The following is a 461373-nucleotide window of genomic DNA, read 5'->3' on the forward strand; positions in this document are numbered from 1 at the left end:
TTTATTTTGTAAATCTTTAGAGAGTATATCTACCGCAGAGCTTACATCTGAAGATAGCAGGTTAAGATTAAAGGCATCCACATTGTTGGTTCCTACTTCCGGTCCTGCATACACTCCGCCGGATTCCCCAACTCCTCGTTTATCATAAGTAAAAACAGCAATACCATTATCAGCCAAAAGCGTTGCAAACTCTGTCATTCTTTTTTCCTGTCCGGAACCATGAACGATCACTACCGCAGCAGTAGCATGATCAGGTTTGAAAATTGTTCCTGAAAGTGATATTCCTGAGCTGGTAAATGTCACATTTGTAGTGGTAAAGCTTTTCGGATTAGCTGCTGATAGATTATTGGATAAAACACTCAATACCAATAGGAAAGTCGTTAATATATTGAAGTTTAGTCCTCGTGAAGGTTTATAAATATTGTTCGTTCCTGTAATTGATAAATTACGGACAAATGATTTCGCAGTGTTCAAATGTTTAAAATTTTGCACTTGGTTTTAGTTTATTGGTTGATTATAAAAATAATCATAATTCTATTCAATCCACAAAGCAGATAACTTATAACAATTAGCGGACAAGATACCAGATTAAAGCACCGATTCCGGCGTAAGCAGTAACGGTAATAATATCAGCAATAGGCTGCGAAAAACGCTTTTCAGCAATTTTCTCCGCATTGATCTGGTTCTTATGGAACTTCAGGATTTTCTTAGGGCTACCAACCGGGTGAGCAACGAGACTGTCACTTTCCCATCTGTCAACTATTATTTTATAGCTTCTGCCATCAACATCAATTTTAACGTTCTTATTAGGCGCAAGCTTGTCTTGAATATTGATTGGAGCAGGCGTTTGCTGTATATTTAGAGCTTTGGGTTCATCCGTTAACGTTTTCATGGGTGTCGCAGTGTTATTAAAAGAAGGTGTGCTCCTTTGGGATGCCTGCTTATTGTTGGTCTCAGGATCTGGCTGCTTTTTTACCTGGTAAGTATAGCAACTGGTAAGAGATAATGATAAAATGATGAAATAAAGATTCTTTCGCATTAGCCAAATTTAAGAATTAAACGGAATATTTAGCGTTTTCTTTTGAAAGATGCTGTTTTTTGAAGAATTTTTAGTAGAAAAGTCTTTTGAATTTGATTCTTTCATAAAAACTTATTTTTATTTCCTTTTATTTTTGAATATTTTCAATAAAAATGTATTTTTACAATAAATAATACGTTTTATTTTAATATATCGTATTATTTATATAATAAAAAACTACAAAATAACCAAAAAACTAATCAAGTCATGAACGGAATTACCTGTACTTATTCTCAAGAATACGTCAAAACTCATTGTTTCCAGCAATGTAAAACAACTTTAATTTATCATTTTTTTTAACGCTATAAATCAATAAGCTACATAAATTTTATTTGATCATTTCTACTTACCAAAGGTGAAATTATTTGATCGCAAAATTGTTTTGTGTTCAAATGACTTATGATATGGAGTTCAGAAACCATTAAAAACGAAGCGTAACCGAAAAGCTATACGAGTAGGAAAATATCACAACATTAAAATATGAAAAAAATATTTTTATTATTTGTATTCATTAGTTTACACTCGTTTGCCCAGTGCTGGCAAAGTATTAGTGTAGGGAAAGAACATTCTGTAGGGGTAAAGACAGATGGATCGCTGTGGGGATGGGGAGTTAATTTCTCAGGAGAGCTGGCGGACCTGAATGTGAATGGCAGAAATGCCCCAACCCGAATAGGGAAATTAACCAATTGGAAAATAGTAAGTGCCGGTGCAAGTCAGACTTTCGCCATCAAAACAGATGGAACATTGTGGGCATGGGGACGTAATGAATATGGACAATTGGGAGATGGAACTACCCTTTCAAAAAGTGTTACAACACAAATCGGAACTGCTACCAATTGGAAAAGCGTTAGCGTAGGAGAATTTTTTACGGTAGGAATCAAAACAGATGGAACATTATGGGCATGGGGACGTAATGAATATGGACAGCTGGGAGATGGAACTACTATTTCCAAAAAAACTCCAATACAAATAGGAACGGATACCAATTGGCAAACTGTAAATGCTGCATACAATAGTGTATTAGGAATTAAAACAGATGGAACGCTATGGGGATGGGGATCTAATTTTAGCGGACAATTGGGAGATGGAACTACTATCGCAAAATCAATCCCGACGCAAATAGGGACAGATATGAATTGGAAAAGTATTGATGCGGTAAGCGGATATTCTATAGGCGTAAGAACAGATGGGACATTATGGACATGGGGCTCGAATGTTTACGGGCAATTAGGGGATGGAACTACTGTTTCAAGAAAAACACCAATGCAGGTAGGAACGGCAACGGATTGGCTGAATGTAGCTGCGGAAAATGGTTATACATTTGCAACAAAAACAGACGGAACACTGTGGTCATGGGGATATAATTATTATGGACAGCTGGGAAATGGGACAGATGAAGTAATCAATGTAGGACCTCCTGTACAAGTAGGTACCTCTTCAGATAATTTGGAAATATATGCCGGACAAAATCATGTTCTTGTAAAGGGTACCGATGGGTCCTTAAAAGCTTGTGGTAAAAATAGTCAAGGTCAGCTGGGTGATGGGACTACAACTACGAATATGATTAATAATGATAAAAATACTTTTGTTTCTATTGCTTGTCCTGAAGTATGTATTCTTCCAACACAATTGGCAGTAACAAATATTACTTCTTCAACAGCTACTATTAGCTGGACAGCAGCAACCCAGGTACCCAGTAAAGGGTATGTATATATTTACAGCACAAATCCTGCCCCTGAAGGGAATAAAAATACAATTGTCTCTACAACAGCAAATCTAACCAATTTATTACCAAACAATACTTACTATTGGTGGGTTGCCTCTGATTGTGGTTTCAGCCAGGTGGTCTGGATGCCGGGAGGTTCCTTTACTACACTTCCTGCAGGTGATAGTGGTTGCTGGCAAAGTGCGAGCATTGGTGTATACCATTCTATTGGATTAAAAAAAGACGGAACACTATGGGGGTGGGGAGACAACTCTGATGGAGCATTGGGGGATGGAACGACTATTGATAAAAATATCCCGACACAAGTAGGAACAGGAACAGACTGGGTGAAAATCAAGGCAGGATTTTCTTATTCAGCAGCGCTCAAAGCAGATGGGACACTATGGACATGGGGATGGAATTATAATGGGCAATTAGGTGATGGAACGACTAGCGACAAAAATATACCAACACAAGTAGGATCGGGAACAGATTGGGTAAATATTACGACTGGTGAGTTTCATATGGCAGCCATAAAATCTAATGGAACACTTTGGGCTTGGGGCAATAATAAATATGGACAATTAGGGGATGGTACTACCGTCAATAAAACCTTACCTGTACAAATAGGAACAGCAACAGACTGGATAAATGTTGCATCCAGAGGAAATCATACTCTTGCCATCAAAACAGATGGAACACTTTGGGCTTGGGGAGATAATTCCAAAGGACAACTGGGGAACGGAACTTTCACAGCCAGTACTTCTCCTATTCAAATAGGAACAGCCACAGATTGGAAAGATATTAATGTGGGACGAATTTATTCGATGGGAATCAAAGCAGATGGCACACTTTGGGGCTGGGGAGATAATGCAAAAGGGCAGTTGGGAGATGGAACCACCATTTCAAAAAATACTCCAACACAAGTGGGAACAGCAACAGATTGGCGAAATATTCGTACCGGTTTAAATGGTGCCGTTATCGCAATCAAAACAGACGGAACGCTTTGGACATGGGGAGATAATACAACGGGACAGTTAGGGGATGGAACAGAGACGAACAGATCTACACCAATGCGTATTGGGACTGCTACAGATTGGCAAAATATGGAGGCTGGAGCACAAAATACCCTCGCTATAAGTGCTGATGGAGCTTTGGGGATCTCAGGTTATAACGGCAGAGGAGAGCTAGGAGATGGTACAAATACTCAGAGTAAGATTTTTAGAGCTATTGCTTGTCCTGTAAATAATGTAACACCTCCAGTAAATAACTTTGCTGTTGAGAAAGTTTCAATACAGGAAAATCAGCTGAAAGTTTATCCAAATCCTGTGCAGGATATAGTGACCATTTCGTCTGAAGAAAAGATTCTTTCGGTAACAGTATACAATACAGCAGGTAAACCAGTACTTACGAAAGAAATAAATGATACAAAAGGAAATATAGATCTTTCCGGAGTATTATCAGGAGTTTATCAGGTCAAAGTGAATTTAGTTAATAATCTCATAAAAACAGCGAAAATAATCAAAAGGTAGACGATAAAGCAGAATAATAGTTAGACTTTTTAAGTTTATCATCTTTATAAAATAACGCCACTTAAAAATAAGTGGCGTTGTTGTTTATATATACTTTTAGTAGTACTGATCAAGCTTAATATTTAAAATGCAGCCATGCAAGACAACATTACTCTATCCATAGATGTCCACTGGAATAAGTTCTTGCTTTACCTGCTACAATCACTCTTTCATTCCTGTTTTCACAATAAAGTTCACCACCTCTTTCCGATACCTGGCGGGCAAAAAGCTGATCTTTTCCTAATCTTTCCGCCCAAAACGGAATAAGTGAGCAGTGTGCAGAACCCGTCACAGGATCTTCAAGAATAGATGATTGCGGTGTAAAATATCTGGAAACAAAATCACTGTCAGTCCCAGGGGCAGTTACGACTACACCACCCGGATCCAGATTGATGAGGTCAAGAATCGATCTTTCAACTTGGATATTCTTTACATCTTCTTCAGATTCATATACCAAAACATAGTCTCTCGATTTGAAGACCTCTTTAGGCTGTATATTGAGTGATTTGGAAATTGTATCTGGAAGAGTAGAAGCTTCAGGCATTCTTGATGGAAAATCCATATAATAAAATCCGTCTTTTACATCTACCGTCAATTCGCCGCTTTTCGTTTCAAAAACGATTCTGGTGTTCTCATAATTTAAGATGGAAGCAAGACAATGAGCCGTGGCAAGGGTAGCATGTCCGCATAAATCCATTTCTATCTCCGGCGTAAACCATCTCAGGTGAATGCTGTTGCCATTGTCTATAAAGAAAGCCGTTTCTGCGACGGCATTTTCACGGGCTATCTTTAAAAGAATCTCATCGGGTAACCAACTTTTCAAAGGAACAACGCAGGCAGGATTGCCATGAAAAATCTCTTCTGTAAACGCATCTATTTGATATAATTCTAACTTCATGATTGAGAAAATTTAGGTCTTTAACAAAGGTAAATAAAAGTAATAAGTACTTAATATAAATTTTTACAATTTATCCTGTTTGTGAAATGCTGAAAACCCCTTACTGGATTGCTCTTTTTCTTTTGTTTTTAAAGAGAATAGAGGATTAGCATTTAATAACTTCATTGTAGGCGACTCACCTTTCCAGTTCATCCTTTTATCCAGAAAATAAAAATACACGCCATCAATGGTTTTAATTTCATAAAAATAGTCCGGGAATTTGTTCAGCGTATTTCTTACAGACATATAGCTAATTTTTTCAATTTGTTCGGAAGAATAAGAAACTTCATTAATGATAAGACTGTTATCAGTTAGAAAAACATTCGCAGGAGGAAGGTTTTTTCTCAACATCCGATATTCTGATGAACAGATAAATAGTAAAAATAGAACACATAAAATAGCTGGAATAGCCAGATAAACAAGGTCTTCTTCTTTGAGGTAAATATGCAGTGATATGGAAACTATCTGAATAAAAACAACAATGATTCCATATCTGAAAAAGAAGAATTCGAAATAACTTGGGTTTAATTTTTTCATGAATAAATAATAGGGTGGATGCTTGCTGCGCTTCCATTGAACAGGTAGAAAATGTATTTTGTCCTAAAAATACAAAAGTTTACGATAATATTTTACCTGATATCTCACATAATACTGATCACTTTTAAGAATAGTCTACTGCAACTACAGAATAGGGAGGTCAAAAAACTTTGATATGAATTAAAAAAAAATGAATTTTGAGCATTGTAATTACAGAACAATATCATTCTGAGAGAGTAAGGGAAAATGTAAGTGATGTTCTTCATATCAAAAAAATTACAAAATATTGGCAATATAAATTGCTCCTGCGATGGTAACCATATCAATAATTCACTTATTTATAGGTTGATGGAGTAGGGATATAGTCAAAAGTTATTCAAAAATTTCAATCAAGCCGATTGACCTATCAACAATATAGGTATTTCCCGAATCAATTTTATCAAAACTAATTTCAATAATCAAATGAGTACACCATTAAACATAATTTTCAGTTGGTTCGAAAAAGGAGATATTCCTACAGAAGACCAGTTTAAGGAAACCTTTGCTTCGTTCCGGCATTTAGATGAAAAAATCAAAATGGATGAGGTAACGGGCTTACAGGAAGCTTTAAAAAAAATGCTTTCTCTCACAGCTTTTACAAGCCATCTTGAAGATCAGAACGCACATAATTTAGTGCTGGCAAAGCTTAACGCATCCAATCTTACTGCAGCCCATGTAGAAGAATGGAAGAAAAAACTAAAAATCAATTTAGCAGCTACTATAGACGGAAATGGAGAGATAGGAAACGTCTATACAAAAGAGCAGATCAGAGAAATTGTAAATGTTTTTCAGGCAAAAGATGATGAATTGCTTGAACATATTACAAAAATTAACAGAATGCTGATTTCTAATGATGTAAGCCTTGATACCCTTCAGGAAATTGTAGACTATATCAAAGAAAACAGAGCTCAGGTAGAATTGCTTAAAGATACCATGATCACAAGCATATCAGATGATAAGGTTCATCTTGCCGGAAGCTATTCGAATTGGGGCACTGTCACTTATCAAAACCAGTTTAATGATGTGGTATATGGTAAAATTAAAACCATAGAAAATGCAGCCAATTCCGAAAAAATCAGATATGAAGAGAGAATAAGAGGAGATGCCAGAATAAAACATGATCTGGATACATTAAGCTTTGTGATTGATGCTTACGACACAGTGACCATGTTTACAATTCCTCTCAAAGTAAAAAGAATAGACAACAATACTATAGAAGTGGTATTTGATTCAGTACCACCAAACATCATCCAAATAACAATCAAAAAAATATAATTATGGACATTAAATACGCTTATTATCGAAGCTCAGTAGGGTATAAAATAGAAGGAAAAACAGACAATGATATTTTAACCGCTGGTGGTGGCACCAGAGCAATCAGTTCTTTTTGGCATGACGGGAATTTAAATCCGCTCGATTATGTACCTAAAACACGAACTTTAACAATTAACGGGACTTCTTATGATCTCTCAGCAAACCGATCATTCACAACACCAGACACTATTACCCGTCTGAAAGGGGGTGCATCAGGTTCTTTGGTATCAGGTGATGTTACCCTTTCGGCTGGTGCTAATATGGCAATTAACCAGTCTGGAAATACAATCACATTAGTCGCTACGGATACAACGTATAGTGCAGGAAACGGTTTGACATTAGCCGGAACTACATTTTCTTTACCAGTCACTACTTCAGGAACAGGGAATGTGGTGACAGGAATTGTTCAGACAGTCAACGGAATTACTGTAAATCTTGGTTCTATGCCTACTTCATCGGATTTGACTAATTATATCCCATTATTACAAAAAGGTGCTGCAAATGGAGTGGCAACATTAGATGGGTCCGGGTTGGTTCCTGCATCTCAATTGCCATCTTATGTGGATGATGTTTTAGAAGGATATTATAAAGCTGCAGACGAGAAGTTTTACAAAGAAGCATCTTATACCACCCTTATTGCCGGAGAAACTGGTAAAATCTATGTCTCTCTTGATACTAACAAAACTTACCGATGGACGGGAAGTGCATTTGTATATATTACCTCCGGAGCTGTAGATTCTGTAAACGGAATAACAGGTGTTGTAGTCTTAAACAAATCTCATATAGGTTTAAGTAACGTAGATAATACAGCAGACGCAGCAAAAAATGTTCTTTCTGCTACAAAATGGTCTACGGTGAGAACGATTACCCTTTCCGGAGTTACCGCAACAGCACAGAATATTGACGGTTCTGGAAACGTAACAGTCCCTATTATTGCCGTTCCTGCGACATTATTAACAGGTACTGCATCCATCAATACAACCGGATCTGCTGCCAAACTAACCACACCGAGAACAATTTCTGCTACAGGTGATGCTACGTGGACAACAACTTTTGACGGTTCAGCAAATGTTACCGGAGCGTTGACATTAGCTGCAACAGGGGTAACAGCGGGAACGTATAATCAGGTTACTGTAGATGCTAAAGGTAGAGTAACAGGTGGAAGTAATACATCAAGATCATACACTACTTCTATTTCCGGTACTGCAAGTATCGCACACAATCTGGGGAGCAGAAATGTAGATGTTACAATGTATGATACTGTGACCCTTTACAGAATTGATGGTAGAGTAAAATTAACCGATCAAAATAAAATAGACATTGAATTTGATTCTGCTTTACCTAATGCTGTTTCCATCACAGTAACCCGTAAAGATCTTTAATCATGGATATAAAATACGCATATTATAATACTTCTAAAGGTTATAAAGTCACGGGCGGTACAGCTGCCCAGTTTTTAAAGGCTGACGGGTCTTTAGATAGTACAGAGTATATTAATAGAAATTCAGAGCAGACCATAGACTCTACCAAAACGGTAGGTTTTCAGAATACGATATATTCCGGATGGAACAGATCATCAGTAGCCAATCCACAGATGGGACCCATCTCTTTGCTAAATCTTGCATTGCAGGGAGCTTATCCTTTATATGGAGATGAGGAATTCAGAAACGGTACCAATAATATCGCTATTTATAATAATGCCGGCAATGGTAATGTAACGATGACCAGAGAAGCTGCCGCTAATCTTCCGAATAGATCAGGAATGCAGCTAAGGTTCAATTACAATGGCAATGGAGCTGATCCTGGGTTAGGTGGATTTATCATTGGATTTATTGCAAGAGCTAATGCCGTATTTATTCAAAAATTTATGGCTAAACTTCCTGTGGGATATACATTTAATAATGCTGAAAATTACATGGGAGCCAATGCTTCGGTCAACTGGTTAACCTCAAAAGCCGGGACTGGGAAATGGGAAACTTATGTGAGAGCAGTGATATGTGGAACCGGAACCAGCTTTTCAAATGGAGGTCATGTATATGTTACCGGTCCGAATACCGCAATGGAGTTCAGCTTAGCTTTTGCGGAGATTTATGAAGTAAACAGCTCGGTGTTTTCCAGAATAAAAGAAGCTTTCTATGCTAAGAATGAAACCATCCATTTTAATGGTGCAATATCTGATTTAATTACAGTTGGAGATTCATATGCTCAGAAAAAATTATTGTCTACATCATGGGATGGAAATAATGGAGATCAGGTTATATTAAGAGTTCCGGGAAACCAGGATAATGGAGCTTATATCAGATATTCCCAGAACGGAATTTTAAATGGTAATATATCGGCATTGGGTTCAAATAGTCTGGCGGGAAGTCAGGTATTCAGTTCTCAGGGAAATATGTTGCTTCTGGGAAATACAGTTTTGTCCAATATGGTATTTCAAACAACCACTAATACTCAATTTAATTATCCGGGAGTTGGTTCCATCTATACATTTGATGTCAATGGAGTTTATTCAGAACGAAATATTAATTTTAATAAGGATAATACCGGAATTAATCTTTATGGTGACAGTAAGATCTATAAAAAAGCCGGCGGTGGTGTTTATATTAATAGAGGAAATAATGAGCTGGATCCGAGGGTTGAAAGTGCAGATGGATCTAAATCATGGATGTTATTTCATGAAGGAAACTTTAGTTCATTAGGTTATGTAACACAAGTATCTTTAAATTCTCAGTTAACCAATTATGCCAAGCTTAATGATCCTCAGTCTTTTACAAATATCAATACTTTTACAAAAAGTCCTGTTATCCCAAATGGAACACTGGGAACCCATGCTGTAAACAAAAACCAGATTCAGCTCAATGCAGATCCTGAAATTGAAGGAGGACAAAAATTAGAAATAAGCGGAAATAATTCTGTTAATCTTACCAACTTTTTTGTAACATCAAGAGACGGATCAAGAAATCCGGATGATATTGCACCTAATTCAACCGGCAGAAGAGTCAGATTTGATTTTATAAATGCAGGTAGTGCAGGTTTGAAAGCAGCTGGAAATTATGCAGGAGTAATGACTTACGCTCCTTTTGATGGGACAACAGCTTCTACAGGAGATTCATCTTATCAATTAGCATTTGCCAATCAGACAGGAGGGAATGGTTCCGGGATTCCAATGCTGAAAATGAGAAAAGGAATTGATGGAGGATGGTCTAAAACATGGTATAAATTCTGGACAGATGGAGATTTTTCCGGCGCAAATATTCAGCAATGGAATTATATGGCTCAGAATGGGATACAGCTCAATTCAGAATTCACAATACATACAGGATCAGGTTTATTAATTGCAGATAATTCTTTGGGGTCAGGTATTGTAGATAAACCAGAAAGTAGATTGGTAGCTGTAAAAAAGGATGAATATTATTTTTATGGCTCTAAACACGAAACATTTGATGGGTTAAACTTTAATTGGAAAAGCCAATCCTTCGGAATGGGAATGGAAGCTAATATTGAAGATAAGCTAACAGTAGAAGGCTCCGTAAAAGCAAGTAGAAACTTTAAATCCAAAGAGGAAAACCCTGATACAATTTTTATTCCCAATGGTAGATTAGCTACTCTTACCAATGAAATTGTAAATGATCAATCTGATAAATATTATGCCATCAGATTAGAACCGCGCGAATATGAAATGAATACCAGTTATTTGAGTATAAATGATAAAAACAGGCTTATTCATATTATTGGTCAATCTATGAAAATGGCTGTTAATTTAGAAGAACTCTATCCAAAACAACAGATTGTCATTTATAATTTTGATCAAAATAATGGTTACATGGACCTTCAGTTATTTGGAAACAGAATATATACGATTAGTGGTGGATCTTTCCTTAGGCTATATGTGACAGAATCACGAAGAATAATCATAGAGAGAGAGCAAGCATGTAAGTTTATTCCGTAAAGAAATATTCTAACATTTTTATTTCTCAGATTAGAACAGATAAAAAGTTATTAATAAGTATAAATGCGTCATTTTTTAAGTGGCGCATTTTTGATATAATACACTCAACAGTCGCTTATGAAATAAACTAATTATTTTGCCGGTTATCCCTTCTTAATTCTCTTTCCACTTCATCAATTTCCGTTAAGGGAAGAAGAAAGGTGTTTTCTATATAACTTCTGATGTCCTCGTCCGTTTTATTATTTATTTTTCTGATGAAAAGCTGATTGCTGGATTTCAGAGACTCTATATAATTCAGTGTATCCTGCTTGTTCTGAAATATTGATTTCTCGAATACTGCTCTTTTATCGTCATTCACAATAATATCATTAAATGATGTGTTCATAAGAACAGTCTGGAAAAATGATTCAGCAGGTAAAAAAGTATGAAGGTAGTAATCCTCAAAATCCATTACTTTCTTATTACTCGTTAAGAATGTGCAGGTTTCTCGTGTAAACATAAACCACTTTCCTCCAATATAAGGAACCACTCCTTTCATAAATTCTCTTTTATAAATGAAAGAAGAAATTATATAGGCTAATTCAGTGAAATGATTTTGTATTCTTTTAAGAGTATCCGGTCTGTAAAATTTCTGGTCATAATAGAATAGATAATTCCGACCGTTATTAACCGTAAGAAATTTACGGATGATGGGTTGAGATTTCAGAGGATAATCTTCCCCACTCAGATTGATGAAATAATCCCATTCTCTGCTTGCATTTAAGAGAAATTCCATTGCGTTAAGCTCTGCCTGGATCATACTGAAGCCTCCTGAAACAATATTCAGACTATCTAAAATAAAGACATTCGGAAATTTTGTTATATAGAGCTGTATCTCTTCTGTAAAAGCTGGCTGAGCTTTTCGGTCTATATGAATAAGGTAAAACTGATCTTTTGTATAAATTTTCTGAAACATCGCCTTGAATACATGAGGCTTATGATGTACCATAATAAAATAGGCAATTTTTATATACGGTGTCGCATAAGATTGCAAGGTCTGGGTCTGGGGATTGGATAGGGGAAAGGCTGTTTGCATGTTGGGAAGCTTAAAATCATCCGCGTTTGCAAATAATTCGGTTAACGTGCGGAAGGTATAAATAAATTTTTGATAATCAATTAATTAAATATAGTTTTGTTTGCTTTTTTTATCGTAGGTTTGCAGAACATTTATAAAAAACAGGTCACTGCCTTTGCTATTCTGTAATAGTTTAAAATCACAATTTTCTTTTCCAGTTTTGCTTTTTCAGCTACCCATTTATAATCTTAATTTCCCTATGTGAAAAATTAAAGATTATAAAGTTCTACTATCAATAGGAGCGATACGTTATTGCTGGTCATAAACAATATTTAATGATATTGTTACAGGTAAAGCAAGCAAAATGATAAACCGGGAAAGTCATCTTTATTTGTTTATCCTTATACCAATTCAAATTCTGATAAACAGATTTGCTTACCAATTACCGGAAGACCGGAATTTATAATGAGCTTTAAAAATTTAAACTTAATCAATCCAATTGTTCGTGCTGTAACAGAGGCTGGATATTCCAAACCTACTGAAATACAGCGTACAGCAATTCCACATATTCTGGCAGGGAAAGATATCATAGGATGTGCACAAACAGGAACCGGAAAAACAGCTGCATTTGCCATGCCCATACTCCAGTTACTGAAAAGACATAGCCCTGAACATAAAGAAATACGTACCTTAATTCTTACTCCCACCCGGGAATTAGCAATACAGATAGAAGAAAACTTTGGCGTCTATAGCAAATACATGCCTCTGTCTCAACTCTCTATTTTTGGAGGCGTTTCAATAGGCGGTCAGCTTGCGGCACTGAGAAAAAGAGTAGATATTCTTGTAGCAACCCCAGGAAGATTGCTGGATCTGGTGAACCAAAGACATATAGATCTTTCGAAGATTGAAATATTGGTTTTGGATGAAGCAGACAGAATGCTTGATATGGGATTTGTAAATGATGTAAAAAAGGTTTTAAAATTAATTCCCTCGAAAAGACAAACCCTGTTTTTTTCTGCAACCATGCCGGTAAGTATAAAGAAATTTGCCGAAACAATTCTGAATAACCCCGTAGAAGTTACTGTAACGCCTGTATCTTCAACTGCACAGACTGTGAAGCAATCCGTATATTTTGTAGAGAAACAAGATAAAACAGATTTGCTGATAGATATACTTCAGAAAAAAAATACCGTCAGATCATTAGTGTTTACGCGTACCAAGCATGCCGCGAATAAACTTGTTCAACAGTTAGAAAATGTAGGGATTTTTGCAGCGGCTATTCATGGAAACAAATCACAGGCGGCAAGACAAAATGCTCTTGATGATTTTAAAAACAGCAGAATTAACGTGTTGGTAGCTACAGATATTGCAGCAAGAGGTATTGATATAGATGACCTTCCTAATGTCGTCAACTATGAACTTCCCAATATCCCGGAAACCTATGTTCACAGGATTGGGAGAACAGGAAGAGCAGGAGCGGAAGGTACTGCTATTTCGTTTTGTGATACAGAAGAGCGGGCAGATCTCAAGAATATTCAAAAACTGATCGGATTTACAGTTCCGGTCAGATCATTTTATAAATAAATTCTGTAGAGTTTACAGAACATAATATTCAATTTTAATAATAATTACAATGCAACAAGGCACAGTAAAATTTTTCAATGAAGCAAAAGGCTTCGGATTTATTACTCCAGCAGATGGGAGTAAAGATATATTTGTACATTCTTCAGGATTGAGCGTGAGTTCAATTCGTGAAAACGATAAAGTAGTTTTTGATGTACAAAAAAGTGACAAAGGTTTAAATGCTGTCAATGTAAAATTGGCATAATTTAAACATGATTGTAAATATTTCAAAAGACAATTTTTTGCAATTTCAGTTTCATAATTTTATATTTTTTTACAAATTAAGAATCCATACATTTCGTCTGGATATATTGTTTGAACGGACATTAATATAAATACATTACTTTTTATTTTCATTATGTTCACTGACCTCTTACACACATGTAAGAGGTTTTTTAATATTAGGCAAGAGAGTTATGTATTCTGATTGTACCGCAAGTGAAAAAATGAACCGAACAATAAAATTAGCTTTATGATACTTGAAAAAATCATTATATTGCTCCTATGAAACATAAACGATTGATCGATACAGTTTCGTAAAATAACTAATAACCACGACAAACCAAAACAAAGCAAAAACATGCGAATTATGAAAAGAAATATCATTCTATTGCTTTCTTTCATTGTGTATTTATCGGCAAAATCGCAAACAAATCTTTCCACAGATTCCATAGCACAAAGAAATGTATTCCAAAATTTAAAGCCTGAATTTGAGAAATACGAAAAACAGCACGGAAATTATATTCAGACCAATAATGTAAAAATGCATTATTTGGAGTGGGGGAATAAAAAAAATCCAACCCTTGTCTGGATTCCCGGAACGTATAGCAATGGATATGAATTGTACGAAATTATAGATCAATTGGTAAAAATGAATTTGCATGTAATTGCTATTGATTACTACGGGCACGGATTTACACCCATTTCTCAAAAGAACCTTTCTATTTATCACGTTGCAGATGACATCAAATTTCTTCTGGATAAGATGAAGATCAAAAAAGCAATTATTGGAGGCTGGTCCAGAGGAGGTACCATAAGTTCAGCATTTTATAATTCTTATCCGGAAATGGTTCAGGCGCTTATTTTAGAAGATGGAGGGTCTGTAGCTTGGGATTTTCAGGCAAAGGCGGCTAACATTGTGAAAGATATTGAAGAAACCAAACAATATTATGTAAACAAAAAAGAAATGATTTTTGATAATGAGTTTGATGCATATTGGTTTATGTATAACAATTGGGGAATAAAAGGGAAAGAAAATGAAAAACTGAAAAAAGAAATTTTCACTTCTTATGCACGCATCAAGAAAAATACAAATGGAAAATATGAAATAAATCCAGGTGCAGAAGAACTTACCGGTGAAAATTCCGCAGAAGAAAACATCGCCATTATTTACACGCCTTTTACTTCTAAAACGGCTTTCGGGGCTTCAACACATCAACTAGATCCTAAAATTATTTATCGAAATCTGAATAAGCCTGTACTTATTCTCGATCCCGTCAGTAAGAATGATTGGTTTGATTTTAAAGAAGAAAATGATAAGCTTACAAATGAACACCAACCGTTTATCGTTCACAAGGTGTATGAAAACACATGGCATGGCGTAAAAGATGAACGCCCGAATGAAGTAGTGAAGGACATTAAAACATTCTTATTAAACAACAAGCTGATCAAATGAGATTTCCACTTTTCAAAAATATTCTGATCACTTATAGTTGTAGGGTAAAGAAGACATGTAAGATGAAGTTAAAAATAGTATTACCACTTTTATTGCTTACCATCAATATTGTTCATGGGCAAAATACAGAATTTAAAAAGCAAGGACTGCTTGACAAGTCACTGAAAAAAGACAGCGTTATTGCTGAGTTTTCGGAACTCTATCATTTAACAAATACTATTCATCCAGGGCAATTTATGTTCTGTTCAAAAAATGAATTTGATACAACGTATTCCTCTTTAAAAAACTCCATAAAAACAGATCTTTCCCTTGTAGAATATTATAAATTAACAGCCACTTTAATGGCAAAAATTAAAGATGGACATACAGCCGTTGATAGGGGGCGAATTATTGGTTTACTCAATGACAGATTGGTTTTTCCTTTCAGCATCTATAAAATTAAGGATCATTATTATCTGGATAAATCATCTCAGGAAAATAAAGAATATTCAGGATTGAGAATTTTAAAAATAAATGGGAAAGACATCAATGTTGTTGTGAATGAAATAAAACAATACATACATCTTGAAGGCAGAAATGAAACAGGGTTAAATGCACGATTCAGTAATTTCCCTTTTTATTATTTTATTTATAATCAAACAGAAAAATTTGAAATTGAATATGCAGACCGTAGCAATCATAAATTGAAAGAAATATTTAAGGGAATGCCATTTAAAACCTATACCAGTAGTATTGCAGAAAAAACAGCACCTTTAACAACAGAGTTCCGGACAAATGATTTAGCTGTTTTAAAATTTCGTTCATTTGAAAATGGGTATAATGAGGCAGACAGAAAAATTGCAGAGAAACAATTAGATCGCTTTTTTATACAATTAGACAGTTTAAAAACTAAAAACTTAATTATCGATTTACGAGATAATAGCGGCGGTTCTGCAGATATTGCCAACTACTTGTTTTCATATTTAAGCAGTACTTCTTATTACTATTTTGATTATATGGGAGCAAAATATAAAAGCGTAAAAGATTGGAAACATTATGCTCAATATCCGGACAATATTGAAGAAATAAACCTGAACGAAACAAAACTCAAAGACGGATTGAACTGTTACACAGAAACCAACAGTACAGATTGGTGGTTTAAACTCCAGCAAAATAAATCTAATTTTTACAAAGGGAAGATCAGTGTTTTGATCAACGGCGGATGTTTCTCAACTACCGGGCATCTGTTAGCATTGATGAGAGAATATAAAATCGGGAAATTTTACGGGGAATATTCACAAGGGAGTAATTATAGCAATGCGGGCGGACAGGCTTTTGTTTTACCTTATTCCAAAACATTGGTCTGGATCCCTACTTTTCAATACAGAATGAGAACTCCCCATTTCATCAATGATCCAAAAGGAATTAAGCCGGACGTTGAAATACAAACAGAACCAGATGATCTGAGGACAGGATTTGACAGACAAATGGATTCTGTGATGAAGCAATACCAATACTAGAGATTTGAAGTGTATTTTGAAGGCACTGCCATGTGCTTTTTATTTTTTTGTTTTCATGATGTCATCATACAAGTTATTCACTACTTTTTCTAAAATCTCTCCTGTTTCATTAAAGCTGGTGTTGGTCAATATGGATATTCCCATATTTTGTTTAGGGTAGATCACAAACCAATTTTGCATTCCATATATACCACCGTGATGTCTATACATTAATTGATGATCATTTTCTATGATGTACCAATGATAACCTTCCCAAAAATCAGAGCCTTCTTTATATAACTTTTTATGAGATTCACTGACAATAAGATTGGATGGGTCAAGCTGCAGTTTCATATATTTCACCAAATCTGTACTTGTAGAGTGTAGTCCTGAAATCCCACCCCATAAAGTTCTGTTGAAGTTGGGCATTAACTCGTTTTTATCGTTGTAGCCTTTCACCAGTTTTGTTCTATCATTTTCATTAAGTGTAAACTTGGTTTGGATCATGTTATTGGGCTTTAAAATAAATTCAATGACTAGTTCCTCAAAAGATTTTTGATATACTTTTTCAAGGATATAGGCGGTTAACTCTGGAGCTGTGTTTGAATAGAAATAGACTTCTCCTGGTTTCGTTTCAATGTTGATGAGTTTTAATCCTTCAAAAAAAGCCTTTTTATTTTCGCTTTTTATAGGGAAATTAGGAAATCCACTGGTATGGGTGATGAGGTGCTTGATTCTTATAGGTTCACCTTTATATTCTAAATTGGGATAAGGTTCATCAAGATAGATTCTGATATCATCCTCTAGATTGAGTTTTTTATCAAGTACGGCTTTAGCGGCGATATAACCTGTAAAAGTTTTGGTTACAGAAGCTAATTCATAAAGGGTAGAATCATTGGGTTTGTTTCCTTTTCCAATCGTTAATTCTCCAAAATGTTGTATGGTGGATTCTCCATCTTTAAGAACTGCAATAGACACAGAATGAAATCTTTTGTCCTCTAATAACTGAAGAGCATTTTTTGTAATGGCGTTTTCAATAGTTTGTTGATGGATTGGATGAATACTTTTACAGCTCAGTAAGGCAAAAGATAAAATAAGGGTTACATATTTCATGGTCAGAATTTTAATTTGACATTCATAATCTGAGGCAAATATGCTGTAGAGAATCCTGAAAAGAGTCCGTATAAAAAAGTCGGACTCATTTTATTGATTAAAATGAGTCCGATTATCTGCAATCCAAAGTTCGATTATTTACAATTGATTATTTATCAGCTGTTTCTGAAAGCTGTTGGCGTTTGATTCGTATATTTTTTAAATGAAGTATGGAAAGAAGATTTTGAATTGAACCCCACTTCATATAAGATTTCTAACACCGTATATTCTTTTTTTGTGGGATCTTTCAGTAGGGTCATTGCTTTTTTAATGCGGTATTCATTCACAAAATCAAAAAAGTGCTGATTGAGGTGATGGTTAATTAAAACAGACAACTCACGAACAGGAATATTCACCTGATCTGCCAATTCCTGAATCGTTAATGAAGGCTCCAGGAAAGGTTCTTTTTCAACCATGAATTTTTTAAGCTGTTCAATCTGAATGCTTTTTGTTTCATCGGTTTTATTTTCAGTTTCCAGTGTTTCTGCAAAATTTTCTGTCAGTTGTAGGGTAGAATCAATTCTTCGAAAAAGCTCAGGATAATTTAATGCCTTTAAGATAAACCAACATGCCGCCAATAAAAAGGAAGCTCCTGCCAGAATATGCAGCCAGATAAACAGATCGTTGCATGCTGTATATCGTATGATATTTTTAAAAATAATACATACATGGATGAATAAGAAAATGAGGGTAAGCTGAAACAGCCATTTGTATAGCAAGGTGTTGGGATTGGTGTAGTTTTCAAGATAAATCTTCTTATATTTTTTAAGGATCATGAATACACCAACGATATAAAAGAAAAACTGCAGTTCTCCGATAAGTTGATACACAAACATTTCAGGAGAGTTCCACATTGTTGTAAAGAAATCTTCTTTAGCAGCACCTTCAGCCAGATAAAGCCTTGGCACTAAAATTAAATTGGCAACAATGAAAGGGATTAAATGCAGTAAATGCTTTCTTTTTAAGGTGAAATCAGAATAACAAACGGCATTCACATACAGATAGAAAAGAGGCATTACCAATAAGTAAGCAGATATTTTGAAAGCTTTCAGATTATAACTCTCCACAAAAAGATGCATAAAAATTCCGCTAATATCAATGGCATTAATGATAAGGAACGCTGCAAATAATCTGTTTTCCAGTTTTCTTTCTGTTTTTACCGTTAATAAAAACACGGAAAGCAACAGCGATACAAAAACAGCAATCGCAGCAATAACTTCCAGAAAACTTAATTTGTCCATTAGTTTTTTTACAAAAATAGGATATAAGTGATAAAGAAAAATGAACTTTTTTGATAAGAATTTTTCAGTTGAGCAATTAACTTAAAATAACTTTAGTGTTTAAAAAATCTTTTGTGACTTAATAAAAAAATGAGACAGTGTTATTATTCTGATGCTGGTCCGCTACGCAAAGTCTCCCGACTTTGAGCTGATAAAATAACATCATTTCTTTTAAAGTACCCCAAAGTCAGGATACTTCGGAGGGCGGAAAGAGGTATATCCATCCATAGACTTCAACGAATTAACTTTGTTGATTCTCAGCTTTGCTCCCTTAAAAATCAGCAGTTTCAAAAATAAAAACTTTGTTTCAGAAAAGTATATCATCAGTACACTATCTTTTAAATTGCTAAAATCCTTAAATCTAGGTACTTTCCATTCGTATATTATTTGTAAGTTAGTGTCGCAGAAGATAATACAGTATAAAAATATAAAGGACAATGCTTATGAATAAAAGTTAATACTGTTTTATTTCTCCTTATTTTAAAAATTATACACTAAAAAACTAAATTATGAACATGAAAAAAACGTTGATTATTCTATCAATAGGTGCTTTGCTTGCTGCTTGTAACAAAAAGTCTGAACAAAAAACAAATACTGCACAGGATACTGTTGCCATAGAAGATAACAGAGCTGCAGAAAAATCTCCGGAAGAAATTACTCAATTTGATATCAACTCAATACCGGTTTCCAGCGCTGAAGTGGGTGAATTACCCTTTTTCAGTTTTCCCCAAGGACTGGATTTCCAAAATAAACCAGTACAAAGAAGTTATGACATGCTGTTTTTTCCACTTAAAGGTGTAATGACGAAAATAGAAGGAAAAGTATGGAAAACTTATGTTATAAATGAGAAAAGTAATACAGAAGAATGGTCGTTGCCCTATTTTTTGAAAAGCTATGATGATGCTATTACAAAAGTAGGTGGTGTAAAAATATTTGATGGTAAAGTTTCTCAGAAAGAGCTTGACAGAATAAAAGAAGAAGCCAAATATTTTGGTGAAGAAGGCTCTATAGATTATTGGAATGAACCCGTAAAAGTGTATGTCATAAGAAGGCAAAATGGTGATGATATTTATATTCAGCTCTATGGAAATACAGCGACCGGGGCAATACAAATTCTACAGAAACTACCGGTTGAGCAAGGTGGAAAACCGTAGAAAGGAGTTGGTGAAAAATAAGGCAAATCCTGCAATAATAGAGAATTGTAGGTTGTTTTGATTAAAAATCTCAGCGAAAGTTGGAATTTTTGTTTTAATTTTCTTTAATATCATATTTATTCTCTTTAGCTGGTTTATGAGAAAAGAAAATGGGTGATTTATCAAAGTGGGCAAAGCATTACAAATTCGTTGATGATTACGTGTACCGCTAAAACGTCCGCTTCATCGAATCAAGAATATCAAAATAAAAACCCTTGCGGTAATTAAAAATAATTTCCAATGAATTTGCTTGTATTATTGGTTCCCACAGATCGCACAGATCTTGTGGATATTTTTCTCTCGCAGATGCCGCAGATTTTTTTAACCCTAACAGAACTCAAAAGCTCTGTTAAGGTTTCTCTCCTCATTCATAATAAATCTTTACATTCATCTTTTTAATCAAAAAGTAATTTCAAATATGATCTATTGAGTGGTGAGAGAATAATTAACATTTTTGTAAAATATAATCGGGTACATCCAGATATATAAAGCCATAATTTTGTCTATATTTAAAAGTATATTAGTATATATTTACGAATGTTTAGAAAATGGCTTGTTTGTATTTTGTACTCTAAGCATGCCTACAAATATGATATAAAAAAGACAATGCCAATAAACCAAATCCCTCCAGACGGAGGAATACTATATAAAGAAACTGATATGGCTCAATTTTTCCCTGAGCCATTCAATGCAATAACTGCTCTGTTATTTTTAATCTTAGCCATTTTTTGGACCATTAAAATTAAAGGAAACGTTAAAGAATATCCTTTTTTAACATACTGCTTAGTTTTATTATATATTGGTGCTATAGGGGGAACTGTTTACCATTCATTCAGACAATGGTCGGTATTTATCATGATGGATTGGATGCCTATTATGTTGCTTTGTTTGTCTGCTGGGTTATATTTTTTAGCTCAGAGTATCAGATGGTACTATGCTGTTGTAATGGTTCTCGCCTATATAGTACTTATGTTGGGTTTGAGGAATTGGATGTTGGCAGATAACACTTCTCTCTTTATCAACGTAAATTATGCAATCATGGCTTCATTTGTGCTTTTTTCGGTATTAAGTTATTTAATCTATACCAAATGGATAGCTGGCAAATGGGTAGGCTTTGCTTTATTGTCATTTGTTCTTGCACTTACTTTCCGCATTGTTGATCAATGGGAATGGTTTAGTTTTGGGACACACTTTTTATGGCATACATGTGGGGCGGTGGCAACGTTTTGCATGTTTAATTATATCTATCTTACACAGAATGCAATTAGAAAAATATAAGAACCTTTTTAGATTTTGTGGTTTTAAATTCTCGCTGATTAGATAGTTTGAGTAGATTTTTTTCCCATAACAATCTGAGATCTTTTGGGAATTATCAGATCAAACCTTATAGGTTTTAAAACTCACACATATTAAAACCTATAAGGTTTAGTCTATCCATAAAATCTGCATCATCCGCAAAATCTGCGTGAGAAAAAATATTTACAAACATCTGTGAAATTTGTGCATTCGTGGCAAAAAAAAATCAATCATAAAGGAGGCGCAAAAGATTGATAATGACATATCCATTTTTTCAAAGAAAATTTAAACAGTCTTTATGCAGTTTTTATTTTCTTTGAAACTCTTATTTATACATAGATAATGAACAGCAATGTTTATTTAATTTTATGAAATTCACAGTCTGATTCTTTTACTATTGAAAGAAAGATGATTTACTTATATTTGCTCTGCAAAGTAAAATTAAATGTTCAAAAAAGTAAGCACTGTATTTATCCTTGGATTTTATACGGTTTTTTGTTCGGCACAACAGGTCCGACCCTCCAAATCATCTGAAATTTACCGTGAACTCAAAACCCTTAAACAGCTGCCTAAAGTTTTATACCTTGCGGCTCATCCCGATGATGAAAATACGGGACTGCTGTCATGGTTAATCAACGATCAAAATGTGGAAACTGGCTATTTGTCTTTAACCAGAGGTGATGGTGGGCAGAATCTATTAGGCACAGAGCAAGGTGCTGCATTGGGTTTAATCAGAACGCATGAACTTTTAGAAGCAAGAAAATTAGACGGAGCCCAACAGTTTTTTACCCGGGCGATTGATTTCGGGTTCTCTAAAAATACTACTGACACCTTTAAACAATGGGATGAAAATAGCATTATAGCTGATGTTGTTTGGACAATCCGTAAATTCCGCCCGGATGTTATAATTTGTCGTTTTCCTCCTACTGCTGCGGCAGGGCACGGACAACATGCGGCTTCGGCTGTGGTGGCGGAAAAAGCTTTTAAGCTGGCTGGCGATAAAACTGCTTTCCCAGATCAACTGAAATATGTAAATGTATGGCAGCCAAAACGCGTATTATGGAATACTTTCCGATTTGGCGGGGTGAATACAACAGCTGAAAATCAACTGAAAGTTACCGTTGGGCAATATGATGCACAACTGGGAATGGGGTATGGTGAACTGGCGGGATTAAGCAGAAGTTTACATAAAAGCCAGGGTGCGGGAACACAGTCTGTAGCCGGCATCAGAACTGAATACTTTTCACACGTTATTGGTGAGCCTGCAAAAACAACACTTTTTGACGGAGTAACTAAAACCTGGACTTCACAAGGAAATGCTGATATAGACCAATCATTAGATAAAATTATTTCCGCTTTCAATTTCAATAATCCTGATCTTAGTTTACCTGCTTTGCTGGCTTTGCGAAAAAAGGTTACAGAGCTAAAAGATACAGATCTGAAAAAAGATAAAATTAGATCTCTTGACAACATCATTTTAAGCTGTGCCGGGTTTATGGGCGAAGTGGTTACCAATCAGGCTGAAGCTGTTGCCGGAGATAAACACAATTTCAGATTAAATTTGATTTCAAGAGCTACGAATCCTGTCATTTTAGAAGATGTAAAATGGTTAAATCAATCAGAAAGCTTCAATAGAAAACTATCAAAAGATTCTTTAATTACCATTCAGCATGATGTGCAGATTCCTACAGATGCAGCACTCACAGAACCTTATTGGCTGGCAAAATCTCCTGTAAATGCAGCAACTTTCTCTGTTCCGAATGATACTTTAATCGGTTTACCTGAGGCAGAATCACCACTGAATGTTTTGCTTGGTTTAAGAATCGGTTCAGAAAAGTTTCAGGTTAAGCTTCCTTTATCTTTTAAGAAATTAGATCCGGTGCGTGGTGATGTGGTCGAAGCTTTGCGTATTGTTCCCGCAATGGAACTGAAATTTACACAACCTCTTTATGTAGCAAGAGAAAATGAAGATTTACATTTGAGCTTAAATGTAAAGGTTAATTCCAGCAAAAAAATCAGTAATGCTAAAGTAAACCTGATGTATAACGGAGAACGATTAGGCGGTGCTGATTTAAGTTCACTCAATGGAAAAGATACTACCATCGATTACGTTATTCCAAAAACTAAACTTGCCACAATACATTCATCTCGCTTACAATTGGATGCCAATTTTGTTGCAGATGGAGTTACTTATAATAAAAAACAAATATTAATTCAGTATCCACATTTACCCACCTTACAATATTTTGCGCCTGCCAGTGCTGTAGTAATGAAAGGAGATATTCAGGCGAAGGTAAAAAAAGTGGGTTATATAGAAGGTGCTGGCGATTTCATCCCTGATTTCCTACGTATTGCTGGTGTTCAGGTAGATGTTTTGAAAGACGAAGATTTTTATGGCAACATAGAAGAATCTACTGGAAACGATAATCAGAACAAGTTATCGCAATATGATGCTATTGTACTTGGTGTTCGTGCAAACAACACAGAGAAAAAATTAGGTCGATGGATACCTTTTTTATGGTCTTATGTAAAAGCCGGAGGTAATTTGGTGATGCAGTATAACACCAACCAGGATACAACCGTTGACAAATTGGGAATGTACAATTTCAGCATTGCCAATAAGCGTGTTACCGAAGAAAATGCAGCAGTTAAGATTTTAAATCCAAATCATAAACTACTGAACTTTCCAAACAAAATCACTGCAGATGACTTTAAAGGCTGGATACAGGAACGTGGTGCTTATTTCCCTGCTCAATGGGACGCTGCGTATGAACCGCTTTTTGAAATGCACGATACGGATGAAGAGCCTCTTCAGGGATCAACTTTATATGCCAAATACGGGAAAGGTAATTTCATTTACACACCGTTGGCATTTTTCAGACAGTTACCTGCAGGAAATGTTGGGGCTGCACGTTTATTTTTTAACTTTTTATCTGCACAGAAAGACTAATGAACAAGCAACTTAAAAATTGGAATATCTGGTATATACTATTAGCCGTTGCATTAGTATTGCAGATCGCATTTTATTATTGGTTTACTAAATTCTGGGCATGAGTACTATAGATTGGACAGTTCTTATTTTTACACTTGTTGCAGTGGTGGTTTACGGCGTATTCATTGGTCGTGGTCAAAAAAGCAACGAATCCTACCTGAAAGCAGATAATAAAATGCCTTGGTACATTGTGCTGATAGGGATTATGGCTACACAGGCAAGTGCCATTACATTTCTTTCAGCACCGGGACAGGCTTATACAGACGGAATGCGTTTCGTGCAGTATTACTTTGGCTTGCCATTGGCAATGATTGTTATCTGTATCACTTTCATTCCGATTTTTCAGCGTTTAAATGTTTACACAGCTTACGAATATTTAGAAAACCGTTTTGATAAGAAAACAAGGGTGCTCACTTCACTGCTTTTTCTTTTTTCCAGAGGCTTATCAACGGGAATCAGTATTTACGCTCCGAGTATCATCTTATCAAGCGTTTTAAACTGGAATATTTATTTAACCAATGTTTTAACTGGGGGTATTCTGTTGATTTACACCTATGTTGGCGGTGCAAAAGCGATCGCTCATACTCAAAAATTACAGTTTCTTATTATTCTGGGAACAATGGCTTTTGCAGGGTATCTGCTTATTCAGAATATGCCGAATGGAATTGGTTTTAATGATGCACTGTATCTGGCGGGGAAATCCGGAAAACTTAATGTAATCACCACAGAATTCGATTGGAAAGATAAATACAATATTTGGAGCGGCTTGATTGGCGGTTTTTTTCTGGCACTTTCTTACTTCGGTACGGATCAGAGTCAGGTCGGGAGATATATTACGGCAAAAGACAATACCAATGCAAAAATGGGCTTGCTGCTGAACGGATTGGTTAAAATTCCGATGCAATTTGCTATACTTTTGATCGGTGCTTTGCTTTTCGCATTCTTTTCTCTAAAACCGGCTCCAATTTATTTTAATGAACGCTCTTATCAATATTTAAAGGAAACAAAACCTGAACAGGCTGCAGTTTTTGAAAAAGAACATCAGGATTTACAAATAAAATTTAATGCAGAATCGAAAGAAATTTTAAAGTTAAAAGAGAATAATTCTCCTCAGCTTAATAAAACAATTCAGGATTTTAAAAATACACAAACTCAAGTAAAAGCATTGCACGGAAAGGTAGAGGAGGCTATTAATAGCTCAAACTATAATGCAGAGAAAACGGATACGAATTACATTTTCCTGTATTTTGTTAAAAATACTTTGCCTGTAGGAATGATCGGTTTATTGTTTGCAGTTATTTTTCTAGCCAGCTGGGGCTCAATTTCCGCAGCGCTGAATTCGCTTGCAGCCTGCTCATTAAAAGATGTTCATTTGATATTTAAAAAAGAAATTCCTGATGATGCCACCGAATTGAAGTATAGTCGTCTGCACACGTTAGCCTGGGGGATTTTCTCCATCGGTGTTGCCATGTTTGCCACGCAAATGGGTTCTCTTATTGAAGCGGTTAATGTATTAGGCTCTCTTTTCTACGGCCCGATATTGGGGATTTTTTTGGTTGCATTTTACTATAAAAAAATAAACGGTTCCAATGTGTTTATTGCTGCAATATTATCAGAAATTACCGTTATTGCCGTTTATCAGTTCGATATTGTTTCTTTCCTTTGGCTTAATGTAATTGGGGCTGCAGCAGTTATTATATTTTCGGCAATCGGGTTACTTTTTTATAAGCGGAAAGTAGTAAATTCGTAAATGAATTATAGTAAACATACAAACAATTAAAAATATTATGAAAACCATTATTAAATCTGCAGCTGTTCTTGTTGCTACAATGACAATCTCTATGAATGCCTTTGCACAGGACACTAAAAAACCAGCAAGCCCTCCGGCTACTACAACAGGAAAAATTAAAGATGCTACCATTACAATTGCTTATAGTAGTCCTTCTGTAAAAGGGCGTACAATCTGGGGTGGTTTAGAAGCGTATGATAAAGTTTGGCGTGCAGGAGCCAATGAAGCAACTACTTTTGAAACGGATAAAGATATTACTGTTCAGGGTAAAAAACTGCCGGCAGGTAAATACAGTTTTTTCCTGATCCCTAAACAAAGCGGAACCTGGACTGCAATCTTTAACAAAGATCCAAAACAATGGGGTGCTTATAAATACCAAGAAGCTAAAGATGCTTTGCGTGTGGATGTTAAAACAAAAGCTTTACCAGCAACACAGGAAACTTTAGTGTATAAAATAAACAGTAATGGATTTACAATGGATTGGGATAAAATCTCAGTTCCTGTAGAGATCAAATAAATGTAAATATAATAAATTAGAATCCCGGTTAACCCGGGATTTTTTGTTTAGAATTTTGATATTGTTTCAAAATTAAGGTCACTAAATCTTAAAAAGTATAATTTATTTTTGAGTGTTCAAAAGTTGATTGATTTTCAAAATCATTTCCTTTGCATTCTGATTGGTTGGATCAAGTTCCAATGATTTCTGATAATCGTTTTTTGACAATGTGTATTCTTTTTTGTTAAAATAAGCTTCACCACGACTGTCATACACATTTCCTGACTTTGGAAACTGATTGACATTTAAGGTGAAAATCTTAAGTGCTGCATCTAATTGATTATCTTTTAGAAATTCATAGCCAAGCCCGTTGAGCTCATTTTCATTGGAGAAGTTGTAGTCATTTGGATTATTCTTTTTCAGTTCTTGGTACAACAGAATTCCTTTGTCTATATTTTTTAAACATTCTTTTCTAATGGTTAAGGCAATGGATTCTTTTTGAGGTTGAATGGGATAATTTTTCCATTGGTTCAAACTGGCAATACTTAAAAGAATTTCATCTATTAGTTTAAAATTATTACCATTAGTCATTATAACCAGACCGTTTCCGTCTTCAAGACTTCCAATATAGTAACACACAAAGCCTTCATTTCCACCACTGTGTCCGAAATATTTTGTGCCTTTGAAATCATTCAGAAACACCCCATAATTATTCTCAATTCTTTTTACGGACATTTCCTTAGATAAAACTTTATTTGATTTACCTGATAATGACAACTGTGTTTCAATGATGTATTTTGCCAAATCATTCGGGTTAGTCCATAAACCGGCTGCGGCTTTTTCAGGATAAATATGATATTTACCTTTTACTTCTTTTCCATTGTTATAAGCCGTTGCAAGTAATTTTTCTTTATCTGAAGAAGGAGGTTGATGGTAAGAACTTTCGTTCATTCCTAATTGGGTCAAAACGTTTTTCAACATATAATCTTCATACTTTTCTCCTGTAGTGTTTTCAAGGATTAATTGTGAAATGGTTGTCCCACCCCCTGAATATTGAAATTTAAGGTTGGGCTCAAACACAGACCTCACCGCAGGAGAGTTGGCAGGTTTTTGCCCATCGAGAATTTGTAGTATGGTAGGTAGCTCTTTCCCTTTTTGATAACCTCCGAATCCGTGAACAGATAAACCAGCTTTATGACTCAACAGATTTGCAATAGAAATTTTTTTACCTTTTGAAAGCGAATCATATGGGAATTTCCAGGTTTTTAAATAATCATTGATGTCATCGTCCAATCCTAATTTTCCTTGTTCAACCAATTTTAAAAGACCGAGACTATTGATAGACTTGCTAATAGATGCTGCCTGAAAAAGTGTTTGTGGGGTGGCTTTTCTGTTTTCTGCAACATCCGCATAACCATAAGCTTTTGTCCACTCTATCTTATAATCTTTTATGACTGCAATGCTCACCGCATTCATATTGTAGAAAGCCATTCTTTCTTTTAGCGTCCATTTTTTTGTTTTCGATGTATCCCAACCGAGCAGATTGTCTTCGAATGATTTTATTTTATCCTTAACATTTTGGGCAAAAACATTCAACGATAAAGAAAGCAGTAGGATTAGGTGTATTTTTTTCATTTAGAAATAATTAATTGATTTCATATTTATAAGACAATTAAAAAAAGGATGTTATTACATTTATACCTGTTTTACTTTCCTGTTTCTTTCTCAATTTTTTCTATCATTTTTTCTGCATTCCCGTTGGTTCCGCCAAGACTGATTGCTTTTTTATAGCTCTCTAATGCCAAATCGTATTGCTTATCTGTAAAATACGCTTCTCCTAAACTATCGAAAAGATTAGCATTTTTAGGAAACTCATTGGTAGCCAATTTAAATATTGTTATGGATTCATTGATTTTTTCAAGTCTTAGTAATTCATATCCTAATTTATTGAGTTCACCTGAATTCTCAAAGCTATATTCACTCTTAGAATTTTCTTTAAGTAAATAGTAAGTCTTTATAGCTTTATTTACATCGTTGAGAGATTCTTTTCTTATAGCTTGGTAAATAGATTTTTTAGGAATTTCGTATTCTTTTCCTAACATCACATTGTGAATAATATGACCTAAATCCCAAACTCTATTGAGATTATTGGACAATAAAATTATCGTAATATTATTTTTAAAATCGTTTAAAAAGATGGATTCAAATTTATAAGAAACCCCATTGTGTCTTTGTAGATCCTCTTTTTCAAAGTATCTGCCAAGTGATCCGCCTTCATCTTTTGCATAGGGGTTATTCAACAGAGTTTGAAAGGATTCTTTGGATATTAAACGGTTAGAATTCATGGCTTCAATCCATTTATAAAGATCATTGATATCTACCCAAAGCCAGCCACTTATAAATTTCAATTCCGGGCATCGGACCTTGTCCATATCATAACAAGAGGTTCGGTTTTTATAACCAAATTCTGGCTCAAAAACCGAATTGGTCATTTTTAAGGGTTTAATTATGTTTTTAGTGACAAATTGCTGAAAAGACATTCCAGTTACCTTTTCAATGATTCTTCTCTGTAAAAACACATTACCATTGTCGTACCTGTAACCGGTTCCTGGTTCAAAAAGTAAAGTATCATTGTTTCTCAAAATATTCCAAGCGCCTTCATCATTGACGATGGTTAGCCCTGACTCTATTCGAGGAATACCACTTGCATAATTAATAAGATGACGTATGGTTACTTTCTCCGACCATTTCGGCAATCCCAAATCAAATTTGGAAATCGGGTCATCAAGATTAAGAAGACCACGCTCCACTAGAATCATGATGGAAACCGCATTAAACTCCTTTGCAATAGAGCCTGGGTTAAATATTGATTTATCGGTTAAAGGAGTTTGTTGTGTTTCGTCTGTAAAACCAAATGATTTTTTATAAACAATCGTATTATTTTTAACGACAAGGACGTTCCCATTAAATAAACCTCTTTCATAGGACTTTGTCATTAAAGAATCAATTTGATTGATATAGACTGCTTTTTGTTCAATCGAATTTTGATGTATCTTTTTTGTTTCTTTGGAATTATGTAACGCTTGGGCAGAAAGCGTATTTGTAAATAAAACAGTTGTTAATAATAAGAAAAATCGGTTCTTCATTTTAATTAGTTTTTCTTGATATAAAATTTGATTGATTAGCTAAAGCTTTCTGCAAAGGTGCTTTAAAATGCTTCAATATGCGACCGATTAAAAAAAGTCGAACCCATTTCTTAGAAAAAAAAATGGATTAAATTGGATTTTTTCTGAAATCTGTTGGCGTTGTACCCGTATGTTTTTTAAAAGAAGTACTAAACGACGATTTAGAATTGAAACCAACTTGGTAAAGAATTTCTAAAATAGTGAGTTGTTTTTGCGAAGGATCTTTCAATATTTCTTTCGCTTTTTCGATCCGATATTCATTAATGAAATCAAAAAAATGTTTGTTCATATACAGATTAATTAAAGCCGACAAATCTTTTACAGGTATCTTTAATTGCTCTGCCAAATCCTGAATCGTTAATGAAGAATTGAGATAAGGTTCTTTTTCGATCATAAATTCTTTTAAAGCCAGGATTTGCTTATTTTTTTCATCATCTACTGCAGGAGAAGATTTTTGTTTCGGAATGAGTTCTACAATAGGTTTCAATTGAGAATTCACTCCTCTGAAAAATTCAGGTTTGTTTAATGCAACAAATAGATACCAGCAGGTACAAAATAAAAAGGCAAACCCATCAAGGGTGACAATCCATGCTCTGATTTCTCCTACACCAAAGATAAAAGTAACCAGCCATCTTATAAGGACTATAAAATGTAAGACATAATATAGAATTGTTATTTTATAAAGTGCATTGAGAATAGAGATATTCGGATTCGTATAATTCTCAAGATAGACGGTTTTAGACTTTCTAATCACCAAAAATGAAGCAATAAAATAAACCTGAAATAGAAATTCAAAAAGAAAATAAAAAAAATGCATGATCGGTGATTCGTTCAAAGCATTGATGAAACTCACTTTCGAAGCTCTATCTTCAAAATAAATCCCATACGCCATATACAGATTGAAAGCAATAAACGGAAGGGTATGCCATAAATGACTAGGTTTTAATCGAAAGTTGGAAAAACAAACGGATAATACATAGATAAAACGATGCCGGAGCCAGATAGTTAATACTCCAGCGAAATGCCTCTAGGTTGATATGATTCACCGGAAAATCACGCATCAAAAATTTCAATGCATCTATAGCATTTGTAAAAAGAAATAAAGCAAGAAGCCAATTGGCAAGTCTATGTTTAGTTTTTACAGTCAATAAAAACAACGCAAGAAAAAGTACAAGAAAGATTCCAATAAAAGCGCTTATTTCCAAAAAGCTGTATTTGTCCATAGTTTTTTTAACGTAGGTGCAATTTAATATTTAAATAGGAAAGCTTAAAGAAGTATTGATGATTTGTAAATATCAATACTTTCATGCTCTTAGTTTATTTTGAAATAGTTAAAGAAATAGAAAGGCGCCAACTGTCTTTAGCTGGCGCAATTTAGCAATTTGTGACGTTGGTGCACTTTTATGTAAACACTTTTATCGATGTTTTAGTTTGTATTAAGGTAATAGGATCTTTGTGGAAAATAAAAACCTTGTTATTCTTAAGCATATTTGATTTTAAAATCGGTAGCCAATACTCAGTCCAAACTTTACAACCTGATCGTGATCTGTTTTATCTGCATTGAAAATAAGTCTTCCGTAGGCTGTATTGGCTTCAAAAACAAATCCTTTCTTTGTAATCAGTTTCCATCCAAGCCCCACACCTAATGCAAGATCATAAACATCTTTGCCTTCGGTAAATGTCACGTTGTCTGCTGCATATATTTTTTTTCCATCAATGGAAGTAAACATTCCAAATCCTTCGGCAAAAAAACCGGAAGCATATTTTTTTCCAAAATAATACCTATAGTAGGGAGAGATATAGTAATTCATATCATCATTTTTTGAACGGTCGTATACTTTGAATGCAGAAATCCCTAATGATGAATGCTTGTTGAGGAATCGTTCATAGCCTATTTCCACGGCACCGGATAAGGGAGCGAGTAAATTTAGTTTGATTTCATTGTTTTTCTGATAAGGATTTGCAACAGCTTCACTTTGGGCATTGACAGAATAAAAAGCAAATAAAATAATGAGCTGTAGAAGTTTTTTTTTCATAAAAAAGTTATTTGAATTATTTTGATGCAAAACTCAAATAATAAAAATTAGGACAGGTTTCAAAAGCTTAAAAATGTACAAAATGGTACTTATTTGCTGATGTTTTTATATTCGTTAGGGGTCTGACCGGTAACTTTTTTAAATGCTTTAAAGAAAGTTGTTTTTGAAGTAAAGCCGGCTTCCAATCCCATTGTCAGCAGATTATAATTTTCATATTCCGGATTTGATATCATTTCCTTCACGGCTTCCACCCGATATTGATTGATATAATGGGCAAAGTTATCTCCTGTTACTGTGTTTACTATTTGCGAAACATATCCAGAGCTTATCCCTAGTTTTTCAGCTACTTTTTCTCTGTTTAATGTACTGTCGGTATAAATATGATCATCTTTACAAAGAAGTTCCAGTTTTTGAAAATAAAGATTGTCAGCCGTTATAGATTCTCTGGATTCTTCTGCAGTGATGTTTTCTTGCGCTATACTGTTTTCTGCAACTTGCAGATTGGGATTTATAATAACTAGATCGCTATTTAGAAAATGGAAGACAGCATCTCTGTCTTTGGCAAGCTTGTATTTGTAAATCCCTATATAAGCTGTCCAGTGCATGATAAATGTTGCCGATAAAGCCAGCCCACTCATAGTAGAGGAAATATCTATTCCAAAAAAGAAGCCGGTCATATATGTGATGAGCCAGGTAGATAACAATAAATAGAGAGAAGTTAATAAAACAATTACCCATTTTTTCTCTTGTGGATCTTTTAAGTGCTTTATCATAAAATAAGAGTAAAAAGGTGGAAACAGAATAATGATAAAGGCAAATACAAGCTGAATCAGTCTAAGTATATTGATGATGAAAATGCCAGAATCTGAGATTTTATAAATTCCTAAAATATCATTAAGATGGTATATAATGGTAAAAGTAGAGGAATAGATAAACGGAATGTAATACAAATAAGCTCTTTGTCTGTTCTTTACGGTATCATCAATTCTGTTGATTATAAAAAGGAAGATGAAGACGGGTAATAAAAATATCCATTCAATATAATCCAGAAAACATAGCAAAGGATAGGATTTAAATGCACCTTCAATTTCAAAAACGTAATTCAGTAAAACAAAGGAAAGTGCAAATAGCAAGTAGGCTAAATATTTATTTGATTGACTATTGAAGAGGGAAGATTTTAGAATAACTATGCCTAGAACTATTCCCTGAAAAACAGCAATGTTTAAAAGTGTTGTATAAATCAATTTTTTATTAAAGTTGTTTTAAAGATTTGTGGTGGCATAACATGGATAAATATAGTTCTTTCGTACGAATTGATGAAAAAGAATTTTTATGAATACTGATAACTTTTTAAGGGGGGTGAGAATGAGCTCAACTGAAATGATTTATTCATTTTATAAAAATTAAATGTAGAGGAGACTTCTGGTAAATTAAAAAAAGACACCACCTGTATTAAAGTGGTGCCATTTGGCTGTTGGTGACCTCAATGAGTGTATCTTCAAACATTTTTACCAACACTTTTATTGAGCATAAAGCTCTTGATTACAATAAATAACAGCTTTATATAAAATCATAGTGATCTAATCTAAGCACAAAATAATGTTCAATTGTTTTTTGAGCTTTTTTGCACATTAATAAAAGATCATCTCCTGATGTGTTGTCGAAGCTAAAGTCATCATGGGTTTTCACAATATATTCGGTTACTATTTCGATATTCATCAAATCGAGCTTCGTTGAATCGGTTTTCAATCTATGTTCTTCTTTGAAGAAAGGAATTTTACGGAAAATAGAATCGTTAAACCGAAAGAGATGTATTGTTTTCATTGGAAAAATATTTAATAAAATGAAAAAATTAGGTTGAAGTCTATTAAGAAAGCTTATCTTTCATTTTTCTGTCGATCCATCTTTTGGATAAGGAGCGTTCTGATGGTAATGGGTACATACCCCCTGAAAGTATATATAATAAGCTGTTCCAAAAATTATTTTTCCTGCAGAATTCATGACTGTAGTTTGTTAGTACTTTTAAGTATTCATGCTCATATTCCCTTGCTTCCATTAATGTGTAATCTTTCGGTATATCTTTAATAATATCCATGGCAGTTTGATTAAACATTTTTGGTGAATATTTTTCTATAAAGTCTGATTCAAGTCTGCATACACCAGTAAGTGGAATGAGTAAAGAAAAAATTTCATCATAAAAATTACAAATAGTCACTTTCCATGATAATCTTTCTTCTTCCGGTAAAATCTGACCCGCCAGTTGAATGAGCTTTTTATGGTGGACTTCCAGTTCAATCGTATAAGTTTTGGTTTGCTTCCAGAATATAATTGAATTGATTTTATTTTTTTTAATAATATTTTCAAGTATATATTCAAACTGTATTCTAATATATTTTATAGTATTGCTGGTATCTTCTAAAACGGACTGCCACAGATTATGTTGGCTTAAGCTGCAGTACGTACTGAATACCAATCTTGATCTGTTAGTAAGCTGCTGTAATTCTTTTAACATTCTAAGAATTTCTGTTGCATCCCTTTCCAGGGTGATATTGGCATTCCTAATATAGAATAACGCAACAAACTGTGAGTAATAGGTCCTTCTTGATATGTTTTTTTTATTTCTGAGCCCTAATTGCTTCTTTGGGTGTTTAGTTAGCTTTTTCATCAGAATTTCATTGTAAATCTTTTTTCTTAATAATCCCTTTTTCAAAGGATTTTTGTTGTATTATAAGGGAAATAAGATATTGTCTTAAATCTTTGATTGTGATATTTTTCTCTTTTGCTGAAAAAAATAATGGAGTTTCGTCTAAAAGTTCATATAGCTCAGGAAATTCTTTTTGAATTTCAACTGTTTTTTTGAATATCTTTTTTGTTAAAAATGATATGGTGTCTAGATTATTCATAGCCGCTTTTTTATTATTATTACTATCATTTTAAAGCGTTTATTTCCATTTATAGGATGAGATTCATACTCTTGATTTCTGAAGTTCTTTATGATTCATCACAGTTTGTTTATGCATAAAAGAGTAGACGGTGTTGTAAATAAAAGGGACGGAACTGTCTGATATTCCATCCCTTTTTTCCAGTTAAAGCTTTTGATAAATATATCTTTTCATAGGCTTTACCTGTTCTTGAAACAATTTATGAAAGATTAATTTCTTTAATAATATTGAGAACTTCTTCACGATTTTTTCTTAATCTGTTTCCGATTCTTTCAAGCATTTCCTTTTCTTTACCTTCTTCAAATTTCAGATCATGATCCGTTAATGTTGAAAATTTTTCTTTCAGCTGCTTAGACTGTTCAATCCAGTCTCCTGGAATTTTGAAAGATTTGTCGCCTTTGTTGTGGTTTGTGTCCATAAGGTGGATTTTGGTGTAACGTCATTGCTACAGTACAAAGATGGTTGTTTTGTAATCTATTGTATTACAGATTGTTTTTTTAATGTTGCACATATCACACTTTTACAAATTTCAGGTTGAGTGTTTCTGTTTTCATCATACATTATTTAATTTAGATTAAATAAGATCTCCACAATAAAGACCTGCTATTTTGGAAAACATAGTCTCGCCATGAGATAGCTTACTGTTGATTCCGCTCCCTGATTTAGATTTACATTTTTCTCTTCAAGTCCATCATAACAACCGCCCGTTGCAGGGTTATAAATGATCTGATGCAAATGATTCTTCCCTAAAAACCAGTTAAAAGCACTCCTCATCATCATTAGGTATTTTTCATCCTTAAAAACCCTGTAAAATGTAGATAGGGCTAGTATAGTATAGGCAACGTCAATGGGCTGTTCACCGCCAATGGATTCATTGCTTTTAACCATTTCTTTCTGCAGCCATCCTTTGTTGGAAATGACTTTGATCTCCCCTTTAATAAATATTTTAGAAAGAAGAAACCGGAAAGAGTCATGAGCAATTTGCTTGTACATTTCGTCTTTGGTAGCAATCCATGCACATAATAAAGCTTCAGGGAGGACACTGTTTCCATAGGTCAGATAGCTTTCAAACCAATGCCAGTCTCTATGTTTTTCATGCTGATATATTTTTACCAAACGATTGGCAAGCTTTTTCAATAATGGAATATTGAATTCAGAATTTTGGTAATATAAACCTTTGATGATAAAAGCCATTGCTCTAGGTGAATGGATTTTATCAATAGATGAAAGACTTTTTTCAATCATTGATTCTGCTTCATCAGAAAACTGTTGAGGTAAGATTGTTTTTAGTGAAAGAAGATATCCCAGTGCCCAGATAGCTCTTCCATTGGAATCCTCAAGATTGGTTTCATAATTCTGCTGAGCAAATTCCTTGTCTTGATTTATATAGTTGAGAAAACTACCATCTGGTTGCTGACAGAACTTGATGACATTCAGGTAAGTGGAGATTAAGTCAAGATCAGATTTATCTCCGCTCAGTTCATAATGTCTGCAGGCTACAATCAAAGCACGGGCATTATCGTCCAAAGTATATCCGGAATTGATATCAGGTTTGTTGATTTTAGAAAATTGAATCATTCCAAAATCTGTTGTCATATTTTTGATATGGCTAAGATTGATGATGGGGAATGTATAATGTAATATCATATTGTTTTTGCTGTATTTTTGAAATAATAAGGCATGTGAAATAGAAGAATTCTCCCAGGCTGTGGGAGCCATTTTTTCCAAACTATTTGATCGTAATTTTTCCTGTGCAGTTTCATTTTTCAGTAATGAATTCACCGCAGCAGCAAGCTGTTTTGGAGCTTCAAAATCAATAATGATTCCCAGGTCTTCATTCAGTACTTCCAGAGCATGAGGGATTGGGGTGGAAACAATGGGGCAGCCACAGCTGATGGCATAGGAAAAAGTTCCGCTTACCGCCTGATTTCGGTCTTTAGAAGTGAAAAGATAGATATTGGTAAGCTGGAGATAATCTAACAGCTCATCCAAAGGCAGATATTGATTGATAAAGTAAGTATGTTTTTCTAAATGGAGCCTTTTAATAGTATCCTCCAAAAAATTACGATACTTTTCGCCTTCACACTTAACGATACCAGGATGCGTTTTTCCAATAATCAGAAACATTACATCGGGATTTTGGCTAATAATTTCAGGCAAAGCTTCTAAAGTGGTTTCAATATTTTTCCCCGAACCCAATAAACCGAATGTTGAAAGTATCTTTTTATCTTTAAATCCGTATTTTTCTTTCAAGGAAGTTTTGTCAATAGTTGGCAATAAATGAGTACCATGCGGGATCACTTTAATTTTATCAGATGGAATGTCATAATCTTTGGATAAAATGCCTGCAGAAATATCGGTCATAACAATAATAGATTTGGTAAAACTGCTGATTTCTTTTACCTTTTCTTGTAATTCCCAATCTGGCTTTGGTAGAACGGTATGAAAAGTAACAATGATATCTTTCTCTAGATTCTGAAGAAAAAGAAGCAATCCGTTTTTGGCTTCGTAGAAAAATCCAAACTCATGCTGGAGCATAACCAATTGAATATTATCATTTTTGTTGATTTTATCAGCCAGTTCCAAATAAGAAATAGCATCAGATGTATTTAACCGATATTCTGGATTTTCTTCGTATTGATGGTGTTCATCCTCAGTTTCTATTGGGCAGATGATGATGTTAAATGATTCTTTGAATTTCAGCGTAAGAGACTGTATCAAATCTTGGCAGTATGTTGCGATACCACACACCTTAGGAGGAAAAGTACTGATAAAGAGAATTTCAGGTTTATGATAAATTGTGTTTTTTTTACTTTGTACAGATCTTCTTTTTATCTTTTCCTCCACGTCTGATTTTATATTTTTATTCATGTTATTATCTATTTTAAAGTCTGACATTCTGTATGGAATATCAATTATAATGTGTCCTGTAATAATTCTTTCAGCAATTCTGAAATACTTAAAGATGCTACGGCAATTCTTTTATCAGCCGCTCCGTAATAAATATGGATTGCATCTCCTTCTATGATAGTTCCGGTGGGGAAGCATACATTTTTGACTTCTCCTTTTTGTTCCCATTCTTCTTCGGGTTTAAAAAGAGGATAAGGAAGTCTTGAAACTTCTTTTTCAGGATGATCAAGATCCAGTAAAGCAGCACATGCACTGTAAACATAGCCTTCAATGGTATCATGTACACCATGGTATATCAAAATCCACCCATATTCGGTTTCTATAGGAGGGCAGCCTCCGCCGATATAGCTTACTTCATGCTCATATTTGGGAGATAATACAATATGCTGTTTAAAGTGAAGGAAATAATCTTTCCAGAAAGCAGGATTCAGCTCTTCAATGTTTTCTATAGCTGCAATTTGGATATCAGGTCTTATACGATGAAGAAAATAAAGCTTACCGTTAATTCTTCTTGGGAAAAATATCACATTTTTATCCCAAAGGAAGATATCTTTACTTTTTTTATGAGTAGATGGGAATTTATTAAAGCGCTTGTACTTTTCTGCTATTTCACCTTGGGATTCTGATAAAAGCTGAAACTTTTTATATGGAATTTTTGGTGTAATAATTCCCATTTTTTTCCATGATATAAGATCCTCAGATACCGCAAGCGTTCCCAATGCATTGATCCCGTCATAACTGGTATAGGTAAGATAAAACAAATGATCTATTTTTACGATTCGGGGATCTTCAGTACCATGTTTTTCATATTCAAACTCAGGGATAATAACTGGATTGCTCAATCGGGTTTCTATAGTCTTGTAATCTGACAGGATACAGTATCCTATACTTGAGAAATTATTTTTTGCAACAGCTCTGTAAAATAAATGTGTCTTTCCGTTATCCTTAATTACAGCAGGATTTAAAACACCTTCACTTTCAAAATCTAATGTTGTTTTTCTGAGTATAATTCCATCTCGTTGTATGGATACCATTCAGTTTCCTTTATTTCGGGCTTCATTTTCCCTGTCTCTTCGTTTATTCACTTTATCTTCCCGTTTCTCTTTTGCGGATCTTATAGGTGGCGTTTTATCCGATTTCTTTTTTCCGTCTTTTTCCTTTGACATGGTGAGATATTTTTTGTTAATGGTAAATGTCGATCATTAAAAAAGGAAAGCTTTACAATAGTCTTTCAATTTGTTGTATAAATCATAGATATTTCCGATGGAATAGATTAACTTTGGGTAAATGTCTGTTAATGAAATAATTGATGGACGTAAACAGTAAGGGTTATGAAGTTGTATATAAAATATATGGTAAGTTTGCGCTGCAAAATGGTTGTTCATCAGGAACTGGAAAGACTGGGCATTAAAAATGCTGTTGTAGATCTGGGAACTGTAGAATTATTAGAGGATATCAGTTTTGAAAAAAGGCAAATCCTGAAAGAAAATTTACTCAAAACAGGACTAGAGATATTAGATGATAAAAAAAGTATCCTGATAGAAAAAATAAAAAATGTGGTCATAGAAATGATTCATTATTCAGATGCGCTTCCAAAAGAAAATTTCTCAGACTATATAAGTGAAAAATTAGGATATGATTATACCTACCTTGCTAATACCTTTTCTGAAGTGAAGGGAATGACACTTCAGCATTTTATCATTATTAATAAGGTAGAAAAGGTAAAAGAATTATTATTGTATGATGAGCTGAATCTTACGGAAATCTCTTATAAACTTAACTATAGCAGTGTAGCTCATCTCTCTAATCAATTTAAAAAAATCACAGGTCTTTCTCCTTCATTTTATAAGCAGTTGAAACAAAGACGTTTGGGAAATCTGGAAGATTTGTAAAAGGTGTGATATATGTAAGATTATTCCAGATATATGTAGCTTGATATATAATGGAAGGACCATCTTTGTGGTATAATAATCAGGAATTTATCAAATCCATTAAAGTTTTATCACCCTAAAATAATGCGATTTTTAGATTGAAAAATATAGCGGACAGTAGAAAATATTCATGATAAAGAATGCTGTTTTCCGGTATTTGAAAACATCGTAGTAGTAAATTAAGACTGGAAAAGCCAATATAAACCATGATAAATTAATAAACTTAAGGATTCTCAATTTTGATAATGAGTATATTAATATCCCGATAAAATAGGAGAACTGTTTTCAGAAGGTTTTAATTAATTAAGGATAGGAACCCATGGTTTCTGTCCTTTTTACCCATATTTATGGGCGTTGATTTATCATAAATTTCATTTACTAAATGTATACTTCTTAGTATTAACTTAATCATGAAGCCATGAAAACAATACACCTTTTTCAATTTAAGAACTCCATTTCCAGAAAGATTCCTTTTTTTAAGGAAGAATGTAGATTAGATAATTTAAATGATTTAATGGTCTATGATCTTATGACCACTGAAAAAGTAACCGAGTTCATTGTTGAGGTTCATGATGATTTTATTTTTGAAGACACAACCAGAGAAGATCTTTTTTCAATGTGCAAAAATGCCAAGGAAATGATTGAACATTATTTTGTGACAACAATGAATGATTATGACGTTATCTGAGAATTAATTTTAGGAATGTAAAAAAAAATATAATTTTTTTAGATCAATATTAAATAATGAATGCAATGAAATTTCAGCAAAGCTTACTTGATTATATCAGTACTTCACTCATTACAATGAATGAAACAGTTTCTATAGCAGAAAGTGTAACCTCGGGATTAATACAGCTTGCTTTTTCCCAAATGCCTAACGCAAAACTGTTTTATAAGGGAGGAATAACTACTTTTACATTACCTGAAAAAAATAGATTTTTAGATATCAATCAAATTGAAGTTCAGGAAAATGGTTTTGAGACCCAAAAAATGGCAGATACAATGGCTGTAAAGGTCGCTGAATCATTTGGAACAGACTGGGGAATTGCTTCTACAGGATATGCTGCATCTGGAAGAAATTCAGGATTTAAAGTATATTCATTTTGTTCATTCAGTTACAAAGGAGAGACTGTACTTTCTAAATGTATAGAGCTTCATGATAAAACGCAGGCTTTAGACGCTCAACTATATTATACTGAGTTTATTTTAGGGTGTTATAAAAGTGCATTGAATCAAATATTAATTTAAATTTGTCATTTATTATCAGTTTAAAAGTATAGATTTTAACCTTTAACTTTCATTGATTATTTAGGTAAATCTCTATGTTTCCAACTCTGTAAAATTCATTGTCAAACTTTACTCGATTTTATATGCTTGAAAAATTAATAGATATAATTTTTTTAAATTCTTGATAAGAATAAAAAATGGCACTACTTGTCTTAAAGTAATGCCATTTTGCTTTTTTGTGACCAAGACAAGTGTATTTTCAAACACTTTTATAGATGATTTAATACGTTTAAGTCAAATTAAACAATAATTAACAATTTCTATCTAAACATTTACTTGTTTATAGCTGTAAAGTCATTTGTAATATAACTTTAAGCATATGAAAGAATCTACTGAGTATAACTGAATTTAAATTGTGATGCTAACATGGAATTAAGTAAGATATTTTAATTCAATTTATAATTTCGGAATTTATCAGATAATAAGCAGTTAATGAATAAACTATAAATTCTCTTATATCTCGTTCAATAGTAAAGAGATTAACGAAATAAAGGAAATTTTAGAGCTTAAAATAGAATAAAAAAACATTATTCTATTCTTGATGTTTTTACCTTACAAATCAGAAGTGATCCTCATTAATATATCATTCTTTAAGCTTTGAGATTTGGTTTTTAAATGCTAGATTTGACCAGCTAAAATCTAAAACAACCTCAGCTTCAAACAATAAGAAGTTAGTGGCAATAAAACCATGATAAAATCATCAATTATGACAAAAATGAAATGGTCTCTATTCATTTTTACAATTACTGCATTATTTTCAAATAGTAATTTATTTGGACAAATAACTTCCAAAGAAGTAGATGCGCTTGTTATGAATGCAATAAAAAAGTTCAATGTTGCTGGAGCAGCGGTGGCTATTGTAAAAGATGGAAAAATCATTCACAAAAAAGGCTATGGTATAAAATCAATAGACACAAAATTACCTGTTGATGAGTATACAAATTTTGAAATAGCGTCCAATAGTAAAGCTTTTACAACGGCTGCTTTATCAATTTTAGTAGATGAAGGAAAAATCTCCTGGCAAGACCCCGTGAAAAAATACATTCCTGAATTTAAAATGTATAATGATTATGTCACTGAGAACTTCACTATAGAAGATTTACTATGCCATCGCAGTGGACTTGGGTTGGGAGTTGGTGATTTAATGATGTTTCCGGATGGTACAGACTTTACCATCAAAGACGTGGTGAAATCTTTTCAGTATTTTGCACCTGTTTCAGGATTTAGAACACAATTTAATTATGATAACCAGCTGTACTTGGTTGCTGGGGAAGTAATTGCACGAGTAAGTGGAATAAGCTGGGAAGCTTTTGTTCAAAAACGTATTATGGAGCCTTTGCAAATGAAAAATTCGTTCAGTTCTGTCAATCAGGTAAAAGATATGAACATAATGGCTACCCCTCATTCCTCAGAATCTGGAACCCTAAAAAAGATAGCCTTATACGGAGCAATGATTAATGGTGCTGCAGGAGGAATTGTCTCCAATGTTGATGATATGTCGAAGTGGATGCTTGTGCAATTGAACAAAGGTAAATATGGTTCAGATTTGGATAAAGAACTCTTTACAAAAGAAAGACAAAATGAAATGTGGACCATACATACTGTGGACCAAGTAGATCCTAATCCAAGATATAACCAACATTTCAATGGATATGGTTTGGGCTGGAATTTATCTGATATAAAAGGAAATCTAAGTGTATCACACACAGGTGGCTTGCCTGGAATGCTTTCTATCGTGAGTATGATTCCTGATCTAAATTTGGGAATTGTTATTTTAACCAATACAGAAAACGGTGGGAGCGGTGTTTTTTCCTCAGTTAGCCAAACCATTATTGATAGCTATTTAGGACTTAACGATTTTGGGTGGGTAGATAAATATGCAGCCTATTTTCAATCGAAAAAAAGCGTTGGAGATGATGTTACCAAAAAAGTTTGGGAAACAGTAAGTAAAGCAAAGAATACAGCCATAAAAAATGAGGATGTAATTGGGATATATGAAGATAAATGGTTTGGAAAAATTGAAATTTTCTCCAAGGGAAATCAATTATGGTTTAAATCTTACCGCTCGCCAAAGCTAAATGGACCTATGAGTTTTTATAAGGCAAATACTTTTGCTATTCAATGGGATTATCAAGATATGAATTGTGATGCATTTGCCATGTTTAGCTTAGATGAAGAAGGCAAAGCGCAAAGTATAAAGATGAAAGGCATATCACCTAATATAGATTTTAGTTTTGACTTTCAGGATTTGGATTTTCAAAAAATAAAAAACTAGTAAATCTGGGGAAAATAAAGAGTAAACCGAAGCTTAATAACTATCCGAGCTGCCAGAAGAAGGTATAAGTAAAAAAGAATGTGGACAGCTAAGTCCACATTTTATATAGCTCCAAACTTAATTTTACTTATATAAATACATGTTTGAAGAATTACTGGATTATGAATTTTTGACTGATATTTTAAGAAATTTTTATTTCACAACTGTAAAAATCTAACTTAATATTAATAACAATAAAAAGACGCTACTTGTTTTAAAGTAGCGTCTTTTGGGCTTTTTTGTGAACTTGACAGGACTTTATTCAAACCATTTATTGATAGATATAGATAATATTTTGAAGGTGTTAAATGATTTTTAATAGTTGCAATTTAATGATATCCATCATTTTTATAACGATTATCAACCTTTTTCATTTTTGTTTTTCTGAAGGGATAGTTATCTGTTAAGGCTTTTTCTATAGCATCATCATAAACCCACTCTTCATCAACAAATTGCCAATAAAATTCAAAGTATTCCAAATCTTTTTGATCTCTTACAACGATAACTCCAATGCATTTTGTAGCCTTGGTATCATATTTATGAGCTATTGTAAAATTGTAGAGAGCAGTTTTCCAATATTGTGTGTTTTTTGAATGTAAAGGAATGAATATAAAACCACAATCTGTAGCAGGGAAATATATTCTGTAAGGCAGAATAATTTCTTCGCTTTCAGAATTTTCTATTGATAATAAAATTCTTTTTTTAAACTCAGAAAGCTCAGAACGATTTAGTTTTGCAATTTCCTGTATGATTGGATAATATTCGGTCTGATGATTAATTAATTTTATATTTTTACTAAAATTATCAATGATATATGAAACATCAAATTTTCCAATATCGGGATTGTGAGTCTGTAGGTTGTTTATATAAGAAGGTTCGAAATGGTCTGCATTTAATGTTTCCAAGAAATGTGCTAAGAAATATTGCTCAGGCAACTCGTTGCTCTTTGTTTTATCAAAGAGAAATAAATGCTCACGAAAGTTTAAGTATTCTTCAATTTCTGCAGGTGTTATAAGATACTTACAGATCCAATAATAATCTTCAGAATGGAAAAGATGTATTAATCCAATCTCAGAACTTTCGTAAAATTTTAAATGCCTCTTAGATTCGGGAAAATTGTCGGGAGGTAGATAGACAATAATCTTTTTTGGATTTATACATTCCTTTGCTTTTATAACATCCAATTTGTGACCTTTTTCATTTTCAATAAAAATTTCCGGATATGTTGAAATGTATTTAAGTGTAGATTTTATTTGTTTAACAGCTTTTTTTAATATCTTGTTCTCAAACCATTTTACATCACTATTTTTAGAATTAGGTTCTCGTTCTTTAATTTGATATATAAAAAATAGTGTGTCTAACCAGACAACATTATCAGCAAACTCCAATTTTTGATTTGTGTTAAGTTCTTTAAAGTCATTCTTACTAAAGGTGAATTCTTTAAAGAATATATTTGAATTGATTTGCGAAATAATATTCTCCGAGTTTGTAATTGCCATAAGAAACCTTAATTTTAAAATTAGAAAAAATGAAATTTATATTTTAGATATTGATGATTTTTAAATTTATCTTCATCCTTCGTAATAGATTGCATCAAGAAATGCGGCTCTTGCATTACTTATTTTCTGTTCTTGATTTGTAGAAACTGTTGGATTCAACCACCATTCAGAATCATATATTTTTTGAATGACGTGCTCCCAATATCCTTCGTAATTAATATCTGATTTTCTCACATCAAATTCATTACAAAATTTTTTTTGATTTTTTGATGTCAGGCAATAGAAAACGTCTGGTCTTTTCATTGCTAAGAGTCTTGAAGCAACTCCTATATAATTGCCTGAAAATACTTTCATAAAATACTTTACGAAATTATCATAATGACATTTTGTGATTTGTCCACTTAAAGGAATTTGGTCGAGGGCTAACGAGATATTTGTATTGTTTGCTATTATTTCGTGAACGTAATCACCACGACCAATCATACTTCCGAAATATCCCCAGTCAGCAGCATAATTTGTTCTTGCGCCAGCTATGAATTTTCTCTCATTTTCTTTAAGCCCACTAAAATGTTCATTGGAACTAAACAGCTTGCGTGAAATTTCAATTACTTTTAATCTTCGTTCAAGTCCGTGAGAATCTTCTTCATGTATTCTTGTGACAAATTCTGACCAGGTCATATTGATTACTGGGATTTCGTGAATGGCCTTACTGTTTTTTTCTTCACTACCATATAAACCCGAAAGGCTCTTTATTTTTGACCTTTGATTTTTCCAAATTGTTCTATAATGAAAAAGGTCAATTTCTGAAAATACTTTGGAAGTTTTCCAGCTTTCCTCTACAAGTTTAAAAGCTGCTTGCAGAAACTCTTCTGAATTGTTATCTAAACAAGAAACTAATGTATTTGCTTCAGTATTTCTATCAAAAGCCTCCTTTGTAAAATTTGAACTGCCAATAATTATTTCCCAATCCTTCTCAGAATTATGAAATATATACAATTTAGGGTGGAATGTTCCTTCTGGCTGATTCATAAATTGAACGTTTTTATGATCTAAGAACGCTTTAATAAAGTCAGGATGTGTTTGATAAAAATGAATTCCGATTACGATTTTTCTTATTTTGTCTTTATTTATTACTAGTTCGTCAAAATGTTTTGAATTTATACCTGCCCAAGCTGCTGTCCAATAAAAATTTTTATATTGCTTTGTTAGTCGACTAAATTCTTTTACTAATTGTTTTGAGCTTATTATTAATTTCATTAATTGCTAAATTAAAAAAACTTAAATGATATATTCAAGCTAGGTTGTTAGGATATATTTTTTATAAAAATCTAATTAAAAATTTCGGGATAAAGGTTTTTTACAACTGTATCCACATCATATTCCTGCTTAGGGAAATTTTGATAAAGTTTTTCTAGTTTGGAGTGGAAAGTTTTTCTTCTGTCTTGTTCAATTATAAAATCCCAAATTCCATATTTTTTGAATGCTAGTTCAATATATTCCCAATATTGACTGTAAAATTGAATTGCATTATTACCAAATGTTATCCAATTTGCAAGCTTAGAGCCTATTATTTGATTGTGTTTGGCAGATTCAAGAATGAATAAAAATGTATCTTTTTCATATGCTTTCTGTATAAGTTTTCTGCTTTTGACTCTATCCCAGATTTTATAACTTTCGAAGTTATTATTTTTTGAATATAGATTAATGTACTCAATATCTTTCTTTTGTAGTTGATATCCTATTTCAAAGAAAAGTTTACATATATAATGTTGAGAAGGAATTTTCTCATTTTTATATAACTCTAAAAATACTGTTTCCTCTATTGAATCTGATTGATTAATATTAACGTAAATATTTTTATTTTGTAAAATGAAAAACAAAAAACTATAGTTATATTCATTTGTTTCTCGAATCCACTTTATAATTGGGGATTTTTTCCTGTTTTTAAAATCTAAATTATTGTTAAGTTCCTTAACCTCTAAATAAGATAGCTCATTTATTTTGTTATCAACAAGCCGATAAGAAGAAAATTTCTTAGATTTTTCATTCTTAATCTGTTGGATGATTTTCTCGATTTTAATTTTGCGCTCTTCCTCCTCTTTTATTTGAAGGGCATTCCACTCATCATCTTCTTTTTTCCTTAATAATTGAATAAGTTCAGTTTCTTTTTTTGCAAGATTTACGGGAAAATTATAATAAAAAGCTTGAATTTGTTTTGAATCAAATGACAGTTCATTTAGTTCAACTGATTTTTGTTTCCACTTATTCTTTACTATGAAATCGTCAATATAAACTTCTTTATATTCACAAAGCAATCTCAAGGAAACGGCAGACTCATCAAGTTTGAAAAAATTATGATAAATATTCAGATACTTAATGTCAAGTTCAAAACTGCCTTGGCTTTTTATATCAAAATTATCAAGGACCCAGATAAGGTAAATATTATTTTCCTTATAAAATTGATGTCTTTTTAGAATATACCATAAGGGTAATTTGGAAAGTTGTATTTCGAAAACAATTTGATAATCTAAGAACTTACAATAGACATCGGGTTTTCTTTTTTCGCCATTTCTGAAAATAAATTTATTGTCTATTGCAATACTGCTTTTGTCAACACCTTCTACTGTTGAAATTAAGTTTCCAATTCTATTTTTAAGTTGTTTATGCCTGTCAGACTCATTTATTTTTGTAATTTCAATATATTCGTTCTGTTGCTGTGGTGTCAAAGAATTATCAGATAATAAGCAGTAAGAATGCTTGGGTAAATGCTTGAAAAAATGACGATCATATATACTTTTAGATAGAGCCAAACCTTGTTCACATTCAACACATATGGGAATTATCTTTTTTTCACCAATCAATCTTCTGATGTCAGAATCAACTGTTCTATTAATTTCGAAAATTACATTAGCATCCAATAGATTTAGAGTAATTTTATCGCGAGCAAGACTGATTAATCGTTCACTTTTTTTCATCTAAATGAATGTTTTTCAATTATTAAGATTATTGTTTATTTGTATTTCTAGTTTTTTTGATCTATAATTTTATCATTCTGGGAATTCCTTATTTGTAAACTTTCCTTCTGTTAAATCAGTAAACCAACCTAATGTTTTTATATCATTTTTTACTAACTCCTCATATTCTTTTGGGTAGGGCTTAATATTTTCGATTAAGCCAAATTTTAGAAAATGATTTTTATTTGTTGAAATTAAAATAATGGTGGGATATTGATACTTTGTATAAACATTAAATGACTCAACAGCTAAATTATTCAATGTATTGAACATCTCATCAGTCATTTCTTCTGTATAGCTGGTGAATAGAATTCCTATTTTTCCGAAGTCTACCAGCCTTCTTCCGAAACGTAATCCTGTATTATTAGCATTGTTACTGTGAAAATCAAAATAACTCTCTCCAATTGATCGCCTTGTTAGACGATCAAATGATAATAAGTGTTTTGCTAATTCTTCTCTGTATGGAGTAATATTTATTAATAATTCATTCTCAACAAATCCATCAACGAAATAACTTATTTTGTCAGCTTCTTTTTTGTTTTCAAATCTTTTTTTTGAAATAAATTCATTCCATTTATTGTCTATGACTAAATAGAATCCATTTACTGTTTCATCATTTAAAATATCAGGAAACTCTCTCTTATTCTCAAAAAAGTGAGCTAATAAATCTTTCTCAGTGCCTGATAGTAGGACTGTTTTTGTGTTATTGTCAAAGCTATTTTCTGTTATTGAAAAGAATTCTTTCTGCGTTTCAACTGAAAAGTCATCTTCTTTGGCAGGAAGAATAATGGTAAATTTATCTTTAAAAAGCTTTTCCCTTTTTTCAATATAATCAATAAAGTCCGGGACTGTATCTAATTCTCTGATAATTGTTTCAAAAGAGTCTCTATCAAATAATGTTATAAAATCACCATTATTGGTAATTGAGCTGAATGGATAAAATTTGACATTCTCACCTAAATTTACTATAATTCTAAAGGTTTTTTTAATAGAATCTTTAGGGAAAATTTCTTCAAATTGTTTATCAGGATGTTTTATTCGAACTTCATCGCTTGAAAATAAAGTTTTGTAAGCCCCATTGATTTGCTTCGTAGCTTTGGAAATAGTATTGTTGAAATAACGAATATGATTACCTTTAAATTCATAATTCTTTACTGAAAAGATTATGGCTATATCTTTGAAAATAATTAGTAAATCACAGATTTCTTTTTTATTACCATTTTCCAATTTTGGACTTGGGTAGCACCAATACTTAAAAAATGTTGAGAAGGCTAACTGATTAACAAATTCTTCTCCGTCGGTTCCTCTAATTTGACTATCCATTATAAATAATTTTATTCATTGTTTTGGTTAATAAAAAGTAAGACTTAAAAATTATATTTATCCAAATCCATTTTATGTTTAATCATCTCATAGGGACTTGACAGGACGCTATCCAAACTCTTTTTTTGCTGATATAGAAAATGTTTTAGAGTTATGTGGTTGAAAATAAGCAGTATATAAATATTGTCTTTACGTATAAACTTAAAAAGATGCTCTTCAAACACATTTCCGGAAGATTTTGTCTTATAAGTCAGTTTGATTTGCTGGAATAATTGTTTTACATCTTAACAATTGATAAAATATTGGTTGTTTACGGTAATAAAATGCAAGGGTGTGTTTTTTGATACTAAAAATTTCATAATAAGAATTTTATATATTTTTTGTACTCGTCATAGTTACTTCAATCATAGATTTTAAACATTGAATTTGGATGTCCAGAGGTCAACATCATCTGTGGGGACAGCTAATTGGAGTATCTTCCTTGGTCTTGTCATTCCAACATAGATAATTCTCAATTCTTCCTGTTCTTTTTCGCTCAGGGCACTTTTATCTTTTTTTAGCATGGTAGCGTAATTAAAACCTGATTTTTTAGATAGTAGAATAAGAACCGCATCAAATGACCTTCCTTTAACCGAGTGAATTGTACCATGATAAAATTCAAATGGTTGAACATTCGTATCTGTTTCACCGAAATATTCTGAAATTAAATCTTGTCCAGTTCCAGTCTTGATGACGAATGGTTTTCTCAAATTACGATTTGCTTCCTTTATCCATGCTGAAATAGTTTTGTCTTTTGTTGTTGGTAGCTTATCCATCACTTGATGAATTCCTTTCCGATATGTCATAAACCCTTTTTCACTAATAATCGTTTGGACGTATTCATTATTAACAATAAGACTATTTGTGTCATTTTGCCTTTTGTATTCTATCAAACCTCTCTCCATGAGTTTGTAGCCTTTTATAAAAAGCCCTGAATCGTATAAGAGCTTACCTCTAATAATTGTTTTTACAAAGAGATTTCTTGGTTCCCAGCAATCCATACTATTTTCGTAATGAACAGGAGTCAATCCGAGAAAATTTACTTTGGCTTTGCCACGATATAGCACTGCAACATTTTTTTGCGAAATTTCAATGCCGTTCTCCGTGCATTGTTTTAAGAAAGTTTCTAAAACACTGTTAAAAGAAGCTATGCTTTCTTCAATGGTAACTACAGAAGGATCTTTTTGGGATGCTTTCTTCTCTTTTAAGTAACCATTAACTAAAGGCTTAAATCTAAAATCAAGAATTCCGGGTGTAATTGCGACTGTAGAATTAAACGAAGATAGATATTTAGTAAAGTCACATATTAATTGAGAACTTCTTCTGTTCTCGATCAATTCAATTTTGTTCCATGCAACATACTTTTCATCAAAAAGGTGGGGTTTAGCATTGTTCCATTCAAAAATAGCTTGATCTCTGTCACCAATCAACATAATGTTTTCAGCTCCTTTTGAATTAAAATTATCGATTATTGCCATTAAAATTTCATCAGTATCCTGAGCCTCGTCAATTATAAAATATTCAAATTTCTTTGCTATTGACTCTGCTATTTTCGGATACTTCATTAATATTTTTAAGGAAAGGTAATTAGCATCGGCTTGAGTTGCATAGCCCCTTTTGAAAAACTCCAATTTTGAGTTAATAATGTTTTGAATATTACCATTGATAGCACCTGAGATGTTATAATATTTCCACGGAAAATGAAAGGACTGGGCAGGTGCACGTTGAATTAATTTATCATTTATATCGAAAGTTGTTTTATCAAAATATTGAGCATAATCTTGAGGATATTTTTTGATACTCCATGTAGAATGTGGCTCACCAACCAGTTCCGGCCGATTGGGACATTCCATAATTAAATGTCCAAAAGGCAGGAATATGAATTGATTGATGAAGCTATCTAAGGTTCCTATAAAATGAGGATGGCTAATTCCGTTAAGTGAGAAATTATCGGATAGTTTTTCTCTGATTTCGTCAACAGCAACGTTCGTAAATGATAATGCAGCGATTCCTTTTTTGCTAAAGTGATTTTTAGCAAATAATAATGCAATTCTCGACGCTACAGAATATGTTTTACCACTACCCGGGCATGCTCGAACAACACAAAGTCCTTTATCAAATTGAGCAATTTGTTTTTGCTCCTCAGATAAGTTAGATAAAATCTCAGCTACCTTATCCATCTATCAACCAAGTTATTCCATCAATAATATATTGAGGAGCTACAAACCCATTCCAATCGGGTTCAAACTCAATATTGTATGCAATTTGCTGAGCCAATTCAGATTTATCCTTAAAATTATTTAAGAGAATAAGAATCTCTCTTGCACGTTCTTCTTTCGAATGAGTTGAATTCAAGAATGTCGTACCAGTATGCATAGAGGCATAGAGGCTCGATATGAGATTAATATTGTTTCCAGAAATCATTAATTCGTATTCAAAAGTAATCTCAGCAGTTACTGTTTTGAGATTGTTTTTTTCAAACCCGGTTGCTTTGATTGCTCTTGCTGACGGATTGTTTATTTTAGCTTCAATTTGAGCTCTAATAAAAGTCATTTTTGTCTCCAGCCCTGGCACCTCTATTTCAGAAAGGTTAGTACCAAGTATAATTCTATTAGTTGAATCTAATAAATCGAGAGTTTGAAGATGCTTAATAATTGCTTTAGAAGTAATTTTATCTATTCCCTCTTCGATAGATTGGAAATCAATTGCTGATATAATTCCTCTGTCGTCGTCTGTAATAATAAGACATCTTGTAGCAAGCCGCTTATCCTCATCATCTGGATTATATAGTTTGGCAAAAGGTTCGAACGCAACCCCGTCAATATTGACTAATTCAATGCCATTTTTTTCGATACTATATTTTCCAGGCGGTGCCATTCTCTTTGAAAGAATAGGAAGTAAGAGTGCTTCAGAAATTCCTTCGACTAATATGGTTCCATTTGAAAAGAATAATTGTGATTTAGTGACATCGAGAAACTTTCCCAGATAACTAGTGTTCTTAGGTTCTAAATTTATATTTTTTACACTAACCACTTTTACTTCATGATTTAGATTTTGAAGAACATGAAGATTTTGGATAGATGTTTTGGCAGTTATTGTAGGTGAATGACATGTCATAAAGATTTGGACTCCAAAATCCTTTAATTCATTGAGATAAGTAAAGAATGTATTTTGTCTTTGAGGATGAAGATGTGCTTCAGGTTCCTCAATAAGCATTGCATAATAATGCTCTTTCTTTTCTATCCTTCTATTTTCAATATCGCCAAAAACAGTTGCAGAAAAAATTATGTTGTTTTCTCCCAATCCATTTTGAGATATATCAAAATATCTTTGTTTAGTCAAGTCCGCAGCAACAATGGAATCTGAGTAAATCTGTTTACTAGTTACAACTCCTTTGACGATATTATTATACTTGAAGTTAGTCAGTCCAATTTTAACTTTTGGATTTTTGTTTGCTATATCAGATTTCTCCAAATGCTTGTTTACTAAATTTTCTCCTGATTTAATTAAACCAGACCACTCATCATCATTCACTACATTTTCAAGTTTTGTAGCTAAAGCAAATTTATGGTCATCGTCTAGGATTTGGTCAATTGTTGATGGATTACCTTCTATGATTTGGGTCTTTGAATATTTCGACATTTCTCTGAATAAAGAAGATACTTTATTGTCTTTTGAATAAGGACGAAGCTCATATTCAGCATTTCTCAATGGGGCCAAATAAGTATAATACAACAACTGTAGCTCATTTGAATCTAGAGTACTTGATTCACCTCCCCAATGTGACCATTTTAAACGTTTTCCATTTGCATTAGGCTCTAGCCAGTAGGTTAAATTTAATCTTAAGTCGACTTCTTCTGGAATATCGGGATTTTGCCATAACAAACTAGTAAAGTACTGACGGTCTTCTGCACATTCAATTTCAAAGATTAACTGAAATTCAATTGGCTCCAATATGTAATCTGGGTTAGATGTATCTAAATAGAAATCCTCATCATTTTTTATCCCAATTTCTCTGATTTGACTTCCTAATCCTAAACAAATTCTCAAAGCATCAATAATTGCGGTTTTTCCAGCGTTGTTAGGTCCAATAATGACATTTACTTCTTTGTTGAAAGATATATTTAGTTCCTTTATAGAACGAAATCTTTTGATTGATAGGTGCTTGATATACATTTAATAGGGTAGTGTTTAATGAAATGGATATTTCTCTTTCTTAGTAAATAATCTGATTTCAATAGTTTGTAGTTTGATAATACATTTAACTATTGTATTTTATTGATAAAATGTTGAAAAAGGGACATTAGTAATAAATTTTGTTCCTAAGGGAAATTTTGTTATATCCCTATATTCTATGAAACACTCAATCACCAAATCGTTTGGTATTCCCTGATTTATTGTAGATCTAATATTAACGCAATTTGTTTCTGCATCCAAAAAGCTTTCGCATTCTAAATTCCTAATAATTAACATGATTACTCTTCAATGGTTATTATCTAAAATTATAATTATTTTTTGAAATAGAATTATTCTTATGAATAAAAATTTTACGTTTAATATAAATTATAACAGTAATTTCTAAAATGCGTTTTTTTGGGCAAACTGAGGCTTACTGAGACCAATTGATTTCGATTAAAGATAATTGAGTGAATTTTTTAAAACTTTTTACAGCATCATCAAATTCCTCATTGTTACGATACTTATCAATCATATACAAAACATGTCCAGAGGTATAATAGAGTAGATAGCTATATTCTCCCCTCCAAGTTTTTCCAATTATTACATTATATAATATTTCAGTAAAATTACTAGTTACTTCATCTTTATCAAATATCTCGAATAGTTCAGTAAAAACTAAAGATGATGAATTACTATCAGCTAGCATAGCCGCTTCCGAAGGCGTTACTTTTTTTTCTTTAATCAAATCAAAATCACCCTCATATATATATCCTTCGTTAAATCGTTGCTCACTTGTTTTGTCATACCTATCTTTTCCCCTTTCAACATATACATCAAGTAAAATTTTAGAACCTTGAAGCTTTGTAATAATGTCATCCGATTTTTCAACCCTTACTTTAGTTTTTGAAATACTAAATTGTAATTCAATATCTCTAAATTTGTTAGATAATAATCCGTTTCTTATATCATCAATATCAACTGATCCGCTTCTATTCTCTTGTAGTAAACCTCTTATAGCGAAATTATACATTTTGTCGGAAAAAATATTAATGTAATTTGTCGGAAGCACGAACCATTGTAATGAAAGTTGATTCAGGTTGAACTTTTCTAGACACTTCATTATTTCAGATGGCTCATACAATTCAATAAATTCCCCTAGCAAATGTCTATAACCTTTCTCTGAAATATCTTGGATTTTTGTAATGATATTAATGCATTCATCCAATGTCAAATAATTATTCTTATTAAGTGCTTTAAATGCTTTTGGCAAACCATAAAATGTATAATCTTTCCTGTTGTAATATTTAGTCCATAACAATGAGATACTTGATATATCGATTTTTTTCTTTCGATGCAAAGCCAATCTAATGTATTCATGAATTTTAGTACTTAAATTAAAACTTCCTATTTCTTTATTTTTTAAGATGAATTCTGCCAAAGTTAAATGATTGTATTCATTCTCTTCTATATTACTAACCTCATAACCTGCAGCGATTAAATTCTTTTTTACATCATTCAAATACCAGTCAGCATAGTAAAAGGTATCAGGATATCTATCTAAAAATTTAGCCAACTTTATGGCACCTCGTGACTCAAAACCTTCTAAAAAGAGATCTACTGAATCACTTAATTCTTCAAGCCCTTGAAATCTCTTTTGATGAATAAAAAGATTTTCCATGATCCATTTCAGATAATCACTAAAATAGCGCCTATCTTTAAGAGCTTTAATGATTTTTGTTTTTGTGAAAGCTTTCTCATTTCTGATAAAAAAACATTCTTCTTTATCAACATCTCCCTCCAGTCTTATATGAAAATGGTCGGTTGAATAATTATCATTCGACACCTTATTGTAAAGCAAAATTGGATTACTGGTTCTTACATAAAACAACATTCCAAATAAATATCCTGAACTGGTGATGTCCTCCTCCGAATATCCGTTAAATAATAGTGATTGGGTATAGGTATAAAGAAAGCCATCCGGTGTTGAAATATGATCTCTGTAAATTAGGTTTATAATAAGTGAGAGATCATAATAATGTGAAATTTCAAAATCATCAGACTTATAGTCAGACATGCAATCTCTTAAATCAAAATAAAAAGTCCTTATTGCTTCAATATCGATACTGCCTTTTATTATTTCTTCAAAAATTGCTATGTTACTAAATTTTCTGGCTATTTCTTTTCTCTGTTGACTAGTAAGTTTAAATAAAGAAAATCGTGAGAGAAATCTTTTATCTAAGTTCATTATTGAATCATATACCAAGTCGGTTGCTTTGTCATTCAGTATTTTGTAATTGGTAGACGTGTTACGAAGATAAGTATTGAAACTATCGTGAAATAAAGCAATTCTATTCAGCTTGGTGTCGAATAGGTAAGGATGTTCATCTATGAACTCCTCAACATAATATTTAGATTCTCCTAAAAAGAGTTCTAATTCTGAATACATTAGATAAGAATTCGTACATAAGAAAATAGAAAGAGAATATTTTCCTTTTTCATTTTTGATTATGCCCTCATAAAAACTATCAATATCTTGAAGTTGCTCAGTTTCTGGAAGCTTTTTATTTAGTTTATAAAATTCTGTAACGTATTTTACGAGAATAGGATAGCCCTGGGTCACATAGAAAATTTGTTTCTGAATATTGTAATCAGTAATATGAAACAATTCCTCTAAAACAAACTCAGTTTGCTTTTTATTCCAGTTTTCTAAAATATGTTTTTTCCAATCTAATTTAGCAACCAGTGGTCTTGACAATACGATAACTTTGCAATACTCTTTTAATTCTTCTATAAATTGTATAAATCTAGGAAGCTCACTGCTATTATAATTTTCGATATGATCTAAACCATCGATGATAAAAGTTAATTTTCTCTTTTCAATCTCTTTAAACAAAATAGAAATCTCTCTCTTTTTTAGATCATGAAACAGCTTTACATTTAAATCTTGTAAAAAGTTTTGAAATTTTAATCTCTCTAAATAATTGGACTCCTGGTTTCCTATCCAAAATCGGTATAATATATTTAGAGGGTATACTTCAACAAGTGAATTTACAAAATGACTTTTCCCAACTCCAGGTTTACCTTCAATTAATAATAATTTCTCAAATTCAACAAGCGTATGATTAATTTTTACAGATTCTTGTTGGAGATCCGTAGTATAAGTTTTTAAGCTAGGCAAGTCAGACCTGTCAATCAGCCATACTCTGTTATCGAGTGTTTTACTTAAATAATTTTCAATCTCATATTTCCTATTTAAGTTTCCACTATATAAATCATCAATAAAGAGATCTACATCAGTCCGGCTCATTGAGATGATATACAAATTGTCATTTTTAAAGCAATCAAAATTTAAAATTTTGGCATTCGGAACAATATCAATTTCCTTAAAAAAAAGAATGTTTTTATTGTTAGAAAGTTTATGAGCTTTTCCTTTGATTATTAAATTTTTATCTTCAATAATAAGTTGATCTAATTTTACATTGTCAAAATCCTTAATCTGAAAACTATATTTTTCATTATTAATAGAAAGTAATAGATCATCGAAGTTATCATTAACTTTTGCTTCGATTTCAATTTTTGAAATAATCCTTTCTACATCCATTATGGACAATAGAAGCTGAGTTATATGTTTTTGATAAGTATAACCGCTATATGCATTTCTCATTAAACTATTTTATTAGATGTATAATTTGAATTATACATTTTACTGTAAAAAATAAATTTAGCAATTTCGTAGCTTAATTTTTGCAGCATCAATTATGATTTATAAAAATTTACCAATCACTTTTATGAAGAAATCAATATCCGTTCAAAAAGTGGACTCGTTGCAATTTTAAGTCTCACTATGGTATAAATCTTATACGGGCATTACTATAATGTTTAATTAATCGTAAGAAAATGAGACAAAAAAATCCTTCACTTGGAGCGCAGGTATTATAACCACCGGTTTGATTTCTTTCCTTATCATCATTCCGATCACCCTGCTGATCTCACAAAAATAAATCTATTTTATATAAACTTTTTATGGGAATCCGTAATTGAAATCAAATTGAGTTGACTCCTAAAATATATTTAGCAATTTATTAGAGTCTATAGTTACAATGTAAATTCAATACTATAATGGGTATAGAGTTTTTTATTTCATATTTTTTTAATTTGTAAATCAAATAAATACATTAATTATATGAAATCAGCCTATTTATATGTCCGTGTAAGTACAGACGAACAAAAAAGAAAAGGTTACTCTCTACCAGAGCAGGAGGATAGATTATTGAAATATTGTAAATATAACAATATCGAAGTCAAAGGAATCTATCGCGAAGACTACTCAGCCAAAAATTTCAATCGACCGGAGTGGAAAGAATTATTCTCAGAAATTAAAAAGAAATCATCAGGAGAAGATAAGAACATATTATTTATCAAGTGGGACCGATTTAGTCGGAATGTTGAATATGCTTACGAAATGATTGGAAAACTTCGAAAATATAAAACGATAGCGATGGCTATTGATCAACCAATTGATTTCTCTGTGCCGGAAAGCACGGTTATGTTGGCTGTATACTTAGCTGTTCCAGAGGCGGAAAATACCAGAAGGGCTCAAAATACAGCAAATGGTATTCGTCGAGCGAAGCTGATGGGTAGATATCCTAATAAAGCACCTATTGGATTTATTAATTTGACATTAATGGATGGTAAAAAAACTATTGCTCCTAAAGAGCCTGAAGCTGATATTATAAAGTGGTCTTTTCATCAAGCTGCTCAGAACGATCATAAGATTTCCGAAATAATGAAAATGGCTAATGAAAAAGGATTGATATGTTCACGGTCACACTTCTTTAGAATTTTACGGAATCCAATTTATTGTGGGCTTATATCAGTCAAACTTAAATCTAATGAAGAACAAATGATAAAAGGTTTGCATGAACCTTTAATATCTGAATCGTTATTTTATCAAGTTCAGTCTGTTATTAATACAAAAAGAAAAACTACTTCAAAAAAAGATGATTTAAAAGAGCTGTTTTTTCTTAGAGGTTTTTTGACTTGTCCTGTTTGCGATCGAAAACTCAGTGGAAGTATTGCACAAGGAAGCTCAAAAAAATACCCATATTATCATTGTCATGATCGCTGTAGAACAAGGATAAACGCAATTTTACTGAATGATTGCTATCAAAATAAGCTTCAGCAATTAATACTATCAAATAATACAATTGACTTATTTAAATGTATTTTACAAGACCAGAATATAAAGACACTGAAAGCAAGTTATTTGTACAATCAAAATTTAATTGAGAGAAAAATAAAAGAAGAGGGGCAAGTTCTTTCTAGAGGCAGAAAGTTGTTTTTAGCAGGAGTATTAAAAATTGATGACTACAATGAATTAAAAAAAGAGAATCAAGTTAACATTAGGCATCTTAAGAAGGAAGCGCGTGATATTTTTCTTAAATTAAAAGCTATTGATAAAAAGGATCAAATAGAAGATAAAGAAATAGTCGAAGTTTTTCGAAAATTTTCCGAGTTTGACACCTCAGATAAAAAAAGTCTTGTGAGTCTTATTCCACCAGTTGATATTGATTATAAAACAGGAGATCTTTCTTTGGACTTGAATCAAGCATTTTTAAAAATATTATCAAAAAAAAGTAACCGAAAAACTAATAAGAAAAATGAATTTTATTGATAAGAATGTTTCAGTTGAACAAGCGATTATTCTTTTAGCTAAGAAAGGAGTTCAAGTAAATGAGAAAGAAGCTAAAATTATATTAGAATTACTATATTTAGTATCAAAAAGTTACAATAAGCCAAAAGAGGAAAAAATACTAGAACCTTAATGGGATTTCAAACTACGCTTCAATACCGATGAAATCTCTGATAGAGCACTTTTAGACTGTCTGTTTCAGGTGGACTAGGGATTTCACATCAAAAAATTCAAACTATAAAATGTCAGGCTGTAAAAGCTTGATATAGAGATTTTTATGTGTAAAAAAAGAGAGACAACTATCAAATAGTTGTCTCCTTCAGTGACTCGCTGGTAGGCTATCCAAACTATTTTTATAATGATATCGAAAATATTTTAGATTTATGTGTTTGAAAACCAGTTGATTGTGTTTTTATCCTTTTAGTTTGATTCCTCCTAAGTTATGTTTACGGGAGAGAATTTTCGAACTTGCACTCGAAAATTTTAGGAGATTAAATTTTTAATATAACCCGTAGTGCATTATAAAAACTATTTCTGATAAAATTTCTCATCAAATGCCTCCTGCAAATTGTTTGGCTCTTTTCTTTTTTTGTTATTTAATTCGTGACGGGTCGTTGAAGAGGTTACATAGGCCGATCTTCTCGTACTTTGCAAATTACCTATGGGACGATTTTCTTCTAGAGTTCTAAACGGCGTAAACGAAAGATTGTCCATCACATTAAAATTACCATCTTCAGGAACTTCTTGTTTAAATATTTTGATTTTAGCTACCGTGCGAAATGGCGATAGTTCTTGAGACCATTCTTCTGTAAGATCATTAATTGGCATTTTTTTCAAATCGTTACATAATTGAATTTGTAGATTGAATGTAAGATCGTTTTTTGCGATCTCTTTAATAATAGCTTTTCTGTAAGGCCAATCTTCGCTGTCAATATCAATATCCTTATCAATAATTAAGTTTTTCGTTTCGTCAGTAGGTTCAATTCTTACTTTTGCCATATAATCTCCGTGACGAACTGCGCCCATACTGTAATACTCGTATAAAAAACTGTTAATTGATGGGATTTTTTCAAAAGTTTTTAGTGCGGCTAATTCTTTTAATGCTTCGAAATTTGGGAAAGCTTTTTTATTTTCTGTAACCCAGATTGAAGCAAATTCCAATTTTCCTAATGCACCTTTTTCAAAAAAATCGGTGATTTTAAGAAACAGTTTGGAGATGAAAACATAATGTTCCGCAGTATTGCAAAAAAATACCGGATTATTGATTAGGTTGAAATCCACATTTGGTGATGACTCTTCACCAGGAGCAACTTTTTCGCCTTCAATTCCAAAAATTTTAAGTGCAAAACCTTGCGCATTTCCACTTAGTTTATCAGGCAACACACGAGAGGATCCGTTTGAAAAACGAACCACCGCTTCGTGTTTTCCTGCATTTTTATAAATACCTTGAGCCAATTCTTCAGGCAAATTAGGCAGAATTTCCACCTCTGCCTTTAATGCTGCATAGCCATTGGCGTGCGCATCTCTTGTATAATTATGAGCGCGGCTTAGTTGCGGCGTGTTTCGAATATAATCTACAATATCCTTATTAATTTTATTGATATACTCTTCGAAATTTTCAGGAATTTCTTCCAATTTATAATCATATTTAACGTATTCCATGCAATTAGATTTTTTTGTTAGTGATTTAAAAAAAAAATAGTTAAATTTTTATAAGTATTAATTTAATTCGCTGATCCATTTGAGAGCTGAAAGACTTGGGATAAAGCAATATTCACCACCTTTCACGATATTATAAGTTTGTAAACCTCGGTATCTTTTTATTAGCGGGTCTGCAGGCATACTGAACAAACTATTTTGATCTTGCAAACCAACCATAGGATCTTTTTCACTACCCAGATTTTGTGAATTGCCATCATTAATCCATTGTTTTTGCAAAAATTCCAAAGTCCCCATTGCATTCGCGCTAATTCCCATAAAATATTGACCGCGTTCTTTACCGTCATTTTTTGTCACTTCCGGCGGAACAATATCCCCAAAAGTTACGCTGCGACGTATAATGCGGTGAAGCCTTTCATCTTCCAAGACAAAAGTTTTGGAATCTCGCGGATTCATCCTGCGGATGTGAGAACTGAAAGGACATTTTTTTCCAAACTCATCGTTCTTAAATGAAAAATTATTATTTTTTTCAGGATTTTCTCCAAGCACTTTATCATCTTTTTCTGGCGATAAAACTAGTGGAGCTCCGCTTCTCCATCTGCCTACCATTTTCGCAGCCAAAAGTTCGCCTTCTTCTGGAGAAGAACTATTATCCTTAATGAACTGGTTAAACTCTGCAACCTGGCTTTGATATTTTCTAAAAATCATAAAAGACCCATTCTTCCCTAAAATGTCCGGCTGAGGAAAAGGTTTTGTAATATCACCTTCTCCTGGATAACCTAATATAAATTCGCCAGCTGCAATCGGGCGGTCAAAACCTTGAGGTACATCAATCCCACTACCTTCAACTTCGGGATTACTGATTCCATCGCGAAAACCGAAAACATTTTTCACCTCTTCTGTAGCACCAAAATCTTCACTCACCAAAACTTCAACTCCATTGTTTTCCGAAATTTTAGTACGAAATTCTTCCAATTTGCTTTTCCAATCGGCTTCATTATTGGAGATCACTGCAGAAGCAATATGAATGTTAGGATTTTTAAATTCTTTCTGCCAATTTTTGGGATCATTCACGCCAATATCATAAAGATAAGACGATCTTTTAGCCATTCCTTCTTTAAAAGATTCCGGAAAAGAATCTAAACTTTCTTTTGGTACACCAATTTTTTCTAAACCTTTATAGGTAAAAGTTAGAAATACAGATGCTCCTTCGTTTTTGTTCCATTCCTCTGCAGAATCAATTAATGGAATCAAATCTTTCAACATCTTTTTCGCACTTTCTTTATCCGTGATTTCTAATAATGCCACTGTTCCAAAATAAGGAATTGGCCTACTTCTCAAAATTAAAGATTGAATTTCCTTCAACTCTATATTAACTTTGTCCGGATTGAAAATTCTTTTTATAAAATCAAATGCCATAATTTATTTATTAAAAATTATTTTTCAATTTTATTAGAATCGTCAATGGCTTTATTTAAGCCAGTAATAATCTTATCGTTACGTCTAATGTCGTTTACAGTAAGATGTGGTACTCCCACATACCAACCTGTCGCAGTAATCTGTTTGCTAAGAATAAAATCTTTAACTGTTGGATCTTTAATTCCAGGCCAACCTTCCACATTTCCAAAAATAATATCCATCAATTGGGGAATTTTGGTTGCAAAATCATCGATATAAGCATCCCAATCCCCATCATAAGCTGTACAGAACAAAATCTTAGTATCATTATCAAAAAGAACAATTCGTAAATCGTGTAAGGTTCCAACTTTTGTAGCACCTTTCAAATTACCATTTGCAATCTCCATAATTTTTCGGAGATTATCAGCGCCGCCGGGCTTCAAATCTGCCATTGCAGTCAGTTCAGAAACCCGACCTGATCGTAATCCTTTTCTACCTGCAGAAGTTGTGGAATGATCATATCCATCATCAATACCTTCTGAAAAATTTGCTTTAATAAGCTCTGCTGTTAATTTTACATTGTCGATGAAACTCATAACAAAAAGATTTATTTTAATAATTATTTACTTAAAATCAAAAACTAAACCATCATTTAATTTTTTAATTAAAATTATTTATTAAAACTATTCATTGAATAGAAATAAAAAATTCAATTAAATTAACATTGCTCAGTTCTTAGTTGGTCCTATTTTTATATTAAATATACTCGTAGTGCATTATTAAATTAATTCAATTTTAAATCTATTCATTTTTCTATTGAAAACAAAAACATTTACAAACTGAATGAAAGTTAATGCTGTTATTTTGCTCAATACCCTTGTTTTAAAACCGTTAAAAGATTTTGCGTAATTGTTTCTGATTTTAAATTGGTCGCAAAGTTGAGAGAATAAAGTCTCAATTCTTTTTCTGGATTTTCTCACATCTGTCCTAAATAAATTTTAGGATTGGATTTCTGTTGTACAGGCATAGCTTTTTTCATCATTTCGATATTGACCCCTATTTTTCAATCTGCAAAAATCTTTAGCTGTCCCTTTTTTCCTTTTATAGGCGGCCTGAGAAAGGGATCATCTATCCATTGCCAGATGTTTATTTTCACGAAGATATTCATTCTGATGAATGCGACCAGATTGGACAGGTTCGAGTCATATTTGGCCTTTTTTTGTAAGTATTTTAACAGTAATATGCCAATGAGTGAAGTCCAGATCTGGATCATCACTGCATTTTCAGAAGTCCCTATGAATGTCGATACTTTTAAGCGCTGCTTTAGATGCTTGAAGAAGACTTCGATATGCCAGCGTTGTTTATAGATGTTTGCCACCAAAGAAGCCTTCCACTTCGTATTATTGGTCAAAAAGTGGTACTCATTGCCAGTGGTGCTGTCCCAAAAGTGGACTAGGCGTAGCGGCTTGCCGTTGTATTTATTGCAGGCAGCACCGGATAGCTCAATGAGCTCATCCTTAAGGATCCCCTTTTCCATGAGTGCTTCACTCTGATAGGACTTGATAACCTTGTACTTCATATTAACTTTACTCCTGGTAACGAAGTAACACCCCCTGCTGTCCAAATCCCCAAGCCAGCTGTAATCCACGTAGCCATGGTCGACTACCACCACGCTTCCCTTGGAAAAACTGTAACTACCGGCTCGCTGGCTCTCATGTACTTTTCCATCGGTAATCTGCATAAAAACAGGTAGGCAGCCATCATAATCCAAGACAGTGTGCAGCTTTACGGCACCTTTGGTGCTGCGAAACTTTGCCCAGTCAAATACAGATAGACATAAGGGGATGATGCTTGCATCCATCAGATATACTTTACGCTTTAGCTGACCAAGATCTTTGCGAAAATGGGTGTCCTTTTGCCAAAGCCTATCCAAAACAGAATAGTAAAGATCTTTGAAAAGTTCATGGGTACGGTGTATGTTGATATAGGATATATTGGACTTACTTGGAGCTCTTATTACTCCTAAGTGGTTCAGATTACCAGTGGTACTGCGTAGGCCGTTACTAATATCACGAACCGAATCTGCCGAGGAAAAATGACAGAAAAGCATACTGACTAGATGCGTCCAGCTGTTGATCCCTTTCTGATGTTTGTCACTTTTGTGCTTTGAAACCAAATCTTTGAATAATTCGCGGTCGATAAGAGATAAAATCTGACTAAAAACATTTAAATTTATCATGGCGGTGTGTTATAATTTTGAAAATTTAAATATAGCAACTTTGCTATATCCAAACACCGCCACTTTTTAAACGTTTAGGACGCAAGTGGGATTTTCTGAAAATATATTTTTGTTTTTGATAATTTTTTTGGTTGTTTCTCATGGGTGTATCCAGCTTTATATTCGCTGCATAATTGAACAAATTTGTTTGCACTTGGGTGGATAAATAACCCCTGTCTCCAATCAACGTACAATTGTTCATTTGATGCTTGATATCTTGCAAAAAATGAATATAATGAATGCTTGCTGTAGAAATATCAAAACTTTGGAAAACTCCGGAAACAGAACAAACTGCATGTAATTTGTAACCATAATAATAACTCGATTGAGAAGCGCAATAACCTTTGCTGGGAAACGAAAATTCATTTTCCTTACAAATTTTAGAGCGGTTCGCTCTTGCGTTTTTGCAGATTTCTAAAGGCATCGAATCTACAATAAAAGTGGTTTCCATCTCATTAAATTTAGCAACCATAAGTTTTCTAATATTTTCCAAGTGTAAGAAAAGCTTTCTTTTTCTGCGATTAAACACACTTCTCTCAATCATTCCCTTTAGTTTTGAATTAGAGAGGTATCTAAACAACTGATATTCTGAATCTATCGATAAATATTCTGCAGAAATATTTATTGCAATGAGTTCTAAATCAGATAATTTTGGTTTAATTGGTTTGAAATAAAAATTTTCTTTGATGGTTAATTTTCTTAATTCCTTTAAAATAAAATCGTAAATTGCATCTAGGTTATTCATAATGTATTAGATTGGTAGTCAATACAATATACGAAATTTTCGTATTATGAGTAACCTTTTTTATAATGCACTACGGGTTAATATAATTGATTTTATTAAGTTTTCGGACTTTTGATAATGGCAATATAGGTATTTTTCAGATTGGGGTTGATAATAAATCAACTCCAATTGAGAGGTTAAACTGAATAGTAAACACTAAGAATAATAATATGTGTATCTCCTGTGCTTAATTATGAATTAGAAAGTGCAACATCTTTCCTAATTTAATTCTGTCTTATTAATGATTCGAGCTTATCATTATAAATTTTAAAGTTATCAGGATCATTACATATTTTAAATAGGTCAATGAGAAACTGATACATCTTTACAAGATGTGTATTTTTTATTCCTTGCGATTCCAGAATTTCGACACATCTTAATTGATGTATTATTGCTTCATCCAAATTGTTTTTCAAAATGGAACTCTCTGATAATTTATTGTAGTAGCTAGATAATAAAAATTCATTTCTCTTTTCTATAGGTATTGAATTATGATACTTAATAGCTTTCTTAATCAATGACTCAGATTCATCAAAATTTTTGGTCTTTCGGTGAAGTTCAGATAATATAGTGTAACCTACGCCCACTTGTGCATCACTATAAAAATAATTTTGTTTTCTAAGGGCTGCTACTTTTTGAAGACATTTTAGTACGTTTTCTGGATCATCTTTTAAAAGATATGCCTGGGCTAGATTTTGTAATGAGGTAATAAACATTAATAAATCACCTTTTTTAAAATTGCGGGAATGTTGCAAATATAAATTGTTAGCTTTTCTTTGGTATTTAATAATATCATCCAAAGAATTTTCAATGTTTAATGTTGATGCTAGATTGTTATACATTGCTCCTAAACAAAGCGCATCTTTTCCTAAATATTTTTCAGTTCTCCTTATCAAGTCTGCCCATAATTCAGCGCTATTTTCACGTATAAAGAAGAATGATGATAGATGCAAATATTCATTTTCAAGAAGTAAAAGTGGCTGATAAATACTTGCCCGATACTCTTCTTTGATGGTACTTAAAATTGATTCTGCATATTTTAAAAATCTGAATGATTCTTTCGGGTTATTATAACCTTCTGTTAATCTATGTGTTATCCAGGATATATAAAACATGAAACCAATAAAATCGCTATTCCTGGCTCTTAATCGATATATAATTGTTTGTTGCAGTATTTTATGGACTCGTATACTTTTCTTGTCATTCTCGTATTGGACAAGCCCTTTCCTTTCTAAAGAATTAATAGAGTTTATATAGCTTAGTTTGTTACCATCATAAAATTCCTTACCACAAATTAATACTAAATCTTCAATGATAATATCTGTAGATGGGAGTAAGGCAAGATAATCCAAAAAGAACTTTTCTTTATCGTTGATACCTTTTACAGAAAATTTTTGTAGAATAAAGTCAAATATAGCCGTTACTTTATTCTCCTTATCATAAAGGGCAATATCTATTTTGAGCAATTCATTATTTAGATTTTGTGTTTCTAAGGAATCAAATACAAACTCTAAAGTTAGATCAAATCCATTCTCAATAGTTTTCGCAACAAGCTCTATGATGAGGGTGTTAAACTCAATATAATTTAAAAAAGATTTAAATACTATTTCGTCAAATTCCTTTGAACAATGTAATTTAAACAAGCTGATCGCACTGTCATAATCCAAATGCGGTAGTAAGTACGGGTTTAAGGTTTTAAGTTTCGCTCGTGTAAGAAATATTTTCTTCCAATTTCTTAAACTCGCAATGGTATTTAGCGCAGAATAAGGCTCGTCATTTTCTTGTATGTCTAGTATGATGAGGTTATTTCCTCCAATTTTATCTAGCTCATTCAATATAATATTAAATTGTTCATCTACAGTTTTATCCTTATCCAAATTGATACGTAAGTTAGCAAGTAACAGGTTATTAAAGACAAATGAACTTTCTATTGATTTTTCGATATTTAACCATATGACGTTATTATATTTACTGCGGTTAATGGTAAGAAATTTTTTAGCAAATGTTGTTTTTCCAACACCACCATAATTATTAACTGTAATAAGTTTTTTTTTGTTGAGAATATCAAATGCCTCCTTAAGTTCATTTTCCCAGCCAAATACTTCCTCTACATCATTGACATATGGAACTAATGTCAAATCAAGATTTTCTAATGTATTTGGTCTTAGATTTTCTATTAATACAGCTTGATTTTCTTGTATGGATTCAACCGCTTTAATTCTATCCTTTATTTCCTCTAATTCAAAACCAATTAATTGTATAAATTTTGAATCAATTCTTTGCAATATTTCAGAATCTGTTAAATTTAAAAGGTTTTGTAAGTCTAGGCTTGTCAGGCATCGCATTGAAGTTTCGGTTTCTTGTGAACATCTGTATATTTCAGACAAAAGAACCCTAAAAATAATTTCGATCGGCTTATCACCAAACACCTTGTTCTTTAATAAGGATAATATGTTTTGCCTAATTTGGAAAATAGCTTCCTCTGTCGTAATTTCCCCGAAATCCCAGTGGACAGCTCTACAAAAATCTTCAACGATTAAATCATCCGAGAGAATATCACAGAGGGCTTTGTAACTTTTATTGATCTCAAGCTTTTTTACTGAAGAAATATTTTGGCGACTGAGTTTTGCTTGTCTTATCTTGTTAGATTCGGCTTTTAGTATTTCCCTATTTTTCTTTTTTAAAGATTCGAAGTCTGTAGAATTATCAAAAACTTCCCTGCTAAGCCATTTTCCCAATAATTTTTCTCTTTTTTGTATTCCAGAATTGGTAATAAAAGAGAATTTTGGGGTAATATTATTTTGCTTGTACCTAAGGTAGGTTATAAAAAAATCAAACAGAGTATGTTTTATCTCCTTTGAATTTAAACTAAAATCTGAACTATAGCATTTTAATTGTGTAAATACAAAGATCTTCCCAACCTCTTTAATATCATTGTCAACTTCTGTATAAATGGGACTGTCATCTCCATTTATAAAGTTGGTTATCCATTTTTTCAAGAAAGATAAGTACTGATAATAGAAACCTCTATTTGTTGAAATTGCATCGCCATTTCTTTTAAAAATTTTAATTGAGTTTAGGTCTATATCTGGCATTCCAAGTGAACAGTTTAAAATGAAACTCAAATATATCATTTATTGAAATAATTTGAATAAGAAAAGCATTCTTGAATCGCTTAAATCTAAAGAATCAATTGCTCAAGATTTTTATAGACAGTTAACCATTCTGTTTCTAATATGTTTAGTTTTTTCTGATGAAAATTGAAAGGATAATTATTATTTTTACGAGATATACCTGATACAGATATGAAGCCATTAATATTAGACTATAAGATTGTTCGTTCGGAGCCAGATTTTGCTCCCAACTACCAATATGATTCATTAGAATCCCTCAATATGCTGGAAATTGACGGTACAAAGATCCCGCTAATTGATGCATCGACCAATATTATGGTAGCGTTAGCTACCGTCACAAAAGTTAAAGCTGAAAGTGATACTAGTGCATTGTCTTTTGATTTAACTACCAGAACTAAGGTAAGTGGTGAAAAAGATGACTATCATTTAGATTATGTGATGTATACTACAAAAACTCTTGTTAAAATGGAAAATGATGATACGCGTACTCCTTATAACCAATAAAGCAGATATTACAACTGATTTTGTAGTAAAAAAACTTAAAGAGAAAAAAATAGAGTTTTACAGACTAAACACTGAAGAGTTAGGCGATAATGTTGAGGTAAATTTGGACTTTCATAAAGATAATTTTAAAATATCTGATAGGACAACTGGTAATCAAATAGATCTTTTGGATATTAGAAGTGTGTATTTTCGTAGACCAGAACTGCCCAACGATAATTCAGAGCTTAGTCGGGCTGAAAATCAATTTATACGCAATGAGATTAGTTATACATTAGAAGGTATCTATAAAATTTTAAATTCCGCATACTGGTTAAATAATGTTAAAAATATTAGAAATGCTGAAAATAAAATATTTCAGCTGCGACTAGCGAAAAAAATAGGTTTTACAATTGCCCACAGTTTGATTACGACCAATGCTGGTTCAGCAATGAATTTTTATGGAATGAATGAAGAGGACTGTATTATTAAACCGATTCGTACAGGATTAATATCTGATGACGGAAATGAAGAAGCGATCATTTTCACCAACAAAATATACCTCGACAAAAATAATGCTCAGCGTGTAGAAGGATGTCCAACATTTTTCCAAAAGCATATAAAAAAGAAAGGAGATATCAGGGTGACTGTAGTGGGAGAGAAGGTTTTTGCTGCCTTCATACACTCACAAGATTCTGACGACTCAAAAGTGGATTGGAGAGTTAGCCAAGATGGACTAAAACACAGTATTTATATGTTACCAGAAGATATTTCAGCTAATTGTATCAATCTACTGAGAGAGTTAGATTTAAATTTCGGTGCGATAGATCTCATTTTAAATGAAAATGGTGAATATGTATTCCTTGAAATTAATCCCAATGGCCAGTGGGCTTGGCTCGAAAAATTACTCGGTTTAGATATTTCGGGTGCTATAGTAAATTTGTTAAAAGATAAAATTGATGAACGAGAAACTACTTAAACTTAGAGAGCTGGTCTGGCCGTTGCTTGAAGAGGATAATAATGATTACATATCTAATCAGTATTTAACAGAAGAAGTCGAAGACCTTGAGGAAAATCCAGTTCTGAAAATTGAGGATGAAAACCTGGATCTTGCATTGCAATTACAAGGTAAGATATATCAAGAAGAAGATGATCGCAGAAAAGGTACCGAATCCAAAGCAGCTTTATTTATGGGATCTTTAAGTTTGGCAAATACTATTGTAATAGGTGCAAATACATTAATATGGGGTAAGGAGATTCCAAGTGGAGTTATCAAAACTTCGGTATTTATCTCAATCGTTTTAGCAATTTATACTCTCAGAACGGTATGGTTTTCAGTAAAAGTTTTGGAAAGGGGAACCTACCATGTGCTAGGCAATGAGGATATAAATATTTCAGGCGATAAAAATAAATACAAAAGAGACATTATTTCATCATTTTTCAAAATCATAAAGGGTAATGAGGCTGTAATAAATATGAAGGTTTCGCATTTGGTTATGGCGCAAGAATATTATAAGAGAGCAATGTTTGTTATTTGCTTATATGCATTCATGGTTTTCTATTTTTGTTTTTTCCTTTAGTGTTTTCCAGAATTTGTTTAGACAAGCATCGCTCATTTAAAACTTTGTCAAGTTTTTGATCGATTCAAATTAGGTGTTGACCTCTACGCAGATCCGAACCAATCCTTTAAAATCATTGTTTGCATTGAAAAATAAAAGAGTCAGCATTTTACTAACTCTTTTATTTTACTATTGTGGTTTGTCTACCAATATGCGATTTCAAAATTAATAATTTTAGTGTGCGAATATTAATTCAATCATAGCTGTACCACCCAATTGATAATTTTTAATCGGGTGCTTTTTGTTTCAACACTTTGACAAAAGATCAGCTATTTCAACATTATTTAGATCCGAAAGTGTATGTTAAAATTGCTGCCGAAGGTTACATTTAAATATTGGGCTACTAGATAAATTTATTTCCATGTTTAAAGACCATATTTTTTATATAGTCTCAAAATTCCATAAAAAAAATGTTTTGATGTAAAGTTTTCGGTTTGTTGCTTCTTTTGTCGTAGGATTTCCGAAAGGAGCACTTGAACGGATTAGCTTTACATTTTCTAAGTAGATTAATATAAAACCTAAACCATCAAAATTCAAATTTTTATAAAAATTATAATCTTACGGGTAACCGTAAAAATAAAAATATCTGCAAATGTAATTTAGCAATATGATTAAAATAACATTACCAAGTAGCGATGCGATCAAGGCTATCAACGACGCTAAAGAGGACTGCCTCCAACCAATTGGCTTTTTTATAAAGTACAAGGTTACATTTAATAAATTAACAATGGAAATCGAGCCAAATGAAGGATTTGAATATGATCCATCTGATATTTTTCATCTCGCATGGTACGCTAGAGAATACAAGTAAGGCTATTAAATTCTTGAACGGAAAGATTTAATTACAAAAATTCCCAGATTAGATTAGGGTACAATAGAAGAGATTACTTAAATGGTGGTCTCTTTTAAGCATTAATTCTAGCCAGAATTTTGATTAAAAATCTTTTGTTTCATTTTATATTAGATAAAAGGAATAAATTTCATTGGTTTAATTTTTACAGTATCTTAAAGAATAATCTTTGTTTTATTGGGAAATAATAATTTTTTAATGAGCAAACATATTTCATTCAATTGCAGATTATGAGTATATTCGTACGAATTCTGATTTAGTGTCGGCGAATAATAACTGACCTAAACTATTGATTATTAGAAAAAAAATATATTGTATATTTAATTTTATATCTCAACGTGGAGAGATATAGTTTAAAGGGAAAACGACTGTGTGGAGGTTATTCACTTTAAAAAAGTAACCATGAAACAATTATATAAAAATATTCTATTATCAATCGAACAACAGGAGAAGAATCTAGAACGAAGTACGAAAAGCACCATTGAAGAAGCTTATCATATGGTTTCTTTTCTTCGTCAATTATTAAGCGATCTTAAAACCCAAATTGCTAAAAATGGTTTTGCTAGAGCCGACGACGAAGTAGTCTTTTTTAAGACTGTCAAGCCCGAGATTTTAGGAAAACTCATTTACTATAATAAGCTTGTCCGTTTGGAAGTTATTAACCCTGAACTTTATGATTTGGTACAAGCTTATTACAGCGAGCAGATCAAGCTTTTAAATAAAGAATATAAAAAGCACCTGGAGAGTTCGGATTTTTACTGGTATTATCGTTCTGGTCGCTGCGATAAAGACAATTCATATTTTAGATTAGGTAATATTAATTTCTTCGATGGTGTAGACAGTTTTTTCTTTGAAGTTGATATTGAGTTTTCTACCTATTATGATTATAAAGTCGCTCAGATCATAGCGATGGACTTGCTTTTTTCCTATTATTTGTCGAAAATTAGTCAGAAAGACTCCAATAACACCGGCAGTTCCCCTATGTCTGAAAATGGAAGTTTTTCTTGGACGGATTCCAAGAATGCGTTAATTGAACTGATTTATGCACTACATGCCGCAGGTAGTGTGTCTAATGGAAGAGCTGGCCTGCGAAAAATGAGTAAACTATTTGAGGAAGTGTTTGAAATCAAATTGGGGGATATTCATCATGCATTCCATCAGATGAAGTTCAGGGCAGGAGAGAAAACCAGCTATTTACTTTTCTTAAAAAGTTCTCTAGAACAATATATGGATAGAGAACTTTAAGGTAGGTAGTAAATCTATTGTACAAGACAGGTAATCAAATCGATGACCTGTTTTTTATTGCCGAAATTTATGCTGTCCCGTTATACTGAATTTATTCGTAGGAATAACTAACCTGAAATTTACACAGCTGGCTTCGACAGTTCATACTTTTAGTATGTACCAATATACTAGTCATAGGATACCAATACAAACTGGTGCCACTATTAAAAAAATAACGAAAAAAAAGTTCATTTCTCTTGGTATATCCTTGGTACTACCTTGTACGATTTAGCGGAAAATCAAGGCCAATTTTGGTATGTAAACCAAATGTAAAAGGCTATGAATATAGATCGAGTTGAATTCCTCGCGTGGATGGATCGTATCATGAAGCGATTTGATATACTCGCAGGGGATCTTGAAATCCGCGACAAAAAGAGATTGAGTATCGACGGTGATGAACTGCTCGATAATCAAGACGTGCTTCAAATGCTAAAGATCACTTACCGATGTCTTCAGCGTTACCGTACAATCGGCAGAATAAAGTTTTTCACTATCAGTGGTAAAATTTATTATAAGAGTTCTGATGTGCAACAGTTTATTAGAGACAGTTATCACGGCGGAAAATATAGGTAAAAATAGGTTACTAACGGAATACATATAATACTGTAACGATTCCCATTCTACTTTCGATAATCTTAAAACTTTTTTATTATGAACGAACAAACAATCACTGACGAAAAGGTAGCCAAAGCGTTAGAGCCGCTGTCCGATATCCTATTGGTTCTTGACAAAGTTAAGAACAGGATCGAAGCTGTAAAAGGAGTAGATAAGGAGGGGAAACTGGAAACAGGAGAGCCCAAACAGAAGAATTTGCTGGATTTTATGCGCGTAGACAAAAGCGATATTTTCAGCAATTTCTTTTCTAATTTCTGGCGAAAACTCAACGATCCTACAGGATACAAGTTTTTTAAAATTGCCGACATCGATATGGAGGCGGTAGCGAAGAAATTACAATCTGCTCTCGATAATCCAACACCGGAAGGAAATAAATTGCTGGACGCATTGGAAGTGAAACATGACAATAAACAAAAAAAGCAGGATATGGAAAAGAAACAAGAAGTTAATCAAGGGAAAACCAAAGATGATGCAAAAAATGTGAATCGTTATAATGCAGATGAAATTGACTGGAATACAGCTCATAAATTTGGCTTGAACAGGGAGCTGTTAGAGAAAAATGGACAATTGGACAAATTGCTAAAAGGATACAAATCAGATACAATATTTAAGATTGAAGGAAATTTTGAAGGGCTCGCATTAAAAGGCGATGCTCGTCTTTCTTTAAGACAAGTCGATAATAAAATTGTTATTTTGACGCATGGTATACGACATAAAGCTCCTTTGGAAAATCCTTTTTATGGCCATAGATTTACAAGAGAGGATAAGGAGAACCTGATAAAGACCGGAAATATGGGACGGGTGGCTGAACTGACGAATACACAGGGTATTACAGTAAAGTCATTGATCAGTTTGGATAAATATACAAAGGAGCCGGTATCATATCCGCTTGAATGGATTAAAATCAATGATAAATTTGGTGGCGTAAAGTTAAGTAAGGAACAAAAGCAGGAACTCATGGAAGGAAAGCCCGTGCTCGTTGATGGTATGGTAAATACAAAAACAGGGGAACTGTTCAGCCAAACGTTGCAGTTCAGTGCGGATGACAGAAAAATTGTATTTGCCGGCAATAAAGAAACCCTAAATATTGAACAACAGCTTACAAGGGTAATTCCACCTGTCTTCAGAGACCGACAGCTTAGCGAAAAAGAACAGGATCAGCTAAAAGAGGGTAAAGCTATTTATCTGGAAGATCTTGTCAATAAGGATCAAAATAGAATATATTCAGGTTATGCCTTCTACAATGAACAAAAAGGAAAGGTTGACTTCTCCTTCCAGAAACCTCATTTGGAAAATCAGCTGGAGCAAGTCCTGGGTGATACAAATCAAGAGAAGAAACAGCGACAATCTCCGTTGCAAAAAGATGATTCAAAACAGGCCGCACGTAATACTGCAAGGACTGATGCGCAAGAAAGAAAGACACCTACAAGACGACCGAAACTTCACTAAAGTAAGCCATTATGAAAGCAATCTTAGCAGAAAAGCCTTCTGTAGCACATGAACTAGCCCGAATTGTAGGAGCAACTGAAAGAAAAGATGGATATTTTTTGGGGGATGATTTTATGGTCACATGGGCTTATGGACATCTTGTAGGACTGGCGATGCCTGCGGACTATGGAATAAAGGGGTTCAATAGGGAATCCCTTCCCATCATACCAGAAAATTTTATGCTTACCTGTAGAAAAGTAAAGGCTGGTAATGGTTATGTTTACGATGAAGGTTCAAAACGGCAATTAGAAATAATTGGCGAAGTTTTCGAAAAGTGCGACAGTATTATTGTTGCTACCGATGCAGGTAGGGAGGGTGAAGTAATTTTCCGATACATATATGAATATTTAGGCTGCGGTAAATCATTTGAGAGGCTTTGGATCAGTAGTTTAACAGAGAAAGCAATCATAAGCGGATTAAACAATTTGAAGCCCGGGGCTGATTTTGATGGTCTTTATTATGCGGGACGCGAGCGGTCACAGTCTGACTGGATGATCGGGATCAATGCCACGCAAGCACTTACGATCAGTTTAGGGGATGGTTTATATTCTTTAGGACGTGTTCAGACACCTACTTTATCGCTTATCTGCAAAAGATATATAGATCATAAATCGTTTGAGGTAAAAAGCTATTTTCAGATTGAGCTGGAACATAAAAAAGAGGGGATTATTTTCAAGAGTTTATCGGGTGATAAATGGGAAGAACGAACTAAAGCAGAATCTGCAATAAGATCTATGGAGCGTGAAGGTACTGTACTTGTTGTGGATGTTGAAAAGAAGTCCGGTTCCCTGATGGCACCATTACTTTTTGATTTGACAGGCTTACAAAAAGAGGCCAACAGAAAGCTGGGTTTTTCCGCGGAAAAAACACTGGAAATAGCGCAGATCTTGTATGAAAAGAAATTGATAAGTTACCCCCGTACGGGATCAAAGTATATTCCCGAAGATGTCTGGTGCGAAATTCCAAATCTAATTGTCGCTTTAGGAGCTTCCAACGCTTTTAAAGAAAAGGTCGAAAAGGTTAAATGGGAGAGATATAACAAGCATATCGTCAATGATGTGAAAGTAACTGACCATCATGGAATTTTAATAACGGAGAATATCCCTAGCATTTTGGACGCGCACGAAAATGCACTTTATGATTTGATCGCCTGCCGACTTCTTGAAGCTATTTCACCAGCCTGCCACAGGGAAACTACTTCTGCAACATTAGAAATCCTCCATTATAATTTTACAATTAAAGCAATAAAGATTACGTCTCCAGGCTGGAAGTCGATCAATGGGACTTTTAATGAAGAAGAGGACGACGATATTTATGATCTGCCGCACCTCCACAAGGGCGATCTCTTACAGGTAAACGCTGCGACGCTTCTTTCCAAGAAAACAAAGCCACCCGCATTATATACTGAAGCCGAACTTCTATCAGCAATGGAAAATGCGGGTAATAGCATTGTGGATATTGAGGAGAGAAAGGCACTTAAAACCATTGGAATAGGTACACCGGCTACCCGTGCTTCGGTTATTGAAACGCTTTTCGACAGGGACTATATCCGTCGGGAAAAGAAGTCGGTTATTCCTACTGAGAAGGGCCTTCTTGTTTATCAGATCGTAGCGGATAAAAAAATAGCAGATGTTTCTATGACAGCGCAATGGGAACTTGCATTTGAAAAGATACAGAATAATGAAATGTCTGCTACGGAATTTCATGCTGAACTTGAGAAGCTAACACAAGAGGTTACCATGGAACTGCTGACGGAGAAAACTGCGGATGCGGGTCCTCAAGATATATACTGCCCAAAATGCAGTAGTAAAGCCTATTTGCGTGAAAAGGTAATCAAATGCTGTAGTGATGAATGCGGATGGATACTTTTTCGAAAGGTGTGCGGAATACAATTAAGCTATAAAAATATAGAAGCTTTGCTTACCAAGAAAAGAACACCACTGATCCGCAAGATGGTCGGTCACAGTGGAAAACCATTTGATGCCTATATTGTGTTATCGGAGGACGGTACTACTTCTTTTGAATTTGAGCAGAAAAAGAAACGAAAGTTCAGATAATTTTCATGATATGATTTGGTGTGAAGCCTGAGATCGACAGAGATTTCAGGCTTCTTTTTTACCCCATTTTTCAATTAGGAAAATGGTGGACATTTAAGGCTATAATACCTTCTGATGGGCTCTGCCAGTAGTTCTATGGCTAGGTTTACCTGACAAGTAAATAATAGACATTATGAAAAAAGAGCAAAAGGATTTTTCCTACTATCAATTAAAACTACAGGAGCATATAGAAGCCAGTTTCCCTGAGCGGTTAGATGATCCCAAATTTATCAGCCAACGGGCACGGTGGGCAGCCAATGCTTATGACGGCGCTTTCAGGTCTGGCAACCATGTTACTAAATGCGATGAAATAGCCGATTACATTCTTTATGAGGGGCTTCACTTTTCGAAATTCACTACGCTTTTTGAGGTGCTGACATACGAGTTCAGCGACCTGCTGTTTGATTTTGAATTCAGGGATTTTGCATTAAAAATACTTCCTACCTGCGAAGAGGTTTTTGCAAAGTATGATCTAACCGATGATTTTGCATATTCAAATGATTATGACCTGCTATACACAGAAATGACAGGTTTCATCGCCATATGGATCGAGCAACATGGCATTCAATAAGAGGCAGCACCTCCAGCAGAATATTGATGCCCTGAAAATAGCTTTCAATGTTGAAAATGAAAAACGTAAACCAACATCGGGCGAAGAGCAACAATTGTCATTATATGCGGGATTTGGCGGGTTAAAATGTGTGCTTAATCCAGCCGAATTACCGGAAGACATTGAAAAATGGAATCGCAGTGAAAAGCCATTGTTTGCTCTGACAAAAGAGCTCTACGGTTTATTACGTGAACACGCTAAAAATGATATTGAATATAAAAATTGGGTCAACGGTGTTAAGAGCTCTGTATTAGACGCGTTCTATACGCCAAAAGAAATAACCGAAGTTATTGTGTCAGTAATAGGAGGGGATGATTTAGGAATCAATAAAGTACTCGAACCCTCAGCGGGTGTTGGCGCCTTTATTCATCCTTTTAAAAACAAAACGAACCTTCGTGTTACGGCCTATGAACAAGATCCTTTGACGGGAAAAATTTTGCAATTACTGCATCCAGAGGCTGATGTACGAGTGGCGGGTTTTGAAAGTATCGCTGATCAGGAAGAAGGACTTTATGACCTAATTGTAAGTAATATACCCTTTGGGACGAGTTCCGTATTTGATCTTTCCTTTGCGAGAGGTAAGGATGAAGCACGCAAAATTGCAACCAAAAGTATTCACAACTATTTCTTTTTAAAGGCTACAGATAAGCTCAGGGAGGGCGGTATCCTTGCCTTTATAACCTCACAGGGTATTATGGACAGTCCATCCAATCAGCCCGTCCGCGAGGCACTGATGCGCGAGCACCTGTTAGTCTCTGCAATAAGACTTCCTAACAATCTATTTGAGGGGGCAGGAACGGCGGTAGGGAGTGACCTGATCGTTTTGCAGAAGAGCAGCAATAGAGAGCCATTATCCCACCGGGCAAAAGATTTTATTCATACAGTATCCGGTGACCAGGGTTCATACTGCAATATTTTGTTTTTTAATCCTAACCATATTGTATCGACCCGATACATTGAGGATACAGATCCATATGGTAAAAAGAGGACAATCTATCTGCATGATGGCGGAAAAGAAGGGATCGCCAGTGATCTTAAAGGTAAGCTTTCAGCCGATTTCAGTGCCTTTTTTAATTTCAAACTATACAATGGTTTTGCTGTTGAAAAGGATTCAGATTCGCAACAAAAGGATATTTTGCAAACTCCTTTGGGAGAACATTCTACTTCTAAAAGTAAAAATACACGGAATAATGATGAGCAACCTGTTCAACTAAGTTTATTTTCTGACCAACAAATTGAAAGTTTTACGCAACGTTCGTTTTCAAAAAAAACAGTTCGTAAATCGAAACAACAAAGTAAAGTACAGCAACTTTCGTTATTCGAACATGCATCTACAAATGATAAGACAAAGGCCACAGATTCTGACCAAAGCATCAGAGATAATAATACAAAACGGAGTAAAAAAACTGCTGATCTAAAAGATAATCGATCGAACAGAATACATACGCTTTCACTTTTTTCAGAAATTACTGAACAGGCCGAACTGATGGAGCCAGTTGTATTTAAAGGAGAAAAAAAAGAATACTACGGGGATAACACTTTGGTGGCTTATAATGGTAATGTTGGACCGATCAAATGGAATTTCCGGGAAGGACACTATATTTTTCATCCGCTTTTAATTGCTGAAAAACAAAAAAGTAGGATCGAAGACTATATAAAATTTAGGGACTGTTATCATAACTTATATCACTATGAGGTAACTCAGAAAGAAGAAGATACTTTAGGTCGGAGATCACTTAATATTCAATATGACACATTTGTAAAAAAATATGGCAATTTAAATGCTGCGGAGAATATCAAAGTTATTAAAACGGATGCTTCGGGAAATGAAATCCCTTATCTGGAACGTGTTATTGGAGGAATAATCCACAAAGCGGATATTTTTGACCATCCCGTTAGTTTTTCAACTGATGATTTAACAGTCAATACCGCCAGTGAGGCATTATCGGCTTCCCTAAATCTTTCGGCTAAAGTTGACCTTGATTTCATGTGTAACATTTCTGGAATCTCAATTGAAGAACTGAAAGAGCAGTTGAAAGGAAGGATTTATTATAATCCGCTTCTGGGATCATATGAAACTTCGCAAACATTTCTATCCGGTAACGTTGTCGAAAAGGCAAAGCAGCTTAGCAATTATTTTACGGAGGTTGTCGCAGACCAACAGGGGGAAGAAAGTTTAAAAGCTCTCCAAGAGGTTAGACCGACTTTAATATCATTTGAAGAACTGGATTTTAATCTTGGTGAACGCTGGATTGACACAGACATTTATAGCAGTTTTGCCAGCCATCTTTTTGAAACGAAAGTCACAATTCAATATACCGAAAGTTCGGATGATTTTGCCGTGCAATGCAGCGGTAGCAATATAATCATCACAGAAAAATATGCGGTAAAGTCAGACAGTAGAAATTTTGACGGACTGAATCTCTTACGGCATGCATTAGTCAATACCACACCGGACATTACAAAGAAAGCGTATTTAGCAGACGGTACTGAGGTAAAGGTACGGGATATGGAAGCTATTCAAGCTGCAAATAGCAAAATTGATGATATTAGAAGGGCTTTTACGGACTGGTTATTCGACCAAAGTGAAGAATTTAAAGATGGACTCACTGAAAAGTATAATGACCTATTTAATTGTCATGTCCGGCCACAATACGACGGCAGCCATCAGGCTTTTCCGGGGCTCAACCGAAGAGCTGTAGGTATTGAAGATCTATATGGTAGTCAGAAAGATGCGGTATGGATGATCAAATGTAATGGTGGCGGGATCTGCGACCACGAGGTTGGTGCCGGAAAGACGTTAATTATGTGTACTGCTGCCCAAGAAATGAAGCGGCTGGGATTGGTTCATAAGCCGATGATTATTGCTTTAAAAGCCAATGTACATGAAATCGCCGAGACTTATCGCAAAGCATATCCCCACGCCAAACTATTATATCCTGGAAAAAAGGATTTTACTCCGCAGAACCGACTGAGAATCTTCGGCGAAATAAAAAATAATGATTGGGACTGTATTATTCTTACGCATGAGCAGTTCAGTATGATTCCCCAATCGTCAGAACTTCAAAAAGAAATTTTGAATATTGAACTGCAAGGAATTGAGCGTAATCTTGAAGTTTTGAGATCACAGGGGAAAGATGTTTCCGGTGCAATGCTTAAAGGAGTTGAGATAAGGAAAAAAAACCTAAATGTAAAGCTGAAAAGCCTGGAAAGCGACATTGAAAACCGAAAAGATGATGTGGTTGACTTTAAAATGATGGGTATCGACCACTTGTTCGTGGACGAGAGCCACCGATTTAAAAACCTGATGTTCAATACCCGGCATGAACGTGTTGCAGGATTGGGAAATGCACAGGGGAGTCAGCGGGCTTTAAATCTACTGTTTGCAATCAGAACCATACAGGAGCGTACGGGGAAAGATCTTGGAGCCACCTTTTTGTCAGGTACCACGATAAGTAATTCTTTAACGGAGCTATATCTGTTGTTTAAATACCTGCGTCCAAAAGCACTGGAAAGACAGGGGATAAACTGTTTCGACGCATGGGCGGCAATTTATGCTCGAAAATCGGTTGATTATGAATTTTCGGTAGCCAATAATATTGTTCAAAAAGAAAGGTTCAGGCATTTTATTAAGGTTCCTGAACTGGCGCAATTTTATTCGGAGATAACAGACTATAGGACAGCTAAGGACATAGGAATTGACCGTCCTGAGAAAAAAGAAAGCTTAATTCATATCCCCCCAACACTGGATCAGGAAAGATTCATAAAGAAATTAATGGAGTTCGCGGAAACCGGAAAGGCCGAATTGTTGGGAAGAGAGCCACTTTCTCCGACAGAAGAGAAAGCAAAAATGTTGATCGCAACAGATTATGCGCGGAAAATGTCGCTTGATATGCGTATGATCTCCTCTGAGTATGGTGATCACCCCGGTAATAAGGCATCTGTTTGTGCCGCGAACCTTGCCAAATATTATAGAAGATTCGATGCTCAAAAAGGGACACAATTTGTTTTTTCAGACTTGGGAACATACAAGCCGGATCAGTGGAATATTTACTCGGAAATCAAGCGCAAGCTAATGCATGACTATGATATTCCGGCTCATCAGATCCGCTTTATCCAAGAGGCTAAAACTGGCGACCAGCGGAAAGAACTTATTAAAGCTACCAATGAGGGAAAAATACGGATACTCTTTGGTTCAACGGAAATGCTGGGTACGGGTGTTAATGCTCAAAAGCGTGCGGTCGCTGTACATCATCTGGATATTCCTTGGCGGCCTTCTGATCTGGCCCAGCGTGATGGACGTGCCATAAGGAAGGGAAATGAGATTGCCAAGCACTTTGGAAATAATATAGTAGATGTCTTTATTTATGCCGTTGAAAAGTCTTTAGACAGCTACAAATTTAACACACTATATAATAAACAGATTTTTATTGACCAATTGAAGAGTAATAATGTAGGTGTGCGGACTATCGATGAGGGAGCCATGGATGAAAAAACGGGAATGAGCTATTCGGAGTATCAGGCTATTTTGTCAGGTAACACAGATTTGCTGGAGAAAGCTAAATTGCAGAAGCGGATTGCAGCCCTCGAAGGAGAAAAAATGTCATTCATGCGGTCTAAGAGAAGCTCATTATATAAACTTGAAACTGTTTCAGAAGATTTGAAGACTGGCAAGTCACTTCTTGAACGTCTAAAAACAGATTGGACTAATTTTAATGAACGTGTTAAAAAAACTGATACTGGAAACATCATAAACGCTATTAGTCTTGATGGCTTGAATGAAAAGGCTACCGTGAAAGAAATCGGTGACCACCTGAATAAGTTATCATTTACTATGAGAACAGGAGGAGATTATAGGGAAATTGGCTCATTATATGGCTTTCGACTTTTGGTGAAAACAGAATTTTCTGAAAAGAAGGATTCTTTAGAAAGAGATAACCGTTTTTTCATCAGTGGTGAAGGTAATTTAAAATATACCCATAATAATGGAATTATGGCGAGTGACCCGGAGCGTGCTTCATTGAATTTTCTAAGCGCTTTGCAGAAGATCCCGGGATTGATAGAAGCGGAGGAAAAGAAGGTTTCTGCATTAACAAAAGATGAGCTGGTACTCAGTGAAATTGTATCTGGAGACTGGAAAAAAGACGGAAGTCTAGAGGAGTTGAGAATTCAGTTAGCTGCGATGGAGAGGAAAATCCTATTATCCCTGGATGAGGGTAAAGAGAACGTTCGACAAGTAGAAGATGTTCTAACAAAGAATGAACCTTCAAAAAAAATATCGCATCTTAAACCGTGAGAAAATACAATCAGGTGCAGGTAAACTCTATAAAATAGCCCGTCCATATGATGTTTGGACGGGCTGGATTTTAAGCCTTTGAAGCTTCCAGAGACGTTTTTCTAAACTCCTTTAAAAGTTTTTCTAGTTCTAGAGATGCTTTGCGAGCTCTTGTTCCCGCAGCTTTGTTTCCTTTTTCGGCTTGTAATCCCGCATCAGTTTTGAATGCTTCTACGGCAACGTTAATTTTTTCGATCAGTTCTTTCATGTTCAATTAGAAAAATTTTTAAGAGCAAAAATAGACTTTTATTAATTTTAAACCAAAAAAACACATGTACTTGCCTTCAAACAGCAAAATTAATCCGGTCGGATCAGATGAGCAAGATCAGGATCATTCTGTATACGTGACATTTCTTTCTCTATAATAATAGTGACATCCTGTTTAATCTGTTTATAATTTTCGTTAATTTCCTGTTCCATATTATTTTCACCATATTCGGATAGGAAAGAACGTATCAGGGGAATGGGTTGATAATTCTTTGTCTCGTTGGCGACCTTCTCGGTATCTACCACGATCTGGGCATGGAATATCTTTTGTTCTATTTTTTCACCAAAATTGTCAGCTACGGCTCCAACAAACATCCCCTGTGATAAGGTTGAGATCTTTGATGCAGGAATCAGACTATCAAGCTGTGTGGAAATCGAAGAGCTGGTATCATTTCTGTTGATACTGATGGATTGTCTTTTTTGTACAATTTTCCCGAACCTTTCTGACAATGTTTTTGCAGTGTCGCCAACCACTTGTCCCGCGAAAATATTACCTACGATATTCTGGATTACTTTAGATTCTTTATCGCCATAATCTCGGGTTAACATTGAAAAGTCTTGCAATCCCAAGCATACGGATATTAAATTACTCCTAGCGGAGGCAATCAAGTTGTCCAAGCCTCGAAAATAAATCTGGGGTAGCTCATCGATAATCAACGAGCACTTTAGCTGCTTTTTTTTATTGATCAGACGAACAATTCTTGAATTATAAAGGCCTAGCGCAGCCGAATATATATTTTGCCTGTCCGGGTTACTACCAACACATAAAATCTTCGGTTCTTTCGGATTATTGATGTCAAGTGAAAAATCATTCCCGGTCATTACCCAGTATAATTTTGGAGATATGATTCTTGATAATGGTATTTTTGCAGATGCGATCTGACCCTGTAGCTGATCTTGCGCTCCACCTTCCCATGCATCTAAAAAGGGACTAATGTAGTTTTGTAGCTCCGGATAGCTTGTTAAAATGGTAAAAATATCAGCATACTTTTTATTAAGTAGCTCAATCGCGTGCGGGAAAGTACAGTATTTTCCATTGTCATAGATCTTCAGAAACCATATGATCGCCGCTAACAGGATGATTGGTGATTCGACAAAGAAATCGCCAGTTTTCTGAATCCATGTCCTGTTTAAATTTAACATTATCGTATATGCAGATTCGTACGCATCGGAAATATCACTCAAAAATGAGGGGCTTAAAGGATTACATCGATGACTGCGACGGGGATCATCAAAGTTTAAAACGTAAAACTGTGGTTTGGTGTTATACTTATCGTAATGTTTCAACAAATGGTTATATACGATTAGAGAAAGATCGTCAAATTTGAAATCGAATACATACATAGAGAATCCTTTCTCAATGTGCTGCTTGATATAATTGTTTATAATAGCATAACTTTTTCCTGATCCTGGTGTACCGGCAACTATTGCAGCACGAAAAGGATTTACGACATTTATCCATCCATCGTTCCATTTTCCTTGATAATAGAATTGTGTAGGTAGATTAACGGAGTATTCATTTTCGATAAGACGGGTTTCCTGCATGAAACTTTCATTTTCGTTGTTGAAAGGGTCGTCCATTAACCTGTTTTTTAAGAGCCTGCTCATCCATAAACCAGCTACCATCAGCACGATAAATCCCGCTGAAGTAGTAAGCATATACAGAGGATTTGAAATTTTAAGGAGCGGAAAATTTAAAAGAAAAAGAACTGAACCGGATATTAGGCATATGTAAATGTTTTTCCATTTAATTTTTTCATTTTTTACACCTTTGGTCCCAAGGCAACTGAGCGCCAATAAGATCAACGCAAATACTTTACTATATAGCGAATTGTCGAAGAGGCCGGCTGTCCTTTGAAAGTTCTTTAATATCCTTTCCAGAACTTCAAGTGTCCATCCTTGGTCGTAGAAAAAAGAATAACAGAACCAGTAGAAATTCATAAGTACCAATAGGATACTAACTGCACGCATAAAGGCCATAATTTTGGCTAATCCTCGTAAATCGTCTTCTTGCATAAGTGATAATTTTCATCATAGATATTATCTCTGCGGATGAAAATTTGAGAAGTAGTTTTTAGCGGTATAAATTGTCCTGTAATGTCTTATAGCAAGGTTAAAAACAAGTTTTTAGAGACACGAAAAATTGGTGCGAAATGTGGGTTTTTAAAATTGGAATATTTTCGGAGAATTTCTATTTTGAGATAAAATTCATATTATTAAAAAGAATTTCGAAAGTAAATACATTATCATGCTGGATACAATAGGACAATATGAAGAACATTTTACTAAGCAGACTTTTAGGATTACATTTAAAACCCGTGATTTCCAGATTGTTTTATTGAAAAAAGATTTAACGAAGGACCAAGAAGAATTTTCTGTTTTATTAGATGGGCTGGTTCAGACTCTTATTAAGCGAGATGGAAAATGGCATTTTGCACATGGCGAAGATAAGGATCTTGCAGAAAACATCTGGCGCCAAATAGCTCTTCGTTATAGGTTATGATATCCAAGTTAGCCTAATCGTCTACATTTTTGGGAATTCAATCAATAAAAATTATAGGTCATTTATGAAAGTAGATTTTAGGATACCTAAAAAGTTTGTTATATATCAAAAAGGGTCGGTCTTTTTCAAATTTTGATAATGAGGTGGATCATAATGTGGCATCTTGGATAGAAGGAAAGAATTACTGTGCTGAATTTACGGCCGGTAATTTTCACGGGCTTGTATGGTGGAATGATGAACCGGGATACTGGTGCGTTGAAATATGGCAAGATCGCGTCTATAAAAGTTCATATATGGCAGAGAGATTAGAAGACCTTATTCAGGAAGTGCAGGCCACTTACGGTTTTTTGTAGGCTGTACCATCTTTCTGAAGCTTTTGCTGGCGATTATCAGGTGGGACGTTTTTTTCGTTTTTTCTTCATCTGATATTCAAAGGCTTGCTCTTCGGGATCTTCGGCAAATGTGCCAGTGAGTAGTGATTCGAGGAACCCAAAACCATCAATGTTAGAAAGATTTACCATAAAATCAAAAAACGGATGTAAGTGATCAGATGTGGTTGTATTATTAGTTGAATTTGTTTGATTAATAATAATTGGCTGTACTATTTTATTTTGTTTCAGTTTTAAGTCGTGACTAGAAAATAGTTCTTGAAAGACATTCGCCGAGAATTGCTTTCCTAGTTGGGAACCGTTAAACACATTCCTTGTATTATGGTCTATAAAGGTAATGCCGTAAATTCTGTCTTGCTCATTTCTCCTGATAACAGTATTAATGCCATGCTGGATCAAATAGTCCTTAAAAGTCATTTCGTTGGAATTTAGCTGCATTGCCTGCTGGATTACTTCTGTAATGGAAGATTTAGCTGATGCGCTGTTCGCTCTACTTTTATCAAAATGAGCCCTGAGTTCTTTTAGTCCTGCCTGTTTACCAAACAATGAAGATTTAAAGGGATTGCTTACTTTATTCCCATTTTCATTTGTAGCGAAATAAACCAATCCCTCTTTGATTTCCCCTAGGTATTCTTTTTTGATGTGCTCAGACGTTATATTAAAAAGTGACAACAATGCGTTGTAACTGCCCAGGCTCTGGAATTGGTAATATTTTGGAAGATGACGAACAATAGATGCGATCTGAGCTTTGATATTTCCTGTGGCAAAATTAATAGGATTTACTGGGATGCTGGATTCAAAGAGCTGCTTTTCAGGTGCAGGCGATAGGTTAAACTTTGTTTCGAGTTCTCTACAGATATCCATTGATTTTTTCTTTTCAAATGAATCCGGAATTTTAATACCCTTACAATCAACTGTTGTTGAAACAATGTGTATATGCGTACGTTCGATGTCAGTATGCTTGAAGACGACATAAGGTTGTTCGCCATAGCCCAATTTTTGCATGTATTCCTCAGCAATCTTTATATAGTCCTCATCAGAAATACAATCGTTTGGATCTGGATTAAGTGAAATATGAAGTGCCGTTTTCTCGGTGTTTTTATTTGCCAGTAAATAAGGGGCAAAAGAAGTTAGGAGTTGCATTGCCGTATAATTTCCGTCAGCAGTTTCCTTCATATGATGAAGGTGCAAAATCTCGCCATTATTATTGAGAACTTTGCTGTGGTTGTACAGTAAAGCTCCATATATATTAGTTCCTCTTCCGATTTTTGCGACCATTAATTTTCTTTTTTTAGCAGATACTCTGTTTCAAACTGTTTGGTGAGAATCAGTATTTCCTTACATAAACTGGCTAATTCAAGGGTGTGTTTTTCCAATTTACCAATATAAAGTATGGTTTTTTTATCACTGAAGTTTGTATGTAGCACCTTAACAACCTGATTATAATTTACGCCGATGGCTCTGAATTGTGCGAAGAAATGCGATAATTTTGTTGTGTATTCGTTCGCGGTTGCATCTATTTTAATTGATTTTATTCGTCTCTCAAATAATAATGATACAATAAACTTTGCTTTTGTATCCAGTCCACTCTGTTCGAAAAGTGATAAAAACCTAGTGTTTTCTATATCGGTCAATCGGAATACATAGCGGTGTATCGCTCTGTTTATTTTTGGATTTCTCCCGCCTTTGTGATGAGCTTTCATATCTTTTTGCCAAAACATATCTGTTTTTAGAATAGCAAACTGGTTTTTTGCTTATTCTTTCCTAAGTCGGCGTTTAATAGCCGAAAAGAAGACAATAGTTGATAAAAAAATTAAATAGTACATACGACTTCGGAGGATTTACTTAGCTCTCGGCAGGAGCAAGTCGTTTTGGGGCACAAAACGAGTTTTGAGGCACTCAAAACACAACTTGCTCTGTTCACGGGAACAGAAATAAAAAAAATACTACAGTAGAAGTTAATCCTAAAAGGATTAAGTCAATTTCGGAAAAGATAGGTTAGTATGTCCCTGATACCATTAATGCCTATTAAAACTGTTTTCCTTTACAACAAATGGGGAAGATTGGTAAACCTGCATTTTGGTCGGGAATGCAACATGTCAATAAGTAGGTAATAAAAGTATTAGGTTTTAAAAACATAAAAATATAAAAGTGTAAAAGCGTAAAAGCGGTAAAGTTGGCAAAATGTCTTTTGTATCTACCTGTGAATGGTTTTACATTTTCATTTATGGTCATATTTCCACCTTGGTAATCATATAAAAAGTAATATAACAACTTGCATATAAGGTATTACACACTGCAATTGTCGAAGTAAAGAGATAAAATATGTTTCTGCATTCCCGCTTTTGGGGTTAAATGGTAAAATGATTAATAATATATAAGCAATGGAAAAAAAGAAGAAAACTTTAAAGGTCAGCATTTACACTCAAAAAGGAGGAGTGGGGAAGTCCACAATCACAACTTTGCTGGCAAGTGTGCTGCATTATCGATTAGGTTTTAATGTTTTGGTTATGGACTGTGACTTCCCACAGCATAGTCTGAGTAATATGCGAGAAAGAGATAGAGTAAGTATCATGAATAGTGAATATCACAAGAAGGCAGCTATGAAGCAGTTCCAGACCATTAATAAGAAAGCGTACCCGATTATAAAGAGTAAGGCGGATATAGCTCTGGAAACAGCTTTAGAGAATATAAGTCAGCTTTCTGTTGAGCCAGATATTGTATTCTTTGATTTACCGGGTACAGCCAACACAAAGGGTGTGTTAACCGCGCTAAAGTCGATGGATTTTATTTTTTCTCCCATTACTGCCGATCGTCTTGTCGTGGAGAGTACCCTTGCATTCAGTAAGGCTTTTCTTCAGCTTCCTCCCTCAGATGATCAGAATGAAGGGTTAGCTCTCTGGCTGTTTTGGAACCAGGTTGACGGTCGTGAAAAGACGGGTCTCTATATAGCATACCAAGAGGTGATTGAGGAGCTTGGTCTACTTATGATGAAAACAGGTATTCGGGATAGTAAGCGGTTTAGAAAAGAGACGGATGACACGATTAATTACGTTTTTAGATCCAGTCTTTTGCCAGCTGAATTACAGCTTTTGAAAGTTACCCGTTTTGACCTTTTTATTGCGGAGTTTTTAAAGATCATTCACTTATAGATAATAAAAAAATGACAAGAGGAAAGGGACGAAAAGATTTTGAAAAACCTGTCGTAGATGAAGATTATCTCATGCAGATTATGAGCGGGGATGAGCCGGCTCCAGATAAGTTTGTCGAGAAACAGGAAGAACAAAAAGAGAGCAAACCCCGCGAACGGGCAAAATCATCATTAGCTAAGAAAGTTGATTATGAAGAAACGTTTTTGGTCAACCGTTTTCCTTCGGGAAGAAGTGGTAAGGTTGTATACATTCGATCGGAATTCCATGAACGTTTGCTTCGGATTGTACAATTGACCAGGGAAGATAAAGTAACGCTGTACTCTTACATAGACAATATTTTGGAATATCATTTCAGGGAATTTGGAGGTGACATCACTGATTACTTCAATGACCGCTTTAAACCGATAATATAATTGACAATGAAAAAGACACAAAACAAAGTTGAAGTTACCATTAAGGTAAATCAAGAAACAGGAATTGCCAAGGGAACATATGGGAAGTTGTTCCTAGATAGAAAAAATATAGAAAAAAGAGGTGAAAAAAGTATCTATTTGCGGGAAGAGTACCACCAACGTTTATCTCGGATTGCCCAAATCATAGGCGGAGACAAAATCCCTCTCTATGCCTACCTCGACAATATACTTTCACATCATTTTGACCTATTTGAGTCGATGATAATCGAGGAATTTGAAGCTAACTGTAAACCACTTTTTTGATGTGTTATGGATGGTTTAATACAAATTGTGATCCTGTTCTGCCTTTTTACAATTATCGTTTTGCTTGCTATTGATAAGGTTAAAATAGTTAAGTCCGTGAAAACACAGGAACCGAAGGCGGTTTCTTCTCAATTACCTGATGTTATGGGCAAAACCCATAAGGACACAGATCATAGGTTAGGTGAAGACAGAATTGGCGGTAGGCCATTGATAAAACCTAAAACTGATGAATTAGATCAACCTAACAAAGTTTTGGAAAATCAATTGAATCCACAACTGGAGGGCGAAGTACCTATTGATCCGGTCGAGGATGAAGAATGGTTGGAGGATGAATTTCCACCTTATGATGCAAGATTTAGTCAGGGTGTTTCCCTTGAAGAGTTGTTGACGGTGGGAAAACTTCTCCAGCAAAATGATCTCGAATCGGAGCAGCAAAATAAGGTTATTGATGTTATGCAAAAAATACAGGGGACGGATTTATACAATGTTTTAGAGAATACAATTGAAGGTGCTTCCCAAAGGGTAGCAATGTTACTTGATAGAACTTTAGATAGCAAGAACTTGAACGATGTGGCGCCATCTGAAGGCCAGTTGGACGATTTTGACATTGGTAATTTTTTATGAAAGTGTCAATTCCGATTTCAAGGCAGACCTTGACGAAAAGCAATGCATCAATAGGACACTGTAAGAATAATTAGTACTTCATTATCTCATTCTGCTCATCCTTTTCCTGTTTCCGCAGATTTTAGCGGTCTTGGAATTAAGAAAAACTAAAATCAAAATGTTATGGAAACAAACTTGCCAATATTTAAATGGGAAAATTTTGAGTTTATCATCGATGTTCAGAACAACAATGTATGGGAAAAATCAGATCCAAAAAATATCTATTTGTTATGGCAGATGGACGATCTTGGGAAAGACGGTTACACATTTGAGCACTACGATGAATCTACTGGTAGATCCGTCAAGGTCAATCTGCCCCCGTTAATAACTTTAGATCCGAGTGGTATGGCTTTAAAATACAATAAGTCCCTGGAAGAAATTAAGGGGTCAAGTGATTTTGAGGTTATGGTTGATCAGGGCTTGCTTAAAAATCGAATTTCTTCCGGCCAACTTCCAACTATTACAATTGCCGATAGTATTTTCTATGCAGATGCGCGAATAGATCTATTAAGGCCCAAAGATGATTTTTCAACAATGGGAATCCGTTTTGACGACCTTGACGATTATTATGTTGTGGAAACCAACACTTATGCATTTCCCTATAATCCACGAACGCATGAAATTGCAAAGCTGGACTATGAGAATATCACTGAATATCCAAAGGATCTGTTATTTGTTGAAATTCCAGATGTGAAGGTACTCGATCCTGTCGGCTGGAACAGGCGAAACGGATGGCCTGAAACAGATGATCTAAAGTGGGTTGGATTGACGCTCGAATTTGATGCTAAGATCATTCCCTGGAAACAAACAGGGATAGATGATCTTATTAATGAAAATAGATTAAAGAAACCTATCCAGAAAGCCGTCAAAGCACAGGAAAATTCTTTCAAAAACAAAAGAGGACCAAAGCTATAATTATATAGATGGGTAACAATAAGGAGCCGTCAAAGTTGAGTACTTTGGCGGTTTTTTTTGTCCAAAAATATGTCCAATTAGGAAACCTTAAGCCAATTTAGTCCGCTCTCTACCACTCTTCCCAATTTCATTTCATTCCGGTGACACCTTTGTTTCCAAGCCCGCACAGACGGGGATTACGAACAAAAAATGTAATGAAACATGAAAAATCGAAGACTAAAAATTCCGTTAGTATTTGCTATTTGCCTTTCCTTCCAAAGTGTGCTCCTAGCCCAAGGAAATGGTGTAGCAGGTATCTCAGAAGCAACCCAAATGGTAACCAGCTATTTTGATCCTGCAACCAAGCTGATCTATGCGATCGGTGCTGTCGTGGGACTGATTGGAGGGGTGAAAGTGTACAACAAGTTTTCTTCTGGAGACCCTGACACGAGTAAAACAGCGGCGAGCTGGTTCGGAGCTTGTATTTTCCTCATTGTGGCAGCAACAATACTGCGTTCATTCTTTCTATAAAATTGACTATGAAGTATCATATCAATAAAGGAATAGGGAGGACGGTTGAATTCAAAGGTTTGAAAGCTCAATATCTTTTTGTTTTCGCCGGTGGACTTCTTACAGTTCTCATTCTTGTGATGATCATGTACATGGCTGGAATTCATACGTACCTCTGTTTGAGTATCGGAATCGGTGCTGCATCAATTATAATCTGGAAAACTTTCGCACTTAATGCAAAATATGGTGAGCATGGTCTAATGAAACTTGGTGCAAGAAGGGTGCATCCCCGATACATTATTTGCCGCAAACCAGTCCATAGGTATTTAAAAAGAAATCTCACCACCAAAAAACAAATTTTATGAGAAACATATCCAAAACGACCACCTTGGAAAGTAGATTTCCATTGCTGGCAGTAGAAAATAATTGCATCATTTCAAAGGAAGGAGATATCACGCTATGTTTTCAAATTTTTCTTCCTGAGCTCTTCACCGTAGGAGCAGATGTTTACGAATCTATTCATTCTACATGGAGCAAGGCTGTAAAAACACTTCCTGATTTTACCATTGTGCATAAGCAGGATTGGTACTTAAAAGAAAAATATAGACCCGACTTAGAAAATGCTGAGCACAGTTTTTTATCGCGCTCCTTTCAAATGCATTTTAACGAACGCCCTTTTTTAAATCACTACGGCTATGTTTTTATAACCAAAACTACTAAAGATAGGATGCGCACGCAAAGCAATTTCAGTAGTCTTTGTAAGGGAAACTTAATCTCAAAGGAGGTAAGAGATAGGGAAGGTATGCGACGATTTGTAGAGAACGTTGCGCAATTCCAGCGTATCATCAATGACAGTGGATACATCAAAATGAATCAGCTCGAAGAGTCTGACATTATCGGTACTAAAGATGGTCGTGGATTATTGGATCAGTATTTCACACTATCACGCGAAAAAGATGTACCCTTAGAAGATCTGGCACTCGGTGCCGAGGAACTAAGAATTGGAAGCAACCGAATGGTTTTGCATACACTTTCAGATACCGATGATCTACCCGGTGCCGTTTCTGAATCGCAACGCTATGACAGATTATCGACCGACAGAAGTGATTGTATGTTATCCTTTGCCTCCCCCGTTGGACTAATGTTGAGCTGTAATCACATTTATAATCAATACCTCTTCATTGACAATAGTTCCGATAACTTACGAAAGTTCGAAAAATCTGCCCGTAATATGCATTCACTCGCAAGATATAGCCGTGCCAATCAGGTAAATAGGGAATGGATCGAAAGGTATTTGAATGAGGCACATTCTCATGGGTCTCCTTCTATTCGGGCGCATTTCAATGTATTTGCCTGGTCTGAAGATCGAGAAGAATTACGACAAATAAAGAACGATGTAGGAAGTGCCCTGGCATTGATGGAATGTAAACCACGTCACAACACAGTTGACGCTGCCACATTATTTTGGGCGGGGATACCCGGCAACGCAGGTGACTTCCCCTCTGAAGAATCCTTTTACACCTTCATTGAACCAGCTCTTTGCTTTTTTACAGAGGAAACGAACTATAAGGATTCATTGTCGCCATTTGGGATCAAACTCGCAGATAGGCTGACTGGTAAGCCAATTCATTTGGATATTTCGGACTTGCCTATGAAAAAAGGTATTATTACCAATAGAAACCGTTTCATTCTGGGGCCATCTGGGGGTTGGCGGGCTACCCTTAATTGAGTAGCCCGCCAACCCTCCAAAAAAATGGAAGTGGAAAATCATTCTTCACCAACCACATGGTGAGACAGTATTATGAACAAGGGACGCATGTACTTTTAGTGGACACTGGAAATTCTTATCAGGGTTTATGTGAGCTTATCAAAGGAAAAACGAAAGGCGGTGATGGCGTTTATTTTACTTACACCGAAGATAATCCGATTGCCTTCAACCCTTTCTTCACGGACGATAATGTGTTTGATATCGAAAAAAGAGAGAGCATCAAGACGCTTATCCTTACCCTTTGGAAACGTGATGACGAAGCGCCGAGGCGTAGTGAAGAGGTGGCTTTGTCAAATGCGGTTGCGGGATACATCGAGCAAATAAAATCATCCTCTGTTCAACCAAGTTTTAATGGCTTTTATGAATATGTGAAAGGAGACTATAGAAGGGTCCTTCAGGAAAAGGAAGTCCGCGAAAAAGATTTCGACCTGGCAAATTTTCTAAATGTGCTGGAACCATATTACAAAGGTGGAGAATATGATTATTTACTAAACTCAGAAAAAGAGCTTGATTTGCTTAATAAGAGATTTATTGTTTTTGAAATTGATGCAATAAAAGATCATAGAATTCTATTTCCTGTTGTGACAATAATCATAATGGAAACCTTTATTAATAAGATGCGTAGGTTAAAAGGTGTTCGTAAAATGATACTAATTGAAGAAGCTTGGAAGGCCATTGCGAAGGAAGGAATGGCGGAATATTTAAAGTATCTGTTTAAAACGGTTAGGAAGTTTTTTGGCGAAGCCGTGGTGGTAACCCAGGAAGTGGACGACATTATTCATTCACCGATTGTACGTGAAAGTATTATTAATAATTCAGACTGCAAGATACTGCTCGATCAACGAAAGTACGCTAATAAGTTTGATGACATTCAAAAAATGCTGGGTCTGACCGAACGCGAAAAATCTCAGATTTTAAGTATTAATCAGGATAATGACCCCACACGCCTCTACAAAGAAGTTTGGATCGGTTTAGGTGGAACGAATTCCGCAGTATATGCCACAGAAGTTAGCCACCACGAGTATTTGGCGTATACAACTGAAGAATCTGAAAAATTAGAAGTGATGAATCTTGCGCAGGAAATGGGTGGCGATGTTGAGGGAGCAATCAAGAAAATATCCTTACGAAGGATCAAGGGACTGTCGAGAGAAGACAATTAACTATTTAATAACAATCCTAAAAATTTAGAAAATGAAAAATTTTATTATCACCGTAGTAATGGTGTTAACAGTATCCATTACCCAAAAAGTACAAGCACAGTGGGTCGTAACCGACCCGACAAATCTGGCTTCGGGAATTTTAAATTCCGCCAATGAAATTGTACAGACCTCTAGCACGGTATCAAATGTTGTGAAAAATTTTAACGAAGTCAAGAAAGTTTACGAGCAGGGGAAGGAATACTATGATAAGCTAAAGGCCGTAAACAATTTAGTCAAAGATGCCAGGAAGGTGCAGCAGACGGTATTGCTGGTCGGAGATGTCAGTTCAATGTATGTAAACAATTTTGGGAAAATGTTGAATGACAAGAATTTTTCTCCGAATGAACTTATGGCTATCGGTAACGGCTATTCTGCACTATTAAATGAGAGTACTGAGCTGCTTAAGGATCTGAAGCAGATCGTCACTTCCAGCAGTCTTTCATTGAATGATAAGGAACGAATGGAAATTATCGACCGCGTATATAAGGAGGTCAAAGAATACCACAGCCTTGTTCGATACTATACGAGTAAAAATATTTCTGTCAGTATTCTTCGCGCAAAGAAGCAAAACAATACCAAAAGGGTAATGGAATTATATGGAACAGATGGACAAAAGTATTGGTAAATCAAAGAAAAATTATGGAATTTAATAATCTACATGAGCTCCTTCGGGGGCTCTACGATGAGATGCTTCCGATGTCTGCTACAATGGCAACTGTTGCCAAAGGTGTTGCCGGATTGGGTGCATTGTTCTATGTAGCACTAAAAGTGTGGCAGGCATTGAGCAGAGCTGAACCTATCGATGTTTTCCCTTTACTGCGACCGTTTGCGATTGGAATCTGCATCATGTTTTTTCCAACCATCGTACTGGGAACTATTAATGCAGTTTTAAGCCCGGTTGTTCAAGGAACACATAGTATGCTGGACAATCAGGTGCTTGACCTAAATAAGTTACAGGAGCAGAAAGACCTATTGGAAAAGGAAGCAACACTGAGAAATCCAGAAACAGCCTATCTGGTCAATAACGAGGAATTCGACAAAAAACTGGAAGAGTTGGGATGGGCGCCAAATGATCTGGTTACGATGGCGGGAATGTATATGGATCGCACGGCTTATAATATGGAGCAGGCAACAAAAAAGTGGCTTCGGGAACTGCTGGAAATTCTCTTTCAGGCAGCTGCTTTGGTTGTCGATACAATTCGAACATTTTTTCTGATCGTGCTGTCGATTTTAGGCCCCATAGCATTTGCGATCAGCGTATGGGACGGCTTTCAAAGTACGTTAAGCCAGTGGCTGACAAGGTATATAAGTGTTTACCTATGGCTTCCTGTGGCGGATATGTTCAGTGCAATGCTTGCGAAAATCCAGTCTTTAATATTAGAGCGGGATATTGAAATGCTCAATGATCCAACATTTATTCCCGACACCAGTAACACCGTATATGTGATATTCATGATCATTGGAATTGTTGGTTACTTCACCATACCTACGGTAACGGGATGGATTATTCAGGCTGGTGGCGCTGGGAATTTTACCAGAAATGTTAGTCAGATGGCTATGCGTAGCGGAAATGTCGCAGCTGCTGGTGCTGGAGCTGCCATCGGCGAAGTAGGAGGTCAGCTTATGGGTAATAATCAAGGTGGGCAAAAAACGAAATAGTTATGGAGTTTAAAACTTTAAGAAATATAGAGAATAGCTTTAGACAGATCCGGCTATACGCTATTGTTTTTGCATTGCTTTGCTTTGGAGTGACTGGATTTTCAGTCTGGAAATCCTATTCTTTTGCAAATGTACAACGGGAAAAGATTTATGTTTTGGATCAAGGTAAATCGCTAATGTTGGCTTTATCTCAGGACGCTGCCATTAATAGGCCGGTTATGGCCAGAGAGCATGTGCGTAGATTTCACGAGCTGTTTTTTACGCTTGCTCCGGACAAAGCGGCGATTGAAAGTAATATGAAACGCGCATTTGATCTGGCAGATAAAAGTGCCTACGACTACTACCATGATCTTTCAGAGAAGGGATACTATAATAGGATTATCTCTGGTAATGTGCAGCAACGAATTGAGGTTGATAGCGTTGTATGCAATTTTAATTCTTACCCCTATGCTGTAACTACCTATGCCAAGCAGTTCATTATCAGATCTAGTAATCTGACGAGGCGAAGTTTGGTCACTTCCTGTACACTCTTGAACAGTGTGAAATCAGATAATAACCCACAGGGATTTCAGATTTTGAAATTCGGTGTATTAGTAAATAAGGACGAGGAGGTTGTTGAGCGGTAGAAATAAGTTGTTAACGAATGAAAAAACTGCATAACAAAGGTTCATTATAGCTAAAAAACTAGTATGAAAAATTTTAGAAATACAATCGAAACCGAGTTAGAAAAACTCGATAATAGGTGGCAGGCATTACCGCTGAAGACCCAGTGCAGGTATGTCATTATTCTTTTTGCTTTTTACCTCACAATGGGGGTTGGTGTGCTTGTCAAGGTATGTTATGATCTGGGCAAAGAGGATCGGCAAATGGAGATAAGCCATATAGAATCTCCCTCCATTAGTGATGGCTCATCAGCGAGGAAGGATTCTACCATAATTAACTATAAAAAATATAGAAATGGAAGAGAAAGAAAATAAACGGATAAGTTTAATCGTCGATGATGAAACTGGAGGTGATAATTCCAGTTTAACCGAGAGCAAATCAAAAGTTGACAAGCTCAAAAAACCGTTGATTTTTGGGCTCATGGGAATTGTCTTTATTGCGTGCCTGTATTTGATATTTAAGCCGAAAAGCTCTGGTAGCGCAATAGATGAAAAGGGATTAAAAAATGTTGTTCCCGAAGCTACGGACAAAGGTTTGCAGGCGGACAAACAAAAGGCATACGAGAAAGAGATGTTGGATGAAAAGGAAGCTGAAAAAAGAAGTTCATTGCAATCACTGGCTGATTATTGGAATAACAACGGCGATAGTACTACAGCAGAATTTCCTGCTTCTACCGCAAGTGTTGGAAATACATCTGGAAATTATGGAAACCCAGGTTACCAAAATAATTCGTTAACGAGCTACAGAAATGCGCAAAGTACGCTGAGTTCCTTTTATCAAGATGATGACAGGGAGAAATTGGAATTGCGCTGGAAAGTTGATCAATTGCAAGAGAAGCTTTCTGCAAAGGATGTTCCGGCTGCTCCTACCTTGAATGACCAGCTAACTTTAATGGAAAAATCATATCAAATGGCGTCAAAATATCTTCCTAGTGGAACTCAAGGAACGGATATGACAGCTTCAACAACTATTACAGATTCAGCAAATGGTACAAATCATAAAATTCAAAGTAAAACCGAAAAAACGGAGAGTTTAAAGGGAGTACGTAAAAGTATAGTGAGCGCTTTATATCGCGAACAAGATGACAGCACTTTCCTGGCAAGCCTGGAAGGAGAAAGGAATCATTCCTTTTTAACGGTAGGGGCAAGAGAAAAAAAGGGGATTGCAAGAAATAGTATACGCGCTATAATTATGGAAACTAAAACTGTTACTGCGGATGGCTCTGTAAAACTGAGATTATTGGAAAATGCAACGATTGCAGGCTACAGCGTTCCCAAAGGGACGGAACTGGAGGCTGGTACAAAATTTCAGGGGAATAGGTTACAGTTAAAAGTTTCATCAGTTGAGGTAAAGGGGAATATCCTGCCTGTTGAGGTACTTGCTTATGATGTGAATGGTCAATTAGGGTTATCCGTTCCAAGGTCTGACGAAATTAATGCTGCTGGGGAGATAGCTGCTAATATGAGTCAAAGTTCCGGTATGAATATTTCCATGTCGCGTTCAGCAGGACAGCAGGTTGTTGGGGACCTGACACGCGGTCTTGTGCAGGGAGTTTCGGGATATTTTTCAAAAAAAATAAGGACTGTCAAGGTGACCCTTAAAGCCGGCCAGCAAGTCTTGCTGGTTACGAAAAAGAATAATTAACAAAAATTAAAAAGATGAATATCATAAGGAATACAGTTTTATTAGTCCTTTTGGTGGGACTATTTATAAAAACTTTTGGACAACAATCTGATCTTGAAAAGGGAAGGGTCGAAGCCTATAGGCTTGAGGTAACCTACAACAAGACTACTCATTTAATCTTTCCTGTTGCGATAAGATATGCAGATCTGGGTTCAGAGTTTCTAACTGCTGGAATAGCGGAAGATGCTCAGAACGTTCTGCGTGTTAAAGCTGCGGTAAAGGATTTTAGTGAAGAAACTAATTTTAGTGTAATTACAAAGGATGGGCAATTCTATAATTTTAATGTGACATACAATGGTTATCCGCAAACATTAAATTATGACCTGCTTAAAATGCAACAAGAGGGGGAACGTGTCGAGCAAAAAAATGTCCAGTTTGAGGAACTTGGTTTTAACCCACCATCATTAACAGAAACGGTGATGAAGACCATTTATCAGCAAGACAAACGGTACATCAGACACATTGGATCTAAATCCTATGGTGTGCAATTTATCCTGAAGGGCATATTTGTGCACAATGGTAAATTTTACTTTCATACGGAGGTTAAGAATAAATCTAACGTTCCTTACTTAATTGATTATTGCACTTTCAAGATTGTGGATAAACAGGTTGGTAAAAGGACAGTATCGCAGGAAAAACAGCTTGCACCATTACGTGAATATCCGATGATGGAGATCGTTTCAGATGAATCATCGGCATCAAATGTCGTGCTCCTCGATCAATTTACCATTAGTGATGATCAGGTTCTAAAGATAGGATTGTATGAGAAGAATGGAGGTCGAAATCAGGTGTTAGAAATAGAGAATTCCGATCTGGTGAATGCGAAATCTGTTTCGGATATGAAAATCAAAATTAGTCAGTAAAAAAATATCTTATGAAAAATTATATCATTGTTTTGATACTTATGCTTATAAGTATTCATGGATATTCCCAACGCATGGTCTATAAACAAAAAGCGCTAGAGGTAAGTGTCGGAATGCTGGCAAGTAAAGATTTAAGTTCTAATTACTACGTCAATTTAACCGTAAATAGCTTCGGAAGGCGAGGGAACTACTGGATTTGGAGTGCAGAATTTCAGCGGCGTACTACAGATTATAAGCAGTGGACGCTCCCTTTGGAAAATTATTTGGGTGAGATTGGATATAGTGTACAGTTGCTTTCGGATGCAAGAAAGTTTATCACACTTAATGCGGGATTGACCGGTGTTGCTGGATATGAAGTTTTGAATCGTGGTGATAGCATACTTTCAGACGGTGCGCTGTTACTGAATGACGGTGGTTTCATCTTCGGTACTGCAGGTAGATTATCTCTTGAAACTTATTTGTCGGATAGGATCGTTTTGCTTTTGCAGGGGCGCGTTAGGGTGCTTTGGGGAACAGATTTGGATCAATTCAGACCCTTTTCAGGGATTGGATTACGCATTAACTTTTGAAAAAATAATGTTATAAAAAATATAATGCATATTAGTCAAATGTCATTTGGTACGCTTGTACTGGGTTTGATGGCGATTGTTGGAATTATCTCCTTGTCAGGATGTACAAAAGATAATTTGGATATCCAGGAGAATTTTCCTTTTGAGGTAAAGGTAATGCCTGTACCAAAAGATATTGCACTGGGTGAAACAGTGGAAATTAGAATGGCGATTATCTCCATTGGGGATTATGCTGAAAATAAGTATCACATTCGCTATTTTCAGAACGATGGACAAGGAACATTGAGATATTTTGATCATAAACCTTATCTGCCAAATGATCTTTACCCGTTAATGCAAAAGGAATTCAGACTTTATTATACCTCTGAGTCATTTGTAGCACAGAATTTTGACGTATGGATCAGTGATAGTTTTGGTAATGAAAAGCAGCTATCTTTCCAGTTTAACAATAAGAAGCTAGGCCCTATTATTATTGGTCCAATTAGATAATTTCTAAATCTGTAATTGTTTGTTACTTTTATAAAACGAAAATCCTACACTACCAGAATGAGCCCATGCTCGATTGGACGGCCTTAAAGCCGTCCTTTTTTGTTACAATTAAAGGATTGGTAATGTATGGTAATGCATTTAATTGGTAATTTATTGACTGTTATTTCTTTATTAGATTAAAAATATTATATTTAAAAAACTATAGGCCGTAAATTACACTATACGAAAACTTATTACAAAGCCAGCTCTGAGATCGGTCTTACTTTGAAAACTAATTAGAGGTTACAATGAATTTTTACACCATTTCATTATTGGATGATTTGGCTGGGCGAAATATCTCTAAATTTTGCAATTTAAACTTTGTGAAGCCAGCCGTTTTGTTCTCCGACCAACTGGAATTATCTGGGCGTTTGCAAAGTATTGTGGATAGCTTTTATGCTATTTTAAAAAAGCTTGATATTATTCCAGAAGAAGCATTTAAGAAGGAGCATGTATGTAGTTTTGATTTTACAGATTTAAATGATTACGAACCCATCGTGCTTGACGTTATTGCTAAGCTGAACTGGAAAGCCCAGGCTTTTAAGGATGTGTTTCCAGTTCATCACAGATATACAGAAGGGGACAGTATGCACCTTGTGGTTGGAATAGCATATTTGGAAGACATAAGGAATGGTTACTTGCATTTTGTTGACCTATCGGTCCCAAAGCATGTACTACAAGACGTGCCATCCGATGTTTCATACATAAAGGATTTACTAAAGTCGTATAATTTGGGATTTAAACAGACCCTTCAAAATTATATTGAATCCAAAGGTTATAATTATGAACATTTTCAGCGCGACTCCAAGCTATGTCTTGGTGATTCTTTCTATCGGTTTTGGTTAAAAATTAAGATGTTGGAAGCTGTTGGTGATATTGCCTTTACTACCCTTAGCTTGAAGGAAATAGCATTCAAAAACAATTTTTCTGATTACGAGAACATGCACAAGGTTTTTGTAAGGAATGGAATTCGTCTTGGTGATATTCCGCGATTGGCCAAACTGAAGGTTGGTAAATAAATATTTGGCATGTTTTTCCTCAAAATGGAAATATTATCATCAATATTGTCCGTATTATAATTTCCTATATTGGCGAAATTTGTCATAATCAATGCTAATGATTATGATAGTTGTAAATTTTATAGGGAAGCATTTTGTGAAGATTGTCAGTATTTTGCTGGCCTTGCTTTTTATGTATGCTGCCGCCAACAAACTATTAGATTTTGAAAACTTTCAGGTGCAATTGGCACAATCACCGCTTCTGAGCGCATATGCTGGGATAATATCTTACGGAATTATTACCATTGAATTAATTGTTGCAGTCATGCTCTGTTTGAGTGATTCCAGACAGGCGGGGTTGTATGCATCCCTTGGATTAATGAGTGCTTTTACCATTTATATCTATCTTATACTAAATTACAGTGACTTCATCCCCTGTAGTTGTGGAGGAATTCTTGAAAAGTTAGGCTGGACCGAGCATCTAATCTTTAATATTTGTTTTGTTGTTTTGTCTGCACTAGGAATTTTCGTTCTTGTTAGAAAAAACAAGGGGAAGACGTGGAACGCAATACTTTTATCAATAAGTACAGTCATTGTCAGCTGTCTTGTTGTAATTATCATGTTTATCTCTTCGGAAAATATTATTAAGAAGGAAAACAACTTTACAAGACGGTTCTTGCAGCATCCTATTTTTGACGATAAAACGGTGAATTTGAGTGTGAATTCCTATTATTTTGCAGGAATAGCAGAGGGTAAAATCTATCTCGGAAATCTGACTACACCATTGTTCATAGCAATGATTGATACCGGTTTCCAAAACCTGACAAGAGTTAAGATAACTTTGGATAAGAAAGACTATCCCTTTAGAAATATCCAGCTTCAAGTCAAGTCCCCTTACTATTATCTGTATGATGGTAATGTACCTATTATCTATCGTGGGAAACTTAATGATTCTATAGCACATACAATTAGCTACGGGGATGCATTTTTCAATCAACTATCGGTTTTAGATTCAGGGAAATTTGTACTCCGCGTACAAAAAAGGGCCGATAAGCAATACTCGATTGGCTCGCTGGACCTTAACAGAAACCCGAAGCTTGAATTAAAGCCTACAGTTCTAGAGAAACAGATTGACGGTGTTTTTGATGTGGATGGTAGGTTAGGAGTTGAAGCTGGTGCAGATAAAGTAGTTTATACTTATTATTATCGAAATGAATACATCGTAATGGACAGTAACTTGAATATACGTCATCGACTTAACACGATTGATACCACTAAAACCGCGAATATATCTGTAACCAAGCTGTCTGATGGAAGAAAAAAAATGAATGCGCCATCTTTCAGCGTAAATAAAGGGTTTGCTTTGTTAGGTGATTTAATTTTAAACCGTTCGAATTTAAAAGGAAAACATGAACCAGCGGACTCATGGAAAACTTCCTCAATAATTGATGTCTACAGAACAGACGAACAGCGGTATATAGGAAGTTTCTACATAAGGAATAAAAATGGTAAGGCTATGTCCGCTATGATAAGCGATGGGATTTACTTGTATGTGCTTGTTGACAATGAATTGCAACGCTATAGGATTAGAAAGGACGCATTTAAATAAGAAACAAAACGAAATTGATGATTCTGGGAATTTTCAATGGATACGGATATATAGGGGATTAGCCGAAAACCCTGTAACAGATTAGGCAATAATCAATTAAATTATGATCGCATGAAAAAATTATTATTACCAACTCTTATTGTAGCAATGGGATTTGGTGGTGCTTATGCAGGTAGTAAGGTAAGTAAAGCAATGCCAACTTATCACATAGAAGAAGGTCAATGTGTTGAGGTGCAACAGGAATGTAATGAAGCACCTGGCGTAATTTGTACTTTGAATGATGATGGAGTTACGCAATTGTACAAATTCAAACTGAATGAGACAACTTGTTCTACTGCGCTTAGCAGAAGTAATTAATAAGCAGGAAGGATGCCCTATTGGGCATCCTTTTTTATTTGATTATTTATCCAGGTTATATCTTTTTTATTCAATAGGAAGTAATCCCACCAGTCGAGTACTTTGGAACTTAGGTCTAATTCTTCAGGGGTTTCATTTAGGAATGAATGGTCTCCGTTATGATAAAAAAGTGCGACAACATTTTTTTGATAACGTCTGAGTCCGATATAAAACTCCATTGTTTGATTCCATGGTACAGTAGTATCATTTTTTCCAGCCCATAATAGTATCGGGGCATTTACTTTTTCAACATTTAAAATAGGACTATTTTTTATATACCTGTTCTTATCTTCTGAAACAGTGGTGTGCATCTGATAAACTGTATTATATATAAAATAATTTGGTTTTCTAAAGTTATAATTGTACGAATAAAAATCACTGATAATATTACTAATTCCGGCACCAGATATGTAAGCAGCAAAGCGATTGGAATGCGTAGCTATAAAATTGGTTTTATAACCTCCATACGATTGCCCGCAAAGCCCAATTTTCGTGTGGTCGATATTGGGATTATTCAGTACAGCATCCAACGCATTGTTCACACATTCCAGCGCCGAAAGCCCGGGGCCCTTTTCACTGACAGTAGTATCTGGTAAGTATACAAAATAGCCCCGCTCAAGTAAGGTTCTTATCTGAGAGCCTTCAGGTATTACTCTATTGGGCGAAAGATAATGGTTGGAAAGATGTCTTTGCATATCATATACTAGAACTATCATCGGGTATTTGTCCTTCGGATCAAAGTTGATTGGATAATATAAAATTCCATTAAGGTTCTTTCCAACTGCTGAATAGCCGTAAATTTCCTGTCTTATCTTTTTAGCCCTATTATCTTGAATATTGCCGTCAAAAATCATGTGTTTTTGCCCTCGGGTATCATAACTGTACAGAGCTGGTGGCATATTATAATTTTCTTCCATGGTATAAAAGGATGTCATATCAGGATTATACATCAAACCATTCATAGTTATTCTATTTTTCATTGGTGGTATAACCAGTTTCCATTTTCCAGAATCAAGCAGTTTGTAAGAGATTACATTTTTTTCTTTATCATATATCTCAACTATCATTCTTTCTGCAGGCAAAAAAGAAATCATTGTATAGTTATCTCTTTTAGAAACATAATTTATAATCCTGGTCATTTTTCCCTTTCCGACACTCAGACTGGTCAATTTCTTCTTTTTGATATTAAAACTCCAGAGATCATCACTGCTCTCAAAATAGACGTAATCTCCATTTTTGGAAAATACAGGTTGTTCTAATCCTGTTTTGTCAATCAGAGTTTCTTTTTTTCCATTGGAGTTGTACAAAATCCATTTGACACCATCTTTGCTAGCTAAAAACCATTTTCCGTCTGCTGAGCAAAAAACTTCATGATTAAGCAACAAGGGCCATTCTTTGGACAACCGTTTTACCAATTTAAAATTTCCTATGTCAGTCAAGGTATTTGATTTCAAATCATAAATTTTAGCGGCATTTAATTCCGGTTCGCTGGTAACAAAATTATGATCTTTGCGAGGTGGATAGGTGAGGAAATAACGATCGTTGTTAAGAGAATTAACTTCGTTATCGTTTGGAACTACGATCTCTTGCAACTTGCTATTCTTCGTATGCCAAATCCAGAATTTTTTATTTATAAACATTTTGTAATGTTCATTGACATAAGGATCATTACCATACCAAATTTCTAAAATGCGGTCTTTTTCTTCTGTGAATTTTACTCTTGCACTAATAAGGTAGGCTTTGCCCTCTTGTACTTCATTTAATTCAACTTCTGCCTGCTTGGGAATATTCAGTTCCAATAACTTTTTACCGGAATTTTCAGGATCGATTACAGTCAATTTATCATTGTCAAGATCTGTTGTGGTTTCTGTAATGACCAACTGTTTTAAAGAAGCAGTAAATTCCATTTTCCGGATGGAGTTCTTCGTAGAATAAATAACTTTTTCTTTATCTCCGGTGATCTCTATAATTTCCGACCTACCAGCATTCTCTTTTTTGATGAATAGTTTACTTTTAGAATCGGTTATGACCACCCCATCTACTTCCGTCATATCCCAAAGCAGCTTTCCTGAGGTATCAAAGACTCTAAGATGATGATCGCTGGTTAAAAGTGCATATCGTTTAAGTTTTTCTAAGATATAAGCCTTTAAATTATCCTCATACTTATAGGTTTTACCGGTGATAAGATTTAGAAATTCGACATTTGGTCCCGTCTGCGCCAATACACCTTCTTCTTTTAAAAAGACTATTTTGGAATGTGGTATCTTGTGTATTGTTTTTGTAGTACCTTTAGTACTAATAACAAAAGAGCAGTTTCCATCTATTTTATTTGTTTTATGAATACCAATCCAATTTCCATTCGATGATATCTTTGGAACACCGCCAAATGTTGCAAATTTATCTTTCCATTTTGTTATGGTGTCATGATGTCCCTGCGCCGAAATCATTAGACATCCGGCAAACAATAATATAAAAAAAATATTCTTCATCAGTAACCTGTATTTTGGGGTTTAAGATTAGCGTTAAGTAAAATCTCTTTTTGTGGAATAGGCCAGAGTTTGTGGTAGTCTTTCCAACTAGGCTTTGTATTTGGAAGTGTATTCAGTTTTCCGGTTCTTTTTAAGTCAAGAAAACGGTGTCCCATTTCTGTAAAAAACTCTCTCTTATTTTCAAGCAGAATTTCATCCATTAGCAAATCTTTTGATATTGGCATGGCTAAAGTGGGAATCTGTGCTCTCTGCCTTGTCGCGTTCAGATATGGCAAAGCTTCATTAAATTTATTTTGTTGGACAAGTGTTTCAGCCAGTAATAAGTAAGCTTCTTCAAGTCTGAAGACAATGGAGTATTCCATTGTGTTGTTAAAGTCCCGGTTTTTATACTTTTCTGCTCTGTAATAGGTGTTTCCATTAAAGTTAACGGCGGCAATCCAATGCTGTTTTCGCAGGTCACCGACAGAGAATGAGTTAATTAACGTTGCTGTCAATGCATATGTAGAAGGTGCGGCATTAACAAAATAGTATATCGACGCTTGTGGCAAGGACTGATTGTTGTGCGGCTTTAACTGCCATAAGATGTGCTTTTCCGTTTTTTGAAAGACCTTATTGATGTCATTTGTCATTTGATACAATGGACTTTGTGTAATTTCCTTCAGCGCGCTTTCAGCTTTATCCCACTCTTGCTTTGCCATGTAAACTTTAGCCAAAAGCAATCTTGCTACCATTCTATTGGGATAAATACGCTCAGCATTCCTATAATCATTTTGGAGAAGGAGAGATACTTCAAACAGGTCGCTTTCCATTTTTGTAAGGACTTCTGTAGAAGCGGTTTTATTGATCGTATTATTGATGTTGTAATTAGTTGACTCAGGATAAGGAATATCACCGTAAAGTTGGTTAAGATAGAACAACATAATGGTTCTAATCAGTAATGCCTCACCTCTTAAATACTTCTTATCTGTAGCTTTTATGGCAGTTGAACCTTCGATGCCTTCCAAAATGGAATTAGCCGTGTAAATATGCTTATAGGAGTTTGCCCAAAGACTATACACAATACTGTTTGTATCTATTTGCTGGTTCAGAAAAATATCTCTCGTGTCTGATGCAGCTGTTGTATAATTATCTAGTTCATCAGTGTATGCGCTTAAATTGGTTTCCAAGTTTGCGCCGGCGATGGGCGAGTTTTTCATTACATCGGCATACAACGCCGCCAATGCCGAATTAGCTGTTTGTACATCTTTAAAGACAGCCTCTCTATCGATCTGATTGTCAGGAATGTCAACTTCGATTAATTTTTCGCATGATGCAGTAATCAATATTACAATCATCACTATTATAAATTTTGTTTTTTTCATTTTAATAGATTTTAAAGGTTAAATTGAGCGCCAAAGGAATAGGTTCTCAGAGGGGGCAAAACACCAGGAATCAAGGCCTCTGGATCTACTCCAAAGAATTTTGTCCATGTCCATAGGTTTTGTCCCTGAAAGTAAATTGAAACACTTTTAAAAATTTCGTTTTTCAGGGGTATGTTGTACGTTAACTGTAAATTTTTTAGCCGTATGAAAGATGCATCGGAGACTGTAGCCGTACTTGATCGGAACAGGGCATGGTTACTTGCGTTTTTGGTACTGTAAGGCATATAAAACCCAGAAGGATTACTTTCTGACCATACATTTAGGACCTCAACAGGTTGATTGTTCATTAAACCCGGCATCGTCATTACTGAATTGTAGTTTAATCCTTTCTTTTTTACAAATTGGAATAGTAGTGAGAGGTTCCAATTCTTATAAGACACATTGTTATTCCATCCGCCAAAAAATCTGACACCAAGATTTTCTATAACTTGACGATCGTCCGGAGCTGATATTTTACCATCACCATTGAAGTCTGTGAACTGATATTGACCTGTTGCTGGGTTAATGCCTTCCAATTGATAAAGTTTAATAATGTTCGTGGGTTGTCCTATTACGTACTGATTGGCATAGGAAGAGCCTGCAAGTCCAGGAAATGATAAAAGCTTGTTTTTAGGAAAACTAATATTAAAACCAGATTCCCATCGGAAATTTTCTCCTGTTATAGGACGGCCGGATAGTTCTATTTCTAAACCAGTATTTTGAATTGTTGCTGGTAGGTTCGCTATCACATTTGTAAACCCAGTTACTGCTGAAAGCTGGTAACCTACCAACTGGCTGGAAGAACGGTTACGATACCAAGCTGTTGTAATGTTTAAACGGTTTTTGAAAAAGCCCAGTTCAAGAGCTGTCTCTAATTTTCTTGTAATTTCCCAACTGTAGTCTGGGTTATAGAGACGAGACGGAGATAGACCTGTAATGTTATTGTAAATCGAGGATGATGAAACAACATAGTTATCAAGAAATTGAAAATCACCGATATTGTCGCTACCTGCAGAACCGTAACTTCCTCTTAGTTTACCAAAACTTAGCCATTTCAAATCTTTGAAAATTCCTTCTTTTGAGAAGAGCCAGGCCATTCCTACTGCTCCAAAATTGGCGAAACGTTTGTTGGGACCAAAACGGCTGCTACCGTCCCGTCTTCCCGTAACATTGACAATATATTTACCATCAAATTGGTAATTAAGCCGTCCAAATAGTGCAGCATAACGGTATTCGATATCGGAATCTTCAAAGGTCAATATGGTTTTTGCCGCAGAAATGTTAGTGATAAACTGGTTGCTCTCAAACCCAAATCCAAGGCGATCATCTGTTTGTCGAACACTTTTCTGGAAGCTTCCTCCAACAAGTGCGTCCAATTTATGTTTGTTCCAATTCTTCTGCCAATTTAATTGTGGCTCAATTATATATGAGAATATCTCTTGGTTCTTTTTATTTGCTTGTGAATTAGCACTTGATGTCCCAGCTCCTAAATTTGGATTGTAAATGGTGTTCGGAGTTAAAGCTAATTCATTAATGGTAGTATAATTAAGGCCTGCATTCAATTTGATTTTAAGATCTTTATATAAACGGTATTCCGAATTGAAATTACTCTGTAATGTTTTTGTGTCATTATTATATGATGCATTATAAGCAGCCAATGGATTTGTGAATGTGTTATTCGCCCAATTGAGATTTCCATCATCCTTGTAAAGTAGGGGTGATATGGGGGATAACAAATAGGCATTTCTGGTCATATCTGTCATAACAACGTTATTTTTCTGTTGAGAGAACATATTTGAAATACTCATTAGAAATCGGTTGTCTTTAGAACGGTGTGAAATGTTTGAATTGAAATTGTTGCTATTGTATTTGAAATCGTTGCCAAATACAGTTGATTGTTCGTTATGCCCCAGACTTATCATAAAATTTGTTGTTTCACTTCCACCACTCAATGAAAGCTGGGTGTTACTTAAGGTTGCTTTTTTGCCGATTAAAGTCTTAACCCAATCGGTCTCATGATTTTGATCCCAGGTACCATTAATATCATAGGCATTGACAGGGTAGGTGTTAATTTTATCATTAGCATAGGCATCACGACGCATCTTTAGGTATTGATCTCTATTTAATAATTTCAAGTTTGAAATGTTTTCGCTGATTCCATAATTGGTAGAGAAATTCAAACGAACTGTCCCCGTTTTTCCTTTTTTAGTTGTGATTAAAATGACTCCGTTCGCACCACGAGAGCCGTAGATTGCAGTAGCGTCGGCATCTTTTAATATTTCAAAACTTTGAATATCATTTGGATTAATACTATTCAAAGGGTTGATATTTCCAGTTGGAAAAATAGTAGAGGAAATCTGGGATTTTTGAGATAAGATTTCACTTAATGGAACGCCGTCTATGACATATAGTGGAACATTACCACTTGGATCAGTAAAAGTGCCTGTTCGCAAACTGTTCTGTCCCCTTATCTGAATGTCGAATCCACCGCCGGGAACACCACTATTCTGCACAATGTTGACACCTGCCATACGGCCTTGGATAGAGGATAATACATTGGTTACAGGTTGATTTTCTATTTCTTTTGCTGTTACCTTAGAAATACTACCAGTACGTTCCTTGTCCTTTACATTGTAATATCCAGCATTTAGGATAACTTCCTCAATGGATTGTATTTTAGATGCTTCGCGTAAGGTATCTGCTTTTACAATAGAAGGTTCAGGCAATTCAGTATTATCAGATGTCGTCTTGTTCTTTTTTGGCCGAATAATGAGACTATTATTATTTATTAAAGCTTCAACAGGTATATCTCTTAATAGCTTGTTTAAACAATCAATTACAGGTTCGTTCTTACACTTTAGTGGTTGGACCGTGTAATTTTTTAGGTCATCAATAGAATAGTTATACTGTATGTTATTTTCGGTTAGAAATTTTTCAACTGCTTTTGTTGCAGTAGTTTTGCCGATTTCAAAACTTACCCTCATTTGAGAGAGATTCTGTTGGGCATGTAGCCCGTGCCAGCCGAATAATAGAAATACAGCGGCACTGCATAAAATTTTCATATTTTTGCATGTATTTAAAAATTAATAATTCCGTTCAGTTTTATTAGTTGGATACAGGACCGACGGTTGCGCCCGTCGGTCTTCTTTATGAAGTCCAACCTAACTCAGGGTAAATGTCTGGGATTATGTCCGCAGTAATCAAAGACCGGAGTTTACTCCTCCAGTTTAAAAGTATTAACATTGGTTTTTTTTATATTTAGGTTTAATTGTATTGATATATTTTCCATTAGCTGATCTACCATGGCGTCTTTACTTAAAATAGATATTTTTGAAGTGGCCCGGTCTGCGGGAAATATGATTTTAACCCTATAAGTCCTTTCTATGATCTTTAAGGCATCCTGTAAATAGAAGTCGGTAAAAGCTAGTGTAGCGCTCATCTCTTTCTTTTTGAAATCGTCATGAACTGTTGGTGCTACAGTAGCAACTTGATTGGAGCCCATATTTGAAAATGTTTCTTTGGGCTGTATAATATAGGATTCTGTGGGTTTTGTAGAGTTGCTCACCTGAACCTTACCCTCATACAGATCCACGTTAAAAGTAGCGCCTGTTTGCACCACTTTAAATACAGTTCCTAAAACTTTAGCTTCATAGGAACCCGCATGTACAATAAATGGATGCTCTTTTGATTTGCTGACCGTAAAGACTGCATTACCCTCAAGAAAAACATCCCTTGTATCAGAGGGAAAGGTTTTGTATACTGTTAATTTTGCACCTTTGGAAAGGGTAATATGAGAATTATCCTTTAAGGTTATTGCCAAATCATTATCCTTAGCGAAGTATATGTCAGGTAAAACATAAATTCTGTAAGTTATAATAGTACCGATTAACAGCAGGATTGATGCTGCTATTGCAGATACAAAGCGGGTAATTTTTCTTTTTCTCTTTTTGACTTCGTGCGCTCTTATCCGAGCGATAATAGCGAGCCAATCCTCTTCTGCCTCCTGGGGGGTGAGTGGTTCTACGTAAGGTTCATTATTGTTCATAGAAAAGGGTCTTTTATTACATTTAGGAACGAAATGAAAAAAGATCCCCTCTGGGAGCATTTATTTAACTCTTTTTAGCTGACTTTAACTTATTTTAAGAGTTTTTGTGAAAATTTTGAAGAAAAACTAATGCGTCTGAAATTTGTTTTTGCACAATTTTTTTTGACAAATTAAGCTGAACCGCAATTTTTTCCTGAGTGACGCCCTCAAGCTTGTTCATTGTGAACATTTTCTTACTTGAAGTCGGAAGTAACTCAATGCTATCCTGCATTGCTTGCAGTTGTTGTTCTTTAATGAGTTTAGAATCCAGCTGATCGACAGCATCATCAGGTGTTTCAGGAATATTATAATTTTTTTCAAATACATGTTTTCGTTGTGTTTTGAAAAATTTTGAAATTTCTTGGTTACAGGTCTTAAAAATTATATTTTCAGTATTAGCACCACCCAGCGACTCTCTATATTCCCATAGGTGGAAAAACACATTTTGTGCGATATCACGAATATCATTTCTGTCCTTAACTTTTCCTCTGATGTATTGAAACACACGTTCCCGATATGTATTGTATATGGATTTATACATATCCTCGACATCAGTTATATGTTTAGAGAAGAAAGTCATTAAAAAGGTTTCGGAGGTCTCGCTTTACAAATTTAACTATATTTTATTGAATGAGTTAATTTTTGTGATAGATTTGCATTGAATCTTGCGATTATTTGAATAATTTTATGTAAAATTGGAATTGCTCAATAATTGTCTAAGATATATGTAATTACATCCTTTGAAGGTGAAATTAAATTTCGTTTAAAAAATATTTATATATTTACACCCTAAAATTTATCGAAAATAAAATAAAGCGTAAGCTGTCAACTGGTTAGAGAAAACTGCGAATCTTCTTTACAACCATTTTTTGACAGACTTACGCCCGTGTACCATTATATGGGCATGGGCTAGGTCGTCTATATGGTTGTCGGGTTCTCGCAGTACCTCTCTAACATAGCGTCATAGTTCCATGCCTTTTGTATTTTACCCCTAAAAGTACATAAGTGCAAATTCGTAATAACATCTATTATATTACGACAGGTTTTGGCGTTATCGCAGTTTAATTTTGTTTTTAAAGAATTAGAAATGAAAAGCTAAACAGAGAGAATTATTCAAAATTCCGTGAAAACACCTATGTTTTAGTTTTTATAAAATAAATATATTGCGAAGCCAAAATCGACCTATAAGAACACATTAAAAACCGATGAGACAAATTATTTTACTTTACTATTTTATAGTTGGATGTTATTGTTATGGCCAACGATTACCAAAACTTCCTGAAACCCCTCAGCAAGCTAATTTAAATAGTGTTCCGGTGATTCGGAATGAGACATCCAATTTGTCTTCTAGAATGAATAATTACCCAAATTATGTAAATCCACAGAAGAAAGTTAATTACCAGTCCGATCAAGAGCATCTAAATAAAGAAGTTGAACGTCAGATGGCAGAAATTCGTGCGGAAGCATTTTCAAGAAATTTTAAGCTATCTCCATTGTCAGGCAAGAAAGGAACTAGCGCATATTACAATGCATTTGAACATCTTTCAAAACTTGATTCTGAAAGTTATTCAATTGCTGATGCAGTTTTTATAGTGGAAAATGCATACAATAACAATGATAAAAATTTCCAGTCAACTTATCAGGGTCAAATCCAAAAAGCCACAAATATCATTCGTAAAGAAATAAAAAATAGTGGGATTGAAGATTCCGACAATGTTTCTAAAAACTTATCCATTTTCAAATACTTCGCGGAGGACAGTAAACTTAACGGAAAAGTAGTGCATAAAGCAATGAAGTATGATTTTGAAGATTATATGGGAGCAAAGGACTACTCCAAAATGTTTGTTTCCAAGTTGATGAAAACCAATACAGGACAATGTCATTCGATGCCCTTGTTATACCTTATTTTAGCTGAACAGATCGGTGCAGAAGCTTATCTGGTTATGTCTCCTAATCACTCCTACATTCGGTTTAAAGATGCTGATGGTGAAATGCTAAGTGTAGAGCTCACCAATGGAATGTTTTCTGCCAATTCATTTGTGCTTAATTCTGGCTATATCAAGGCTGAAGCATTAAAGAATAAATTGTATATGCAGAACCTAAGTAAGCAGGAGATCTTATCACAGACCTATGTTGATCTTGCCAGTGGTTATATTCATAAATATGGTTATGATGAATTTGTATCCAAAGTTTTAGATAAAGCATTAGCATTAAATCCAAATAATATTAATGCTACGCTATGGAAGAGCAATACCGATCAAATGCGCTTTATGCAAGCCTGTGCTAGATTTGGTATTGATCCTGAAAATAAGGAACAGCTACAAAATATCCGTAATTATCCACCATTGGAAGAACAATTTCTTCAAATTAAGTCTGACTTCGATTATATAGACCAATCAGGTTTTACGCAGATGCCACTTGACCAATATGAAAAATGGCTTGGCTCATTAAGGAGTACAGAAAACAAGCAAAAAAGTGACGAAATCGCCGAGCGTATTAAAATCATAAACGCGCAGAAACTTAGGAAAGCGAAGGAACGACCAAAACCGGTGCCTCCAAAAAAGGAAAAGCCCAAAGATTATAGAATACTTAGAGAATTATTAACCATTAACCAAAAACAAACAAATTATGAGAAAGATTTTATTTTTTCTTGCGTTGTTCCTGCTAAGCTTTTCCCAAGCGCAGGTAAATCACAAGAAAAAGGTTAGCCAAAAAAAGGAGTGGATCAATCCTGTTAAGCTGACAAAAGAAGAGCGCTCCCGTCCTTACATGGCGGAAGTTCTAAAAACTAGAGATAGTCTTAGTCCGGAAGAGGCCGAGAGAAGGAGAAAGAATATTGCTGCTGGTAATCCTTTTAAAAAATACGGGTACTATCCCAAAGTCGCAACATTAAGCAAGGGAAAATACCTTGAATTTCACGATCAGGATAGTGTTGTCACTATCGGATCAGTACGTTTCAATGTCAAAAAGGGTGAGGTTGTCGATTTTCTGGAAGTCGATCTTGACGATCCAGATGCCCAACCAATTGGAGACACACATGGTCGTTGGATAAGTCCCGATCCGCTAAGTGAGGAGTTCCCAGATTGGACCCCATATAACATGTCATTTAACAACCCTGTGAAATTTAAAGATCCAACAGGGCTTGCGCCAGAAGATGCAGTTGAATGCTGTTGGGGACTATTTCGTTTAATGCCGCTTTTGGAGAATTCATCTGTGCGTCCCAGCCCAGTTGTCGAAACTGTTACTAAAACCTCTGAGACAACCGGAAAAGTATCAAATGAGCATCATTTAATACCGCGACAACATAAAAATCACGAAATTGTAAAGCAAGCAAGGGAAGAAGGTTATAAATTTGAAGGAAAAGAAAATAAGCTGACTGTGGAGAAGTTCAATAAAGCTACTGGAGAAGGCAGGCATGGAAACCATCCAAAGCTCAATGAACAAATTAAGCAATTGCTTGATGAAATACCAAAGTCTGAGGCATTAAATGGAGTTAGAAATCTGAGGGATAAAGCAAAAGATGCGATAAATAATAATCCTGATACAAAATTGAATGATCTAAAATTGAAACAAGCACCGCCGATTAAAAAGGATAATATTAATGTTAATAATCCTCCGGCTCCTGTTTTAATGCCTGTTTCCAAACCCAAAGATCCATGCGCAGGAATACCTGGGTGTGCGTAATTAAAATAAATATGAAATGAATAATAGTGCAAAAATCGAAGAAAACGATCTTTATAATTACAACCTATATAAGGCAGCAAACACGTTATGGTATTTTAATGAGTTGATTCATGCAGGGTTTTCTGGATATAACTCCGTTAAATTTAAAAATAAAGAGGGAGTTTATGTCTGGTTGGAAAAGGTAAATATTGAAGATATTTATTTTGTGGGTGAACTCGCTGAAAATGGTATTTCTCAACAAGTATTAATTAATGATGTAATTGATTGGATGATTATCGAAGATGGACGTTTGATTGGCGGCTACACGATACGACATTATAGAGATACGCTCGATGAAGATACTAAGGTTTCATTTGATAATGACTTTGGCGTTAAAATTGACGATGGCAATGATTTTTTTAAACCAGATTTAGTAACGCCAGAAGGAGCAATTATCACAATTGAAAACTTTTATTCAGAAAAGAATTTGATGGGGGTCTTATCCTGTAAAGACTTTATGGAGGAAGCTAAACATTTGTTAGAAGAAAGGTCGGTGAACGTTACTGAGGAGCTACAACTTGAAATTGCGGGAACCTTGAAGGCATCTTTCATTGAAGACCTAGAGTCTAATGGATTTCCCTCTTTTAATAATATAGAACGGAATTTTATCTTAATGGAGAAGCATGATAATAAATGTCTGATCCGAGAAAAGGTAATTTATCCTGATGGTGTTACAGTAAACAATACATTATGGGTGGCTTATTCAGAAGCTCAGGAATGGAAAGTGCTGAATAATATAGAATAGTGTTTTTGATAAAGGTAAGCAGTTATTAAGTGATATCGATGATGGATGATAAATATTTAATCTTTAAAAAAGATGAACTGGCAAAATCAAGAATCTTGGCTAGGGAACTAGCTATTTCTGAGAGTGATTTCATTAAAATCCAAAACTGGTTTGACTTATTACTTTTTAAGCATAAAGAATCATCTAGTGATAGGGAAGAACAATTAAAAACAGAACAGGATCTCGAAATCGCTTTTAACGAACTGATTTCATCAGAAATTGAGCGAAAAAGCTATAAATACATTTTGCCTAAGTTATTGAATTATAATAATGAATTTAATGGTGCTTTTTTAAGATCGTTATATGTAGCAAGGTTAGGAGCATTACTCAGAGATAATTTGATAGCCAAGTTAGTAAATGATAAGATGACTGTCTATTCGCCAGAAGATTTTTTTCATACTACGGTTTATCTTAAAGTGAATTACTTTATTTCCCCAAATAGTAATTTTTTAGAAGATATTCTAAAAATAGAACATGTTCGTGGTATTCTCATACAGGCAACAATCAATGAGAAGTTTTCAATTTTGAAAAATATATTGCACATTATTCAGCAAAAGACCTTTCACCATGATATTATCTGTTTTAAAAAGATTTTAAAATTGGTTTCGTCTAAGGATGTCGCATTAATTGATTATTTGAAAAAATTTCAAGTGGAAAATCAGCAGGGCTGTTATAAAATCTTGAATGGCATTTTTAATTTAGAAATTGCTGAAGATGATTGGGATGATTTTGAGATTAAAGTTCAGCTTATTAATTTCTTTGATACTGGGCGTGGCGCTAATCCATCCGCAGGTTGGAAAAAGAAATTTCAGGAGCTTTCAGGAACTATTGATAGTAAAAAGCTGTTACTAACCGCCAATACGGTTTTGAAAAATGACAATTGCAAAAACTTTGAGTTTGATTATGGGGCGCAATGGGGGGATGATACAGCAAAACGATTTTTGAAATCGGCACAGTGGATAAGAGCTATTTTGTGATGAATAATCCTCGATAAATTGATCTGTTTGAACTGCATTGTATAACCAAAAATGCGATGTGTAAAGTTATAAATTAAAAGATGTCTGCTCGACTATAATAATGTAACCCTAAAACAACGGTGACATTCACCTGTGAAACATGAATAAAAGTTTTCAGTTAGAGGTAAATCAAGAATATCTCTATTTATTATATAAAGCAAAAAACACAATCTGGTATTTCAACGAGCTAGTTAAAAGTGGTTATTCTGGTTATTCTGCGATCAAATTTCAGAATGAGAATGGCATTTTTGTTTGGTTAGAAAATATTAGGATTGAAGATAGCTATTACCGTGGAGTTTTGTCAGAAAATAATGAGCCGAAAAAAGTCCCTTTAAATACAGCTATAGACTGGATGATTATTAAGGGGCAAAGAATGCTTGGAGGCTACTCTATAAGACATTATTGGAATACGTTGGGAGAAGAGGAAAAACTCAATTTTGAAATAGAATGTGGATTTCGAATTGACGAGGGTAATGATTTTTTCAGACCAGATCGTTCTACGCCTGAAGGTGCAATTTTAAGTATTGAGGAGTTTTATGGTCACAAAGATCTTGATGGAATTATTTCCTGTAAAGATTTCAGAAAGGAAGCTGAGAATATTATGATAGAACATTCTGTAGAAATTAATGAGAAGACCCATGAGATGATAACATCAGCCTTGAAAGTATCATTTTTTGAAGAGTTAGAGTTAAATGGGTTTCCAAAATTTGAAGGTTTAGACAGGGTTTTCACCATTGAATATCAAAGGGAAGATCAGCAATTAATAGAGGAGAAGGTTATTTACAGTGACGGTACAGTTACGATAAATAGGCTGTGGGTATGGTATTCTGGCAAAGATGGCTGGAAAGTATTGAACCTTGTTGAATGAAATTAATTATGAAATGCGAATAGAGATGAAATTAGAAGATATTATTAAAGCAATCAGACGCAATTCACTAGCTACCTTGTTAGGCGATCAGTATATAGAGCTGGATTTTGACAAGATTATAATTTTTGCAGAACATTCTGTTAGTACAGATACAGAATATCGGTTTTTTAAGTCAAAAAGAGGCATGGGAGAATTGCTAAAAGAGGATAACATTAGTTATGAACGTCTGTGCTCGTTGAAGGAATTAAGCCGACTAATAGATTTGTTCCTTGCGAAATATGATAAAAAAACCGATGATGTATTGGTGATCGAAATCATTGATCATCTTGATAACAATAAAATCTAATACTCTTTATGATTAAGAGTTCCAAATTATGAAATACTTTATTATTACCCTAGTTCTTTCAATAACCAATTTTGCCAAAGCACAGCAAAATAAGTTTTACGATGATGCTTTTCAGACGATAAATAATATGTTGGCTGATAAACAGGCTTATAGTTTTAAAAGTGCTGTGCTAAGTGTTGAAGATGCTTATTATCAAGGTAAGCTGGATACAGTCGAAGTAAACCGGAAAATAAAATTCATGGCCAACTTTGCAAAAAAAATTATAGCAAGTAGAGACTTGACCTATGACGGAAACGATAAAGTAGCTGTGAGTAAATATGCCGCTATATTTTCAATTATCTGCCAAGAAACACCGATTGTTATAAATAAGGATACGCTTCATTATAAACCCTTTTCTTATGATTTTAATGACGTTTTTGGTCATAAAGAGCTAACAAACCTTTTTGTTTCCAAACTGGTCAATACGCAGAAAGGTAACTGTAATTCTCTACCATACCTATATAAAATACTTGCAGAAGAGATTGGTGCTGATGCGAGTTTGGCGCTTGCTCCAAACCACATCTATATTAAGCATAATATAAAGTCAATAGGTTGGTACAATACGGAATTGACGAGTGGTGTTTTCCCACAGGATGCATGGCTTATGGCATCGGGATTTATACATTTGGATGCGATACAGAATGGTGTTTATATGAAGGCTTTAACTGATCGTGAAAGCCTTGCCCTATGTTTGGTGGATCTTGCCAATGGCTACAAGAGATCGTTTCCCGAAAATGATGGAAGCTTCGCCCTGAAATGTGCGGAAAGAGCTTTGGAGGTTTATCCTTATTTAGTGACTGCATTGATTTTAAAAGCTGAAACGCATAAGGAGCAATATCAAAAATTAGTTGCTACTGAACCAAAAGCAAAAGAATTGCTTTCTTTGTTGAATAAAGAATATAAGCATATTCATGAAATAGGTTATCGAAATATGCCTGAAGGAATGTATTTGGAATGGTTGGTTTCTTTGAAAACTGAACGAAAAAAATATGAAGACACGAGGTTGTCCCATTAGTTCGGTTTAGTTTTTAAGTGTAGACTCAAATAAATTTCCCTTTTACAAAAGATATTATAGTATTATAGCAGTCCGCAATTATTAAATTATGCCAAAAATTATGAACTTTAAATCATAGTTAGGACATATAAATAATTCAAATTATGACGAATGAATATAGAGATGCTGTAAGAAACCATTATTTGATACTCAAAGAACAAGGGATAATTTCAAATAATATGCTGTACTTAACTCCAGCGAAGGTTAGAAATGAGTGTATTATGAGCTACATGGAAATTTCGAACCATTATGATATGCGTACACTCAAAAATTTCATGGATAAGTCGATGAAGGACGAGGTTTCGCTTTTGGAAGTTAAAATGATTAATCCGGCAAAATTTAAGCCTTTAATTTACTTCCTAAAAAAGGACAAGAATACTTCTGAACTAGCTACAGAAATGGCGGCCTGGCTTTTGAATTTTACACCACGTCCATATAGCTATTTTGCATATTTAAAGCACAAGGAAACCGGAAAACCGATCAATCCATATCTGGAGCAGCATGGTGTATCCGATTCGATGTTATCTGTTCAAGTGAAAGCCCCTGAAACCTTTCATGAGCCAATTTCGCCGCAAAGTCATACACTTGAGATTGTGAGAAATGAATTAATGAATGGGAATGCAGTGGAAGGAGATTCTAACTATGCTGAAACTCCAGTCATGATTGAATATCCTTCTGGCATTAGGGTCATTGTTAAAAGTTCGGATATTTCTTTTATATCAAAGCTGATCAAAATATAAATCTGATTATTTCAAAGAATTACGGTAAACCGTAAAATCTCTGTGTTTTGTTTATTATTTTTGGGATAATGACGAAAGAAATAACGCTAGGATCGCTCCCAGAGAATAAAAAGTTTATTTTTTGGGGTGTAGAATTTACAAAAAAATTCAATACGGATAGGGAGGACGAGTTTACGATCTGCCACATTGGGGATACCGAATTTGCAGTTTATATTTCAGGCTGTGCTTGGGTTAAATATGAAAGTGATAGCAACACTTATCTTCAAAAACAATCGGAAGTCTCCTAAGGTGACAGGCTCCCGATTGTTTTCCTAAATTCACTCAATTCTTTATAGCTGCCTTTAATTCCTTTATTTCCTGCATTAATCTCAATAACATTGATTTTACATCTTCGCTTGCAAAGTCGATAATCTCAAGTTCCTGGGGTGAATAGCTGCCAGCATGTTGCCAGATTTCCCATAAGTCGGAAAAGGGAATTTCATAGTTTTCATAGAAGCTTTCATTTGATTTCACGGTGATGGAATTTTTATTTACGCTTTCTATCCGCTTAAATATAAAATCGGTTCGCGTGATAAGGAGATAGACTTTACCTAATTTTATATCACTAATACGCTCTACGTATTCTCCAATAACATAAGTACCATCTTTGTAAGGGGGCATGGAATCGCCTTCTGCGGGAAAAGCCCTATACTTACCATTTCTTAGAAATGGAAGAGACATTGTCTGTAATCCCTCGATGTATTCAGGATCTGCATACCCTTTAAGATAGCCCATTTTAGCTTTGTAAGGAACTATTTCTATCTTGTTTTCCCCTAATGAGTCTGTCTTAATAGGAAGCAGAATTCTGTTATCCGGCAGATTGAGCATTTCTTCCAGTTTATATTTTCTGAGGTCAACAGTCAATAATAGGTCCGTACTGATATGATAATAGCGGGAAATAGCTAACAATACATCCAGGGGAGGAGTGTATTTCGCAGTTTCATATTTTGCGTATGAATCTCTGGAAATCATCAATTTCTCAGCAATTTTTTCTTGTGAGAGATTAGGAGCCTGTTTAAGTCGCAAATACCTTATGTTATCCGCTAGAATAGAGAGTGTTGACATTTTGTGATAATTTATCACAACAAAAGTAATATATATTGTGATAAATCTTCTCAATTTTGCTAAATAATTTAGTGAACATGAATCGGTCTATCGTACATATGGATTTAGATACCTTCTTTGTTTCCTGCGAGCGGCTTGTAAACTCACAGCTTAATGGTATCCCATTGATTATTGGTGGAGGAGACCGTGGTGTGGTTTCTTCCTGTAGTTATGAAGCAAGAACTTTCGGCGTTAGATCCGCTATGCCAATGAAAATGGCGCTACGCCTTTGCCCACAGGCTAAAGTAGTGAAGGGAGATATGGAATTGTACAGTAAGATGTCCCATACTGTTACAGAAGTTATTGAAGAAAGCGCACCGGTAATGGAGAAAGCTTCCATCGATGAGTTTTATCTTGACCTTTCCGGTATGGATAAATTTTTTGGGGCATATAAATGGACGAATGAGTTAGGAGCCAGAATTGAAAAAGAAACAGGACTTCCGATCAGTTATGCCTTGTCAATAAATAAAACAGTGAGCAAAATTGGTACGGGGGAATCCAAACCTCATGGTCATCGTGAGATACCTTCTGTAGGCGTTCATTCATTTTTAAACCCTTTGTCGATCAAGAAAATGCCTATGGTAGGGAATGCAACTTTTCAGCTATTTTCAAGAGTTGGAATAAGGACTATAGGCACGTTATCAGAAATGCCGGTTGAGGTGCTCCAACAGATGATCGGAAAGAATGGAGTTGATCTATGGAAGAAAGCCAATGGAATTGATGAAACTCCTGTCATACCATATTCAGAGAGAAAATCAATCTCGAAAGAAAGAACCTTTAGTAGCGATACGATGGATGTGTATGAAGTTAGAAGTATTATTTCGGGAATGGCTGAACAGTTGGCGCATCAGCTTCGCCAGGAAAAATGGTTGACAGCAACCGTAGTAATTAAGATCAGGTATTCAAACTTTGACACCGAAACCAAACAGAGCCGTGTAAGCTATACATCATCTGATCATACTTTGGCAAGAGTTGCGCTTGAACTTTTCGATAAAGTATATGTGCGAAGGATGCGTCTCCGTTTAGTGGGTTTAAGATTTACTGATCTTGTACACGGTAGTTATCAGATGAATTTATTTGAGGATAATGCTGAGCTCATCAGCTTGTATCAGGCAATGGATAATATTAAGAATCGTTTCGGAAAAGATGCGGTCGGCAGAGCCGTGGGTTTTAATTTTTCACGCTAAGTGCTCAACTATGTATTTGAACTGTCATTCCTATCACAGCCTACGTTATGGAACGTTATCCATTGACGCTCTTGTATGCCATGCAGCCGCAATGGGTATTAAAGAGCTTGTTCTTACTGATATTAATACGATTACGGGCATTTATGAATTTAAGAAAAAATGTGAAGGGAATGGAATAAAGCCGATTGTTGGTGTTGAGATACGTAATGGGAGTAAATTGCTCTATATTGTCATTGCAAAAGAATTTACAGGGATAGGAGAGGTAAATCGGGTTCTAACATCTTATAATTGTGATGGTATCGATGTACCTGAGCGACCAGATTTTGAAAACTGTTTTATCATTTATCCACTGAATGCTCACAGACCTGAACAGCTTAATGATAATGAATATATTGGAATTCAGGAGGAAGAGCTAAATATGTTGACCCGCAAAGAATATCGTAGGTTGATTCCCAAAATGGTCATATTGCACCCCGTGACTTTCAGCACGAAGAAGGAATTCAATCTGCACCGGATTTTGAGGGCTATTGATAATAATATGTTGCTTTCTAAATTACCAGAAAGCGAAATTTGCTCAAAAACAGCATATTTAAAATCTCCACAAGTAATTTTAAATGCCTACCGGAATTATCCGCAAATTATCCAGAAAACAACTGTAATTCTTTCAGAGTGCAGTTTTGACTTTACATTCGAAACACCACGCAATAGAAAATTTTATACAGGTTCTAAGAAAGATGACCTGAGGCTTTTAACACGGTTAGCTTTTACTGGACTGGAAAGACGTTATGGGAAAAGTCATGGACAGGCAAAACAGCGGATCGAAAAGGAATTAAAAGTTATTGATGAACTTAATTTCAGTGGATATTTCCTGATCACATGGGATATTATCAGGTATAGTAATAGTGTGGGTTTTATGCATGTTGGTAGGGGCAGTGGTGCAAATAGTATTGTCGCTTACTGTCTGGGTATTACCGATATCTGCCCCTTGGAACTCGATCTCTATTTTGAGCGGTTTTTAAATGAGAACCGGAAAAGCCCACCGGATTTTGATATCGATTGGAGCTGGCAGGATCGGGATACTATATTGGAGTATATCTTTGACCGTTACGGCAAAGATTACGTTGCATTCTGTGGAACGAATGTAGAGTTTAAGTACCGATCCATTATCCGGGAGGTAGGGAAGGTGTTTGGGTTACCGAAAGAGGAACTCGATGAATTATCGAAATATCCTGAAAGGGTATTTCGAGATGAGGTAGTGCAGCAAGTTCAGAAATATGGAAAGCTCTTAGAAAAGTTTCCAAATCAGCGTTCCATGCATTCTTGTGGGATTATTATTTCTGAAGAACCCCTGACAAATTTTACCGCACTGGAAATGCCGCCCAAGGGATTTCCGATCGTACAATGGGATATGCATGTGGCAGAGGAAATCGGATTTGAGAAATTCGATATCTTATCCCAGCGGGGGCTGGGTACAATCAATGATACAGTTAGGCTTCTGGAAGAGAAAAGAGGAATTAAGGTAAACATTAAGGACACTAACATTTCCAAGGATGAAGAAAAATGCAATGAGTTTTTAAGCCAGGGAAGGACAATAGGTTGTTTTTATATCGAAAGTCCTGCGATGCGCGGGCTGCTGAGAAGGTTAAAATGTGACAACTATAAAGTGCTGGTGGCAGCATCGTCTATTATACGTCCAGGGGTCGCTCAGAGCGGCATGATGCGGGAATATATCTTTCGGCACAACAATCCAGATAAGTTTGAATATTTCCATAAAGTTTTTGAAGAGCAACTCGGAGATACCTACGGCATCATGGTGTACCAGGAAGATGTTATTAAGATTGCGCTGCATTATGGGGGAGTATCCGCAGCGGATGGTGATATTCTCAGAAGGGCAATGAGCGGAAAAGGTAGGTCACTTTCGGCACTTCAAAAAGTAAAAGACGATTTTTTTGCATCTTGCAGACAACAGGGACATCCTGAGGAATTGAGTACAGAGATTTACCGACAGATTGAATCATTTGCAGGGTATTCTTTTTGCAAGGCACATTCTGCATCTTACGCTGTAGAAAGTTATCAGAGTTTATATCTGAAAGTATACTATCCGTTGGAGTTTATGGTGTCAGTTATCAATAATATGGGTGGTTTTTACCGGACGGAAGTGTATGTTCATGAAGCAAGGATGTCTGGTGGAAAGATTATGAATCCATGTGTAAACAGGAGTGAGCAACAAGCTACGATTTATGGCGATGAGATCTATTTGGGATTTATGCATTTAGAAAAAGTTGAATCGAGACTCGGACAATTGATTCCCGAAGAAAGGAGAAAAAATGGACAATACAAATCCATGGAAGATTTTATCAAACGAATACCTATTGGTATAGAAACGTTGCAGATATTGATATTTATTGGTGCTTTTCGATTTTGCGGAATTCCTAAGAATGAACTATTATTAAAAGCAAGGGTATTGCTTGGAGACTTTAAACCCGAACGTAGATTTGAAACGTTGTTTGAAGAACCTGTGAAGGAATTTAAATTTCCAGAGTTGAAAAGGAACATCTTTGAAGATGCATTTGATGAGATTGAGATTTTATCTTTTCCGGTGTCTTGCACACCTTTTGATCTGTTGCAGACAAAGTACAGAGGAACTGTGATGGCCAATGAGCTTGTTCAATATCATAAGAAGCAAGTTAAAATGCTAGCCTATTTGATTTCTAGAAAACATGTTCCGACGAAAAGGGGAACAATGTATTTTGGAACCTGGGTCGATGTCAATGGAAATTATTTTGATACGGCACATTTTCCAGATTGTCTTGAAAAGTATCCATTTCAAGGAGGTGGCTGCTATTTACTTTTAGGGGTGGTAGAAGTAGACTTTCATTTTCCTACGATTACAATAACTAAAATGGCAAAGATGCCATTTATTCCTGATCCACGATATTCGCACGATGAGGATAAAAAATACGAAATACAGCAAAGAATGAAAGAAGATGTGAGTATGACTCACCGTAAGCCCTACCCACAAGAACATGAGATCGGGCTTCCGAGAGTAAAAAATTGATAGATCTAAATATTGATCTATCATTAAGAATTTAAATTAAGTGCGATTCTATCCAATTCTTCTTTTGGAAATGGAAAGAAAGCGTTGTGCCTTGCATAAATTGGAAGGTTTTCACCCTCGAATAGCATCTCGCCGTCCTGTATATATACCTGAAGAGCATTTGTTTGTCGGAAAAGGTTAAGATCCAATTTGTTTTTAGCGTAGGGATTATGAAAGACAAATAAGCCGTCTGTTAAAAATTCTGGGTTTTCAGGTGATACTTCCTGTAATTTGTAATGAGGTTCCTCAAAATCGTGACGGATGTTGACAACATGATTGATCTCTGGCCATTCCTCGCTAGAGTTTGCCAAAGATGTAAGTTTCCCCAGAGTCATAGTGCAGGAAAACAATATCGCAGATATATCATTAAATTTCTTATCTCTGAACAAACCGAGAGGAATATTTACATCAGTACCCGGTTTTTTGATGAAAGTTTTATCTATATATTTCTTTTGTAAAGGATCGTAATATTCGCCAAATAACAACGCCATCATAGGGTAGATATATTCCCTACCATAGTTCACCTGCGCATAAGAGCCGACGGCAATAACATAGGGTTCGTCACCTGAAACCCAAGGGCACTTAACATATTCTTTATATTTTCCGTTTTTTTTCGATATTGAGTTGGAGTATCTTGTGATCGCTTCATCCAATACTTCAAAGAAGTCAAGCTGTTTGTGAGGGGGGAGCAGCATTGAGGAAGTATCATTGACGTTTCTGGTACTTTCGCTTCTGCCATTGACCTTGTTGATTTCCGAAGCGACAGCTTCTACTAAAATTCTGCTTGGGGTGTCAATTATAAAATCCGGTCTATTTTTGGAAAAATCAAATTTGCAACCCATCTCGGTGAAGACTGCATAAAGATAGAATTCCCAAAAACTCGAGTGAAATGTTTGTTGAAATTCTTTAATTAATTTGTTGTCTCTATCCTCAAATTTCTCAGTCCATCTCTCTAGTATCAACTTTTCACGGAAGAGGTTATTGCGAAGGGTTTTGAATTTAGCATTTAATTTTTCTTCATCGATTCCTTTCAGCTGCTCGAATAGATTCAGGGTCCTGTTCATATTTTAATGGTTAATAAGTTTTAATACGGTGATACATAATTGAGACTGATACCATCACAAATTATGCAAAACTATTCATGCAAGATATTAAAAATTAACTCGATAACAAGGCGTGTTTCATTTAATGTTTTTTATTGTTTAACTTTACTTTTGATTTGCCAATAGCCCTATTATGACATCCAGACATGAGATCGAAGAAAAGGCACTGCTCGTACGATTCCAAAGCGGTGATAGAATTGCCATGAATCTGATTTTCCAACTCTATCATCCGGCATTAATCTTTTTTGCCAATAGACTACTTATCAATTTTGATCAGGCTAACGCACAGGAGGTCGTTATGGATGTTATGCTTAAAACTTTTGAGCTAAGGGAGACCTTTAGGAGTTATGCGAGCATTAAAGCATTTCTTTATATATCTACAAAGAACAAGTGTTTAGACGTTATTGAAAAAGAGAAAGTTCGATTAAAAAGGCTTGAGAAACTTACAAACCAATTCGAGGAATATGATGAGGAGAATATCCTAAGCAAGATAATCCATACTGAAGTACTTCGCGAACTAAGCGAATCGATAGAGCTTCTTCCTGAACAATGTCGGAACATTATGCAAAAACTGATGGGTGGAGCAACTCCAAAAGAGATTTCCGAGGAACTCAATATCAGTGTCAGCACTGTCAACAGCCAGAAGGCGCGTGCCATTTCAATACTCAAAAAGACCCTTTCAAATAAAGGAATCGCGCTTCTGCTAATTTATTTTTAAAATTTTCATTTTCTTTTGGACAAGTCCCATATGTTTCCCGTTTCTATACTAAATGCGAGACATGAAAGAAGAAGAGTTGTTCGACGGATTTGAGATCACGGAATTACTTCATAAGTATATTACAGGACAAAAACTTCCCTATTGGGATAAGGAGTTCCTTGAAGACTGGATTGAAGAAAGTGAATCCAATCGGGCAGTTTTCCAACAGCTGGTGGATCAACACCGTTTAGCTAGAGATCTTGTCGAACTGAAAAAATCAGGTACTACAACCAAGGAAGAACTTGCAAGATTCAATAAAATACTTGATAAGCCAAAGCCAATGAGCATCTGGTTCAGGCTGATGACAGCAGCAGCAATTCTTTTCACGATTTCCATTTCAGTATGGCTTTATAAATTTTATCAGTCAGACAAGATTTTATCTACAGAAGTCGCAACAACTACCTTATCGGGAGATATTCTTCCGGGGAGTGATAAAGCAACGCTAACATTTGAAGATGGGAAAGTTCTTTCGCTCGCAGGGGATAAGAAAGCTATAAAAGTAGATGAGCAGGGCACTTCCTATATGGATGGCACCAGCATTTCAGTAAATAAGGTACAGTTTGCGACACTCACTACGCCACGTAAGGGACAGTATAAGATAACGCTTCCCGATGGCACTAAAGTCTGGCTAAATGCCGAGTCATCTTTACGATATCCTACAAAGTTCACTGATAAAGACAGGTATGTTGAATTGCAGGGGGAAGGCTTTTTCGACGTGGCGCACGACAAAGCAAAGCCTTTTATTGTTGCTTCTAATGGACAGCAGGTGAAGGTGCTTGGAACTCAGTTTAATATCAACAGTTATTCCAATGAACCTGCTGTCAGAACAACGTTAGTCAGCGGACGAGTTGAGTTGTTAAGTAGCCGTGACAAGGCAACTGTGATACTTGCTCCCGGCCAGCAAGCTAAGCTTGTCAATAGCGGTTTTGCGATAAATTCCGTAGATACCGAATCTTTTACAGCTTGGACTTCAAATGAGTTTCAGTTTAAAGGAGCAGCTCTGCAGGAAGTCCTGAGACAAATTGAACGGTGGTATGATGTTGACGTTGATTACAACAATATTCCAAACATCAAGGTAAACGGAACTATTTCAAGAGAAAAGAAACTCTCCAGTGTTTTATATGCACTTGAAAAAATTACAGATTTACAGATCAACCTAACGAAAGGAAGGAGGATTGAAATTCAGAAATAAGAATTTATAGTTTCATATGTTGGCCTGAAAATATGCCGGAGTGTTAGCGCACTCCGGCGATCGGGTCTACATCATAAATTTCCAGCAACGAAAATTACTTTTTAACCCTACACAAATCTATGAAAAAACATGATTTTTCCAACAAGAAAAACATTCCGCCATGGGTGGATCTGTTTTCCCACAGGAGAAAACTTCTGCGCAATGGTATAAAGAGTGCAACGCTCTTTATACTGCTTGCCAGCGGTACGGCTTTACAGGCTCAACAGATTAGCCTTTCCTTGCAGAAAGCGCCCTTGTCAAAAGCAATTTCAGAAATTCGGAAAGCGACAAAATATGATTTTGTCTACAATGAGGATTTACTCAAAAAAGTTGGACCCATTACTGTAAACCTGAAAAATGCATCATTAGAAGAGACATTACGAACACTCTTTGCAAACCAACCGATCGCATTTGAAATTGCGGATGGCATCATCATATTGCAGGAGCGAAGAGCACCGAATACTACCAATTCAAAAAAAAAGGAAACCATAAAAGGAAAGATCGTCGATGAAAAGGGCAATCCATTGGCTGGTGCAACCATTCAGGTCAAGGGCAGCAACTTTGTGACGAACTCCGATAACAACGGAAATTTTGAATTGCCTGCGGAGTATGCTGAATCTGAGCTAAAGATCAGCTTTTTAGGCTATGCGCCATTGTCGGTATCAGCAAAATATATTGACCGGATAACATTGACAAGCAATAGCAATGTCATCGATGAGGTTTCGGTTGTTGCCAGTGGGTATCAATCTATTCCAAAGGAAAGAGCAACGGGGTCTTTTTCCAAGGTGGATAATGCAACCTTTAATAGACAGGTTTCAACTGATGTGATCAGTAGGCTGAAAGGCATAGCTCCTTCTATACTATTTGATGAGCGTTCAGGAAGCCCTAAGTTAACGATAAGGGGACAGGCTACGATCTTTGGGAACGATCAGCCATTAATAGTTGTTGACAACTTCCCATATGAAGGCGATATCAACAATATCAATCCGAATGATATTGAGGATATTGACATTTTGAAAGATGCAGCCGCCGCTTCGATCTGGGGAGTTCGTGCCGGTAATGGTGTGATCGTCATTAAAACTAAAAAGGGACGAGCAGACCAGCCGATGAACATAGGATTTACTTCAAATGTCACGATCGGGCAGAAACCTGATTTAAATTACATCCCCCAAATAAAGCCAACCGATTTCATTGACATTGAAAAGATGCTCTTTGACAAAGGTTTTTACAATACTATTATCAGCAATACTGCTGCAAACAGACCATATTCACCTGTGGTCAGCATTTTGAATGACCAGAAAAACGGTATATTGACGGAACAGCAAGCCACAAATCAAATTGATGCACTCCGAAACAACAATCTGCGGGATGATATAAGCAAGTATCTCTATCGAAATAGCGTCAAACAGCAATATGCCCTAAACTTTAATGGCGGAACAAATAAATATACCTATTATTTCTCAGCAGGCTTCGATAAAAACCAAAGTGCTGAAAAGGGTAGTGTATTCAGCAGGATAAGCTTGAACAGCAATCAGGTCTTCCGTCCAATAGAAAAACTTGAAATTTCTGCGGGTCTTGCTTACAACCAGAATAATCAATCTACATCCAACTTAATTTCAATGCTTAACAATATGGGTACTGAATTAATGTATCCCTATGCACGATTGGTTGATGACAATGGGGATGCTGTACGGGTAATTAAAGATGCAAGTACTGTTTTAAAAGAGAAAGCACTTACTGCTGGACTACTCAATTGGGATTTTGTACCATTGGAAGAATTGGATTATCAGAATAACAAATATAAACAGTCCGAACTTCGCTTAAATACCGCTATAAAGTACACTTTTATTCCAGCTCTCTCTGCCGAAGTACGATTTCAATACGAAAATCAGTTGGGTCGACGAAGAAACTATTATGATCAGGACAGTTATTTGATGCGTGATCAGATCAATAGATTTACTACCATTAACAATGGGATTTTGACCCGTAACATACCACTGGGTGGACGGCTTGATAATACAAATACAGAACTTAATGCTTTGAATGGTCGGTTTCAATTGAATTATGATCAAAAATGGAACAAACATCAGGTTAATGCGATTGCTGGATTTGAGGTCAGAGAAACAAAAGCTACCGGAATCAGTTCAAGACAATATGGTTTTGATCCGAATGTAGGTTCGAGCATCTTAGTTGATTATATAACCCGTTTTACACAATATGGAAGAAATGGTACTGCTACGATATCAAATTTTGATAACTACTCTGGTACAGTTGATCGTATCCGTTCATACTATTTAAACGGAGCTTATAATTATGATCTCCGCTATGTTGTTTCTGCTAGTGCCCGCATAGACCAATCCAATCTTTTTGGAGTGAAGACCAATCAAAAGTCTGTCCCTTTATGGTCTACGGGTGTCAAATGGAATATTAACAAAGAGGATTTCTATCATTCCGATTGGTTATCACAATTAAGTCTTAGATCGACTTTCGGATATAGTGGAAATATTGATAGAACAACTACGGCTTATACGACGGCGCGTATTTCAAAAAACAATTATAACAATTTACCCAATGCTGATCTTGTCACACCACCCAATAATGAACTTCGTTGGGAGCGTAACCGGATGTTTAATATCGGTGTTGATTTCGCTTCAAAAGAAAATAGGCTCTCTGGAAGTATTGAATATTTTAACCGTAAAGGAAAAGACCTTATAGGGAATGGAGATATAGATCCTACTACCGGATATGCGTCATTTCGTGGAAATGTTGCCAATATGACCGGAAATGGTATTGATATTGAGTTGAATTCTATAAATATTCAATCAAAATATTTTACTTGGAAAACAACGGCAATTTTTTCTTATGCAAAAGATATCATTACAGCTTATAAACGACCAACAAGTCTTCCCAACTTTGTCTCGGATAATAGTATAATTAGAAACGCAACGTTATACAATCCCATTGTTGGCAGATCGCTGTTTGGTATTTATTCTTATCCGTGGGCAGGATTAGATCCGCAAACAGGTCAAGCCAGAGGGTACTTAGATGGCGAACCATCGACCCAATATGCTCAAATAACACAACAATTGGCGGAGGATCCTGAGAATAGACTTATTTATCACGGCAATACACTCGCACCATATTTTGGGGCTTTGCGGAATACTGTTAGCTACAAAAACTTCGACCTATCGTTTAATATTACTTATCGTTTTGGGTACTATTTTAAACGAAATTCTATAATGTACTCTTCACTCTATAGCAATTATTATGCACATGGCGATTATTATAGAAGGTGGCAAAAACCAGGAGATGAGCTGACGACGACCGTTCCAGCAATGGTCTATCCGGGAGTGAATGTCGCTGACCAATATTATCTAAATTCCGAGGTACTAGTAAGTAAAGGTGATCATATCAGACTTCAAGATATTAATCTTTCTTACAACCTTGATTCGAAAATAGCGAAGAAATTTCACCTTCAGAATTTACGTCTTTTTGCTTATGTAAATAATGTTGCTATGATCTGGAAGGCTAACAAAGAAAATTTAGATCCTGATTTCCCGACATCAAGGCCAATACGGACTTTTACTTTAGGGCTTAATTGTAACTTTTAAATTGACTGCTATGAAAATGATAATAAAATTAATAGTACCAATATCTATCTTGTTACTTATGCCATCATGTTCTAAGGAATGGCTTGAGGAAAAGCAGGATATAAAACTTGTTGTTCCTACGACACTTAATGATCTTAGTCTGTTGATGAATTCAAGTCAATTTCTTTATGACGGGAGAGGGGCAATGGAAGTTTCTTGTGACGATTTGGACGTGTCGCTCGAACAATATAATGCATTAAGTACTGATTTTGAACGGAAATTATTGACTTGGACCGTTGATGTGTTCCCAAAATTGGGGTATGGTACTACACAAGAAGAGTGGGAGCTACCGTACGCTCAGATTCAAGTCTGCAATGTTACATTGAAGGCACTGGATAAAATAACAAGAACTTCTAGTAATGAGGAACTGTATAATCGTATAAAAGGCACAGCATTATATCATCGGTCTAGGGCTTTTTTAAATCTCGCAATGACCTTTTGTAAATATTATGATGCTTCAACAGCAGGTGCGGATCTGGGAATACCACTTAAATTAGATGAAGATATCAACGAACCAATTTTTAGGAGCACTTTAAAGCAAACCTATCAAAGAATAACAGAAGATCTCAGTTTAGCTGCTACGTTGTTGCCTCAAAATGCAATATCTGTAACCCATATAACTAATGCTGGTGCTGCTGCTTTATTGGCACGTACATATTTGTATATGAATGATTACAGTAAGGCATATGATGCCGCTCAAAATTCCTTAAAATTTTATTCTGTTCTAGATGATTACAATACCTTTAATCCTACGGATGCACGCCCTTTTCTTGCAAAAAGTAAGGAAGTACATATAATGATTGAATCGGTCACAGCATATGAAACAGCAGTTGGATTATCATCTTCGATTCCGCAGGAACTGTTTAAACTATATAGTGATAATGATCTCAGAAAGATATTATACTTTAAAACTCTGGATGGAAAAAATATTTGGCGTGGATCGCCATTGGGAAATAATCTTGGCGGCACTGCAACGGATGAAATTTTTCTAATAGCAGCAGAGTGTGCTGCCAGAATGGGAGATAGAGTAAAAGCCTTAGAATTCCTTAATACACTGTTGGTAAAAAGATATAAAACGGGAACATTTACTCCTATAACGGCAACATCAGATTCCGATGCTCTTGATATAATACTTGTTGAAAGAAGAAAGGAATTGTTAAAAAGAGGATTACGTTTTCAAGACCTGAAGAGACTTAATAAAGATGCGCGGCATGCAAAAACTCTCATAAAAATTATTGGAAATAAAACTTTTACTCTACCACCGAATGATAAACGTTATGTATTTCCAATACCTCAATATATTATCGATTACAACGGATTAGATCAGAACTGATCCATTCAAATAGATACATAAATCATGAAAAAATTACTATATATTTCAATGCTGTATTTACTTATGGCCCAGCATTCAATTGCTCAAAAAAGAACCTTGCTCAATGTAAGGCTTGAAAATTTCAAAGATTCGGTTAATAGTTTAGAGTTAATTGTTAGTAATGGATTTTTTGCGGTCAATACTGCAAAAAACTATGTCTTAAAAGCAACTGACGGTAATTTCCACTTTGATTTCCCACTAAATGAAACTTCTCAGGCATACCTATACTTGAATGACAGAAGTGATTTATTAGTTCCCGGCTCTTTTGGTGTTTTAATAAATCCTGGTGACAGTTTAAATTTTACGCTTCGAGATGATAAGTTGGGTTTGGTCAATATGGAAATATCTGGCAGAGGGTCTGAAAAAATTTTGATTGTAAAAAAAACAGCAAAAAAAATGTTCTCTAGCTACGTATATAAAAAGTCTTATCGAAAGAAAACTATGGAAGAAAAGTTCATTGAACTTGATAACTCTCTTAATATAATTGATTCAACATTTGATCGTGAAAGTAATAAGTATGCAAGGGATTTTCGTTTGGCAAAGGCACAATTGGTCGATCAAACTTTGGATGGGCTTTTACAATATTGTATGTGGAATTTTGATGATTCTGTACGCTATTTATTTAATAAGTTTGTTCGAAACAAGAAACGAATTGCGCCTCTTCTTGATAGTGCTACTTTGGATTATTTTGGTGGATTTCATATCCTTCCATATTATATTTCATTGTCGAATAGAGATGAAATTGGAGATAGATATGACATGTTCCATTACAATTATCCGCTGCAATATGCTTCTTTAATTTCTAAGGAGTTTGGAAGTATTGAATATGTAAAGGATTTTCTCCTCTCTGATCTTACAATAAACATCTTTCGTCAAAACTGGTATGGTCAAGTATCGAAAGATATGTATAGATATTATTTAGAAAATGCAAACAAACGAAATCGACACTTTATTGATGTTTTTACCGAATTTGAGAAACTTAAAGATGTTTTAAAACCTGGAAAAGCTTTTTATAATTTTAATTTAATTGATACTAATGGGGTCTATCATAGTTTGCAACAAATGAAAGGTAAAGTTGTTATTTTGGATTTTTGGTTTACAGGTTGCGGAGCATGTAAGCAGCTAGTGTCTGAATTAGTAAAAATTGAAGATCAATTAAAAGATGAAAGGATTCAATTTGTGTCTATCAATGTTGATAAAACTGTGTCAACCTGGAAACGTGGTATTGGAATATATTCTGTCCCTAGTTCATTGCAACTTAGCACAGAAGGTAGAAGAAATGATCATCCAGTTTTAAAATTTGGAAATGTCAACGCATTTCCAACTTTGATTGTTTTAGATAAACAGGGAAAGATTGTTGGAATTCCACCTCACCCGATGAAAGATATCGGAGCTTTCCGTAATTATATAGAGAAATGTTTATAAAAGAAATAATAAATAAAGAGAGGATTTAATTATCCTCTCTTATTTTATAAAATTAGGGCTGTCTAACCCCGAAAATTTTATTTTGACCGGTTGGTAACTCCGTTTCTAAATCATACTCCTCAGCACAAACTGTGACAGTACCAGAGCAAGGATGCGAAACAGGATCATAAGATTCTCCCATTGATCCATCAGCATTACGATAAAAAATTCCGGTGTCTTGATCAGCTTTTGCAGGAGCAAAAGAGAATGCTGCAAACGTACCTAGTGCAATTGCTGCAACTCCTAAGGTAATTCTAAGTGATTTCATGATGTTTGGTGCTTTTATAAATCAAAAAGCTAAACTTTAGTTTTTTGCCTACTCTGGGTTTCAGGTTTTCGGCTTCCCCTGTTTTGGTTATTAGTTTTAAATTTAGTACGTGGTCTGAACATGACTACTGTGTGGCGGACTTTTATACGAAAACATGATCAGACCAATGATATTTAGCGTCAGGACCGCAAGATTAATCCACAGTTGATCATTCCAGATCAACCCCCTAAAAAGCGAAATACATGAACATGGTATGCTTGGCGCAAATTTTAAAATATAGATGAGATATCCTGTATATAACAGCATGACAGATAGCGAGGTAATAAGTCCTATTTTCCTCCAAGACTTCTTTAGCAGAAGTATCACAAGTGACAAATGCAGAAGCTGTAGAAAGTAAGGCAAAGCTGATCCCAAAGCCGATAATAGGTATGCACCATTAATCTGCCTTCTGAAAGTATCAAAATCAAGAACCTTACTGACAAATGTATATGCCCACATGAGTAGGAGTAAGAATATAATTGTTTCGGCTATCAAGTTTTTCGTTCGCATGGTTTGAGTATTTTGTGATTTACGTTGAAAGGTCATTTCACACACAGTTTAAATCGAGCATTATTTCGAGGTTCTCCATTGGCCACCATGTCTTATCGGTGGGTCTTTGATCGTTTCATCAGTGTCGGCATCGTTGGAAACGACTCCTGCTTGAATTGTATCGCTATTTTTTGACATTTCTGTTTTTGAGTTGACAATATTCAGTTTTTCCAGTTCTAGCGGTTCCTCAATTTCGGATTCTCGACAGGAGTGTAAAATGACCGCTCCTGCGATGATTAATATTGTTGAGATAATAGTTTTCATTTTGTTAAAAATTTTAAGAATTATCCCGGCCGGTTATTTCGAATTCAAGAGCGAAGGTAGAGGGCATTGGAAGACGGAAAAACTGTTTACTGCGCACGTTGAACAATTTGAATGCGCAAATTGTTCAATTTGAGCATTGTTATTATTTTGAAAATCAATGTTTTATGATGTTTTTGTGGTAGGTTGCAGATTTTCGTTATTGATAAATCATGGTTTGGCGATTTTTACTAATTTTATACAAACTTGACCTATGAAATTCTCCTATTTTCATATCATAATTGTTTTATGTTTATTACACTGTGAATTTCTCTGTGCCCAAAAAGAAGAGTACAGTAAGTATTACTATATTCGGAGAAATTATGAAGTGTTTTCGGAGAATGATGTCAGGGCACTTCCATTCATTCGTCAGTACATTGCTGAGGCAAAAAAGGATAAGGATTATGATAAATTGTATCAGGGATATGCAGATGGTGTCGAATTCTCTGCTGATCGTAACGTAAAACTTAAATATGCGGATAGTACAATAATTGCTGCCAAATTTTCACGCAAAGAAGCTTTAGTTAGTTCTGCATTCCTTGAGAAGGGAGTTGTCTATTATTTCCACTTTAAGAAGTATCAATTGGCATTAGATGAGTTTCTTTTAGCAGTCAAATATGCCAAGAATGGTACTGATCCATATTATCAGAACAGGCTAAATTATCTGATCGGTGTAGTAAAGAGTTATATGGGTTACTACGATGAGGCACTGCCTCTTTTTATAAAAACGCGCAATCATTTTGGTGCTGAAATAAGTAGAAACCAGCATCCGACAATACTATTTGATGCGCGAAGAGGGTACTTTAACGGCCTTCATCAGATGGCTATCTGTTATAGAAACATGGGACAATTCAATCTTGCCGATTCAATTGTCAATGTCGGGCTTTCTGAAATTGGTGCTAGCCGTGAGCATAGGCAGGAAGCTGGTTATTTTTTGAAAGAAAAAGGTATCTCTGAGTTTAGGAAAAAGGAGTTTTCAACTGCTATCGCCTCGCTTATCGCTTCATCGGTAGCGTTATCAAAAATTAATGATTTTTCGTGGTTAGCTGTAAACTATTCATATTTGGGGAAATCCTACCTTAAATTGGGTGATGAACCCCACGCTTTAAAAAACTTTGAAAAAGTCGATTCCATTTTTCAAAAGCAGGCTTTCATTGTTCCCGAGGTTCGAGATACCTATGAACTTTTGATTGATCATTACAAATCAAATAGTGATGTAGAAAAGCAATTATATTATACCAATCAGCTTTTAAAAGTAGATAGTGTCCTATTCAGGGATTTCAATTATTTGTCCAGAAAGATTAGTAAGGAGTATGATACACGTATATTGAAAGAAGATAAGAAGCGGCTTGAAAATAGATCCGTTAGAGACAAAGTGGCTCAATGGGGTTTAGGTACCGTGGCAGTAACTTTTGCAGCCACAATGCTATTTTATAAAAGAAGAGAAAAAAGGTTGCGAAGCAAATATGATAATCTGGAGCAAAAGATCAAAGCTAGGGATAACGCCAATATGGCCATCAAAATAGAGGAAAAGCATGATGAGAATAAACTTGAAATCGACCCCAAAGTTGTAGAAGAAATACTGCATAAATTAAAGGACTTTGAGGAAAAGGGAGGCTTTAGGGAAAGCGGTCTTACACAGCATAGATTGGCAGATAAATTCGATACTAATCATTTCTATCTTTCACAGATAGTGAATGAATACAAAGGCATGAATTTTACAAAATACTTAATAGATCTGAGGATCAGTTATATAACTGATAAACTGTATAATGACTCAGAATACCGTAAATATAAGATCGAAACGCTTGCAGAAGAATGTGGTATGGCCTCAAGAAATCATTTTTCAAAACTTTTCAAAGAGATCAATGGAATAGGTCCATCAGAATTCATAAAGAGACGTAAATATGATTTAGATCTGGATCAGAATCTTGCCATTGAAGCAGTTTCCCAATAAATACGACTGCGGTTTACAATAGAAGAAATAGTTAAATAAGTATGGTGGGGTAATTTAAATATTTTTTTTGCATTCTTTTTCTCGGATTGAAGTTCATTATTTTTCAACATTTACATTTAAAACTCTGATTAGTAGAATTACGACAATTTTTAAAATAATGTCAAAATCATTTTGCCGTGAATTTGTAAGGTATTATATTGCAAAACAAAAATCATTAAATTGCTTATGAAAAAGAATGAATACAACCCAACAATAGTTCGCGTATCTTAATACTTAAAGAGTAATTTCAACCCACGGAATTTCTTTTCGTACCATTATCAGATCCCCACTACGATAGCCTTGTGAAAGTACTACGTGCTTATTGATTTGTAGCTCTGGTAATTGAATTCACCGCTCGGTGATAAACCTTTTTAAATAACACAACCGAAAAAAATTATGTTATCATGTTTCAACAAGAAGATAATCTTTCCAGTAAAGGAATAGATTCATCCAAGAAAAACGTTTTGGATTCGTTAAGTGACGTCAATTTAGATAACGTTACCAAAATTCCGGGTCCACAAAAAGAGTATCTTAAACAAGCAAAAAATATAACTGACACAGGGCGGCAGTTTCTGAATCAGCCATTATTACCAAATGACCCCACCACCCTCAAGGAAAAAGTTTGGGCAAACCAGCCTACTTCCAAAATATTTAATGCAGCAGGGATTCCTGAAAATGCAATTGCAGGTATCAATAGGGTAGTTAAGCTCGATATTTTTGTCGATGGAAAAGAAATCAAATATTTCAAGCACTTTAAACTAACCCAAAGTGCTGTGAAGCATCATGAGTTTGAGCTTACACTTGCTCATGATACCTTAGGAGCTGCGGAAAATCACAATCTAGAAGAGGCGCAAAATTTTCTGGGAAAGAGAATAACCATTGTCTTTAAATATAAAGATGTAGACAATAGCCCCGAAAGAAATTTTGTAGGAGTTATTACAGAAGTAGGTTTTAGTCAGGAAAAAGGAAGTCTGGGCAATCTTGTCATGACAGGCTGTAGCCCCACAATATTATTGGATGCAGCGCCGCATATCCAGAGTTTTGGCGGATCAAAACCCATCAGTCTAAATAGTATAGCAAGTGAAGTCATCAAAGAAGGCTTAGGTGCTGACAAATTTGATTTCAGGGTTGATTCCCGCTATGGAAATGTACCGTATAGTTGTCAGTACGAGGAGACACATTATAACTATCTGGCTAGAATAGCAGAAGCTTATGGTGAACAATTTTTCTATGATGGTGAAGTTCTTCATTTTGGACAGCTACCACCGCAGGAGAAACCCGTTGTACTTACTTATGGTAGCAATCTGACTGATGTGAAAATCAAAATGAAGGCGCAGCATGTAAATCCAACATTCTATGGTTATAACAGCAGTAAAGATGAAAAGTTCGCTGGTGGAAAAACCAAAATTGACCATAAATCAGATATTGCCAAAAGAGCATATGAGATTTCTGAACGGACTTTTCAAACACCATCTTTACGTGTTGCCCCTATAAAAGCAGCAACCTTTATGGATATTGATGCATCGCAGAAAGGTACTGCCGGGAGCAAAGCGTCGGAAGTTTTTGTCACCTCGGGAAATACGACAGTTCCGTTTCTTCATCCTGGTTGTATAGCAGATATTGAGATGAGAAAAGCTGATAGTAGCGAAACTTCATACTTTACAAAACTGATGCTTATTGAAGTTACGCACGAAGTTGACGCTCGTGGTTACTATGATGGTTCATTTCAAGCGATTGCATCCGATACAGGATTTATCCCAAGACCCGAATTTGTAGTTCCAACTGCGGAACCCCAATTTGGGAAAGTAATGTCAAATACAGATCCACTCAATCAAGGGCGCGTACAGGTGCAACTGGACTGGCAGCGTGGAAAAGATTCAACCGAATTTATCCGAGTAATGTCTCCCGATGCGGGTAGTAGCGATAAGGTCAGCAAAAACCGTGGCTTTATGTCTGTACCAGAAGTGGGGGATCAGGTTATTGTAAATTTTGTCCATCTGCATCCCGATCGGCCATTTGTTATGGGAGGCATGTTTCATGGAAAAGTTGGCGCAGGTGGTGGTGAAGGTAATAATGTAATGAGTTTCAGTGGTAGGAGCGGAGCAGAATTGAAATTTCATAATGGTGCAGGTTCCATGAACCTACAGGACCAGGGCGGAGCAAACATGCATTTCGACGGAGCTGGAAATGCCACAACAAATGCAAAAACAGCCCATAGTGTTAATGCTGGCAGCAATAGTTCTATTAATGTCGGCGGTAAAAAAAATGCACCGCCACAATCTCTCTTAAATATGGATGCTGCAGGTAATATTACGCTTGACGGCAAGACAAGTATAACCTTTCAGGTTGGCGGAAATAAAATTGTCATCGACAAAAAGGGGATTACCGGAACAGTTACCAATGGAAACATCAGTTTCGATGCGACTGCTGGAACATTTACTATTCATAGCAATGGTAACTTGGATATCAAGACCGACGCTGACTTAGCTGTTGACAGTAAATCTTCCAAGATCAATTCAAGTGGGCCAACCAATATTACAGGAGCAGATGTAGAAATTAATAAAGGATAATTATGGAGTTCAATATTCAGGATAGTGGGAAAACAAGAAAGTATGCTTTCCTCAGGGAAGAGCGCTATCAATTTCAGGGTTTGCGCAATGAAAATCATTTGGAAATTGGTCTCGATGTAAAGTTATTGTCCGTCAGCGAAGGAGTTCCCACTTTTAAAATAAATATAATCCGATATAAACAGAGTAATGCTACTGGCTTGTACAGTTGGGTGGGGGATATTCATGAGATAAGGAATGAACTGATTTTTACCCTAAATGAAAAAGGGCAATTAGGTACAATCTTAAATATGGAAGATATACGCATGAAGTGGGAAAAAATTAAACCGGAGCTTATAAAAGAACATAAGAAAGATCCGCACAAAGATATTTTTATCACAGGTATTAATGAACTTTTGGAAAACGCAGACAACTTATCGGATGCTTTGCGATTTGCACAGCCTTATCTGCTTCTATTTCCTGGTATTCATGCAAATCAGTTAAAAAAAGACGAAGAGACAACTGGTTATCGTGAACTTCCCAATTTTTTGGCGGCAAAAATGGTTCCTATTAATACTGTGGAGACACTTACAGAATTAGAAGATGGTAAAATCCAAATCGAAGTTCAGGGGACAATTGACGATGAAAAGTTTGAACAGGAGAAAGTTACAGCCATGATCAGGATTCTGAAAAATAGGCCACGTGTCCCAACACAGCTACAGTTAGGTTACATCGAAAGATACCGTTTGGATGAATGGCCTTGGTCTGAACAGAGTATGTGCATGAGTATAGCGGAAATTCCTGGTACGCTGTACCGTGAAGAAAGAAATATTTTAAAAGCAATATGATTTTTAAGATAGAGGATCTTGTCTTTCAAAATGACCGATACTTTATACTACTGAGCAGTAAGGATGCCGATAAACTAGCAGAACTAAACTGTCTAGATATCTATGCCGACGACGTAAAGATTAAACGTTTATCAGGTTGTCTGGTATCGGAAATATTAAAGATTCCTGATTTCACGGTCTTGGAGTCGAAAGAAAACCTAAGTGAATTGGAGCGGATTTTTAGAAAGACCAAATTGGTAGAAATCTGCACCTGCGTTAAGAACGTTAATTATAAATAAGTGGATCATGGCAAAAAAGTATGTGCCAGAGGGTGCTTTTCTCGCCTGCGATAAAGGAACGAGCCCATCGACATTACGGGTTAGCTTTAACAAAAATACGACAATATATGCGGTGCCAATGGCAACCGAAGCAGATAAGTTACCTTTCTTTCACCTTAAACCAATGGGACTCTGTACCTGTCCTGCAAAATGGGCTACGGGGGTAACCTGTTTACCTACTACCTTGCAATGGGATAATCCAAAGGATGGTGTAAAAATTAACGGAAACAGGATGCTTCTAGAAGATTCTACCTGCAATTGTATTTTTGGAGGTAAGATCAGTATATTTTTTGATAGGGCTTCCGCCGTTGCTTATGGTATAGGAGAAGGGAAGATGCCCAGCGATTACATCAAAGAAGGATTTGACTGGCTTGAACAAAAAACAAAAGAAAATCGAGCTGAAAGGGATAAGATGATTCCTGACTGGATGAAACCTATTGCAGGGGCTAAGGATTGGTTTGATGATCTTGGAACGGGATTAGTTGAAGGGGCGGTGAATGGAGTAGTCGGGCTTGGGGAAGTTATCTATCAGGTTGGGCAAGACCCGGTAGGTACTGCCGAAGCTTTAGGAGGAATGGTGAAAGAGGGGTATGAGGCGACCACTAAAGGACTTAATGAGGCATACAAATGGAGTACGACACCGGGGAATCTAGAAAAAGCAGCAAATTCAACATGGGATTGGGCTTCCAAGGAAGAGAATTGGGACAAGCTTGGAAATGATATTGTCAAGGGAGCTCAGGATACGGGCGAATGGATCGCTAAAAATCCTCGGAAGATCGGTACTACAGTTGGAGAATTTATACCAGATGCTGTCGCAGCTGTGTACACTGCTGGTGGCTCAGTGGCAGTTACCGCAGGTAAGACAGCTTTAAAAGAAGGTGCAGAAGTCGTTGTTGAAAAGACTGTAAAGGAAGTTGCCGAGGCTGGAGCTGAAAAAGCGGGTAAAGAAGCATTGGAAGCAGGAACTAAAAGAGGAATCGCAGAGACATTGGAGCAGTTAGCTAAAAAAGAGAGTGATGATATAGCTGCTGTTGTAACGAAGGATATTGATGAATTGGCTGCTGAGGCAATAAAGAAAGGCGGGAAAAGACCCAAGCTACCAGAGTATCCTGTTAAAAATGCTGATGGTACCTTGACAGATTATGGAAAATGGTATTACGAGCGGCCATCAGGATTTAGAAAAGGTGTAAGGAAGAAAGCTTATGATGGTGCGAAGGAGGATGGAATTGTAAAAGATCCTTTGACGAAGGAAGAAATACCATTTGATAGCGAATGGGATATGGGTCATAAACCTAAACACGAATTTAGAAAACATCAAAAAGATGCAGCAGAAAGAGAAATTTCACGTAAAAAATTTATTGATGAACATAATAATCCAGATCATTATCGTCCTGAGACGCAGAACACAAATAGATCACATAAACTAGAGGATCATACCGACGATTTCGAATAATTTAAGTAAATTTACTATATGAAACCAACAGAAAGACAAAAGGAATTATACAAAAAGCTTTCCCCAATAATAGGTACAGAACCAAAAGTCATTAAATACGGAGATGATACAGGTGAACATGCCATTTTCATTATGGAGTGTCCCGATCCTTTAGATAAAAATGTTATTTTTTATGCTACAATTGGATTGTCTGACTATTCTGTAGCAGATAAAAAGTACGAATTAATGATTTCAGGATATTCGGCGCAAGATAAAGTGGGGAATATTTTGAGCACAAGTGCTTTTTTTTGCATTAAAGATCAATGGAAGGTTTCTGAAGGGGTGGTTTTTGAAAAACTCGTTGAAATGTATTACCCCGCTTCTGAAATGAAACATATTTATTTTACTACACCGTATTTGTGGGAGGATAAACTTGAAGATTTTATGGTACAAAATGAAGAAGTCCATTTTCTTCTTGCTATACCGATATCAGAACCTGAGTTTGAATTATTTAAGCAAAAAGGTTCTGATGCTTTAGAAACATTGTTAGAAGAAAATGAAATTGATATTTCTGACATTAACAGAAAATCGATTTTATAATAAAATTAATGTCTAAAATAAACATAAGAGTTTATTTTTTGGAAGGCTGGATAAATATAAATTATAGCATTAAATGAACTTTAAAAAGCACCCGTCGGTGCTTTTTTTGTTTATAAACTTTTTAAATAATCCTTTTTATAAATAGATTTTCTTTTAAAATCATGGTAAATTTTGGGTGGTGTATGTTAACAGAATTAGCAAAAAAATATAAATTGATAAACAGAATTTAGTTGTTAGAAGAAAACAAACCAAAATAATGAACGAACCGCAAGCGGTTTTCAAAATGGAATGGCTCAGCGGGTGCTATTTTTAAAACTGGTTGCACCGCTTTTTTGCCAAAATTCGGTTCCGACCATAGGAGGAGCCGAATTTTGGCGCCGGCAGTTTTTCAACTGCCAACGCAAATAGGTTGTGTTCTAAAATTCTTTAGATTTAAAAAGAAGCCTCTATTTTCTGTCATTCCCGTTTTAAACATATTCCAAAGGAGGGAAGCTCCCATTTGCGCAATGGTACTGTTGATAAAAAGGTCTTGTTTTAAAAGAGCTTCAGCCAGAGAGCAACTTGGTGTGTTATCCTCTTTTTCAGAACTGAGCATTGCATCACCGTATTCCGCAATAATGGAGGGAAGCGAATCAAAGGTTTTAAACTTCTTTGATGTGGGCTGCTCTATTTTTCCGATGGTTGACAGTATTGCCTGACCTGTGTATTTGGTGTTCCCAAGGTCTAACCAATACCTTCCTTTATCCCTGTGGTTTGCGTATTTGCTGTTTAGTTCCTGTAATATTTCTGCAATCGTAAATCTTGAACCCACGGTATCAACACAGGATACATAAATTGATGCACCTGCATGGAGGGGAATTTCTCCTTCTTCACCCCATTGGAATTTTTCTGTTATGGCTTTCCAGTTTGTACCCGACCAACGGTTCAGCCTATTGATAATTGCCTGAGATTTGAAAAGTCCCTTTTCTGATTCTGCATATCTTTGGCGACCTACGTTTGCGGAGGTTATCATATCGTCATCCCAAAGATATACCTCCAATCCTGGGTGGTTAAGTTCCAATAAACTGTGGTTGATTTCCATCAGCGCAGTCATAAATTTTGAACCTGTTCCACCTGCACCGATTACGTTGACACGGATGGGGTTTGTTGGACTTAGCAGGTAATTGTCCAAAAAATGGACATTGGTTTTTGGCGTTCTCATCGTAATATATCTTTAAGTTTTTGATTGCTTTTGATAAGTCTATCAGTTGGGAACATGGTATCAGTTCCGATTAGGCTTTCCCATAGCAGTACACAGTTTCCGTCAACAGGATTATGGTCAGCCATCATGTGGGAGAAATAGCTATTAAAAAAATAGTTTTCCCACAAGGTCATCAGCTCTTTTATAGAACCTGTTTCGGTTGCTTTTATGTCCACCGTTCCCATACAGACTTCACCACTTTCATATACATTGAAAAAAGGAGCATAATGCAGGGCGGTGTTTGCTGTTGGTTTTCTATTGATGGTTAATGCATAAACATGGAGTAATTCTCGGTCTGCCATCCAAACCAAAGAGGAGGTTTGTGCCGTTCCTGACTTTATTCCAAGTCCCTCAGAAAATAAAAGTTCTCTTTTTTGAGCTTTGCTATACCAGATTATGGTTGCTGATTTTGCGTCAAATGACAATAGGTTATTGGGTAAAATGCCATTTGATTTTAACTGATTGAGACTGTCTTCATCAATTTTTAGCGCTGTCGCCAATCTTTTTGCTTCACCTATCGTAAGGGGGTGGGGATTAACGGGCGCTCCATCACTGTCCATATCAAAGTGTTCGACATAAGTATCATTTAAGCCACCATTGCTTTGATAAAAGACCAATGCGCTTGAGGGGTAAAAATAGGTTCCAAAGCTGTTTGTAATATCTTCCATGATTTCTAAATTTTAGTATTGATGTTCCTGCCATATTTGAATAAGGCTATCAATGGCATTAAAAACCTTGCTTTCAAAATCAAAATTGTTTTCTTTTATTCTCCTGTTATCGTAGGGGATAAAGCGTGTTGGTTCGTCGATTTCGAAGTATTCCTGTAAATCGTCGTTAACAGACTGGCAGAGCGATTCAAATAAACTACCTTTAATCGAAGCGCAAAAAGAAACATAGTTATCCAATGAAACCGCACGCTCATCAATATCTATTCCTTCCCTGAAACGCAAAGGATAGAATTTTCTATCGATTTGAACTTTAGGATAGGCGCAAAAAATCTTATAAAAAGACTTGGCAACCGTCAAGCATTTTTTATCAAAATCGGTTTTTGCGACAAATGTTTTTAAGCGGTTTGTGTAACTGTGCAGGTTTATCGGGTCACTGATTATTTTTTTGATAAAATCACCGATGCGTTTAGCATCATTAAAGTCGGCTATAAACTCTTCCTCCGCACCGTCATCGTACATCCAATTTTCAAGCATTTCATACATAGAGTACAAATAGCAATCATCAGTTCTGTAATAGGGTACACCGAGAATCTGATAGATGTAGGCATATACAGAAAGTAAAAGCTGACTAGCCTGTTCAGTTGCCGAATTGTGCAGTATGTTATAAAGTGGAATTACAGGGATATAGTATAAAGTCATTCCTGTATCGTATCTGTCTTCCTTTGCAAAGTAAGTGCTATTATTATGATGTATCAATCGGACTTCTTTCCAATCCGTCTCCGCTTTTTTAAGCTGTTTTTTAAGGTCTGCCATTGATTCAGCAATGTTATACGGAAAAGGGATATTTCCACAATCCTGTAAAGAAAGATTAAATTTTTTAGCGATTAGAGACAGGGATTTTTTAAAATCCCTGTCCATTTTTAATCTATCACAGTCCTGTATAGTTTCGGTTTCCTGCAATCTTGGAGGAAACCGCATTTCTAAAAAGGCATTGGCAACATCGCAGGCGGTACGGACTTCTGTTTGTCCTTTTGTATTTCCCCTGCATCCTTTGGTTTTCTCATCCACCGTCCGAACTGCTCCAACTGTCTGTGCAGTTGCGCTTGGTTTTCTTTTCTTGCTAGCTTTACCGTTTCGGGATATTGTGTTTGCATAATTCATGTGTTTGATTTTTTAGTTAACCTTTAGTTCCGATGACGGTCTCAAAACGATAGAGAATCGTATCATCCGCAATCGTTGGACGTGAAATTTTTGCTGTGGTGAGTGCAGGATAGTTATTTGAATAAAAATTCAGGACTGCCTGTACGCTCCATTTTGGCTCAGGGTCGTCAAGCCTGATTTCCTGTTCTTTCTCTTTGAGTACGAATACTCTTGGAAGTTCTGTTGCTACTAACATACTATTGATTTTAAGGGTTATTCTCGTGAGTTATTTCGACTGTTTCTTTTCCTGTATCTGAAAATAGGCTAGGGGCAAACTGTCTTTCATAGATTTCCTGTTTGTTTTTGATAACTTCGGAATGTTCAGGATAATCCCCGACTTTAGGGAGTGCAGTCCAAGCATCTTTGTATTTTCCCTCCTTTTCAAAGGCATTCGCTTTTAGCATGGCTTCATTATATTTCTTGTTTCTGTTGTCTTTGTCCTTTTGTTCCTTATTGGAGTTTTGTTTTTCCATCGCAGAATTAGCCTGAGCAAGTTCTACCTGTTTCATAAAATGTTCCATATTGGAGAGCAGGCCAGAAGCTGTCTGAACAGGTTTTTTGATGTGGGAAAAAAATCCCTCGTCAAGTTCTTCGGGCGTACCTTTCAGGTTAAAGGGAGGAATCAGGTTTTTAGCCTTGTCCCCACAACTGTCATTTTCGATCAATATCGAAACGATAATTATATTTTCTGTTGCTTTGGTAATGGTTAGCATCAATTTGCTGTTCATTTCCATTTTCGCAATCTGTCTGAAAAAATTAGTTGCTTCCATAATAATTCATTTTTTTGTCGCTTACACGGTCGGTGATGTATGATTCGGAAAGACCGATTTCCCTTAATTGTGCTTCATATTCTGCCATTACCTTATTAAATTCTGCTGTTCCTTCTTCGCCTGCAAGGTGAAGTCTGTGCGCTGTTCCTTCTTTCAGTGCCTTAGTGACGGTTCTGTGCAGTTCTTTGATATGTCTTCGTTGGTCAGAAAGTTTGCGTATTTCCTGTGCAAATAGCTGATAGCGTGAAAGGATGTCCAAGAAAATGAACGCTTCCACGACATTTTGATTTTTATAGTTTTCGACAAACCTGTTGTATAACCAATCTGCGAACTTGTATTTTGCCAAAGTATCCATTGTTATCTTTTAATAATGTTCTGCTTAATATTTTTATCGTAGTTCATTCGGTAGCCATTATCGTGAATGACCTTTTCAAGCCCGTTCCCGACGGACTGTAGATGCTCCCAATCTTCGGATGATATATTGAGGACATAGAGCTGTCCGAATTTCATTACCATTTCAGCGATAATGGTGAGCGCCTGAAACGCTGTTTCATTTTCCTTTTTCATGGTTTCCATTATTTAAGGTTTTTAAGTAGCTTGTATAGCGTTCTGTTAAATCCTTGCCTTTTTTAAATCGGTCTGTACGGTAGTTATAAATTTCCTCGAACAGGGTAACTGTTTTGGTTTTGAGGTTGATGTAATAGCGGTAAGACGCATTTGCCCGTCTCTCGTCCATTGTGCAGTGCTTTTTGATTAAAGAAAGTTCTCTTTTACTATTGCTTAATGTGAGTAAGGGCGTTAGAATTTCCTCTACGATATAACCCTGTTCGGGGGCACTCGTGCTGTCGGCAACACATATAATTTCTTCGCCGTTGCTTAATGTGATATGAAGATTTGAACGTGTCATAATCATTAATTTTGATGGGTTAATATTTCCTGAATCAATTTCAGGTCGAACTCAGATGTCCTGAGGCGGATGTCTTCGAATGCTTGATAGCGAGCCATTCCATTAGAATGGACGAGTAATACATCGCTCTTTACAAATCCATTTTCATTGCATAACCATTCTATTTCCTGCGCATCTGCTTCAACAAAAGTGAGTTCATTTTCACCGAACCACTGTTCATAAAAAGGCATACGCGTAGACTCATGAACGAGAAACCGAACAGTATGTTCTTTTTTTGCGATATACCCCATTATAGGGTTGATTCCAAGCATTTCCACTAGTTCCATTGTTTCTTTCGTTCTATTGAGCCAGTCTTTGGAGAGGTTGACGATAGCAATTTCAAAATTGTTGCGTCCTATCTCACTGTAGACCTTTAGAAACATAAACTCCGTAATTTTTGCTGTTGGTTTCATCCCTGAGATTTTAGGTCTATCGTTACAAGTAAATTGTCTCCAAATAGCAAGTAAATCGCATATTTTAGCTTTTTAGAACACTGTGGCTGTGCTGTAAAATTGACGAGGGCATTGATGCTGAACAGCGCATCGTAACCGTCAAAAAGTTGATCCCTGAACGTTTTTTTATTTTTATACAGTCTTGTACCGTTCTTTTTGTATCTACGCTCAAAAAAGTCTATTAGATTGTACCATAGTTCGGCAGTAATATGCTTTGCTGTCCAATCCTTTAAAATCTGTTCCTTGTTATCTTGGTAGAAATCTGCTTCTTTTTTGATGAAATCCGTCAGATTTTTAATTTCATCGGGAAAAAGGTTGGCAAGTAGATAGGCTCTATCTAGGTTATCCATTTGATTTAGTGTTTTCATTTTTACATCTTTTAGGGTTAATTTTAGGTGGCAGACTTTTGCCGGACTGCCACCTCTAAAAGTTTTATTAATTCAGTTCAAACACATCTGCACCAATTTTCTCAAATGAAATGCATAGTTCAAATGCCTTTTGGGTTTTGAGCTGTGCAGTGCCGCCCAGAACGATGCTCTGTAGTTTTGCTTCAGGGTTTTTGTAGTTTCGGACGTTTTGAAAGTACCCCGTCACGGCATTATAAGCACCGAACAATGTCCCTTTTGTGGTTTCCATCAATTGGGTATCGTTAATCATGGCGTATGCGAATGCATCATCTACCGTGTTTTTGAACATCGTTGACAATTCATCATCTGCCCCTTTTTTCAGCAGGTCAAATGTTTCCTTGTTCGGACATAGGGCGAGCTGAATCAGCTTGCGGATTTCGCTGTCCTTTACTTTGACCTTTGCCCAACTGTTGAAAATGCCATCCATCTGCATGGTCAGGGTGTTTGCCAACCCCATTACTTTGTGGGCATCGTTCAGGCGCTGTTTGGCTCCTGCGGTGTGCTTGATGCGTACTACGTTGCTCATGTTGCGTAGTGAAGCGTTCAGGGTGTTCTGACAGACGATTCTGATAGGGGTGAAGGCTGCCGTGATGCTTCCGCTCCCGTCATGGGAGGTCGTCAGGAAGATATATTTTTCAATCACATCATCGGAATTGCCGATACGGATGTAGTTAGGGAGTTTTGCAGTGATAAATATGCGTTCTCCCTGCCCCAATGCCCCTGCGGTTTCGTAGAGGATGCCACTTTCACCGCCTGCGATAGAATCGAAAAAGGTAAATGCATCTTTATTCTGTACGATATGGTAGTCTTTACCCACAACACCGAGTACGGTATTGTTGTCCGTGCGGATGTTGGCAAAATAATTGGGAACCTCGATTTCCGTGTCCTGAATGACGATACCGTCTGCAATCTGAACGATGCCCGAACCTTTTGTAAATAGTGGGCTTTTTTCTACTTCGTAGTCCAGACCTGCGTGCCGGATTGCCTCGGCACTTGTCGGGTAGTCCTGCACAATCTGTCCTAGTCCGTGCCAAGCCTTTTCCTTTACCGAGAAAAATGAATATCTGCCTGTTCTGTTGTTGTAATTTAGATTATGTGCCATGATTTCTGATTTTAAGGTGTTTTGTTTTTTGATGAATCTGTGAGATTGAAACGGACGGTTAGAAAGGTAAATCGTCATCATCCGAACCTGCCACTATTGCAGTGTTTGCGCTCTGTTTTTCTGCACTGGTTTGTGTGCTTTGTCCGTTTTCCTGCTTGGCGGGTTTTCCTAAAGGCTTGATAGCTGAGGTATGGAAATTGAGCCCTGCTTTTGCTGTTCCGTCACTTGAAAGCCATGCCCTTGCGCTGATTCTGCCCGATAGTTCAACCAATAGCCCTTTGACAAGGAATGTCACGGCTTTAGGAGTAAGCCAATAGGAGCAGTCCACAAATTCGGTCTGTTCAATGCGCTGTCCTGCTTTGTTTTTGTAGCTGTCATTCACTGCGATGGAGAAGTTGACAACTTCTTTTCCGTTTGGTGTTTTGCTGACTTCTGCATTTTTGGTCAGCCTTCCGATGATGTTCATAATCGTCTGTTTTTAAGTTATACAATCCTGTTACGCTTCCCCCTTTTCCTGTCCTGCTGAGGCTCGGCCCCGAATCATTTTTTTCAAAAGAAAAAACAGGAAAAAAAAGAAAGTCAATGTATACGCCGGTCAAATGGTGCAGAGTCAAGAGAAATGATGATTTAATGGGGGGGACCCTCTGGGGCGTAGACCGTTCATTCGTTATTTCTCTTGCAGGGTGGTGTCGGTGGCTGGCCGACGTATTTTTACTTCCCTTTTTCGACTGTTCTTTTGATAAAAACTGATTAAACAAATCTTATTTTTCCTGAAATTTCAGTCGTGTTAAAAAAGTATTATTCATAGGTAATTGAAAGCTGCGTATAATCCGGACGGGCTTAGGAGCGGCTTTCAATTTTCTATGTTAGGGAATGCAAAAAGCTCTTTTACAATGAAGGAACGGGCATGGCGTAAATGTGCTTTTGCTTTTGTGGGCTGGCAATGATAGTGGTGTTTTGAATTATGTATTTTGAAATGATATCTTTTGCGTGAGTGATTGAAGGGGAAAGCCCACAGGAACGAGGACTTGTAACGGAAAGCCCGGTGCCATAAAGCACACGCCATAATAAGTTTATGCATAAGGCATTTTGGGAATAGCGTTAAGTGGACTGAATAGATTTCTTCACACAGAATAGGAAATGCACTGCTATAAAATTCCCTGGTCTTAACTTTTCCTTGATTTATTTTTAATATTATTCGCGCGGATCTGTTGCTGGTTGCTTGTAAACACAAAGATTTACTTACTTTTGTTTATAGAAAGCTGGAGAATTTATAGCATTATTTAAGCTAATTTTAAACCTAGAATAGCACAATTTACATGAGTAAAAAAGTATTTATTTCCTATGCATGGGGTAATAGTGAGCATCAACAATGGATAGTTGATCTTGCAACAAGACTAATGAACGACAGCGTTGACGTTGTGTTGGATAGGTGGTCACTTCAAGATGGTCATGATATCCATAGTTTCATGGAAACTATGGTTAAGGCAAAAGATATTTTTCGGGTACTTATAGTTTCTGATAAAACGTATACGGAAAAATCTAATGATCGAGCTGGGGGTGTGGGAACCGAAACCCAGATTATTACGCCAAATATCTATTCGAAGCAAGAGCAAGTCAAATTCATTCCACTCGTAAGAGAGAGGGATGAGGATGGACATGCATTTCTTCCTGTGTATTTACAAAGCAGAAAATATATCGATTTTTCTAGGGAAGAGGATTTTGAAAATAGTTATGAGCAATTATTAAGAAATATTCTTGAAGCCCCATCGCTTCCTAAACCTAAATTAGGAATAAAAGCGCCCAGTTATATTACCGATTCAGTTGTAAATCTTGCTGAAACCCACAATAAATTAAAGACAATAAATAACCAGATCAATAAGAATGGAAAGGTTGCATATAGGGAATTGAAAAGTTTTATTGAGATCTTTCAGGATAAACTTTGGGATTTTGAGCTTGTTAATACGCCAACTGATATAATCGGTTATGGCGAGAAATTATATGATACGCTGAAATCATATAAACCATTGAAAGAAGATTTTGTACAATTTATTGAAATTTTGGCAAGTAACGAACTGGATAATAGCGATGAATTATTAATCGAATTTTTTGAAACTGCTCCGCTTTATGATAGTCCCAGGGAACACGAAGGCAGCTGGAGCCCTGCAAGATTTGACATTTTTAAAGTAATTTTTCATGAACTTTTCCTGTATGCAATAGCTGCAGCCTTAAAAAATAAAAACTACAAACTCGTTGCAGATCTGCTACATACTAAATATTACAAAAAAGAAAAATATGCCAGGAAGACAGAAGCTTCTAAGTTTACTTTTATCGGAGGCTACCATGAATATCTGGAACAATATTTTTCTAGGGAACACAAGAAGATTACAGGTTTTGGAGAGTATATTATTATGAATTTGTGTGAAAATTTTAAAAAGACCGACCTTATATTAGCTGATATGGTATGTTATTTCGTTAGCTATCTGAAGATAGTTGATTACGAAACGTGGTTTCCTTATACTTATATTTATGGAGAATCACAGCCTATCAATTTTTTCGCAAAAATGACATCTAAAAAGCATTTTGATAATGTAAAGGAAATATTCGACATAAAAGGAGCAATTGAGCTTAAAAATATACTGACAACTTACAAAAGTGAAAATAATGACCATATTCGTTATGGAGGGAACGGGTATTCGAAAGTGCCTTCCATTCATGAGCTTGTAAACCCGGATACAATTGCAAGTGAAAGGTAAGCCTGGAATGGTATCGATTGGTAAAATGCGAAAAAATATAAATAAATGGCCTACAGGTACTCGCATCAACAACGGATAGACTGGATAAAATTACATAATCCAAACTATCCTAATCAGCATTGGCATAGCGATATTGTTTATCGCCCGGATGAAATTCTCCATAAGGAGTTTTTTTATCGCAAGAGGACTGTAAAAAAGAAGATCAATCCAGCAAACATATGTGGTATTGAATACGCCTACTCGTACAATTGTCCAGCTTATAAGGCAAAGGACTGGACATATCACTGGGACGATTTATTGCGCGATCTGAAACGACTAGATTGGGTTATTGACAATTTGGTCGATTTAGACCAGATTATTGACCATATCCACTTTAATGAGGAGGAAAAGACAGTTGAACAGTATGGCGATCACTTTTTCACTACGGGTGGGCAACATCGCTTATGTCTTGCCAAATACCTTGAACTGGATGAGGTGGAAGTAAACGTTGAGGAATACATTTTTGACCGTGAGCGATTTCAACGGGAAAAAAGATTTGAAAGATACATTCCTAAATTTATTGAGGAAGGGTTTTTGGGTCAGTGGTATGAAAATAACCCACGCGTTGATTTTGTGGGGATAGATGTTAAGGGATTTGATAATAAAAAGGATACGGTTTTTATAAAAAAGAAATTTGCCGGATATGTATTGGACCGGATGAGTGAGCTTAGAAGATTTTCATATCGGGGTATCTCCAATAGCATAAAATCAATGAAAATTGAAAGTAATAAAAGAAATAGTATTGTTTCAGATCAGGAACTCTATCTTTTGGATACATTACTACTGCGGCACAACCGCAGCATTTTAAGTAAGATTTTCATATAATTCTTTGTTGATGGATTGTAAGAATGATATGAAAATAATATAAATCAAGCGAAGTCAATTTATTCTTCTATGGACTTTTCCTAGGACATCAATATGTTATCAATCACCTCAATGCCTAAGAGGTTTTTTGCTATGATGAATTTCTCGGGAAGTCTTCCTTCCAATGCCAAAATAATGCGACTGTTTGGAAGTTCATTATCTACAATTTGTTTTGCTTCAATTAAATGCTTGTATTTTACACACTGGAAAATGCCACGTAATATATCTTCTGGAGTAGAAATAATAGATTTCACTTCGACCCCGATTTTCAGGGATTGATCAATAAATAGAACGTCAATAACATCAGCTGAAGGTAGTACATGTTCGAGTATTCCCTCTGGAAGGGAATCCTTAAGACCTAGTACTAAAGGGTTTTTTGAAACAAACTCCTTAAATTTTCTGTGGCTTTCGCTTTCACCTCCTGATCGTATTTTGGTTGCTTTATGTAAATCTTCTTGAAGGTCTATGTGTATTGGATCCAAACCAAGAACATTCAAAACTTCCCGCCAGTATGGAAATAAATATATTTCTGCGAGCATAGCATCCAAAAACTCTTTCTGCTGGCTTGGGCTACGGGTGCTGTAATCAGCAATATCGATAAACCAAGAAATTCCATCGCCTGGAAGGTTAGTTCTTTTGCTGATCGCGATACATTGGATGGGTGGAATTTTGATGTCAATACTTAAGCTCAGTTCTTTCATTGCATTTCCAATCACACCCAATACATAATTAAGATTTCTTGGATTTGGCATTTCAAGAATTTTAGCAAGGTCGGAATAATAAATTGTCTGACGGGCCTCAGCTTGTTTAACTAGGTAGGGTAAAGCTACTCTCGCTCTTGCTTGATATAATTTATTTCCCTCTAATAAATCGTACTTTCCGACAATTGATGTTTTCATTTTACTTTGCTATTTTCAGTTGATGTCTCTTTTTGATTAGTTTTAGCTAATCCAAGGAATTTATAATACAATTTTTTTTATAAATTATTGATAGCTAGGGCTATTTGGCAAGACGTTTATTTTCCAAAGTTAAAAAAGGATTTTACTGCGTGCAATAGCTTTTGAATCCAATTTTTATTATTTGGTGGGTACAAATATAATTGCAGATGCCCTTCCATAGCGCGTAGTTTTATGTTGACATCAGCATATTTCCAAAGTCTGCCAAGCCAACTGTCTTTTTCAATTTGTTCCATTTCTGGATCAGAGAATTTTCCCAAATTATCTACGTCGTTACCCAAAAGCAGCTGTAATTTACTGACAAGAACATGTGCTTCCTTGCCGAAAATAGGTAGGGAGTTAGTGGGTAGATGTCTAGTCAGGAGAAGGAATGGACTTTTAGTACTTTTATCGGTAATTATACGTATAACATTAAAGTAGTCAAAGAAAAAGAAAGCGCTGTCATAACGGCTACTCTTAAGGTCGGAAGTATTGGACGGTACTAAATTTTTTAATAAATCCAACAATTGATTAAGGAAATCTACTGTTTTGAACTGAAGACATTTTTTGTAAAGGATCAGAAAGTCATCGGTCGACATGGCGATAGTGTTAATATCAAGTTTTTCATAGACGGCATTTGCCTTTTTACAGTTTCTTTGATCCTGAGTAATATAAAAATCACAGGAAGAGGCAAAAGCTGTATGAAAAGCATCTTCCATAGTATTTCTGAAAGTTTGTTTCCTGCCTCTATTTATAGAAATTTTGTCTTCCTGATACCCGTGCATGTCCAGTGCTATATATTCATTACTTATTTCTGTGAACCAGGGTGAGGCAAACTCATGGGCAGGGCTTTTTGGTTCAGCTAAAATTCCTTTTTTTTTATAAGCTTTATCAATGAGTTCATAGGGGGAAGCGCTGTGAAATATTTGGTCTCTTTTTATATCTGCCCCACCTTGAAGATTTTCACGTAAATCTTTATAAGCTGTATTTTTGTTCATTCTTTCTATCATTCCAAAGATTGCTGTTAAAACTCCAACCTGTGTATAATTGTCCTCAAGTTCAGGGAGAAAGCTGCGCATTAGGTGAGCTGTTTCAGGGTTTTCGAAGGATTTTTGAAAAACTTTATCGATAGGAGTGTTTTTAAATAACGTAATTTGCTCATTCAATAGTTCCTGTAGATTTCTACTTTCCTCATCAAGATTGTCTGAAAGTGGTTCGATAAGAAGCATATCTAGTAGTTGACTTAGATTGCTATCCTGTATGTATAAATCCCGAGGAGGATTATTTCGAAATTCGGTTCTGCCCTCTATATGGAACAAACAATAATTTTGGGAAAGGTTGGAGATAAAATCCAGATCAGAATCGATATTCTCCCTATTTGATAGTTCTTGGCTACTCGCAGAAATATCGCCAAGATGCGAAGTTGAATAAGGCTTTAAAAATTTCTTGTTATCTGAAATAATTGAAAAAAATTCACTGTGGTGCCCATTTTTCATCTGGCTCATTACATTCCAATCTATATAGACCCTGATCATCGTTATTTAAAATTATTTATATGGAAAGTTAGGGAATAATCTGTAATAATAAAGATTTCAGAATTAATTATTGTAACCATGATAACGTGGCTGAACCATTCACTAAAAATTCCCGAGCTGGATGGATTAGCATCAGTAATTGTAGGATTGCTGCTTGTTTTTGTTTCCTTTATATTGGCTAGAGAAAGCAGAAGTTTGTTGATGGGTGAAGGTATCGCGCCCGAAACGAGAAAAAAAATTGCGGAACTCGCAGAAAAGGACTTTACAGTGGTGAAGACAAAAAACATATTATCGACTTATCAGTCGCCCGAAGAAGTTGTTCTGATGTTGATAATAGATTTTGAAGATGACCTAGATACAGAAGAGATCACTGAGGCGATACGCCGTATCCGTATAGACATAAAAAATGAATTTAAACTTGTACATTATGTGATCATACAACCGGAATAATGCTGTAAATAGAGGTGAAGACTACCACGGTTGCAGTAATGTTAATTCGTCAATTTGATATTTTAGTGAAAAGTGTTTAAATTAGATATCAATAATTATTTGCTCGATCGAGCAAACTTTTCATAAAATAGGTTAATAATATGGCAAAACACCCGATGACTCCCAATCTTCGGGTGTTTTTAGTATGCTGATAAATTTCGCATTGTTGGTATGAGTTTCGAACATGGATGTCAATTAGAGTACCCACCAAGTTCTGCATAAATCCTTTATATTTTATAAATAAAAGAAGTAAATTGTAATCAAAGATTTATCATGGAAGTAATTTACAATATTAGTATTGAAGTCAGCATCAGCAATATTGAAGCTGGTTTGTTGTATAAATATTTAAAGATGCATCCAGTAGAAAAACAGTATATAAACTACGGATATTTTGCATTTTCTTTTAAGGAGTTTGAACAAAAAAGAGAATTTGATTTGACGCTGACGATGGAAATTATGGATTCTTGTGTCAGAGTATTAGAAGATCAAGACCTGGGCGATCCCGTTGAGAATCTGCTAAAAAAGGAACTCCTTGAAAAAATCTATAAATGGTCAGCTATACTCTATGGGGAAGAAGACGCTATTGAGGTGTTCCAAACTGATTATTATTTGAAATCTATTGGGCAACTTCAGGAAAACAATTATTTTAGTTTTAGAAATTATTTGAAACTTCGGAACCTAAACAGCTAAAATTATAATTTAGGAAGGCAAAAGGTATCAATCATTAAAAAATTGCGGAATTTTTTGTTTAATAAATTGTTTAAATAATTTTGATTCTTGGGTCAGATCCAAGTTTCAAAATAGCTTGGAAAATGAACCTTAGGGAGTTATTTCCTACTCTATACAAAGAGATCACAATGTATTGTCTCAAATGTTTATTACAATTTTTAAAGATCCAAAAAGGCAAGTAAAAAAAACTGCTATACCTCAAATGGAAATAACTGCAAAACCAAGCAATAGCAACTTTTCAACGCGCTTTTACAAGGAAAGGCATATTTTTCATTTAAGGATACCATTACTTTAGTAACCAAAATGTATAATTGATGCTACCAAATAGGTTGAAATTATGGTAAGATACCCCAATACCGTCAATCTTTAGGTATTTTGGTTTTACAGGGCACTACCATATTAGGTCAAAAAAAGACATTAAAATGGCGAAATAGGATGGTATGGTCTCAAAGAAAGATGAAATATCAAATACTGTTTTCTTAGCTGAGTTATTATTTATATTTTCAACGGAAAAAAATATGTTGGATATAGAGTATATAGAAAATATACTAAAAGGTAAGGATGGATTAGAGTTTCAAAAATGTGCAGCGAATTACCTACGGAAAAAATATGGTGGTGCATTTCAGGAAGTAGCTTCCATGGGACCACTTGGAGATGGTGGTAAAGATGGCTATGTGCTTGAAACCAGAGAATATTTTGCCATGTCAACCTGGTCTGACAATATAGCAACCAAGATAAAGAATGACTATAAGAACTGTATTGACAAAAACCTTGAAGTCAAGAAGTTCATTTTTGTTACCAATCGTAAAATAGGCCCAAAAGAATGTGATGTCATTGATAAGCTTAATTTGGGGAACCAAGATATTAAAATTGAAACCCTGAGTCATCGGGATATGGCTAAAGCATTGATTGAATATCCGCAAAGAGAAGTTTTAGCGATACTAGGAAAGCCAATGTCTTTTTATGATGATAAAACTGTTTATTTTGAAGAATGTAGGGATAGACAGCTAACTTTCACTCTGTGGGAATCCATTAAAGATTCAATGCACGTTTACTTAGCAACAATCTTTTTTGTTGCTGTATTTTGCACATCATTTTTCTATGTTGAAGCTGACTGGGCCAAAACCCTGTGTTTTATTGTAGTTGCCGCACTGATGAGCTTATATATGCTTGTAAATATCAATAGCCTACGAAAGTATAAATATGCCCATAAAATTTTGTACCTATTGGTTACTGGTAAGCTTCAGACGCAAAATGAGGTTTTATTGAATGAAGGAAGACATTTGACAATCAAACGAAACTCAACATGGAACTTTACGATTAATAAGAGGTCTATAAACTGCATAAAAAGAGGTTGTAGCAGTAAAGTATTTTTATATACGCAAGAAGATGGAACGATCATAGGCCGGTGTGAAAAGGATAAATTAAATCATACATACAGAGTTGATAATAATTTTTATGGTGAATTGCTGTGAAATTAATTCTCCATTTTTTGGGGTCCATCGGTGTAGTTTACATACGCTATTTCATAAGCCTTGTACCGTCGGTATTCGTTTCTTCTGAAATCTTTTCAATTGTATATGCTTCCATATACAAGCAACGATCAAGTAAGCTACAAGCTCCGTACGTTAGTAAATAATATATAATGCTGAGGTTTTGGTTCTTAATAAACCAAACGTCAGTAAATATGTTTAGATGTTAAAAAATAGTGGTTTTACGAATAAAACGTCTCTAATCTATTCATAAAAGAAGTAAATTTGCTAAAGAGATAACAGATGTTACAGAGAGTATTAATTTAAAAAGTATTATCTTGAGTACATTGCGATGTATAGCTGATTTGCATATTGTGTGTGACCATGTGCTCTAGTATGTACTGATCTGTAAAAGAAGTAGCCTTAAGTAAAGGCTAAAATATTTAGAAAAGAAATATGCCGGAATTCAGATTTTCATTACCAGCTATTAACGCACTTTATCCTGACCAGCAGTTGGCTTTTCATCCGAGGGGCGCAATGTTGGTGACCGGTGGACCCGGAAGCGGAAAGACTGTAGTTACTATTTTCAGATTCTTGCGCTCTGTCAGAGAGCATGATGATCTTATGCTTTTTACATACCATAAAACACTTATTCTCACGATTAAGGGCATGTTAAGGGCAAGAGCAGAGGAACTGTTCGGTGAACTGGATGAGCGACGGATAAATGATATAGTGGAAAATAGACTTGATACTTTTTATCAGTGGCATTGGGACAATGTAGGAAGATTTAGGCCTGAAGCTTCCGATGAGGAGGTTGCTGCAAATTTTGATAGGTATATTAGAAGACCCCGCAGGAATAATGTAAAGTTTAGGGAATTATTTTTTGATGAGGGACAAGATTTACCGCGGGTTGTTTATAACAATGTTGGGGAATTGACGAATAATGTGAGTGTGGGAGCTGATAGGGCGCAGAATTTTAAGCAGTATTACCCGGAAGATGAAGCGGAAGATATTATTTTGCAGGGTATTCGACACCACATTGCCGCCGATACACAGTACTTGGGAGGTAATCATAGGAACACCCGTCAAATATTTGAGCTTGCCAAAAAATTTGTACCGGAGGATTTACGGGTTCAAGCTATGGATTCGGGAGATCTTCAGTCGGGCAATGACCCTGAGGTTGTGCCAAGACTGGCACATACGGCGCAAATGGACTATGTACGGCAGGTTATTGAAAATAATCCCAATAGCAATATTGGTATACTATGTCATTTTGGTAACGAAGTGGTTAAATTGAAAGAATATCTGGAGATTAATGGATATTCGTGTGCTTTGCAGGCTGCCGATGATAGAGCTTTCTCCTATTATTGGCATGGGATCAATCCTGCTGACGAAGCTGTTTTAAAACAAAAGTTTAGGACACCATTTATAACTACTTTTGAGTCTTGTAAAGGACTTGAATTTGATATCGTGATCATGCCTTTTTTCGAATCGTCGGATAATGCCATGCGAAAATTGAATAGTGATGGTAGGCCTTGGGTGACAAGAAGCCATTATTATGTTGCCGTAACAAGAGCTAAAAGTGATATTTATATATTATATAGATACAAGCCTGCCTCTATGAATTTTTTTAATGAGGCGGAAAGACAGAATATATTGAATGAATTGTTATAATTCAAAAAAGAAAGACTAGTGATGGCTAAAGCGAATAAAAGAAATAAATCTGTTTCAAAGAAAGATCAAAAAAAGCAGGGTGCGGAAAAGGGCCTTTTTGAAGAAACGGCACTATCTAATACTACTGACGATGTAAATTCTACGATAGTATACGAGGAAAAGGGAGCCAATGAAGATGAGGTGAAGAGCGTCCCAATTTATCCAGAGGAATTGAAGAGCAAAAGTGAACCTGCCCAGGAAAATTTTTTAAAACAACAGGTAGACGCTGGAGAGGCAAACAATGAAAAATTGGACAGTAATTTAGCTGCGAATGACAGTTCTGCGGCCGAGGAGAGAATATCTTCTCAAGAAAAGGGATATGAAAGCGGGCAAGTTGTTACATGGGCTTACCCAACGGTAGGTCAGGTTAGTAGCGAAGATGAGCTAACCGAGCAACTAAGTTCTCAGGTGAATACCGTAAAAGAGAAGTCACGATTATCAAAAGAGGTTTCGGAAGTGCCAGCTAATGATGAAAAGCAGCAAACAATTGTCAAGTTCGATATCCGGAAACCTGTTTATCTGGAAATCCATAATGGTAATATCTTTCATTATTTTTCTTCGGGCATAGTTTCTCCATCGAAATATATCGTAAATAGAGCTTTTCCTGATCTGCAGACAATAAATAAGGATTTCCTGGTCCTGGTTAATAGTCCATCACATTCTTCATATGCTGATCATATCCTTTTGGAGGTAGATCTTGAAGGTTTTAATATAGATACTCTTTTGATCCACGAGAATTTTGCTTTGTTGGAAGCACCCTTTCCTGTCAGCAAAATAAAATCGATCCTTGTACAGGATCAGATCGTAAAAGATTCTATAGTAAATGATGCGCTGGTATTTAACGGAGGCTTTATTCCCGAAAATCTGGTCCTGGTGCAAAAACTGGAAAAGCAACAGCGTTTTGATATTAAGACTATCAAGCGGGAACAAGTTACGGACTACAGTGCTAAAATAGATAAATTTGACAGAATACTTGGCCTACTTGCATTTGTGCGCAATTATGATTTACTGATTTCGGCAAAGAGCAAAATATATAAGACTTTACCAAATCATTTCTTCTATGCAATGCAGGTTTTAGATGAGAGTTTCGGTACTGAAATAATTCCTAAGAATATAATATCAGAGTTTTACGGTTATTTATTCAACGATTCATGCCCACCTGAAAAAGAACTTTTGAAATGGATTTTTTCTAGGGTAAATATCAACGATAATTTTACTGATGAGGATACATTAAATTTTGGGAAATTACTGAATATAGTGAATGAAGATTCAGAGAGTTTAAGGAAGAATATTCTTACTCTTTTGTCAAAAAATCTGGAGCGAAAGGAAGCTCTGAAGGTGATAGATGAATCAAAGTCGAAATCCCAGTTGCAGCTGTATGTATTTGCATTCCTAAGAAACTACGGAAATCTGAACAATATTGATATTGCAAGGAGAGATATTGAATCTGTTTATTCAAATAGTTTTGGTGAATATGCCTTTGCAGTATTAGGTTATTTCTATGGATATAAGAATTTAAAAAATACGGATGAGCGAACCAGCCCGGCAGAAGCAATCTCTAATTTTATCCAGATCAAGCCTCCGATCAAATTTCCATTGACAACAAGGTTTGATTATGTTATTATTGAACTTGTTTATCAATTCGTATTTAACGGTGGAGAAAATAAGTTTGATATTCCAGTTCGGGTTCCCAAAAATCTGGTAGATGAAAAACCGATGATTAAGGGACCTGTGGACAATTACCGCATGGGTGAAACTGTGTTGTATGGCAAGCTATATCAAAATATTTCATTCCATGATCCTTTTGATACTGTACTAGAAGAGGTGTCCAAGTTGTCAGAGGAGATTCCGTTAATTTCTGATCTTGGTGTATTCTGTCATCATGCAAGAATTAGCATCAAGCCAATGATAATTTCAGATTTTAGCCATGCAGGATCAATTTTTGAAAGGGCATGCTTTTCAAAAGCAGATCTTTATCGCTATCTTCTCGATCACAGAAACAATATCGATATACAGGAGATCCAGCAGAGACTTCAACTTTTTAAAAAATTAAACACTAAATGATACCTTTAAGTGATTTTAGCGGTAAGATTATTCAGTCCACCCCGGCAGAAATAACTGAGTTTATTTCTGGCAACAGAAATCTCCTTAAATTGATGTTTATTAATCTAGATATTACTAAGGATAATACTGATAGGTGTTCATCAATTCTGGTGCACCTTGGAGTTTTGCAGTTGCCACAAGAAGAGGAGGAATCAAACGAAATTCAGTTTCTGTATAAGGAATTGGGACTGTATTTTAAAAAAGCAAACAATAAGGGGCTTGTTTCGAACTGCTCGAATCATTTAACAGAGAATATTTTTAAAAACAGGTTAAAATCGTGGTTGCACCACAAGCTATATCTTAGTGCTGATTCACATTGTAAGCTTTTCGAAAATTACGTTGTTAAGCTATCAGCTGCAATTACGGATGGTGACGAAGATTACGAAAATGATGTATTACGTGATCTTCATTCGTATTACTTAGAGACTGTTGCTCTGCTGGAAAGGTTGAATCTTCATGAATTGAAGGAACAATTCCAGCAGTTATTTGAGAATGATGAATTAATTGAAAAGTATCAATTATTAAATATCTATCAACAGAATAAACACCAGTTTACTGCCGAGGTAGTAATCGGAGAAGGAATAGAGAAAATTTACGAACCTTCTGTGTTCGCAGAAGAGCTGTTTGAAGATAAGTTTTTGCGCTATATCAGGACGCACGAAGACACAGTTTGGTATCAGGTCTTATTAGGTTATGACACATATACGATCCGAAAAAAGATCATTAATTTTGGACAGGCACATTTTGATAATACTTATGGAAGTCTGACAGCAAATGATATCGTCAAACTTTACTCATATTTTAATATGAGAAAACATTATTATTCGACTTTGCACTTACTTGAACGATTTAACCGTATTCACAATTTTCACCAGACGAACGGCCGTATAAAATTTATTGATGTCGGCTGTGGACCTGCCACGTCTGCAATTGCACTTATTGATCATCTGCATGCAATAAATGGTGATTCAGTTTCGTTTGATTACTTTGGTGTAGATTATTACACCTCCATGCGGGAGGAGGCTGCAAATATGATGACGAATGAGGTTTATTTGAATGATGGTTCGGTTATGTATATAAAGCGGCTCGGGAATATAGATTACGATTTACTTAGCAATGCTAATAGTATCTATATCAATACCTGTTATCTTTTTGCAAGTGACAGTCTGGATGAGGAGGAACTGGCCCATGATGTAATGAATATTAGAAGGGCAAAAGAAGACATCCCATTTTATATTCTGTTTCAGAATACGACTGAGCATTCTAAAAATGTGAAGTATAATGCATTTAAAGGCTTTCTCGGCGATTTTAAGGTTCTCTTTGGAGAGAGTTCACTGATTCGGTACAATAATAGGCGAAACAGCTACCACCCGCCTACAGAAGAAACGGTAGCATTTGAAATTTTAGAATTATTATAAGGATGTACGATCTATTTAACCCAGTACCTGAAAACTTGGATGATATTCCTTCTATAAATGAAGGCGTTAACCTTAGTGCTATAAATGGACTGAAGTATATTCCGAATTTTATAACATGTGCAGAGGAGAAAAACCTGATAAATGAAGTCAATAGCGCAACTTGGTTGAACGATTTGAAAAGACGAGTTCAGCACTATGGCTATAAATATGATTATAGAGCTCGTGCGCTGAATTATTCTATGTATCTTGGGGATCTACCTGAGTGGGCTGCACCATTCATAAAAAGGATAAGTAGAGAGAATTTAATAAAGAAAGATCCAGATCAGCTTATTGTTAATGAATACTTACCTGGACAAGGGATTGCAAATCACGTGGACTGTCAACCTTGTTTTGACGAAACAATTTTTTCATTGAGTTTGGGTTCCACATGTCTTATGGATTTTGTCAACGTCCAAAGCAAGGATGTGATGGCATTGCTACTGGAACCAAGAAGTCTTTTGGTGATGTCTGGTGAAGCACGGTATGGTTGGAGTCACGGAATTGCGGGTAGAAAATCAGATGAATATAAGGGGCAAAATTTTCCAAGAAGCACCCGGATCTCACTTACTTTTAGAAAAGTAATTTTTTAAAAGTAATATCCATGTAGAATGTAACTTTGCAAAGTTTAATCAGGTCCCTTAGACGATTTGTAATTTTCGACGTCTTGCTCTAATTGAAACAATACATTTTAGATCTCATAGGTAAGTTCAGGGACTTCCGAATACACAAAGGCTTTGGTTGGAGTACCAGTGGTCTTAAAATCTTTTTCGATCGTATAAGCATCCATCTCGGAAGAGTTGATTTGATAAGTTGCAAGTTCTGTGATTCGTTCTTCAGTAAGATCTTGCATCATCCATTCCCATGCAAATTCATCCGGCAACATGGTAGGCATACGATTTTTAGAGTTGTGAATTTGTCTCATTAAGGGATTTGCTTCTGTCGTCACAAGAGCCACGGTATCCACCGTTTCTCCTGTGTCCTTATCAGTCCAATTTTGCCAGATTGCAGCAATAAAAAAATAATCCTTGTTTTTGAGACCAATGTGATAAGGATATTTATCTGCTGTTTTGAGCGGTTGATTAGTTATCTTGTTTAGACGGTAAAGATGTCTCCACTCATAAAATTCACTTGACAGTATTAAACATCGTCTTTCCAGCGCCGCTTTCCGAAACATTTTTTCACGACCTGTATTTTCATCCTTCATAAGCAGCTCTTCACCTTTTGCATTTAATGTAGTGTAAGCCTGGTGCCATTTTCCGTTCCCATCTTTATAGCCAAAACGCATTTTCTTTACATCTTCTCTATTTTTTGTATAAGGAGGGATAAATCCCCATTCCATTTGGACGATATCGAAATTGCATTTATCTTCCGTTGGGCGTAAAACAGCAATATTTCCGTAATTAAAGCCTTCGTGTATTTCTTGATCTAAAAAATCATAATTCATTACTGCTTTTTCCAGATCCATCAAGCGAATGAATTCGTCTCTTGAAACTCGTTGTCCGTTGTAATAACACATATGATTAAGTTTTTAAATGTTTACTAATTTCTTTACCGAATAGCTCTGCCTCTTTTTGTCTTCCTTGTGGAATACTTGTCCAGACTTCACCTGACCACGTTTTGGCTGAAGTTATTACCAAGGGAGCTCTATTATCGTCAAAAACGAGACGAAAAATCTGCCGATCCCTTAAAGTGTGTTCAATTACAACAACTTTTAAGCCATTGACCTCGATTTCAAACTTATTGTTCTCGAACAAATTACCCATTTTATATAACATTACTATTCGCTATATAAATTTAGCAATTCTTGGTGATAATTAATGCAAAACGATGCTTTTGCATTATACAGAGGTTATTAGGAAAGTGTAGGTTATTTAAGGTAAGTTTTACACTGATTTAGATGTTGGCCATGCAATGTTGGTAATTTTTCGATTCCGAAAATAATTATGTAGAATGGCTACAAAAAAAAGAAGAAATGGAAGCGGTTATAGTGGGGATGGTTCAAATTTGAAAGATATTGGACTTGACCACCTTATGAAATTGGATGAGTTGCCCATTGAACAGTCAATGATAATGCTAAAAGAGGCAGGTATTGATGTGGATGAAGAGGAAGCAATTAAAATCATGGAGTTTTTGCATCTATTGGCAAGGATAACCATCAAGGAAATTTTCTCTCCCGATTAAAAGTTTTTTGTAATTTTGTGTAATTAGATTTTCTAGTAAATTTTTAAGGATCAGATGGTTGCTAGTTCTCTTGTTGGCATTTCTAATTTCATTACCAAATTAAATAACTGAATTATGATTGCAGATTTATATATCCGAGTATCTACAGACGAACAGGCAGATAAGGGGTACTCACAGAGGGACCAGGAAGAGCGTTTGCGTCTTCATTGTGATAGGCTAGCTATTACGATCGACAGAGTAATTTTCGAAGATCATTCTGCCAAAAGTTTTGATCGGCCCGAGTGGAAAAATTATCTACAAAGTTTCAAAAGGAGCCGTGGATATCGCGAAGAGCGCTTAATTTTGTTTACTAAATGGGACAGATTCAGCAGGAATACTTCCGAAGCCTACCAAATGATTGGACATCTTAAAAAAAATAATATATTACCTCAGGCGATTGAACAGCCATTGGATCTAAGTATACCCGAAAATAAAGTGCTCTTGGCTATTTACCTGTCAACTCCTGAAGTTGAGAATGATAGGAGAGCACTAAACGTGACCAATGGAATGCGACGTGCAATTAAGGAGGGGCGGTTGATGGGAATAGCCCCTTACGGTTATGTAAACAAGTGTACTGAGGATGGTAGAAAGTATGTTGCCGTTAAACAACCAGAAGCTTCGAATATAATCTGGGCTTTTGAACAAGTGGCAAAAGGCCATCTTCCAACTGCAAAGGTCAGAGTGGAAATGAATAAGAGAGAGGGCAAAAATATTTCTAGTAATGCCTTTATGGTTGCACTGAGGAATGTTACTTATTGTGGTAAAATATATGTGCGTGCTTATAAAAACGAAGAGGAGGATATTGTACCAGGAAAACATGAGGCATTAATTTCGGAGGAGTTGTTTTTAAAGGTTCAGCATGTCCTGAAAAAGAAAGGTACAAAAGATCTCAGATTGCCGGGAGGAAGGATAATCAATGAAGAGAGATATCCTCTCCGTGGTCTTCTGCTTTGTCCTAATTGCGGAAAGAATCTGACGGCGAGTAGTTCAAAGGGGCATACAAAACATTATTACTATTATCATTGTACCACAGCCTGTGGATTTAGGCACCATTCTGATAAAGTTAACAAACTTTTTGAAGAAGAGCTTTCCAAATATGATTTTCCAACTGGAATCCTAGAAATACTAAAGAAGATCATCGTAAAAAATACAAAGTCTACTACTGAGAATTTTGATGGTGAACGTAGTACTCTTAAGAGCAGAATTAGTGAATTAAATGATAGAATTAGTAAGGCGCGGGATATGTACCTGTCGGACAAAATTGATGAAGAGGATTTTAGGGATATTAAAAATAGATATAAAGGAGAACTAGATGACCTTGAATATAAACTTAGCCTATTGAAAAAGTCAGAACAAAAAGAAGGGGTAGAAGATAAAATTAGCAAAGCACTAAGAATAGTTGGAAATATTTCAGAGAGGTATATAAAAGCTAGCCCTATTGACAAACGCGCAATTGTAAGTTTGATATACCCTGAAAAGATAATTTTTGATGGAAGCGATTTTCAAACTAGCAAAATCAACTCTTTTGTTGATAATATCTTCCTGATTAGAAGGGAGTTATCCAAGCAAAAAAAAGGGGATTTAAATTCAAAAAATTTAAACCCCCGTCTTGTGACCTCGACAGGATTCAAACCTGTAACCTTCTGAGCCGTAATCAGATGCGCTATTCAGTTGCGCCACGAGGCCGTTTATTTTGTTATTGTTTAACGGTTGCAAATATACCACTTTTTTCCGTTCTTTGAAACATGAAACAGAAAATTTTACTTTTATTCACGGTATTTTCGCTAATTGCTTGTAAAAGAGAACAAAAAATTTCGTCCTCAGATTGGACAAATATCTCAAATCGCACTCAATACAAGGAACAAGAAGGAAGTTTGGAACTGAAATCGGGAAATTTCACCTATAATTTTAAGCAAAATCAAACTCCTTTCAAGAAAATCATCCTGCTTAATGCAAGTATGGCAGGGTATATTTCAGAGCTTGGAGCAGAAAATTTAATCATTGGAGTATCAAGTCCAGAGTATATTTACTCAGAAAAAATCCAGAATCTTATTAAAGAAGGAAAAATTCAGAATGTAGGAAGCGATCAGAAGTATGATGTAGAGAAAATTATTTCTATGAAGCCTGATGCAATTTTCACCAATTATATTGCAAGTTTTGATAACGCTTATCAGCTATTGAAAAACAATGGTATTCAGGTGATATTTCTGGATGAATATATGGAACAACAGCCTTTACAAAAAACAGCTTACGTCAAACTGTTTGGAGAATTGATTGGAAAAGAAAAAGAGGCGGAAACCAAATATCAGGAAGTTGAGAAAAACTATAATGACTTAAAACAACTTGCCCTAAAAGCAAAGGACAAACCATTAGTTCTGGCAAATGAAATGTATGGTGATGTCTGGTATCTTCCAGGTGGAAACACTTCTGTAGCTCACTATATTGCTGATGCCAACGCTACCTATATCATGAAAGATAATAAGGATGAAAAAGCTTTAACTATGAGTTTTGAAGAGGTATACGCTAAGACAAGCGGTGTTCAGTATTGGGTAAATGCAGGAAATCACACATCGAAAAGCGAGATGCTGAAGATGAATAATTTCTACGGAAAGCTGGATGTATTCAACAAAGGAAAGCTGTATACAATGGCTGGAAAAGAGAGAGAAAAAGCCAATGACTTCTTTGAAAGCGGTGTCGTAAGAGCAGATTTGATACTTAAAGATTACATTAAGATCTTCCACCCTGAACTTTTACCGGATTATCAGCTTACTTACATGAAAGAATTGCAGTAACTCGGAGTATTTGCTTATTTTTGCCTTTCCTTTTTATAACGTTATGTGGAAAAAAATTAAACAGTTTATTTTCATCGTTCTTGTATTGAACGTAGTTTTCATCATTTGGGGGAGATTTTTTAATCCGCCGATTACCCTTACTCAGATAGGAGGGCTCTTTGAGTACGGAAAACTGCACAGAGACTATATTTCCTACGACGAAATGGGAAATAATGTTAAAAAGGCTGTTATAGCCTCCGAAGACCAGAAATTCTTTGATCATGACGGTTTTGATTATACAGCTATTGAAAAAGCAATGAAGTATAATGAGAAAGGCAAAAAAATAAGAGGCGGAAGCACAATTTCTCAGCAGACTGCAAAAAACGTTTTTCTTTGGCAGGGTAGAAGTTGGGTAAGAAAAGGTCTTGAAGCAGTCTATACTTTTATTATCGAAAAAGTATGGAGCAAAGATATTATTCTTGAAAGATACCTGAATTCCATTGAAATGGGGCAGGGGGTATTTGGTGTGGAAGCAGCAGCACAATATTATTTTGGAAAATCATCCAAAGATCTGAGCACGTCTGACGCCGCATGGATTGCTGCTGTATTACCGAATCCAAAGAAATATGATCCAAAGAATCCATCCCCTTATTTAAGAAAGAAACACAATTGGATTATGAGACAGATGAGGAATGTGAGTTTGAAATAGTATCTTTGTACTAATGAAATTCTTTAATTCCAGTACAAATTTTGAGTCAGTTCTTAAAAAATACTTTTCTTTTAAGAACGAAACGCTTTCTTTGGAACCCTTTGCAGAGTTTTTAGAGAGTGTGAAAACTGCTGACTTTACAGATGTGCTTAATTTTCTTAGAAACCATCCGAATTTTGCGGAAAACTTTAAATATTATATCCATAATATCTTTAAAGGAAGACCCTTCAACCTATCGTTGACAGAAGCCAATATTCTTTCTGAGAACGCCTTTTTCCCTGAACTTAAAAAAAGAATCCTGAATAAGGTTTTACCTCCCGTAGAAAATGAAAAAACGGTGTGGTATATGATTGATAATGTCAGTCTGAGACCTAAAAAGGATTTGAAATATCTTCATAATCTTCCTGAAAATGAGATGGATGAGTTTTTAACCCTCATAGGTGCTTCAGATTTTATTATTAAGCCCAATGTTAAAAAGGAGCTCATCTTTTCAATGAATATCCTTTCATGGAGGGTAACCGGGATGGCAATGGAAGTAGAAGTCGTGAGAATGGCTCCTCAATACAGAAATCTGGATAACCCGTTTCTTGCGCTTCAAAATGAATTGGAGGCATTGGCGGAAGACCTTGCAAAAGATCCTGAAATGCAGCTGCATTCTAAAGACAGCAGGTTTAAACAAATCAAAATTTATTCAGAACAATGTCTTGAATTTGTAAATATAGCTTTTAAAAATTCCGATAAATATGGTATTTCAGGGAAGATTAATCAGTCTTTGCTGAAAATCCGCCAACAGACCAAAAGGATTTATGAGATCGTTCAATTATTGGTAATTGATAATGAAGAAGATGTTCTTATCAAATCGAAGCAGTTGGTTTTTAATATATTAAATTATAAATCACACAAAAATAATATTGCAGATCTTATCAATGACAGTACGAGGCTGATTTCACACCTTATTACCAATCACACTGCAGAAGCCGGAACCCATTATATTACTTCTACACGAAAAGAATATATGACAATGTTCTATAAAGCAAGTGGTGGTGGGATTATCGTAGGAGCGCTCTGCGTACTGAAAATGTTATACGGATACATTCCCGGAAGTGATTTCTCACACGCATTTTTGTATTCCATGAACTATGCGATGGGATTTGTAATGATCTATTTGATGGGCTTTACTCTGGCTACCAAGCAACCGGCGATGACCGCAGCAACGATGACCAAAGTATTATCCGAAGAAGGAAACAGCCAAAGAAATAATACTGAATTTGCACATCTTGTATCCAAGTTGTTCCGAAGTCAGTTTATAGCCTTTGTAGGAAACGTATTACTGGCTTTTCCGATAGCTCTTGCTATAATTTATGGATTAGACGTATTTTTCTCACAAAATCTTGCTGTTGACAGATCCGATAAACTTTTAAAAGACCTTGATCCTTTCAAATCTAAAGCGATTCTTCATGCCAGTATTGCTGGGTTTTATCTTTTTATTTCAGGGATTATTTCGGGGAATATTGGAAACAACTCCGTGTTTTATCAGATTCCGGAGAGGATTGCCAAAAACCTTTCTATCAGAAACTTTTTCGGTAAAAAATTCGCTAAAGGCTTATCTAAATACTATGCTAAAAACTGGCCCGGAATTGTTTCAAACTTCTGGTTTGGAGTATTCCTTGGTGCTACAGCGCCCGTAGGAATGTTCTTCGGGTTAGACTTAGATATCAGACACATTACCTTTGCGGCAGGAAACTTTGCTTTAGGACTTTATGGGAAAGACTTTTCAGTAGATTCTTATACATTCTGGATTTCTTTTGTAACTGTTTTCTTAATAGGATTCTTTAATTTCCTGGTAAGTTTCAGTTTATCTATGTTCCTGGCATTCAGATCGAGAAAGATGAATTTTGGACAGGTAAGCGAGATCTACAAGGAAATTTTCAGATATTTTATAAAACATCCGTTAAAATTCTTCCTGCCATTAAGCTCAGGATTGGATAAAAAAGCAGATGACCTGATGAGCAGTACAATTTCCAATAAATCAGAGGAACATTAATAAAATAAGAAAGCTACCAATTTAGGTAGCTTTTTTCTATAAAATAAGTATTGATTATACACAATAAGGAAGTTCCGGACACTCTGCTGGCAATTGCTCCCAAAAACCACATCCCGTCATATCTATACAGCTTACTGCACAACACACCATTTGCCCCGAACCTTGAACTTTTTTTAATGATTCTCTTGATAATTTCTTCGACTTAAGTACTTTTTTCATGGCAAATATTATTTTTTTATGAATAATAAATATATCACTAAATATCGATATAACATAGTGTTTTTATAAATATTTTCACTGAAAACACTCATGGGTAAAGAGATTGTTGTAAATCAGGATGATAAAATGATATTCAAACAGTAAGGATTAAAGAATCTGAATACTGTCAAATTTCTCCTCGCCAAACTTATCCTGAAACTTTTTAAGATAGAATGTTTTACGCATTTTAAAGTCATTTTTAAGCAGTGGAGAATCAATCTTAATAATGATACATTTGTCTTCAATATTTACACTTCTGATCTCATTGAACAGACTTTCATCAAGATAGTCCTCTAGAAAATCTTTAATATCAAAAGCTACAAGTTTATCTTCAAAACCATATATTCTTGCGAAAGATTTCACAAGTTCAGAGGATTGATATTCGCGTTTTTTCTTTTTCATAGTCGGGTGCGTGGTTCATGTTTCGGAATATGGAATCCGGGATTGGGTTTGAAGTTTGTAAGATAAGTGATTTTAGATAGGTTTTAGCACGTTATTTTATGTTTTTATTTTCATGCTAATTTCCTCTACCTTAGAGAAGAATCCTATTATATTTCAAATATTATACTTTCCTCATTGATTTTCTTCACAACACTTTCTGTGCGCTCTCTGTGCGTATCCGTAATAAAGATCTGCCCAAAACTTTCACGGTTTACCAATTCGATCAATTGTGAAACCCTTGTATCATCAAGCTTATCAAAAATGTCATCTAATAAGAGGATAGGAGTCTTTTGGGTTAATTCTTTAACAAGGCTCATCTGAGCGAGCTTTAACGAAATAAGGAAAGATTTCTGCTGTCCCTGAGAACCTATTTTCTTGATCAGAACATGATCCATTTCAAAAAGAAGATCATCCTTGTGAATTCCCTTGGAAGTATAGGTCAACATACGGTCTTTCTCAAGACTTTCCTTTAAAAGTTCTGCAAAATTACTTTCCAAAAGGTGAGATTCATAAATGACAGAAACAGTTTCTTTTCCACCCGAAATGATCTGATAGAAGTTTTGAACAATAGGATTCAACTGCTCTACAAATACTTTTCTCTTATTGAAAATCTTAGTCCCGAATCTCGTGATCGGTTCATCATAAATTTCCAGAGAATCTTTATCCCAGGTTCTGTTTTTAGCAAAATATTTCAGTAAGGCATTCCTTTGCTGAATGGTTTTCTGGTATTGTATCAGATCAAAAAGATATTCAGAATCTGTTTGTGAAATCATTGAATCCAGAAACTTTCTTCTGCTTTCCCCGGAATCGGAAATAAGGTTTGAATCATAAGGAGAAATCATGACGCTGGGCAGGTAACCGATATGATCAGCAAGCCTGTCATAACTTTTATCATTCTTTTTGATCACCTTTTTTGCCTCCTTTGGCAGAGTGATTCTGATAATGTCTTCACTGTCATCATTTTGAATTGCAGCATCAATAGTGAAAAAATCTTCCTCCTTTTTAATATTGTTGAGGTCTGTATTGCCTAAAAAGCTTTTTCCTACCGATAAATAATGCAGTGCATCCAGAATATTGGTTTTTCCCACCCCGTTATTCCCTACAAAACAGTTGATCTGTGGGGAAAATTCAAACTTTTTCTCAGAGTGGTTTTTGAAATTGTACAGGGAAAGCTTCTTGATAATCATTCGTCAAAAATACTCCATTATTAGTAAAAATAAAAAAGGTAATGCCGAACATGTTTCCACTCCAAATGAAAAATAGGAGTCATCTCTTTTGTTTTCAGAGAAATAGATTAAAATATAAGTGATGATACTTGATAGAAAAAAAGCTGTTGCATATAAAGGCTTCAAATAGAAAATCCCAATAAGACTACTGATGAAAACAAGAAAATAGGCAATATACTTCGTATTCTGTACACCGATGAGCATAGGAAACGTCTTTACTGTATCACTTCTCATATCTCTTATATCAAATGGAAGCACGAGTGCAGTGATGTAAAAGAAACTGATCAGAAAAATAGGAAAATTGAACTCCGGAAGAGTAAGCCAGCAATTCACCAATGCCCAGACCAATCCTACATAAAATACTTTTAATAAAGGAATTTTACGTATATAAACATCCAGAAAAAAACTGTTATATAACAATCCTAAGACAACAATAATAAACCATTTCAATAGTCTTATCTCATTATGATTATGAATGATAAGAAAAGCACATATAACGGCTGCGATAGCATTTAGAACTAATATTTTAAAAAAATGTTTAGTGTATTGATATTTAGTATAAAGATAACCACTGAAATACGTAATGAAAATCAACAGAATAGTAGGGAAACGGAATGTGTTTTGCTCTTTCATGAAAAATACTGCAAAAAGGGTTCCCATTAAGGATACGTAAACCTGGCTGTCTATGACGGATTTTTTCAGTATTTTTAAAATGTTCATTTATCAAAATTAATATATATGAAAAGATTTTCCAAGATATTTATGCTTTCGCTTTTATCACTGGGCTTTTCGCCGGTTATCGCACAGAAATATTACGATGACCAATGGAAAAAAATAGCAGAAAATAGCCAGAAAGGAGCTTATAAATCTAATCTTCCGATCATTTTAGACTTAGAAAACAAAGCCATGAAAGAAAATAACACCATTCAGCTGATTCGTTCCCTGAAAGCAGAGTTCAGTATTGTAAAACAAACTGTAGATGATGATAAAAATGATTCTGCTTCAAAATTCTTCAAAAAACTTCAGGAAACAGAAACAAAACTGAAAGGAGAAGAAAAGCTGGTCTATAAAGTTCTGGTAAATGGATTCTTTATGGATTACTTCAATGAGAATTATTGGAAAATAAATGGCAGAACAAATAATAACACTCAGGATGTTTCACAGATTGAAACATGGACCAAACTGGATTTTAAAAATTATTTAACCAAAAATTATCAGGAACTGGATCTTCAGAAACAGGAAATGAGAAAGATTGCTTTGGAAAAATATAAATCTTTGTTTCTAGAGGCTAAGGATATTGCTTATTTTCCAAGTCTATATGATTGGTATGCGGTGAAAAAAATAGGTTTTTTATCAGAAAATAATCTGTTTACCAAAAATGAACTTACTGAAAATAGAGTTGCAATTAATGCCATTTTTGACGAATTAATTGCTCAGAATAACGGGAATGCAAAATTGTATTTCATGAAAGATAAGCTGGTGGAGAACTGCAATTTCAACAGTTGTAAAGATAGACTTCAGCAGCTTCAGGATCTTGCAAAATCCAATATCGAAGGAGATTACAAAGTGGTGATCATGGAAGATATTATGGATGAGCTGAGCAGCAAAGGTAAGTTTAAAGAAGCACTTGCTGTAGCAGAACAGGCAAAGAGTGAATACCCGAAATCATCTTTTATCGGAAACATAAAAAGCAAGGAAAATCAGATTAAAAATCCTACGTTAACGATTCAATATGAGAAGCAGGCACAGAATAATCTGCCAATTCATTTCGTTGCTTCTTCACAAAATGTTAAAGAATTTAGCTTAAATATTTATGAAGTAAAAGAAGACATTGAACCTTTTATGAAGTATGCTCAGACTCCTTATTACGGTGAATATTTTAAAAAGGTAAAGAAAAGTCTGGTGAGAAAAGAAAATTATCAGCTTTCAAATCCTGATGATTATAAAGAGCATAAAACGTCTCTTGAAATAAAACCACTTCCGTCAGGAATTTATATGGTTGATTATTCAGTTGCCGGAGTAAAAGCAAAAGATATTAATGATGATCAGCATTTTTTCTTTCTGGTTTCTGAGAATAAAATCATTTTTCAGAATAAATCTTCCAAAAATGCAAATTTAGATGAACTGAAACTGGTTAATAGTGAAAACGGAAAACCCATAGTAAATGAAAACCTTACTTTCTACGAATTTGCAGGAAATAAACCTGCTAGAAAAATGGAAGGTAAAACCAATGAAAAAGGAGCTTTCCAATTTCCTAGTACTGACAATAAAACTTATTACAGAACTTTTCTGATTCAGCAGCCAAAAACCAATGATTTCTACATCATGCCAGTCTATGGAAACAATATTGCAGATGATTACAATCCTAACCAGGTATCGCAAACAAAAGTTCAGATCTTTACGGACAGAGCGATCTACAGACCTGGGCAAACAGTATATTTCAAAGCGATCAATACACAGCTGAACAAGGAAACGGAATCTGTGATTTCAGGGGTAAAACAGAAGATCACTTTATTTGATATCAATAACCAGGAAATCTCTTCACAGGATTTTACGACGAATGAATTCGGTTCCTACCACGGAAGTTTCATGCTGCCGAAAGGAAAATCGAATGGGGTGTTCTATCTGAAAACAGAGGGTACAGGTCAAGGATATAAAGACATCAGAGTAGAAGAATACAAAAGACCAAAATTTGAAGTCACCTTCGAACCTGTAAAAGATGAGTACAAATACGGGCAGTCTATAGAACTGAAAGGTAAGGCAATGATGTTTTCTGGTGTTGCTTTGAGTAATACAACCATCAATTATGAGATCAAGAAACATAATATCAGATGGAGATATTTTGGATGGTATCCGAGAGAGAATGATAATGAAAATTCAATATTAGGAGAAGCAAAAACCAATGAAAAAGGAGAATTTGTTATCCGTCTTGATCTTAAGAAAGATGAAAAACTGGATGGAATACAGATTGATAATTACGAGATTAATGCTTCTGCTACAGATATCAATGGTGAGACTCAATCTGCCAATACTCAGCTGAAAGTAGCTTCGGTTTCACATTATATTAAAGCTGATGAGGTTAAGAATACTTTCAGTGATGAAAATGTAAAACTAAAAGTAGAAACAAAAAATTATAACGAGCAGGATCTTAAAAAATCTTATCAGGTGAAGTTGTCTAAACTGGCAACTCCAGACAGAATTTTCAGAGATAACTTTAAATCTGCAGTTCAGGATGCTCCAAAATATTCCAAAGAAGAGTTTATCAGCAAGTTTCCACATGATCTGTTTGATAAAAATGATGAAATTAAAAATTGGAAAACAGAAAGAGTTCTTATAGAAAAACAACAGCAACCATCAGCCGAAAAAGCTTATTCGGATTTAGACCTAGGAAAACTGGATGCCGGAGATTATCAATTGGAGCTTTTTAATATTGAAGGAAAAGACACCATTAAAGCTTCACAATACTTTAGTGTTTGGGAGAAAAGCGCTTTGAAGCCATCTCAAAAAACATTTCTTACTGTAATTGCTCCTAAAGATGAACTGGCAAGAGGTGAGCAGGCAAAAGTGTATGTGTATTCTGCAGTTCCAGATGCGTTGGTGAATGTTTTTGTTCAGGATGGATCAGGAAAAACAGTTTCAGAAATTCATCCGTTGAAAAAAGGAATTTTAGAGTATACAGCAAACATTCCAAAAGATAAAAAAGTAAACGAACTGAATCTTCAGTTTCAATTGGTTGCATTCAACGATGTGAATACAGAAAATGTTTCTGTTAAAATAAAAGATACAGGGAAGCCTTTGCAGATCGAAACAGTAACGTTCAGAGATAAGCTGGAACCAAATTCAAAAGAAAAATGGACGGTAAAAGTTACAGGAAACGATAAAGAAAAAGTGAATGCAGAAGTGTTGGCGAATATGTACGATATGTCATTGGATCAGTTTGCAGCCAATAAATACAGTTGGGACAAATTACTTACACCATTCTCAAGAATATCTTCTTATGAAATAAGAAATTATCTGATGCAGAAAAGGTATAGCAAAGAATTGGAATATGTGGAAGGAAATACTATTACAGTTCCTGATTTCAATTGGTTTGATGGAGATTTCTATTATAATACAGAAGGTCAGGCAGTAAGAACACCTAGAAGAATGGCATATGGTGCGCTTCCTATTTCTAAGGCAGCAGCTAAAATGGAATCCGGACCTACAGAAATGGCGGCAATGGAAATGAGAGCAAACAGGACAAAAATATCTGCGCCACCATCACCAATGGCAGATGCTGCCGTTGCAGATATTTCTAACCAAGGAAGCGGTGCAGAAGAAACATTAGAAAAAGTACCGGTACGTCAAAACCTAAACGAAACAGCATTCTTCTATCCAGATCTGAAAACAGATGCGGAAGGAAATGTAAGCTTTGAATTCACATCACCGGAAGCCCTTACAAAATGGAAACTGATGTTCCTCGCACATACCAAAGATGCAAGATCTGCAACATTGGAAAAAGAAGTGGTAACTCAGAAAGAATTCTCTGTAACGCCAAACTATCCAAGATTCTTAAGAGAAGGAGATGAACTGAACTTACAATCAAAACTTTCTAATCTTACCAGTAAAAAACTCAGTGGTTCTGCAGAATTACAGATTCTGGATGCCTTTACCAATGAAAATATATCTTCAAAATTCGGAATGATGTCAGGAACTCAGAATTTTGATCTGAATGAAAACGGAAACGGAGCATTAACATGGAAATTAAAAGTTCCGAATAACGTTTCTTCTATCATTTTAAAAGTTGTGGCTAAAGCAGGAAGTTATTCTGACGGAGAACAGCAGGCTATAGCAGTATTACCAAATAGAATGCTGGTAACTGATGCCGTACCTGTATTTGTGAAAGAAGGAGAAACAAAGACTTTTGTATTGGATAACCTTACAAATAATACCTCTACAACAGCTTCTAATGTTTCCAATACACTGGAATTGACGACCAATCCTATTTGGGAGATCATGTTTGCCCTTCCAAGCTTGAAAAATGATCAGAATAGCTCAGCAGATGTTATTTTCAATAAATGGTTTGCAGATGTACTGGCTTCTGAAGTCTTTAAGGCAAATCCGAAAATGAAAACCATCTTTGAGGAGTATCAGAATAAAGGATTATTAAATTCAAATCTTGAAAAAAATCAGGAATTGAAACAATTATTGCTGGACGAAACTCCTTGGGTATTGCAGAGTAAAAATGAGCAGGAGCAGATGCAAAAACTGGCACTTCTATTTGATACCAATACAATGAAAAACTCAATCAGTCAGGATTGGGATGATCTTAAAAAGCTACAAAACCCTGATGGCGGATTCTCATGGTATGCAGGATATCCAAGCTCTTACGGAGTGTCATTATATATTCTTAAAAACCTTGGTAAAATCAATGTTTGGTTAAAAGATAATGCGAAGGATTATCAAAGTGCTGATCAAAAAGAACTGATAACAAAACTGATTCAGTATGTAGATAATGAGATCAATAAATATTCAGGGAATAAAAAGGAAAGTGTCTTGAATAATTGGGTGATGGATTATCTTGATACCAGAAACTATTGGGAAAAACAATATCCTTTAAAAGGAAGAGGAGCTTTACTGAAAACTCAGGTAAAAGAAAAAGCAAAAACAGCAAAACTTACCGATTTTACATTCTTCGGGCTACACCGTACTGCATTATTAATGAATGATTACGGCATGAAAGAAGTATCCGGAAAGTTGATGAATTACCTTAAAGAAACCTCTACCGACACCAAAACCCAAGGAGTTTATTGGAAACAAAATCTAAACGATTGGGGCTGGTTCAGTTCAAAAGTAGTGAACCATGCAGGAGCTTTGGAAGCGTTCAATAAGCTGCAGCCGAATGATCAGAAATTTATTGAAGAAATGAAAATCTGGTTAGTAACACAGAAAGAAGTAAACTCATGGGGAAGTTCAAGAGGTACTGCTGAAGTGATCTTTAGCATCTTAAACTCAGGGAAATCATGGACAGGTACTGAAAGTGATAAAGCAACGATCATTTGGGGCGGAAAAGAACTAGCTCCTCAGACTCAGGCAACAGGATATGTAAAATCAACGGTGAAAACAGATGTTGTAGACAAGAATCTTGGAACCGTTACCATTACCAAACCAGGTCCTGGAATAGTTCAGGGAGGACTATTCTGGCAGTATTATGAAGATCTGGATAAAATAAAATCTTCCGAAAGCTATATTTCTGTAACCAAAGAGCTTTATAAAAAAGTAAAAACAGTAAACGGTGAAGAACTTCAGAAAATTTCTGCGGAAACTCCTTTAAAAGTTGGAGATGAAGTGACCGTAAGGATGATCTTAAATACAGACAGAGCTATGGAGTTTATTCATATTAAAGATATGAGAGCTGCCGGATTTGAACCATTAGATGCCCTTTCAGGTTACCAGTGGAAAAATAATTTAGGATATTATCAATCTACTAAAGATGCGTCCACAAATTTCTATATTCAATATATGCCAAAAGGTAAATATGTATTTGAATATGATGTAGTTGCTAATGCGTCTGGAAAGTTCTCAAACGACATTACTACAATGCAAAACTACTATGCCCCACAGATGAATTCGCATACAAAAGGAACTGGAATTCAGATTTTGGAATGATTTTTGGCTATTAGCAAATACGTAAAATTTAAAACCAAATAAAATGAAATTTTCAAAAACTTTATTTACAGGATTAGCATTAATGGTAGGAGTAAGCGCTTTCGCACAAAAGAAAGCAGAGAAGTTTGAAAAACTGCAGATCGAAATGTTCCCAAAAGCTAAAGAAGGATATAAGCAGGTATATATTCAGCTTCCGGTTTCAAAAAATGAAGAAGACTTAAAAGTTGAAATTTTTGTAGGCGTTGAGAAAATGTTAGACTGTAACAATTATTTTCTTTCAGGACAAATGAAAAGCCAGGATCTTCAGGGATGGGGTTACAACTATTATGAAGTAGAATCCAATGGAGATACGGCAGGAACACTGAAAGGTTGTCTTGATAATAAACTGACTAAAAAGTTTGTAACAATGAGCCCGGAAATTGTAAGATATAACAGTAAACTTCCATTAGTATTCTATGTGCCGAAAGATATTGAAGTACGTTACAGAGTTCTAAGAGCTGATAAAGCAATGAAAAAAGCCGTTCAGAAATAATACCTGAACAAAGACTATTATTATATAAAAAACTCCTCGCAGCAATGTGAGGAGTTTTTGTTTTAAATTTATTGAAACGGGTGAGATTACACGATCCAATGATCAATCAATTATTCATGAGAAAATGTTTTTATTTCGAAATATTATTGTCTGTTTTTTTCATCTAAAGACACTTATAAACCCTTTATTTGTTGGGAAAAAGAGTGTGAAAGACAAGCGTTAAAAGTAGAGTTATAATTTTTTTCAAAGTTTTTTAGTTTTTAATTAAGATTTAAACAGATTTGATAATACTTTATTTCAAAGGAGATTATACTTAAACGGATTTTAAACTTAATTTAAATTCATGGTTTTATTTATTATTCCTTAATTATTTTAACAATTTTTGCATTATATTTGTTATAAACATAAACCATGAAAAACAATTTATTGATTTTTACGTTTAGTTTTTTTGCTTTTCCTGTTTGGGGCTGGGCTCAGTCTGCGCCGGATTTTAAAGAACTTCTTGATAGTGCTATGGTTCGGGACTCGAATCTTAAAATGCAGATTACCCAAAATAAACTTACCGATCTTGACGAACATAAACTGAAAGACATCTTTCTTCCTACCCTGGAATTAAGTGGTAAGGCTGGCTATCTTAACGGAACAGCAAGACTGACGTCACCAGAGATCAATCTGGCTCCTTTTATTAATATCGCTGAAGGTACTTTCAATAATAACTTTAATGTCTCAGGATTCTCAGGCGTTGCCAAAGCGGAAGCGAAAATGCTTTTATATTCAGGAGGTAAAGTAAAGTACCTGAAAAAAGCTGTTGAGGAAAAGAAAAAATCTGAGGATATCTTGTTGGAAAAATCCAGAGACGAGGTGATGGCTACTATTTCCAGAGCTTACGATCAGCTGGCATTGATTCATCAGTCGAAAAAGGTTTTGGATGAAAGTGAAAAAAGACTGGATATCAACAAAAAAACAGCAGATAAAGCACTAGGTTACGGTTTGATCACTCCTTATGACCATAAGAAAATTGAACTGGCTCAGGCTACTCTAAATGCAAAATTGGTAGAATATGAAGGTAAAAAAGAATTGCTTCTTACCCAGCTTTATATTTTAACAGGAATTGGTAAAGAGCGTCTCAGAATGATCGATCCTACATTGTCTCCTGTAGAATTACTGGCTGCCGAAAAAGGAATTGAGCAGAGAGCTGAAGTTCGTGCGCTTGAACATGGTATCAGTGCTGCCAATTATAAAATAAAAGCAGAAAGAACATGGATGATTCCAAAGGTACAATTGATGGCTTCTGCATACTACATCGGTTTATATGGAAACCGTATCAAAAGTTCTGAAAATATAATTCCTGCCGTTCCGATTCTTGGATATGAAGGCAAAAAACTGGATTGGAGCCCCAACAACATCAATATTTTCCCTCTAATCACAGCAGGTGTTGGATTCAAATGGGAAATTTTTGACGGAAAAGAAGGGAAACATGCCGAAGAAACAGCTAAAGTTGGTAGAGAAGTCTTACAAAATCAGAAAGAAGATGCATTGAAAAAATTATCATTGAACCTGGCGAATAACCAAACCAATTATGATATTGCTACGGCGCAAATCACTTTAAAGGCTAAAGAAAAAGAGCTCGCAAAAAATGCATTGGTACAGGCTGAAAAAGAATTCAGATACGGAATGAGCAAATCTTCCCAGCTTATTGATGCTGAAAATGATCTGGAAGCTTCAGAACTGGAATATCAGAATGCGATTTTCAACCAGAGAAGGGCTGGAATAGAGCTGATGAGATCTACTCAGGAACTGGATATTACCAAATTTTACTTAATCCCTTAAAAATTAAAATGATGCATAAAAATATATCTATACTCATTGCTTCTCTGTTTTTATTGGGAAGTTGCGACAAGAAAAACGAAAAGATAAAGGATCCGGAGGGAAAAACTAAAAAAGATGTGATCTCTTTTGCTCCAAAGGTTACCGGAAGAATCTTAAAAATATACGTATCTGAAGGGCAAACTGTGAAAAAAGGGGATACCCTGGCTCAGCTTGATGTACCGGAAGTTTCAGCAAAGATAGCACAGGCGCAGGGTGCAGTAAGTGCGGCTACAGCTCAGGAACAAATGGCTAAAAACGGAGCTACTCCTGACCAGTTGAAACAGCTTCAGGCAAAATATAAAGGACTGAAAGAACAGTACGAATTTGCGCAAAAATCCTACAGAAGAGCCAACAATATGTTCCGTGACAGTTTAATGTCTCCACAGGCACACGATGAAATATATGCAAAACTTCAGGGTGCAAAAGCTCAATATGATGCGGTAGTAGCAGAATTGGACGATGTAAACAGAGGAACCCGTTTCGAGAAAATAGAAATGGCTGCAGGACAGGCATCTCAGGCTAAGGGTGCATTGCAGGAAGCTAATGTGGCTTATTCAGAACGATATATAATTGCTACCAACGATATGGAAATTGAAACGATAAGCCTGAATACGGGAGAATTGGCAACAGCCGGTTTTGCATTATTCAACGGATATATTCCTGAAAGTACTTATTTCAGATTTACTGTTCCTGAAAGTGCTATTTCAAAATACAAGAAAGGGCAGGACGTGAATATGCAGGTGGTTTACAATAAAGAAAATCTGGAAGGAAGTGTAGTTTATATCAAGCAATTGACAAGATACGCAGATATTACCACAGCTTACCCTGATTATCAGCTACAGGACGCTATCTACGAGATCAAGGTAAAGCCTAGGGATATGAATAAAGCAAAAAGTCTTTTAGTGAATGCCAATGTAATCCTGAAATAATAAGAGATTAAAGATAATGGAGGCTTTTCGGAGAGAAATGCTTTCCAGTTGATTTTTAAAAATATTAAAATATACAGATGAAGGAATTTTTCCGTCTTTTAAAACGTGAGTTCAAGCTTTTTATCGGCAATTCTACCTTAAGGACTGTGTTCTTTTTGGCACCGGTCTTTTATGCAACCTTGCTGGGATTTGTCTACAAAAGCGGAAAAGTTGAAAATACCCCTGTATTAGTTGTTGACAGAGATAACACTCCGCTATCAAACCAATTGACGGAAATGCTGGATGATAATAAAAGTATTAAGATCATCAAGTATATACAGGAACCTTTAAGTATAAAAGATGAGGTGATCAGGCATGAAGCAGCGGCAGTTGTTATTATTCCCTCACGCTTTGAAGGAGATATGCTTCAGAAAAAGTACCCTGAACTGAATGTTTATATCAATACAGGAAACGTTTTGACGGCAAACTTCGCTTCAAAAGCACTTCAGCTTACCATCGGAACATTCTCTGCTGGAGCATCTATCAAAGCCCTGCAAAAAGCTGGAATGCCTGCTGCAAAAGCTGCTACACAATACGAGCCTTTCAAAGCTAATTATATTACACTTTTCAATACCACAGGAAACTATCTGATCTTCATGTGGCCTGCAATGCTGGCTGTCGTATTACAACAGGTCATTTTGCTGGCAATGGCAGTAAGTTTTGCCGCAGAATTTGAGAGAGGATCCTTTGTAAAGGAATACCGAAAAATGAAAAAATGGGCATTCCCAACAATGTTGATTAAGGTAATTCCCATCTGGATTTCCTCTATTCTGATCGTAAGTATCTATTACTTTATGCATATGATTTTCAGGGTTCCGATGCCGGAAGGAATATTCAATTTTATTCTTCTGACCTCCGTTTTTGTAGGGTCTGCATCTTTCCTTGGTGTATTCATCAGTATATTGATCCCGGATGCGTTGAAAGCAACACAGATTCTTATGGTTATTGCTTCTCCGGCATTCATCATCAGTGGTTTCACATGGCCATTAAGTGCGATGCCTGCATTCGTTCAGTTTATCGCCAATATTATCCCATTAACTCCTTTTCTACAGGCATTTAAAATCTTATTGATTCAGAAAGGTTCTGTAGAACTTACATATCCATATTTAGAACATTTAAGTATTCTTCTGGTAATTTATGCTATTATAGGATGGATTGCTTTAAAAATTAAGCTTTGGTTTATCTTTAAAAAAGAAACATCTCAGGAAATTGAAGTAGAAGTAACGTCTGAAATAGAGTAGTATGTTTTTTAATCCTTCCGATTCTTAATCTCATTAACTATTATCTCAAAACCGACAACAAAAAAAATCGTAGTCGATAAAAATCAAACGAAAAAACTAATATATTTGTCTATAGTTAATTTAGAAAGTATATGGAAAATGTATTTGATGCAAAAGATGCTCAGAACTACATAGATAGAATAAACAAACTCGTTGAAGATACTCATGGATTATGGGGGAAAATGACAGTAGACCAAATGCTGGCGCACTGTTGTGTAACTTATGAAATGATATACGAGCCGGAAAAGCATAAAAAGCCAGGAGCGATTGCCAAGTTTATTCTGAAAACTTTTGTGAAACCTAAAGTAGTGGGTGAGAAATCATACCCAAGAGATTCCCCTACAGCCCCTCAGTTTTTAGTGACAGGAAGAAAAAATTTCGACGACGAAAAAGTAAGATTGATAGGTTTTATTCAGAAAACACAGCAGTTGGGAGCAGATGCCTTCGATGGTAAAGAATCTTTCTCTTTTGGAAAATTAAACGCGCAGGAATGGAATAATATGTTTGCAAAACATCTGAACCATCACCTGTCACAATTCGGAGTTTAAAAATCACTTTATGAAAAAACTTTTATTGCTCTTCATTCTGGCTGCCAATTTTATGTTGGGGCAAATGCCGGATATTTCAAATGCATGGCTGAATAACAGTAAACCTTATATCGGAACAATTGGAAGTAAGGGACAAGAACTGAAACTTAAGATCAATACCGCTGAACAGAATAAAAAGAATGATCAGGAGTATTTTGTTTCAGGATACTCTCTTGTAGATACTAATTATGCAAAATTTGAAGGCAAAATTACGATCTCGAAATATAAAGATTTCAAAAAACAGGGAACGGTATTTGGGGAATACGAATTGGCTGAAGAGAATAAAGGAAAACATTCAGGACTATTTAAAGGTCGTTTCGTTTATAATTTTAAATGGAACCGAAAAACCGAAAAAATTGAAGGCGAATATATTGAGCTGGTCGGAAACTGGAAAAGTTATGACGGAACATTAGAGTTCAAAACAAACCTGAAAAATCAATAATCAGTTTATTCATATTTATAAGAAATAAACTTCTAAAAAGGCTTGATATTCAAAATCAGCCTCAATCTAAACTCAATCAATATATGAAACTAGGAGCATTTTCAATCAGTTTAAGTGTAAAAGACCTTCAGAAGTCTAAGGATTTTTATGAAAAATTAGGCTTCACTACTATGGCAGGAGGTACAGAGCAAAATTATCTGATTATGAAAAACGGATCTACTTTGATCGGGTTATTTCAGGCAATGTTTGATGGTAATATGCTTACATTCAATCCTGGGTGGGACGAAAATGCACAAAACCTTGAATCTTTTGATGATGTCCGAGAGATCCAGAAACGTTTAAAAGAAGGAGGAATAGAAATTGAAAAAGAAGCTGATGAAACCACTTCAGGACCGGAACACATCTATCTGAAGGATCCTGACGGGAATATGATTCTGATTGATCAACACAGGTAGTACTAAGATACAGTTGAAGTTACCATCTTTTAAAAACTAATTAAAACTTAACTAATAAAAAACAATCATGGCATCAGTAAACGTTTATTTAACATTCAATGGAAACTGTAGAGAAGCATTTGATTTCTATAAATCAGTTTTCGGAGGAGAATATCCTTATATCGGAACTTTCGGAGAAATGCCTCCCATGGAAGGAAAAGAAACTCCTGAGGAAGATAAAGACAAAATCATGCACGTTACCCTTCCGATTTCCAAAGAAACGGTTTTAATGGGAAGCGATACAGGTGGAGAATGGGCTTCTAATTTTAAAGCAGGAAACAATTTCTCTATTTCCATCAATGCAGAATCTAAAGAAGAAGCAGACAAACTTTTCAATGGTCTTTCTTCTGGAGGACAGATTACCATGCCAATGGCTGATACATTTTGGGGAGCGTATTTCGGAATGTTTACCGATAAATTCGGGATCAACTGGATGGTAAATTATGATGATCCGGCTAAAATGCAGCAACACCCGTAAGATAATATAGATAAAACTATAAATGCAAACCGACAGTACAACCTGTCGGTTTTATTTTTAATTTTGAGTAAAAAGAAGGAGATTATTTAGTGATTTCAGCGTAAAGTATTGAGGTGAAAATTATGTTTGCTATTATTGATTTAAAATATTAATTTTGTTAAAAACGATAGATAATAGTAATTGATAAACATGAAAAAGATTTTTACGAAGTTGGCATTCACGGTATTGGGCTTGGGATCCGTTTTTACATTTGCACAGAAAAGTGATCTGGGTGCCTGGTATATGTATTTTGGGAATAATAAGATCAGTAAAAAACTGAACTGGCATAATGAGATTCAGTACCGAAACTTTGATGCGGTGGGAGACCTTGAACAGCTTTTGATTCGTACAGGGGTAGGATATGATTTAACGGAAAACAATAATAATGTATTGTTGGGTTACGGATTTATTCTCAGCCAGCCTTATGTAAACGGAGAAAAAAAGGAAAATATAGAGCACCGAATTTTCCAGCAGTTTATTACCAAACAGAAGTTTGGACGTTTTAATCTTCAGCATCGCTATCGTTTGGAAGAACGTTTTTTAGAGGACGATTTCAGGATGAGGTTCCGTTATATGTTAGGATTTAATATCCCGATTACCCAAAAGGAAATGCTGCCGAAAACACTGTATGCATCCGTTTATAATGAGATTTTCCTGCATTTTGACAGTCCGGTCTTCGATAGAAACAGGGTATATGGTGCTTTAGGATATGTCATTAATAAAAATATGAGAATTGAAGCAGGGTATATGAACCAGATTCAGGAAAACAGAAACAGAGGACAGATTCAGATTGGTTTTTATAACAATATTCCGTTTACCAAAAACTAATATTGACACTCCTTGCTGAATGCGATCTGATGAAAAAACATTAAATTATTAACACAAAAAACAACACATATGCATTCAGGAAAAAGATTTGGCGCGCGTGAATTTATCAATTGGACACGTCGCAGTATTTACGCCTTAATTGTATTGGCAGCCATTCCTACCATTCTATATTTTCTGGGATGGAAATTCCTTTCTGTGCCTTGGCAGCCCATTGCAATTATGGGAACCGCCGTTGCCTTTATTGTAGGATTTAAAAACAATGCGAGCTACAGCAGGCTTTGGGAAGCAAGACAGATTTATGGCGCGATCATCAATGACAGTCGTAGTTTTGGATATATTCTAAGAGATTCTCTTACTTCAAAAGATCCGAATAAAGTAAAAGAAATGTTTCTCCGTCATTATGCATGGCTTACGGCTTTGCGATTTCAACTTAGAGAACCGAGAGTCTGGGAAAATACAGGAACAGCACAGTTTGATGAATATGCCAAAAAATATGAAATCCCGGAAAGGGTTACAAAACTGGATTACGAACTGAAAAATTACCTTTCAGAAACAGAACTTCAGTATATTTTAAGTAAAAAGAACAGAGCTACCCAATTGATGGCAAGTCAAAGTAAAGAATTATCTGAAGCTTATGAAAAAGGAGAGATCAATGATTTTCAATGGACGCAAATCAACCAGCAATTGGTGAAATTCACAGACAGTCAGGGGAAAGCTGAGCGAATCAAGAATTTTCCTTATCCAAGAAACTTTTCTTCCATTACGACTTATCTTTTATTATTATTCATTGTATTTGTTCCTTTCGGACTATTAAAAGAATTTGATAAACTGGGAGAAGGTTCCGCAGTAGAAGGCTTAACAATTTGGTTTAATATTCCCTTTTCACTATTGGTTACATGGTGCTTTCATACCTTGGATAGCGTAGGAGAGGCATCTGTAAACCCTTTCGAGGGAAGTGCCAATGATGTTCCTATCACTCAGATCAGCCGTACCATAGAAATTGATATGAGAGATATGCTGGATGAAACCGATCTTCCGCCAGCCATTACTCCGAAGAATAATATTGTACTTTAATACAATCTAGGTCAGATAAAAAAACTATACAGTTTGAACAAAAATCAAATAAATCCTTGTTTAAACTTCAACAAAAAATAATACTTAAAAAAACTACATCAAAATGATTCACAGCTATGTTATAATATCCATTGTAGTCTTACTGTCTGTAATGATATTAGTAATGATTGGGCAGAAACTAAAGGTGGCTTATCCTATTTTCCTTGTGATCGCAGGGTTGCTGATAAGCTTCATTCCCGGAATGCCTCGTGTAGAAATAGAACCCGATCTTGTTTTCCTTATTTTTCTTCCGCCTATTCTTTTTGAAGCCGCATGGTTTACCTCATGGCAGGATTTTCACAAATGGAGAAAACAGATCTTTTCCATGGCATTTGGGCTGGTGTTTTTAACGTCAATTGTTGTTGCATATCTTTCATCATCTATTATTCCGGGGCTTACAGTGGCAATGGGATTCTTGTTAGGAGGTGTAAATTCTCCACCAGATGCGGTAGCAGCCACTTCGGTACTAAAACATATGAAGATCCCCAAAAAGATTACCAATATTCTGGAAGGAGAAAGCTTGATCAATGATGCATCCAGTTTAATTGTGTTCAAATTTGCTTTGGCAGCCGTTATTTCAGGTCAGTTTATTTGGAGAGATGCCGTTCAGGATTTCTTTACCATGGCGATTGGTGGAATTGCTGTAGGAGTGGCTGTAGGCTTTGCTTTTGGAGCATTGCTGAGGATTATTCCTACAAACTCAAATATTGATACGGTTATCACGTTGATCGTTCCTTACATCATGTACGTCGGCGCGGAACATTTTCACTTCTCAGGAGTATTGGCAGTAGTTGCGGGAGGATTGTTGATGTCTTATAACTCGCACTGCTACTTAAGCCATACCTCGAGAATTCAGTCCGGAAACGTCTGGAGTGTGCTGATATTTTTGATGAATACCATTATTTTCATCCTCATCGGTCTTGAATTACCAATAGTAGTTGAAGGATTAACGGATTATACTGTTTCAGAAGGTATTTTCTATAGCGTGGTGATCGGTGGAGCAATTATCGGAACGAGAATCGTGTACAGCTATGCATTGATGTATTTTCCAAGACTTTGCTCTAAAGAATTAAGGCTAAAAGTTCCCAAACCGGATTGGAGAGAACCTTTTATCATCAGTTTTGCTGCGATGAGAGGAGTGGTTTCATTGGCGGCAGCTTTATCTATTCCCGCTTTTTTACCCAATGGAGAAGCTTTTCCGCACCGTAATATTATTTTATTCGTAACTTTTGTTATTATATTGATTACATTGGTAGGACAGGGATTATTACTTAGCCCGATCCTGAAAATGTTAAATATACAAGATGCGGGAAGCGAGTTGCCTGAAGAAAAACAGGAAGTCATCTTAATGCGTAAGTTGAAAGAAACGGCATTGCGCAAGTTGGACGATGATTTTGCAGATTTAACAGTAACAAATAGCCTGGTTCGTCATCAGAAACATAAACTGGAAAACGAAATGATGCTCATGGCAGATAAAGCTCAATGTATGGCATCCACAGGAGATTATGTCACCGCAATCAACCAAAATAAAGATGTGCTCCGCCAAGTCATCCAAGCACAGAGAAACGAACTTCACAGAATGAAAAGGGAGAAAATATTTGATGATCATGTGATGAGAACCATCGAAATGCAATTGGATTTTGATGAAGCGAAAATTACCGGCTTTTCTCACTGATAATATTTGAAGCGATAAACTGCAAAAGTCACAAAAGGATTTAAGCTAAGTTTAAAATTAAAGTTAACACAAAGTGAAAATCTACAAATTTTCAAACTTAAGTGCTCTTTACAACTGTAAGATGATTAACTTTAAAACAACTTAAGTACTAAAATTCTTTTGTGACTTTTGTTGTTAAAAATAGTAGTTCATTCAAACTTTAATAATATGGATACACCCATTATTGTTCAATACAAGATCAATGCTCCTGTTGAAAAAATATGGAAAGCATTAACAGATAAAAATGAAATGAAGTCCTGGTATTTTAATATCGAAGACTTTGAACCAATAGTAGGGAAGATATTTAATTTCTATGAACCTGGTGACGAAAGTAAATATCATCATCAAGGTGAAATTCTGGAAATTATTCCCAATCAAAAATTAAAACATTCCTGGGCGTATCCTGATTTTTCAGCCCTGAAAACCACAGTTATCTGGGAATTACAACCGGATGATCAAGGAACTTTGGTGAAGCTAACCCATGAAGGAATTGAGAACTTTAAAGATTTGGGAGACGGCTTTTCAAGAGTAAATTTTACAGCAGGTTGGAATGCTATTATAGGACAAAGTTTAAAAGAATACGTAGAAAATAAACCATGATAGAGTTACAGTTATTTACCATCGATGACGTTCCAGCGTTGATTTCAAATATAAAAGATGAAAGATCACTACTTCAATTCGCTGGTCCCATGTATCACTTCCCTTTGACGACAGATCAGCTTCAAGGAGATTTGTCTGATGAAAACAGAACCTTATTCAAAATTATAGATCTGGAGAATCAGAATGTTATAGGTCATGCCCAGATATTTTTAAAAGAAGACACTTTTCTGCTGGGAAGAATATTAATCTGGGATGCAAACAACAGAGGGAAAGGCTATGGTAAAAAAGTAATGCAGGAACTTCTGAAATACGGTTTCAGCCATTATAGCAGACAACTTGCCGAACTAAATGTCTACGATTGGAATACCGGAGCCATTGAATGCTACAAAAAAGTTGGTTTCACTATTGATCCGGATGTTAGAAAAGAAGCAAAAATTGATGATGAAACGTGGATTTCAATCAATATGAAGATTGATAAAACAACTTTTGAATTACAGGAAGCATGATTAATTTACCAGACTTTGTTCCATGTTTTAGATTCATTTTGAATGGAAAGTGAGACGGTTTTAGATCTGTAACAATAATGCTTATATCCTACAATTTGGCGAACCTGTGGATAATGTTGGTATTACGGAATAAAATTTGCTATTTTTGGGGAAATATTTAGAATATCAATGAAAAAAAGTATAATAGCGGGTTTCGCAGCGATTTTATTATTGGCATCTTGTAATAAGGATAAAGAGATTCTTGATACATTGAATAACTATAATAATTCAATGGAAGCAAAAGGATATCATTTTGGTGATAAGCTACAGCTTCCGAAAGAGGTGACTGAAAATGCAGAAAGCGTAACCATTAGCTTTGGAGATAAAGAAACTACCAATTTGACGATTGATCCTAAGTTTTTTACATTGGGAGATAATGCCGTTACATTTAATATCAAAACCAAAGGCGGAGAAGTATTGAATCAGGATGCAACGATCAATGTATTTGCAAAAAATCCTGAAAAGAACCTAGCCTACGAAATTATCGCAGAATATCCTCACGATCCAAAAAACTTTGTACAGGGATTCCAGATTGAAGGAAATACCATTTATGAAAGTGACGGACAGAACGGTTCTTCTCAGATTTTAAAATATACACTAGGAACTACAACACCACTCGCTTCTACAAAACAAGCTCAGGAAGACTTTTCTGAAGGAAGTACGATTGTGGGAGATAAAGTATATCAGCTGACTTGGCAAAGCAAGAAAGGTTATGTTTATGATAAAAATTCATTAAAACTTCTTTCTGAATTTGCTTATCCAAATGTATTTGGTGAAGGTTGGGGACTTACTTATGATGGTAAAAGCTTAATCGCATCAGACGGAAGTAAACTTTTGTATTTCCTTGATGTGAATGATCCTTCAAAGCTGATCAAATATATTGCTGTGGCAGGAAGCTCTCAGGCATATGACCAATTAAATGAACTGGAATATCACAAAGGTTTTGTATATGCCAATGTTTGGCAAAAACCAATTATTCTAAAGATCAATCCGGAAACTGGTGAAGTAGTAGGAACATTCGATTTCACAGAAATTGCAAAACAAAATACAAAAGGAAGCGATGATGTATTGAACGGAATTGCTTTCAAAGGTGATAATATGCTGGTAACAGGTAAGAACTGGTCGAAGATTTATGAAGTTGTTATCAAATAATAAAAGTTTGATAACAATTTCTAACTGAATAAAATAAAGTATGTATATTGGTAGCGTTCCACAAGGAGCGCTATCTTAGTAAAAAGAATTTTGAGATTAATCTATCTGATATGCATTTTCATTTTCTGTTCTTCCGCAGCACAGAAAGTTCTTCCTTTAGATACCTTAAAGCTGAAGGAAGCCAAAGATATGCTTGCCGACGACTACGGAAATCTGTATATCTATAAAAATAAAGACTTCAGTTTCACGAAATATGATTCTTTAGGGAAACAGATCGGGAAAATGATGCTTACGGTTCCTTATAAAGTCCAATCCGTGCAAAATCCATTGAATGTACCTTTATTTTCAGAAAATGCTCAGGAAATGAAATTTGTAGATCAAAATATGAATGAAATTCAGCGCATTGATTTCAAACAGAAATTTGGGTTCATAAGAATGGCATATGCTGAAGATTTACAACAGTTATGGTTATTGGATGATAGCACAAAACGTCTGATACAGTACAATTTCAGGAATGATACAACGATAAATTCGTTTCCTTTCGATGTCAGTTTTGAAGACTTTATGGATCTTTTAGTATATGAAAGTAAGGTTTACATTCTTACTAAAAACCATATCCGGATTTATAGCCTCAAATTTGAAAAACTCTTTGAAGCTCCGGTAAATAACGGGAAACGTTTCAGAAGAGAGAACGATAATATATTAGTAATTACCAATAATTCAATTTTAAAATATGTTCCTGAAAAAGGGATGGCAGTTCTTTTTGAAGATCTGGACGCACAAATTGTGGATAAAAACATCCTTTCTTATTTTGAAATCAACGGGAACAAACTCTATCTTTACAGTCTTGAAAAAGTAAAGAAAGCCAGGCAGCAAAAACAACTGGAAACACAGCTTGAAGCAATACAGCCACCGACAGATAAACCTGCGGAAAGTGCTGAAGAAAAACCCAATGAAAAAGGTGAAGAAATAAAACCTCAAGACAATACATTGGAAAAGTTGATTCAGGATGCTTCCGAAGTTCAGACTGCAGGCGTAGAAAAGCTTATCAATTAATCAGTAAATACAAGGAAAAAGAATATGCATATTGCAGTTACAGGAAACATTGGAGCAGGAAAAACAACTTTAACTACGATGCTTTCTAAGCATTACGGATGGGATGCACAGTTTGAAGACGTAGATCATAATCCTTATTTGGAGGATTTCTATTCAGATATGAGCAAATGGAGCTTTGCACTGCAGGTATATTTCTTGGGAAGCAGATTCCGTCAGGTAAAAGAAATCAGAGAAAGCGGTAAAAATATCATTCAGGACCGTACCATTTATGAAGATGCACACATCTTTGCAGAAAACTTAAATGATATGAATCTCCTTTCCGACAGAGATTTCAACAACTATTCATCGGTTTTTGATCTGATGAAATCTTTTGTATCTGCACCGGATCTTTTAATTTATCTAAAATCAGACGTTCCGAATCTTGTAAAGAAAATCTACAAAAGAGGACGTGAGTATGAAGCTTCAATCAGTATCGAATATCTTTCAAAGCTTAATCAGAAGTATGAAAAATGGATATCCAACTACACAGAAGGAAAACTTTTAATAATTGAAGTAGATAATCTGGATTTTGTAGAAAAACCTGAGGATTTTGGATTTATCCTTGAAAAAATAGAGACAGAATTACACGGATTGTTTTAACAAATTTTTATCAGAATATTAAGAGAACATCCATTAGATTCTTGTTAAATTTGTTATTGGACGAGTTTAATTTTTTAAAATAAATAGAAATGTTAGTCAAGGTTTTACATAACGGAAGCTGTTCCAAATCAAATGCTGTATTGGAGTATCTTGATGAAAACGGAGTGTCTTTTGAGATTATCAATATCATTGAAGATCCATTGAGTGTTTTGGAAATTAAAACGGTATTGAAGAAATTGAATCAGAGTGTTTTCCATATCATTCGTAAAACGGATAAACTATATATGGAAAATTATGCAGATAAAAATTATTCTGAAGAAGAGTGGATCAAAATTCTGTCTGAAAATCCATCATTGATCCAGCGACCAATATTGGTGAAAGGTTCGGTAGCAATGTTGGGAAGACCTATCGAAAATGTAAAGTTCTTTATTGAGAAATAATAAATACATATAAAAACCGGCTGTTTCGTCTAGAAGCAGCCGGTTTTGTTTTTTATAAGGAGCCATTGTGTTTAAAAATAAAAAAGACTGCCAAATCTGACAGTCCTTAATGTTTTACAATAGAATAACGCCTTCTATTTTTGCTACTTCTTTATAAATATTCACTACCTGATTAGCATCCAATACAAATGCATTCACGTTGCAGGCTGTGTATTTTCCATTTTTGCTTTCGCGGTTTCCTAATGTAAACTTGATGCCATCAAAAACTCTGTAAATTTCAGTAAGTTTTGTCTGGTCTGTAGGAATAATAAATTTAAATAAATAATCCTCAGGAAAATCATGATGATCTTCCAATTTTTCCTTTAAAGACTTGTAGAAATCTTCAGGACTTGCGTGTTGATTTCCTTGTAATATATCCATCTGCAATTATTAATATAATATAAATATAACGAAATTTTTCTTATTTTCCAAATGGTCCTAGCAGGGATTTGGAGTTCTGATGTTCATAATCTTCAATAATATTGAAAAGCCCGCTAACCAGTTGTTCAGAGGCAAGTTTACTCAATCCACCTGAATTTACGGTGTTCGTATTTCCGCCTAAAAGACTTCCCAGAAAATTACTTCCGGACAAGGCTGTATTGATGGTTTTTACGATTCCATATTCATTCAGCTTTTCATCTACTTTTGGAGCAATAGCTGCAATAAGTTGCTGCGATGTTTTTTCCTTCAAAATTTGAGTGGCTGTAGTTCCCTGAATAATTCTGGTAACATCCTGTGCATTCAGGCTGTTTACTGCACCCTGTAAGATTGGTCTGGAAGTGTTTACAGTATAAGCTGCAGCCTGAGCAATATAATCTCTTTCTTTGGCTACCAATGATGGTGCAATCTTCTCAAGAAGGGAGTTTATTTCTCTCAATTCCTTAGGAAGTGCTTTATCTACCATATTATTCTGTAAAAAGGCTTCTTTATTGGTATAAATACCCATTCCTTTGTCAATACCATTTAGTAGCATTCTTTTAATAATAGAAAGTCCCATATCGGTAGTGGCAAGTGTAGTACAAGATTGTACAGTAGTTGTAATAACAGCACCGGTCCCGATAGTAAGGGCGGCTGCAATGATATATTTCTTCATTGATCTTTTTATTGCTTTTTTCAAAAACTGCACCAAAGGTAAATACTATTATCTATTTAACAAAATATTAAAATTAGTGTTATGATTTGGTGAATTTTTTAACTGAAATTGATATTTTGTAATTAAGGATATGATGATGATTTGATGTTTAATTTGGTTTTTAATTTGTAAATTTTAGATATTTATTTGTTTATGTTTAAAAAAAAAGAATTGTTTTTAAATTTTTAACAGACTTTAACGTGATTCAGTTTTTTTTATATTTTTGGCTAATGTCTTTTTTTGAGAAATTAATTTAACTCAAATAAAGATGTTGCCGAAATTTTGATTGTACGAATAAAATTGAAACTATATGAAACAAAGTAATTTAAAGTATCCATGTCTCATCGCCGTTTTATACTTCGGAATGAACGTGAATGCACAGGTTACAAATGACTCCACCAAGGTCCAGAAAATTGACGAAGTTGTCATGATTGGATATGGTAGTCGTAAGAAAGTGGATAACACCACATCAATTAGCTCTATCAGTGCCGAGGAAGTAACCAAAACTAAGGTTTTGAATGCTACGCAGGCAATTCAAGGGAAAGCTGCAGGGGTACAGATTATCGCATCTGATATGCCGGGATCTACACCTTCTGTAATGATTAGAGGTATGGGAACTGTTACAGGTGCAAGAGCACCATTGTATGTTGTAGATGGAATGTATTTCAATAATATCAATAATATCAATTCTAATGATATTTTAACTTATGATATTCTAAAGGATGCGGCAGCATTGGCTATTTATGGTAACAGAGCTGCTAATGGGGTAATTATCATCACTACAAAATCAGGAAAAGGAAAATTAAATGTTTCTTATGATGGATTAGTGGGTGTAAGAACTCCTCTGAAAACAGTAAAAATGGCAAATGCGTCAGAGTTTGCTGCTTACAATAATATAGCGCTTAATCAGGATCGTTTTTCCACTAATCAGCCGGTAAATACAGACTGGTTTAAAGAAATAACAAGAACGGGTGTTTACAATCAGCATAATCTTTCTATTTCTGGTTCTTCCGAGGCTGCAAAATATTTCTTTAGTTTAAGTAATTATGATGAGCAGTCTATTTTGAGAGGTACAGATTACAACCGTGCCACGATTAGGACTAATAATGAGTTTAAAATTACAAAGGGAATTACCTTATCTCAAAATTTAAGTGTTGCCTTTACAAAAGCTACTCCTAAACCTTTTAATGCTTTTACTACAGCGTATAAGCAATCTCCAATGGTTCCTGTATATTATGCTTCCGGACAGTTTGGAATGCCATATGTAAATACTACAACTGGTATTGTAGATTATACGGGTTATAAGTTTAATGATGTAACAAACCCTGTAAGTCAGTTATTGCTTAATAATGAGCAGAATAGAAATACAGTATTACAAGGAGGTCTGAAACTAGATATAGATATTATTCAAGGGTTGAAATTTACATCTCAATTTAGTGGAGAATATAGTAACTATAAAGCTTATAATTTTAAAGATGAAGTTGCTATCTGGCTTGCTGGGGATCCTACAAGAGTTCCAAACGCTTTTTCCAGTACAAATCCTAAAAATACGCTTGAAAATACAAGAGAAGATTATTATAACTGGGCTTTATCCAATTATTTAACATATAATAAAAAATTAGGAGTTCATGATATTGAAGCAACAATAGGTACTGAAACTACTGTGATGAATGGTATTGATCAGCTTATTGTTAAAAGAAAAAATCTATTACTAAATGATTCTAATTACTGGAATTTAAATGGAACTGATTATGTGAATAATGTTCAGAGTTTAAAATCAGTGAAATACGATAGAAATACAACTGTTTCTTACTTTGCTCGAGCTCAGTATAAATTAATGAATCGTTATTTATTAAGTGCAACAATCAGACGTGACGGATCTTCTCAGTTTGCAGCTGGACAAAAATGGGGTACTTTCCCTTCATTCGGTGCAGGATGGATTATTTCTGAAGAAGAATTTATGAAAGATGGATTCTTTGATCTATTAAAATTAAGAGGAGGTTGGGGTAAATTAGGAAACCAAAAAGTTCCGTTAAATTATCTTCCTTTAAACTCTGGGGTAAATTATAACTATGGATTTGGAAATGCCAATCCGGTAAGTAATGGTATTACTGTAAACAAAGGATATGATCCTGTATTAGGATGGGAGGTTACTGAAGAAAGCTCTTTAGGTTTGGATTTCGGAATGTTCAATAAAAGATTGACAGGTAGCATTGATGCTTATAACAGAGAAACAACGAATCTTATTCTTGGTATTACGAATTATATGACATCAGGACAGTCTGAAACTTATTATTCTCACGTAGGGGCAGTAAGAAACAGAGGGATGGAATTCTCTATGAACTGGGCTGATAAAGTAGGCGAAAACTGGTCATACTCTTTAGGGGCAAATTACTCTTTCAACGAAAATACACTTACCAGAGTCGATACAAACAAAAATATTGCTCAGTTAAGCGGAGGAAGTCTAAGTAACGGGGAATGGGTAAAACTCTTTAATGGTTCTACTGTAGGTCATGCGTTAGGAAGTTTTTATTTATGGGAATACGACGGTTTGGATGCTAATGGAAATATGAAGTATAAAGACCTTAACGGAAATGGTATTACAGGGCGTGCGGATGCAGGGGATAGAAAATATTTCAACTCTTATATTCCAAAGTCAATGCTGGGAGTTAATGTTTCTGTAAGCTATAAAAACTGGGATTTTGCTGCAAATGGATATGGAGCATTTGGGTTTAGTGTTTATAATGGTAAAAAAGCTCAAAGAAGTAACAACGTAAATATTGAATCATCAGTAGCGCAAGATTATTGGACTTCAGCCAATCCAAATGGTACAAATCCAAAACCAGCTACAGATAATCCGTTGGCATCTACATATTACCTTGAAGATGGAGATTATTTTAGAATTAATAATATATCAATTGGTTATACTGTGAAAAATGTAGTGGATTATGTGAAATCTGTGAAGTTTTATGTAAGTGCAATCAATCCTTTTGTATGGCAAAAATATTCAGGTTATTCAACAGAATTATCAGGATATGATCCTGCAGATGCAAAAACAGAAGGTGATCCTTACAAACTGGCTGGGGTAGAATTGAATGCTTATCCTACTTTAAGATCTTTTGTATTCGGTGTAAACGTAAACTTTTAGAAAAAATGAAAAGAAATAAGATATTATTAGTCTCTTTAATGTTATTAGGATCAGTAGCTGCTGTACAAAGTTGCAGTGATGAGTTTGTAGACGTGAAGCCTTCAGAATCTATGACAATTGAAGATCTTGATAAATTTAATAATAATGACGGTGCTACTTACTTCGTAAATTCAATCTATGCTAAATTTTTAGATTGGGATATGAGTACATTTGCCTGGATCGGAGTAACTTCTATTATTTCTGATGATGCAGATAAAGGTTCTACAGTTGGAGATAATGGGTCAGATAAAAATCTTTTGGATGCTTTAGATATTACTGCAACTACTCCTTCTTTTAAAGAATTGTTTACGTCTAATTATCAAGGGATCAATAGAGCTAACCAGGCGTTGAAATATATTCCACAATTGGATAAAGCAGATGCTGAGTTACGTAAAAGATTAACAGGAGAAGCAAAATTCCTAAGAGCTTTTATGTATTTTACTTTGGTAAGATCATTTGGAGGAGTACCAATGGTAGATAGAGTTCCTGTTTTAGGAAATGAAGAAGATAAAAAAATGCAGCTTTCAAGAGTTTCCAAGGAGGAAATATATGCTTTTATTGAAAAGGATTTGAAAGATGCTATAGAATCGTTGCCTAATAAATCTGTATATTCCGGAAATAATATTGGTAGAGCTTCAGTAGGAGCTGCTCATGCACTTCTTGCTAAGGTTTATCTGTATCAGAAAAAATGGCAATTGGCAGCGGAGCAATGTGATTTGGTAGCAGGATATTCTCTAACTCCTAATTTTATTGATATTTATAAAGTTTCAGGAGAAAATAATGCAGAATCTATCTTTGAAATCCAAGGCTCAGGTGCCGATGCTGGTAGAGCTATAAAACAATATAGTCAGGTACAAGGAGTTCGTGGTTCCGGAGGTTGGGGCTGGGGATTTGCAACGCCTACTCAAGGATTGTATGATGCCTATACAGCAGAAGGAGATACAGAAAGAAGAGATGCTACTATCATTCACAGAGATATGACTTTGTATGATGGAAGATATATTCCTAAAACAGTGGAAAATAAGTTCTACAATTATAAGGCTTATTCATCTGCGTTCTACGATAAAGAAAATACAGACACCAATATCCGTTATCTGAGATATGCTGAGGTTCTTTTAATCAAAGCAGAAGCAGCTAATGAATTAGGTCAGACAAGTACTGCGATTACATTATTAAACCAAGTAAGAGAAAGAGCTAAGATTAATCCAACCACAGCAACTTCCCAAGCAGATGTAAGAACAGCAATCTGGAAAGAAAGAAGATTAGAATTGGCTTTTGAGCATGACAGATGGTTCGATCTTGTTAGAACAGGTCAGGCGCCAACTGCAATGGCTGCGGATGGCGGAAAAGTTTTCAAGGTTGGAAAACATGAGCTATTCCCACTTCCTTATGAATTCATAATGGAATCTGGAGGTTTATCCCAACAAAACCCAGGATATTAATAATAATCATAAACTAGAGGAGAGTGAAAATTCTCCTCTAATTTTATAACCAGTAAACAACGATACCAATGAAAAGGACCCTACTGACAATTGCTGTAACTTCTTTATTTTTTACTTATTCCTGTAAAAATGCTCAGGTTTCCCAACCAAAAACAACAGAAAATAAAACTGTCAAAAGTAATATTACCGATGAACAGCTGATGGATAAAGTGCAGCAAGATGCATTGAAGTACTTCTGGGACTATGCTGAACCCAATTCAATGTTGGGAAGAGAACGTTACCACGAAGATGATATCTATCCCGATAATGATAAGCATGTGATTACTACAGGTGGTTCAGGTTTTGGGCTGGCAACTATTCTGGTAGGTGTTGAAAGAGGCTTTGTTCCAAGAAAAGAAGCAGTGAAAAGATTGACGAAAATGATGGATTTTCTTGCAAAAGCAGACCGTCATAAAGGAGCATGGTCGCATTGGATCAATGGAGAAACAGGAAAAACAGTCTCTTTTGGTAAAAAAGATAACGGTGGAGATCTTGTAGAAACCGCATTTCTTACTTCAGGAATACTGATGGTTCGTGAATACTTCAAAAACGGAAACGCTGAAGAAAAAGCGTTGGCTGCAAAATGTGACGAATTATGGAAAGGAATTCAATGGAACTGGTACACAAAAGGCGGTGAAAAAGTATTGTACTGGCATTGGTCTCCAGAATATCAATGGGAAATGAACTTCCCGCTCGAAGGCTATAATGAATGTCTTATTACTTACATTCTGGCTGCATCTTCACCCACATATTCCATAGATGCGGAAACTTATTATAAAGGCTGGACCAGAAACGGAACCTATCTTACAGACAAAACAAAATACGGATTACCTCTGTATGTAAAATACAACTATGCCGAAGAATACGGCGGTCCATTATTCTGGGCTCAATATTCCTATATCGGGCTTGATCCTACAGGATTATCCGATAAATTGGTAAAGAATTACTTTGACGTAAATAAAAACCAAACCCTTATCGATTACAAATACTGTGTTGAAAATCCAAAACAATGGAAAGGTTACGGACCAAACTATTGGGGATTGACAGCCGGATATACAAGAAATCAGGACGGAAGTACAGGATACACTGCTCACATGCCAACCAATGATAACGGAGTCATTACTCCTACAGCAGCTTTAAGCAGTTTTCCATATACTCCAAAAGAATCAATGGATTTTTTAAGGTTTATCTACACTCAAAAACCTGAATTTATAGGATCAGCAGGTCCTTATGATGCAACATCTGTCAATTATAACAATTGGTCTACCCCAAGGTATCTTGCTATAGATCAGGGAACCATTGCACCGATGATTGAAAACTACAGAACAGGATTCCTTTGGAAACTATTTATGAATGCCCCGGAAATTCAACAAGGATTGAAAAAACTAAGCTTTCAATCTTCAAAATATGGAATAAAATAAAGGCAAATATTGCTTTTGAATTTATAATAAAGATCCACATATTTTAAACACAATCATCTGCCCGATCTGTGAAAGAAAAAGATATAAGCGTCACATAATATTCAATAGAAATGGGGTTTAGCCCATTTAAAATAAACAAAGCACCAAATCCAAAGGCTTTAGCCAAAACCTAACAGCATTATGAAATTAAAACATCTTTCCCTTTTGCTCTTACCATTTTCCTTACAGCTCAACGCACAGGAAATAAAAGCAGAACTAAATAAAGAAATCAAACGAGCAGAAAAAATATCTTACATCCTTGATTACCCTCAAAAGGTAAAAGGAAATGTACCGTTAATTGTATTTCTTCATGGTTCAGGAGAAAGAGGAAATAATCTGGAAATGGTAAAAGCACACAGCCCATTTACCTATAAAGATCAAATTAAAGAACCAGTTGCGATTCTTGCACCACAATGTCCGGCAGATACTTGGTGGGATACCGTAACCGTCTATAATCTGATTAAAGAAATTCAGAAAAAATACAAAATAGATACCTCAAGAATTTACCTTACCGGACTTTCAATGGGAGGCTGGGGAACCTTGAAGCTCGCAATGGAACATCCTGAAATGTTTGCAGCCGTAGTTTCTGTCTGTGCCCCTACAGATCAGGTAATGACAGCCAATATTCAACAGTATAAAAACTTGAATATGAAAATATACCACGGCGGAATGGATGATATTGTATTACCAGAGAACGCTTTTAAGTTCTATCAAAAACTTCATCCGGTAAACCCATCCGCAGAATTGATCATTTTCCCAAATGATAACCACAATTCATGGGACTCTGCATATTCAAACCCACAATTGTATGAATGGATGCTTTCAAAGAAAAAGAATAACTAATCCGTATTTAAAAAGAAAACTTTTAAAACCTTAGGATTAATACTCAATAATATAGAAGAAATTTCATATTTTTGAATATTGTCTTTTTTAGAGACAATAGTAAATCTGTTCATTCAGATTAAAATTAAAAATAGATCTTTACTGAATATCAATGCCTTCAGTATTAAAGATTAAAAATAAAAAAGTAACGTTCTTGCGTTAAATAAAACAGAACAATAAGAAGTTAGATTTATGAAAAAACTAATCGTCCTTGCTGCCTTAGCACTTTCACCCGTATTTTCGGCTCAGGAAATGGTAGACAAGCCCGTGCAGTCGTATCAGACGGCTCAGTATCAGGCAAAAAAGAAAGCCTTTGTAGACAATCTTTTATCTAAAATGACCTTGGATGAGAAAATCGGTCAGTTGAACCTTCCCACTTCCGGAGACTTTACAACCGGGATGGCTCAGAGTTCAGATATCGGAAAGAAAGTAGAGCAGGGATTAGTAGGAGGACTGTTTAATATCAAAGGAGCAGATAAAATTAAAGCGGTTCAGAAAGTAGCCGTTGAAAAAAGCCGCCTTAAAATCCCAATGATCTTCGGAATGGATGTGATCCACGGTTACGAAACCACTTTCCCGATTCCATTAGGATTAGCCGCGTCATGGGATATGAATCTCGTACAGCAATCCGCAAAAGTAGCCGCAAGAGAAGCTGCTTCAGACGGAATCAACTGGACATTTTCGCCAATGGTAGATATTTCCCGCGAACCAAGATGGGGTAGAGTTTCCGAAGGATCAGGGGAAGACCCGTTCCTGGGAAGCGAAATCTCCAAAAACATGGTGTACGGTTATCAAGGGAAAGATCTGGCTAACGGAACCAATATTTTAGCTTGTGTAAAGCATTTTGCATTATACGGAGCAGGCGAGTCCGGAAGAGATTACAACACAGTTGATATGAGCCACGTGAGAATGTTCAACGAATATTTTCCACCTTATAAAGCAGCTGTAGATGCCGGAGTTGCTTCAGTAATGGCTTCCTTCAATGAAGTAGACGGAGTTCCAGCCACTGGAAACAGATGGCTTCAGACAGAAGTGTTGAGAAACCAATGGAAATTTAAAGGTTTTGTGGTAACAGACTATACCGGAATTAATGAAATGGTTGATCACGGAATGGGAGATCTTCAGCAGGTTTCAGCTTTAGCCTTAAAAGCAGGAGTTGATATGGATATGGTAGGAGAAGGATTCTTAACCACATTAAAAAAATCTCTATCCGAAGGAAAAGTTACGCAGGCAGAAATTGATATGGCTGCAAAAAGAATCCTTGAAGCAAAATACGACCTTGGATTATTCGACAATCCTTACAAACATGGAGATGCAAAGTTGGCAGCAAAAGAAGTTTACAACTTAGAAAACAGAAATATTGCAAGAAACGTTGCTGCACAGTCGATGGTTTTAATGAAAAATGAAAACCAGGTTTTACCTTTGAAAAAATCAGGAACAGTTGCTGTGATCGGTCCATTGGTAAATAACTCTATGAATATGGCAGGAACCTGGAGTGTTGCAACAAAACATGCCGTTTCTGTTAATTTAATGCAGGGACTTCAGGCAAACTACGGAAAAGAAGTAAAATTTCTTTCTGCAAAAGGAGCCAACATCGATTATGATGCAAAATTGGAAGAAATCTACGCAGCTCACGGAAAGAAAACAGACAGAGACAGCCGTTCAAAAGAAGAATTATTAAAAGAAGCCGTTGACGTTGCTAATAAAGCAGATGTGATCGTTCTTGCTATCGGAGAATCAGCAGAAATGAGTGGTGAATCTTCTTCAAGATCAGAAATTACCATTCCCCAATCTCAGGTAGACCTTTTGAACGAATTGAAGAAAACAGGAAAACCAATCGCCATGATCCTATTCACAGGACGTCCGTTAGCTTTAACGAATGTAAAAGATACTCCGGATGCAATCCTTAATGCATGGTTCCCGGGATCTGAAGCAGGAAATGCAATGGCAGACGTTCTTTTTGGAAAAGTAAACCCATCAGGAAAACTTCCAATGACCTTTCCTAGAAGCTTAGGACAGATTCCAATTTATTATAACGCTAAAAATACAGGTCGTCCTTTAGATCAGAAATTGACGGATAAATGTGAATACCAAAGATTCCGCTCCAATTATATGGATGAATGTAATACACCTTTATACGCTTTTGGATACGGATTGAGCTATACCAAATTTAATTATTCAGATATCAGTATTTCCAATGCAAGCCCAAAAGGAGATCAAACCATTCAAGCATCAGTTACTATTACTAATACCGGAAACTATGATGGAGCAGAAGTCGCTCAGTTATACATTCGTGATATGGTAGGGAGTATCACAAGACCTGTAAAAGAATTAAAAGGGTTCCAGAAAATATTTTTGAAAAAAGGAGAATCGAGAAAAGTAACCTTCGATATCACCCCGGAAAACCTGAAATTCTATAACGGAGATCTTAAATACGACTGGGAATCAGGAGAGTTTGATATCATGATCGGAACCAGCTCAGATAACGTGAAACGTTCAAAAATTACATGGACAAAGTAAGAACGTAAGATAATTTTTCACAGGAATGTGTATTTTGCTTTTTTGGCATGATTTTTAATAATATCCAGCTTAATTAATATTATACAAAAAAGCATGAAAAAAACGATTTTATTGAGCGCAATGTTCCTTGGTACTTTAGCATTCGCACAGCAAACACCAGTATTAGGTGGCGATAAAGATGCTCACGGATGTATCGGTTCAGCAGGATATACCTATTCACAGATCAAGAAAAACTGTGTAAGAACTTTTGAAGAGAAAATTAAGTTAAAAGAAGTAGCTACAAATGGCGACTATATTGCAGCTGTTATTTTCAGTAAAGACAAGAAAAAAGCTGAGGTTTTCGTAAAAGATGCTGAAGGAGGAAGCGTAATTCTTACCAGACCAGGAAAAGCAAAAGCTTGGAAAAAAGATGGTTATGTATTGACTCCTTACAAAAAAAGCGGTTATCAGCTTAAAAAGGACAATGTTGTGATCTATCAATAAAATCCGGTTTACAAAAAAAATAAAGTTACTCGAAAGGGTGACTTTTCTTATTTTCAGGAGCTTCATCCCGCTATCCACTCATACTCCTCGCGCCAAATTTTCCCACTCCAAAACCTTCAAGCCTTCCAATCTGTGCTGTGGGGTAACCGTTTCTATCGGGGCTAGGTTATTATCTCTTTTTTTGATTTTCAGATCAATTTAAAAATATTCTTAATGGTTTAAAATACGTCGAGATCTGTCGCTGTGCTGAAGTAGCTTTGTACAATAGATAAGGGTGATGATTGTTGAAAAAAACTTTCTCACGTTTAGAAAAAATTTACATTAAATCAGATATGATTTTTGTGAATTAAAAAAATAAAAAAATCCCTTTCAAAAATAAAGTACGGGATTACATTTAAACCAAAGCAATATGAAAAATCAATTTTTAATTAAGGACACAATGAATGCTATGTATAACATGTGTTCATGTGACTTACATGATTTACAAACTGGAGTTTATGCAGGGGTAAAGTTATTGGGATATTACCGCAAAGGGGATACGCCAGCTCCGATTGTTTATTATGTATCTCCAATGGAAACCAGACCGGATGATGGAGGAAGTATCATTCATGTCGGTACAATAAAGTTGGTACACACTTTTAAGAACTCCGTAGATGTGAAATATTACGGTGTTTTCTCTGATTTGGATGCTAACGATACAACAATTAGAATTAATAAAGCGATTAAAGGGTCTTGTCCTCAAATCTTTATTGGTGATGGTGATTATAGAATTGTTGGTGATGATTCTAGTACCTCAGTAACAGATTTTTTACGTGATGCCGGAGGAATTGAGATGCAGGATAATAAAATGTTGGTTATGTCTGATAATTGTTATTTAATTCAAAGACCTACAAATAAGCAACAATATAACGTCATTCGTGCGTATAATAAAAAGAATGTTTTTATAACAGGTGGTAATATCACAGGAGACAGAGATACTCATACAGGAGTCGGTGGTGAATGGGGGTATGGAATAGCTGTTTCCGGAGGAAGTAACATCTCTTTAAAGAACATTAAAATTAAGGACTGCTGGGGTGATGGATTAAATATTCAGCATTATTATGATAAAAATAATGTACTACACTTATTAGATGGATTGACCGCGGATAAAATTATTTCATCCAATAACAGAAGACAGGGAATGTCTATTGAAGCAGGAGAAAACCTTTATTTCACAAATTGCGCATTTAATAATAGCAATGGAACTGCACCTGAATGCGGAGTAGATATAGAACCTTTGGATTCTGGATCCATCGTGAGAAATGTTTTATTCGATAATTGTGAATTTCTAAATAACAACCATGCCGGATTACTGGCAGGAGGTAGTGCAAATGTGTCACATGTAACAATTCAAAATTCAAAAGCGTATGGTAATAAAATTCCATCAGAAAGTGGGGGACAGATCAGTTCATATAGGGAAAATAATGATATTATTATTAAAAGTTCATTTCTTGAGGGGAATGCAGAAAGCTTATATGGAGTATCACTTTTTAACTCTCCCAATTCACAAATAATTGGTAATACTTTCAAAAACTGTATGTTCAATAACCAAGGAGTGATAGGGTCGGAAAACCTTGTTATTCGTGGCAACAATGTCCGTTTCTTTAAAGATTTTGAGGGTGCTGGTGATATTTACTATTATAATTCAGATAGGTTGCCTGATGATAATATCAACCAGGAAATATCCTATAATACGATCCTTAATGAAAATACAGGGATCAAGCTACTTTTATTCTTTAATGTGACAAAGAGTATTATTCAAAATAATCTGATTTCCAATTATACGCTTATTGATTTGAAAGGAAAACATAATATCTTTGAATCTAATAAATTATATGACGCAAAATACCACTCTCTTACTATTAAGGAAGATTCAGATCATTCTGTAATCAGTGGAAATATTGTGAGCGGAGGTCTCGCAGAGGATCAGGGAAGTTCTTTTATTGCTGTTGGGAAGTCAGATAATTTAGTGATTACAGATAACATTATCTCCAAAAAATCTTATTATACAGGAGCTGTTAGTCCATACACGAATGCTTTTTTTATCAATTCAGCTATTGAGAATATGATTTTTAAAGGGAATGTTCCATTAGACCTGTCAAACTTTCATGCTAGTGGAACTCCATCTGACAATCAGAATACAGTTGTGCTAAATAAAGCAACTAACGAGTATAGTGGAGCGATCAAAAGCTCAGGAGCATCGGGAGATACAGCAGTAGATGTAGGTGACAGCTATTCTAAAACCGAAGTTCAGGCAATTTTAGCTGAACTCCGAGATTTGAAATCTAAACTTAGAACAGCAAAAATATTAACGACATAAAAATGTGTTTCTAAATAATTAAACCTTGCAATAGCAGGGTTTTTCTGTTTTATATCCCTTACATATTAAATAAACTTTGAATTTAAGCCGATAAAAAATGCTTAAAATTTATCCAAACAAACAACACAAAAATCATAAAACCAAGATTTTTATCTCTCACCGAAAAACCGTATTTTTGTACATCTAAAAAGTAAAAGAACGAATGAATTCCTACAAAAATCCATTGGAAGAGCGCTATTCCAGTGAAGAAATGTTGTTTAATTTCTCACATAATAACAAATTCCGTACCTGGAGAAAGCTTTGGATCGCTTTAGCAGAGATCGAAAAAGACTTAGGGCTGGAAATTACAGACGAACAAATCGCTGAATTAAAGGCTAATGCTGAAAATATCGATTTCGATAAAGCAGCAGAATACGAAAAGAAATTCCGTCACGATGTAATGGCTCACGTTCACACCTATGGAGATGTGGCGCCTTCAGCAAAAGGAATTATTCACTTGGGAGCTACTTCAGCTTTTGTAGGAGACAATACAGACTTAATTCAGATCCGTGACGGACTTTTAATCCTGAAGAAAAAGTTGGTGAACGTAATGAAGAACTTAGCAGACTTTGCGATTCAGTACAAAGACCTTCCGACATTAGGATTTACACACTTTCAGCCAGCTCAGTTAACAACAGTTGGAAAAAGAGCAACCCTTTGGTTACAGAGTTTAGTTCTTGATATCGAAGAATTAGATTTCTTCCTTGAAACACTACGTTTCAGAGGAGTAAAAGGAACTACAGGAACAGCTGCAAGTTTCCTTGAGCTATTCAACGGAGATTATTCAAAAGTAAAACACTTAGATAAAGAACTTTCAAAAAGATTTGGTTTCGAAAAAGTATTTGGAGTTTCAGGACAGACTTACGATAGAAAAATCGATGCTAAAGTTGTTGCTTTATTAGGAAATATCGCTCAATCTGCTCACAAGTTCACCAACGATTTACGTTTACTTCAAAACCTTAAGGAAATTGAAGAACCATTCGAGAAAAACCAGATCGGTTCATCCGCAATGGCTTACAAGCGTAACCCAATGAGAAGTGAAAGAATCGGGGCATTGGCAAAATATGTAATGTCTTTAACGACGAGTTCTGCAATGGTAGCATCTACACAATGGTTTGAAAGAACATTGGATGACTCTGCAAACAAGAGATTAACAATTCCTCAAGCTTTCTTAGCGGTTGATGCAATCTTATTGATCTGGAACAATATTATGAACGGAATCGTAGTATATCCGAACAGAATCAATAAGCATATTGAAGAAGAACTTCCTTTCATGGCAACAGAATATATCATCATGGAAGAAGTGAAAGCTGGTGGTGACCGTCAGGAAATTCACGAAGTAATCAGAGTTCATTCTATGGAAGCTTCCAAGAAAGTGAAAGAAGAAGGAAAAGAAAACGACCTGATCGAAAGAATCTTAAACGATGATTCTTTAAAATTAGATAAATCAAAATTAAAAGAAGTTTTAGATCCTAAGAACTTTATCGGGTTCGCGCCAATTCAGACAGAAGAATTTGTAAAGAACGAAGTGCAGCCGATTATAGACCAAAATAAAGACTTAATAGGATTAGAAGCTGATCTTAAAGTATAAAACAGGATGCAGCCTTTTTGGGCTGCATTTTTTATTTTAAACCTGCCATGAACAAAACCTTTTTATTGATTGCAATGATTCCCGTACTGACTTTCTCTCAGAAGAAAGACGTATTGAAGTATTTTATGTCCAAGGATTCTTTAATTGGTGTTAAGAACCAGACTGGAAAAATTATCATTCAGGCAGAATTTAAAGATTATACCGGCATCAAAGACGGAGAATTATTACAAGAAGGAATTGGCAATGAAACCATTCTCTTTGTTGGCGGGAAAAGAAATGACAAGTATGAAAAAAATACCTCTGGATATGTTTATGACAGAAAAGGTAATTTTTTGTACAAACCTTATTTATTTGATAACGGAGCAGACTATTTTTCAGAAGGACTCAGAAGATTTGTGAAAAATGGAAAAATAGGATTTGCAGACCGGAACGGAAAGACCATCGTTCAGCCCAATCACGACTTTGCTTCTTCTTTCAATTATGGATATGCTGTATTTTGTGATGGCTGTGACTGGGAGAAAACAGATGATGAGCATCCTGCAATCGTAGGTGGTACTTGGGGAGTGATGAATATCAAAGGAGAAACTGTTCAACCCCTTACAAAACATTCAGAGAAAGATGTTGATATTGATGGGAAATATTATCCCTACTCATTTCAATACAACGAAAAAGAAAAAAATATTCTTAACTTCTTTGAAAAATACAATAAGATAATTTCAGCAGTTCATTATGTCAACGTTTATAATGAAATGTCTGAAGATGAAAAAAAACTTCTTTTTGAAATTGTAGAAAGACCACAGGAAAACTTCCCATATTATCAGATTAATACCTATGATAATAAGAAAACAAACTTAGCCGCATTTGATGACCTGAAATTTTTTGTGTCAGAAGATGGAAAAAGCGTTTTTACAATAAATTATGAAGATAAAATAATCCCTTTTGACAAATGGTTGAAAGAGGAAATCAAACAAGCAGAAGAATACCAAAAAAAACATTCTAATAACCCGAATAAATTCAAAAATAACCTGAATTAAACTTAATGAGAAAAAACATATTTGTATTTATTTTTGCCTTGGCATTTGTAAAGAACCATGCACAAAGCGATAAAAAAGTGTACTCAATGATAGATGCTGCAGCTCAGAAAGTTGCCGCAGAATCCAAAGCATATTCCGTTTCCGTTGGAGTTATAAAAGATGGAAAAATCTATACTAAGCACTTTGGTGAAATAGACAAAGGAAAAGGAAATAAAGCAGATAATAATACTTATTTCTCTATCGCTTCCGTTACCAAGCTTTTCACTGGGCAGTTATTGGCTCAGGCAGTTCTAGAAGGGAAAATAAATCTTGATGATGATGTACGTAAATACCTTAAAGGATCTTATCCTAACTTAGAATATAACGGTGTTCCCATAAAAATAAAAAACTTAATCTCTTACGAAACAGCACTTCCAAGAAACCTTCCTATTGATGATGAATTAAGGAAAAATATGAACGATGAAACGGCATTTCTTTACGAGAAGCTCAATAAAGGATATACCAAAGAAGACTTTAAAAAAGATCTGGCTACCGTTACATTAAATATGGAGCCAGGTAAAGAATATAAATACAGCAATTTAAGCCTTGAGTTAGCTGGTCTCATGCTGGAAAATATTTACGGGAAAAGCTATGAGACACTTTTAAAAGAAAATATTTTCTCAAAAGCGGAAATGAACCATACCAAACTGGAACTTGGTAAAAATGAAGCTCAAGCCAATGGATATCATGAAAGTTATCGTCTGATGCCTGTAGGACAAAGCCTTTTATGGGGTTCAGGTGGCTCGAAAACCGAATCTACAATGGGTGATATGGTGAAGTTTTTAAAAGAAGAACTTAACCCGCAAGATAAAATAGTACAGGAATCCCAAAGAAACATTAACAACAGCAAAGAAAGCTGGTATGGATATTTTTGGGATAGATACTGGATTTCTGAACATGGTAAAAGAGGATTTAAACATGGTGGATCCTATGGAATAAATACCTTGTTTACTGTATTTCCTGAGCTGAATCTCGGAATCTGTATAATTGTGAATATCAATGGACCAGAAACATTTACTGCACTTTATAATGGAACAGACAGTTTAGTAGCCGATATTACTTCAACCTCAGATAAAAAACAGATATACGGATATTCCGTAAAGGGAGATAAAATCGTTTTCTCTTACACACATCCGAAAAACCTTGATGGAAGCCTTATCAATACCGTATCTGTAGCGGGAAGTTTCAATAATTGGAATTCTGAAAATAAAGAATATCAGATGGTAAAAAAGAATAAAAACCTTTATGAATTGGAGGTTCCTGTCTCTCAATTTGAAAAAGGAAAGCCCTATTCTTTTAAATTTGTATTGAATAAAGAAGAATGGATAGGAGCTTCTAAAAATACATCCAATAATGATGGAACCAAAGATAATAATCTGACATTCGTATTATAAGAAAAAGATTGAGGAAAAAGAAAGTAAAAAGAGTAAATTTGTACTCAATAATAAGGTGGATGATAACTCCCAAAAGATTAGCTAATGTGAATGAAACAGAAAACAAGAATCTTACATTAGGTACTCTGAAAAATGTCTGAAGAATGAGGTAATCTGATTCTGTCTTTGTTAATTTGAGATTGTCGCATCAGTGATATGACAATTATAGAGAAAGTTTTTTTTTGTTATACTCTGTTTCTAAAGATGGTTATCATTCAAAAGATATAAAAATTGAAAGAAAAATAAATCTAATATTAAATAAAATCTGACATCTAATGTCTAATAACAAAAGAATTTTCGTAGAAAAAAGAGGAATTTTCGATGTTGAAAGTCCAAAAATTTTTGATGAAGTAAAAGCAGTTGTCCCGGCAATTCAAAGTGTGAAAGTATACAATGTATATGACATCTTCAATTTGAATGACGGAGAATTCGAAAAAGTAGTTAACAATACTTTCGTAGATCCGGTAACTGATATTTTACATACAGAAAACCCTGCAAAAAGCATCCATTTCGCAATGGAGTTCCTGCCTGGTCAGTACGATCAGAGAGCAGATTCTGCTCAACAGTGTATTGCTTTATTGACGGAAAATGAAAAGTCAAAAGTAAGAAGTGGAAAGCTGATCGAATTTGAAGGAGTTTCAGAAACTGACCTGGTGAAAATCAAAGATCTTTTGATCAACAAAGTAGAATCTCAGGAAAAAGACTTATCTGTACTGGATATTCCTGCTGATGAAACACCTTCAAAAGTAATTATCCACGAAAACTTCATCAATTTCAATGATGCTGAACTGGAAAATTTCTATAATAATCACGGTTTTGCATTAGGATTAGATGACCTGAAATTTATTCAGGAATACTTTAAAACTGAAGAAAGAAACCCTACAGAAACTGAGCTGAAAGTATTAGACACTTATTGGAGTGATCACTGTCGTCATACGACTTTCGAAACAGAATTGTCAGACATTCAGTTTGAAGGAAAATTCAAACAGACATTGGATACTATTTTCAATGACTATATCGAAAAAAGAAAATTCTTAGGTCGCGAACTGAAACCTATCTCCTTAATGGACTTAGCTACAGTTTGTGGTAAATATTTCCATAAAACAGGTAATCTTGACAACCTCGTAATCTCTGACGAGATCAATGCATGTACCATCCAGATTGAAGCAGAATACGATGGGAAGAAAGAACCTTGGTATTTATTATTCAAAAACGAAACACACAACCACCCAACAGAAATTGAACCTTTCGGAGGTGCTTCTACTTGTTTAGGTGGGGCTATCAGAGATCCTTTATCCGGAAGATCGTTTGTGTTTCAAGCGATGAGATTAACAGGTGCTGCAGACGTTTTAGAATCGGTAGACAAAACATTACCAGGAAAATTACCTCAAAAAACAATCACTAAACAGGCTGCAAACGGATATTCATCTTACGGTAACCAGATTGGTCTTGCTACCACTATGGTTTCTGAAATCTATGACGAAGGTTACAAAGCCAAAAGAATGGAAGTAGGTTTCGTTACCGGAGCCGTTCCTGTAGATTGGGTAAGACGTGAAAAACCGGCTAATGGTGATTCTATCATTATTTTAGGAGGAGCAACAGGTCGTGATGGAGTTGGAGGAGCAAGCGGAAGTTCAAAAGAACAGGACGAAACTTCTATCCACACCATGAGTTCTGAAGTTCAGAAAGGTAATGCCGTAGAAGAACGTAAAATCCAGAGACTATTCAGAAACCCTGAACTGACAAGATTAATTAAAAAGTCTAACGACTTTGGTGCAGGTGGAGTTTCTGTTGCTATCGGTGAAATTGCAGACTCTTTAGAAGTAAACCTTGATGTATTACCATTAAAATATGAAGGTCTAAACGGAACAGAATTGGCGATTTCCGAATCTCAGGAAAGAATGGCAGTTGTAGTAGATCCAAAAGACAAAGAAAAGTTCATCAAATTCTGTGAAGCTGAAAACATTGTTGCGGTAGAAGTAGCAAAAGTAACAGATTCAGGAAGAATGCAGATGTTCTGGAAAGGAGACAAAATTGTTGACCTTTCAAGAGCATTCCTTGATACAAACGGATGTTCAAAATCTCAGGAGGTAAAAATCAACCATCTTGAAGAAGTAAAAACAGAAACTAAGGCATTCAACGAAGAAAACTTCCTGAATACCCTAAAAGATAAAAATGTAGCTTCCCAAAAAGGACTATTGGAAATGTTTGACTCTTCTGTAGGAGGAACAACAGTGGCAATGCCTTTAGGTGGAAAATACCAACAAACCCTAATGGAAGGAAGTGTGCAGACACTACCGATCTTAGGAGCAAGAGATATCAAAACGGTTTCCTTGGCGAGCTGGGGATTCGATGCTGAAATCTCAAAACAAAACTCTTTATTGGGAGCATCTTACGCCGTAGTAGAAAGTGTAGCGAAGATTGTTGCCATGGGAGGTGACTATAAAAACATCAGATTAAGCTTCCAGGAATATTTCGAAAAGCTTGGTCAGTCTCCTGAAAAATGGGGGAAACCATTAGCTTCTCTTTTAGGAGCTTATGATGCACAGATCAACCTTGGATTGGCTGCTATCGGTGGTAAAGACTCGATGAGTGGAACGTACCAGGATCTAAATGTGCCACCAACATTGATTTCTTTCGCATGTGCAAATGGAGATAAACAAAATATCATTTCTCCAGAATTTAAAGCAGCTGGAAACAAAGTATATTTCTTCAACCACATTGCTCAGGAAAACGGTCTTCCAAACTATGATGCTTTAAAAGACGCTTACGAATTCATCTTTGAAAACATCAAGTCAGGAAAAATCGTTTCTGTGAAAACCGTAAAAGACGGTGGAGTAGCTGTAGCATTAGCAAAAATGAGTTTCGGAAATAGATTAGGAGCTGAAATTAATGCTGATGAAAACACTTTATTAGCTAAAAATATCGGTAGCTTAATCATCGAAGCTAAAGAAGAGCTAGGTAATGCATCTTTACAGTTAATCGGAGAAGTAAAAGATTCAGACATTTTAAAAATCAATGGTCTTGAGTCTAGCATCTTGAATCTTGTATCTGCTTATACTGGTACATTCGAAAATCTTTTCCCAACAGCAGAAAAAGAAAAGATAACGGTTGAAATTGATGAAAAATCAAACTCAATCAACCCAAGAAATATCATCATCAAAAAACACGGAATTGCCCAGCCTAAAGTATTTGCTCCAGTGTTCCCAGGAACCAACTGTGAGTATGATACCTTAAATGCATTCCAGAAAGAAGGAGCTGTAGTAAGCAGTTTACCTTTAATCAATATCAGCCACCAATTATTGGATGAAAGTATTGATGCATGGGTAGAAGAGATTAGAACTTCTCAGATCTTAGCTTTCTCAGGAGGTTTCTCAGCAGGAGATGAGCCGGATGGTTCTGCAAAATTCATTGTCAACGTTTTAAAGAACGAAAAAATGAGAAATGCAGTTCACGAATTATTAGACAGAGACGGTATGATCATCGGAATCTGTAATGGTTTCCAGGCTTTGGTTAAATCTGGATTATTACCTTACGGAAGAATCAAGGATTTGGATGAAAACTCTCCAACATTAGCTCACAACGCGATAAGAAGACACATCTCTCAGATGGTTACTGTAAAAGTAGTGAACGATGAAAGCCCATGGTTAAAGGGAATGAAAGGTCAGACTTTCACCATTCCAATTTCTCACGGTGAAGGACGTTTCATGGCTTCAGAAGAAGAAATCAAGAAGTTGTATGAAAACGGACAGATTGCAACGCAGTACATTGATTTCGATGGAAATATTGCTCACGGAATGCCATTCAATCCAAATAATTCATTATTCGGAATTGAAGGAGTTACCAGCCCATGTGGAAAGATCTACGGAAGAATGGGACACCCGGAAAGATTTACGGATGGTCTCATGAAAAATATACCAACCGCGAATTATCACAACATATTCAAAAACGGTGTTGAATACTTCAAATAACAATACAAGAAAAATGATCGTCATCCATGGCGGTCATTTTTCGTCTTTAGACGGTTTCTACGAAGAAATATCCAAGGTCTTAATGAAAGATACAGATTGGAAAGTTGGAACCTTAGACGGCTTTAATGATATCCTTTACGGTGGTTTCGGGGTTTTTGAAAATAAAGAAGAAATTGAAATTATTTGGAAAGAATCTCAAAAATCAAAAGAAGATTTAGGGCTTAAAGCAACTCGTGAATTCTACGAAAACAAAATCAAACAGGGAAAACCTTTCAATACAGAATTGATACAACAAAAATTGAATGAGCTGAATGAAGTAAAAGGTCAAACACTGTTTGATATTCTGATAGAAATTATTGATTCACACAAGAATATTGTCCTGAAACTAGATTGATGAGTAATGAGTGAGAACTTTACAATAGTAATGTTTATTTTCAACACTTTCCAGCCAGCTTCATCGAATCAACTTGTTGATTGCATCTTAGCTTCCTAAAATCTACAGAATCATAATAAAAACTTTGCGTCAAGAAAATATATTTCAACCCTTAAGAAAAATGAAGACTTTAAGATAAGTTAATCTTCATCAAAGATAAATTTAGAAGACTGCTTATATAAAATAGCTTAGCTGTTTTCTCAACTCTTCTTAATCCCTTTAAAAATCTTAATGGTTCAAAACCCTTTTCAATACAATTTTACATTAAAAATTTCTCGAAGATTGTCCAGATTCAGCAGATTTTATTTTACTTTGAAAAATATTTGATAAACCTTAGTAAGGAGTAATAATCAATAAACAGAAGAATTAATTGAATGAAGAAAATAGTGTATGGACTGTTCTTTGGAGACAGTATAACATATGGAGAATATGACGGTGTTTTTGGAGGTTGGGTAGACATTTTAAAGAGATATGCCCTGCAAAAATTCCACGAAGGAAATGGTGATGAACTGATTTTATTCAATTTAGGAATAGGAGGCGAAACTACAGAAGGATTATTAAAAAGAATGCCCGTTGAATTGGCAGCAAGAAATTGCGCTGATGGTAACCTTGTTTTTATCAGCTATGGAGCCAACGATCTTGCGATAAAAGACGGAGCTTATATTGTAGAGCCTGAAAAATTTAAAGAAAATATCAAGATTGCTGTTCAGCATGCAAAGCAGTTTTCTAAAGACATTTACTTGGTAAGTATCCTTCCCATTGCTCAAAAAATAGATGGAGTAGTGGTGGGATCCGGAAAATTAAGAACCAATGAAGAAGTTATCGTTTACAACCAGATTCTTAAAGATATTGCAGTAGAAAATTCTTTAAGTTATATTGATTTTTATAATGCAATATTAGATGACAAAGAAATTCTACTTTCTGAAGACGGAGTTCACCCAAACGAAAAAGGCTATGGAATCATGGCTGAAATAGCAATACCAATCATTGAAAAATATTTATAATGCCTAATTTATTTTCTTACGGAACCTTACAGAAAGAACAGGTTCAGATTGAAACATTCGGACGTATCTTACGGGGAGAAAAAGATGTTTTATCAGGATATAAACTGAATATGCTTGAAATTACAGATCCGGAAGTTCTACGCAAAAGCGGACAAAAGTATCATCCTGTTCTTGAATTTTCAGGAAAAAATGATGACGAAGTAGAAGGAGTGCTTTTTGAAGTTACAGAAACAGAAATTTTACAAGCAGATGAATATGAAGTAGATGATTATAAAAGAATAGAAACCGTTTTTAAATCCGGAAACAAAGGATTTATTTATGTAGGAAAATAAGCCTGCTTGAATTTATCTACGTAGAGTGAATTTTATTTAGTAGTTTTAAACTGCAAAAATAAAATTACCATGAAAAATTTAAAAAGAATTAAAAGACAAGAATTAAAAGCTGTAAAAGGAGGAGGTGCAAACCCACCTAGAATTATTTATCCTAAAGATGAAAATGGGAACTGCAGCACTTCACCCTATTATTACTTTTGCCCAAAATATGATGGATGTATGACGGGGGAAACATGGGATGCTTATTGTCCTTTGTAAAATTCAAATAATCTAATGAGCATAACATTTTAAAAATGTTTTTGATTAAAAAAATATCAATAGAAACGGGCTTTAGCCCGTTTTTACATTTAAATATTTATCAATTGGCTTTAGCCAAAACATAATAATCTGAGAAAGAAAAGCAATTATTCATCTCAAAAATACTCCTGACAAACAGCTGTCACAACTTCATTCTATCTTTGTCATACAACAAAATATCAAGAAATGAACAACGTGAAAATTGAACCTTTTAAGGTGATCGGAATTGCAGTAAGAACAACCAATGAAAACAATCAGGCAGCACAGGATATTCCGGTATTGTGGGAGAAATTGATGAAAGAAAATATTGTGGAGAACATTCCAAACAAAATAGATAATGCCATCTATTCCATTTATACAGATTATGAAAAAGACCATACAAAACCTTACACAACATTACTTGGATGCAAAGTAGAAAATCTTGATATAATTCCTGAAGGAATGATTGGGAAATCTTTTGAAGGCGGAAACTACGTGAAATTTACTCCAAAAGGAAACCTTGCAGAAGATTTGGTGATCAATGAATGGATTAAAATATGGAATATGGATTTAGAAAGAATATTTACCGCTGATTTTGAAATATATGGTGAAAAAGCTCAGAATCCTTCAGATGCAGAAGTTGATATTTTGATTGCTGTGAAATAAGTTTAACAACTACTTTTCGAAATACAAAAAAGCCTGCTATTCTAAAAACAGCAGGCTTTTTATTTATAAATGATTTTTATTTATAAAAAACAGTTTTATCGTAGTCTTTGATACCATCACCATTGTAGTCATCATTTGTAGCTACTAAAATAACAAGTTTGTTAGAAGAAAGTTCAAGTACATCAGCTACATTGCTTCCAATCGTAAGCTTCATGTGAGCAGGATTATATTCATAAGGAGTGGTAGCCTCCGTTTTTTTACAAACAGAATCTACATTGTTATAATCCACCATATAATATTTTCCGTCATTTTTGAACTCATAAGTTCCCTGTTTTTTACAATCATCAGGAACTTTTTCTGCAATAACAGTTTCTTTATTAGTTCCCGAAATCTGATATTGAGTTTGTATTTTCCAAACTCCAACAATATTGGTATTGTTATTATTTCCAGAATTATCAGGCATCGGTAAAGTATCATCACCCACGCTACAAGATGAAATAGCCCCTGCAGCAAAGATTCCGACTAATAACTTTTTCATAAGATTAATTTTTGGCGAACTTAATAAAAAATATCAAATTAAATGAATATCTTTTCTATTTTATAGAAAATTTATGAAAAGTTGATCATTTTGATCAAATGAAAAGATACTTCCAATAAATAAAAATCCCAATTATAACAGACGAAACAGCCATTATTACAACTGCTCCGGCTGAAATATCTTTGATGAAACCAATTCTTTTATCATAGTCTGGTTGTATGAAATCACAAATCTTTTCAATGGCGGTATTGAAAATTTCAGCACTCAAGACGGCTGTGGAAACAATAAGGATAATAGCAGCATCAGTATTGGAAAGCTTTAAATAGAAAATAAGAAATACATTGACAAAAAAAGCTAAAAGTTCAATCTGAAAATTTCTTTCAGTCTTTATCATCACAAAAACACCCCGAAAAGCATTGAGAAAACTTTTATGAAGAGGAGGTTTTTGCATTTTTTAAAATTATTTTTAACAAAGATAGGTTTTGTATTTTGATTGTTCCGCCGAATCTGCTATATTTGAAATACAAGATTAAAAATCAGCTCGAGGATTCCCAATCGGATCTTTTTTGAACAAAAATAAATGATTCAGAAAATTTGAACGTAATGTCAAGGCTTAAAACAGGTTGACGATGATTGTTCAAAACTCCTCAAGATTATTTTTTTCTTTGTTGTATGTATTTATTATATTTGTAGAAACTTATTATATAAATCTATGAAATTTATTATTTCAAGTGGTGAACTGCAGAAGGCGTTGCAAACTGTAAGTGGCGTAATATCAAGCTCTCAATCGAGACCTATTTTAGAAAACTATCTTTTTGAATTAGACGGAAATAATGTTACCATTACAGCATCTGACGGTGAGACGACTCTTGTTACTTCATTGGAAGTAAAGTCTGATGACTCAGGTAAATTTGCTGTTCCTGCTAAGATTTTTCAGGATTTTATCAAGACATATGGAGAACAGCCTTTAACATTTGTAGTAAAGGACAATGCGGAAGGAACTGGAAGCCAGCTTGAGATTTTAGATGAAAAAGATAATTTCGCAGTAGCATTAGATAACGCTGATGACTACCCTGAACTACCAGAATTTGACGCTTCACAAAGTGTAATAATGCCGGCAGGTGTTTTATCTGAAGCTTTAACTAATACATTATTTGCTACAAGTAATGACTCCCTTCGTCCGGTAATGACAGGAGTTCTTTTCCAGTTTGGAGAAAATGAAACAAACTTTGTTTCTACAGATTCTCACAGATTGGTTGTTTATAAAAGAACAGACCTGATGAATGCCGAGCCAATGGAATTCATTATGCCTAAAAAGCCTTTGAATATCTTCAAAAATATTCTGGCAAGCTCAAATGACGAGGTAAGAATCGACTTCAATGAGAACATGGCTAAGTTTACTTTTGATAAGCATATCTGGATCTGTAGACTGATTGATGGTAAATATCCAAACTACACAGCGGTAATTCCTAAGGAAAATCCGAATGTATTGACAATCAACAGAAACCTTTTATTAGGAGCTATCAAGAGAGCATCTATCATGTCTAATAAATCTACCAACCAGGTAAGATTCAAGCTTTCAGGAAATATTCTTCACTTACATGCAGAAGATACTGAATATGCAAACAAAGCAGACATGCAGATTCCTTGTGACTATAACGGAGAAGATATCAATATCGGGTTCAGCTCTAAATTCTTAACTGAAATGTTAACAATTTTAGGATCTGATGATATTACCATGAAAATGTCTCAACCAAACAGACCTGGTATCATTGAACCACTTGACGGTCTTGAAGAAAACGAAAATATCTTAATGTTATCAATGCCGGTAATCGGATTGTAATAGTAAATGAAGATAATAAACAAGAGAGGTTTTGGATAACAAAACCTCTTTTTCTATATAATAAAATAACCATGAAAAAAATACTTTTACTTTTTGTAGTATTACAATCTCTTATTTTATTCTCACAAAAAAATATTAAAGTATACCATGAGAAAAAGGGAGATACTTTAAGTCTTTATATGGATAATCAAGAAGCTTATCCTATGTCTTTAGTGTTTTCAGGTTTTCCTGAAGTTGAAAATATGAAAACTTCAGAGGTCTTTAGAACAACACAGATAATAGCGGCAAGATCATCAAAAAATAGAATTGCTTACTTTATTATTGATGACAAGACCAAAGGTTGGAAAGTAAAAAAAATACCAGATTATGTAATGTATACAGGAGATATTACCTTGAAAAACTATGATAAAGAATATAAATATGATCTTCCTTTTAAAGCTGGAAAGTCATTTAATATTGATCAAGGATATAATGGTAGCTTTTCACATCAAAATGAAAACTCCTTAGATATTACCATGCCAGTAGGAACTGAAGTTGTTGCTGCCAGAGATGGAATTGTAACAGATTTTGTGAGTACAAATAGTAAAGGATGTCCAACAAGAGCTTGTATAGATAAGGCTAATTATATCACAATTTTACATCCGGATGGAACATTTGCCCAATATTATCATTTGAAACAAGATGGTGTTAAAGTAAATATTGGGGATCAGGTGAAAAAAGGAGAAGTTATTGCTCTAAGCGGGAATACAGGATGGAGTAAAGGACCTCATTTGCATTTTGTATGTTATCTTCCTAGGGTAGAAAAAGATAATTACAGAGAAACTATAAAAACTATTTTCAAAATAGGTAACGGGGCTAAAACGGAATATCTAGTAGAGAAAAAGAGATATTCGAAAGATTATTGATAGTTATCTTCAACCGGCTTTATTCTTCGGATATATCGTTTTAAAAAATAATAACGTTATTTTGTACTAGGTCTTTTATCATGGAAGTAAAAATACAATCTTACCTACCATCACATTTTCTTTCAGAATTCACTACTGAAAACTATAGCGCTATTCTATGGATGGGAACAGGTGTATTTTCCGTGGATGGGATCAATTATTCTTATAATGGTTATAATATTCTGTTCCTTTCACCTTATCAAAAGCTAAAGTTTTTTGCTGATTCAGAAGAGGCTATGAATGTTCTCCTTTTTCATGGAGATTATTATTGCATAGAATATCATAAAGATGAGGTGGCGTGTAATGGACTTCTTTTCAATAACATTTACTTAAATCCAGGTATAGAACTTTCCAAAGAGAATTATGAATATATTCTGGAACTTTTTAACCACATTAAGAAAGAAGAAAGAGAGAATCATCAGTTCTCACAATCTATTATTAAAACTTATATACAGCTGATTCTTGCTATCTGTAGCAAACAAAAAAGTAGTGCTGAAAGTAGCATTACTGTTGGTGAAAAACTTCCCAATAAACATGCCGTGGAATTTCAGAAACTACTTGAAATTAATTTTAAACAAGAAAAAGAACTTTCATTTTATAGTGATAAACTTAATATAACAAACAGTACTTTAAGTAAAGCTGTAAAAAAAGAATTTGCGAAAACACCTACTCAGTTGATCAATGAAAGAATCATTCTTGAGTCTAAAAAATTACTTCATCTCACTTACCGTTCAGTAAAGGAAATAGCTTCAGAGCTGGGGTTTGATGATGAGTTTTATTTCAGCAGATATTTTAAAAAATCTGTAGGATGTTCACCTAAACAATATAGAGAAAAAGTTGGAATTTCTGTAGTGGCAAAAATGTCCATGTAATATCCTGAAATATCTATGGCAACGCGCTAAGCATGTGAATACCTTTGTTAAAAAAGTAAATCATATGCAAAACAGTAGATTATACAATCGTTTATTAAAATTAGACGCTTATTTTTTCAATTTTCTGAGAATATCAATATTTATCGTTATGGCATGGATTGGAGGGCTTAAAGCTTTTCAATATGAAGCTGATGGCATTGTGCCATTTGTTGCCAACAGTCCTTTCATGAGCTTCTTCTATAAAAATGCGGGAAATAAAGTATTGAATGAAGACCAAAAATTAGTTTCAGAATATACATTATATAAAAACCCGGAAGGAAAAGTAGTGAAGAAGAATATTGATTGGCATACAGCCAACGGAACATATATATTTTCTTACGGATTGGGAACAATGATTATTGGGATTGGAATATTAGTATTATTAGGTATTTGGTTTCCAAGAATAGGAGCTGTGGGAGGAATTTTGACATTTTTTATGTCATTAGTTACTTTATCTTTTCTGGTAACCACTCCTGAAGTATATGTTCCCAATCTTGGAGGTGATTTTCCTACACCGCAATATGGCTTTCCATACCTTTCAGGAGCAGGAAGGCTTGTCATAAAAGATATTATTATGATGGCGGGTGGATTGGTCTTATTTTCAGATAGTTTAAAGAGATTGGTGAAGCCATCTTTGAATCTGGCTTAAAATCATATGTTAAAATTATAAGAGAAGTATGCTGTAAAGTGATTTATTCAGTCCTTATGGGAGAAAAAAAACAAAATTATTTATCTTAAAATCGCTTTGAAATTTCTGTATTTCTCAAAAAAACACGACATTTGTACCGCGAAAAACCGACTCAATAATAAGACGGGAATTCAAACAAAAATTTCAAAATAGTGCAAGTGAGACCCAAAGTTTCGTTTGACGAATTAAACAAGTAGATAGATAAGCAAATGAAAATATCAAACAACTGGCTGAAGGACTTTGTGACAACGGAATTGAAAACTGAAAGAATCGGTGAATTCCTTACAGATATAGGTCTTGAAGTTGAAGGGATAGATAAATTTGAAAGTGTAAGAGGCAGCCTGGAAGGAATTGTTGTAGGTAAAGTTTTAACCTGCGAGAAACATCCTAATGCCGATAAACTGAAGAAGACAACAGTAGACGTAGGAAACGGAAAAGTGTTGAACATTGTTTGCGGAGCTCCTAACGTAGATGCAGGACAAACTGTTCCTGTAGCGGTTGTTGGAACAAAAATCTATGATAAAACAGGAAACTTTTTTGAAATTAAAGAAGCAAAAATCAGAGGTGAGGTTTCTCAGGGGATGATTTGTGCAGAAGATGAGCTTGGTCTTAGTGAAGATCACGGTGGAATCATGGTGCTGGATGAAACGAAATATGAAGTAGGAAAAAACTTTGCTGACTATTTTGAATTAACAAACGATGAGGTTTTCGAAATTGGTTTAACGCCAAACAGAACCGATGCAATGTCTCACTATGGGGTTGCAAGAGATCTACATGCTTACCTTTCTACAAATCAACTGAAGTCAAAATTCAATAAAGTAGCTTCTGAAGCTCTAAATAATGAAGGTTCTCATGATTTCAAACTTGAAATTGAGGATGCTGAACTATGCCCAAGATATATTGGAGCAGTGATTGAAGATGTAAAGGTAGCAGAATCTCCATCTTGGTTAAAAGACAGATTGAAAGCTATCGGATTAAGTCCAATCAATAACGTAGTAGACATTACAAACTATATTCTTCACGGATACGGACAGCCACTTCACGCATTTGATGCAGATAAAATTGCAGATAAAAAAGTGAAAGTAGGCGTTGTAAAACCGGGAACGAAATTCACCACTTTAGACGGTGTTGAAAGAACATTGAACGGTACTGAAATCATGATTAAAGATGGTCAGGACAATCCAATGTGTATTGCAGGAGTTTTCGGAGGTGCAAATTCAGGAGTTTCTGAAACTACAAAGACTGTATTTTTAGAAAGTGCTTACTTTAACCCAATTGCGGTAAGAAAAGGAGCAAAACTTCACAGCTTAAATACCGATGCATCTTTCAGATTTGAAAGAGGAGTTGACCCAAATATTACAAGAACAGCAATTACTCACGCTATTAAAATGATCCAGGAAATAGCAGAAGGAAAGTTAGTGGGAGAGTTGTTGGAAGAATATCCTAAGAAAATAGAAGATAGCTATGTGATCTTAAGATTCTCTAAGATTGAACAGATTTTAGGAACAAAAATTCACAGAGAAAAAGTAAAGGAGATCTTAAAAGCTTTGGAAATTCAGGTTTTAAATGAAATTCCTAATGGATTTGAAATCTCTGTTCCAGCTTACAGAGCAGATGTAACAAGAGAAATCGACGTTATCGAAGAGATTTTAAGAATCTATGGCTACAATAAAATTGATGCTCCGCAGAAGATTTCTTTCACTCCGGTTAAGCTAAGTGCAAACGACCAGGATGAATTGGAAAACAGCTGGGCAAGAGGGTTACAAAGTCTAGGATTCAATGAGGTAATGAATAACTCATTAACTTCTGTAAAAGACGAAACAGATGCTGTAAAACTATTAAACCCATTAAGCGGTGATCTTGCATTCATGAGAAAGTCTTTACTGGAAGGGCTTCTTCAGAATACTGTATATAATATCAACAGAAAAAATCAGGATATCAAATTTTTTGAATTCGGAAAAATCTACCACAAGAAAGATAAGTACGAAGAGAGAAAACAATTGGCTATCATCGTTTCAGGAAGAGATGTTGCTGAAAACTGGTTGCAACCTAAATCTGCTGTAAGTTTCTATAACTTAAAAGCATATGTTAAAGTGTTGTTGGAAAGATTAGCTATTGATTACAAAGAAGTAGCTTTATCTGATGACAGATTCTCTGATGCATTAGCTTATGAAGCAGAAGGAAAAACATTAGTAAGAATCGGTAAAGTAGCTCCGGCTCTTTTAAAGGATTTTGATATCGATCAGGATTGTTTCTATGCAGAAATCGAGCTTGAGTTTGCTCAGGAATTACGTTCTAAAAATGAATTGAAGTTTAAGGATATTCCTAAATTCAACAAGATCAGAAGAGACTTAGCTTTACTGATTGATAAGAATGTAAACTATCAGGATTTATATCAGACTGCAAAGAAAAATAAATCTCCATTCATTAAGAGTATTAATTTATTCGACGTTTATGAAGGGAAAAATTTACCTGAAGGCAAGAAGTCTTACGCGATGAGCTTCGAACTGTTAAACGAAGAGAAAACACTGGAAGAAAAGGAAATTACAGAAGTAATGGATTCTTTAATCAAATCTTTCCAGAAAGAGTTCAACGCAGAATTAAGATCTTAATATAAAAGATTGAAAAATATATAGAAACGGACTTTTTTAAGTCCGTTTTTTTTTGTGTGTTTAGAAATCTAAAAGTCATTTTAAGTTGGAATACACGCAAAAAAAATATTATAAAAATAGGTAAGTTGTATATAATTTTGATAATGATATAACAAATAATTAAACATCTTTCAGTTTTAAAAATTTCTGTCTGAGGTTAATTATTTAAATAATAAGATAAATTAATTCAATATAATACGAAATATTTTCAAATATAAATTACGGTTTTCCACAATAAACAAGGCACTTAACATAATAAAAAATATCTCTTTGATATGAATTAATTGTATATATTTAAAACGTAATTTTAAAAAATATACAATTATAAAAAAATTAAAAAAGTTAACTCGCGAAGACCTTAAAACTGTAAAAGGAGGTATTAAACAAGTTTGGATTGCAGAATTTTGTGGTCAGACTGCTACTACAACTCAAGATTGGACACCACAGCAAGCAAATCAGTGGCTTGCTAATCTTGAAGCAAATTACTGCAATTAATATTTGTTCATATTAATTATTTGCACTTATGACCTAAAAAAGTTATAAGTGCATTTTTTTGCAATCAAAAATAATTCTATGCATTACTATAAAAAAAATTTTCAATTATTAGCCTTATTTTTTAGTGTCTTATTTTTTTCTCAATTACATAAAAAAGATACTCTGCGTGGTGAATTTACCTATTTATTAAAAGCTAAATTGAATACATTAACTCCTGATTATAGACATGAAGAATTTTTTTCATTACAGATAGGTGATAAACGTGCATTTTTTGCAAGTACTCAATCACTGAAAAGAGATTCAGTATATCAAGCACTTCCAATAAAAACTTTAGAAAATGGAGCAAAGCTATTAAGTTCAAAAGGAGTATCTGTTCCAAAAACAAAATTTTCCTTTACTATAATACAATCAAATGAAGATATACAATATTTTAACTTAGTTGGAATGTCAATACTCACCTATAAAGAACCAATAATAAAAAATTGGAAACTTATAGATGAAACAAAAATAATCAATACAATCAATTGTAAGAAAGCAGAAGTTACTTTTAAAGGTCGGAACTGGATAGCATGGTATTCTCCTGAAATTCCGTTGCCTTATGGTCCATACAAATTTAGCGGATTGCCTGGATTAATCGTTAAAATAACGGATGACAAAGGAGATTATGATTTTGAACTAGTAAAATCTATACCTGCATCTAAATTAAAAGATAAATTAATTACCATTAAGAAAAGCAGATATGTAGACGCTATAGAAACTACTAGACCGAAATTTGAAAAAGCATTAAAAGATGCTAATGCGAATTTAATTGGTGTACTTCAAAGTTCTGACACTACTATTATACAAGGTCAAGAAATAATTAGACAACGCCAAAAAGAAAGAGAGGAAAATAAAAAATACGAAAACCCGTTAGAATTAGGAAAAGATTAGCTAATGGCTAATCTTTTTCGTTTGTATTCAAACAGTTAGCTTATTCGTTAGCTGAATATATAATATAAATATATCATTATCATAATTTTATCAGCGATAAAATCTTTGTGCCTTTTGATATATCATTAAAAATATCTTGCGTCTTCGCGTTTACCAACCTATTAAAGTTAACTTTCAAAGTTGAGATTGTTACGTTTTATTTGTAAGGACAGGGTTGTGATATTTGTGCAAGTATTAGTGTTATTTGTGTTTAAAAAAACAACTGTTAAAGAATAATAAAATTCACCGCAACCCGTTTAAATAATATAAAATCCGTAAATTTGGATTAATTCAAAAAGAAAAAAATGAAAAATCTTTTTTTAAGTATATGTACAGCAGCGGTATTGGCTTCGTGTGGATCCATGACCAGCCCATCTGCCTCAAAAGTAGGAAAGGCTCAGCCGGCTCTTGCCAATACTAAATGGACATTGGCTGACAATGTGAAAGGAAAAGTTCCGACATTGAATATTGAAGGAGAGAAAATAACGGGAAATGCCGGATGTAACAATTATTTTGGAACAGCTCAGATAGACCCTTCTACAGGTGGTTTCACAGCTGGACAAATGGGATCTACAAAAATGATGTGTAATAACATTGGTGTAGAGCAGAACTTTATGGATATGATGGGAAAAGCAAATAAATATGTGATTTCCGGAACCACTTTAGAGCTTTATAAAGACAATCTTTTACTATTGAAATTCAATAAATCAGAATAAAAAACAAAGGAACTCAATTTGAGTTCCTTTTTTATGTTTAGAGTGTTATTAATCTTCCTCTTCTTCGTCGTACTTAGCCAACTCTTCATCGCACCATTTGAATGCTGCTTCTACCACCTTTGTAGCTTCGTCTGCCATAGTTTCCTCGTCATCTCCTTCTAAATCGTCTAACCACTCAACTTCCTCTTCTTCAACGTTTAAGATGAATCTTGGGTATTCAGTGTGTACTACGAATAGATCCTCTGGAAACTCCGAATTATCTGCTAATAAAAACTTTGGTAATTTCATTTTTTTAATGTTTTAACTTTAAATCAAAGATAATAAAATTATTGATATTTGTTCTTGTCGATCTTAACTTTTTGTAAAACTTTATAGCTTGTCAGTGTTGTTTTATGTAAAGTATCCTGTGGCTTGAATGTGAGGCTTATCTGAGGATTTACCGTACTTATCAACTCAGCCATCTGTATTTTATCAAGGTCTTCTTCCTCTACAATATAAAATTTCAAAGGAACTTTATCCAAGCCTTCTTCTTTTAAATATTTTGTAATCATTTTTCTGTTTTCCAAATAATTACCTTTTGATAACCAGGTGAAAAGCATACCAGACATTAAGCTTAAAATACCGATTACATAAGCTTTGATATTGAACAGTTCAAATAGCTTCTTAAAATAAACCAACCATATCGGAAAGCTAAAAGGAGCCAATAACCTATAATCCATCGGCGTTATAGAGTAGAAATATTGTATGAAATAAGAGCATACAATCCCGGAAACACCTATGAAAATGTTAAAAAAGTCAGTATCTGAAAGTTTCTGTTTTATAAAAAGGAAAGTCATGAAAAGAATATTCATAAGCCCAATTCCGTAGATTCCATAATTGATAATCCCTCCCGCAGGATTCGCCATATGGATAAAAGGATTAAAAGTAGTGCACAACCCTTGAAACAGTTCTACCAATAGCTCAGGAGTGGTATGAAGACCCATCTCCAGGAAATGCTGTACGTATTCTTTATTAAAATAATCAATGAATAAAAATTTATACAAAACAATGAAAATCATCCCAATAGCTGCCGAAATGATAAAAGAAAGTCCATATTTTCTTTTCCAAAAAATAAGCCCATATAAACCAGTTGCTCCAATGATGAAAAGAGCGCTGTACCTGATATTATAAAGTAAAACCAAAGATAGAGAAAGATAAAAAACAGCTTTCCAGCCTGATAGCTTTCCGTTAATAACAAGCGATGCAGTATACAGGAAAAGAAAAACAAAAGGTAATATCAAAGCTTCACTCATGGTAAAGGCAAAAACAGATAAGAAGCTGAATAAACTGCATAAAACAATCGATTCTCTGAAATAGAATTTCTTTTTCCAGGCAAATAATACAATAAAGAGACAAGCAATAATACCAATAACTTTGCTGCTCCAGAACTCATCAAAACCAAAATAGGTAAAGAATTTTATAGCGGCAGGATAGCCTAGCGGAGTTGTTGTATTGTCAATGGCAGGTAATCCGTGAGCAAATCTCATATATCGAATAGAATCCGGATTTACCCTTCCTTTTTCATTAAGTAAAAAACGAAAAATGGTCATCACTAAAGTAATGATGACCAATAATATTTGAATGTTTTTCTCTTTAATTCTCATCAAAGCTATAGTTATTAAGTGTCAATAAAGGTTGAGAACCCAAATTTATAACTTATAACCCACAACTCATAATCTGACGAATTATTTCAAAAACATTTTTGATACTTTTTCAGCTTTTTTGCTTTCAGAATAGTCGTAGAAACCTTCTCCTGATTTTACTCCCAGTTTTCCTGCAGTTACCATATTTACCAATAGTGGGTTTGGAGCATATTTAGGATTTTTGAAACCGTCGTACATTACATTAAGAATAGCAAGACATACATCAAGACCGATGAAGTCAGCCAATTGAAGTGGTCCCATCGGATGAGCCATTCCTAATTTCATTACCGTATCAATTTCCTCTACACCAGCAACTCCATTGTAAAGAGTTTCGATAGATTCGTTGATCATTGGCATTAAGATTCTGTTTGCAACGAAACCAGGGTAATCGTTCACTTCCACAGGAACTTTACCTAAAGTCTTACTCATTTCGTAGATAGAATCAAAAGTTTCCTTAGAAGTAGAATATCCTTTGATGATTTCTACAAGCTTCATGATGGGAACCGGGTTCATAAAGTGCATTCCGATTACTTTATCAGCTCTTTTTGTAGCCGCAGCAATTTTAGTGATAGAAATAGAAGAAGTATTGGTTGCAAGAATACATCCGGCAGGTGCCAATTCGTCCATCTGACCAAAGATCTTTAATTTAAGATCAAGATTCTCAGTCGCAGCTTCTACGATTAGATCAGCAGCTCCTGCAGCATCATTAAGAGCTGTGAAAGTCGTGATATTTCCTAATGTTTCCGCTTTTTGTTCCTCTGTAAGATTTCCTTTTGCAATGATTCTGTCAAGGTTCGTAGTAATGGTTTTCAATCCTCTGTCCAAAGCTTCCTGAGACACATCTACAAGATTTACTTTGAAACCGCTTTGTGCGAAAGTGTGCGCAATACCATTTCCCATGGTTCCAGCTCCGATAACTACAATGTTTTTGATCATTTTTCCTTTATTTTTTATAGATAGTTAAATTTTTTGCGTTGACAAGATCCTGTTGATGAGCAATATCCGCAGAATCAAAATGTACCATACCGTTGCTTTCCTGTTTCCTGCCATTGTTTTGGTTGGAAACAGCAGCATTCAGTCCTCGTATCAAACGACTTCTTTGATTGATCGAAAGAAAATCCGTACCTACATATACATTGAATTCACCTTCTTTTCCCAGCCCTTTTTGCATTAAAATTTCCAGACTTCTGATCTGATTTTTCCTTTTAAACTCTTTCAGATAACTGATGACAGGTTTCTCAGAGGCAGGACCACAACATACACTTGCATAGCTGATCTTTAAATAGTTTTGATTCTTCTGTGAAAAGAAGAGCGTGAAGCAAAATAAAGCCCCAGCTGATAGTACTTTTTTCATATTGACAAATACAAAGAACCGATACAATTCTCCGCGCTAAAATTAAGCTTAATATTTTATTTATTAAAATTATCCCACACCGTCTTCGAAATATCTGAGATTATTTTACAAATTATGGTTTTAGATATTTTGTAATCATTTATAAATTAAGTGTTTGTGTTGTGTTTATTGTTAGGAAAAGTGATGATTGCTATATCATTTTTTGTAATCGTAAGAATATTGTTAAGTTTATTCTCAAAACTACTTTATCTCAAAATAATTAAGGTTCACCCCATCATTTTCAAAAACAATTCTGATTTTATTTTCTCCTTTCTCAAGATTAATATTTTTAGCAGAAACAGTTTTCCAATTTTCATTTCCTCCTGTAGAAGATAGAGAAACTGTTGCTAAGTTTTTCCCTGAAGCTGTTTCAATTCTTATTTTTGAATCTTTAGATGATGAATATCTGATATCAAAACTATAATTCTTAGCTGCTTTTGTGGTAAAAGTATACTGAAGCCATTCGCCAGATTCCGTTTTTCCTACATAATATCGATTAGTTACCTGATCATTACATTTATAAATATCAACACCATCATTTCTCATGTGTTGTCCGGAATTCCACTCTGACCTTTTTGCAGGATCACTTACCCAAAGATTGATAAAATCTTTATCCTGATATGCAGAACCTATTCTTCCAAGATCATACTCTGTAGCAAATATTTTCCCGGGGATCTGATGATTTTTAAACGGTTTTGTAGAACTATCCGTCACCTGTCTGAACATGGCATCAATAACATCATTTTTAATTTCCACATTATTAAATTTATAATGATCAGCAATTTGCATCAAAGCTTTAGTGGCATATTCTTTCGAAGGTTTTTCACCTCCATTTTTCCAATATTCCAGAAGTTTTTCATATTCCGGTGTCGTTTTTACATTGGTGATTCCCGCTATATTATCGATCTTTTTCATCGGCCAGAATGCGTAGCCAATATTATGTTGATCCAAAAGCTGTATCAGCTCTGTAAACCAGACATTGGAGTTTTCCCCGGTTTCACCAAGCCAGATGGGCATATTATATTTTTCCCTAAGGTCCAGTGCTGCCTTTATCGTTGGTTCATCATTATAGTTCCAGTATTTATGGAAACTAAACGCCATATTCTTATCCCAGATAGGAATTAATCCATTATAATTATTTCCCCATCCGTTTCCTTCAATGAAAACAATATGTTTTTGATCTACCTCACGGATTGCTGCTGTGATATCCTTCTGTAACTTCCAAAGAGGAGCATTAGACATTTCATCTGTTCCGTTTGGATTCTTTCCTGTAAAATTGATATTCGGTTCATTGATGAGGTCATAACCACCGATCCATGGGCAGTCTTTATACCGTTCTGCTAGTTTTTTCCAGAGAGCAATCGTTTTTTTCTGATTTTCTTCGTTCTCCCAAAGAGAAGGCTTAGACTTATCATTATCAGAAATATTAACATCATTTCCCTGACCTCCAGGTGCCGCGTGCAGATCAAGAATCAGATATATTTTATTATCAGCACACCATTGAAGAAGGTCATCCGTCATTTTAAAACCCTCTTCCAGCCATGTGTTTTTGCCCTTTGTTGGTTCTTTTTCAATGGGAAGTGTATACAGATTATAATGCATCGGAAGCCTTATAGAATTGAAGCCTGCTTTTGCCAGAAAGTCAATGTCCTGTTTAGTAATACCATTTTTCAGATAAGCTTTATAGAAGTTATTCATTCCGTCTTCTCCAATCAGTTCAGCAATCTTTTCCTTGATTTTGTATTGTGGTCCAGCAAAATCGGCAGTTTTTAGCATATATCCTTCCTGAAGCATCCATCCTCCTAAGCCAAGACCTCTTAACTGAACATTTTCACCTCTATCATTAACGATTTTCTTTCCAGAAGTCTTTAATAATTGTGATGTCCCAAATTGAGACAATAATAAAGCGGATAATAGAATGACTCTTTTCATAATTATTTTGATTTTAAATAGTAAAGGGGAATTTTTTAGAGTTTAATTATAATGGATAGTAACGTCATAATAAGAGTCTACATTCAGACCGCTTATTTTGCCGGGAATCCATTGAGTATGTAAAACAAATTCTTTCAATTGTTTATTGAATTGTTTTTCAAATATATTGTTTTTTTTGTTTTGAAACTCGCTTTCTATTGATAAATCTTTAATTTTTCCGTCTTTAGTAAGAATAAAATTCGCTGAAGTGAAAGAATAATACTTTTCGTTTTTCCTGATATATTCTTCAGGAGTAGGATATTTTGATAAATAATCGTCCTGGATCTTATCAAACTGATTATTTATTGTTGAATTGGGATATCTGGAAAATTCATCACAGTATTCATAAGAAAATACTTCTTCATGATGACTTTTAATGAAAGTCTGTTTTGCGATGTATCGTAAAGAATCAATAAATTTTTTCCCAAACTTCTCTTCAATAAGCTTGTTCATCTCAATTTCCTCACAATTTTCATATTGATCATTTGGAAATCTGACACATACTATAGGAATTGTCTTGGTTTTTATATGCTGTTTTTCAAGTAATTTTATGAACTCATCTTCGCCGAAATGATTAATGTAGTCCATTCCTGAAAAAATAGTCCAGGTATAGTTTTTATAATTAAACTGATTCTGGGCTTGTTTTTTATTAAACTCACAATGTATCTCGTAACCATTTTTCTTCTGATTACAAGATAGCATTGTGAGGACTGCGAATGATAGTATTGCAGTCTTTATTTTCATTTAGCTGATAAGCTTCATAATTTCTAATGCAACTTTCAAAGCTTCAGTTCCGTCCTCAAGAGAAACCTCTACATTTTTATCACCTGTAATGGCATCCGCGAATGAATTCAATTCATCAAGAATAGCATTATTAGGCTGAATATTTGGATATTCAAAAAGAATTTGATTCTTCTCTCCCTCAGCATTTTCAATGATCATATCAAATGGAGTCGGATTTTCAGGGGCATCCTTCATTTTGATTACTTCTGCTTTCTTTTCAAGGAAATCTACAGAGATATAGGCATCTTTCTGGAAGAATCTGCTTTTTCTCATTGCCTTCATAGATATTCTGGAAGTCGTAAGATTAGCAACACATCCGTTCTCAAATTCAATTCTTGCATTAGCAATATCCGGTGTTTTACTTACTACACAAACTCCGCTTGCATGAATGTTTTTCACTTTAGATTTAGCAATACTCAATAAAATATCAAGATCGTGAATCATAAGATCCAATACCACAGAAACATCCGTTCCACGAGGATTAAACTCTGCCAGCCTGTGAATCTCAATGAACATAGGATTGTTGATGTATTCCTTTGTCGCAATAAATGCAGGATTATATCTTTCAACGTGTCCCACCTGTGCCTTAATACCATTTTCCTGGCACAGACGAAGAATTTCCTCTGCTTGTTCCAGCGTTTGGGTAACCGGTTTTTCAATAAAGAAATGCAGTCCTTTTTCAATCGCTTTTAAAGCATAATCATAATGATAAACGGTAGGAGTAACAATATCAAGCATATCGATCTGCTCCAATAATTCATCAAAATTTTCAAAATATTTATAACCGAATTCGGCTTCTAATTTCTTTCCGTTTTCAACATCTTTATCATGGAAACCTACAAACTCATATCTATCTGACTGATTAAGAAGTTTTAAGTGTATCTTTCCCAAGTGTCCGGCACCTACCAAACCTGCTTTTAACATAGCTGTATTAAATTTTTGTAAAGATAAGAAAGAAGTTAGATTCCTGAAGGCAGAAATTGGCTTTTTGTGGATAATTCTTTTCTGTAATCCCTGAAATCTCAAATCTAATTTCTTACTTTTGTCACATGCAGGATTCGTTTGTACATAAAGGAAAGAGAAAGAATTTAGTAGAATATCTCCGATACAGAATCGGGATTTCGGATGAAAATGTACTTTCGGCAATGAATGAAATTCCGAGACACCTTTTCATTGAAAGTATTTTTGAGGATTTTGCCTATGAAGACAGGGCTTTTCCTATTCTGGCGCATCAAACAATTTCCCATCCGTCAACGGTGGCAGAGCAGTCCGAACTGTTGCAGGTGAAAGCCGGGGAAAGAGTATTAGAAATCGGGACCGGATGCGGATATCAGACTGCCGTTTTACTGGCAATGAAAGCACATGTATTTACAGTAGAAAGACAGAAGGACCTTTTTGATTTTTCCAAAAATAAATTGAGAGAACTTGGGTTATATCCAAAATTTCAAAGCTTTGGTGATGGGTTTGCGGGGCTTCCGACTTTTGCTCCTTTCGATAAAATCATTGTAACCTGTGGTGCCGGAACCTTACCTACAGAACTTTTAAAACAATTAAGAGTAGGCGGAAAAATGGTGATTCCATTAGGTCCTACAGATGAGCAGGTTCTTTACAGATTTACAAAAGTAGGTCCTACAGAATTTGAAAAAGAAGAGTTCGGAGCTTATAAATTTGTTCCGATGCTGGGGAATACAAATCAATAGAAAACAGGACTCTGGATTGTAAAAATAATACCCAGATAAAGAGGGGAAACTTTAGATTTGTTCTCTTTTTATAACCGCCAAAGTATAATTTATAATTGTTAAAATCTATGTATCTATGTGGTTCATTTTTTCATAAACACATAGCTCTATAGATTTTATCCCTAAAAATAATTCTTGAATAATTTTATTTGTGTATTCGTAGCAAAAAATATGTTCACATAATTTAATGTTTTTTAATAAATTTTAGTTCTGCTTCGGAATAGAAATTGGACTCTTTTAAAGACAAACCACTTAAAATCTTATGATTATGGACACAAACAGATTCAAAGCGTCACATGATTTTAGTAATGTTCAGAAAAACCTGCACAATAATCCGGGATACAGCGTAGAAAGCTATTCTCAAGAGGTGAAAGATTACATGAATGATATGAAAAGCAAGAATCAGGAAGCTACCAAACAGGGATTTATGACACAGGCGCAGAAGTCTGCAAAGGATGTTTGGGAAGAAATTCAGGATATGGCTTCTGAGGCTTGGGAGAACAATGAGAAACATTCGGATGAAAAGAAATAGTTTTTAATATTAAAGTTAAAGAACCTTACTTCTGGCAAGTGAGGTTTTTGTTTTTAAACTCAATATATAATATGAAGGTTTTTATCAATAAAAGAATTCCTGAAATAGGAGTTGAAATACTAAAGCAAGCAGGATTACAGATTACACTTCCTGAAAATGAGAATTTATCTTATGAAGAATGGTTGAAGTATTGCCAAAATGCAGATGTAATTTTAAATATTGGTGGGGATTTTAAATATGACAAAGCATTCTTTGATGCGTGCCCAAATATTAAAGCAATTGCATTGTATTCCGTGGGTTTTGATCATGTGGATATTCGAGAAGCCAATCAAAGGAGTATTCCTATAGGAAATACACCGGACGTACTGAGTAGAGCTACTTCCGATGTTGCTTTTTTATTAATGCAATCAGTGGCAAGACGAGCAAGTTATAACTTTCAAAAGGTAAAAGAGGGAAATTGGGGAGCATTTGACCCATTGCATGCTTTAGGACAGGAATTGTATGGTAAGACACTTGGCATTTTCGGTTTGGGAAGAATCGGGTATCAAATGGCTGAAAAATGTAGAAAAGCTTTTGATATGGAGATTATTTACCATAACCGTAGCCATAATGAAGAAGCAGAAATAGCGCTTGGTGCGAAGTATGTTTCTTTTGATGAGCTTATCAGAAATTCAGATGTATTAAGTATTCATGCTAATTTCACTCCCGAACATAAAAATCTTTTCAATTATTCTGTATTTGAAAAAATGAATCCTAATGCAATCTTTATTAATACAGCGAGAGGAGGCTTTCAAAACGAACAGGATTTATATAAAGCCCTGACAGAAGGTAAGATTTGGGGTGCAGGTCTGGATGTTACCAATCCGGAACCTATGTCAGCAGATAATCCTCTTTTGGAGTTGTCCAATGTCTGTGTATTACCTCATATTGGCTCAGCTACCATTGAAGCAAGAAACGGTATGGCAAGGCTTGCTGCAGAAAATATTGTAGCCTTTTTTAATGGGGACAAAATGCCATATTGTGCCAATCCTGAAGTTTATGCTGATCATTCATAATAAGTTGGAATTATTTTTGTTCTCAATATATAAACCTTAAAACCCAAATATCATGGCACCGGAAAATAATATTAATGAACAGAACAAAAGATTGGAACGCATGGATTATGATTCCAACGAAGATATATTTAAAAGAGAAAAGCATATTTCGCTTGATGGAGATGGAAATCCTATCTTTGACGAAGATATTGATGAAGATAAACTGGACAAAGGATTAGATATTCCCGGTGCAGACGAAGATGATGATATGGAGGAAATAGGAGAGGAGGATGAAGAAAATAACTATTGGAGTTTAAGTGATAATGCGGACGATCATGAAGAAGAGAATGATGATGTTTTAACCTAAAATTTGAATGTCCTATAGAATAATAGAAAACCTTGCTGATTTTCAGTGAGGTTTTTTTATTTTCTAGATGATCACCTTATTTTGTAAGAAGAAATTCCCCTCCTCTGGAGGGGTGGATTCAAAAATTATTCAATTTTTGAAGACGGGGTGGTTCCATAATGTGTAATAATAAAATCCTCCAGCTCCTTCATTACCACTCCCAGATTATTTCTAATATCAAAATCCGTAATCCTAAAAACCAATAATCCTAATGATTCTAAATATTCCTGTCTGATACCATCATAAACTTATTTCTCATTATGACTGGAACCATCAATTTCAATAATTAATCCCAATGTTTTTACATAGAAATCAACAATATAATTACCAATAATCCTTTGTCTGTCAAAATCAATTTTATGAAACGTTTTTGCTCGAACCTTTTTCCAGAAGATGACTTCACCCAGTGTCCGGACTTTACGTTTTTCTCTTAATAATGATTTTAATTGAGAATTATAAGGTAGATTTTCTACAAAGTTTCTGTAGATAGGAATCTTATTGATGTTTGTAATTATTTCTTTCATTTGTGTGTTTTGACCACCCCGTCTTTCAAAATTTCCTAAATTTTGAAATCCACCTCTCCAAAGGAGGGGAATGTAAGTGCGTTTATTCAAATATAGTATTAAAAAAATACTGCCGATTATATTTTCATAGGATTGATAATCAGTTTTATTCTCTTTTCCTACTTTGTATTTTTGCTTTTCCCCTCTTTTGTTGTCTATTTTTCATATTTTGAATATCTTTAAGACTTCAAACATTGTTTAAAACATAGAACTTTAAATAGCAATATGACATTTCAAGAACAGATACAGCAGGGGATTCCTAATCAGCTGCCACAACCAAAACCATACGAAACGAATATCAATCATGCTCCGAAGCGTAAAGAAATTTTAGGTGAAGAAGAGAAAAAACTGGCATTAAAGAATGCTTTACGTTATTTCGATCCGAAGTTTCATGCAGAGTTAATCCCTGAATTTAAACAGGAATTAGAGGATTACGGAAGAATTTATATGTATCGTTTCCGTCCGGATTATGAGATGAAAGCGAGATCTATTGAAGATTATCCGGGAAAATCTGAGCAGGCAAAAGCTATTATGTTGATGATTCAGAACAATCTGGATTATGCAGTAGCTCAACATCCTCATGAATTGATTACTTATGGTGGAAACGGAGCGGTTTTCTCTAACTGGGCGCAGTATCTGTTGACAATGAAATATCTGTCTGAAATGACCAATGAACAAACTTTGGTAATGTATTCCGGACACCCGATGGGATTATTCCCTTCTCACAAAGATGCACCAAGAGTTGTAGTAACAAACGGAATGATGATTCCAAACTATTCCAAACCGGATGATTGGGAGAAATTCAATGCACTTGGAGTGACTCAATACGGGCAGATGACGGCAGGAAGTTATATGTATATTGGTCCTCAGGGAATTGTTCACGGAACTACCATAACAGCTTTAAACGCCTTCAGAAAGATCAATAAAGAGCCAAAAGGAGGACTTTTCGTTACTTCAGGTTTAGGAGGAATGAGTGGAGCTCAACCCAAAGCGGGAAATATTGCCGGCTGTGTTACGGTATGTGCGGAAGTAAATCCAAAGATTACAAAAATCCGTCATGATCAGAAGTGGGTAAATGAAATCTATGAAGATCTTGACGCATTAGTAAAGAGAGTAAGAGAAGCGCAGGAGAATAAAGAGACTGTTTCTTTAGCTTATCTTGGAAATATTGTTGACGTTTGGGAAAAATTTGATCAGGAAGATTTAAGGATCGATATCGGTTCAGATCAGACTTCTCTACACAATCCTTGGGCTGGTGGATACTATCCGGTAGGACAAAGTTTCGAAGAATCCAATAAAATGATGGCTGAAGACCCTGAATTATTCAAAGAAAAAGTTCAGGAAACATTGAGAAGACACGCTGCAGCGATCAATAAACATACAGAAAAAGGAACGTACTTCTTCGATTACGGAAATGCTTTCTTATTGGAAGCTTCCAGAGCCGGAGCAGATGTAATGGCAGATAATCCTACATTGGGAAGAGAGTTCAAATATCCTAGTTATGTTCAGGATATCATGGGACCTATGTGTTTTGATTACGGGTTCGGTCCGTTCCGTTGGGTATGTGCAAGCGGAAAAGCTGAGGATTTAAAGAAAACCGATGAAATCGCATGCGCTGTATTAGAGGAAATGATCAAAAACTCTCCTGAAGAGATCCAACAGCAGATGAAGGATAATATTCAGTGGATTAAAGGGGCACAGGAAAATAAATTAGTTGTAGGTTCACAGGCAAGAATCCTTTATGCTGATGCAGAAGGAAGAATGAAGATTGCTGAAGCATTCAATAAAGCTATTAAAAACGGTGAAATTGGTCCTGTGGTATTAGGAAGAGATCACCATGATGTTTCAGGTACAGATTCTCCTTACAGAGAGACTTCCAATATCTATGATGGCTCAAGATTCACGGCAGATATGGCTATTCACAACGTTATCGGAGACAGTTTCCGTGGGGCTACCTGGGTTTCTATTCACAATGGTGGTGGAGTAGGCTGGGGAGAAGTAATCAACGGAGGTTTCGGAATGCTACTAGATGGAAGCGAAGATGCTGACAGAAGATTAAAATCTATGCTTTTCTGGGATGTAAACAATGGAATCTCAAGAAGAAGCTGGGCAAGAAATGAAGGGGCTATTTTCGCTATTAAAAGAGCAATGGAAGTAGAACCAAATTTAAAGGTAACCCTTCCTAATCTGGTAGACGAGAATTTATTATAAACTTTAAAAAATCAGCATTGGCAAGTATCAACAAAAAACTGTTTTCACACCTCAATGTAGAGGATAGTGATCCTGTTTGGGGAAAATTTGCTGAGGTTGAGTTTTCAAAGAAAAACATATTCATGGACCATAAAGCCTATCTTCTTGAAGATGGGCTTGTCCGTAAATATTACATCAATAGCACATCAGACATCGATACTGAAGTTTGTGCAGAGTTTTACTTTCCCGGTGATATTTTTACTGTTGGCAAGAACGATTCGGAAGGCATTTACGAAGCTATAAGCAGTGGTTTAGCCTGGGAAATTACCTTAGATGAGGTAAAAGAAATGTTCATGATCAATCCCGAATGCCGTTTTGTACAAAACTACTACCTAAGCAAAAAACTGAATGCCGCTATGAAGCGTGAAATGCTTTTGCTAAAAAACACACCACAGGATCTTTATGAATATCTTTTAGCCAATAAACCTCATTATATTCAGAATATACCTTTGAAATATCTTGCATCTTATATTGGTATTACTCCTATCTCTTTAAGCAGGATCAGAAAGAGGATTAGTTAAAGACTGGAAGCTACTAAGGTTATAGTAGATTATATTTCGTTTTTAATAGGAATGACTATCCTGTTTTATAAACGCAAAGTTTCAATTTTAACTACATATTATTTTAAGTGAGCAAAAAGTGAATCGATTTTTAATTGATTTGATGAAACGTGCCATTACCATTAGCTTAGTCAATGGCTTTGTCATAACCTTTGCTTTCAGAAATTATACGACAATCATAAACCTCTATCTTCGCTCTTCTATCTTCCAACCTCAATTAATTAACTTTTGTTTATTGTCTTGCCTTCCGTAAGTCTTTTTCTTTGTGAAAAAAGAATTATGGAAATACAAAAACTAAACTGGGCAGGTCTAAAACTAACCTCTAACAACAAAACCATCTTAATAGATGCAGTAGAAGATTTCTCCTATTACAAACCCGTTCTGGGAGATGCCGTAGAACAGGTTATCAAATTTTCAGATGATATACAAGCAGATTATATCCTGTTTACTCATCTACATTTAGACCATTTCGATAAAGGAGTGATAAAAAAATGTCTGAAAAAAGAAGGTAAACTTATTGTATATTCAGAACTTGAGCCTTTTGTAAGAAAATATGTAGAAGATATTGAAATCATTGTTTTGAATTTAGATGAAACCTTTACGGAAAGCGGAATTACCTTCCAGCCTGTATTTGCAATGGATGGAGTAGGTGAAATACAATCCTCATGGATTGTGGAGGACAAAACTACCAAAGTTTTCCATGGTGGAGACACTATCTGGCACAATCAATTCTGGAAGCTTGGCAAGGAGAATGAAAATATAGACTATGCATTTTTACCCGTAAACGGAGTCGTAGTGAATTTTGAGATCATAGGTTTGGAATATAGTCCGATTCCTGCTTCTCTTGATTTGAAGGAAGCCTTTGTAGCTGCTCATTTGCTTCATGCCAAAAAGCTGGTTCCTATACATTACGGATTGTTTGCTCATGAGAAATGCTATATCCCGCAATTGTTTGATGAGAATGATCTAAAGCAAATTTCAGAGGAAGTGGAGCAAAACTATACAATACTGAAAGATGGTGCAATCTTGGCGGAATCTTAAATATCTGAGTTTTGAATAATAACATTTAAAATATTCAATTTAGCCCGATCCTATTGATGACTGATTATGTTGAATACTTTTTCATTATGCTGGATTATTGGACAATCACAAAGGCGCAAAGATTTTTGATTTTTATGGTTCTTTAAGGCACAAGAAAATCTGAGATTTTCAGCAAGTATTACGCTGATTTTTTTAAGCCACGGATACACTAATAAATCATTTGTGCATTAGTGGCAAATCTAAAAACAGTATTTTTTTACCTGTTATTCTAAAGTTTATTATTTTTGAAGCTTATAACAACTACCAAAGCACAATATGTATGATGAATAAACTTGTTTTTATTTTTACTTTACTGTCAATTCTACAGGTTCGTTTTATCTGTGGTGTTAAAGACGGTCCACCCCCCAGTAGTAAAGATTTAGCTTATGAGGATATTACAAGTGAAGTTCCATATGAGCGTCAATTTTTAGACAAGGAGAAACTGGAAATATATCAGCATACGCAGAGGTATGAGTATCATCGAACAAAAGATTTGGACTTTCTGTCTAATAGAGGATATATCCTGATCGTTTTAGGAAAATACAGCGAAGCGATAAAGCAGCTTAAAGAAATTGAATCTATACAATCTGGCAGATACTCTACCTATTCCAATATGGGAACAGCCTTTGAAATGGCAGGCAATAATACGGAAGCAATTCAATGGATTGAAAAAGCTTTAAAAGCAGACCCTAAGGGACGTTTATCTTCAGAATGGATTCATATAAATATTCTGAAAACTCATATAAAGGGAGACCGTTATATCTCCTCGATGAATCTTATTGGACAAGATTTTGGAAATGAAGAATCCCCAAAGTCCAGCCTTACGCCGAATGAGCTTAAGACTCTCAAAATGCAACTTTATGACCAAGTGAAAGAAAGAATGGCTTTAGTAAAGCCCAAAGACAAAATCATAGCACAGCTTTTGTTTGATTTGGGAAATGTTACTTTTTTAGAGGGGAAGAAAAAAGATGCGATGGAGGAATATCAGATGGCAAAAAAGTATGGCTTTGATGATCCTATTTTAAACAAAAGACTGTATCTATATCCTTCAGATCTGTTAAAGGTAGATGAAAAAGAAGCGATTCACGCAGCAGATACCAAAGAATTTCGGGAGATAGTAATTGGTGTTTCTTTAGCTGCACTTTTGTTATCCGGGCTGATCATCTTTATTTTCCGGAAGAAAGTTATTTTAATGCTTAAGTAAAACAATTCGTGCATTCACTGATGTCTGTAGATTGTTTGGTTGGAAAAAATCGCAAGGACGCAAAGTTTTTTAAGTTTTATGATGCTTGAAGGTGCAAGAAAATCCAAAATTTCCAGCAAGTATTACGCTGAGGTTTTTAAGCCACTAATACACGAATGTTTATACATTATCTATCTATAAATATATAATTGCCACCCATGCACTGTTAATTATTCGTGCATTGGTGGCGATTATTTTATTATTTGATATTAGAAGCTTAGCTTTTCACAGCCTGAATAGCTGCAGCATAGTTTGGTTCCTGAGAAATATCCGGTACTTGCTCTTCATAGATAATATTTCCGGAAGGATCAATCACTACAACAGCTCTGCTCAATAGACCTTTCATGGATGATTCTACCATCTCCACACCGTAATTCCAGCCGAAATCTGAACGGAAATCTGAAAGCATCACTACATTATCTATACCCTCAGCACCACAAAATCTTTTTTGAGCAAAAGGTAAATCTTTGGAAACACAAAGAACAACCGTGTTGGGAAGATTTGCAGCCTCTTCATTGAAATGATGTACAGAAGCTGAACAAACTCCTGTGTCTACGCTCGGGAAAATGTTTAGAATAACATATCTACCTTTGTAGGCGTCCAGCGTTTGGTCATTCATATTAACGTCTGTAAGGGTAAATTTAGGCGCCGGTTTATTGATTGCCGGTAATTTGGAATAAGTACGTACTGGTTCCCCTTTAAGCAGGACAGTATTGGTGGCTTTATTACTTTGAGCAAAACTAAATGCTGATAAGCAGAATAGTGTACTGAAAATTACTTTTGAAAACATTGAAAATTTATTTTTAACAAAATTATTCTTTTTTCGGTTAGCCACATTAATTTTAGTTCAAATAGCTTGTAAATAGAACAAATCTATTGAATCATTGTCCTGAAACTGAATTTTTCCCTCTACCTTTATTATTCAGAAAGTAGAGTTAAATTATTAAATGAAAACACTTATGAATTCAGAAAACAAAGCATTGTTTCAAAACATTTTTAAAAGTGAAAGTGAAATTCCCGAAGAATATAAAGTTCAAGAAATACATCAGAAAGTTTATCTTCTCAATGGAGAACTGATAGAGTGGAAGGGAGAAACTCAAAATATTTATTCCCCGGTTTGCATTCCTACAGAAAACGGACTGGAAAGGAAACTATTGGGCAGCATACCCAATATTGGTCCTGATGATGCAATGGAGGTATTGGATGCTTGTGTAAAGGCTTATGATAACGGACTTGGAGAATGGCCAACGATGTCTGTAGAAGGCAGAATAAAGTGTATGCAGAAATTTGTTTATCTGATGATCCAGCAGCGTGATCTTGTCATTAAACTATTGATGTGGGAAATTGGAAAAACACTTGCCGACTCTACAAAGGAATTTGATCGTACGGTAGATTATATCAATCAGACTATAGATGCGCTTAAGGATTTAGACAGAGAATCATCCCGCTTTCAACAGGCAGAAGGAACTATTGCACAGATCAGAAGAGCACCACTTGGAGTAGTACTGAGTATGGGACCTTTTAATTATCCTTTAAACGAGATTTTTACTACTTTGATCCCAGCATTGATCATGGGGAATACCATTTTATTTAAACTCCCAAAACATGGGGTATTAGCACATTATCCATTATTAAATGCTTTTAAAGAAGCTTTTCCGAAAGGAACTGTGAATACTTTATACGGTAAAGGTTCAGAAATAATTACTCCAATTATGGAAAGCGGAAAGATAAATGTACTCGCATTTATCGGTTCAAGTAAAGTAGCTAATGGATTGAAGAAATTACATCCGAAGGTAAACCGTTTAAGAGCAATTTTAAGTCTTGATGCAAAAAATGCAGCGATTGTTACTAAAAATGCTAATCTAGATGTCGCTGTAAGTGAATGTATCTTAGGTGCTCTTTCTTTTAATGGACAACGTTGTACGGCTTTAAAACTGATTTTTGTTCAGAAAGAAATTGCTGAAGTATTTACTGCAAAGCTGAGTGAAGCCGTTTCTGCTTTAAAAGCAGGATTGCCATGGGAAAAAGATGTAAAAGTAACGCCGCTTCCGGAAGTGAATAAACCACCTTATCTGCAGGAATGTATTGAAGATGCATTGTCAAAAGGAGCATCTGTTTTGAATAAGGACGGTGGGTATACGGAAGAATCATTCGTGTTTCCAGCGGTTATTTATCCTGTAAACAGTGATATGAAACTGTATCATGAGGAGCAGTTTGGTCCGGTAATCCCTGTGGTGCCTTTTGAAGATATTGATGAGCCTATAGAATATCAGGTGAATGCTTCACATGGGATGCAGGTAAGTATTTTCAGTGAAGATCCGGAAGAAGTGGCAAGGCTGATTGATCCGTTTGTGAATCTCGTAAGTCGTGTGAATATCAATTGCCAGGCACAACGTGGTCCGGATGTATTCCCATTTACGGGAAGAAAGGATAGTGCTGAAGGTACACTTTCTGTTTTTGATGCACTTCGCTCATTCTCAATTCGTTCTTTAGTTGCTGCAAAACTTACGGAATCTAATAAAACATTATTAAATACTATTGTAAGAGATCATGATTCTAACTTTTTAAGCACAGATTATCTTTTCTAGTATAAATCTCAAGCTGTATTTAACATAAAATAAAAATCCTTAATTAACTTCGCTGTTCTTTAAGGATTTTTTAATTTAAGGGCTGGAATTAGAATTTTTGTGTTATAATAAAGGTGAAACTTTTATAAAGTTTTGCCCAAAGGATTAGTGTGTAAATCATGTCTGGATCGGAAAAAGAATTTTTAGCGAAAATTGAGAAGCACAAAGGTGTTATTTTCAAGATTTCTAAAATGTATATGGATAACAAGGACGATCAGAATGATCTCTATCAGGAGATTATTTATCAAGCCTGGAAATCGTATGGCGATTTTCAGAGAAGGAGTGATTTTTCTACCTGGCTCTATAGAACTGCATTAAACACAGCGATTGTTTTCCTGCGAAGTGAAAAAAAACGTAGTTTTATACAGAATCAGAATATTGATGGATTGAATGCTAAGCAGGAACCTTATAATGATACGGATGATAAGAATATGAAGTTGATGTATGAAGCCATTCATCAATTGAGCCCTATTGATAAAGCTTTGATTTTTTTCTTTCTTGAGGATTTCCCGGGAAAGGAAATTGCCCGTCAGCTGGGAATTACGGAAGTGAATGCAAGAGTGAAGCTTAAAAGAGCAAAAGAACGATTGAAAGAAATTATATCCAGGCAAACGGCAGGTTCAAATTAACAGATAAACATGGAGTTAGAAAACTTTAAAGAACTTTGGAATAAAGATACAGGGTTAGATCAACCGGAGATTTCCCTGGAGAAACAGCGTGATATTCATTCTCCGATTCAGATGCTGAAAATTAATATGAAGACTGAGTTCTGGCTCATGCTTGTTACTTTACCGTTGCTTCTTATCAGTGTTCCTTTTGCTTCTGCAGATTCCAATATCAAAACTATATCTGCATTTGTCACAGTTCTTACAGTGGGTTTTATAACATATTTTTATTCCCGGTTTCTTAAGCTTTATAAACTGCTTCAAAAAAATAGTATTAATACAAATTACGATCTGTTTAATCTTAAGACCCAACTTCTTATATCGAAAGAAATCTATATTTCCTACTACATTTCCTATATTCCGCTTGCTTTTCTACTATCTCTTATCAAGATCAATTTCCATTTTGATATAGAGTATAACTTAGCCATTTTCGGGATTAGCTTTTTGATTACTTTACTGTTGGTTTGTTTTATTATTAAATACTGGATCTATTATATGTATGGCAGGTATATAGATGATGTGATAAGTCTGGTAGATGAGTTAAATGGTTTGGAAGTAAAGCCTAAAGCTGAAAAGAAAAAAACTTGGTTTGAGAGGTCACAGAAGTTTTTCATGAATAAAATGGGTGTAAAAGGGAATATACTGAATACAGTTATTTGGTTTGTTTCGGTGTATATATTCATTATTTTATTTTTGACATTTGTTCTTTTAATCATTATCATCATTGGTGCAAAATTGGACTTTATTGATGTAGTAGGGTTGCAAAGAGCTTTAGATAGAGTGAATTAGAATAATAAGAAGATATTTTTTAGATAATAATAAAGCCGGACAAATTTTTATCCGGCTTTTTAATGAAATAATGTAACATTTTCCATTTTTCTCTACTAACTACAAAAATTATTTCGACTTGTACTATTCTAAAAAATAGTAAAAACTCAAAACACAATGAGGGCCTGACAGTATTTTCTGTTGGGTTTTTTTATTTTTTTCAAATATTCTGTAACATTTTTTTTAAACGAAAACTAACTCTATAGAGTAACAAGCTATGACCTCACAAGAGCAAGAGTTTATCCGTACAATAGAAAAACATAAAGGAATCATTTTTAAGATTTCCAAAATGTATATGTCCGAAAAAGATGATCAGGATGATCTTTTTCAGGAAATTACCTATCAGCTTTGGAAAGCATATTCCAGTTTTAGAGGGGAAAGTGAATTCTCAACTTGGTTGTACAGAATTGCTTTAAATACAGCTATTATTTTCCTTAAAACAAATAAACGGAGAAGTTTTATCGCTAATGAAGATGTTTCCAACTATGTTATTACTCAGGAAGATTATGATTATAGTAAAGAGGAAAGACTAGCAAAAATGTATCGTGCTATTCAGCAGCTTAACCCCATTGATAAAGCCTTTATTTTCTATTATCTGGAAGATTTCTCAGGAAAACAGATCGCTGAGCAAATGGGAATTTCCGAAGGAAATGTAAGAGTGAAAATGAACAGAGCTAAAAATAAACTGAAAGATATCTTAACCCAACATAATTAACCCACATTAAATCAGTAATCCCATGAATATAGATGAATTGAAAAATACCTGGAATGAAGATATTACAGATGAAACTCCGGAAATTAGTATAGAACAACAAAATAAAATAAATCTTCCTCTTGAAAAAGTGCGAAAAAATATGCGCAAAGAATTCTGGTGGATCATTGCAATTTTTGTGTTTGCATTTTTAGTTTGTTCAGTTTGCAGACCATTTAAATTACAGTTGTATATCACTGTTTTAATTGCTTCAATGCTGATTGTCACTATTTTCTTTTTCAGCAAGTTTTTTAAACTGTACAATGATATCAGCAAGACAGAACTTAAGACTTATGATTCTCTGAAAGATCTTGTTAATCAGCTTAATCTGAATAAACAGTATTATCTATCTTATTATATCAGTTTTGCCCCATTTATAGTTTGTGAAATGCTTATCGTTTTAGAATTTATACCGTGGAGAGAGCCATTAGGCGAAATGAAAGTCGCTCTTATATTGATCGGTTCTGTGATCGGAGGATTGTTTTTACTTTTCTTTTGTGGTAAATATTGGTTTTACCATTATTATGGAAAATATATAAAAAATATTGAATTACTTCTTGAAGATTTAAAAGGATAAAACAAGTTTCGGCGGGCTGAAAGCCCGCCGAAACTTGTTATAATGTGGATAAAAGAACATGTAAATTCAATTATCCCTTTATCTTTTCCTTAGCGATTTCATTTTTAATCCAATCCAGTTGAGGATCTTTTTTATCGATGATATCTTCCATGCTTTCCTTAATTGATACATCAGGCACAACCCCTTTTTTAGAATCTGAAAATTCAATATTGGGCTGTACGAGAAGCAGTCCGATAGGAAATCTTATTTCGGAGTTGGGAAGTTTCTGATAAGAATAGAAGCCGGCAACTGTTCCGTCATTGGCTCCACCTGTTTCTTCCCCAACTAAAGTCGCTCTTTTATCGTTCTTTAGTTTTGCTGTAATAATAGAAGATGCAGAAAAACTTCCACCGTTGATCAGTACAAATACTTTTCCGTTGAAAGCCTCTTTATTGGGTTTCATGAGTTTGTCGGCTTTCATTTTATAGAAAACTTTCCCCTCTTTTTTATAAGTACTGAATGCTTGAGCAAAGAAATAACTTGGATAGGCAATACTTTTTAAAGCAAATTCCAAAGGCGTACTTTTTCTGAAATAATTTGTTCTCAAAGGAATATCTCTTGATGTTACCTGTGACGGTTTTATCAGGGTAAATGGTTTATCTGCAAGGTAAGAATATAGGTTGTTGATCTCATAAAGAGAACCTCCATAATTATTACGAACATCTATGATGAGGTAAGCTGATTTTGCTTTTTTGATCTTTGAAAATGACTTTTTATAAAACTCATCCGAATACTCTCTTGAAAAACTTTTTACCTTTATATAAGCAATGGTGCTGTCCTTATCTAAGAATTTAAAGCTTCGATTGTAGGAATTGCTGGAAACCACATAATCATTCAGTTTTTTTTCCTGAGTACGTTTCTTCATTTCCTTGTCTTTTTCAAGATCATTTTCAGATTTAGACTCTCTGGCTAGAGTATAGGTGTGTTTTTCACCTTTATAAAGAGTTTCCAGAGTCACCTTGTTTTCCAGTCCGTTTTCTGCTGTATAATAATTAAAGAATAGATCCTTTAAAAAGTAAGGTTGAAACGTTGTGTTATAACCATCACTACTGATGAGACTTCTGTATTTTTTTATATAAGTAGAAACCGGGACATTGTTGATAGATAAAATCTCAGTTCCGGGTTGAATATTTTCAATAGAATCATTATTTTGAATAATATACATCTGATCATCAGAAATATAATATTCAAAGCGGCTGAACAATCCCTTTTGTTGTTCTAATTTTTTAATTTCACTCTTTGTGAACTTTTTTCTGGGAATTCTTAATGAAAGATGCCCTTCGCGGATATCAGCAATTACAGGCTGAAATCTAAAATAAAACTGAAGAGGTGTAAGAGGTTCAGTGAGGGTTTGTTTTAAGCTGTCAAGTTTATGTTCTAATTTCTGTTTGGGAATATACCAATACAACTGAGGGTGCATTTTTTGTAGTTTTACATAAGCATAATCTACATCCTCTTTAAGCTGTTCTGGGGGAATATATGAAGCCCGCTGTTCGTTATGCCTTTTGATAGATGCACATGACGAAAGTGTAGCTAAAATAAATATTATCGAATAATTTTTCAATATATCTTTGAGTTTTTAAGCCGCTAAAATAGAAAGTTTAAAGTTAATCATCACTTAAATGAATAATAAATTTTCTGAAATTCATGATAAATTTAGTTAAAAAAAGTGTCTCAATTAACGCATATTTTCATTTATAGATAAAAGTCTATAAATTTGTTGTTTATTTTTGAATGATGTATTGGATTGTCACGATTGTGGTTGTATTGATCATATCTTATTTTATTGTAATAAATGGGAAAGCTTTTGGAGGAGTACCAAAAGGAAAACGACTTGAAAGAATCAGACAATCAAAGCTCTATAGAAAAAATAAATTTCAGAATATCAGCCACACTACATCCATTGCTGAGGGATATAGCATGACAAAAGTGACCTTTGATTTCTTTTTCGGAAAGAAAGATCCTTTATTAAAGCCTCTTAAAGAAATTCCCTCCATTTATACAGATTTAAAAAAATTAGATAAAAATCAGGATGTATTCATTTGGCTGGGACATTCATCATATTATTTACAGACTGATGGAGTTTCTTTTCTTATTGATCCGGTTTTAAGTTTATATGGTTCCCCTTTTAAGTATTTCAACAAAGCATTTAAAGGTTCCGATATTTTTAAACCTGAAGATATTCCCAATATCGATTATCTGGTGATTACTCACGATCATTTTGATCATTTGGATTATCCTACAGTGAAATCGATCCGATCCAGAACAGGAATGGTGATTGTTCCGCTAGGAGTAGGAGCTCATTTTGAAAGATGGGAGTATCCGGAAAATAAACTTCTTGAAGAAGAGTGGGGAACCGAGGTAGAGTTAAAGAATAATATAAAACTGATATTTACACCAGCCAGACACTTTTCAGGGAGAAGAGTAAAGCAGAATGATACCCTTTGGGCTTCTTATGTACTTGAAACACCTACAAAAAAGATCTTTCTGGGTGGAGATAGCGGTTATGACTCTCATTTTAAGATGATCGGAGAAAAATATGGACCATTCGACTATGCTATTCTCGAAAACGGACAATACGGTGAAGCATGGAGGTACATTCATGCATTGCCGGAAGATGTAATACAGTCTGCAATAGATGTAAGGGCAGAACATATCATTCCAGTGCATGCTGCAAAATTTGCACTTGCTCTCCATCCATGGAATGAACCTTTACAAAAGATTACAAGCCTTGGGAAAGAAAAAGGATTACATATCCTTACTCCGATGATCGGAGAGGTTGTTGATTTAAACAATTCTGCTCAAGAATTCTCTGTCTGGTGGGAAGACTGATCAGGCATGCCAGATGTCTTTATATCTTCTTGGATGGTTTTCAAATTGTTGACGAACAAAATCACATTCCGGGTCTACAAGCAAATCTTTTTCTTCTGCATAGCGTACAAGCTCATCCAGCAATAATTTGGCATATCCTTTCCCTTCACGGTCTTCGTCAAGCTTGGTATAATATACAATAAGAAGTCTTCCATCAACCTCTATGGACATATACCCTGCTTTTTTTTCGTCAATAAATAGCTGCAACTCATCCTGATATGGAGATACCATAAATTTTATATTTTCCATAATGATAAAGATTTGGTTGATTAAAAAATAACTTTGAGAACTCTCAAAAGTAATCTCTCCATTAAAATTACAAAATTAATTGATATGATGTAAAGCTTTTTGATAATCTTAACGAATTTTATAAGGATATGTTGAAAAGTTGAAATAGTAGGGAATTTATGATACTTTAAAAAATTAAATATCAATAATGATTATCTTAATCCATAGTTTCTAACCTGAAACTTTTATAGCAAATTCAATCTGTTTAATAATCCTTCGAAAAATAACAATCTTAATTTTTTTAATTATTAACTGTAAAAGTGATAGGATAATATAAATTATTTTAAAGATAATCAGTTGTTTAAAGTTTTTATTAACAAATATTGGCAATTCAGAATAATAATTGGCACTTTAATTGACTATGTCAACATGTTTAATTTAAAAGAGGAATGAAATGAAAAAGTTTTTGCTAACAGCATTTTTGATTGGGACGTTCAGTCTGAGCTATGCCCAGTCAGATTATTATAATGATTACAGAAGAAGTATTTCGGATGTTAACTGGCAAAATGTAATCACAGATTTAGTGCTTTCCAGTGTGCAGGCGAAACAAATCTATGTATTAAATGACAGATACCGTGATTATGATACCTGGAATAGAGTCTATGTAGTGGATCCGGGAAGATGGAGAGGCGACAGATATTCTGAGCTGGAAAGAATTCTTGGAAGAGAAAAATACCTTGTCTTTAAAAAAAGATATTACAGAGGGCAAAACCCGGTTATAGTATATGGTAGAAGTAAAAATGACTATAAAAATTACAAAAAATACCGTAAGCAAGAGGATAAATACTATAAGGAAAGAGCTAAACAATACAAGAAAGAACATAAACACCACGGTCACGATCATTGGGATTAGACCATTATCAACTATATATATTCACTATTTAAATGACTGGCATTCGTGCTGGTCATTTTTATGTAATGATTTTTTTTCTGTAAAAAATCATGAAATAGATTCTATAAAAAATTAAGGATATAAATCAATTGACAAAAAAGCCCTCATCTTCTATCTTTTTAAAATAGGCACAACGATTTTATATTGTAATATGTTTGATTTTTATAACTTTGAAATATGAAATCAAGCGAATCATTAGAAGGTTTTTACGAAAGAAATGCTCCCAATCATAATTTACAATGCATTGGTACAATTGGCATGGGACATTTTAATGTGTTTTCAAGAGAGCATTGTGCTTTGCTGTCACCCTATAGCAGAAGAGATTATTATAAAATATCATTGATTATAGGAAAGGGAAAACTTCATTATGCTGATAAATGGATTCGTGTGGATCGTCCTGCATTGTTGTTTTCAAATCCTATTGTTCCTTATTCATGGGAAGCAGACGATGAAGATCAGAAAGGGTGGTTTTGTCTTTTTACAGAGTCGTTTTTACAGAACGGAAGCCGTTTAGGAAATCTTCAGGATTCTCCGCTTTTTAAGATTGGTGGAACTCCCGTTTTCTTTGTGGATGATGAACAGCAAGAGGTTCTTTCCGATCTGTTTACTAAAATGATGACTGAAATTGAATCAGATTATGTGCATAAATATGATATGCTGAGAGCGTATCTTCACCTTATGATTCATGAAACGATGAAAATGCATCCGGCGGAAACTTTTGAGCCTTATCAGAATGCTTCACAAAGGGTTGCCTCTTTATTCATGGAGTTATTGGAAAGGCAGTTTCCTATTGACAGCCCTGATACATTCTTAAAATTAAAGACTCCCAACGATTATGCTCAAAGTCTTTCTATTCATGTCAACTCTTTAAACCGTTCAGTAAAAGAAATTACCGGAAAAACGACCAGCCAGCAGATTACCGGACGGATTATTCAGGAAGCGAATGCTTTACTTACCCATACAGATTGGAATATTGCAGAGATTGCTTATGGTTTGGGCTTTGAAGAGCCTGCTTATTTTACGAATTACTTTAAAAAACAAACGGGAGTAACACCAAATACATTGAGATCAAGCCTTGTTTGAAATTTATAATTCTTGGTTTGAATTCTATACAGTGGATAATTGCTTCATGTTCTAATTTTGTCCTATAAAATTTTAAAAAATACCATCATGAAATTTAAAAAATTAGGAAACACTGGTGAGCAGCTTTCTGCTATTGGTTTAGGATGTATGGGGATGAGCTTTGCTTACGGTCCCGCAGATGAGCAGGAAAGTATAAATACCTTGCATAGAGCATTGGATTTGGGTGTCAATTTCTGGGATACAGCAGATATGTATGCCAACGGAGAAAATGAAAAATTGATTTCTAAGGTTTTAGTACCTAATAGAGACAAGATTTTTATTGCTACAAAATTCGGATTCCGTTTTAAAGATGGAAAAGCAAGCCACAGTGGTGCTCCCGGAACCTATTTTGACGGTTCCCCGGAATGGATCAGAAAGGCGGTAGATTTAAGCCTTCAGCGATTGAAAATAGATACCATTGATTTGTATTATGCACACAGGGTAGATCCCAACGTACCAGTAGAAGAAACAGTAGGTGCAATGGCAGAATTGGTAAAAGCAGGAAAGATAAAATACCTTGGGTTGTCTGAAGCATCAGCAGAATCCATTAGGAAAGCGAATAAAATCCATCCGATTGCCGCATTACAATCCGAGTATTCCATCCTTACGAAAGATGTTGAAAGCGAAATCTTACCAACGATCAGAGATTTAGGAATTTCTCTGGTTCCTTATTCACCATTGGCGAGAGGGCTTTTTGCGAATATCAATGAAGTGCAAAACCTTGGCGACGATGATTTTAGAAAATCGCTACCACGTTACCAGCAGGAATATCTTGAAAATAATACCAAATTGGCAAATGAGATCAATGAATTTGCAGCTTCCAAAGGGGTGAAAGGAACTCAGCTGGCATTAGCATGGGTATTGAATCAGGGAGATGATATTATTCCAATTCCGGGAACCAAAAGAATCAAATATCTGGAAGAAAATATTGCAGCCGTTAATATAGATCTTTCCCAGTCTGATCTGGATACCATTGATGCTATCCTTAAAAAGTATCCGAATGTAGGAGAAAGGTACACTGAGGGTTCAATGAAATTAGTAAATAACTAAAGACTATACTCAAACTGGGTTTCTGAATAACAGAAGCTCAGTTTTTTGTTATTGATAAAGTTGAAAAATGGTATAGTATGAATAGAAGAGATTTATTAAAAAAGAGCTTATTAGCCGGTGGATTAAGTATGGTTCCTTTTTCCAGCGTTTTTGCAGAATCCAAGACAAATCCCGAAAAATTTGAAAACGATCTGTCTGGATATAAAAAGATTAATTGGGGAGAACTTGAATTATTTGTTCTTACGGACGGATATATCCATGAAACAGATGTGAATTCATTTGCTCCAAGGGGAAATGTTTCAGAATTAAAGTCTATTCTTAAAGATAATTTTAGATCAGAAGATTATATTGATATGGCGATGAATATTTTACTCGTTAAAACAAAAAATAAGTTGATCTTATTTGATACTGGTCTGGGTATTTTTTCCGATGAAAAATCTGGATTTTTATTGAAAAGTCTCCAAAAGGCAGGTTTTTCAGCAAAAGATATTACTGACGTATTTATTTCGCATGCCCATCCGGATCATATTGGTGGAGTGGTGGATAAACAAAATAATTTTGTGTTTCCCAATGCTGCTATTTTTATCTCAAAAATTGAATACGATTTCTGGATGAATGCCTCTATTAAAGATTTTAATAATAGTGCTTTAAAATCAAAACCAGAAATGCTGGGTCAGATAATTCCTGCGTTACAAAATATATTAAAGACAATTAAACCTAGATTGAAATTCTACGATCTGGACAATGTATTTTATGATCATTTCAGTTTTCAGCTCGCACCGGGGCATACTCCTGGGCTAACTGTTACCACAATATCCTCCGGGAATGAGAAACTGATGTATATTGCAGATCTCATCCATTCTGATGTTCTTCTTTTCCCACATCCCGAATGGGGGTTTTCCGGAGATACAGATCTTGATATTGCAACTGCTTCAAGGAAAAAACTTTTACAGCAGCTAGCCGATAATAAAATCAGAGCGTTTGCCTGTCATTTGCCATGGCCCGGCTTAGGATTTACAAAGAAACAAGGAATTGCATTTGAATGGATTCCGGAAGGCTTTATGAATTAACCAATAAGCTATTATGAAAATAGGTTGGCAACATGTAATTTTATTGGAGATAAAAACCCTTGCGCCTTTTTGCTCAATTATTGAACAAATCTTGCGTCTTAGCGTTTAGCAACCTATTAAAATTACCTTTCCAAGTTGAAAATACTTCGTTTTGCCTGCAATAATAAGGTTGTGATATTTGTGAAAACATTAGTGTTATTTGGGTTAAAAAATTCTAAGTTGGATTATGCAAAGACGCAAAGAATACACTTTTCAATAATCTCTCAATTACAATATTTTATAAATATATCTGATACATATTTTTTAACACGTGTTTTATAGATACATAAAATAATTCGTGGCTATTGCATATTGTTTATTAGCCACTAATGCACGAATAGAAGAAAAAAAAATCGTGCATTCATGACAATACCAAACAAAAAAGCTCCTTAAAAAGGAGCTTTATATTTATATCAATATCGGAAATTAGATCCCGTCAATGATTTCATTTAAAACAGTACTTGGTCTCATTGCTGCATACGTTTTATAAGTATCAGTTTTGTAGTAACCTTCAATGTTTTGAGGCTTACCTTGAGCACCAATTAATTCAGCATTGATTACTTCTTCGTTTTCCTGCATTGCAGCTGCCACAGGAGCGAATTGTGCTGCTAATTCTGCATCAGCAGTCTGGTTAGCTAAAGCCTCAGCCCAATACATTGCTAAATAGAAGTGAGAACCTCTGTTGTCGATTTGTCCTACTTTTCTTGCAGGAGATTTATCAGTAGCTAAGAATTTAGCGTTTGCTTCATCTAATGCATCAGCTAACACCTGAGATTTTGTATTCCCTTGAGTTTGTGCTAAATGTTCCAAAGAAGCCTGTAGTGCTAAGAATTCACCTAGAGAATCCCATCTTAAGTATCCTTCTTCAAGGAATTGCTCTACGTGTTTTGGAGCAGAACCTCCGGCACCTGTTTCAAATAAACCACCACCGTTCATTAATGGAACAATGGAAAGCATTTTTGCAGAAGTACCAAGTTCAAGGATTGGGAAAAGGTCAGTTAAGTAATCTCTCAATACGTTTCCTGAAACAGAAATAGTATCTTTTCCTTCTCTTGCTCTCTTTAATGTTTCTGTCATGGCATCTTTTACATCAAGAATTCTGATGTCAAGACCTGTTGTATCGTGGTCAGCAAGATATTTTTCTACCTTTTTGATGATTTCTCTATCATGAGCTCTTCCTTTATCTAACCAGAAGATAGCAGGAGTATCAGATAATCTTGATCTGTTTACAGCCAATTTTACCCAGTCCTGGATAGGAGCATCTTTAGTCTGACACATTCTGAAGATATCATTTTTTTCAACTTTCTGAGAAAGAAGAGCATTTCCAGCCTCATCCTGAACTTCTACAGTTCCGTCAGCAGATAATTGAAAAGTTTTATCATGAGAACCATATTCCTCAGCTTTTTGAGCCATTAATCCAACGTTTGGAACAGATCCCATTGTTGTAGGGTCTAATTTTCCGTGTGCTTTCATATCGTCAATTACAGACTGATAGAAACCAGCGTAAGAACGGTCAGGAATGATACAAACTGTATCCTCTTCATTTCCGTCTTTGTTCCACATTTTACCTCCACCTCTTACTAAAGCAGCCATAGATGCGTCAACGATGATGTCAGAAGGAACGTGGAAGTTAGTAATTCCTTTGTCAGAATTTACCATTGCCACTCTTGGTCCGTCAGCAAGTGCTTTTTCGATGTCAGCTTTAATTTCAGCTTCCTGAGCATTTCCTTTGATTTTTTCAAAAAGATCAGCAAGACCGTTGTTTGGGTTAATATCTAAAGATTTGAAAGTCTCAGCATATTTAGTGAATACTTCTTTGAAGAAAGTTTCTACGATTGCCCCGAAAATGATTGGGTCAGAGATTTTCATCATCGTCGCTTTAAGGTGAGCAGAAAGAAGTACATTTCTGTTTTTGGCTTCTTCAATAGCTTCCTGAACGAATACTTTCAATGCATTAAGGTTCATTACAGAAGAATCAATTACTTCACCAGCCTGAAGACCTGCTAAGTCTTTCAATACTGTTTCACCTTCATTTCCTTTGAATACGATTCTGTATTTTGTAGCGTTCTCAAGCGTTGTAGAGTTTTCTGTACCGTAGAAGTCACCGTTGTTCATGTGAGCTACGTCAGTTTTGCTGTCAGATGCCCAGTTACCCATTCTGTGAGGGTTTGCTTTAGCATAGTTTTTAACAGCTTTAGGAGCACGTCTGTCAGAATTTCCTTCTCTTAATACAGGGTTTACAGCACTTCCTAAAACTTTTGCATATTTAGCTTTGATTGCTTTTTCTTCATCATTCTTAGGCTCAGCAGGATAATTTGGAACCGCAAAACCTTTAGCTTGTAATTCAGCAATAGCAGCATCAAGCTGAGGAACAGAAGCAGAAATATTTGGTAACTTGATGATATTCGCGTCAGGTTGAGTAGCCAATTCTCCTAGTTCAGCTAAAGCATCACCAATTTTTTGGTCATCTTTTAAAAACTCAGGAAAGTTTGCTAAAATTCTGCCTGCCAAAGAAATATCCGGAACAGCGATTTCAATATTTGCTGATTTAGTGAAAGCTTTTACAATTGGTAAAAACGAGTGTGTAGCCAGCATTGGAGCCTCATCCGTTAATGTGTAGTAAATTTTTGATTTTTCTGACATTATACTGTTATTTATTATTTGAAATTAAAGTCCCACAAATTTACTAAATATGATTGTTTTTTCAGGGAATTTTTAAATAAAAATAGAGGCAAAAAGCTTCTTTAGGTTTTTATACCTGAACAATTGTATATTCTCGGTCCCGCTAAAATTGATATTAAATTCAACTTTGGAGTTTTTAAGGCTCAGAATTGCTTAAAAAACTGATGTACAGTCTAAAATATTTTTATTTCTACTTTAAGATTAATTTAACCTTATATTACATAGAGAAATTTTCTTTTTTGATTAAATTTGAAAAAATAAAAAAATAAATATTATGTCAACGACAATCACTTTAAAAGGAAACGAAGTACACACAATAGGAGCTTTACCGGCGGTAGGAAGTAAAGTAAAAGATTTTGCTTTGGTAGATTCAGGATTGAATGTAAAGACATTGCAAACTTTTGAAGGAAAGAAAAAAGTATTCAATATCTTCCCAAGTATTGATACACCTACTTGTGCAGCATCAAGCAGAAAATTCAATGAAGAAGCTTCAAAATTAGAAAACACAGTAGTCATTAACGTTTCTAAAGACCTTCCTTTCGCATTAGGAAGATTCTGCGCAGCAGAAGGATTGAACAGTGTTGAAACACTTTCAGATTTCAGAAGCAGCTTTGGTGATGATTATGAAGTAGTGATTACAGACTCTCCTTTAAAAGGTCTGTTAAGCCGTGCAGTAATCGTTACAGACGAAAACAATAAAGTGGTTTACACAGAACAGGTTTCTGAGATTGCAAACGAACCAAACTATGATGCGGCATTAGCAGCATTGAATCAATAGTCAAAATAATCTTTGAGAAAAGCCTTGTGAAAGTAATTTTTGCAAGGCTTTTTTTGAATTCAAAATACACCATAAATGATGTCAAACCATTACACAGAATACGGAGAACTATTTCAGGTAGATCAGGAGCATTTTGATGAATTTTATGCTTTACTGAAAGATACAACACTTTTAAAATCAGATTTTTTTCTGAAACAAGGAGATAAATGCAAATACCTTGGCTTTATTAAAAAAGGAACAATCAGATGCTTCTATATCAACGATCAGGGGCGGGAGATCAATTTCGGATTCTACTTTGAAAATGAATTCTTCACCGACTACGAAAGCATACTTTGTGATACCGTGTCCAATATGAATATTCAGGCGTTGGAAAACTGTGAAATTCTATTGCTCAGCAAGGAAGATTTACAGGGGTTGTATAAGAAAGAATCATATTGGCAGAAATTCGGGAGGGTAATGAGTGAAAAAATTTATTTAGATGCCAAAAAAAGAATTGATGATTTAATATGTCTGTCTCCTGAAAACAGATACCTCAATCTTTTAAAAAAACAACCCCTTCTTTTCCAGAAAATAGCACAGAAACATATCGCAAGCTACCTTGGAATTACCGAACAATCGCTTAGCCGTATCCGAAGCAGAATCGTAAATTAACTTAAGTTAACGTCCTGTGGTATTTTAGATTGTAGCTTTACATTATTAATTAAACTTTAATACTTATCATCATGGAACAGAAAGATTTAACCATTATTTTAGTACACGGAGCCTGGGGAGACGGATCTCACTGGCAATACATTATTCCTTCACTTGTAAAAGCAGGATATAAGGTAAGAAGCGTTCAAAATCCTTTGACTTCACTGCAGGACGATATTGATAAAACAAAAGATCTTATCGATGCACAGGAAGGAAAAGTACTTCTGGTAGGACATTCTTATGGAGGAGCAGTCATTTCAGGAGCCGGAAATCATGATAAAGTTGCCGGATTGGTTTATATTGCAGCTTTTGCACCAGACGCAGGAGATAGCCTTGGATCTCTTTTAGGCAGAAGAGAATCTCCGGGTGGAGCAAGTATTTATCCTGATAATAAAGGGTTTTTATGGATTAAATATGACGAATTTAAATCTGCTTTCTGTCAGGATTTAGATGATGAAAAAGCGTTGGTAATGGCATTGTCTCAAAAACCTATTCACGGACAGTGTTTTGGAGATGTAGCAGGTGAGCCGGCATGGAAAATACGCCCAAGTTGGTATCAGATTTCATCCAATGACCGTATGATTCCTGCTGAAACAGAAAAAGAAATGGCAGAACGACTTCAACCGAAGAAAATAATTACACTGGATGCAGGGCATGCTTCGTTAGCTTCACACCCTGAAGAAGTTACGCAGTTTATTTTAGAAGCTGCTTCTTCACTATAAAACTTCAATTAAGAATAAATAATCTTTAAAGCTCTGGGAAATTTTAAGTATTTTCACAGGGCTTTTTTTATGAATAAAAATCAAAATGGTAAAAAGAATTGTAGCGAATATAAAAACTAATGATCTCCCCAAAAGTAATCAGTTTTATCAGGAAATTTTAGAACTTGATGTTTTGATGGATCATGGCTGGATTAAAACATTGGGAAATGAAGAAGAATCAAAGGTGCAGATCAGTTTTGCTGTACAGGGAGGAAATGATACTGACGTTCCGGATTTGTCTATAGAAGTTGATAACATCGAGGAAATTTATGACAAAATGAAAAAAGAAGGTTTTAAGATCGTTTATGATATTACCAATGAAGATTGGGGTGTTCGAAGATTTTTTGTAGAAGACCCATTCGGAAAAGTAATTAATATTTTATCCCATAAATAAAAATATAGTACCTTATTTAATAGGAGTGGGCTTTAGCCCGCTTTCATAAAATAATAAATTGTCATCTGGCTTTAGCCAAAACTTAAAAATAATCTCTATGAAAGCTGAACAAGTTATTCCCATCCTTAGAATTTTCGATTATCAGAAAACGCTTGAGTTTTATGTCGATTGGCTAGGTTTTGAAATTATATGGGAACACCGTTTCGAAGAAAACTTTCCGGTTTATATTGAAGTCAGGAAAGAAAACATTGTTCTTCATTTAAGTGAACATCATGGAGATGCAAGCCCCGGAAGCAGTGTTTTCATATGGGGAGAAGGAATTGCTGAATACCATACAGAACTTATTGATAAAAACTACAAGTACAATCGTCCCGGGCTTGAAAAGACTTTTTATGATGCTGTTTCTTTTACAGTAAATGATCCTTTTGGAAATAAAATTATTTTCAATGAAAAATTTGATCAGGAAAAGCACGGAGCTTTAGAGTTCTATTCACATGAATAAACCATCAGAAAATTTATTTCTGATGAGTTTTTATACTGTCCAATTTCCGCATGAGTTCCTGATCTGTTGCACCGCCACAGCTGGAATGAATAACCTTACCATTACTGTTTATCAAAATTCTGGTGGGAGTACAGAAAATGTTGTATTTGATTTGTTCCTGTCTTTGTGGAGATTTCGTATTATCAATCTGTTCAAACTGAATATTTTCGGCATCTTTTAAAGCCTTTTCATAAACTGTTTTGTCATCTTCCAATCCTTCCAGTATTCCGATGAAACCAGTCTGATCTTTATATTCATTAAAAAGTCTGTTCAGATCATCCGTCATATTATAACTTAGATTATGATCTCTTTCCAAAGATTTTTTGCCGTAAATAAAGATGAGAAGGTTCTTCCCATTGTAATCCTTTGAATTGAACTGGTGACCATTCATTGTTTTGGCTGAAAAAGGCTGTGGGGTAGAACCTACAAAGAAATCTATCCTGTTTTTCTTCCATTCTTCTCTCATTTTATCAATATTTTCAGCTGTTGTTGTTTCTTTTTTTTCCTTACAGGCAGAAAGTGAGAGTACGGTGAACAATAGTAAAAGCTTTTTCATATGAATGATCATGTATTGGTAGTTATCAGACAAAAGTCATAAAAAAAGAATTGATTACCAATTTTTGAGGAATGTTTTTTATTGATTCGAATCAGTATTCATTTGGAATATTAAGCCTAACTTTGTTTCTCTAAAATTGAAAAATGAAACGTTCAGGAACCGCAGATTTACCGCTTCACTATGGCAAAGTACCGCCATGGCTGTATGAACGGATGTCTGTTCTTGGACTTTCCATCGTTGAGGTTATCCTGATGGATTATGGTAAAGATGAGGTGCTTCGCCGGTTGGCAGATCCGTTTTGGTTTCAAAGCTTTGGGGCTGTAATGGGAATGGACTGGCATTCTTCTGGAATTACCACTTCCGTGATGGGAGCATTAAAGCGTTCCATTAATCCCAATTCCCAGTCGTTAGGGCTTTACATTTGTGGTGGAAAGGGGAAGTTTTCAAGAGAAACTCCGTCAGAATTAATTCAGATTGCTGAAAAAACCGGATTAAACGGAACAGAATTAGTAAGAGCCAGTAAACTTTCTGCTAAAGTTGATAATACAGCCATTCAGGATGGTTATCAGTTGTATTTGCATAATTTTATTCTGTCAGATAATGGAAACTGGAGCGTTATTCAGCAGGGAATGCACGAATCTGATGGTACTGCAAGACGTTATCATTGGCATTCAGGAAATATAAAATCATTCATAGAAGAACCTCACACAGGTATTAATGGAATTTCCAGAGGGAAAATTTTAAACTTAACCGATGCGGAAGCTTCAGGAAACCGAAAAGGAATTCTCGATATTTCTCATACCGATTCCATTGATGTGATGAAAGATTTTTCAAGACTGATTCTTCCTGCTCATCATGATGTTCAGGCATCCGATGTTGATCTTAAGCGTTTGGGAGCATTGTTATATGTAACCAGAGAGCAACAACCGCAGAATTTTGAGGATTTGTTGATGTTGGAAGGAGTAGGTCCCAGAACGATGCAGTCTTTGGCGTTGGTGAGTGAGGTTATTCATGGTGCACCGTCACGATTTTTTGATCCTGCAAGGTTTTCCTTTGCTCATGGAGGTAAAGATGGTCATCCTTTCCCGGTTCCTATCAATACTTATGACGAAAGTATCAGTATTCTTCGAAGAGGAATAGAAAAATCAAAACTTGGAAATTCAGATAAGCTGAGTACATTAAATAAACTTCATCAGATCGTAACTACGGCTGAAAAAGACTTCACTCCGGATTTTAATATCCAGGAAGTAATTGAAGAGGAAAGACAAAACTCATGGCGCTTCGGAGGAAAAACAGTGTTCGGTGATGCTCAGAAACCTTCTCCACCAAAGTCAATTCAGTTGTCTTTATTTTAATATCTAAACTGTAAATCAGGCTATACTCAAAAGCATATTTCTATACTATGTTAGAAATGTAAAAATGTTGATTTTAGGGATGGACTTCTTTTTGTAGTTGAATTTCGTTTAATTGTTTAAAATTTTAAAATTATCTTAAATTCAATATGATATATGTTTTTAAATGATGAATAAATCATATTGTTTAATATTTATTGCATTTGTTTCGATTAAAAATTTTAATTTTAAAGTCTTAAAAAAATGACCTGATGACCACCAAATCTTTAGAAATATGTTATGATTTTCCATTTTTTCTGCAGGAGGAATTGGAAGAAATATTTCAGGCACACGAAAAAACGTCTTTTCAAAAAGGAGAATTCATTCTTGAAGAAGGAAAAACAGCTAATGAATACTATATTCTGGATAGCGGACTTGCAAGATCCTTCGTCAATGATTTCAACGGAAATGAGGTAACTACTCACTTTTTTGTTGAAAATGAAGTGATTATTGAAGTTTTATCAATGTTTCAAAGAATACCGTCTCAGGAAAATATTGTCTGCATCACAGATTGCGAATGCTGGAAGCTTGATTATGATACCTTTCAGGAATTATTTCACAAAATCCCGAATCTCAGAGAATGGGGAAGATCATGGATGTCTAAAGAGCTTTTTGATTATAAACAACGATCTGTAGAAATGTTCACTCTTTCTGCTACTAAGCGCTACCTTAATCTCCTGGAACAAAAATCAAAAGTGATACAATTTGCCCCTTTGAAACAAATTGCGTCCTATCTTGGAGTAACGGATACTTCACTGAGCAGAATTCGGAAAGAATTGGTTTCCCATCCTAATAAAAATTAAATCTTGCCCTATGGCAAGTAGATTTTCATCACACCTTGGTAATTTTGGTTAAAAGTTTAACACCAAAAATTACTGAATATGAAAATCAATCAAATCTATGTCAATTTACCTGTAAAAGACATACAAAAAACAAGAACGTTCTGGACGACATTAGGTTTTCCGATCAATGAACAGTTCTCAGACGATAAAGCTGTATGTGTAGTCATGAAAGAAGATTATATCTACACCATGTTTCTGAAAGAAGAGTTTTTCCAAACCTTTACCAACAGACCTTATGCTAAAGGAGATACTACTCAGGTACTTCTTGCCATTGGAGTAGACAGTCGTGAAGAAGTAGACTGGATTGTAAACACCGCTCTTGAAAACGGAGGTTCAAAATACAGTGAGTCTATGGATCACGGATGGATGTATCAAAGTGCTTTTGCTGATATAGATGGGCATCAATGGGAAGTAATGCATGCTGATATGTCTAAGTTACCAACAGAATAATTATCAATGATATAAGATACTCTTTAATATAAATATTATGGAAACAATATCAGATACAATAGAATTTGTGAAACATCAGGTAAACGTTACTTACAAAGTAATCTCTATCAATACAGAAGGAATCACCAATGAAGAGTCGATAATTTTTTCAAATGAGGATGCCAATTGTATGAATTGGGTACTGGGACACCTGATTTATGTTAGAAATGGCTTATTGAATATTCTTGGCGAAGAAGCCGTATGGGACGGAGAAATATTTTCCGTATATAACAGAGGTGCCACTCCTTTAGAAAGAAAAAACGAGTTGGTAGATTTTGAAGAACTCAAATCTTATTTAAAACAAACTCAGGATAAACTAGAAGCAAAGTTGAATACTATCGAAAGTTTTAATCATGAGACGATTAATGATATTGCCACACTCTGCTTCCACGAAAATTACCATTGCGGTCAGTTAGGGTATATCCGCAGACTTCTGGGAAAACCTGGAGGAATAAAATAAACCAGAAAACAGTTGGAAAAAACAAGAAAGAGATAAACGGTTTTACACCACCATCTTATCAGCAATCATTAATGAAATTCGTGCATTCGTGGCAAAAAATCATTCAATAATCATAGAATATAGAGATAGAACCTTGCTTTTCCCAACACTTACATTCTAATTCCATAAAAAATAAAAACATGGACACACCAAAATCAAAAAAAGTAGAACTCATCATTCCAGCTTACAGAATGCATACCCAAAGCTTTATTAACGTTTTGGATGGCATTTTGGAAGAAGATGCTCTGAAAAGAATTGAAAATAAAACCAATCATATCGTTTGGATGGCAGGAAACTTTGTGAATATGCGCTATGGCTTGGGTATGGTACTTGGATTACAGGATCAGGACCCTAATAACGATCTTTTCTTTCAAGGAAAAACCTTGGATGAAAACTTCAAATATCCAACGCTGGCAGACCTGAAGAAAAACTTTCATGATATTTCTGCAAAAGCATATCAGAAACTATTGGAAGTAACTGATGAAGAACTTGATGAGATCTTTGAAATCGGGATGAATATTCCTTTTATTAAAGAAACAAAACTCAATTTCGTTGGAATGTGCATTGGTCGGGAAGATTATCTGTGCGGGCAGATAGGGCTGATGCGAAGAATTTTAGACTATCCGGGAATGAAGTACGATGTTGACGAAAATATCAAGTATTAATCATGAATCCAATAGAAAAAGGATATAAACATGTAAACGGGATCCAGCTCTATTTTGAAATATATGGATCAGGAAAACCATTGGTGTTGATTCATGGTGGAGGTTCCTCTATTCTCTATGATTTCAAGGAAGTGATAGAAAGATTACAGGATAAATTTCAGCTGATTGGAGTAGATCTCCAGAACCACGGACGAAGCGAGCACCGTGATATTCCAGAAACGTTTGAACAGGATGCTGATGATGTAGCCGCATTATTAGCTGAACTTAATATTCATAAAGCTGCATTTTGGGGCTTTAGCAATGGTGGAAATACAGTGATACAGATCGTCCACCGTCACCCCGGAATTGTAGAAAAGATAGTAGTTGCATCAGCATTTTACAAAAGAAACGGAATGATGGATGGCTTTTTCGAAATGATGCAGGATGCTACCTTTGAATCTATGCCGGAACCTTTTAAGATCAATTTTTTAAATCTTAATCCAGACTTTTCAAAACTGGAAAATCTTTTTGATAAAGACAGTAAGAGGATGCAGACTTTCGAAGATTGGGGCGATGAGGTGCTGAGTTCTATTGAAGTCCCTGCATTATTTATCAGTGGAGATAAAGATGTAATGAAACCCGAACATACCGTAGAAATGTGGCGGTTGGTAAAAGGATCGGAATTGATGATAGTACCCGCAACTCACGGAACCTATATGATGGCTGATTTTGACGACAGCCTCAATGAAGATCTGATCAACTTTACCATTAAAAAAGTAGAAACATTTTTAAATCAGCATCACTAATTACACTTACGTTTTCACATTAATATATTCGTGTCATTTGTGAAACTATTTGTGTCATTTGTGTTTAAACAAAATAATAACATTTTAAAATTAAAAATCATGGCAAAATTAAATCCGTACCTAAACTTTGATGGTACTGCTGAAGAAGCATTCAACTTTTACAAATCAATTTTTGGAGGTGAATTCGTAGGTGAAGTACACAAAATGGGGAACGCTCCCGGTACAGAAAACCTTTCAGAAGAAGAAAAAAACAGAGTAATGCATATCGCATTGCCTATTGGAGATGACCTTTTAATGGCTTCAGATATAGTTCCTGGTTTCGGGCAAACCCTTACGGTAGGAAATAACAATTATGTTTCTATTTTTCCGGATTCAAGAGAAGATGCGGACAGACTTTTTAAAGGACTTTCAGAAGGCGGAAATGTAGAAATGCCAATTGAAGATCAATTCTGGGGAGACTACTTCGGTTGTTTTCAGGATAAATATGGTGTTCATTGGATGGTGAACTATAATGAAGGATATGCAAAATAATCTTATATTTAACTAATTATTTAAAAGGGGTGCTCACTTGTGGGCAGCTCTTTTATTCAATCATAAAAAAATAGAACTATGGATCCAATTAAAATAGACATTACAATTTTAGCTCCGGTGGAGAAAGTGTGGAATTATTTCAATGAACCAAAGCATATCACAAAGTGGAATTTTGCCCATGAAAGCTGGCATTGTCCTAGTTCTGAAAATGATCTGAAAGTAGGCGGGAAGTTTAAGAACAAAATGGAAGCAAAAGATAAAAGCTTTGCTTTTGATTTTGAAGGAGTATACGATGAAGTAATTCCCCATGAAATTATAAAATATCATTTGGAAGACGGACGTAAAGTAGAAGTAATCTTCGACAAAATAGATGAAAATACGACCAAAGTTACCGAAGTTTTCGATCCCGAGAAACAAAATTCCGTGGAAATGCAAAGGGAAGGCTGGTATGCCATTCTCAACAATTTCCATAAGTATGTAGAGAATCATTAAAAACATTTTTTGTAGCCATGATCAATTTAGTTATCATGTCAAAGAGTTTGAATTCCATTTATGCTGTTAACTATGACGCAAATGAAGACTTTCTTTATGGTATAATTGCAGTTCCCGCAAGAAAAGCCCTGAAAAAAGAAAAGATAGATTCTTTGGAAAAATTGTCAGACTATTCCGAAAAGGAAATTCTGCAGCTTCATGGTTTCGGAAAAAATACAGTGATGAAGTTAAAAGATTATATGAAGGAGAATCAGGTGTTTTTTAAAGAAGCATAAAAAGTTATCAACTAGAATTATTACTATGTCATTGCAAATAAGGTATATATATCTTTAAGAGCAAAGACATAAGATTTCTTTTGCTTTTAAAGTGAAAGAAGAAATCTAAGCATATTCTAAAATCTCCTTGAGCAATTATTGCTTATTAATCAATAAGAAAAAAATCAACCAAACTATATCAATCAATTAAAATTTAAACTTATGAATAACGATATTTTCCCATGTCTCTGGTACGATGAAGATGCCAAGCAATCAGCAGAGTTTTATTGTAAAGTTTTCGGTGGTGAAATTACAGCGGATACTCCTGTGGTGATGAATATATATTTGTTTGGGCAAAGATTAATGCTGTTAAATGGTGGTCCGCAATTTAAGAAGAATGCTTCAATTTCTTTCATGGTTATTTGTGATACGGAAGAAGAAGTCCAGAAATACTGGGATCAGTTGTTGCAGGGAGGAATAGCATTAATGGAACTTGGGTCTTATTCCTGGAGTAAGAAATATGGTTGGGTTCAGGATCAGTATGGCGTTACATGGCAGATATTCTTAGGAGAAAAATCAGGTGAACAAAAAATAGTTCCTACTCTTATGTTTATTCATGAAAATAATGGTAAGGCTAAAGAAGCAATGGAGCTTTATACCAAAACTTTCCCTAACTCAAGCATTGGTAATATTTTAGAATACGGAGATGGAAGCGAAGGACATCCTATACCGGAACCGGCTGAAAATGTTCAGCACGCTAACTTTGTAATAGATAACTACACGTTGTTTTGTATGGATAATTCCTACGATCATCAGTTTGACTTTAATGAAGGAATTTCATTGGTGGTAATGACCGATGATCAGGAACAAACTGACCGTTACTGGAATACACTTACAGCAGATGGAGGAAGAGAAAGTATGTGTGGCTGGCTAAAAGATAAATACGGTTTAAGCTGGCAGATTGTACCTAAAAGACTGATCCAGCTGATGAATGATCCTAATCAGGAAAAAGCCTATAAAGTAGTGCAGGCTATGATGAAAATGCAGAAAATTATTATTCAGGATCTAGAAGACGCATATAATTCATAAAATTTTTTCGGCTTGCTGTTTGATGTTATTTAGAAAAGGTTTGCATATGAAAACACAGAACAAATCACAATCTAAATCAAAAGTTCCTAAAGAAGGACTCTTTCCGGAGATCATTCGGGATGACTACCAGGGAAGCCGGAAATTATTAGGAAAAAAAGCTGTAATTTCTGGTGGAGACAGTGGAATTGGGCAGGCAGTGGCAGTTCATTTTGCCAGAGAAGGAGCAGACGTTACCATTATCTATAAAGAAAGTGATGACGATGCCAAAGAAACTCAAAAACTAGTTAAAAAAGAAGGGCAGAAATGTCTTTTAATCAAAGGAGATCTTACCAGGAAAACATTTCGGGAAAAATGCGCAAAGAAAGTAAAATCAGAGTGGAAAGGTATTGATATTCTGGTAAATAATGCAGGAATTCATACCTCAAAGAGCAGCCTGGAAAAAATTACTGATGAACAGATTCAGGAGACATTTGATACTAATATCATCTCCATGATTTCTTTCACCAGAAACTTTCTTCCATTAATAGAAAAAGGAGGACGAATCATTTGTACAACATCTGTCACAGCCTATCGTGGAAGCGATCATCTGATAGATTATGCCGCTACAAAAGGAGCCGTTCTGTCATTTATCCGTTCATTAGCAGATAACCTTGCAGAAAAGAAAATATTAGTCAACGGAATTGCGCCCGGACCTATCTGGACACCTTTGGTAAAAGAAGCTTTTGATGATCTGTCAACCTTTGGAAAAGATACCCCGTTAAAAAGAGCAGGGCAACCATCAGAAGTAGCACCTGCATATGTTTTTCTAGCGTCTAAAGATGCCAGTTATATTACAGGAGAAGTAATTCATATTAACGGTGGAGACTTTGTCGGAGGATAAAAAAAACTTAAAATTTATCACTTAAATTAATTAATAGTAAAGAACATGGAAAAATTATCATATGAAATTGAAATAAATGCAGAACCTGAAAAAGTATGGAGCGTTCTCTGGGGAGATATTACCTACAGACAGTGGACAACAGCTTTTACAGACGGATCATTTTATGAAGGAACCTTGGAAGAGAATAATATCATTAAATTTCTTGACCCCAAAAATAACGGAATGTACAGCAGGGTTGAAAAGATCATCCCCAACGAGGAAATAACATTTTTACACCTTGGAGAAATCTATGAAGGAATTGAAGTTCCACAAGATTGGGGAGAAGCTACAGAAGCCTATTTCCTTGAAGAAAATGATAACGGAACTTTACTGACGACTAAAATTCAAACACCCGCAGAATTTAAAGAGTTCTTTGAAGAAAAATTTCCTAAAGCAATGGCAATTGTAAAACACCTTTCAGAAAACCAGCTTTAAAAGGAAAGTCTGATTTTAACCAAATCAACCTTAAAAAATATAGAATATGGAAACCTTATCGTACGAAACAGTAATTGATGCACCCATGCAAAAAGTCTGGGACATTCTCTGGAGTCCCGAAACATATAGTGAATGGACAAAATATTTCAGTCCCGGATCTATGATGAAATCCGATTGGAAAGTAGGTGGGAAAACTTACTTCGTAAATACAGAAGGAGAAGGAATGGTTTCTACCATCGATAGTCTGGATGAACCAAGACAGGTAGTTTTTAAACATTTGGGAATGGTAGATAAGGAAGGTAATGAAGACACTCACAGTAAAGAGGTCATGGAATGGAGTGGTTGCTTCGAAAAATATTTCCTGATCGATTTTGGCGGAAAAACAAAACTGCATACTGAAGTTCAGGTTGATAAACAATGGCAGGATCACCTGGATACAGGATTTACAAAAGGGCTGATAGTTGTAAAAAGCTTGGCAGAAGGAGTTAATTTAAGTTCAGTGTAAAAGTATTTTCATCTTCCATCAACGTATAAAAAACATGAAATTATTAAGCATTCTATTCGTTACATTTATTCTGGCTTTACTGGGAACCATGGTGTTTCACGGAAAACCGGATTATGTATTTTCGGGAAACCTTGGAATGGCAGTTTTCATCATCTTTACAGGATTTTCACATTTTAAATTTCAGAAAGGAATGGAAATGATGATTCCGGATTTCATCCCTGCTAAAATGTTGTGGGTGTATCTCACAGGCTTTTTGGAAATTGCAGCTGGAATAGGTTTGATGATCCCCGCTATTCGGGAGTTAACAGCTATTTTATTGATCGTTTTTTATGTATTGGTCTTTGTCGCTAATATCAATTCCTCTAAAAAGAATATTAATATTTTTAAGGCAGATTATACAGGACCCGGAATGCGGTATTTGTACGTTGAGAGAATTCCTATGCAGGTTATTTTAATAGTATGGACCTGGTATTTTGGAATTTTTTTACATTAAATATAAATAATAGACAGTTATAAGGCTGTCTTTTTTATTGTTTTTGAAAAAGAAAAGGTAAATAATGTAACGTTTTGTAAAGATAAAGTGTCTAATTATGTAAGATCATTAATATTTTGATTAAAAAAGCTATAGTTTTAACCTTAAAACATGAGTTATGAATCTAAATTCCAAAATTTTCGGTACAGCTTATATTGTACTTTCCACAATTATGATTAATGCACAGAGTTCTACAGCCAAGCTGCCGGGAGATCCTACACTGCCATCTTCCAAAGCCAATCTAGAGAAGCTTATTTCCTATGATAAAGGAAACTATAAGTATAAAGTTGAGGACTATTTTGCGAGACCAAAAGCCTCAGCATTTAAAATTTCTCCGGACGGAAAATACCTTTCCTATAAAGAAAAAGACAATGACCGTAAAAACCATGTCTATGTGAAAGACTTAAGCACCGGAAAAATTACAAAAGCAATCGTTGAAAAAGACGATCTGATCAAAGGTTACGGTTGGTTGAACAAAAATCGTTTATTCTACACCCAGGATAAAGGCGGAAATGAAAATATCCATTTGTATGCAGCAGATGTAGATGGCGGGAATCAAAAAGACCTTACCCCATTTGACGGAATTACTTTAGGGAGTATCATTCCTATAAAGTATACAGATTTTGTGGTGGTTACCATGAATAAAAACAACAAGCAGATCTTTGAACCTTATAAAATCAATTTCGTGACAGGTGAAATGACACAGCTGTACGAAAACAAAGACGAAAAAAGCCCTATCGATGGTTATATTTTTGATAAAGATGGTAATTTAAGAGGATATAATGTTCTTGAAAACGGGCTGACAACCAAAACTTATTATAAAGACTTGCAAACAGGGAAGTTCAACCTTCTTAAATCAACAGATTGGTCTGATACCTTCAGTATTATAGATTTCAATTACAATTCAGGAAATAAAGATGAAGCTTATGTGGTAACAAATCTGGATAGTGATAAAGAGAAAATCGTTTTATATGATTTAAAGAAAAATGCTGTAATCAAAGAAGTTTATTCCAATCCTGTTTATGATGTAAGTTCCATTAGTACAGCTGGTAAAAGCAGAAACTATGAATTGGATTATATCAGTTATAACGGTGTAAAAGAAGAAACCATTCCGGTAAGTAAATTCTACAAAGAAATAGATGATAAACTGAAATCTCAATTTGGAGATAAGGAGTTTGGAATCGTTTCCTCGGATGATAACAATGATAAACTTCTTGTCGTTGTAGGAAGTGATAAATTATATGGTACTTACTACGAATACGATACAAAAACCAAGCAGACCAAACTTTTGTATAATCTGATGCCACAGCTTAAAGAAGAAGATATGGCTGAAATGAGACCTATCGAATTCAAAAGCAGAGATGGTTTGACGATTCGTGGATATATTACGTTACCAAAAGCTGCTTTGGAAGGGAAAAAAGTACCTTTAATTGTAAATCCTCACGGTGGTCCACAAGGAATCAGGGATCATTGGGGATTCAACCCGGAAGCACAATTATTTGCCAGCAGAGGATATGCAACGCTTCAGGTGAATTTCAGGATTTCAGGAGGGTATGGAAAAGAGTTCCAGAAATCCGGATATAAGCAGATCGGAAGAAAAGCAATGGATGATGTGGAAGATGGAGTAAAATATGCCATCAGCCAAGGTTGGATAGATAAAGATAAAATTGCTATTTATGGAGGAAGCCACGGTGGATATGCAACTTTAATGGGCTTAATCAAAACTCCGGACCTATATGCTTGTGGAGTAGATTATGTAGGCGTTTCCAACATCTTTACTTTCTTTGAATCCTTCCCGGAATATTGGAAACCTTACAAAGAAATGGTAAAACAGATCTGGTATGATTTGGATAATCCTGAAGAAGCAAAAATTGCGAAAGAAGTTTCACCGGTTTTCCAGATTGATAAGATTAAGAAGCCATTATTTGTAGTTCAGGGAGCAAATGACCCTAGAGTAAACATTAATGAATCAGATCAGATTGTGAAGGCAATGCGTGCAAAAGGATTTGAAGTGCCTTATATGGTAAAGTATGATGAAGGACACGGATTCGGAAAAGAGCCGAACAGGATTGAACTTTACAAATCTATGTTAGGATTCTTCGCAGAGAATTTTAATAAAAAATAAACCGACCATTTTTATAATTATGAAACGGAAGATATAATGTCTTCCGTTTCTTTTTTGTCATTGTGAGTGTTCGAACCCAAAATTTCTCGCAGATAACACAGATGCTTAGTCTCTTCGTCTACGCTTTATAAATTAAGTTCTTCTACAGATAAAAGAGTGAACCCTTTCTAGCCCTGATAGTAGCGGTTACCCCACAGCATGTATTGGCAGAAGCAAGGAGCGAGGAGTATGAGCGGATAGCAGGAATTAGCTCCTTGGAATTGATAATGAATTTGTTTACAATGATTTATTGATTAAAAGAAACCCTGATGAATAAAAGAAAAGCTAAAGTTTCGAAAAAATATTTTAAATTTATTAAAGTAAAACCAAAAGTACAGTCGTCATAGCAATATGGAGGTTGTCGAAAAAATAACAATGCCACAGAAAGAGAAAGAAAGCATCATCTCGCAGACCGTTTCCAATTACGGAGGAAAGCTGATGTCTTATATTCGTCCCAAAGTGAAAAATACTGAGGATGCGGAAGATATCTTGCAGGAAGTGTGGTATCAGTTCAGTAGCCTTACCAATCTTTCTGAGATTGTGAATGTGGGGGGCTGGCTGTATAGAGTAACGGCGAATAAAATCACGGACCGTTACCGTAAAAAGAAAACAGAAAATCTTGAAGATTTCGTCTATGAAGATGAAGACGGAAGCTTTTCCATCAAAGATATTTTATTGATGGATGATAGCGCGGGTCCTGAAGTAAAAATGTTTCAGGATGAGATCTGGAAAAAACTGTTTGAAGCACTTGATGAACTTCCCGAAAAACAAAGGCTGGTCTACGTAGAAAACGAACTGAACGACAAAACCCTCCAGGAGATCGCCGATGAACAGGGAGAGAACATCAAAACGATCATCAGTAGGAAAAATTATGCTGTGAAGCATTTGAGAAACAGATTGAGAAGATTATACGAAGATTTAAAAAGTTAGAAAAAGAAATTATGAATTATAAACACAAAAAAGGCTGGATTTTTTTATTGTTATGTCCACCGTTAATTTTCTTAGCGGTTACATGGATCGTCATGTCGCTTTGGAACTGCTTGTTACCTGAGATTTTAGGAGTTAAATCCATTACATTTTGGCAGGCGATGGGAATTCTGATCTTAAGTAAAATTCTTTTTGGAGGATTTCATTTTGGAAAAGGAATGAGAGACTTTAAAGAAAGAAAGATGAGACAGAAAATGGAAAGCTGGTCTCCTGAAGAAAGAGAAAAATTCAAAGAAGTCTGGAGAAATAAATGCTCAGGCGGATTCTTCAACAGAAACAACGAATAATTTAAAAATTTTAAAGAAGTAGTAAAGTAAAATTAAAATTCATTCGTCTATATAAAAAACAAGAAGTAGTAAAATTTAAATTTTGAAAAAATGAAAAATTCAGCATTAAAAGGTGCTCTTGGAGCATTAGCCGTTGTGGGTGTAGCATTAATTGCTAAAAAAGCAGTACAAAGAAAAAGATTTATCAAAGGGATTTTTGATGAATATGGAATTAAAGAAAAATCACCTTTTGGATTAGCAGATAAGATCAGAGAAATGAACGATGAAGAATATCAGAATCTGAAAGGGAAATTTAAAAAAGAATTTGCATCAAAGTGTTGCAGAAAAGATAATACCTGCGAAGCATAAAAAGTAAATAACTAAATTGAAATTGTTTAATTCAGGCTCGGGAAGCAAAGCTTCCCGAGCCTGAATTTTTTATTTTAAATCTTTCAGCAGAAGAGTGATACTCTTGATTTATTGAAAATATGGTTATTAAATACTAAATTTGTTTTTCTGTTTAAAATAAACATTATAATGGCTTTCAAAAATATTTTTATTACCATACTTACTGTTTTTTCTTTCATCATGTACGGGCAGAAATCTGAATTAAAGCAGAAACAATATATTTTCTTCCTACATAATAAATTCTTGGAAGGACATTCGGGGGATGATGCACATCCTAAATATGGTATTGTAGAGTACGAAAAAATGCTTCATGAGTTGAAGGATAGTAGTAATATTGTTCTTTTTGAAAAAAGGAAACCCAATACTGATCCGGCTGCATATGCTCTAAAAATAAAAAAACAGATTGATCAGCTGATCAAAAAAGGAATTAAAGCTGAAAATATTGCAGTAGTCGGTACCTCTCAGGGTGGTTATATTGCTCAATATATCTCTTATTATATGAAAAATCCTGAACTGAAATTTGTTTTTATTGGTGCCAGTTTTAAAGATGATTCTTTAGAAAAAGATGAAAATTTTAGACTGTATGGAAAGATTCTGTCTATCACAGAAAAATCGGATGATGGACACATCCCTTTATCTCAGGAGCAAAGATTCATAAGATCGAATATAAAGAATTTTAAAGAAATAGAGCTTAGTACAGGGTTAAATCATGGCTTTTTATTTAAAGCTCTTGATGCATGGATTATCCCAACCAAAGAATGGATTTATGGTAAGTAACTTTATAGAACCTGACTAATGATTTTTATTATTGGTAGAATTATAGATTTAAGATATGCAAAGAAACAAACTTGTAGGTAAACACATAAGATAACTGAACCATTTTATTCGTGCATCCGTGGCAATTTTAAAATATATTTTAGCATACTCAATTTTATCGAAGATAAAATCCTTGTGTCTTAAAGCATAGTACTTATCAATTATTTTGCGTCCCTGCGTTTTCCAACATATTACATATAAGATTGCTTTGCAGGAAATGTCTTTCAAGACCTTTTCTCAGCTAAACTTTTGTCATAAAGATCAAACACAAAGAAAAATAAATCCTTATTTTTGTATTGTTCAATGAAAGATTACTACTATTTTCTCGGTATATCACAGGATGCTTCAGAAGAAGACATCAAAAAAGCTTATCGAAAGTTATCCTTAAAATATCATCCTGATAAAAACGAAAATGACGACTTCTTTGCAGATCGTTTCCGCGAAATTCAGGAAGCATACGAAACATTGAGTGATTCTGTAAGAAGACGTTCCTACGATCAGAATCTGGAAAATCACCAGAAAAGTTTCCGATATAATATTCCACCAGTCATTAAAACATTTACGGCAAATAAAATTCACGCAAAAAAAGGGGAAGAGATTATTGTTAATTGGCAGACAAGTAATGCTGATGTGGTAAAAGTATTGCCTTTCGGACTAGAAAAGCCTTATGGAGAAAGGATCTTTAAGATCACAGAATTTAAAGATGGAAAATTCCAGATTTTGCTTCATGCAACGAATTCACTTTTGCACAAAACAGTAGTTCAGGGAATTACCATTACAGAAGTTTTTGAGAATGATTCTGATAAATTCAAAAACTCGGTGGAGGAAATGTTCAAGCCACAGCCTAAAACTGTAGTTAATAAAAGTGGACAGCCTAAAATTGTTATGCTGTTTTGGGGTGTTATAATCTTGGCAATTGCCTTATACTTCCTAATTAAGGAATTTATTTAAGCCATTTTCTTTCTTCCGGGACACTTTTTACATCTTTTTCCCTTCTTGAATTTTTTACAACAAGATTTCTTTTCACAGAACATCTCTTCGTTTTTGAATGAGTATACGGGAGCTAAAGGCGCAACTTTAAATGGGACAATCATATTCATGTTGCAAATATATTAATTTAGAATAAATATAATTAATAAAATTTCATAAAATTCTTAAAACCTGATGTATAGAAGTATTAAAAGGTTTTTTGGCTACAATTTATCTCTGATTTTCATCATTATATAAGATGTATTTATTACGAAAATGCTGGGTTAGTTTTTATTTTTCGCTTCAAAATGATAATTGGTTTTAGAATTTTTCCGATCAAATATTTCACTATTTTATTATCAATACATTGATGATATTGTTGAATAATATTTATAAAATCAATGTAATTGCTGTTTAAAGTAAATTAAACCTTATTTAATGACTATCAAAAAGGAAGTTATTTAAAACAACTGGACGACTTAGTGAATTATCAATCATTTTATACTCTTGTACAATCGTGTAAAAAATTGTAATTTTACCCATCTTTTTACAAACAAAATCTAATAAATAAAAATGAATACAGAACAGTTTGTGAGCCGTCACATTTCTCTTAATGAAGCCGATAAACAGGCGATGTTGGAAAAACTTGGCGTTTCTAGTATTGAAGAGTTAATTTCTCAGACCATTCCTTCTTCCATCCGTTTAGAAAAAGATCTTGAGATCTCAGAACCACTTTCGGAGTACGAAATGTTGAACCACTCAAAAGAATTGGCATCAAAAAACACTGATTATACAAGTTATATCGGTTTCGGATACCACAATACACTTTTACCATCAGCAATTCAAAGGAATATCTTTGAAAATCCAAGCTGGTATACTGCGTATACGCCGTATCAGGCTGAAATTGCACAGGGAAGATTGGAAGCTCTTCTTAATTTCCAGACTGTTGTATGTGACCTTACTGGTTTTGGTCTTGCAAATGCCTCACTATTAGATGAGTCTACTGCTGCAGCTGAAGCAATGCATATGTTCTTCAACAACAGAACTAAAGATCAGAAAAAAGGAGAAGCTAATAAATTCTTTATCTCAGATCTTGTATTGCCTCAAACGATCTCTGTATTGAAAACTAAGGCAGAAGGGTTAGGAATTGAAGTAGTGGTTGGTGATCACAAAACTCACGCATTTGATGCATCTTATTACGGTGTTTTATTACAATATCCAGGTAAAAACGGTATCGTTCTGGATTATACAGAAAACATTGTTGAATACAAAAAATTAGATCTTCAGGTAGCAGTTGCTTGTGATCCGATGGCATTGGTGAAATTAAAATCACCTGCTGAAATGGGTGCTGACTGTGCAGTAGGAACTTCACAGAGATTCGGTATTCCATTAGGTTACGGAGGTCCTCACGCGGCATTCTTTGCTTGTAGAGAAGAATATAAAAGAGATATTCCTGGAAGAATCATTGGTGTTTCTCAGGATATGTACGGAAAACGTGCGCTAAGAATGGCACTACAGACAAGAGAGCAACACATTAAGAGAGAGAAGGCAACTTCTAACATCTGTACTGCTCAGGTTCTTTTAGCTGTAATGGCTGGTATGTATGCAGTTTATCATGGTCCAAAAGGATTAAATTATATCGCTGACCAAATTCACTTTAAAGCAAACGCTTTAAAAGGAGGTCTTAAAGCTTTAGGATATCAAGTAGTAGAAGAGCCTATTTTCGATACTGTGAAAATCACAATGGCTGAAGATGAGAAAGCAAGATTGGTAAGATTGATGCTGGACCACAGACTTAACCTTAATTATTTCACAGAAGGTGTTGTAAGTATTGCTATCAACGAAAGTACTACATTAGAAAAATTAAACTATCTGATGGCTTCTTTCGCTCAGTTTAAAGACAAGCAGACTTTCAAGCTTGAAATCAAAGAAGGATACAGCATTCCGGAAGAAAACCTTAGAAAGGATGAAATTCTTACAGAAGAAGTATTCAACAAATATCACACTGAAACAGAATTGATGCGTTACATCAAGCGTCTTGAGAGAAAAGACTTGTCATTGACTCATTCAATGATTTCTTTAGGATCTTGTACAATGAAACTGAACGCAGCTACTGAAATGTTGCCACTTTCATGGGCAGATTGGGGAAGTGTTCACCCATTCGTACCGGTAGACCAGGCAGGAGGATATCAACAAATGATTGCAGAGCTTGAAAAAGACCTTGCAACAATCACAGGTTTTGCAGGAACTTCTTTACAGCCAAACTCTGGAGCTCAGGGAGAATATGCAGGATTAATGGTAATCAGAGAATACCACATCTCAAGAGGTGATCACCACAGAAATGTAGTATTGATCCCTCAGTCTGCACACGGAACAAACCCAGCTTCTGCAGCAATGGCAGGAATGAAGATCGTTGTTGTTAAAAACCTTGAAAACGGAGAAATCGACTTCGAAGATCTTAAAGCTAAAACAGAACAGCATTCAGCGAATTTATCAGCTGTAATGATTACATATCCGTCTACTTACGGATTCTTTGATGCCAACATTAAAGAAATTACAAACTTAATCCATGAACATGGAGGACAGGTGTATATGGATGGTGCCAACATGAACGCTCAGGTCGGATTCACAAGTCCAGGAAACATTGGAGCAGACGTTTGCCACTTAAACCTTCACAAAACTTTTGCAATTCCTCACGGAGGTGGAGGTCCTGGAGTAGGTCCTATCTGTGTGGCTAAGCACTTAGTACCATTCCTTCCTTCTAATGCAAATATCAGAATCGGAGCTAAAGAAGCTATCGATGGTATTTCTGCTGCACCTTACGGTTCTGGATTGATTCTTAATATTTCTTATGCTTACATCAAAATGTTAGGAACAGATGGTCTTAAAAAGGCTACAGGACATGCGATCATGAATGCTAACTATCTTAAAGAAATTCTAGCTCAGCACTTCCCAATCTTATATTCAAACGAAAACGGAAGAGTAGCTCACGAATGTATCGTAGATTTCCGTCAGTTCAAATCTTTAGGAATTGAAGTAGCTGATGTGGCGAAGAGATTAATGGATTATGGTTTCCATGCTCCTACAGTTTCTTTCCCAGTTGCAGGAACATTAATGATTGAGCCTACAGAATCTGAAAGCAAATCAGAAATTGATCGTTTTGCAGAAGCTTTAATCTCCATTAAACATGAAATTGATGAGATTGCAAACGGACAGGCTGATCAGGCAAATAACGTATTGAAAAACGCTCCTCACACAGAGCAATTGGTAATCTCTGATTCTTGGGATAAACCATACAGCAGAGAAAAAGCTGCTTATCCGCTGGAGTGGGTAAGAGATCACAAATTCTTTGCTTCTGTATCAAGAGTAGACGAAGCTTACGGAGACAGAAACTTAGTATGTACTTGTGAGCCAATCGAAGCTTATATGTAATTAGAAACATTTCTAAATATATAATCCCTCTCAGTGTTGAGAGGGGTTTTTTTTGTTTTAAAACTTATAAAATTAAGTAGTTTTTTAGATGTTTTTATATCTATTCTTCGAAATATTACTTGCCGTTCAATACATTGCTTACATATTCTGTCCATTCATATACAGGAATACTTCTGTCTAAATAATAATCAGGTTGTAAACCTTTGCTGTCAATTGTAAAGTCAGGAATACGCATGCTTCTTGATAGTGAATATCCCAATTGGAATTCATTGCATGGTGAAGGAACGTAATACATATTGGAAACGTCCAGTACTCCAAAAGTAGTTGTCCCAAATAGCTTTACTTTTCTGCTTTGTTTAGCAGCCAGTAAAAACTGTTCATCAGTACTTCCATTGCCTTGATTAATGATAATTCCTACATTTTTTGGATAAGGATGAATAGTGTCATATTTTGTAGTGCTGACAACATTTTCATTCAGGTTTACAAATTTACCATGTTCCTTTTCCAATTTGTCGAACGAAGTTTTTGCCCACTTTTTACTTTCCTCATTAAATCCGTATTCAGGTTTATTGATGAAATCCAGCATTCTTTGATTGTTCAGCTTGGTAGACAAATATTCTACACCTACCGTTCTGATAGGGTTGGTATAAATCAATGGAAGGAGTTGATCATAGCTTGCATCACTTCCGCCAGTTCCATTTCTGATGTCAATAATGAGGTTTTCAGTAGAAAGAATTTTCTCCTTATTCGCCGTAATGACACTGTCTATTTTTTGTTTCTCAGAAGCGCGAAAAGATGGAATCCTGAAATAGAGTGTGGTTTCATTAAGTTTTTCAATATACGGTTTATTAACAGTCAAAGATTGAAAGTATTGTGTATATTTAGGTTCATCTTGCAATTTTGGATAAACCCTTGAAAGCGTAAAATCACCAATCTGTAAATGGTTTTTTCCGATGAATTTTATGTCTGTAGATTCGTCTGCAGAATGATCTCTCTTGTAGAAGATAGAATTGATTTTATTGCCGGAAGCGTCTATTTTAAGTTTTACTTGCCCTTTTGTCCAGGTTTCTGCACCTGACTCTATAATAAAACCAATATATTGATTCCCTTTTTTCTTGATCCCAATTTTATAAGGCTCCGTTTCCCAGATTCCTTCATAGTCAGAGATTTTACCCTTTTCCAGATAGTTTTTGAAATCTTTGTCATTGATAGGAAATGTTTCCCAGTTGGAATATTTATTTTCAGACTTTTGATTAGAAGAAGCTTGTTGAGTTTCCTGTTTGTTGATTGGTCTTATTGAGATGTGCCCCGAACGGAAAAAAGTAAGCCAGTCATATAAAAGTGGACCACATTCAGAAAATGTTTTTGCCGTTTTTACCTTTTCTGCTGTTCTTTTGTTATGATCTTCGTACGCCTGGTTTCCCTTTTGTTTTAACGCGTATTCAAAGCCGGCGTCATTTACTTCAAACGTTTTTTTAACCCATTCGAAATTTTTAGAGCAATCACATGACTGAGCGTATAAAGAAGTTGTTGTTAATGTAAATAAAGATGAAAGTAGTACAGCTTTTAAATTCTTCATGGAGTTAATTTATAATAGAACATCTGATATCCCTTAAATATTACATTTTGAAAAGTTTTTTTACTCTTTCATTCTATTTTTATGTAATAAATCAAGTGGGAATTAATGTTAGCTAAAAATAAACAAATTATATTAGAAATAATTGCTACAATATGCTTTTGGTTAGATATATTCTCCTTGTGATCTAAATATAAAGAGTCTCCCAAATGTTGAGAGACTCTTTATATGTTATATTTATTTTGTTATCTTCTCTTGTAGCTGTAAGCAACTAAAATTGCTACGCCCATAGTAAGCACGGTTATCATTGAAATCGTTTCAATTGAGATTCCACTTTTCATCTGTGTGTTTTCTTTTTCACATGAAAAAAAGAATAATACTGTCATTAATAAACAGCCCGATAGTAATTTTTTAATCATAAATGTATTTGTTTGGTTCTTAATTTTTTATGATCAAAAAGTATACCGAATTTGTAGACTAAAAAAGTGCTGTTTTAAGCCATTTTTAACATGTTTACTGAAATTGATTTAGTATTATTTTATATGTTTTTAACCAGATAAGAGTGTTTTTATCTTTTTCTTTTAATTTTTTTCATTCCAATAATAGCTGTCCGGATATATTCTGGTTCCAAAAACGGCTGTTCCCACCCTTACAATCGTTGAACCTTCTTCAATGGCTGTTTCCAGATCACCACTCATTCCCATGGAAAGTTCTTTCATTTCTATATTAGGAATATTTTCGAGAATGATTTCCTGCTGAATATTTTTAAGGATTTTAAAACACTTTCTTACCTTTTCTGTTTCTGCACTGAATAATCCGATGGTCATCAGACCTTTAATATTTAATGTAGAGAATTCAGCAACTTTTTTGGTCAGTTCAATAGCATTTTTCGGATCTACACCAAATTTACTTTCTTCATTGGAAGTATTCACCTGGATTAATACTTCGATGGTTTTGTTTTCAGCTAAAAGCCTTTGATGAAGTTTCTCAGCCAAATCCAGGCGGTCAAGAGACTGAACACACATTACTTCATATTTCAGAATATCTTTGATCTTATTGGTCTGGAGGTGTCCTATAAAATGATTGATATGTGGAATATCTTTTAATTCTTCATACTTCTCCTTCAGTTCCTGTACTTTGTTTTCTGCAATTAAAACCTGTCCGTTTTCAATAGCCACTTTAATACGTTCAGCAGAAACCGTTTTAGTTGCCAGTAAAAGTTTTACTTCATCTGGTTTTCTACCAGCTTTTTTACAGGCGTTTTTGATCCGGTTATTGATGATTTCAAGATTGTGAAGGATATCTTCTTTCATGATCGGGAGGTTTCTTTGGCTTCCAGTTTTTGTATTAAAGCAGCTTTTACAGATGTTAAAGCATGATCTTTGGCTTCGGCAAAAGAAATAGAATATTTCCTTTCAATGATTCTCATGTCTTCAGGGAACTGAGCCAATAATGTATCGTAGAATGAATCCAGAAATTCCACAGAAGGCATTTCATAATTGATTTTAAGCTGGAAACGTCTAAGTATCGCTGTGTCAATAATTTCGGCATGATTCGTTGCGCAGATAAGAAGAGCATTCTCAGGATAGTAATCAATAAGCTGGATTAAAGTATTTACCAGTCGTCTCATTTCTCCTACATCCTTATCATCACTGCCTCTTGCTTTCCCGATCTGGTCCAGTTCATCAAGAAAAAGTACACATCTTTCCCTTCCTGCTTTATCAAATATCATTTTTATATTCTGAGAAGTTTCGCCAATTCGCGATGAGACGATATTGCTTAAATTCAAAATGATAATATTCTTCCCAAGAGCCGTAGCAATGGCTTTAGCGGTCATTGTCTTACCACAGCCTGAACTTCCCTCAAGGAGAATCTTATTGTTTACAGGAAGACCATATTCCAGAAGTTCTTTGCTGTAAGTGTTTTCTTTGATAAGTTGAATAAGGGAATCCTTGTTACTTTTGCTGAGAAATACATCGTTTAGGTTTACCTGTTCTTTATCTTGAATAATGAGATTGTAAAGATTCATGATGATAATTAAATAAACAAAGATAAAGTTTTATTGAATGTAATATAGATCCTGAATCGGAATAAATAAGTGGTCCAGAGAGTAGGGGGTTATCCAGTCTTGTAATAAGAAAGAAAATAACTTTTGCAGTAAGCATAAAAAAAGAGAAGCTGAACGTAAGTTCGGCTTCTCTCTTGGATATTAAAATTTGTTATGAAACTAAGATCTTTTTGCTATGTTTTTGGGCCCTTTTACCCCATTGGTAAAAGAGCGATCTGATTTCTCAGAGTAAAAACATAAAACAATATAATTAGTATAGTTTTGCTATAGGCTTTTATTATTTATTTAATGATTAGTTTCTTTCTCTTATTACTGTCATGAAATATGATGAGAATACTACTAAACATGTTGCGATACCGATATAAGTTACCATTTTGTATTATTTTTAATTATTTGACTTTTTTTTATCAATCTTTCAATTGCAATATTACAACTTTCAAATCGCGTGCCAAAGCAAATCACTATGATGTATATCAGTGTGTTATGGGTGTTTTATTTAATTTTTAAGTGATTTTTTGTTTACAATGTGTTAATGTATTATTATGAATTTATTAATATATTTATTGTTCTGTCTTTAAAAAAATATGAAAACGTTAATCATTTGTTGACTTCTATATTGGAGTTGATAAAACAAATAATAAATAATGCATGGCATAATATTGAGTTCAGCCGCTAAAATGGGGTGCAAAATTTTAGCGTAAAACAGATTTCTATGTTAAGAAAATTTATTTCTAACGATGATTTTTGAACAAATATTTTTGTTAGTTGTCAGATTGTATGACATATTTTTTGTGTCAGAAGTAGAAAATAATGACAGTTTTCTATAGGTTTTTATGCCATTAAAACAAATTGAGGAGATTAAGTGTTTTAATGGTAGCCAGTTATTGGATTGTATATGATCGGATCGGGCATAGCGTTTCCATATACAAAAAATAAAGAATTTGGTTTTATTACTTTTGCAGAAAGAATACATCACATGGGACGCAGTTATATTTTTCTTGCCTTAGCAATTATATTTGAGATCATAGCAACTACATTTCTGAAAAAATCAGAAGAATTTTCAAAACTGTTGCCCTCTATTATTACTGTTGCAGGATACGCTTGTGCCTTTTATTTTTTAAGTTTAACCCTTCGTCAGATTCCTGTAGGAATTACTTATGCAATTTGGTCAGGTGTAGGAATTGTGTTTATAACAATGATTGGAATTATTGCATTCAAGCAGATTCCGGATTTACCAGCTATTATAGGAATTGCTTTAATTGTTATTGGAGTGATTGTTATCAACGTATTTTCAAAAATGGGAACACATTGATTTTTATCAAACGTTTATTATTACTTTATTCTGTGAATGCTGGTTTGGAAAAAATGAAATAGAAATATTTTATCATAAAAGATCTCTAAACTATTTTCAATGATGAAGTCAGAGTGACGGTCTTTATCTCCGGAAAAGTCTTCTTCCACAAATACAAACCATAGTTCAGAAAGTCCATATCTTTTCTTAAACTCTTCGGAAGTATTACAATCAGGAAATGAAGAATTTTTCATGTCATAAAAGAGAATTCCTTTCGAAAGCCCATCCTGCTCGATAATATTAATTGAATGATGAAGGTAATCAATCACCTTTATATTACTATCCAGACATTGCACGAAATGATGAAGATCAATCAGCTGTATTACCTTTTCTTCCTGTTGAGACTCTGTCATGAAAAAATATTTCGTTGTTATTTCCTGAGTTAATTCTTCAAAAACGGCTAATTCCATATACATTAATTAAACACTGCAAAGAAATAAACAATAGAGAAGCCTGAAATTGTTTTTATACGAAACGGCTTGTATTTTATACGAAATTTGTGAAGGACAATTGGTATAATAATATATAGGTTTTGTATAATATTATAGGTGCAACTTATGGTATTATCTATTTTTGTGAATGATATAATCCAATAATGATATGAAATACAGCCAATGGAAGTTTAAAGAGACACAGGCGATAGAATTTCTGGTGGAAGAACGATATAAGTACAGCAGACATCTGTTATTTCTGGTGTTCTTTTTCTTCTTGTTGTACAGTTCCAGATTCTGGCATTGGTATTCCGGAATGTATCAGTATTATGTACTGTTGTTTGTGTATTCCATATTAATAGCAATGGTTTACATCAATATTTATGTGCTGGTTCCAAGGTTTTTCTTTAAAACAAGATATATTAGCTATTTGGTAGTGCTTGTACTCATGGGAGTTGTGGGGCTTAATATCATCGGATACGGTTTTCGATCAGTTTTCGCCGAATTTAGAACGATAAGCTTTCCAAAAGAAACGGAAAAAGGAGGAATTTATGAAGGAATTCTGATGTGTATTCCTATTATTCTGACGACGACAACCGTTAAGCTCTTACAAAAATGGATCAATGATAATAAAAGAATCAATGAACTGAGTAATCTTACTTTAAATATGGAATTGAATGTTCTCAGAAATCAGATCAATCCACATTTCCTGTTTAATATGCTGAATAATGTAAAAGCACTCATAAGAACAGATCCAGCAAAAGCTTATGTCGTAATTGTCAAACTTTCAGAATTTCTACGGTATCAACTTTATGAAAACAGTGAAGAAAAAACTTTACTGACTTCTGAAATTGAATTTCTGTCTAATTTTTTAAACCTTGAAAAAATTAGACGTGAAAATTTTTCTTTCGATATTCATGTAGAAGCCGATAAGCGAACTTTAAATACTACATTTATTCCTCCAAACTTATTTACCACTTTTGTTGAAAATGCAGTAAAACATAGCGTAAATATTACAGGTGAAGAATCTTATGTAAAAGTAAATATAAAGATAGAAGACAAAAAGCTTAGTTTTATCTGTATAAATTCTAAAGATCCCGGATATGCTTTGGCTGATAAGAAAAGCAGCGGATTAGGATTGGCAAATATTAAACGAAGACTGGAACTTCTTTATAATGATAAATTTGAATTGAATACCATTTCTGAAGATAAAGAATATACTGTAATTTTAAAAATTTCTGTGTGATGAACTGTATTATAGTAGATGATGAACCCTTAGCAAGAGCAGAAATGCGGTCGTTGATCAATGAAACTTCAAAGATGGATATTCTTGGAGAGTTTTCCAATGCTCCGTCTGCCCTGGAATTCCTTAAAGATAATGATGCAGACCTTATTTTTCTTGATATTGAGATGCCAATGGTAACAGGGTTGGAGTTTGCCGAAATGCTTCCCAAAAGATCACTGATCATTTTTACCACTGCTTACTCTCAATATGCATTGAAAAGCTATGAACTGGAAGCTGTAGATTATCTTTTAAAACCGATTGATTCCCAAAGGCTGGAAAAAGCCATCAATAAAGCCATTCTATACACCGAACTTTTATCTAAGGACACCATAAAAAATACAATAGAATCCAACACTACAGATTTTTTATTCATTAAAGCAGACCGAAGGTTTTACAAAATCAGTTTTTCAGATATTAAATTTATAGAAGGACTTAAAGATTATGTTGTGATTCATACAAGACAACAAAAGCTTATCACAGCCATGAACCTGAAAACGATCCATCAGAAGGTATCCGAAGAAACCTTTATCCGGGTAAGCAAATCATATGTAGTGAATGCAGACTACATTGATTCATTTGATAATCATAGCATATATATTGATGAGTCGGAAATTCCGATCGGGGAGGTTTACAAAGCTGAGTTTTTTGCAAAATATGCAGGCGGATTTTTGGGAACAGATTGATGTTAATAAATAATAAATTCATCCAACTTTAGCTAAAACTTAAAATACTCTGGTTAATAAATATGTAAATATTATTCCATAAAAATAAAATTTGGAGTAATTTTGAAAAATGATGAATTTAAACCAGATTTTCACCAATCAACGTACAGGAAACAATCCACATACTAAAGCTTCAAGAACTGATTTTCAAAGAGATTTCGATAGAATTATCTTCTCATCTGCTTTCAGAAGATTGCAGAATAAAACTCAGGTTTTTCCTTTGCCGGGAAGTGTATTTGTACACAACAGGCTGACGCACTCTCTGGAAGTGTCGTCTGTGGGAAGAAGTTTAGGAAGTATTATTGGTGAATTTATTGCGGAGGACTATAAAAATGAACTTACAGAAGATTCAAAGAATTTTTATCTATATAATTTAGGAAACGTAATCGCTGCGGCATGTCTTTGTCATGATGTAGGAAATCCCGCTTTCGGACATTCCGGAGAAGATGCAATTGCAAGTTATTTCGAGAGAAATGAAAAAGATCTGAAAGCTAAATTCAATGAAAAAGAATGGGCAGATCTGGTGAATTTTGAAGGGAATGCAAATGCTATCAGAGTATTGGCTCAACAACAAAATGGAAAAGATGCAGGAGGAATTCAGCTGACTTTTTCTACATTGGCAAGTATTGCAAAATATCCTTGTGAAGCTGTAGCTAAGAAAAAAGGAATCATCCATAGAAAGAAATTCGGATTTTTCCAGAATGAAAAAGATATATTCCTTGAAATTGCAAAAGGAACACATCTTATTTCCGAATGTGAAGAACCTCATATCTTCAAAAGGCACCCATTTGTATGGCTGGTAGAAGCTGCTGATGATATTTGTTATAATATTATTGACATGGAAGACGCTCACAGACTTGGAATAGTCTCTACGTCCGACTGTGAAAACCTTTTCTTCGAATTGGTGAAGTCCGAAAGTAATGATATTGATAAAGTTAAAAACAAGCTGGCATCTATTTCCAACGAAAATGAAAAGATTTCCTATCTGAGAGCAAAAGCGATCAATGCATTGATCAATAAATCGCTTGAGAGCTATAAGCAGAATTTTGAAACGATTTTAGCAGGAAATCTTGATAAAGGATTGCTGGATATTTATAAATCTGAAAATAATGCTTTACAGGATATAGAATCTTTCTCCATTGAAAAAATTTACAATCATAAAGCTGTGGTGGAAATAGAGAATGCAGGTTACAACGTAATGTATGAATTATTGGATCACTTTATTCCATCCATTCTAAAGCCGGAAGATGATAGAAAATCTTACGATAAAAAAGCCCTGAAATTACTTCCAAGGCAGTTTGTATATGATAACGGAACAGATTACCAGAAAGTATTGGGAATCATTGATTTTGTTTCCGGAATGACAGATAATTATGCAACTGACCTTTATAGAAAGATAAAAGGGATAGAGATCGGTATGACGGTATAGTTTTAAAGTTTAAAGGGAGTTTTTGAAATGACAATTGTTCGTGGATATTCCGTTGTTATATCATAAAAAGTAGGATCAACAGCTTTTACAATAACTTCATCATTGATGAATTCAAAAACAATATTTTTGATGATAAGGCTGTTAGTTCCGCTGTTTTTAAAGTAAAAAGCTTTATTGAATTTTCCTTCTGCAATAAATGTTACTTTTTTATCTTTGGAAATAACCGTTTTCAGTTCGGTAATAAAAAATTCAGTTCTCTGGGTTGGATCTGTAATAAAAGGATTCAACATTTGCATAGGAAAAGAAAGTGCTATTTTGTCAGGCTTATCTATTGTTATAACAGATTCCATATAACTGAAATTATTCTGTTTTTGTTGCTGGGAGTCTTCATTTTTGAAGTTCTCAGTATAATAAACGCCGATATGAGTTTCTTTATCACCTAATAATTGAAGCGCAATTCCGGTAGAGAAAATATTTTCATTATTCTGCCTTAATGGAATCAAATCCAATCTTTGCGTCAGGCTGGTTCCTGTATTGCTGTAATTAGCCAGAGTAGTAGAATAAAAAACTTTTTCCGTTATTTTAAAAAGTTCCGTTATCATGCGGGACTTTTCGTATACAAACGTATTGTGACTTTTATCTTTATTCTGAAAAATAAGATTTCTGGTATGAGGATAATAAGGTTTACTTTGTTGTGCATTCAGGTTGCAAGCTGTCAAAGCAAGCATTAATAATGGAATTTTCATTGATATTAGTTTAGGTCATAAATATACTTGATTTAAAACTAAAGTATTATCTTTATCCTAATCAATATAAAAACTAAACTATGGGTATTTTTCTGGCACCCGTCATTATCCTCGGGTTAATCATTTTATTTGCTTCGTTTTTTGTGGTTAAGCAGGAAACAGCAGCTATCATAGAACGTTTTGGAAAATTCCAGGCGGTAAAACATTCCGGACTTCATCTTAAACTTCCAGTCATAGATCAGATTGCTAAAAGACTTAATCTTAGAATTCAGCAGCTGGATGTAATGATTGATACCAAAACTCTGGATAACGTTTTCATAAAAATGAAGATTTCGGTTCAGTATCAGGTGATCAGAAATCAGGTAGGAGATGCTTTCTATCGTTTGGAGAATCCTGAAAATCAAATTACTTCATTCGTTTTTGACGTAGTGCGTGCAGAAGTTCCAAAATTGAAGCTTGATGATGTCTTCGTAAGAAAAGATGATATTGCCGTTGCGGTAAAAAGTGAATTGCAGGAAGCGATGAACAGCTACGGATATGATATTATTAAAGCTTTGGTAACAGATATTGATCCGGATGAGCAGGTAAAACATGCTATGAACAGAATCAACGCTGCAGAACGGGAAAAAACAGCTGCAGAATATGAATCTGAAGCTCAAAGAATCAGAATTGTGGCTGTCGCAAAAGCCGAAGCTGAATCGAAAAAATTACAAGGACAAGGGATTGCAGATCAAAGAAGAGAAATTGCAAAAGGACTTGAAGAATCCGTAAGAATGCTTAATAACGTAGATATCAATTCACATGAAGCTTCCGCACTTATTGTGGTAACGCAACATTATGATACATTACATTCTGTAGGAGCGAGCAACCGAAGTAACCTGGTACTTCTTCCTAATTCACCCACTGCTGCGAGCGGAATGCTGAACGATCTTGTTGTAGCAATGACCACAGCGAATACAGTAGGGGAGGCAACCAAAGGAAAGTATCCTGAGCCACCACAAAAAGAATCGGGATATTAAAGAGAAAGAAAGTTAGAAGCTGGAAGAGAGAAGTTCTTGCTGTAGAAAGTAGAGAAACAGATCTGTTTTGTATATAACTTTTATGCAAACATCTTGCTAGTTTGATAGAGGTATTTTCAACCTTATATTAACTTCTATTCTATAAAACAAAAGCTTCAGATATTTCTGAAGCTTTTTTATTTCTATTTCTTTGTTTTAGAAACCTGTTCTACCAATGTATACTTAATAGAAGAAGCATCTGCCGGTGGATTAGCGATCTTTTCTGTTTTTACTTTCAGAACATATTCGTATCCTGGCTCATAAGTAAATCCTTCGATATTGCTGTAGAAATTTGTCCAGTTATCAGAAGCATTTTCTTTCACCTGCATACATTTCATACGTCCAGCTCCTGCTGAGCAATCTAAGGTTTCAGCACCTATGATAAGCGTTTTTTCATTCGCTGCGATTCCTTCTTTTTTAGTTTTGGAAACCTGCTTTACCAATGTGTATTTGATCGACGAACCATCAGCTGGTGGATTGGCGATTTTTTCTGTTTTTACCTTTAATACATATTCGTATCCCGGTTCGTAAGTAAATCCTTCAATGTTTGTGTAGAAGTTGGTCCAGTCTTCCGATGCCTTTTCTTTTACCTGCAGACATTTCATCGGAGCTACTCCTGTACAGTCTGCTGTTTGTGGTCCTACGATGAATGTTTTTTCATCAGCTGCGGATACCCCGGCAGTAGTTGTACATTGTGTCATTGCAAATAATGCTAATGCAGGCGCTGCCCCTTTTAGAATTGTTGCTATACTTTTCATAAACTTGATTTTAAAACCATACCTCGCAATTACCATGCCGAAGTTTTTCCGAATTAGCGGATTTCCGGTATTGTTTTTTAGTTTTTTAATCATTTAATTTGGCGTTTCCAATCAACGAAGTCAGGGGGAATAATATATTCAATATAATGATATGTGGTTCAGAAATATTGGAGGTCAGTAAATTATAAAGACAGAAAAGATTCCAAATTATATTCAGTTTTACAGTAAAATTAAAGAGTATGATTGAGGCTTCCGGAGTTTATATTTTAAAGGAAAGAAAAATGAATTTGAATTGATGAAAAAAATAATCGTATTAATTTCTGTTGTTTTTGTAACCGGTAGCATGTTTGCTCAAAAAACAGACAATGCTTTGCAGGGATATTTCGAGGAACAGGGAGACAAAACACTTTATCACTCGTTTAATTTTGATGGAAACGGAAGAATGGTAGGAGGAATGTCTAATGGACAGTATTTTACCAGAAATGATAGCTTGATTGTATTTCCAGATAAGGATGTGTTTATTTTTAAAATCAAGAAAAACAAACTGATTGGTATTTCCAATTGGGTGAAAGATGGTGTCTGGATTCGTAAAAAGAATGATAATGAGGTTAATAACAGAAAAAATCCTGTAGCATCTCAAAAAAAAGCGGCTCTGCTTGCTGGGTATTACGATAAAATCAAGAATATAACAGGTTTTGATGCTTTACTTTCCGACGACCTTCTTATTACAAGTGAAAGCTTTTGTAATCAAGGGTTGGCTAAAGCATGTCTGAATACGTTCGGATTAAAAATGATGAAATATACTCCTGGGGTTTTAAGCGGTCCGGAAAAAGTTAAAGAGAAGAAACTAAAACCACATCCGGAATTGATACAGCTTTCCAAGAGAATAATAAGTTTAGGAGATACCGAAGGATATAATGTTTTAGGAAGTTATTATTATCTTTTAGGACTTCGAGAAAAAGCTTTTGCAGTTTGGAGTGAAGGGGAGAAGCATGGAGATGCAGCATCAACTTTATCCAAAGGATTGATTGATTTTGGGGAGGAAATGGACAAAGAGGTTAAAAAAAGCAATAATAACAATAAAAAGAAGAAATGATGAGAATTGTACTTTCCTCAGTCTTGGTTTTAATGTGTGCTTCGTTTGGGAGTGCACAGAAGCTTAAAAAAGAAGATGTTGTAGGATTTTGGAAATTAAAAGAATCAGGCTTTTATGAAGGTAAAAAGAAAGAGAAGAAAGATTTTGATAACTGCCTTTTAATGAGAAATTATACAATAAGAGAAGATGGCTTTGCAATATATAACCGTATAGAAGGAAGTGTGGGAAACTGTATTCCTACTGAACCTTCTCTATCGTTCTGGAAAATTGTAGATAACAGAATTCAGTTTTATATAAATAAAGATACAATCATTGATGAGGTGGAGGTCACTTTGAATAGTGATAAAACGATTACTTTTACCAGTTATATTCCTCAACCGATTAAAGATAAAGATCCAAATTTGGAAAAGATGTTAAATACAATTTATTATGATGTGCTAGAAGCTTACTAGAAACTATTCTAACTTCATAATAAGATATATTTTAAACCATTAAGGATTAAAAAGAGGGAAGATTAAATGATCTCTTGCTTTGGTAATGAAGCTTATTCTTAATGTTTTGAATTAAACACAAATATCATAAATTCCTTTCAATAACAGTTATTGTGAATAAGTTTAAGCAATCTCAAGAGAATAAATTAATGTAGCTCTTGAGGTTGCTTATTTCTATCTTTAAACTTCTGCTTACCAATTAAAAGCTCAAAAAACAACCTGAAATCAGAAATTAAAGACCATAGCGGATATTTGAATGTGGCAGGTTTGTTTTTTTCAATAACGGCATGACTAAACCATGCGAATCCATAGCCTACAATTGGGATATACCATAGAAATCTTTCTTTTCCTGAGCTGATAACATATCCTATGACTACAAATACGAGAAGCGTACCGATAAAGTGGAAAATTCTGGTTCCGGTTTTACTGTGTTCTGTAAGGTAGAACTGATAAAATTCACTGTAAGTTTTAATTCTTTCAGACATGGTGGTGTTAGTTTGGTGTTTATCTGTGAGTTACAGCAATAACTCTGCCGATTTTCTAAATGTATAAAAAGCAAAAAGGGCAAAACTGTAAAAAGATAAATCAATATTCACTTTTTGCAGTTTTGCCCTTTTGAGGTAAGCAATTATGCTTTAATTATTTTTTAACTCTTTCCCAAGTTTACTGTTCTTATAACCATAGAAGAAGTAGATGACCATTCCGATCAGGAACCACATTCCAAACCAGAACCAGTTTTCATGGCTCATCCCTGTAAGAAGGTATAAACATGAGCTTAAACCTACTAATGGAATCAAGGAAAGGTTCTTTACAAAAGTCACTCCGCACATAATCAGGTTAAGGATAATGAAGAAGAATATGGATGCTCTGAACTCACCTTCTTTAGGATCTCCCCAGTTCATTAGTGTTTGGAAGAATTCCGGCTGCCAGAAGTAGAAAGCAATCAACCCACCGATGAAAACAATAGGGAAGATAAACTTACCATTGATGTAAGGCAGGTGAAATCTCCCTTTGATCTTTTCTTTTGCAGGAAGTACAAGAACTCCCGCACATACCAATACAAAAGCGAAAATAGTTCCGATACTTGTAAAGTCAAGGATGAACGTTTTATCCGTGAATAAAATTGGAATACCCACTACAATCCCTGTAACGATAGTTGCAAAGGAAGGCGTTTTATATTTTGGATGAATTTTAAGGAATTTCTGAGGCATTAATCCGTCACGGCTCATTGCGTACCAGATTCTTGGCTGTCCCATCTGAAACACCAGTAATACAGTGGTAATCGCTACAATCGCCACAAATGAAACTACAAGTTCCATCCACGCAACATTGGCATTGGTCTTTTCAAAGATAAAAGAAAGCGGATCTCCCACACCATCAAATTTTCTGTAATCTACCATACCTGTTAATACCAATGTAAGAGCAATATAGATCACTGTACATAATACAAGAGAAATGATCATCCCTTTAGGTAAAGTCTTTTGTGGGTCTTTTGTTTCTTCTGAAAGTACACTTAAGGCATCAAAACCTATATAAGCAAAGAAAACTCCTGATACGGCACTCATGACTCCCGTAAAGCCATTTGGCATGAATGAAGGGCTTCCTGTTACCGGGCTTATTGGTGTCCAGTTCTCTGTATTGATATAAGAGAAACCAACTAAAATAACCAATAGAATTACTCCCAATTTCAAGATTACCAGAGAGTTATTGAAGTTTTTGCTTTCCTTTACACCCACGTAGCAAAGCCATGTAATTAAACCATTAATAACCAAGGCTGGAACATCTACAATAAATTTTAAGTTCCCGATTAATGGTGCGTTTTTCCAAGCATTTAAGAGTTCTTTATTCTCAGAGCCATTTAAAAAGGCTTTTTTCGCTTCTGTATAACTACAAGTTAGATAATCTGGAATATGCATTCCCAAACGTCCCAGAAAACTGGTGAAATAATCGGACCAGGAAAAGGCAACGTAGATGTTTCCAAAGGAATATTCCATAATCAGTGCCCAGCCGATGATCCAGGCAATAAGTTCCCCGAAACTGGCATAAGCATACGTATACGCAGAGCCTGCTGTAGGGATTCTGCTGGCAAATTCAGCATAGCATAAAGCTGTAAATCCACAGGCAAAACCACAAATCAAATATAGAAGGATAACACCGGGACCACCTCTGAAAACGGCTTCTCCCAAACTACTAAAACTTCCTGCTCCTATTATCGCCGCAATACCAAAAAATACAATGTCCCATACACCTAAAACTCTTAAAAGCCCTGTTGACGTATCTGTATCCGAATAGATTTTTCTTCTAAAAAGTTGACTCATTCAATAACTATATTTGATTTGAAAAAAAACAAATGTAATGATAATTACAAAAGTATGTTAAAAAATAGCTAAATTTTCTATATTTTTCCTTAAACTCCCTTCACAGACTTGTTTAAGCAATAAGTTTTCAATACTTTCGTTGATATATTTAGACTAATTTTCTTATATCAAGAAGAATGAAATCAAAAAAAATACTTTTAGCGGCTGCTGTTATTTACTTCGGAATTACCGATGCCCAACAGTCCCAATATTTTACACAGAAAGAAAATTATAGATTCAATCTAGCTGAAAATCTTTACCAGACAAAAATATACAACGCTTCCCAATACGAATACGCAAGACAATATTTCTACAATCAGAATCTGTCTCGTTCGAAAAAGGAAGCGGCTCAGTTTTTTGACAATGTGATCGGAGTTATTCTCCAAAAAAATCACGCTGAGGAAGGATTAACAGCTTTTATGAAAGAATATCCGAATTCTGCTTATTTTGCGCAGGCTAATCTTCCTTTGGCTGATTACTATTTAGCAAAAAAAGACTTTGACAAGGCTTTGGAAACTCTGAAGAAGGTGAATCAATACCAGCTTTCAAAAGAAGAGAATACTCAGTATATTCTGAAATTGGGATACGCCAAGTTTATGATGGGAGACTCCAAAGGGGCTACCGATGCTCTTGAGGAGGCTTATAAAACGGCTGATCAGTCTCAAAAAGGAGATATTGCTTATATGCTTGGACATTTGTACTATAGCAACAGGCAGAATGATAAGGCTTTCCAATATTTTGATTCTGTTAAAGATCAGGATAAATTCTCAAAATTAGTACGTCCTTACTATGTACAGATGTATTATAATGATAAGAATTATGATAAAGCAATCTCTGAAGGAAACGCATTGTTAAATGAAAATATTTCAGAATCCTATAAAGCTGAGGTTCACAAGATCATTGGAGAAAGTTATTTCATGAAGAATGATTATACTTCAGCTTATCCCCACTTAAAGGATTATCTGAGTGTACAGCAGAATCCTTCTGAAAATGACCTTTATGAAATGGGATTTGTAGCGGCTCAGCTTAAAAAATATGATGAAGCCGTTTCTTATTATAATCAGCTTCTTAACAGTAATTCTGCATTGGCGCAGAATGCTTACTATCAATTAGGAAATGCATATTTAGCTGTTGATAAAAAGCAGGAAGCACTTTCTGCATTCCGTTCTTCTTATCAGATGGATTATGATGCAAAAGTGAAAAGACTTGCTCATGAACAGTATGCGAAATTAGGATATGATATCGGTAACCCGTTTGAAAATCCTTCATCAGTTATTCAAAACTATATTAATAATGATCAGAATGCAGCCAATGCTTCGGAAATGAGATCATTATTAGTAAAATCATACTTGTATTCCGGGAACTATAAGGAAACATTGAACGCAATCGACAAATTGCAAAGTTCAACTCCTGACATCAATAAAGTGGATCAGGAAGTTTCTTACCTTTTGGGAACAGAAGAGTTCAACAAAGGAAATTATGATGAAGCTGAAAAATATTTCTTAAGAAGTTTAGGCTTTAATATTAATAAAGAATTCAATAGCAGAGCTTTGTATTGGCTGGCTCAGGTATATTACCAGAAAGGTAACTATCCGTCTGCGATTGCTCGTTATGAAAAACTTCTTAATGAAACTTTCCCTGAAAAACAGCAGTTGCCTTATGATTTAGGATATGCTTATTTCAAGGCTAAAAAGTTCGATCAGGCGGCAACATATTTTAAGCAGTACCTTGCCAATCCAAAACCAGAGTTTAAAAATGATGCAGAACTTCGTTTAGCAGATATTCATTATGCCAACAATGATCTGAACGAAGCAATTGCTATCTATGATAAAAATGAAGACGCTACAGACTATACTTTATATCAAAAAGCAATGGCTTTAGGATTTAAAGGAGATACTCAGGCAAAAATCAATAACCTTAAAAATCTTTTATCAAAATATCCAAGCTCTGAATATTATGATGATGCTCAATATGAAATAGGAACTGCTTATGCAGCTCAGGATGATTTTGCGAACTCCAATGATTACTTCGGAAAAGTGATTAAAGGTTCTTCAGACAAAGACCTGATTGCTAATGCATCTATTTACAGAGCACAGAATTTTATTGATCAGAACCAGAATGACAAGGCTCTTTCTGAACTGAAATCTTTAGGCGAACAATATAAAAATACAGCGTACGCTTCAAAAATCGTTCAGGCTGCAAAACCTATTTTCACGAAAAACGGAGATGTTTCAGGATATGAAAACTTTGCGAGAAATATTGGTGTAAATGTGGATGCTTCCGAAATAGATGAGATCAACCTTTCTACCGGGAAACAGTATTTCGCGAAGAAAGACTACAAGAATGCTATTTCTTACTATGAAAAGTACCTGACTCAAAATCCAACAGGAGAAGGACTTTATCAGGCTAAATACGAGCTTGGGGAAAGTTATTATCAAACCAATAATTCAACAAAAGCACTTCTTGTGTTACAGGAAGTAGCAGGAATACAGAACGATTATCAGGATGATGCTCAGACTCGTCTGGCTCAAATCTTTATTGCACAAGGAAACACTACTGAGGCTAAGAAATATCTTGAAGGGATTAGAAACTCTTCCAATATCAGCATTAAAAACTATACAAACGTTGAGCTGATGAAATTGTATGCAGAAGAAAAGAACTTCTCTGAAGCTGAAAAGCTTGCCAATGCAGTGATAGCAAACTCTAAAAATTCCGCAGCTGTTATTGAAACAGCGAAAGTAATTAAGGCGAGAAGCTTGATGAATTCAGGAAAAGATAAAGATGCTCAGACTGCTTATACTTCTCTTGAAAAATCATCCAATACTTCTGTAGCAGCGGAAGCATTATATGCAAAAGCTTATTATCAGAATAAAGGAAAAGCGTTCAAGTCTTCCAATGAGACGATCTTTAAACTTGCCAATAACTATGCATCTGAAGAGTTTTGGGGTGCCAAGGCATTGGTATTGATGGCTAAGAACTATATCGGGCTGAAGGATAATTACCAGGCAAGTTATACATGTGACCAGATTATTGCAAACTATAAGGATTTCCCTGAAATTGTTGCAGAGGCAAAAGAGGTTAAAAAACAGATTAAAAAATAAATCAGGGAAATGTTTAAAGTTGTAACATATTCTTTTTTGGTTTCGGCTTCATTATGGAGTTGTATTCCTGCTTATAGTGTAACTTCTAAAGAATACAGGAAAGCAAAGGCAGATTTTCCTAAGCAAAAGGTTTTTGTTGCGAATAAAGAACTTACGAAAGAATATAAGATTTTAAAGCATTCCAATATTTATGAAGTTGTAGAGGACAGTACAAATGCAGCGAAATTAACATTACATCCAATGAAAATTTATACTCCTTCGTGTGGAAATCCCATTATTGGGAGTGTGATTACAGTAGGTCTGCTACCATCTGTATTTCCTTATGATGTTTCTTACAGCTATGATATTGCTGAGAATAATACAACGAAAAATAATCAATACAATTTACAAGTTTATCAAAGCTTTTGGCTGTTTAATATATTCAGAATAGGCAAAACTTTTTCAAAACAGTCAGGGAAAGCATTGTTGGGAAGTTATATTGCTTCCAATAAATAGATCCCGTTATATTTTTCAAATTAAGAAAATATGAACAAGAAAATTCAATTATTATCCATATTATTTTTAGGGATTTCGTCAGTGGCGTTTTCCCAGATCAAGGAGGAGAAACTGGTTCTTAATAAAAAACGAGAGCCGGAAGTGAAGAAGATTGAAAAGAAGAAAACTTCTGTGGAAACCATTAAAAACTATCCGCCGGAAGAAAAGTCTCAGAACCCTGTGAAATATAGCATCACAGACGTTCCTGCGGTTTCTGATTTCAAAACTTCAACGATCCAGGGAGAAGATGTAGCTCCAAAATTTGAAGGAACAGCTCAGAATAACTACGTTCAGTTTGGAATGGGGAATTACGGAAAAATCCTTTTGGACGGAAATGTTTCCAAAACCCTTGAAAACAAATTTGAAGTAGGAGCAGATGTTCATTTACTTTCTACAAGTGGTCTTAAAAAAGATTACGACTGGAAATCAAAACAGACTTCTGCAACCATTGGAGCTTTCCTTAATTCTTACGGAGAAAAAGGGAAATTCAATATCAATGCTGAGTATGGGTTAAATAATTATAATTACTACGGTATTTACGCTTTACAGCCATCAGGAGATGTTGATTTGAAGCAAAAGGTTAATCAGTTTAAGGTTAATGGATACTACGATTTTTATTCTAATGAGATTTTAAATGATGTAAGAGTGAAGTCTTCGTTCTTAAAGGATCATTTTGATGCTCAGGAAAATCAGGTTTCCATTCTTGCTAACCTTTCTAAGCATGCTGTAGAATTAGGGAAATCAGGAATCAATCTGAATGCTGATTTGGGAGTAGGTTTAGAAGCGGTAAAAACAGATTTTGAGATAGGAAACAAGAACTCTTCCAACTTCTTTAATACCAGCTTAGTTCCAAAAGTGACCTTCAGAAAAGGAGAGTCTTATTTAACATTGGGATCTTCATTCTCTTTCCTGAATGCTAAGAATTCCAATATCCAGATGGAACAAATGAAAAACAATAAGACCTATTGGTTCCCACAAGCAGAATTTCAGGTTGCAGCTGCTAAAGAATTTAAATTCTATGGTGGGGTAGACGGAGGTCTTAAACTAAATACTTACGGAGATCTTTTACAGGCGAATCCGTATATTATATCAGATCAGTATTTAAAGCCAACAGAGACAAAATATCACTTCTATGTAGGTTTGAGAGGAGATATCGATGAAACTTTAAAATATGACTTCTCTGCAGGTTTCGGAAAGATGAAAGACATTATGTTCTTCAAGGCAAATACCCTTTTTGACAATGTTTATACTCTTAACCGTTCTGCTTATGATTTTGCCAATACATTTACTGCGGTATATGATGATGGTAATGTAAGTGATATCAAGGGAAGTGTACAGTATTTCCCACTGGAAAACTTAATGATTGATGGAGAAGTAAGGTTTACAAAGTATAATTTAAAGAATTTTGAGAACATTTATAACGTTCCTTTACTAAATGCAAGTATCGGAGCTAAATATACAATGTTGGATAAGAAATTATTGTTAGGCTTCAAAGGAATCTTTGCAAGTGACAGAACAACAAATTCTTATGCTATCGAAGGAGTAGGAGGTCCGAACATGATTTTCCAGTCTACGGAAAATACTAACGATAAAGTTGGTGGTTATGCGGATTTAAATCTTTCTGCGGAGTATAAAATTCACAAAAATTTCAGTATTTTCGCACTCGGAAATAATCTTCTAAGCTCAAAGTACCAGACATACAAAGGATATAAAGTCCTGGGTGCTCAGATTCTGGGAGGAGTAAAGATCACTTTCTAAATTACAAAGTAATAAGCAATGAATGATAGGTAATTTTGAAATTACTCATTACTTATCATTCATTCCTCATGAATACGGCTGCATAGTTTAATGGATAGAACTTCGGATTTCGGCTCCGACAGTGAGGGTTCGAATCCTTCTGCGGTCACAAAAGCTCCTTTTTTAGGGGCTTTTTTTGTATATACCCCTGGGTTCCCAATACTATTTTTTTTGAAGAATTGTACACAGAATTGATTGATTTTGAATGGATAATACGTGTTTCTGTAAATGAAAATCAATTATTATTAAATCAGAAAGCAGCAATGGGGAAAAGTTTTTGCTAAATTTGGAATATCGGTTTCATAAAGAAGATTTGTAATAAAAATATAACCGGATTACGAATTTAAAAACGATAACAACTAATAATTCCAAAAGAAAACCTATTTTCAAATAATGAATATTGACAATCAAATATTATTTTTTTTAAGCGCTATCGGTGTTTTCAATAGTGTTATTTTGGGGTTTTATTTTTTATTCTTCAAAAGAAATAAAGTAATATCTGATGTATTTTTAGGGCTTTTATTATTGTCTTTAAGTACAAGGATCGGAAAATCTGTATTTTATAATTTTAATCCACAGTTGTCAAAAACGTATTTACAAATAGGTTTGTCAGCTTGTTTTTTAATTGGTCCTTTATTGTATTTTTTTGTTAGATCAATACTACAAAATCTTAATTATTCTTTTGCAAAATATAGTCTCATTTTTATCATTATAATGATAAGTATTTTTGGATTTCTTTTTCCATACAAGGAAAATCCTGAGATATGGAGAAGAATAATTTATTATTTTATAAATATTCAATGGTTTATTTTTATTGTATTATCTATTTATGAGGCAAGGCAAATTTTCAGGAAATTAGTAACCCATCGTACCCAAATTAGTTATCAGGAAACCTGGATATTATCAGTGATTTGTGGTGTTTTTGCCATTTGGCTTTCCTACACTTTATCTAGATATACTTCCTATATTTCTGGGGCTTTGACTTTTTCTTTCAGCTTTTATATTTCTTTCCTTCTGATTTATTATGCAAAAAACAAAGCGTTAGTTCCTGTTACCAATAAAGAAAAATACATCAACAAAATAGATGAAAAGCTCGTAAAGGAAATTCAGGAAAAAATTAATATACTTTTTGAAACAAGAAAAATTTATACTAATCCTGATCTCACATTATCCATTTTAGCCAAAGAATTAAATATTCGTCCTCAATTACTATCACAATTTATTAATGATAATTTGAATAAAAGTTTTACTCAGTTCATCAATGAATATCGAATTGATGAAGCAAAAAGACTATTAAAGGAAAGTACTCAGCTGAAAATAGATGCTGTGGGTTTTGAATCCGGGTTTAATTCGAGCAGTACATTTTATAGTTCATTTAAAAAAATCACCGGAATGACACCTTCCAATTACCAAAAAACATAATTTTTACTCCTAAAATATACATTCGTACTTCATGATGATAAACTTGGAATGATTTAAAAGGCAAGCAATATATTTTTGCAAAACGTTTTTAACTCATTAAAATCCAACGTTTATGAAAGAAATCTTTTTCGCAATTTTATTTGTATTCCTATCAAATGGATGTTTTGCACAATCGGAACAATCTTTTATTGAGAATTGTATTCAAAACTATATTAATGGTACATCTTATAATGAGCCTGATCATATTAGTAAGGCTTTTTATGCCGAAGCCAATCTTTTTTTAAGCCACAAAGAAAAACCTTTATGGATTGTTCCCATTTCAGAATATGTTAACTGGTTTCAAAGAGGAAATAAAGGAGAATTTAACGGTCGCATAGGAAAAATTATCTCAATAGAATATTTTAATGATATTGCTATAGCAAAAGCCGAGATTCTTATTCCTGAAAAAAAACAAGAATTTATGGATATGTTCTTGTTAAAGAAAATTGAAGGTAAATGGAAAATAATCAGTAAATCAGCAAGTAGTAAAGCCAGCAATAAAACAGGTAAAAAAATACTATTCATTGTTTCCAATGCTCATTATTACGGAAAATCTACAATTTCAACGGGCAATAGTTTTGCTGAAATCGTAAACGCTTATGATACTTTTGTAAACTCAGGGTATACTGTTGATTTTGTAAGTCCGAAAGGCGGTGATATTCCTTTAGCTTATATCAATACCTCTGATAACTTACAAAAACAATATTTATACAACAAAGACTTTATGTACGCTATAGAAAATACTTTGAATCCTAAACAAATTGATTATAAAAGCTACAAAGCAGTTCATTATATTGGTGGTGGAAGTGCTATGTATGATGTTCCTGAAAATTCAGACATTCAACGTATCGCGATGCAGGTATATGAAGATAACAAAGGTATTATTTCTTCGGTATGTCATGGAACAGCAGGTATTGTTAATTTAAGAACTAAAAATGGCAAATTCTTAGTTCAAGGAAAGACAATAAGTGGCTATCCTGATTCCTTTGAAAAACAGGATGGTGAATATTTTAAACATTTTCCATTCTTAATTCAGAAGACCATAGAAGAAAGAGGAGGGGCTTTTAAATTTTCAAAAGGAAATGTATCTCATGTTGAACAAGATGGTCGAATTATTACGGGACAAAATTTTCAATCATCAAATGGCGTTGCTCTGAAAATTATTGAATGGATTGAGAAAAATAATTAGGATAAAACATCTCATCAGCTAGTACAGGTTCACGTGAGTGCGTTTTCTGAACAATTTAAGTTTACTTTTATTTAAAATTATACTTCTGCTGCTCAAAGTCTCCTGATTTTGAACAGCGAGGTATAATGAACCATATAGATTGACCCAAAATATACTTTAGATGTTCGCAAAGCAATTCTGTCAAATTCGAGTTTGTTTTTTAAAAAAATCAACTATTATTTATCAATATGTTTCTTTAAAAAAGCAAGACTTCCTTCAGCCAGTTCCAGTGCATTATAAGGTGATTTCTGCCATAATGAAACCTTTTCCTGCATTCCCGGAACTGAAGAACTGAAATTTTCAAGAACCAGATTTCCTTCAAAGTTGATTGCTTCTAACGCAGAGAAAAGTGCTTCCCAATTTACATTTCCTTCTCCCAACATACCACGGTGAGATTCTGTAACATGGATATGTTTTAGCCTTTTTCCAGCACTGATAATTGGGTCATAAAAATTGTTTTCCTCAATATTCATATGAAAAGTATCAAGGTGAAGAAAGAGATTATTTTTTTCTGTCTTTTTAATAAGCTCCAGAACATTTTCTGCGGTATTGCAAACATAGGATTCATAGCGATTGATAGGTTCTACGGCGATATCTATAGTTCTTGCTTGGGCATAATCTGCTACATTACACCATACTTCGGCGATGATTTCTTTTTCGCTATCCATAAGGGGCTTTCCGGTAAAGACTCCTATCCCGCTATGCAGTACCCCAGCCAATAGACTCGTTTCCAGTTCATCAACTTTATCGATTGCTTTTTTGATGAGTTTTTCTGCAACATCAGGATAAAATGCAATATGGGCATCTTTTGGAAGGTTTAATGAACATACGGCTTCCAGGTGATTTTCTTTGAGCTGTTTTTTTACCGTGGCAGCATCAAAGTCCATTGAATTTGGCAACAGTATTTCGATGAGATCAAACCCTGTCTCTGCGGTTCTTTCTATAGCATATCTTCCTGATTCGGCATTCCATAACGGAGTGATCCAGGAGAGTAGGGAAGCTCCTAATTTTATATTCATCATAATTTTTTTATTTTTAAAAAGTTCATTATTCTGTTTGTATTCGAAATAAGTCCCGAATATTTTTGCTCCTGCCTATACATCCCAATCGCGTCTCATAATATTTCTTGCCTCTACAAAAGCTTCCGGTAAGGCTACAATCATCCCTATATTAGATTTTGAATCTACATTTCCAAGAAAAGTTCCGCCGGAATAAAAGCTTAATCTCGCCCACATATCAATCTTTGTACTTGTTGTACTGTCACCGCGAACTAATAGGACTAAAATGAAAAGCCTGTAAAAAATCAACATAATCTCCCTGATTCATCCTTCCTCCTAAAGATCCTGATTATTCAGATTTAATTGTCTTCCTGTTGTTCCCAAGGAAAGATTCTTGTTGGTGATGGTATTCTGGACATTAATTTTCCAGCTGATGCATACAAGTAAAATGCACCATCCTCATACAATCTTCATTTTCATACGAATTACTTAAGAGTTTTAGGCTTATAGAATTTTAATGCAAACAACAAAATTACTGCATAGCACAGGATAGGAAGTAGATAAGCATGGGCGATATCTTTCTCTGCAATTCTACCCATGATCGGAGGAAAACAGCTCCTCCAAACATCGCCATAACCAGGAATGAGGAAGCTTGCTGGACCTTTGATCCCAATCTTTTAAGACCGAGACTGAAAATTGTAGGATACATTACGCTCAGGAAAAGGTTGAGTAAAATAAGACTTATGAAAGAGACCCAGCCAAAACTTTGGGAAATAACCAAGCAAAGAATAATATTACATGTTGTAAATATAGCCAGTAGCTTATTGGGAGCAATGAATCTCATCAGGAAGGTCCCGATAAATCTTCCAATCATCATCATAGCCATACTCAAAGAAAAATAACAGGATGCCTGTATTTCAGGAAGGTGCATTTTTTCTACTCCATAATTGATAAAATATGCCCATGTCCCGCCTTGTGCGGCAATATTGAAAAATTGGGCAATAACTGCAAATATAAAATGCCTTTGTTTATAGAGTGGCGCATGAGGATCTGAAATAGATTCTTCTTCACCTTTTTCATTTTCTAAAATCAGGATGTCTTCTGCATGAGAATCTTTGAGATCCGGTACTCTGATGAAACTGAAAATAATAGTGATCACCAAAATCACAATGCCAATCCATGTATATAGATTTTTTACAGAATTCAAAGAACCTGATCCAGAATCTGGAGTTCCGAAAATAAAATAACCACCCAAAAGAGGACCAATAATAGCTCCTAAACCATTAAAAGACTGAGCGAAATTCACTCTTTGGTCACTCGTTCTTTCATCACCCAAGGCAGCAACAAAAGGGTGTGCCACAGTTTCAAGCGTTGCCATTCCCATAGCAAGAACAAAAAGAGCTAATCTGAAAAAATCAAAGGAAGAAGTATCAGCTGCCGGAATAAATAAAAATGCCCCCAAAGCAAAAAGGGAAAGCCCTAAGATGACACCCGATTTATAGCCGAATCTTTTCATAAAAATACCAGCCGGGATTCCCATGAGTGCATACGCACCAAAAATAGAAAGCTGTACAAGCCCTGATTTTGATTTTGAAATGTGAAGAAGATTCTGAAAATGCTTATTAAGTACATCCCCCATAGTAAGCGCAATAGCCCAAAAGAAGAATAGAGAGGTAACAAAAGACAGGACAATATAATATTTCTTATCTGTAAATTTTGGAGTAGCCATAGTATGTGTTTTAAGAAGTTTTACAGCAGTTATTTTCTCTGAATGTTCTAAATTCTTCATAGGTGTAATCCGGGCACGCTCCTGATTTTGAAGTGATGAAAGCACCTAATGATGTTGCCTGTTTCATAATTTCTTCCGGTGATCTGCCTTGGATTCTTTTAGACAGAAACCCTGCAAGAAACGAATCTCCACTTCCTACTGTATCTGCAATCTCAATATGAACTGCCGGGAAATTATAAGAGGTACTGCCTACAAAATATCTGGCACCTTTACTCCCTTTGGTAAGAATGATTTCATTCAGGTCAAAATAATTCTGAAGATGTCTGATACTTGTATCTTCATCAATATAATCTTCGCCAAGAAATTCCAGAATGGTTCTAAGTTCTGCTTTATTCATTTTGACAAGATCGGCTTTATGCAATAGTTCCTTTATGAAGTCAAAATCAATGAATGGAGGACGGAAATTAACATCAAATATTCTGAATTTTGAATGTTCCAAAAGTTCAAGTAATGTTTTTTTGGAGACTTCATTTCTGGCGATTAAACTTCCAAAAACAAATGCCTTAGAATTCTGAATCAATTCTTTATGTTTAGGAAGAGCCTCAATATAATCCCATGCCACTTCTTTTACAATTTCATATTGAGCCTCTCCATGCTCATCGAAATTTGCAAGTACAGTTCCTGTAGGTCTTTCCCGATCTACCTGTATAAAATCTGTTGTTATTCCCCACTGATCAATTTGATTGAGAAGCTGTTGTCCTAATGTATCATTCCCGATTCTACTCAGCATTTTTGTATCAATTCCCATTTTAAAAAGATTGTAAGCTACATTAAATGGAGCACCTCCAGCTCTGGAACCGGAAGGGAAAATGTCCCATAGAACCTCTCCAAAGCATACGACGTAGTTAAATTTATTTGTATTCATATTAGGTTAAACGTTTAAGTTAATATGTAAAAAAAATGTTTGACTGGAAATTAGGTTATTGTAAGGAGGCTTTAGAGACAAGTTTTGCTGATAATGTAATCCTTTTTCCGGTTTCTACATAATTGTTGATTTGCCCATCCAGCAATTTAATAGCCTCTTCAGCCATTTCTTTAATAGGCTGTTGAATATAGGTGATCTCTGTTGGAAAAAGTTCATAGGCATCAGTTTCATCAAATGCTACTACAGATACCTGTCCCGGAACTTTTATATTATTTTTAACAAGATAGGAAAGACCAGCTACAGCAAGTTTATTACTGGAGAAATAGAGCGCTTTATTTTCCGGTGTTTTTCCCAGCAACTTTCCTAACTGTAAATGTACTTCTTCAGCTATATTTTCTAATCCTACCAAAAGATACTGCACATCAACTGGTTTTTCTGAAGATTTTATTGCCTTTTCAAAACCGTGCTGACGGTCCAGCAGGTGTGGAAGCTCAGTTTCATAACCTATATAGATTATTTTATTAAAATTCTTACTGATGAGTAAGTTGGTTGTACTTTCTGTTATTTCCTGGTTATCAATCGTAATCCTGGGAATGGTAACCCCTTTAAGATACCTGTCAATGGTTACAATAGGGTATTTAATATTGATGAGGTTTTCAAGTGTTTTTTCTGACCCGGATACCGGAGCAACGATCATTCCGTCCACTTGTTGTTGTGAAAAAAGCTCTATAAGTTTTTTAAATTTTTCTGCATTTTCATCAGAACTACCAATGATTAAAGTATAGCCTAGTTTTAAAGCCTTATCTTCCAGGCTCCTCGCCATATGTGAATAGAACTCATTAGAAATATCTGCTACAATAAGTCCCAGAAGCTTTGTTTTATTGGTTTTAAGGCTTTTTGCGATCTTATTGGGAGTATAGTTAATCGTTTCAGCAACTTCAAAAATTTTTTTCCGCGTCTCTTCACTAATGCGTTGTCCTTCCTTTCTGTTGAGAACATAAGATACTGTGGCTACGGAAACTCCTGCCAATGTAGCAATATCTTTTATAGAAGGTCTTTTCATTTAATCGTTTAAATCACAAAAGTATTTCATAAAATAGGAAAAAAACAATAGCAAGATTTTTTGGTGGTTTAAGAAAATAATGTAATTTCGCGAATTTTTTAATCATAATGTAATATGCTGTTATTCAGCGTGTTGTATTAAAAAGATTGTTTTAATATTAACAAATTGTTACATTATACCAATGTGTCCATTAAATTTGGTTAAACGTTTATCCAGTAATTTTTTTAATGATATATTGATAGGATCTTTGTATTATTATATGCTTTCAGAGTATTAAACATATATTCTCAAGGAAATTTTTTAAGCATCATTACTATTACAGCTGCTCATTTCTTTACCCAATCTGGAATACTTAAACGGATACACTTGATATAACTGCAAAATGAGGAGTGCTGAAAACTGATGAATTACTGCTCGCGCTTTAATTAACTGAGTTAAAAACAAGCTTGATATAGGAGATATCTATTACTTACATACCTACCGCTTCTTTAAATTGGGATAGATTATCATTGGAAAAATCTATTACTGAAGAAAATAATTTTAATATTTTTTTAACATAAGAATTATTTTTTAGGCACGAAGATTGTTTATTTATATACCAATTACTAAAATATTATATTATGAATAATTCAGATTACAACAAAGCGGAAAATGCAGTAGATCAAACAAAAAACTCTTTAAAGAATGCAGCTGATGATGCAAAATGGAAAATCAATGAGTTAGCAGATAAAGCTAAAGATTATATCAATGAAAAAAGAGATAATGATCAGGAAGCAACTCAGGAAGATTGGTTAGATAGAGTAAAGTCAAACTTTTCAGATGCATGGGAAGATATTAAAGATAAGGCTGATGAAGCTTGGGAAAGTACCAAAGATGCTGCAGAAGATGTGAAAGCGGAATGGAGAAAGAAAACCAATTAATGGTAGCTTAATAGATAAATGCCCGGGACTTCTAGTTCCGGGCATTTATTATTTTAGTCAATATTTTAGTTTATTTATATCTTAAATTATTATTGTCTGTAGATAGCAAATTTATTTCTTCGTGTAATTTTGTTCATTCTATATTCATTGTTTTTTTTGTTCCGTACTTACTTATCTGAGCAGCTTATTTTATTTAAAAATTAGTTTATTAATATTCTTTTTAATTTGTTTATTAGTATATTTGTGTTCAAATATTAAAAACGAATATACATATATCAAACAGATAAAATCATGAATAAAGTGAATGTTTTTTGGTTCAGAAGAGATCTTAGATTGGAAGATAATACAGGGCTTCATCATGCGCTTAATTCAGGGTTAAAGGTTATTCCGGTTTTTATTTTTGATACTGAGATACTGAACCAGCTTCAGAATAAAAATGACAAAAGGGTAGATTATATTCATCAGGCTTTACAGCAGGTTCATAAAGAGCTGAAAAAACACAATAGTGGACTGTATGTTTATTATGGTAATCCGAAGGAGGTCTTTGAAAAAATAATCCAGGATTTTAATATTGATACTGTCTTTAGCAACAGGGATTATGAGCCGCAAGCCATACAACGGGATCGGAAGATTGCTGATTTGCTGTTGAAGCACCATATTCAATTTAAAAATTTTAAAGATCAGGTCATCTTTGAAAAAAATAATATTTTAAAAAATGACCTTTCTCCCTATACTGTTTTTACTCCCTACTCAAAGAAATGGAAGGAGAATTTGAAAAAAATAGAAACGGTTACTACAGATTGGGCTCATTTTGAAAATTATAATGGACCTTCAGAAATCCTTTCATTAAAGGAAATTGGATTTGAGAAAACAGATCTTGAATTTATAAAACCAGAGCTGGACAGCAGTATAATAGATTCTTATGATAAGTACAGGGATTTTCCTGCAAAGGATCGTACAAGTCATCTTGGAACTGCACTTCGTTTTGGAACTATTTCGATCCGGAAATGTGTGCAATATGCAGTTAAACATAATGAAGTATGGCTTAATGAACTTATCTGGAGGGAATTCCTCATGCAGATCCTATATCATTTTCCAAGTGTTGTTCATCAGTGTTTTAAAAAGAAATATGAAAATATTGTTTGGAGAAACAATGAAAAAGAATTTAAAGCCTGGTGTGAAGGTAAAACGGGATATCCAATTGTAGATGCCGGAATGAGACAGCTCAATGAAACCGGATTGATGCATAACAGGGTTAGAATGATCACGGCAAGTTTCCTTACCAAGCATCTGCTTATTGATTGGCGGTGGGGAGAGGCTTATTTTGCTGAAAAATTGCTAGACTATGACCTGGCAGCTAATAATGGAAACTGGCAATGGGCTGCGGGCTGTGGTTGTGATGCTGCACCTTATTTCAGGATATTCAATCCCTATGAACAAACAAAAAAGTTTGATAAAGATATTCAGTATATCAGAAAGTGGCTTCCGGAAGATTATAAGGAAGAACCCATTGTAGAGCATACAAAAGCCAGAGAAAGAGCTTTAAAAGTTTATAAAGAAGCTTTGGCAGAATAACAGATAGTACAACTATTCACTAATAAATAAATAACATTGGCTAAAAAAGGAATTTTATTAATCAATCTTGGTTCGCCGAGATCTACAGCGGTAGAAGATGTAAAGGAATATCTAGATGAATTTTTGATGGACGAAAAGGTAATTGATTACCGTTGGATATTTCGGGCGCTTCTTGTTCAGGGAATTATCCTGAAAACAAGACCTGCCAAATCTGCCGAAGCTTATAAAACGGTTTGGACGGATGAGGGTTCACCATTGATTGTTATTACCAAAAAGATTCAGAAAAAGCTTCAAAAACTAATGGACGTCCCAGTGGAAATAGGAATGAGATATGCTGAGCCAAGCATTGAGACAGGGATCAGGAATCTTGTTGAAAAAGGAATAACGGAAATTGTGCTGTTTCCCCTTTACCCACAATATGCCATGAGTACCACTGAAACTGTGATTGAAAAAGCAGAAGAGGTCAGAAAGAAGAAATTTCCAGGGGTAAGAATCAATTACGTACAGCCTTTTTATAATCGGGATCTATATACGGACTGTCTGGCGGAAAGTATCAAAGAGAAACTTCCAGAAGATTTTGATGCTTTATTATTTTCTTACCATGGTGTTCCAGAACGGCATATTTACAAAACAGATCCAACAAAGACGTGTAATATGAACGATTGCTGTCATAAGGATACGAATCCCAGTCATTCATTTTGTTATCGTCATCAGTGTTTTAATACCACAGATAGTGTTATCAGAAAGCTTGAATTGCCAAAAAGTAAAACTATTGTTTCTTTTCAGTCGAGATTAGGAAAAGACAAATGGATAGAACCTTATACAGATCATACATTAGAAACCATTCCACAAAAAGGAATTAAAAATCTTGCAATTGTTTGTCCTGCATTTGTTTCCGATTGCCTGGAAACCCTGGAAGAAATTTCCGTTGAAGGAAAAGAGCAGTTTCTGGAAGCTGGTGGTGAAAAATTCACCTATATACCTTGTCTGAATGATGAGGACCGTTGGATTGAAGTTATTCGTATATTATGTGAAGAGCAGCTTAATCAATTCTATTTACTATAGTTTTGATTATATATTGCGTAACTTTTTAAGGAATTAGGTATTTTTGTAAACTATTTAACGGATATGAATTATACACTTATTAAAGATTTTATAGACTTGCTACAGGAGTTTGAAACCGAAGTTCAAACATCTCCTGCTTCGTATCCGGGAACTATTCAAGGCTTTAAAGAATGGATTTCTGATAAGAATCATAGTAATAAGCAAGACCATGCTGAAGAACCTTATTGGGAAGGGAAGGAAAATGGAAGAACGGCGGAAAGTGCCATAAGTACATTGCTTGTGCATCTTAACCGATATGCGAAAACCTACTCAAAGTCTGCCATCTCAGATTCAGAATTCTCTACTCAGGAAGATTTTATTTATCTGATTAATCTGAAGGCTTTTGGTGAGATGAGTAAGATGGCGCTTATTAAGAAAAATATTCATGATAAGCCTGTGGGCATGCTTATTATTGCCAGGCTTTTACGTCAGGGGCTTATTGAACAGACAGATTCTGATTTGGATAAACGCAGTAAACTAATCCGTATTACAGAAAGAGGATTATTGATCTTAGAAAGTCAAATGGAAAAGATTCGTCAGGCAACCAATATCGTAGCCGGAAATCTTAACCATCATGAAAAGATGGAGCTTATTCGTATTTTAAATAAACTGGATCGTTTTCATTATCCTATTTTTTCACGAAATATCAATTCTGATCAGCTTATCAATACGGTATATGATGAGTATGCATTTAAGAATTCTTGATATTTCCAAAGTATCAGCCTTGCCTTACAACCGGCTCCTAAAGCTCATATAAGAATATAGTTACCTTGTTTTATTTTTTTACATTGATCTAAGGCATAAAAAATGCCTGAAGCACCGGTATAGCCTAGCAGTCTTTTAAAGTATTGCTAGGCTAATATATTATAGAGTTTAAACTATCTCCGTGATGAAATTCGGTTCTGGAAAACCACATCAAACAACCCAAAATAATAGAATTTGGTGATCAGATGTGAAACGAAGAAAATAGATACAAATTATAAAAAGGTCACAAAATAGTAATTTGTGCCGGCAAGAAAAAAAATATCAAAAAATATTAATTCAGATTATAATTAGCAATAACAAGACTCAGAATGAAATGAACATAGTTTTGTTCTGCTTCTTTTCTGTTAAGCAGTTTGTTTTTATATTCGTAAGAACTCAGTACTCTTGCTAATCTTTGATACGTTTCAAAATCATCTCCCTTAATCTTAACTCTTGTATTGCCATCTTTTCTGCTGATCATCTCATTATCTATAGTTCTTACCTTAAATAAAACCTCACATAATGTAGGACGAGCCTTCATTGATCCTATATATCTTTCAACCAGATTAATCTTGAATGCATCAAATATGATGTTGTGAAAAACAATTTTAGAGTTAGGCTCCTGCGTATTGAGCTCAAGCTTATAATTCATTATAAATTAAATTTCGGTAAATATAGGTTTAATTATGCCAAAAAATAGCTTTATTTGATAGAACCTTCCCATCATAATGATCGATTTTTGCCTAAATTATCTTAAATGTAACTCATAAAAAGGTCTTTTTTGCGAATGAAAAATTTAAAAAATAAAGAATAAAAGGATGAAATATATTGATAATAAGGAAAATAGAAAAATCTTTTAAAACTTAAAAAATTAATCTTTCAAAATAATAATTCAACAATATTTGAAATGTTAAAATAAAGTTAAAATTTTTATAAACATAATTTGATATATTTTAGAATAAGATAATACTCGGAATGACATCAAAAGAATGAATTCCATACTATTTCTAAAAAGAATAAAATAAAGAGATAAACATATCTTGAATATCTCTTTTCTTGGTTAGATTAACTAATTTACTGTTTTGAAGCTTCTTCAGCTTTATATTTTTTTGCTTCCTCCAAAATACCCTGATAAGTTTTGTTTTCCATAGATTCTCCCTTCAGTTTTGATCTTATCAGCCACGCTGCAAATAAACCTGCATCCTGTTCGTTCCATTTTTTGCTTTTGACTATAGCTTCTAAATCCTCAGCCATAGTAGCTTCATTATATTTTTTGTCAGTAGGATTGGAACAGGCAGTCAGAACTACCAAGCCACATAGAATAAAAATTTTCTTCATGATATTAATTTGTTTTGATGATTAGTTTTTACAATAATAACTAAAAAAAAATAAAGTGAAAACAGATTAAATACAAAAATAAAAACAGCATTATTAGAGTTCTAACAGTGCTGTTTACATCTAGTGTTTTTACCAAGTGATCGGTATCCAAAATGATCATTTGTGTTAATACGGCAATTGTTTTTGCAGTCTCAAATACCTAATCATTAATTGTATTAATCATCATTTCTTCACACTACTTTTACTGAGGGAACCATCTGACGGAGAATTTTCAACCCATTTACCTCGTCGCCAGCTATTGCCGTTTGCTGAAGTTCTTCGTTTAATCCTACGTGTGGTCTGGAACTTTAATTCATTAAATATTAATGTAATCAAAATTGTTTTTCATTTTTTTTAACCTAAATGGTGCTTTTCTATATATAGAATGGTTTAGTTTGGCGCAAATATACAAAATAAGACACTATGAAGTGTCTAAAATAACAAAAAAAATTCATAAACTTGTAGAATTGAATGACTCATCATGGAAAGAAAATCAGCAGCAGGCAGTATCCGGAATAAAGAACGTAGTAAAAAGAAATTTTTGGACGCGGTTGGAAAAATTCTGAAAACCAAGGGTTATGCAGGATTAAAAGTCAATGACATTGCTTCTACAGCAGGAGTAGACAAGAAAATGATCTATACCTATTTTGGAGGAATGGATGGTCTCATCGATGAATATATTCGTTCACAGGATTACTGGATTAAAGTTACAGATGACAAAATCGATAAAATAATACCGGACATCAATGATGGCGGAAAACAGTTTATTGAAGAAATGTTGCTGTCTCAATTTGATTATGTATATAAAAACAAAGAAGCACAAAAACTATTGCTTTGGAGTATATCCGAATCCCGAAAGTCTTTGAGGAAACTTATTGACACTCAGGAAGAAAACGGAGAACATATTTTTGATAATATTTTCGAGCCTCATTTTCAGGAAAAATCTGAAGATTTCCGTGCAGTAATGGCTATTATGGTTTCCGGACTCTATTATCTGAATATGTTTGCTTCTGTAAATGGAAGTATTTTTTGCGGTCTTGATATGAATTCTGCTGAAGGACGCGAAAGAGTTAAAAAAGCAATATCCTTTTTAGTGGAACAAAGTTATGATAACTTGTAAATTTTATATGATCGTTGCTGCTTATAGCAAATGATTTAAACTTACCTGCTTTTAAATAAAAACAGCACTATTAGAAATCTAGTAGTGCTGTTTACATTTAGTGCTTTTACCCTTAGTGTTCGAAATAGTTTTTACTTTTTCTCATCCTAAACAGTGTTTTGAAATATATAGAATGGTTGTTAGTTTGTGCAAATATATAAAAAAAATGAAATAAGACACTAATAAGTGTCTAAAGTTTTAAAAAAATTCATAAACTTGTAGAATTGAATCACTAACCATGGAACGAAAATCAGTAGCGGGTAATATCCGGAACAGGGAGCGGAGTAAAGAAAAATTTCTTGATGCAGTAGGGGAAATCCTCAGAACAAAAGGACATACAGCATTGAAAATAAATGATATTGCAGCCACAGCAGGTGTGGATAAGAAAATGATTTATACCTATTTTGGCGGCATCAACGGTCTTATTGATGAGTATATCCGTTCTCAGGATTACTGGAGTAAAATGACTACCGAAGAAGTTGAAAAAATTAAACCAAGATTAGATGATGGGGGAAAAATATTTATGGAAGAAATGCTTCTTTCCCAGTATGATTATGTTTACAAAAATAAAGAAGCTCAAAAGCTGCTACTTTGGCGCCTGTCTGAATCCCGAAAATCACTGAAGAAACTTACTGATACCCAGGAAGAGAACGGAGAATATATTTTTAACCTGATGATAGACTCTTATTTTGAAGATCGTTGTGAAGATTTTCGTGCGATAATGGCTATTATGGTTTCCGGGCTGTATTATCTGAATATGTTTGCTGAAATAAACGGTAATATTTTTTGCGGAGTAGACGTTGACAGCCTTAAAGGACGTGATAAAATTAAAGGAGCCGTATCTTTCCTGTTGAAACAAAGCTATGACAACTTATAGTGTACTGGATATGTTCACCTCTCTTTTAAATTTTAAATAACAAAAGAGGCAATTGCTTACCTCTTTACTTATTATAATTTACAGATGATTTACTCTTTGTGATAAGGACATCCTACTGGTGGATTGATTGTGTTGCCAGTAATAGGGTCTGGTTTTGCGAAGAACTGTTCTTCGATCACTTTTCTCTGATCTTCAGGAATATCTTCCAGTTTACGGAGTGTGTTGGTCTGAATATGAGGCCAGCTTGTGGTACCTCCATCATTTCCAAAATCAAATTCAAAGAAAACAATTTGCTCATATTGCAGCTGAAGAATTTCTTTTCCATTTTCAATGACAGTTTCTATCCACATATGCATATCCACATTCACAGTGGGAACGAAGCGGTTTACAAACGGAACATTCAAAATTCCACCCTGTGCACCGGTTTTCATTTTGGAAGTCATTTTAACCAGAACATAATTACTTACTTCCTGACCTTTTAATGTATCACGAAGTCTCAAATCCGGTCTTACAGAATAAGGATACAGATCATCGGCAAGAATTCGCTGAGTGTAGATTTTATTAGAGCCTTTGTCGTTTACATCATCCAGAGTTTCATGTACCCAGTCTGGTGCTGGCTTATCAAGATCGATAAGATCATCAGGCTTTACTCCTGCGCCTCCCATTGTACGTGAAATAGAAAGATGTTTAGGCTGCCATGCTTCTTTGCCATAAGGGAATACAGGAGAACCTGTGATCAGATAACTGTTTCCCTGAGGAGCAATATCACCCAGTAAAGTAATAGTACTGCCATGAGGAATGACGCCGCTTCGTGAAATAGAGTAGTCGGGGATGAAATAAGGACCATCAAGCCCAGCACCCGGCTTTAATTCCTGTGCCGGAATGATTTCATAATAAGGCTGTCCCGGCTGTAATTCACTTTGAAGAATATATTTCTTTTCCTGCCCATCCGGAGAAATTCTTAGAAGAGGTTCATCTCTATATTTTCCTTTATAACCGTAGTTTTTCTCATCCGATGTTGAAACAGCATGGATACCACGATCTTTTTCAATGGATTCTTTGGTGGCAGCATGGTTATAAACATCACTCAGCCAAAGGTACATTCCGTTTTCTTCATGAATAGGAGTATATTTTAAAGCATCTTGTCCTTCTACGGTATTTACGCTTTTTATGGTTTGTTCATATTTAACAGCCCCACAAAACAGTTCACTTGCACCCCCACGGTTTCGAACTCCTCCCGGCACCAGAGAAAAAGTTAATTTTTCAATATATTCCTCACAGTCAAAACTGAACTTTCCGGGAATCGTTCCCGGGTTTGTACCTGGAGAAGGCATAATGGTGGTATGAATTCCACTAGCTAATGAAGGCTTGGTAATATTGTTGTTGTAGTTCACATTATAACTCACCCAGGTTCCGTTCAGGGCTTCCAGAATACCATAATCTACATTTCTTCCTATTTCATCAAGATTTTCTTCTTTAAAAGGAGTCACAGGATCATCAATGGCAAGCTTTGAATAGCCATCCATTAACTGTTCTAAATACCCTCGGTTTTCACTTACTCTTTGACGGAGAACCTGTCCATCCGTCCCAAGATTTTCTTTTTTACGTTTAAGCATGATATATTAGTTTTATGATTATAGATCGATATATTCAAAAGTAGGTCCCGCATTATACTGAGAATCCAAAGGCTGTTTTAATAGATTAACAGCTTGTTCCTTCAGGGCATACATGTACATAATTGATTTTTCAAGTTCCCGTTGGTTACCTTCCACAGCACTTTGAATTGCATCTAATAACTTTCTATAAGTTTTATTGAATTCAACTCCCTGAGCGTGTAATTCTGCATTACCGGAATAGTCACTCAGTTTAGGGTTTTCTTTCATAGGATAAGCCGCATTCCAGTTAACTTCCAATGCTTTTCCTGTTGGAGGAGTTGTTACAGGCATCATTCCATTCTCGTCCATAAAAGGCTTGTAGTTTCCACCTACGTAAAAATGTTCATGGAAGATCTCTTTAAATCTGAAATAATGCGCCAGTTCTGCACCCTCCTCAAACTGAGACGGATCCACATCAAAAATAGAATCATCAGCGCCTTCTCCCTGACCTTTGATTTCCTGGAAAACAGCGATTACACCTTCCAAAGCTTCTACAGAATGTAATTTTCCACCACTTCCGTAATATTGCTCAGGACGGATTTGTTTTGAAGGATCTCCGGTGAAAATACCTCCCGTATTGATATCATTGAAGCTTTGTGGAAGCGTACCATGCTCGTTGTAATAAGCGATAATCTGGAAAATGGTGATATAGAAAAATAAAACATCATAATACTCACCAATGGTATGTACGTTTTCCATAATGAAACCCTTCATATTTTCCAGAGTCCAGAAATTGCTTTCCTGCTGTGCTACAGATCTTGAAGCAAATACCCTTTCTGATTCAACTTCAGGAGCTGATTGTGGTGCTTTTACCAAAGGATTACTTGGACTTTCAATCGCAATAAATGTAGCAATGCTATTGGTAGAAAATGTTTCTAAACCTACATAGAAATCGACATTCATAGGCAATTTCATTGGATAAGTAGGGTAGTTTTGCTGCTTATTGACTGAAGGTTGAATATTAATAGCATTCAAAACATTACAGACCATGATCAGGTGCAGCATTTCTTCTACAGCAACACTTCTGATGATTTGAGATGCCAATGCATTAGTTCCGTCCTGAATAGAATATAAAGCGGTAAGGTAAGGCGGAATAGTAGAGTGCTCAATAAGAATAGCTGTTTGCAGCAGATCCTGTAAAACCGGGCGGTAATCTATATCTTTTAGTCCTTTTTTTCCTTCAGGAAGTTCGGAACTAAATTCAGATCTTAAATACTGATCGAATTCTTTAACCTGGTCGTTAAGCAAAAGATTAGTTAAAATTTTACTGTGATGTTTCAATCCTTCAATCCATTCTTCTCTATTGATATTGGAATCAAATAATAAAGATTGTAATGATGTAGCTTCAGCAACAACGGCGCTTCTGCCAGCGATTCTGGAAGATGGTGATGAAGTTTCCTGTGGTTCTGTTTTATTGATAAGTCTTTGTCTCATGATTTTAATTTTTAAGTTGAGTTTCAAGGTCGGCTAATATAGATTCCACCGAACGAATAGTGAATGCAGATAAAGTTAAAGTAGGATTTGAAGTTCCCAGAGTGGTCATATTTCCAGCCCCTACGATATATAAATTCGGGTGATCCCAGGATTTACAATAGCTGTTTGTGACAGAATCATCCGGGGAAGAACCCATTCTGTGAGTTCCTACAATATGACCCGCTCCGTTGTAAGAATATCTTACTCCATTGTACATGACAGAGTTTTTATCTGCCTCGGTGTAAGAAGTGAAATCTTTAATTCCCAGTCTTTCAAACATCTGGTCCGAAGCTGATTTTGCCTGTTCCATAGCCTTCATTTCATAATCTGTCAAGGCATAATGAATTACAGGGCGCGGAATTCCTAAAGCATCCATATACTGATCATTAATCGTCACTCTGTTGTTTGGGTGTGGAAGCTGCTCAATTTCAAAATGAAATAAAACCTGGCGGGAAAGCCTATCTGTTAAAGCATTTCGTAACTCTGCCCCAAAAAATCCCTTTTCGATAAATTCTCCCACATCAGATCCTGGAGAAAATGCTGGCCAGCCCCAGCCCCAATTGTCAAGCGGAGAAATCCAAGCAGAAAAATCTCCTCTGAAATTTCCATCACGGAAAGACGAAATATTGGTAGTAGAACCAGGACCTCTGTACGGATAGACAGCTTCAGGGAAAAGCCCCCATGTAAGCATCACCATATGATCCATCAGGTTTCTTCCTACCTGATCACTACGGTTAGCCGCTGTTTTTTCAACTTTTTTGCCGTTTTCCATTACCATGTATTTAGAATTCAATAAAATCTTTGGATTCTCAAAAGCATTGGCTGCCAGAATAACAATTGTGTTCGAAGTATCGAATGCTTCTTCAATAAAATCCGTTTTATCCTTTGAAGTATATCTTCTTACATGAACTTTTGAAATTTTATCCTTATCATTCTGATCTACACTTAGCTTGTAGACAACACTCTGAGCCTTTATTTCGAGATTATGATTTCTGCTGAGGTTGTTGTTGTCGTTGATCTTGTATAGAGCTTTTTTCAAAGTCTTTAATGCATTATATTTAGCCTGAACAGGGCAGATCGGTACACATGAAGCATTTCCTTCACAGCGTTCACCCATATAAGGATTCCAGACGGAGCCTAAAGCTTTATATTCCTCTTTTTCAGAACTGTCTAGAACAAGTTTGTAGCCTGTATCCTGTGTTTCAGCTTTAATGATCCTTGTATTTCCGTATTTAGGATTCGGAATAGAATTTCTTCCCTGCGGCGATGGTACCAATAATAGCGGGATATTTTCAGAATTTAGCTGAACGCTTGTTCCTGAAAGCCCGTCAATGATCTTTTGATCCATATAACTCTGAGGAATTTCTTCCATCGGGAAAACATAATCACCATAATATTGTTCCATACTTTCAGAAATAGGATATTCCTGTCTCGAAACATTACCGGAAACCCCGATTTCAAACTCTGCCATTTCATAATAAGGCTTTAATTCCTCATACTCTATAGGCCAGTTGATGGAAGTTTTTTCCTTACTATTGGGGTGATCTACTTTAATCCCGTATTTATCCGTAAGCTTAAAGTCGTTAGGGAGCATCCTTGGAGTTGTTCCCAGCCAGTGAAGGGTTGTTCCGCCACCAACTCTGATGGCATCACTGGCAAACGGCATAGGTCCGAACTGTACCAGATACCCAGTTTTGTCAGGAAATGGGGGAGTAATTTGTTCCATATCCAGAACATTCGGTGAAGGAGCCTGTTTCAGATTGGGGTACGGAGAATTGGGAACTTTTGCTGCCTCCATATAATAAGTACGGATATACTCATTATAATTAGTCATGGAGGATACCGAATCCAGTTCCGTTCCGGCTTCCAGTCCGGCTTCAAACATCAATACAGATAACTCTTGAATGTTATCAGACTTCTGAGCATCTGCACGATGAACCATTTTTCCTTTTGTGCTGTCAAATACATGATCGGTAAGAAGTTTTGCGATCAATGATCCTGCGATCCCCGTTCCTACGATGATCACATCTTTTTTTATTTCGTTCTGGCTCATGAGTTACTGTTTACAGGTTGAATATTCCACGATTTATAACCAGGTTGTTTAGCACCAGGCGGATGAGCGTGCATAACGTTCCAGACAAGACCTTCTTTATAAGAGCGGTCATTAATATAAGCACCTTCCCAGGTTCCCAGATACCAAAGCGTCATCAGTTTCCCAGCCATATCATTCATCCCGGAATTAGCTATGATTTGTGATGTAATGGCATTCTTTAGTTCATTTTTAGTAGTCGCTTTATCGAGAATGTCTTTGGAAATTGTAAGGAATTCTACGAAGGTGGGACCTTCTAAACTCTTTAAAATGTAGGTGTAATAATCTGTAGCAAGACCGGTAGACTGTAGTTCGTTAGCAGATAATCCGGTGAGCGCTTCTGAGATCGACATAAACACGTCGAAATAATAATCATCGACGTTGAGGATTTTGTTAATAATCATTTCGTTAAAATTTGATGTTAAAGTATCTTCAGCTCCCACTATGAGGAGCAGCCTGTTGATTCACTAAGTCTGTCACACTTTTCGGGATACCATTGCAAAACTCATCTCTTTTTTTAGAAATAATTGTTTGTTTTTTAAGCTATCCATTGTTATCAATTTTGTTTATTCAAAAATAATTAGATATGATTGCAAAAGATTCAGTATTTATACGTAATTTTTATTTGGATGTGTTTATTGTTTCTTTGAAAGCCTTTATATGAAGGGGTTTTGTAGAGTTCTGTTTTCACTTAGTTTAGAATTATTTTAAATAAGCATGAACAGAAATGTTGGTAATTGGTAATAGATTTGAAATGTGATTTATTTAAATTAAACCCTGTTTTTATATAAATTATCAAATATTTAACACATTAAATACCAATGACTCCATATATTTGCGTTTCAACTATTATATTCCCCCCAACATTTAAAAAACTAATAAAAATTGAAAAGGGTAATAAGCGTGATGCTTGTGATTTTATCAGGTATAAAATTATCAGCACAGGATACGTATGTGTTTTTCGGATCATTTAACCGAGATAAAGAGAAAGATGGAATCTATGTTTATAAACTTAATACAGACAAAGGTAAACTCTCGAAAGTAACCTCTCTTAAAGGAATAGTTAATCCTTCATTTTTAACCTTATCTCCCAATGGGAAATATATTTTTGCCTGTACGGAAAGTAAAACGAAGAACGGTGGCAGTGTAAGCAGTTTTGAATTTAATCCCGAAAAAAAGTCATTGACATTCATTAATAGCCAAAAAAGTGGCGGCGAAAATCCTGTTTATGTATCTGCTCATAAAAATGGCAAGTGGCTGATGGTGGGGAATTATACCGAAGGAAGTACCTCTGTTTATCCTCTTACTGAACACGGAAGGATAGAGTCAAGTGTTCAGAATTTTCAGTTTTCGGAAGGAAGTATAGACCCGGACAGACAAGACCGTGCCCATATTCATTCTACCGTTTTTTCTCCGGATTATAATTATGTTTTTTTGCCCGATTTAGGTGCTGATAAGATTAGGGCTTATAAGTTTGATAGCAATAAACCAGAACCTTTACAAGCTGCTGAAGTACCTTTTACACCCACTACTCCGGGAAGCGGACCAAGGCATTTTACTTTTCATCCAAACGGTAAGTTTGCTTATTGCATTGAAGAAATGGCAGGAGCGGTGAGTGCTTATGCATACGAAAATGGCATTTTAAAAAGTATTCAGAGGATGAATACACATTCAGATGAGACCAAGGATAATTTTGAAAGCTCAGACATTCATATTTCCCCGGATGGGAGGTTTCTATATGCCTCGAATCGTGGAGGTGAGAATAATATTGCCATATTTTCAATTCAAAACGATGGAACACTGAAAACAGTAGGGTATCAGCCTACAGGTGGAAAACATCCAAGAGTTTTTGCTATTGACAGTACCGGAAAATTTTTAATCGCCACTAATGCTGGTAGCGGAAATGCTACCGTGTTTAAAAGAGATCCCGAAACAGGATTATTAAAAAAAACAGGAAAGAGTGGGAGAATGGAGAGTGTATCTTCTGTGCAGATCAGGAAATATTAGGAATTTTAACGCAAAGCAAAATAATAGTGTGGTTTTTTTTTTCGCTCGCTATGGCACTTCGTTCAGCAAATGAGAGTAAGTTCATATTGCTGAGTGAAACGCCTTTGCGCTCTAATTATATAAGCTTTTTGTTAATATCTTCGTGTTCGTTAGCGTTAAGATAAATTACCGCTGTATTTAAAGGTTTGTGCTTAAAAAATATAAAAGCAGTGATTAATTCACTGCTTTTTCTTTTTTAACGGCTTGATTCATAAATAAAATGATTCCAAAAAGTAGGCAGGCAATGATCAGGTATCGCCATGAAAGATCCTTTTGATCTGCCACAGTTCCGCTTACAGAAATAATAAAACTGGTAACGGAAGTGATTACATATACCAAACCACCCATCAGACCACCAGCAGTTCCTGCATTTTTAGGAAAATATAACATACTTGTCGTGAAAAACGAGGTGAACAGAATTCCAGAACAAATATGGATAAAGAATGCAAAAGGAATCATGATGAAAAGACTTTCTGCAAAGTAACTTGTAGCGATCAGCCCAGCAATCAGAATCAATTGAAGGATAATCGGCTGTAATATTCTTGGTTTAAAATCTAATGTTAATCTTCTTTTTCCCAGGAAACCACCTATCATCCATGAAAAACCTAAAATCAAAGTACAATATCCGATTACTACAGGCGTAAAATGAAATGTATTTTCAATAATAAACGGTCCGGTAATATTGAATAGCATCACAATGGAATAGCTTAATCCCAAGATGATGATTCCCAACATAAAGATTTTGTTTTTGAGCATCATTTTATAAAGGCTTATGTTCTCAGAAAGATCAAGTTTCTTTTTCTGTGGAAGACTTTCACCGCTGAAGAACCATTCAAACAGGAATATAAATCCTGCATAAAAAGCCAGAAAGTAGAAGTTAGCGTGCCAGTTAAAAAGCTTTTCCAGATACCCGCCGAGAAAAGGAGCCAGAATAGGACCCAGCGACCAGGTGATTGTAAAATAACTTAAGTAATGTTTTACCCTTTCCGAATCATAAATATCTACAAATATAGCGCGCGTAGCCACAACAAGTACAGAAACTGCAATTCCCTGAAGGATACGAAGCATACATATTAAAAAAATACTGTTTGTAGTAGTGATTAAAATGCTGCTCAGCATTAAAACAAGCAAAGCAATTAACTTAGGACGATAACGACCAATGCTGTCCAGAATTCCGCCCACGAATAACTGGGAAATTCCATAACTTAATAGGTAAGAAGTTAAAGTAATCTGTATATCTTTTTCCGAAACCATCATTTCCTTTGCCATAGAAGGAAAAGAAGGCAGGTAAATATCAGTGACAAACCCCGAAAGAGGGATAGACACAAATGCCATAATGGTTATTAATCTGATGCGTTTCTCAGATGCTTCTCTCAACATATTCATTCATTTTTTACAATGCAAAAATACATCAGGAAATAGAAAAGTGAATTTTAAAAGACAAAGCAAAAATTACAAAATTCAAATATTTAAAAAGAGTTCTTAAATTTCAAAGGTGAAGTTTGCGCATGCTTTTTAAAGAAATTATTGAAATGAGCGGGCTGTTCAAAACCAAGAGTATAGCCCACCTGAGCAATATCCCAATTCGTATATTTCAGCAGGTTTTTAGATTCTTCAAACATTTTTTCCTTAATGATCTGAGTTGTGGTAAGGTTGGTGACAGATTTTACCGATGAATTCAGGTGATTCACATGTACATTCAGGTGATCTGCAAAATCAGAAGCTGTTTTTAAAGCTAATGGATAGGCAGGAGAGTCCAAAGGAAACTGCTTGTTGAGCAACTCATCGAATAACTTATACAAACGTACATTGGCAGGAAGCTCATTGAGGCTTACATCTTCCACACGGTTTTCCAGAGCAAGGTGCAGGAGAGAGGCAAGATTGCTTTTAATCCCACTACAACGAAACGGATACGAAGAATGATTCAGTTTGTACATCTGCTCAAAATACATGGTGGTCAATTCTATCTGTTCCTCATTCAAAAATACAAACGGTTTGCTCCATTCCTTGAACAATGAAGTCTTTTTAAACAGATTAAATTCTGAATTTACATTGAAAAACTCCTGATTAAACAGACACGAGTAGCCTTCCTGAAAATCATCATCACACTGCCAGGTATAAGGAATATTGGGAGATGGGAAGAAGAGTACAGGGCGGTCAACATGAAGTGTATGGGTTCCGTAATGAGCCGTTCCTTTTCCTATAATGAAGCATATTTTATAATAATCCCGTCGGTTATAAGGGCTTTTAAAACTACAATACTTTCGCGGAATAATGTTGAAATGAGACTTTCCGGACTCAAAATCCGCATCCGACATTTTCACAAGACTTCTGCTGGTACGTTTATAATAGTCTTCTATAGTTTCAAGTTGAGCGCTCATTATTTCAGAATTATAAAAATCAAAGATAGGTAAATCTTTTGTCTTTTAGATTCACCTATCCTGATTGATATGACCTTATATATTTTCTTAGTTCTTGCTGATCTGCATTTCTACGATATAAGAAGGAAGCTGAAAAGGATTGGTTTGTGCATTTTCCTTAATGGTGAAACCTGTTTCTTTTAAAAATTCAAGTAAAGGATCTTCAGTAAAAACGTTGGTCCATATAATATCCGTAAATGATACCGCTGATCTGCATTTCTTCCAAAGAGACTGGCGGATTTCCGGAATATCATACTTCTGAAGAAGCACAAATTCAAGCTCTGTAATCCTTTTCTCTTCTGAAAAACTAGGATAGGCAGAACCACTTTTTATAATGCCATATCCTACAGGCTGATGATCGGCATAAGTAATGATTAACTGATTTGAAAGATCATTCAACTCATTGATCATTTTCCTCGGATCCCAATCTTCAATATACTTTTGGATATCCTCTTGCGAAACGCGTTCTTTATATGTATTGTTGACAGATGATTTAATAATAGTAAAAAGATCATTAACCCCTTCGTCAGAACCAATGGTGAATTTTGAAATAACCTCCATGTTTTTTTTATTCAAAATTATAAGATTAAATCATTCGGAATGGATACAGTTTGTTAAATTACAACCGATACAGGTAAGTATTTTGTAAATTTGTTCAGTACAGATCGAAAGAATATGGTGAAGTCCTATGAATATGAAGTTTTTACGGCAGTTATTGAAGAACAGATTCGTTGTGGTATCTTAAAAAGTAAAGATCGCCTGCCTTCTGTAAGAGCAATAAAAGAAAAATATCAGCTGAGTATGAGTTCAGTACAAAGCGGTTTTGAGTACCTTATGATTAAAGGGTTAATCGAAAGCAGTCCCCGTTCAGGTTATTTTGTTGCAGATAAAAGTGATGAAGCCATTCCTGAAATGAAAACAAAGCTTCCCGTTGTTGTTCGGGATGAGGTATTTATGAAAAATATGATGTTGACTTCCAAAAGGGTTTCAGAATCAAGTTCCTTTAATACCGCTGTTCCGGGTGATCTTCTGATTCCGCAAAAACTGATCCTCAGAACCATGCAGGAAGTCATTAGGGAGAAAGGAGCTTCATTATTGAGATATTATCCACCTAATGGACTGGAAGAGCTTAGAATTCAGATTGCCAAACGGATGAGAGGATTTGACTGTAAGCTTAATCCTGATGAAATCATTATTACGGACGGTGCTTTGCAAGCTTTAACTATTGCGTTGAGCGCTGTAACAAAAGCCGGTGATACCGTTGCTGTAGACAGTCCATGTGTATTTTCAGTATTAGAAGTGATTGCAAATCTTGGGTTGAAGGTCATTGAAATTCCGGTGCATTACCGAAGTGGTTTTGATATAGAATATTTCCAGAACATAGCTGCTGAAAGTAATATCCGGGCATTAATTGTGACTCCGAGTTTCCATAATCCAACAGGGATCACGATGACTGATGAAGTTAAGAAGAAAATTGTAGAAGTTGCTGAATTTCAACAGTTGTATGTAATTGAAAATGATATCTATTCTGATCTTTATTTTGAAGAAAAAAGACCTTCCTGTATCAAAAGTTTTGACCAAAAAGGCTGGGTGATGATCTATTCTTCCTTCTCAAAAACCCTTGCTCCGGGTATTCGTTTGGGATGGTTACATGCAGGTAGTTCTTATTCAAAAGCGGAAAGAACAAAATTTGTTTTAGGAAGATCAGTTTCTCCTATTTATCAGGAGCTTATCCTTAAGTTGTTGAAAGGAAACAGCTATGAAAGACATTTACGGCAGTTTCGTAAAAATCTCAGTCAGCAGGCGGCTCAGTTGCTTGATGTGTTAAGAAAATCATTTCCTGAGGGCTCTTACTTCCACAGACCACAGGGAGGTTATAGTATCTGGGCGCAAATGCCGGAGAATATGGATATGAAAAAATTCTATCAGTATTGTGAAGACAACAGAATTTTATTTACCCCCGGAGATACTTTTTCCTTTACAGATAAATATGATCACCATTTTCGTGTCGTTTTTGCAGAAAGAATCACTTCAGAAAGCATTCTTTTATTAGAAAAGACAGGGGGAAAAGTGAATGATTTTCTCCTTTAAAGCTTTATCATTCCCCATACTTTACATCTTTATTTCTATCAATCTGTATCTGTGGAATATGGTCTGTTATTTGAAAACTTATGCCGTCAATCCATCTTTCTTGGACAAGATCAATATCTTCCCCGTTAATCATATGTTTTTGAAAAAAATAACTGATGTCTCTATCCAGGTATTTCTCCACAAGATTCAGAAATAATTCATCAGTGAATTTTACTTTCTTTTCAGTACATATTTTTAGCAGCTCACGCATCAGGTCATCCAAAGATTTTTGACCATTGGTTTTCAGCATAATCTGATTATCCAGCCAGAATGCAAAAATAGATCCTCGCCTGTAGGGAACCTTTTCTACCTCTCTGCTTTTCCAGAAGTCATCCCTTATTTTATAATTCGGAATGTTTTTCTGCGGATTCTTCCAATGATTTCTGATCACTTCACTATTGAACAGCTTTTGCCATTCATCAAGAGAAATATCCTTTATTCTAAGCCTGTTTTTATAGGTATAATAATCAGTAAAACCTTCACTGAACCAATAGTTAAGCTCCTCATTCTTATTTTTTATTTTATTGCCGATCCATTCATGCATCAGCTCATGATGAAAAAGATACAGGAAAGAATTCTTATTATTAAAAGGATTATTGGTTCCCTGAATCATAAAAGCATTTTTGATTGCAGAGCCTGTAGTACTGTATCCTTTATATAGGCTGTCTTTTTGAGAAACGGTAGGAGTCATGGTTACCGTAAAATAATCCTGATCATAATCTTGCCAGAAATCCCTTTGAGACTGTATCGCTTTTTTAAGATTGGAAAACAGAAAATCATCAGAAAGACCATTATTCCACGATTCCCTTAAAGCAAAATATACAGGCTTATCTTTAATTTTAAAGGAATAAAAACGATAATCTCCACCTATAAAAACAGAATTATAAAAACCTTCCCAGAGCGTTGTTCTGATCTTTTGTTTCTGAACCTGAGAAGCAAAATTATTATGAAGCTTAAACTGCTCAGGGAAACCTATCCATTCAATTGAGAAATCAAACTCTTTGTCATCGGGTGCTTTGGTGAATAACTGAGGAACCACGAAGAGACTTTTACCCAAAAGATGAAAAAAGGTATTATTAATTCTTGGACGGTTAAAAATCTTATAATTCGGATCTTTAAAATCCTGCTTGATATGGTAAGTAAGAGAAAATACAGATCCCCTTTGTTGGTAAACCTTTATGGCATTGTTTTCCGGCTTAATTTCGAAAGTAATACCAGGGTTTTCTTCCTTTAATATGGTAAAGTTTTTAAAAAGGTCATTCTCGCCCCAATTTTCATTAGCATAATAAAAAGATAAAGTGTCAGAGCTTTTTTTGAGTTTATAATCCACCTGTACTTTCAAACCATTTTTAGCAAGATCTTCATCATAGTAAATCTTATAGCTGACCTTATCCTGGGAATAAGCGAGCAGAGGTAAGATGAAAATAAGGAAAAATAGTTTTTTGAACATGGGTTAAGTCGTTTTTCCAAATTTAATATAAAAATAAGAAACAGAATAACGTGGATTTTTTGTATTTAAACTCGACGTATTGACGATGAAATCTGGTTTTCTAAGAGCATTTATGGGCGTGAAGTCGATAAAAATCGGTTTCAGACTAGAAATATGTTAAAATTTTAATGATTTTGGCTAAACTTTTTTCACTCCAGCTAGGCTGGAATCACCATAAAACCTATATTTGCAGCCTAAATTTTTAAATATAATGAAAGAACTAATTGAAAAAATCAACGCAGAATTTGAAGCGTTCACTACTGAGGCAAACCAACAAGCGGAAAAAGGAAACAAAGCAGCTGGAACTAGAGCTCGTAAATCAGCTTTAGAATTAAGCAAATTGTTCAAAGAATTCAGAAAAGTTTCTGTAGAAGAAGCTAAGAAGTAATTCTCCTTTAGCCGGCTTTTGGAGCCGGTTTTTTTATTTCCTTATTTTGACAATTCTGATGTGTCATTTCAGAGAATATATACTAATCAACATGAATGGTAGAGATTTGGAGATCATCAATAATCCTAAAAAAGATGTAATCTAGAATTACTCGTGAATTCGTGGCATTTTTTTCTAAGCGAATGCATATCCATATAGCTTCTTCAGCGACAAAGTCACACTTCTTAGCTTCCTAAAATAAAGCATTTGCATCGTTTATCCTTTACGTTTAAAAAAGCTGTTTCTTATATTAAGGTTAACTAAACTTTTTCTCTAGCTCCTATCTCTTTTATAACCAATCCGAAAATAGAAGATTAAAAATAGTTCTGTTACTGATTCCATATGCCTTTAAATGCTCTGGAAACTGCTTTTTCTGTAATACTATTGAATTTTACACTCATCAGTGAAAATAGCCCGGATTATTTGTATTTTAGGGGCACCAATGCTACAGGCTATTATGAAAAACTATTATTTCTTATTTATTTTCTTTTTTGGGATTTTCTCTGCTCAGAAACTTAGAGTAGTAGATGCAGAAACAGAAACTCCGGTTCCCAATGCCAGAATTATTCTTTCCAATCAGATTGTTTATACCAATGAAGACGGGTTTGCCCCGGTGGATCAGAGTGCTTCAGGATTTGAGATCTCAGCTTCTGGTTTTCAAAACGTAAAAGCGACTCAATTCAATTCAGTAATAAAGCTGAAAAGGGCGTACAAAGATATTGAGGAAGTTAAAATGGGAAGTGTAGACCTCAGAAAAATTTTTGAAGATGTAAGTAAAAATTACAAGAAAAGATATTATAGAGAACCATCGCTTTATGATGTGGTTTACAAGGAGAAAATGAGTGATAATGATAAACTTTATTTCCTGACCATTGCAGAAACTAAGCTTTGGAGTAAGGGAAATTATTATAATTATAAGGATGGATTCCAAAAAGATTATGATAATATTCTTCAGATGCAGCTCAATAATGTGAAGTACCTGAAGAAAATAAAATCAGATAATATTTTCACTACAGGAACTACAGAATTCTCTCATGAATATATGGGCAACTATTTCTTCAACTTTGAATTAAACAGGGTATTGTTTCATTTAAAAACCAAAGGAACAAAATCTACGGGGTGGATGGTGTTTGAAGAAAGGGATGAGCAGCAGGTCGTCTTTACAATCAAATCCGGATCAGGAATTGATATGAAAGGTGAGTTTAAATACAATAAAGCGGATAAAGTCATTACTTACTTTGAAATCCATTATCTACAGGAAAACTATCCGATGGTTAAAAGGAAAACGGCTGACGGAACAGAATATGATTACCAGCTTGGAAATGCATTACTTGTTTTTGATTTTTATAAAAATAATGGAGTATATGTTCCTGCATTGAATAAGCTGGAAGGCTATAATTATATAGCCGTTTACAAAGGAGTAAAGCATGTGAAAAGTATGAGTAGAGAACTGATTTACAATACCTTTAAAAAATCTGATGATAACGGACTTACACCAAGAGTAGATTTCAGTAAAAATATCTGGGAAAACGTTCCGGTGGAAGAAAGTAAGAATAATACCATTTTACTTTCAGAGGAAGAGCAGACGTTTGTGAACGGGAAATAAAATTACATTGCTATATTCATGTTTTTCAACTTGAAAAGTGTGTGGAATATTGAAAGAAATGTAGATTTTATGCACATTCCTTCACTATCTCCGTAATTTCTGCTATCTTTAAACCAATCAATATACATTATGAGGATAAATAGATTTTTTGCAGTACCGGCTGTCATGCTGGCTACCCAGTTTTCATGGGCTCAGGTAAAGGTAGATTCAAAGGAGAACCTGAATCCTATCGTAAAAAGTTTTGTAGATGAAGTAAATAACAATTCCCAGCTTGAAGGAATGGCATACGAGCTTCTGGATGGGATAGGACCCCGTTTAGTGGGAACTCCGGAGATGCTTGCTGCTAATGAATGGAGTGCAGGAAAGCTTCGTTCATGGGGAATAGACGCCAATCTTCAGCAGTTTGGAACATGGAAAGGATGGCAGAGAGGAACTACCCATGTAGATATGGTATTTCCACGTGTAAAATCACTGGCTGCAACGCAGTTGGCATGGAGCCCTGCTACTAAAAAAGCAATTGAAGCTGAAGTAGTGGTTCTTCCCAAAGTTTCAAATAAAGCAGAATTTGATAAATGGCTTCCATCTGTAAAAGGAAAAATCGTGCTGATGGCACAATATCAGAAGATAGGACGTTCCGATGAGCAGATTAAAGAATTTGCTACCCCTGAACTTTATGAAAAGCTTAAAGAAGAAAAAGCACAGGCTGCCAAAGATTTTACAGCTTATGTAAAGAATATTGGTTATGATAACAATACCCTTCCTCAGGCGTTAGAAAATGCAGGAGCAGCAGGAATCGCTATTTCAAACTGGACCGGAATAATGGGAGCCAACAGAATTTTTGGAGCAAAAACATCCAAAATTCCAATGATTGACATTGATGTGGAGGATTATGGAATGCTTTACAGAATGGCAGAAAAGGGAGCTCAGCCTAAAATAAAGATCGATGCTCAATCTAAAGTATTACCGGAAGCGAAGAGCTTTAACACCATCGGAATGATCAAAGGAAAAGAAAAGCCTGAAGAATATGTAATTCTTTCTGCTCACCTTGATTCTTGGGACGGCGCTCAGGGAGCAACAGATAACGGAACGGGAACACTGACAATGCTTGAGGCAATGAGAATCCTTAAAAAATACTATCCAAACAACAAAAGAACGATTGTTTTAGGACTTTGGGGAAGTGAAGAACAGGGATTGAACGGTTCAAGAGGCTTTGTAGCAGATAATCCTGAGATTATAAAAGGAGTACAGGCTGTATTCAATCAGGATAACGGTACAGGACGTGTGGTAAATATCAGCGGACAAGGATTTGTGAAAGCCTATGATTATATCGGAAAATGGCTTGATGGAGTTCCGAAAGCAGTAAGAAGCCACATCAAAACCGACTTCCCGGGAATGCCTGGCGGTGGTGGTTCTGATCATGCATCGTTCGTAGCAGCCGGAGTACCAGGGTTTTCTTTGGGATCTCTGAACTGGGGATATTTTGGATATACATGGCATACCACAAAGGATACGTATGATAAAATTGTCTTTGATGAGGTGAAAAATAACGTGATCTTAACGGCTGCATTAGCTTACATGGCATCCGAAGATCCAGAATTTACCAACAGAGAGAAAAGAACAATGCCTAAAGATGATAAAGGGGAAACGATTCAATGGCCTGAAGCAAAAGAGCCAAGAAGAAGCTCTAAAGATTATAAATAAAAACAGCTTAAACGCTTATTGATATATAAGGTTGTCTCTATGAGGCAGCCTTATTTTTTTATAATGTGTATGAATACGTTAACTCCAGTTTTTGTGTACATATTCCCGCATTAAAAAATACAATGAAAAAACAAACGGATGCAAAAAGATGTGGGTGCGGGATTTTTAATTTTAAAAACTTTTGAAATTAAAAAACACACTTTATGGAAAGAAATATCCCGAATCGGGAAGGTCCTGTTCATGAAATTAATTCTAAGAAGCAGAACATTTATTTTGTAAAATCAGGAGAAACACTGGAAAGTATTTCAGAGAGTTTAAACCTTGAAAACCCAACATATCTTCGGGACTATCATAACGAAAGATGCCAGCCTTTTGATATCATTCCTGAAGAAGGGACATTAAGGCTCCTTCAGAAAATCTATATTCCTGATTCGGAAGAGATTATACAGATCAATGCATTGATAAAACAACGGGGAGAAAGCCTTTATCACAAGTTTTCCGAAGGTAAAATCCCTTTCGATATAGAGAAACTTCAAGGCAATTATCAGGTAAAGCAGTCCGAAAGTGATGATGAAGCTAAAAAAAGCGAGTATGCCTATACCCTGAACTTTAGCTTTATCAAAGAAAAAGAAGAGAGGTATTATATCGATTTTTCAATGAGTGATTTTAAAAAAGATGGTCAGGAGCCGGAAGAAAAAATTAATACGCTGGCTTCTGCTTTTGTGAGAGTTATTTATCCGATTACATTCGTGGTGGATCATGCAGGAAACCTTACCGATGTTCAAACTCATAAAGATATTGGTCAAATCATTGATGAAATTGAAGAATTAAAGAAATATCACTCCGGTTCCTATGCTGCTTCACATATTGATCAAATGAAGCATAAGATAGCTGATCCACAGGTGATGTTTGAAAGCCTGAAGAATATATTGGCTATACAGTTTCTCTTAGGGCAGTTTTATCAGGCTGTTTATATGAGAAATATTTCGGTTCCTTACAACAGTGAATTTTCATGGCTGGCTCCGGCTTCTCCTATCAGAATGGAAATGGTTAATCAGGTCTTATCACAGTATGAATCTGGATTTTTAGAGATATTACAGGTCGGTAAGTCAAGAGATTATCGTACTGTTCAGGAGCTGTATTATACTGATCAGGAATATGATCCGCTTGCAAAACTTTATTCCAAATCATTAACAGCAGAGCATTTTGCCATCTATAGTTTGAATTCCGAGGATTTTTCGATCCGGAAAATAAAAGCTGATTTTAAAATCCAGATTGCAGATTATGAGAAGACCATCACCTTTGAGCTGGAGAAAATAACAGAATAATGAATCATTGAATCACCAAAAACACAAATAGATGTCAGAAAACTTATCAGAACATGACGGGAAACATTTTGTCATTCAGAAGGGCAAAGCTCAATGTAATCAGGGCGATCAGTTTCCGCAATTTAAAGTAAACTCCCATCAGAAACATTACTGGAATAGCAGGAAAACACCAGAAGATCATCTTGCCGTAACAGAAGATGATATACAGTTCAATCCTGCAGGACCAAGCTTTGGGAAATGTAAATTAAAGCCCACTTCAAACGGTTATTTGCCTTGTGCATTTGCTCCTGCCGGAAAATGGCAGAAAACATATCCTAATGTAAAAGTAATGGATAGAAGCTGTCTTTCGGAGATCTCTGAACTGATGTGTAGTACAGGAAGGAAAATTACAGTAAAAGAACATGGGCAGACTTCTACAATCAACAGACAGAGCATTACCATGGCTGATACCCAAAGCTATCATATGATTAATCCGTTCCTTGATCTGAAAGAATCGCAGGAAGAGTTGGAAGAACCGGATCCGATTTATGAATAATGAGTTTAAAAACTGATACAAATGGCAAAATTGATAATTACAGGGAATATAAAACCTATTGTTGGAAATACAGAAATGTATTCACTTTCTGCATTTGATAATCTGATGACTTCCAATGCTTTGTTATCTCTTTCTCCTAAAATCCAATGGAATCTTCACGTACAGGATAAAAAAGGCTGGCGGATAGCTACTGGAAATACAAAGGAAGGCGAACATATCACGTATAAATTTACCCATAAAAGTCTTCAGTATAAGTCTTTAAAAATTGTGGTAACCAGAGGGAAAGACAAAGGAGAGTTTTATATAAAGCCACAGGAAGCAGAAGAGTCCAAAATAACCCGTGTGGATATACTGGATATTAATGGACAACGATTACCGAAGGGAAAGCGGCTGCATTATACTGAAACTTTAATTGTAAAGGCGCATTGTGTAGGAATGTTCGGGCAGAAAGTTTCTTTTACTCTTTGGGAAGATGATGCGATAGGAAAGGGACACGATCCGGTGATCAATATGATGAATAGAATTAATCCTATGCCTTTGATCGGAGAAGTGGATCATCAAGGTATTGCTCGGGTTGTTTTCAGGCTTCCAAGTTATACAATGGCAGTTCAGATTGCCAATGCCGGGCTGGCAAAAGGTGACCGGAGCGAAGACAATACTCATGAATATTATGTGACTGCAGAATTGGTTTCCAAACATATTCTGGTAGCAAGCCCTAATGTAAACGTCGTGAATCCTACCCATCTTCCTGATCCCGTCAAAAAACCGAAATCAGATGAGGTTAAATCTACCTCTGCAAAACCTCCGGTTAATTCGCCCCATAAAGAAAAGATAAATAAGCCCAAACCTAAAGAAGAAACCGCAAAGTTTCCCCAAAGTCCGGCTGCTAAGAAACAGGCAGATCCTGAAGGGAAAATCTTAAGTGCTGAGTTTACGGACGGAACTGGAAAGACTTTGAAAAATGCTAAAACAGGTGATGTTGTATCAATTAAAATGGTCACTCAGAATATGAAAGAGAAGAATGTAATAGTGAGAATCTGGGAAGAAGATTTTTCCCGATATAGTAATGATCTTCTCTACGAAAAAACAGTGACTTTACGATATCATACCTGCAATGTGATCAATAATGTAAAGCTGACCCGTCAAATGTATACGAAAAGCAACGAATGGGGCGAAGGCAGCGAACGAGAGTATTTTATAGAAGTTGAACACCTTAATACCTCCGTAACCTCTCAGGTGATTCCGGTAAGTGTAGATGGTGAAAAGGCGGAAGTGGATGAGAATGATTCTGTTGCGGTGATTAAGGAAATAAAGGAAGAGAAAAAAGAAAGTAAGGTCTGTGAATGTGAGGCTAGGGTGAGGGCTTATATGAGAATGCTTAGAGTAGGAGAAGCAACAGGAGAATTAATTAAGTCCTCAAAATATAATAAAGAGACAAGGAAAAGCGAAATTATATATATATCGCATGATTTTCAAAAAGGCTATATAACTGCATTTGGAGGGAATAAAATAACAGACCTAAGTACACATCCACAAAAAAAATATGGAGGTTCGTCAGCTGCAGGAGCTTATCAAATAATGAGATATAGCTGGTGGTGGTTAAATGGAGAAAAACTAAATAAAAACAAATCAAAAGCGGGCATTTATGAAAGCCATCATGATTATATAAAAAAATATAAAATTTCTGATTATTTCCCTGAATCTCAAGATAAAGTTTGTGTTATAATAATGAAGCATAAGCAAAAAGGATTATTAGAATTAATCATTAGTAATAATATAGAAAAAGCAATTAGAAATCAAGGGAGTGCGGAATGGGCTAGTTTACCTTATGATGGTGATACAAGCAGGTATGAATATGAAGGAAAACAGCAACCTGCAACACCTTTTAAAACCTGTATGGAACATTATGAGAAATTTTTAAAAGATGAATTAAAAGGTATAAGTCCTTTGCATTTAAAAAAAGGATTTTTAAAAGAGTTTGGTTATGAGTGTTGTGCTGAGTCTTTAAAAAAAGAATCAACTTCGGAAGGCAATGGGAAATGGAGAAATCCTATTGATAATCCTATGCTTTGCCTTTACTCGCAAGGTGGAGGGTTTAAGCCTTGGCATGGCTCCTTTGGAGAAAAAATTAGAGATAATACTACTAAACATACCGGAAATGACTTGCTAGCTATTCCGGGTACTAAAGTATATGCTTGTTTAAAAAGTGTTGTACATAAAATATATACCTCTGGATCCATGGCAGGAAACGTTGTTGTTTTAAAAGTACTGGATACGGAAACATTTAAAAGCATAAAACGGAAAGATTATGTTCCTAAGTATAAATCGAAAAGTGAAATATTAGAAAAAGGATTTAATGAAAACGGTACAATATATCTTACATTCTGGCATTTAAGTAAGAATGATTTTTTTAAAGAAGGAGATGAGGTCGAATATAATGATGTTATTGGTTTAACAGGAATATCAGGTTGGAAAGGAAAAAACTTTACCACCAGAAACCCTCATCTGCATTTTGAAATATCTAATATTGGTTCAGCAAAAGGTCTGGATGGGAAATGTAATCCATCTGTTTATTTCAAATTCAAAACTGAAGATGAGCTATCTCAGTCTGAAATAAATTTTCAAAACAAATTAAAAGACAAAGAATGGAAATAAAGAGAATTAATAAAATTATTCTACTACTGGTAGTACTATTCTTTTATGGTTGTAAAGAGCAAAATGAAAATCAAAATCCGGCTCCTGTAATACAAGACACTCAAACAAAAAAATCACATTTTGAGCTGCAAAAAAAAGTGTCTAATAATGGCAATGTTTTTCAATATGCGGACATGATATTTGAGATAAAATCAAAAGAAGAATTATATGATATATTAATAAATAATGATGAATTTTTTACGGAGATAATTTTAGATAGTCCGGATTTAAATATCTGGTATTATAAATACAATGAAGATAGGATTATTTTATTGGAAGGTAATGATTATTATGGCTCTTCTTTTTATGCATATCATCTGATCAATAATAACCTTTTTTATCTTGGTGATTTTACAATACAGCAACTTAACATTGAGAATGAAAAACCGTATAAAAAGGAGTTTGAAATAAATATTGAAAAAGATAAAGTAATTATACAGGCATTATTAAATGGCAAACCATCAATAAAAAATGCGTATAAGGATCACGTAAACCAAATAAGAAAAAAAGACCTTTCAATAAATCCACAAATAGTGGGAAACTTGGCTGTTAAATGGCTAGGAAAATATCATACAACCCTGACTAATGATAAGAAAAGTACAGATAGTAGAGATACAGATACTGTGGAGTTAATTATTAAAAAAGATTCTGTAGTTTTTCATGTTGACAGATATTGGGGAGAATATAATTATCTACTTCGGGCGTCAGAAGTAGAAAACGGCATTAAACTGACTTTTGATAAAGTACTGGATGGGGATGTAACTGATGTATTACAAAAGACTAACGATTTTGGAAGATTGTTCTTTGATGGGAAGAATTACTATTGGCAATGTCCTTACCTTGATATGTATTACAATAATAATAACAAAAAATATGTACTTAATAAAATGAAGTAATTGTTAAAAATTAGGAACTATACGAATCGGGAAATGAAAAAGACCTAATTTCAACACTCATCATCCTTTGTTATCACCAATCTTTATACTGAACAATTAAAATGAAAAATAAAGTAAAGAGACTATCATATATTATCTTCTTGATGTACATGGTAAGTTCCTGTCAGTCAAAAGAACAGAAACCATTAAATAAAAGTAATATATCATATGAATCCAATAATCATGAGCCTAATCTATTTATTAGTGAAAAAAGATTAGAAGTTATTGAAAAAAGATCTGATAAACCCAAACCAAAGTCATGCACATTAGATAATCTTTCTGCTCAATATAGTTTTATATGGAAAGCAACAGCATATTCCAATGAAAACGATCAGGAATACCCTACATCAGCATTGATCATTATAAAAAATAAGCAAAATGGTAAAGAGCAGGAGATTTATTTTGAACCTAATTCATGGACATCTTATAAAGATTTGACTTGTAATGAATTGGTTGTGAAAGATTTTAATTTTGATGGACTTGAAGATATTGCAATAGTATGGGAAGGGCGGAAATGCAGGAAAAATATATGAGTATTATTTTCAGGATAAAAATGGTGCTTTTTCACCAGTGGAGTCTTTTCCTTTACAACATGGGATGCTTGCTGAAGAATTTGATGCAGCCCATAAAACGATTACAACTCGAAGTATTGTAGGATGTTGCCATGCAAATATCAATACCTATAAGCTTAACCCTAATGGAAGCTGGGAATCTCTTTCAGAACAAAAAGAAATAAAACAGAATAAATGATAAAATATCTATGGATACTGGTCACTTTGGGAATGTTTTCTTGTATAAAAGATAGAACAGTAAAAAATAAGAGTTCAAAGGATTCTGTACCATTAATGGGTAGAAATATTAGTAATGTTGAGATCGAAAATAATGATTCATTGAGTGAAAATGAATTGGAAGGAGAAGAAGAATTTATATCAGAAAAATTGTTTCAAAAATGGAAAGGAGAGTATCGTTACTTTTTCCAATATATAGATCATAATGGGATATCATCAGATTTGAAAGCTAATATTAATTTAATAAAATCAGATAGCTGTGTTTTTGAAAGTTGGTTTGAAGATCCAAATGATGAACAGCATAATAAAAATGGGTACTTAAAAATGCTTGGACATATATATGTTTCAGATGATAAAAATCTTAAGATTATTTTTTTAGAAAATACCATATTAAACGGTGGATCTCCTAATTTGGATCCGGTTTTTACATTGATAAATAAAAAGAACCAGTTTTATATTGAAAGTTTTTTGACCTCTCCTCCTCACAACGGAATCATCGAAATGCCAATACAGAAAACAAAATAGGATAATTCTAAAACTTTAATCTGTTCAAAATACAAAAGAGCTGTCACAATGACAGCTCTTTATTTATGGGTTAAACATAAAGCTTCAAATCAGGGAACTTTATGATTGACGGGTCGTATTCTGAGGTGAGTTCTCCAAAGCCATATTTACAAAAAATAAAAGGCAGCCCGTTGGAGGTGGCAGAATCATAATCGGTTTGTGTATCACCGATGTAGACGGAGTTTTCTATAGATAAATGATTTCTATCCATGAGAAGCTTTATATTCTCTGCTTTAGGCTTTTGCGTTCGTCCGTGAGATTCAAAATCCGTAAAGAGCCTATTGAACTGGTAATATTCTAAAAACGATTCAATATATCCATCCTGGCAATTGCTGACAATAAAGAGGTTGTGTGTATTACTTAAACTTTTTAAAGTATCTTCAACACCATCGTACAAAATACCGCCCTGCACACGCAGTACTTTATTCTCCTGAGAAACAATCTCTGAAAGAATATCCTGAACCTCGCTGTCTGAAGTTCCCGGGATAATGTCCTTTACAATATCTTTTGCTAGCAGACCCATATATTGATCCATATCCTCAGGTTTTAATTCCCTGTTGATCAGTTGGCGTCGGGTTAAAACTTCATTCCATATTCCGATAATCGTTGCTCTGGGGTCCCATAAAGTACCATCCAGATCGAATATTAAATTTTTATATTTCAAAGTGTATTTTTTTTAACGTGTTAATTTTTATAAGTAAGTTGGTTTTCAGCGAAGCTCATCTCACTATTCTTAAAATCTTAAAACTCCTTAATGTTTTAAATTAAGGTGGGTACATACAATAATTTTACATCATTGTCATTGACTACATCGAATCTTCGATTTCTGACGAAGGAAGAATCTAAGCCAGATTATGAGATTCTTCCTTCGTCAGAATGACAGGTTCATAATAATAAAATAACTGCATTAGTGCAGAATTGTATGTAATTACCTAAATTAAAAATGTTTATATCTACAAAATCATACTCAGCTGCACTCTTTTTCTAGCCTCATCCACTTCCGTTACCTTCACTCTTACATGTTGATGAAGTTTCACCACCTCATTTACATCCGATACAAAACCATCCTTCAGCTGCGAAATATGAACTAAACCACTTTCTTTGATTCCGAGGTCTACAAAGCATCCGAAAGCCGTTATATTATTAACAATTCCTGGTAAGATCATACCTGCTTTTAAATCCTTAATGCTTTTTACATTAGGATCAAACTCAAATACTTTAGCTGCTTTTCTTGGATCTAAGCCCGGTTTTTCAAGCTCTTTTAAAATATCTTTGATTCCTAAAATTCCTATTTCTTCTGTAATATAGCTTTCAGGTTGTACCAAAGCAATTTTATCCTTATTGGCAATCAGTTCATTGGTTTTAATGCCTAAATCTTTAGCCATTTTCTCTACAATTCCATATGCCTCAGGGTGAACGGCAGAATTATCCAACGGATTTTTTGAATTGGCAATTTTCACAAATGCCGCTGCCTGCTGAAATGCTTTTTCGCCAAGCCTTGGTACCTTTTTAAGCTGTTTTCTGTCTTCAAAAGCTCCGTTTTCAGCGCGGTAATTCACAATATTTTCAGCCATTTTCTCACCGATTCCGGAAACATAGCTAAGCAGAGATTTACTTGCCGTATTAAGATTGATTCCTACAGAGTTTACACATTTCATTACCGTAGAATCCAGTTCATTTTTCAATTGAGTCTGATCCACATCATGCTGGTATTGTCCCACACCAATAGATTTAGGGTCAATTTTTACCAGTTCAGCCAACGGATCAGAAAGTCTTCTTCCGATAGAAACCGCACCACGTACCGTTACATCATAGGTTGGAAATTCATCCCTTGCAATTTTACTGGCTGAATAAACAGATGCGCCCGCTTCAGAAACCACAAACACCTGTAAAGGTTTATCAAAAGCTATTTTCTTGATGAAAAATTCCGTTTCACGGCTTGCTGTTCCGTTTCCGATAGAGATCGCTTCAATATTATAAGCATTTACCATGGAACGGATTTTTTTCATTGCCATTCCGCTTTCATTCTGGGGAGCGTGAGGGTAGAGGGTCTCATTATGAAGGAGATCACCTTTTTCATCCAGGCAGACTACCTTGCAGCCACTTCTGTAACCGGGATCAATTGCCAGAATCCTTTTTTCACCTAAAGGAGGAGCCAAAAGTAGTTGACTCAGATTCTCAGAGAAGATCTCAATCGCTTTTTTATCAGCCTTTTCTTTTGCCTCCTGTAAAGCCTCATTGGAAATGGCAGGTTCTAAAAGTCTTTTATAACTGTCCTTTATCGCTAAAGCGATCTGATCAGAACTTTCATTATCAGATTTAATAATCGCTTTTTCAATAAAATCAATAGCCTCTTCTTTATCAATTCCCACATTTACTTTTACAAAGCCTTCCGCCTCTGCTCTTAACATGGCAAGAAGCCTGTGAGAAGGAGTTCTGCTGAGGTTTTCTTCCCATTCAAAGTACTGGGAGAACTTCTGTGCATCTTCCTCATCTTTTTTAGCTTTAACAACCTTTGAAGTGATCCCTGCTTTACGTTGGTACAGTCTTCGTAGATTTTTACGGACATACATATTCTCATTGATCCATTCCGCCATGATATCCCTTGCTCCCTGAAGTGCTTCCTCTTCCGATGGAACGTCATTGTTCAGGTATTTTGAAGCAAGAAAATGAACCTCATTGTTTTTCTGGCTCATGATGATCTTAGCGAGAGGTTCCAGTCCTTTTTCCTTAGCCGTATCAGCCTTGGTTTTTCTGCGCTTTTTGAAGGGTAAATATAAATCTTCCAGCTCCTGAATATCAAAGCTTTCTTCAATTCTTTGCTGGAGTTCCGGTGTTAAAGCATTTTGCTCTTCTATAGATTTTAAAATAGATTCTTTTCGCTTTACAATCTCTTCAAACTGTTTACTGATCTTTGAGATTTGCTCGATCTGCGTTTCATCAAGATTTCCTGTTTTATCTTTTCGGTAACGGGAAATAAAAGGAATAGTACAGTCTTCGGCTAATAATTGTAACGTATTGTTGATGCTCTTCTCAGAAATATTGAGCTGCTTCTGTATAAATTCTACGGTCGTCATTGTTCTGTTTTTCGGATAGCTAAAATAGGGTTTTGAAGTGAGAAAAGGTAGAATAGTTCTCCTGAAATTTACGAATTGAAAAAGTAGGATAATAAAAATCCCCCGTATTGGAAGACGAGGGGGCTTAAATGTTTTCACAACGGAATAATCCTTATTGTGAATTGCTTTCAAAATTATTAGTACAAATATAGAAGAAAAAATCTTTTAGGTGATTACGGGAATCCTCATTTTAAATATTTTTTTTATTTCTATTTTTATAAGGTATCTAAAATTAATAATGATGATTAAAAATATACTTGGATTAGATTTGGGAACCAACTCCATTGGCTGGGCATTGATCAGACAAGATTTTGAAAATAAGTATGGAGAAATTCTTGGAATGGGAAGTAGGATTATTCCGATGGATCAAAAAGTTCTTGGAGAATTTGGTTCTGGAAATTCGGTTTCGCAAACTGCTGACAGAACAAAATACAGAGGAGTGAGAAGACTACGTGAAAGATTCCTTTTGCGAAGAGAAAGACTTCATAGAGTTTTAAATGTTCTGAATTTTTTACCTATACATTATGCTTCTCAGATAGATTTTGAAAAGAGGTTTGGAAAGTTTAGGGAAGAAACAGAACCTAAACTGGTATATAATAACGATGGATTTATTTTTAAAAATTCGTTTGGAGAAATGCTTGTTGATTTTAAAAAGCATCAACCACAGCATTTAGAAAATGATAAAAAAATTCCTTATGACTGGACGATCTATTATTTACGTAACAAAGCCCTAACTCAAAAAATAGAGAAAGAGGAATTAGCCTGGATTCTTTTGAATTTTAATCAAAAACGTGGTTATTATCAGTTGCGTGGTGAGGAAGAAGAAGAGAATCCGAATAAACTGGTTGAGTTTTATTCTTTGAAAATTGTAGATGTTTTAGCGGATGAACCTCAAAAAGGGAAATCAGATATTTGGTATTCTTTAGTTTTGGAAAATGGCTGGATTTATAGACGCTCAAGCAAAACACCATTGTTCGACTGGAAAGATAAAACGAGAGATTTTATTGTTACGACTGATTTGCATGAGGATGGTAGTATTAAAACAGATAAAGACGGGAATGAAAAAAGAAGTTTCCGTGCGCCGAGTGAAAACGACTGGACACTTGTAAAGAAAAAGACCGAACAGGAAATAGAAAAATCTCATAAAACTGTTGGGACATACATTTATGAAACGCTTCTTCATAATCCAAAACAAAAAATTAAAGGAAAACTGGTTCGCACCATTGAGAGAAAATTCTATAAAGATGAGCTGAAACAGATTTTGGAAAAACAAAAAGAATTTCATACTGAATTACAAAATGATGATTTGTATAGCGATTGTGTGCGTGAATTATATCGAAATAATGAAGCCCATCAATTGACTTTAAGTAAAAAAGATTTTGTTCATCTTTTTATCGAGGACATTATTTTTTATCAAAGACCTTTAAGAAGTCAGAAATCATCCATTTCAAATTGTACATTGGAGTATAGAAGATATAAAGATAAACATGGGGTGGAACATACACAATATCTCAAAGCAATTCCGAAGTCTAATCCATATTATCAGGAATTTCGTATCTGGCAATGGATGTACAATCTGAATATTTATAAAAGAGATGATGATACCAACGTTACAAAAGAGTTTTTAAATTCGACAGAAGATTTTGAAAATCTATTTGACTTTCTAAATAACAGAAAAGAAGTTGAGCAAAAAGCGTTACTGAAACATTTTAAATTAAATGAAAAAACACATCGTTGGAATTTTGTAGAAGATAAAAAATACCCTTGCAACGAAAGCAAAACAATGATTTCATCACGGTTGGATAAAGTTGAAAATATTTCTGAAAACTTTCTAACGAGCGAAATTGAACATAAGATTTGGCATATCATCTATTCTGTCAACGATAAAATTGAGTATGAAAAGGCATTAAAATCTTTTGCTAATAAAAATAATCTGGATGAAGTTTCTTTCTTTGAAGCTTTTAAAAAATTCCCACCTTTTAAAAACGAATATGGTTCTTTCTCTGAGAAAGCCATTAAAAAATTATTGCCTTTGATGCGAGTTGGTAAATATTGGGATGAGGATGAAATTGTAAAAAACAGCGACACGTATTTTAAAAATATTGGAGATTTATTAGGAAATATTGCACGGAAAGAAGAAAATATTTCCGATGAAGATAGAAAGAAATATAACAAGACAGTCAATCTAAAACTTCGTGAAGAATTGGAGATTTTTCAGGATGCAGAAATAGCTTCTTTTCAAAAGTTAAGATTGCACATAGCACAATATCTGGTTTATGGGAGACATTCGGAAGCATCTATAATAGGCAAGTGGAATTCTGCTGATGATCTGGAAGAGTTCTTAAAAGAGTTTAAACAACACTCACTTCGTAACCCGATTGTTGAGCAGATCATTACCGAAACTTTACGTGTGGTAAAAGATATTTGGATGAAATACGGAAATGGAGCAAAAGACTTCTTTAACGAAATTCATATCGAGTTAGGGCGTGAGATGAAGCTTCCTGCTGAAGATAGAAAGAAATTAACGAGCCAAATTTCTGAAAATGAAAATACAAATCTTCGTATCAAAGCTTTATTGGCTGAAATGATGAATGATAGTTCGGTAGAAAATGTTCGCCCATTTTCACCGATGCAACAAGAGATTTTAAAAATATATGAAGATGGAGTCTTGAACTCAGGTATTGAAATTGAAGATGAATATCTGAAAATCAGTAAAACTGCTCAACCTTCATCTTCTGATTTAAAAAGATATAAACTTTGGCTGGAACAAAAATACAAATCGCCTTATACAGGACAAATTATTCCGTTAAATAAACTGTTCACACCAGAATATGAAATTGAACATATTATTCCTAAAAGCCGATATTTTGATGACAGTTTCAGTAATAAAATTATTTGTGAGGCTGCAGTTAATAAATTGAAAGATAATTATATAGGGCTTGGGTTTATTAAGCAATTTGCAGGGACTATTGTTGAACTTGGTTTCGGGAAAAATGTAAAAGTTTTTGAAATAGAAGAATATGAAGATTTCATTAAAAAACATTATGCTAATAATCGAGGTAAGAGAAATAAGCTTTTATTAGAAGAGATTCCTGAAAAAATGATTGAACGCCAGCTGAATGATACCCGTCATATCAGTAAGTATGTATCAGGTGTGCTTTCTAATATTGTGAGAGTGGAAGATGGAACAGATGAAGGTGTGAATTCCAAAAATATAGTTCCAGGAAACGGAAAAATTACAACACAGCTAAAACAGGATTGGGGATTGAATGATGTTTGGAACGATTTGATTCTGCCACGATTTGAAAGAATGAATCAATTAACCAATTCAACGGATTTCACGGCTTGGAATGAAAATCATCAGAAATATTTGCCAACCGTTCCGATTGAATTTTCAAAAGGATTTTCAAAGAAAAGAATTGACCATCGTCATCATGCTTTGGATGCTTTGGTAATAGCTTGTGCCACGAAAGATCATGTAAATTTGCTCAACAATCAATCGGCGAAATCAGATACTAAACGTTATGATTTGAAGAAGAAACTGATGAAGTTTGAGAAGGTAGTTTACAATCATACACAAACAGGAGAGAAAATCGAAAGAGATATTCCGAAACAATTTCTGAAACCTTGGGAAACCTTTACGATTGATGCCAAAAATAGATTGGAAACAATAATCGTGAGCATTAAGCAAAACCTTCGTGTTATCAATAAAGCTACTAATCATTATGAAAAATATGTGGATAAAGATGGCGTGAAAACAAAAGAAAAGGTGGAGCAAACCGGTACAAATTGGGCGATAAGAAAGTCGTTGCATGAAGAAACAGTATCGGGGAAAATAACCTTATCATGGGTAGAAACGAGTAAGGGAGAATTTATAACTGCGACAAGAAAACCTTTAGACTCAAGTTTTACTTTTGAGAAAATCAATAAAATTACAGATACAGGAATTCAGAAAATACTTAAAAATTATCTTGAAGCAAAAGAAAATAATCCAGAATTAGCTTTCTCAGCAGAAGGAATTGAAGACTTGAATAAAAATATTGAGAAGTATAATGATGGGAAATCACATCAACCAATTATAAAAATTCGTCTATATGAAAAAGGAAAGGGGCGATTTGTTTTAGGACAAACGGGAAATAAAATAAATAAATATGTTCAAGGTTCTCCAAATTTATTTTTTGCAATATATAAAGATGAGAATGGGAAAAAGGTTTTTGAAAGTATTCGTTTAGATATAGTTATTGAAAGATTAAAGCAAGGTTTACAAGCCATTCCGGAAACAAATCAAAATGGAGTTTCTTTGTATCAAAGTTTGTCACCTTTAGATTTAGTTTATATTCCAACAGAATATGAGCTGGAATCACCTCATATTCTTGATTTCAGTAAATTAAATAAAACTCAAATTACAAGATTATATAATACAAATGATTTTTCAGGTGTAACAGCTTATTTTAGTCAGAATTCTTTTGCCAAACACATTTATCCAAAGGAAATGGATTTAAGCTGGAATGAAAAAAAACAAAAGCTTTCCGGATCATTTGATTCTAAAACAGCTTCTTACAATAATACATCTATAAAAGATATTTTTATTAAAGTGAAAGTTGATCGTTTAGGAAATATTTCAAAAGCATAATTATGATAACCCGTTCTATCTACATTGGCAATCCTGCTTATCTTAAGCTCAAAGACGAGCAAATGTATATTTTAGAACCTTCCACTAAAGAAATGAAAGGTAAGGTTCCTGTGGAAGATTTGGGTTTATTGATGTTGGATCATTTTCAGATTACCATCTCACATCAATTGATTCAGAAAATGATGGGGAACAATGTTGTAGTGGTGAGTTGTGATGGTCATCATTTACCACATGGAATTATGCTTCCGTTATATGGTCACACTGAACATTCCGACCGTGTCAAAGATCAGTTGGAAGCTAGTGAACCTCTCAAAAAACAACTTTGGAAACAAACGGTTGAATGTAAAATTGAAAACCAAAAAGAAGTTTTAAAACGTTTAGGAAATTATTATGAACCTATGATTGATTATCAGAATAATGTGAAAAGTGGTGATATTACCAATATGGAAGGTATCGCAGCTCAGCATTACTGGAAATATCTCATCAGTCTTGATTTTCTGAGACAACGTTTTGGGGATTCACCCAATCAATTTTTCAATTTCGGCTATTCGGTTCTCAGAAGTATTGTTGCAAGAGTAATTGTAGAGACCGGATTACTTCCTGTTCTTGGAATTTTCCATAAAAATAAATATAATCCTTACTGCCTGGCTGATGATTTGATGGAGCCTTATCGTCCTTTTATCGATTTATTAGTAATGCAATGGTTGGAAACTAATCCTGAAACTGAAGAATTAACTAAAGAATTTAAAGCTTTCATTTTACAGATTGCGACTAAAGATGTGAAAATAGGGGATAAAACAAGACCTTTATTGGTTGCAGTAAAAACAACCGCCACGTCACTGTATAAATGTTATACGGGAGAAAAACGAATGATCTCTTATCCTGAATTGATATGAATGCCGAAAGGTTTAATGCTTACCGAATTATGTGGGTTTTAGTATTATATGATTTACCAACAGAGACTAAAGCCAATATGAAAGATGCGAATCGCTTTCGTAAATCTTTGCTTGATGATGGTTTTACACTATTTCAGTTTTCAATGTACGTAAGGCATTGTCCAAGTCGTGAAAATGCTGAGGTTCATATTAAAAGAGTAAAATTTATGCTCCCAAAAGCAGGAAAAGTGGCAATTATGTGCATTACTGATAAACAGTTTGGAGATATTGAAATATTTTTTGCCAGAAATAAAGAAGAACCACCTCCAGCCTTCCAACAGCTTGAATTATTTTAAATTTTGAATCCTAAAAACAAAAACAATCTACTGATTATCAGTAGGTTGTTTTTTGAGGCTGTGACTAATCACGAAGATAATAATTTTTGAAAGCAATTCACAACTTTTCACGTAATCTCCAAGAGAGAAATAAGGCTGTGACTAATCACGAAGATAATAATTTTTGAAAGCAATTCACAACACCTTTCCAGGCTTTGAAATTCTTATTTCGGCTGTGACTAATCACGAAGATAATAATTTTTGAAAGCAATTCACAACATCTCAGATTCTCAACACGCAAATAAAATTGCTGTGACTAATCACGAAGATAATAATTTTTGAAAGCAATTCACAACACCCCATCCATATAACCGAGAGACAGACATGCTGTGACTAATCACGAAGATAATAATTTTTGAAAGCAATTCACAACAGCAGGCGGCAGTTTCTTTTATCTGCCAGAGCTGTGACTAATCACGAAGATAATAATTTTTGAAAGCAATTCACAACGCTTCAAGAATTTAGCTTTCTTGCACCACAGCTGTGACTAATCACGAAGATAATAATTTTTGAAAGCAATTCACAACAACCACAAACTCTGTATAATCCTGTTATTAGCTGTGACTAATCACGAAGATAATAATTTTTGAAAGCAATTCACAACTTTCTTTTTCAAGGTATTTTTCGGTATCTGGCTGTGACTAATCACGAAGATAATAATTTTTGAAAGCAATTCACAACGAAAGCCTGTCCGCTCTCCGGGCAGTCTACGCTGTGACTAATCACGAAGATAATAATTTTTGAAAGCAATTCACAACAAGAAAATGGAGATATAAAAGAAGTGAAAAGCTGTGACTAATCACGAAGATAATAATTTTTGAAAGCAATTCACAACCGCTCCTTATGGGTGGAGATTAAGACATCAGCTGTGACTAATCACGAAGATAATAATTTTTGAAAGCAATTCACAACGGATCAAGGAATCTATTTCTGACAACTCCGGCTGTGACTAATCACGAAGATAATAATTTTTGAAAGCAATTCACAACGTTAATGATGAAGATATTATTGCTTATGATGCTGTGACTAATCACGAAGATAATAATTTTTGAAAGCAATTCACAACTGTATGATTATCTTGATTTTGCAGTTTTACGCTGTGACTAATCACGAAGATAATAATTTTTGAAAGCAATTCACAACTATTAATTCAATATGTTTCTATCTAATAATGCTGTGACTAATCACGAAGATAATAATTTTTGAAAGCAATTCACAACAGACTTCCATACCATCAGTTTGCTGCAGGGGCTGTGACTAATCACGAAGATAATAATTTTTGAAAGCAATTCACAACAGTAAGTAGCTTATTGTGCTACTCACAACAGCTGTGACTAATCACGAAGATAATAATTTTTGAAAGCAATTCACAACGGAAACTTCAGCTTGAATTTATGACAAAATGCTGTGACTAATCACGAAGATAATAATTTTTGAAAGCAATTCACAACTTATTCCGGTTTTAAAAGTTCGTTTTTCATGCTGTGACTAATCACGAAGATAATAATTTTTGAAAGCAATTCACAACTTAATTCGTTAATTATCATCGCCTGTAATTGCTGTGACTAATCACGAAGATAATAATTTTTGAAAGCAATTCACAACCGCGTTTAAATCGTTCTATGAAGTTCATATGCTGTGACTAATCACGAAGATAATAATTTTTGAAAGCAATTCACAACAAGAAACAACACCAGAAGATGAACCTGTCAGCTGTGACTAATCACGAAGATAATAATTTTTGAAAGCAATTCACAACAGAAGCTGGGGCTTATTGAGAGGAATGAAGGCTGTGACTAATCACGAAGATAATAATTTTTGAAAGCAATTCACAACAGGAAACAACACCAGAAGATGAACCTGTCAGCTGTGACTAATCACGAAGATAATAATTTTTGAAAGCAATTCACAACAGAAGCTGGGGCTTATTGAGAGGAATGAAGGCTGTGACTAATCACGAAGATAATAATTTTTGAAAGCAATTCACAACTTTCCACTCTTATCTGCAAAAGCTGCTGCAGCTGTGACTAATCACGAAGATAATAATTTTTGAAAGCAATTCACAACCAAACAACTGAAAGAACTCCTGAAGCTCCAGCTGTGACTAATCACGAAGATAATAATTTTTGAAAGCAATTCACAACAGCTTCTTTATCAGGCATTATTTTACCGTTGCTGTGACTAATCACGAAGATAATAATTTTTGAAAGCAATTCACAACATATTTGGAAACATCAAAAATATCATTGAAGCTGTGACTAATCACGAAGATAATAATTTTTGAAAGCAATTCACAACGCAAATCTCCCCTTTGCCTTAATTCTTCTAGCTGTGACTAATCACGAAGATAATAATTTTTGAAAGCAATTCACAACTATTTATAAGCATAGCTTTAAACGCCCAGGGCTGTGACTAATCACGAAGATAATAATTTTTGAAAGCAATTCACAACAGTTTCTCAATTGGTTTTAAGACACAATTCGCTGTGACTAATCACGAAGATAATAATTTTTGAAAGCAATTCACAACTAAATTTACTATAGTAAATAATTAATAATGGCTGTGACTAATCACGAAGATAATAATTTTTGAAAGCAATTCACAACACCTGCCATCTTCTGTAATTTTTAATGAATGCTGTGACTAATCACGAAGATAATAATTTTTGAAAGCAATTCACAACTCAAAATTTGGAAGCTCTTCAAACCCAGAAGCTGTGACTAATCACGAAGATAATAATTTTTGAAAGCAATTCACAACGGTAGGCTTTGGGGTAATGTAATAGGAACGGCTGTGACTAATCACGAAGATAATAATTTTTGAAAGCAATTCACAACTATAAATTGAGGTGATCGTCTTTTCTATGCGCTGTGACTAACCACGAAGATAACAAATTTTAAAAGCGGTTTATGAACATTTACAAAATAGAGAAGTCAAATAAAACAGAACAAAATATATTCAAATTTATTCCAGTCATTCCTTGATTTATTTTCCAATTTTAAAGATCTAACCATCACACACATGATATTATATAGGTTTCTGTTCATAGGGCTTTTTGTTATATTTGCCCGAAACTTCTAATCATGTCTAATTCAAAGATTCAATTAATATATTTACTCAAATCCCATTTAGGTTTTCGTGAATATTCTGTTTCGACAATTCTTCCCCCTGTCAATTTGAAATTTAAAAATAACCATGAAATCAATTTTAAAAGTATTTAAGTTTTTAGGCAAGCTTATCCTGGGAATCCTAATCGTATTATTGTTCTTAGGGCTTTGTTATCGATTATTTAGCCCAAAACCTGTTCCGCCGGGTAAACTCGTTAACGTTAACGGAACCAACATCCATGTAAGAGCAGAAGGAGATAAGAAATCTTTCTCTACAGTGATTATTGAAGCAGGAGCACACAGTAATACCGATATGCTGCATTGGATTGCGGAAGGCTTAAAAGATAAAACGAGAGTCATACGCTATGATAGAGATGGAAAATGGTTTAGTGAAGCAAGTAATAGTGATAATAGATCCCCTGAGTTTTATGCACATCAGCTTCATGAATTATTAACGAAAACAGGAGAAAAGCCACCTTATATTTTGGTGGGACACTCTATGGGAGGTCCTTATACCAGAATATTCAGGGATCTTTATCCAAATGAAGTGAAAGGAATGGTTTTCATAGATTCAAGTCATCCTGAACAATGGAACCGATTAGCACAAAAAGAGTTGGTTCCCGAAGGGCAGGCAAGAATATTAAAGATAGGATCTATTCTTGCAGATTTAGGTATTCTAGGTCTTTATAATAAGATATTTAGTAAAGCACCCTACCAAGGTGATGGCTTACCTAAAGAAGTATACAGTAGATCACAATCGCTCACCAATACCTCCGGAGATGTTTATACTATGTTTTTAAGAGAGAATGACCTTACCAATGCTGTGCTGAAGCGTGCAGGTGAGGCAAAAAAGTTAGATTCATTACCGGTGTTGGTGTTCACTGCTACAGAGCAGTATAAAGAATCCCAAAAAGAAAAATACAGAAAATCAGGAATTGATCCTGAAAAACAAGTTCAATTATGGTTTGGGATGCAGAAAGAGCTAAAAGAACTCTCTTCTCAAGGAAAACAAATCATAATGAATGCCAGTCATGGAAGTATCATTACGAAAAAAGAAAATGCAGAAGTAATAAACAAAGAGATTCTTTTACTATCTGAAAATATTGAAAAACAAAAGTAATATTAAACAGCGAAGCCCCTTAATTGGGGCTTTGTTATTTTTTTAAAGTTAACTCTTTTCCTTTAAGGGCAAAGTAAAGGTTTTGGAATTCGTGGACGTGTCTTATTTCTAATTCATCATCATTTCCCAACTTGATAATCCAGCCTTTGGAAGGTCTGCAGATAAATTTCATATGTGAAATGCCACTTCCTAAACTATATTCGAATTGGTCAGCAGATTCATCATTAGGATTATACTTTTCTCCACTATTACTTTCAAATCCAAAAGTAAGTAACCATTTCTCTGTTAATGGAATCGGTAGGCAGGCATCCGGATGTAAATCATTAATATATACCAGATCTCCCAGATCGTGAAGATGATACACATATTCTATGTTTTCATCCTTTTTATCCATTATATAATTTCCTATGCGTAATTCACTTGTTTCCATACTTTGAATTTAAATTATTTTAATTTGTTTGAATAGCTTCGTTTGTGAACCCGATAATTATTCTTATAAAAACAGCCTGGTCATATCAATAACCAAGCTGCTGTATTACTCTAATCTCGTGCTTTATTTATGGCAATACTTCATTATAATAAAGCGGAGTGTCATTATTTTTATCGTACCCCATAATAATGATTCTGTATTTCTTGGCATCATCATTATTATAAAACTCTACGGTTGTACGCTCTTGAGATTGCTCTTCCAAATAAGGGTTCCAATACAGTACACTTCTTGTATCCTGTGGAATTTTTTTGAAACTGTCATTATCGTAAATCGGGCTTTCAAATGGAACTTCCTTATCATATCCGCTTAAAGAAATTTGTCTTAATTGTGAAGGTAAAGCTCTGTCTATGACTTTTCCTGAAGAGCCACCCCCTCTGCGGGTGTAGATAGCGATGGCACCGTTACCGGCTCCGGAAGCTCCTGCAAAAATTCCTTTTATGACTTTTACCATCGCAATTTCGGAGGTAGACATATTGGCAATTTGGCTGGGCTGAATTGGCATTTCATCAAGATAAACAGTTGTTTCATCTCCTCTCAGGTATGGAATGGGAATTCCGTTTCGAGTCTGAATGGTAAGCCCTGAAACTCTTCCCTGTAGCCATTGAAGAATACTTGAAGACGTAATTGCTTTTGGATCATTCACAAAATCAAAAATCTCTTCATTAGGACTTTTAAACAAAAGACTGCTTAATTCATTATTCAGTTTTTTAGTTTTAGCTTTTACTTCTCCTCTTAATTTTATTTCCTCAATATTGGTTACTTTTTCATTAATAATCTTTTGAGTATCAAGAGCTGTATAAGATCTTGTAATTTCAGCAGAAGGCTTGTCATCATTTGATCTTTGTACTAATTTATAAGGGCTTGAAGGTAAGCCTTTCTTATACGGAACGAAACTGAAATCAGGCTGGAAATATACAGAGTAATTCTTGTTAGGCTCTTTGGATGTGGAATTCAATTGGTAAGAAAACTTCATTGTATCTTCAAAAATTAAATTACTTAAAGAAAAGAATCCGTTATTATCCGATTTGATTTGAAAAATCTTTGATCCGGATTCCGAATCAAAAATTAAATTCAGGTCCGTATTGGGAGCCGGTTGTCCCTGAACATTTATTTTCCCTTTATAAGAAAGATAGTTCCCTGATTGATATTTAATAGTAGGATACACTCCTGAAATAATCGTTTTCCAGTCAAAACGTTTCCATTTCTCTGAAATTAAAAGTGCATCAAGAGCCTCTATATTTCGATCCTTAGTAAAATACTGAGCAGGATTCGTTATCGTTGAAGTAAGATCTCCTGTTAACCATAAGGTACTTAATAAGCTTTGATCTTCTTCAGAGCTGTTGGTATTGGCATCAATTACTAAAACCGTATAACCTGAATAATCCGAACTCTTAGGAATATCAAAAGAATTCTTTCCACGAGGTGAATTTTCTAAAGAAAGAGACTGTAAAGCTGGTTTTTTAATTTGTAATTGCTGTGGCTGTACAAACGAAAGCCTGTTGGCTACGATATTTTCCTTATCATCAAACACCGTAAGCTGTAAAATCCCATTAACAAGTTGATTATTCGGAATAGAATACTGAGTGTCATTAGTAATCTTATTCACTTGAGCCTTGTACACAAGCTGATTATTGATGGTTCCCAGAATCTTATAATAAGGTGCTTCTTGCGAAGAATTTTTAGATTTTAAAACATATTTTACGGCATCCTTATCACTGTTTACCTCAAGATGAATTCCTGAAGGCAAAACTTCCGGTAAAGGAATGCTTTGCTTTTGTCCATTTTTATTCTGAACAGTAAGTTGATATCTTTTTCCGGTTTTTGGGGTAATGTTGAATATTCCAATATTTTGATCAAGCCCTTTAAATGTTGTGATTTTTGTATCAGGGCTGTCAGGATCAGTCACATATCCTTCCCAATCAACAGAAGTAGAGCTGCTGGATTGTAAACGTACAGCTACTTTGGTATTTATTCCATCAATAAAACTTCCACCTTCCGGGTATACCGATGCTAATAAATTAGAATGGGAATCTGGTGTTAATTTTTCAGGCGAAGAAGGATTATAAATGACAACCGGTTTCAACAATTGAAAATCCTCACTGAAATTAGCCATCCAGGTGGTGTATGCTCTGATATAATAAACATCTTCTTTTAAAGATTTGGGTAAAGCAATACTACCGCTTCCTTCCCCATTCATTAATGGAAAAAGCTTTTTGCTAATTTGGTTTTTATTGCTGTCATAGAGTTCCACAAATAGAGTAGTGGAAATACCGGAAGCTCCATAACCATCAAAGACAAAAGACTTAAACCAAAGGTCTTCGCCAGCGATATAATTGCTTTTATTGAAAAGTAAATGTATTTTTTCCTGAGGAAATTTTTGTTCAAATGTTTTGAGTGCCTGTTCGGCTTTGTTTTGTGCACTAAGAATATCAATTGTACCTAATGCAAACAGGAATATTAGTTTTTTTGACATAGTCTCGTTAAAATTGTGTTTTTTTACATGGAGGTGCTAAAATACACAATTATTGCATTTCTGAATAGAGCATTTTTTATTTAAAATGGAGAAAGTATTATTTATTAAGTATATTTAATGCATCAATTCATAAAAATGAAGCAAAAAGAGATTTCTTGATGTATGTTAAGGAAACTGCATTCAGGTTTTTCTATTTTTGTACCCGAAAACAATAAACTTTTTAAACAGTTCAATAATATGAAAAAAATTAGCGTAATTGCATTAGTAGGAGTAGGATTGCTTGTAGCATCATGTAATAGTAAAGAAAAAACAGATACATCAGTAGCTACTGAGCAGGCTGTTGCAGAAAGCAAAGGAGAAGTATTGGCAGTAGATGCTGCAGCTTCTGTAGTAAACTGGAAAGCATTCCACAAAGGAGGATTTGCACCTCGTTGGGGAACTCTTAACGTAAAATCAGGTGACTTAAGCATCGAAGGAGGACAAGTAGTAGCAGGAAACTTCAATATTGACATGACTTCTATTAAAGTAGATCCGGCTTCTGTAACTGAAAAAGATAAGAAACCGGCAGATCTTGAAGCTCACTTAAAGAACCCTGACTTCTTTAATGTAGAGAAAAACCCTACTTCAGACTTTAAAATCACTAGTGTAGCAGACCTTAAAGAAGCACCTGCTGATGCAGTAGCTGGAGCTAATAAAACAGTAAGCGGAAACCTTACTTTACTAGGAAAAACAATGAACGTTACTTTCCCTGCGAAAGTAGACGTAGTAGACAATACAGCAGCTATCCAGGCTAAATTTACTGTAAACAGAACAGACTGGGGAATCAAATTCGGTACTTCTGAAGCAGATCCTGCTGAATGGATGATCAGCAAAGACATCGAGATCGCAATTGATGTAAAAGCTAAAAAATAATTTTTAGATTAATCAATAATCTATGAGCTGCTTTCTTTGGGAAGCAGCTTTTTTATTTTGATATAAAGCAGATTGTCATTAGAAACAGATTACTTTTAAACGTAAAGCCAGAAGTTTCAGAAGTTTGATTTCAGGAAGCTAAGAAGCGCCACTTTGCCACTAAAGAAGCTTCATAGATATGCATTCGCTTAGAGAGAATCAATAAAATTGAGTACAAATTAAATATTCGTGAATTCGTGGCAAAAAAATAAACGCCACGAATTCACGAATACTTCTAGATAAAACTCAGAAATATATGTTTCTATGTAGTTAAGTATTTTTAAGCCACATAGATACATAGGTTTTAAAACTATTAAGGAGTGACAGCCAATGCAATCATTTTATTTCAGGACGCTAAGAAGTGTGACTTTGTCACTGAAGAAGCTTTATGGATATGCATTCGCTTAGAAAGAATCAATGAAATTGATTTCCCCTTTGCTCACTTAAAAATATGAGAGAAGATGCTAAAAACTTTGCGTTAAATAAAATATTTTAAACGCAAAGACAGACAATGTAGTCATTTGATTTTAGGAAGCTAAGAAGAGCGACTTTGTCGCTGAAGAAGTTTCATGGATATGCATTTGCTTAGAAAGAATCAATAAAATTGAGTACAAATTAAATATTCGTGAATTCGTGGCAAAAAAATAAACGCCACTAATTCACGAATACTTCTAGATAAAACTCAGAAATCTATGTTTCTATGTAGTTAAGTATTTTTAAGCCACATAGATACATAGATTTTAAAACTATTAGCCAATGCAATCGTTTCATTTCAGAGAGCTAAGAAGTGCGACTTTATTACTGAAGAAGCTTCATGGATATGCATTTGTATAAAAAGAATTAATGAAATTAAGTATAAATTAAATATTCGTGAATTCGTGGCAAAAAAATAAACGCCACGAATTCACGAATACTTCCAGATAAAACGCAGAAATCCAGGTCTCTATGTGGTTAGACATTTTTAAACCACATAGACATAGGTTTTAGTACTGTTGATTAATTATAATTTTCAGGTTACGATGACTCCGTTATCCCTGGCTTTTAAAACTTATTCGATATTTTAAGAAAATCGTATCGATATGCAGTAATCGTTAAAATATCACTAAAAAAGTAAAATTTATATTTTAATAACAATAAACCATTTAACGAATAATTTTTTATCAATCCTAATAAGTTTTTTCAAAACAGAGTGAAAAATATATTTTTATGTTAAAATTGTGTTTTATTGACTGGTTTACAGGTGTTTGTGTTTATTTTTGTCTGGCAATAATTTTGTAATATTACCGTTGGATTTTATAAAAATAAACACTTCTGAGTATAACACTAAAAAACTAAAATGATGAAAAAGCATGCACATCCTCAAAGGGAGACTGATTCATCTTCCAATGACCTTTTGGCTCTTTTAGTTGAAATTTTAAATGTTCTTCAAAAGAAAGAGTCTGATCATTTTCCGTATTATGACAGTGCTGATGTCAAACGCCTGATGAATATTAGCGACAGTACTTTACATCGCATCAGGAAATCACAGAAAATTCCGCATGTCAAAATCGGAAATAAAATATTTTATCCAAAATCATTTTTCACTAAAGCCTTCAAACCATGAAGGCTTTTTTTGTGCTGTAAAGGCACTGATAGGTAAAGTACTTTGAAGTACTCCGTATTTCCTTCAGCTATTCTTCGGAACAATGATTCTTTTTCCGAAGCTTACCCGGAAAATCCTCGAAGAACCATCGAAGAAAACAGGTTTTATGCTGTCAAAAAATGTCAAAACATATCAAAACCGATCACTATTTTCAGGAGTGATTGCTGATTGAATATTCCTTTATACATTCGTTCAGTTAACCAAAAAAACACAATAAAATGGCTAGAATAACAAAAGGAATCCTTGGTGGATTTTCAGGGAAAGTAGGAACAATTGTAGGTGCCAACTGGCGCGGAAAAGACATTATCCGAAGCGTACCTACACCAAACAACAGACCTCCCAGTGAAAAGCAGATGCTTCAACAGATGAAATTTAAGCTTGTCATAGGTTTCTTACGTCCTCTGGGCTTCATTCAGAAGAAGTATTTCGGGGTAAATAGCGGTTCGAAATCCAGAATTAATCTGGCGGTATCTTATACCATTAGTGAAGCTGTTCAGATGGTAGCAGATACTCCTGAACTGATCTACAACAAGGTTCTGATTACAAAAGGAGATCTTACAGGCTTTCAGAATGTAGTGGCAGCTCCCCAGGCTGGAAATAAAATAAAACTGACCTGGGAAGACAATAGCGTTCAGGGAAATGCAAAAGGTACAGATAAGGTAACAGTAATCTGTTACAGTAAGGAGCTTGACTCATTTGCAATTTTTGAAGCGGTTGCTGACAGAAGTGCCTTAACTACCGAAGTGACTTTACCCGCTTATTATGCAACGAAAGACATGCAGGTCTGGGCATATCTGAATGCTCTGGATGAAAGTATCGTATGCAACAGTTCTTATCTCGGAACATTGAAGCTGATTTAATCCTGATCTCCACCTGAAAGGGTGGAGATTTTTAAATAAATACCATTTAAATCATCTTCCGATATGACAATAATAATCTTTTGAAAATTTTTTAGATACTTCTCATCATAAATATTTTCTAAATATATAGGTAGAAATTTAAAAATTTTACTACGTATTAGGGGGCTGATAATACGTTTTTAATGAGTTGTCGTACAAGTACGACACTTTTAAAAATTTATCAAAAAATTAGAATTAAAGCAAATTAATATTTCTAAATTTCAGGAATTATTATCAAAAAACACATACTACAAGATGAAAAAAAATAACCCTAACCCGGGGAACCCTTTGCGGGGAATTATCTCCTCTCTGAAAGAGGACATCTATTATGTAAAACAAGGAGAAACACTGGAAAGCATTTCATGGGATTTGACTCTTGAAAATCCTAAATACCTTCGTGAATACCATAACTCAAGATGCAGCTATCTAGACCTTATTCCTGAAGATGGAACTTTAAGGTTTTTGCAGAAACTCCATGTACCCAACTCAGATGAAATATTAAAGCTCAATGAGCAAATACAAAAATCCGGAGAAAGTTTATCTTGTCTGCTTCCAATGGGAAAAATCTCTTTCAATATAAAGTTTATCGATGGGAATTATCAAGTGAAACAAACTGAAAGTGACGAAGGAATTCAAAAAAGTGAATATTCATACGTGCTACACTTTAAATATATTAAGGAGGATGAAAAAGGACATTATGTAGAATTCACTATGAACAATTTCAAAAAAAATGATGAACAACCTGAGGAGAAAATAAATAATCTTGCATCCGATTTTGTAAAAACAGTGTATCCAATACTATTGATTATAGACAAATCCGGAAATTTTGTTGAAGCACAGCCTATTAAAGGTAGTAAAGATATCATTGGTGATCTTGAAGCATTAAAGCAATATTATGCTGGTGCTTATGCCATTTCTCATATTAACCGGATGAAAAATAAAATGAATGATCCACAGGTAATTTATAGTAGTCTCAAAGGAACATTGCCCTTCCAATTCATTTTCAATCAATTTTATAAAGCAAATTATCATTCAAAAGATACTGCGGCTCCATATCGTGATAAATTTTCGTGGTTGCCTCTGGCTACTCCTGTGAGGCTGGAAATGATTCATCAAATCTTACCACAAAACAGTTCTGATGTAATAGAAATTTTACAAACAGGGAGATCTGTAGATTACCGAACTGTTGCGGAACTGTATTATACAGGCTTTGAGTATGACAGGCAAATAATGCCTCATTCAAAATCCGTAAAGGCTAATCATTCAGCTACCTATACACTGGATTTCATGGACTTCTCTATTCAAAAAATAAAAGCCAGATTTGATATCCGGATTGCCGATTATGAAAAGACAATGACTTTTGAATTGGAAAAGCTAGTAAGCTAATTATTCTTTTTTTAACCATCAAACACAATGATATGTCAGAAAATTCATCAGCACACAGTGATAAGCACTTTGTCATTCAAAAAGGCAAGGCTCAATGCAATCAAGGTGACCAGTTCCCACAATTTAAAGTAACCTCGCACCAGAAACATTATTGGAATAATAAAGAAGGACAAGCGGACTACTTAGCCGTAACGGAAGACGATCTGCAATTCAATCCTCCCGGACCTAGTTTTGGACAATGTAAACTGAAACCCACAGCAGGGGGCTATTTACCGTGTGCGTTTGCTCCAGCTGGTAAATGGCAGAAAACTTATGAAAAAACAAAGGTCATGAATAAAAGCTGCCTTTCTGAAATTTCTGAGTTGATGTGCAGTGTTGGAGGAAAAATCACCATAAAAGAACACGGGCAAACATCCACTATGAATAAGCAAAGTATAACAACAGCTGATCCCAAAACTTATAATATTATTAATCCATTTATGAATTTTGAGGAGTCCCAAAATGAACTGGAAGGTCCTGGACAGATTTATGAATAAAATGTCTATCAATACTAACGACTATGGCAAAATTAACGATTAGAGGTAATACAAAACCTATTGTTGGAAATACGGAGGCTTATTCACTTTCGGTATTTGAGAATGTAATGACATCCAATCCTTTTTCTTTCCCACCTCCTACGGTAAAATGGGATCTCTATGTGCAAGACAGAAACGGATGGCGCATCGCAAAAGGAAATATAAAGGAGGGAGAAAATATAACCTATAAATTTACGGCTAAAAGTCTTAAATATAAAGCGTTAAAAATTGAGGTTGTAAGAGGAAAAGATAAAGGAGAGCTCTATATAAAACCGCAGGAAGCAGAAGATCCGAAAATAATAAGTGTTGAACTGCAAGACATTAATTCTGAACGATTACCAAAAGGTAAGCTATTACATTATACTGATACCATAATTGCTAAAGCTCACTGTGTGGGAATGTTTGGATATAAAGTGGCATTTACCCTTTGGGAAGATGATGCCATAGGAAAAGGGCATGATCCTATTGTAAATATGATGAATAAGATTAACCAGATTCCTCTCATTGGAGAAGTGAACCATGAAGGAGTTGCCAAAGTTTATTTCAGATTGCCTGCTTATACTATGGCTGTTCAAATTGCAAATGCCGGAGTCGCAAAAGGAGACAAGAGTGAAGGTAAAACCCATGAATATTACGTAACTGCCGAAGTAGTTTCCAAGCATATTGCAAAGGCTAGCCCTAATGTAAATGTTGGCAACCCGTCTCATATTCCAGCTCCGCCTAAGAAAACTAAACCGGTGGATAGTACTCCGCCACACAGGAAACCGCCGGTTGCTCCTGAGCATCATAAACCAAAGCCTAACAAGCCGAAACCCAAAGAGGAGACAGCAAAATACCCCCAAACTCCTGCGGCAAAGAAACAGACAGATCCTGAAGGGAAAATAGTAAATGCAGAATTTACAGATGGTAGAGGTAAAACGCTTAAAAATGCCAAGACCGGAGATACAGTCTCTATTAAAATAACTTCTCAGGGGATGAGGGGTAAAAATGTAATCGTAAGAATTTGGGAAGAAGACTTATCACGGTACAGCAATGATCTTATCTATGAAGTATCTGCAACATTAGCTCATGACACTTCAAATTTTATCAATTATGTTACTCTTACAAAAGGGATGTATAATAAAAGTAATGATTTTGGAGAGGGAAATGAACGGGAGTATTTTATAGAGGTTGAACATCTTAACACTTCTGTGACTTCTCAGGTAATTCCTATAAGTTCAGATGCTGAACCGGTAAAAGTAGATCCTAATGATTCTCCTGCGATTATTAAGGAAACGAAACAGGATAAACCTGAAGACGGGAAGTGCCCAAATTGTGAGAAAAATATAACTTTGGAACAAATTAAAGCAATATGTGTAAGTAAGAAAGATAATAAGGGAAAAGAAAAATGTTTAGTTGAAAATGATACTATGATAAAAAAAGCACTCCCTTTTTTGAATCAGTTTAGAAAAAAAGTAGGAATAAACACATGTATTACTAAAGCCCATTTTTTAGCTCAAATATCACACGAAAGTAAATTTTATGAGTTACAAGAACGATTTAAATATTCTAGTGCTAGTCGGATGAATGGAATATTTGATTCTTATTTTAAACAATTTGGGAAAAACAGAATGCATGAAGCAGAACGTTTGTCTGAACTATCGCTGAAAAAAGAAAATTGGTCAGAAGTTGCTAATGCAATTTACGGTAAAACTCATCCTCTGGGAAAAAAACATACAAATCCAGATGATGGCTGGAGGTATAGTGGAAAAGGATTTAAACAGATAACATGGAAGGATAATTATGTAAATTTACAATCATACACAAATACACTTTTTGGTAAAAATTATAAATGGGCTGATGGAGATAACCCCTACAAATTAAAGAATAACCCTGAAGATGCAATCACTTCAGCTCTTGGTTTTTGGGGTAAAAATAATATAAATAGCGTAGCTACCGAAATAAGTAACACAGCTGTTAAAAATGTGACCATATTGATTAATTCTGCTTTAGATGGTCTTTCTGAAAGAGAACGATTTTTTAAGAAAGCGGTAGACATTTTAAAGGTAAAAGAATGTAAACCAAAAGGAGAAGTAAGAGTGTCTAATGAAAAAGGAACTGTTGTTTTGGTATCTGGTACAGATAAAATTTTGAAAAATGATCCTGCAAAAGTAGGTTTACAATGGATGATGTACAAAACATTTGTTTATAAAGATATAAATTTAGATACATTCAAAAAATTGAAAAGAAGTAACAATTTACCAGAAGCAGATTATGTTACATATTTAAGTAGGGATACCCATCAAGTAAAAAGTTCAAATGGAAAAGAAACTTTTAAACATTCTGCTAAACGTTTTGGTAAATACAATGAAATTCCTCCTGGCGAATATTTTTTAGTACCAGGATTAGCAGGGCAAAAATATATGGTTTATGTTATAGATTCAGAATCTAAATCTGCTAGTGATGAAAATGGAATTGATGGACCAGATGGCTCAAGAGGAGGTGTTGCATTACATCATTATTGCCCAAGATTTTCAGTAGGATGCTTCACTTTTAATTCAGGTAAAAATACTCAACCTGTTAAAGATTTTGTTAATGAAATTCCAGACTTAAAATTGAGGGATAATAGACCTGTACATTTTATTTTAGAACCTAGAGAAGTTGTTGAAATCACATGGGAAAATTCAGCGTATGGAACAAAAAAATGGATAGGAATTTAAATACAGATATGAAAAGAATATTTTTTTTATTTAGAATACTTATTGTAACATCTGCCATTGCGTGTAATGGACAAGATAAAAATAGTGATATGAAAAAGACAGCACCTTATAATGTTTCTCAAGTAGGAGACGGAAAGAAATTTAATTATGACAATTTTTCTATAGAAATAATTGAAAAAGCAAAAAAAGATTTAAAGAATTTTGGTTTTAAGTTTCCAGCCCGAGAAATATTTAGAGAAAGAATTTTGAAAGTTTATGGTATGGATATTTTTAAATATGACAACAATATCATTGCTTTAAGACCTTCGGATTTTCCCGAAATAGTTATTAAAAATGAGAATTATATTCTAGTACAGGACAGTGATTCAAATAATGAATTCTTCATAAATTCAGAAATGCTTTACTATTATAATAAATTCGTTTTTTACAATGACAAAAATGCTTTTAATTTATTAAAGGCTATAAACCCATATTTATTAAAAGACCTGGTTATTGTATATGGTTATGATGAGGACAAAGAATTAATAAAATATGTATTTAAAGATTATGATTTTTCCAACGAAGTTAATACTCATGATTTAATATTTTCATACAATCCCGAAAATAATAAATACAAGATACGAAAAGCGATAATGGATGATATAGAAAATTTTGTTTATGGTGGGAGAGTAGAAGATTTTTCATATGCAAAAGAGGGAAACGGTTATAATAGCATTTCTGAAATAATACAAAAAATAGAAGATGAAAAGAATAATTATATTAATCCTGATGAAACAATAGCCTATTTGTATGACAAAGAATTGCAAATTGGAATTTTAGGATACATTCAAAAAAAATTAGATAATTCTCCAGATTACGCGAAGTTTTTGAAAAAGAATGACTTTTATAAATTTGAAAAATTAAAACAATATGTTGAAGTTATATATCAACCATCTGAAAGCTTAGAGATTGAAAATGTAATATATACCATCCACGATCCTGATGGTTACACCAATTTAAGAAAAGATAAAAGTACATCTTCAGAAATTTTGCAAAAGGTAAAATCGGGAGAACATATTGAGGTTTTAGATAATACAGGTGATTGGTTTTTAGTGAAAACTAAGGAAGGAAAAGAGGGATATATTCATAAAAGTAGGATGAAAAATTAGAACAAAACACTAAGAAAAAAGTCTTTTACAAAAGAGATGTATAACAAAAGCAATGATTTTGGAGAAGGAAGCAAACGGGAGTATTTTATAGAGGTTGAACATCTTAACACTTCTGTGACTTCTCAGGTAATTCCTATAAGTTCAGATGCTGAACCGGTAAAAGTAGATCCTAATGATTCGCCTGCGATTATTAAGGAAACGAAACAGGAGAAAAAGGGAAGCTGTATCTGTCAAGAACAGTATAAAGACCTAGTTTGGGGAGGAAAAGTAAGTTGTGAGTTTAGGAAAAAGGTTGTGCAAATAGCTAAGAATCTAGGTCTACCACAAAAAGATCTTGAGGGAGCAAATTGGTTAATGACTATAATGGCGTTAGAATCAGCATATAGTTTTAGTCCTAAAATTGGAACTTTTGGAAAAGATTCTGATGAAAGTAAAGCCAACAAGTATATCGGATTAATTCAATTTGGAAAAGGAGCTGCGTCAGATATTGGAACAACACGAACTCACCTAATGTCATTGACTGCGGAACAACAGCTAGAGTTTGTAGAAAAACATTTTAAGCAAAAAAAAATCGATAATTTATTAATCAGTAGAACGGCTTTATATCTTGCCGTAAATTATCCTAACTCAACGAAACATGCTTCAAATAAAAACTATGTTGTGTATAATAGTTCAAATGCTGCGTATGATTCTAATGATTTATTTAAAAGAGAAAAGCATGAATATAAAATAAAGAAAGATGAGACAAAAGAATATCCTGATAATGTTGTTGGTTCTACGTATGTTTGGGAAATGGAGGAAGCTTTGGAAGACGGTGGAAATTTAGGAAAATCTCATAAAGCTAAAAAATTTGAATGTGGTGTAAATAATGCTACAAATGAAAAGATAAATGCAAAAGATATAGTAACTTATCATATTTATGAAAATGGAATAATAGAAAAACATATTCCTAAAAAAATTAAGGAAGAGTATGCGAAAAAATATAAATATGTATATCATGATAAAGAAAAAAACGAACATGAAATATGTATTGTAGACTGGTTTACAGTTGATAAGAGAAATAATGGAAAGAAGATAAGTTCAATTCCAAAAGGTTATATAAATACATATAGTTATCCTTCAGGGGGAAATGCGCAGACAGCTTATGAATATTCAAATGGAGACATTTGTGTTTCAGGTACAACATATGGGTACAGAAAATATAGTAAAGGGCAAGGGAAAGTCCCACTTGTTAGAATGAAAGATAGTTTAAATTATAAGAAAAATGATGTTAAAATTTTATATTCATTTCAACGCTCACAAAGACGATATTGCAACCCTGATGCTTATGCTGGATTTATAGGGGCATTAGCTAAATTAGGAAGGGAAGATGTTTTATGTACAGGTATGTGTTTTGCAGATGCAACAAGCTACCCAAGTGTTACGCACCCTAACGGAGACTGTGCAGATACAGCATATTACTCTACTCAAGTATTAGAACAAAAAAAAGTAAATGCATTTAAAGCTTTCCATTTTGAAAAAATTTATCGAGGTAAGGGAGGTTGGTATTCTAATCTAACGGGAACTAATTATTCCCCTGGTCATGAAGATCACTTACACTCAGGAGAATTTAATACGAACATTATAAAAATAATAAAAGAAAAATGAAACAGTTAAGTTTATTATTATTGCTAATTTTCGGCTTTACTAGCTGCCAAAAGCAAATTGATAATTCACATTCTAAATTGATAATTAATATTGCTGAAGCTAAATATGAAACAATAGGCTTTTCAGATAAATATGAGGTACTTCCAAAATTAAATATTCAAGAAATTAGCGAAGATGCTTTTAATAAATTAAAAATTACTAAAAATTCATTTCAACAAACTCCTATAAAAAAGAATAAAGGAAATTATTTTCTTGACATTAATAATAAAACACTTCAACTTAAGGGGGAAAATGATAATGAAACAGAGAAAAAACAGGGAGGGATTTGGTATAATTACTTGGGATTTTATCCATCCTTAGATATGTACGCTGTTTCAGCTAATTCAGTCAGTGAAGGAATAGACTTTAGTGATTTTGAATTAATCAATAAATCAAATGGAAAAATAGTTAAAATAGTTTCACCTGGTGATGATAAAATAGAAAACCCTGTACTATCACCTCAGATTAATTATTTAGCCTATTTTCATAATCAAATATATGATAATAACAGTTTTTTTGGGATATTAAAAATTGATTCAAATAAAGATTTAAGAGAATACAAAAGTCTTATCTTGGAAAATTTTAAAATATATCAAGTTAATTGGTCTGACGATCACCTGATCTTAATAAAAGCATCTACAGATGGCGGAAAAACCTTTAAATATTATAGAAGCGACATTTTATCAAAAAATATAAACCAAGGCTTAGAAGAAAAGGAAGAATGGGAAGGGACTTATCATTCTGAAGCAATTAACAGAGATAATGCTAAAACAGTTTTTGATATTAATATAAAATCGTTAGATAATATTTCAATTAATATTGATGATGATGGAAGTAAGGAAAGTTATTCTAATATTAAAGCTGAAACAATCAATAAAGATAAAATAAAAGTTATTTATAATTCTTCATTCGAAGATGACATGGGGACAATTTATATTGAAAAATCTGATGATAAATTTTATATTTCAGGAACCCCAATTTATTTAATTAATCCGGGAAATAATGAAATGCCATTAAAAAAAATAAAATAATTTACAATTCTAGCGAGAGTTATCCATTTATTGTTGAAAATATGATGGGAATGAGAATGAAAGCAAAGATCATTTTTTTTTAATGAAAAAAGTAAATGGTAAAATTAGTTTATGACATCAATAGTCCAAATATTGTATATGAAATTACCAAAGAATAAGATATTTTATTGAATATGAAATATTTAATAGTTCTATATTTATTATTTTCTGTTATCTTATCCTGTAATGGACAAGATAAAAATGAAGATAAGAACATCAAAGTAACAACCTATTTTGCAAAATGTGAAGGACAATACTCTACTGGGGAAAAATTAAATAAAAAAGATAAAGCATGGTCTCTCAATAGAGTTGATGTGGATAAAATTATGAGTTTAGCTACATCTATTACTGAAGATGAATGGCACTTTTCATACCCAATTACACCCTGTAATATTGATGTAAACAATTATTTATACGAAGGAAAAAAATATGACTTACAAATTAATGGGGGATCATATATATCCCTCTTTGATGGCAAAAGAACAACACTTTTAGGTTGTGACCTACCAGAATGTAAAAAATATTTTTTAAAGCCAAAAGAAAGTATGGAAGAAGATACAATATCTCTTTCAAATAATGGTTCAAAAGAGCTTGGACAAGCTAAAAGTTATAAAGTAATCTTTAATAAAAATAATGATCAGGATATCATTATTGTAGAAAAAATAGCTGAAGGCTATAATATTGAAGCAAAATCTAATAATAAATCTTTTTTTAAGAAAAATTTTGTTTGTGATTCTATAGATATAGAAACGAAAACTAAAAACAATCAAGCCTTCAATTTAATCTTAAGTTTTACTGATCAATATCAAAATGTATTCAGAAAAGTTGTCATTCCGGTTTTTTTCAAAAATAATAATCTTTATCTTGAAAAAATATTTATTGCAACCTTGGGAACGAGTGCAAAAACAGGGGAAGAAGAATGGATAAAAAAAGAGGTTTCTAAAAAAGTCATTCTAAAATAGTTTGATTTAAATGAAATTATACCAGAATAAGAACACGGATGTACTATATGACACTTGCTTTGTTTGATAATATTAAGTTTATAAATTTTCTAATATATCCAGCAAAAGACAAGAGGCTTTTATTCATTGCAAACATTTCCAAGAAAAAGAAAAGAACAATACTCCGCCACACAGGAAACCGCCGGTTGCTCCTGAGCATCATAAACCAAAGCCTAACAAGCCGAAACCCAAAGAGGAAACAGCAAAATATCCTCAAACTCCTGCGGCAAAGAAACAGGCAGATCCTGAAGGGAAAATAGTAAATGCGGAATTTACAGATGGTAGAGGTAAAACGCTTAAGAATGCCAAGACCGGAGATACAGTCTCTATTAAAATAACTTCTCAGGGGATGAGGGGTAAAAATGTAATCGTAAGAATTTGGGAAGAAGACTTATCACGATACAGCAATGATCTTATCTATGAAGTATCTGCAACATTGGCTCATGACACTTCTAATTTCATTAATAATGTTACTCTTACAAAGGTAATGTATAACAAAAGTAATGATTTTGGAGAGGGAAATGAACGGGAGTATTTTATAGAGGTTGAGCATCTCAATACTTCTGTGACTTCTCAGGTAATCCCGATAAGTTCAGATGCTGAACCGGTGGAGGTGGATTCTAATGATTCGCCTGCGATTATTAAGGAAACGAAACAAGAGAAAAAAGTTGAAAAAGTCTCCAGTTGTATTTGCCAGCAGTATGATCTACTTTAGGATAATAAGATTGGCTCTCAATAAAGCAAAATCGAATTGGTGCTCAATCCTCGCCTTTTTAAAGAATATATCGATTTGATTACTATTGGTAGGAAGATTAATATATTTAATAAACAATCATTAATAGAATCAGTATGTATAACGAAGTTTATAAAGTAGGCGTAGAATTACATCTTATGGAAATAATCTTTATAATGATCATTAGATCTTCATAAAAATCAATTCAAAAACTCTGAACCCTTCAACCTCACACAATACTCACTTCCTAGATACAAAGGGTTTCCATGCTTTTCAGACCAGAAACCATCCAGGATGTCTTTACTCAGGCAGCGGTATACGGCAACACCTTTATAGATATTATGATCATCACCCTCATAATGGAAGTTGAGCACCAGAATTTGGTTTTTATAAAAGCCTGTTCCGTTCTGGATATGGTCACCAATCATCCATTGCGCTATAATGCGGTTGTTTTTATCCACAGATAAAGTCAATATTCCCTGATAGAAAAATTGGTCAGATTCCTCCTGGTTGCTTCCTTTTATTGAATAAGTTCCAGCCAGATCATGTACGGTCATTGATTGAATTTTTTGGATGGCAAATTTAAAAAATCTTATTTTGATGGCATTACAAATATTTTGTCCAGGACTTTAGAGCATTGCTTTCCTGTATATCAATTAAACTTTATACTTTTGCAGCAAATTAATGTAAGAATGATTCCTTTTCTGCTGATCGCCAACCTGATTACATTCGGAGTCTTTGGATTCGATAAATTGCAAGCCAAGAGACAACAATGGAGAATTTCAGAGAATGCCCTTCTGGGACTTTCTCTTATAGGTATTGTGGGAGCCGCTTCCGGAATGATCCTTTTTAATCATAAAACTTCCAAAAAGTCTTTTCTGGTGAAGTTTTTCATTGTCGCTTTAATAGACGTTGTATTGCTTTACAGGCTGATAAGACATTAGTCAGGATTGGTTTTATTTGCCTAATTATTAGCTTTTTCAATAGAGATTTATGTAAATTTCTCATTATGAAATTGTTAAATATTACATAATCTTTTTAATTAATTCATTTAAAATCACTATTTTTGCACCCGTAAAAATCCTATATGCAAAACATTAGAAATATTGCGATTATCGCACACGTTGACCACGGGAAGACGACTTTGGTTGACAAGATCATCCACGCAACTAACATTTTCAGAGAAAATCAGGAGAGTGGAGAATTAATTATGGATAACAATGATCTTGAAAGAGAAAGAGGGATCACCATCTTATCCAAGAATATTTCTGTTACCTATAAAGACACAAAAATTAACGTAATCGATACTCCTGGTCACGCCGATTTCGGTGGAGAAGTAGAAAGAGTATTAAAAATGGCTGATGGGGTTATTTTGTTAGTGGATGCGTTCGAAGGACCAATGCCACAGACAAGATTCGTACTTCAGAAAGCTTTAGAATTAGGGTTGAGACCATTAGTGGTTATCAATAAAGTGGATAAACCAAACTGTCGTCCGGACGAAGTTCACGACCAGGTATTTGATTTATTCTTCAACCTTGAAGCTACTGAAGAGCAGTTAGATTTCCCAACATTCTACGGTTCTTCTAAGCAAGGTTGGTTCAACACTTCATTAGAGCAGACTGAAGACATTTTACCATTATTAGATGGTATTCTGGAACACGTACCAGCTCCGAAAGTAACTGAAGGTAACCTTCAGATGCAGATTACTTCTCTTGATTTCTCTTCTTTCTTAGGAAGAATTGCTATCGGAAAAGTAACAAGAGGAGAGATCAAAGAATCTCAGTGGATTGGTCTTGCACAGGCAGACGGTAAAGTTTTGAAAGGTAAAGTAAAAGAACTTTACGTTTTCGAAGGTTTAGGAAAGAAGAAAGTGACTGAAGTACAGGCAGGTGATATCTGTGCTGTAGTAGGTTTCGATGCATTCCAGATCGGTGATTCATTCGTAGATCTTGAAAACCCTGAACCATTGGAAAGAACTGCAATTGATGAGCCTACATTGAACATGACGTTCTCTATCAACAATTCACCTTTCTTTGGTAAAGACGGTAAATATGTTACTTCAAACCACCTTAAAGAAAGATTAACTAAAGAATTAGAGAAAAACTTAGCATTAAGAGTTCAACAGACTGATGATGCGAACACTTTCCTAGTATTCGGTAGAGGTATTCTTCACTTATCTGTTTTGATAGAAACAATGAGAAGAGAAGGGTACGAAATGACTATCGGACAGCCACAGGTTATCCTAAGAGAAATTGACGGAGTAAGCTGTGAGCCTTACGAATCTTTAGTAGTAGATGTTCCTGAAGAATATGCATCAAGAGTTATCGACTTGGCAACTCAGAGAAAAGGTGACCTTCACATCATGGAAACTAAAGGAGAGATGCAGCACATGGAATTCGAAATTCCTTCAAGAGGATTGATCGGATTACGTTCTCAGATGTTGACAGCTACTGCAGGTGAAGCTATTATGGCACACCGTTTCACAGAATACAAGCCTTTCAAAGGAGCTATCCCAGGAAGAAACAATGGAGTATTGATCAGCAAAACTACAGGTCCTGCTACAGAATATTCAATTGCTAAACTACAGGATAGAGGTAAGTTCTTCGTAGATCCGGGTGAGGAAATCTACACAGGGATGATCATTGGTGAACAAAACAAACCTGGAGACTTGGTAGTAAACATCGTAGAAGCAAAACAGCTGAACAACATGAGAGCTTCCGGAAAAGATAAAGATACAGGTGTAGCACCGAAAATCTTATTCTCACTGGAAGAATGTATGGAATATATCCAGGCTGATGAAGCAATCGAGGTAACTCCAAACTTTATCAGAATGAGAAAGAAAGTACTTTCAGAAGAAGAAAGAAAAAGATTGGAAAGATCTGCGAAAGCGTAATCGTTTCGAATCAAAAATCATATCATATAGAAAAGCCTCGAATTTTTCGGGGCTTTTTTTCTAAGGAATAGGAAAAATTGTTTATTTTTTCAAGACGAAATCCGAAATAGTAAAATATAAATTAAAGTAGTTTTGCGACTATGAGAATGAATAAATTAAAACTTATCGTTTTATTGGGAGTGTTTGCATCATACAGTACTTCATGTTCCGTTCAGAACAATGTTACAAAGACCCCACCTGTAAAAAATACACCTAAACCCAACAATAATACCAATCCGCCAAAGCCATCTGTAACAGGTACTAAACCTACGCCTGGGGCTTCTACGGATGACAATTTCAGAACCACTCTTCCGGAAATTAAAAGAGAATTCCGCGGGGCATGGATCGCAAGTGTAGCCAATATCAACTGGCCTTCGAGAAATGACCTTACCGTAGATCAGCAAAAAGCAGAAGCTATCAATATGCTGGAAACCCTGAAAAATAATAACTTCAATGCCGCTATTTTCCAGATCAGACCCTCGGCAGATGCTTTATATACAAGTAATATCGAGCCTTGGTCTTATTTCCTGACAGGAGAGACAGGAACAGCTCCTTACCCGAACTATGACCCGCTTCAGTTTTGGATTGAAGAAGCTCATAAAAGAGGATTGGAACTTCATGTCTGGCTAAACCCTTACCGTGCTCATCATAGTAATGGAGGTGCTGTAAATAAACTGTCGATGGCTAATAAGCTTTCCGACATTGTTGTAAGATTAAAGAACGGGATGTATTGGTTTGATCCGGCAAATCCAAAAACGCAGGGGCACGTTTCCAATGTAGTAAAGGATATTGTGAAAAGATATGATATTGATGCTATTCATTTCGATGACTACTTCTATCCGTATGCGACATACAACAAAGGTGCAGACTTTCCCGATAATGCAACGTGGAACGCTTATGTAAGCAGTGGCGGAACATTGTCAAGAGCAGACTGGAGAAGAGATAATGTGAACAAATTTGTAGAACGTATCTACAAAGAAATTCATGCAGAAAAAAATAATGTGAAATTCGGGATCAGCCCATTTGGAATCTGGAAACCCGGTTATCCGGCAGGAGTTGTAGGATCTTCACAGTATGATGAGCTTTACGCGGATGCAAAATTATGGTTGAATAAAGGCTGGGTAGATTATTTCTCACCACAGCTATATTGGCCTATTGACTCTAAAGGGCAGGCTTTTGAATCTTTATTAAACTGGTGGCAGTCTGAAAACACGATGAAACGTCACTTATGGCCTGGTTTAAATACCGTTGAAATCAGAGTATCTGACCGTCCTACAGAAATTAAAAACCAAATTGAAATCTCCAGAAAAGTTCTGAAAAATGACGCTGGAGAAATTCACTGGAGTATAGCAGGGCTTACAAAAAATCCTGGAATGCTTCCAACATTGAAAAATGGACCATACGCTGAAAAAGCTTTGACACCAAAGTCTCCATGGATAAAAGCAGTACCGCTACAGACACCTACTTTGTTTGCTACAGACAATGGAAGTTTTGTACAGACAAGCTGGAGTACAAAGAATGCAGCTGATGTTTTCCAATGGGTACTTTTCACACAGTATAATGGAGTTTGGGATACAGAAATTCTAACGCTTGACACCCTTTCAAAAGATATTCCTAAGTTTAAAGATGGAAAGAAACTAAGTGGAGTAGCCATCAAGGCGATTGACAGACTTGGAAATGAAAGTGATTATATGGCTAAGAAAATTAAATAGAAGATTTAGACACAATAGCATAATTTTAAATGCAATCGTTTTTATAAATACAGAAAGGTTCAACGAAAGTTGAACCTTTTTTTTGAGCGATTGTGTCACCAGAAAGAACATATAATCTTACATACACTTTGTCATTCTATATCCTAATTCTGGGTCAATCGTAAAAATTAAGATTCATGAATAAGCAGATTATTTTAAACGCAAAGCTAGAAGATTCAAATGTTTTATTTTAGGAAGCTAAGAAGTGTGACTTTGTCGCTGAATAAGCTTGATGGATATGAATTCGCTTAAAAAGAATCAATGAAATTGATTCCATTCTTTGTATTCTTAAAAATATGATATAAGATATTAAAAACTTTGCGTTAAGCTAAATTCCATCAATACAAATAATATTATCTCCCCAGTTTTTGAGACTTATTTCTAGTCATATTTGAAAAACCTAGGTGTTAAAAAAAACGTACATAACAAGTTTCCATAAAACCATCCCTACTTTTTAGAATAACTATAAATTATGAATTTAAAATAAAGATAATCAGTGTGATATGATTTTGTGGTATCTATTTTTATACACAATAACACCCTTATCGGAACCATTTTTGCATGACTACTCACATAATCACCAAAATATAACATTATGAATACTAACAGACTTTCCGCAAATGTGGAAAAAGCACTTAGTGACCAGATGAATAAGGAGATTCATGCATCACACGTTTTTCTATCGTATGGAATTTGGGCAGATGATAAAGGCTATCAGGGGATTGCCAATTTTCTTTACCGACATGCTCAGGAAGAAAGAAACCATTCCATCAAATTCATGGAATACATTTTAAACAGAGGCGGAAAACCTAAAGTTGAAGCCATTCCTGCACCGCCAGCAGATCCGAAATCATTGACGGCATGCTTTGATGGAGTTTTCAAACATGAAGTGGATAATACCACAGCAATTTATAAAATTGTAGACCTTTCCATGGAGGAAAAAGACTGGGCAACCTGGAACTTTATGCAATGGTTTGTACAGGAACAAATTGAAGAAGAAACACTTGCCCATAATCTTATTGATAAATTAAAAATTGCAGGCGGAGACAGAGCAACCGACGAATCTTTATTCACTTTGGATAAAACATTACAGGAAGCTCCGAACAATGTACCATTAGCACAGGATGCGACAGGAGATAATCCGTAAAATATACATTGAAAAAATAAAACTATTTGAAAATCTGTCAGAACAACTGGCAGATTTTTTTATTATGAAACTCTCCCAAAAATCACTATCTTTGCAAACTCGTAATTCAAGGTTCGGTATTCAATGTTTAAGTTGTAGAACCTTTGACTTACACCTAAACCTTAAACTTTGAATTTTACAATATGAAATGTGGAATTGTAGGCCTGCCGAATGTAGGTAAATCAACTCTTTTTAACTGTTTGAGTAATGCAAAAGCTCAGTCAGCAAACTATCCTTTCTGTACTATTGAACCGAACCTTGGAACGGTTTCTGTACCGGATCAGAGATTGTTTGAATTGGAGAAAATCGTAAAACCGGAAAGAGTTTTACCGGCAGTAGTTGAAATCGTTGACATTGCAGGTCTTGTAAAAGGTGCCAGCAAAGGAGAAGGATTAGGAAACCAATTCCTTGCTAATATCCGTGAGTGTGAGGCAATCATCCACGTTTTAAGATGTTTTGATAATGGAAATATCGTTCACGTAGAAGGTTCAGTAGATCCGTTAAGAGATAAAGAAATTATTGATATTGAGCTACAGCTGAAAGACCTTGAAACAGTAGGAAAAGCAGTTGAAAAAGCGAAGAAATTTATCAAATCTGGTAAAAAAGAAGACATCCTTACTTACGAAACACTTCAAAACTTACAGAAGTTCCTTGAAGACGGTAAGAATGCAAGAGAATTTGCAGTAGATGATTTTACAAAATCAATCATCAGTGAAGTTCAGCTTTTAACGAATAAGCCAGTACTTTACGTTTGTAATGTAGATGAAAACTCTATCAAGAACGGAAACGACTGGATCGCTAAAATTGAGGAAATGGCTAAAAATGAAGGAGCTGAAGTTGTTGTATTAGCTGCTCAGATTGAAGCTGACATCAATGAACTTGAGACTTTTGAAGAAAGAGAAATTTTCCTTGACGAATTAGGTCTTACAGAACCGGGAGTAAACCGTTTGATCAGAAAAGCTTATGATCTTTTAAAACTTCAGACTTACTTCACAGCTGGAGTAAAAGAAGTAAGAGCATGGACAATCGGACAGGGATGGACGGCTCCTCAAGCGGCTGGAGTAATCCACACAGACTTTGAAAAAGGATTCATCCGTGCTGAAGTAATCAAGTATAACGATTATATCACTTACGGTTCAGAAGTAAAAATAAAAGAAGCCGGAAAACTTTCTGTTGAAGGTAAAGAATATGTAGTTCAGGATGGTGACATCATGCACTTCAGATTCAACGTATAAGAAAAAATATTAAAGTTAGTTTATAAAAAAGCGCTTCCATGAATTTGGGGGCGTTTTTTGCGATTAAACTTGTGTGCTTAAATAAAAAACACTCCCGATGCCGGAAGTGTTTAGTCTGTAATTTTAGATTTTTATTTTAATTCCATGGATCTGTAGGTTCCAATACAAATCTGCACATACTTTCTGCACATTTGGGTCCTGTTTCCACACATCGCCCTGCCATTGGATCATAGCATCTCATTAGTCCTCCGGTAATAGATCTTAATGCTCTTTTGTCAAGCTTTTTTCCTTTGTTTAAATGCTGGTTTTTCATGATTTCTAGTTTTAAAATGTTAAAATAAATGGAAATGTTTTAGTAGGTGTTAAAATGGAAATGGCGGTTCAAGTACATATCTGCACTGTCTTTCTGCGCATCGTATTCCTGTTTCTCTGCAAAGTCCCGTTTCATGATCAATACACATCAGTAATCCTCCTTTGATGGTTTTTAACTCCTTTTTATTGAGTTTTTTACCATTGTTTAATCTTTGGTTTTTCATAGTGTTGTATTTTAATGATTTGAATATGAGTGATTATTCTATAATAATAGGTGCCGGTCTGCATTCTTTTTGTCCGCAGACAGGAGAAATAATGGTGCAGCCGTTTGGATATGGAGACTCACACGGCTCATACGGAATTGGGCAAAGTACCGGTTCCATACAGTTTAATAATCCTCCGGTAATGAATCTTAATTCTTTTTTATTTAATTTTTTTCCGTTTTTCATGATATTTATTTTTATGGGTTATTAAATTTCCTCTATCGGATTTTGCGGTCTGCATACTTTTTGAGCACAAGCCATAGAAATGGTGCTGCAGTTTCTGACATCTCCCGGAGGATAAATTTCACATGGTGGATCTGTACAAAGAATAGGTTCCATGCAGTTAAGCATTCCTCCCTGGATGGTTTTCAGTTGTTTTTTGTTTAACCTTTTACCGCTTGTTAAAAATTTGTGATTCATGTTTTTGATTTTTAATAAGTTAGTTAAATACTAAAGTAGGAAAAATAATAACATGTATATCACTTATTATGGAAAAAAATAAAATAAATGTTGAATTAGTCTTAAAATTTAGGTGATATTGTTTGTTTTTATTCAATAAATTTAATGAAAAGATTTTGGTACCTTATTTTATGTTTTTAGGGCAATGAAAAGGAGAAAACAACCTTATTTAATTGATTTTTTCAAAGCAAATGTATATCAATCAAGCTTATTCAGTTACAAAGTCGCACTTCTTAGATTCCTGAAATAAAACGATTGCATTGTCTGTCACCCTCAATAGTTTTAAAACCTATGTATCTATGTGGTTTTAAAATTTCGAACCACATAGACGCATAGATTTCTGAGCTTTATCTAAAATTATTCGTGAATTCGTGACGTTTATTTTTTGCCACGAATTCACGAATATTTAATTTATACTTAATTTCTTTGATTTTTTCTAAGTTAATGCATATTCATGAAGTTTATTCAGCGATAAAGTCGCACTTTTTAGCTTCCTAAAATAAAGCATTTGAATATTTTGACTTTTCGATTAAAAAACAAACCGTTTCTTCAACAAAAAAGATAGATTTTACTCTGATTACCAACTTTTACAACTGACCTAAATATTTTGTTTTCATTAAAAATCAACTTTGTATATTTGAATTTTACAAACAATCTGTGATGGAAAAAATAGCTCATACTTCACTGGAAGATTTTTACAGAGAAATGACTGCTAAGCTAGGAAAAAACCTTGAAGATATTTTTCCGAAGGGACTTCATAAGGATATTGGGCATTTCAATGTTTTTGATATTGCGCAGACTATAGAAAGAGTGAAAACTACGGCAGAAATGCCTTATAACAGACGTAAATATTACAAGATCAGCCTGATCAGGGGTAAAAACCGAGCAGAATATGCAGATAAAGTAATCTCTATAAAACAAAACGCTTTATTATTTGCTACTCCGAAAGTGCCTTATCACTGGATTCCCGAAGATGCACAGCAGTCCGGAAGTTTTTGTGTATTTACAGAGGATTTTCTTTTTAAAGACAGATCTTATAACAGTCTTGAAGGTTTGCCTATTTTTCAGCCGGGAGGGGCCCCTGTCTTTGAAATTGATGATCGGCTAGCAGATGAAATAGGAATGCTTTTTAATAAAATACAGCGTGAGATAGACTCTGATTATGTTTTTAAGTATGATTTGATCCGAAACTATGTATTGGAACTGATTCATTATGGGCAAAAGCTTCAGCCAGCTACAAAAATATCAATGTCAAACGATGCTTCAATGAGAGTAGTTTCTTTGTTTATCGAATTATTGGAAAGACAGTTTCCCATAGAATCTTTAGAACAAAGACTTAAGCTTAAAACAGCAAAGGATTATGCCGATAGATTGGCGGTACATGTCAATTATCTTAATAAAAGATTGAAAGAAAGCACAGGAAAAACAACTACGGAGTTCATCGGAGACCGTATCATTCAGGAAGCTAAAATCCTTTTAAAGCAAACCCAATGGAACGTTTCTGAGATTTCTTATGCCTTAGGTTTTGAGGAAATTGCTCACTTTTCAAACTTTTTTAAAAGGAAGACATTATTCACACCCCTAGAATTTCGCTCATGATTTGAATTTTGCAAATTTCAGATTGATTTATTCAAACTGTTATCCCTTGAAATATCTCAACTTTGTCTCATTAAAAACAACAAAATATGGATACAAGAACAAAAATAGCACTCATTACAGGTGGAAACCGTGGTTTAGGTAAGAATTCTGCACTTAAAACGGCTGAAAAAGGATTAGATATCATCATTACGTACAGAAGCAATAAGGAAGAAGCTGACGAAGTAGTGAATCAGATAAAAAGTATGGGAAGAAATGCCGTTGCGTTTCAATTGGATACAAAAGAAAGAAAAAGTTTTGATGCCTTTGTAAAGAATATTACGGATCATTTACAAACTGCTACAGGAAGTCCCAATATTGATTATCTGGTCAATAATGCCGGAACAGCTTTGTATGCACCAATTACTGATGTTACGGAAGAACAGATGGATGATGTCGTGGATATTCACTTCAAGGGAGTTTTCTTTCTGACGCAGAAGTTGTTGCCATTCATCAATGATGCTGGTGGGATCGTTAATATTTCTTCAGGATTGGCAAGATTTGCAACACCGGGCTCCTCAATATATGGATCTGTAAAAGCAGGAGTGGAGATGCTTACAAAATACATGGCAAAAGAGCTTGGTCCAAGAAGAATTAAAGCCAATACTGTAGCTCCGGGGGCTATAGAAACAGATTTTGGAGGCGGAAGAGTAAGAGATAATAAAGATATCAATGCGGTAGTAGCCGGTGCTACAGCGCTGGGAAGAGTCGGTCTGCCGGACGATATTGGTGGAGTGGTAGCGTTTTTATGTACAGAAGATGCGGGATGGATCAACGGGCAAAGAATTGAAGTTTCCGGCGGAATGTTCCTTTAATCTGAATTCAGAAATATTATTTTAAAAAAAGAAAAGAACCAACTCGATAAAGTTGGTTCTTTTTATGATTATAAGCCTCCTGGTTCCGGAAGTACAATAGGACCTTCCGGATCTATTGGTTCCAAAGGCTCTGGCAGTTGGCATTTCTGTTCCCGGCAGCCAGGTCCTATAAATTTACAGTAACCGTTTGGAGCGCATGGATAATTACCAAGACCTCCGTGGATCGTCTTCAATTCAGACTTTGCTAATTTTTTTCCTTTGTTTAGTTTCATATTTTTCATGGTTTTGGAATTTAAATATTAAGGTCTGCAGATTTTCTGTCCGCAAGAAGGGGAGATCATTGCGCAGCCATTTTCATCAACATTTGGTGGACATGGATCAAGAGGAGGCAGACAAATTTTTTGTGCAGGCATACAATCCAGCATACCTCCTGCAATTGATCTTAATTCTTTTTTATTAAGCTTTTTTCCTTTATTTAAAGTTTGATTTTTCATAATAACATTATTTAATATTGTTAAAGTTATAACAGAATTAATCCCATGGTTGCTCTGGTTGTCCTGGCTTACATTGATCTTCAGCACATTTTGGATGATACTGTCTGCATCTTAATGAAGCGTCAAGGCACATTAATAGACCTCCGGTGATGGTGCGCAGTTCTTTTTTGTTCAGTTTTTTTGCCTGTGAGGAAGTTTTACTTTTCATGATTCTGATTTTTAAATAGTTAGTTATTACGAATATATGAAAAGTTTTAACAATATATCACTTGTTGAAGAAAAATATAAGTATAGAGTTTCTTTACTTACACTTGAAAATGAATAAGTTTGCTGATATTAAACTAAAAATCGTTGAGTAAGCCTTAAGTGTTTATTTCACTTTTGAAAGGTTTTCAAGGGCTCTTTCCAGAGTTTCCTGTTTTTTTGCAAAGCACAAGCGGATTACATTTTCATTCACTTTGTTTTTATAAAATGATGAAAAAGGAACACTTGCTACCTTATGATTGATCGTTAGTTCCGTTGCAAAATCAAAATCACTTTTATCGGAAATCTTACTGTATTGTAAAGCCTGGAAATAGGTTCCTTCACAATCCAGTAATTCAAACGAAGTACCGGAAAGTCCTTTTCTTAAAAAGTCTCTCTTTTCCTGAAAAAACTGGTTAAGGTAAGTGTAATGTTCATCATTTTTCATATACTCAGCCAAGGCAAGCTGAATAGGAGTATTGACACAGAAAACATTGAATTGATGTACTTTTCTGAACTCGTCCATCAATGCTTTCGGAGCTGCACAATATCCTACTTTCCATCCGGTAACATGGAAGAGCTTTCCAAATGAAGCGACAAGAAGACTTCTTTCTTTAAGTTCAGGATATTTGCAGATGCTTAAATGCTGTTTTCCGTCAAAAACAATATTCTCATATACTTCGTCACTCAGAATGAGAATAGAAGTTCCTTTTACGATTCCGATCAGCTCTTTAATGTCTTCTTCTTTCAATATCTTTCCTGATGGATTGTTCGGGTTATTGAGGATAATCATTTTGGTTTTATCACTGATCAGACTTTTTACTGCTGTCCAGTCAATCTGATAATCCGGAGCTTTCATTTCGAATCTTTTTACAATCCCTCCAAAAAGATCTACTGTAGGCTCGTAGCAATCATAGGCGGGTTCAAAAATGATGACTTCATCGTCTTTCTTGATGAAAGTGGCAATGGCAGTAAAGATAGCCTGTGTACCTCCAGCTGTAACTGTTATTTCAGAATCAGGATGATAAGAAGCCTGATGGCTATTTTCAATTTTCCTTGCGATCTCTTCTTTTAAACCAATCATCCCACCAAGCGGAGCATATTGATTAAATCCTTTTTTAATAAACTCACCTACGTGGTTTAGCAGTTCAGAATCCGGCATGAAATCAGGGAACCCCTGTGATAAATTAATAGCTTCATTTTCATTGGCTAATTGCGTCATCTGACTGAAAATAGTAGTCCCAACATTGGAAAGTTTCGATAAAGGAAGTTGTATCATAAAAGAAGAATTTATTAATCTCGAATTTAATGAATTATTTAAAACGAATCCTATTTAAATATTTTTTGTATATCCATCTGGGAAATCTATTTGGTGAAATATGATTTTTTTAACCATATAGATGCATTGATTTATACATTTATGATGATTAGAAATCTCTTTTAGGTTTAAAATCTGCGCTAATTTTATAGTTTGAAAATGCAAAGGCGCGGGGAATTTAAGATTGTTATTTCTTTTATTTTTTTTGATAAAAATAGAATCAATTAGCATATAGACGATTACTTCTTGTGCTTCATTCAATTAAGTCTACTTTTTTGATGTAGGCTTGCTGATTTAGCGATGAATGTTGATAAAAAAATGAACGTTAAAATTCGGATAATTTTGTACAATTTCGTACTTTTGTATGTTTGCTGAAATCATATATGTCACAAGAAATAAATCCAACCTACTCAGAAGATAATATCAGAACCCTCGATTGGCAGGAACATATCCGTTTGCGCCCCGGCATGTACATCGGGAAGCTTGGTGATGGTTCTTCCGCTGATGATGGTATTTACATTTTGCTTAAAGAAATCCTTGATAACTCCATTGATGAGTTCAGGATGAGAGCAGGAAAAAGAATTGAAATAAAGCTGGATGACGGAAAAGTAACCATCCGTGACTTTGGTCGTGGAATTCCGTTGGGGAAAGTAGTAGATGCTGTTTCCAAAATGAATACCGGTGGTAAGTACGACAGTAAAGCATTTAAAAAATCTGTCGGACTGAATGGTGTGGGTACCAAAGCGGTAAATGCTCTTTCAGATTATTTCCGTGTACGTTCATTCCGTGACGGAAAGATGAAAGCAGCTGAGTTTTCGCGTGGGATTATCAAAGAGAGCTTTGATGAAAAAGAAACGTCAGACAGAAACGGAACTGAAATTTCTTTCATTCCAGATGGAGATATCTTCCTGCATTTTAAGTACAGAAAAGAGTATATCGAAAGAATGCTCCGTAATTATGCTTATCTGAATCCAGGATTAAAAATTCTTTTCAACGGAGAAACTTATTTTTCTGAAAATGGTCTTAAAGATTTGTTGGAAGAAGAATTGGAAAGTGAAATTCTTTACCCGATCATCCACTTGAAAGAGGAGGATATTGAAGTGGCGATTACCCATTCAGACAAATCTCAGACAGAAACCTATTTCTCATTCGTTAACGGGCAGAATACCACACAGGGAGGAACGCATCTTAATGCCTTCCGTGAAGCTTATGTGAAAACGATCCGTGAATTCTTTAATAAAAGTTTTGATGCTTCTGATATCAGAAAATCAATCATAGCGGCTATTTCCATCAATGTTGAAGAGCCTGTGTTTGAATCTCAGACTAAAACCAAGCTGGGATCTAACGATATGGGACCTAATGGACCTACGGTAAGGACTTTTATCATTGATTTCTTAAAGAGTAAGCTTGATAATTTCCTGCATAAGAATCCTGAAATTGCAGAAGCGATCCAAAGAAAGATTCTAATCTCCGAAAGAGAAAGGAAAGAACTTTCGGGAATTCAGAAACTGGCTAGAGAAAGAGCGAAAAAAGTTTCTCTTCACAACAAAAAACTTCGTGACTGCAGACAGCATTATAATGATCAGAAGGCTGAAAGAAAAGGAGACACGCAGATCTTCATTACTGAGGGAGACTCTGCATCCGGATCAATCACTAAATCAAGAGATGTGGAAACTCAGGCAGTATTTTCATTGAAGGGTAAACCTTTGAACTGCTATGGGCTTACTAAGAAAGTAGTTTACGAAAATGAAGAATTTAACCTTCTTCAGGCGGCTCTGAACATTGAAGAAAGTTTGGAAGATCTTAGATATAATCAGGTAATTATCGCAACGGATGCCGATGTTGACGGAATGCACATTCGTCTATTGATGATTACTTTTTTCCTGCAATTCTTTCCGGATCTTATTAAAAACGGACACCTTTACATTCTTCAGACCCCTTTATTCAGGGTGAGAAATAAAAAGGAAACCAGATATTGCTATTCAGAAGCAGAAAGAGTAAAAGCATTAAATGATTTAGGTAAAAACCCTGAGATTACCCGATTTAAGGGACTTGGAGAAATTTCACCTGATGAGTTCAAACATTTTATCGGAAAAGATATCAGGCTGGAGCCTGTAGTAGTAGGAAAAGACCTGACCATAGAACAATTGCTGGAATTTTATATGGGGAAAAACACTCCGGACAGACAAATGTTTATTCTTGAAAATCTGGTAGTGGAAGATGATACTGATATTGATAAAAAGAAAATTCTTGATGAAATAGAAAATTAAAAAACTATAGCACTTAGACTCAATACCTTTTCGTATAAAACGATATAGCTATTGATTTAAAAAAACACATTTTGGATGAAAAAGTAATTAACTTGACACTTTGTAACACCAAAATCACAATGAGACTAAGTAATCGTAATAAAGCTTCGGTTTATAATTTTATAAGCACGTTGCTGATCATGATAACTGTTTTTGGAATCTTAGGATTTCTTGCCAATAAATATAGGTTTAATGCCTTAGGAAACGAAAGCTATTTACTGATCATTCTTCCTGTATTATTGCTGGCTATTTTTCTTCTTAACGGAAGACAGATCTTCGAATATGATAGCGATGGAGAAGCGCTGAATTTTAAAAACAGGAATATTATTCCCTTTTTAAATAAAGCTCTACATGATGAATTTCCAAAGTATAAACTGAGAAAGTATGACATAGTCAGTATTTTCTTTGTAAAGAGACTATATATTACCGTTTCAAGTAAGAATAATGGAGCTACTATGCTTAAATATCAGATTTCTTATTTGACGAGAAAAGAAGTAAACGATTTAAAAATATCTCTGAATAAAGTAGTGAAAGCTAATAAAGAGAAAAAAGATTAAAAACGAATGACGACAGAAGAATATTCGCATGAGGGCGAAAGCTTAAAGAAAGTTTCCGGTCTGTATAAAGACTGGTTTCTGGATTATGCTTCCTATGTAATTCTGGATAGGGCAATTCCTTCCGTATATGACGGATTGAAGCCTGTACAAAGGAGAATCATGCACTCTATGCGCGAGCTGGAGGACGGGCGTTATAATAAGGTGGCGAATATCGTAGGAAATACCATGAAATACCACCCCCACGGTGACGCTTCTATTACAGATGCCATGGTACAGATCGGACAGAAAGAATTGCTGATTGATACTCAGGGAAACTGGGGAAATATCTATACAGGAGACTCTGCCGCTGCCGCAAGATATATTGAAGCAAGACTGACACCTTTTGCCCTGGAAGTAGTATTTAACCCTAAAACTACGGAATGGACAAAATCCTATGACGGAAGAAATAACGAACCTATTGATCTTCCGGTTAAATTTCCTTTGCTTCTTGCACAGGGAGTGGAAGGAATCGGGGTTGGACTTTCCACAAAGATACTTCCGCACAATTTTAATGAATTGATCAATGCTTCTGTTGCCTATTTAAAGGGAAAGAAGTTTGAATTATATCCTGACTTTTTAACGGCAGGTTATCTGGATGTTTCTGAATATAGTGACGGACACAGAGGCGGAAAAGTAAGAGCCAGAGCTAAAATTACCCAAACGGATAAACATTTGTTGGTAATCTCTGAACTTCCATATTCCAAAACCACAAGTGATCTTATTGATTCTATCCTGAAAGCCAATGAAAAAGGAAAGATCAAGATCAAAAAAATTGAGGATAATACTTCAGATAAAGTAGAGATTCTGATTCATATTCATAACGATGTTTCACCTGATAAAACAATTGATGCCTTATACGCATTCACAGACTGCCAGGTAACCATTTCACCGAATGCATGCGTGATTGTAGGAGATAAACCTATGTTTATGAATGTTTCCGATATTCTGAAAATGAATACGGATCATACGGTTTCGTTGCTTAAAAAAGAGCTTGAGATAGAACTTCATGAGCTTCAGGAAAGCTGGCATTTCTCCTCATTGGAAAGAATTTTCATTGAGAACAGAATTTATCATGACATTGAAGAGGTGAAAACCTGGGAAGATGTTTTGAAAACGATTGATGCTGGATTAAAGCCTCACACCGGACATCTATTAAGAGCCGTTACGCAAGAAGATATTTTAAAATTAACAGAAATCAGAATCAAGAGAATTTCAAGATTTGATTTAGATAAATTTAAAGAAAATATTGCCGCTCTTGAAGGTAAAATAGAGCAGGTAAAATACCACCTTGCCAATCTGATTGCATATGCTATTGATTATTACTTAAATATTCAGAAGAAGTATGGAAAAGATAAGCAAAGAAAAACTGAGCTTAGAATATTTGATACTATTGATGCCACTAAAGTAGCAGTAGCCAATGAAAAGTTCTATGCGAATTTCGAAGAAGGATTTATCGGAACTTCCCTGAAAAAAGACCAGTATTTGTTTGATTGTTCTGATATTGATGATATCATTACTTTCAGAAAAGATGGGAGTATGAAGGTGGTAAAAGTAGAAGCAAAAACCTTTATCGGAAAAGACATTCTTCACGTTGCCATATGGAAGAAAAACGATAAGAGAACGGTCTATAACATGATTTACCGTGAAGGTAGAGAAGGACCATACTATATGAAACGTTTTTCTGTAACCGGAGTAACCAGAAATACAGATTATCCGCTGGCTTCAGATAAAAAAGGATCAGAGACGTTATACTTTTCAGCCAACCCTAATGGAGAAGCAGAAACGGTTACCGTTCTTTTAAAGCCTAATCCAAGAATCAGAAAGAATAAAATGGAGATCAACTTCTCTGAACTTGCCATCAAAGGACGTGATTCCAAAGGAAATCTGGTGACCAAGTATGCGGTGAAGAAAGTGGATATGAAGGAAGAAGGCGTTTCTACACTGGCACCAAGAAGAATCTGGTTTGATGATACCGTAAGAAGACTGAATGCAGATGCAAGAGGTACTTTATTGGGAAGTTTCAAAGGAGATGACAGAATTTTAACCATCAATACCAACGGGGAAGTTAAGTTAGTTTCTTTTGATCTTGGAAACCGTTTTGATGACGAATACCTGGTATTGGAAAAATGGAGACCGGAGCAGCCTATTACCTGTATCTATTATGATGGAGAGAAAGATATTTATTTTATCAAGCGATTCTTACTGGAGAATACGATAAATGTACAAACCTTCATGCCATCTGAACATCCGAAGTCATTCATTGAAAATGTAATTGTGGCTAATGATGCAACGGCAGAAATTATTTTTGCAAAAGATAAAGGTAAAGACCGCGATCCTGAAACTGTAAATATTGACGAATTTATTACCGTAAAAGGAATAAAAGCAATCGGGAACCAGTTTACAAAGTTCAAGGTAAAAGCCATTAATATTACTATTCCGGAACCTGTAGAAGAAGAACCGGAGATGTATGAAGATCCGGAACCAACCGGAGAGACCGATGAAGAAGGAGGAGTGATAGGAGATTTATTTCAAGGCGACGGAGACGGAAACAACGAAACAGAATAAAATAAAAAACATCAGATGAGTATTGTAGTTTTAATTATCATTGCCATCACATGTATCTTCAGTTACATGGGGTTCAACAATACAGCTTTATTTGAAAAATATAAATTCAACGTCGGAGCAATTGCCAACCGTAAAGAATATATAAGACTGATCAGTTCTGCATTTTTACATGCGGATTTCATGCACCTGTTCTTTAATATGCTTTCTTTGTATTTCTTTCAGGGCGTTGTTATTCATTTCTTTGGAGAGATAGGGTTTCTGATTGTGTACTTTGGGTCAATGATCTTAGGAAACGTATTCAGTTTACAGATTTACCAAAAACAACCTTGGTATTCTGCCATCGGAGCATCAGGAGCCGTTTCAGGAATCATTTTTGCTTCCATAGCAATGGCACCGAATGAGATCAGTGTAAACTTCCTGCCGGGATGGTTATTTGGAACATTATATTTCGGATATTCCGTATACATGATGCTGAATCCGAAGCAATGGGATAACCTGGGGCATGCAGCACACCTTGGAGGAGCCTTTTTCGGGCTTGTTTACTCCATCGTAATGCATCCGCAGCTGGCAATGAGTAATATAGTATATTTGGGAGTAATGTCACTTCCGCTGATCTATCTGGGTTACCAGATATTTGTCAGGAAACGAATAGGCTAAAGACGATTTTTAATTTAAAATATCAGGACCAATGAACACATCAGAGTTAAACAGTTTCATCGTGATACTTATCTATGGTTCATTGGTCTTGCTTTCTTTACTGAAGATTGCGAATCCCTTAAAAGTAAACAGGAAAGCCAATTTCTGTTTCGGAATCTTTCTTTTTCTGTGGTCCAGCTTCTGGATGGATGAAGTTCTTTTTCTGATTACAGGTTCCGCGGTTGAATTTCACTCCCTGTTTTTGGTAAAGTTAATCCAGTATTTTACACCCATATTCTTTTATTTCAGTATATTATTCTATACCAATCCTTCATTCACCTTCAAAATAACAGATCTTAAGTTTTTAATTCTCCCTATTGTATTTTTAGGATGCTTAATAGGTCTGGCATTGGGCTATAAAGACCCTTTTGATTCTTTGAGCATCATTCTTATTCTTGTTCAGGCACTATTTTATACAGGACTTTCTTACATTACCATCAGAAAACATCAGAAGAAAATTCAACAGTTCTCTTCCAATACGGAAGGAATTAATCTCAACTGGCTGGAATATATCATTCTGGTACTTCTTGCTGTAAATATTATCTATGTCATTTATAATCTTTTTTACGATCCTAAATCTCTGAATTTCTTCATTAATGCTGTTTTTTTACTGGTTATTTATTGCGTTGGATATTATTCACTCAAGCAGAAAGAAATTTATCCCTTAGAAGAAAAACAACGACAAGAACTGATTTCTATCGACGAAGAACAGGATTCTGAAGACGTTAAGAAAAAACTGATTCCTGATGAAGAATTAGTAAGGATTAAAACACAGCTGGAAACAGTCATGATAACAGAGAAACCTTATCTGGACAGTGAACTGAATCTTATTAAGCTGGCAGAGCTTTTATCTGTTTCTACCCATCATTTATCTTATGTCATTAATACAGGTTTTGGGAAGAACTTTTTCCAATACATCAACGAGTTCAGGGTAGAATATGCCAAAATACTTTTAAGAAAAGACAGCAAATTATCCATCCTTGGGATTGCTTACGAATCTGGTTTCAATTCTAAAACATCTTTCAACACAACTTTCAAAAAACTGACCGGACAAACTCCTTCCGAATTCAAAAAATAAGTTCTGATTTATAAATTACTACTTTTTTATACATTTAAATGTTTGATTTTCAATGTATTTTCATTTGTAGGAAAATGAGTTCGTTCAGATAATACGGAACATTAAAAGCATCTTTCTACGATAGCTTTGTACCGTAAAATTTAATCTTATGGATACCAAAGAATCATATGCTGTAGTTACTGGAGCCAGCCAGGGCTTAGGAAAAGCATTTGCTGAACATCTGGCGCGGAAAAATATTAATGTGATTGTAATAAGTCTTCCCGATCAGAATCTTAAAGAACTCTCCTGTGAACTTGAAGAAAACTATCATATAAAGTCTCATTACTACGAAGTGGATCTTTCTGTACATGACAATGTAATGAAGCTTACAGAGTGGCTTAATACCAACTTTAATATTCATATTCTGATCAACAATGTAGGTCTGGGCGGAACTAAAAAATTTACCGAAGCAACTTCAGACTATATCAATACTATTTTACAGGTGAATGTAACCGCAACTTCATTGATTACCCATCAGCTTTTACCGAATCTGTTAAAGCAACCCAAAGCTTATATTTTAAATGTTTCAAGTATGGCAGCTTTTTCTCCTGTGGGTTTTAAAACAGTGTATCCTGCCTCCAAAACTTTTATTCATTCATTTTCAAGAGGGCTGCATGAAGAGTTGAAAAATACGAATGTCTTTGTAAGCGTTGTGAATCCTGGAGCAATGAAAACGAATACAGATGTCTGCAAAAGAATCGAAAAACAAGGTTTCTTAGGCAGATTAACCCTTTTGAATCCTGATAAAGTGGCAGCACGATGCGTTAATCAATTATTTAAGAAAGATTCCGTAATTATGGTGAATCCAATAAGCTGGCTGGTGATGAAAATACTTCCGATATGGATAAAGCTTCCACTGATGACCCAGGCAATAAAAAGAGAAATTGAAGCATGAAAGAAGTAGTTGTAACCGGAGCCACAGGACTTCTGGGAACCAATGTCATCATTAAATTATTAAAAAATGGTTATTCTGTTATTGCTTTGGTGCGTAAGGAAAGCAAGTATTTGGGTGAAGAAAATGAGAACCTGAAATGGGTGGAAGCCAATCTTTCTTCAGATCTTTCCCAATACCTTAAAAATGTAGATTTTGTGATCCATATTGCTGCGGAAACACGCATGAATCTGCTCACTTATAATGAATACAGGAAAGTAAATTATGAATGGACCGTAGATTTATTCAATCAGGCACAAAAATGTGAGGTGAAAAAGTTTTTGTTTATCAGCTCTGCAAATACATTAGGATTTGGAAGTAAAGCGGATCCCGGAAGTGAAGAGAAAAGGCAAAAGTATCCTTTTACACAATCATGGTATGCTCAAAGTAAACTGGAAGCTGAAAACTATCTTTTGCGAAATGCTAACAATACAGAAGTGATTATTCTGAATCCGACATTTATGATTGGTGCACATGATAGTAAACCCAGTTCCGGCAAATTAATTTTTTGGGTATGGAAGAAAAAACTGATCTTTTATCCAAAGGGAGGTAAAAATTTTGTTCATGTTGAAGATGTTGCGAATGGTGTCGTTAATGCTCTGGAAAAAGGAAAGAATGGTGAAAAGTATCTTTTAGCTAATGAAAACCTGAGCTACATTGATTTTTTTAGAATAATCAACAGGGTTACCAATCAAAAACCGATAAAGATTCCTATTCCTAATATATTTTTGAGTATTCTAGGTAAAGTAGGCGATGAGCTAAGAAAGATGAAAATCAGAACAAATCTGAGTACTGCAAATATGAAAGCGCTTCAGATTCATAATTACTATTCAAGCCGTAAATCATTAGAAGAGCTGGATGTTCAATATCAACCGGTTGATAATGCTGTAAAAGATGCTATAGAATATTTTAAAAGCAAAGAAATGTATTAATAAAAGCCTATGTTTCTATGTGATTTAGATATATTTAAACCACATAGGAGCATAGAATAAAATCATTCGTGAATTCGTGGCAAAATATTAGTCATCTTATTATGTATTCTGACTAACGAAAACTTTCTACTGCTTTTTCTATTGTCTCTACAAAGGAAACATGCCCGGTTTTATTACTTTCAAAGATAAAATCCTTCATGCTTTTACTTTCATATTTACTGAAATCACCCACAACAGCCAGTCCGATACGGTAATTGGAGAACTTTTGCAGAATTTCTCCTGCAATCTTCGTTTTTAGGTCAAAGAAATCCGGTGTGATATTTTTCTCGTATAAAATTACTTTATCAAATCCCTGATAATAAATATTTCCCATGAGATCCAGCCCATCCTGTGCAGACTGAATTAATATTTCATCGGCAATGACTTCTGCAATTTTAATGTCGTTGATGTTGTGTGATTTGATGGTCATGAGTTTAGTATATATTAGGAGATAAAATTACTTATTTCCTTCCAAAAATAAACCTGTCGTTTTCAGATAAGTCTTTTAATAACTGTGAATCAGAGAAATAATGATATAATTCTAACGTTTCAGGTCCTAATTTTTGATTGATTTCCAAAAACAAAAGTCCATTATCATGTAAGTGGTTCCTGGAATCTTCTGCAATTTTTCTGTAAAAGATCAAAGAATCAGAAGTAGGAGAGAAGAGTGCCATTTTAGGTTCAAATTCTTTTACGGAATCTGCAATTTCAATTTCTTCTTCAATTCCGATATAGGGCGGATTGGAAATGATAACATCATAATGATCAGTCAGTTCAAAATTAAGATAATCAGCATGAATGAATTTTATTTCTAGCTGATGATATTCTGCATTTCTTTGGGCTGTTTTCAATGCTTTTTCAGAAAAATCGATTGAAGAAACGTCAGCATTAGGAAAGTACTTCTTTAAAACTAAGGGAATCACACCGCTTCCTGTTCCGATATCCAAAATTTTTAAAGTGTCATTAGTCGCTTTTAAAGCTTGTAACTTCTTAATTTCACGGATGGCTATTTCAAGGAGTTCTTCCGTTTCAGGGCGAGGAATTAGAACATTTTCATCAACGAAGAACTTCATTCCGTAAAATTCTGTTTCACCCAAAATCTGTAAATAAGGCTTTCCTGTTTTTAATTCTGAAATAATCTGATTGAACTTTTCCTCATTCTCTGAAGAAATTTCCTCATCTGCCGACCGGCGTTGCTGAATATTATTTAACCCTAAGATATGTTCCGCAAACCTCTGAAAGATAAATGCATTTTCTGATTCGGTATATACTTCCGAAAGATGTGTTGAGAAGTTTTTTTTTAGCTCTGCTATCGTCATTGTATTTAATAAAACATTTCTGTTTTCTTACTTTTTAATTCAATTGAATTTTCTCCTACCTGAAAACTGTCCATTAAAGGAGGAGTGATTTTTTTATTAATTTTTTCTTTCCAGCTTCTTTCTTTCACTGTATTATTTTGATCACAATCTTCAGATGAATATTCAAATATAGCATCACCTGTAGAAATATTATAATCCAATGACTGGAAATAATCACATGGTGCACCAAAATTGATAGATGCTCCAATCAGGTGCCAATTGTTGTTTTGAAATCTGTACCTGTGGGTGTAATGCCATTTCTGACGGCTTCCTCCGAAATGGTCAACGATAATGGTTTTGTTTTTTATACTGATGCCTTCATAAGGATTTCCCATCATCCCGCCGTGTTCGGTAGAAAGAATAGGATTCGTGGATTGGTGCCACAATACCCAGGTTTCCCCCTCTTTTTTATAAATGGCTAAACTTTGAGCAAATCCCAGCTCACCCTCCATTGGCGTTTCATAAACACAAACGGCTTCCTCTTCAGGACTGTTGTCCAGATTTCCAAACGCTTTATCTTTTAAAGTCCAGAATTTTGGAGTGAATTCTTCAAGGGTCTTTGCCTTCTTTACTGTAATTTCAGCATCAAAGTTTCCGGTTTCTACGGCTTCCTGGAAAGCATCTATTTTACTCTGCTTTTCGTTGGATACCTTAGGAATATTCGTTCTGATGTGGTCTGCATCTTTTGGGAATTCAGGGAGTGTAAAACTTCTTGGCTTAGAATTCGAATCGTAATATTTTATCTCACGATATTCATAATCAATAAGTTTCTTTTTATCATAGACTCCTTGGTTAGAATCCTGTCTGTAATACTTCTTGGAGATCCAGTTTCCCTGTTGATCATAAACATAATCAAAAGATTCTATGGATAAAGGATTTCCTGTATATTCTATGCTTTGTTCAAAAATAATATTATCATGATCATCATACCTTCTGGTCGTCTTGGTAGATTTTTCTGTTCCAAGCATATGGTATTGCTGTTCAATACGTTCCAGATAATCGTTAGAATAATAATATTCTGTTTTATTTTCCAAAGAATGATGATTAGCAAACCAGATTTCCGAAAGAAGATAGCCCTTTTTATCGTAGCTGAAAGTCACGTCCCTGTTTTTAATAACATAGTCTTTAATGTCAACAGGTTTATAAGAACCATTCATCCACTTGTAACGGTGAATTTTTGATTGGTATAAAGGTGTCTTTTTGGTAAGAAAAGGAAATTCAAAAGTATATTCCTCTTCAGGATTGGCTAAAGAATCGTAGCTGTAATCAATGATTTTTACTATTGTCTTTTTTGCCTCCGAAGAATAGTTGTACTTTGTATATCCTTCATAGATAAATGATTTCTTATCATCTATTTTATAATCTATTTCTTCCTGAAGATGATTCTCCTTATTATAGAAAAGCCAGTTATAGCTGTTTGTACTATGATCACCAGATTCTTTAAGAACGAGAAGATCATTTTTATAATGAAATTTTTCTATAACAGAGTTGTCATCGTAATGATATTTTCGATACAGTTTTCTGCCATCCGGAAGATATTCTGTATAAGATTCCTGAAGGTAGGAAAGCCCGTCTTTATTTATGGAATTACGGTCTTTTTGTTCTGCTTTTTTAAACTTTGTAACAGAAAAAATATTTTTTGCTACAAAGTTTATTGAATCGTTATATTGACTGTTAAAAGTATGATTATCAAGAGATCCGTTTAATGAAGTTGTTTTCTCTTGGGCACAACTGATCACAAAACTTATTGAGAAAACAAGTTGGATTGCTTTTGGAAATACAGTATTTCGGATCTCTGAATTATTCATTTATCTTGTAAAAACTAATCTTGTATCAGTAGATTTTTCTTCATTGATTCTGTAACCTTCATAATTAAAAGCTTTTACATCGTTGAGAGTTTGAGCGTTGGTTTCTGCACAGAATCTCACCACAAGTCCTCTTGCATGTTTTGTATAAACAACAATGGTTTTTAATTTTCCGTCTTTTAATTCATAGAAATCAAAATCTACCACTGTATGATTCAGTTTTTTTCTATCGATTACTTTTCCATATTCATTGCTGGCAAGGTGAAGTAGGATTTCTCCTTTTTTCATTTCAGAATTCAATTGTTCCGTTATTTTTTCTCTCCAGAATTCATAAAGATTTTTGTATTGCTCAAATGCAAAAGGACGTCCCATTTCCAATCTGTAAAGCATTACTTTATCTGATGGCTTTAATAATCCGTATAATCCGGATAGCATTCTGTAGTTTTTTTGCAGATAATCTACTGCATCTTTATCCAGCGTTTTAGCATCCAGACCTCTATATACTTCTCCTGTAAATGCAAACATAGCAGGTGCAGACTCTTTTGCGGTAGGTTTTGATTTCCATTTTTGGTTTCTTTCCCAGTTCTCATCCGCCAGTTTAGGCGATATTTCCATTAATTCGGAAAGATATTTTGGAGATTTTTCTTTTAAGTAAGATTGTATAAAAGCTGCTTCTTCAATGAATTTAGGGCTCGTAGATTTCAATAGTTCCGTTGAATTTTCTACATTCATTAATTTGGCAGGTGATGTAATAATTTTCATAGTGTTAAAATACAGATAAGTGTTTAATATCAATAAAGTTCATAATCATCATCGATACAAAATCAATCATAAAATGACAGATGATCAGAATTTTAATATTTGAATATAATTTATAAAATATAGCAAAAACGAGCCCTATAAAGAAAGGAATGATAACCTGTCCTACGGTTCCGTAAGTGCTGTGCAAAATTCCAAACAGAATTGCGGAAATCAATATACCTGTAACAGGGCTGTTGTATATTTTTTCAACTCTAGGCTGAATGTATCCGCGCATCAAAAGTTCCTCTACAGCACCAGCCGTTATGCACGTAAAAATAATTAAAAAATAATTGTTTTTAAAAATTGATGTAAGTTCAAAAAGCTTCTCACTGGGCTTTTCCTGAATTAAATACATAAATACAGCATTGAGAATCACTCCTCCAATGGTACAGATAAAATATAAAATCAGAACAGCTCTGATATAGAAACTTAAAGAATACTTCTTTTCTTCCTTCAGTAGAAACGGTTTCCTTTCAATAAAGAAATTGTACAGAAATATAATGAGTAAAGCACTCCATATTGCGATCCTGCTTAGAAAAAAAGTGTAAGAAGTAATAGCTTTTATTCCTGTAACTATATTAATAACTGAAAAAGCATAAAGCATCAGCTCTATCAGTATAACAAACGTGAGCAGAATCCCTATGGAATATTTTCCACTAAGACTAATATCCTTCAAAGTTTAATTGCTTAAATTAAATCGTTCCTTTTCCCTGACGAATGATTTCCGGCTCTCCTGAAGTAAGATCTACAATGGTAGAAGCTACATTATCTCCATACCCTGAATCAATCACAATATCTACCAGATGATCATATTTTTCAGCAATAAGTTCTGGATCGGTAGAATATTCAATAATTTCATCATCATCCCTGATGGATGTTGAAGCGATTGGGTGTCCCAGTTTTTCAACAATAAGCTGTGGAATTGGGTGATCAGGAACACGAATACCAATTGTTTTATGTCCTTTATAAGCTAAGGGTAAACTTTTGTTTGCCTCAAGGATAAACGTGAACGGTCCGGGAAGGTGACTTTTCAGAAACCTGAAAACAGAAGTGTCAATAGGTCTTGTAAAGTCGGAAAGGTGACTCAAATCATTACAGATTATTGAGAATTTTGACTTTTCAAGCTTTAATTTTTTAAGCTGAGCCAGTTTTTCCATGGCTTTTATATCAAAAATATTACAGCCTAAGGCATAAATTGTATCTGAAGGATAGATAATCAATCCACCATTGTTTAATGTTTTAATAACCTCATTCACAAGATTTTCCTGAGGGTTGTCCGGATAAATTTTTAATATCTTTGCCATAAAACAAAGATACAAATAATAAAATAGTTTTCATAAAAGTCCTTTATTTAAAAGAAAAATTAGGATTTGTAGAAAATATTCGTACCTTTGCAATCCAATATCGCGGGATGGAGCAGTAGGTAGCTCGTCGGGCTCATAACCCGAAGGTCATCGGTTCGAGTCCGGTTCCCGCTACTAAGTTAAGTGCTTTCGGTAAGCACTCTAAAAATACACCGCGGGATGGAGCAGTAGGTAGCTCGTCGGGCTCATAACCCGAAGGTCATCGGTTCGAGTCCGGTTCCCGCTACTAAGTTAAGTGCTTTCGGTAAGCACTCTAAAAATACACCGCGGGATGGAGCAGTAGGTAGCTCGTCGGGCTCATAACCCGAAGGTCATCGGTTCGAGTCCGGTTCCCGCTACTAAGTAAGTGCTTTCGGTAAGCACTCTAAAAATACACCGCGGGATGGAGCAGTAGGTAGCTCGTCGGGCTCATAACCCGAAGGTCATCGGTTCGAGTCCGGTTCCCGCTACTAAGTAAGTGCTTTCGGTAGGCACTCTAAAAATACACCGCGGGATGGAGCAGTAGGTAGCTCGTCGGGCTCATAACCCGAAGGTCATCGGTTCGAGTCCGGTTCCCGCTACTAAATTAAAATCGGTATAACGACAGTTATACCGATTTTTTTATGTCTACATTACTTGAAATTTTGAAGAACGAATACAGTATTGATATAGCAGAATTATCTCAATGAAATTATCTAAAAAAATTCAGGAAAGACACATAATAATATAAAGTAGTGTTGTTTTCACTTTTTGAAGTTCTTAAAACAAATGATAAAGGAATTGATACTACTGAAGTAAATAGAAGGAATTATTTTTCTACCAAATTTAAAGAAGTAAAAGAAGCTTTGAAACTTGGAGAGGACTATTCAAAATTTTTGGAAGAAAATAAACACGAGGAGATTTGATGCACTCAATGTTTTCATTTACCACAATAATGGTAAATTGAAATATGGAAAAGTTGGGAGCAGAATTTCAAAATAAAATCACCTTATATGAGGTGATTTTATTATTTCAAAAAATTAGTTGTATGTATCTTTATTCGATCTCATTTCTAAAAACTAATATTATTGATAGTATTGAACTGACAATAAAAAGTAGTGAAGGAATAATAAACCAACTATCTATTCTTTTATAATTACTTGGATCATATACTCCAGTTAGAAAAATTAAAGTTATAAATAGACTTATAAAACAAAATGTCAAAAGATATCTGTCTTTATATTTCTGACATGATAAAAATACTATAAAAGTTCCTATAAGAAATATCATTCCTAAGCCTTCCCATAAAATTCCATATTCTGGGTTTAAAATATCAGAAATAAATTGATATACTGACATAAATATAATTCCTATATTTAATGTACCATGTTGACTTATACCTTGTGTAAGTAAAAAGGCAATTATTGCGATAATTTTGAGAATCTTTACAATCATTATTTACAATTTCTTTTAGTTTGAGGAGCTTTTCCGTTTGTGCTTGTAGCACCAGGTTGTATGCTATTTGAAAACGAAGTTGGTGTATCAATACTTATCGGATTCATGGGAACACCTACATTATTCAGTACAATTATCGCGAAATCAACACAATTATTAAATCTTAGATCATAATTAGTGTTTGCAAAAGCAGTAGATGTTTTAATAATTTCCTGAAGTTGTGCAGGTGTAATATTTCCTATATTCCAAGCGTTAGTATACGAATGTCCACTATCATTACCCATTTGCCCAGGACCTATTATTTTTTCTAATCCTGAATTTTTAGGATAAAAAGAATTATTTAATATTTGACAATTTTATCTAATTCTATTGGATTATAATTTTTCTTAATGTTTTTTTGGTAATCTTTTATTATTTCTTTTAACCCTTCTTGAGTTCTTATTTCCTTATCAAAAATTTCTAATCCCCAAGTCCCATCTTTCATATTTTTATACTCATCAAACGGATTATTATAATTATCTAATAAAAGTTTATTATACCTTTCTATATTTATTTTTAGAGGTTTATTTCCAAAATTATTTTCTACAATATTTTCAGTATTATATTCAGTAACAATTTTCTCTAATGTTTCTAAAGAATATTTAAAATTTTTTTTTGTATCCTCAATTTCCATTATTAAACCAGGTAAGCCTTTAAATTTATAGGGACCTTCATTAATTGGTATATCTTTACAGAACCATGCTATCCAAATTCTCCCTCCCCAATTAGTTTCAGCTTGTTGAACTTTATAACCATTAAGTTCTTTAGTTAGTTTTGTAATTTTCCATTGAATGTTATCTGAAGAAGAATATACGAAATAATTATTTTTTAAACTAAAATAATTTTCATTTATATAGGAGTCTTTCTCTCTTTTTATTATTTGATTTAAAGGAAAGGATAATGAAATGGTGGAACCTCTTTTATATATTGAATCAGCTTTTAAAAGAGAATGATAATAAAATTTTGTATTTTTTTCTCCTATTTGTAATACCATTTTTGATGTATTAGTAATTTCAGAAAGTGAATCTCTTTTATATTTAAAATCATATATCACTCTATATGTCTGAGATTTAATGAAAGATAAAAATACAAAGAAGAATAGTATTAATAAATTTTTAAACATAATAATAAAATTTAATAAAAAAGGATAAAGAATTTTCTTTATCCTAAAAATTCTTAGCTAGAGTAAAAATTAAGCCGGGCATAAATATTTCGCCATTTTTTTAGCCTTATCATAATCTCCTCCTGGATCTGTATAACAAGATTGTGATACTGTTCCACAAGCTTTAACCGGATCTAAACTTATATCCATAGGAATCCAACCGCGCGCCATTAAATGTTTTTAAATTTTCTCTCGAAATTTTTTTTTAATGTTTTCATATTTGTTTTAATAAACAATACAATTATACATATTCTTTTTTTAATCACTATTGCGGGAATTCGTATTTGCTGATATTTTAATGTTATGATTGATGCATTGTGGTAAATCATATTTTTACTAAAAATTATTCCATTGAAAATGCATCCAGTCATAATTTTTTTCTTTTCCTAAAGAGATGAAACCCTGTTTATTAAAAATGTCAATCATCGGTTTATATTCCGAACGGGCAAATCTTGCTGTTTTAAAAGTTTCTTTTAATTGATTTCTTTCGGGATCCAAATCAATTGCCAGTCCCCAGGCGTGTACAGAATAATTACTCCCACCACGCATTTGCCGAAAATTAAAGCAATCTCCAAATAAATCAATTCCGAGTTCTTGAATTTTTGCTAAACTATAGGTTGTAAGAATGTCGTTAAATATTGCTTTCAAAGGCTCTGTTACGCTTACCAATCTAAATAATTCTCGTGGATTTTGTAGATTAGCCAGATGTTTGAAAAAAATAATTGCCACGAATTCACGAATTATTTTTTAACAATTTATTCGTGTATTCGTGGCAAAAAATCATACTGTTTCTAGTCTGCAAATTTGGATAAGATATGGGAATCCAAAAAACTAGAAAATATTAATGGTCTTTCTTTGTTGCTGCAATGGAATAAACCATAGGAATTTTATTATCTAAATGTGAAATCCTATACTTATTGGGTTCAAATTCTATCGTGTGATTGAAACAGTTATAAGGAGAATAGTCAAACTCATCCAGGCTATTGATTTCTAATCCGTTTTTAATTAAGCTGTTGACAACTTCACTTAAATCGTGGTTCCACATCACATAGGATTGGTTGATATCAGCATTTCTGTCTGCATAAGTGCCATTTTCCGTTTCTATAATAGCTCCTGAATTAAAATATCTGTAACCTACTTTTTCAAAATTATCATCGAACATCCATACAACAGGATGGAATTCTACAAAGATGAACTTTCCACCAGGCTTTAAAAATTTTGAGATTACTTTTGCCCATTTATCAAGGTCAGGCAGCCAGCCAATAGTTCCATAACTGGTATAAACGATATCAAATTCTCCTTGTAAATGATTAGGAAGATCATAAACATCAGAACATATAAACTGAGCATCAGAATTTGCTTCAATAGCAAGTTTATCAGCACTTTCAATAGCTTTATCCGAAAGGTCAATACCTGTAGCTTTTGCTCCAAGTCTGCTTAGTGAAATGGTATCCTGCCCAAAATGACATTGTAAATGTAAAACAGATTTTCCCTTTAGATCTCCTAATAGATTTAATTCAATTTCATTTAAAGAGCTTTTGCCATTCAAGAAACCTTCAACATCATAAAATTCTGATTTTAAATGCGACTCAGTTCTGTTATTCCAGGAATTTTTATTGATTTCCAGATAATTATTCTCTGTATTCATAGTATTGTTTTTTGTGCCTCAAATTTACACAAATTATAAGTAACTCTTTGTTGACTGCAGATTGTAAATAGTTATTTTATTCTAGTTATGAGATTGTTGTATATTTTGTTGGTCTTTCCACGCTTTATATTTCTCCTTCATGCAATGTCCGCACGGGCGATATTTATATTGAATAGCCTCTTTTTCATTGGTAAAGAAGACTCTGTTTTGCCTTTTCATCCTTTTACCCGATGAACAGCTAAGTAATCCGTAGATTTTCAGCCTTTTATTTCCGCCGATATGAATTTTTTGATGGTGGATTTTACTTCTTAATTCAACATCTGTTACTTGGGAATGTTGTATCATTTTTTTAAGCATTAGTTAACCGCATCATGAAAAATAATTCCTAAAGCATAACGTTGTCCCGTTTTTACTTCACTTACTCCATGTTTCATATTGACTCTATAATATCCTTTTGTCCCTTTTTCAGGTTTAAAATTGGTTGTGAAAATAAGGATATCTCCCTTTTTAGGCTTTAGTACAATAGCTTTGGATTGCGCTCTGGGAACTTGTTGGGTAAGAACAAATTCTCCACCCGTAAAATCTTCATCAGGATCACTCAGCATAAGAACAACCTGAATAGGAAAATAAAGATCACCATATAAATCCTGATGTAAAGTATTAAAACCACCGTTTCCATACTTTAAAATCAAGACCGTTGCCTTTTGCTGATCATTCAAATGACATTGTTGTAAAAATTCAGCATGTTCCAATGGAAATTGAGTGTCAATATGCAAAGCATTAAACCATGAATTAGCAATAGGAGTGAGGTAAGGATAAATATGAGAGCGTATGGTTTGTATCAGTTCAGGTAAAGGATAATTGAAATATTTATATTCTCCCAGACCAAAACGATGCCGAGCCATCACCACTGTTTTACGGTATAAAGGGTGAAGATCATAGTTTGCTATTAATGAATCACACTCTTCATCGGATAATAACTTTGGAATTGAAGCATATCCATTTTGATGCATTGATTCCGTGATGTACTGCCAATCTATACTATTAATTTTTTCAACGATATTTGTCATTGTTCTGTTTTTATGTTGCAAAGATCCCAAGCTGTGTGCATATATAAAATCCAAAACGTGCGGAATTTTATCTGATTTGCGATGTAGCTTATCACTTATCATGAAATAAAATTGAATGTATTGTAATTTCCGATTTTCCTCTCTCAGCCTTCTATCTTGCAGTTCTGGACTATCTTCATAAGATGAATCTGGATTAGAATAACAGTCCTGTTTAAGGCTACTTTTGCACTGTTAATCAAAATAAATATAACGATGAATTACACAATTAAAAAGGCAAGTCTTGAGGATCTTGATGAAACAGCAGAATTATTTAATCTCTATCGTGTTTTTTACAGACAGGAGTCTGATTTAGAAAGAGGTAAAGCTTTTCTTAAAGAGCGATTTTTAAATAGTGAGTCTGATATTTTTCTTGCGTTAGCTGATGGTAAAGCGGTTGGATTTGTACAACTTTATAAATTGTTTCATTATACAAAACTGGAAAAACAATGGTTGCTAAGTGATCTTTTTGTACATCCTGATTATAGAGGAAAAGGGCTTTCGGTAGCTTTAATTGACCGTAGTAAACAATGGTGTGAAGAAACCGGAGCGTGCGGACTCATGCTTGAAACAGAAAAAACAAATGATATAGGAAATACATTATATCCTCGTTGTGGATTTGAGTATGACGGATTACACAACTATTATCATTGGTGGAAATAATAAAGCAGGAGGCTGGAAGCAAAAATGACATTACCGGATACCTTTGTAGAAGCCATTTTTAATCTATTCAATGGTAAATATCAACGATAAGGGATTTACTTTTTTACATAACTATAAGTTGCCCCGAGTTCTAGCAACCAGCTTCTTTTTTTACCTAAATCTAAGTAGTATTATTTCTACAAATCCGTTCATTTAATTCTACAGTTATTCTTTTACGGGTAGAGCACATAGTTCTATTTTTGTACAGCTCTACGAGTCAAGGGTAGGACAGATGACTTCGTAGAGCTAAAGCAAAATTCTCTCCGCCTTATTTTCTACTTTTTCCCCAAGTTTTATGATTAGTACCACAAAACTGCTTTTGGCGGAGGTTTTTTGCACCAAATGAAAAGAGAACTGCATTGCAGTTCTCTTTTTTATGTTATTTAAAGCCAGTTCTATTATTGAGCCAGCTGATTATAAGGAGCAAGTTTATTGTCATCAGACATTGTTTCACCCAGGAATTCTCTTTTCTGGTCAGCTTTCATTCTTCCGGTCGCATCATTAGCATTGAAGTAAGCCTCACTAAGCTTTGTTGCAATATCTGCCGGCTTAAAATCAAACTTTGTATCTCCTTCTACTCCCAGATATCCATTCTTTCTCGTAAGATTAGAGATATAGTTGCTGTAATTAATGAATGTATTTCTAAGGTATTGAGTATGATATTCCATACATTTTTTAGCCTTTTTTGAAGAATTGTTCATGATACAGTTCTTCATATTGTTTCTGTATAAATACCACTCAGATTCTAAGATACCATATTCTTTTCCCAATGCAATTTTTCCGTTGTTCACGATGTTGTTATCACCTTCCTTTGTGGCAATGACTTGAAGATGTTGGATTACCAATGGAACTGTCGCTTCAATTTTTGATTTTGTATCCTTTAACATGCTAAGATCAGCGGCAGGAGACTTTTTCTTTTGTGCTGTAGTAACATTAAAAATAAGCAGCAGTAGTACAATCAATAAATTATATCTTTTCATGAGAAATTTTTAAGGCACTAAAATAAATATAATTTCCCGGTTTTAACAAATTCATTTTAATTTTCTTTAATAAAATTTAACAAGTTTTAAGAATTTATATCAGAATTTTCTCTTTTTCTATCAATTAAACAGGTGATAATTATACTCTTTTAAAAATATAATATATCTGAATTAATTTTATTTTGTTGATTATTAATAGGTTATGTTATTTAGGCATTCTATCACTAAAAAAATAGTTGTTAGATTGAATTTTATTTCTACATTTGTATAACTAATTTGTTAGTGATAGAAGATTTCATGGACTATCTATCTGGATAACAATAAATGAACAGGATATGAAAAATCAAACTTTAACCAAGGCAGAAGAGCAGGTAATGCAGTATTTATGGAAACTGGAAAGAGGATTTCTTAAAGATATTCTTGATCTATTCCCAGAGCCTAAACCACATACAAATACGGTCTCTACGATTTTAAAAGTATTAAAGGACAAAGAATTCGTAGACTATGAAGTATTTGGAAGACAGCATGAGTATTTTCCGCTTGTTTCAAAAGAACAATATTCTGGAAAAACCATGAAAAGTCTTGTGAAAAACTATTTTAAAGGATCTTATAAAAGTGCCGTTTCATTTTTAGTAGAAAAAAACGAAATGACGGTAGAAGACCTTGAAATGCTGCTGGACGAACTTAAAAAGAAAAACTAATAACCATGGAAGCTATACTTTTATACTTTGGAAAAGTAATTGTATGTTCTGGTGTAATGTTTTTATACTATCAGTTGTCTTTAAAAGACAAGACATTTCATCATTACAATAGATTTTATCTGCTGTCTGCAATTTTGGTACCGTTGCTGTTACCTCTTATCAAGGTAGAAGACTTTACGATAGAAGTGAGTAATGATATGTATTTGATTCTTGATAAAATTCAAAATTTTAACACAGAAAAAAACTTAAACAATGGTTACCTTTATTTTAACATTATTTTTTCAGCTCTGGGACTGGTTTCTCTCTATTTTTTAGGGAAATTGATCTACGGGATTTTTAAAATCCAGCAGTTCAAAACACAGTTTCGAAAAGAAAGCTTTGACGGAATTAATTTTTACCGTACAGACCTGACTGAAGCTCCATTTTCATATTTTAAAAATCTTTTCTGGAAGAATTCCATTACCTTGGATTCTGAGGTAGGAAAACAGATTTTAAAACACGAAATGGTTCATATTGAACAGAAACATTCATTTGATAAAATTCTTATTGAAATCACTACTGCAGTTTTCTGGTTCAATCCGTTTTTTCATATCATTAAAAGAGAAATTAACCTAATCCATGAATATCTGGCTGATAAAAAAGCCGTGAAGCATTCGGACACCAAAGCATTTGCGCAGATGCTTTTAGCAAGCCACTTTTCCGGAACACAGTTGCCTGCTGCCAGTCCGTTTCTAAGTTCAAACCTTAAAAAAAGACTTAAGATGTTACAAAAACCAAAAACCAAATTCGGTTATGCGCGTAGAATTCTTGCATTGCCGGTTTTATTTGCTGTGGCGTTTGCTTATCTGGTAAATGCTAAGAACAGAGAAATTGAAGAAACTAATCTTTCTATTAAAAAGGTAGTTTCAGAGATTAAAAAAGACACTGTAAGAAAAAAAACAGAATTGAAAGAATATCAAGGACCACCCAACCCACCTGATCCGGAAGAGTCTCACAAAGAATTAGCTAAACTTCAGAAAGAGCTTGAGAAAAGACAGGAAGAATTAAGCAAACTTGATCCTGAAAGTAAAGCTTTTGAAACAAAGATGGAGGAAATGGATGATCTGGTAGCTGCGATGACAGATATTACCGACGAATCCAGCAGAAAGGTAGATGAGTATTTCAATTCTGCGGAATGGAAAAATCAAATGAAAGAGCTTGAAAATATGGATCCGCTTGATAAAAAAGAAATTCGCAGAATCAAGAGAGATGCTGCCAAAACTGCCAAAGAAGCAAAAAAAATAGGTAAAAATGCGGCAAAAATCGGATTAGATGCTGAAAGAATCGGCATGGAAGCCGCTAAGCAGGCAAAAATTGAAGCTACTAAGGCAAGGAAAGTTGCCGAAAAAGCGATGATTGATGGAGAGGTTGCAAGAAAAGCAGGTGAACAGGCTCGAATAATAGGAGAGAAAGTTCGTCTGGAAACAGAAAAACAATTCAAAAATATGGATTTTGCTAGTCTTGGAAACTCTAAATTAATGGTTGTAGAGGCTGATTTTATCAAAAAAGAAAGAAACGGAAATATTACCATGAATGGCGTGAAGGAATATAATATGGATGGTGTAGAGAATGTGAGGTTCTTTATAGACGGAAGAAAAGCTTCTAAAGATGAGTTTCGTATGATAAAACCTGAAAATATTGCAAGCATTAATGTCATCAAGGAAAATACCATGAAAGGGAGAGAGGGTGAGATAAGAATTGTGACAAAGAAATAAAGTTCCATCAAGCTTTGTCATGATTTATTGGCAAAGCTTTTTTATTATTCAGCTATGAAAATTAAAATTCTATTTTTTATGATCCTGGGAATATGGGCAAATGCACAAATAAACAGGTTCTTTTATGAGTATAAGTTTATTCCGGATTCTAATAATAAAGAAGACGTGAAAAAAGAAATGATGTTGTTGGATATTGATAAAAATGGATCAAATTATTACAGTCATGATAAATTTGTGTCAGATTCCATCAGCAGAGCAGAGCTTGAAAATCAGATAAAAGCGGGTGGCGGGAATATAAGCGTCAACAGAAGAGAAAAACCTGGACAAGTTGCTTATAAAGTCATCAAGCAGTATCCTGATTTTAAAACTTACCTTTTCAGAAGTATCTCGATGGATAAATATAAGATCAAAGAAGATAAAAAACCTGAATGGAAAATCCAGCCTGAAAAACAAAAAATAGGAGAGTATAATACTCAGAAAGCAATTACCACTTTAGGCGGAAGAGATTGGATTGCATGGTTTTCAACTGAAATTCCTTTTCAGGATGGTCCCTACATTTTCTATGGACTTCCGGGGTTAATTGTAAAGCTTGAAGACAGCACCGGATCTCATAGTATGATGCTGGTAGGTAATAAAACCGTAAAAGCTAAAGATTCTGAACAGGAACTTCAACTGCCTGACAATGTGAAAGTATTAGGGCTGGGAGGAAAGGAGCTTGAAGTAACAAAAGATCAGTTTAAAAAAGTATGGAAAGCTTATGTGAATGATCCCAGTAAAAATATGAGAGAATTGATGATGAAAAATGGTGGTGAATCGGGTACTAAGGTAGCCTTCAAAGTGAAAACTTCAGACGGAAAAGAAATCTCAGACCCCAATCAGGTATTCAGAGAAATGGAAAAGAGGACAAAAGAGATGCTCCAAAAAGATAATAATCCGATCGAACCGGATCTGGTGAATTAATTATTTCATTTTTTACGTTAAATGCGTTAAACAGGATAACTTAAATGTATCCTGTTTTTTTTTGTGTTAAATAATAAAGGAAATATGATATTAGACTTTATTTTGAGAAATATTCATACTTTTAGAAAACCATAAACGTTGAATCTTAAACTCAAAACTTTAAATTCTATCATGACAGAAAAGGAAAAATGTGCAGCAGGACTTCTATACAATGCTAATTATGATAAAGAGTTGATTAATGAGAGAATAGCTTGTAAAGATCTGTGTCTCGAATATAACAGCTTAAAAAACTCTGAGACGGAAAAAAGAAACAGACAAATCAAAAGAATTTTGGGAAGTACAAAGGAAAATCTCTGTATAGAACCGTCTTTCTGGTGCGATTACGGATATAATATTGAAGTAGGAGAGAATTTCTATTCCAATCACAACCTTGTTATTTTAGATTGTGCTTCCGTAAGGTTTGGGGATAACGTTTTTATCGGTCCAAACTGTAGTTTTTACACCGCAGGTCATCCGCTTGATGCAAAGCAGAGAAATGAAGGCTTGGAGTATGCACATCCGATAAAAATTGGAGATAATGTCTGGTTGGGAGGAAATGTAGTTGTTTTACCTGGAGTTTCTATCGGAAACAATTCGGTGATTGGAGCAGGAAGTGTTGTTACAAAAGATATTCCGGATAATGTAGTGGCGGTAGGAAATCCATGTAAGGTTATTAAAAATATAAAAGAAGAAAACTAAGAATCATATAAAACTAACCATGAGAAAAATGATCATTCTATTCAGCCTTATAGTGGCTGCAATGGCTAATGCCCAGAATCAAAGATTCATCTACGAGTATAAATTTATCACAGATTCTACAGCCAAGGATAAGCAACTAAGTGAAACTATGTACCTTGAAGTTGCCTCAAAAGGATCCAAATTTTACAGCAAAGATTACTTTCAGTCTGACTCAACGATGAGAGCTATTACAGAAAAAGACACTCAGAGTATAAGTATTAATCTTGGAGATTTTAAGTTTAAAGGCAAAATACGTTACAATATAGAAAAAATGTATCCTGAATATTCTACCAATTTCTTTACAACCCTTGGTTCTGATGAATATCAGGTGGAGGAAAAAAGAAAACAGAACTGGAAAATTCTTCCGGAAAAAGAAAAAATAGGAGAATTTAATACACAGAAAGCAGTTTGTGATTTCGCTGGCAGAAAATGGACGGCTTGGTTCACTACAGATCTTCCTATTCAGGATGGACCGTATAAGTTTTATGGACTTCCCGGGCTGATTGTAAAAATTGAAGACAATACGCATTCTCATTCATTCGAATTAAAAGGCAGTCAAAAGCTTCCGGCTGGATATGAATGGAAGAGTACTAAAGATAAAGAACGATATCATACACTTATTACAATCAATGAAGCAAAATTCAAAAAAGCTTTTAATGACTATCGCCAGGATCCCATGAAGAGTCAAAAGCAGATGTTGGCACAGGGAACCATTGTTGAAATGAGGGACAGTACAGGAAAATTGCTAGATCCAATACAGGCGTCAAGAGATCAGGAAGCAACAGCGAAAGCGAATATTAAAAAGCAAAATAATATTCTTGAACTGGATTTACTGAAATAAACAGAACCATTGTAAAAATAAAATCCCGAAACATTGTTTCGGGATTCTTTATAATTGAATAAGGATCAGTGATTATGCTAATTTCTGAGAATCAGCAATAAACTGAGCCAGTCCGCTATCAGTTAATGGGTGCTTCAATAAGCTCAAGATCGGAGGAAGTGGAGATGTAATAACATCAGCTCCGATTTTAGCACAGTCGATGATGTGCATTGAGTGACGGATAGAAGCCGCAAGGATTTCAGTTTCGAACAAATAGTTATCGAAAATTAATCTGATTTCCTGAATAAGGTTTAATCCGTCTGTAGAAATATCATCTAATCTTCCTAGGAATGGAGAAACATAAGTAGCTCCTGCTTTAGCAGCTAAAAGTGCCTGTCCTGGAGAGAAGATCAAAGTACAGTTTGTTTTGATTCCTTTATCAGAAAAGTACTTTAATGCTTTGATACCATCTTTAATCATTGGAATTTTCACAACGATATTTTTGTGGATTGCAGCCAATTCGTCTCCTTCTTTGATCATTTCCTCGTACGTTGTAGAAAGTACTTCAGCAGAAATAGGTCCGTCTACAATTTCGCAGATCGCTTTGTAATGGTTTTTGATCGCTTCAGCTCCCTGAATACCTTCTTTAGCCATTAATGAAGGGTTGGTAGTTACACCATCTAAGATTCCAAGATCTTTAGCTTCCTTGATTTGCTCTAAATTAGCTGTGTCAATAAAAAATTTCATTTTGTTAAATAGATTTATTGATGCAAAGATAAGTGATTTAATTGAGTTCTGGGATATGATTTTTTGTACAGATTCGAGGTACATGATGCGCGGTTCGGGGTTGCTACATCTATTACTGCTTAGAGTTGAGATAATCCTTAAACGTGAAATATCAAACGTAGATGCAAGTATAACTTACATTTTGAGGCAATTTTTCGAAAAAAATAAAAAGTGGTAGTTTAAAAAACTTCATCTAATTATACAACAATTATTTAATTTTGATTTTAAATCTTAAACCCATGAAAAATAATACCTTCACTGCCACTCTGGAAATCATAGGAATTAATCCGTTTGTATTTATTCCGGAAGAAGTTTTGGAGAATATTTTTGAGAGTTCAGGAAAAAATAAAAGTCCAATTCCCGTAAAAGGAACCGTAAACGGAAAAGAATTTCAGCAAAATCTGATGAAATATCTTGGAGAATGGAGGTTGTACGTGAATTTAACAATGCTGAAAAATTCACCCAAAAGAATTGGAGAAACCATTGAAGTGATGTTGGAATATGATAATGCAGACAGAAGTATTACCATTCATCCTCAATTGGAACAGGCAATAAAAGAAAGTTCATTAGCAACAACCAATTTTGAAATACTGATTCCCTCCAGAAGAAACGAACTCATTCGTTATATCAATAATCTGAAAACAGAAGTGAGTATTCAAAAAAATATTGAAAAAATCATTCTTCATCTTCACGGCGAAACAGATTTTTTTGGAAAATGGATTGATAATAATCCAGAGCAATAAAAAATAAAATCCGGAAAAATGTTTCCGGATTTTATTTTCTTTATGAATTTAAAGTTTTACTAAGCTTTACAGCATCCTGATTAGAAGGATCGTACTGTATAGATTTTGCAATATGTTCTTTTGCTTTAGCCGGATCACTTTGCTGTTCTGCAAATGCGATATAGAAATATGCGTACGCCAGATTCTTCTTATTCTGTTCTACTTCTTCCGGTTTTACAGTGGCAATGTACTTTTCGTAAGCAAGCTTTGCATTGGCATCATCTTTAGCAGATTGATAGGCATATGCCTGACTGTAATAAGATGGAGCCCAATCCGGGAGTAACGCAGATATTTTTTTCCATGTATCAATAGCATTGGTCCAGTCGGATGCTTCCTGATAAGCGGCAGCCAGTTTTGCCAATGATTCTGCATCCTTTGGATTGGCTTCAATTTGTTTTTTTAGTCCCTCAATAGTAGGGTTGGATTGAGCTGTAGCAGCCGTGGTGGTTGTACTGTTAGCAGTATCCGTTTGAGTTGTTTGTGCATTCGCGAAACTTGCACCTCCTACAAGCATTAAACCTAAAAATAGATTTTTAATATTTACTTTCGACATTTTCATAATCTTATATTTTAAAATTCCGAAAACTAAAATTCAAGAATAATTCCATAAAACCTCAAATTTTAGAGGCTTTAAGTTTTTTTAGAAAATATTAACGAGATTAAAGTTTTTTTTAGGTTAATTTTTGATTCGTGTTTATCTTTGTAACTCGACTATTTGTTATAAATCAATATAATTTCATGCTATGAACATCATATTAGCTTCTACATCCACACTCTTCGGTGGAGAATATCTTGAATACTTAAGAGAAGAATTAATCAAATTATATACAGGAATTGACGAGATCATTTTTGTTCCTTTTGCAAGACCCGGAGGAATTTCTCATGATGAGTATACTGCAAAAGCCCATTCTTTCTTTGAAAGCATCAATATAAAAGTAAAAGGACTTCACGAGTTTGAAGATAAAACTGAAGCTTTAAATCAGGCAAAAGGCTATTTTACAGGAGGCGGAAATACATTTCTATTGGTTAAAACATTACATGAAGAAGGTTTAATGTCTGTTTTAAAAGACAACGTGAGCAGTGGAAAAGCATACCTTGGATGCAGTGCGGGAAGTAATATCGGTGGACAGAATATGAAAACGACGAATGATATGCCAATTGTGTATCCGCCAAGTTTTGATTGCATGGGACTGGTTCCGTTCAATCTTAATCCGCATTACCTTGATCCCAATCCGGATTTGAAGCATAACGGAGAAACAAGAGAAACCCGTATCATGGAATTCCTTACTCAGAATGATCTTAAAGTAGTAGGACTGAGAGAAGGAAACTGGATCAGAAGAATCAAAGATACCATCACAGTTGAAGGGAATGAGCTGACAAGAATTTTTGAAAACGGTAAAGAACCTTACGAAATAGAAGCAGGAAGTACATTATAATGAAGGAAGATGACATCAATGGCTTTATAGAGCGCAATCTGAAAAACTTTTCGGTAAACAGTACCGGCTGGAATGATTTGATCAGGCAAATGTTGTTTGAGCTGGCTGTAGGAGGATGGAATATGAAGAATGACGTTTTTGGAAAAGAAAAATTCGGGGAATTGCGCTGTTCTCTTTATTCTGAGAATGAAGAATTGAATGTCACCCTTAAAATTATTACAGATAAATATTCAAAGCTTTCTCAAAAAACCTGTGAAATTTGTGGACGTGAAGGGAAAATAAGAACCATTAATTCCTGGAAGACTACTTTATGTCTCAACGATTTTCTTGATCAGAATCCAGTCATGGAAATAGATAACGATTTGAACATTAGCTATAGGAAAAAAACGATGTTAAACATTAAAGATGTCATCAAAGCTGAAGTAGAATTTGATCTTAAGACTTTAGAACTCTATACGGAAGCTTCTCTTGATAGGGATGAAAGCTTTTCCTTTTCCTCGCAGAATCCTAATTATTATCTTCTTTTAAAAACAATTCATGATCATTTATTTTCAGATGATGTAAGAGAAAATATTTCAGATTTGTTTCATACCCTGAAGGATTGTGAGATCTGTGGTTATAAGGCACTTCATGAAAATTCTTGTTTGCGTTGCGGTAATGAAGCGTGGGAAGACAGTCAAGAGTATGGAGAAAAATCAGATTATATAAAAGACTGTCAGGTGGATATTTTTATAGATGAAGATGATTTTGAAAAATATTTTAAATATGATCGTTCATTTGAAAAAGTTACTGATCATCAGATTCTTTTCACTCACAACGACCTGAATGAATATGAAAAGCTTTTATTTTAACTATATTTGATTAGAATTTGAATGAATGATACCTGAATATTGTAAATGATGATTCACTGAAGTTTTTCAGGTAAAGTTTAGCATAAAACAACAATGCAATGAAAAAAACACTTGCAGTTCTCACACTTTCTGTACAGATGGTTTCGGCTCAGAATATAGCCCAAAAACTGGATAAAGTAACAAAGGATCTGATGGATTCTTCAGGAGCAGTAGCTTCCGGTTTATCTTTCTATGTAGCAGATGAAAACGGTAATTTTATATACGAATATCAAGGAAATAAAGGGCTTTCCACAGCATCTACCCAAAAAATATTTACAGCGGGTGCTGCATTAGAAACATTAGGGAAAAATTATACTTATACTACAACTTCCAGCTATTCCGGGAATATATCCGGCGGAACACTGAGCGGAAACCTTTTCATCAGTTCAAATGGAGATCCTACGTTAGGAAGTTGGAGATATGAAGCCTACAAACCTGAAAGTTTTAAAAAGAAACTGATCGATGCTGTTAAAAATTCAGGAATCACCAAAATTTCCGGAGATCTTGTTATCGATGATTCTTATTTTGACCACCAGACGATTCCGGGTGGATGGCCTTGGGATGATCTTGGAAATTATTATGGTGCAGGAGTTTGGGGAATCAATTGGAGAGAAAACCAGTTTGATATCAATATAAACGGGACAGATTTTAAAAGCTTCTCTTATCCTTTAGAAGGTGTACAATGGCTTAATGATTTAAAAGCAGGCGGAAGTTCTGATCAAAGTCTGATCTTTACGGCACCTCATTCCAAGGTGGCTCTGATTAATGGGATGCTTCCGGCAGGGAAAACGGTAACTGTTTCGGGGGCGACTCCTAATCCGCCATTACAGCTGGCAACAGAAGTAAAACAATGGTTAAAAGAATCCGGGGTAGAGCTTTCAGGAAAAGCAGTGACCAATTCACAACTTGAAATAGAAGGAAAACAGATATTGGAAGCTCCGAAAAATAATATTATTCTTACTTATCAATCTCCGACTCTGGACAAAATTGTCTATTGGTTTTTGAGAAAAAGTGTTAATCTTTATGGAGAAACTTTAATTAAAACCTTAGGAAAAGAAAAGAAAGGAAATCCCAGCTTTAAAAGTGGTGTATCTTATCTGAAAGAGTTTTGGAAATCAAAGGGAATAAACCCGAATATGATCAATTTTGCTGACGGAAGCGGACTTTCTCCTCAAAACTATGTGGCTGCAAAAGCAGAGGTTCAAGCACTTTTATATGCAAAAAAACAAGCATGGTTTGAGTCCTATTATGATGGATTTCCGGTTCAGGATAACGGAATGAAAATGAAAAGCGGAACAATGAGAGATACAAAATCCTTTGCAGGATATCATACAGCAAAAGATGGGAAAAAATATGTGTTCTCAATTATCATCAATAATTATCAGGGAAGTGGAAGTGCCGAGTTGCAGAAAATTCTTAATGTTTTAAAATAAAATCACTTGAGGAAATCCATACTTACCAGACTGAATAACTGGATTATTTTTGTTGTAATGACGACTTTGGTAATTGCCATTGTAGTGTCTTCTACAGCACTTATTAATTTTCTCAGAAAAGAAGAGATTAAAAGGATCAGCCTGCTTTCAAAAGCGATCAGAATTCAACAGGAAGTAAAGACTCCGGATACAGATGTTTTAGATTTGTTGCCGGAAATTTTGAATATTAATAATACCATTCCTTTTATTGTAACGAATAAGGATAAAAAACCGATTCTTGATCTGGGATATTATCGAAACATTCCAGAGAGTACCATCAAAAATCCTGAAAAATTGCATGATCTGATCATAAATATGGAGAAAAATTATGCTCCTATTGAAATTAAGGTTCCAGATGGAAACAATCAGTTTGTGTATTATGATAACTCACGACTGCTCAATAATCTTCGGTATTCGCCTTATATTTTAGGATTGTTTATTCTGATGTATTTCGGATTTACATTCTGGTTTTTTAAGACCATTAAAAAGACTGATGAAGGATATCTCTGGGCTGGGCTTGCTAAAGAAACTGCACACCAGATCGGGACCCCTTTATCCTCCATGATCGGCTGGATGGAAATCATGAAGCTGGAGAGTCCTGATTCTGATGGTATTCATGAAATGGAAAAAGATATTGAAAGGTTAAGAACCATTTCTGAACGTTTCTCAAAGATCGGTTCTGTTCCTGAGTTGAATGATATGAATTTCAATGAAACGATTCAGGAAAATTATGATTATTTAAAAACAAGAATCTCCAGAAAGGTGAATTTCACTCTTCATCTTCCAAATTATACTGTTTTGGTACCCCATAATAAAATCCTGATGAGCTGGGTAATTGAGAATCTTGTGAAAAATGCTGTGGATGCTATGAAAGGAGAGGGCGCTATTGTGATGTCTGTATTTGAAAGAAATAAAAATATACTGATTGAAGTAAAAGATAATGGAAGCGGGATGACGAAACAACAAGCAAGAAATGCTTTTAAGCCAGGGTATTCTACCAAGAAAAGAGGCTGGGGACTGGGATTGTCATTGGCTCGAAGGGTAATTCATGAATATCATAACGGAGACATTAAAATCTCTCAGACTGAAGTAGGAAAGGGGAGTACTTTTAGAATTACGATAAGAAAAGGAGATGCCTAATCTTGAAATAATGAATTTGAATTTTAAACCTATAAGGTTTGATGTCATAAAAGAAACTTTCAATATTTAAATAAATCTATTTTTTTGCGAATAGTTTCTAAAAATAAAAAGCGGGGAAATTTCCCCGCTTTTCTTTTATTTCTTACCAGTCAGCCACTGAGTCTGAAGCTTCAGTTCTGCCGGAGTTGGATTTGCTTTAAATTGAGGCATCTCCATGGTCATTTTATCCAGGATAGCTTTTCCTTTAAGCTCCATTTTTTCTTTCTTACCACCATTATCTCTCAAAATGGTTACTGTAACAGCCTGTCCGTCTTTAATGGTTTTTGTATAGCCAATAAAATCCTGAACTTTTTGGATATCAACAGTCTTTCCATCTAAAGCAAGAACCTGATCTGTTATTTTAAATCCTATGCTTTTAGCAAACGGAGATAGAGCAGAGTTTTCATCAAATGCAAAAGCCTTGGTTTTATCATCATATCCAGTCTGGTTCGGGTCTTTAATAAACCAGAAGAGAGGTGCACTTTCCTGCTTATGTACTTCTATACCTACCATATTCAGATATTCAGCATAAGGTGTAGGTTGGTTTCCTGCAATATATTTATTATAAAACTCTTTTACCTGAGGATATCCGGTAACTGTTACCAGCTCATCAATAAGTTTATCATCCTTGAACGGTTTGTTTTCCCCGAATCTTTGAGATAGTTTTCTGATCATATCGCGATATCCCATTTCTCCATTGGAAATTTTTCTCAGTTCAATATCCATACACATTGCCAGAAGAGCGCCTTTTTCGTATACATTTCTGTACTGATCTTTATACTGATCCTGTAATACGTTTTTACTCATTACCGTAAACGGCATGGTATCATCGTAGTTTTTGGAGTTGGCAATCTTTTCTCCCATTCTTTGAAGGAATTCTTCTTTGGTGATTAACCCTTCCTGGATCTGGAATAAATTGGCAAAATATTCAGTTCCTCCTTCGTACATCCATAAATGCTGAGACATTTTAGGATCTGCATAATCGAAGTAGTGAATTTCTTCAGAGTGAGTTTTTAAAGGATTTACCGTGTGGAAGAATTCGTGGGAAACTACATCGGTAATGGTTTGGTCAATAGCATTCTTAGGCATTGCTTCAGGAAGCACAACACTTGTAGATTCATGATGTTCCAATGCTCCGAAACCTTTGACTTTAGGACCGTCACCACCAGATAAATAAAGCATGATCGCATACTTTTTATTGGTATTCATATCGCCAAGGAATTTCTTTTGGGCAATAACCATTTTTTCAAGATTGTCTTTGAAGTCTGCTGCTTTATATTTTCCTGTTGGAGAATAAACGCCTAAAACAAGTTCCATTCCTCCTGCGTTGAAGGTAATATAATCAGGCTTAGTATACATTAATGGAGAATCAGTCACTTTAGCATAGTTTGCTAATGTAAATGTGTCTGTAGATTCAGATTTATCCTGATCTACCAATGCTGTTGTCCCGTAAAAATCCGTAGGTTTTTGAATTAATAACTGATAAGGTACGTCCTGCATATTCTCAATATATCCTATGAAACCATGGGTATTGATCATATAAACTTTTCCTTGTTCAATATCCGTTCCTGAAGGAGAAAATACGGCTTTATGCTTTGAAGTATCCATTTCTTCATCAAAACTGTCATTCACAAGATAAGAGATCTTGCTGAGGTTTTGAGCATTTTTCAATGAATAACTATTGTCATTCACTTTAGTAAAGGCAAGCTCTTTACCTTTGTTATCATAAAATTTAATTCCCTCAATAAACCTTCCGTAATCATCTACGGAATAAGTTCCGGGAACTGTTTTTGGAAAATGAAACTTAATATCTCCCGATTTCATTTTCGGGAATTCCATCGTAACGGCTACTTTATCATCCTTTACATTAACGAGGTCAATAGTGGTTTTGATAGACTGTGCATTCGCTAAAAAAGCGGCAAATAAGCCTAAACTAATTGCTGTTTTTCTCATTAGGTTTAAATTTATAGTTAAGTAGTTGCTGTTTTTTTCATTTTGTTACGAAACAGACTATTAAACTTTTCTTAAAATTTTTATAAAAAAAGAAAGGCAAATTCACGATCTGCGAATCTGCCTTTTATTATTTATTGAACACTCAGGTAATTAATATAATAATTCTTGTTGAAATCAACCGGAGTACTTTTCTTAAGCTTTACAGTTTGCCATTCTTCCGTAGGATTTATGGTCTGATCTCCATTGATAATGATTGGAAGTTTCAGGTTTTTTACAATATTTGTATATCTGAATTTCAAAGTATCTCCGTTTTGAGAATATTCAAGAGTAGGAATTTTAATTGTTCTTAAATACTGATCGAAAACAGTAGAAAAATCAATTCCTGCTTTTGAGGATATATAATCTTCAATTTGTTTTGTGGTAACGGTCTGATGATAGAAATCCTTACTTAATCCTCTTAAAATCTGACGGAATTTTTCATCATTATTGATGACCTGTCTGATGGTGTGAAGCATATTGGCTCCTTTAGGATACATGTCACCGCTACCTTCATTTCTCACCCCATATTTACCGATAATAGGAATATCATTCGCTATTTTTCCTCTTAGACCTATCATGTAAATGTCAGCAGATTTTTTATCCAGATATTTTTCTGTGAAAAGTACTTCAGAGTACATGGTAAAGCTCTCATGAATCCACATATCTGCTTCATCTTTTGCTGTAATATTATTGGCAAACCATTCATGCCCGCTTTCATGAACAATGATATAATCCCACTTTAATCCGACTCCGGTTCCTGAAAGATCTCTTCCCAGGTATCCGTTCTGATAGCCATTTCCATAAGCAACATTACTTTGGTGTTCCATCCCTAAATATGGAGAATCTACCAATTTATAAGAATCTTCATAGAAAGGATAAGGACCAAACCAGTATTCTAATGCGGAAAGCATAGGTTTTACCTGCTGAAACTGTTTTTTCGCTTTTTCAAGGTTATAATCAAGAACCCAGTAATCAAGATCTAATTTTCCTTTTTCGCCGTCAAACGTATCTTTAAAATTGACGTACTTACCAATATTAGGAATGATGGAGTAGTCATTGATAGGGTTTTTCACTTCCCATGTATAGGTCGTTTTATTACCATTGGTCTTTTTATCAATTAATCTTCCGTTTCCGACCCCTACGAGATCATTTGGGGTAATGATTTTCATGATGATTCCGTTATCAGGTTCGTCGCTCCAGATATCTTTGGTAGGAAGCCAGATAGAAGAACCTATACCTTGTACGGCAGGGCTCATCCACGGATTACCATTTTCATCTTTTGTAAAGACCCATCCACCGTCCCAGGGTGCATTTTTAGCAATCTGTGGATTCCCGGAATAATCAACATCAATGGTATATTTTTCTCCTTTCTTGAATTTTTTATTGGTTTTAATAAAGATAAAATCTCCATCCTGTTTATAGCTGGCGATTGGGAAATTGGCTACCACTTTTCCAGCTTTCATTGGTTGTTGAAGATCAATCTGAAATACAGGATTCGTTACATTTTTTATAATTTCAAAGCTGATCTTATTAGTTCCTTTGAGGCTTTTCTGTTCAAAATCAGGTTCTACGGAAAAATCATATTTTTTGACATCCCAGAAATCTCTGAAAGCAGTGTTGGAGCCTTTTAATGTATCTTGTTTGGTATAAACTTTATCTTTTTCAAAGAGTTGCCCAAAAGCAATTCCGGAAATTAATAACAGTGTGTATGACAGCTTTTTCATGTGAAATTAAATTAATAATCTTTTCAAAAGTATAAAATTAAATTAACAGCGAAGTGATAAGCAGGCAAAAAATAAAGAATTGAAGAAAAAGAAGTAAAATACAGTTCTTTATATAGAAAAAGCCCGACATCTGCCGGGCTGTATATAAAATATTATTGCTAATTTTTATTTTTTAATAAATTTCACATTTGAAGTGGTTCCTTTATCTTCAATAGAAATCACGTAAGCTCCTGTACTTAATTTAGATACCTGAACTTTGTTGTCATTGATTTGTCCGCTCATTACTATCTGACCAGCCATATTCGTAATAGAATATTGAGCCTTAGCAGATACCTGAGTAATGTTTAAGACATCACTTGCAGGGTTAGGGTATACCTGAATTGAACTCTTATCCTTTGTTACATCATTAGTGCTAAGCTGTTGTTCAATGCTTACCGGATAATCTTCAATCTCGCCATATCCCTGACTGTTACATCCGTCTATTGGCTGAGCAAGGTATCCCATAATAACTCTCATGATCACATTTTTTCCAGTGTATGCATCTGCAGGCACAGAGAATGTTCCGGATACAGGAGTTACTTTGTTAGGTACGCTGGTAAAGATCATTTCAGACTCAGAGAAAATTCCATCTCTGTTAAAGTCTATCCAAGCTGAAACTCCTTCATTATAAGAAGTAGCTGTCCACTGTTTTGAAACACTCAGTGAATTGCCAGTACTTCCTGACTTTAAGGTAATTAGTTTGGTAGGATCATTTACATAGTTTGAATAAGGTGTACCTGTACTTGGATTCGAAATAGGATTCATTCCCGCAGGAGTCACAGTAACATTAGAGATAAACTCATCATCAGAGTTTGTTCCCGTTGCAGGGCAAACTGAGTATGCAAGCGTTGTAAAGTTACCTTGAGTATAATTACCTATTGTAGAACCACAACTGTTAGCCACTTGGAATTCATATTGAGTACCTTCTTCTAATCCGGATAAATAATAGGCGTTTGTAGATACAGGAACTGTTACCCATGCAGCTCCTGCTTTTCTGTACATTACAGAGTAGGTTGCTCCTTGTACTATAGGCCAGTTTATATTAGCTGAATTCATTGTAACCCCTGAAACAGTTATTCCTGTTGGAGCAGCTGAGGTACATTCATTTGCTAAGGCTGCTACTGTAGCATTTCCTATAGCATAAAATACATTATCAATAGCGCTTATTCTGATCTTAACATTTGCTCCTGTAGCAAGAGAGGAGAAGTTGAATGGCTCAGAACCGTCATTTGGAGTTGATGGGCTAATCACATTCCATGTTGCGCCATTGTCTGTTGTATAGTCTATTTTAACATTTTGAACATTATATGGAGCGCTGTTTGTATTTACAACATCCCAGGTAATAGCACCAGGAGTATTATTGTAAACGGTAGTGGAAGTTATTTTAAAAGGACCATCATTCATTACTTTCAAGCGAATCAGTGAGTTCTGAGTCTGCTGATCGGTCACTACTGGATGGTTATCTCTTGCTGTTACTTTGAATTTCATTGTTCTCGGAACATTCGATACTGTTTCCCAAGCTGCAACATTAGTTAAATTTCCAGCAAGAACAGTTGCAAGAGCAGGGAAGTAACGGGTAGGAGAAGATGTAGGTGGTAGAGATCTGAAGTTGGCTCCATTATTACTATTTGGACTTACAGGTCCGAAAGTAATTGATGCAAGATCATATTGCTCCCATGTATACGTCATCGGATCATTTTCAGCATCTGTTGCTGAAGCTGTTAATACAAAGGCAGTTCCCTTTGGAATAGCCTTATCGGTAAACGGTTGTATTACTGGCGGAGTATTGGTGATAGGTGTACTAATTCCACAACTCTTAGAATTAGTATATGCCTGTACTTCTTCAATGTTTTTAGTATGGAAATAAGCATCAGAATGCATCTGAACATTCGCGTTTGTAATTCCCGCATATCCCATAATAGTAGAACCTGATCCTGGCTCCATATGAGCGCCGTGAAGGGCAAGAGACATTGTGTGAGCGCCACCGAACTGATGACCAATCTCGTGTGCTACAAAATCAATATCATAATTATCTCCGAAAGGTTGATCTGGTGTGGCAGGGGAAGTAATTCCCGCTCCTTTTGAGGTAGCATCATTATCACTTGCTGGGTTTATACAAACATTTCCTACACGTCCTGCACTACCGCCGCCACCACGGTGTCCGAAGAAATGTCCTATATCATAAGCGTTATTACCTATAGCTGCAGTGATAGCTCTCTGAACCTGTAGATTCCAGGCAGTTGGTGCGCCAAAAGAACCATTAGTGTTAACGATAACGTCAGAATAAGGGTCAGTAACAGGATCTGTAAAAATAAGTTGAGGTACATCCTGAACGATCAGACGAATCCCAAAATCTTTTTCAAATACAGAATTTACTCTGTTGATCGTAGCCTGAATACGTGCAGCAGCTTGTGGAACACCACCTGCAAGCTGGGTGTATTCACCATTTACAGAGACCGCAAGTCGGTAAGTTTTATACTTTTGATCATTGTTTCTATTGGTAATTCCTCCTGCATTATTTGAATTATTTCTACTTCTTAATAATTTATTCATTTCCTTTTTTGATGTCTCAGACTCAGAAGTTGTACACTCAAAAGGATCTTCGTGTGATTTATTAGACTTAAAGAATACTCCAAATACATCTTTTTCCTTGTTAACAGGTTCTATAAATTCATATTTTCCCGTAGTTGCATCAAATAAAATAGATTGGAAATCATCAGGTGATGTACTGAACCTGATTTGCTTACTGGGATTATCAATTCCAACACCTGAATAGGCGCCTAGTTGATATCTGTCTGCCATAGATTTTACTACGACAGGAGAACTATAAACCGAAAACCTTTCAACTTTTCCGTTGGTAGTAGGAAGAGAAACAATAACAGGAGAACCTCCGGTTCCAGCTTCAGGTGCATTTTTCAAAAGATCTCTTAATGCAGAAAGATCCATCTTATATGCGTACTCAATTTTAACTTCTTTTCTGATAGGATTAACTTTACCGGATACCGGTTCCCAGCGTTGAGCTTGTAGGCTGGTCAACCCTAAAGCTAAAGCGCAAACAAGTATAATTTTCTTTTTCATATTACTTTTTAATAAAAATAGTTATTGAATGTAAATATAATAAATGTTTTGCTTTTTGTTTAGTTTTATTTTAATTAATTGGCTGTTTTTTTAGGTTTGTATTTAAATTTTATGTTTGATTGTGTTGTGGAAAAAGTACAATTAGAGAAAAAATAAGCGTCAATTCTCTTATAGAAAATTGACGCTTATTTTGATTTATTATGTATGAAATTTAATTCATTATTTTAATTACTTCTGTACAGCAGGAAGATTACCACTCCTTTTTTGTACCTTTTTGTAAGTGAATGTACACATCATAATACTGAATTCATATAAGATAAGTAATGGGAAAGCCGCCATCAGCATACTTAAAACATCAGCCGGAGTAATGATTGCTGCAACTACCATAATCAAAACAATCGCATGACGACGGTAGGTCTTCATAAATACAGGGGTAAGAATTCCGATAGTTGTAAGGAAATAAATAAGGATTGGAAAAAGGAAAATAACTCCCATACCCAAAACTACCTGTAAAAATAATGTTGTATAATCACTCAGGTCATAAAGAGGAACAATAATATCCGAAATTTTAAAGATAACTCCAAAATTTACCGCAAAAGGTAAAATTAAAAAGTAACCGCATAAAACTCCCGTCATGAAAAGCATCCATACTGCATTGATAATATAGATGGAATTCTTTTTCTCTCTCGGATGTAAAGCAGGACCAATAAAACGCCATAATTCCCATACAATATAAGGAAATGCAGCTACCATTCCTCCAAAAACAGAAACAGCCATCATTACATTGAACTGTTGATATAACCTTTGTACACGTACAGGAAAGTCTTTTGGAAGATGAATACTGTCTTCACCTAAAATCATTCTTGAAAAATGATTAACAATTTTGAATGTAGGAAAATCATTCCTCGTAGGTCCGAAAAAGATATGGTCCATAATCCAATTGATATTGAAGCCCACCACAAAAGCAGCAACTACAATAGCAATAATTGAACGAACCAAATGTCCTCTTAATTCTCCAATATGCCCAAGAAAGGACATGTCTTTGTTATTGTCCATATAAATACTAGAATCTATTAAAATGTTACCTCTGGAAAGGCAAACAGTTTAAGTCTGCGAAATTATGAAATAATAATCAGTATTTAGAATTTATTAGCTATGATTTTGTTCAAGTTTATGTTGCCGATACTTGATGTATTCTTAAAAGTACCCTTAAAAAGAACAGCTGGCAACCTGAAGAAATATTTGGGTTGCCAGCTGTCTTTGATTTATTATGAATTAATTATTGTTCTAAAATCTCCAGTACTTTGTCTGCTACAGCACCTCCGGATTGTGGATTTTGCCCTGTTACAAGATTTTCGTCAGAAACGGCAAAAGGAATGAAGTCCTGATCTGCTTTTACATAATGTGCTCCTTGGTTTTTCAATACATCTTCTGTAAGATAAGGCATATGATCAGCCAGCTCAGCAGCTATTTCTTCCGAATTTGAAAACCCGGTCAGTGTTTTTCCTTTGATAAGAAGCTCTCCATCGGAAAGTTTTATATTAAAAAGACCTACCGCTCCGTGGCATACAGATGAAACAATTCCTCCGTCTTCATAAATGATACGAGCAATTTCCTGTAATTCTGTATTATCAGGGAAATCCCAGACTACACCGTGCCCACCTGCATAATAGATTACACCATAATCTTTAGGGTTAATATCTTTCGGCTTTAAAGTGTTTCCTAGTTTATTTCTGAATGTTTCATCAGCGTAATATTTCCAGTCAACAGGCTGCACAAACATCTGTAGGGAAATAGGGTCAAGAGGAGTATAACCACCTTTTGGACTTACAAAATCAATTTCATAGCCTTTCTCCGCCAGTTTTTCATAAAAGTGAACCGCTTCACCCAGCCATAAACCAGTTGCTCTTTCCATCTCAGGATATTTTTCTACACTTGTTACTACAATTAATGCTTTCTTTTTCATTGTGATTATTGTTTAAAATTATAATACAAAGATTGGCATTTTAAGATAATTATTATAAGGATATACCTCAAAAAAAAGATGTGATCTGTGTCACATCTTAATTGTATAATCGGCTTAATGTCTCTCTTGAAACCCCCAGATAACTTGCAATAAGCTGTTTGGGAATATGATCAATAAAGCCAGGATATTGTTTTATAAAATCTTCATAACGTTCCTTTGCAGATTTACTCATGAGTGAAAGAATCCTTTGTTGGAGAGCCACATATCCAAAATTAGACTTTACTCTGAAAAAATGTTCCATCATAGGAATTTGTAAACAAAGTTTGTTCAAATCATCATAAGATATAGCATACACCTCAGAATCCTCAATGCAATCAACAGCTAATGATGAGGTTTCCTGTTTAAAAAAGCCGGCAAAATCTGAGATCCACCAATTGGATGCTGCAAACTGAAGAATATGTTCTTTTCCTGTATTGTCAATAATACTGCTTTTAAGAATGCCCTTTTCTATCAGAAAAATTTCAAGCACAGGCTGATGTTCCTGCACCAGAAACTGTTTTTTCCTAAATCTCTTCTTAGTAAAACAACTTTGGATAATTTCAAACTCCTCATCTGTAGGGTTGATAATTTCCTGAATATGTGCTTTTAGAAAATGGCTCATCCCAAGTATATTAATTTATCCCTTCATCCAATAATTTATGCAGATCAATGATCCCGAAATACTTCCCGTTCTCAGTTACTACCAACTGTCCGATATTGTTCTCTTTTAAAATTTTCATTGCTTCTTTAGCAAGAGATTCCTTTTCAATAGTTCTTGGATTTGCAGACATGATGTCTTTTGCCAGAACTTTACCGATATCTTCACCTTGCATCAGCATTCTTCTCAAATCACCGTCTGTAATTACCCCGATGATCTGATCACCATTGGTTACCACTGTAATTCCATGACTTGATGCGCTGATAGAAATAATCACATCTCTAATAGAAGCGTCTTCAGAAACCTGAGGTTTTTGAGAAGAAAGAAACTGCTCAACTCTCGAAGTAAGGTTTTTTCCCAAGCTCCCTCCAGGATGGAATTTTGCAAAATCATTAGCTTTGAACTCATTCAGTTCCATTAAAGCAACGGCAAGTGCATCTCCTAATGCCATTTGAATGGTTGTAGAACTTGTAGGAGCTAGTTTATTCGGGCAAGCTTCTACATCCACATGTGTGTCCAGGATAAATTCTGAAAATTCAGCTAGTTTACTGCTCTTATTCCCGGTCATTCCAATCAAAGCCGAAGAATAATCCTTTAAATAAGGAACAAGATTGGCAATTTCAGGAGAATTTCCGGAATTAGAGATACAAAGTACCACATCCTGTTTTTGGATCACTCCCAAATCTCCATGAATAGCTTCCGAAGCATGTAAAAATTGAGAAGGAGTTCCTGTAGAGTTTAATGTTGCAACTATTTTATTACCTACATGGGCAGATTTTCCTATTCCCACTACAATTAGTTTCCCTTTTGCTGAGTGAATAATCTCTACAGCCTGGGCAAACTGGTCATCAATTCTGTTTTTTAATTTTTCTAATTCTGAAATTTCAATTTCTAAAGTGCTTTTAGCAATTGATATTATGTTGGTTCTATCCATTTTATGAAAATAAGGTATACAAAAAAGTTTCCAAAAAACGTTATATTTTAAAAACAATATTTAATATAAGTTTTATTTTTTATAAATTCGTTCGCTTTTATTTTAAGCAGAATTTTTATAACTTTGGGTTAGATGCAAATTTAGCAATAGAAAATTAGATGAGCGCAAAAAAAGCCAATTTATCAGGCGAATTGAAAAAGTATTTTGGGTTTTCTACATTTAAGGGACAACAGGAACAAATCATAGAAAACCTACTGAACGGGAAGGATATATTTGTTTTGATGCCTACAGGTGGTGGTAAATCATTATGTTATCAGCTTCCGGCACTTATTTCCGAAGGTACGGCGATAGTTGTTTCACCTTTAATAGCGTTAATGAAGAATCAGGTAGATGCCGTAAACGGGCTGTCTTCTGAGGACGGGGTAGCGCATGTATTAAATTCATCATTAAACAAGACACAGACAAAACAGGTTTTTGACGATATTAAAAGCGGAAAGACCAAACTTTTGTATGTAGCTCCTGAATCATTGATTAAAGATGATTATCTGGACTTTTTGAAAGAAGTAAAGATTTCTTTCTTTGCGATTGATGAAGCACACTGTATTTCAGAGTGGGGACATGATTTCAGACCAGAATACAGAAATCTTAAACAGATTATTGATAAGATCGCCAATGTACCAGTGATCGCACTTACGGCAACAGCAACGCCAAAAGTTCAGGATGACATCCAGAAAACTTTGGGCATGATCAATGCTTTGGTTTTTAAAGAAAGCTTTAACCGTCCTAATCTATATTATGAGGTAACTCCTAAGATTAATATAGATAAGGAAATTGTTAAGTTTATCAATCAGCATAAAGGAAAGTCGGGAATTGTATATTGCCTCAGCAGAAGAAAAGTGGAAGAATTTGCTCAGCTTTTGCAGGTAAACGGAATCAATGCACTTCCTTATCATGCTGGTCTTGATCAAAAAATAAGAGTAGCTAATCAGGATAAATTCCTGATGGAAGAAGTAGATGTTATCGTAGCAACCATTGCATTTGGGATGGGAATCGATAAGCCAGATGTACGTTTTGTCATTCATTATGACTTTCCAAAATCATTGGAAAGTTATTATCAGGAAACAGGTAGAGCCGGAAGAGATGGTGGTGAAGGTCATTGCCTTGCCTTCTATGATCCTAAAGACATTGAAAAACTGGAGAAATTCCTTGCTCAAAAGCCGGTATCCGAAAGAGAAATCGGATTGCAGCTTTTAAATGAAGTAGTAGGCTATGCTGAAACTTCAATGAGCCGAAGACAATATATTCTTTACTATTTTGGAGAAAACTTTGATCCTGTAAATGGAGATGGAGCAAAAATGTGTGATAATTCATCCAACCCCCCAAAATTAAAGGATGCTACAGCAGACCTGAGAAAAGCCCTTGATTTAATCAACGATACAGGAGAAAAATTTAAGTCAAAAGATCTGATTTCTGTGATTGTCGGAAAAGAAACGGCTGTTACAAAATCTTATAAACTGGAACAAAGTTCTCATTTCGGTTTTGGAAAAGAAGAAAAAGATAATTATTGGAAGACAATTTTGAGACAGGCAACTGTTCAGAATTTCTTACAAAAAGATATTGAAACCTATGGCGTCCTGAAAATAGCAGAAAAAGGAAGAGAGACACTTGCAGGTAAATCTCAGGATATTTTCTTAATTGCTGAAGACAGAGAATTTGATCTTACACAGGCTAAGGCAGATAGTGATCAGGTACAATTACAGGCAGCTGGAGGTTTAGATCAGAACTTATTCAATCTTTTAAAGGAACTCAGAAAGAAAGTAGCCAAGAAACACGGAATTCCTCCCTATACGGTATTTATGGATCCGAGTTTAGAGGATATGACGGTTCAATATCCGATCACGATAGATGAAATCAACAAAATTTATGGAGTAGGAGAAGGAAAAGCCAAGAAATATGGTAAGGAATTCGCCGACTATATCAAGACTTATGTTGAAGAAAATAATATAGAACGTACTCAGGATATGGTCTTGAAGCAGGTGGCAAACAAATCCAGTCACAAAGTTTTCATTATCCAGAGTACTGATAAAAAGATCGATCTTGAAGACATCGCAAGAGCAAAGAACCTTTCTATGGACGAACTTCTTAAAGAGATGGAAAGGATTGTTTATCAGGGTACAAAATTGAATATCGATTACTATATTGAAGATAATTTTGATGAAGATATCGTAGACGGTTTCATGGAATTTATGAACGAATCTGAAAGTGACAGTATGAAAGTATTGCTTGATGAATTCGGAGATGAATTGTCTGACGAGGAAGTGAGAATGCTGAGAATCAAGTTTATCAGCGATGTTGCGAACTAATTAATGAAATTAAACAATACATAAAAAAGAAGTTTTTCCATGGAAGAACTTCTTTTTTTGTGGAAACATATAACCTAAATAGGCTTTAAGAATATTAAAAATAGCCTTGGAAACAACAAAAGAAGTTACTTCAATTTATGCCTAATATAATTATTCGTGAATTCATGGCTATCATAAGCCTATCTTATCAGTATAAAATATTATCGGCGATAAAATCCTTGCGTCTTTTTACTCAATCATTGTAATTATTTTGCGTCTTAGCGTTCATAAACTTGTTAAAATTACGACTCTAAGTTAAGATAGCACAATGGCTGATCTATTGTCAGATCCTTAGAAATAGGAAATCTTCAGAGCTCCAATATTTGAAAGATAATGAAACTTTTTAGTAACTTTAACTGATGAAAAAAATATCTGTCATATTTATTCTGCCGGACCTAGAAACCGGAGGTGCAGAAAGAATAGTTACCACCATTGCAAATCATCTTTCCAGGGATCGTTTTGAGCCTAAGATTTTGTTGTTGCGTAAACAGGGCGGATATCTTAATTTTCTAAAAAAAGATGTAGAAATTATAGACATCAATACCGAAAGAATAAGACATTCATTAAAACCTATTTTAAGAGAAATATATAGAAGAAGACCTGATATTGTATTTTCCGGTTTTGGAGAAGTGAACGCCTATTTGTCATTATTTATCAAGCTTTTTCCGAGAACAAAATTTATTGCCAGAGAAACCAATGTTGTTAGTCAGCATGTTACCCGGAAGGAAATCAGATTTTTCTATAATTTTTACAATAACTATCAGAAAATCATTGCGCAGAGTGATGATATGATGAAAGATCTTGTAAGTAACTTTAATATCAAAAAGAAAAGAATCACCAAAATTAATAATCCCGTTGACTTTGATTTTATAGATGAAAAGCTAAAACTGTCTGTAAAACCCGAAGGATTTAAGTATAATTATAAAAATGTAGTAGCAATAGGAAATCTTTCTGCGAGAAAAGGTTTTGATAATCTATTGAAGGTCTTCTCAAGGCTTAAAAATGAAAATATTATGCTTCATATTTTGGGTGATGGAAAAGACAAAGAAGTTTTGCTTCAGATGAAGGAATTTTTAGGATTGAAAAATGTCATTTTCCATGGAAGACAGGAGAATCCATATCAGTTTTTAAAATATGCGGATCTTTTTATACTTTCTTCACGATATGAAGGTTTTCCTAATGTTTTACTGGAAGCAGGAGCCTGTGGAACTTATTCTTTAGCCAATAACTGCCCTGGTGGAATTAACGAGATCATTCAGAATAATGTGAATGGTGAAATTGGAAATATTGAAAATTATGAAGATTTTGCACAGAAAATAATTACTGTGATGCAGCAAAATTATAACCGTGATGCCATAAGAAATTCTATTAAATCAAGGTTTTCAAAGAATATTATATTAGATAAATATGAAAAAGTTTTGTTGGATTTAATGAAGTAGGATGATCATATTTGCCTTATGGGGCTTTATTTTCTTAGATTTGGACCGCTAAAATAAAGATCAATGAATAAAATCCCTAAAATAGGATGTGCTTGTGAAAAACCTGACTCAAATTATACTGAATACAGAAGCTCGGAATTAGGTATAGATCATACTAACGGAAGACATGGAGAAGTAAGCATTCAACAGTGTAAATTATGTCAAAGAATATGGATTCATTATTTTGTTGAATATGAGCACTATTCCAAATCAGGAAGATGGTTCAAGGGAATTGTTTCGAAGAAAGACCGCCCAAATATAACTCCGGAAAACGCTATTGAATATCTTGAAAGTATTGAATGGTATGTGTATGGAGGTTCGTTTTTTGAAAGTTCAGGAGAAATAGGAAGCGGGAAGGTAAAGGTAGATTAATAACCGCCTTAAGGTATTTAAAATTTTTTGATCTCAAAATTGATAAAACTCACTTTGGTGCTTGGTAATTTATATGTAAATTTGTGAGACTTAAGATAGATAATAATAAACAAATTCATAAAATAACATGAGTCAATTCGATGTTACCGTAATAGGTTCTGGTCCTGGTGGTTATGTAGCTGCTATTCGTGCAGCACAATTAGGTTTCAAAACAGCAATTATTGAAAAATATTCAACTTTAGGCGGAACTTGTCTTAACGTTGGATGTATTCCGTCAAAAGCACTTCTTGACAGCTCTGAGCATTTCGAAAATGCAAAACACAATTTTGCAGGTCACGGAATTATCATCAATGAGCCACAAGTAGATATTGCAAGAATCATTGAGCGTAAAAATGAAGTTGTAGATCAAACAACTAAAGGAATCAATTTCTTAATGGACAAAAACAAAATCACTGTTTTTGAAGGATTAGGAAGCTTTGAATCTGCTACTCAGATTAAAATCACTAAAAACGACGGTTCTTCTGAAACGATCGAATCCAAATATACCATTATAGCAACAGGTTCTAAACCGTCTTCACTTCCTTTTATCTCTCTTGATAAAGAAAGAGTGATCACTTCTACAGAAGCATTAAACCTTAAAGAGGTTCCTAAGCATTTAGTAGTAATTGGTGGTGGTGTAATTGGACTTGAATTAGGATCAGTATACCTAAGATTAGGAGCTCAGGTAACAGTAGTTGAGTTCATGGATAAAATCATCCCTGGAATGGATGGAGCTTTAAGTAAAGAATTAACTAAAGTTCTTAAAAAGCAAGGTATGAAGTTTATGCTTTCTACAGCGGTTTCTGCAGTGGAAAGAAATGGAGATACTGTAAAAATCACAGCTAAAGATAAAAAAGGAGAAGAAGTAGTAGTAGAAGGAGATTATTGTTTAGTTTCTGTAGGTAGAAAACCTTATACAGATGGTCTTGGTCTTGAAAAAGCTGGTGTAGAGCTTGACGAAAGAGGAAGAGTAAAAACAAATGACCATTTACAGACTAATGTTGCAAACATTTATGCAATCGGTGATGTTATTAAAGGTGCTATGCTTGCTCACAAAGCTGAAGAAGAAGGAGTTCTTGTTGCTGAAATCTTAGCTGGTCAAAAACCTCATATCAACTACAACTTAATTCCGGGTGTTGTATATACTTGGCCAGAAGTTGCAGGTGTAGGTAAAACTGAAGAACAATTGAAAGAAGAAGGAGTAGCTTACAAAGTAGGTTCTTTCCCAATGAGAGCATTAGGAAGAAGCCGTGCAAGTGGAGATACAGACGGACTTGTGAAGATTATTGCTGATGAGAAAACTGATGAGATCTTAGGAATGCACATCATTGGAGCGAGAGCTGCTGACCTTATTGCTGAAGGAGTAATTGCTATGGAATTCCGTGCAAGCGCTGAAGATATTGCAAGAAGTTCTCACGCTCACCCAACATATGCAGAAGCAATCAAAGAAGCTGCATTAGATGCTACGGCAAAAAGATCTATTCATATGTAATAGCTGATTAAGAAATTAATCATTGAAATAATAAAGAGACTGACTCATTTTTGAGCCAGTCTCTTTTGCTTTATAAAGTTATATGGAAATTAACTAATTTCATTCGTGCATTAGTAGCAATAAATAAAAATGTTTTTTACAAAGTAAATTTCTGCAATAACACTTTTTTGGCATAAAAATGGAAACTCATTCTGAAAAAATAAGTATGAAGAAAATATTTATAGGTTTGATGCTTCTGGCTGGTATCAGCTCATTCGCACAGGAAGCTGGAAAAGCAGGGGAGCTGCTTAAAAATGAAGCCTCTACCTCTGAAATGAAGTCGCAAAGTTCTCCAGGCTTTAGAAATAAAATCTTTGATCAAAATTTAGGTAGTCAAAATAGTAGAATTAAAAATTCAAACTATCAATGGAACAGAAACTATGGATATGCTGAGGTATTTCTACGAATTCCCGAGCAAGGTTTCTTTACGGTTGAAGTGGGGGATCAGATGATTGCTAATGGTTCCGGGAAATATCGTTTTTTTGATCTTCAGTCAGGAAGAATGCCTGTTTCTATTTATGAAAACGGATTTTTAATTTATAGAAGCTCATTAATGCTGCGTAATAACAGCAGAATGGTATTAGACTTTTTCACTAATGAAGGTTTATATCTTTTAGATTCATATCCTGTTCAGGGTCAGTATGGTTTTAATGACTGGAATGATATATGGAATAACCCTTACGGAAATCAATCCGGTAATTGGGGCAACCAGTCAAATGTGATGGATAATAATACATTCCGTCGTTTTTTTGACATGATGAAGAAAAATGAAAGTTTTGATGATGGTAAGATCGCTTTAATTAATCAGCAGATGAGAAACTCAATGTTTACAGCTGAACAGATTCGAGATTTGGTAAAATCATTAAGTTTTGATAAAAATAAACTGTCACTGGCAAAATCTATGTATCGAAATTGCGCAGATAAAGACAGGTATTTTGTGGTGTATGATGCTTTTGATTTTGAAAGCAGTAAGCGTGAACTGATGAATTATATTTCCAGATTATAATATACAGAGAGAAGTGATGAACTTCTCTTTTTTTTGTGCTGAAAATTTAATGATATAACGTTTTTTATAATTTCAACGAATGCACTAATGAATTTCTGTGTGGATTTAAAAATCTGTGTGGTGAGAAAGACTTTTTAAAATAAAATTACATCATCTTCAGATTATCATAGAAATTACTTTTTTTAGGAGCGATATTAAACTGTATTCCGAAAGTAATTCCTTTAAAGTATTTATCCTTATATATTGGGAATGCATATCCGGTATTCAAAAAGAATATATTGAACAATGATATCCCAATTCTGGGTTCTACAGCATATTGATTGACAGAAGCTCCATATAACTGTCCATTATTGATGTAATAAATATTAGCTTCCGGAATAAATTTATTGGCTGCATTAATGCGTGTGTAAAGAATTGAAGGTCCTAAAATCACAGACTTGTCATTAGAATCACCAAGTTTAAATTCCAAGCCGGTTTGAAGAACATTTCTCCCGATATAACGATAGGAAATATTTAGGGCTGTCCTTTCCAGGATCTGTGCATTTGAGATAAAAATGAATAAAAAAGAGAATAAAATAAAATATTTTTTCATGATTTCAGGTATTTTTTTATTCAAATGTACTGGTTTTAAAAGCCGTATGAAAGATAAAATGATTCTTGGATGTATTAAATAGGTTAAAATCTTCAAATTTCCGTACCTTTGTAAGCTAATTTTATCATCAATGCAACTCGGAAAAACTCAGGCACTACAAATAGCGGAAAAAATTAACTCAGGATGGATCTTAAAAGATGAAGAATCCAGTGAAAAAGCTTTTCTTCCTAAAATCTTCATTCGTGAGGAGCAGGAAGTAGGTGAGTACGTTGAGGTTTTTGTATATCAGGATGATGATAAATTAAAAGCTACTACTGAAATCCCTTTAGCGGAAGTAGGTGAATTTGCCGTAATGAGCTGTGTGCAGAGTCTTCCAAGTGGAGCGTTTATGGATTGGGGAATTATTAAGGATTTATTCGTTCCATACAAACAGCAGAAAACTAAAATTCTTGAAGGAAAAAGATACCTTGTTTATATTTATGTAGATGAGGATATGGAACTGATTACAGGAACTACAAAATTCAAGAGAAATCCACAATATGAAGATCTTTCGTTCCAAAAAGGAGATAAAGTAGATCTTATCATGATGAATGAAAGTGAACTGGGGTGGAATGTAGTGATCAATAAGCAGTATATTGGTTTGATATATGCTTCTGATGTTTTCAAAAAATTATATCCATTATCAGAAGAGAAAGGGTATATCAAAGCAATTCGTGAAGATGGGAAAATTGATATTTCCCTACAGCCGGAAGGATTTGAAAATATTGATGAATTCAAGCAAAAAATCCTTGATAGACTGGAAGAAAATTATGGTCTCCTGTATGTATCCGATAAATCTACTCCTGAAGAGATCAAGGATGAACTTCAGATGAGTAAGAAAAACTTCAAAAAAGCCATCGGTGGACTTTATAAAGATAAAATCATCGATATTTCAGACGACAAAATCAAATTATTATAAAAAATTAAAGAGCAGAATTTTTCTGCTCTTTTTATTTGCCCCTCATTCTACTATTTCTTTATTTTTTCTTCTAAATAAAGAGTTCTATGTAAGTTTTTAAATCATTTTAAACGTAACAATTCAAAACTTTATTTCAAAACATGATGTAAATCATAACAATTTTGTTTAATTTTTTTGTTTAACAATTTTGTCAAAAATAAAATTCGGTTTAAATTTGCACAAATTTGTTTAACAAAAATGTCAAATCAAGCAAAAAAAGACCAAACACAGGAATTGATCAAGGAGACAGCGAAGAAATTATTCTTTGTGAAAGGAAAATTTGATGCTACTACGCAGGAGATTGCAGATGAAGCTGGAGTAAATAGAACCCTTATTAACTATTATTTCCGATCAAGAGACAAACTGATCCAAATAATTTTTGATGAAGCTCAGAAAGTAGAGCAGGAAAAATCAAAGATTATTCAGAATGCGGATCTTCCATTTAAGGAGAAGATCAGTCAATTTATAGAAAGCAGTCTTTCTACGAGTCTTCAATATCCGTATCTGGAAACCTATATCGTTTCACAGATCAATAAAGGAACCTGCCATCAAAGAGAAATTGAAGAAGATATCTTACAGCAAATGTACAATGATATCGAAAAAGAAATGGAATTGGGAAATATTGAGAAAACAAGTCCGGTTCAGTTTATTCTGAATATGGTTTCCTTATTAGTATTTCCAAGTGCAATACGACCACTTTTTATGGAAAATCTGATGATCAGTGACGAAGAGTATGATAAGATTATTTCTGAGCGAAAGGAGATTATTATCAATATGTTATTTAAAAATTAGAAAGATCTAAAGTATTTCTTAACATGATTCGTCAAATAGAAATAAAATAAGAATTAAAAAAATAAACGTAGTATAAAATTATGAAAAGAAAACGAATAACTGCTAAAAAGCTAAAAATTGGGATAGCTGCAGCATTTATGATTTTCGGTTTTTCATCGGTGTCTGCCCAGCAGCAGGTTTCTCTGCAGGAAGCTATCAAACAGGCACTCCAGAATAAGGCAGAAGCTAAAAAAGCAGCCTTACAGGTTAAAAAAGCCGAATATAAGATTGATGAGGCTAAAGCCGGAGCTCTTCCACAGATCAGCGTAGCGGGAGGTGTTTCTTATAACCCGATTATTCAGGAAACGGTAGTAGAGATCATGGGACAGCGAAACATTTTCAAAATGGGGCAGCCATGGAACTCAAATATTGCCGCAACCTTAAATCAGGCGTTGTTTGATCAGAGAGTTTTCATCGGTCTGAAAGCAGCAAAGTCTACAAGAGAATTTTATGTATTAAACTCTCAGCTGACTAATGAGCAGATCATTGTAAACGTAGCAACTGCTTATTACAATGTATTTGTACAGGAAGAAAATCTGAAAACGCTGGAAACCAGCTATAAGAATACTGAAAAGGTAAGAAATGTTATTAAAAGTCTTGTAGATAATGGTTTGGCAAAACCTATTGATCTTGACAGAACAAATGTTCAGCTTACGAATATCGCTTCCAATAAGCAAAAGCTAATTAATGGAGTAGAACTTACCAAAAATGCACTGAAGTTTTATATGGGAGTTCCAATAGATTCTCAGATTGAACTGGAAGAAAAAAGCATTGAGCCAAAACCTGAGCTTATCGCAGGACAGATCAATTTAGATAACAGATCTGAAGTGAAAGTTCTAAGAAAGCAAATGGAGCTTCTACAATTTAATAAAAAGGCGACAGAAGCATTCCTTTATCCTACAGTAAGTCTTCAGGCAAACTACGGATGGTACGGAATGGGGACAAAATTCCCTTGGTTCAACGGAATCAGTAATGGTGTAAACTGGAGTGATGCGGCATCTGTAGGATTAAATGTAAACATTCCAATCTTCACGGGTGGGGCTACAAAATCTAAGATCCAACAAGCTGAAATCGATATTCAGGATCTGAATCAGGATATTGAAAATACACAGCTAACCTTGAATTTAGATTACAAGAATGCAACAACCAATATGGAAAATGCTTTAATCAATATTCAGAGTATGAAGGATAATGTGGCGTTGGCAGAAAAAGTACAGGCAAATACACAATCTAACTATCAATACGGATTAGCGACCCTTACAGATCTATTAGACACAGATAATTCTTTAACTGAAGCAAAACAAAACTATGCTAATGCTTTATTAGACTACAAGCAGGCTGAAATTCAGTTGATGAAAGCAAAAGGAGAGTTAAACACATTACAAAACCCATAATAAACAATGAAAAAAACTTTAATATATATCATCGTAGCCGCTGTACTTGTAGGGTTAGCAGCGTATAAGATTGCCGGTAACAAAGAGAAACAGACTCAGGAAGTAAAGGAGGTTGCTAAGCAGGTGGATAAGATCAACGTAAATATCGTAACCGTTTCCAGAGAAAATATAGATACTGATTATTCAGCAAATGGAACATTCCTTCCAAAGCAGGAAATGAATCAGTCTTCTGAAATCTCAGGACGTATCGTAAACGTTTTGGTAAAAGAAGGTTCAAGAGTAGGAGCGGGACAGGTTTTAGCAACAATTAAAAGAGATGCTATCGAAGTAGACGTTACACAGGCTCAGAATAACTTACAAAACGCTATTATTGATAACCAACGTTACGAAAACGCATACAAAACAGGCGGAGTTACAAAACAACAGCTTGATAACTCAAGATTGCAGCTGAAAAACATGCAGGCAGCAGTTAGAGCTCAAGGTGTAAAAGTAAACGATACTAGCATCCGTGCAGGGATCAGTGGTACAATCAACAAAAAAATGGTTGAACCAGGAACAGTAGTTTCTCCCGGAACAGCAATGTTTGAGATCGTTAATATCAACAGTTTAAAACTTTCTGTTTTAGTAGATGAAAGTCAGATCGGAAAAATTCAGTTAGGTCAGGAAGTTCCAATCAAAGTAAATGTTTTACCTGAAGATTCTTTCGTGGGTAGAATTACTTTCATTGCTCCGAAAAGTGATGCTTCATTGAATTTCCCGGTTGAAATTGAAGTTCAGAACAGAGGAAATTTAAAAGCAGGTATGTATGCAACAGCTACCTTTAAAACCAACAATGGAGCAGAAACTCAGAATATGCTGACAGTTCCTGCAGAAGCGTTTGTAAATGGTGTAAGTTCAGGACAGCTATTCGTTGTTCAGAATGGAGTTGCTAAAATGATCAAAGTAACCATCGGAAAAGTTTACGGAGATAAAGTACAGGTATTAAGCGGACTGAACGATGGTGAACAAGTGGTAACCAGCGGACAGATCAACCTGGACAACGGATCTAAAGTGAACATTATAAAGTAGACGATTTATGAAGTTAGCAGAAATATCGATTAAAAGACCCTCGTTGGTAATTGTATTATTTACAATTCTGACGCTGGGAGGTATCCTGAGTTATACGCTCATGGGATACGAATTGATTCCGAAGTTTGAAACCAACATGGTAACCATTTCTACGGTATATCCGGGAGCTTCGCCAGCAGAGGTGGAGACCTCCGTCACCCGAAAGATTGAGGATGCCGTAGGTTCTTTGGAAAACGTAAAAAAAGTAGAATCTTCTTCATATGAAAGTTTATCCGTAATCATGGTTCAGCTGAACGATGGTGCCGATGTAGACTTTGCGCTGAATGATGCTCAGAGAAAGGTAAATGCTATTCTTGCAGACCTTCCGGATGACGTAAAAGCACCATCACTGAATAAATTCTCCCTAGATGATTTACCCATTATCACGATGAGTGTTTCATCTGATAAACTGAACAGTAAGGAACTTTATGACTTATTGGATAAAAAGATAGAACCTATCTTCTCCCGTGTAAATGGTGTGGCGCAGGTAGATCTTGTGGGTGGTCAGGAAAGAGAGATTCAGGTAAATCTTGATGAGAAGAAATTACAAGGGTATGGACTTTCAATCGGAGATGTTCAGCAGGCAATTCTTTCTTCAAACTTAGACTTCCCTACAGGTAGCTTGAAAACAAGAACTACGAAATCTACGATCAGATTATCAGGAAAGTATAAGTCAACAGAAGAAATGAACAACCTTGTAGTTTCCAATAAAAACGGAGCTCAGGTACGTTTATCTGATATTGCAACTGTTTTTGACTCTCAGAAAGATGTTGAAAAAGTAGCAAGATTCAATCAATTTCCGACGATCTTAATGCAGGTGAAAAAACAGTCTGACGCCAATGCGGTGGCTGTATCTGAAAGTGTTCAGAAAACGATTAAAACAGTAGAAGAAGCATATAAAGTTCAGGGAGTAAAAGTGAAAATTGTAAACGATACTACAGAATTTACCCTTGAATCTGCAAACCACGTAATTTTCGACTTATTCTTAGCGATTATTCTTGTGGCAATTGTAATGCTATTATTCCTTCACAGTATCAGAAACGCATTTATTGTAATGGTTTCTATTCCGGCTTCATTAGTGGCAGCGTTCATTGGAATGAACCTAATGGGATATACCCTAAACCTAATGAGTTTACTTGGACTATCGCTTGTGGTAGGTATCCTTGTGGATGACGCGATTGTGGTATTGGAGAACATTTACCGTCACATGGAGATGGGTAAAAGTAAAATCAGAGCAGCATACGACGGAGCTTCTGAGATCGGGTTTACCGTTGCTGCGATTACATTGGTAATTGTGGTGGTATTCTTACCGATTGCGATGAGTTCAGGTCTTGTGGCAAACATCTTGGCTCAGTTCTGCGTCACGGTGGTTATTGCGACAATGCTATCATTATTAGCTTCATTTACCATCATTCCTTGGTTATCATCAAGATTTGGTAAACTAGAGCATTTAACAGGTAAAAACTGGTTTGAAAAATTCATTCTTTGGTTTGAAGGTTTAATTGATGGGTTCACTCATTGGGTAACTGATATTCTTGAATGGTGTCTTAAAACAACGTTAAGAAGAATTTCTACTGTTGTGATTACATTTATTATTCTAATCAGTTCATTCTCATTAGTAATCTTTGGATTCATCGGAGGTGAATTCTTCCCGCCGATTGACCGTGGTCAGTTCTTAGTACAGATGGAGCTTTCAAAAGACGCAACTGTTGAGAAGACAAACCAATTAACGCTTGAAGTTGAGAAGTATTTAAGAAATGATAAAGACGTTGTAGACTTGATTACCACAGTCGGACAGCAGTCAACAGGTTTTGGTGGAGCTCAGGCAACAACATACCAGTCTGAAGTTCAGGTAAACCTTACAGATAAATCTGAACGTTCTGAAAGTACCAACATCAAAGCTGCAAAAGTAAAAAGAGCATTAGAAGAGAAATTTACAGGAGTAGAATTTAAAACAGCTCCAATCGGTATCATGGGTGCGGAAAATGCTCCTATCGAAATGGTAGTAACAGCTCCGGATAACGCAACTGCAGTAAAAGAAGCAACCAGAATCCTTGAATTATTGAAAAAGGTTCCGGGAGCAGTAGATGCAGAATTATCTACAGACTCAGGAAATCCTGAAGTGCAGGTAAATATTGATAGAGATAAAATGGCTTCTTTAGGCTTAAACCTTTCAAGTGTTGGACAAACAATGCAGACTGCATTTAACGGTAACACAGATGGGAAATTCAGAGCAGGAGAGTACGAATATGATATCAACATCCGTTTTGGAGACCTGAACAGACAATCCATTGATGATGTTAAAAACCTAATGTTTACAAACCCTCAGGGACAACAGGTTCGTTTGAGCCAGTTTGCTGAAGTAAAAATGGGTTCAGGACCAAGTTTGCTTGAACGTAGAGACAAATCACCTTCTGTAAAAGTAAGAGCTAAAGCAGTAGGTAGACCAGTTGGAGACGTTGCAAACGAATGGGCTGCTAAATTCATGAACGAGAAAAAACCTATCGGTGTAGATTACATCTGGAGTGGTGATATGGAAAACCAGCAGGAAGGTTTCGGTACTTTAGGGATTGCATTATTAGCGGCTATCGTATTGGTATACTTAGTAATGGTATCATTATATGACAGTTTCGTATATCCTTTCGTGGTATTGTTCTCTATTCCGTTGGCGATGATCGGGGTAATGGTAATCCTTGCCTTAACAGCTAACTCGTTGAACATCTTCACTATGCTTGGTATGATCATGTTGATTGGTCTTGTTGCGAAGAACGCGATTATGATCGTTGACTTTACGAATGCAAGAAAAGCAGCAGGAGCAACAACTCACGATGCATTGATTCAGGCGAACCACGCCCGTCTTCGTCCGATCTTGATGACAACAATTGCGATGATCTTCGGTATGCTACCAATCGCATTGGCAACAGGTGCCGGAGCAGAGATGAACAAAGGTCTTGCATGGGTAGTAATCGGTGGTTTGACATCGTCTCTATTCCTTACCTTGATCATTGTACCAGTAGTATACTCTCTATTTGACTCTATCTTAAGAAGAATGGGTAAAGATACTAAAGTAGACTACGAAGCTGAAATGAAGGCTGATTATGTACACAGAGAATTAAATGAAGACGGATTTACTCCTAAGCATTTAGACAAATAAAATAACATATACCTTTAATTAATCGAAAGCGCCTCAGAAAATCTGAGGCGCTTTTTATTTTGCAACTAATGCACGAATTTTTTTGATGCTTCTATATGAGATTCTTGATCTTCCTTAGAACTTATCACTGTATAAAGTACTACCTCCTGCTTCTCTATATGGTTCAAAATATAAAAAAACTGATTGTAATGTAAATATAATTATTCGTGCATTAGTGGCTAAAAAACAATAAAAAAGCTTCCAGAATAAACTGAAAGCCTTAGTATATTATAATTGAAAAAAATTAGTCTGCCATAGCCTCGCCAGCCTTTCTGAAGACAAAGTTTCCGTAGATGTGCCTTCTTGCAAAACGACTTGGAGAATCCGCATTCACCATTTTGATATAAGTATTTCTTGGAACACCCATGTATTCATAGCTTTTTCCATTCAAATGCTGAACCGTTAAAATAGATTTCTCAAGATAAAAATCCTGAATATTAGATTGTGTAATCGTCTCAGTATATTCTTCTTTATATTTTTCCTGAGTTTCAGGGTTGATGCTTACTAAAAAGTGGTAAGCTTCAATAACAGATTTACTTTTTTCCTCCGCAGCCAACTGCCCAGCTTCGTCATTGATAAATTTATCAGGGTGTGTATCTTTCATTACATTCCTGTAAATTGTTTTTAACTCTTTTAAAGTCACATTCTTATCTACTCCAAGAAGTGTTCTGTGCTCACCAATTCGTTTCATAACTTGAATTCTTATTTTCGGGGTGCAAAATTAAGGAAATAAATCCGAAAAAACGTAACTTATTCATTATTAATTTATTTGATGCTCTTTTTGAACTGGCTTTTTGTTAAAAAGTTGAATTAAAAATGATGCTACTCAGTTAGTTTATGAAATTTAAAGAAGATTAAAAACTTTGCAAAAAATTTAACATCGTATTAATTATCCAAACTCCGAATACAGATGCTTATTCAGCTTAAAATAGATATACTCATTTTTAAAATCAATAATGGTATTGAATCTCTTCAGAAATTTGTTTCCAAAAAATCCAGCCATTTTTTCTGTAGAATCAATTCCTTCTGTGGAACCGGAAAGTGTAATAGGAACATTATAAAGATACTTTTGTGCAAATATAATAGAAGGGCATAGAACCACAGACATTACATACACAGAGCCATCCGATCCCTGAGCCGTCGCTTTTCCTATAGTTTTCATCTGATCAACTAAAGCATTTTCCTTCGCATACGGAGAAGCAATAGTGAGCGCATCATCTGCACCACTATCAAGACCGAAAAACCCTGAATATTCCTTGTTGTTTGCCATAATTGTACTTTCAACAGCAGGATAGTCATCGATCATGTGAAGTTTCATTTTTTCATATCCTGAAAAATCAATTGCCAAATCATTTTCATCGTAAAAGCGGATGACATTCTTCTGATAATCAATTTCAATAATCTTTCCTTTCATTAAATCCGTACCAAAAACTCCATCAAAATTAGCCTTTTCATAAGGGATCATAGTCAATGAAACATCTGTTTTCACAATATTTCCGAATTGTACGGTGTTGTGGTCGCTGTAATCTACCGTATTGACTCCGTTTGAACCTTTGTTTTCAGACTTTCCATTGATGGTAAGGTTTACTTTTTTCTTGGAGTTACTGTTAATAGCAGATCCGTTAGCTCCCGTATCAAACAGAAATTTAACGTTTTCAGTTTTATTGACTTTACAATGTAGATAAATAGAGTTGTTTTCCAGAGAAAAAGGAATAACAGCAGGGCTTTTTTGTGCAGAAATAAATATACTGACAAAAGCCGTTAAAAAAAGATAAAGAAAATCCATATGAGTATTATTAACTCAACGAAATTAAATCTATTTAAAATCCTGACAAAGAAAGTAAAGGTCATTAACCTTCCCTTAACCGTTCTCTACAAATATCATAAAAAGGTGGAAAATATTTCTCAGTTTTTTACATAATACGGAATGATTCTTTTTTCAAAAATAAAATAGAAATCATTTCCGGCTCTTGCCAGGAGCCCATCCTCAGATATCCAGTCATATTCTTTTTCAAGTGTACTTCCATCAGTATAAAGAAGCCCAAATTTTGTCCCTTTTTGGTAGATTCCCAGCTTCGTTTGCCCATATAACAGAGTATGGCAAAACATGGGGCTCGTAGTAATTAATTTTCCCTGTGTGGTATAATAATACCAGGTATTTCCTTTTCGTAAAGGAATAATATTAACAACTTTCGCTCTTTTTTCTGTGTACTCAACTGGGGATTCTTCATACTCAATCGGGACAAGAATTGTTCCGGCTTTATCAATAATACCTATTTTTCCATCCTTTACAATCATGAAATAATTTTCGTCAAGAGGTGTTGCGTTATCAACCTCAAAATGGTTGGATTTTAAAACATATTTCCCAGCCTGATTTTTTACGAAAGGAAATTTGAATAATATAGGATATCCACCATAAGTACTATTGCGTTGAGTACTGAAGGTTCCCTCAAACATATTAAAGAAAAACTCACTGCTATTTTCTTCTTTGCTTATAAAGAAACCGAAAAAACCTTTTCCAGAGGTTGAACGATTATTGATTCTGTAAATAAAGCCACTATTTAACAGTAAATTTCCAGAACGATCTATTACATTATAAGATTGGGTTTCAGTATCAAAAACCAATGCTGATTTTCCATAGAAGGGATAAGCTTCTCTGAACTTTTTTGGGAAGGCAGGTTGTCCGTTTTTCTGATTAATATAAATAAATGCTCCGTTTTGATATGTAGGAAGCAGAGTGTCCTGTGGTGTCTGATAATAGGAAGTATGATTTGTCAGGGTCACCAGATTAAAAGGAATATCAATTTGAGCCTTTACAGATAAGGCAGTTAAAAAAACACACAAGCTATATATTCCTTTTTTCATAGTTAATCAGTTAGCCGTAAAATTAATAAATTCATGTAATTCATAAAGATATATATTGAATTTTATTAAAATAAAAAAACAGTACCCAAAATGAGTACTGTCATATTATTTAAAATGATAAATCCTTTTTATTTAAGGCATATCACAGTTTTTCTTTAGCTTCATAAAAATTTTATCGAAATCCTTGTATGCTGTAGCTTCTTCCTCAGGTTTCTGTCTGAAACTACTGTTGGCGCAGTTATGAAAGCTTAAGCCAATCATATCAATAAGAGCATAATCTTCTTTTTGAGGATCATTCAGTTTAGTATTAAAACGATTCATTACCCCTTGCGGATCTGCATTGTTCTTGCTTTTTAACTCTGTATATGCTTTCCATGAAGCAAACATTTTATCTTTGTCGGGAGATGATATAGCGTCTATGGATTCTCTACACGTAGAATAGAATTTGCTGTTTTTCAGTGAAGAAGGATCAGAAAAAGCAATGATTTCTTCCTTATTCAGCTCATATTCATTTTCAAAAGTTTGTATGGCGTTTTCGTAAAGCTTTTTCCATACGGGAAGATCAATAACCTTAAGGCTGTAAAGCTCTTTTTTCTTTTCCTGATATTGTCTTTCCAGGTTTTCTAAGTGAAGGTCTTTATTATTACGAACATCTTCTAGGCTGGAAAGTTTAAAGATAGGATTCGTATCAAAATGAACCCCGTTGAATTTGTATAATAATTTATTTACCCCGTCTATTTCCTCTTTTTCATATTTGGAAGCATCAAAATACCCTTTGTTATCACAATTGAATGTCTGATAGCTGTACGGTGTCAGATTGGTGTTTTTTGCAGGGCTTTTTTGTCCCAAAACAGTTACAGATAGAGCTAGGTAAAGCCCGATCATCATTTTTTCCATGCGCATAGTCGTTGAAAGAATCCGAATTTTCTATAATTACCCCGCAAAATTAAGGCTTTAAATTTGAAAATTAAAGAATTATGTCAATTTTATACAGTCATTTTTGCAATTTAATGAGAATTTTGATTTTTTGCTTTAAATACAGGGAGTATACGAAGATTATAGAACTATGGCTCGTCACAATTCCTTTTAAGTTGTACAAATATTTTATCAAAAGCTTTGAATAAAATATCATCATCTTCTATAGTATTTCTGAAGCTATGATTGGCACAGGTGTTATAAATATTAATAAGATCAATCAAAGCAATATCATCTTTTCGTTCATCATTCCATTTCTTATCAAAGGTCTCTTTAGCTTGAGGGTTATCCTTATATTTTTCTTCAAATGTGTTTTTCCAGTATACATACATTTTTTGTCGGTTATCAGATGTTATAGCATCAATAGTTTCTTTGCAGGTATTGTAAAATTTGCTGTTTTGCAAGGATTTGGGATCAGCATAAGCCATTAGGGTTTCCTTTCGGAGTTGATATTCATTGTCCAGCAACTGAATCGCTTCAGCATGTTTCTTTTTCCATACGGGAAGATTGATAATTGTAAGATTGGTAAGTTCTTTTCTTCTTGTCTGGTACTCTTTTTCTACTTGTTGTAAAAGTTGCGGATTATTTTTGCGCACCATATCAAATTTGGCTGGATTAAATACAACGAGTGAAGAAAACGGAGACCAACTCAAAGGATATAACAGCTTGTAAGTGCCATCTATCTCTTCTTTCTTATATTTTGAAGGATCAAAGTATCCTTTATTATCACATCCAAAAGGCTGATAGCTGTAAAGAACCAGCTTATTTTTTGCAGAATTTTTTTGTGCTAAAACAGGAAAAGATAATATCAAAGCGAGCCCCGCAATTAATTTTTTCATATTCATTATTGTTGAGAAATCTGTATTTTTTTAATGATGGCTAAAATTAAAACTTAACACTCCAATTCCGGTTATAAATCAGAATTATTTACTCACTGGTTTCGGGGATTTATAAGCTTTGGCACTTGTTTTTTCTTTTGTTTTTTATATTTTGCTGCCTGATATCATGAATTCCAATTATGCTAAGGTAGAATGGAAATATAGTGATTGAATTATAGAACAAAATATTAATAATGTATAATAATTTAGAACAACTGTTTTACAGAGGAGATCTGGAACAGTGCATTGAAGAAGGGAAACAACACTTACTATCTCATCCCCAAGATGAGGAAGTCTTATTTTTAATGGCAGTAGCTTATCATGATTTTGTATACTATGACGGACATGAGGCTATTTATGATGCCATCAGAGATTATGTTATTCCTTATTTAAGAAGAATACTTCAGCTAAATCCGAATAATAAGAAGGCATTATATAATATTCTGAATTATCCTTTGGGTAATGAATATACTCTGATGCAGATCGCCAGAAGTAAAAAACATATTACTCAGGAAAATAAAGAAGAGTTCATTGGCTATGCAGAACGCATGCTGGATGATCCGGACTACGCGGGCTATGGCTATGATTTCCTTGTGAAAATATACGAATCACTGGAGGAAAACAAAGCACTTTTGAACAGCCTTGAAGCAGGAATATATTACTTCCAGAAAGCCCATGCTGATGAACGAGAAGTAAGAGACAGAAATATCTCCCTTTTCTGGATGAAAAAGATTTATCTTCTTGACCATGAAAAAATGGTTTCTGGGGAGGGATTTACAGCAATTATTGAGCAGGGATATCGTCATTTTATTACCAGAAATGAATCTGAGCTGATAGATCTTGCGGACATAGCTTATGAAAACGGAGCTCCTGACCTTTCTTTACAATTGATGCTGAAAGCGATTAAAGGATCAAATTCTGCAATACATATCCACAAAAGACTGGTAGAATGGCACCAACGATTCGCTGAAATGATTCAAAATGGGTACAATAATCCTGATGTTTTTTATTATCAGCTGATTATTGAAAGAAATTACAGTGATATGCTTAATGTTGCTCACGATTTTTATTACCACCATGCTCTTGAAGTGATGGGTGCTCGTCCTGAAGTTTTTGCAGGCTATCATTTTTCGGGAACATTCCTGTATGAGAATGAGCGTTATGCTGAAGCCATTCCTTTATTGGAAAAAGCTATTACGTTATCATGTAATGCCACAACGTGGAGAAGAAAAGCTGAGTCAGAATACTTCTTATATAAAACAGCACCATCTGAAATACCTGCCTTTCCTGATTATCCAACAGATATTTACAATGAAGGTGTTTATATGAACGAATTTATAGAAGAACTTGAAGATGAAAATGATAAGCTTCAATGGACTGATGTAAACCGCATTATTTATGAACAGGCACATGACGCGTTCAGAAGATATTTTGAGGAAGGACAATTTGAAAGTGACTATCACAATGATTTGCACACCAGAGCAATGTGCTGTAATAATTTAGCCATTAAATATTGTTTTTTTGGTGATACTTCAGCTGCGGCTTCAGTGGCATCCGAGGGACTTCAGTATTCGGAGTTCAGAGAGCTTCACTTTGTATTGATTGATGCATTATTAGGTGAAGGCAAAAATAAAGAAGCCGAATCTGCATTGAATAAGTATTTTGATCTGTACGAAGAAGATTGTGATGAATATTTTTATAAAAATGCATTTTACAGAGCCGAGCAGATCAGACTTCAGGGGGTACTTGGTTCTGAAAATGTTTACAAAGACGCTAAGGAAACTCTTAGCTATCTGTACGAATACACAGAAGAGCATCCGGAAATCAATGATTACGATTACAGGGATTTGGAAGCTGCTAAAAATATATTGGAAGGAATATTGTACACCCGCTTTGAAAATGAAGATCACAATACAAGACGTTCTTATTATGAAGAACTTTCTGGACGTTTTCCAAAAGAACCGAACCCGCTGTTTGCATTGATGCAGATCTATAACGAAGAAGAAAATTATGGAAAGGTATCTTTAACAGCTAAAAGGTATCTGGAGCATAAAAGGGAGTTTTTGTTGAATGCTTTTGATAAAGCTAAAACTATTTATATGATCGTTAAAAGTGATTTCCTACAAGGAAACTATACAGAAGCTGCGAAAGTGTTTAGTCAATATGATGCTGAATGTGATGTTGCTATGGATCCGGAAGAATACGTACTTTGGTTAAGTTATGGAGTAAGAATCTATGAAAAGCTGAACAACAAAGATCAAACTTTAAAACTTGCTGAAAGTTTTACTGTAATCTATAATGAAGAAGAATGGGGCTACGATGACCTTGTAGAAAGCATTGAATTGGCAAAAGCGGTAGTATTATATCAGGCTGGAAACTTAAAAGAAGCTCACGCAATTTTAGATCAGGTACGCTCCGTTGCAGATTATGATCCTATCGCTGATGAATATAAAGCTTCCTGGAAAAAACCTGGACTGTTTTCAAAATTCGGATTTTAATCATAAAGAATAAAAAATATGGCACACCGTATTTACGTATATAATATCGATTCTCAAACCGGCGACCGCTATTCTCACTATCTGGGTGAATGGAATTATGAGATTCCTGAACTGCTTTTTCCTTTATTTTCCTGTGACCCAAGATCAAAAGGGAAGTTGCTTTACTTTGATAAAATCAATGGAGTAGCTAGGTTGAAGTCATTTTTTCAGTTAATAGGTGAGCATTATCAGTTGCTTTACAAAAAAGCATATTATGAGCCTGTCAACAAAATGTTTGATCTTTTGGATGCCCTTCCTTACGATACTTTTCTGGTAGATGCATGGGACGTATTCAATATGAATGAAGAAAGCCATACCTCTCAGGCGAAAGATTGGGTATTGGAAATCAAAGAAAAAAGCAAGCTGTATGATAGAGCTATTGCAAAAGGAAATCTGGGATGGCTTGAGAAGGAAATTTTTGCTGGAAGAGGGTATGAAACTTTTCTAGCAATGCTGGAAACAGACTGGATTGATTATGGTCTTGGGTATTGGAATGAGGAGCTATATAAAAATCCTTTAGATATTTTTGAAGAAAATAATCTTTGCGGGCTGAAAGATAAGAAAGGAAATATAATAATACCAGCCATTTATGATGAAATTTTCGCTTTTACAGATGAAGGAATTGCTGTAATAAAAAAAGACGGGAAGTTCGGATACATGAGAAATGATGGAAAGGTTCTTGTGGAATGTATTTATGATGAAGCGTATGATAACCTTTTTATACACGATAAAGCCTATGCAATCATCGAAGTTGATCATAAGTGCGGGTTGATTGATATTATTTCCGGAGCTATTGTTATTCCTTGTGAATATGATGAACTTGAATTATTGTGGTACACAGGTATTTTCAATGCTAAAAAAGAGGAGAGATATCGCGTAATTGATGTGTCTGGTAAACAGGTTATTGCAGACCTTTCGGAATCTCCTTTTGACCATGATTATAATAATCTTATTTATCGTAAGCAGGAAGGAACCTCAAAAAGAGCTTTTTATACTTTCAATGGTACTTTTATTGGGGAATATCCTGAAGATGTATTATCAGCGGTATCCAACGGATTTTATTTTGCCAAACCGAATAAATTTCAGAAAAAAACAGAGATCATTAAACCTGATGGAACTCTTTTGGATACAGACATAGACACGCTCATGATGGATGTTTCAGATTATGGTTATACTTCTTTTGCTTACAGAAAAGGAAAGGAATGGCATATTTATAATACTGAACGCAATGAGTTTATGTTAAAAGGATACACTATTCAAAATATTCATAGAGATCATTACACCAAGTTTATGACAGATGTTTTTGTGATTTCTGATGAAAATGGCTGGGGAATATATAATGCTTCCGAAGATCGTTGGCTGATACCAATCTCCAAAGAATATAAAAAAATAGAATGCTGCAGAGAAGAAATTTTCCGTGTTCTTACTTCAGGCGGAATGCATTATTATGATCAAAAAACTGAGATTTTAAGCGATCTCTATGATTATATCGGTGAAGGAGTAGACTATTACGAACAGAAAGTTGCACTTTATAAAGGGAATAACATGTTTATTCTGGATAACGAAAAAATCATGCATCAGGTTACTGATCGCCAATTGGGAGCTTTCTATGAGAAAAGATATAATCTCAGAGGAAAAGATCAAAAATATTTCCTTGATTTTTACAAAGCCTGGATAGAAAGAAAAGGAAGTAATTATGAAGAATATTTTGATGATAAAACTTTGATGTCAAGAGCTGAAGAATATTCCAAAGAAGGAAATATAAAGGAAACAATCAGACTGTACACTATAGGTGTAAAACGAGGAAATGCAGATATGATGGTAGAACTGGGGTATATCTATACGAATGAAGATCAACCTGAATTTTATGATGTGAAGAAAGGAATTGCTCTATACGAAAAAGCTGCTTCACAGGATAATGGCATTGCCTGGAATAATCTTGGATATCATTATCAGAACGGTATTGGCTATCCACATGATATTAAAAAAGCCTTAAAATGTTTTAGAAAAGGAATAGAGCTGGGGGAAGGATTGGCAATGCAGAATATGGGACTTCTGTATTTCTATGGTGATTATGTGCTGCAGGATTATGATCTGGCGCTGGAGTATTACAAGCAGGCAGAAAAGAAATTCTACTTTAATGAAGATAAAATATCCGAAATCTATTATCAGAAGCGTGATTTTGAAAACCTTCAGCGTTACCTGAAAAAAGATAAAGTAAATACCTATTCTAACATTTATTACGGAATTATGTATGAAGAAGGACTAGGAGTGAAGCAAAGCACAAAAAAAGCAATTAAACACTTTGAAAAAGCTCTGGAATATTCTACCTACCATCATGCCTTACAAAGAGTTTTGTATTACTATAAAGAAGATCCTGCGTTTGCTAATCCAGAAAAATATGAATACTGGAAGTCATATGGAAAGGAAAATGATATGGGAGTATAACAAGTATATTCTATGTTTTTATGTGGTTACAAATAAAATATTTTCTTATTAACCACATAGAAACATAGGTTTTTAAGTTTGAGAAATTTTCACATCAATTAGTAATAGTTACTCACTTCGATGAGGTTTTGGTCTGGATCACGGAAGTAAACAGATTTTATTTTTCCCACAGCTCCGGTTCTGTCCACAATACCTTCGATAATTTCTATATTTTTTTGCTTCAGTTCTTCAAAAATATCATGAATGTCAGTTTCTGCTATAAAGCATAAATCGGCTGATCCAGAGGTTGGAAATTCAGCTTTGGGCTCAAACTCGTGTCCTTTTTGATGTAGGTTGATTTTCTGATTTCCAAAAATTAAAGCTTTTCGGTTATCTCCAAAGGTTACTTCTTCAAAACCCATGATATGAGTGTAAAATTCAATGGTCTTGTCTATATCAGCAACGGTTAATACGATATGATCTATATTTTTCACTACCATTTTTAGATTATTAATATTTAAAACAATTTATAAATTTAATTATATTGCTCGAACTCGCCTTATGGAACTGAAACTTCTTTATTATATTCCTGTTTTAGCATTACTTGTTTGGGTTTCATACCTCATCGCACGTTCTTTCAAAGAATGGTCAAAGGAGAGTCGTTGTGCTGTATTTATTATTGCGCTTTTTCTGTTGATATACATTTCAATGGTACTTATTTTTTTTACCAATGTTGCCTTAAAAGAATTTTTGTCGTAGAGCAATACCATTTCAAACGATATCGTTTGTTTTTTAGATTTAAAATAATAGATTTACATTAATTACTTATATAACTATGATATTCTTCCTGATTTTTTTTCTTGCCTGTATATTGGGAGCGGTTTCTTACATAATAATGATTTTATGCAGCCGATGGACAAGAAATCATCAATATGAACCCCTTTTTAATACTCTGATATTTATCGGCTCTTTTTTGTTGCTGTTATTTATCAGCACTTATCTTTTTATAAACAATCTTAATTTTTCTAGATAATCATATGCACTTTGACTGGATTTACCTTTTTATCATCCTCTTTTTTATTTTTATAATAGCTATTCTGGCTGGCATTTCTTTTGTGATTATGCGTTTTTGTAATCGCTGGACTCAGAAACACAGATATAGCGTATTATTAGATACCTTAATATTCATTGGGGCATTTTTTCTTATATCATTCATCAGCATTTATATCTGCCTTGCGAATATTTCTTTTCAACGATGATTCGTTTGCTTTAAGAATCCCATAAGCAATCAGAAGATTAATAATAAGTGCAAGCCACACATTGATCCCATAAAAAAGCTCATAATCATACAAATTATCATCATAGACTAAATTTTTGACGATTCTGAAGGTTATGGCAGTTGTCGTTATGGCATAACTTAAGATCATATAGATTTTATGCCTTATAATATCTCCCTTTTTAATAGAAAGGACGGCTATTACCGTAAAATAAGCCCAAAGAACATCCTGAATAAGGAAGCCTGTAATTCCTATTAATCCACCATTGGAAAATAGTCCCAAAACAAAACATGCAGGAACATTGATGATCAGGGTATTATAGACATACATCTTTCCAATGATTCTGTGTAAGCTTTTGTTTTCTTTCAGAAACTGATTTGAAAATTGCGTTAAACCAGCCAACAGGCAAAGTGTGATTGAAAAAATATGGACATAAAAAAAAGCCATCCAGTATGGATTATGAATAACCTCTTGCTTAAAGGCTAGGAACCCAATGTTTTTGTCCCCGGAAATATACTGGGAAATCGTTTTCAGCATCAGAATACTGAAAATAATGACTGAAAATACAGCCATTATTTTAATCATCTTTATGCCCAAAGACTTTGTCATGAACTTTATTTTTAGTCTTCTAATACCTCTCTGATCTGGCTTTCCATATCATCAAGGTCCTCAAATTTTCTTAAGTTCAATGACTTTTCATTCTTTTTAAGCTCCTCAATAATTTCAAGGGCTAATTCTAAAGGTTCTGCTTCATAGCCAAACAAATTGCTGTCGAAATCAGTTCCTACAATTAAACCGTCGCTGTTCATTCCCAGACACCAGTTTTCGATAAATTCATTAAGTGGGATAGGCGAGGGCTCATAACGATTCCATTCTTTGTCTAAACAGGATTTAGCTCTTGCAGTATCTGACCAGAAACAAATGATTTGTACAGGTTCACCATCTTCATACTCCAGCTCGTTGGAATAGGAGGTAGCATACCCTTTCTCATCTTTTAATCCATAAACTACTTCTGTGTTACAAATTTTTTTGATAAAATCTTTGTATCTGTTTTTGGTGGTAATATGATCTTGAAGCATATTTTATAAATTTATACTGTTATTGATGTGTTCAATCTCTGGGTTTTCTCCGTCACTATTCCTTTTTGATCTTCCATATAAGCCAATTTCCAGATCATTAGGTGTTTCATTATCCAATTCTGATGGATGTACATACGTATACATACCATACCCATGACCGGAAACAAGCCAGCCTTCGGTAGAATTCAAATGAATGACACTGAAATCTCCGGCAGAACCTCCGGCAAACACAGGTCCAAATTCCTTCATCAATTGAATGGCTTCGTCTTTTACATCTTTTACCGTCGTAATGTCATCAAAAATAATATAAGTTCCGTTTTTGAAAAGTACCCAATCTTGGTATTCAGGATTAATAGCAAGTGTTACATGTTTAATGATTTCTAAGTTGTCCATGGTTTAAATTGAGTTGTTATTAGTTTGAATATAAGAAAAAAATATATTTATAAGATTCCTTTAATCCTTAAATGTTGTAATAGCATAATCGTTTTTGCATCCTTGATTTCCCCTTTATCAATCATGGTAAGAGCTTCATCAAAAGATAATTCAAGGACCTCAATATTTTCTCCCTCTTCTTCTAGCCCGCCACCGGAATTAATTTTCATGTCTTGGGAGTATTCAGCAATGAAAAAATAAAGGATTTCTGTTACGGAACCTGGTGACATATAGGCTTCAAAAACCTTTTCCACCTTGGAAATTTTATATCCCGTTTCTTCCTCTGTCTCTCTTTTGATACAGTCTTCGGGATTGTCATTATCTAATAGCCCGGCACAAGCTTCAATCAGCATTCCGGTAGTATTTCCGTTAATATAAGTTGGTAGCCTGAATTGTCTGGTAAGAATAACCGAATTAGAAACATTGTTGTACAGCAAGATTACAGCTCCGTTTCCACGATCATAAGCTTCTCTGCTTTGGGTTTCTGTAGTTCCGTCTTTTTTAAGAATGTTAAAAGTGACTTTATTTAAAGTATACCAGTTATCCGATAAGATATCTGTTTGTAAAATAGTAATATTTGGATTTTGCATAATGCAGTTTGAATTCTTTATTTTTTAATTATTTTGATTGTAATAAATCCTGTAATGCTTCCCTTAGATCAGGAAACTTGAATTGAAAACCTGTAGCCAGTATTTTTTGTGAAGAAGCTCGGGAACCTTCCAATATTGCCGTTGCCAATTCACCAAACATTAGTTTTAAAACAAAACCAGGAACATTCGGCATGAATAAAGGTTTATGTAATACCTCCGCAATTTTCTTTGTTAGATCAGCATTAGTGGCATGTTGAGGAGAAACAGCATTATATGGACCTTCCACGGTTGAATTTTTTAAAGCAAATTCATAGATACCACAAATATCTTCAATGTGAATCCATGGCATATATTGTTTCCCTGTACCTAAAGGTGAACCCACGTAATACTGAATAGGTGGAATCATCTTCTTTAATGCACCATCTTTTTCAGTAAGAACCACTGCTGTTCTTACTTTTACAACTCTTTCAGCAATATTCTGTTCTTTAAATTCATCAGCAGCTTTTTCCCATAAAACAACGACTTCACTTAAAAAATCATTGCCAGGAAAGTCTTGTTCTGTATAAATTTTTTCTGTAGTAATAGTACCATAAAAATTAATCCCTGAAGCCGAAATAAAAGATTTAAGCCGAATGTTTTTCTCTTTTAAAGTCTTTAAAAGTAATCCCGCAGAATCAACCCTGCTGGAAATCAATTCTTTTTTTCTTTCAGCAGTCCATCGTTTCTCTGAAATATTGGCACCTGCAAGATGAATGATGTGGGAAATATGATCTAAAGCAGATTCGTCAATAGTTCCTTTTGCCAGGTTCCATTCATATTCATTGGAGTGTTGCTTTTTTCTCGTCAGAAACCTTACTTCGTATTCATTTCCGATTCTTTTTGCAAGTTCTTTGGCAACCAGTCCATTGGCTCCTGTAATCAAAACCGCTTCTTTCATAATAATGTATTTGGTGATGTAGTGTATATTATGCCTGATTTTTAACGATCAAAACAAAGTCTTCCTTTAAGACTTTATAGCCATAGTCATAAATAAATTTGTATTCAGAACCGTTCTTATAAACTTTAAGATTAGTAAAATAATCAAAATCAAAGCCTAAACCATCCAGCTTAGCCTTGGAGACTTTAGTTTTACCGTCGATATTTATTTCCCGAAGAATACGATAATTTTTGCGAAGCTTATTGTTAACGTTCCGCATAAGATTCGTAGAATCCTTGTTCTGTTTATTATTATAGGCGTTTCGGCAGGCATCATTACAGAACTTTTTATCAGACCTCCCAATAATTTTTTCGCCACATTCCAGGCAGTTCATTATTTTTTTATTTTGTTTGGATGTACATGTCCGTGAGCATGTTTTTTTCTTAACAGTCTTATAAATCTGCTGTGAGAAGGGTAGCTTCTGTTAGGTGTTATATTATTAAAGAATAAAGCTACAAGAAGCAAAATAATACACCCTGATAAAACAGGAGAGATAACATACCAATATCCTAAATCAGGAATTTTTCCCGTAGAACTTACTGCAATCAGAGCTGTTGCTCCTCCCGGTGGATGCAGGGTTTTTGTATACTGCATCAAAACGATGGAGAAAGCTACGGCAAGAGGAGCCGAGAGCCAGATAATATCAGGAACAATTTTATAAACGGTGACTCCTACAATAGCAGAAAGAACATGTCCGCCAATCAGATTTCTGGGTTGTGCCAACGGGCTTTGTATTGCACCATAAATAAGGACACTAGAGGCTCCAAAAGAACCTATCAAAAATATATTTTCAGTTTCCGTTAAAGAATGAGATTGGATAAATGCAATGATTCCTATTCCAAAAAAGGCACCCAAAAAGGACCAGAAATGCTCTTTATAATCAACTAGCGTTTCTTTATAGATCACGTATTTTGACACTCTGAATGTCCTTTTTATTGTCTTCTTCATTGAATTGTTTGAATAAAAGGTTTACAAAATCGGCTAATGATTTTACTAAAACAAAGATACATAATTATCCATTTGTAAGTGGATAGGATTTATAATAGAGTCTGTCTGTGTAAAAAGTAGATTATTTCTGTAAACCTGCGGTTAAAAACAGTTGTCAGAATATCAGAATATGAATTAAAATGAGTGATTGGAGATACTGAATTTTACGCTATTCTTGTCAAGGTTCCAAACCTTGACAAGAATAATTCGAACAAATTGCCACTAATTCACGAATAAAAAAAATCGTGCATTAGTGGCAAAAAAAACAGGATAAAAAAACTTCTATCCTGATTGGTATTTTTTAGTATCTATCCTGAAAAGGATAATCTTATTTTTCACTTTTCAGTTTACTGATTTCCTCTTTTAGCAGGCTGATATATTCTTGTAAATTCTTAATGATTTCAATGCTTAATTCATTATTTATATATCCCATATTGTTGGCTGAAAAACCACTGTTTCCAACATTCGCTCCTGGGCTATCATTAAATACAGGATTTTCAATATTAATCTTAACTTCCTCCTCTTCATAAATTTCCTCAACAGGCACTTCAAGAAATTTAGCAAGTTTATCCCATTCAGCTTGTATAATTTTTACAGTTCCGCTTTCTTTTCTGCTATAATTAGAAACATCTGTAGCAATAGCATCAGCAACTTGCTGTTGGGTAAAACCTTTTCTCTTTCTGACTGTACGTAGTTTTTCTTTTTGCATTTTAGACGTTTTTACAAATTTGCAAAAAAATAATGTATAAAATATAGAGGTTTTCAAAATTTTTATCAACAAAAATAAAATCTATTATTCTTGCGTAGGTTCCTTTTATTCCCTTTTATTTTAAAACAATATGAAGATTTTTTACTACAAAAAATAATGATTGTGAAACAATTTTAATTTCACTTACCCGATTACAAGCGACTACAAATGAATTTAAATAGTTTATAACCGACTGTAACTTGGTGATATTCCAAACTTTGCAACAGAGATTTGAGAAAACAGTGAACGTCTCTTATCTGAATATTAATTTAAAAAATCTAAACATTATGTCACTAAGAAACAAAGTAACACTAATTGGTTACACAGGAAAAGAAGTAGAAATGGTAAACTTTGATAACGGAAACGTAAAAGCAAGCGTATCTCTGGCTACAAGTGATCATTACACCAATGCTAAAGGTGAAAAAGTAGAAGAAACACAATGGCACAATCTGATTGCCTTCGGGAAAACAGCAGAGATCTTTGAAAAATATGTTCCCAAAGGAAAAGAAATAGCCATTGAAGGAAAGCTTACGTACAGATCTTATGAAGATAAAGATGGCGTAAAGCGTTACGTTACAGAAATTCGCGTTGATGAGATCTTATTATTAGGCGGTAAATAATTCTAAAAACATAAATGATGAAAGTAAAAGTTTTTAAAATCAGGCTTCCTGAAGAATTTCTCTACAAAGATCAGAAAATGCTGGATGACTTTCTTGAAGGAAACGAAATTATAAAAGTGGAGACCGCTTTTGTAAATGATGAATGTTATTGGTCTGTTATTCTGTATTTTGAAGAAAAACTACTGAAAAATACAGTTAAGGAACCCAAAGCTATTAAATACTCTGCAGAAAACGATTCTTTAAGTTACGATGAAGAACAGATTTTAAATGCATTAAAGCTCTGGCGATCAGAGAAAGCAAGAGAGCAAAATCTGCCTACATACTTTATCGCAAGTAATAAAGAGCTAGTGTCTGTGGCAAAGTATAAACCTGCTAAAAAGGAGGA

General features: G+C 34.7%; 411 protein-coding genes, 7 tRNA genes, 4 pseudogenes and 1 CRISPR repeat array (2 of these 423 only partly in view). Of the genes and pseudogenes, 261 read left to right on the forward strand and 161 right to left on the reverse strand.

The features are described from left to right. A protein-coding gene (locus tag BW983_RS02080; protein WP_228408931.1) for an alpha/beta hydrolase family protein crosses the window boundary here: on the reverse strand, positions 1–474 show its start. It extends 474 nt beyond the left edge of the window; only the first 474 of its 948 coding nucleotides appear in the window; its start codon is at positions 472–474; its stop codon lies beyond the left edge, outside the window. 94 nt (positions 475–568) lie between these two features. Then, entirely contained in the window at positions 569–1039 is a 471-nt protein-coding gene (locus BW983_RS02085; RefSeq protein ID WP_076549540.1) for a hypothetical protein, read from the reverse strand. 519 nt (positions 1040–1558) lie between these two features. Here BW983_RS02085 and BW983_RS02090 point away from each other — a divergent pair. Beyond that, positions 1559–4315, forward strand: coding sequence for an RCC1 domain-containing protein (locus BW983_RS02090; protein WP_076549542.1), 2757 nt, complete (start codon positions 1559–1561; stop codon positions 4313–4315). 148 nt (positions 4316–4463) lie between these two features. On the opposite strand, the gene BW983_RS02095 is transcribed toward BW983_RS02090, so the two are convergent. Together BW983_RS02095 and BW983_RS02100 are read right to left on the reverse strand one after the other, a co-directional pair. Continuing rightward, complete coding sequence (locus BW983_RS02095; protein ID WP_076549544.1) at positions 4464–5252, reverse strand: PhzF family phenazine biosynthesis protein; 789 nt, start codon at positions 5250–5252, stop codon at positions 4464–4466. Between the two features lie 63 nt (positions 5253–5315). Next, a complete protein-coding gene (locus tag BW983_RS02100) occupies positions 5316–5828 on the reverse strand; it encodes a hypothetical protein (RefSeq protein WP_076549546.1) in 513 nt (170 codons plus the stop codon). A gap of 462 nt (positions 5829–6290) precedes the next feature. Here BW983_RS02100 and BW983_RS02105 point away from each other — a divergent pair, with 462 nt between their 5' ends. Genes BW983_RS02105 through BW983_RS02115 form a run of 3 tightly spaced genes read left to right on the forward strand, consistent with a single transcriptional unit; the run spans position 6291 to position 11130 of the window. Continuing rightward, entirely contained in the window at positions 6291–7142 is an 852-nt protein-coding gene (locus BW983_RS02105; RefSeq protein ID WP_076549548.1) for a signal recognition particle receptor subunit alpha, read from the forward strand. 2 nt (positions 7143–7144) lie between these two features. Next, positions 7145–8563 (forward strand): phage tail protein, encoded by a 1419-nt coding sequence (locus BW983_RS02110; RefSeq protein ID WP_076549550.1) that lies wholly within the window; start codon positions 7145–7147, stop codon positions 8561–8563. Positions 8564–8565: 2 nt separating this feature from the next. Further along, positions 8566–11130: a hypothetical protein gene (locus BW983_RS02115; protein WP_076549552.1), complete on the forward strand. Its 2565-nt coding sequence runs from the start codon at positions 8566–8568 to the stop codon at positions 11128–11130. Positions 11131–11257: 127 nt separating this feature from the next. Here BW983_RS02115 and BW983_RS02120 read toward each other — a convergent pair whose 3' ends face one another. Next, the gene (locus tag BW983_RS02120; RefSeq protein WP_076549554.1) at positions 11258–12205 is read right to left on the reverse strand and encodes a beta-1,6-N-acetylglucosaminyltransferase; all 948 of its coding nucleotides are present in this window, start codon (positions 12203–12205) and stop codon (positions 11258–11260) included. A 444-nt stretch (positions 12206–12649) separates the two neighbouring features. On the opposite strand from BW983_RS02120, the gene BW983_RS02125 reads away from it, so the two are divergent. The 4 genes from BW983_RS02125 to BW983_RS02140 all read left to right on the forward strand — a co-directional run bounded on the left by BW983_RS02125 (position 12650) and on the right by BW983_RS02140 (position 16981). Further along, the gene (locus BW983_RS02125) at positions 12650–13768 is read left to right on the forward strand and encodes a DEAD/DEAH box helicase (protein WP_076549556.1); all 1119 of its coding nucleotides are present in this window, start codon (positions 12650–12652) and stop codon (positions 13766–13768) included. A 49-nt stretch (positions 13769–13817) separates the two neighbouring features. Beyond that, positions 13818–14012, forward strand: coding sequence for a cold-shock protein (locus tag BW983_RS02130; protein ID WP_076549558.1), 195 nt, complete (start codon positions 13818–13820; stop codon positions 14010–14012). 384 nt (positions 14013–14396) lie between these two features. Continuing rightward, entirely contained in the window at positions 14397–15482 is a 1086-nt protein-coding gene (locus tag BW983_RS02135) for an alpha/beta fold hydrolase (protein WP_076550783.1), read from the forward strand. A 62-nt stretch (positions 15483–15544) separates the two neighbouring features. After that, positions 15545–16981, forward strand: a complete 1437-nt coding sequence (locus BW983_RS02140) for a S41 family peptidase (RefSeq protein WP_084184267.1) — start codon at positions 15545–15547, stop codon at positions 16979–16981. A 39-nt stretch (positions 16982–17020) separates the two neighbouring features. On the opposite strand, the gene BW983_RS02145 is transcribed toward BW983_RS02140, so the two are convergent. Next, complete coding sequence (locus BW983_RS02145) at positions 17021–18073, reverse strand: serine hydrolase domain-containing protein (RefSeq protein WP_076549560.1); 1053 nt, start codon at positions 18071–18073, stop codon at positions 17021–17023. A 155-nt stretch (positions 18074–18228) separates the two neighbouring features. After that, the gene (locus tag BW983_RS02150) at positions 18229–19353 is read right to left on the reverse strand and encodes a helix-turn-helix domain-containing protein (protein ID WP_076549563.1); all 1125 of its coding nucleotides are present in this window, start codon (positions 19351–19353) and stop codon (positions 18229–18231) included. Positions 19354–19901: 548 nt separating this feature from the next. Between BW983_RS02150 and BW983_RS02155 the strand changes: the two genes are divergently transcribed. From BW983_RS02155 to BW983_RS02175, 5 genes are all read left to right on the forward strand, one after another. After that, entirely contained in the window at positions 19902–20546 is a 645-nt protein-coding gene (locus BW983_RS02155) for a hypothetical protein (RefSeq protein ID WP_076549565.1), read from the forward strand. Positions 20547–21122: 576 nt separating this feature from the next. Continuing rightward, on the forward strand, positions 21123–21863 hold the full coding sequence (locus BW983_RS02160) for a hypothetical protein (RefSeq protein WP_228408932.1): 741 nt from the start codon (positions 21123–21125) through the stop codon (positions 21861–21863). Positions 21864–22326: 463 nt separating this feature from the next. Beyond that, positions 22327–24831 carry a PIG-L family deacetylase gene (locus BW983_RS02165; RefSeq protein ID WP_076549568.1) on the forward strand — a complete coding sequence of 835 codons (2505 nt, stop codon included), beginning with the start codon at positions 22327–22329 and terminating at the stop codon, positions 24829–24831. A 100-nt stretch (positions 24832–24931) separates the two neighbouring features. Further along, entirely contained in the window at positions 24932–26623 is a 1692-nt protein-coding gene (locus tag BW983_RS02170; protein ID WP_076549571.1) for a sodium:solute symporter family protein, read from the forward strand. Positions 26624–26660: 37 nt separating this feature from the next. Beyond that, complete coding sequence (locus BW983_RS02175; RefSeq protein WP_076549573.1) at positions 26661–27179, forward strand: DUF2911 domain-containing protein; 519 nt, start codon at positions 26661–26663, stop codon at positions 27177–27179. Positions 27180–27281: 102 nt separating this feature from the next. Here BW983_RS02175 and BW983_RS02180 read toward each other — a convergent pair whose 3' ends face one another. From BW983_RS02180 to BW983_RS24470, 13 genes are all read right to left on the reverse strand, one after another. Beyond that, a complete protein-coding gene (locus BW983_RS02180; RefSeq protein WP_076549576.1) occupies positions 27282–28793 on the reverse strand; it encodes a serine hydrolase in 1512 nt (503 codons plus the stop codon). A gap of 71 nt (positions 28794–28864) precedes the next feature. Then, entirely contained in the window at positions 28865–30154 is a 1290-nt protein-coding gene (locus tag BW983_RS02185; protein WP_228408933.1) for a serine hydrolase domain-containing protein, read from the reverse strand. Positions 30155–30431: 277 nt separating this feature from the next. Continuing rightward, positions 30432–31235, reverse strand: coding sequence for a helix-turn-helix domain-containing protein (locus tag BW983_RS02190; protein WP_228408934.1), 804 nt, complete (start codon positions 31233–31235; stop codon positions 30432–30434). A 43-nt stretch (positions 31236–31278) separates the two neighbouring features. Continuing rightward, positions 31279–31566, reverse strand: coding sequence for a hypothetical protein (locus tag BW983_RS24280; RefSeq protein WP_228408935.1), 288 nt, complete (start codon positions 31564–31566; stop codon positions 31279–31281). Positions 31567–31839: 273 nt separating this feature from the next. After that, positions 31840–32379, reverse strand: coding sequence for a DUF3575 domain-containing protein (locus BW983_RS02195; RefSeq protein ID WP_076549578.1), 540 nt, complete (start codon positions 32377–32379; stop codon positions 31840–31842). 89 nt (positions 32380–32468) lie between these two features. Next, the gene (locus tag BW983_RS02200; RefSeq protein WP_228408936.1) at positions 32469–33512 is read right to left on the reverse strand and encodes a helix-turn-helix domain-containing protein; all 1044 of its coding nucleotides are present in this window, start codon (positions 33510–33512) and stop codon (positions 32469–32471) included. A gap of 427 nt (positions 33513–33939) precedes the next feature. After that, a complete protein-coding gene (locus BW983_RS02205; RefSeq protein ID WP_076549581.1) occupies positions 33940–34203 on the reverse strand; it encodes a heme oxygenase in 264 nt (87 codons plus the stop codon). Positions 34204–34246: 43 nt separating this feature from the next. Then, complete coding sequence (locus tag BW983_RS02210) at positions 34247–35044, reverse strand: hypothetical protein (RefSeq protein ID WP_139329206.1); 798 nt, start codon at positions 35042–35044, stop codon at positions 34247–34249. Between the two features lie 7 nt (positions 35045–35051). Beyond that, positions 35052–35282, reverse strand: coding sequence for a hypothetical protein (locus tag BW983_RS02215; RefSeq protein ID WP_076549583.1), 231 nt, complete (start codon positions 35280–35282; stop codon positions 35052–35054). Positions 35283–35520: 238 nt separating this feature from the next. Continuing rightward, complete coding sequence (locus tag BW983_RS02220; RefSeq protein WP_076549584.1) at positions 35521–35739, reverse strand: hypothetical protein; 219 nt, start codon at positions 35737–35739, stop codon at positions 35521–35523. Between the two features lie 185 nt (positions 35740–35924). After that, positions 35925–38192, reverse strand: coding sequence for a glycosyltransferase (locus BW983_RS02225; protein ID WP_228408937.1), 2268 nt, complete (start codon positions 38190–38192; stop codon positions 35925–35927). 44 nt (positions 38193–38236) lie between these two features. Beyond that, positions 38237–39265, reverse strand: a complete 1029-nt coding sequence (locus tag BW983_RS02230; protein ID WP_076549586.1) for a glycoside hydrolase family 130 protein — start codon at positions 39263–39265, stop codon at positions 38237–38239. Beyond that, on the reverse strand, positions 39266–39397 hold the full coding sequence (locus BW983_RS24470) for a hypothetical protein (RefSeq protein ID WP_262484582.1): 132 nt from the start codon (positions 39395–39397) through the stop codon (positions 39266–39268). A gap of 165 nt (positions 39398–39562) precedes the next feature. Between BW983_RS24470 and BW983_RS02235 the strand changes: the two genes are divergently transcribed. The 4 genes from BW983_RS02235 (at position 39563) to BW983_RS02250 (ending at position 43724) form a co-directional block, all read left to right on the forward strand. Beyond that, positions 39563–40123: a helix-turn-helix domain-containing protein gene (locus tag BW983_RS02235; protein ID WP_228408938.1), complete on the forward strand. Its 561-nt coding sequence runs from the start codon at positions 39563–39565 to the stop codon at positions 40121–40123. A 457-nt stretch (positions 40124–40580) separates the two neighbouring features. Then, positions 40581–40850, forward strand: a complete 270-nt coding sequence (locus BW983_RS02240) for a heme oxygenase (protein WP_076549589.1) — start codon at positions 40581–40583, stop codon at positions 40848–40850. Between the two features lie 65 nt (positions 40851–40915). After that, a complete protein-coding gene (locus BW983_RS02245) occupies positions 40916–41410 on the forward strand; it encodes a CinA family protein (protein ID WP_076550790.1) in 495 nt (164 codons plus the stop codon). 745 nt (positions 41411–42155) lie between these two features. Then, positions 42156–43724, forward strand: a complete 1569-nt coding sequence (locus tag BW983_RS02250; RefSeq protein WP_076549591.1) for a serine hydrolase — start codon at positions 42156–42158, stop codon at positions 43722–43724. 368 nt (positions 43725–44092) lie between these two features. Here the strand turns inward: BW983_RS02250 and BW983_RS02255 are convergent, their stop codons facing one another. The 7 genes from BW983_RS02255 to BW983_RS02285 all read right to left on the reverse strand — a co-directional run bounded on the left by BW983_RS02255 (position 44093) and on the right by BW983_RS02285 (position 57481). Further along, on the reverse strand, positions 44093–45262 hold the full coding sequence (locus BW983_RS02255; RefSeq protein WP_076549593.1) for a hypothetical protein: 1170 nt from the start codon (positions 45260–45262) through the stop codon (positions 44093–44095). A gap of 72 nt (positions 45263–45334) precedes the next feature. Beyond that, on the reverse strand, positions 45335–46519 hold the full coding sequence (locus tag BW983_RS02260) for a phospholipase D family protein (RefSeq protein WP_076549595.1): 1185 nt from the start codon (positions 46517–46519) through the stop codon (positions 45335–45337). 71 nt (positions 46520–46590) lie between these two features. Then, entirely contained in the window at positions 46591–48237 is a 1647-nt protein-coding gene (locus tag BW983_RS02265) for a DUF6035 family protein (protein ID WP_076549597.1), read from the reverse strand. A gap of 72 nt (positions 48238–48309) precedes the next feature. Then, positions 48310–49599, reverse strand: a complete 1290-nt coding sequence (locus tag BW983_RS02270) for a hypothetical protein (protein ID WP_076549598.1) — start codon at positions 49597–49599, stop codon at positions 48310–48312. A 413-nt stretch (positions 49600–50012) separates the two neighbouring features. Next, complete coding sequence (locus BW983_RS02275; RefSeq protein ID WP_084184271.1) at positions 50013–51818, reverse strand: ATP-dependent helicase; 1806 nt, start codon at positions 51816–51818, stop codon at positions 50013–50015. Next, entirely contained in the window at positions 51811–53814 is a 2004-nt protein-coding gene (locus tag BW983_RS02280) for an ATP-dependent nuclease (protein WP_076549600.1), read from the reverse strand. Before BW983_RS02280 ends, BW983_RS02275 begins: the two co-directional genes overlap by 8 nt. 433 nt (positions 53815–54247) lie before the next feature. Beyond that, complete coding sequence (locus BW983_RS02285; RefSeq protein WP_076549601.1) at positions 54248–57481, reverse strand: hypothetical protein; 3234 nt, start codon at positions 57479–57481, stop codon at positions 54248–54250. Positions 57482–58000: 519 nt separating this feature from the next. On the opposite strand from BW983_RS02285, the gene BW983_RS02290 reads away from it, so the two are divergent. Both BW983_RS02290 and BW983_RS02295 read left to right on the forward strand, forming a co-directional pair. Continuing rightward, positions 58001–59491 (forward strand): recombinase family protein, encoded by a 1491-nt coding sequence (locus BW983_RS02290; protein ID WP_076549603.1) that lies wholly within the window; start codon positions 58001–58003, stop codon positions 59489–59491. After that, complete coding sequence (locus BW983_RS02295) at positions 59478–59642, forward strand: PTS sugar transporter subunit IIBC (RefSeq protein ID WP_076549604.1); 165 nt, start codon at positions 59478–59480, stop codon at positions 59640–59642. The genes BW983_RS02290 and BW983_RS02295 overlap by 14 nt, the downstream gene beginning before the upstream one ends. 395 nt (positions 59643–60037) lie before the next feature. Here the strand turns inward: BW983_RS02295 and BW983_RS02300 are convergent, their stop codons facing one another. From BW983_RS02300 to BW983_RS02330, 7 genes and pseudogenes are all read right to left on the reverse strand, one after another. After that, the gene (locus BW983_RS02300; RefSeq protein WP_076549606.1) at positions 60038–61171 is read right to left on the reverse strand and encodes a catalase family protein; all 1134 of its coding nucleotides are present in this window, start codon (positions 61169–61171) and stop codon (positions 60038–60040) included. Between the two features lie 57 nt (positions 61172–61228). After that, a complete protein-coding gene (locus BW983_RS02305) occupies positions 61229–62587 on the reverse strand; it encodes a Dyp-type peroxidase (protein WP_076549608.1) in 1359 nt (452 codons plus the stop codon). A 17-nt stretch (positions 62588–62604) separates the two neighbouring features. Beyond that, positions 62605–63162: a hypothetical protein gene (locus BW983_RS02310; protein WP_076549609.1), complete on the reverse strand. Its 558-nt coding sequence runs from the start codon at positions 63160–63162 to the stop codon at positions 62605–62607. A 183-nt stretch (positions 63163–63345) separates the two neighbouring features. After that, positions 63346–63543: pseudogene (locus BW983_RS02315) on the reverse strand (transposase); the annotation flags it as partial. 86 nt (positions 63544–63629) lie between these two features. Beyond that, positions 63630–64805 carry an IS4 family transposase gene (locus tag BW983_RS02320; RefSeq protein WP_076549611.1) on the reverse strand — a complete coding sequence of 392 codons (1176 nt, stop codon included), beginning with the start codon at positions 64803–64805 and terminating at the stop codon, positions 63630–63632. A gap of 61 nt (positions 64806–64866) precedes the next feature. Continuing rightward, positions 64867–65589: pseudogene (locus BW983_RS02325) on the reverse strand (IS982 family transposase); the annotation flags it as partial. 263 nt (positions 65590–65852) lie between these two features. After that, positions 65853–68723, reverse strand: coding sequence for a tetratricopeptide repeat protein (locus tag BW983_RS02330; RefSeq protein WP_076549614.1), 2871 nt, complete (start codon positions 68721–68723; stop codon positions 65853–65855). Positions 68724–68933: 210 nt separating this feature from the next. Between BW983_RS02330 and BW983_RS02335 the strand changes: the two genes are divergently transcribed. The 9 genes from BW983_RS02335 to BW983_RS02380 all read left to right on the forward strand — a co-directional run bounded on the left by BW983_RS02335 (position 68934) and on the right by BW983_RS02380 (position 83100). Next, a complete protein-coding gene (locus BW983_RS02335; protein ID WP_076549615.1) occupies positions 68934–69266 on the forward strand; it encodes a hypothetical protein in 333 nt (110 codons plus the stop codon). Next, positions 69238–70221 (forward strand): MvdC/MvdD family ATP grasp protein, encoded by a 984-nt coding sequence (locus BW983_RS02340; RefSeq protein ID WP_076549617.1) that lies wholly within the window; start codon positions 69238–69240, stop codon positions 70219–70221. Before BW983_RS02335 ends, BW983_RS02340 begins: the two co-directional genes overlap by 29 nt. Further along, positions 70202–70822 carry a hypothetical protein gene (locus BW983_RS02345; protein WP_076549618.1) on the forward strand — a complete coding sequence of 207 codons (621 nt, stop codon included), beginning with the start codon at positions 70202–70204 and terminating at the stop codon, positions 70820–70822. Before BW983_RS02340 ends, BW983_RS02345 begins: the two co-directional genes overlap by 20 nt. Before the next feature lie 1291 nt (positions 70823–72113). After that, positions 72114–72956: an RteC domain-containing protein gene (locus tag BW983_RS02355; RefSeq protein WP_076549620.1), complete on the forward strand. Its 843-nt coding sequence runs from the start codon at positions 72114–72116 to the stop codon at positions 72954–72956. A 363-nt stretch (positions 72957–73319) separates the two neighbouring features. Next, positions 73320–73568: a helix-turn-helix domain-containing protein gene (locus BW983_RS24285; RefSeq protein ID WP_449391183.1), complete on the forward strand. Its 249-nt coding sequence runs from the start codon at positions 73320–73322 to the stop codon at positions 73566–73568. Positions 73569–73646: 78 nt separating this feature from the next. Further along, positions 73647–75059 carry a DUF3945 domain-containing protein gene (locus BW983_RS02365; RefSeq protein ID WP_076549623.1) on the forward strand — a complete coding sequence of 471 codons (1413 nt, stop codon included), beginning with the start codon at positions 73647–73649 and terminating at the stop codon, positions 75057–75059. Between the two features lie 11 nt (positions 75060–75070). Continuing rightward, positions 75071–77155 (forward strand): type IA DNA topoisomerase, encoded by a 2085-nt coding sequence (locus BW983_RS02370; protein ID WP_076549624.1) that lies wholly within the window; start codon positions 75071–75073, stop codon positions 77153–77155. A 172-nt stretch (positions 77156–77327) separates the two neighbouring features. Beyond that, positions 77328–77765: a DUF1896 family protein gene (locus BW983_RS02375; protein ID WP_076549626.1), complete on the forward strand. Its 438-nt coding sequence runs from the start codon at positions 77328–77330 to the stop codon at positions 77763–77765. Beyond that, a complete protein-coding gene (locus BW983_RS02380) occupies positions 77752–83100 on the forward strand; it encodes an N-6 DNA methylase (RefSeq protein WP_076549627.1) in 5349 nt (1782 codons plus the stop codon). Before BW983_RS02375 ends, BW983_RS02380 begins: the two co-directional genes overlap by 14 nt. 70 nt (positions 83101–83170) lie before the next feature. Here BW983_RS02380 and BW983_RS02385 read toward each other — a convergent pair whose 3' ends face one another. Together BW983_RS02385 and mobC are read right to left on the reverse strand one after the other, a co-directional pair. Next, positions 83171–83347: a histone H1 gene (locus BW983_RS02385; protein ID WP_076549629.1), complete on the reverse strand. Its 177-nt coding sequence runs from the start codon at positions 83345–83347 to the stop codon at positions 83171–83173. 89 nt (positions 83348–83436) lie between these two features. Continuing rightward, the gene (gene mobC / locus BW983_RS02390) at positions 83437–85422 is read right to left on the reverse strand and encodes a conjugal transfer protein MobC (protein WP_076549630.1); all 1986 of its coding nucleotides are present in this window, start codon (positions 85420–85422) and stop codon (positions 83437–83439) included. Between the two features lie 232 nt (positions 85423–85654). Here mobC and BW983_RS02395 point away from each other — a divergent pair, with 232 nt between their 5' ends. Beyond that, positions 85655–85909, forward strand: a complete 255-nt coding sequence (locus tag BW983_RS02395; protein WP_076549632.1) for a hypothetical protein — start codon at positions 85655–85657, stop codon at positions 85907–85909. Positions 85910–86298: 389 nt separating this feature from the next. Here BW983_RS02395 and mobB read toward each other — a convergent pair whose 3' ends face one another. Beyond that, positions 86299–87576, reverse strand: coding sequence for a conjugal transfer protein MobB (gene mobB / locus BW983_RS02405; protein ID WP_076549635.1), 1278 nt, complete (start codon positions 87574–87576; stop codon positions 86299–86301). Beyond that, positions 87576–88019 carry a conjugal transfer protein MobA gene (gene mobA, locus BW983_RS02410; RefSeq protein WP_220699602.1) on the reverse strand — a complete coding sequence of 148 codons (444 nt, stop codon included), beginning with the start codon at positions 88017–88019 and terminating at the stop codon, positions 87576–87578. The genes mobB and mobA overlap by 1 nt, the downstream gene beginning before the upstream one ends. Before the next feature lie 663 nt (positions 88020–88682). Here mobA and BW983_RS02415 point away from each other — a divergent pair. The 19 genes and pseudogenes from BW983_RS02415 (at position 88683) to BW983_RS02505 (ending at position 104129) form a co-directional block, all read left to right on the forward strand. Beyond that, positions 88683–89450, forward strand: a complete 768-nt coding sequence (locus tag BW983_RS02415) for a ParA family protein (protein WP_076549637.1) — start codon at positions 88683–88685, stop codon at positions 89448–89450. A gap of 11 nt (positions 89451–89461) precedes the next feature. Continuing rightward, positions 89462–89863: a DUF3408 domain-containing protein gene (locus BW983_RS02420; protein WP_076549638.1), complete on the forward strand. Its 402-nt coding sequence runs from the start codon at positions 89462–89464 to the stop codon at positions 89861–89863. A gap of 6 nt (positions 89864–89869) precedes the next feature. Beyond that, positions 89870–90166 carry a DUF3408 domain-containing protein gene (locus BW983_RS02425; RefSeq protein WP_076549640.1) on the forward strand — a complete coding sequence of 99 codons (297 nt, stop codon included), beginning with the start codon at positions 89870–89872 and terminating at the stop codon, positions 90164–90166. 96 nt (positions 90167–90262) lie between these two features. Then, positions 90263–90790, forward strand: a complete 528-nt coding sequence (locus BW983_RS02430) for a hypothetical protein (RefSeq protein WP_139329207.1) — start codon at positions 90263–90265, stop codon at positions 90788–90790. Positions 90791–90952: 162 nt separating this feature from the next. Beyond that, positions 90953–91744: a hypothetical protein gene (locus BW983_RS02435; protein WP_076549643.1), complete on the forward strand. Its 792-nt coding sequence runs from the start codon at positions 90953–90955 to the stop codon at positions 91742–91744. Positions 91745–91945: 201 nt separating this feature from the next. Continuing rightward, positions 91946–92254 carry a DUF4134 domain-containing protein gene (locus BW983_RS02440; protein ID WP_076549644.1) on the forward strand — a complete coding sequence of 103 codons (309 nt, stop codon included), beginning with the start codon at positions 91946–91948 and terminating at the stop codon, positions 92252–92254. Between the two features lie 8 nt (positions 92255–92262). Continuing rightward, positions 92263–92598 carry a DUF4133 domain-containing protein gene (locus tag BW983_RS02445; RefSeq protein WP_076549646.1) on the forward strand — a complete coding sequence of 112 codons (336 nt, stop codon included), beginning with the start codon at positions 92263–92265 and terminating at the stop codon, positions 92596–92598. Then, a pseudogene (locus BW983_RS02450) lies at positions 92595–95161 on the forward strand (TraG family conjugative transposon ATPase). The gene BW983_RS02445 and the pseudogene BW983_RS02450 overlap by 4 nt, the downstream one beginning before the upstream one ends. 31 nt (positions 95162–95192) lie before the next feature. After that, positions 95193–95825: a DUF4141 domain-containing protein gene (locus BW983_RS02455; RefSeq protein WP_076549648.1), complete on the forward strand. Its 633-nt coding sequence runs from the start codon at positions 95193–95195 to the stop codon at positions 95823–95825. Between the two features lie 14 nt (positions 95826–95839). Then, positions 95840–96859, forward strand: coding sequence for a conjugative transposon protein TraJ (traJ, locus tag BW983_RS02460; protein ID WP_076550797.1), 1020 nt, complete (start codon positions 95840–95842; stop codon positions 96857–96859). Positions 96860–96861: 2 nt separating this feature from the next. Continuing rightward, a complete protein-coding gene (gene traK / locus BW983_RS02465; RefSeq protein ID WP_076394250.1) occupies positions 96862–97485 on the forward strand; it encodes a conjugative transposon protein TraK in 624 nt (207 codons plus the stop codon). A gap of 63 nt (positions 97486–97548) precedes the next feature. After that, complete coding sequence (locus tag BW983_RS02470; RefSeq protein ID WP_076549650.1) at positions 97549–97836, forward strand: TraL conjugative transposon family protein; 288 nt, start codon at positions 97549–97551, stop codon at positions 97834–97836. Then, positions 97817–99166, forward strand: a complete 1350-nt coding sequence (gene traM / locus BW983_RS02475) for a conjugative transposon protein TraM (RefSeq protein WP_076549652.1) — start codon at positions 97817–97819, stop codon at positions 99164–99166. Before BW983_RS02470 ends, traM begins: the two co-directional genes overlap by 20 nt. A gap of 14 nt (positions 99167–99180) precedes the next feature. Next, on the forward strand, positions 99181–100068 hold the full coding sequence (gene traN, locus BW983_RS02480; RefSeq protein ID WP_076394256.1) for a conjugative transposon protein TraN: 888 nt from the start codon (positions 99181–99183) through the stop codon (positions 100066–100068). Positions 100069–100079: 11 nt separating this feature from the next. Beyond that, complete coding sequence (locus tag BW983_RS02485) at positions 100080–100637, forward strand: conjugal transfer protein TraO (protein ID WP_076394258.1); 558 nt, start codon at positions 100080–100082, stop codon at positions 100635–100637. Positions 100638–100661: 24 nt separating this feature from the next. After that, the gene (locus tag BW983_RS02490) at positions 100662–101126 is read left to right on the forward strand and encodes a DUF3872 domain-containing protein (protein WP_139329208.1); all 465 of its coding nucleotides are present in this window, start codon (positions 100662–100664) and stop codon (positions 101124–101126) included. Between the two features lie 287 nt (positions 101127–101413). Next, positions 101414–102184, forward strand: a complete 771-nt coding sequence (locus BW983_RS02495) for a helix-turn-helix domain-containing protein (RefSeq protein ID WP_076549656.1) — start codon at positions 101414–101416, stop codon at positions 102182–102184. 97 nt (positions 102185–102281) lie between these two features. Beyond that, complete coding sequence (locus BW983_RS02500; protein ID WP_084184335.1) at positions 102282–103772, forward strand: DoxX family protein; 1491 nt, start codon at positions 102282–102284, stop codon at positions 103770–103772. A 111-nt stretch (positions 103773–103883) separates the two neighbouring features. Next, positions 103884–104129, forward strand: a complete 246-nt coding sequence (locus tag BW983_RS02505; protein ID WP_076394264.1) for a DUF6520 family protein — start codon at positions 103884–103886, stop codon at positions 104127–104129. A gap of 17 nt (positions 104130–104146) precedes the next feature. Here the strand turns inward: BW983_RS02505 and BW983_RS02510 are convergent, their stop codons facing one another. The 5 genes from BW983_RS02510 to BW983_RS02530 all read right to left on the reverse strand — a co-directional run bounded on the left by BW983_RS02510 (position 104147) and on the right by BW983_RS02530 (position 112721). After that, the gene (locus BW983_RS02510) at positions 104147–106657 is read right to left on the reverse strand and encodes a S9 family peptidase (protein WP_084184275.1); all 2511 of its coding nucleotides are present in this window, start codon (positions 106655–106657) and stop codon (positions 104147–104149) included. Beyond that, positions 106657–107991 carry a RagB/SusD family nutrient uptake outer membrane protein gene (locus tag BW983_RS02515; RefSeq protein ID WP_228408939.1) on the reverse strand — a complete coding sequence of 445 codons (1335 nt, stop codon included), beginning with the start codon at positions 107989–107991 and terminating at the stop codon, positions 106657–106659. The genes BW983_RS02510 and BW983_RS02515 overlap by 1 nt, the downstream gene beginning before the upstream one ends. A gap of 38 nt (positions 107992–108029) precedes the next feature. Continuing rightward, positions 108030–111119 carry a SusC/RagA family TonB-linked outer membrane protein gene (locus BW983_RS02520; protein WP_076549664.1) on the reverse strand — a complete coding sequence of 1030 codons (3090 nt, stop codon included), beginning with the start codon at positions 111117–111119 and terminating at the stop codon, positions 108030–108032. A 152-nt stretch (positions 111120–111271) separates the two neighbouring features. Then, a complete protein-coding gene (locus BW983_RS02525) occupies positions 111272–112102 on the reverse strand; it encodes a FecR family protein (RefSeq protein ID WP_076549666.1) in 831 nt (276 codons plus the stop codon). A gap of 94 nt (positions 112103–112196) precedes the next feature. After that, on the reverse strand, positions 112197–112721 hold the full coding sequence (locus tag BW983_RS02530; protein ID WP_076549668.1) for an RNA polymerase sigma factor: 525 nt from the start codon (positions 112719–112721) through the stop codon (positions 112197–112199). A 772-nt stretch (positions 112722–113493) separates the two neighbouring features. On the opposite strand from BW983_RS02530, the gene BW983_RS02535 reads away from it, so the two are divergent. The 8 genes from BW983_RS02535 to BW983_RS02570 all read left to right on the forward strand — a co-directional run bounded on the left by BW983_RS02535 (position 113494) and on the right by BW983_RS02570 (position 120711). Then, positions 113494–114849: a transglutaminase family protein gene (locus tag BW983_RS02535; protein ID WP_076549670.1), complete on the forward strand. Its 1356-nt coding sequence runs from the start codon at positions 113494–113496 to the stop codon at positions 114847–114849. Further along, positions 114770–115825 (forward strand): RHS repeat domain-containing protein, encoded by a 1056-nt coding sequence (locus BW983_RS02540; protein ID WP_076549672.1) that lies wholly within the window; start codon positions 114770–114772, stop codon positions 115823–115825. Before BW983_RS02535 ends, BW983_RS02540 begins: the two co-directional genes overlap by 80 nt. Before the next feature lie 16 nt (positions 115826–115841). Further along, positions 115842–116609: a DUF2314 domain-containing protein gene (locus BW983_RS02545; protein ID WP_076549674.1), complete on the forward strand. Its 768-nt coding sequence runs from the start codon at positions 115842–115844 to the stop codon at positions 116607–116609. Between the two features lie 38 nt (positions 116610–116647). Then, positions 116648–117625, forward strand: coding sequence for a hypothetical protein (locus BW983_RS02550; RefSeq protein ID WP_076549676.1), 978 nt, complete (start codon positions 116648–116650; stop codon positions 117623–117625). 139 nt (positions 117626–117764) lie between these two features. Beyond that, a complete protein-coding gene (locus BW983_RS02555) occupies positions 117765–118532 on the forward strand; it encodes a DUF2314 domain-containing protein (protein ID WP_076549679.1) in 768 nt (255 codons plus the stop codon). Between the two features lie 25 nt (positions 118533–118557). Next, positions 118558–118878, forward strand: a complete 321-nt coding sequence (locus BW983_RS02560; RefSeq protein ID WP_139329209.1) for a hypothetical protein — start codon at positions 118558–118560, stop codon at positions 118876–118878. A 28-nt stretch (positions 118879–118906) separates the two neighbouring features. Then, positions 118907–119932 carry a hypothetical protein gene (locus BW983_RS02565; protein ID WP_076549683.1) on the forward strand — a complete coding sequence of 342 codons (1026 nt, stop codon included), beginning with the start codon at positions 118907–118909 and terminating at the stop codon, positions 119930–119932. Between the two features lie 143 nt (positions 119933–120075). Then, a complete protein-coding gene (locus tag BW983_RS02570) occupies positions 120076–120711 on the forward strand; it encodes a hypothetical protein (RefSeq protein WP_076549685.1) in 636 nt (211 codons plus the stop codon). Between the two features lie 321 nt (positions 120712–121032). Here the strand turns inward: BW983_RS02570 and BW983_RS02580 are convergent, their stop codons facing one another. After that, positions 121033–121815: an XRE family transcriptional regulator gene (locus tag BW983_RS02580; protein ID WP_076549689.1), complete on the reverse strand. Its 783-nt coding sequence runs from the start codon at positions 121813–121815 to the stop codon at positions 121033–121035. 77 nt (positions 121816–121892) lie between these two features. Here BW983_RS02580 and dinB point away from each other — a divergent pair, with 77 nt between their 5' ends. After that, a complete protein-coding gene (dinB, locus tag BW983_RS02585) occupies positions 121893–123041 on the forward strand; it encodes a DNA polymerase IV (protein WP_076549691.1) in 1149 nt (382 codons plus the stop codon). Positions 123042–123051: 10 nt separating this feature from the next. Further along, entirely contained in the window at positions 123052–126099 is a 3048-nt protein-coding gene (locus BW983_RS02590) for a DNA polymerase III subunit alpha (RefSeq protein WP_076549693.1), read from the forward strand. Positions 126100–126122: 23 nt separating this feature from the next. Here BW983_RS02590 and BW983_RS02595 read toward each other — a convergent pair whose 3' ends face one another. Further along, a complete protein-coding gene (locus tag BW983_RS02595) occupies positions 126123–127202 on the reverse strand; it encodes a hypothetical protein (protein ID WP_076549695.1) in 1080 nt (359 codons plus the stop codon). A gap of 172 nt (positions 127203–127374) precedes the next feature. Between BW983_RS02595 and BW983_RS02600 the strand changes: the two genes are divergently transcribed. The 6 genes and pseudogenes from BW983_RS02600 to BW983_RS02620 all read left to right on the forward strand — a co-directional run bounded on the left by BW983_RS02600 (position 127375) and on the right by BW983_RS02620 (position 135676). Continuing rightward, on the forward strand, positions 127375–127959 hold the full coding sequence (locus BW983_RS02600; protein ID WP_076549697.1) for a sigma-70 family RNA polymerase sigma factor: 585 nt from the start codon (positions 127375–127377) through the stop codon (positions 127957–127959). Between the two features lie 52 nt (positions 127960–128011). Beyond that, positions 128012–129190 (forward strand): FecR family protein, encoded by a 1179-nt coding sequence (locus tag BW983_RS02605; RefSeq protein ID WP_076549699.1) that lies wholly within the window; start codon positions 128012–128014, stop codon positions 129188–129190. Positions 129191–129309: 119 nt separating this feature from the next. Beyond that, a pseudogene (locus BW983_RS24555) lies at positions 129310–129660 on the forward strand (STN domain-containing protein); the annotation flags it as partial. A 6-nt stretch (positions 129661–129666) separates the two neighbouring features. Then, positions 129667–132840: a SusC/RagA family TonB-linked outer membrane protein gene (locus BW983_RS02610; protein ID WP_262484583.1), complete on the forward strand. Its 3174-nt coding sequence runs from the start codon at positions 129667–129669 to the stop codon at positions 132838–132840. Positions 132841–132850: 10 nt separating this feature from the next. Next, complete coding sequence (locus BW983_RS02615) at positions 132851–134212, forward strand: RagB/SusD family nutrient uptake outer membrane protein (protein WP_076549703.1); 1362 nt, start codon at positions 132851–132853, stop codon at positions 134210–134212. A gap of 24 nt (positions 134213–134236) precedes the next feature. Beyond that, on the forward strand, positions 134237–135676 hold the full coding sequence (locus tag BW983_RS02620) for a TlpA family protein disulfide reductase (RefSeq protein WP_084184279.1): 1440 nt from the start codon (positions 134237–134239) through the stop codon (positions 135674–135676). Between the two features lie 52 nt (positions 135677–135728). Here the strand turns inward: BW983_RS02620 and BW983_RS02625 are convergent, their stop codons facing one another. From BW983_RS02625 to BW983_RS02635, 3 genes are all read right to left on the reverse strand, one after another. Next, positions 135729–135983 (reverse strand): hypothetical protein, encoded by a 255-nt coding sequence (locus tag BW983_RS02625; protein WP_076549707.1) that lies wholly within the window; start codon positions 135981–135983, stop codon positions 135729–135731. Positions 135984–136085: 102 nt separating this feature from the next. Then, positions 136086–136568 (reverse strand): MauE/DoxX family redox-associated membrane protein, encoded by a 483-nt coding sequence (locus tag BW983_RS24560; RefSeq protein WP_076549709.1) that lies wholly within the window; start codon positions 136566–136568, stop codon positions 136086–136088. A 24-nt stretch (positions 136569–136592) separates the two neighbouring features. Next, a complete protein-coding gene (locus tag BW983_RS02635) occupies positions 136593–136835 on the reverse strand; it encodes a hypothetical protein (RefSeq protein ID WP_076549711.1) in 243 nt (80 codons plus the stop codon). Between the two features lie 364 nt (positions 136836–137199). Between BW983_RS02635 and BW983_RS02640 the strand changes: the two genes are divergently transcribed. The 6 genes from BW983_RS02640 to BW983_RS02670 all read left to right on the forward strand — a co-directional run bounded on the left by BW983_RS02640 (position 137200) and on the right by BW983_RS02670 (position 144610). Next, positions 137200–138828, forward strand: coding sequence for a helix-turn-helix domain-containing protein (locus BW983_RS02640; RefSeq protein WP_167369951.1), 1629 nt, complete (start codon positions 137200–137202; stop codon positions 138826–138828). A gap of 443 nt (positions 138829–139271) precedes the next feature. Further along, positions 139272–141437 carry a type VI secretion system Vgr family protein gene (locus BW983_RS02645; protein ID WP_076549716.1) on the forward strand — a complete coding sequence of 722 codons (2166 nt, stop codon included), beginning with the start codon at positions 139272–139274 and terminating at the stop codon, positions 141435–141437. Positions 141438–141439: 2 nt separating this feature from the next. Continuing rightward, positions 141440–142261, forward strand: a complete 822-nt coding sequence (locus tag BW983_RS02650) for a hypothetical protein (protein ID WP_076549717.1) — start codon at positions 141440–141442, stop codon at positions 142259–142261. Then, positions 142258–142539: a hypothetical protein gene (locus BW983_RS02655; RefSeq protein ID WP_076351090.1), complete on the forward strand. Its 282-nt coding sequence runs from the start codon at positions 142258–142260 to the stop codon at positions 142537–142539. The genes BW983_RS02650 and BW983_RS02655 overlap by 4 nt, the downstream gene beginning before the upstream one ends. A gap of 7 nt (positions 142540–142546) precedes the next feature. Then, entirely contained in the window at positions 142547–144031 is a 1485-nt protein-coding gene (locus BW983_RS24525) for a GH-E family nuclease (RefSeq protein ID WP_084180267.1), read from the forward strand. An 18-nt stretch (positions 144032–144049) separates the two neighbouring features. Next, on the forward strand, positions 144050–144610 hold the full coding sequence (locus BW983_RS02670) for a suppressor of fused domain protein (protein WP_076351092.1): 561 nt from the start codon (positions 144050–144052) through the stop codon (positions 144608–144610). A 388-nt stretch (positions 144611–144998) separates the two neighbouring features. On the opposite strand, the gene BW983_RS02675 is transcribed toward BW983_RS02670, so the two are convergent. From BW983_RS02675 to BW983_RS02730, 12 genes are all read right to left on the reverse strand, one after another. Beyond that, positions 144999–145811 carry a PRTRC system ThiF family protein gene (locus tag BW983_RS02675; RefSeq protein WP_076549719.1) on the reverse strand — a complete coding sequence of 271 codons (813 nt, stop codon included), beginning with the start codon at positions 145809–145811 and terminating at the stop codon, positions 144999–145001. Continuing rightward, positions 145808–146518: a PRTRC system protein B gene (locus BW983_RS02680; RefSeq protein ID WP_076549721.1), complete on the reverse strand. Its 711-nt coding sequence runs from the start codon at positions 146516–146518 to the stop codon at positions 145808–145810. The genes BW983_RS02675 and BW983_RS02680 overlap by 4 nt, the downstream gene beginning before the upstream one ends. A 12-nt stretch (positions 146519–146530) precedes the next feature. Next, positions 146531–147679 (reverse strand): hypothetical protein, encoded by a 1149-nt coding sequence (locus BW983_RS02685; protein WP_076549723.1) that lies wholly within the window; start codon positions 147677–147679, stop codon positions 146531–146533. A gap of 16 nt (positions 147680–147695) precedes the next feature. After that, complete coding sequence (locus BW983_RS02690) at positions 147696–147914, reverse strand: PRTRC system protein C (protein WP_076351100.1); 219 nt, start codon at positions 147912–147914, stop codon at positions 147696–147698. A gap of 10 nt (positions 147915–147924) precedes the next feature. Further along, the gene (locus BW983_RS02695; protein WP_076549725.1) at positions 147925–148488 is read right to left on the reverse strand and encodes a PRTRC system protein E; all 564 of its coding nucleotides are present in this window, start codon (positions 148486–148488) and stop codon (positions 147925–147927) included. Beyond that, complete coding sequence (locus BW983_RS02700) at positions 148475–148843, reverse strand: hypothetical protein (RefSeq protein WP_076394365.1); 369 nt, start codon at positions 148841–148843, stop codon at positions 148475–148477. The genes BW983_RS02695 and BW983_RS02700 overlap by 14 nt, the downstream gene beginning before the upstream one ends. Before the next feature lie 2 nt (positions 148844–148845). Next, a complete protein-coding gene (locus BW983_RS02705) occupies positions 148846–149055 on the reverse strand; it encodes a hypothetical protein (protein WP_076549727.1) in 210 nt (69 codons plus the stop codon). Beyond that, positions 149039–149395, reverse strand: coding sequence for a penicillin-binding protein (locus BW983_RS02710; RefSeq protein ID WP_076550799.1), 357 nt, complete (start codon positions 149393–149395; stop codon positions 149039–149041). Before BW983_RS02710 ends, BW983_RS02705 begins: the two co-directional genes overlap by 17 nt. A 5-nt stretch (positions 149396–149400) precedes the next feature. Next, a complete protein-coding gene (locus tag BW983_RS02715; protein ID WP_076549729.1) occupies positions 149401–149847 on the reverse strand; it encodes a hypothetical protein in 447 nt (148 codons plus the stop codon). Further along, positions 149844–150254, reverse strand: coding sequence for a hypothetical protein (locus BW983_RS02720; RefSeq protein WP_076549731.1), 411 nt, complete (start codon positions 150252–150254; stop codon positions 149844–149846). Before BW983_RS02720 ends, BW983_RS02715 begins: the two co-directional genes overlap by 4 nt. 67 nt (positions 150255–150321) lie before the next feature. Further along, a complete protein-coding gene (locus tag BW983_RS02725) occupies positions 150322–151395 on the reverse strand; it encodes a DUF932 domain-containing protein (protein WP_076550801.1) in 1074 nt (357 codons plus the stop codon). A gap of 58 nt (positions 151396–151453) precedes the next feature. After that, the gene (locus tag BW983_RS02730; protein WP_076549733.1) at positions 151454–151861 is read right to left on the reverse strand and encodes a single-stranded DNA-binding protein; all 408 of its coding nucleotides are present in this window, start codon (positions 151859–151861) and stop codon (positions 151454–151456) included. An 853-nt stretch (positions 151862–152714) separates the two neighbouring features. On the opposite strand from BW983_RS02730, the gene BW983_RS02735 reads away from it, so the two are divergent. Continuing rightward, the gene (locus tag BW983_RS02735) at positions 152715–154151 is read left to right on the forward strand and encodes a toll/interleukin-1 receptor domain-containing protein (protein ID WP_076549735.1); all 1437 of its coding nucleotides are present in this window, start codon (positions 152715–152717) and stop codon (positions 154149–154151) included. A 45-nt stretch (positions 154152–154196) separates the two neighbouring features. Beyond that, positions 154197–155015: a hypothetical protein gene (locus tag BW983_RS02740; protein WP_076549737.1), complete on the forward strand. Its 819-nt coding sequence runs from the start codon at positions 154197–154199 to the stop codon at positions 155013–155015. A gap of 80 nt (positions 155016–155095) precedes the next feature. Here the strand turns inward: BW983_RS02740 and BW983_RS02745 are convergent, their stop codons facing one another. Next, on the reverse strand, positions 155096–155953 hold the full coding sequence (locus BW983_RS02745; protein WP_076351122.1) for a hypothetical protein: 858 nt from the start codon (positions 155951–155953) through the stop codon (positions 155096–155098). A 116-nt stretch (positions 155954–156069) separates the two neighbouring features. After that, positions 156070–157494 (reverse strand): hypothetical protein, encoded by a 1425-nt coding sequence (locus tag BW983_RS02750; RefSeq protein ID WP_139329211.1) that lies wholly within the window; start codon positions 157492–157494, stop codon positions 156070–156072. A gap of 108 nt (positions 157495–157602) precedes the next feature. On the opposite strand from BW983_RS02750, the gene BW983_RS02755 reads away from it, so the two are divergent. From BW983_RS02755 to BW983_RS02785, 7 genes are all read left to right on the forward strand, one after another. Continuing rightward, positions 157603–157974, forward strand: coding sequence for a cation diffusion facilitator family transporter (locus BW983_RS02755; RefSeq protein ID WP_228408940.1), 372 nt, complete (start codon positions 157603–157605; stop codon positions 157972–157974). A gap of 312 nt (positions 157975–158286) precedes the next feature. Further along, the gene (locus BW983_RS02760; protein WP_076549741.1) at positions 158287–158703 is read left to right on the forward strand and encodes a hypothetical protein; all 417 of its coding nucleotides are present in this window, start codon (positions 158287–158289) and stop codon (positions 158701–158703) included. Positions 158704–159182: 479 nt separating this feature from the next. After that, positions 159183–160217 carry a hypothetical protein gene (locus BW983_RS02765; protein WP_076549743.1) on the forward strand — a complete coding sequence of 345 codons (1035 nt, stop codon included), beginning with the start codon at positions 159183–159185 and terminating at the stop codon, positions 160215–160217. A 453-nt stretch (positions 160218–160670) separates the two neighbouring features. Beyond that, complete coding sequence (locus BW983_RS02770) at positions 160671–161888, forward strand: DEAD/DEAH box helicase (RefSeq protein WP_076549745.1); 1218 nt, start codon at positions 160671–160673, stop codon at positions 161886–161888. Between the two features lie 21 nt (positions 161889–161909). Beyond that, the gene (locus BW983_RS02775) at positions 161910–163991 is read left to right on the forward strand and encodes a hypothetical protein (RefSeq protein WP_076549747.1); all 2082 of its coding nucleotides are present in this window, start codon (positions 161910–161912) and stop codon (positions 163989–163991) included. Then, positions 163988–165448, forward strand: a complete 1461-nt coding sequence (locus tag BW983_RS02780; RefSeq protein ID WP_076549749.1) for a hypothetical protein — start codon at positions 163988–163990, stop codon at positions 165446–165448. The genes BW983_RS02775 and BW983_RS02780 overlap by 4 nt, the downstream gene beginning before the upstream one ends. Positions 165449–165450: 2 nt before the next feature. Continuing rightward, entirely contained in the window at positions 165451–166077 is a 627-nt protein-coding gene (locus BW983_RS02785) for an alpha-ketoglutarate-dependent dioxygenase AlkB (RefSeq protein ID WP_076549751.1), read from the forward strand. 98 nt (positions 166078–166175) lie between these two features. On the opposite strand, the gene BW983_RS02790 is transcribed toward BW983_RS02785, so the two are convergent. Further along, positions 166176–167003: an SOS response-associated peptidase gene (locus tag BW983_RS02790; protein WP_084184281.1), complete on the reverse strand. Its 828-nt coding sequence runs from the start codon at positions 167001–167003 to the stop codon at positions 166176–166178. A 4-nt stretch (positions 167004–167007) separates the two neighbouring features. Beyond that, positions 167008–167241, reverse strand: a complete 234-nt coding sequence (locus BW983_RS02795) for a hypothetical protein (RefSeq protein WP_139329212.1) — start codon at positions 167239–167241, stop codon at positions 167008–167010. A 196-nt stretch (positions 167242–167437) separates the two neighbouring features. Here BW983_RS02795 and BW983_RS02800 point away from each other — a divergent pair, with 196 nt between their 5' ends. Together BW983_RS02800 and BW983_RS02805 are read left to right on the forward strand one after the other, a co-directional pair. Then, positions 167438–167668: a hypothetical protein gene (locus BW983_RS02800; RefSeq protein ID WP_076549760.1), complete on the forward strand. Its 231-nt coding sequence runs from the start codon at positions 167438–167440 to the stop codon at positions 167666–167668. 114 nt (positions 167669–167782) lie between these two features. Continuing rightward, complete coding sequence (locus BW983_RS02805) at positions 167783–169354, forward strand: recombinase family protein (protein WP_076549763.1); 1572 nt, start codon at positions 167783–167785, stop codon at positions 169352–169354. Here the strand turns inward: BW983_RS02805 and BW983_RS02810 are convergent. Then, positions 169320–169393 (reverse strand) — tRNA-Arg (locus BW983_RS02810). The genes BW983_RS02805 and BW983_RS02810 overlap by 35 nt on opposite strands. 59 nt (positions 169394–169452) lie before the next feature. On the opposite strand from BW983_RS02810, the gene BW983_RS02815 reads away from it, so the two are divergent. From BW983_RS02815 to BW983_RS02825, 3 genes are read left to right on the forward strand one after another with little or no spacing between them, the layout of a single operon-like run. Then, positions 169453–170499, forward strand: coding sequence for an ABC transporter substrate-binding protein (locus tag BW983_RS02815; RefSeq protein WP_076549765.1), 1047 nt, complete (start codon positions 169453–169455; stop codon positions 170497–170499). Positions 170500–170542: 43 nt separating this feature from the next. Further along, positions 170543–171187 carry a monofunctional biosynthetic peptidoglycan transglycosylase gene (gene mtgA, locus BW983_RS02820; protein WP_076549767.1) on the forward strand — a complete coding sequence of 215 codons (645 nt, stop codon included), beginning with the start codon at positions 170543–170545 and terminating at the stop codon, positions 171185–171187. Positions 171188–171200: 13 nt separating this feature from the next. Then, on the forward strand, positions 171201–173231 hold the full coding sequence (locus BW983_RS02825; RefSeq protein WP_076549769.1) for a recombinase: 2031 nt from the start codon (positions 171201–171203) through the stop codon (positions 173229–173231). 54 nt (positions 173232–173285) lie between these two features. Here the strand turns inward: BW983_RS02825 and BW983_RS23960 are convergent, their stop codons facing one another. The 4 genes from BW983_RS23960 to BW983_RS02840 all read right to left on the reverse strand — a co-directional run bounded on the left by BW983_RS23960 (position 173286) and on the right by BW983_RS02840 (position 175876). Continuing rightward, positions 173286–173450 carry a hypothetical protein gene (locus BW983_RS23960; protein WP_167369952.1) on the reverse strand — a complete coding sequence of 55 codons (165 nt, stop codon included), beginning with the start codon at positions 173448–173450 and terminating at the stop codon, positions 173286–173288. Positions 173451–173597: 147 nt separating this feature from the next. Then, entirely contained in the window at positions 173598–173891 is a 294-nt protein-coding gene (locus BW983_RS24585) for a hypothetical protein (RefSeq protein WP_076549771.1), read from the reverse strand. Between the two features lie 146 nt (positions 173892–174037). Then, positions 174038–175117 carry a DNA replication/repair protein RecF gene (recF, locus tag BW983_RS02835; protein WP_076549773.1) on the reverse strand — a complete coding sequence of 360 codons (1080 nt, stop codon included), beginning with the start codon at positions 175115–175117 and terminating at the stop codon, positions 174038–174040. Positions 175118–175120: 3 nt separating this feature from the next. Beyond that, a complete protein-coding gene (locus BW983_RS02840) occupies positions 175121–175876 on the reverse strand; it encodes a UbiA prenyltransferase family protein (protein ID WP_076549775.1) in 756 nt (251 codons plus the stop codon). Positions 175877–175894: 18 nt separating this feature from the next. Here BW983_RS02840 and BW983_RS02845 point away from each other — a divergent pair, with 18 nt between their 5' ends. From BW983_RS02845 to BW983_RS02930, 18 genes are all read left to right on the forward strand, one after another. Next, positions 175895–181804 (forward strand): alpha-2-macroglobulin family protein, encoded by a 5910-nt coding sequence (locus BW983_RS02845; RefSeq protein WP_076549776.1) that lies wholly within the window; start codon positions 175895–175897, stop codon positions 181802–181804. A gap of 43 nt (positions 181805–181847) precedes the next feature. Further along, entirely contained in the window at positions 181848–182336 is a 489-nt protein-coding gene (locus tag BW983_RS02850) for an ecotin (RefSeq protein WP_076549778.1), read from the forward strand. A gap of 411 nt (positions 182337–182747) precedes the next feature. Then, entirely contained in the window at positions 182748–184166 is a 1419-nt protein-coding gene (locus tag BW983_RS02855; protein WP_076549779.1) for a TolC family protein, read from the forward strand. 11 nt (positions 184167–184177) lie between these two features. Then, positions 184178–185134, forward strand: a complete 957-nt coding sequence (locus BW983_RS02860; protein ID WP_076550804.1) for an HlyD family secretion protein — start codon at positions 184178–184180, stop codon at positions 185132–185134. A gap of 77 nt (positions 185135–185211) precedes the next feature. Beyond that, entirely contained in the window at positions 185212–186414 is a 1203-nt protein-coding gene (locus tag BW983_RS02865) for an ABC transporter permease (RefSeq protein ID WP_076549781.1), read from the forward strand. Between the two features lie 131 nt (positions 186415–186545). Continuing rightward, positions 186546–187001, forward strand: a complete 456-nt coding sequence (locus tag BW983_RS02870; protein ID WP_076549782.1) for a DUF1569 domain-containing protein — start codon at positions 186546–186548, stop codon at positions 186999–187001. Positions 187002–187011: 10 nt separating this feature from the next. Then, positions 187012–187482 (forward strand): hypothetical protein, encoded by a 471-nt coding sequence (locus tag BW983_RS02875; protein ID WP_076549784.1) that lies wholly within the window; start codon positions 187012–187014, stop codon positions 187480–187482. Positions 187483–187565: 83 nt separating this feature from the next. After that, positions 187566–187937, forward strand: a complete 372-nt coding sequence (locus BW983_RS02880; protein ID WP_076549786.1) for a VOC family protein — start codon at positions 187566–187568, stop codon at positions 187935–187937. Positions 187938–188004: 67 nt separating this feature from the next. Further along, positions 188005–188454: a VOC family protein gene (locus tag BW983_RS02885; RefSeq protein ID WP_076549788.1), complete on the forward strand. Its 450-nt coding sequence runs from the start codon at positions 188005–188007 to the stop codon at positions 188452–188454. 189 nt (positions 188455–188643) lie between these two features. Further along, complete coding sequence (locus BW983_RS02890) at positions 188644–189321, forward strand: DUF2490 domain-containing protein (RefSeq protein ID WP_076549790.1); 678 nt, start codon at positions 188644–188646, stop codon at positions 189319–189321. Positions 189322–189390: 69 nt separating this feature from the next. After that, positions 189391–190395 carry a bestrophin family protein gene (locus BW983_RS02895; protein WP_076549792.1) on the forward strand — a complete coding sequence of 335 codons (1005 nt, stop codon included), beginning with the start codon at positions 189391–189393 and terminating at the stop codon, positions 190393–190395. A gap of 103 nt (positions 190396–190498) precedes the next feature. After that, positions 190499–192109 carry a Na+/H+ antiporter gene (locus BW983_RS02900; RefSeq protein WP_076549794.1) on the forward strand — a complete coding sequence of 537 codons (1611 nt, stop codon included), beginning with the start codon at positions 190499–190501 and terminating at the stop codon, positions 192107–192109. A gap of 207 nt (positions 192110–192316) precedes the next feature. Continuing rightward, a complete protein-coding gene (locus BW983_RS02905; RefSeq protein ID WP_076549796.1) occupies positions 192317–192748 on the forward strand; it encodes an SRPBCC family protein in 432 nt (143 codons plus the stop codon). Beyond that, a complete protein-coding gene (locus BW983_RS02910; protein ID WP_076549798.1) occupies positions 192745–193254 on the forward strand; it encodes a GNAT family N-acetyltransferase in 510 nt (169 codons plus the stop codon). The genes BW983_RS02905 and BW983_RS02910 overlap by 4 nt, the downstream gene beginning before the upstream one ends. 168 nt (positions 193255–193422) lie before the next feature. Further along, positions 193423–194445 (forward strand): glutaminyl-peptide cyclotransferase, encoded by a 1023-nt coding sequence (locus BW983_RS02915; RefSeq protein WP_076549800.1) that lies wholly within the window; start codon positions 193423–193425, stop codon positions 194443–194445. A gap of 90 nt (positions 194446–194535) precedes the next feature. Further along, on the forward strand, positions 194536–195501 hold the full coding sequence (locus BW983_RS02920; protein ID WP_076549802.1) for a hypothetical protein: 966 nt from the start codon (positions 194536–194538) through the stop codon (positions 195499–195501). 24 nt (positions 195502–195525) lie between these two features. Next, entirely contained in the window at positions 195526–196140 is a 615-nt protein-coding gene (locus tag BW983_RS02925) for a deoxynucleoside kinase (RefSeq protein WP_076549804.1), read from the forward strand. A gap of 89 nt (positions 196141–196229) precedes the next feature. Then, complete coding sequence (locus BW983_RS02930) at positions 196230–196580, forward strand: ArsC/Spx/MgsR family protein (RefSeq protein WP_076549806.1); 351 nt, start codon at positions 196230–196232, stop codon at positions 196578–196580. Between the two features lie 114 nt (positions 196581–196694). Here BW983_RS02930 and BW983_RS02935 read toward each other — a convergent pair whose 3' ends face one another. Next, the gene (locus BW983_RS02935; RefSeq protein ID WP_076549807.1) at positions 196695–197000 is read right to left on the reverse strand and encodes a DUF493 family protein; all 306 of its coding nucleotides are present in this window, start codon (positions 196998–197000) and stop codon (positions 196695–196697) included. A 40-nt stretch (positions 197001–197040) separates the two neighbouring features. Beyond that, positions 197041–197712, reverse strand: a complete 672-nt coding sequence (locus BW983_RS02940; RefSeq protein ID WP_076549809.1) for a DUF4197 family protein — start codon at positions 197710–197712, stop codon at positions 197041–197043. A gap of 349 nt (positions 197713–198061) precedes the next feature. Here BW983_RS02940 and BW983_RS02945 point away from each other — a divergent pair, with 349 nt between their 5' ends. The 16 genes from BW983_RS02945 to BW983_RS03020 all read left to right on the forward strand — a co-directional run bounded on the left by BW983_RS02945 (position 198062) and on the right by BW983_RS03020 (position 220941). After that, complete coding sequence (locus BW983_RS02945) at positions 198062–200899, forward strand: SusC/RagA family TonB-linked outer membrane protein (protein ID WP_076549810.1); 2838 nt, start codon at positions 198062–198064, stop codon at positions 200897–200899. Between the two features lie 5 nt (positions 200900–200904). After that, the gene (locus tag BW983_RS02950; protein WP_076549812.1) at positions 200905–202380 is read left to right on the forward strand and encodes a RagB/SusD family nutrient uptake outer membrane protein; all 1476 of its coding nucleotides are present in this window, start codon (positions 200905–200907) and stop codon (positions 202378–202380) included. Positions 202381–202448: 68 nt separating this feature from the next. Next, positions 202449–203840 (forward strand): glucoamylase family protein, encoded by a 1392-nt coding sequence (locus tag BW983_RS02955; protein ID WP_076549814.1) that lies wholly within the window; start codon positions 202449–202451, stop codon positions 203838–203840. 180 nt (positions 203841–204020) lie between these two features. Further along, positions 204021–204722, forward strand: a complete 702-nt coding sequence (locus BW983_RS02960) for a carboxylesterase family protein (RefSeq protein WP_076549816.1) — start codon at positions 204021–204023, stop codon at positions 204720–204722. Between the two features lie 231 nt (positions 204723–204953). After that, positions 204954–207281, forward strand: coding sequence for a beta-glucosidase BglX (gene bglX, locus BW983_RS02965; RefSeq protein ID WP_076549818.1), 2328 nt, complete (start codon positions 204954–204956; stop codon positions 207279–207281). A gap of 93 nt (positions 207282–207374) precedes the next feature. Further along, positions 207375–207764, forward strand: coding sequence for a hypothetical protein (locus BW983_RS02970; RefSeq protein ID WP_076549820.1), 390 nt, complete (start codon positions 207375–207377; stop codon positions 207762–207764). 409 nt (positions 207765–208173) lie between these two features. After that, positions 208174–210123, forward strand: coding sequence for a right-handed parallel beta-helix repeat-containing protein (locus BW983_RS02975; protein WP_084184283.1), 1950 nt, complete (start codon positions 208174–208176; stop codon positions 210121–210123). Positions 210124–210325: 202 nt separating this feature from the next. Beyond that, entirely contained in the window at positions 210326–211753 is a 1428-nt protein-coding gene (gene purB / locus BW983_RS02980; RefSeq protein WP_047096071.1) for an adenylosuccinate lyase, read from the forward strand. Between the two features lie 47 nt (positions 211754–211800). Next, on the forward strand, positions 211801–212787 hold the full coding sequence (locus BW983_RS02985; RefSeq protein WP_076549824.1) for a WG repeat-containing protein: 987 nt from the start codon (positions 211801–211803) through the stop codon (positions 212785–212787). 5 nt (positions 212788–212792) lie between these two features. Then, positions 212793–214220, forward strand: coding sequence for a serine hydrolase (locus BW983_RS02990; protein ID WP_076549826.1), 1428 nt, complete (start codon positions 212793–212795; stop codon positions 214218–214220). 314 nt (positions 214221–214534) lie between these two features. Further along, positions 214535–218230, forward strand: a complete 3696-nt coding sequence (locus BW983_RS02995) for a phosphoribosylformylglycinamidine synthase (protein WP_076549828.1) — start codon at positions 214535–214537, stop codon at positions 218228–218230. Then, positions 218211–218624, forward strand: a complete 414-nt coding sequence (locus BW983_RS03000) for a barstar family protein (protein WP_084184339.1) — start codon at positions 218211–218213, stop codon at positions 218622–218624. The genes BW983_RS02995 and BW983_RS03000 overlap by 20 nt, the downstream gene beginning before the upstream one ends. A 413-nt stretch (positions 218625–219037) precedes the next feature. After that, positions 219038–219667, forward strand: a complete 630-nt coding sequence (locus tag BW983_RS03005; protein WP_084184285.1) for an SGNH/GDSL hydrolase family protein — start codon at positions 219038–219040, stop codon at positions 219665–219667. After that, positions 219667–219999, forward strand: coding sequence for a gamma-glutamylcyclotransferase family protein (locus BW983_RS03010; RefSeq protein ID WP_076549830.1), 333 nt, complete (start codon positions 219667–219669; stop codon positions 219997–219999). The genes BW983_RS03005 and BW983_RS03010 overlap by 1 nt, the downstream gene beginning before the upstream one ends. A gap of 69 nt (positions 220000–220068) precedes the next feature. Continuing rightward, positions 220069–220257: a bacteriocin-like protein gene (locus BW983_RS03015; RefSeq protein WP_076549832.1), complete on the forward strand. Its 189-nt coding sequence runs from the start codon at positions 220069–220071 to the stop codon at positions 220255–220257. 225 nt (positions 220258–220482) lie between these two features. Then, positions 220483–220941 carry a GyrI-like domain-containing protein gene (locus BW983_RS03020; protein ID WP_076549834.1) on the forward strand — a complete coding sequence of 153 codons (459 nt, stop codon included), beginning with the start codon at positions 220483–220485 and terminating at the stop codon, positions 220939–220941. A gap of 76 nt (positions 220942–221017) precedes the next feature. Here BW983_RS03020 and BW983_RS03025 read toward each other — a convergent pair whose 3' ends face one another. After that, a complete protein-coding gene (locus BW983_RS03025; RefSeq protein WP_076549835.1) occupies positions 221018–221479 on the reverse strand; it encodes a lipocalin family protein in 462 nt (153 codons plus the stop codon). Positions 221480–221573: 94 nt separating this feature from the next. Next, on the reverse strand, positions 221574–221930 hold the full coding sequence (locus BW983_RS03030) for a diacylglycerol kinase family protein (RefSeq protein ID WP_076549837.1): 357 nt from the start codon (positions 221928–221930) through the stop codon (positions 221574–221576). A gap of 261 nt (positions 221931–222191) precedes the next feature. On the opposite strand from BW983_RS03030, the gene dnaN reads away from it, so the two are divergent. The 8 genes from dnaN to BW983_RS03065 all read left to right on the forward strand — a co-directional run bounded on the left by dnaN (position 222192) and on the right by BW983_RS03065 (position 230696). Beyond that, on the forward strand, positions 222192–223322 hold the full coding sequence (dnaN, locus tag BW983_RS03035; RefSeq protein ID WP_065393104.1) for a DNA polymerase III subunit beta: 1131 nt from the start codon (positions 222192–222194) through the stop codon (positions 223320–223322). A gap of 71 nt (positions 223323–223393) precedes the next feature. Further along, the gene (locus BW983_RS03040; RefSeq protein WP_076549838.1) at positions 223394–224227 is read left to right on the forward strand and encodes a M23 family metallopeptidase; all 834 of its coding nucleotides are present in this window, start codon (positions 223394–223396) and stop codon (positions 224225–224227) included. Positions 224228–224307: 80 nt separating this feature from the next. Further along, on the forward strand, positions 224308–225138 hold the full coding sequence (locus BW983_RS03045; protein WP_076549840.1) for an AraC family transcriptional regulator: 831 nt from the start codon (positions 224308–224310) through the stop codon (positions 225136–225138). Between the two features lie 64 nt (positions 225139–225202). Continuing rightward, on the forward strand, positions 225203–225826 hold the full coding sequence (locus tag BW983_RS03050) for a DUF417 family protein (protein ID WP_076549842.1): 624 nt from the start codon (positions 225203–225205) through the stop codon (positions 225824–225826). A 248-nt stretch (positions 225827–226074) separates the two neighbouring features. Beyond that, a complete protein-coding gene (pheT, locus tag BW983_RS03055; RefSeq protein ID WP_076549843.1) occupies positions 226075–228477 on the forward strand; it encodes a phenylalanine--tRNA ligase subunit beta in 2403 nt (800 codons plus the stop codon). 363 nt (positions 228478–228840) lie between these two features. Next, positions 228841–229011: a bacteriocin-like protein gene (locus BW983_RS24590; protein ID WP_449391185.1), complete on the forward strand. Its 171-nt coding sequence runs from the start codon at positions 228841–228843 to the stop codon at positions 229009–229011. A gap of 78 nt (positions 229012–229089) precedes the next feature. Further along, positions 229090–229941, forward strand: coding sequence for a GLPGLI family protein (locus BW983_RS03060; protein ID WP_076549845.1), 852 nt, complete (start codon positions 229090–229092; stop codon positions 229939–229941). 344 nt (positions 229942–230285) lie between these two features. Continuing rightward, entirely contained in the window at positions 230286–230696 is a 411-nt protein-coding gene (locus tag BW983_RS03065) for an META domain-containing protein (protein ID WP_065393108.1), read from the forward strand. Positions 230697–230744: 48 nt separating this feature from the next. On the opposite strand, the gene BW983_RS03070 is transcribed toward BW983_RS03065, so the two are convergent. The 7 genes from BW983_RS03070 to BW983_RS03100 form a co-directional block, all read right to left on the reverse strand. Next, positions 230745–230984, reverse strand: a complete 240-nt coding sequence (locus tag BW983_RS03070; protein WP_002977986.1) for a hypothetical protein — start codon at positions 230982–230984, stop codon at positions 230745–230747. A gap of 38 nt (positions 230985–231022) precedes the next feature. Then, positions 231023–232339: a hypothetical protein gene (locus BW983_RS03075; RefSeq protein WP_076549846.1), complete on the reverse strand. Its 1317-nt coding sequence runs from the start codon at positions 232337–232339 to the stop codon at positions 231023–231025. Between the two features lie 81 nt (positions 232340–232420). Continuing rightward, positions 232421–233311 (reverse strand): 3-hydroxybutyryl-CoA dehydrogenase, encoded by an 891-nt coding sequence (locus BW983_RS03080; RefSeq protein ID WP_185116856.1) that lies wholly within the window; start codon positions 233309–233311, stop codon positions 232421–232423. Between the two features lie 10 nt (positions 233312–233321). Then, positions 233322–233732, reverse strand: coding sequence for a hypothetical protein (locus BW983_RS03085; protein WP_076549849.1), 411 nt, complete (start codon positions 233730–233732; stop codon positions 233322–233324). Between the two features lie 240 nt (positions 233733–233972). Next, positions 233973–235703, reverse strand: a complete 1731-nt coding sequence (locus tag BW983_RS03090; protein ID WP_076549851.1) for a cellulase family glycosylhydrolase — start codon at positions 235701–235703, stop codon at positions 233973–233975. 42 nt (positions 235704–235745) lie between these two features. After that, positions 235746–236486: a hypothetical protein gene (locus tag BW983_RS03095; RefSeq protein ID WP_076549852.1), complete on the reverse strand. Its 741-nt coding sequence runs from the start codon at positions 236484–236486 to the stop codon at positions 235746–235748. Further along, positions 236487–237449, reverse strand: coding sequence for a Gfo/Idh/MocA family protein (locus tag BW983_RS03100; protein WP_065393114.1), 963 nt, complete (start codon positions 237447–237449; stop codon positions 236487–236489). 125 nt (positions 237450–237574) lie between these two features. Between BW983_RS03100 and BW983_RS03105 the strand changes: the two genes are divergently transcribed. The 4 genes from BW983_RS03105 (at position 237575) to BW983_RS03120 (ending at position 240197) form a co-directional block, all read left to right on the forward strand. Continuing rightward, positions 237575–238225: a protein-L-isoaspartate(D-aspartate) O-methyltransferase gene (locus tag BW983_RS03105; RefSeq protein ID WP_076549854.1), complete on the forward strand. Its 651-nt coding sequence runs from the start codon at positions 237575–237577 to the stop codon at positions 238223–238225. 307 nt (positions 238226–238532) lie between these two features. Next, the gene (locus BW983_RS03110; RefSeq protein ID WP_076549855.1) at positions 238533–238796 is read left to right on the forward strand and encodes a prevent-host-death protein; all 264 of its coding nucleotides are present in this window, start codon (positions 238533–238535) and stop codon (positions 238794–238796) included. 71 nt (positions 238797–238867) lie between these two features. Continuing rightward, positions 238868–239851, forward strand: a complete 984-nt coding sequence (locus BW983_RS03115; RefSeq protein ID WP_076549857.1) for a 2-hydroxyacid dehydrogenase — start codon at positions 238868–238870, stop codon at positions 239849–239851. A 52-nt stretch (positions 239852–239903) separates the two neighbouring features. Further along, complete coding sequence (locus BW983_RS03120) at positions 239904–240197, forward strand: hypothetical protein (protein ID WP_076549858.1); 294 nt, start codon at positions 239904–239906, stop codon at positions 240195–240197. A 287-nt stretch (positions 240198–240484) separates the two neighbouring features. On the opposite strand, the gene BW983_RS24300 is transcribed toward BW983_RS03120, so the two are convergent. Further along, positions 240485–240760 carry an endonuclease domain-containing protein gene (locus tag BW983_RS24300; protein ID WP_228408941.1) on the reverse strand — a complete coding sequence of 92 codons (276 nt, stop codon included), beginning with the start codon at positions 240758–240760 and terminating at the stop codon, positions 240485–240487. Positions 240761–241024: 264 nt separating this feature from the next. On the opposite strand from BW983_RS24300, the gene BW983_RS03130 reads away from it, so the two are divergent. The 4 genes from BW983_RS03130 (at position 241025) to BW983_RS03145 (ending at position 245893) form a co-directional block, all read left to right on the forward strand. Continuing rightward, positions 241025–243010, forward strand: a complete 1986-nt coding sequence (locus BW983_RS03130; RefSeq protein ID WP_076549860.1) for a urocanate hydratase — start codon at positions 241025–241027, stop codon at positions 243008–243010. Positions 243011–243027: 17 nt separating this feature from the next. After that, positions 243028–243570 (forward strand): Crp/Fnr family transcriptional regulator, encoded by a 543-nt coding sequence (locus BW983_RS03135; RefSeq protein WP_076549861.1) that lies wholly within the window; start codon positions 243028–243030, stop codon positions 243568–243570. Between the two features lie 318 nt (positions 243571–243888). After that, positions 243889–244650 carry an MBL fold metallo-hydrolase gene (locus BW983_RS03140; protein ID WP_076549863.1) on the forward strand — a complete coding sequence of 254 codons (762 nt, stop codon included), beginning with the start codon at positions 243889–243891 and terminating at the stop codon, positions 244648–244650. 319 nt (positions 244651–244969) lie between these two features. Beyond that, entirely contained in the window at positions 244970–245893 is a 924-nt protein-coding gene (locus tag BW983_RS03145) for a tetratricopeptide repeat protein (RefSeq protein ID WP_076549864.1), read from the forward strand. 256 nt (positions 245894–246149) lie between these two features. Here the strand turns inward: BW983_RS03145 and tpx (BW983_RS03150) are convergent, their stop codons facing one another. Then, positions 246150–246722, reverse strand: coding sequence for a thiol peroxidase (gene tpx / locus BW983_RS03150; protein WP_084184287.1), 573 nt, complete (start codon positions 246720–246722; stop codon positions 246150–246152). A 169-nt stretch (positions 246723–246891) separates the two neighbouring features. Between tpx (BW983_RS03150) and BW983_RS03155 the strand changes: the two genes are divergently transcribed. From BW983_RS03155 to BW983_RS03175, 5 genes are all read left to right on the forward strand, one after another. Beyond that, positions 246892–248520 (forward strand): NADP-dependent glyceraldehyde-3-phosphate dehydrogenase, encoded by a 1629-nt coding sequence (locus tag BW983_RS03155; RefSeq protein ID WP_076550814.1) that lies wholly within the window; start codon positions 246892–246894, stop codon positions 248518–248520. 158 nt (positions 248521–248678) lie between these two features. Continuing rightward, positions 248679–249188 carry an RNA polymerase sigma factor gene (locus BW983_RS03160; protein ID WP_076549866.1) on the forward strand — a complete coding sequence of 170 codons (510 nt, stop codon included), beginning with the start codon at positions 248679–248681 and terminating at the stop codon, positions 249186–249188. Positions 249189–249197: 9 nt separating this feature from the next. Further along, positions 249198–250013, forward strand: a complete 816-nt coding sequence (locus BW983_RS03165) for a hypothetical protein (RefSeq protein ID WP_076549867.1) — start codon at positions 249198–249200, stop codon at positions 250011–250013. Between the two features lie 256 nt (positions 250014–250269). After that, positions 250270–250767 (forward strand): RNA polymerase sigma factor, encoded by a 498-nt coding sequence (locus BW983_RS03170; RefSeq protein WP_076549869.1) that lies wholly within the window; start codon positions 250270–250272, stop codon positions 250765–250767. 22 nt (positions 250768–250789) lie between these two features. Next, a complete protein-coding gene (locus tag BW983_RS03175; protein WP_076549870.1) occupies positions 250790–251380 on the forward strand; it encodes a hypothetical protein in 591 nt (196 codons plus the stop codon). A gap of 70 nt (positions 251381–251450) precedes the next feature. Here BW983_RS03175 and BW983_RS03180 read toward each other — a convergent pair whose 3' ends face one another. Next, complete coding sequence (locus BW983_RS03180) at positions 251451–252983, reverse strand: S41 family peptidase (protein WP_076549872.1); 1533 nt, start codon at positions 252981–252983, stop codon at positions 251451–251453. 173 nt (positions 252984–253156) lie between these two features. Here BW983_RS03180 and BW983_RS03185 point away from each other — a divergent pair, with 173 nt between their 5' ends. Then, positions 253157–254251, forward strand: coding sequence for an MBL fold metallo-hydrolase (locus tag BW983_RS03185; protein ID WP_228408942.1), 1095 nt, complete (start codon positions 253157–253159; stop codon positions 254249–254251). Here BW983_RS03185 and BW983_RS03190 read toward each other — a convergent pair whose 3' ends face one another. After that, positions 254252–254539 (reverse strand): GNAT family N-acetyltransferase, encoded by a 288-nt coding sequence (locus tag BW983_RS03190; protein ID WP_076549875.1) that lies wholly within the window; start codon positions 254537–254539, stop codon positions 254252–254254. It lies immediately after the preceding gene. A gap of 433 nt (positions 254540–254972) precedes the next feature. Here BW983_RS03190 and BW983_RS03195 point away from each other — a divergent pair, with 433 nt between their 5' ends. From BW983_RS03195 to BW983_RS03210, 4 genes are all read left to right on the forward strand, one after another. Continuing rightward, complete coding sequence (locus BW983_RS03195; RefSeq protein WP_076549876.1) at positions 254973–255431, forward strand: hypothetical protein; 459 nt, start codon at positions 254973–254975, stop codon at positions 255429–255431. A gap of 216 nt (positions 255432–255647) precedes the next feature. Beyond that, complete coding sequence (locus BW983_RS03200) at positions 255648–256553, forward strand: helix-turn-helix domain-containing protein (protein ID WP_076549878.1); 906 nt, start codon at positions 255648–255650, stop codon at positions 256551–256553. A gap of 87 nt (positions 256554–256640) precedes the next feature. Further along, positions 256641–257642: an aldo/keto reductase gene (locus BW983_RS03205; protein WP_076549879.1), complete on the forward strand. Its 1002-nt coding sequence runs from the start codon at positions 256641–256643 to the stop codon at positions 257640–257642. Positions 257643–257719: 77 nt separating this feature from the next. Beyond that, positions 257720–258712 carry an MBL fold metallo-hydrolase gene (locus tag BW983_RS03210; RefSeq protein WP_076549882.1) on the forward strand — a complete coding sequence of 331 codons (993 nt, stop codon included), beginning with the start codon at positions 257720–257722 and terminating at the stop codon, positions 258710–258712. A gap of 465 nt (positions 258713–259177) precedes the next feature. Here BW983_RS03210 and BW983_RS03215 read toward each other — a convergent pair whose 3' ends face one another. Further along, positions 259178–261394, reverse strand: coding sequence for an NADP-dependent isocitrate dehydrogenase (locus BW983_RS03215; RefSeq protein ID WP_076549883.1), 2217 nt, complete (start codon positions 261392–261394; stop codon positions 259178–259180). A gap of 313 nt (positions 261395–261707) precedes the next feature. Between BW983_RS03215 and tpx (BW983_RS03220) the strand changes: the two genes are divergently transcribed. The 5 genes from tpx (BW983_RS03220) (at position 261708) to BW983_RS03240 (ending at position 264558) form a co-directional block, all read left to right on the forward strand. Continuing rightward, positions 261708–262211 (forward strand): thiol peroxidase, encoded by a 504-nt coding sequence (tpx, locus tag BW983_RS03220; RefSeq protein ID WP_076549885.1) that lies wholly within the window; start codon positions 261708–261710, stop codon positions 262209–262211. Positions 262212–262286: 75 nt separating this feature from the next. Continuing rightward, positions 262287–262862 carry a Crp/Fnr family transcriptional regulator gene (locus BW983_RS03225; protein WP_076549886.1) on the forward strand — a complete coding sequence of 192 codons (576 nt, stop codon included), beginning with the start codon at positions 262287–262289 and terminating at the stop codon, positions 262860–262862. Positions 262863–262933: 71 nt separating this feature from the next. After that, positions 262934–263623, forward strand: a complete 690-nt coding sequence (locus BW983_RS03230) for an alpha/beta hydrolase (RefSeq protein ID WP_076549888.1) — start codon at positions 262934–262936, stop codon at positions 263621–263623. Between the two features lie 85 nt (positions 263624–263708). Next, a complete protein-coding gene (locus BW983_RS03235) occupies positions 263709–264056 on the forward strand; it encodes a VOC family protein (RefSeq protein ID WP_076549889.1) in 348 nt (115 codons plus the stop codon). Between the two features lie 97 nt (positions 264057–264153). Continuing rightward, positions 264154–264558: a glyoxalase superfamily protein gene (locus BW983_RS03240; protein WP_076549891.1), complete on the forward strand. Its 405-nt coding sequence runs from the start codon at positions 264154–264156 to the stop codon at positions 264556–264558. Between the two features lie 13 nt (positions 264559–264571). On the opposite strand, the gene BW983_RS03245 is transcribed toward BW983_RS03240, so the two are convergent. Beyond that, positions 264572–265153: a peroxiredoxin family protein gene (locus BW983_RS03245; protein ID WP_076550818.1), complete on the reverse strand. Its 582-nt coding sequence runs from the start codon at positions 265151–265153 to the stop codon at positions 264572–264574. 143 nt (positions 265154–265296) lie between these two features. Here BW983_RS03245 and BW983_RS03250 point away from each other — a divergent pair, with 143 nt between their 5' ends. The 21 genes from BW983_RS03250 to gcvP all read left to right on the forward strand — a co-directional run bounded on the left by BW983_RS03250 (position 265297) and on the right by gcvP (position 283623). Continuing rightward, complete coding sequence (locus BW983_RS03250) at positions 265297–266508, forward strand: DUF763 domain-containing protein (RefSeq protein WP_076549893.1); 1212 nt, start codon at positions 265297–265299, stop codon at positions 266506–266508. A 248-nt stretch (positions 266509–266756) separates the two neighbouring features. Next, complete coding sequence (locus BW983_RS03255; RefSeq protein ID WP_065393139.1) at positions 266757–267347, forward strand: Crp/Fnr family transcriptional regulator; 591 nt, start codon at positions 266757–266759, stop codon at positions 267345–267347. A 78-nt stretch (positions 267348–267425) separates the two neighbouring features. Continuing rightward, positions 267426–267836 (forward strand): VOC family protein, encoded by a 411-nt coding sequence (locus tag BW983_RS03260; RefSeq protein WP_076549894.1) that lies wholly within the window; start codon positions 267426–267428, stop codon positions 267834–267836. Positions 267837–267873: 37 nt separating this feature from the next. After that, positions 267874–268335: a hypothetical protein gene (locus BW983_RS03265; RefSeq protein ID WP_076549896.1), complete on the forward strand. Its 462-nt coding sequence runs from the start codon at positions 267874–267876 to the stop codon at positions 268333–268335. A gap of 179 nt (positions 268336–268514) precedes the next feature. Then, complete coding sequence (locus tag BW983_RS03270; protein ID WP_076549897.1) at positions 268515–269039, forward strand: hypothetical protein; 525 nt, start codon at positions 268515–268517, stop codon at positions 269037–269039. A gap of 2 nt (positions 269040–269041) precedes the next feature. Beyond that, positions 269042–269824 (forward strand): alpha/beta fold hydrolase, encoded by a 783-nt coding sequence (locus BW983_RS03275; protein ID WP_076549899.1) that lies wholly within the window; start codon positions 269042–269044, stop codon positions 269822–269824. A 99-nt stretch (positions 269825–269923) separates the two neighbouring features. Beyond that, positions 269924–270355, forward strand: coding sequence for a VOC family protein (locus BW983_RS03280; protein ID WP_076550820.1), 432 nt, complete (start codon positions 269924–269926; stop codon positions 270353–270355). Positions 270356–270433: 78 nt separating this feature from the next. Further along, positions 270434–270847, forward strand: coding sequence for an SRPBCC family protein (locus BW983_RS03285; RefSeq protein WP_076549901.1), 414 nt, complete (start codon positions 270434–270436; stop codon positions 270845–270847). Positions 270848–270882: 35 nt separating this feature from the next. Further along, positions 270883–271122 (forward strand): DNA-directed RNA polymerase subunit alpha C-terminal domain-containing protein, encoded by a 240-nt coding sequence (locus BW983_RS03290; protein ID WP_228408943.1) that lies wholly within the window; start codon positions 270883–270885, stop codon positions 271120–271122. Between the two features lie 201 nt (positions 271123–271323). Next, complete coding sequence (locus BW983_RS03295) at positions 271324–272190, forward strand: VOC family protein (RefSeq protein WP_076549904.1); 867 nt, start codon at positions 271324–271326, stop codon at positions 272188–272190. 46 nt (positions 272191–272236) lie between these two features. Beyond that, entirely contained in the window at positions 272237–273070 is an 834-nt protein-coding gene (locus BW983_RS03300) for an SDR family oxidoreductase (protein WP_076549905.1), read from the forward strand. A 45-nt stretch (positions 273071–273115) separates the two neighbouring features. After that, positions 273116–273544: an SRPBCC family protein gene (locus tag BW983_RS03305; RefSeq protein ID WP_076549907.1), complete on the forward strand. Its 429-nt coding sequence runs from the start codon at positions 273116–273118 to the stop codon at positions 273542–273544. A 46-nt stretch (positions 273545–273590) separates the two neighbouring features. Beyond that, positions 273591–274049 (forward strand): SRPBCC family protein, encoded by a 459-nt coding sequence (locus tag BW983_RS03310; protein WP_076549908.1) that lies wholly within the window; start codon positions 273591–273593, stop codon positions 274047–274049. A gap of 34 nt (positions 274050–274083) precedes the next feature. After that, positions 274084–274542: a DoxX family protein gene (locus BW983_RS03315; protein ID WP_076549910.1), complete on the forward strand. Its 459-nt coding sequence runs from the start codon at positions 274084–274086 to the stop codon at positions 274540–274542. A gap of 157 nt (positions 274543–274699) precedes the next feature. Then, a complete protein-coding gene (locus BW983_RS03320; protein ID WP_076549911.1) occupies positions 274700–276706 on the forward strand; it encodes a S9 family peptidase in 2007 nt (668 codons plus the stop codon). Between the two features lie 414 nt (positions 276707–277120). Beyond that, positions 277121–277675 (forward strand): RNA polymerase sigma factor, encoded by a 555-nt coding sequence (locus tag BW983_RS03325; protein WP_228408944.1) that lies wholly within the window; start codon positions 277121–277123, stop codon positions 277673–277675. Positions 277676–277686: 11 nt separating this feature from the next. Then, positions 277687–278019 (forward strand): hypothetical protein, encoded by a 333-nt coding sequence (locus BW983_RS03330; protein WP_076549914.1) that lies wholly within the window; start codon positions 277687–277689, stop codon positions 278017–278019. Between the two features lie 90 nt (positions 278020–278109). Beyond that, positions 278110–278367: a hypothetical protein gene (locus BW983_RS03335; RefSeq protein WP_076549916.1), complete on the forward strand. Its 258-nt coding sequence runs from the start codon at positions 278110–278112 to the stop codon at positions 278365–278367. 168 nt (positions 278368–278535) lie between these two features. Next, entirely contained in the window at positions 278536–279183 is a 648-nt protein-coding gene (locus BW983_RS03340) for an alpha/beta hydrolase family protein (protein WP_076549918.1), read from the forward strand. Positions 279184–279525: 342 nt separating this feature from the next. Beyond that, on the forward strand, positions 279526–280173 hold the full coding sequence (locus BW983_RS03345) for a J domain-containing protein (protein ID WP_076549919.1): 648 nt from the start codon (positions 279526–279528) through the stop codon (positions 280171–280173). A gap of 591 nt (positions 280174–280764) precedes the next feature. Beyond that, a complete protein-coding gene (gcvP, locus tag BW983_RS03350; protein WP_076549921.1) occupies positions 280765–283623 on the forward strand; it encodes an aminomethyl-transferring glycine dehydrogenase in 2859 nt (952 codons plus the stop codon). A 115-nt stretch (positions 283624–283738) separates the two neighbouring features. Here gcvP and BW983_RS03355 read toward each other — a convergent pair whose 3' ends face one another. The 3 genes from BW983_RS03355 to BW983_RS03365 form a co-directional block, all read right to left on the reverse strand. Further along, a complete protein-coding gene (locus tag BW983_RS03355) occupies positions 283739–285202 on the reverse strand; it encodes a S41 family peptidase (protein WP_076549923.1) in 1464 nt (487 codons plus the stop codon). Between the two features lie 578 nt (positions 285203–285780). Continuing rightward, a complete protein-coding gene (locus BW983_RS03360; protein ID WP_076549925.1) occupies positions 285781–286512 on the reverse strand; it encodes a YggS family pyridoxal phosphate-dependent enzyme in 732 nt (243 codons plus the stop codon). Beyond that, on the reverse strand, positions 286509–287228 hold the full coding sequence (locus BW983_RS03365) for an AAA family ATPase (protein WP_076549926.1): 720 nt from the start codon (positions 287226–287228) through the stop codon (positions 286509–286511). Before BW983_RS03365 ends, BW983_RS03360 begins: the two co-directional genes overlap by 4 nt. Positions 287229–288243: 1015 nt before the next feature. Between BW983_RS03365 and BW983_RS03370 the strand changes: the two genes are divergently transcribed. Then, complete coding sequence (locus BW983_RS03370) at positions 288244–288579, forward strand: DMT family transporter (RefSeq protein WP_076550823.1); 336 nt, start codon at positions 288244–288246, stop codon at positions 288577–288579. Between the two features lie 20 nt (positions 288580–288599). On the opposite strand, the gene BW983_RS03375 is transcribed toward BW983_RS03370, so the two are convergent. Then, entirely contained in the window at positions 288600–289028 is a 429-nt protein-coding gene (locus tag BW983_RS03375) for a hypothetical protein (RefSeq protein ID WP_076549928.1), read from the reverse strand. Between the two features lie 190 nt (positions 289029–289218). Here BW983_RS03375 and BW983_RS03380 point away from each other — a divergent pair, with 190 nt between their 5' ends. The 3 genes from BW983_RS03380 to BW983_RS03390 all read left to right on the forward strand — a co-directional run bounded on the left by BW983_RS03380 (position 289219) and on the right by BW983_RS03390 (position 292485). Next, positions 289219–290295 (forward strand): sensor histidine kinase, encoded by a 1077-nt coding sequence (locus BW983_RS03380; RefSeq protein WP_076549929.1) that lies wholly within the window; start codon positions 289219–289221, stop codon positions 290293–290295. Continuing rightward, positions 290295–291017 carry a LytR/AlgR family response regulator transcription factor gene (locus BW983_RS03385; protein WP_076549931.1) on the forward strand — a complete coding sequence of 241 codons (723 nt, stop codon included), beginning with the start codon at positions 290295–290297 and terminating at the stop codon, positions 291015–291017. Before BW983_RS03380 ends, BW983_RS03385 begins: the two co-directional genes overlap by 1 nt. 112 nt (positions 291018–291129) lie before the next feature. Continuing rightward, positions 291130–292485, forward strand: a complete 1356-nt coding sequence (locus BW983_RS03390; RefSeq protein WP_076550826.1) for a deoxyguanosinetriphosphate triphosphohydrolase — start codon at positions 291130–291132, stop codon at positions 292483–292485. Positions 292486–292487: 2 nt separating this feature from the next. Here BW983_RS03390 and BW983_RS03395 read toward each other — a convergent pair whose 3' ends face one another. Beyond that, a complete protein-coding gene (locus BW983_RS03395; protein WP_076549932.1) occupies positions 292488–293231 on the reverse strand; it encodes a hypothetical protein in 744 nt (247 codons plus the stop codon). Between the two features lie 80 nt (positions 293232–293311). On the opposite strand from BW983_RS03395, the gene BW983_RS03400 reads away from it, so the two are divergent. After that, a complete protein-coding gene (locus tag BW983_RS03400) occupies positions 293312–294250 on the forward strand; it encodes an SPFH domain-containing protein (protein WP_076549934.1) in 939 nt (312 codons plus the stop codon). Between the two features lie 182 nt (positions 294251–294432). On the opposite strand, the gene BW983_RS24305 is transcribed toward BW983_RS03400, so the two are convergent. Then, a complete protein-coding gene (locus BW983_RS24305) occupies positions 294433–295047 on the reverse strand; it encodes a DUF4377 domain-containing protein (RefSeq protein ID WP_228393926.1) in 615 nt (204 codons plus the stop codon). A 295-nt stretch (positions 295048–295342) separates the two neighbouring features. Between BW983_RS24305 and BW983_RS03415 the strand changes: the two genes are divergently transcribed. Together BW983_RS03415 and BW983_RS03420 are read left to right on the forward strand one after the other, a co-directional pair. After that, positions 295343–296143: a hypothetical protein gene (locus tag BW983_RS03415; protein WP_076549935.1), complete on the forward strand. Its 801-nt coding sequence runs from the start codon at positions 295343–295345 to the stop codon at positions 296141–296143. Further along, entirely contained in the window at positions 296140–296595 is a 456-nt protein-coding gene (locus BW983_RS03420; RefSeq protein WP_084184291.1) for a lipocalin-like domain-containing protein, read from the forward strand. Before BW983_RS03415 ends, BW983_RS03420 begins: the two co-directional genes overlap by 4 nt. Positions 296596–296780: 185 nt before the next feature. Here BW983_RS03420 and BW983_RS03425 read toward each other — a convergent pair whose 3' ends face one another. Together BW983_RS03425 and BW983_RS03430 are read right to left on the reverse strand one after the other, a co-directional pair. Next, on the reverse strand, positions 296781–297119 hold the full coding sequence (locus BW983_RS03425) for an Mpo1-like protein (RefSeq protein ID WP_076549937.1): 339 nt from the start codon (positions 297117–297119) through the stop codon (positions 296781–296783). 150 nt (positions 297120–297269) lie between these two features. Next, positions 297270–298952, reverse strand: a complete 1683-nt coding sequence (locus BW983_RS03430) for an APC family permease (RefSeq protein ID WP_076549938.1) — start codon at positions 298950–298952, stop codon at positions 297270–297272. A 176-nt stretch (positions 298953–299128) separates the two neighbouring features. On the opposite strand from BW983_RS03430, the gene BW983_RS03435 reads away from it, so the two are divergent. From BW983_RS03435 to BW983_RS03460, 6 genes are all read left to right on the forward strand, one after another. Beyond that, positions 299129–302092, forward strand: coding sequence for a tetratricopeptide repeat protein (locus BW983_RS03435; RefSeq protein WP_076549940.1), 2964 nt, complete (start codon positions 299129–299131; stop codon positions 302090–302092). Between the two features lie 9 nt (positions 302093–302101). After that, complete coding sequence (locus BW983_RS03440; protein WP_076549941.1) at positions 302102–302587, forward strand: hypothetical protein; 486 nt, start codon at positions 302102–302104, stop codon at positions 302585–302587. Between the two features lie 30 nt (positions 302588–302617). Next, positions 302618–304384 carry a TonB-dependent receptor gene (locus BW983_RS03445; protein ID WP_076549943.1) on the forward strand — a complete coding sequence of 589 codons (1767 nt, stop codon included), beginning with the start codon at positions 302618–302620 and terminating at the stop codon, positions 304382–304384. Between the two features lie 76 nt (positions 304385–304460). Further along, a tRNA-Arg gene (locus BW983_RS03450) sits at positions 304461–304532 on the forward strand. A 605-nt stretch (positions 304533–305137) separates the two neighbouring features. Further along, complete coding sequence (locus BW983_RS03455) at positions 305138–305845, forward strand: AraC family transcriptional regulator (RefSeq protein ID WP_167369953.1); 708 nt, start codon at positions 305138–305140, stop codon at positions 305843–305845. A 112-nt stretch (positions 305846–305957) separates the two neighbouring features. Continuing rightward, positions 305958–307073, forward strand: a complete 1116-nt coding sequence (locus tag BW983_RS03460) for a nuclear transport factor 2 family protein (RefSeq protein ID WP_076549946.1) — start codon at positions 305958–305960, stop codon at positions 307071–307073. Positions 307074–307288: 215 nt separating this feature from the next. Here the strand turns inward: BW983_RS03460 and BW983_RS03465 are convergent, their stop codons facing one another. From BW983_RS03465 to BW983_RS03485, 5 genes are all read right to left on the reverse strand, one after another. Then, positions 307289–308134 (reverse strand): sugar phosphate isomerase/epimerase family protein, encoded by an 846-nt coding sequence (locus BW983_RS03465; protein WP_228408945.1) that lies wholly within the window; start codon positions 308132–308134, stop codon positions 307289–307291. Positions 308135–308206: 72 nt separating this feature from the next. Next, complete coding sequence (locus tag BW983_RS03470) at positions 308207–308422, reverse strand: hypothetical protein (protein WP_076549949.1); 216 nt, start codon at positions 308420–308422, stop codon at positions 308207–308209. A 220-nt stretch (positions 308423–308642) separates the two neighbouring features. Further along, positions 308643–309899, reverse strand: a complete 1257-nt coding sequence (locus BW983_RS03475; protein ID WP_228408946.1) for a sugar MFS transporter — start codon at positions 309897–309899, stop codon at positions 308643–308645. Further along, positions 309850–310764 carry a carbohydrate kinase family protein gene (locus BW983_RS03480; RefSeq protein WP_076549951.1) on the reverse strand — a complete coding sequence of 305 codons (915 nt, stop codon included), beginning with the start codon at positions 310762–310764 and terminating at the stop codon, positions 309850–309852. The genes BW983_RS03475 and BW983_RS03480 overlap by 50 nt, the downstream gene beginning before the upstream one ends. A gap of 55 nt (positions 310765–310819) precedes the next feature. Beyond that, positions 310820–311827, reverse strand: coding sequence for a LacI family DNA-binding transcriptional regulator (locus BW983_RS03485; RefSeq protein ID WP_076549952.1), 1008 nt, complete (start codon positions 311825–311827; stop codon positions 310820–310822). 620 nt (positions 311828–312447) lie between these two features. Here BW983_RS03485 and BW983_RS03490 point away from each other — a divergent pair. The 4 genes from BW983_RS03490 (at position 312448) to BW983_RS03505 (ending at position 316131) form a co-directional block, all read left to right on the forward strand. After that, a complete protein-coding gene (locus tag BW983_RS03490; RefSeq protein ID WP_084184293.1) occupies positions 312448–312747 on the forward strand; it encodes a hypothetical protein in 300 nt (99 codons plus the stop codon). A gap of 291 nt (positions 312748–313038) precedes the next feature. Then, entirely contained in the window at positions 313039–314322 is a 1284-nt protein-coding gene (locus BW983_RS03495; protein ID WP_076549954.1) for a cryptochrome/photolyase family protein, read from the forward strand. 36 nt (positions 314323–314358) lie between these two features. Beyond that, positions 314359–315387, forward strand: a complete 1029-nt coding sequence (gene hemH, locus BW983_RS03500) for a ferrochelatase (RefSeq protein WP_076549955.1) — start codon at positions 314359–314361, stop codon at positions 315385–315387. 63 nt (positions 315388–315450) lie between these two features. Then, positions 315451–316131, forward strand: a complete 681-nt coding sequence (locus tag BW983_RS03505; protein WP_076549957.1) for a MarR family winged helix-turn-helix transcriptional regulator — start codon at positions 315451–315453, stop codon at positions 316129–316131. A 331-nt stretch (positions 316132–316462) separates the two neighbouring features. Here BW983_RS03505 and BW983_RS03510 read toward each other — a convergent pair whose 3' ends face one another. Further along, positions 316463–316822 carry a prevent-host-death protein gene (locus BW983_RS03510; protein WP_065393178.1) on the reverse strand — a complete coding sequence of 120 codons (360 nt, stop codon included), beginning with the start codon at positions 316820–316822 and terminating at the stop codon, positions 316463–316465. Positions 316823–317244: 422 nt separating this feature from the next. Next, complete coding sequence (locus tag BW983_RS03515; RefSeq protein WP_076549958.1) at positions 317245–317508, reverse strand: hypothetical protein; 264 nt, start codon at positions 317506–317508, stop codon at positions 317245–317247. Between the two features lie 520 nt (positions 317509–318028). Here BW983_RS03515 and BW983_RS03520 point away from each other — a divergent pair. Continuing rightward, positions 318029–318667, forward strand: a complete 639-nt coding sequence (locus BW983_RS03520) for a TetR/AcrR family transcriptional regulator (RefSeq protein ID WP_076549960.1) — start codon at positions 318029–318031, stop codon at positions 318665–318667. A 277-nt stretch (positions 318668–318944) separates the two neighbouring features. Next, a complete protein-coding gene (locus tag BW983_RS03525) occupies positions 318945–319583 on the forward strand; it encodes a TetR/AcrR family transcriptional regulator (RefSeq protein WP_076549961.1) in 639 nt (212 codons plus the stop codon). Positions 319584–319672: 89 nt separating this feature from the next. Here BW983_RS03525 and BW983_RS03530 read toward each other — a convergent pair whose 3' ends face one another. From BW983_RS03530 to BW983_RS03545, 4 genes are read right to left on the reverse strand one after another with little or no spacing between them, the layout of a single operon-like run. Next, entirely contained in the window at positions 319673–321199 is a 1527-nt protein-coding gene (locus tag BW983_RS03530; protein WP_228408947.1) for a peroxidase, FMP-type, read from the reverse strand. Positions 321200–321217: 18 nt separating this feature from the next. Beyond that, positions 321218–322672, reverse strand: coding sequence for a ferritin-like domain-containing protein (locus BW983_RS03535; protein ID WP_139329213.1), 1455 nt, complete (start codon positions 322670–322672; stop codon positions 321218–321220). 4 nt (positions 322673–322676) lie between these two features. Continuing rightward, positions 322677–324764: a GMC oxidoreductase gene (locus BW983_RS03540; protein WP_076549964.1), complete on the reverse strand. Its 2088-nt coding sequence runs from the start codon at positions 324762–324764 to the stop codon at positions 322677–322679. After that, positions 324761–325204 carry a hypothetical protein gene (locus BW983_RS03545; RefSeq protein ID WP_076549966.1) on the reverse strand — a complete coding sequence of 148 codons (444 nt, stop codon included), beginning with the start codon at positions 325202–325204 and terminating at the stop codon, positions 324761–324763. Before BW983_RS03545 ends, BW983_RS03540 begins: the two co-directional genes overlap by 4 nt. Positions 325205–325685: 481 nt before the next feature. Here BW983_RS03545 and BW983_RS03550 point away from each other — a divergent pair, with 481 nt between their 5' ends. Beyond that, on the forward strand, positions 325686–326807 hold the full coding sequence (locus BW983_RS03550) for a lactonase family protein (RefSeq protein WP_317048118.1): 1122 nt from the start codon (positions 325686–325688) through the stop codon (positions 326805–326807). 213 nt (positions 326808–327020) lie between these two features. On the opposite strand, the gene BW983_RS03555 is transcribed toward BW983_RS03550, so the two are convergent. From BW983_RS03555 to BW983_RS03565, 3 genes are all read right to left on the reverse strand, one after another. Continuing rightward, the gene (locus BW983_RS03555; RefSeq protein ID WP_076549969.1) at positions 327021–328226 is read right to left on the reverse strand and encodes an MFS transporter; all 1206 of its coding nucleotides are present in this window, start codon (positions 328224–328226) and stop codon (positions 327021–327023) included. Between the two features lie 89 nt (positions 328227–328315). Continuing rightward, complete coding sequence (locus BW983_RS03560; RefSeq protein WP_065393187.1) at positions 328316–329227, reverse strand: helix-turn-helix domain-containing protein; 912 nt, start codon at positions 329225–329227, stop codon at positions 328316–328318. Between the two features lie 87 nt (positions 329228–329314). After that, the gene (locus BW983_RS03565; protein WP_076549970.1) at positions 329315–329827 is read right to left on the reverse strand and encodes a hypothetical protein; all 513 of its coding nucleotides are present in this window, start codon (positions 329825–329827) and stop codon (positions 329315–329317) included. Positions 329828–329941: 114 nt separating this feature from the next. On the opposite strand from BW983_RS03565, the gene BW983_RS03570 reads away from it, so the two are divergent. Continuing rightward, the gene (locus BW983_RS03570; RefSeq protein ID WP_076549972.1) at positions 329942–331357 is read left to right on the forward strand and encodes an aminotransferase-like domain-containing protein; all 1416 of its coding nucleotides are present in this window, start codon (positions 329942–329944) and stop codon (positions 331355–331357) included. Between the two features lie 7 nt (positions 331358–331364). Here the strand turns inward: BW983_RS03570 and BW983_RS03575 are convergent, their stop codons facing one another. Further along, the gene (locus BW983_RS03575) at positions 331365–332846 is read right to left on the reverse strand and encodes a M1 family aminopeptidase (protein ID WP_076549973.1); all 1482 of its coding nucleotides are present in this window, start codon (positions 332844–332846) and stop codon (positions 331365–331367) included. A 250-nt stretch (positions 332847–333096) separates the two neighbouring features. On the opposite strand from BW983_RS03575, the gene BW983_RS03580 reads away from it, so the two are divergent. From BW983_RS03580 to BW983_RS03620, 10 genes are all read left to right on the forward strand, one after another. Continuing rightward, a complete protein-coding gene (locus BW983_RS03580; protein ID WP_027373301.1) occupies positions 333097–333273 on the forward strand; it encodes a histone H1 in 177 nt (58 codons plus the stop codon). A 496-nt stretch (positions 333274–333769) separates the two neighbouring features. Continuing rightward, positions 333770–334918 (forward strand): hypothetical protein, encoded by a 1149-nt coding sequence (locus BW983_RS03585; RefSeq protein ID WP_076549975.1) that lies wholly within the window; start codon positions 333770–333772, stop codon positions 334916–334918. Between the two features lie 129 nt (positions 334919–335047). Then, entirely contained in the window at positions 335048–336619 is a 1572-nt protein-coding gene (locus BW983_RS03590) for a M20/M25/M40 family metallo-hydrolase (RefSeq protein WP_076549976.1), read from the forward strand. Positions 336620–336822: 203 nt separating this feature from the next. Then, positions 336823–337947: a hypothetical protein gene (locus BW983_RS03595; protein WP_076549978.1), complete on the forward strand. Its 1125-nt coding sequence runs from the start codon at positions 336823–336825 to the stop codon at positions 337945–337947. Positions 337948–337978: 31 nt separating this feature from the next. Further along, complete coding sequence (locus BW983_RS03600; protein ID WP_076549980.1) at positions 337979–338482, forward strand: DUF4280 domain-containing protein; 504 nt, start codon at positions 337979–337981, stop codon at positions 338480–338482. 21 nt (positions 338483–338503) lie between these two features. Then, on the forward strand, positions 338504–341137 hold the full coding sequence (locus BW983_RS03605) for a peptidoglycan DD-metalloendopeptidase family protein (protein WP_076549981.1): 2634 nt from the start codon (positions 338504–338506) through the stop codon (positions 341135–341137). Continuing rightward, positions 341128–342072: a hypothetical protein gene (locus tag BW983_RS03610; protein WP_076549983.1), complete on the forward strand. Its 945-nt coding sequence runs from the start codon at positions 341128–341130 to the stop codon at positions 342070–342072. Before BW983_RS03605 ends, BW983_RS03610 begins: the two co-directional genes overlap by 10 nt. Before the next feature lie 101 nt (positions 342073–342173). Then, the gene (locus BW983_RS03615) at positions 342174–342644 is read left to right on the forward strand and encodes a hypothetical protein (protein WP_076549984.1); all 471 of its coding nucleotides are present in this window, start codon (positions 342174–342176) and stop codon (positions 342642–342644) included. After that, positions 342637–342861 (forward strand): XAC2610-related protein, encoded by a 225-nt coding sequence (locus tag BW983_RS23800; protein WP_394333179.1) that lies wholly within the window; start codon positions 342637–342639, stop codon positions 342859–342861. The genes BW983_RS03615 and BW983_RS23800 overlap by 8 nt, the downstream gene beginning before the upstream one ends. Further along, positions 342858–343424, forward strand: coding sequence for a hypothetical protein (locus BW983_RS03620; protein ID WP_076549986.1), 567 nt, complete (start codon positions 342858–342860; stop codon positions 343422–343424). The genes BW983_RS23800 and BW983_RS03620 overlap by 4 nt, the downstream gene beginning before the upstream one ends. A 70-nt stretch (positions 343425–343494) precedes the next feature. Here BW983_RS03620 and BW983_RS03625 read toward each other — a convergent pair whose 3' ends face one another. Both BW983_RS03625 and BW983_RS03630 read right to left on the reverse strand, forming a co-directional pair. Further along, on the reverse strand, positions 343495–344127 hold the full coding sequence (locus tag BW983_RS03625; protein WP_076549988.1) for an HAD family hydrolase: 633 nt from the start codon (positions 344125–344127) through the stop codon (positions 343495–343497). Between the two features lie 289 nt (positions 344128–344416). Further along, on the reverse strand, positions 344417–346540 hold the full coding sequence (locus BW983_RS03630; RefSeq protein ID WP_076549989.1) for a Tex family protein: 2124 nt from the start codon (positions 346538–346540) through the stop codon (positions 344417–344419). A 277-nt stretch (positions 346541–346817) separates the two neighbouring features. Between BW983_RS03630 and cas9 the strand changes: the two genes are divergently transcribed. The 4 genes from cas9 (at position 346818) to BW983_RS03650 (ending at position 356709) form a co-directional block, all read left to right on the forward strand. Beyond that, a complete protein-coding gene (gene cas9, locus BW983_RS03635; RefSeq protein WP_228408948.1) occupies positions 346818–351212 on the forward strand; it encodes a type II CRISPR RNA-guided endonuclease Cas9 in 4395 nt (1464 codons plus the stop codon). Positions 351213–351214: 2 nt separating this feature from the next. After that, positions 351215–352108, forward strand: a complete 894-nt coding sequence (cas1, locus tag BW983_RS03640; RefSeq protein ID WP_076549991.1) for a type II CRISPR-associated endonuclease Cas1 — start codon at positions 351215–351217, stop codon at positions 352106–352108. Beyond that, positions 352105–352443, forward strand: a complete 339-nt coding sequence (gene cas2 / locus BW983_RS03645) for a CRISPR-associated endonuclease Cas2 (protein WP_065393206.1) — start codon at positions 352105–352107, stop codon at positions 352441–352443. Before cas1 ends, cas2 begins: the two co-directional genes overlap by 4 nt. 57 nt (positions 352444–352500) lie before the next feature. Further along, positions 352501–355319: direct repeats of the CRISPR family, unit length 47 nt; unit sequence GCTGTGACTAATCACGAAGATAATAATTTTTGAAAGCAATTCACAAC. A 358-nt stretch (positions 355320–355677) separates the two neighbouring features. Beyond that, entirely contained in the window at positions 355678–356709 is a 1032-nt protein-coding gene (locus BW983_RS03650; RefSeq protein ID WP_076549993.1) for an alpha/beta fold hydrolase, read from the forward strand. Between the two features lie 34 nt (positions 356710–356743). Here BW983_RS03650 and BW983_RS03655 read toward each other — a convergent pair whose 3' ends face one another. Next, positions 356744–357139 carry a hypothetical protein gene (locus BW983_RS03655; RefSeq protein WP_076549995.1) on the reverse strand — a complete coding sequence of 132 codons (396 nt, stop codon included), beginning with the start codon at positions 357137–357139 and terminating at the stop codon, positions 356744–356746. A gap of 127 nt (positions 357140–357266) precedes the next feature. Beyond that, positions 357267–359672, reverse strand: a complete 2406-nt coding sequence (locus BW983_RS03660; RefSeq protein WP_076549997.1) for a hypothetical protein — start codon at positions 359670–359672, stop codon at positions 357267–357269. A 237-nt stretch (positions 359673–359909) separates the two neighbouring features. On the opposite strand from BW983_RS03660, the gene BW983_RS03665 reads away from it, so the two are divergent. From BW983_RS03665 to BW983_RS03715, 11 genes are all read left to right on the forward strand, one after another. Then, positions 359910–360584, forward strand: a complete 675-nt coding sequence (locus BW983_RS03665; RefSeq protein ID WP_076550833.1) for a YceI family protein — start codon at positions 359910–359912, stop codon at positions 360582–360584. A gap of 1375 nt (positions 360585–361959) precedes the next feature. Then, on the forward strand, positions 361960–362226 hold the full coding sequence (locus BW983_RS03670; RefSeq protein ID WP_084184295.1) for a helix-turn-helix domain-containing protein: 267 nt from the start codon (positions 361960–361962) through the stop codon (positions 362224–362226). 257 nt (positions 362227–362483) lie between these two features. Next, entirely contained in the window at positions 362484–363125 is a 642-nt protein-coding gene (locus BW983_RS03675) for a DUF6266 family protein (RefSeq protein ID WP_076549999.1), read from the forward strand. 294 nt (positions 363126–363419) lie between these two features. Further along, entirely contained in the window at positions 363420–364550 is a 1131-nt protein-coding gene (locus BW983_RS03680; protein ID WP_076550001.1) for a hypothetical protein, read from the forward strand. 32 nt (positions 364551–364582) lie between these two features. Next, entirely contained in the window at positions 364583–365086 is a 504-nt protein-coding gene (locus BW983_RS03685) for a DUF4280 domain-containing protein (RefSeq protein WP_076550003.1), read from the forward strand. A gap of 23 nt (positions 365087–365109) precedes the next feature. Further along, positions 365110–367824, forward strand: coding sequence for a glycoside hydrolase family 19 protein (locus BW983_RS03690; protein WP_076550005.1), 2715 nt, complete (start codon positions 365110–365112; stop codon positions 367822–367824). An 89-nt stretch (positions 367825–367913) separates the two neighbouring features. Beyond that, the gene (locus BW983_RS03695) at positions 367914–368972 is read left to right on the forward strand and encodes an SH3 domain-containing protein (RefSeq protein WP_167369954.1); all 1059 of its coding nucleotides are present in this window, start codon (positions 367914–367916) and stop codon (positions 368970–368972) included. A gap of 36 nt (positions 368973–369008) precedes the next feature. Beyond that, positions 369009–370619 (forward strand): hypothetical protein, encoded by a 1611-nt coding sequence (locus tag BW983_RS03700; protein WP_076550009.1) that lies wholly within the window; start codon positions 369009–369011, stop codon positions 370617–370619. Next, positions 370616–371689: a hypothetical protein gene (locus BW983_RS03705; RefSeq protein ID WP_076550010.1), complete on the forward strand. Its 1074-nt coding sequence runs from the start codon at positions 370616–370618 to the stop codon at positions 371687–371689. Before BW983_RS03700 ends, BW983_RS03705 begins: the two co-directional genes overlap by 4 nt. A 173-nt stretch (positions 371690–371862) precedes the next feature. Further along, a complete protein-coding gene (locus tag BW983_RS03710; protein WP_076550012.1) occupies positions 371863–372690 on the forward strand; it encodes a hypothetical protein in 828 nt (275 codons plus the stop codon). Between the two features lie 388 nt (positions 372691–373078). Next, on the forward strand, positions 373079–373444 hold the full coding sequence (locus BW983_RS03715; protein WP_076550013.1) for a hypothetical protein: 366 nt from the start codon (positions 373079–373081) through the stop codon (positions 373442–373444). 218 nt (positions 373445–373662) lie between these two features. On the opposite strand, the gene BW983_RS03720 is transcribed toward BW983_RS03715, so the two are convergent. Next, positions 373663–374019, reverse strand: coding sequence for a hypothetical protein (locus tag BW983_RS03720; RefSeq protein WP_076550015.1), 357 nt, complete (start codon positions 374017–374019; stop codon positions 373663–373665). A gap of 114 nt (positions 374020–374133) precedes the next feature. Between BW983_RS03720 and BW983_RS03725 the strand changes: the two genes are divergently transcribed. The 5 genes from BW983_RS03725 (at position 374134) to ychF (ending at position 380566) form a co-directional block, all read left to right on the forward strand. Further along, positions 374134–374406 carry a DUF1294 domain-containing protein gene (locus tag BW983_RS03725; RefSeq protein WP_228408949.1) on the forward strand — a complete coding sequence of 91 codons (273 nt, stop codon included), beginning with the start codon at positions 374134–374136 and terminating at the stop codon, positions 374404–374406. Between the two features lie 143 nt (positions 374407–374549). Beyond that, a complete protein-coding gene (gene typA / locus BW983_RS03730) occupies positions 374550–376355 on the forward strand; it encodes a translational GTPase TypA (protein ID WP_065393220.1) in 1806 nt (601 codons plus the stop codon). A 140-nt stretch (positions 376356–376495) separates the two neighbouring features. Beyond that, entirely contained in the window at positions 376496–378106 is a 1611-nt protein-coding gene (locus BW983_RS03735; protein ID WP_076550019.1) for a glycoside hydrolase family 10-like protein, read from the forward strand. 634 nt (positions 378107–378740) lie between these two features. Then, on the forward strand, positions 378741–379292 hold the full coding sequence (locus BW983_RS03740; protein ID WP_076550020.1) for a ferritin: 552 nt from the start codon (positions 378741–378743) through the stop codon (positions 379290–379292). 182 nt (positions 379293–379474) lie between these two features. Next, the gene (ychF, locus tag BW983_RS03745; protein ID WP_076550022.1) at positions 379475–380566 is read left to right on the forward strand and encodes a redox-regulated ATPase YchF; all 1092 of its coding nucleotides are present in this window, start codon (positions 379475–379477) and stop codon (positions 380564–380566) included. 136 nt (positions 380567–380702) lie between these two features. Here the strand turns inward: ychF and BW983_RS23965 are convergent, their stop codons facing one another. From BW983_RS23965 to BW983_RS03755, 4 genes are read right to left on the reverse strand one after another with little or no spacing between them, the layout of a single operon-like run. Beyond that, a complete protein-coding gene (locus BW983_RS23965; protein ID WP_167369955.1) occupies positions 380703–380879 on the reverse strand; it encodes a hypothetical protein in 177 nt (58 codons plus the stop codon). A gap of 49 nt (positions 380880–380928) precedes the next feature. Then, complete coding sequence (locus BW983_RS23805) at positions 380929–381102, reverse strand: bacteriocin (RefSeq protein WP_123862069.1); 174 nt, start codon at positions 381100–381102, stop codon at positions 380929–380931. A gap of 33 nt (positions 381103–381135) precedes the next feature. Continuing rightward, positions 381136–381327, reverse strand: coding sequence for a hypothetical protein (locus BW983_RS23810; protein WP_139329216.1), 192 nt, complete (start codon positions 381325–381327; stop codon positions 381136–381138). Between the two features lie 21 nt (positions 381328–381348). Next, positions 381349–381561, reverse strand: a complete 213-nt coding sequence (locus BW983_RS03755; protein WP_076550025.1) for a hypothetical protein — start codon at positions 381559–381561, stop codon at positions 381349–381351. A 699-nt stretch (positions 381562–382260) separates the two neighbouring features. On the opposite strand from BW983_RS03755, the gene BW983_RS03760 reads away from it, so the two are divergent. Both BW983_RS03760 and BW983_RS03765 read left to right on the forward strand, forming a co-directional pair. Then, positions 382261–383199 (forward strand): helix-turn-helix domain-containing protein, encoded by a 939-nt coding sequence (locus BW983_RS03760; RefSeq protein ID WP_076550026.1) that lies wholly within the window; start codon positions 382261–382263, stop codon positions 383197–383199. An 86-nt stretch (positions 383200–383285) separates the two neighbouring features. Further along, entirely contained in the window at positions 383286–384050 is a 765-nt protein-coding gene (locus tag BW983_RS03765; protein ID WP_076550028.1) for an SDR family NAD(P)-dependent oxidoreductase, read from the forward strand. 68 nt (positions 384051–384118) lie between these two features. Here the strand turns inward: BW983_RS03765 and BW983_RS03770 are convergent, their stop codons facing one another. The 4 genes from BW983_RS03770 to BW983_RS03780 form a co-directional block, all read right to left on the reverse strand. Then, positions 384119–384322, reverse strand: coding sequence for a hypothetical protein (locus tag BW983_RS03770; RefSeq protein ID WP_167369956.1), 204 nt, complete (start codon positions 384320–384322; stop codon positions 384119–384121). 27 nt (positions 384323–384349) lie between these two features. Then, positions 384350–384544: a hypothetical protein gene (locus BW983_RS03775; protein WP_076550031.1), complete on the reverse strand. Its 195-nt coding sequence runs from the start codon at positions 384542–384544 to the stop codon at positions 384350–384352. Between the two features lie 37 nt (positions 384545–384581). After that, on the reverse strand, positions 384582–384752 hold the full coding sequence (locus BW983_RS23815) for a bacteriocin (protein ID WP_123862070.1): 171 nt from the start codon (positions 384750–384752) through the stop codon (positions 384582–384584). 162 nt (positions 384753–384914) lie between these two features. Next, positions 384915–386066, reverse strand: coding sequence for a methionine aminotransferase (locus BW983_RS03780; protein WP_076550033.1), 1152 nt, complete (start codon positions 386064–386066; stop codon positions 384915–384917). A 422-nt stretch (positions 386067–386488) separates the two neighbouring features. On the opposite strand from BW983_RS03780, the gene BW983_RS03790 reads away from it, so the two are divergent. The 7 genes from BW983_RS03790 to BW983_RS03820 all read left to right on the forward strand — a co-directional run bounded on the left by BW983_RS03790 (position 386489) and on the right by BW983_RS03820 (position 395251). Beyond that, positions 386489–388375 (forward strand): DNA topoisomerase IV subunit B, encoded by a 1887-nt coding sequence (locus BW983_RS03790; RefSeq protein WP_076550036.1) that lies wholly within the window; start codon positions 386489–386491, stop codon positions 388373–388375. Between the two features lie 119 nt (positions 388376–388494). Beyond that, a complete protein-coding gene (locus tag BW983_RS03795) occupies positions 388495–388971 on the forward strand; it encodes a hypothetical protein (protein WP_076550038.1) in 477 nt (158 codons plus the stop codon). Positions 388972–388977: 6 nt separating this feature from the next. Next, the gene (locus BW983_RS03800) at positions 388978–391575 is read left to right on the forward strand and encodes a DNA gyrase/topoisomerase IV subunit A (RefSeq protein ID WP_076550039.1); all 2598 of its coding nucleotides are present in this window, start codon (positions 388978–388980) and stop codon (positions 391573–391575) included. Between the two features lie 15 nt (positions 391576–391590). Further along, positions 391591–392232 carry a rhomboid family intramembrane serine protease gene (locus tag BW983_RS03805; protein ID WP_065393237.1) on the forward strand — a complete coding sequence of 214 codons (642 nt, stop codon included), beginning with the start codon at positions 391591–391593 and terminating at the stop codon, positions 392230–392232. Between the two features lie 31 nt (positions 392233–392263). Continuing rightward, on the forward strand, positions 392264–393349 hold the full coding sequence (locus BW983_RS03810) for a helix-turn-helix domain-containing protein (RefSeq protein WP_076550042.1): 1086 nt from the start codon (positions 392264–392266) through the stop codon (positions 393347–393349). Positions 393350–393497: 148 nt separating this feature from the next. Then, complete coding sequence (locus tag BW983_RS03815) at positions 393498–394283, forward strand: SDR family NAD(P)-dependent oxidoreductase (protein ID WP_076550043.1); 786 nt, start codon at positions 393498–393500, stop codon at positions 394281–394283. Beyond that, complete coding sequence (locus BW983_RS03820; RefSeq protein ID WP_076550045.1) at positions 394280–395251, forward strand: NAD-dependent epimerase/dehydratase family protein; 972 nt, start codon at positions 394280–394282, stop codon at positions 395249–395251. The genes BW983_RS03815 and BW983_RS03820 overlap by 4 nt, the downstream gene beginning before the upstream one ends. A 112-nt stretch (positions 395252–395363) precedes the next feature. Here BW983_RS03820 and BW983_RS03825 read toward each other — a convergent pair whose 3' ends face one another. From BW983_RS03825 to BW983_RS03850, 6 genes are read right to left on the reverse strand one after another with little or no spacing between them, the layout of a single operon-like run. Further along, a complete protein-coding gene (locus tag BW983_RS03825; protein WP_076550046.1) occupies positions 395364–395720 on the reverse strand; it encodes a DUF4180 domain-containing protein in 357 nt (118 codons plus the stop codon). 31 nt (positions 395721–395751) lie between these two features. Then, positions 395752–396609 (reverse strand): peptide chain release factor N(5)-glutamine methyltransferase, encoded by an 858-nt coding sequence (gene prmC / locus BW983_RS03830; RefSeq protein WP_076550048.1) that lies wholly within the window; start codon positions 396607–396609, stop codon positions 395752–395754. A gap of 5 nt (positions 396610–396614) precedes the next feature. Further along, a complete protein-coding gene (locus BW983_RS03835; protein WP_076550050.1) occupies positions 396615–398456 on the reverse strand; it encodes a hypothetical protein in 1842 nt (613 codons plus the stop codon). Next, positions 398457–399215 (reverse strand): peroxide stress protein YaaA, encoded by a 759-nt coding sequence (yaaA, locus tag BW983_RS03840; protein WP_076550837.1) that lies wholly within the window; start codon positions 399213–399215, stop codon positions 398457–398459. A 4-nt stretch (positions 399216–399219) separates the two neighbouring features. Continuing rightward, entirely contained in the window at positions 399220–399930 is a 711-nt protein-coding gene (locus BW983_RS03845) for a CPBP family intramembrane glutamic endopeptidase (protein WP_139329217.1), read from the reverse strand. A gap of 16 nt (positions 399931–399946) precedes the next feature. Next, positions 399947–400558: an L-threonylcarbamoyladenylate synthase gene (locus tag BW983_RS03850; protein WP_065393245.1), complete on the reverse strand. Its 612-nt coding sequence runs from the start codon at positions 400556–400558 to the stop codon at positions 399947–399949. Positions 400559–400659: 101 nt separating this feature from the next. Between BW983_RS03850 and BW983_RS03855 the strand changes: the two genes are divergently transcribed. The 6 genes from BW983_RS03855 (at position 400660) to BW983_RS23970 (ending at position 401502) form a co-directional block, all read left to right on the forward strand. After that, positions 400660–400732: transfer RNA gene (locus BW983_RS03855), tRNA-Met, on the forward strand. A gap of 39 nt (positions 400733–400771) precedes the next feature. Next, positions 400772–400844 (forward strand) — tRNA-Met (locus BW983_RS03860). A gap of 39 nt (positions 400845–400883) precedes the next feature. Continuing rightward, positions 400884–400956, forward strand: a tRNA-Met gene (locus tag BW983_RS03865). Positions 400957–400994: 38 nt separating this feature from the next. Beyond that, positions 400995–401067: transfer RNA gene (locus BW983_RS03870), tRNA-Met, on the forward strand. A 38-nt stretch (positions 401068–401105) separates the two neighbouring features. Beyond that, positions 401106–401178 (forward strand) — tRNA-Met (locus tag BW983_RS03875). Positions 401179–401331: 153 nt separating this feature from the next. Next, entirely contained in the window at positions 401332–401502 is a 171-nt protein-coding gene (locus BW983_RS23970; RefSeq protein ID WP_167369957.1) for a hypothetical protein, read from the forward strand. A gap of 130 nt (positions 401503–401632) precedes the next feature. On the opposite strand, the gene BW983_RS03880 is transcribed toward BW983_RS23970, so the two are convergent. The 8 genes from BW983_RS03880 to BW983_RS03910 all read right to left on the reverse strand — a co-directional run bounded on the left by BW983_RS03880 (position 401633) and on the right by BW983_RS03910 (position 405950). Continuing rightward, positions 401633–402031 (reverse strand): hypothetical protein, encoded by a 399-nt coding sequence (locus BW983_RS03880; protein ID WP_076550053.1) that lies wholly within the window; start codon positions 402029–402031, stop codon positions 401633–401635. Further along, a complete protein-coding gene (locus BW983_RS03885) occupies positions 402031–402315 on the reverse strand; it encodes a hypothetical protein (protein WP_076550054.1) in 285 nt (94 codons plus the stop codon). The genes BW983_RS03880 and BW983_RS03885 overlap by 1 nt, the downstream gene beginning before the upstream one ends. 56 nt (positions 402316–402371) lie before the next feature. Continuing rightward, the gene (locus BW983_RS03890) at positions 402372–403193 is read right to left on the reverse strand and encodes a GLPGLI family protein (RefSeq protein WP_076550056.1); all 822 of its coding nucleotides are present in this window, start codon (positions 403191–403193) and stop codon (positions 402372–402374) included. A 69-nt stretch (positions 403194–403262) separates the two neighbouring features. Beyond that, positions 403263–403403 (reverse strand): hypothetical protein, encoded by a 141-nt coding sequence (locus BW983_RS23975; RefSeq protein ID WP_167369958.1) that lies wholly within the window; start codon positions 403401–403403, stop codon positions 403263–403265. Between the two features lie 165 nt (positions 403404–403568). Then, on the reverse strand, positions 403569–403961 hold the full coding sequence (locus BW983_RS03895) for a M15 family metallopeptidase (protein WP_076550057.1): 393 nt from the start codon (positions 403959–403961) through the stop codon (positions 403569–403571). A 112-nt stretch (positions 403962–404073) separates the two neighbouring features. Then, positions 404074–404880 (reverse strand): class I SAM-dependent methyltransferase, encoded by an 807-nt coding sequence (locus BW983_RS03900; RefSeq protein ID WP_076550059.1) that lies wholly within the window; start codon positions 404878–404880, stop codon positions 404074–404076. A gap of 81 nt (positions 404881–404961) precedes the next feature. Continuing rightward, positions 404962–405225, reverse strand: coding sequence for an Ada metal-binding domain-containing protein (locus BW983_RS03905; RefSeq protein WP_076550838.1), 264 nt, complete (start codon positions 405223–405225; stop codon positions 404962–404964). Positions 405226–405236: 11 nt separating this feature from the next. Then, positions 405237–405950, reverse strand: a complete 714-nt coding sequence (locus tag BW983_RS03910) for a 2OG-Fe(II) oxygenase (RefSeq protein WP_076550061.1) — start codon at positions 405948–405950, stop codon at positions 405237–405239. A 252-nt stretch (positions 405951–406202) separates the two neighbouring features. Here BW983_RS03910 and BW983_RS03915 point away from each other — a divergent pair, with 252 nt between their 5' ends. Further along, on the forward strand, positions 406203–406649 hold the full coding sequence (locus BW983_RS03915) for a GNAT family N-acetyltransferase (protein WP_076550063.1): 447 nt from the start codon (positions 406203–406205) through the stop codon (positions 406647–406649). A 437-nt stretch (positions 406650–407086) separates the two neighbouring features. Here the strand turns inward: BW983_RS03915 and BW983_RS03920 are convergent, their stop codons facing one another. After that, complete coding sequence (locus BW983_RS03920; protein WP_076550064.1) at positions 407087–407668, reverse strand: hypothetical protein; 582 nt, start codon at positions 407666–407668, stop codon at positions 407087–407089. 335 nt (positions 407669–408003) lie between these two features. On the opposite strand from BW983_RS03920, the gene BW983_RS03925 reads away from it, so the two are divergent. The 5 genes from BW983_RS03925 to BW983_RS03945 all read left to right on the forward strand — a co-directional run bounded on the left by BW983_RS03925 (position 408004) and on the right by BW983_RS03945 (position 412701). Beyond that, a complete protein-coding gene (locus BW983_RS03925; protein WP_076550066.1) occupies positions 408004–408369 on the forward strand; it encodes a BlaI/MecI/CopY family transcriptional regulator in 366 nt (121 codons plus the stop codon). 5 nt (positions 408370–408374) lie between these two features. Further along, positions 408375–410123 (forward strand): M56 family metallopeptidase, encoded by a 1749-nt coding sequence (locus BW983_RS03930; protein WP_076550067.1) that lies wholly within the window; start codon positions 408375–408377, stop codon positions 410121–410123. Positions 410124–410177: 54 nt separating this feature from the next. Continuing rightward, on the forward strand, positions 410178–411083 hold the full coding sequence (locus BW983_RS03935; RefSeq protein WP_076550840.1) for a GLPGLI family protein: 906 nt from the start codon (positions 410178–410180) through the stop codon (positions 411081–411083). A 171-nt stretch (positions 411084–411254) separates the two neighbouring features. Further along, positions 411255–411821, forward strand: coding sequence for a sugar O-acetyltransferase (locus BW983_RS03940; protein WP_076550069.1), 567 nt, complete (start codon positions 411255–411257; stop codon positions 411819–411821). Positions 411822–411840: 19 nt separating this feature from the next. Then, positions 411841–412701 carry a GLPGLI family protein gene (locus BW983_RS03945; protein WP_076550071.1) on the forward strand — a complete coding sequence of 287 codons (861 nt, stop codon included), beginning with the start codon at positions 411841–411843 and terminating at the stop codon, positions 412699–412701. Positions 412702–412773: 72 nt separating this feature from the next. Here BW983_RS03945 and fsa read toward each other — a convergent pair whose 3' ends face one another. Then, positions 412774–413427, reverse strand: a complete 654-nt coding sequence (fsa, locus tag BW983_RS03950) for a fructose-6-phosphate aldolase (RefSeq protein ID WP_076550072.1) — start codon at positions 413425–413427, stop codon at positions 412774–412776. A gap of 278 nt (positions 413428–413705) precedes the next feature. Between fsa and BW983_RS03960 the strand changes: the two genes are divergently transcribed. Continuing rightward, a complete protein-coding gene (locus BW983_RS03960) occupies positions 413706–414209 on the forward strand; it encodes a DUF1905 domain-containing protein (RefSeq protein ID WP_076550075.1) in 504 nt (167 codons plus the stop codon). A 40-nt stretch (positions 414210–414249) separates the two neighbouring features. Here the strand turns inward: BW983_RS03960 and BW983_RS03965 are convergent, their stop codons facing one another. Beyond that, positions 414250–414807 carry a tetratricopeptide repeat protein gene (locus BW983_RS03965; protein WP_076550077.1) on the reverse strand — a complete coding sequence of 186 codons (558 nt, stop codon included), beginning with the start codon at positions 414805–414807 and terminating at the stop codon, positions 414250–414252. A gap of 184 nt (positions 414808–414991) precedes the next feature. On the opposite strand from BW983_RS03965, the gene pepE reads away from it, so the two are divergent. The 4 genes from pepE to BW983_RS03985 all read left to right on the forward strand — a co-directional run bounded on the left by pepE (position 414992) and on the right by BW983_RS03985 (position 419186). After that, the gene (gene pepE / locus BW983_RS03970) at positions 414992–415684 is read left to right on the forward strand and encodes a dipeptidase PepE (protein WP_076550078.1); all 693 of its coding nucleotides are present in this window, start codon (positions 414992–414994) and stop codon (positions 415682–415684) included. Continuing rightward, entirely contained in the window at positions 415684–416535 is an 852-nt protein-coding gene (locus tag BW983_RS03975; protein ID WP_076550080.1) for a hypothetical protein, read from the forward strand. The genes pepE and BW983_RS03975 overlap by 1 nt, the downstream gene beginning before the upstream one ends. Before the next feature lie 98 nt (positions 416536–416633). Beyond that, positions 416634–418007, forward strand: a complete 1374-nt coding sequence (gene dacB / locus BW983_RS03980; protein ID WP_076550082.1) for a D-alanyl-D-alanine carboxypeptidase/D-alanyl-D-alanine endopeptidase — start codon at positions 416634–416636, stop codon at positions 418005–418007. 6 nt (positions 418008–418013) lie between these two features. Further along, positions 418014–419186 (forward strand): sensor histidine kinase, encoded by a 1173-nt coding sequence (locus BW983_RS03985; RefSeq protein WP_076550083.1) that lies wholly within the window; start codon positions 418014–418016, stop codon positions 419184–419186. 135 nt (positions 419187–419321) lie between these two features. On the opposite strand, the gene BW983_RS03990 is transcribed toward BW983_RS03985, so the two are convergent. The 7 genes from BW983_RS03990 to BW983_RS04020 all read right to left on the reverse strand — a co-directional run bounded on the left by BW983_RS03990 (position 419322) and on the right by BW983_RS04020 (position 429655). Beyond that, a complete protein-coding gene (locus tag BW983_RS03990) occupies positions 419322–421178 on the reverse strand; it encodes a M61 family metallopeptidase (RefSeq protein ID WP_076550085.1) in 1857 nt (618 codons plus the stop codon). Between the two features lie 131 nt (positions 421179–421309). After that, positions 421310–422941 carry a M1 family metallopeptidase gene (locus tag BW983_RS03995; RefSeq protein ID WP_076550086.1) on the reverse strand — a complete coding sequence of 544 codons (1632 nt, stop codon included), beginning with the start codon at positions 422939–422941 and terminating at the stop codon, positions 421310–421312. A 165-nt stretch (positions 422942–423106) separates the two neighbouring features. Further along, on the reverse strand, positions 423107–426058 hold the full coding sequence (locus BW983_RS04000; protein WP_076550088.1) for a reprolysin-like metallopeptidase: 2952 nt from the start codon (positions 426056–426058) through the stop codon (positions 423107–423109). A gap of 228 nt (positions 426059–426286) precedes the next feature. Continuing rightward, positions 426287–427114 (reverse strand): twin-arginine translocase subunit TatC, encoded by an 828-nt coding sequence (tatC, locus tag BW983_RS04005; RefSeq protein ID WP_076550090.1) that lies wholly within the window; start codon positions 427112–427114, stop codon positions 426287–426289. 223 nt (positions 427115–427337) lie between these two features. Next, on the reverse strand, positions 427338–428024 hold the full coding sequence (locus BW983_RS04010) for a type 1 glutamine amidotransferase domain-containing protein (RefSeq protein ID WP_076550091.1): 687 nt from the start codon (positions 428022–428024) through the stop codon (positions 427338–427340). Between the two features lie 97 nt (positions 428025–428121). After that, positions 428122–428685 (reverse strand): Crp/Fnr family transcriptional regulator, encoded by a 564-nt coding sequence (locus tag BW983_RS04015; protein WP_076550093.1) that lies wholly within the window; start codon positions 428683–428685, stop codon positions 428122–428124. Positions 428686–428695: 10 nt separating this feature from the next. Further along, entirely contained in the window at positions 428696–429655 is a 960-nt protein-coding gene (locus BW983_RS04020; RefSeq protein WP_076550095.1) for a KpsF/GutQ family sugar-phosphate isomerase, read from the reverse strand. Positions 429656–429813: 158 nt separating this feature from the next. Between BW983_RS04020 and recQ the strand changes: the two genes are divergently transcribed. The 5 genes from recQ to BW983_RS04045 all read left to right on the forward strand — a co-directional run bounded on the left by recQ (position 429814) and on the right by BW983_RS04045 (position 436483). Further along, a complete protein-coding gene (gene recQ / locus BW983_RS04025; protein WP_076550096.1) occupies positions 429814–432018 on the forward strand; it encodes a DNA helicase RecQ in 2205 nt (734 codons plus the stop codon). A gap of 398 nt (positions 432019–432416) precedes the next feature. Then, positions 432417–433496 (forward strand): glycosyltransferase, encoded by a 1080-nt coding sequence (locus BW983_RS04030; RefSeq protein WP_076550098.1) that lies wholly within the window; start codon positions 432417–432419, stop codon positions 433494–433496. Between the two features lie 63 nt (positions 433497–433559). Continuing rightward, positions 433560–433907: a hypothetical protein gene (locus BW983_RS04035; protein ID WP_076550100.1), complete on the forward strand. Its 348-nt coding sequence runs from the start codon at positions 433560–433562 to the stop codon at positions 433905–433907. Positions 433908–434034: 127 nt separating this feature from the next. Further along, positions 434035–435438 carry a dihydrolipoyl dehydrogenase gene (gene lpdA, locus BW983_RS04040; protein ID WP_045497739.1) on the forward strand — a complete coding sequence of 468 codons (1404 nt, stop codon included), beginning with the start codon at positions 434035–434037 and terminating at the stop codon, positions 435436–435438. A 205-nt stretch (positions 435439–435643) separates the two neighbouring features. Further along, entirely contained in the window at positions 435644–436483 is an 840-nt protein-coding gene (locus BW983_RS04045) for a DUF4476 domain-containing protein (protein WP_076550841.1), read from the forward strand. 145 nt (positions 436484–436628) lie between these two features. Here BW983_RS04045 and BW983_RS04050 read toward each other — a convergent pair whose 3' ends face one another. Then, positions 436629–437075, reverse strand: a complete 447-nt coding sequence (locus BW983_RS04050) for a hypothetical protein (RefSeq protein WP_076550102.1) — start codon at positions 437073–437075, stop codon at positions 436629–436631. A 130-nt stretch (positions 437076–437205) separates the two neighbouring features. Between BW983_RS04050 and BW983_RS04055 the strand changes: the two genes are divergently transcribed. The 5 genes from BW983_RS04055 to BW983_RS04075 all read left to right on the forward strand — a co-directional run bounded on the left by BW983_RS04055 (position 437206) and on the right by BW983_RS04075 (position 444558). Beyond that, positions 437206–438033, forward strand: coding sequence for a CvfB family protein (locus tag BW983_RS04055; RefSeq protein WP_076550104.1), 828 nt, complete (start codon positions 437206–437208; stop codon positions 438031–438033). A 237-nt stretch (positions 438034–438270) separates the two neighbouring features. After that, positions 438271–438864 (forward strand): TetR/AcrR family transcriptional regulator, encoded by a 594-nt coding sequence (locus BW983_RS04060; RefSeq protein ID WP_065393281.1) that lies wholly within the window; start codon positions 438271–438273, stop codon positions 438862–438864. Between the two features lie 80 nt (positions 438865–438944). Then, positions 438945–440297 carry a TolC family protein gene (locus BW983_RS04065; protein ID WP_076550106.1) on the forward strand — a complete coding sequence of 451 codons (1353 nt, stop codon included), beginning with the start codon at positions 438945–438947 and terminating at the stop codon, positions 440295–440297. Positions 440298–440303: 6 nt separating this feature from the next. Next, the gene (locus tag BW983_RS04070; RefSeq protein ID WP_076550107.1) at positions 440304–441365 is read left to right on the forward strand and encodes an efflux RND transporter periplasmic adaptor subunit; all 1062 of its coding nucleotides are present in this window, start codon (positions 440304–440306) and stop codon (positions 441363–441365) included. A gap of 7 nt (positions 441366–441372) precedes the next feature. After that, positions 441373–444558: an efflux RND transporter permease subunit gene (locus BW983_RS04075; RefSeq protein WP_076550109.1), complete on the forward strand. Its 3186-nt coding sequence runs from the start codon at positions 441373–441375 to the stop codon at positions 444556–444558. A 283-nt stretch (positions 444559–444841) separates the two neighbouring features. Here the strand turns inward: BW983_RS04075 and BW983_RS04080 are convergent, their stop codons facing one another. From BW983_RS04080 to BW983_RS04100, 5 genes are all read right to left on the reverse strand, one after another. After that, positions 444842–445288 (reverse strand): KTSC domain-containing protein, encoded by a 447-nt coding sequence (locus tag BW983_RS04080; RefSeq protein ID WP_065393285.1) that lies wholly within the window; start codon positions 445286–445288, stop codon positions 444842–444844. A 198-nt stretch (positions 445289–445486) separates the two neighbouring features. After that, positions 445487–446383 carry a retropepsin-like aspartic protease gene (locus BW983_RS04085; RefSeq protein WP_076550110.1) on the reverse strand — a complete coding sequence of 299 codons (897 nt, stop codon included), beginning with the start codon at positions 446381–446383 and terminating at the stop codon, positions 445487–445489. Positions 446384–446502: 119 nt separating this feature from the next. Continuing rightward, positions 446503–447462: a WG repeat-containing protein gene (locus BW983_RS04090; protein ID WP_076550112.1), complete on the reverse strand. Its 960-nt coding sequence runs from the start codon at positions 447460–447462 to the stop codon at positions 446503–446505. A 132-nt stretch (positions 447463–447594) separates the two neighbouring features. Beyond that, positions 447595–448359, reverse strand: coding sequence for a hypothetical protein (locus tag BW983_RS04095; RefSeq protein ID WP_076550114.1), 765 nt, complete (start codon positions 448357–448359; stop codon positions 447595–447597). A 167-nt stretch (positions 448360–448526) separates the two neighbouring features. After that, positions 448527–449276: a hypothetical protein gene (locus BW983_RS04100; RefSeq protein WP_076550843.1), complete on the reverse strand. Its 750-nt coding sequence runs from the start codon at positions 449274–449276 to the stop codon at positions 448527–448529. 233 nt (positions 449277–449509) lie between these two features. On the opposite strand from BW983_RS04100, the gene BW983_RS04105 reads away from it, so the two are divergent. Beyond that, positions 449510–451813 (forward strand): tetratricopeptide repeat protein, encoded by a 2304-nt coding sequence (locus BW983_RS04105; protein WP_076550115.1) that lies wholly within the window; start codon positions 449510–449512, stop codon positions 451811–451813. Positions 451814–451831: 18 nt separating this feature from the next. After that, entirely contained in the window at positions 451832–454300 is a 2469-nt protein-coding gene (locus tag BW983_RS04110; RefSeq protein WP_076550117.1) for an SEL1-like repeat protein, read from the forward strand. Positions 454301–454398: 98 nt separating this feature from the next. Here BW983_RS04110 and BW983_RS04115 read toward each other — a convergent pair whose 3' ends face one another. The 9 genes from BW983_RS04115 to BW983_RS04160 all read right to left on the reverse strand — a co-directional run bounded on the left by BW983_RS04115 (position 454399) and on the right by BW983_RS04160 (position 460329). After that, complete coding sequence (locus tag BW983_RS04115; RefSeq protein ID WP_076550118.1) at positions 454399–454779, reverse strand: VOC family protein; 381 nt, start codon at positions 454777–454779, stop codon at positions 454399–454401. A gap of 708 nt (positions 454780–455487) precedes the next feature. After that, positions 455488–456165, reverse strand: coding sequence for a DUF2306 domain-containing protein (locus tag BW983_RS04125; protein WP_084184301.1), 678 nt, complete (start codon positions 456163–456165; stop codon positions 455488–455490). 11 nt (positions 456166–456176) lie between these two features. Beyond that, positions 456177–456635: a DUF2750 domain-containing protein gene (locus BW983_RS04130; protein ID WP_076550123.1), complete on the reverse strand. Its 459-nt coding sequence runs from the start codon at positions 456633–456635 to the stop codon at positions 456177–456179. Positions 456636–456638: 3 nt separating this feature from the next. Continuing rightward, positions 456639–457028: a hypothetical protein gene (locus BW983_RS04135; RefSeq protein WP_076550124.1), complete on the reverse strand. Its 390-nt coding sequence runs from the start codon at positions 457026–457028 to the stop codon at positions 456639–456641. Positions 457029–457075: 47 nt separating this feature from the next. Continuing rightward, positions 457076–457657: a GDP-mannose pyrophosphatase NudK gene (gene nudK / locus BW983_RS04140; RefSeq protein WP_076550126.1), complete on the reverse strand. Its 582-nt coding sequence runs from the start codon at positions 457655–457657 to the stop codon at positions 457076–457078. A gap of 28 nt (positions 457658–457685) precedes the next feature. Further along, positions 457686–458594, reverse strand: coding sequence for a TIGR01777 family oxidoreductase (locus BW983_RS04145; RefSeq protein ID WP_076550128.1), 909 nt, complete (start codon positions 458592–458594; stop codon positions 457686–457688). 28 nt (positions 458595–458622) lie between these two features. After that, entirely contained in the window at positions 458623–458967 is a 345-nt protein-coding gene (locus BW983_RS04150) for a hypothetical protein (RefSeq protein WP_076550130.1), read from the reverse strand. Then, complete coding sequence (locus BW983_RS04155) at positions 458967–459581, reverse strand: HPP family protein (RefSeq protein ID WP_076550132.1); 615 nt, start codon at positions 459579–459581, stop codon at positions 458967–458969. Before BW983_RS04155 ends, BW983_RS04150 begins: the two co-directional genes overlap by 1 nt. A gap of 367 nt (positions 459582–459948) precedes the next feature. Beyond that, the gene (locus BW983_RS04160) at positions 459949–460329 is read right to left on the reverse strand and encodes a helix-turn-helix domain-containing protein (protein ID WP_076550134.1); all 381 of its coding nucleotides are present in this window, start codon (positions 460327–460329) and stop codon (positions 459949–459951) included. A 326-nt stretch (positions 460330–460655) separates the two neighbouring features. On the opposite strand from BW983_RS04160, the gene BW983_RS04165 reads away from it, so the two are divergent. Both BW983_RS04165 and BW983_RS04170 read left to right on the forward strand, forming a co-directional pair. Then, complete coding sequence (locus tag BW983_RS04165; RefSeq protein WP_076550136.1) at positions 460656–460988, forward strand: single-stranded DNA-binding protein; 333 nt, start codon at positions 460656–460658, stop codon at positions 460986–460988. Between the two features lie 14 nt (positions 460989–461002). Further along, on the forward strand, positions 461003–461373 hold the 5' portion of the coding sequence (locus tag BW983_RS04170; RefSeq protein ID WP_228408950.1) for an HRDC domain-containing protein. 82 nt of this gene lie beyond the right edge of the window; only the first 371 of its 453 coding nucleotides appear in the window; the start codon lies at positions 461003–461005; the stop codon falls past the right edge of the window.

Source organism: Chryseobacterium ureilyticum (assembly GCF_900156735.1).
Classification (GTDB): Bacteria; Bacteroidota; Bacteroidia; order Flavobacteriales; family Weeksellaceae; genus Chryseobacterium; species Chryseobacterium ureilyticum.

Coding starts and splice junctions, on each gene's coding strand:
- BW983_RS02510 (WP_084184275.1), bottom strand. CDS start 106,657: ATGAAGAATATTTTTTTTATATTATTGTTTGCCGGATGTCTAATGATT.
- BW983_RS02600 (WP_076549697.1), top strand. CDS start 127,375: ATGACATCCAGACATGAGATCGAAGAAAAGGCACTGCTCGTACGATTC.
- BW983_RS24285 (WP_449391183.1), top strand. CDS start 73,320: ATGAAGCGATTTGATATACTCGCAGGGGATCTTGAAATCCGCGACAAA.
- tpx (WP_084184287.1), bottom strand. CDS start 246,722: ATGTTTTCAAAAGTAATTTTCAGTACACTATTCTGCTTATCAGCATTT.
- BW983_RS03160 (WP_076549866.1), top strand. CDS start 248,679: ATGTCTGGATCGGAAAAAGAATTTTTAGCGAAAATTGAGAAGCACAAA.
- traM (WP_076549652.1), top strand. CDS start 97,817: ATGGAAGAGAAAGAAAATAAACGGATAAGTTTAATCGTCGATGATGAA.
- BW983_RS03375 (WP_076549928.1), bottom strand. CDS start 289,028: ATGGAATTAGCCGTTTTTGAAGAATTAACTCAGGAAATAACAACGAAA.
- BW983_RS02770 (WP_076549745.1), top strand. CDS start 160,671: ATGCCGGAATTCAGATTTTCATTACCAGCTATTAACGCACTTTATCCT.
- BW983_RS03675 (WP_076549999.1), top strand. CDS start 362,484: ATGGCTAGAATAACAAAAGGAATCCTTGGTGGATTTTCAGGGAAAGTA.
- BW983_RS02780 (WP_076549749.1), top strand. CDS start 163,988: ATGATACCTTTAAGTGATTTTAGCGGTAAGATTATTCAGTCCACCCCG.
- BW983_RS02230 (WP_076549586.1), bottom strand. CDS start 39,265: ATGGTATCCATACAACGAGATGGAATTATACTCAGAAAAACAACATTA.
- BW983_RS03165 (WP_076549867.1), top strand. CDS start 249,198: ATGGAGTTAGAAAACTTTAAAGAACTTTGGAATAAAGATACAGGGTTA.
- BW983_RS02570 (WP_076549685.1), top strand. CDS start 120,076: ATGACGAATGAATATAGAGATGCTGTAAGAAACCATTATTTGATACTC.
- BW983_RS02380 (WP_076549627.1), top strand. CDS start 77,752: ATGGCATTCAATAAGAGGCAGCACCTCCAGCAGAATATTGATGCCCTG.
- BW983_RS02940 (WP_076549809.1), bottom strand. CDS start 197,712: ATGAAGAAATATATCATTGCAGCCGCCCTTACTATCGGGACCGGTGCT.
- BW983_RS03045 (WP_076549840.1), top strand. CDS start 224,308: ATGGAAGTAAAAATACAATCTTACCTACCATCACATTTTCTTTCAGAA.
- BW983_RS03780 (WP_076550033.1), bottom strand. CDS start 386,066: ATGATACAACTTCCTTTATCGAAACTTTCCAATGTTGGGACTACTATT.
- BW983_RS03935 (WP_076550840.1), top strand. CDS start 410,178: ATGAAAATTAAAATTCTATTTTTTATGATCCTGGGAATATGGGCAAAT.
- BW983_RS02905 (WP_076549796.1), top strand. CDS start 192,317: ATGGATACACCCATTATTGTTCAATACAAGATCAATGCTCCTGTTGAA.
- BW983_RS03355 (WP_076549923.1), bottom strand. CDS start 285,202: ATGAAGAATTTAAAAGCTGTACTACTTTCATCTTTATTTACATTAACA.
- BW983_RS03755 (WP_076550025.1), bottom strand. CDS start 381,561: ATGAATCACAAATTTTTAACAAGCGGTAAAAGGTTAAACAAAAAACAA.
- BW983_RS02385 (WP_076549629.1), bottom strand. CDS start 83,347: ATGAAAGAACTGATCGAAAAAATTAACGTTGCCGTAGAAGCATTCAAA.
- BW983_RS02555 (WP_076549679.1), top strand. CDS start 117,765: ATGAATAAAAGTTTTCAGTTAGAGGTAAATCAAGAATATCTCTATTTA.
- BW983_RS02700 (WP_076394365.1), bottom strand. CDS start 148,843: ATGGATACTTTGGCAAAATACAAGTTCGCAGATTGGTTATACAACAGG.
- BW983_RS02785 (WP_076549751.1), top strand. CDS start 165,451: ATGTACGATCTATTTAACCCAGTACCTGAAAACTTGGATGATATTCCT.
- BW983_RS03005 (WP_084184285.1), top strand. CDS start 219,038: ATGAAGAAAATAGTGTATGGACTGTTCTTTGGAGACAGTATAACATAT.
- lpdA (WP_045497739.1), top strand. CDS start 434,035: ATGAGTCAATTCGATGTTACCGTAATAGGTTCTGGTCCTGGTGGTTAT.
- BW983_RS03915 (WP_076550063.1), top strand. CDS start 406,203: ATGAATTACACAATTAAAAAGGCAAGTCTTGAGGATCTTGATGAAACA.
- BW983_RS02455 (WP_076549648.1), top strand. CDS start 95,193: ATGAAAAATTTTATTATCACCGTAGTAATGGTGTTAACAGTATCCATT.
- BW983_RS03575 (WP_076549973.1), bottom strand. CDS start 332,846: ATGTTCAAAAAACTATTTTTCCTTATTTTCATCTTACCTCTGCTCGCT.
- BW983_RS03105 (WP_076549854.1), top strand. CDS start 237,575: ATGCAGGATTCGTTTGTACATAAAGGAAAGAGAAAGAATTTAGTAGAA.
- BW983_RS02340 (WP_076549617.1), top strand. CDS start 69,238: ATGATACGCGTACTCCTTATAACCAATAAAGCAGATATTACAACTGAT.
- BW983_RS02765 (WP_076549743.1), top strand. CDS start 159,183: ATGGTCTCAAAGAAAGATGAAATATCAAATACTGTTTTCTTAGCTGAG.
- BW983_RS02855 (WP_076549779.1), top strand. CDS start 182,748: ATGAAAAACAATTTATTGATTTTTACGTTTAGTTTTTTTGCTTTTCCT.
- cas1 (WP_076549991.1), top strand. CDS start 351,215: ATGATAACCCGTTCTATCTACATTGGCAATCCTGCTTATCTTAAGCTC.
- BW983_RS02270 (WP_076549598.1), bottom strand. CDS start 49,599: ATGGATAGTCAAATTAGAGGAACCGACGGAGAAGAATTTGTTAATCAG.
- BW983_RS03440 (WP_076549941.1), top strand. CDS start 302,102: ATGTTTAAAGTTGTAACATATTCTTTTTTGGTTTCGGCTTCATTATGG.
- bglX (WP_076549818.1), top strand. CDS start 204,954: ATGAAAAAACTAATCGTCCTTGCTGCCTTAGCACTTTCACCCGTATTT.
- BW983_RS02900 (WP_076549794.1), top strand. CDS start 190,499: ATGATTCACAGCTATGTTATAATATCCATTGTAGTCTTACTGTCTGTA.
- traK (WP_076394250.1), top strand. CDS start 96,862: ATGGAGTTTAAAACTTTAAGAAATATAGAGAATAGCTTTAGACAGATC.
- BW983_RS02420 (WP_076549638.1), top strand. CDS start 89,462: ATGACAAGAGGAAAGGGACGAAAAGATTTTGAAAAACCTGTCGTAGAT.
- BW983_RS02985 (WP_076549824.1), top strand. CDS start 211,801: ATGAACAAAACCTTTTTATTGATTGCAATGATTCCCGTACTGACTTTC.
- BW983_RS04125 (WP_084184301.1), bottom strand. CDS start 456,165: ATGACAAAGTCTTTGGGCATAAAGATGATTAAAATAATGGCTGTATTT.
- BW983_RS02165 (WP_076549568.1), top strand. CDS start 22,327: ATGTTCAAAAAAGTAAGCACTGTATTTATCCTTGGATTTTATACGGTT.
- BW983_RS02395 (WP_076549632.1), top strand. CDS start 85,655: ATGCTGGATACAATAGGACAATATGAAGAACATTTTACTAAGCAGACT.
- BW983_RS02915 (WP_076549800.1), top strand. CDS start 193,423: ATGAAAAAAAGTATAATAGCGGGTTTCGCAGCGATTTTATTATTGGCA.
- BW983_RS02175 (WP_076549573.1), top strand. CDS start 26,661: ATGAAAACCATTATTAAATCTGCAGCTGTTCTTGTTGCTACAATGACA.
- BW983_RS24280 (WP_228408935.1), bottom strand. CDS start 31,566: ATGGACAAATACAGCTTTTTGGAAATAAGCGCTTTTATTGGAATCTTT.
- BW983_RS03015 (WP_076549832.1), top strand. CDS start 220,069: ATGAAAAATTTAAAAAGAATTAAAAGACAAGAATTAAAAGCTGTAAAA.
- BW983_RS03600 (WP_076549980.1), top strand. CDS start 337,979: ATGTCAGAAAACTTATCAGAACATGACGGGAAACATTTTGTCATTCAG.
- BW983_RS03695 (WP_167369954.1), top strand. CDS start 367,914: ATGAAAAAGACAGCACCTTATAATGTTTCTCAAGTAGGAGACGGAAAG.
- BW983_RS02160 (WP_228408932.1), top strand. CDS start 21,123: ATGTTTAGAAAATGGCTTGTTTGTATTTTGTACTCTAAGCATGCCTAC.
- BW983_RS02995 (WP_076549828.1), top strand. CDS start 214,535: ATGTCTAATAACAAAAGAATTTTCGTAGAAAAAAGAGGAATTTTCGAT.
- BW983_RS04095 (WP_076550114.1), bottom strand. CDS start 448,359: ATGGAAAAAATGATGATCGGGCTTTACCTAGCTCTATCTGTAACTGTT.
- mobA (WP_220699602.1), bottom strand. CDS start 88,019: ATGTTTTGGCAAAAAGATATGAAAGCTCATCACAAAGGCGGGAGAAAT.
- BW983_RS03400 (WP_076549934.1), top strand. CDS start 293,312: ATGGGTATTTTTCTGGCACCCGTCATTATCCTCGGGTTAATCATTTTA.
- BW983_RS02825 (WP_076549769.1), top strand. CDS start 171,201: ATGAAATTCTTTAATTCCAGTACAAATTTTGAGTCAGTTCTTAAAAAA.
- BW983_RS04055 (WP_076550104.1), top strand. CDS start 437,206: ATGCAACTCGGAAAAACTCAGGCACTACAAATAGCGGAAAAAATTAAC.
- BW983_RS02645 (WP_076549716.1), top strand. CDS start 139,272: ATGTTTCAACAAGAAGATAATCTTTCCAGTAAAGGAATAGATTCATCC.
- BW983_RS02470 (WP_076549650.1), top strand. CDS start 97,549: ATGAAAAATTTTAGAAATACAATCGAAACCGAGTTAGAAAAACTCGAT.
- BW983_RS02210 (WP_139329206.1), bottom strand. CDS start 35,044: ATGAAAAAGCTAACTAAACACCCAAAGAAGCAATTAGGGCTCAGAAAT.
- BW983_RS04070 (WP_076550107.1), top strand. CDS start 440,304: ATGAAAAAAACTTTAATATATATCATCGTAGCCGCTGTACTTGTAGGG.
- BW983_RS02670 (WP_076351092.1), top strand. CDS start 144,050: ATGAAACCAACAGAAAGACAAAAGGAATTATACAAAAAGCTTTCCCCA.
- BW983_RS03960 (WP_076550075.1), top strand. CDS start 413,706: ATGAAAAATAATACCTTCACTGCCACTCTGGAAATCATAGGAATTAAT.
- BW983_RS03100 (WP_065393114.1), bottom strand. CDS start 237,449: ATGTTAAAAGCAGGTTTGGTAGGTGCCGGACACTTGGGAAAGATACAC.
- BW983_RS03280 (WP_076550820.1), top strand. CDS start 269,924: ATGGCAAAATTAAATCCGTACCTAAACTTTGATGGTACTGCTGAAGAA.
- tatC (WP_076550090.1), bottom strand. CDS start 427,114: ATGGACAATAACAAAGACATGTCCTTTCTTGGGCATATTGGAGAATTA.
- tpx (WP_076549885.1), top strand. CDS start 261,708: ATGTCAACGACAATCACTTTAAAAGGAAACGAAGTACACACAATAGGA.
- BW983_RS03170 (WP_076549869.1), top strand. CDS start 250,270: ATGACCTCACAAGAGCAAGAGTTTATCCGTACAATAGAAAAACATAAA.
- BW983_RS04105 (WP_076550115.1), top strand. CDS start 449,510: ATGTATAATAATTTAGAACAACTGTTTTACAGAGGAGATCTGGAACAG.
- BW983_RS02530 (WP_076549668.1), bottom strand. CDS start 112,721: ATGACTTTCTTCTCTAAACATATAACTGATGTCGAGGATATGTATAAA.
- BW983_RS04060 (WP_065393281.1), top strand. CDS start 438,271: ATGTCAAATCAAGCAAAAAAAGACCAAACACAGGAATTGATCAAGGAG.
- BW983_RS03530 (WP_228408947.1), bottom strand. CDS start 321,199: ATGCTTAAACGTAAAAAAGAAAATCTTGGGACGGATGGACAGGTTCTC.
- BW983_RS04020 (WP_076550095.1), bottom strand. CDS start 429,655: ATGGATAGAACCAACATAATATCAATTGCTAAAAGCACTTTAGAAATT.
- BW983_RS02775 (WP_076549747.1), top strand. CDS start 161,910: ATGGCTAAAGCGAATAAAAGAAATAAATCTGTTTCAAAGAAAGATCAA.
- BW983_RS03585 (WP_076549975.1), top strand. CDS start 333,770: ATGAAAAACTATTATTTCTTATTTATTTTCTTTTTTGGGATTTTCTCT.
- BW983_RS03595 (WP_076549978.1), top strand. CDS start 336,823: ATGGAAAGAAATATCCCGAATCGGGAAGGTCCTGTTCATGAAATTAAT.
- BW983_RS02295 (WP_076549604.1), top strand. CDS start 59,478: ATGAATTTTATTGATAAGAATGTTTCAGTTGAACAAGCGATTATTCTT.
- BW983_RS02580 (WP_076549689.1), bottom strand. CDS start 121,815: ATGTCAACACTCTCTATTCTAGCGGATAACATAAGGTATTTGCGACTT.
- BW983_RS02305 (WP_076549608.1), bottom strand. CDS start 62,587: ATGGCATTTGATTTTATAAAAAGAATTTTCAATCCGGACAAAGTTAAT.
- BW983_RS03715 (WP_076550013.1), top strand. CDS start 373,079: ATGAGGGGTAAAAATGTAATCGTAAGAATTTGGGAAGAAGACTTATCA.
- BW983_RS03650 (WP_076549993.1), top strand. CDS start 355,678: ATGAAATCAATTTTAAAAGTATTTAAGTTTTTAGGCAAGCTTATCCTG.
- BW983_RS03490 (WP_084184293.1), top strand. CDS start 312,448: ATGAATAATTCAGATTACAACAAAGCGGAAAATGCAGTAGATCAAACA.
- BW983_RS04100 (WP_076550843.1), bottom strand. CDS start 449,276: ATGAAAAAATTAATTGCGGGGCTCGCTTTGATATTATCTTTTCCTGTT.
- BW983_RS03495 (WP_076549954.1), top strand. CDS start 313,039: ATGAATAAAGTGAATGTTTTTTGGTTCAGAAGAGATCTTAGATTGGAA.
- BW983_RS03460 (WP_076549946.1), top strand. CDS start 305,958: ATGAAAGAAATCTTTTTCGCAATTTTATTTGTATTCCTATCAAATGGA.
- BW983_RS03020 (WP_076549834.1), top strand. CDS start 220,483: ATGAACAACGTGAAAATTGAACCTTTTAAGGTGATCGGAATTGCAGTA.
- BW983_RS04045 (WP_076550841.1), top strand. CDS start 435,644: ATGAAGAAAATATTTATAGGTTTGATGCTTCTGGCTGGTATCAGCTCA.
- BW983_RS02515 (WP_228408939.1), bottom strand. CDS start 107,991: ATGATTGTAATATTGATTACTGCATCATGCGAAAAATTAATCGAAGTT.
- BW983_RS03360 (WP_076549925.1), bottom strand. CDS start 286,512: ATGAAAGAAGATATCCTTCACAATCTTGAAATCATCAATAACCGGATC.
- BW983_RS03075 (WP_076549846.1), bottom strand. CDS start 232,339: ATGAGAATTAAAGAGAAAAACATTCAAATATTATTGGTCATCATTACT.
- BW983_RS02945 (WP_076549810.1), top strand. CDS start 198,062: ATGAAACAAAGTAATTTAAAGTATCCATGTCTCATCGCCGTTTTATAC.
- BW983_RS03385 (WP_076549931.1), top strand. CDS start 290,295: ATGAACTGTATTATAGTAGATGATGAACCCTTAGCAAGAGCAGAAATG.
- fsa (WP_076550072.1), bottom strand. CDS start 413,427: ATGAAATTTTTTATTGACACAGCTAATTTAGAGCAAATCAAGGAAGCT.
- BW983_RS02140 (WP_084184267.1), top strand. CDS start 15,545: ATGAAGTTAAAAATAGTATTACCACTTTTATTGCTTACCATCAATATT.
- BW983_RS03060 (WP_076549845.1), top strand. CDS start 229,090: ATGCATTACTATAAAAAAAATTTTCAATTATTAGCCTTATTTTTTAGT.
- BW983_RS03070 (WP_002977986.1), bottom strand. CDS start 230,984: ATGAAATTACCAAAGTTTTTATTAGCAGATAATTCGGAGTTTCCAGAG.
- BW983_RS02680 (WP_076549721.1), bottom strand. CDS start 146,518: ATGGAAGATATTACAAACAGCTTTGGAACCTATTTTTACCCCTCAAGC.
- BW983_RS03310 (WP_076549908.1), top strand. CDS start 273,591: ATGGAAACCTTATCGTACGAAACAGTAATTGATGCACCCATGCAAAAA.
- BW983_RS02970 (WP_076549820.1), top strand. CDS start 207,375: ATGAAAAAAACGATTTTATTGAGCGCAATGTTCCTTGGTACTTTAGCA.
- BW983_RS02720 (WP_076549731.1), bottom strand. CDS start 150,254: ATGAAAACACTAAATCAAATGGATAACCTAGATAGAGCCTATCTACTT.
- BW983_RS04115 (WP_076550118.1), bottom strand. CDS start 454,779: ATGGTAGTGAAAAATATAGATCATATCGTATTAACCGTTGCTGATATA.
- BW983_RS03880 (WP_076550053.1), bottom strand. CDS start 402,031: ATGATTGTAAAGATTCTCAAAATTATCGCAATAATTGCCTTTTTACTT.
- BW983_RS02735 (WP_076549735.1), top strand. CDS start 152,715: ATGAGTAAAAAAGTATTTATTTCCTATGCATGGGGTAATAGTGAGCAT.
- BW983_RS04110 (WP_076550117.1), top strand. CDS start 451,832: ATGGCACACCGTATTTACGTATATAATATCGATTCTCAAACCGGCGAC.
- BW983_RS02240 (WP_076549589.1), top strand. CDS start 40,581: ATGAAAACAATACACCTTTTTCAATTTAAGAACTCCATTTCCAGAAAG.
- BW983_RS03195 (WP_076549876.1), top strand. CDS start 254,973: ATGAAAAAGTTTTTGCTAACAGCATTTTTGATTGGGACGTTCAGTCTG.
- BW983_RS02930 (WP_076549806.1), top strand. CDS start 196,230: ATGTTAGTCAAGGTTTTACATAACGGAAGCTGTTCCAAATCAAATGCT.
- BW983_RS23965 (WP_167369955.1), bottom strand. CDS start 380,879: ATGAAAAACCAGCATTTAAACAAAGGAAAAAAGCTTGACAAAAGAGCA.
- BW983_RS02490 (WP_139329208.1), top strand. CDS start 100,662: ATGCATATTAGTCAAATGTCATTTGGTACGCTTGTACTGGGTTTGATG.
- BW983_RS03525 (WP_076549961.1), top strand. CDS start 318,945: ATGGAACGAAAATCAGTAGCGGGTAATATCCGGAACAGGGAGCGGAGT.
- BW983_RS03140 (WP_076549863.1), top strand. CDS start 243,889: ATGGAAATACAAAAACTAAACTGGGCAGGTCTAAAACTAACCTCTAAC.
- BW983_RS03965 (WP_076550077.1), bottom strand. CDS start 414,807: ATGAAAATGTCGAAAGTAAATATTAAAAATCTATTTTTAGGTTTAATG.
- BW983_RS03085 (WP_076549849.1), bottom strand. CDS start 233,732: ATGAAAAAAGTACTATCAGCTGGGGCTTTATTTTGCTTCACGCTCTTC.
- BW983_RS02285 (WP_076549601.1), bottom strand. CDS start 57,481: ATGAGAAATGCATATAGCGGTTATACTTATCAAAAACATATAACTCAG.
- BW983_RS03660 (WP_076549997.1), bottom strand. CDS start 359,672: ATGTCAAAAAAACTAATATTCCTGTTTGCATTAGGTACAATTGATATT.
- BW983_RS02840 (WP_076549775.1), bottom strand. CDS start 175,876: ATGAACATTTTAAAAATACTGAAAAAATCCGTCATAGACAGCCAGGTT.
- BW983_RS24470 (WP_262484582.1), bottom strand. CDS start 39,397: ATGTCAAAGGAAAAAGACGGAAAAAAGAAATCGGATAAAACGCCACCT.
- dnaN (WP_065393104.1), top strand. CDS start 222,192: ATGAAATTTATTATTTCAAGTGGTGAACTGCAGAAGGCGTTGCAAACT.
- BW983_RS03775 (WP_076550031.1), bottom strand. CDS start 384,544: ATGAAAAATCAAACTTTAAATAAAGGAAAAAAGCTTAATAAAAAAGAA.
- BW983_RS03215 (WP_076549883.1), bottom strand. CDS start 261,394: ATGTCAGAAAAATCAAAAATTTACTACACATTAACGGATGAGGCTCCA.
- BW983_RS03920 (WP_076550064.1), bottom strand. CDS start 407,668: ATGAAAAGATATAATTTATTGATTGTACTACTGCTGCTTATTTTTAAT.
- BW983_RS03580 (WP_027373301.1), top strand. CDS start 333,097: ATGAAAGAACTAATTGAAAAAATCAACGCAGAATTTGAAGCGTTCACT.
- mtgA (WP_076549767.1), top strand. CDS start 170,543: ATGTGGAAAAAAATTAAACAGTTTATTTTCATCGTTCTTGTATTGAAC.
- BW983_RS02850 (WP_076549778.1), top strand. CDS start 181,848: ATGAAATTTTCAAAAACTTTATTTACAGGATTAGCATTAATGGTAGGA.
- BW983_RS03850 (WP_065393245.1), bottom strand. CDS start 400,558: ATGGCAAAGATATTAAAAATTTATCCGGACAACCCTCAGGAAAATCTT.
- BW983_RS03670 (WP_084184295.1), top strand. CDS start 361,960: ATGATGAAAAAGCATGCACATCCTCAAAGGGAGACTGATTCATCTTCC.
- BW983_RS03345 (WP_076549919.1), top strand. CDS start 279,526: ATGAAAGATTACTACTATTTTCTCGGTATATCACAGGATGCTTCAGAA.
- BW983_RS03210 (WP_076549882.1), top strand. CDS start 257,720: ATGAATAGAAGAGATTTATTAAAAAAGAGCTTATTAGCCGGTGGATTA.
- BW983_RS02245 (WP_076550790.1), top strand. CDS start 40,916: ATGAAATTTCAGCAAAGCTTACTTGATTATATCAGTACTTCACTCATT.
- BW983_RS02310 (WP_076549609.1), bottom strand. CDS start 63,162: ATGAGTTTCATCGACAATGTAAAATTAACAGCAGAGCTTATTAAAGCA.
- BW983_RS02805 (WP_076549763.1), top strand. CDS start 167,783: ATGATTGCAGATTTATATATCCGAGTATCTACAGACGAACAGGCAGAT.
- BW983_RS02105 (WP_076549548.1), top strand. CDS start 6,291: ATGAGTACACCATTAAACATAATTTTCAGTTGGTTCGAAAAAGGAGAT.
- BW983_RS03905 (WP_076550838.1), bottom strand. CDS start 405,225: ATGATACAACATTCCCAAGTAACAGATGTTGAATTAAGAAGTAAAATC.
- BW983_RS02895 (WP_076549792.1), top strand. CDS start 189,391: ATGCATTCAGGAAAAAGATTTGGCGCGCGTGAATTTATCAATTGGACA.
- BW983_RS02290 (WP_076549603.1), top strand. CDS start 58,001: ATGAAATCAGCCTATTTATATGTCCGTGTAAGTACAGACGAACAAAAA.
- BW983_RS03095 (WP_076549852.1), bottom strand. CDS start 236,486: ATGAAAATAAAGACTGCAATACTATCATTCGCAGTCCTCACAATGCTA.
- mobB (WP_076549635.1), bottom strand. CDS start 87,576: ATGGTCGCAAAAATCGGAAGAGGAACTAATATATATGGAGCTTTACTG.
- BW983_RS03325 (WP_228408944.1), top strand. CDS start 277,121: ATGCCACAGAAAGAGAAAGAAAGCATCATCTCGCAGACCGTTTCCAAT.
- BW983_RS03130 (WP_076549860.1), top strand. CDS start 241,025: ATGACATTTCAAGAACAGATACAGCAGGGGATTCCTAATCAGCTGCCA.
- BW983_RS03995 (WP_076550086.1), bottom strand. CDS start 422,941: ATGAAAAAGCTGTCATACACACTGTTATTAATTTCCGGAATTGCTTTT.
- BW983_RS03305 (WP_076549907.1), top strand. CDS start 273,116: ATGGAAAAATTATCATATGAAATTGAAATAAATGCAGAACCTGAAAAA.
- BW983_RS03765 (WP_076550028.1), top strand. CDS start 383,286: ATGGATACAAGAACAAAAATAGCACTCATTACAGGTGGAAACCGTGGT.
- BW983_RS03940 (WP_076550069.1), top strand. CDS start 411,255: ATGACAGAAAAGGAAAAATGTGCAGCAGGACTTCTATACAATGCTAAT.
- BW983_RS02445 (WP_076549646.1), top strand. CDS start 92,263: ATGAAGTATCATATCAATAAAGGAATAGGGAGGACGGTTGAATTCAAA.
- BW983_RS03285 (WP_076549901.1), top strand. CDS start 270,434: ATGGATCCAATTAAAATAGACATTACAATTTTAGCTCCGGTGGAGAAA.
- BW983_RS03735 (WP_076550019.1), top strand. CDS start 376,496: ATGAGAATGAATAAATTAAAACTTATCGTTTTATTGGGAGTGTTTGCA.
- BW983_RS03975 (WP_076550080.1), top strand. CDS start 415,684: ATGAAGGAAGATGACATCAATGGCTTTATAGAGCGCAATCTGAAAAAC.
- BW983_RS02250 (WP_076549591.1), top strand. CDS start 42,156: ATGACAAAAATGAAATGGTCTCTATTCATTTTTACAATTACTGCATTA.
- BW983_RS03240 (WP_076549891.1), top strand. CDS start 264,154: ATGAAAGCTGAACAAGTTATTCCCATCCTTAGAATTTTCGATTATCAG.
- BW983_RS02205 (WP_076549581.1), bottom strand. CDS start 34,203: ATGAAAACAATACATCTCTTTCGGTTTAACGATTCTATTTTCCGTAAA.
- BW983_RS02520 (WP_076549664.1), bottom strand. CDS start 111,119: ATGAAAATTTTATGCAGTGCCGCTGTATTTCTATTATTCGGCTGGCAC.
- BW983_RS03025 (WP_076549835.1), bottom strand. CDS start 221,479: ATGAAAAAGTTATTAGTCGGAATCTTTGCTGCAGGGGCTATTTCATCT.
- BW983_RS03090 (WP_076549851.1), bottom strand. CDS start 235,703: ATGAAAAGAGTCATTCTATTATCCGCTTTATTATTGTCTCAATTTGGG.
- BW983_RS02595 (WP_076549695.1), bottom strand. CDS start 127,202: ATGAACAGGACCCTGAATCTATTCGAGCAGCTGAAAGGAATCGATGAA.
- BW983_RS02235 (WP_228408938.1), top strand. CDS start 39,563: ATGAAGTTGTATATAAAATATATGGTAAGTTTGCGCTGCAAAATGGTT.
- BW983_RS02620 (WP_084184279.1), top strand. CDS start 134,237: ATGAAAAAATTACTATATATTTCAATGCTGTATTTACTTATGGCCCAG.
- BW983_RS02935 (WP_076549807.1), bottom strand. CDS start 197,000: ATGGATATATTACAAGGAAATCAACACGCAAGTCCTGAAGATTTCTAC.
- BW983_RS03815 (WP_076550043.1), top strand. CDS start 393,498: ATGGATACCAAAGAATCATATGCTGTAGTTACTGGAGCCAGCCAGGGC.
- BW983_RS02100 (WP_076549546.1), bottom strand. CDS start 5,828: ATGAAAAAATTAAACCCAAGTTATTTCGAATTCTTCTTTTTCAGATAT.
- BW983_RS02880 (WP_076549786.1), top strand. CDS start 187,566: ATGAAACTAGGAGCATTTTCAATCAGTTTAAGTGTAAAAGACCTTCAG.
- BW983_RS02435 (WP_076549643.1), top strand. CDS start 90,953: ATGGAAACAAACTTGCCAATATTTAAATGGGAAAATTTTGAGTTTATC.
- recF (WP_076549773.1), bottom strand. CDS start 175,117: ATGATTATCAAGAAGCTTTCCCTGTACAATTTCAAAAACCACTCTGAG.
- BW983_RS02495 (WP_076549656.1), top strand. CDS start 101,414: ATGAATTTTTACACCATTTCATTATTGGATGATTTGGCTGGGCGAAAT.
- BW983_RS02180 (WP_076549576.1), bottom strand. CDS start 28,793: ATGAAAAAAATACACCTAATCCTACTGCTTTCTTTATCGTTGAATGTT.
- BW983_RS04035 (WP_076550100.1), top strand. CDS start 433,560: ATGAATAAAATCCCTAAAATAGGATGTGCTTGTGAAAAACCTGACTCA.
- BW983_RS03315 (WP_076549910.1), top strand. CDS start 274,084: ATGAAATTATTAAGCATTCTATTCGTTACATTTATTCTGGCTTTACTG.
- BW983_RS03515 (WP_076549958.1), bottom strand. CDS start 317,508: ATGAAGAAAATTTTTATTCTATGTGGCTTGGTAGTTCTGACTGCCTGT.
- BW983_RS03030 (WP_076549837.1), bottom strand. CDS start 221,930: ATGCAAAAACCTCCTCTTCATAAAAGTTTTCTCAATGCTTTTCGGGGT.
- BW983_RS03380 (WP_076549929.1), top strand. CDS start 289,219: ATGAAATACAGCCAATGGAAGTTTAAAGAGACACAGGCGATAGAATTT.
- BW983_RS03805 (WP_065393237.1), top strand. CDS start 391,591: ATGAGTATTGTAGTTTTAATTATCATTGCCATCACATGTATCTTCAGT.
- BW983_RS23810 (WP_139329216.1), bottom strand. CDS start 381,327: ATGAAAAACGGAAAAAAATTAAATAAAAAAGAATTAAGATTCATTACC.
- BW983_RS03175 (WP_076549870.1), top strand. CDS start 250,790: ATGAATATAGATGAATTGAAAAATACCTGGAATGAAGATATTACAGAT.
- BW983_RS03435 (WP_076549940.1), top strand. CDS start 299,129: ATGAAATCAAAAAAAATACTTTTAGCGGCTGCTGTTATTTACTTCGGA.
- BW983_RS03885 (WP_076550054.1), bottom strand. CDS start 402,315: ATGGGTAATGATAGTGGACATTCGTATACTAACGCTTGGAATATAGGA.
- BW983_RS03665 (WP_076550833.1), top strand. CDS start 359,910: ATGAAAAAAATTAGCGTAATTGCATTAGTAGGAGTAGGATTGCTTGTA.
- BW983_RS03555 (WP_076549969.1), bottom strand. CDS start 328,226: ATGTTGAGAGAAGCATCTGAGAAACGCATCAGATTAATAACCATTATG.
- BW983_RS02710 (WP_076550799.1), bottom strand. CDS start 149,395: ATGACACGTTCAAATCTTCATATCACATTAAGCAACGGCGAAGAAATT.
- BW983_RS03480 (WP_076549951.1), bottom strand. CDS start 310,764: ATGAATACAAATAAATTTAACTACGTCGTATGCTTTGGAGAGGTTCTA.
- BW983_RS03425 (WP_076549937.1), bottom strand. CDS start 297,119: ATGTCTGAAAGAATTAAAACTTACAGTGAATTTTATCAGTTCTACCTT.
- BW983_RS23815 (WP_123862070.1), bottom strand. CDS start 384,752: ATGAAAAGTAAAACTTCCTCACAGGCAAAAAAACTGAACAAAAAAGAA.
- purB (WP_047096071.1), top strand. CDS start 210,326: ATGAATTCCTACAAAAATCCATTGGAAGAGCGCTATTCCAGTGAAGAA.
- BW983_RS03010 (WP_076549830.1), top strand. CDS start 219,667: ATGCCTAATTTATTTTCTTACGGAACCTTACAGAAAGAACAGGTTCAG.
- BW983_RS02135 (WP_076550783.1), top strand. CDS start 14,397: ATGAAAAGAAATATCATTCTATTGCTTTCTTTCATTGTGTATTTATCG.
- BW983_RS04130 (WP_076550123.1), bottom strand. CDS start 456,635: ATGCTTCAAGATCATATTACCACCAAAAACAGATACAAAGATTTTATC.
- BW983_RS02170 (WP_076549571.1), top strand. CDS start 24,932: ATGAGTACTATAGATTGGACAGTTCTTATTTTTACACTTGTTGCAGTG.
- mobC (WP_076549630.1), bottom strand. CDS start 85,422: ATGCAAGAAGACGATTTACGAGGATTAGCCAAAATTATGGCCTTTATG.
- BW983_RS03705 (WP_076550010.1), top strand. CDS start 370,616: ATGAAACAGTTAAGTTTATTATTATTGCTAATTTTCGGCTTTACTAGC.
- BW983_RS02275 (WP_084184271.1), bottom strand. CDS start 51,818: ATGGATAAGGTAGCTGAGATTTTATCTAACTTATCTGAGGAGCAAAAA.
- BW983_RS03205 (WP_076549879.1), top strand. CDS start 256,641: ATGAAATTTAAAAAATTAGGAAACACTGGTGAGCAGCTTTCTGCTATT.
- BW983_RS04050 (WP_076550102.1), bottom strand. CDS start 437,075: ATGAAAAAATATTTTATTTTATTCTCTTTTTTATTCATTTTTATCTCA.
- ychF (WP_076550022.1), top strand. CDS start 379,475: ATGAAATGTGGAATTGTAGGCCTGCCGAATGTAGGTAAATCAACTCTT.
- BW983_RS02730 (WP_076549733.1), bottom strand. CDS start 151,861: ATGAACATCATCGGAAGGCTGACCAAAAATGCAGAAGTCAGCAAAACA.
- BW983_RS03465 (WP_228408945.1), bottom strand. CDS start 308,134: ATGATGAATATAAAATTAGGAGCTTCCCTACTCTCCTGGATCACTCCG.
- BW983_RS03395 (WP_076549932.1), bottom strand. CDS start 293,231: ATGAAAATTCCATTATTAATGCTTGCTTTGACAGCTTGCAACCTGAAT.
- BW983_RS23805 (WP_123862069.1), bottom strand. CDS start 381,102: ATGAAAAACCAAAGATTAAACAATGGTAAAAAACTCAATAAAAAGGAG.
- BW983_RS02845 (WP_076549776.1), top strand. CDS start 175,895: ATGAAAAGATTTTCCAAGATATTTATGCTTTCGCTTTTATCACTGGGC.
- BW983_RS02125 (WP_076549556.1), top strand. CDS start 12,650: ATGAGCTTTAAAAATTTAAACTTAATCAATCCAATTGTTCGTGCTGTA.
- BW983_RS03545 (WP_076549966.1), bottom strand. CDS start 325,204: ATGATTATTAACAAAATCCTCAACGTCGATGATTATTATTTCGACGTG.
- BW983_RS02655 (WP_076351090.1), top strand. CDS start 142,258: ATGATTTTTAAGATAGAGGATCTTGTCTTTCAAAATGACCGATACTTT.
- BW983_RS02185 (WP_228408933.1), bottom strand. CDS start 30,154: ATGACAAAGTCCTATGAAAGAGGTTTATTTAATGGGAACGTCCTTGTC.
- BW983_RS03890 (WP_076550056.1), bottom strand. CDS start 403,193: ATGTTTAAAAATTTATTAATACTATTCTTCTTTGTATTTTTATCTTTC.
- BW983_RS03335 (WP_076549916.1), top strand. CDS start 278,110: ATGAAAAATTCAGCATTAAAAGGTGCTCTTGGAGCATTAGCCGTTGTG.
- BW983_RS03690 (WP_076550005.1), top strand. CDS start 365,110: ATGGCAAAATTAACGATTAGAGGTAATACAAAACCTATTGTTGGAAAT.
- BW983_RS02365 (WP_076549623.1), top strand. CDS start 73,647: ATGAACGAACAAACAATCACTGACGAAAAGGTAGCCAAAGCGTTAGAG.
- BW983_RS03260 (WP_076549894.1), top strand. CDS start 267,426: ATGAAAATCAATCAAATCTATGTCAATTTACCTGTAAAAGACATACAA.
- BW983_RS03835 (WP_076550050.1), bottom strand. CDS start 398,456: ATGAATAATTCAGAGATCCGAAATACTGTATTTCCAAAAGCAATCCAA.
- BW983_RS02375 (WP_076549626.1), top strand. CDS start 77,328: ATGAAAAAAGAGCAAAAGGATTTTTCCTACTATCAATTAAAACTACAG.
- BW983_RS02885 (WP_076549788.1), top strand. CDS start 188,005: ATGGCATCAGTAAACGTTTATTTAACATTCAATGGAAACTGTAGAGAA.
- BW983_RS03250 (WP_076549893.1), top strand. CDS start 265,297: ATGAAACGTTCAGGAACCGCAGATTTACCGCTTCACTATGGCAAAGTA.
- BW983_RS03810 (WP_076550042.1), top strand. CDS start 392,264: ATGAACACATCAGAGTTAAACAGTTTCATCGTGATACTTATCTATGGT.
- BW983_RS04085 (WP_076550110.1), bottom strand. CDS start 446,383: ATGGATTTTCTTTATCTTTTTTTAACGGCTTTTGTCAGTATATTTATT.
- BW983_RS02685 (WP_076549723.1), bottom strand. CDS start 147,679: ATGAATTATGCAAACACAATATCCCGAAACGGTAAAGCTAGCAAGAAA.
- prmC (WP_076550048.1), bottom strand. CDS start 396,609: ATGACGATAGCAGAGCTAAAAAAAAACTTCTCAACACATCTTTCGGAA.
- BW983_RS02560 (WP_139329209.1), top strand. CDS start 118,558: ATGAAATTAGAAGATATTATTAAAGCAATCAGACGCAATTCACTAGCT.
- BW983_RS02320 (WP_076549611.1), bottom strand. CDS start 64,805: ATGATAAATTTAAATGTTTTTAGTCAGATTTTATCTCTTATCGACCGC.
- BW983_RS03900 (WP_076550059.1), bottom strand. CDS start 404,880: ATGAATACAGAGAATAATTATCTGGAAATCAATAAAAATTCCTGGAAT.
- BW983_RS03190 (WP_076549875.1), bottom strand. CDS start 254,539: ATGGAAAATATAAAATTTATGGTATCTCCATATCAGGATGAGTTGCAG.
- cas9 (WP_228408948.1), top strand. CDS start 346,818: ATGATGATTAAAAATATACTTGGATTAGATTTGGGAACCAACTCCATT.
- BW983_RS02635 (WP_076549711.1), bottom strand. CDS start 136,835: ATGAAAACTATTATCTCAACAATATTAATCATCGCAGGAGCGGTCATT.
- BW983_RS03420 (WP_084184291.1), top strand. CDS start 296,140: ATGATGAGAATTGTACTTTCCTCAGTCTTGGTTTTAATGTGTGCTTCG.
- BW983_RS03340 (WP_076549918.1), top strand. CDS start 278,536: ATGGCTTTCAAAAATATTTTTATTACCATACTTACTGTTTTTTCTTTC.
- BW983_RS03520 (WP_076549960.1), top strand. CDS start 318,029: ATGGAAAGAAAATCAGCAGCAGGCAGTATCCGGAATAAAGAACGTAGT.
- BW983_RS02615 (WP_076549703.1), top strand. CDS start 132,851: ATGAAAATGATAATAAAATTAATAGTACCAATATCTATCTTGTTACTT.
- BW983_RS03535 (WP_139329213.1), bottom strand. CDS start 322,672: ATGAGACAAAGACTTATCAATAAAACAGAACCACAGGAAACTTCATCA.
- BW983_RS03455 (WP_167369953.1), top strand. CDS start 305,138: ATGATAAGTATTTTTGGATTTCTTTTTCCATACAAGGAAAATCCTGAG.
- BW983_RS02120 (WP_076549554.1), bottom strand. CDS start 12,205: ATGCAAACAGCCTTTCCCCTATCCAATCCCCAGACCCAGACCTTGCAA.
- BW983_RS03700 (WP_076550009.1), top strand. CDS start 369,009: ATGTATAACAAAAGCAATGATTTTGGAGAAGGAAGCAAACGGGAGTAT.
- BW983_RS04075 (WP_076550109.1), top strand. CDS start 441,373: ATGAAGTTAGCAGAAATATCGATTAAAAGACCCTCGTTGGTAATTGTA.
- BW983_RS03990 (WP_076550085.1), bottom strand. CDS start 421,178: ATGAGAAAAACAGCAATTAGTTTAGGCTTATTTGCCGCTTTTTTAGCG.
- BW983_RS02255 (WP_076549593.1), bottom strand. CDS start 45,262: ATGGCAATTACAAACTCGGAGAATATTATTTCGCAAATCAATTCAAAT.
- BW983_RS03040 (WP_076549838.1), top strand. CDS start 223,394: ATGAAAAAAATACTTTTACTTTTTGTAGTATTACAATCTCTTATTTTA.
- nudK (WP_076550126.1), bottom strand. CDS start 457,657: ATGCAAAATCCAAATATTACTATTTTACAAACAGATATCTTATCGGAT.
- BW983_RS03770 (WP_167369956.1), bottom strand. CDS start 384,322: ATGAAACTAAACAAAGGAAAAAAATTAGCAAAGTCTGAATTGAAGACG.
- BW983_RS02865 (WP_076549781.1), top strand. CDS start 185,212: ATGAAGGAATTTTTCCGTCTTTTAAAACGTGAGTTCAAGCTTTTTATC.
- BW983_RS02605 (WP_076549699.1), top strand. CDS start 128,012: ATGCGAGACATGAAAGAAGAAGAGTTGTTCGACGGATTTGAGATCACG.
- BW983_RS03795 (WP_076550038.1), top strand. CDS start 388,495: ATGAGACTAAGTAATCGTAATAAAGCTTCGGTTTATAATTTTATAAGC.
- BW983_RS02260 (WP_076549595.1), bottom strand. CDS start 46,519: ATGAAATTAATAATAAGCTCAAAACAATTAGTAAAAGAATTTAGTCGA.
- BW983_RS23975 (WP_167369958.1), bottom strand. CDS start 403,403: ATGGCGCGCGGTTGGATTCCTATGGATATAAGTTTAGATCCGGTTAAA.
- BW983_RS03265 (WP_076549896.1), top strand. CDS start 267,874: ATGGAAACAATATCAGATACAATAGAATTTGTGAAACATCAGGTAAAC.
- BW983_RS02750 (WP_139329211.1), bottom strand. CDS start 157,494: ATGAGCCAGATGAAAAATGGGCACCACAGTGAATTTTTTTCAATTATT.
- BW983_RS03225 (WP_076549886.1), top strand. CDS start 262,287: ATGATGTCAAACCATTACACAGAATACGGAGAACTATTTCAGGTAGAT.
- BW983_RS03320 (WP_076549911.1), top strand. CDS start 274,700: ATGAATCTAAATTCCAAAATTTTCGGTACAGCTTATATTGTACTTTCC.
- BW983_RS02085 (WP_076549540.1), bottom strand. CDS start 1,039: ATGCGAAAGAATCTTTATTTCATCATTTTATCATTATCTCTTACCAGT.
- BW983_RS02910 (WP_076549798.1), top strand. CDS start 192,745: ATGATAGAGTTACAGTTATTTACCATCGATGACGTTCCAGCGTTGATT.
- BW983_RS03050 (WP_076549842.1), top strand. CDS start 225,203: ATGCAAAACAGTAGATTATACAATCGTTTATTAAAATTAGACGCTTAT.
- BW983_RS03610 (WP_076549983.1), top strand. CDS start 341,128: ATGGAAATAAAGAGAATTAATAAAATTATTCTACTACTGGTAGTACTA.
- BW983_RS02695 (WP_076549725.1), bottom strand. CDS start 148,488: ATGGAAGCAACTAATTTTTTCAGACAGATTGCGAAAATGGAAATGAAC.
- BW983_RS03680 (WP_076550001.1), top strand. CDS start 363,420: ATGAAAAAAAATAACCCTAACCCGGGGAACCCTTTGCGGGGAATTATC.
- BW983_RS03620 (WP_076549986.1), top strand. CDS start 342,858: ATGATAAAATATCTATGGATACTGGTCACTTTGGGAATGTTTTCTTGT.
- BW983_RS24525 (WP_084180267.1), top strand. CDS start 142,547: ATGGCAAAAAAGTATGTGCCAGAGGGTGCTTTTCTCGCCTGCGATAAA.
- BW983_RS02815 (WP_076549765.1), top strand. CDS start 169,453: ATGAAACAGAAAATTTTACTTTTATTCACGGTATTTTCGCTAATTGCT.
- BW983_RS02800 (WP_076549760.1), top strand. CDS start 167,438: ATGGCTACAAAAAAAAGAAGAAATGGAAGCGGTTATAGTGGGGATGGT.
- BW983_RS02370 (WP_076549624.1), top strand. CDS start 75,071: ATGAAAGCAATCTTAGCAGAAAAGCCTTCTGTAGCACATGAACTAGCC.
- BW983_RS02890 (WP_076549790.1), top strand. CDS start 188,644: ATGAAAAAGATTTTTACGAAGTTGGCATTCACGGTATTGGGCTTGGGA.
- BW983_RS03925 (WP_076550066.1), top strand. CDS start 408,004: ATGAAAAATCAAACTTTAACCAAGGCAGAAGAGCAGGTAATGCAGTAT.
- BW983_RS02675 (WP_076549719.1), bottom strand. CDS start 145,811: ATGAGAACGCCAAAAACCAATGTCCATTTTTTGGACAATTACCTGCTA.
- BW983_RS02760 (WP_076549741.1), top strand. CDS start 158,287: ATGGAAGTAATTTACAATATTAGTATTGAAGTCAGCATCAGCAATATT.
- BW983_RS02950 (WP_076549812.1), top strand. CDS start 200,905: ATGAAAAGAAATAAGATATTATTAGTCTCTTTAATGTTATTAGGATCA.
- BW983_RS03570 (WP_076549972.1), top strand. CDS start 329,942: ATGGTGAAGTCCTATGAATATGAAGTTTTTACGGCAGTTATTGAAGAA.
- BW983_RS03200 (WP_076549878.1), top strand. CDS start 255,648: ATGAAATCAAGCGAATCATTAGAAGGTTTTTACGAAAGAAATGCTCCC.
- BW983_RS02335 (WP_076549615.1), top strand. CDS start 68,934: ATGAAGCCATTAATATTAGACTATAAGATTGTTCGTTCGGAGCCAGAT.
- BW983_RS03245 (WP_076550818.1), bottom strand. CDS start 265,153: ATGAAAAAGCTTTTACTATTGTTCACCGTACTCTCACTTTCTGCCTGT.
- BW983_RS03740 (WP_076550020.1), top strand. CDS start 378,741: ATGAATACTAACAGACTTTCCGCAAATGTGGAAAAAGCACTTAGTGAC.
- BW983_RS04030 (WP_076550098.1), top strand. CDS start 432,417: ATGAAAAAAATATCTGTCATATTTATTCTGCCGGACCTAGAAACCGGA.
- BW983_RS02500 (WP_084184335.1), top strand. CDS start 102,282: ATGATTATGATAGTTGTAAATTTTATAGGGAAGCATTTTGTGAAGATT.
- BW983_RS03560 (WP_065393187.1), bottom strand. CDS start 329,227: ATGAGCGCTCAACTTGAAACTATAGAAGACTATTATAAACGTACCAGC.
- BW983_RS03445 (WP_076549943.1), top strand. CDS start 302,618: ATGAACAAGAAAATTCAATTATTATCCATATTATTTTTAGGGATTTCG.
- BW983_RS02155 (WP_076549565.1), top strand. CDS start 19,902: ATGAACATGAAAAAAACGTTGATTATTCTATCAATAGGTGCTTTGCTT.
- BW983_RS02280 (WP_076549600.1), bottom strand. CDS start 53,814: ATGTATATCAAGCACCTATCAATCAAAAGATTTCGTTCTATAAAGGAA.
- recQ (WP_076550096.1), top strand. CDS start 429,814: ATGAGCGCAAAAAAAGCCAATTTATCAGGCGAATTGAAAAAGTATTTT.
- BW983_RS02960 (WP_076549816.1), top strand. CDS start 204,021: ATGAAATTAAAACATCTTTCCCTTTTGCTCTTACCATTTTCCTTACAG.
- yaaA (WP_076550837.1), bottom strand. CDS start 399,215: ATGAAAATTATTACATCACCTGCCAAATTAATGAATGTAGAAAATTCA.
- traJ (WP_076550797.1), top strand. CDS start 95,840: ATGGAATTTAATAATCTACATGAGCTCCTTCGGGGGCTCTACGATGAG.
- BW983_RS03235 (WP_076549889.1), top strand. CDS start 263,709: ATGGTAAAAAGAATTGTAGCGAATATAAAAACTAATGATCTCCCCAAA.
- BW983_RS02115 (WP_076549552.1), top strand. CDS start 8,566: ATGGATATAAAATACGCATATTATAATACTTCTAAAGGTTATAAAGTC.
- BW983_RS02545 (WP_076549674.1), top strand. CDS start 115,842: ATGAATAATAGTGCAAAAATCGAAGAAAACGATCTTTATAATTACAAC.
- BW983_RS02725 (WP_076550801.1), bottom strand. CDS start 151,395: ATGGCACATAATCTAAATTACAACAACAGAACAGGCAGATATTCATTT.
- cas2 (WP_065393206.1), top strand. CDS start 352,105: ATGAATGCCGAAAGGTTTAATGCTTACCGAATTATGTGGGTTTTAGTA.
- BW983_RS03145 (WP_076549864.1), top strand. CDS start 244,970: ATGATGAATAAACTTGTTTTTATTTTTACTTTACTGTCAATTCTACAG.
- BW983_RS02705 (WP_076549727.1), bottom strand. CDS start 149,055: ATGAAAAAGGAAAATGAAACAGCGTTTCAGGCGCTCACCATTATCGCT.
- BW983_RS03120 (WP_076549858.1), top strand. CDS start 239,904: ATGGCACCGGAAAATAATATTAATGAACAGAACAAAAGATTGGAACGC.
- BW983_RS03820 (WP_076550045.1), top strand. CDS start 394,280: ATGAAAGAAGTAGTTGTAACCGGAGCCACAGGACTTCTGGGAACCAAT.
- BW983_RS03685 (WP_076550003.1), top strand. CDS start 364,583: ATGTCAGAAAATTCATCAGCACACAGTGATAAGCACTTTGTCATTCAA.
- BW983_RS03275 (WP_076549899.1), top strand. CDS start 269,042: ATGAATCCAATAGAAAAAGGATATAAACATGTAAACGGGATCCAGCTC.
- BW983_RS02745 (WP_076351122.1), bottom strand. CDS start 155,953: ATGAAAACATCAATTGTCGGAAAGTACGATTTATTAGAGGGAAATAAA.
- BW983_RS02355 (WP_076549620.1), top strand. CDS start 72,114: ATGAAACAATTATATAAAAATATTCTATTATCAATCGAACAACAGGAG.
- BW983_RS24585 (WP_076549771.1), bottom strand. CDS start 173,891: ATGAAAAAGAAAAAACGCGAATATCAATCCTCTGAACTTGTGAAATCT.
- BW983_RS03115 (WP_076549857.1), top strand. CDS start 238,868: ATGAAGGTTTTTATCAATAAAAGAATTCCTGAAATAGGAGTTGAAATA.
- BW983_RS03390 (WP_076550826.1), top strand. CDS start 291,130: ATGAATTTAAACCAGATTTTCACCAATCAACGTACAGGAAACAATCCA.
- BW983_RS03825 (WP_076550046.1), bottom strand. CDS start 395,720: ATGACCATCAAATCACACAACATCAACGACATTAAAATTGCAGAAGTC.
- BW983_RS04145 (WP_076550128.1), bottom strand. CDS start 458,594: ATGAAAGAAGCGGTTTTGATTACAGGAGCCAATGGACTGGTTGCCAAA.
- BW983_RS02625 (WP_076549707.1), bottom strand. CDS start 135,983: ATGAAATCACTTAGAATTACCTTAGGAGTTGCAGCAATTGCACTAGGT.
- BW983_RS03370 (WP_076550823.1), top strand. CDS start 288,244: ATGGGACGCAGTTATATTTTTCTTGCCTTAGCAATTATATTTGAGATC.
- BW983_RS02525 (WP_076549666.1), bottom strand. CDS start 112,102: ATGAACAATAATGAACCTTACGTAGAACCACTCACCCCCCAGGAGGCA.
- BW983_RS03565 (WP_076549970.1), bottom strand. CDS start 329,827: ATGGAGGTTATTTCAAAATTCACCATTGGTTCTGACGAAGGGGTTAAT.
- BW983_RS02505 (WP_076394264.1), top strand. CDS start 103,884: ATGAAAAAATTATTATTACCAACTCTTATTGTAGCAATGGGATTTGGT.
- BW983_RS04090 (WP_076550112.1), bottom strand. CDS start 447,462: ATGAAAAAAGGAATATATAGCTTGTGTGTTTTTTTAACTGCCTTATCT.
- BW983_RS02220 (WP_076549584.1), bottom strand. CDS start 35,739: ATGGACACAAACCACAACAAAGGCGACAAATCTTTCAAAATTCCAGGA.
- BW983_RS02875 (WP_076549784.1), top strand. CDS start 187,012: ATGAAAAAACTTTTATTGCTCTTCATTCTGGCTGCCAATTTTATGTTG.
- BW983_RS02300 (WP_076549606.1), bottom strand. CDS start 61,171: ATGGAATACGTTAAATATGATTATAAATTGGAAGAAATTCCTGAAAAT.
- BW983_RS02790 (WP_084184281.1), bottom strand. CDS start 167,003: ATGTGTTATTACAACGGACAACGAGTTTCAAGAGACGAATTCATTCGC.
- BW983_RS03230 (WP_076549888.1), top strand. CDS start 262,934: ATGGAACAGAAAGATTTAACCATTATTTTAGTACACGGAGCCTGGGGA.
- BW983_RS03790 (WP_076550036.1), top strand. CDS start 386,489: ATGTCACAAGAAATAAATCCAACCTACTCAGAAGATAATATCAGAACC.
- BW983_RS02535 (WP_076549670.1), top strand. CDS start 113,494: ATGAATAATTACCCAAATTATGTAAATCCACAGAAGAAAGTTAATTAC.
- BW983_RS02145 (WP_076549560.1), bottom strand. CDS start 18,073: ATGAAATATGTAACCCTTATTTTATCTTTTGCCTTACTGAGCTGTAAA.
- BW983_RS03330 (WP_076549914.1), top strand. CDS start 277,687: ATGAATTATAAACACAAAAAAGGCTGGATTTTTTTATTGTTATGTCCA.
- BW983_RS02095 (WP_076549544.1), bottom strand. CDS start 5,252: ATGAAGTTAGAATTATATCAAATAGATGCGTTTACAGAAGAGATTTTT.
- BW983_RS03065 (WP_065393108.1), top strand. CDS start 230,286: ATGAAAAATCTTTTTTTAAGTATATGTACAGCAGCGGTATTGGCTTCG.
- BW983_RS03485 (WP_076549952.1), bottom strand. CDS start 311,827: ATGAAAAGACCTTCTATAAAAGATATTGCTACATTGGCAGGAGTTTCC.
- BW983_RS02975 (WP_084184283.1), top strand. CDS start 208,174: ATGAAAAATCAATTTTTAATTAAGGACACAATGAATGCTATGTATAAC.
- BW983_RS03615 (WP_076549984.1), top strand. CDS start 342,174: ATGAAAAATAAAGTAAAGAGACTATCATATATTATCTTCTTGATGTAC.
- BW983_RS03110 (WP_076549855.1), top strand. CDS start 238,533: ATGGACACAAACAGATTCAAAGCGTCACATGATTTTAGTAATGTTCAG.
- BW983_RS03655 (WP_076549995.1), bottom strand. CDS start 357,139: ATGGAAACAAGTGAATTACGCATAGGAAATTATATAATGGATAAAAAG.
- BW983_RS03475 (WP_228408946.1), bottom strand. CDS start 309,899: ATGAAGAATTTAGAACATTCAGAGAAAATAACTGCTGTAAAACTTCTT.
- BW983_RS02190 (WP_228408934.1), bottom strand. CDS start 31,235: ATGGCGTATGGGATTTATTTTGAAGATAGAGCTTCGAAAGTGAGTTTC.
- BW983_RS02550 (WP_076549676.1), top strand. CDS start 116,648: ATGATGGATGATAAATATTTAATCTTTAAAAAAGATGAACTGGCAAAA.
- BW983_RS03945 (WP_076550071.1), top strand. CDS start 411,841: ATGAGAAAAATGATCATTCTATTCAGCCTTATAGTGGCTGCAATGGCT.
- BW983_RS02990 (WP_076549826.1), top strand. CDS start 212,793: ATGAGAAAAAACATATTTGTATTTATTTTTGCCTTGGCATTTGTAAAG.
- BW983_RS03590 (WP_076549976.1), top strand. CDS start 335,048: ATGAGGATAAATAGATTTTTTGCAGTACCGGCTGTCATGCTGGCTACC.
- traN (WP_076394256.1), top strand. CDS start 99,181: ATGAATATCATAAGGAATACAGTTTTATTAGTCCTTTTGGTGGGACTA.
- BW983_RS02150 (WP_076549563.1), bottom strand. CDS start 19,353: ATGGACAAATTAAGTTTTCTGGAAGTTATTGCTGCGATTGCTGTTTTT.
- BW983_RS04135 (WP_076550124.1), bottom strand. CDS start 457,028: ATGGACAACTTAGAAATCATTAAACATGTAACACTTGCTATTAATCCT.
- BW983_RS24300 (WP_228408941.1), bottom strand. CDS start 240,760: ATGAAAGAAATAATTACAAACATCAATAAGATTCCTATCTACAGAAAC.
- BW983_RS24560 (WP_076549709.1), bottom strand. CDS start 136,568: ATGACCTTTCAACGTAAATCACAAAATACTCAAACCATGCGAACGAAA.
- BW983_RS02195 (WP_076549578.1), bottom strand. CDS start 32,379: ATGAAAAAAAAACTTCTACAGCTCATTATTTTATTTGCTTTTTATTCT.
- BW983_RS02690 (WP_076351100.1), bottom strand. CDS start 147,914: ATGTTAGTAGCAACAGAACTTCCAAGAGTATTCGTACTCAAAGAGAAA.
- BW983_RS02330 (WP_076549614.1), bottom strand. CDS start 68,723: ATGCCAGATATAGACCTAAACTCAATTAAAATTTTTAAAAGAAATGGC.
- BW983_RS23960 (WP_167369952.1), bottom strand. CDS start 173,450: ATGAAAAAAGTACTTAAGTCGAAGAAATTATCAAGAGAATCATTAAAA.
- BW983_RS02715 (WP_076549729.1), bottom strand. CDS start 149,847: ATGAAACCAACAGCAAAAATTACGGAGTTTATGTTTCTAAAGGTCTAC.
- dacB (WP_076550082.1), top strand. CDS start 416,634: ATGAAAAAAACACTTGCAGTTCTCACACTTTCTGTACAGATGGTTTCG.
- BW983_RS02425 (WP_076549640.1), top strand. CDS start 89,870: ATGAAAAAGACACAAAACAAAGTTGAAGTTACCATTAAGGTAAATCAA.
- BW983_RS03910 (WP_076550061.1), bottom strand. CDS start 405,950: ATGACAAATATCGTTGAAAAAATTAATAGTATAGATTGGCAGTACATC.
- BW983_RS03540 (WP_076549964.1), bottom strand. CDS start 324,764: ATGAGCCAGAACGAAATAAAAAAAGATGTGATCATCGTAGGAACGGGG.
- BW983_RS02265 (WP_076549597.1), bottom strand. CDS start 48,237: ATGAAAAAAAGTGAACGATTAATCAGTCTTGCTCGCGATAAAATTACT.
- BW983_RS03300 (WP_076549905.1), top strand. CDS start 272,237: ATGAAAACACAGAACAAATCACAATCTAAATCAAAAGTTCCTAAAGAA.
- gcvP (WP_076549921.1), top strand. CDS start 280,765: ATGAATACAGAACAGTTTGTGAGCCGTCACATTTCTCTTAATGAAGCC.
- BW983_RS03800 (WP_076550039.1), top strand. CDS start 388,978: ATGACGACAGAAGAATATTCGCATGAGGGCGAAAGCTTAAAGAAAGTT.
- BW983_RS02485 (WP_076394258.1), top strand. CDS start 100,080: ATGAAAAATTATATCATTGTTTTGATACTTATGCTTATAAGTATTCAT.
- BW983_RS03760 (WP_076550026.1), top strand. CDS start 382,261: ATGGAAAAAATAGCTCATACTTCACTGGAAGATTTTTACAGAGAAATG.
- BW983_RS02955 (WP_076549814.1), top strand. CDS start 202,449: ATGAAAAGGACCCTACTGACAATTGCTGTAACTTCTTTATTTTTTACT.
- BW983_RS03710 (WP_076550012.1), top strand. CDS start 371,863: ATGAAATATTTAATAGTTCTATATTTATTATTTTCTGTTATCTTATCC.
- BW983_RS02225 (WP_228408937.1), bottom strand. CDS start 38,192: ATGAATAAAAATATAAAATCAGACGTGGAGGAAAAGATAAAAAGAAGA.
- BW983_RS03415 (WP_076549935.1), top strand. CDS start 295,343: ATGAAAAAAATAATCGTATTAATTTCTGTTGTTTTTGTAACCGGTAGC.
- BW983_RS03155 (WP_076550814.1), top strand. CDS start 246,892: ATGAATTCAGAAAACAAAGCATTGTTTCAAAACATTTTTAAAAGTGAA.
- BW983_RS02110 (WP_076549550.1), top strand. CDS start 7,145: ATGGACATTAAATACGCTTATTATCGAAGCTCAGTAGGGTATAAAATA.
- BW983_RS04015 (WP_076550093.1), bottom strand. CDS start 428,685: ATGAGCCATTTTCTAAAAGCACATATTCAGGAAATTATCAACCCTACA.
- BW983_RS04160 (WP_076550134.1), bottom strand. CDS start 460,329: ATGCAAAAAGAAAAACTACGTACAGTCAGAAAGAGAAAAGGTTTTACC.
- BW983_RS03630 (WP_076549989.1), bottom strand. CDS start 346,540: ATGACGACCGTAGAATTTATACAGAAGCAGCTCAATATTTCTGAGAAG.
- BW983_RS04150 (WP_076550130.1), bottom strand. CDS start 458,967: ATGAACTGCCTGGAATGTGGCGAAAAAATTATTGGGAGGTCTGATAAA.
- BW983_RS03720 (WP_076550015.1), bottom strand. CDS start 374,019: ATGACCGTACATGATCTGGCTGGAACTTATTCAATAAAAGGAAGCAAC.
- BW983_RS04080 (WP_065393285.1), bottom strand. CDS start 445,288: ATGAAACGAATTGGTGAGCACAGAACACTTCTTGGAGTAGATAAGAAT.
- BW983_RS02755 (WP_228408940.1), top strand. CDS start 157,603: ATGATAACGTGGCTGAACCATTCACTAAAAATTCCCGAGCTGGATGGA.
- BW983_RS03930 (WP_076550067.1), top strand. CDS start 408,375: ATGGAAGCTATACTTTTATACTTTGGAAAAGTAATTGTATGTTCTGGT.
- BW983_RS04010 (WP_076550091.1), bottom strand. CDS start 428,024: ATGAAAAAGAAAGCATTAATTGTAGTAACAAGTGTAGAAAAATATCCT.
- BW983_RS02650 (WP_076549717.1), top strand. CDS start 141,440: ATGGAGTTCAATATTCAGGATAGTGGGAAAACAAGAAAGTATGCTTTC.
- BW983_RS04000 (WP_076550088.1), bottom strand. CDS start 426,058: ATGAAAAAGAAAATTATACTTGTTTGCGCTTTAGCTTTAGGGTTGACC.
- dinB (WP_076549691.1), top strand. CDS start 121,893: ATGAATCGGTCTATCGTACATATGGATTTAGATACCTTCTTTGTTTCC.
- BW983_RS03470 (WP_076549949.1), bottom strand. CDS start 308,422: ATGTTGATTTTTTACAGGCTTTTCATTTTAGTCCTATTAGTTCGCGGT.
- BW983_RS04165 (WP_076550136.1), top strand. CDS start 460,656: ATGTCACTAAGAAACAAAGTAACACTAATTGGTTACACAGGAAAAGAA.
- BW983_RS24305 (WP_228393926.1), bottom strand. CDS start 295,047: ATGAAAAGTATAGCAACAATTCTAAAAGGGGCAGCGCCTGCATTAGCA.
- BW983_RS03290 (WP_228408943.1), top strand. CDS start 270,883: ATGTCAAAGAGTTTGAATTCCATTTATGCTGTTAACTATGACGCAAAT.
- pheT (WP_076549843.1), top strand. CDS start 226,075: ATGAAAATATCAAACAACTGGCTGAAGGACTTTGTGACAACGGAATTG.
- BW983_RS02415 (WP_076549637.1), top strand. CDS start 88,683: ATGGAAAAAAAGAAGAAAACTTTAAAGGTCAGCATTTACACTCAAAAA.
- BW983_RS02740 (WP_076549737.1), top strand. CDS start 154,197: ATGGCCTACAGGTACTCGCATCAACAACGGATAGACTGGATAAAATTA.
- BW983_RS03295 (WP_076549904.1), top strand. CDS start 271,324: ATGAATAACGATATTTTCCCATGTCTCTGGTACGATGAAGATGCCAAG.
- BW983_RS02860 (WP_076550804.1), top strand. CDS start 184,178: ATGCATAAAAATATATCTATACTCATTGCTTCTCTGTTTTTATTGGGA.
- pepE (WP_076550078.1), top strand. CDS start 414,992: ATGAACATCATATTAGCTTCTACATCCACACTCTTCGGTGGAGAATAT.
- BW983_RS02870 (WP_076549782.1), top strand. CDS start 186,546: ATGGAAAATGTATTTGATGCAAAAGATGCTCAGAACTACATAGATAGA.
- BW983_RS02090 (WP_076549542.1), top strand. CDS start 1,559: ATGAAAAAAATATTTTTATTATTTGTATTCATTAGTTTACACTCGTTT.
- BW983_RS02925 (WP_076549804.1), top strand. CDS start 195,526: ATGCATATTGCAGTTACAGGAAACATTGGAGCAGGAAAAACAACTTTA.
- BW983_RS03255 (WP_065393139.1), top strand. CDS start 266,757: ATGACCACCAAATCTTTAGAAATATGTTATGATTTTCCATTTTTTCTG.
- BW983_RS04065 (WP_076550106.1), top strand. CDS start 438,945: ATGAAAAGAAAACGAATAACTGCTAAAAAGCTAAAAATTGGGATAGCT.
- BW983_RS02590 (WP_076549693.1), top strand. CDS start 123,052: ATGTATTTGAACTGTCATTCCTATCACAGCCTACGTTATGGAACGTTA.
- BW983_RS03605 (WP_076549981.1), top strand. CDS start 338,504: ATGGCAAAATTGATAATTACAGGGAATATAAAACCTATTGTTGGAAAT.
- BW983_RS02345 (WP_076549618.1), top strand. CDS start 70,202: ATGAACGAGAAACTACTTAAACTTAGAGAGCTGGTCTGGCCGTTGCTT.
- BW983_RS02440 (WP_076549644.1), top strand. CDS start 91,946: ATGAAAAATCGAAGACTAAAAATTCCGTTAGTATTTGCTATTTGCCTT.
- BW983_RS03430 (WP_076549938.1), bottom strand. CDS start 298,952: ATGAGTCAACTTTTTAGAAGAAAAATCTATTCGGATACAGATACGTCA.
- BW983_RS03270 (WP_076549897.1), top strand. CDS start 268,515: ATGGACACACCAAAATCAAAAAAAGTAGAACTCATCATTCCAGCTTAC.
- BW983_RS02130 (WP_076549558.1), top strand. CDS start 13,818: ATGCAACAAGGCACAGTAAAATTTTTCAATGAAGCAAAAGGCTTCGGA.
- BW983_RS03185 (WP_228408942.1), top strand. CDS start 253,157: ATGTATTGGATTGTCACGATTGTGGTTGTATTGATCATATCTTATTTT.
- BW983_RS03365 (WP_076549926.1), bottom strand. CDS start 287,228: ATGAATCTTTACAATCTCATTATTCAAGATAAAGAACAGGTAAACCTA.
- typA (WP_065393220.1), top strand. CDS start 374,550: ATGCAAAACATTAGAAATATTGCGATTATCGCACACGTTGACCACGGG.
- BW983_RS04155 (WP_076550132.1), bottom strand. CDS start 459,581: ATGAAGAAGACAATAAAAAGGACATTCAGAGTGTCAAAATACGTGATC.
- BW983_RS03510 (WP_065393178.1), bottom strand. CDS start 316,822: ATGAATTATAAGCTTGAGCTCAATACGCAGGAGCCTAACTCTAAAATT.
- BW983_RS03505 (WP_076549957.1), top strand. CDS start 315,451: ATGAATTATACACTTATTAAAGATTTTATAGACTTGCTACAGGAGTTT.
- BW983_RS02215 (WP_076549583.1), bottom strand. CDS start 35,282: ATGAATAATCTAGACACCATATCATTTTTAACAAAAAAGATATTCAAA.
- BW983_RS02540 (WP_076549672.1), top strand. CDS start 114,770: ATGAGAAAGATTTTATTTTTTCTTGCGTTGTTCCTGCTAAGCTTTTCC.
- BW983_RS02565 (WP_076549683.1), top strand. CDS start 118,907: ATGAAATACTTTATTATTACCCTAGTTCTTTCAATAACCAATTTTGCC.